This window comes from Mycolicibacterium fallax, from assembly GCF_010726955.1.
GTDB classification, from domain to species: Bacteria; Actinomycetota; Actinomycetes; order Mycobacteriales; family Mycobacteriaceae; genus Mycobacterium; species Mycobacterium fallax.
In genome coordinates, this window is the sequence record NZ_AP022603.1 from 3,812,599 (window position 1) to 4,156,821 (window position 344,223).

At 70.1% G+C, this 344,223-nt stretch carries 324 protein-coding genes, 4 tRNA genes and 13 pseudogenes (1 of these 341 only partly in view); 194 read left to right on the plus strand and 147 right to left on the minus strand.

Annotation, left to right across the window (positions count from 1 at the left end):
- The 5 genes from G6N10_RS18280 to G6N10_RS18300 form a co-directional block, all read right to left on the minus strand.
- A protein-coding gene (locus G6N10_RS18280) for a SulP family inorganic anion transporter (protein ID WP_085099076.1) crosses the window boundary here: on the minus strand, positions 1-63 show its 5' end (the start). 2,229 nt of this gene lie to the left of the window's left edge; the window shows 63 of its 2,292 coding nt (coding positions 1-63); the start codon lies at positions 61-63; the stop codon falls past the left edge of the window.
- Positions 64-173: 110 nt separating this feature from the next.
- The gene (locus tag G6N10_RS18285) at positions 174-1,310 is read right to left on the minus strand and encodes a sensor histidine kinase (protein WP_085099081.1); all 1,137 of its coding nucleotides are present in this window, start codon (positions 1,308-1,310) and stop codon (positions 174-176) included.
- Positions 1,310-2,008, minus strand: coding sequence for a response regulator (locus tag G6N10_RS18290; RefSeq protein WP_085099084.1), 699 nt, complete (start codon positions 2,006-2,008; stop codon positions 1,310-1,312). The genes G6N10_RS18285 and G6N10_RS18290 overlap by 1 nt, the downstream gene beginning before the upstream one ends.
- A gap of 111 nt (positions 2,009-2,119) precedes the next feature.
- Positions 2,120-2,572: a large-conductance mechanosensitive channel protein MscL gene (gene mscL / locus G6N10_RS18295; RefSeq protein ID WP_085099087.1), complete on the minus strand. Its 453-nt coding sequence runs from the start codon at positions 2,570-2,572 to the stop codon at positions 2,120-2,122.
- A 129-nt stretch (positions 2,573-2,701) separates the two neighbouring features.
- On the minus strand, positions 2,702-3,364 hold the full coding sequence (locus G6N10_RS18300) for an SAF domain-containing protein (protein ID WP_085099090.1): 663 nt from the start codon (positions 3,362-3,364) through the stop codon (positions 2,702-2,704).
- A gap of 179 nt (positions 3,365-3,543) precedes the next feature.
- Between G6N10_RS18300 and G6N10_RS18305 the strand changes: the two genes are divergently transcribed.
- Positions 3,544-3,906, plus strand: coding sequence for a hypothetical protein (locus tag G6N10_RS18305; protein WP_085099093.1), 363 nt, complete (start codon positions 3,544-3,546; stop codon positions 3,904-3,906).
- A 10-nt stretch (positions 3,907-3,916) separates the two neighbouring features.
- Here the strand turns inward: G6N10_RS18305 and G6N10_RS18310 are convergent, their stop codons facing one another.
- Positions 3,917-4,228: an FmdB family zinc ribbon protein gene (locus tag G6N10_RS18310; protein ID WP_085099096.1), complete on the minus strand. Its 312-nt coding sequence runs from the start codon at positions 4,226-4,228 to the stop codon at positions 3,917-3,919.
- A 198-nt stretch (positions 4,229-4,426) separates the two neighbouring features.
- Here G6N10_RS18310 and G6N10_RS18315 point away from each other — a divergent pair, with 198 nt between their 5' ends.
- Positions 4,427-4,777, plus strand: a complete 351-nt coding sequence (locus G6N10_RS18315; RefSeq protein WP_085099099.1) for a hypothetical protein — start codon at positions 4,427-4,429, stop codon at positions 4,775-4,777.
- A gap of 63 nt (positions 4,778-4,840) precedes the next feature.
- Here the strand turns inward: G6N10_RS18315 and G6N10_RS18320 are convergent, their stop codons facing one another.
- Complete coding sequence (locus tag G6N10_RS18320) at positions 4,841-5,437, minus strand: 5-formyltetrahydrofolate cyclo-ligase (RefSeq protein ID WP_085099102.1); 597 nt, start codon at positions 5,435-5,437, stop codon at positions 4,841-4,843.
- 61 nt (positions 5,438-5,498) lie between these two features.
- Here G6N10_RS18320 and G6N10_RS18325 point away from each other — a divergent pair, with 61 nt between their 5' ends.
- The 10 genes from G6N10_RS18325 (at position 5,499) to G6N10_RS18370 (ending at position 13,985) form a co-directional block, all read left to right on the plus strand.
- Positions 5,499-6,410: a UTP--glucose-1-phosphate uridylyltransferase gene (locus G6N10_RS18325; protein ID WP_085099106.1), complete on the plus strand. Its 912-nt coding sequence runs from the start codon at positions 5,499-5,501 to the stop codon at positions 6,408-6,410.
- Positions 6,411-6,471: 61 nt separating this feature from the next.
- A complete protein-coding gene (glp, locus tag G6N10_RS18330; RefSeq protein WP_085099109.1) occupies positions 6,472-7,719 on the plus strand; it encodes a molybdotransferase-like divisome protein Glp in 1,248 nt (415 codons plus the stop codon).
- Positions 7,720-7,767: 48 nt separating this feature from the next.
- Entirely contained in the window at positions 7,768-8,379 is a 612-nt protein-coding gene (locus G6N10_RS18335) for a GNAT family N-acetyltransferase (RefSeq protein ID WP_085099169.1), read from the plus strand.
- Between the two features lie 192 nt (positions 8,380-8,571).
- Positions 8,572-9,621: a divisome protein SepX/GlpR gene (gene sepX, locus G6N10_RS18340; RefSeq protein ID WP_085099112.1), complete on the plus strand. Its 1,050-nt coding sequence runs from the start codon at positions 8,572-8,574 to the stop codon at positions 9,619-9,621.
- Positions 9,622-9,673: 52 nt separating this feature from the next.
- A tRNA-Ala gene (locus G6N10_RS18345) sits at positions 9,674-9,749 on the plus strand.
- 448 nt (positions 9,750-10,197) lie between these two features.
- Complete coding sequence (locus tag G6N10_RS18350; protein ID WP_133055137.1) at positions 10,198-11,157, plus strand: Rv2253/PknI dimerization domain-containing protein; 960 nt, start codon at positions 10,198-10,200, stop codon at positions 11,155-11,157.
- A 2-nt stretch (positions 11,158-11,159) separates the two neighbouring features.
- Entirely contained in the window at positions 11,160-11,864 is a 705-nt protein-coding gene (locus tag G6N10_RS18355) for a hypothetical protein (protein WP_085095855.1), read from the plus strand.
- Between the two features lie 9 nt (positions 11,865-11,873).
- The gene (locus G6N10_RS18360; RefSeq protein WP_085095857.1) at positions 11,874-12,089 is read left to right on the plus strand and encodes a hypothetical protein; all 216 of its coding nucleotides are present in this window, start codon (positions 11,874-11,876) and stop codon (positions 12,087-12,089) included.
- A gap of 59 nt (positions 12,090-12,148) precedes the next feature.
- Positions 12,149-13,135 (plus strand): acetyltransferase Pat, encoded by a 987-nt coding sequence (locus G6N10_RS18365; RefSeq protein WP_085095859.1) that lies wholly within the window; start codon positions 12,149-12,151, stop codon positions 13,133-13,135.
- 31 nt (positions 13,136-13,166) lie between these two features.
- Entirely contained in the window at positions 13,167-13,985 is an 819-nt protein-coding gene (locus tag G6N10_RS18370; protein WP_085095861.1) for a shikimate 5-dehydrogenase, read from the plus strand.
- A 4-nt stretch (positions 13,986-13,989) separates the two neighbouring features.
- Here G6N10_RS18370 and G6N10_RS18375 read toward each other — a convergent pair whose 3' ends face one another.
- Entirely contained in the window at positions 13,990-14,676 is a 687-nt protein-coding gene (locus G6N10_RS18375) for an LpqN/LpqT family lipoprotein (RefSeq protein ID WP_085095863.1), read from the minus strand.
- 200 nt (positions 14,677-14,876) lie between these two features.
- On the opposite strand from G6N10_RS18375, the gene G6N10_RS18380 reads away from it, so the two are divergent.
- Entirely contained in the window at positions 14,877-15,557 is a 681-nt protein-coding gene (locus G6N10_RS18380) for a DUF5642 family protein (RefSeq protein WP_085095868.1), read from the plus strand.
- 6 nt (positions 15,558-15,563) lie between these two features.
- Positions 15,564-16,238 carry a DUF5642 family protein gene (locus G6N10_RS18385; protein WP_085095870.1) on the plus strand — a complete coding sequence of 225 codons (675 nt, stop codon included), beginning with the start codon at positions 15,564-15,566 and terminating at the stop codon, positions 16,236-16,238.
- On the opposite strand, the gene G6N10_RS18390 is transcribed toward G6N10_RS18385, so the two are convergent.
- Positions 16,235-16,831 carry an alpha-ketoglutarate-dependent dioxygenase AlkB gene (locus G6N10_RS18390; RefSeq protein WP_109750501.1) on the minus strand — a complete coding sequence of 199 codons (597 nt, stop codon included), beginning with the start codon at positions 16,829-16,831 and terminating at the stop codon, positions 16,235-16,237. The two genes, G6N10_RS18385 and G6N10_RS18390, sit on opposite strands and share 4 nt — an antisense overlap.
- Before the next feature lie 80 nt (positions 16,832-16,911).
- Between G6N10_RS18390 and G6N10_RS18395 the strand changes: the two genes are divergently transcribed.
- Positions 16,912-18,123: an arginine deiminase gene (locus G6N10_RS18395; protein WP_234810546.1), complete on the plus strand. Its 1,212-nt coding sequence runs from the start codon at positions 16,912-16,914 to the stop codon at positions 18,121-18,123.
- On the opposite strand, the gene G6N10_RS18400 is transcribed toward G6N10_RS18395, so the two are convergent.
- Positions 18,106-19,650, minus strand: a complete 1,545-nt coding sequence (locus tag G6N10_RS18400) for a dolichyl-phosphate-mannose--protein mannosyltransferase (protein ID WP_085095875.1) — start codon at positions 19,648-19,650, stop codon at positions 18,106-18,108. The genes G6N10_RS18395 and G6N10_RS18400 overlap by 18 nt on opposite strands.
- A gap of 25 nt (positions 19,651-19,675) precedes the next feature.
- Here G6N10_RS18400 and rsmI point away from each other — a divergent pair, with 25 nt between their 5' ends.
- On the plus strand, positions 19,676-20,512 hold the full coding sequence (gene rsmI, locus G6N10_RS18405) for a 16S rRNA (cytidine(1402)-2'-O)-methyltransferase (protein ID WP_085095877.1): 837 nt from the start codon (positions 19,676-19,678) through the stop codon (positions 20,510-20,512).
- On the opposite strand, the gene G6N10_RS20780 is transcribed toward rsmI, so the two are convergent.
- The 5 genes from G6N10_RS20780 to metG all read right to left on the minus strand — a co-directional run bounded on the left by G6N10_RS20780 (position 20,485) and on the right by metG (position 27,476).
- Entirely contained in the window at positions 20,485-21,777 is a 1,293-nt protein-coding gene (locus G6N10_RS20780; protein WP_407664034.1) for an aminodeoxychorismate synthase component I, read from the minus strand. The two genes, rsmI and G6N10_RS20780, sit on opposite strands and share 28 nt — an antisense overlap.
- A 512-nt stretch (positions 21,778-22,289) precedes the next feature.
- Positions 22,290-23,198, minus strand: coding sequence for an RNA polymerase sigma factor SigJ (gene sigJ, locus G6N10_RS18420; RefSeq protein WP_085092637.1), 909 nt, complete (start codon positions 23,196-23,198; stop codon positions 22,290-22,292).
- Positions 23,195-24,361 (minus strand): NAD(P)/FAD-dependent oxidoreductase, encoded by a 1,167-nt coding sequence (locus G6N10_RS18425; protein WP_085092638.1) that lies wholly within the window; start codon positions 24,359-24,361, stop codon positions 23,195-23,197. The genes sigJ and G6N10_RS18425 overlap by 4 nt, the downstream gene beginning before the upstream one ends.
- A 150-nt stretch (positions 24,362-24,511) precedes the next feature.
- On the minus strand, positions 24,512-25,867 hold the full coding sequence (gene gdhA / locus G6N10_RS18430) for an NADP-specific glutamate dehydrogenase (protein WP_085092639.1): 1,356 nt from the start codon (positions 25,865-25,867) through the stop codon (positions 24,512-24,514).
- A 64-nt stretch (positions 25,868-25,931) separates the two neighbouring features.
- Positions 25,932-27,476 (minus strand): methionine--tRNA ligase, encoded by a 1,545-nt coding sequence (gene metG, locus G6N10_RS18435; RefSeq protein ID WP_085092686.1) that lies wholly within the window; start codon positions 27,474-27,476, stop codon positions 25,932-25,934.
- Positions 27,477-27,491: 15 nt separating this feature from the next.
- Here metG and G6N10_RS18440 point away from each other — a divergent pair, with 15 nt between their 5' ends.
- From G6N10_RS18440 to rsmA, 3 genes are all read left to right on the plus strand, one after another.
- Entirely contained in the window at positions 27,492-28,337 is an 846-nt protein-coding gene (locus tag G6N10_RS18440) for a TatD family hydrolase (protein ID WP_085092640.1), read from the plus strand.
- Positions 28,338-28,508: 171 nt separating this feature from the next.
- Positions 28,509-29,636, plus strand: a complete 1,128-nt coding sequence (locus G6N10_RS18445) for a resuscitation-promoting factor (protein WP_179962854.1) — start codon at positions 28,509-28,511, stop codon at positions 29,634-29,636.
- Entirely contained in the window at positions 29,633-30,526 is an 894-nt protein-coding gene (gene rsmA / locus G6N10_RS18450) for a 16S rRNA (adenine(1518)-N(6)/adenine(1519)-N(6))-dimethyltransferase RsmA (protein ID WP_085092641.1), read from the plus strand. The genes G6N10_RS18445 and rsmA overlap by 4 nt, the downstream gene beginning before the upstream one ends.
- Here the strand turns inward: rsmA and G6N10_RS18455 are convergent.
- Entirely contained in the window at positions 30,523-31,482 is a 960-nt protein-coding gene (locus tag G6N10_RS18455; protein ID WP_085092642.1) for a 4-(cytidine 5'-diphospho)-2-C-methyl-D-erythritol kinase, read from the minus strand. The genes rsmA and G6N10_RS18455 overlap by 4 nt on opposite strands.
- A 344-nt stretch (positions 31,483-31,826) precedes the next feature.
- Between G6N10_RS18455 and G6N10_RS18460 the strand changes: the two genes are divergently transcribed.
- From G6N10_RS18460 to G6N10_RS18485, 6 genes are all read left to right on the plus strand, one after another.
- Positions 31,827-33,464, plus strand: coding sequence for a fatty acyl-AMP ligase (locus G6N10_RS18460; protein WP_085092643.1), 1,638 nt, complete (start codon positions 31,827-31,829; stop codon positions 33,462-33,464).
- A gap of 89 nt (positions 33,465-33,553) precedes the next feature.
- Entirely contained in the window at positions 33,554-33,985 is a 432-nt protein-coding gene (locus tag G6N10_RS18465) for a hypothetical protein (RefSeq protein ID WP_085092644.1), read from the plus strand.
- Positions 33,986-34,024: 39 nt separating this feature from the next.
- Positions 34,025-34,255 carry a hypothetical protein gene (locus G6N10_RS18470; protein ID WP_085092645.1) on the plus strand — a complete coding sequence of 77 codons (231 nt, stop codon included), beginning with the start codon at positions 34,025-34,027 and terminating at the stop codon, positions 34,253-34,255.
- A complete protein-coding gene (locus G6N10_RS18475) occupies positions 34,252-34,503 on the plus strand; it encodes a hypothetical protein (protein WP_109750373.1) in 252 nt (83 codons plus the stop codon). Before G6N10_RS18470 ends, G6N10_RS18475 begins: the two co-directional genes overlap by 4 nt.
- 95 nt (positions 34,504-34,598) lie before the next feature.
- Complete coding sequence (locus G6N10_RS18480; protein ID WP_085092646.1) at positions 34,599-35,036, plus strand: DUF4189 domain-containing protein; 438 nt, start codon at positions 34,599-34,601, stop codon at positions 35,034-35,036.
- A 61-nt stretch (positions 35,037-35,097) separates the two neighbouring features.
- Entirely contained in the window at positions 35,098-35,316 is a 219-nt protein-coding gene (locus G6N10_RS18485) for a hypothetical protein (protein ID WP_234810412.1), read from the plus strand.
- Between the two features lie 28 nt (positions 35,317-35,344).
- Here G6N10_RS18485 and pth read toward each other — a convergent pair whose 3' ends face one another.
- From pth to G6N10_RS18520, 7 genes are all read right to left on the minus strand, one after another.
- A complete protein-coding gene (pth, locus tag G6N10_RS18490; protein ID WP_085092648.1) occupies positions 35,345-35,923 on the minus strand; it encodes an aminoacyl-tRNA hydrolase in 579 nt (192 codons plus the stop codon).
- A gap of 42 nt (positions 35,924-35,965) precedes the next feature.
- The gene (locus tag G6N10_RS18495; RefSeq protein ID WP_085092649.1) at positions 35,966-36,601 is read right to left on the minus strand and encodes a 50S ribosomal protein L25/general stress protein Ctc; all 636 of its coding nucleotides are present in this window, start codon (positions 36,599-36,601) and stop codon (positions 35,966-35,968) included.
- 160 nt (positions 36,602-36,761) lie between these two features.
- A complete protein-coding gene (locus G6N10_RS18500) occupies positions 36,762-37,631 on the minus strand; it encodes an oxidoreductase (protein ID WP_085092650.1) in 870 nt (289 codons plus the stop codon).
- The gene (gene arsC / locus G6N10_RS18505) at positions 37,628-37,966 is read right to left on the minus strand and encodes an arsenate reductase (glutaredoxin) (protein ID WP_085092651.1); all 339 of its coding nucleotides are present in this window, start codon (positions 37,964-37,966) and stop codon (positions 37,628-37,630) included. The genes G6N10_RS18500 and arsC overlap by 4 nt, the downstream gene beginning before the upstream one ends.
- Positions 37,967-37,968: 2 nt before the next feature.
- Positions 37,969-38,949 carry a ribose-phosphate diphosphokinase gene (locus tag G6N10_RS18510; protein WP_085092652.1) on the minus strand — a complete coding sequence of 327 codons (981 nt, stop codon included), beginning with the start codon at positions 38,947-38,949 and terminating at the stop codon, positions 37,969-37,971.
- 261 nt (positions 38,950-39,210) lie between these two features.
- Positions 39,211-40,647: a bifunctional UDP-N-acetylglucosamine diphosphorylase/glucosamine-1-phosphate N-acetyltransferase GlmU gene (gene glmU / locus G6N10_RS18515; RefSeq protein WP_085092653.1), complete on the minus strand. Its 1,437-nt coding sequence runs from the start codon at positions 40,645-40,647 to the stop codon at positions 39,211-39,213.
- A 38-nt stretch (positions 40,648-40,685) separates the two neighbouring features.
- Positions 40,686-40,757 (minus strand) — tRNA-Gln (locus G6N10_RS18520).
- An 86-nt stretch (positions 40,758-40,843) separates the two neighbouring features.
- On the opposite strand from G6N10_RS18520, the gene G6N10_RS18525 reads away from it, so the two are divergent.
- The gene (locus G6N10_RS18525) at positions 40,844-41,437 is read left to right on the plus strand and encodes a TetR/AcrR family transcriptional regulator (RefSeq protein ID WP_109750374.1); all 594 of its coding nucleotides are present in this window, start codon (positions 40,844-40,846) and stop codon (positions 41,435-41,437) included.
- A gap of 5 nt (positions 41,438-41,442) precedes the next feature.
- Here the strand turns inward: G6N10_RS18525 and G6N10_RS18530 are convergent, their stop codons facing one another.
- On the minus strand, positions 41,443-41,979 hold the full coding sequence (locus G6N10_RS18530; protein ID WP_085092655.1) for a hypothetical protein: 537 nt from the start codon (positions 41,977-41,979) through the stop codon (positions 41,443-41,445).
- 98 nt (positions 41,980-42,077) lie between these two features.
- Between G6N10_RS18530 and mfd the strand changes: the two genes are divergently transcribed.
- Positions 42,078-45,746 (plus strand): transcription-repair coupling factor, encoded by a 3,669-nt coding sequence (gene mfd, locus G6N10_RS18535; protein ID WP_085092656.1) that lies wholly within the window; start codon positions 42,078-42,080, stop codon positions 45,744-45,746.
- Positions 45,743-46,714, plus strand: a complete 972-nt coding sequence (locus tag G6N10_RS18540) for a nucleoside triphosphate pyrophosphohydrolase (protein ID WP_085092657.1) — start codon at positions 45,743-45,745, stop codon at positions 46,712-46,714. Before mfd ends, G6N10_RS18540 begins: the two co-directional genes overlap by 4 nt.
- Here G6N10_RS18540 and efeB read toward each other — a convergent pair.
- The 3 genes from efeB to efeU are packed head-to-tail and all read right to left on the minus strand — an operon-like array spanning position 46,684 to position 50,076.
- Positions 46,684-47,994, minus strand: a complete 1,311-nt coding sequence (gene efeB, locus G6N10_RS18545; protein ID WP_085092658.1) for an iron uptake transporter deferrochelatase/peroxidase subunit — start codon at positions 47,992-47,994, stop codon at positions 46,684-46,686. The genes G6N10_RS18540 and efeB overlap by 31 nt on opposite strands.
- Positions 47,978-49,096 carry an iron uptake system protein EfeO gene (gene efeO, locus G6N10_RS18550; RefSeq protein ID WP_085092689.1) on the minus strand — a complete coding sequence of 373 codons (1,119 nt, stop codon included), beginning with the start codon at positions 49,094-49,096 and terminating at the stop codon, positions 47,978-47,980. Before efeO ends, efeB begins: the two co-directional genes overlap by 17 nt.
- Positions 49,097-49,146: 50 nt before the next feature.
- Positions 49,147-50,076, minus strand: coding sequence for an iron uptake transporter permease EfeU (gene efeU / locus G6N10_RS18555; RefSeq protein WP_085092659.1), 930 nt, complete (start codon positions 50,074-50,076; stop codon positions 49,147-49,149).
- 169 nt (positions 50,077-50,245) lie between these two features.
- Here efeU and G6N10_RS18560 point away from each other — a divergent pair, with 169 nt between their 5' ends.
- The 6 genes from G6N10_RS18560 to G6N10_RS18585 all read left to right on the plus strand — a co-directional run bounded on the left by G6N10_RS18560 (position 50,246) and on the right by G6N10_RS18585 (position 54,748).
- Positions 50,246-50,977 carry a lytic transglycosylase domain-containing protein gene (locus G6N10_RS18560; protein WP_085092660.1) on the plus strand — a complete coding sequence of 244 codons (732 nt, stop codon included), beginning with the start codon at positions 50,246-50,248 and terminating at the stop codon, positions 50,975-50,977.
- A 155-nt stretch (positions 50,978-51,132) separates the two neighbouring features.
- Positions 51,133-52,413 carry a phosphopyruvate hydratase gene (eno, locus tag G6N10_RS18565; RefSeq protein WP_085092661.1) on the plus strand — a complete coding sequence of 427 codons (1,281 nt, stop codon included), beginning with the start codon at positions 51,133-51,135 and terminating at the stop codon, positions 52,411-52,413.
- A 20-nt stretch (positions 52,414-52,433) separates the two neighbouring features.
- Positions 52,434-53,210 carry an FtsB family cell division protein gene (locus G6N10_RS18570; protein ID WP_085092662.1) on the plus strand — a complete coding sequence of 259 codons (777 nt, stop codon included), beginning with the start codon at positions 52,434-52,436 and terminating at the stop codon, positions 53,208-53,210.
- Positions 53,203-53,712, plus strand: a complete 510-nt coding sequence (locus tag G6N10_RS18575) for a DUF501 domain-containing protein (RefSeq protein WP_085092663.1) — start codon at positions 53,203-53,205, stop codon at positions 53,710-53,712. Before G6N10_RS18570 ends, G6N10_RS18575 begins: the two co-directional genes overlap by 8 nt.
- A complete protein-coding gene (locus G6N10_RS18580) occupies positions 53,709-54,662 on the plus strand; it encodes a Ppx/GppA phosphatase family protein (protein ID WP_085092664.1) in 954 nt (317 codons plus the stop codon). The genes G6N10_RS18575 and G6N10_RS18580 overlap by 4 nt, the downstream gene beginning before the upstream one ends.
- Before the next feature lie 12 nt (positions 54,663-54,674).
- Positions 54,675-54,748, plus strand: a tRNA-Leu gene (locus G6N10_RS18585).
- Between the two features lie 18 nt (positions 54,749-54,766).
- Here the strand turns inward: G6N10_RS18585 and G6N10_RS18590 are convergent.
- The 3 genes from G6N10_RS18590 to G6N10_RS18600 are packed head-to-tail and all read right to left on the minus strand — an operon-like array spanning position 54,767 to position 55,827.
- Positions 54,767-55,096 (minus strand): type II toxin-antitoxin system PemK/MazF family toxin, encoded by a 330-nt coding sequence (locus G6N10_RS18590; protein WP_085092665.1) that lies wholly within the window; start codon positions 55,094-55,096, stop codon positions 54,767-54,769.
- The gene (locus tag G6N10_RS18595; protein ID WP_085092666.1) at positions 55,093-55,317 is read right to left on the minus strand and encodes an antitoxin MazE family protein; all 225 of its coding nucleotides are present in this window, start codon (positions 55,315-55,317) and stop codon (positions 55,093-55,095) included. Before G6N10_RS18595 ends, G6N10_RS18590 begins: the two co-directional genes overlap by 4 nt.
- A gap of 54 nt (positions 55,318-55,371) precedes the next feature.
- The gene (locus tag G6N10_RS18600) at positions 55,372-55,827 is read right to left on the minus strand and encodes an Lrp/AsnC family transcriptional regulator (RefSeq protein WP_085092667.1); all 456 of its coding nucleotides are present in this window, start codon (positions 55,825-55,827) and stop codon (positions 55,372-55,374) included.
- A gap of 83 nt (positions 55,828-55,910) precedes the next feature.
- Between G6N10_RS18600 and G6N10_RS18605 the strand changes: the two genes are divergently transcribed.
- Positions 55,911-56,546, plus strand: coding sequence for a LysE family translocator (locus G6N10_RS18605; protein WP_109750375.1), 636 nt, complete (start codon positions 55,911-55,913; stop codon positions 56,544-56,546).
- A gap of 26 nt (positions 56,547-56,572) precedes the next feature.
- Positions 56,573-57,589 carry a patatin-like phospholipase family protein gene (locus tag G6N10_RS18610; RefSeq protein ID WP_085092668.1) on the plus strand — a complete coding sequence of 339 codons (1,017 nt, stop codon included), beginning with the start codon at positions 56,573-56,575 and terminating at the stop codon, positions 57,587-57,589.
- Between the two features lies 1 nt (position 57,590).
- Here the strand turns inward: G6N10_RS18610 and G6N10_RS18615 are convergent, their stop codons facing one another.
- The 5 genes from G6N10_RS18615 to G6N10_RS18635 form a co-directional block, all read right to left on the minus strand.
- On the minus strand, positions 57,591-58,442 hold the full coding sequence (locus G6N10_RS18615; protein WP_085092669.1) for a patatin-like phospholipase family protein: 852 nt from the start codon (positions 58,440-58,442) through the stop codon (positions 57,591-57,593).
- A gap of 113 nt (positions 58,443-58,555) precedes the next feature.
- Entirely contained in the window at positions 58,556-59,548 is a 993-nt protein-coding gene (locus G6N10_RS18620; RefSeq protein ID WP_085092670.1) for an alpha/beta hydrolase, read from the minus strand.
- A gap of 108 nt (positions 59,549-59,656) precedes the next feature.
- A complete protein-coding gene (locus G6N10_RS18625; RefSeq protein ID WP_085092671.1) occupies positions 59,657-60,862 on the minus strand; it encodes a sensor histidine kinase in 1,206 nt (401 codons plus the stop codon).
- Positions 60,859-61,509, minus strand: coding sequence for a response regulator (locus G6N10_RS18630; protein WP_085092672.1), 651 nt, complete (start codon positions 61,507-61,509; stop codon positions 60,859-60,861). Before G6N10_RS18630 ends, G6N10_RS18625 begins: the two co-directional genes overlap by 4 nt.
- Positions 61,510-61,573: 64 nt before the next feature.
- Positions 61,574-62,308 (minus strand): hypothetical protein, encoded by a 735-nt coding sequence (locus G6N10_RS18635; protein WP_085092673.1) that lies wholly within the window; start codon positions 62,306-62,308, stop codon positions 61,574-61,576.
- Between the two features lie 553 nt (positions 62,309-62,861).
- Between G6N10_RS18635 and G6N10_RS18640 the strand changes: the two genes are divergently transcribed.
- The 4 genes from G6N10_RS18640 to G6N10_RS18655 all read left to right on the plus strand — a co-directional run bounded on the left by G6N10_RS18640 (position 62,862) and on the right by G6N10_RS18655 (position 67,656).
- Positions 62,862-63,983, plus strand: a complete 1,122-nt coding sequence (locus G6N10_RS18640; RefSeq protein WP_133055073.1) for a YncE family protein — start codon at positions 62,862-62,864, stop codon at positions 63,981-63,983.
- A gap of 84 nt (positions 63,984-64,067) precedes the next feature.
- Positions 64,068-65,696: a long-chain fatty acid--CoA ligase gene (locus G6N10_RS18645; protein ID WP_085092675.1), complete on the plus strand. Its 1,629-nt coding sequence runs from the start codon at positions 64,068-64,070 to the stop codon at positions 65,694-65,696.
- A 29-nt stretch (positions 65,697-65,725) separates the two neighbouring features.
- The gene (locus G6N10_RS18650) at positions 65,726-66,793 is read left to right on the plus strand and encodes an NAD(P)H-dependent amine dehydrogenase family protein (protein ID WP_085092676.1); all 1,068 of its coding nucleotides are present in this window, start codon (positions 65,726-65,728) and stop codon (positions 66,791-66,793) included.
- The gene (locus G6N10_RS18655) at positions 66,793-67,656 is read left to right on the plus strand and encodes a class II glutamine amidotransferase (protein ID WP_085092677.1); all 864 of its coding nucleotides are present in this window, start codon (positions 66,793-66,795) and stop codon (positions 67,654-67,656) included. The genes G6N10_RS18650 and G6N10_RS18655 overlap by 1 nt, the downstream gene beginning before the upstream one ends.
- A gap of 3 nt (positions 67,657-67,659) precedes the next feature.
- Here G6N10_RS18655 and lpqV read toward each other — a convergent pair whose 3' ends face one another.
- From lpqV to G6N10_RS18675, 4 genes are read right to left on the minus strand one after another with little or no spacing between them, the layout of a single operon-like run.
- A complete protein-coding gene (lpqV, locus tag G6N10_RS18660; RefSeq protein ID WP_085092678.1) occupies positions 67,660-68,088 on the minus strand; it encodes a lipoprotein LpqV in 429 nt (142 codons plus the stop codon).
- Between the two features lie 28 nt (positions 68,089-68,116).
- A complete protein-coding gene (locus G6N10_RS18665; protein ID WP_085092679.1) occupies positions 68,117-69,877 on the minus strand; it encodes an alpha/beta hydrolase in 1,761 nt (586 codons plus the stop codon).
- Between the two features lie 9 nt (positions 69,878-69,886).
- On the minus strand, positions 69,887-70,663 hold the full coding sequence (locus G6N10_RS18670) for an enoyl-CoA hydratase (RefSeq protein ID WP_085092680.1): 777 nt from the start codon (positions 70,661-70,663) through the stop codon (positions 69,887-69,889).
- Between the two features lie 44 nt (positions 70,664-70,707).
- Positions 70,708-71,736, minus strand: a complete 1,029-nt coding sequence (locus tag G6N10_RS18675) for an enoyl-CoA hydratase/isomerase family protein (protein ID WP_085092681.1) — start codon at positions 71,734-71,736, stop codon at positions 70,708-70,710.
- A gap of 210 nt (positions 71,737-71,946) precedes the next feature.
- Between G6N10_RS18675 and G6N10_RS18680 the strand changes: the two genes are divergently transcribed.
- On the plus strand, positions 71,947-72,810 hold the full coding sequence (locus G6N10_RS18680) for a Bax inhibitor-1/YccA family protein (RefSeq protein ID WP_085092682.1): 864 nt from the start codon (positions 71,947-71,949) through the stop codon (positions 72,808-72,810).
- A gap of 63 nt (positions 72,811-72,873) precedes the next feature.
- Here the strand turns inward: G6N10_RS18680 and G6N10_RS18685 are convergent, their stop codons facing one another.
- Positions 72,874-74,091 carry an acetyl-CoA C-acetyltransferase gene (locus G6N10_RS18685; RefSeq protein WP_085092683.1) on the minus strand — a complete coding sequence of 406 codons (1,218 nt, stop codon included), beginning with the start codon at positions 74,089-74,091 and terminating at the stop codon, positions 72,874-72,876.
- Between the two features lie 61 nt (positions 74,092-74,152).
- Positions 74,153-75,109 carry an SGNH/GDSL hydrolase family protein gene (locus G6N10_RS18690; RefSeq protein ID WP_085092691.1) on the minus strand — a complete coding sequence of 319 codons (957 nt, stop codon included), beginning with the start codon at positions 75,107-75,109 and terminating at the stop codon, positions 74,153-74,155.
- Positions 75,110-75,313: 204 nt separating this feature from the next.
- On the opposite strand from G6N10_RS18690, the gene G6N10_RS18695 reads away from it, so the two are divergent.
- The 6 genes from G6N10_RS18695 (at position 75,314) to G6N10_RS18720 (ending at position 81,051) form a co-directional block, all read left to right on the plus strand.
- The gene (locus G6N10_RS18695; protein ID WP_085092684.1) at positions 75,314-76,366 is read left to right on the plus strand and encodes an alpha/beta hydrolase fold domain-containing protein; all 1,053 of its coding nucleotides are present in this window, start codon (positions 75,314-75,316) and stop codon (positions 76,364-76,366) included.
- Positions 76,367-76,579: 213 nt separating this feature from the next.
- A complete protein-coding gene (locus G6N10_RS18700) occupies positions 76,580-77,836 on the plus strand; it encodes a pyridoxal-phosphate dependent enzyme (protein ID WP_163742580.1) in 1,257 nt (418 codons plus the stop codon).
- A gap of 84 nt (positions 77,837-77,920) precedes the next feature.
- Entirely contained in the window at positions 77,921-78,295 is a 375-nt protein-coding gene (locus G6N10_RS18705; RefSeq protein ID WP_163742582.1) for a CD225/dispanin family protein, read from the plus strand.
- A 14-nt stretch (positions 78,296-78,309) separates the two neighbouring features.
- Positions 78,310-78,729, plus strand: a complete 420-nt coding sequence (locus tag G6N10_RS18710; RefSeq protein ID WP_163742586.1) for a DUF2752 domain-containing protein — start codon at positions 78,310-78,312, stop codon at positions 78,727-78,729.
- Between the two features lie 170 nt (positions 78,730-78,899).
- On the plus strand, positions 78,900-79,811 hold the full coding sequence (locus G6N10_RS18715; protein ID WP_207568348.1) for a DUF3824 domain-containing protein: 912 nt from the start codon (positions 78,900-78,902) through the stop codon (positions 79,809-79,811).
- A 55-nt stretch (positions 79,812-79,866) separates the two neighbouring features.
- Entirely contained in the window at positions 79,867-81,051 is a 1,185-nt protein-coding gene (locus G6N10_RS18720; RefSeq protein WP_085095479.1) for a cystathionine gamma-synthase, read from the plus strand.
- Between the two features lie 53 nt (positions 81,052-81,104).
- Here the strand turns inward: G6N10_RS18720 and G6N10_RS18725 are convergent, their stop codons facing one another.
- The 3 genes from G6N10_RS18725 to G6N10_RS18735 form a co-directional block, all read right to left on the minus strand.
- Positions 81,105-81,860 (minus strand): GOLPH3/VPS74 family protein, encoded by a 756-nt coding sequence (locus G6N10_RS18725; protein ID WP_234810529.1) that lies wholly within the window; start codon positions 81,858-81,860, stop codon positions 81,105-81,107.
- The gene (gene greA, locus G6N10_RS18730; protein WP_085095477.1) at positions 81,838-82,332 is read right to left on the minus strand and encodes a transcription elongation factor GreA; all 495 of its coding nucleotides are present in this window, start codon (positions 82,330-82,332) and stop codon (positions 81,838-81,840) included. Before greA ends, G6N10_RS18725 begins: the two co-directional genes overlap by 23 nt.
- 211 nt (positions 82,333-82,543) lie before the next feature.
- The gene (locus tag G6N10_RS18735) at positions 82,544-82,981 is read right to left on the minus strand and encodes a DUF4307 domain-containing protein (RefSeq protein WP_085095475.1); all 438 of its coding nucleotides are present in this window, start codon (positions 82,979-82,981) and stop codon (positions 82,544-82,546) included.
- Between the two features lie 140 nt (positions 82,982-83,121).
- On the opposite strand from G6N10_RS18735, the gene mca reads away from it, so the two are divergent.
- The 4 genes from mca (at position 83,122) to G6N10_RS18755 (ending at position 86,723) form a co-directional block, all read left to right on the plus strand.
- Complete coding sequence (gene mca / locus G6N10_RS18740) at positions 83,122-83,985, plus strand: mycothiol conjugate amidase Mca (RefSeq protein ID WP_085095473.1); 864 nt, start codon at positions 83,122-83,124, stop codon at positions 83,983-83,985.
- An 11-nt stretch (positions 83,986-83,996) separates the two neighbouring features.
- Positions 83,997-84,278 (plus strand): hypothetical protein, encoded by a 282-nt coding sequence (locus tag G6N10_RS18745; protein ID WP_234810528.1) that lies wholly within the window; start codon positions 83,997-83,999, stop codon positions 84,276-84,278.
- Positions 84,279-84,349: 71 nt separating this feature from the next.
- On the plus strand, positions 84,350-86,347 hold the full coding sequence (locus G6N10_RS18750; protein WP_085095469.1) for a thioredoxin domain-containing protein: 1,998 nt from the start codon (positions 84,350-84,352) through the stop codon (positions 86,345-86,347).
- 10 nt (positions 86,348-86,357) lie between these two features.
- A complete protein-coding gene (locus tag G6N10_RS18755) occupies positions 86,358-86,723 on the plus strand; it encodes a nuclear transport factor 2 family protein (RefSeq protein WP_085095483.1) in 366 nt (121 codons plus the stop codon).
- A 342-nt stretch (positions 86,724-87,065) separates the two neighbouring features.
- Here G6N10_RS18755 and trhA read toward each other — a convergent pair whose 3' ends face one another.
- Complete coding sequence (gene trhA, locus G6N10_RS18760; RefSeq protein WP_234810531.1) at positions 87,066-87,746, minus strand: PAQR family membrane homeostasis protein TrhA; 681 nt, start codon at positions 87,744-87,746, stop codon at positions 87,066-87,068.
- Between the two features lie 166 nt (positions 87,747-87,912).
- Here trhA and G6N10_RS18765 point away from each other — a divergent pair, with 166 nt between their 5' ends.
- From G6N10_RS18765 to G6N10_RS18780, 4 genes are read left to right on the plus strand one after another with little or no spacing between them, the layout of a single operon-like run.
- Positions 87,913-88,710, plus strand: a complete 798-nt coding sequence (locus tag G6N10_RS18765; RefSeq protein WP_085095467.1) for a (2Z,6E)-farnesyl diphosphate synthase — start codon at positions 87,913-87,915, stop codon at positions 88,708-88,710.
- Positions 88,711-88,715: 5 nt separating this feature from the next.
- Entirely contained in the window at positions 88,716-90,176 is a 1,461-nt protein-coding gene (locus G6N10_RS18770; protein ID WP_085095465.1) for an AMP-binding protein, read from the plus strand.
- A 38-nt stretch (positions 90,177-90,214) separates the two neighbouring features.
- The gene (locus G6N10_RS18775) at positions 90,215-91,603 is read left to right on the plus strand and encodes a hypothetical protein (RefSeq protein WP_085095463.1); all 1,389 of its coding nucleotides are present in this window, start codon (positions 90,215-90,217) and stop codon (positions 91,601-91,603) included.
- A 58-nt stretch (positions 91,604-91,661) separates the two neighbouring features.
- The gene (locus tag G6N10_RS18780) at positions 91,662-92,072 is read left to right on the plus strand and encodes a hypothetical protein (protein WP_085095461.1); all 411 of its coding nucleotides are present in this window, start codon (positions 91,662-91,664) and stop codon (positions 92,070-92,072) included.
- 265 nt (positions 92,073-92,337) lie between these two features.
- On the opposite strand, the gene coaA is transcribed toward G6N10_RS18780, so the two are convergent.
- Positions 92,338-93,276 (minus strand): type I pantothenate kinase, encoded by a 939-nt coding sequence (coaA, locus tag G6N10_RS18785; protein ID WP_085095459.1) that lies wholly within the window; start codon positions 93,274-93,276, stop codon positions 92,338-92,340.
- Between the two features lie 67 nt (positions 93,277-93,343).
- Here coaA and G6N10_RS18790 point away from each other — a divergent pair, with 67 nt between their 5' ends.
- The 5 genes from G6N10_RS18790 (at position 93,344) to G6N10_RS18810 (ending at position 100,055) form a co-directional block, all read left to right on the plus strand.
- A complete protein-coding gene (locus G6N10_RS18790) occupies positions 93,344-94,552 on the plus strand; it encodes a DUF885 domain-containing protein (RefSeq protein WP_085095457.1) in 1,209 nt (402 codons plus the stop codon).
- Positions 94,553-94,942: 390 nt separating this feature from the next.
- A complete protein-coding gene (locus G6N10_RS18795) occupies positions 94,943-96,397 on the plus strand; it encodes a glycine hydroxymethyltransferase (RefSeq protein ID WP_085095455.1) in 1,455 nt (484 codons plus the stop codon).
- A gap of 140 nt (positions 96,398-96,537) precedes the next feature.
- The gene (locus G6N10_RS18800; RefSeq protein ID WP_085095453.1) at positions 96,538-97,362 is read left to right on the plus strand and encodes an acyl-ACP desaturase; all 825 of its coding nucleotides are present in this window, start codon (positions 96,538-96,540) and stop codon (positions 97,360-97,362) included.
- Positions 97,363-97,550: 188 nt separating this feature from the next.
- Complete coding sequence (locus G6N10_RS18805) at positions 97,551-98,879, plus strand: RNA 5'-3' helicase PhoH2 (RefSeq protein ID WP_085095451.1); 1,329 nt, start codon at positions 97,551-97,553, stop codon at positions 98,877-98,879.
- Between the two features lie 279 nt (positions 98,880-99,158).
- Positions 99,159-100,055 (plus strand): polysaccharide deacetylase family protein, encoded by an 897-nt coding sequence (locus tag G6N10_RS18810; RefSeq protein WP_085095449.1) that lies wholly within the window; start codon positions 99,159-99,161, stop codon positions 100,053-100,055.
- A gap of 69 nt (positions 100,056-100,124) precedes the next feature.
- Here the strand turns inward: G6N10_RS18810 and G6N10_RS18815 are convergent, their stop codons facing one another.
- The 3 genes from G6N10_RS18815 to glpX all read right to left on the minus strand — a co-directional run bounded on the left by G6N10_RS18815 (position 100,125) and on the right by glpX (position 104,073).
- The gene (locus tag G6N10_RS18815) at positions 100,125-101,354 is read right to left on the minus strand and encodes a YncE family protein (RefSeq protein ID WP_085095447.1); all 1,230 of its coding nucleotides are present in this window, start codon (positions 101,352-101,354) and stop codon (positions 100,125-100,127) included.
- A gap of 198 nt (positions 101,355-101,552) precedes the next feature.
- A complete protein-coding gene (locus G6N10_RS18820; protein WP_085095445.1) occupies positions 101,553-102,953 on the minus strand; it encodes a class II fumarate hydratase in 1,401 nt (466 codons plus the stop codon).
- A 64-nt stretch (positions 102,954-103,017) separates the two neighbouring features.
- Entirely contained in the window at positions 103,018-104,073 is a 1,056-nt protein-coding gene (glpX, locus tag G6N10_RS18825) for a class II fructose-bisphosphatase (protein WP_085095443.1), read from the minus strand.
- 63 nt (positions 104,074-104,136) lie between these two features.
- On the opposite strand from glpX, the gene G6N10_RS18830 reads away from it, so the two are divergent.
- Together G6N10_RS18830 and G6N10_RS18835 are read left to right on the plus strand one after the other, a co-directional pair.
- On the plus strand, positions 104,137-104,856 hold the full coding sequence (locus tag G6N10_RS18830) for a DUF4245 domain-containing protein (RefSeq protein WP_407664002.1): 720 nt from the start codon (positions 104,137-104,139) through the stop codon (positions 104,854-104,856).
- Positions 104,857-104,906: 50 nt separating this feature from the next.
- Entirely contained in the window at positions 104,907-105,701 is a 795-nt protein-coding gene (locus G6N10_RS18835) for a dienelactone hydrolase family protein (RefSeq protein ID WP_085095440.1), read from the plus strand.
- An 8-nt stretch (positions 105,702-105,709) separates the two neighbouring features.
- Here the strand turns inward: G6N10_RS18835 and G6N10_RS18840 are convergent, their stop codons facing one another.
- From G6N10_RS18840 to G6N10_RS18865, 6 genes are all read right to left on the minus strand, one after another.
- Positions 105,710-106,984 carry an AI-2E family transporter gene (locus G6N10_RS18840; RefSeq protein WP_163742592.1) on the minus strand — a complete coding sequence of 425 codons (1,275 nt, stop codon included), beginning with the start codon at positions 106,982-106,984 and terminating at the stop codon, positions 105,710-105,712.
- A 36-nt stretch (positions 106,985-107,020) separates the two neighbouring features.
- Positions 107,021-108,073: an NAD-dependent epimerase/dehydratase family protein gene (locus G6N10_RS18845; protein ID WP_085100867.1), complete on the minus strand. Its 1,053-nt coding sequence runs from the start codon at positions 108,071-108,073 to the stop codon at positions 107,021-107,023.
- A 79-nt stretch (positions 108,074-108,152) separates the two neighbouring features.
- On the minus strand, positions 108,153-109,226 hold the full coding sequence (locus tag G6N10_RS18850; RefSeq protein WP_085100870.1) for a 3-beta-hydroxysteroid dehydrogenase: 1,074 nt from the start codon (positions 109,224-109,226) through the stop codon (positions 108,153-108,155).
- A gap of 50 nt (positions 109,227-109,276) precedes the next feature.
- Positions 109,277-109,516: an exodeoxyribonuclease VII small subunit gene (locus tag G6N10_RS18855; RefSeq protein WP_085100873.1), complete on the minus strand. Its 240-nt coding sequence runs from the start codon at positions 109,514-109,516 to the stop codon at positions 109,277-109,279.
- Positions 109,506-110,795, minus strand: coding sequence for an exodeoxyribonuclease VII large subunit (xseA, locus tag G6N10_RS18860; protein ID WP_085100876.1), 1,290 nt, complete (start codon positions 110,793-110,795; stop codon positions 109,506-109,508). Before xseA ends, G6N10_RS18855 begins: the two co-directional genes overlap by 11 nt.
- Positions 110,792-111,361 carry a lipid droplet-associated protein gene (locus G6N10_RS18865; protein ID WP_085100879.1) on the minus strand — a complete coding sequence of 190 codons (570 nt, stop codon included), beginning with the start codon at positions 111,359-111,361 and terminating at the stop codon, positions 110,792-110,794. Before G6N10_RS18865 ends, xseA begins: the two co-directional genes overlap by 4 nt.
- A 76-nt stretch (positions 111,362-111,437) precedes the next feature.
- Here G6N10_RS18865 and G6N10_RS18870 point away from each other — a divergent pair, with 76 nt between their 5' ends.
- Positions 111,438-112,439, plus strand: a complete 1,002-nt coding sequence (locus tag G6N10_RS18870; protein WP_085100881.1) for a 4-hydroxy-3-methylbut-2-enyl diphosphate reductase — start codon at positions 111,438-111,440, stop codon at positions 112,437-112,439.
- A 7-nt stretch (positions 112,440-112,446) separates the two neighbouring features.
- Here G6N10_RS18870 and G6N10_RS18875 read toward each other — a convergent pair whose 3' ends face one another.
- Positions 112,447-113,658: a DUF6542 domain-containing protein gene (locus tag G6N10_RS18875; protein WP_133055213.1), complete on the minus strand. Its 1,212-nt coding sequence runs from the start codon at positions 113,656-113,658 to the stop codon at positions 112,447-112,449.
- Between the two features lie 94 nt (positions 113,659-113,752).
- Between G6N10_RS18875 and ychF the strand changes: the two genes are divergently transcribed.
- The 6 genes from ychF to G6N10_RS18905 all read left to right on the plus strand — a co-directional run bounded on the left by ychF (position 113,753) and on the right by G6N10_RS18905 (position 118,703).
- Positions 113,753-114,832: a redox-regulated ATPase YchF gene (gene ychF, locus G6N10_RS18880; RefSeq protein ID WP_085100887.1), complete on the plus strand. Its 1,080-nt coding sequence runs from the start codon at positions 113,753-113,755 to the stop codon at positions 114,830-114,832.
- A 56-nt stretch (positions 114,833-114,888) separates the two neighbouring features.
- Positions 114,889-115,503 carry a transglutaminase-like domain-containing protein gene (locus G6N10_RS18885; RefSeq protein WP_085100890.1) on the plus strand — a complete coding sequence of 205 codons (615 nt, stop codon included), beginning with the start codon at positions 114,889-114,891 and terminating at the stop codon, positions 115,501-115,503.
- Between the two features lie 118 nt (positions 115,504-115,621).
- Positions 115,622-116,521, plus strand: a complete 900-nt coding sequence (locus G6N10_RS18890; protein WP_275994570.1) for a DUF1214 domain-containing protein — start codon at positions 115,622-115,624, stop codon at positions 116,519-116,521.
- Between the two features lie 8 nt (positions 116,522-116,529).
- Positions 116,530-117,009 (plus strand): GNAT family N-acetyltransferase, encoded by a 480-nt coding sequence (locus G6N10_RS18895; RefSeq protein ID WP_085100896.1) that lies wholly within the window; start codon positions 116,530-116,532, stop codon positions 117,007-117,009.
- Positions 117,006-117,719, plus strand: coding sequence for an aminoglycoside 3'-phosphotransferase (locus G6N10_RS18900; RefSeq protein ID WP_197745646.1), 714 nt, complete (start codon positions 117,006-117,008; stop codon positions 117,717-117,719). Before G6N10_RS18895 ends, G6N10_RS18900 begins: the two co-directional genes overlap by 4 nt.
- A gap of 618 nt (positions 117,720-118,337) precedes the next feature.
- On the plus strand, positions 118,338-118,703 hold the full coding sequence (locus G6N10_RS18905; RefSeq protein ID WP_085100902.1) for a hypothetical protein: 366 nt from the start codon (positions 118,338-118,340) through the stop codon (positions 118,701-118,703).
- Positions 118,704-118,710: 7 nt separating this feature from the next.
- Here the strand turns inward: G6N10_RS18905 and G6N10_RS18910 are convergent, their stop codons facing one another.
- A complete protein-coding gene (locus G6N10_RS18910) occupies positions 118,711-119,784 on the minus strand; it encodes a DUF4185 domain-containing protein (protein WP_234810705.1) in 1,074 nt (357 codons plus the stop codon).
- Between the two features lie 159 nt (positions 119,785-119,943).
- On the opposite strand from G6N10_RS18910, the gene G6N10_RS18915 reads away from it, so the two are divergent.
- Both G6N10_RS18915 and G6N10_RS18920 read left to right on the plus strand, forming a co-directional pair.
- The gene (locus tag G6N10_RS18915) at positions 119,944-120,456 is read left to right on the plus strand and encodes an OsmC family protein (protein ID WP_085100908.1); all 513 of its coding nucleotides are present in this window, start codon (positions 119,944-119,946) and stop codon (positions 120,454-120,456) included.
- Positions 120,457-120,559: 103 nt separating this feature from the next.
- The gene (locus G6N10_RS18920) at positions 120,560-121,150 is read left to right on the plus strand and encodes a TetR/AcrR family transcriptional regulator (RefSeq protein WP_234810706.1); all 591 of its coding nucleotides are present in this window, start codon (positions 120,560-120,562) and stop codon (positions 121,148-121,150) included.
- Here G6N10_RS18920 and G6N10_RS18925 read toward each other — a convergent pair.
- Positions 121,147-122,010: an alpha/beta fold hydrolase gene (locus G6N10_RS18925; protein WP_085100914.1), complete on the minus strand. Its 864-nt coding sequence runs from the start codon at positions 122,008-122,010 to the stop codon at positions 121,147-121,149. The two genes, G6N10_RS18920 and G6N10_RS18925, sit on opposite strands and share 4 nt — an antisense overlap.
- A 222-nt stretch (positions 122,011-122,232) precedes the next feature.
- Between G6N10_RS18925 and G6N10_RS18930 the strand changes: the two genes are divergently transcribed.
- Genes G6N10_RS18930 through G6N10_RS18955 form a run of 6 tightly spaced genes read left to right on the plus strand, consistent with a single transcriptional unit; the run spans position 122,233 to position 128,438 of the window.
- A complete protein-coding gene (locus tag G6N10_RS18930; RefSeq protein ID WP_085100917.1) occupies positions 122,233-123,273 on the plus strand; it encodes an Rv1363c family protein in 1,041 nt (346 codons plus the stop codon).
- 2 nt (positions 123,274-123,275) lie between these two features.
- Positions 123,276-124,019, plus strand: coding sequence for a hypothetical protein (locus tag G6N10_RS18935; protein WP_133055214.1), 744 nt, complete (start codon positions 123,276-123,278; stop codon positions 124,017-124,019).
- Between the two features lie 4 nt (positions 124,020-124,023).
- Positions 124,024-125,262 (plus strand): hypothetical protein, encoded by a 1,239-nt coding sequence (locus G6N10_RS18940; RefSeq protein WP_085100924.1) that lies wholly within the window; start codon positions 124,024-124,026, stop codon positions 125,260-125,262.
- Positions 125,263-125,284: 22 nt separating this feature from the next.
- Positions 125,285-125,809: a DoxX family protein gene (locus tag G6N10_RS18945; RefSeq protein WP_085100927.1), complete on the plus strand. Its 525-nt coding sequence runs from the start codon at positions 125,285-125,287 to the stop codon at positions 125,807-125,809.
- 36 nt (positions 125,810-125,845) lie between these two features.
- The gene (locus G6N10_RS18950; RefSeq protein ID WP_085100930.1) at positions 125,846-127,585 is read left to right on the plus strand and encodes a DUF3556 domain-containing protein; all 1,740 of its coding nucleotides are present in this window, start codon (positions 125,846-125,848) and stop codon (positions 127,583-127,585) included.
- 52 nt (positions 127,586-127,637) lie between these two features.
- Positions 127,638-128,438 carry a crotonase/enoyl-CoA hydratase family protein gene (locus G6N10_RS18955; RefSeq protein WP_085100933.1) on the plus strand — a complete coding sequence of 267 codons (801 nt, stop codon included), beginning with the start codon at positions 127,638-127,640 and terminating at the stop codon, positions 128,436-128,438.
- Between the two features lie 84 nt (positions 128,439-128,522).
- Here G6N10_RS18955 and G6N10_RS18960 read toward each other — a convergent pair whose 3' ends face one another.
- A complete protein-coding gene (locus tag G6N10_RS18960; RefSeq protein WP_165757689.1) occupies positions 128,523-129,347 on the minus strand; it encodes a fasciclin domain-containing protein in 825 nt (274 codons plus the stop codon).
- Between the two features lie 255 nt (positions 129,348-129,602).
- On the opposite strand from G6N10_RS18960, the gene G6N10_RS18965 reads away from it, so the two are divergent.
- Positions 129,603-130,133 carry a gamma carbonic anhydrase family protein gene (locus tag G6N10_RS18965; protein ID WP_085100936.1) on the plus strand — a complete coding sequence of 177 codons (531 nt, stop codon included), beginning with the start codon at positions 129,603-129,605 and terminating at the stop codon, positions 130,131-130,133.
- A gap of 1 nt (position 130,134) precedes the next feature.
- Here G6N10_RS18965 and G6N10_RS18970 read toward each other — a convergent pair whose 3' ends face one another.
- On the minus strand, positions 130,135-130,947 hold the full coding sequence (locus G6N10_RS18970; RefSeq protein ID WP_085100939.1) for an enoyl-CoA hydratase: 813 nt from the start codon (positions 130,945-130,947) through the stop codon (positions 130,135-130,137).
- Positions 130,948-131,080: 133 nt separating this feature from the next.
- On the opposite strand from G6N10_RS18970, the gene G6N10_RS18975 reads away from it, so the two are divergent.
- Together G6N10_RS18975 and G6N10_RS18980 are read left to right on the plus strand one after the other, a co-directional pair.
- On the plus strand, positions 131,081-132,166 hold the full coding sequence (locus G6N10_RS18975) for a CaiB/BaiF CoA transferase family protein (protein WP_085100942.1): 1,086 nt from the start codon (positions 131,081-131,083) through the stop codon (positions 132,164-132,166).
- A 33-nt stretch (positions 132,167-132,199) separates the two neighbouring features.
- Positions 132,200-133,174: an NAD(P)H-dependent flavin oxidoreductase gene (locus tag G6N10_RS18980; protein WP_085100945.1), complete on the plus strand. Its 975-nt coding sequence runs from the start codon at positions 132,200-132,202 to the stop codon at positions 133,172-133,174.
- A gap of 105 nt (positions 133,175-133,279) precedes the next feature.
- Here G6N10_RS18980 and G6N10_RS18985 read toward each other — a convergent pair whose 3' ends face one another.
- Positions 133,280-133,417 carry a hypothetical protein gene (locus tag G6N10_RS18985; RefSeq protein WP_163742144.1) on the minus strand — a complete coding sequence of 46 codons (138 nt, stop codon included), beginning with the start codon at positions 133,415-133,417 and terminating at the stop codon, positions 133,280-133,282.
- Between the two features lie 135 nt (positions 133,418-133,552).
- On the opposite strand from G6N10_RS18985, the gene G6N10_RS18990 reads away from it, so the two are divergent.
- Genes G6N10_RS18990 through G6N10_RS19000 form a run of 3 tightly spaced genes read left to right on the plus strand, consistent with a single transcriptional unit; the run spans position 133,553 to position 137,177 of the window.
- Positions 133,553-135,808, plus strand: coding sequence for an MMPL family transporter (locus G6N10_RS18990; protein ID WP_085100948.1), 2,256 nt, complete (start codon positions 133,553-133,555; stop codon positions 135,806-135,808).
- On the plus strand, positions 135,805-136,536 hold the full coding sequence (locus G6N10_RS18995; RefSeq protein ID WP_085100952.1) for a TetR/AcrR family transcriptional regulator: 732 nt from the start codon (positions 135,805-135,807) through the stop codon (positions 136,534-136,536). Before G6N10_RS18990 ends, G6N10_RS18995 begins: the two co-directional genes overlap by 4 nt.
- A complete protein-coding gene (locus G6N10_RS19000) occupies positions 136,533-137,177 on the plus strand; it encodes a class I SAM-dependent methyltransferase (RefSeq protein WP_085100956.1) in 645 nt (214 codons plus the stop codon). The genes G6N10_RS18995 and G6N10_RS19000 overlap by 4 nt, the downstream gene beginning before the upstream one ends.
- A gap of 241 nt (positions 137,178-137,418) precedes the next feature.
- Here the strand turns inward: G6N10_RS19000 and G6N10_RS19005 are convergent, their stop codons facing one another.
- On the minus strand, positions 137,419-138,132 hold the full coding sequence (locus G6N10_RS19005) for an NAD-dependent deacylase (protein ID WP_085100959.1): 714 nt from the start codon (positions 138,130-138,132) through the stop codon (positions 137,419-137,421).
- A 37-nt stretch (positions 138,133-138,169) separates the two neighbouring features.
- On the opposite strand from G6N10_RS19005, the gene G6N10_RS19010 reads away from it, so the two are divergent.
- A complete protein-coding gene (locus G6N10_RS19010; RefSeq protein WP_085100962.1) occupies positions 138,170-138,532 on the plus strand; it encodes an Rv1152 family transcriptional regulator in 363 nt (120 codons plus the stop codon).
- A gap of 15 nt (positions 138,533-138,547) precedes the next feature.
- On the opposite strand, the gene G6N10_RS19015 is transcribed toward G6N10_RS19010, so the two are convergent.
- The gene (locus G6N10_RS19015; protein WP_085100965.1) at positions 138,548-139,369 is read right to left on the minus strand and encodes a class I SAM-dependent methyltransferase; all 822 of its coding nucleotides are present in this window, start codon (positions 139,367-139,369) and stop codon (positions 138,548-138,550) included.
- A 108-nt stretch (positions 139,370-139,477) separates the two neighbouring features.
- Between G6N10_RS19015 and G6N10_RS19020 the strand changes: the two genes are divergently transcribed.
- The gene (locus G6N10_RS19020; RefSeq protein ID WP_085100968.1) at positions 139,478-139,921 is read left to right on the plus strand and encodes a PPOX class F420-dependent oxidoreductase; all 444 of its coding nucleotides are present in this window, start codon (positions 139,478-139,480) and stop codon (positions 139,919-139,921) included.
- 3 nt (positions 139,922-139,924) lie between these two features.
- On the opposite strand, the gene G6N10_RS19025 is transcribed toward G6N10_RS19020, so the two are convergent.
- The 3 genes from G6N10_RS19025 to G6N10_RS19035 form a co-directional block, all read right to left on the minus strand.
- Positions 139,925-140,098, minus strand: a complete 174-nt coding sequence (locus tag G6N10_RS19025) for a DUF5302 domain-containing protein (RefSeq protein WP_234810707.1) — start codon at positions 140,096-140,098, stop codon at positions 139,925-139,927.
- A complete protein-coding gene (locus G6N10_RS19030; protein ID WP_085100971.1) occupies positions 140,085-141,416 on the minus strand; it encodes an acyltransferase family protein in 1,332 nt (443 codons plus the stop codon). Before G6N10_RS19030 ends, G6N10_RS19025 begins: the two co-directional genes overlap by 14 nt.
- A 75-nt stretch (positions 141,417-141,491) precedes the next feature.
- Positions 141,492-142,070, minus strand: coding sequence for an HhH-GPD-type base excision DNA repair protein (locus tag G6N10_RS19035; RefSeq protein ID WP_085100974.1), 579 nt, complete (start codon positions 142,068-142,070; stop codon positions 141,492-141,494).
- Between the two features lie 114 nt (positions 142,071-142,184).
- On the opposite strand from G6N10_RS19035, the gene G6N10_RS19040 reads away from it, so the two are divergent.
- Positions 142,185-142,481, plus strand: coding sequence for a DUF732 domain-containing protein (locus G6N10_RS19040; protein ID WP_085100977.1), 297 nt, complete (start codon positions 142,185-142,187; stop codon positions 142,479-142,481).
- Positions 142,482-142,515: 34 nt separating this feature from the next.
- On the opposite strand, the gene G6N10_RS19045 is transcribed toward G6N10_RS19040, so the two are convergent.
- Positions 142,516-143,325: a class I SAM-dependent methyltransferase gene (locus G6N10_RS19045; RefSeq protein WP_085100980.1), complete on the minus strand. Its 810-nt coding sequence runs from the start codon at positions 143,323-143,325 to the stop codon at positions 142,516-142,518.
- A 295-nt stretch (positions 143,326-143,620) separates the two neighbouring features.
- Positions 143,621-144,505 (minus strand): endonuclease domain-containing protein, encoded by an 885-nt coding sequence (locus G6N10_RS19050; RefSeq protein ID WP_085100983.1) that lies wholly within the window; start codon positions 144,503-144,505, stop codon positions 143,621-143,623.
- 552 nt (positions 144,506-145,057) lie between these two features.
- Between G6N10_RS19050 and G6N10_RS19055 the strand changes: the two genes are divergently transcribed.
- The 3 genes from G6N10_RS19055 to G6N10_RS19065 all read left to right on the plus strand — a co-directional run bounded on the left by G6N10_RS19055 (position 145,058) and on the right by G6N10_RS19065 (position 148,140).
- Positions 145,058-145,744, plus strand: a complete 687-nt coding sequence (locus tag G6N10_RS19055) for a hypothetical protein (RefSeq protein WP_085100986.1) — start codon at positions 145,058-145,060, stop codon at positions 145,742-145,744.
- A 49-nt stretch (positions 145,745-145,793) separates the two neighbouring features.
- The gene (locus G6N10_RS19060; protein ID WP_163742595.1) at positions 145,794-146,795 is read left to right on the plus strand and encodes an Rv1157c family protein; all 1,002 of its coding nucleotides are present in this window, start codon (positions 145,794-145,796) and stop codon (positions 146,793-146,795) included.
- Between the two features lie 100 nt (positions 146,796-146,895).
- On the plus strand, positions 146,896-148,140 hold the full coding sequence (locus G6N10_RS19065) for a mannosyltransferase (RefSeq protein ID WP_085100016.1): 1,245 nt from the start codon (positions 146,896-146,898) through the stop codon (positions 148,138-148,140).
- Here G6N10_RS19065 and G6N10_RS19070 read toward each other — a convergent pair.
- Positions 148,094-148,387, minus strand: coding sequence for a 4a-hydroxytetrahydrobiopterin dehydratase (locus tag G6N10_RS19070; protein WP_085100013.1), 294 nt, complete (start codon positions 148,385-148,387; stop codon positions 148,094-148,096). The genes G6N10_RS19065 and G6N10_RS19070 overlap by 47 nt on opposite strands.
- Before the next feature lie 26 nt (positions 148,388-148,413).
- Here G6N10_RS19070 and G6N10_RS19075 point away from each other — a divergent pair, with 26 nt between their 5' ends.
- Positions 148,414-148,791, plus strand: a complete 378-nt coding sequence (locus G6N10_RS19075) for an NUDIX domain-containing protein (RefSeq protein WP_085100010.1) — start codon at positions 148,414-148,416, stop codon at positions 148,789-148,791.
- A 56-nt stretch (positions 148,792-148,847) separates the two neighbouring features.
- Here the strand turns inward: G6N10_RS19075 and G6N10_RS19080 are convergent, their stop codons facing one another.
- On the minus strand, positions 148,848-149,732 hold the full coding sequence (locus G6N10_RS19080) for a hypothetical protein (RefSeq protein WP_133055187.1): 885 nt from the start codon (positions 149,730-149,732) through the stop codon (positions 148,848-148,850).
- A 365-nt stretch (positions 149,733-150,097) separates the two neighbouring features.
- On the opposite strand from G6N10_RS19080, the gene G6N10_RS19085 reads away from it, so the two are divergent.
- Positions 150,098-150,832 (plus strand): hypothetical protein, encoded by a 735-nt coding sequence (locus G6N10_RS19085; RefSeq protein WP_085100004.1) that lies wholly within the window; start codon positions 150,098-150,100, stop codon positions 150,830-150,832.
- Between the two features lie 27 nt (positions 150,833-150,859).
- Here the strand turns inward: G6N10_RS19085 and G6N10_RS19090 are convergent, their stop codons facing one another.
- The 3 genes from G6N10_RS19090 to G6N10_RS20085 all read right to left on the minus strand — a co-directional run bounded on the left by G6N10_RS19090 (position 150,860) and on the right by G6N10_RS20085 (position 153,190).
- Complete coding sequence (locus G6N10_RS19090) at positions 150,860-151,126, minus strand: hypothetical protein (protein WP_085100001.1); 267 nt, start codon at positions 151,124-151,126, stop codon at positions 150,860-150,862.
- Positions 151,127-151,181: 55 nt separating this feature from the next.
- Positions 151,182-152,927: a BCCT family transporter gene (locus G6N10_RS19095; RefSeq protein ID WP_085099998.1), complete on the minus strand. Its 1,746-nt coding sequence runs from the start codon at positions 152,925-152,927 to the stop codon at positions 151,182-151,184.
- 95 nt (positions 152,928-153,022) lie between these two features.
- Positions 153,023-153,190 carry a hypothetical protein gene (locus tag G6N10_RS20085; RefSeq protein WP_165757684.1) on the minus strand — a complete coding sequence of 56 codons (168 nt, stop codon included), beginning with the start codon at positions 153,188-153,190 and terminating at the stop codon, positions 153,023-153,025.
- A gap of 52 nt (positions 153,191-153,242) precedes the next feature.
- On the opposite strand from G6N10_RS20085, the gene typA reads away from it, so the two are divergent.
- The 3 genes from typA (at position 153,243) to G6N10_RS19110 (ending at position 156,014) form a co-directional block, all read left to right on the plus strand.
- Positions 153,243-155,144, plus strand: coding sequence for a translational GTPase TypA (gene typA, locus G6N10_RS19100; RefSeq protein ID WP_085099995.1), 1,902 nt, complete (start codon positions 153,243-153,245; stop codon positions 155,142-155,144).
- Positions 155,145-155,430: 286 nt separating this feature from the next.
- A complete protein-coding gene (locus G6N10_RS19105) occupies positions 155,431-155,628 on the plus strand; it encodes an antitoxin Phd (protein WP_085099992.1) in 198 nt (65 codons plus the stop codon).
- Complete coding sequence (locus G6N10_RS19110) at positions 155,625-156,014, plus strand: type II toxin-antitoxin system death-on-curing family toxin (protein ID WP_085099989.1); 390 nt, start codon at positions 155,625-155,627, stop codon at positions 156,012-156,014. Before G6N10_RS19105 ends, G6N10_RS19110 begins: the two co-directional genes overlap by 4 nt.
- A gap of 37 nt (positions 156,015-156,051) precedes the next feature.
- On the opposite strand, the gene G6N10_RS19115 is transcribed toward G6N10_RS19110, so the two are convergent.
- A complete protein-coding gene (locus tag G6N10_RS19115; protein ID WP_163742598.1) occupies positions 156,052-156,282 on the minus strand; it encodes a hypothetical protein in 231 nt (76 codons plus the stop codon).
- 499 nt (positions 156,283-156,781) lie between these two features.
- Positions 156,782-157,201 carry a hypothetical protein gene (locus G6N10_RS20145; RefSeq protein ID WP_179962856.1) on the minus strand — a complete coding sequence of 140 codons (420 nt, stop codon included), beginning with the start codon at positions 157,199-157,201 and terminating at the stop codon, positions 156,782-156,784.
- A 794-nt stretch (positions 157,202-157,995) separates the two neighbouring features.
- Between G6N10_RS20145 and G6N10_RS19125 the strand changes: the two genes are divergently transcribed.
- Positions 157,996-159,870, plus strand: coding sequence for an ABC transporter family substrate-binding protein (locus G6N10_RS19125; RefSeq protein WP_085100019.1), 1,875 nt, complete (start codon positions 157,996-157,998; stop codon positions 159,868-159,870).
- 164 nt (positions 159,871-160,034) lie between these two features.
- Positions 160,035-161,437, plus strand: a pseudogene (locus G6N10_RS19130) (IS1380 family transposase).
- Positions 161,438-161,686: 249 nt separating this feature from the next.
- Here the strand turns inward: G6N10_RS19130 and G6N10_RS19135 are convergent.
- The gene (locus G6N10_RS19135) at positions 161,687-162,505 is read right to left on the minus strand and encodes a hypothetical protein (protein ID WP_085092506.1); all 819 of its coding nucleotides are present in this window, start codon (positions 162,503-162,505) and stop codon (positions 161,687-161,689) included.
- Between the two features lie 517 nt (positions 162,506-163,022).
- Positions 163,023-163,442 (minus strand): cupin domain-containing protein, encoded by a 420-nt coding sequence (locus G6N10_RS19140; RefSeq protein ID WP_085092505.1) that lies wholly within the window; start codon positions 163,440-163,442, stop codon positions 163,023-163,025.
- A gap of 458 nt (positions 163,443-163,900) precedes the next feature.
- Between G6N10_RS19140 and G6N10_RS19145 the strand changes: the two genes are divergently transcribed.
- Positions 163,901-165,211: a hypothetical protein gene (locus G6N10_RS19145; protein WP_085092504.1), complete on the plus strand. Its 1,311-nt coding sequence runs from the start codon at positions 163,901-163,903 to the stop codon at positions 165,209-165,211.
- A 120-nt stretch (positions 165,212-165,331) separates the two neighbouring features.
- Here G6N10_RS19145 and G6N10_RS19150 read toward each other — a convergent pair whose 3' ends face one another.
- The 4 genes from G6N10_RS19150 to G6N10_RS19165 all read right to left on the minus strand — a co-directional run bounded on the left by G6N10_RS19150 (position 165,332) and on the right by G6N10_RS19165 (position 169,775).
- Entirely contained in the window at positions 165,332-165,691 is a 360-nt protein-coding gene (locus G6N10_RS19150) for a hypothetical protein (RefSeq protein WP_085092503.1), read from the minus strand.
- Positions 165,692-165,801: 110 nt separating this feature from the next.
- Positions 165,802-166,701, minus strand: coding sequence for a hypothetical protein (locus tag G6N10_RS19155; RefSeq protein WP_133055062.1), 900 nt, complete (start codon positions 166,699-166,701; stop codon positions 165,802-165,804).
- Positions 166,702-166,862: 161 nt separating this feature from the next.
- A complete protein-coding gene (locus G6N10_RS19160) occupies positions 166,863-168,674 on the minus strand; it encodes a hypothetical protein (RefSeq protein WP_133055061.1) in 1,812 nt (603 codons plus the stop codon).
- Between the two features lie 429 nt (positions 168,675-169,103).
- Entirely contained in the window at positions 169,104-169,775 is a 672-nt protein-coding gene (locus G6N10_RS19165; protein ID WP_085092500.1) for a hypothetical protein, read from the minus strand.
- A gap of 16 nt (positions 169,776-169,791) precedes the next feature.
- Between G6N10_RS19165 and G6N10_RS19170 the strand changes: the two genes are divergently transcribed.
- A complete protein-coding gene (locus tag G6N10_RS19170; protein WP_163742601.1) occupies positions 169,792-169,944 on the plus strand; it encodes a hypothetical protein in 153 nt (50 codons plus the stop codon).
- 151 nt (positions 169,945-170,095) lie between these two features.
- On the opposite strand, the gene G6N10_RS19175 is transcribed toward G6N10_RS19170, so the two are convergent.
- Positions 170,096-171,022 (minus strand): hypothetical protein, encoded by a 927-nt coding sequence (locus G6N10_RS19175; RefSeq protein WP_085092498.1) that lies wholly within the window; start codon positions 171,020-171,022, stop codon positions 170,096-170,098.
- A gap of 534 nt (positions 171,023-171,556) precedes the next feature.
- Positions 171,557-172,102, minus strand: coding sequence for a hypothetical protein (locus tag G6N10_RS19180; protein ID WP_179962857.1), 546 nt, complete (start codon positions 172,100-172,102; stop codon positions 171,557-171,559).
- Between the two features lie 95 nt (positions 172,103-172,197).
- Here G6N10_RS19180 and mshB point away from each other — a divergent pair, with 95 nt between their 5' ends.
- A complete protein-coding gene (mshB, locus tag G6N10_RS19185) occupies positions 172,198-173,088 on the plus strand; it encodes an N-acetyl-1-D-myo-inositol-2-amino-2-deoxy-alpha-D-glucopyranoside deacetylase (RefSeq protein WP_085092497.1) in 891 nt (296 codons plus the stop codon).
- A gap of 5 nt (positions 173,089-173,093) precedes the next feature.
- Here mshB and G6N10_RS19190 read toward each other — a convergent pair whose 3' ends face one another.
- On the minus strand, positions 173,094-173,423 hold the full coding sequence (locus G6N10_RS19190) for a type II toxin-antitoxin system PemK/MazF family toxin (RefSeq protein WP_085092509.1): 330 nt from the start codon (positions 173,421-173,423) through the stop codon (positions 173,094-173,096).
- Positions 173,420-173,656, minus strand: a complete 237-nt coding sequence (locus G6N10_RS19195; protein WP_085092496.1) for an antitoxin MazE5 — start codon at positions 173,654-173,656, stop codon at positions 173,420-173,422. The genes G6N10_RS19190 and G6N10_RS19195 overlap by 4 nt, the downstream gene beginning before the upstream one ends.
- Positions 173,657-173,957: 301 nt before the next feature.
- On the opposite strand from G6N10_RS19195, the gene G6N10_RS19200 reads away from it, so the two are divergent.
- A complete protein-coding gene (locus tag G6N10_RS19200; protein WP_308206034.1) occupies positions 173,958-174,260 on the plus strand; it encodes a hypothetical protein in 303 nt (100 codons plus the stop codon).
- A 3-nt stretch (positions 174,261-174,263) separates the two neighbouring features.
- Here G6N10_RS19200 and G6N10_RS19205 read toward each other — a convergent pair whose 3' ends face one another.
- Both G6N10_RS19205 and G6N10_RS19210 read right to left on the minus strand, forming a co-directional pair.
- A complete protein-coding gene (locus G6N10_RS19205; protein WP_085092494.1) occupies positions 174,264-175,547 on the minus strand; it encodes a hypothetical protein in 1,284 nt (427 codons plus the stop codon).
- Positions 175,548-175,660: 113 nt separating this feature from the next.
- Positions 175,661-176,632: a pirin family protein gene (locus G6N10_RS19210; RefSeq protein WP_085092493.1), complete on the minus strand. Its 972-nt coding sequence runs from the start codon at positions 176,630-176,632 to the stop codon at positions 175,661-175,663.
- 198 nt (positions 176,633-176,830) lie between these two features.
- Between G6N10_RS19210 and G6N10_RS19215 the strand changes: the two genes are divergently transcribed.
- Positions 176,831-179,392: a bifunctional FO biosynthesis protein CofGH gene (locus tag G6N10_RS19215; RefSeq protein WP_085092508.1), complete on the plus strand. Its 2,562-nt coding sequence runs from the start codon at positions 176,831-176,833 to the stop codon at positions 179,390-179,392.
- Positions 179,393-179,417: 25 nt separating this feature from the next.
- On the opposite strand, the gene G6N10_RS19220 is transcribed toward G6N10_RS19215, so the two are convergent.
- Positions 179,418-179,894 carry a DUF309 domain-containing protein gene (locus G6N10_RS19220; protein ID WP_085092492.1) on the minus strand — a complete coding sequence of 159 codons (477 nt, stop codon included), beginning with the start codon at positions 179,892-179,894 and terminating at the stop codon, positions 179,418-179,420.
- A 53-nt stretch (positions 179,895-179,947) separates the two neighbouring features.
- Here G6N10_RS19220 and fdxA (G6N10_RS19225) point away from each other — a divergent pair, with 53 nt between their 5' ends.
- From fdxA (G6N10_RS19225) to G6N10_RS19250, 6 genes are all read left to right on the plus strand, one after another.
- On the plus strand, positions 179,948-180,292 hold the full coding sequence (gene fdxA, locus G6N10_RS19225; RefSeq protein WP_085092491.1) for a ferredoxin: 345 nt from the start codon (positions 179,948-179,950) through the stop codon (positions 180,290-180,292).
- Positions 180,289-180,909 carry a helix-turn-helix transcriptional regulator gene (locus tag G6N10_RS19230; RefSeq protein WP_085092490.1) on the plus strand — a complete coding sequence of 207 codons (621 nt, stop codon included), beginning with the start codon at positions 180,289-180,291 and terminating at the stop codon, positions 180,907-180,909. Before fdxA (G6N10_RS19225) ends, G6N10_RS19230 begins: the two co-directional genes overlap by 4 nt.
- Complete coding sequence (locus G6N10_RS19235) at positions 180,906-181,343, plus strand: hypothetical protein (RefSeq protein WP_085092489.1); 438 nt, start codon at positions 180,906-180,908, stop codon at positions 181,341-181,343. Before G6N10_RS19230 ends, G6N10_RS19235 begins: the two co-directional genes overlap by 4 nt.
- A complete protein-coding gene (locus G6N10_RS19240) occupies positions 181,340-181,753 on the plus strand; it encodes a group III truncated hemoglobin (RefSeq protein ID WP_085092488.1) in 414 nt (137 codons plus the stop codon). The genes G6N10_RS19235 and G6N10_RS19240 overlap by 4 nt, the downstream gene beginning before the upstream one ends.
- A 70-nt stretch (positions 181,754-181,823) precedes the next feature.
- Positions 181,824-182,264, plus strand: coding sequence for a hypothetical protein (locus tag G6N10_RS19245; protein ID WP_085092487.1), 441 nt, complete (start codon positions 181,824-181,826; stop codon positions 182,262-182,264).
- 161 nt (positions 182,265-182,425) lie between these two features.
- Positions 182,426-182,839 carry a group III truncated hemoglobin gene (locus G6N10_RS19250; protein ID WP_085092507.1) on the plus strand — a complete coding sequence of 138 codons (414 nt, stop codon included), beginning with the start codon at positions 182,426-182,428 and terminating at the stop codon, positions 182,837-182,839.
- 376 nt (positions 182,840-183,215) lie between these two features.
- Here the strand turns inward: G6N10_RS19250 and G6N10_RS19255 are convergent, their stop codons facing one another.
- Complete coding sequence (locus tag G6N10_RS19255) at positions 183,216-183,578, minus strand: hypothetical protein (RefSeq protein ID WP_234810401.1); 363 nt, start codon at positions 183,576-183,578, stop codon at positions 183,216-183,218.
- 694 nt (positions 183,579-184,272) lie between these two features.
- Positions 184,273-186,297: an NADPH-dependent 2,4-dienoyl-CoA reductase gene (locus G6N10_RS19260; protein WP_085092542.1), complete on the minus strand. Its 2,025-nt coding sequence runs from the start codon at positions 186,295-186,297 to the stop codon at positions 184,273-184,275.
- Between the two features lie 359 nt (positions 186,298-186,656).
- On the opposite strand from G6N10_RS19260, the gene fdxA (G6N10_RS19265) reads away from it, so the two are divergent.
- Complete coding sequence (fdxA, locus tag G6N10_RS19265; protein ID WP_085092541.1) at positions 186,657-186,980, plus strand: ferredoxin; 324 nt, start codon at positions 186,657-186,659, stop codon at positions 186,978-186,980.
- Positions 186,981-187,015: 35 nt separating this feature from the next.
- The gene (gene dapC / locus G6N10_RS19270; RefSeq protein ID WP_109750361.1) at positions 187,016-188,101 is read left to right on the plus strand and encodes a succinyldiaminopimelate transaminase; all 1,086 of its coding nucleotides are present in this window, start codon (positions 187,016-187,018) and stop codon (positions 188,099-188,101) included.
- Here the strand turns inward: dapC and G6N10_RS19275 are convergent.
- Positions 188,098-189,744, minus strand: coding sequence for a PucR family transcriptional regulator (locus G6N10_RS19275; RefSeq protein WP_085092539.1), 1,647 nt, complete (start codon positions 189,742-189,744; stop codon positions 188,098-188,100). The genes dapC and G6N10_RS19275 overlap by 4 nt on opposite strands.
- Before the next feature lie 84 nt (positions 189,745-189,828).
- On the opposite strand from G6N10_RS19275, the gene pruA reads away from it, so the two are divergent.
- The 3 genes from pruA to G6N10_RS19290 all read left to right on the plus strand — a co-directional run bounded on the left by pruA (position 189,829) and on the right by G6N10_RS19290 (position 194,098).
- A complete protein-coding gene (gene pruA / locus G6N10_RS19280; RefSeq protein WP_085092538.1) occupies positions 189,829-191,460 on the plus strand; it encodes an L-glutamate gamma-semialdehyde dehydrogenase in 1,632 nt (543 codons plus the stop codon).
- Positions 191,460-192,407, plus strand: a complete 948-nt coding sequence (locus tag G6N10_RS19285; protein WP_085092537.1) for a proline dehydrogenase family protein — start codon at positions 191,460-191,462, stop codon at positions 192,405-192,407. Before pruA ends, G6N10_RS19285 begins: the two co-directional genes overlap by 1 nt.
- A 266-nt stretch (positions 192,408-192,673) precedes the next feature.
- Positions 192,674-194,098 (plus strand): acyl-CoA synthetase, encoded by a 1,425-nt coding sequence (locus G6N10_RS19290; protein WP_085092536.1) that lies wholly within the window; start codon positions 192,674-192,676, stop codon positions 194,096-194,098.
- A gap of 613 nt (positions 194,099-194,711) precedes the next feature.
- Here the strand turns inward: G6N10_RS19290 and dapD are convergent.
- A complete protein-coding gene (gene dapD, locus G6N10_RS19295; protein WP_179962858.1) occupies positions 194,712-195,665 on the minus strand; it encodes a 2,3,4,5-tetrahydropyridine-2,6-dicarboxylate N-succinyltransferase in 954 nt (317 codons plus the stop codon).
- A gap of 108 nt (positions 195,666-195,773) precedes the next feature.
- Between dapD and dapE the strand changes: the two genes are divergently transcribed.
- From dapE to G6N10_RS19335, 8 genes are all read left to right on the plus strand, one after another.
- Positions 195,774-196,847, plus strand: a complete 1,074-nt coding sequence (dapE, locus tag G6N10_RS19300; protein WP_085092534.1) for a succinyl-diaminopimelate desuccinylase — start codon at positions 195,774-195,776, stop codon at positions 196,845-196,847.
- Positions 196,844-197,401, plus strand: coding sequence for a cytokinin riboside 5'-monophosphate phosphoribohydrolase (locus G6N10_RS19305; RefSeq protein ID WP_085092533.1), 558 nt, complete (start codon positions 196,844-196,846; stop codon positions 197,399-197,401). The genes dapE and G6N10_RS19305 overlap by 4 nt, the downstream gene beginning before the upstream one ends.
- A gap of 42 nt (positions 197,402-197,443) precedes the next feature.
- Entirely contained in the window at positions 197,444-199,225 is a 1,782-nt protein-coding gene (gene fadD6 / locus G6N10_RS19310; protein ID WP_085092532.1) for a long-chain-acyl-CoA synthetase FadD6, read from the plus strand.
- 36 nt (positions 199,226-199,261) lie between these two features.
- Positions 199,262-200,137 carry a dihydropteroate synthase gene (gene folP, locus G6N10_RS19315; RefSeq protein WP_085092531.1) on the plus strand — a complete coding sequence of 292 codons (876 nt, stop codon included), beginning with the start codon at positions 199,262-199,264 and terminating at the stop codon, positions 200,135-200,137.
- Entirely contained in the window at positions 200,134-201,087 is a 954-nt protein-coding gene (locus G6N10_RS19320) for a glucosyl-3-phosphoglycerate synthase (RefSeq protein ID WP_085092530.1), read from the plus strand. The genes folP and G6N10_RS19320 overlap by 4 nt, the downstream gene beginning before the upstream one ends.
- 58 nt (positions 201,088-201,145) lie before the next feature.
- Positions 201,146-201,457 carry a DivIVA domain-containing protein gene (locus G6N10_RS19325; RefSeq protein ID WP_085092544.1) on the plus strand — a complete coding sequence of 104 codons (312 nt, stop codon included), beginning with the start codon at positions 201,146-201,148 and terminating at the stop codon, positions 201,455-201,457.
- Positions 201,454-202,032, plus strand: coding sequence for a DNA-3-methyladenine glycosylase I (locus tag G6N10_RS19330; protein ID WP_085092529.1), 579 nt, complete (start codon positions 201,454-201,456; stop codon positions 202,030-202,032). Before G6N10_RS19325 ends, G6N10_RS19330 begins: the two co-directional genes overlap by 4 nt.
- Positions 202,033-202,185: 153 nt before the next feature.
- Positions 202,186-202,353 (plus strand): DUF3117 domain-containing protein, encoded by a 168-nt coding sequence (locus G6N10_RS19335; RefSeq protein WP_068532479.1) that lies wholly within the window; start codon positions 202,186-202,188, stop codon positions 202,351-202,353.
- A gap of 7 nt (positions 202,354-202,360) precedes the next feature.
- Here G6N10_RS19335 and glgA read toward each other — a convergent pair whose 3' ends face one another.
- Positions 202,361-203,521, minus strand: coding sequence for a glycogen synthase (gene glgA, locus G6N10_RS19340; protein ID WP_179962859.1), 1,161 nt, complete (start codon positions 203,519-203,521; stop codon positions 202,361-202,363).
- Positions 203,522-203,685: 164 nt separating this feature from the next.
- On the opposite strand from glgA, the gene glgC reads away from it, so the two are divergent.
- The gene (glgC, locus tag G6N10_RS19345; protein ID WP_163742604.1) at positions 203,686-204,900 is read left to right on the plus strand and encodes a glucose-1-phosphate adenylyltransferase; all 1,215 of its coding nucleotides are present in this window, start codon (positions 203,686-203,688) and stop codon (positions 204,898-204,900) included.
- 247 nt (positions 204,901-205,147) lie between these two features.
- On the opposite strand, the gene G6N10_RS19350 is transcribed toward glgC, so the two are convergent.
- From G6N10_RS19350 to G6N10_RS19370, 5 genes are all read right to left on the minus strand, one after another.
- Entirely contained in the window at positions 205,148-205,822 is a 675-nt protein-coding gene (locus G6N10_RS19350; protein ID WP_085100042.1) for a methyltransferase family protein, read from the minus strand.
- A 20-nt stretch (positions 205,823-205,842) separates the two neighbouring features.
- On the minus strand, positions 205,843-207,486 hold the full coding sequence (locus G6N10_RS19355) for an ABC transporter permease (protein ID WP_163742607.1): 1,644 nt from the start codon (positions 207,484-207,486) through the stop codon (positions 205,843-205,845).
- Positions 207,483-208,382, minus strand: coding sequence for an ABC transporter ATP-binding protein (locus tag G6N10_RS19360; RefSeq protein ID WP_085100039.1), 900 nt, complete (start codon positions 208,380-208,382; stop codon positions 207,483-207,485). Before G6N10_RS19360 ends, G6N10_RS19355 begins: the two co-directional genes overlap by 4 nt.
- A gap of 19 nt (positions 208,383-208,401) precedes the next feature.
- Positions 208,402-209,040, minus strand: a complete 639-nt coding sequence (locus G6N10_RS19365) for a TetR/AcrR family transcriptional regulator (protein ID WP_085100049.1) — start codon at positions 209,038-209,040, stop codon at positions 208,402-208,404.
- A 73-nt stretch (positions 209,041-209,113) separates the two neighbouring features.
- A complete protein-coding gene (locus G6N10_RS19370) occupies positions 209,114-209,740 on the minus strand; it encodes an O-methyltransferase (RefSeq protein ID WP_234810675.1) in 627 nt (208 codons plus the stop codon).
- Positions 209,741-210,203: 463 nt separating this feature from the next.
- On the opposite strand from G6N10_RS19370, the pseudogene sigE reads away from it, so the two are divergent.
- The 4 genes and pseudogenes from sigE to tatB all read left to right on the plus strand — a co-directional run.
- Positions 210,204-210,824, plus strand: a pseudogene (gene sigE / locus G6N10_RS19375) (RNA polymerase sigma factor SigE); the annotation flags it as partial.
- Between the two features lie 107 nt (positions 210,825-210,931).
- Positions 210,932-211,351 (plus strand): anti-sigma E factor RseA, encoded by a 420-nt coding sequence (gene rseA, locus G6N10_RS19380; protein ID WP_085100029.1) that lies wholly within the window; start codon positions 210,932-210,934, stop codon positions 211,349-211,351.
- 101 nt (positions 211,352-211,452) lie between these two features.
- Complete coding sequence (gene htrA, locus G6N10_RS19385) at positions 211,453-212,964, plus strand: serine protease HtrA (protein ID WP_085100046.1); 1,512 nt, start codon at positions 211,453-211,455, stop codon at positions 212,962-212,964.
- Positions 212,965-212,973: 9 nt separating this feature from the next.
- A complete protein-coding gene (tatB, locus tag G6N10_RS19390; RefSeq protein ID WP_085100025.1) occupies positions 212,974-213,375 on the plus strand; it encodes a Sec-independent protein translocase protein TatB in 402 nt (133 codons plus the stop codon).
- Between the two features lie 35 nt (positions 213,376-213,410).
- On the opposite strand, the gene G6N10_RS19395 is transcribed toward tatB, so the two are convergent.
- The 4 genes from G6N10_RS19395 to G6N10_RS19410 form a co-directional block, all read right to left on the minus strand.
- The gene (locus tag G6N10_RS19395) at positions 213,411-214,550 is read right to left on the minus strand and encodes an Mrp/NBP35 family ATP-binding protein (RefSeq protein WP_085100022.1); all 1,140 of its coding nucleotides are present in this window, start codon (positions 214,548-214,550) and stop codon (positions 213,411-213,413) included.
- 31 nt (positions 214,551-214,581) lie between these two features.
- Positions 214,582-215,871 carry a lytic transglycosylase domain-containing protein gene (locus G6N10_RS19400; RefSeq protein ID WP_407664004.1) on the minus strand — a complete coding sequence of 430 codons (1,290 nt, stop codon included), beginning with the start codon at positions 215,869-215,871 and terminating at the stop codon, positions 214,582-214,584.
- Positions 215,872-216,004: 133 nt separating this feature from the next.
- Positions 216,005-216,589 (minus strand): DUF1003 domain-containing protein, encoded by a 585-nt coding sequence (locus tag G6N10_RS19405; RefSeq protein WP_085097904.1) that lies wholly within the window; start codon positions 216,587-216,589, stop codon positions 216,005-216,007.
- Positions 216,586-217,863 carry a magnesium transporter MgtE N-terminal domain-containing protein gene (locus tag G6N10_RS19410; RefSeq protein ID WP_085097908.1) on the minus strand — a complete coding sequence of 426 codons (1,278 nt, stop codon included), beginning with the start codon at positions 217,861-217,863 and terminating at the stop codon, positions 216,586-216,588. The genes G6N10_RS19405 and G6N10_RS19410 overlap by 4 nt, the downstream gene beginning before the upstream one ends.
- A 33-nt stretch (positions 217,864-217,896) precedes the next feature.
- Here G6N10_RS19410 and G6N10_RS19415 point away from each other — a divergent pair, with 33 nt between their 5' ends.
- Complete coding sequence (locus G6N10_RS19415) at positions 217,897-218,892, plus strand: HpcH/HpaI aldolase/citrate lyase family protein (RefSeq protein ID WP_272937771.1); 996 nt, start codon at positions 217,897-217,899, stop codon at positions 218,890-218,892.
- Between the two features lie 6 nt (positions 218,893-218,898).
- Here the strand turns inward: G6N10_RS19415 and G6N10_RS20635 are convergent, their stop codons facing one another.
- Positions 218,899-219,489 carry a DUF4190 domain-containing protein gene (locus G6N10_RS20635; protein ID WP_085097911.1) on the minus strand — a complete coding sequence of 197 codons (591 nt, stop codon included), beginning with the start codon at positions 219,487-219,489 and terminating at the stop codon, positions 218,899-218,901.
- Between the two features lie 194 nt (positions 219,490-219,683).
- Between G6N10_RS20635 and G6N10_RS19425 the strand changes: the two genes are divergently transcribed.
- The 6 genes from G6N10_RS19425 (at position 219,684) to G6N10_RS19450 (ending at position 225,297) form a co-directional block, all read left to right on the plus strand.
- The gene (locus tag G6N10_RS19425; RefSeq protein ID WP_085097913.1) at positions 219,684-220,214 is read left to right on the plus strand and encodes a YflT domain-containing protein; all 531 of its coding nucleotides are present in this window, start codon (positions 219,684-219,686) and stop codon (positions 220,212-220,214) included.
- Positions 220,215-220,351: 137 nt separating this feature from the next.
- The gene (locus G6N10_RS19430) at positions 220,352-221,776 is read left to right on the plus strand and encodes an extracellular solute-binding protein (RefSeq protein ID WP_085097916.1); all 1,425 of its coding nucleotides are present in this window, start codon (positions 220,352-220,354) and stop codon (positions 221,774-221,776) included.
- Positions 221,773-222,678: a carbohydrate ABC transporter permease gene (locus G6N10_RS19435; protein ID WP_085097918.1), complete on the plus strand. Its 906-nt coding sequence runs from the start codon at positions 221,773-221,775 to the stop codon at positions 222,676-222,678. The genes G6N10_RS19430 and G6N10_RS19435 overlap by 4 nt, the downstream gene beginning before the upstream one ends.
- The gene (locus G6N10_RS19440) at positions 222,675-223,514 is read left to right on the plus strand and encodes a carbohydrate ABC transporter permease (RefSeq protein WP_085097921.1); all 840 of its coding nucleotides are present in this window, start codon (positions 222,675-222,677) and stop codon (positions 223,512-223,514) included. The genes G6N10_RS19435 and G6N10_RS19440 overlap by 4 nt, the downstream gene beginning before the upstream one ends.
- 2 nt (positions 223,515-223,516) lie before the next feature.
- On the plus strand, positions 223,517-224,695 hold the full coding sequence (locus G6N10_RS19445; protein WP_085097923.1) for an ABC transporter ATP-binding protein: 1,179 nt from the start codon (positions 223,517-223,519) through the stop codon (positions 224,693-224,695).
- Positions 224,692-225,297 (plus strand): suppressor of fused domain protein, encoded by a 606-nt coding sequence (locus tag G6N10_RS19450; protein WP_085097926.1) that lies wholly within the window; start codon positions 224,692-224,694, stop codon positions 225,295-225,297. The genes G6N10_RS19445 and G6N10_RS19450 overlap by 4 nt, the downstream gene beginning before the upstream one ends.
- Before the next feature lie 11 nt (positions 225,298-225,308).
- On the opposite strand, the gene G6N10_RS19455 is transcribed toward G6N10_RS19450, so the two are convergent.
- Positions 225,309-226,394, minus strand: coding sequence for a magnesium and cobalt transport protein CorA (locus tag G6N10_RS19455; RefSeq protein ID WP_085097929.1), 1,086 nt, complete (start codon positions 226,392-226,394; stop codon positions 225,309-225,311).
- A gap of 114 nt (positions 226,395-226,508) precedes the next feature.
- On the opposite strand from G6N10_RS19455, the gene G6N10_RS19460 reads away from it, so the two are divergent.
- Positions 226,509-227,375 carry a glycine betaine ABC transporter substrate-binding protein gene (locus G6N10_RS19460; protein WP_234810604.1) on the plus strand — a complete coding sequence of 289 codons (867 nt, stop codon included), beginning with the start codon at positions 226,509-226,511 and terminating at the stop codon, positions 227,373-227,375.
- A 25-nt stretch (positions 227,376-227,400) separates the two neighbouring features.
- On the opposite strand, the gene G6N10_RS19465 is transcribed toward G6N10_RS19460, so the two are convergent.
- The 3 genes from G6N10_RS19465 to G6N10_RS19475 form a co-directional block, all read right to left on the minus strand.
- Positions 227,401-228,231, minus strand: a complete 831-nt coding sequence (locus G6N10_RS19465; RefSeq protein WP_085098236.1) for an SDR family NAD(P)-dependent oxidoreductase — start codon at positions 228,229-228,231, stop codon at positions 227,401-227,403.
- A gap of 105 nt (positions 228,232-228,336) precedes the next feature.
- On the minus strand, positions 228,337-232,086 hold the full coding sequence (locus G6N10_RS19470) for a multifunctional oxoglutarate decarboxylase/oxoglutarate dehydrogenase thiamine pyrophosphate-binding subunit/dihydrolipoyllysine-residue succinyltransferase subunit (RefSeq protein WP_085097932.1): 3,750 nt from the start codon (positions 232,084-232,086) through the stop codon (positions 228,337-228,339).
- A 231-nt stretch (positions 232,087-232,317) separates the two neighbouring features.
- Positions 232,318-233,133, minus strand: coding sequence for a hypothetical protein (locus G6N10_RS19475; RefSeq protein WP_234810605.1), 816 nt, complete (start codon positions 233,131-233,133; stop codon positions 232,318-232,320).
- Positions 233,134-233,303: 170 nt separating this feature from the next.
- On the opposite strand from G6N10_RS19475, the gene G6N10_RS19480 reads away from it, so the two are divergent.
- A complete protein-coding gene (locus G6N10_RS19480) occupies positions 233,304-235,559 on the plus strand; it encodes a DHA2 family efflux MFS transporter permease subunit (protein WP_179962860.1) in 2,256 nt (751 codons plus the stop codon).
- Between the two features lie 102 nt (positions 235,560-235,661).
- Here G6N10_RS19480 and G6N10_RS19485 read toward each other — a convergent pair whose 3' ends face one another.
- On the minus strand, positions 235,662-237,017 hold the full coding sequence (locus G6N10_RS19485) for an FAD-binding oxidoreductase (RefSeq protein WP_085097939.1): 1,356 nt from the start codon (positions 237,015-237,017) through the stop codon (positions 235,662-235,664).
- Between the two features lie 48 nt (positions 237,018-237,065).
- On the minus strand, positions 237,066-237,653 hold the full coding sequence (locus tag G6N10_RS19490) for an LppP/LprE family lipoprotein (RefSeq protein ID WP_085097942.1): 588 nt from the start codon (positions 237,651-237,653) through the stop codon (positions 237,066-237,068).
- Between the two features lie 392 nt (positions 237,654-238,045).
- On the opposite strand from G6N10_RS19490, the gene G6N10_RS19495 reads away from it, so the two are divergent.
- Complete coding sequence (locus G6N10_RS19495; protein WP_109750567.1) at positions 238,046-239,962, plus strand: DEAD/DEAH box helicase; 1,917 nt, start codon at positions 238,046-238,048, stop codon at positions 239,960-239,962.
- Positions 239,963-241,144, plus strand: a complete 1,182-nt coding sequence (locus G6N10_RS19500; RefSeq protein ID WP_085097946.1) for an acyltransferase family protein — start codon at positions 239,963-239,965, stop codon at positions 241,142-241,144.
- Here the strand turns inward: G6N10_RS19500 and G6N10_RS19505 are convergent.
- The 4 genes from G6N10_RS19505 to G6N10_RS19520 all read right to left on the minus strand — a co-directional run bounded on the left by G6N10_RS19505 (position 241,088) and on the right by G6N10_RS19520 (position 245,720).
- On the minus strand, positions 241,088-241,714 hold the full coding sequence (locus G6N10_RS19505) for a TetR/AcrR family transcriptional regulator (protein ID WP_085097949.1): 627 nt from the start codon (positions 241,712-241,714) through the stop codon (positions 241,088-241,090). The genes G6N10_RS19500 and G6N10_RS19505 overlap by 57 nt on opposite strands.
- The gene (locus G6N10_RS19510) at positions 241,715-242,950 is read right to left on the minus strand and encodes a cytochrome P450 (RefSeq protein ID WP_085097951.1); all 1,236 of its coding nucleotides are present in this window, start codon (positions 242,948-242,950) and stop codon (positions 241,715-241,717) included.
- Positions 242,951-243,109: 159 nt separating this feature from the next.
- Positions 243,110-244,477 carry an FAD-binding oxidoreductase gene (locus G6N10_RS19515; protein WP_407664005.1) on the minus strand — a complete coding sequence of 456 codons (1,368 nt, stop codon included), beginning with the start codon at positions 244,475-244,477 and terminating at the stop codon, positions 243,110-243,112.
- Positions 244,478-244,502: 25 nt separating this feature from the next.
- Positions 244,503-245,720, minus strand: a complete 1,218-nt coding sequence (locus G6N10_RS19520; protein ID WP_085097954.1) for a multidrug efflux MFS transporter Tap — start codon at positions 245,718-245,720, stop codon at positions 244,503-244,505.
- A 94-nt stretch (positions 245,721-245,814) separates the two neighbouring features.
- On the opposite strand from G6N10_RS19520, the gene G6N10_RS19525 reads away from it, so the two are divergent.
- Positions 245,815-246,657 (plus strand): uracil-DNA glycosylase, encoded by an 843-nt coding sequence (locus G6N10_RS19525; RefSeq protein ID WP_085097957.1) that lies wholly within the window; start codon positions 245,815-245,817, stop codon positions 246,655-246,657.
- Positions 246,658-246,709: 52 nt separating this feature from the next.
- The gene (locus G6N10_RS19530) at positions 246,710-247,759 is read left to right on the plus strand and encodes an LLM class flavin-dependent oxidoreductase (protein ID WP_085097960.1); all 1,050 of its coding nucleotides are present in this window, start codon (positions 246,710-246,712) and stop codon (positions 247,757-247,759) included.
- A gap of 12 nt (positions 247,760-247,771) precedes the next feature.
- Here the strand turns inward: G6N10_RS19530 and G6N10_RS19535 are convergent, their stop codons facing one another.
- Positions 247,772-248,185 carry an HIT family protein gene (locus G6N10_RS19535; RefSeq protein ID WP_085097963.1) on the minus strand — a complete coding sequence of 138 codons (414 nt, stop codon included), beginning with the start codon at positions 248,183-248,185 and terminating at the stop codon, positions 247,772-247,774.
- Between the two features lie 37 nt (positions 248,186-248,222).
- Here G6N10_RS19535 and G6N10_RS19540 point away from each other — a divergent pair, with 37 nt between their 5' ends.
- The 3 genes from G6N10_RS19540 to G6N10_RS19550 are packed head-to-tail and all read left to right on the plus strand — an operon-like array spanning position 248,223 to position 251,020.
- Positions 248,223-249,623 carry an amidase gene (locus tag G6N10_RS19540; protein ID WP_085097966.1) on the plus strand — a complete coding sequence of 467 codons (1,401 nt, stop codon included), beginning with the start codon at positions 248,223-248,225 and terminating at the stop codon, positions 249,621-249,623.
- Positions 249,624-249,655: 32 nt separating this feature from the next.
- Entirely contained in the window at positions 249,656-250,777 is a 1,122-nt protein-coding gene (locus G6N10_RS19545; protein ID WP_109750560.1) for an adenylate/guanylate cyclase domain-containing protein, read from the plus strand.
- Between the two features lie 36 nt (positions 250,778-250,813).
- Entirely contained in the window at positions 250,814-251,020 is a 207-nt protein-coding gene (locus G6N10_RS19550; RefSeq protein WP_085097972.1) for a hypothetical protein, read from the plus strand.
- A 10-nt stretch (positions 251,021-251,030) separates the two neighbouring features.
- On the opposite strand, the gene G6N10_RS19555 is transcribed toward G6N10_RS19550, so the two are convergent.
- Together G6N10_RS19555 and G6N10_RS19560 are read right to left on the minus strand one after the other, a co-directional pair.
- On the minus strand, positions 251,031-252,971 hold the full coding sequence (locus G6N10_RS19555; RefSeq protein ID WP_085097976.1) for an ABC transporter ATP-binding protein: 1,941 nt from the start codon (positions 252,969-252,971) through the stop codon (positions 251,031-251,033).
- A complete protein-coding gene (locus G6N10_RS19560; protein WP_085097980.1) occupies positions 252,968-254,701 on the minus strand; it encodes an ABC transporter ATP-binding protein in 1,734 nt (577 codons plus the stop codon). The genes G6N10_RS19555 and G6N10_RS19560 overlap by 4 nt, the downstream gene beginning before the upstream one ends.
- Before the next feature lie 129 nt (positions 254,702-254,830).
- On the opposite strand from G6N10_RS19560, the gene G6N10_RS19565 reads away from it, so the two are divergent.
- The gene (locus G6N10_RS19565; protein ID WP_234810607.1) at positions 254,831-255,376 is read left to right on the plus strand and encodes a DUF3558 domain-containing protein; all 546 of its coding nucleotides are present in this window, start codon (positions 254,831-254,833) and stop codon (positions 255,374-255,376) included.
- Between the two features lie 68 nt (positions 255,377-255,444).
- On the plus strand, positions 255,445-255,954 hold the full coding sequence (locus tag G6N10_RS19570) for a DUF3558 domain-containing protein (RefSeq protein WP_407664035.1): 510 nt from the start codon (positions 255,445-255,447) through the stop codon (positions 255,952-255,954).
- A 14-nt stretch (positions 255,955-255,968) separates the two neighbouring features.
- On the opposite strand, the gene G6N10_RS19575 is transcribed toward G6N10_RS19570, so the two are convergent.
- Positions 255,969-256,499 carry a SixA phosphatase family protein gene (locus G6N10_RS19575; RefSeq protein WP_085097986.1) on the minus strand — a complete coding sequence of 177 codons (531 nt, stop codon included), beginning with the start codon at positions 256,497-256,499 and terminating at the stop codon, positions 255,969-255,971.
- A 166-nt stretch (positions 256,500-256,665) separates the two neighbouring features.
- On the opposite strand from G6N10_RS19575, the gene G6N10_RS19580 reads away from it, so the two are divergent.
- The 3 genes from G6N10_RS19580 (at position 256,666) to G6N10_RS19590 (ending at position 261,783) form a co-directional block, all read left to right on the plus strand.
- Positions 256,666-257,805, plus strand: a complete 1,140-nt coding sequence (locus tag G6N10_RS19580) for a metallophosphoesterase family protein (RefSeq protein ID WP_085098252.1) — start codon at positions 256,666-256,668, stop codon at positions 257,803-257,805.
- Positions 257,802-260,471 carry an AAA family ATPase gene (locus G6N10_RS19585; protein WP_085097989.1) on the plus strand — a complete coding sequence of 890 codons (2,670 nt, stop codon included), beginning with the start codon at positions 257,802-257,804 and terminating at the stop codon, positions 260,469-260,471. The genes G6N10_RS19580 and G6N10_RS19585 overlap by 4 nt, the downstream gene beginning before the upstream one ends.
- A 64-nt stretch (positions 260,472-260,535) precedes the next feature.
- Complete coding sequence (locus G6N10_RS19590; protein ID WP_085097992.1) at positions 260,536-261,783, plus strand: alpha/beta fold hydrolase; 1,248 nt, start codon at positions 260,536-260,538, stop codon at positions 261,781-261,783.
- Positions 261,784-261,793: 10 nt separating this feature from the next.
- On the opposite strand, the gene G6N10_RS19595 is transcribed toward G6N10_RS19590, so the two are convergent.
- Positions 261,794-263,461 (minus strand): oligopeptide ABC transporter substrate-binding protein OppA, encoded by a 1,668-nt coding sequence (locus tag G6N10_RS19595; protein ID WP_085097995.1) that lies wholly within the window; start codon positions 263,459-263,461, stop codon positions 261,794-261,796.
- A 44-nt stretch (positions 263,462-263,505) separates the two neighbouring features.
- A pseudogene (gene ku, locus G6N10_RS19600) lies at positions 263,506-264,309 on the minus strand (non-homologous end joining protein Ku); the annotation flags it as partial.
- 87 nt (positions 264,310-264,396) lie between these two features.
- Here ku and G6N10_RS19605 point away from each other — a divergent pair.
- Positions 264,397-266,646, plus strand: a complete 2,250-nt coding sequence (locus G6N10_RS19605; protein WP_085098001.1) for an ATP-dependent DNA ligase — start codon at positions 264,397-264,399, stop codon at positions 266,644-266,646.
- A 3-nt stretch (positions 266,647-266,649) separates the two neighbouring features.
- On the opposite strand, the gene G6N10_RS19610 is transcribed toward G6N10_RS19605, so the two are convergent.
- Genes G6N10_RS19610 through G6N10_RS19620 form a run of 3 tightly spaced genes read right to left on the minus strand, consistent with a single transcriptional unit; the run spans position 266,650 to position 270,367 of the window.
- Complete coding sequence (locus G6N10_RS19610) at positions 266,650-268,494, minus strand: oligopeptide ABC transporter ATP-binding protein OppD (protein WP_085098004.1); 1,845 nt, start codon at positions 268,492-268,494, stop codon at positions 266,650-266,652.
- Complete coding sequence (locus tag G6N10_RS19615) at positions 268,491-269,393, minus strand: oligopeptide ABC transporter permease OppC (protein ID WP_085098007.1); 903 nt, start codon at positions 269,391-269,393, stop codon at positions 268,491-268,493. Before G6N10_RS19615 ends, G6N10_RS19610 begins: the two co-directional genes overlap by 4 nt.
- Positions 269,390-270,367 carry an oligopeptide ABC transporter permease OppB gene (locus G6N10_RS19620; RefSeq protein WP_085098010.1) on the minus strand — a complete coding sequence of 326 codons (978 nt, stop codon included), beginning with the start codon at positions 270,365-270,367 and terminating at the stop codon, positions 269,390-269,392. Before G6N10_RS19620 ends, G6N10_RS19615 begins: the two co-directional genes overlap by 4 nt.
- A 144-nt stretch (positions 270,368-270,511) precedes the next feature.
- Here G6N10_RS19620 and cysD point away from each other — a divergent pair, with 144 nt between their 5' ends.
- From cysD to G6N10_RS19640, 4 genes are read left to right on the plus strand one after another with little or no spacing between them, the layout of a single operon-like run.
- Positions 270,512-271,441 carry a sulfate adenylyltransferase subunit CysD gene (gene cysD / locus G6N10_RS19625; protein ID WP_085098012.1) on the plus strand — a complete coding sequence of 310 codons (930 nt, stop codon included), beginning with the start codon at positions 270,512-270,514 and terminating at the stop codon, positions 271,439-271,441.
- The gene (gene cysC, locus G6N10_RS19630) at positions 271,441-273,303 is read left to right on the plus strand and encodes a sulfate adenylyltransferase subunit CysN (protein ID WP_085098016.1); all 1,863 of its coding nucleotides are present in this window, start codon (positions 271,441-271,443) and stop codon (positions 273,301-273,303) included. Before cysD ends, cysC begins: the two co-directional genes overlap by 1 nt.
- Positions 273,296-274,039, plus strand: coding sequence for a 3'(2'),5'-bisphosphate nucleotidase CysQ (locus G6N10_RS19635; protein ID WP_085098019.1), 744 nt, complete (start codon positions 273,296-273,298; stop codon positions 274,037-274,039). The genes cysC and G6N10_RS19635 overlap by 8 nt, the downstream gene beginning before the upstream one ends.
- Positions 274,040-274,519: an Rrf2 family transcriptional regulator gene (locus G6N10_RS19640; RefSeq protein WP_085098022.1), complete on the plus strand. Its 480-nt coding sequence runs from the start codon at positions 274,040-274,042 to the stop codon at positions 274,517-274,519.
- On the opposite strand, the gene G6N10_RS19645 is transcribed toward G6N10_RS19640, so the two are convergent.
- Positions 274,516-274,899, minus strand: a complete 384-nt coding sequence (locus tag G6N10_RS19645; protein WP_085098025.1) for a VOC family protein — start codon at positions 274,897-274,899, stop codon at positions 274,516-274,518. The genes G6N10_RS19640 and G6N10_RS19645 overlap by 4 nt on opposite strands.
- Positions 274,900-274,962: 63 nt before the next feature.
- Between G6N10_RS19645 and G6N10_RS19650 the strand changes: the two genes are divergently transcribed.
- Genes G6N10_RS19650 through G6N10_RS19665 form a run of 4 tightly spaced genes read left to right on the plus strand, consistent with a single transcriptional unit; the run spans position 274,963 to position 279,876 of the window.
- A complete protein-coding gene (locus G6N10_RS19650; protein WP_085098028.1) occupies positions 274,963-276,102 on the plus strand; it encodes a TDT family transporter in 1,140 nt (379 codons plus the stop codon).
- Between the two features lie 19 nt (positions 276,103-276,121).
- A complete protein-coding gene (locus G6N10_RS19655; protein ID WP_234810608.1) occupies positions 276,122-277,015 on the plus strand; it encodes an LLM class flavin-dependent oxidoreductase in 894 nt (297 codons plus the stop codon).
- Between the two features lie 56 nt (positions 277,016-277,071).
- Positions 277,072-278,241: an alpha-hydroxy-acid oxidizing protein gene (locus G6N10_RS19660; protein ID WP_085098031.1), complete on the plus strand. Its 1,170-nt coding sequence runs from the start codon at positions 277,072-277,074 to the stop codon at positions 278,239-278,241.
- Positions 278,242-278,253: 12 nt separating this feature from the next.
- The gene (locus G6N10_RS19665) at positions 278,254-279,876 is read left to right on the plus strand and encodes a glycoside hydrolase family 13 protein (protein ID WP_085098034.1); all 1,623 of its coding nucleotides are present in this window, start codon (positions 278,254-278,256) and stop codon (positions 279,874-279,876) included.
- Between the two features lie 284 nt (positions 279,877-280,160).
- Here G6N10_RS19665 and G6N10_RS19670 read toward each other — a convergent pair whose 3' ends face one another.
- Positions 280,161-281,192, minus strand: coding sequence for a bile salt hydrolase (locus G6N10_RS19670; protein WP_085098037.1), 1,032 nt, complete (start codon positions 281,190-281,192; stop codon positions 280,161-280,163).
- Positions 281,193-281,311: 119 nt separating this feature from the next.
- On the opposite strand from G6N10_RS19670, the gene G6N10_RS19675 reads away from it, so the two are divergent.
- From G6N10_RS19675 to nirD, 3 genes are all read left to right on the plus strand, one after another.
- The gene (locus tag G6N10_RS19675; RefSeq protein ID WP_085098040.1) at positions 281,312-285,283 is read left to right on the plus strand and encodes a bifunctional nitrate reductase/sulfite reductase flavoprotein subunit alpha; all 3,972 of its coding nucleotides are present in this window, start codon (positions 281,312-281,314) and stop codon (positions 285,281-285,283) included.
- A gap of 173 nt (positions 285,284-285,456) precedes the next feature.
- Entirely contained in the window at positions 285,457-287,985 is a 2,529-nt protein-coding gene (gene nirB, locus G6N10_RS19680; protein ID WP_085098043.1) for a nitrite reductase large subunit NirB, read from the plus strand.
- Positions 287,986-287,989: 4 nt separating this feature from the next.
- The gene (gene nirD, locus G6N10_RS19685) at positions 287,990-288,394 is read left to right on the plus strand and encodes a nitrite reductase small subunit NirD (protein WP_085098046.1); all 405 of its coding nucleotides are present in this window, start codon (positions 287,990-287,992) and stop codon (positions 288,392-288,394) included.
- Here nirD and G6N10_RS19690 read toward each other — a convergent pair.
- Genes G6N10_RS19690 through G6N10_RS20545 form a run of 3 tightly spaced genes read right to left on the minus strand, consistent with a single transcriptional unit; the run spans position 288,347 to position 291,941 of the window.
- Positions 288,347-289,099, minus strand: coding sequence for a sirohydrochlorin chelatase (locus tag G6N10_RS19690; RefSeq protein WP_085098049.1), 753 nt, complete (start codon positions 289,097-289,099; stop codon positions 288,347-288,349). The genes nirD and G6N10_RS19690 overlap by 48 nt on opposite strands.
- A complete protein-coding gene (locus G6N10_RS19695; RefSeq protein ID WP_085098053.1) occupies positions 289,099-290,220 on the minus strand; it encodes a uroporphyrinogen-III synthase in 1,122 nt (373 codons plus the stop codon). Before G6N10_RS19695 ends, G6N10_RS19690 begins: the two co-directional genes overlap by 1 nt.
- Positions 290,217-291,941 carry an MFS transporter gene (locus G6N10_RS20545; RefSeq protein WP_244960459.1) on the minus strand — a complete coding sequence of 575 codons (1,725 nt, stop codon included), beginning with the start codon at positions 291,939-291,941 and terminating at the stop codon, positions 290,217-290,219. Before G6N10_RS20545 ends, G6N10_RS19695 begins: the two co-directional genes overlap by 4 nt.
- A gap of 159 nt (positions 291,942-292,100) precedes the next feature.
- Between G6N10_RS20545 and G6N10_RS19710 the strand changes: the two genes are divergently transcribed.
- The gene (locus tag G6N10_RS19710) at positions 292,101-292,577 is read left to right on the plus strand and encodes a MarR family winged helix-turn-helix transcriptional regulator (protein ID WP_109750561.1); all 477 of its coding nucleotides are present in this window, start codon (positions 292,101-292,103) and stop codon (positions 292,575-292,577) included.
- 136 nt (positions 292,578-292,713) lie between these two features.
- Positions 292,714-293,346, plus strand: a complete 633-nt coding sequence (locus G6N10_RS19715) for a heme-binding beta-barrel domain-containing protein (RefSeq protein ID WP_085098056.1) — start codon at positions 292,714-292,716, stop codon at positions 293,344-293,346.
- 15 nt (positions 293,347-293,361) lie between these two features.
- On the opposite strand, the gene G6N10_RS19720 is transcribed toward G6N10_RS19715, so the two are convergent.
- Positions 293,362-293,796 carry a hemerythrin domain-containing protein gene (locus tag G6N10_RS19720; RefSeq protein WP_085098059.1) on the minus strand — a complete coding sequence of 145 codons (435 nt, stop codon included), beginning with the start codon at positions 293,794-293,796 and terminating at the stop codon, positions 293,362-293,364.
- 199 nt (positions 293,797-293,995) lie between these two features.
- Here G6N10_RS19720 and G6N10_RS19725 point away from each other — a divergent pair, with 199 nt between their 5' ends.
- From G6N10_RS19725 to G6N10_RS19750, 5 genes are all read left to right on the plus strand, one after another.
- The gene (locus tag G6N10_RS19725; RefSeq protein ID WP_085098062.1) at positions 293,996-294,169 is read left to right on the plus strand and encodes a CsbD family protein; all 174 of its coding nucleotides are present in this window, start codon (positions 293,996-293,998) and stop codon (positions 294,167-294,169) included.
- A gap of 431 nt (positions 294,170-294,600) precedes the next feature.
- Positions 294,601-294,846, plus strand: a complete 246-nt coding sequence (locus G6N10_RS19735) for a hypothetical protein (protein WP_085098065.1) — start codon at positions 294,601-294,603, stop codon at positions 294,844-294,846.
- Positions 294,843-295,154 (plus strand): hypothetical protein, encoded by a 312-nt coding sequence (locus G6N10_RS19740; RefSeq protein WP_133055161.1) that lies wholly within the window; start codon positions 294,843-294,845, stop codon positions 295,152-295,154. The genes G6N10_RS19735 and G6N10_RS19740 overlap by 4 nt, the downstream gene beginning before the upstream one ends.
- Before the next feature lie 12 nt (positions 295,155-295,166).
- Positions 295,167-295,757, plus strand: a complete 591-nt coding sequence (locus tag G6N10_RS19745; protein ID WP_085098071.1) for a hypothetical protein — start codon at positions 295,167-295,169, stop codon at positions 295,755-295,757.
- A gap of 119 nt (positions 295,758-295,876) precedes the next feature.
- A complete protein-coding gene (locus tag G6N10_RS19750) occupies positions 295,877-297,448 on the plus strand; it encodes a hypothetical protein (protein WP_133055162.1) in 1,572 nt (523 codons plus the stop codon).
- A gap of 104 nt (positions 297,449-297,552) precedes the next feature.
- On the opposite strand, the gene G6N10_RS19755 is transcribed toward G6N10_RS19750, so the two are convergent.
- From G6N10_RS19755 to G6N10_RS19765, 3 genes are read right to left on the minus strand one after another with little or no spacing between them, the layout of a single operon-like run.
- Positions 297,553-297,762 carry a hypothetical protein gene (locus G6N10_RS19755; RefSeq protein WP_133055163.1) on the minus strand — a complete coding sequence of 70 codons (210 nt, stop codon included), beginning with the start codon at positions 297,760-297,762 and terminating at the stop codon, positions 297,553-297,555.
- A 17-nt stretch (positions 297,763-297,779) separates the two neighbouring features.
- Positions 297,780-298,145: a hypothetical protein gene (locus G6N10_RS19760; protein ID WP_133055164.1), complete on the minus strand. Its 366-nt coding sequence runs from the start codon at positions 298,143-298,145 to the stop codon at positions 297,780-297,782.
- A complete protein-coding gene (locus G6N10_RS19765; protein ID WP_085098081.1) occupies positions 298,142-298,783 on the minus strand; it encodes a hypothetical protein in 642 nt (213 codons plus the stop codon). The genes G6N10_RS19760 and G6N10_RS19765 overlap by 4 nt, the downstream gene beginning before the upstream one ends.
- 241 nt (positions 298,784-299,024) lie before the next feature.
- Between G6N10_RS19765 and G6N10_RS19770 the strand changes: the two genes are divergently transcribed.
- Positions 299,025-299,585 (plus strand): recombinase family protein, encoded by a 561-nt coding sequence (locus G6N10_RS19770; RefSeq protein WP_234810610.1) that lies wholly within the window; start codon positions 299,025-299,027, stop codon positions 299,583-299,585.
- 338 nt (positions 299,586-299,923) lie between these two features.
- On the opposite strand, the gene G6N10_RS19775 is transcribed toward G6N10_RS19770, so the two are convergent.
- The 5 genes from G6N10_RS19775 to G6N10_RS19795 all read right to left on the minus strand — a co-directional run bounded on the left by G6N10_RS19775 (position 299,924) and on the right by G6N10_RS19795 (position 304,790).
- Positions 299,924-301,099, minus strand: coding sequence for a neutral zinc metallopeptidase (locus G6N10_RS19775; protein ID WP_163742610.1), 1,176 nt, complete (start codon positions 301,097-301,099; stop codon positions 299,924-299,926).
- A gap of 177 nt (positions 301,100-301,276) precedes the next feature.
- Positions 301,277-301,948 (minus strand): hypothetical protein, encoded by a 672-nt coding sequence (locus G6N10_RS19780; protein WP_085098090.1) that lies wholly within the window; start codon positions 301,946-301,948, stop codon positions 301,277-301,279.
- A 64-nt stretch (positions 301,949-302,012) separates the two neighbouring features.
- Positions 302,013-303,266 (minus strand): hypothetical protein, encoded by a 1,254-nt coding sequence (locus tag G6N10_RS19785; RefSeq protein WP_133055165.1) that lies wholly within the window; start codon positions 303,264-303,266, stop codon positions 302,013-302,015.
- Positions 303,267-303,288: 22 nt separating this feature from the next.
- Positions 303,289-303,654 carry a hypothetical protein gene (locus G6N10_RS19790; protein ID WP_085098096.1) on the minus strand — a complete coding sequence of 122 codons (366 nt, stop codon included), beginning with the start codon at positions 303,652-303,654 and terminating at the stop codon, positions 303,289-303,291.
- A complete protein-coding gene (locus tag G6N10_RS19795; RefSeq protein ID WP_085098099.1) occupies positions 303,651-304,790 on the minus strand; it encodes a hypothetical protein in 1,140 nt (379 codons plus the stop codon). Before G6N10_RS19795 ends, G6N10_RS19790 begins: the two co-directional genes overlap by 4 nt.
- 1,630 nt (positions 304,791-306,420) lie before the next feature.
- Here G6N10_RS19795 and G6N10_RS19800 point away from each other — a divergent pair.
- The 14 genes from G6N10_RS19800 to G6N10_RS19865 all read left to right on the plus strand — a co-directional run bounded on the left by G6N10_RS19800 (position 306,421) and on the right by G6N10_RS19865 (position 320,553).
- Positions 306,421-308,370: a DNA primase family protein gene (locus G6N10_RS19800; RefSeq protein ID WP_085098104.1), complete on the plus strand. Its 1,950-nt coding sequence runs from the start codon at positions 306,421-306,423 to the stop codon at positions 308,368-308,370.
- Positions 308,367-310,214: a bifunctional DNA primase/polymerase gene (locus G6N10_RS19805; protein ID WP_085098107.1), complete on the plus strand. Its 1,848-nt coding sequence runs from the start codon at positions 308,367-308,369 to the stop codon at positions 310,212-310,214. Before G6N10_RS19800 ends, G6N10_RS19805 begins: the two co-directional genes overlap by 4 nt.
- Positions 310,215-312,059: a DNA polymerase gene (locus G6N10_RS19810; protein WP_085098110.1), complete on the plus strand. Its 1,845-nt coding sequence runs from the start codon at positions 310,215-310,217 to the stop codon at positions 312,057-312,059.
- A 50-nt stretch (positions 312,060-312,109) separates the two neighbouring features.
- Positions 312,110-312,646: a hypothetical protein gene (locus G6N10_RS19815; RefSeq protein ID WP_085098113.1), complete on the plus strand. Its 537-nt coding sequence runs from the start codon at positions 312,110-312,112 to the stop codon at positions 312,644-312,646.
- Positions 312,643-312,927, plus strand: a complete 285-nt coding sequence (locus tag G6N10_RS19820) for a hypothetical protein (RefSeq protein ID WP_085098115.1) — start codon at positions 312,643-312,645, stop codon at positions 312,925-312,927. Before G6N10_RS19815 ends, G6N10_RS19820 begins: the two co-directional genes overlap by 4 nt.
- A gap of 130 nt (positions 312,928-313,057) precedes the next feature.
- Positions 313,058-314,113, plus strand: coding sequence for a hypothetical protein (locus G6N10_RS19825; RefSeq protein ID WP_133055167.1), 1,056 nt, complete (start codon positions 313,058-313,060; stop codon positions 314,111-314,113).
- 689 nt (positions 314,114-314,802) lie between these two features.
- Positions 314,803-315,141, plus strand: coding sequence for a hypothetical protein (locus G6N10_RS19830; RefSeq protein ID WP_085098121.1), 339 nt, complete (start codon positions 314,803-314,805; stop codon positions 315,139-315,141).
- Positions 315,138-315,518, plus strand: a complete 381-nt coding sequence (locus G6N10_RS19835; protein WP_133055168.1) for a hypothetical protein — start codon at positions 315,138-315,140, stop codon at positions 315,516-315,518. Before G6N10_RS19830 ends, G6N10_RS19835 begins: the two co-directional genes overlap by 4 nt.
- Positions 315,515-316,015, plus strand: a complete 501-nt coding sequence (locus G6N10_RS19840) for a hypothetical protein (protein ID WP_133055169.1) — start codon at positions 315,515-315,517, stop codon at positions 316,013-316,015. Before G6N10_RS19835 ends, G6N10_RS19840 begins: the two co-directional genes overlap by 4 nt.
- Positions 316,012-316,461 carry a hypothetical protein gene (locus G6N10_RS19845; protein WP_133055170.1) on the plus strand — a complete coding sequence of 150 codons (450 nt, stop codon included), beginning with the start codon at positions 316,012-316,014 and terminating at the stop codon, positions 316,459-316,461. Before G6N10_RS19840 ends, G6N10_RS19845 begins: the two co-directional genes overlap by 4 nt.
- A 2-nt stretch (positions 316,462-316,463) precedes the next feature.
- Positions 316,464-317,009 (plus strand): hypothetical protein, encoded by a 546-nt coding sequence (locus tag G6N10_RS20150; RefSeq protein ID WP_085098133.1) that lies wholly within the window; start codon positions 316,464-316,466, stop codon positions 317,007-317,009.
- A 3-nt stretch (positions 317,010-317,012) separates the two neighbouring features.
- Positions 317,013-317,384: a hypothetical protein gene (locus tag G6N10_RS19855; protein ID WP_085098136.1), complete on the plus strand. Its 372-nt coding sequence runs from the start codon at positions 317,013-317,015 to the stop codon at positions 317,382-317,384.
- The gene (locus G6N10_RS19860; protein WP_163742614.1) at positions 317,384-319,765 is read left to right on the plus strand and encodes an FtsK/SpoIIIE domain-containing protein; all 2,382 of its coding nucleotides are present in this window, start codon (positions 317,384-317,386) and stop codon (positions 319,763-319,765) included. The genes G6N10_RS19855 and G6N10_RS19860 overlap by 1 nt, the downstream gene beginning before the upstream one ends.
- Positions 319,765-320,553, plus strand: a complete 789-nt coding sequence (locus tag G6N10_RS19865) for a hypothetical protein (RefSeq protein ID WP_085098139.1) — start codon at positions 319,765-319,767, stop codon at positions 320,551-320,553. Before G6N10_RS19860 ends, G6N10_RS19865 begins: the two co-directional genes overlap by 1 nt.
- 23 nt (positions 320,554-320,576) lie before the next feature.
- Here the strand turns inward: G6N10_RS19865 and G6N10_RS19870 are convergent, their stop codons facing one another.
- The 8 genes and pseudogenes from G6N10_RS19870 to G6N10_RS19905 all read right to left on the minus strand — a co-directional run bounded on the left by G6N10_RS19870 (position 320,577) and on the right by G6N10_RS19905 (position 326,115).
- Positions 320,577-321,560, minus strand: coding sequence for a DNA adenine methylase (locus tag G6N10_RS19870; protein WP_220096821.1), 984 nt, complete (start codon positions 321,558-321,560; stop codon positions 320,577-320,579).
- A 584-nt stretch (positions 321,561-322,144) separates the two neighbouring features.
- Positions 322,145-323,224 (minus strand): hypothetical protein, encoded by a 1,080-nt coding sequence (locus G6N10_RS19875; RefSeq protein ID WP_133055171.1) that lies wholly within the window; start codon positions 323,222-323,224, stop codon positions 322,145-322,147.
- An 86-nt stretch (positions 323,225-323,310) separates the two neighbouring features.
- Positions 323,311-323,622 (minus strand): hypothetical protein, encoded by a 312-nt coding sequence (locus G6N10_RS19880; protein WP_133055172.1) that lies wholly within the window; start codon positions 323,620-323,622, stop codon positions 323,311-323,313.
- 161 nt (positions 323,623-323,783) lie between these two features.
- Positions 323,784-324,542, minus strand: a complete 759-nt coding sequence (locus G6N10_RS19885; RefSeq protein WP_085098142.1) for a TRM11 family methyltransferase — start codon at positions 324,540-324,542, stop codon at positions 323,784-323,786.
- Positions 324,539-324,783 (minus strand): annotated as a pseudogene (nrdH, locus tag G6N10_RS19890) (glutaredoxin-like protein NrdH). The gene G6N10_RS19885 and the pseudogene nrdH overlap by 4 nt, the downstream one beginning before the upstream one ends.
- A complete protein-coding gene (locus tag G6N10_RS19895; protein ID WP_163742617.1) occupies positions 324,780-325,283 on the minus strand; it encodes a hypothetical protein in 504 nt (167 codons plus the stop codon). The pseudogene nrdH and the gene G6N10_RS19895 overlap by 4 nt, the downstream one beginning before the upstream one ends.
- Positions 325,284-325,492: 209 nt before the next feature.
- On the minus strand, positions 325,493-325,906 hold the full coding sequence (locus tag G6N10_RS19900; protein ID WP_085098149.1) for a DUF3846 domain-containing protein: 414 nt from the start codon (positions 325,904-325,906) through the stop codon (positions 325,493-325,495).
- Positions 325,903-326,115: a helix-turn-helix domain-containing protein gene (locus tag G6N10_RS19905; protein ID WP_085098151.1), complete on the minus strand. Its 213-nt coding sequence runs from the start codon at positions 326,113-326,115 to the stop codon at positions 325,903-325,905. The genes G6N10_RS19900 and G6N10_RS19905 overlap by 4 nt, the downstream gene beginning before the upstream one ends.
- Positions 326,116-326,217: 102 nt before the next feature.
- On the opposite strand from G6N10_RS19905, the gene G6N10_RS19910 reads away from it, so the two are divergent.
- Both G6N10_RS19910 and G6N10_RS19915 read left to right on the plus strand, forming a co-directional pair.
- Positions 326,218-326,745: a helix-turn-helix domain-containing protein gene (locus G6N10_RS19910; protein ID WP_109750563.1), complete on the plus strand. Its 528-nt coding sequence runs from the start codon at positions 326,218-326,220 to the stop codon at positions 326,743-326,745.
- Positions 326,746-326,767: 22 nt separating this feature from the next.
- Positions 326,768-327,940 carry a tyrosine-type recombinase/integrase gene (locus G6N10_RS19915; RefSeq protein WP_163742619.1) on the plus strand — a complete coding sequence of 391 codons (1,173 nt, stop codon included), beginning with the start codon at positions 326,768-326,770 and terminating at the stop codon, positions 327,938-327,940.
- 97 nt (positions 327,941-328,037) lie between these two features.
- Here the strand turns inward: G6N10_RS19915 and G6N10_RS19920 are convergent.
- Positions 328,038-328,113: transfer RNA gene (locus G6N10_RS19920), tRNA-Arg, on the minus strand.
- Between the two features lie 135 nt (positions 328,114-328,248).
- Between G6N10_RS19920 and argS the strand changes: the two genes are divergently transcribed.
- The 6 genes and pseudogenes from argS to rho all read left to right on the plus strand — a co-directional run bounded on the left by argS (position 328,249) and on the right by rho (position 336,813).
- Positions 328,249-329,901 (plus strand): arginine--tRNA ligase, encoded by a 1,653-nt coding sequence (gene argS, locus G6N10_RS19925; RefSeq protein ID WP_085098160.1) that lies wholly within the window; start codon positions 328,249-328,251, stop codon positions 329,899-329,901.
- Positions 329,898-331,316: pseudogene (lysA, locus tag G6N10_RS19930) on the plus strand (diaminopimelate decarboxylase). The gene argS and the pseudogene lysA overlap by 4 nt, the downstream one beginning before the upstream one ends.
- A gap of 2 nt (positions 331,317-331,318) precedes the next feature.
- Positions 331,319-332,641, plus strand: coding sequence for a homoserine dehydrogenase (locus G6N10_RS19935; protein ID WP_085098267.1), 1,323 nt, complete (start codon positions 331,319-331,321; stop codon positions 332,639-332,641).
- Positions 332,641-333,716: pseudogene (gene thrC / locus G6N10_RS19940) on the plus strand (threonine synthase). The gene G6N10_RS19935 and the pseudogene thrC overlap by 1 nt, the downstream one beginning before the upstream one ends.
- A gap of 11 nt (positions 333,717-333,727) precedes the next feature.
- A pseudogene (thrB, locus tag G6N10_RS19945) lies at positions 333,728-334,679 on the plus strand (homoserine kinase).
- A gap of 296 nt (positions 334,680-334,975) precedes the next feature.
- Positions 334,976-336,813: pseudogene (gene rho / locus G6N10_RS19950) on the plus strand (transcription termination factor Rho).
- Positions 336,814-336,819: 6 nt separating this feature from the next.
- Here the strand turns inward: rho and G6N10_RS19955 are convergent.
- Together G6N10_RS19955 and G6N10_RS19960 are read right to left on the minus strand one after the other, a co-directional pair.
- A pseudogene (locus G6N10_RS19955) lies at positions 336,820-337,710 on the minus strand (quinone oxidoreductase family protein).
- A gap of 2 nt (positions 337,711-337,712) precedes the next feature.
- Positions 337,713-338,327: a TetR/AcrR family transcriptional regulator gene (locus G6N10_RS19960; RefSeq protein WP_407663956.1), complete on the minus strand. Its 615-nt coding sequence runs from the start codon at positions 338,325-338,327 to the stop codon at positions 337,713-337,715.
- Positions 338,328-338,450: 123 nt separating this feature from the next.
- Between G6N10_RS19960 and fadD1 the strand changes: the two are divergent.
- The 6 genes and pseudogenes from fadD1 to G6N10_RS19990 all read left to right on the plus strand — a co-directional run.
- Positions 338,451-340,041: pseudogene (gene fadD1 / locus G6N10_RS19965) on the plus strand (fatty-acid--CoA ligase FadD1).
- A 106-nt stretch (positions 340,042-340,147) separates the two neighbouring features.
- A complete protein-coding gene (gene rpmE, locus G6N10_RS19970) occupies positions 340,148-340,387 on the plus strand; it encodes a 50S ribosomal protein L31 (RefSeq protein WP_085098181.1) in 240 nt (79 codons plus the stop codon).
- A gap of 162 nt (positions 340,388-340,549) precedes the next feature.
- Positions 340,550-341,558: pseudogene (gene prfA / locus G6N10_RS19975) on the plus strand (peptide chain release factor 1).
- Positions 341,558-342,361, plus strand: coding sequence for a N5-glutamine methyltransferase family protein (locus G6N10_RS19980; RefSeq protein ID WP_407664006.1), 804 nt, complete (start codon positions 341,558-341,560; stop codon positions 342,359-342,361). The pseudogene prfA and the gene G6N10_RS19980 overlap by 1 nt, the downstream one beginning before the upstream one ends.
- An 88-nt stretch (positions 342,362-342,449) precedes the next feature.
- Positions 342,450-343,102: pseudogene (locus G6N10_RS19985) on the plus strand (L-threonylcarbamoyladenylate synthase).
- A 41-nt stretch (positions 343,103-343,143) separates the two neighbouring features.
- Positions 343,144-344,223, plus strand: a pseudogene (locus G6N10_RS19990) (glycosyltransferase family 4 protein); the annotation flags it as partial.

Below are 344,223 nucleotides of genomic sequence, written 5' to 3' on the forward strand. Positions count from 1 at the left end.
GCGCGCGAGCAGGTTGAGGCGGCGGCGAAGGGACGGCGCTGGGTGCCCGGTGGTGGTGTTCACTGCTCCACTATCGGAGGCCCATGTGGCGAGACCTGCCGGGAAATCATGACATTTCTGTGACACCGCTCCGGCGGTTCTGTGACAGCGGCCCGCGGGCCGCCTGCGCTGCGCTAGTCCGGCGCGGGGACCGCGACGGGCAGTGTGACGGTGAACACCGCGCCCCGGCCCGCCCCGGCGGAGGCGGCGTGGATCTCGCCGCCGTGCGACTCGACGATCGCCTTGGCGATGGCCAGCCCGATGCCGGTGCCGCCGGCGTCGCGGTCCCGGGCGGTGTCCACCCGGTAGAACCGCTCGAAGATGTGCGGCAGGTGCACCGCCAGGATCCCGTCGCCGTCGTCGGAGACGGCGATCTGCACGGTCGCCGACCGGCGGGCGCGGCCCGCCCTCAGCCGCACCGAACTGCCCGGCCGGTTGTGCCGCAGCGCGTTCTGCAGCAGGTTGACCAGCACCTGCACCAGCCGCTCTGGGTCCACCAGGATCGGCAGGCCGGCCGGCACCGGCGGCACGATCAGCTGCACGCCCTTGGCGTCGAAGGCCATCCGCACCGCCCGGTCGGCCAGCGCGACGAGGTCGCGGGTCTCCATCCGCTCCGGCGCCAGCCGCAACTGGCCCTCCTCGGCGGCGGAGATGGCGTTGATGTCCTCGGTCAGCCGGGACAGCCGCCGGGTCTGCTCGCGCAGCAGCGCCACCACCTCCTCGTCGGGCGTGATGATGCCGTCCTCGATCGCCTCGAGGTGGCCGTCCAGGACGGTGATCGGGGTGCGGGCCTCGTGCCCGAGGTCCGCCAGTAGCCGCCGCCGATTGCTCTCGACGGTGTCCAGTCGCTGTGCCATCCGGGCCAGCGCGTCGGCGACGGAGTCCAGCTCCGGGCCGATCCGCGGCCGCGACGGCGGGCTGCCGTAGTCGCCGTCGGCGATCCGGGTGGCCGTGCTGGACAGCCGGGTCGCGGCGCGGCCGATCCGCCGGGAGATCGCCGCGCTGATGGTCAGCGAGGCCGCGAACGCCAGCGCCAGCCCCATCGCGATCGCCACCAGGTTGGCGCCCTGGAACGCCCGCCGGGACTGCTCGGCGATGGACTCGGTGACCGGGTCGCCGGCCTGCATCCGCGACCAGAACAGCCGCGGTCCGACCACGAAGGTGAAGATGGAGGTGGTCAGCGCGGTGACCACCTCGATGGTCATCATCGCGGCGACCAGTCGCCAGGTCAGGCCGACCCTCCCGACCCACCGCCGGATCGCCTGTGTCATCAGCCCGGGCCCGCGCGGTAGCCGATCCCGCGCACCGTGCAGATGTAGCGGGGATCGTTGGCGTCGTCGCCCAGCTTGCGGCGCAGCCGGCCGACGTGCACGTCGACCAGTCGCTCGTCGCCGACCCAGTCCGATCCCCACACCAGTTCGACCAGTTGGCGCCGGCTGAGTACCAGGTTGGGGCGGGTGGCCAGGGCGGTCAGGATCTGGAACTCGGTCGGGGTCAGGTCCACCGCGGCGCCCTCGACGGTCACCGTCCAGGCGCCGGGGTCGATCTCGATCGGGCCGATTCGGACCGGGGCGGAGCCGGCGGTCTGATCCTCGGCCGGCAGGTGCCGCGGCCGGCGCAGCAGCACCTTGATCCGCGCGGTCAGCTCGCGCATGCTGAACGGCTTGGTCAGGTAGTCGTCGGCACCGACCGACAGCCCGATCAGCTTGTCGACCTCGTCGCTGCGGGCGGTCAGCATGATCACGTAGCAGTCGGAGAACCGGCGCAGCTGCCGGCACACCTCGATCCCGTCCAGCCCGGGCAGGCCCAGATCGAGCACGACCACCTCCGGGTCGAACTCGCGCACCGCGGCCAGCCCGGACGGCCCGTCCCAGGCCTCCCGGACGGTGAAGCCGTCCCGCTCGAGGTACTCGCGCACCACCTTTGTCAGTGATCGCTCGTCGTCGATCACCAGTGCTCGGCTTTCCACTCCGGTTCGGATGGCGGGGTTCCTTCCCTGTGGTGCGGGGTGGTCCGGGACGACGATGGCCCCCGGGCGCGCTGCCGAGGGCCATCATCGATGGGGGAGTTCCGGTGTCGGCTACCCGAGGTGGCGCGGACCGCCGGGGTCGGCGTTCGGTGCGGCGCCGTGCCGGCCGGCCGGCGGGTTGCCGGCGGATCCCTGGGACTGCAGCAGATCGCGGATCTCGGTCAGCAGGGTCAGCTCGGTGGCTTCCTCTTCGACCGCCGGGTCGTCCTTCTTCAGCTTCTTGAACGGAACGACGATCAGGAAGTAGACCACCGCGGCGACCAGCAGGAAGTTGATCAGCGAGGTCAGCACGGTGTTGAAGTCGATGAACTGCTCGCCGCCCAGCGGGATCCGCAGCACGCCGTAGTCGGCGCCGGGGCCGGCCCCGATCCGGCTGATCAGCGGTTGGATCACGCTGTCGGTGAAGGCGGTCACGACGGCGGTGAACGCCGTGCCGATCACGACCGCGACCGCGAGGTCGATCACATTGCCGCGGGAGATGAACTCCTTGAACCCCTTCAGCATGGGGAGCTGCCTTTCGTCAACGGATGGTGCTTTGTTGGGGTGAAGGTTAGCCGGGAGAGCGTCGGGGTGCCCGATCGGTGCAGGTATTGCCGCCGAATCGTTGCGGATGCGGGCTCGAAAAGATTGCCGTCAGTGCATGGTGACGGTCAGCGCGTCGGTCAGCGAGGCCGTCGCGACCAGCTGGGCGGCGGCCGCGGGCAACGCGACGAGCACGATCCGGCCGTCGGCCCCGGCCTGGGCCGGTGCCGGCGGGATGAGCACCACGACGGCGTCGGCGGCCAGCACCCGCGGGGCCGGGCCGTCGGTGTCATCGCGGGCGGCCAGCACATCGACCACATCGCCGGCCCGGATCAGATCGGCGACGGCGCCGTCGGACAGCCGGATCGGGACCATCCGGGCGTCCGGACCTGCTCCGGCGGCGGCCAGCCGGGAGCCGAGCAGCCGGACGTCGGTGAGCACCTCCCCGCGGCGGATCGCACCGCCCGGGGTGGCGCCCAGCACCGCCGCCGGGTCATCGAGTGCGCCGTCGGGCCGGGAGCCGGTGATTTGGTAGACCACCCGCACGTCGTCGGGGCCGAGCGCCGCGCCGGGCGCCAGGTCGCGGGTGGCGATCAGCGTCGGGCTGCGCTGGCCGGCCGGATCGGGGCGCAGCGCGGCCGCGGCGGCCAGCAGTACCAGCAGCGCCGCGGCGATGCGCCGGGTGCGGGTGGTGTGCAGCCAATCCGGCTGCACCAGCCCCCGGATCCGGTCGGTGACCGTCGGGTCGAGCGGGGAGGGCGGCTGCCGGGTCATATCGGCAGGGTACGAGTGCAGAATCGCCGGCGTGGTGCAGGTCACGGTGGGGCTGTGGATAACCTGGAAGAGGTCGCACAGCTTGCTTGGCTGCACCGTCGACGCAACGCCGCGGGCCCTACCGTGGGATCCGGGAGTACGCATCCGGGGCGGTTGTGTTGCGAGTGGAAGGAGCCGAAATGTCGGACCACGCGATGGGTGGGCGGCGCGCCGCCGCCATGGTCGGTGCGCTGGCCGTCGGTTTCGCCGCGCTGGTGCTGACGGGTCAGGGCGCCGCGCACGCGGCAACGACCTCGCCGGCGGAAACCGGGCGAACGCACGGCCATCACGACAGCGAGGGCGGCGGGACGGCCGGCCCGGAGACCACCGGAACGCCCACCGCCCGGCAATCCGGCGGGACGGACGCGCACGAACGGGTCGACATCCGAACTACTCAGGGCATTGTGCGGCACGGCACGATCGCCAAGCCGGGCAACATGGCCTTGCCGCACACCGAAGGACGGGTGGGCGCCGGCAAGATCTGCACCGACGGTGGCTGCTGACCGCGCGCGGTCAGCTGCTGGCGGCGGCTGCGGCGGGCGCGGGGGCCGCCGGCTTCGACGAAGCGCTGTCCGAGGAACTCGAGGATCCGGAGTCGCCGGACTTCTCGGCCTTCGGCGCGCCGCTGGACCCGGTGTTGCTCGACGAGGTGCGGCTGTCGTTGCGGTAGAAACCGCTGCCCTTGAACACCACGCCGACCGAGCCGAACAGTTTGCGCAGCCTGCCGTTGCACTTGCTGCAGGTGGTCAGTGCATCGTCGCTGAATGCCTGCACGGCGTCGAAGCGATCGTCGCAGTCGGTGCAGGCATAGCTGTAGGTGGGCACGGGGAACCTCCGGGATCTGAAACTGTTGGCACTCTAGCGCCTCAAGTGCTAGAACCGCCAGGCGGGATTTCTGATTCCCGGCCGCCGGCACCGGTGCTCCGCGAGCCCTGCGGAAGGCGGCGGTCGCTGATAAACTGGGCCCATCGGACGTCCCGCCCGATCGGGACTGGGTGTCCGACGCCGAACAAGGAGGCAGTCATGACCGCACGCATCCGCAGCCGCAGGGCCCGCACCGTGGGCATCGCCGGCATCGGCGTGCTCGGCATCGCCGCCGCCGCACTGGCCTCCGCGGCCGTCGCCGTCGCCGACGTCAACGAGATGGCGCCCGGCCCCGAGGTACACAGCCGGCAGGCCAGCGTGTCGTCCTACCAGGGTGTTCGGGTCAACTCGCCGAACGTGGCGCGCGGTCAGTCCGAGACCCGGCTGGCCGGTGCCGGCGTGATCGAGGCACAGGGCGAGGTCCGCGACTCCGCCAAGGCCGTCCCGGGTTCCACCGCGGGCGCGTTCCAGGGGCCGTGGCCGATCGGCGCCCCGATGGGCGACTTCTGATCCGGTCCCCACACCACTGAGCTCAGCATCACCCCCGGTCCCGGTGACCGGGGGTGAGGTATTTCACGGTGCTGAGACCGCCCGCACCCCCAACCCCGGGGTGGCCAGGTGGGTCATCGCGACGTCGTGCGGGCCGGTGGGCACCTCGTCGAGCACTTCCTCGTCGCGGACCACGGCGATCAGCGGTGTGCCCGGGGCGCGCAGCGGCAGCGACCGGTCGTAGAACCCGGCGCCGCGGCCCAGCCGCCCGCCGCGCCGGTCCACCGCCAGCGCGGGCACCACGATCAGCTGCGCGGCACCGATCTCCTCGGCCGGCAGCACCGGGCCGTCCGGCTCCCGCAGGCCGTAGCGCGCCGCCACCAGCCCGGCCGGGCGGTACCGGCCCCAGCGCAGCGGGCCGGGCCCGCCGTCGTCGTCGAGGACGGTGACCGGCAGCAGCACCCGGACCCCGGCCGCATCGAGGGCATCCAGCAGTGAAATCGACCCGGGCTCCGATCCCACCGGGACGTAGCCGCAGACGGTGTCGGGGGCCCGCTCGGCGATCGCCGCGGTCAGCGCCGCGGTCAGTGCGGCGGCTTCGGCGCTGCGCTGCGGTGCGCCGACCGCGCGCCGGGCCGCCAGCAGTCGTCGGCGCAGGGCTGACTTTGCCTCGGTGTGCATGGCTTCACCCTGGCAGATGGCCGACGGTGACCGACGTGCGTCCACGCTCTAGGCTGGTCGCGTGAGTACGCCGCAGGTTCCGATTCCGCGCACGGCCATCGTGCCGGCCGCCGGCCTGGGTACCCGTTTTCTGCCGGTCACCAAGACCGTGCCCAAGGAGTTGCTGCCGGTCGTCGACACCCCGGGCATCGAGCTGGTGGCCGCCGAGGCCGCCGAGGCCGGTGCCGAGCGGCTGGTGATCGTCACCTCCGAGGGCAAGGACGGCGTGGTCGCGCACTTCGTCGAGGACCTGGTGCTGGAGGGCACCCTGGAGGCCCGCGGCAAGCACGTGATCCTGGAGAAGGTGCGACGCGCCCCGGCCCTGATCAAGGTCGAATCGGTGGTGCAGGCCGAGCCGCTGGGCCTGGGACACGCGGTGCTGTGCGTCGAGCCGAAGCTGGCCCCCGACGAGGATGCCGTCGCGGTGCTGCTGCCCGACGATCTGGTGCTGCCCACCGGGGTGCTGGAGACCATGTCGAAGGTGCGGGCTCGGCGCGGTGGCTCGGTGCTGTGCGCGATCGAGGTGGCGCCCGACGAGATCAGCGCCTACGGCGTCTTCGACGTCGAGCCGGTCCCGGACGCCGCCAACCCGAACGTGCTCAAGGTCAAGGCGATGGTGGAGAAGCCGCCCGCCGACCAGGCGCCGTCGTTGTACGCCGCGGCCGGGCGCTACGTGCTGGACCGGGCGATCTTCGACGCGCTGCACCGGGTCGAGGCCGGCGCCGGCGGCGAGATTCAGCTGACCGACGCGATCGCGCTGCTGATCGCCGAGGGGCATCCGGTGCACGTGGTGGTGCACCGCGGTGCCCGACACGACCTGGGAAATCCGGGCGGCTACCTCAAGGCTGCGGTTGACTTTGCGCTGGAGCGTGACGACTACGGCCCGGAATTGCGCCGCTGGCTCATCGAGCGGCTGGGCCTGAGCGACCGATAAGCGAGACACCGTGACCCGGTGCGGCGTGCCGCCGGGGTCACGCTGAGAAAGGCTCGATTCAGTGCGTTCGGTGGAGGAACAGCAGGCCCGGGTGCAGGCCGCCGCGGTGGCCCCCCGGCCGGTCCGGGTGGCGATCGCCGAGGCGCAGGGGTTGATGTGCGCGGAGGAGGTCGTCACCGAGCGGCCGCTGCCCGGTTTCGATCAGGCCGCCATCGACGGCTACGCGGTGCGCAGCGTGGACGTGCTCGGCGCCGGGGACGAGGCGGAGGCGGGCGGCACGGTGAGCCTGCCGGTGGTCAGCGCGATCGCGGCGGGTGACCGCACCCCGAGCCGGTTGCAGCCGCGTCAGGCCGCCCGCATCCAGACCGGTGCCCCGATGCCGACGCTGGCCGACGCGGTGCTGCCGCTGCGCTGGACCGACGGCGGCCAGTCCCGGGTGCGGGTGCTGCGCGGGGTCCGATCGGGTGCCTATGTCCGCCGCACCGGCGACGACGTGCAGCCCGGCGACGTGGCAGTGCGGGCCGGCACCATCATCGGCGCGGCTCAGGTCGGGCTGTTGGCGGCGGTCGGGCGCGACCGGGTGCTGGTGCATCCGCGGCCGCGGCTGTCGATCATGTCGGTCGGCGGCGAACTCGTCGACGTCAGCCGCACACCGGGCAACGGGCAGGTCTACGACGTCAACTCCTATGCGCTTGCCGCCGCCGCCCGGGACGCCGGCGCCGAGGTCAACCGGGTCGGCATCGTCGACTCGGACCCGGTGAAACTGCGTGAGGTGGTCGAGGGGCAGCTGTCCCGCGCCGAGATCGTGGTGATCGCCGGAGCGGTGGGCGGTGCGGCGGCCGAGGCGGTGCGCGCGGTGCTCGCCGAGCTCGGCGAAATGGAGGTCGCCCGGATCGCCATGCACCCGGGTTCGGTGCAGGGCTTCGGGCAGCTGGGCCGCGACGGGGTGCCGACCTTCCTGCTGCCGGCCAACCCGGTCAGCGCGCTGGTGGTCTTCGAGGTGATGGTCCGCCCGCTGATCCGGATGTCGCTGGGCAAACGTCAGCCGCTGCGCCGCATCGTGCAGGCCCGGGCCGTCGCGCCGATCACCTCGGTGCCCGGCCGCACCGGCTACCTGCGCGGGCAGCTGATGCGCGATCAGGACACCGGCGAGTACCTGGTGCAGGCGCTCGGCGGGGCCCCGGGCTCGTCGTCGCACCTGCTGGCCACCCTTGCCGAGGCCAACTGTCTGGTGATCGTGCCTGCCGCGACCGAGGAGGTCCGCACCGGCGAGATCGTCGATGTGGCCTTCCTGGCGCAGCGCGGCTAGCCGGTGACGCACTGGCTGCGCCCGGCGTCGGTGCATCCGGGCTGGCCGATGCCGGTCGGTCCGCTGCGGGTGCCGGCCGGGGTGCTGACCCTGCGTCCGCCGCGGCTGCGCGACGGGGTGGCCTGGAGCCGCATTCGCAACGCCGACCGGGACGCCTTGGAACGCTGGGAGCCCAGCGCCGAGCCCAGCTGGGAGGCCCGGCACGCGACGACCTCCTGGCCGTCGCTGCGCCGCAGCATGCGTTCGGAGGCCCAGGCCGGCCGGATGCTGCCCTACGTCATCGAGCTCGACGGCCGGTTCTGCGGGCAGCTGACCATCGGCAACGTCGCACACGGGGCGCTGCGGTCGGCCTGGATCGGGTACTGGGTGCACAGCGAGGTCACCGGTTTGGGGGTGGCGACCGGCGCGGTGGCGCTCGGCCTGGACCACTGCTTCGGTCCGGTGGGTCTGCACCGGGTGGACGCCACGGTCCGGCCGGAGAACGCGGCGAGCCGCCGGGTGCTGGCCAAGGCGGGCTTCCGGGAGGAGGGCCTGCTGCGGCGCTACCTGCACGTCGACGGCGCCTGGCGGGATCACCTGCTGGTGGCGATGACGGTGGAGGAGTGCCCCGGTTCGGCGGCGGCCCGGCTGGTGCGTGACGGTCGCGCCTGGTGGACCTGAGCTCGCCGGGATCCTCGGCGCAGACTCCCCGGCGGGCCGATCCGCCGAGAATGTTACGGATGTTATTAATGTGACACGTGAGCCTAGTGGTGCTTGTAATTGTCGAATTACAAGTATGTAATTGACTCGGCGCGTCCCCGCGGTTGCGCTGCTCTCAGGACCTAGCCTGGGACCCGAAAGGAGCAGGCCACCATGCCAAGCATCCCCCAGTCATTGCTCTGGATCTCCCTCGTGGTGCTCTGGCTTTTTGTCCTGGTGCCCATGCTGATCAATAAACGGGACAATGTGCGCCGCACCAGCGACGTCGCGCTGGCCACCCGGGTGCTCAACGTCAAGGCGTCCCGGCTGCTGCGCCGCCGCGGACCGGCCCATGGCCATCGCAGCGATCCGGACTGGCAGCCCGAAGCCGATCTGGACGACGAGTACGACGACTACGACGAGGACGCCACCGGCCCCGTGGTGGTCACCGCCCGGGTGACCCAGGTGCACTCGGTGGTCGTGATGAACGAGACCGTGGTCGCCGAGGAAGAGGACTACCTGGACGTCGACATCGTCGACGAGGACTCCGGGGCGCTGCCGGTCGGGCGGATCACCGAGGCCGTCACGGGACCGATCGAGGTGGTCACCGAGGCCCCACAGGCTCCTGTCGGGCAGGCGGCCGTCGAGCAGGATGCCGTCGAAGAGTCGCCCGCCGAGCCGGTCCGCGCCGACGAGTCCGACGAGATGGGCGACGACGAGTACCAGTACGTCGAGGACACCTCGGGGCTGGAGCCGCCCGCCGAGGAGAGCCGGTTCAGCCGTCAGGCGCCGATCAGCCACGGTCGCGGTTACGCCACCAAGACCGCCGCGGCGGTCAGCGCCCGCAAGTACCGGTTCCGCAGCCGGGTCCTGATGACGATGTGCGTGCTGCTGGGCATCTCCGCGGCGGCCGGGCTGGCGCTGGCCCCGGTGTTCTGGTGGATGTGCGCCGGGCTGGCCGTCGTCACCCTGCTGTACCTGGCCTACCTGCGCCGGCAGACCCGGATCGAGGAGCGGCTGCGCCGTCGCCGGATGGCCCGGATGGCTCGCTCCCGGCTCGGGGTGGAGAACACCTACGACCGCGAGATGGACGTCGTGCCCACCCGGTTGCGGCAGCCCGGGGCGGTGGTGCTGGAGATCGACGACGAGGACCCGGTCTTCGAGCACTTGGAAGAGGTCGCCTACGCCCGGCACTACGACCTGCCGCGCGCAGCGGGGCAGTGACCAGCGAATTTCAGATCCGGTCGCGGCGGCTGGTAGCCTGCATAGCGGTCACGGGGCTATGGCGCAGTTGGTAGCGCGACTCGTTCGCATCGAGTAGGTCAGGGGTTCGATTCCCCTTAGCTCCACCATGAAAACCCGCTGTTAGCAGCGGGTTTTTCTCTTTCCCGCGCCCCCGGCGCCCCCGCCGCCGTCCCGGCCAGCGCTCAGCTGGGTACACGCGCCTCGGCGTGTCGTGTACGAGGGTGAGCGGTCGCGGCGGGACTCTCCGGCCAGCGCTCAGCTGTGTACACGGACCTAGGCGTGTCGCGTACCAGGGTGAGCGGTCGCGGGGAAGGGGCTCGCGGGGAAGGGGCTCGCGGGGAAGGGGATTGCGGGGAAGGTGCTCGCGAGGGCGGGGTTCACGGGGAAGGGGCTCGCCGGAAAAGGGCTGGCGGGGCAGGGCCAGCCGCCGCATTCGCGCCCGGGTCACCGCAAGGGATGCCGGAACTCGCGCCGTGCCCTACATTTGTCCGTGGGCGCGACGCCAATCGCCGCGCGGGCGCAGGAAGAGGGCCAATGCGTATTCACCGAAGGACCGTGACACGATCCGGTGGGTTGCTGCTGGCGCTCGGACTGGCGGCGGCGTTGACCGGGTGCGGCACGGACCAAGAGCCGAAAGAGCAGCCGACCGATCTGCTCAACGGCGTGTACACGGTGACCGTGCAGGGCGACAAGCTGACCAATATGGGCCGGCCCAGCCCGGGGAAGTCCTGGTCGCGCCAGTACGCGGTGCGCACCAGCTGCGCCGACGACGGCTGCACCCAGCTCGCGCTGCGACTGCGCGACGACGACCCCACGGCGGTCTTCACCGAGCCCGACGGCACTCCGGCAGAACCCATGGTGGCCGATTTCGTCGACGGCAGCTGGCAGCTCGTCGAGCAGACCGACTGGACCTGCTCCGACGGCAGCGTCGGCCTGCAGACGGTGCAGTGGAGCCTCATTCCGGGCGAGGACGCGCTGACCGGGACCCGCATCGACGTCCGCACGGCCAGCCCGGAATGCGTGGTGGTGCTGGAGGAGCCCGTCACCATGACCCGCACCGGGGATATCGATGCGGGCATCGACCTGCCCGAGACGGTGGACGCCGCGCCCTGGCAGCCGTCCGCGCCGGCCGGGTTGACCGGCAGCTATGAGCGGGTCGCCACCGATTCCGAGGGCGCCGAGGTGGACCGCGCCACCGTCGATTTCCGCAGCTTCTGCGTCCGCAACAGCGACGACTGCGTCGCGCTCAAGCGTTTCCAGGACGTCGACGGCCCGGTGGTGGTGCCCTTCCTGTTCGAGAGCGGGCAGTGGTCGGCACAGTTCAACGCCGGTGAGGCCGAGTGCCCGGGCTCCGGCAGCCCGGGTCACCAGTTGATGTACGAGCAGTACGCGCTGCCGGAGGATGCGACCACCCCGATCCAGTCGCTCACCGGCTCGGAACTGGTGACGGTGCACGGCGGCTGCGCGGGCGTGATGCGCGACTTCGACCTCGCGCTGCAGCGGCAGGAGGGGTAGAGATGGTCACCGCAGCGGGAATCATCCGGGCCTCGGCGGGGCTGATGCTGGTCGCGGGGCTGGCCGGTTGCTCGCCGCAGCCCGCCGACAATGCGCCCGGCGACGACGCGCAGACCGCGACCTTCGACGGCGCCTACACCCTGGAGCTGGGGGCGTTGCAGGCCGCCGGCTCGGGCAGCGACGAGTTGGGCCCCGACCCGCTCACGATGACCGTGATGGTTCGGTCGGACTGCCGGGACGGCTGCGTGGCGTCGGCGACGGTCGTGGACCCGCCGCCGGAGCTGTCCCTGCCCGAGGTGCGGCTGGACTACACCGGCAAGCACTGGCTTGGGGTGAGCATCAACCAGGCGACCTGCGGCGACCAGCCCACCGAGGAGTTCAAGACGCTGACGCTGCATCCGGCCGAAAACGGCGGGTTCACCGGCACCTACCGGTCGCTGACCGCCTCCAACAACGGCTGCAACGCGGACCGTTCGGTGACGCTCACCCGCACCGGTGACGTTGACCCGGCCATCGCGGTGCTCGAGCCGGACCGGATGCCGGCGCGGGTGCCGAACCGAGCCGAGGGAATGAGCGGCCGGTACCGGGTGCTGGTGACCGACACCGCCACCGGCGAGACCGAACCGCCGATGGAACGCAAGGTGCGAACCTACTGCGTGCCCACCGGCGAACGCTGCGTGACGCTGCTGACCGCCGAGAACCGCTAACTGACCTTTGTGTTCGCCGACGGCGCCTGGTCCTACCAGATCAGCGAGCCGGGCCGCTGCCCCGACGGCCGGCCGACCGTCGTGCACGACCGCGCCGAGTTCGCGCTGCCGGTGCCGGCCTCGGACCCGATCGAGAAGCTCACCGGCAAACGTCAGCTGACCACCGACGCGCCGTGCGCGGGGACCACCGACGGCACCGTCCTCGTCGAACGCATCGGTGACTGATCGGCCGGACGGCTGAGCTCGGCCGGAGTAGTGTTCCAGCGGGCGGAAGGACACCACGGGTGGTCGAAACGGTAGCCGAACGGGCCGCGGCGCTGGCCGGTCTTGCGGTCTTCGCGGACTGCACCGTCGCGGACCTCGACCCGCTGGCGCGGCTGCTGGTGCCGCGCAACGCGCGCGCCGGCGAGGTGTTGGTGCGCCAGGGCGATCCCGCCGACACGTTTCTGATCATCGCCGCAGGCACCGTCGAGGTGCACCGCGACCTGCCCGACGGCACCGAGATCGCCGTCGACGTCGACCCCGGCCGGATCGTGGGCGAGCTTGCGCTGCTGCGCAATTCGCCGCGATCGGCCACCGTGCACGCCATCACCGACCTGACCGGCTGGCGCGGCGGGGAGGACGCCTTCGCGGTGCTCATCGAGCTGCCCGGGGTGCTTGAGCGGCTGATCCGGGTCGCCCGGCAGCGGCTGGCCGCGTTCATCACCCCGGTGCCGCTGCGGCTGGACACCGGCCAGCGTCTGCTGCTGCGTCCGGTGCTGCCCGGCGACAACGCCCGCAGCATGCACAGCCACATCACCTTCTCCAACGACACCTTCTACCGCCGGTTCCAGACCGCCCGTCATCCCAGCGAACAGCTGATGCGGTACCTGTTCGAGGTGGACTACGTCGAGCACTTCGTCTGGGTGGTCGTCACCGACGACGGCGACCTGGTCGCCGACGCCCGCTTCGTCCGCGACGAGCCGGATTCCCCGCGCGCCGAGGTGGCGTTCATCGTCGCCGACGCCTATCAGGGCCACGGCATCGGCACCTTCCTGATGGGTGCGCTGTGGATCGCCGCCCGGGTGGCCGGGGTGCGCACTTTTCACGCCCGGGTGCTGTCGAGCAACCAGCCGATGCGGGCCATCTTTGACCACGCCGGCGCGCACTGGGAGCGCGAGGATCTGGCCGTCGTCGCCACCGAGATCGACGTCCCGCAGACCGATCCGTTTGAGCCGGAGGTGACCCGCGGGATCGAGGAGATGGCCCGCCGGGCACTGCGGGCGCTGTGAGCGCCGACCGACGATTCGGGAGGGAACCGGGATGCGCCCGCCGCTGACCAAGGACACCACGCTGTGCATCTCGCTGGCCGCGCGTCCCAGCAACATCGGCACCCGCTTCCACAATTTCCTCTACGACCGGCTCGGGCTGGACTTCCTCTACAAGGCGTTCACCACCACCGACATCGCCGCGGCCATCGGCGGTGTGCGGGCGCTGGGCATCCGGGGCGCCTCGGTGTCCATGCCGTTCAAGGCCGACGTGCTGGCGCTGGTCGACCGGGTGGAGCCGTCGGCGCAGGTGATCGGTGCGGTCAACACCATCGTCAACGACGACGGCCGGCTCACCGCGTCGAACACCGACTACCTGGCCGTCGCGCAGCTCATCGCCGCCCACGGCCTGAGCCCGGACCGCTCGGTGCTGATCGCCGGCAGCGGCGGAATGGCCGCGGCGGTCGGTGCGGCGTTCCGGGACAGCGGTTTTCGCGACGGGACGGTGGTGGCGCGCAACACCGACGCCGGGCCGGCGCTGGCCGACCGGCTGGGCTACCGCTGGCGTCACCACCTCGGCGGGGCGAGCGCCTCGATCATCGTCAACGTCACCCCGATCGGGATGGCCGGCGGGCCCGAGGAGCGCGATCTGGCGTTCCCGCCGGAGCTGATCGCGGCCGCCGACACGGTGTTCGACGTGGTGGCGTTCCCGTCGGAAACCCCGCTGATCGCCGCCGCACGTGCGGCCGGCACCCCGGTGATCACCGGCGCCGAGGTGATCGCCGGGCAGGCCGCCGAACAGTTCGAGCGCTACACCGGGGTGCGCCCGGACCCCGCGCTGATCGCCGAGGCAGCGGCGTATTCCCGGGCCTGACCGGCTATTCGGTGATGACGGTCTTCTTGTCGATGTCGGCGGTCGCCGACATCAGCGCGGCCGCGTCCTGGTTGCTGCCCGAGGCGCGGACCTGCAGCACGTAGCTGACGTCGCCGGCCGGGATGACCACCGTCTTCTGGGCGACCAGCCGGCCGTCGTCACCGTACAGGCCGCCGACCTGGTCGGCGACGTAGCCGTCGAGCTTGCTGCTCTGACCGGTGGCCGGGCCCTGGAAGTTCGGCAGTGCGCGCAGTTCGTTGCCGGCGGCGGCGAACACCGCGTCGCGCTCGACCGGTCCGCTGAGCTTGGTCATGGTCACCAGCACCCGGCCCGGGATGTCCGGGTCGCTGGGATGGTCGAAGACCAGCGCGCCGAACGGGGCCTCGGGCAGGTCGTAGCTCAGCGTCCAGCCGTCCATCGCGGGCAGTTCGACGGTCGGGCCGGCCTGGCCGTGCCGCAGCGGGGTCGCGGTCAGCCCGTTGGCCTTGGCGAATTCGGTCAGCGACACCGGCCCCACGATCGGCGGAGCCTCGGCGCCGGAGGGCACCGGGGGCAACGACGGCAGCGCCGGGGCCGCGGTGCCAGAGGTGCTGGCCGGGGCCGCTGGTGCGGTGTCGGGCTTCGAGCATCCGGTGGCCCCGATCAGCAGGGCCGCGGCGGCGAGCCCGGCGGCGGTTCTGGTCAACGGCATCTGAGGTTCCCTTCGGTGGTTACCGGTCCGCGCCGGCGCGATCGGGACGGGCGACGGCGGGGCGGCGAAATGGCCGAACAGGCCGATCGGCCCGACGATACCGAACGTCGGGGTCGGCCCCTGCCTCTTGCGGCGCCGCCGCACCGCGTGCACCGGCTCAGTCTGCGCCCCGTGCCGCCGGATTGTGATAGCAACGACAGATGCGCACGGTGCTGGGCGTCGCTGTCGCCGCCGGACTGTTGACCGGCTGCGGCGGACCCGCGCCGGCCACCGACACCGCGCCGGCCGAATCGGGCACCGCGGTGACTGACCGCGCGGTCCCGGCCACCGGCCGGCTGGACCCCACCCGGATCAAACGGCTGCGCGCCGCGCTGCCCGCCGGCTACGAGATCGCCGACGTTCCCGGCGACACCGGCCCGGCCGCGTTCGCCGGATTCGGGCCGGGCTGGACCGCCGATCCGGCGGTGTGCGCGACGCTGCTGGGCCCGTCGGCTCCCGTCGGCACCCGCGGCCTGTCCGCCTCCGGCGCCGACGGCACCGTGTACCTGACCGTGACCCTGGGCGACGTCGCGCCGCCGCCGGTCGGCGACTGCGGCTCCTGGACCATGACCTACCGGCACACCACCGCGCTGGCCCACCCGGTCCCCGCCCCGCCGATCGAGGGGGCGCGCACCGCCGGGCTGGCGGCCGAGTCCGTCACCGCGGTGGAATCGGGCACCCGCACGCTCTCGCGGCTGCGCATCCTGACCGCCGCGCTGGACGGCCAGCTGGTGGCCGTCACGACGATCACCGACCCGCAGCAGCCGCCCGGCCCGCTGACCGACGAGTACACCGCGCGGCTGCTGGTCGACGCGGTGTCCGAGCTGCGCCGGGTACATTGACCGGCGATGCTTGCAACGCCTGCCCCGCGGATCCGCGCTGTCCTGGTCGCGCCGCTGTGCGCGGCCCTGCTGGCCGGCTGCACGATTGACACCGACCCGAGCGCCGACATCACCCGGATCGACCAGGTGCGCGGCGCCTTCGGCCCGGAGTTCACCGTCAAATCGGTGCCCGAGACCGGCATCGACCCGAACCGGCTGCGCCAGGAGCAGAAGCTGCCCGACGGGGTGGTCTTCGACCCGGCCGACTGCGCGAAGCTGGCCGGCGGCCAGCCGGTGCCCGATGACCTGCAGGGCAACATGGCGGCGGTGTCGGCCGAGGGGCAGGGCAACCGGTTCATCGTCATCGCGATGGAGACCAACGAGCCGATGCCGATGGTTGAGCCCGGCCCGGAGTGCCAGAAGGTCAGTTTCGCCGGGCCGCAGGCCCGCGGCACCGTGTCGGTGATCGAGGCCCCGCAGCTCGACGGGGTCCAGACCCGCGCGGTGCACCGGGTGCTGCAGACCACCGCGGGCGGCAAGCCGCAGACCGGCCAGATCTACAGCTACCTCGCGCATTTCGGCAACTATCAGGTGGTGGTGACCGCCAATCCGCTGGTGCTGCCGGGCAAGCCGCCGATGCCGGTGGACACCAAGCGGGCCGCGGAGCTGTTGACCGCCGGGGTCGCGGCGATCCGCGACTAGTGCACTCCGCGGGGGCGGAACTGGATGCTGATCCGGGGCCCGACCCGCCGGGTGGTCTTCGGGATGGCGTGCTCCCAGGTGCGCTGGCAGCTGCCGCCCATCACCAGCAGGTCGCCGTGGCGATGCTGGATCCGCAGCGACGGGCCGCCGCCGCGCGGCCGCAGCGCGAAGGTGCGGGTGGCGCCCAGGCCGACGATCGCCACCATGGTGTCGTCGGTGGCCCCGCGCCCGATGGTGTCGCCGTGCCAGGCCACGCTGTCCTCGCCGTCGCGGTACAGGCACAGCCCCGCGCTGGCGAACGGTTCGCCCAGCTCGCCGGCGTAGATGTCGTTGAGCCTGCGACGCAACTGCTTGAGCACCGGGTGCGGCAGGTGGTCGGCGGCGAGGTCGTGAAAGCTGTGCAGCCGCGGCACGTCGAGCACCCGGTCGTACATCTGCCGACGTTCGGCCCGCCACGGCACCGCCGCGAGCAGCTCGTCGAACAGTGCGGCGGGGGCGTCGAACCAGCCCATCCGTACGTCGATCCAGGCGCCGTCGCCCAGCGTCCGCCGGTCGGCGGAGCCGAACAATGCTTCCTGGACCGCGATGCCCACCCCCGAATCGTATCGCACACCCGTTCGATATCGAAGCGTCGGCGGCGGATCGCCGGGCGGGCGGCGATACGGTGGGCGGTGTGAGCGTCGAACTGGGAGCCGACTCCGAGGTCGCTGCGCTGCGCGCGGTGATCCTGCACCGGCCCGGGCCGGAGTTGCTGCGGCTGACCCCGCGCAACAACGACCGGCTGCTGTTCGACGGGCTGCCCTGGGTGGCCCGGGCCCAGCAGGAGCACGACGCGTTCGCCGAGTTGCTGCGCGGCCGCGGCGTCGAGGTGCTGCTGCTGGCCGATCTGCTCGCCGAGGCGATGGCCAGCGGCGCCGCCCGGATGCACGGCATCTCCGCGGCCGTCGACGCCCGACGGTTGGGAATGCCGCTGGCGCAAGAACTTTCGGCCTACCTGCGCACGCTCGGTGCCGCCGAGCTGGCCGATGTGCTGATCGCGGGCATGACCTTCACCGAGCTGCCCATCGACCACGCCGAATCGCTGGTGGTGCGGATGCATCACGGCGGCGACTTCGTCATCGACCCGCTGCCGAACCTGGTGTTCACCCGGGACTCGTCGTTCTGGATCGGGCCGCGGGTGGCGATCACCTCGCTGGCGATGCCCGCGCGGCAGCGCGAGACCTCGCTGACCGACCTGATCTACGCCCACCACCCGCGCTTTCTGGGGGTGCGCCGGGCCTACGAGTCCCGCTCGGCCCCGGTCGAGGGCGGCGACGTGCTGCTGCTGGCGCCGGGTGTGGTGGCCGTCGGCGTCGGCGAGCGCACCACCCCGGCCGGCGCGGAAGCGTTGGCCCGCAGCCTGTTCGACGACGACCTGGCGCACACCGTGCTGGCCGTGCCGATCGCCCAGGAACGCGCCCAGATGCACCTGGACACCGTCTGCACCATGGTCGACGTCGACGCGGTGGTGATGTACCCGCAGATCACCCTGCCGGCCTACACCGTGCACCGCACCGGCTCGGGGGTGCGGATCGACCCCGAGCGCCCGTTCCTGGCGGCGGCGGCCGATGCGATGGGCATCGCCGCGCTGCGGGTCATCGACACCGGACTGGACGCCGTCACCGCCGAACGCGAGCAGTGGGACGACGGCAACAACACCCTGGCGCTGGCGCCGGGGGTGGTGGTGGCCTACGAGCGCAACACCCAGACCAACGCGCGACTGGCCGACGCCGGCATCGAGGTGCTCCCGATCGCGGCCTCCGAGCTGGGCACCGGCCGGGGCGGCCCGCGCTGCATGTCCTGCCCGATCGCCCGCGATCCGCTGCCGCTACCGCCAGGACGGTAGCCAGATCTCCATGTTCCAGGTGTGCGCGGAGATCGGCAGGCCGGTCAGGATCGGGAACATCCAGGCGAAGTTGGTCACCACCGCCGCCAGATAGATCGACACCACCACCAGGCCCAGTGTTCGGCGCTCGGCGTTGACCCCGGGTTGGTAGATGATGTCGCCGCAGATCAGTGCGATGGCCATCACCAGGAACGGGGCCATCGGCGCCGAGTAGAAGAAATACATCTGCCGGTCCATGTCGGCGAACCAGGGCAGCCAGCCCGCGCAGTAGCCGACCAGCACCGCCGCGTAGCGCCAGTCCCGGCGCACCGCCGTCCGCCACACGGCGTAGGCCAGCACCGGGATCGCCAGGAACCACATCGCCGGGGTGCCCACCAGCAGCACCGCCCGCACGCACGATGCCGCCCCGCAGCCCGGCACGTCGTTCTGATCGATGGCGTAGAGCACCGGCCGCAGCGACATCGGCCAGGTCCAGGGCTTGGACTCCCAGGGATGGTGGTTGCCCGCGGAGTTGGTCAGCCCGGAATGGAAGGAGAACGCCTTGTAGCTGTAGTACCACAGCGACCGGATCGCGTCGGGGGGCTGGAACCAGGCCCGCTCGCCGATGGTCTGGCCGACCTGGTAGCGGTTCACCCCGGTCTCGGAGGCGAACCACGGCGCGTAGGAGGCCAGGTACACCGCGAACGGAATCGCCAGCAGCGCGTAGCCGGTGGGGCCGACGTCGCGCCGCAGCGTGCCCAGCCACGGCCGCGGCACCCGGTATTGGCGGCGGGCCGCGACGTCGAACGCCAGCGACATCAGCGTGAACGCGGCGATGAAGTACAGCCCGGACCACTTGGTGGCGAACGCCATGCCCAGCAGCACCCCGGCGCCGAACCGCCACCACCGCACGCCCAGCCGTGGGCCCCACCGGGTCTCGGCGATCCGGCCGTCCAGCAGCGCGTTGTGCATCCGCTCGCGGACCTGGTCGCGGTCGACGATCAGCGCCCCGAACCCGGCCACCACGAAGAACACCATGAACCCGTCGAGCAGTGCGGTGCGGGAGGTGACGAAGCTGACCCCGTCGCAGATCAGCAGGATCCCGGCGATCGCGCCGACCAGGGTGGACCGGCTCAGCCGTCGCACGATCCGCGCCACCAGCACCACCAGCGCCACCCCGAGCACCGCCCCGGTGAACCGCCAGCCCAGCGAGTTGTAGCCGAAGATGGCCTCGCCGATGGCGATCAGCTGCTTGCCCATCGGCGGGTGCACCACCAGGCCGTAGCCGGGGTTGTCCTCGACCCCGGAGTTGGACAGCATCTGGTAGCCCTGCGGCGCGTAATGCTTCTCGTCGAAGATCGGCGTGCCGACGTCGGTCGGCGAGCGCAGGTTCACGAACCGGCTGATGGCGGCCAGCGAGCCGATCACCACGGCCATCAGGGCGCCCTGCAGCCGATCCAGCGGTCCGAAATCGGCCGGCGGGACCAGCGGCGCGGGGCTGATCATGGGTACGGCCCGCTCCGGCATCACTGAGCTGGGAGCGGTCATCGCCCTCGATCGTAGGCTGTCGGGCATGACTGCTGGCCGACTGTTGCTGGGGGCGACGCCGCTGGGGCGGCCCGAGGACGCCTCGGCGCGGCTGCGCGAGGCGCTGGCGAGCGCCGACGTCGTCGCCGCCGAGGACACCCGGCGGGTCCGCACGCTGGCCGGCGCGCTGGATGTGCGGATCACCGGGCGGGTGGTCAGCCTGTTCGACCAGAACGAGGCCGCCCGGGTGCCCGCGCTGATCGACGACATCGCCGGCGGCGCGACGGTGCTTGCCGTCAGCGACGCCGGGATGCCGCTGATCAGCGACCCGGGCTATCGGTTGGTGACCGCCGCGGTGGCCGCCGGGCTGCCGGTCAGCTGCCTGCCCGGCCCGTCGGCGGTGACGACGGCGCTGGCGGTGTCCGGACTGCCGGCCGACCGGTTCTGCTTCGAGGGCTTCGCGCCCCGGCGCGACGGTGCCCGGCGCAGCTGGCTGGCGACGCTGGCCGCCGAGCCGCGCACGGTGATCTTCTTCGAGTCCCCGCGCCGGCTGGCCGACTGCCTGCGCGACGCCGCCGAGGTGCTCGGCGGCGACCGGGCGGCGGTGGTGTGCCGGGAACTGACCAAGACCCACGAGGAGGTGCGCCGCGGCGGCCTGGCCGAGCTGGCCGAGTGGGCGGCCGACGGGGTGCTCGGCGAGATCACCGTGGTGCTGGCCGGGGCGACGCCGGTGGCCGACCTCGACACCCTGGTGGGGGAGGTGCTGGTGCTCACCGACGACGGGATGGGTGTCAAGGACGCCTGCGCGCGGGTGATCGCCGCGCACCCGGGGGCGCCGTCGCGCCGCGAGCTCTATCAGGCGGTGCTGGCCGCCCGGGACTGAGTCGGGCGCAGCCGCAGCGTCGGCGCGGCCTTGTGCAGGCATTCGGCCCACTCGGCGTCGGGATCGGAGTCGGCGGTGATGCCGCCGCCGACGCCGAACACGGCGTGCCCGTCGGCGTCGAACTCGACGGTGCGGATCGCCACATTGAGTTCGGTGCCGGCCAGCGGTGAGGCGAAACCCACGGTGCCGCAGTAGATGCCACGCCGGGCCGGCTCCCAGTCGGGCAGCAGGTCGCGGGCCCGGCGCTTCGGCGTTCCGGTCACCGAGGCCGGCGGGAAGCAGGCGTCGAGCACCGCGGCCATCGGCAGCTCGGCGGCCACCCGGGCGGTCACCGTCGACACCAGATGCCACACCCCGGGCGCGGGTTTGACCGCGAGCAGCTCCGGCACCGTCACCGAACCGGTGCTCGCGACCCGGCTCAGGTCGTTGCGGACCAGGTCGACGATCATCACGTTCTCGGCGACGTCCTTGACCGAGGCCCGCAGCAGTGCCGGGTCGGCCGAGGCGGGCAGCGTGCCCTTGATCGGGCTGGAGGTCAGCTGCTCGCCGTGCCGGGCCAGAAACAGCTCGGGGGACAGCGACGCCACCGCGCCCCACGGCCCGGACAGGAACGCCGCGCGGGCCGGCGCGGTGGCGGTCACCGCGTCGGCGAAGAACGCCAGCGCCGAGCCGGACAGCGTGCCGGTGAACCGGGTGCACACGCAGGCCTGATAGACCTCGCCGGCGGCGATCGCGTCCAGGCAGGCCAGCACGCCGTCGCGATGCCGGTCGCGGTCCGGGGCCCGCCAGTCGATCCGCCACGCCCCGCCGGGCTCGGTCCCGTCGATGCCCAGTGGCCCCTCGACGCCTCGCGCCCCCTCGAGACCTCGCGCCCCCTCGAGACCTCGCGCCCCCTCGAGACCTCGCGCCCCCTCGAGACCTCGCGACCCCTCGAGTGTGAAAATATTTTCACGCTCGCGCCCGAGAGTGAAAATATTTTCACACTCGACGGGAGGGCCGGGTGCGACGGCGGGCTCGGGCGCGACGGGCGTGACGCGTGCGACGGGTGGGATAGGTGAGGCGGTCGCGGCGGGCTCGGGTGCGGTCGCGACGGGCTCGGGTGCGGGCACGACGGACGCGGGTGCGGCAACGGGCGTGCCGGCCGTGCCGGGTGCGGCAGGTGCGACGGGCACGGCGGGCGCAGTCGCGACGGGTGCGGCAGGTGGGACGGGCTCGGGTGCGACGGGCTCGGGCGCGGCCAGTGCCTCGGCGATCCAGGCCGGCATTGGGGCGTCGCGCAGGCTCTCGAACCACCACTGGCCGTCGCGGTCGCAGCGCAGCAGGTGGTCGGTCCAGCCGCCGGCGGCCTCCGGGATCCGCGGGCCGCGACCGTCGGCGCCGGGGTCCGGATACGACAGGTAGCCCAGCCAGCCGCCCCCGACGACGGGCCCGCCGGCCGGCGCGACCGCGGGTGCGACGTCGAACACCCGGCCCGGATCGCACCCGGCGGTGGGCAGGCTCGGGGCGATCAGCGCCCGCGACCCGAGCCAGTCGCCGGTCAGCGCGGCCGGTGCAGGCAGTCCGCGCCGGGCGGTCGCGGCGGCCAGTCGGCGCAGCACACCCGGGGCCGGGCCCAGGTCGCCGAGCCGGTCATTGCGCATCAGCACAGCTTTGCCGCTGGCCGACGGCGACGCAAAACCGCGCCGCGCCCCAAACCCCCAACCCCGCGCCCCAAACCCCGCGCCCACCGCGCACCCGCGCACCCGCGGCCCGGTGTGCCGCGCCCCCAATCCCGTGATCAGCGGTCGATGCTCCGGGGCACCAGCACCGTGTCGAGTTTCTCGGGGTTGCGCATCGCGTAGAAGTTGGTGATCAGGCCGTCGGTGACCTCGACGCTGATCACGCCCTCCAGTCGGTCCCCGGTCCAGAGCACGAACGCGGGCGCGCCGTTGTACATCGCCGACTCCACCCGCGCCGCGGGCCCGCCGAGCCGGACCAGTCCGATGATCAGCCGGGCCACCCGCTCGGCGCCGGACACCGGCCGGCGCGCGGCACTGGCCTTGCCGTCGCTGTCGGCGGTCCAGGTCACATCGGGGGCCAGCATCGCCATCAGCCCGTCCAGGTCGCCGGTGGCCGCGGCGGCGAAGAAGCTGACCGTCAGCTGCTCGGAGGCGTGCGCGTCAATGGGTTCGAACCGGTGCCGACGGGCCCGCACGTGCCCGCGGGCGCGATGCGCGATCTGGCGCACCGAGGCGGCGGACTTCCCGATCGCCGAAGCGATTTCGCTGTGCTCAAAGCCGAACACGTCGTGCAGCACGAACACCGCCCGCTCGTCGGGGGTCAGCGTCTGCAGCACCACCATCATCGCCATCGAGACCGACTCGGCCAGGATGATGTCCTCGGCGGCATCGGCCGCGGTCTGCTGCCGGTCGACCAGCAGCGGTTCCGGCAGCCACGGTCCGATGTACTCCTCCTTGCGCCGGCCGGCGGCCCGCAGCGCGTTGAGTGCCTGCCGGGTCACCAGTTGCGCCAGGTAGGACTTGACGTCACGGACCACCTCGACGTCGACCTCGGCCCAGCGCAGGTAGCTGTCCTGCAGCACGTCATCGGCGTCGGTGGCCGAGCCGAGGATCTCGTAGGCGATGGTGAACAGCAGCGGACGCAGCCGGGTGAACTCCGCCGCCGGATCCGGCCGGTCGGCGCTCACCGCGCACCCGCCTCGGCCAGTTCCCGCTCGGCGCGGAACCGAGCGTCGCCCCGCAGCCACGGGTAGCTGCCGGGCCGGCGGGCCTCCCGGCCCAGCATCCACAGCGTGGCCCGGCAGATCGACTCCTTGATCCCGGCCGCCGAACGCCCGCCGATCCACAGTCGGCGCGGGCTGTCGTCGCGGTACACCAGCTGCACCACCCCGGTGCGGCGGCCCAGGCTGACGCACTGGCCGGTGTACGCCTGGTTGATCGGGGCGGGCGAGCGCCCGGACAGCCGGGCCAGCACCGTGTCGGCGGCCTGGGCGGCCAGCGGCAGGGCGGCCTGGCAGCTCATCCGCAGCGGTGCGGCCGACGGTGCGACCGCGTCTCCGGTGCCGACGATCCGGTCGCTGCCGCAGCTGGTCAGCGTCTCGTCGGTCAGCAGCCGGCCCAGCTCGTCGGTGGGCAGTCCGCTGTCGGCGGCCAGCCCGGGGGTCGCGAAACCGGCGGACCACACCGTCGCAGCGGACGGTATTTCGGTGCCGTCGGCCAGCCGCACCGACGTCGCACCAACCCGGCTGACGGCGCCCTCGACGATCCGAACGCCCAGCCGGCCCAGCCGCTTTCCGGCCTGGCGGCGCGCCCCCGCGCCGAGTGAGGGGGTCAGTTCGGCGCCGACCAGGGTGACCGGTCGACCGGCCTCGGAGAGTTCCGCGGCGGTCTCCACGCCGGTCAGCCCGGCGCCGACGACGACGATCGGATCGGTGGGTCGCAGCGCCTGCAGCCGGGCGCGCAGCCGGCGGGAATCCTCGTACTCGGCCAGCGGGTACGCGTGCTGCGCGGCGCCGGGCACCGTCGGCGCCGCGGCGGTGCTGCCGACGGCGTACACCAGGTAGTCGTAGCGCAGCTCGGCGCCGGAGGCCAGCGTCACCCGGGTGGCGTCGGCGTCGATGCGCACCGCGGCATCCACCACCAGGGTGACGGCCGGGTGCAGCAGCTTGCGGTAGTCGGCGACGGCGTCGTGGTTGCCGGCGGCCAGCTGGTGCAGCCGGATCCGCTCGACGAACTGCGGGCGCGGGTTCACCAGGGTCACCGCGGCGCCCGGATGCGGCTGCAGCCGGTTGGCGGCCAGCACGCCGGCGTAGCCGCCGCCGATGACGACGATTGAGGTCTGGACGGTCATGTCTGCTCCTTGGTTGGGCTTACTCATGCCCTCAAGACACCGTCGCCGGCCCGGGTGTGACAGTCACCCTTCCGATTGTGACCCAGCTCACCAAAAAATGACGGTGGGCCCGGTGCGAGAGCACCGGGCCCACCGTCGGTGGAACAGCGGTTACACCAGCCCGAGTGCCGACATGGCGTCGGCGACCCGGATGAACCCGGCGATGTTGGCTCCGGCGACATAGTTGCCCGGCTGGCCGTACTCCTCGGCGGTGACCACGCAGCGGTCGTGAATGCGCCGCATGATCTCGGCGAGCTGCTCCTCGGTCTCGTCGAAGGTCCAGGAGTCCCGCGAGGCGTTCTGCTGCATCTCCAGCGCGCTGGTCGCCACGCCGCCGGCGTTGGCGGCCTTGCCCGGCGCGAACATCACCCCGGCCTCGGCGAACAGCTTGACCGCGTCGGGCGTGCACGGCATGTTGGCGCCCTCGGCGACCACCTTGCAGCCGCTCTTGATCAGCGCGGCGGCCTGGTCGCCGCTCAGCTCGTTCTGGGTGGCGCACGGCACCGCGATGTCGCAGCCGACATCCCAGATGCTGTGTTCGGCGACGAAGGAGGCGCCGCCGGCGCGCAGGTCGACGTAGTCGCAGATCCGGCCGCGCCGGACCTCCTTGATCTCGCGCAGCACCTCGACGTCGACGCCCTTCTCGTCGATGATGTAGCCGCCGGAGTCCGAGCAGCCGACCACCGTGCCGCCGAGCTGGTGGATCTTCTCGATGGCGTAGATGGCGACGTTGCCCGACCCGGACACCAGCACCTTCTTGCCGTCGAACGAGTCGCCCTTGGTGCGCAGCATCTGGTCGATGAAGAACACCGTGCCGTAGCCGGTGGCCTCGGTGCGGACCTGGGAACCGCCCCAGGTCAGGCCCTTGCCGGTGAACACGCCGGATTCCCAGCGGTTGGTGATCCGCTTGTACTGGCCGAACATGTAGCCGATCTCGCGGGTGCCGACGCCGATGTCGCCGGCCGGCACGTCGGTGTACTCACCGAGGTGGCGGTACAGCTCGGTCATGAACGACTGACAGAACCGCATCACCTCGCCGTCGGAGCGGCCCTTGGGGTCGAAGTCCGAGCCGCCCTTGCCGCCGCCGATCGGCATGCCGGTCAGCGAGTTCTTGAAGATCTGCTCGAAGCCGAGGAACTTGACGATGCCCAGGTACACCGACGGGTGGAAGCGCAGGCCGCCCTTGAACGGGCCGAGCGCGGAGTTGAACTCCACCCGGAAGCCGCGGTTGATCTGCACGGCGCCCTTGTCGTCGATCCACGGCACCCGGAAGATGATCTGGCGCTCCGGCTCGCAGAGCCGACGGATCACCGCGGTGTCGGCGAACTCGGGGTGCTTGGCGACGACCGGCCCGAGGCTGTCGAGCACCTCGTGCACGGCCTGGTGAAACTCGTTCTCGCCGGCGTTGCGCCGGATGACCTCGGTATAGAGCTCTTCGAGCTTCTCGTGTAACCCGTTGGGTGTCATAACTTTCAACTCCACTTGATGTCGCGGGAGGGCCCGCCTTGGGGTCGGTGCGGCGCCATTGCCGTCACTCGACCTGGTATCGGGGAAACACCCCGGTGGGGGGCGGCAGGGCCGTCCCGGGGGCCAGTCGCACCGCCAGCGCGCCGAAGTCGCGACGGTCGGCGGGCTGGCTGAGCAGATCCAGCAGCGCGTCGGCCGCGGTCGGCATGATCGGCTGGACCAGCAGCGCGGCGATGCGCACCACCTCCATGGTGGTGTACAGCACCGCGGCGAACCGCTGCTGGTCGGCCGGGTCGGCGGACTTGCGCAGCACCCAGGGTTCCTGCGCGGTGAAGTACCGGTTGGCCGAGCCGAGCACCTGCCAGATCGCCTCCAGCCCCTGGTGCATGGCCGGCTCGTCGAAGCTGCGGCGGACCCGGTCCAGCAGCGCGTCGGCCTCGGCCAGCAGCGCGGCGTCCGCGGCGGTGAGCTCACCCGGCTCGGGCACGATGCCGTCGAGGTTCTTGGCCACCATGGACAGGCAGCGCTGGGCGAGGTTGCCGAACTCGTTGGCCAGGTCGGCGTTGATCCGGCCGATGATCGCCTCTTCGGAGTAGCTGCCGTCCTGGCCGAACGGCACCTCGCGCAGCAGGAAGTAGCGCACCTGGTCGACCCCGAAGGCGTCGACCAGCGCATCGGGGCTGACCACGTTGCCGACCGACTTGCTCATCTTCTCCCCGGCGTTGAGCAGGAAGCCGTGCGCGAACACCCGCCGGGGCAGCGGCAGGCCCGCCGACATCAGGAACGCCGGCCAGTAGACGGCGTGGAACCGGATGATGTCCTTGCCGATCATGTGCAGGTCGGCCGGCCAGTACCGGGTGTAGAGCGCCGAGTCGGTGTCCGGGTAGCCGGCGCCGGTCAGATAGTTGGTCAACGCGTCGACCCAGACGTACATCACGTGGTCGGGGTCGCCGGGCACCGGAACACCCCAGTCGAACGAGCTGCGCGAGATGGAGAAATCGTTGAGGCCGCCGGAGACGAAGCTGATCACCTCGTTGCGGCGGGCGTCCGGGCCGATGAACTCGGGGTGCTCGGCGTAGTGCGCCAGCAGCCGGTCGGTGTAGGCCGACAGCCGGAAGAAGTAGGTCTGCTCCTCGGTCCAGGTGACCTCGGCCCCGGAGCTGGTCGCCACCCGCACGCCGCCGCGCAGTTCGGTCTCGGATTCGGCGAAGTAGGCCTCGTCGCGCACCGAGTACCAGCCGGCGTAGGCGTCCAGGTAGATGTCGCCGGCGTCGGCCATCCGCTGCCACAGCGCCGCCGAGGCCGCCCGGTGGTCGGCGTCGGTGGTGCGGATGAACCGGTCGAAGGAGATGTTGAGTTTTTCCTGCAGCCGCTGGAAGACATCGGAGTTGCGCCGGGCCAGCTCGGCGGTCGGGATGCCTTCGGCGGCCGCGGTCTGCGCCATCTTCAGCCCGTGCTCGTCGGTGCCGGTCAGATAGCGCACGTCAAAGCCGTCGAGGCGCTTGAAGCGCGCGATGGCATCGGTGGCGATGTACTCGTAGGCGTGCCCGATATGCGGGGCGCCGTTGGGGTACGTGATCGCCGTCGTCACGTAGAAGGGCTCGCTCATGTCAGGCATCACCATATGGTGTGCGACGTGAGCACCAAAGTCCTGCCGCCGCCCGCACCCGAGCCGCTGGCGCCGCTGATCGACGCGCACACCCATTTGGACGCCTGCGGTGCCCGCGACGCCGACGACGTCGCGGCCATCCTGGATCGGGCCGGCGCGGTCGGTGTGCAGGCCGTGGTGACCATCGCCGACGACCTGGCGGCGGCCCGCTGGGCGGCCGCGGCGGCCGGCTGGGACGACCGGGTGTACGCCGCCGTCGGGTTGCACCCGACCCGGGCCGACGCGCTGGACGACGCGGCCCGGGCGGAACTGGAGACGCTGGCCGCCGAGCCGCGGGTGGTGGCGGTGGGGGAGACCGGCATGGACCTGTACTGGCCGGGCCGGCTGGACGGCTGCGCGGACCCGGCCACCCAGGTCGAGGCGTTCGCCTGGCACATCGACCTGGCCAAGCGGCTGGGTAAGCCGCTGATGATCCACAACCGGGACGCCGACGCCGCCGTGCTCGACGTGCTGCGCGCCGAAGGGGCCCCGGAAACTGTGATCTTCCACTGTTTTTCCTCCGGGCCCGAGATGGCGCGCAGCTGCGCGGACGCCGGCTGGTACCTGAGCCTGTCGGGCACCGTCAGCTTCCGCAATGCGCGCGAGCTGCGCGCCGCCGCGCCGCTCATTCCCGCTGATCAGCTCCTTGTGGAGACCGACGCACCGTTCCTCACGCCGCACCCGTATCGGGGTGCCCGCAACGAACCGTACTGCCTGCCCTACACCGTCCGGGCCCTCGCCGAACTGCTGGATCGCCCGGCCGGGGACGTCGCCGCGGATTCGTCAGCAAACGCCCGCCGCGTATATAATTTGACTTATTGAAGTTTGGCCGCAGCGAATGCGGCCGACCGCCACCGGCGCTGGGTGGGATCCGGGTGTGTCCCGATCCACTGTCCGAAAGGTTGCCCCGCCGCAAGACGGTTCGTTACCGTCTCGTTATCAACGGCGTTCCGGCCTGACCGCCGAGCGCCACGAGAGTTGGGGATCGACGCGTTGAACGTACTGACCAAGCTGCACCAGTCGAAGTCCGGCCAGCTGCGCGCCGTCGTCGGCGCCACCCTGCTCGCGCTGACCTGCGCCGGCGGCTACGCCGTCGCCGAACAGAAGACCGTGACGCTGACCGTCGACGGTGCCTCGACCACGGTCAAGACGATGAAGTCGCGGGTCATCGACGTCGTCGCGGAGAACGGTTTCCAGGTCGACGAGCGCGACGACCTGTTCCCCGCCGCCGGTGACCGGATCACCGACCACCAGACCATCGAGCTGCGCCGCAGCCGGCCGCTGGAGATCTCGCTGGACGGCCGCGACACCGGCCAGGTCTGGACGACGGCCGCCACCGTCGACGAGGCGCTGAGCCAGCTGTCGATGACCGACACCGCGCCGGTGGCCGCCAACCGCTCGGCCCGGCTGCCGCTCGGCGGCATGGCGCTGCCGGTGGTGAGCGCCAAGAACATCACCCTCGACGACGCCGGCGTGGTGCGCACGGTCCGGCTGGCCGCCCCCAACGTGGCCGGCCTGCTGGTCGCCGCCGGTGTGCCGCTGATGCAGAACGACCGGGTCAACCCCGCCCCGTCCACCCCGGTGACCGAGGGCATGCAGATCCAGGTCACCCGGATCCGGATGGAGAAGGTCACCGAGCGGGCCCCGCTGGAGCCGACCGCCCGGCGGATCGAGGACCCCGAGATGAACATGAGCCGCCAGGTCGTCGAGGATCCGGGCACCCCCGGTGAGCAGGACGTCACCTACGCGGTCGCCACCGTCAACGGCAAGGAGACCGGGCGGCTGCCCGTCGCCAACACGGTGCTCACCCCGGCCCGCGACTCGGTGCTGCGGGTCGGCGCCAAGCCCGGCACCGAGGTGCCTCCGGTGACCAACGGCGGCGCCTGGGATGCGCTGGCCTCGTGTGAGTCCGGCGGCAACTGGGCGATCAACACCGGCAACGGGTTCTACGGCGGCGTGCAGTTCGACGCGGGCACCTGGCTGGCCCACGGCGGCGGCAAGTACGCCCCGCGCGCCGACCTGGCCACCCGTGAGGAGCAGATCGCGATCGCCTCGAAGACCCAGGCCGTGCAGGGCTGGGGCGCCTGGCCGACCTGCAGTGCGCGGATCGGCGCCCGCTGACCATCCGGCTGCTCGGCCGCACCGACATCCGGGAACTGGCCGACGAGCTGGGGCTGCGACCGCGTAAGTCCTGGGGCCAGAACTTCGTCCACGACGCCAACACGGTGCGCCGCATCGTGGCCTCGGCCGGCATCACCGCCGCCGACAGCGTCGTTGAGGTCGGCCCCGGCCTGGGGTCGCTGACGCTGGCGCTGCTGGAGACCGGCGCGACGGTGCTGGCCGTCGAGGTCGACCCGGTGCTGGCCGAGCGGCTGCCGCACACCGTCGCCGCGCACGGCGCCGAACCCGCGCGACTGACCGTCATCCACCGCGACGTGCTGACCCTGCGGGGCGCCGACCTGCCCGGCGCGCCCACCGCGCTGGTCGCCAACCTGCCATACAACATCGCCGTGCCCGCGCTGCTGCGGGTGCTCGCCGAATGCCCGACCGTGCGCACCGTGCTGGTGATGGTTCAGCTGGAGGTCGCCGAGCGGCTGGCCGCCGAGCCCGGCGGCAGGGACTACGGCGTCCCGAGCGTCAAGGCCCGCTACTACGGAACGGTGCGCCGGGCCGGGACGGTGTCGCCGTCGGTGTTCTGGCCGGTGCCGCGGGTCGACTCCGGGCTGGTCCGGATCGACCGGCACGATGACCCGGGCTGGCCGACCGACCCGGAGTTCCGGGACCGGCTGTTCGCCCTGATCGACGTCGCGTTCGCGCAGCGCCGCAAGACCGTGCGCAACGCGCTGTCGCGGTGGACCGGGTCCACCGAGCGGGCCGCCGAGCTGCTGACCGCGGCCGGCATCGATCCGTCGGCGCGCGGCGAGACCCTGGCGATCACCGACTTCGTCCGGCTGGCGGAGCTGGCCGCCGACGAGCCCGGGACGGGCGAGCCCCAGCCCGGTCGGCCCTAGTTCGGCCGGTCGGCGGCAGGCACCACCCGGGCGCCGTGCACCGGGCCGCTGGCCACCCGCACCGTCCGGCACACCCCGGCGCCGGCCAGCTCGCTGCTCACCTGCACCGCGGCGGCGGCCGATTCGCACAGGAACGCGCAGGTCGGGCCGGACCCCGAGACGATGCCGGCCAGCGCGCCTGCCTCCACCCCGGCCCGCAGCGTCCGGCGCAGCCCGGTGTCCAGGCTGACCGCGGCCGGCTGCAACTCGTTGCCCAGCAGCGGCGCCAGCTCGCGCGGATCGCCGCCGGCCAGCGCGGCCAGCACCGCCTCCGGCGGCGGCAACTGCGGCGGTTCGCCGACCTCGCGGAGCCGGTCGATCTCGCCGAACACCGCCGGGGTGGACAGCCCGGAGTGGGCGAAGGCCAGCACCCAGTGGAAGGTGTTGCGGGCCAGCACGGTGGTGAGCTCTTCACCGCGGCCGGTGCCCAGCGCGGTGCCGCCGTGCAGCGCGAACGGCACGTCGCTGCCCAGCCGCAGCGCCAGGGTGTGCAGGTCGGCGCGCGGCACACCGAGTTCCCACAGCGCGTTCATCGCCACCAGCACGCCGGCCGCATCGGCGCTGCCGCCGGCCATCCCGCCGGCCACCGGGATGGCCTTCTCGATGGTGATGGCGACGTCGACGGACCGGCCGACGTACTCACCGAGCAGTTCGGCGGCCCGCCAGGCCAGGTTGCGCTGGTCGGTGGGCACGGTCGCGGCACCCTCGCCGACGACGGTGACCGACAGCAGGTCGGCGTTTCGGACAGTGATCTGGTCGAACAGCGAGACGGCGTGGAACACCGTGGTCAGGTCGTGGTAGCCGTCCGGGCGCAGATCGCCGACGGCCAGGTACAGGTTCACCTTGCCCGGCACGCGGACGGTCACCGACCCGGTCGGCACCCATTCGGTTGCGGTACTCCCGTCGGTTGCAGGCACCGCACGAGACTAAGCCGCGCGCACCCCGCGGGTGCGGACCGACCCGGCTCGCCGCCGTGCCGGAGCAGCCGGGCGGGAGTGACACGGCCCTCATATGCCGGGAAAGTTTGGTTGTTACTTAAGAGGAGTTTAAGATGGTCGGCGGTGATGACTAGCTATCCGATGTTCACGACTGCCCGCCGGCTGACCGGCGGGCCGCGACTGCGTCGCGCTCCATCACCGAACCGAGATCAATTCGCGCCCGGATCGTGCGTGCGTGCCTCCCGTGACGGTGCCGGTGCCGGTAGCAGCATGGGTCTCGGGATGTCGTCGCTGTCGCAGCTCCGGAACCCGAGGAGGCCCTCGTGAGCAGGTTCACCGAAAAAATGTTCTACAACGCCCGGAACAGCACCCGGGGGATGGTGACCGGCGAGCCGCACGCCCCGGTCCGGGAGACCTGGCTGGAGGTGCACGAGCGGGCCCGCCGGATCGCCGGCGGCCTGGCCGCGGCCGGCATCAACCACGGCGACGTGGTCGGCATGCTGGTCGGCGCTCCGGTGGAGATCGCGCCGGCCGCCCAGGCGCTGTGGATGCGCGGCGCGAGCCTGACCATGCTGCACCAGCCGACCCCGCGCACCGACCTGGTGATGTGGGCCGAGGACACCATGAACGTCATCGGGATGATCGACGCCAAGGCCGTCATCATCTCCGAGCCGTTCACCGCGGCCGCCCCGGTGCTGGCCGAGCGCGGCGTGCAGGTGCTCTCCGTCGAGGAACTGCTCACCGCCGACCCGATCGATCCGGTCGAGACCGGCGAGGACGACCTGGCGCTGATGCAGCTGACCTCCGGGTCGACCGGCAGCCCCAAGGCCGTTCAGATCACCCACCGCAACATCTACTCCAACGCCGAGGCGATGTTCGTCGGCGCCAAGATGGATCCCGACGGCAACGACGTCATGCTCAGCTGGCTGCCGTGCTTCCACGACATGGGCATGGTCGGCTTCCTGACCATCCCGATGTTCTTCGGTGTCGAGCTGGTCAAGGTCACCCCGATGGACTTCCTGCGCGACACCCTGCTGTGGGCCAAGCTGATCGACAAGTACAAGGGCACCATGACCGCGGCCCCGAACTTCGCCTACGCGCTGTTCGCCAAGCGGCTGCGCAAGCAGGCCGAGCCCGGCCAGTTTGACCTGTCCTCGCTGCGGTTCGCGCTGTCCGGCGCCGAGCCGGTGGACCCGGCCGACGTGGAGGACCTGATCGACGCGGGCCGCCCGTTCGGGCTGCGGCCCGAGGCGGTGATGCCGGCCTACGGGATGGCCGAGACGACGCTGGCGGTGTCGTTCTCCGATCTGGGCCGCGGCCTGGTGGTCGACGAGGTCGACGCCGACCTGCTGGCCGCGCTGCGCCAGGCGGTGCCGGCCACCAAGGGCAACACCCGCCGGCTGGCCACCCTGGGCCCGGTGCTGCAGGACCTGGAGATCCGGGTCGTCGACGAGCACGGCAACGTGATGGCGCCCCGCGGCGTCGGCGTCATCGAGCTGCGCGGCGAATGCGTGACCCCGGGCTACCTGACCATGGGCGGGTTCCTGCCGGCCCAGGACGAGCACGGCTGGTACGACACCGGTGATCTCGGCTACATCACCGAGGAGAACTACGTGGTGGTCTGCGGCCGGGTCAAGGACGTCATCATCATGGCCGGCCGCAACATCTACCCGACCGACATCGAGCGGGCCGCGGGCCGGGTGGAGGGCGTGCGGCCCGGTTGCGCGGTGGCGGTCCGGCTCGACGCCGGCCATTCCCGCGAGACCTTCGCGGTGGCCGTCGAAAGCAACGCCTACCAGGATCCCGACGAGGTGCACCGGATCGAGCGCCAGGTGGCCCACGAGGTGGTCGCCGAGGTCGACGTGCGCCCGCGCAACGTCGTCGTGCTCGGGCCGGGCACCATTCCGAAGACCCCGTCGGGCAAGCTGCGCCGGGCGAACTCGGTCTCCCTGGTCACCTAGGCCCCGCGCACCGGCAGCGCGCTGAGCCCCGCCGTCGGCCGTGATCGGGTAGTTTCACTCCTATCGATCGGCTTGATGAGAGGACTCCGATGGCCTTCACCCGTACGGTTTCGGCGATGTTCGCTGCCGGCGTCGCGTTGTCCGCGTTTTCGGTGGGCACTGCCTGGGCCGGCGGTCCGGACGGCTACGTCGAGGACGCCGGTGAGTCCTTCGAGGCCGTCGGCTCCGGCTACGTCGGCAACGCGCTGGTCGGCTTCCGCGCGACCGGGGCCACCAAGGACGAGGCCAAGGCCGATGTGGTGGCGGCCTGCCAGGCCGGCGGCGGCGTGGAATGCAGCTGGGACGAAGTGACCAACGACAAACTGTGCATCGTTTCGATCGGTGACGACGGCACCGGCCAGGTCGGCGGTGGCGCCGGCGCGAACGTTGAGGCCGCCCGCGACAACGCCTACATGCATGCCGCCGAGGGCGGCTACCCCTATCCGGCCAGCGCCCGGATACTGATCTCGGCGTGCGCGTAAACCGTGTCCGACGACCGCACATCCCGGAAGGGGGACCGGATGAACCTGCGAGGTAAGAGCGCTCTGTTCGCCGCGGGATTGGTGGTGATCTCGCTGATTTCGGCGCCGACGGCGGCCGCGCGGCCGACCTGTCACGAGGCGGGCGGCGCAACCCGCTGCGAGACCAACGGCAGCGTGTCGATCAAAGCGGTGCCGCAGACCCGGGCGCCCAGTGCGGGCCAGCTGATGATGCCGGGCATGGGTCGGCGCGGCCTGATGTGGGGTTGGTGAGCGGCTCCGCCCGGCCGGGCCTGCGGCGGGTCGCGGTCGCGGTGGCGATCGCGGGCCTGCTGGCGGTGACACCGGTCGGTGCTCCGGTGGCGGCCGCGCGCCCGGACTGCACCGACGTCGGCAGCCAGATTCGCTGTGAGACCAACGGCAGCGTGTCGATCAAGGCGGTGCCGCAGACCCGGGCGCACGGCTCGACCATGCCGGGCGGCATCGGCGGCATGCGCCGCGGGATGCTCTGGGGCTGGTAACCCGACCGCGCACACCGCGCCGCGATGCCGACGGAGTGTTACTGTCAGCGAAATCGGCTTGAGGGCCTGAGGTTTTGAGGGAAGGACCGACTTTCATGGGCATCCGTCCGCTGACGTTGCTTGCCGGAACCTTCGCGACGGGCGCCGTTGCGCTGGGGCTGGCCATCTCGCCGGCCTGGGCGGGCGGCCCGCCGGGGGTGGTCGAGGACTTCAGCAACGTCGCCCAGGCGGTCGGTTCGGGCCTGATCAACGACACGCTGGTCGGCTACACCGCCTTCGGCCCCGACGACAACGCCGCCGAGGCCGCGGTGATCGCGGCCTGCCAGGCCGCCGGCGCGCGGGACTGCACCAGCGACGAGGCCAGCAATGACAACCTCTGCATCATGACGATCGGCGATGACACCACCGGCGGGGTGTCCGGCGGTGCCGGGCGCACCGAGGACGACGCCTACGCCGAGGCCGTCGCGCGCGCCGCCGCGGCCGGCACACCGCTGGGCCCGGAAACCCGGGTGCTGATCTCGGCGTGCCCGTAGTGCGTCGGGTGCGGGGACATCATGCGGTACGGAAAACTGTCGGGCGAGGGAGACTATGACGATGCGCGGTAAGGGTAGGTCGGTGGCGATGCTGGCCGTCGGGGTGATGGTCGCCTCGATCCTGTCGGCCCCGGTTGCCGCCGCGCGGCCGACCTGCCAGGACAGCGGCAACACCAGACGGTGCGAGACCCGCGGCAGCACGTCGATCAAGAGCGTTCCGAAGACCACCGCCGGATCGCTCAACGCCGGCCCGCCCGGACGCCGCGCGGCGCGCCGCTAGGCCCCGATCCGCCCGGCGCCGGGGCCGCTCAGCCCCAGGCGTGCACCAGATTCTGGGCGGGCTCCAGGCCCTGCTCGATCAGCAGTTCGGTCGCGTCGGCGGCCTGCTCACAGATGGTGGGGAGCTCGGCGCGCTCGGCGGCACCGAACGGTGACAGCACGAACGCCGCCGGGTCCTGACGGCCCGGCGGCCGGCCGATGCCGAGGCGAACCCGCTGAAAGTCCTTGGTGCCCAGCGCCGCAGCCACCGAACGCAGGCCGTTGTGGCCGCCCTCGCCGCCGCCGAGTTTGAGCCGGATCCGGCCGAAGTCGATGTCGAGTTCGTCGTGAATGAGGATCACGTTGGCCGGGGTCACCGAGTAGAACTTTGCCAGCGGGCCGACCTGGCGACCGGATTCGTTCATGTAGACCCGCGGCTTGGCGAGCACCACGGGGTGCCCGCCAAGCCGACCGGTGATCGCTTCGGCGCCGGACTTCTTGTGTACCCGGAACGTCTCGGACATCCGGGCCGCCAGGATGTCGGCGACCATGAAGCCGACGTTGTGCCGGGTCTTGGCGTAGTTCGGTCCGGGGTTGCCAAGGCCGACGACCAGCAGGGTGTCGGCCATGGCAACTCCTTCGTCGACCCGGAATTACCCGGGTGCGGTGGACTACTCGGCGGCCGGGGCCTCGTCGGCGGCCGGCGCGTCGGCGGCCGGGGCGGCGCCCTCTTCGTCCATCTGCTCGGCGGTCGGGGCGGCCATCACGTTGACGACCAGCGCCTCCGGATCGGAAATCAGGTTCACCCCGGCCGGCAGCGGGATGTCCGCGGCGGTGAACGGGGTGCCGGCCGCAACGCCCTCGACCGAGACGATCAGGTTTTCCGGGATCGACAGCGCCTCGGCCTCGATCTCGATGCTGTTGAGCTCCTGGGTGACCAGGGTGCCCGGCGCGGACTCACCCTCGACGATGACGGTGACCTCGACGACGACCTTCTCACCCTTGCGGACGACCAGCAGGTCGACGTGCTGGATGTTGCGGCGGATCGGGTGGATCTCCAGGGCCTTGGTCAGCGCCAGCTGCTCGGTGCCCTCGATATCCAGGCTCAGCACCGCGTTGGTGCCCGAGTAGCGCAGCACGGCGGAGAACTCGCGGGCCGGCAGCAGCAGGTGTTGCGGGTCGGTGCCGTGGCCGTAGAGCACCGCGGGAACCCGGCCCTCGCGGCGGGCCCGGCGGGAGGCGCCCTTGCCGGTCTCGGTGCGGACCGTCACGGCGAGGTTGTTGTTGGGGTTGGCGTTCTTGGCCATCGATTGCTCCTGTTGCTTCGTACCTGGTTTCCGGGCACGGCCAGAGCAGAAAATCCGCGAATCGCGGGTCCCCGTCGATAACGGTGGTCGAACCACCCTCGCCGTGACGCCCGGTCAGGTTATCCCATCAGCCGCCGCGGGCGGAAATCGTGCGGGCGACTCAGCAGCCGAAGTCCACCCCGGTGAGCCGCTCGGAGCGCTCCCACAGCGCCGCCGCGGTGGCGTCGTTGCGGGCCAGCGGGCTGCGGCCGACGCCGCCGGTGCGCCCGGCGTAGCCGAACCGCGGGCCGACGAAGGTGTCACCGGCCAGGTCCTGGGACACCGCGTAGAGCGTCTGGCGGGCGCCGAAGTCCGCGCTGGTGGCCCACAGGTTGCCGATCGCCATGGCCCGGCCGGCCAGGCTCGAGCCGGTGTGGCCCTGCAGGTTGGTGGCCGAGTACCCGGGATGGGCGGCCAGCGATCGCACCGCGGACCCGGCCCGATCCAGCCGTCGCTGCAATTCCCGGGTGAACAGCAGGTTTGCCAGCTTGGATTGCCCGTAGGCGGCCCACGGCGAGTACGGCCGAGCCTTGTAGCTGAGGTCATCGAGGTGGATCCGACCCAGGAAGTGCGCCAGCGAGGACACCGTCACCACCCGGTCGGTGATCTTCGGCAGCAGCAGGCCGGTCAGCGCGAAATGCCCAAGGTGGTTGGTGCCGATCTGGCGCTCGAAGCCGTCGGCGGTCAGCCCGTACGGCACCGCCATGACGCCGGCGTTGTTGACCAGCACGTCGACCTTGCCGGTGATCCCGGCGGCGAACTCCCGCACGGATGCCAGATCGGCCAGGTCGAGCCGGCGGACCTCGACATTGCCGAACATCTTCTCGGCGGCGTCGGTGCCCTTGGCGACGTCGCGGACCGCGAGGATGGTGCGGGCGCCCACCCGGGCCAGTTCCCGGGCGGTGACCTCACCGAGACCGCTGTTGGCCCCGGTGACGATGACTGTGCGCCCGGCGAAGGACGGCAACTCGCCCGCGGTCCAGTTCGTCACAGGATCTCGTTGACCGATTCGATGGGCCGGGCCAGCCGGGTGCCCTTGTCGGTGACCACGAACGGCCGCTCGATCAGGATCGGGTTGGCGGCCATCGCGTCGAGCAGCTGATCGTCGTCGGCCTCGGCGAGATTCAGTTCGGCGTAGGCGGATTCGCGTTTGCGCACCGCCTTGGACACCTCGATACCGGCGTCGGAGATCAACGTGACGAGTTCCGCGCGGGTCGGCGGGTTCTTCAGATAGAGCACGATCTCCGGCTCGATCCCGTTCTCGCGCAACAGGTCCAGCGTCTTGCGCGACGTCGAGCACTTGGGATTGTGGTAGATCCGCGCCATGGCTACGCCGACCCGTCGAACAGGCCGGTCACCGAGCCGTTGTCGAACACCTCGCGGATGGTGCTGGCCAGCAGCGGGGCGATGGACAGCACGGTCAGGCTGGGGAACTGCTTGTCCTCGGTGATCGGCAGGGTGTTGGTGACGATCACCTCGCGGGCGCCGCAGTCGGCCAACCGCTGCGCGGCCGGATCGCTCAGCACGCCGTGGGTGGCCGCGATGATCACGTCCTTGGCGCCGTCGGCGTACAGCAGCTTCACCGCCCCGGCGATGGTCCCGCCGGTGTCGATCATGTCGTCGGTCAGGATGCAGGTCTTGCCCTGGACCTCGCCGACCACCCGGTTGGACACCACCTGGTTGGGCACCAGCGGGTCGCGGGTCTTGTGGATGAACGCCAGCGGCACACCGCCCAGCGCGTCGGCCCACTTCTCGGCCACTCGCACCCGGCCGGAGTCGGGGGAGACCACCACCAGATCCTGGTCGGAGTACCGGTTGCCGATGTAGCCGCACAGCAGCGACTGGCCGCGCATGTGGTCGACCGGGCCGTCGAAGAAGCCCTGAATCTGGTCGGTGTGCAGGTCCACGGTGATGATGCGGTCCGCGCCCGCGGTCTTGAGCAGGTCGGCGACCAGGCGGGCCGAGATCGGCTCGCGGCCGCGGTGCTTCTTGTCCTGCCGGGCGTAGGGGTAGAACGGCATGATCGCGGTGATCCGCTTGGCGCTGCCGCGCTTGAGCGCATCGATCATGATCAGCTGTTCCATCAGCCAGGTGTTCAGCGGCGCCGGGTGGCTCTGCAGCACAAACGCGTCGCAGCCGCGAACGGATTCCTGGAAGCGCACGAAGATCTCGCCGTTGGCGAAGTCCCGGGCGGTCTGCGGGGTGACCTCGACGCCGAGTTCCTTGGCCACCTGCTCGGCCAGTTCGGGGTGAGCCCGGCCCGCGAAGAGCATCAGGTTCTTGCGGTTGTCGGTCCAGTCTTGGCCCACTAGCTGCCGTCCTCGCGCTCGGAGATCGATACCAGGCAATCTTACGAACTCCGGCTACCCCGAGGTAGCCGGGTTGCCGGAATGGTCGGCGCAGGTTCGTAACCGAACGTACCGATCGCCGCCGAACCCGGGTTTTGGTCGCACCTACAGCATCAGTGGCCGCAGGAATCCCGAACGGTCCGTCGGTCTACGGACGCCCTTGGTTGCGTGCTCTTTTGGCCGCGGTGCTTGCCGCCGCGGCCAGGGTGCGGGGTGCTTTGGTCAGTCTTGGCCGCGTGCTCTTTTGGCTGCGGAGGCCGACTCACTGCCCGGACGTTTTTCCTCCACCCAGCCCTCCACGGTGTGCTGGGTGTTGTCCGAGAACGCCAACGCACCCGGGGGCACGTCGTGGCGCAGCACCGTGCCCGCGCCGGTGTAGGCGCCGTCGCCGACGGCCACCGGCGCGACGAACATGGTGTCCGAGCCGGTCCGCACGTGCGACCCGATCGTGGTCCGGCTCTTGGTCTCGCCGTTGTAGTTGACGAACACGCTGGACGCGCCGATGTTGGAGTGCTCGCCGATGTCCGCGTCGCCGACGTAGGTCAGGTGCGGCACCTTGGTGCCCGCCCCGATGGCGGAGTTCTTCACCTCGACGAAGGTGCCGATCTTGCCGTCGGCGCCGAGCACCGTCCCGGGCCGCAGGTAGGCGAACGGGCCGACCTCGGCGCCGGGGCCGATCTGCGACTGGCGACCGTGGGTCCGCACCACGCTGGCGCCGTCGCCGACGGCCACGTCCCGCAGGGTGCTGTCCGGGCCGACGGTGCAGTGCGTACCGACGACGGTGCTGCCCTGCAGTTGGGTGCCCGGGTGGATCACGGTGTCGCGGCCGACGCTGACCTCGACGTCGATCCAGGTGGTGGCCGGATCGATGACGGTCACCCCGGACCGCTGCAGGTTCGCCACCAGCCGGCGGTTCAGCTCCGCCGATAGCGCCGAGAGCTGCACCCGGTCGTTGACGCCGGCGACCAGCGCCGCGTCGTCGACGTGCAGCCCGCGCACCGACCGCCCCTCGGCCCGCGCGATCGCAATGACATCGGTCAGGTACAGCTCGTGCTGGGCGTTGTTCGACGACAGCCGGTCCAGCGCCGAGCGCAGCGCATCGATGGCGAAGGCGTACACCCCGGAGTTGATCTCGGCGATGGCCCGCTGCTGCGGGGTGGCGTCGGCCTCCTCGACGATCGCGATCACCTCGCCGTCCTGGGTGCGCAGAATCCGGCCGTAGCCGGTGGAATCGGCGACGGTGGTGGTCAGCACCGTCGCCGCGGCGCCGCCGCGGTGGTGGTCGGTCAGCGCGCTCAGCGTGGCGGCATCCAGCAGCGGCACATCACCGGAGGTGACCACCACGGTGCCGTCGAAATCGTCGGGCAGCGCGGTCAGCCCGCAGGCCACCGCATGCCCGGTGCCGAGCTGCTCGTCCTGCACGGCGATGCGGATCTCGCGGCCCAGCTGCGCGGCCAGCTCCTCGACCACCGGGGCGATCCGCTCCCGGTCGTGGCCGAGGATGACGACCAGGTGCTCGGGCTCGGTGCCCGCCGCGGTGTGCACGGCGTGCGACAGCATGCTGCGCCCGCCCAGGGTGTGCAGCACCTTCGGGGTGTCCGACCGCATCCGGGTGCCCGCGCCGGCGGCCAGCACCACTACTGCGTCACGTGTCGTCATCTGTTGAGCGCCTACCTTCGCCGGGGAGCGCGATCGTGCTCCGTCGCCAGGACTCGAACCTGAACTATCTGAACCAAAATCAGAGGTGCTGCCGATTACACCACGACGGATTACTGCGTCCCGGATTCTATCGGGTGCCCTATGGTGAGGAACCGTGGCAGCCCCGGATAACCAGGCCCGCGCACCGCGGTCCCGGATGACCGGCACCGAACGTCGGCACCAGCTCATCGACGTCGGTCGCGCACTGTTCGCCGAACGCGGTTACGACGGCACCTCCATCGAGGAGATCGCGCAGCGCGCCGGGGTGTCCAAACCGGTGGTCTACGAGCACTTCGGCGGCAAAGAGGGGCTCTACGCCGTTGTCGTCGACCGGGAGATGTCGGTGCTGCTCGACGGCATCACCTCCTCGCTGACCAACAACCGGTCCCGGGTGCGGGTGGAGCGAGTGGCGCTGGCCCTGCTGACCTACGTCGAGGAGCACACCGACGGCTTCCGCATCCTGATCCGCGACTCGCCGGCCTCGATCAGTTCCGGCACCTACTCCAGCCTGCTCAACGACGCGGTCGGCCAGGTCTCATCGATCCTGGCCGGCGACTTCGCCCGGCGCGGTCTGGACCCCGACCTGGCCCAGCTGTACGCCCAGGCGCTGGTCGGCTCGGTGTCGATGACCGCGCAGTGGTGGCTCGACGTCCGCGAGCCGCCCAAGGAGGCGGTGGCCGCCCACCTGGTCAACCTGTGCTGGAACGGACTGACCCACCTGGAGTCCGACCCGGTGCTGCACGAGGAGTAGCGCGGTCAGAGGTTCCCGAATGTCGTCGTCCCGGTGGTGGTGGCGACGAAGCCGGTGTACTCGGCGTCGGGTTTCTCGCGGGAGGCGAACTTGCACGCCAGCGCGACGGTGTCGGTCCACACGCACTGGGCCGCATCGAAGGCGTACAGCTGACCGGCGGGAAGCAGCGGCAGTGGGGTGGCTTCGAACTGCGGAACCCCCTCGACGCTGGGCCGGTCCTCGGCGGTGCTGAACGTCGGGGCGCTGACCACTGGACCCGAGGCGCGCAGGCGTATCCAGTTGGCGCCGTCGGGCAGTCCCACCAAGCCTCCGGTGCAGTCCAGCGCGTACATGTCCCGGTGCTGCGAGGACGTGCAGTTCAGCCCGCTGGGTGTTCGGAAGCCGCGCACGGAGTACGCCAGGCCGTCGCGCACGGTGTAGTCCGCGGCGGTGACCTTCGGGTAGGACGCGAAGTCGGGGATGCCCGGATCGGCAAGGGCGACGGCCGGCGCCGCCGCAACAACCGTCACGGCGGCGATGGTGCAGAAGACGGTGCGATGCATGCCGTCATTCTCCTCCCGGCCCGGCGGTCCGCGACGCGCCAATCCAGTGCGGGCCGTGGGGCAGCGCGGTCGCACACCGCTCTAAACTTCTCGCCATCATGACCAAACCGGGGCACACCCATGTCCAGACCCCGATCGCGGGCCTGGTCGAGCTGGCGCTGACCGCGCCCACCCTCACCGAACTGGCCGAACGCGCCGCCGCGGCGCCGCAGACCCTCGACATCGTCGCGCCGCCGGCCGCCCAGCCCTTCGTGGCCGCGGCGCTGGCCCGGCAGCACCCGCTGCTGGTGGTCACCGCCACCGGGCGAGAGGCCGACGACCTGACCGCCGAACTGCGCGGGGTGTACGGCGACGCGGTCGCGCTGTTCCCGTCCTGGGAGACGCTGCCGCACGAGCGACTCTCGCCCGGGGTGGACACCGTCGGCGCCCGGCTGCTGCTGCTGCGCCGACTGGCCCGGCCCGACGACGAGCGGCTCGGCCCGCCGCTGAAGGTGGTGGTCACCACCGCCCGCTCGCTGCTGCAGCCAATGGCCCGCGGCGACGGCGCCGCCACCGACGCCGAACCGGTCACCCTGGCCGTCGGCGCCGAGGCCGGGTTCGACGACGTCGTCACCCGGCTGGTCGAACTGGCCTACACCCGGGTCGACATGGTCGGCAAGCGCGGCGAATTCGCGGTCCGCGGCGGCATTCTGGACATCTTCGCCCCGACCGCCGAGCATCCGGTCCGCGTCGAGTTCTGGGGCGACGAGGTCTCCGAGATGCGGATGTTCTCCGTCGCCGATCAGCGCTCCATCCCGGAGGTCCCGATCGGGCATCTGGTCGCCGTGCCGTGCCGGGAACTGCTGCTCACCGACGCGGTCCGAGACCGGGCCGCGCAGCTGGCCGGCGCGACCCCGACGACCGACAACACCGTCGTCGGCACCGTCGGGGAGATGCTCGCAAAGCTGGCCGAGGGCATCCCGGTCGACGGCATGGAGGCACTGGCCCCGGTGTTGTGGGCCGACGGACTGACCCTGCTGTCCGACCACCTGCCCGAGGGCGCCCCGCTGCTGATCTGCGATCCGGAGAAGGTCCGCACTCGGTCGGCGGACCTGATCAAGACCGGCCGCGAGTTCCTCGACGCATCCTGGTCGGTCGCGGCGATGGGGGCCGACGCCCCGATCGACATCGAGGCCCTGGGCGGCTCCGGCTTCCGCGGCCTCGCCGAGGTCCGCGAGGCCGCCGAAGCCGGCGGGCACCCCTGGTGGACGCTGAGCCAACTGCCCAACGAGGCCGCACTCGAACTCGACATCCGGCCCGCGCCGACCACCCGCGGCAGCCAGGCCGGCATCGACGAGGTGTTCGCCATGCTGCGCGCGCACGCCGCCACCGGCGGCGTCGCGGCGATCGTCGCCCCGGGCACCGGCACCGCGAACCGCGTTGTCGAGCAACTCGGCGGAGCCGATGTTCCCGCCGCATTGCTGGAGCCCGGCGCCACCCCGCCGCCGGGCGTGGTCGGGGTGCTGCGCGGGCCGCTGCACACCGGCATCGTGCTGCCCGGGGCGAACCTGGTGGTGATCACCGAGACCGACCTGACCGGCAACCGGGTCACCGCCGGCGAGGGCAAGCGGCTGGCGGCCAAGCGCCGCAACACCGTTGACCCGCTGGCGCTGGCCGCCGGTGACCTGGTGGTGCACGACCAGCACGGCATCGGCAAGTTCGTCGAGATGACCGAGCGGATCGTCGGCGGGGCCCGCCGGGAGTACCTGGTACTGGAGTACGCCTCGGCCAAACGTGGCGGCGGCACCGACAAGCTGTATGTGCCGATGGACTCCCTGGACCAGCTGTCCCGCTATGTCGGCGGCACCGCGCCCACCCTGAGCCGGCTCGGCGGCAGCGACTGGACGAACACCAAAACCAAGGCGCGCAAGGCGGTTCGGGAGATCGCCACCGAACTCGTCGCGCTGTACGCCAAACGTCAGGCCGCACCCGGGCACGCCTTCGGCCCGGACTCCCCGTGGCAGGCCGAGATGGAGGACGCGTTCGGGTTCACCGAGACCGTCGATCAGCTGACCGCCATCACCGAGGTGAAGGCCGACATGGAGAAGCCGATCCCGATGGACCGGGTGATCTGCGGTGACGTCGGCTACGGCAAGACCGAGATCGCGGTGCGCGCGGCGTTCAAGGCGATTCAGGACGGCAAGCAGGTGGCGGTGCTGGTGCCGACCACGCTGCTGGCCGACCAGCACCTGCAGACCTTCACCACCCGGATGGCCGGCTTCCCGGTCACCGTCAAGGGGCTGTCGCGGTTCACCGATCCGGCCGACTCCAAGGCCGTGGTGGCCGGATTGGCCGACGGCAGTGTCGATGTGGTGATCGGCACGCACCGGTTGCTGCAGACCGGGGTGCGCTGGAAGGACCTCGGGCTGGTCATCGTCGACGAGGAGCAGCGCTTCGGTGTCGAGCACAAGGAACACATCAAGGGCCTGCGCAGTCACGTCGATGTGCTCACCATGAGCGCCACCCCGATCCCGCGCACCTTGGAGATGAGCCTGGCCGGGATCCGGGAGATGTCAACCATTCTCACCCCGCCGGAGGAGCGCTATCCGGTGCTGACCTACGTCGGCCCGCACGACGACAAGCAGGTCGCCGCCGCGCTGCGCCGCGAACTGCTGCGCGACGGGCAGGCGTTCTACATCCACAACCGGGTCCGCAGCATCGACGACGCCGCGGCGCGGGTTCGTGCCCTGGTGCCCGAGGCCCGCGTCGTCGTCGCGCACGGCCAGATGCCCGAGGAGCAACTGGAGCGGACCGTGCAGGGCTTCTGGCACCGCGAGTTCGACATCCTGGTCTGCACCACCATCGTCGAGACCGGGCTGGACATCTCCAATGCCAACACCCTGATCGTCGAGCGCGCCGACACCTTCGGGCTCAGCCAGCTGCACCAGCTGCGCGGCCGGGTCGGCCGGTCCCGGGAACGCGGCTACGCCTACTTCCTGTACCCGCCGGAGGTGCCGCTGACCGAGACCGCGCATGATCGGCTGGCCACCATCGCGCAGAACAACGACCTGGGCGCGGGCATGGCGGTCGCGCTCAAGGACCTCGAAATCCGCGGCGCCGGAAACGTTCTCGGCGTGGAGCAGTCCGGGCACGTCGCCGGTGTCGGCTTCGACCTGTACGTGCGGCTGGTCGGCGAGGCGGTGGAGGCCTACCGGGCGGCCGCCGACGGGCAGACCGTCACCACCAGCGAGCCCAAGGAGGTGCGCATCGATCTGCCGATCGACGCGCATCTGCCGCCGGACTACATCGGCAGCGACCGGCTGCGGCTGGAGGGCTACCGCCGGCTGGCCTCGGCCGCCGACGATGACGCGGTGCGCGCGGTGGTCGAGGAACTCACCGACCGGTACGGCCCGCTGCCCGAACCGGCCCGACGGCTGGTCGCGGTGGCCCGGCTGCGGCTGCTGTGCCGCCGGTACGGGGTCACCGAGGTCTCGGCGACCGGATCGGCCGGCCAGCCCGCCACCCTGCGGCTGGCCCCGTTGACGCTGCTGGACTCCCAGCAGCTGCGGCTGTCCCGGATGTATCCCGGCGCGGCGTACCGGGCCACCACCTCGGTGGTGCAGGTGCCGATTCCGCGCGCCGGCAGTGGCATCGGAGCGCCGCGGATCCGGGATGTCGAACTCGCGCAGGCGGTGGCCGATCTGCTGCTCGCGCTGGACGGCCGGCCCCAGGGCGAGGTCGATCTGACCGATCTGAGCACCCCGGTTGGTGAAGGAGACAGCGCATGACGGTGGTCCTGGTGGATCCGCGCCAACCCGAGCTGATTCCGGTCGACGCGGTCGAATTGCTCACCGGCGCGGTGCAATACACCGAGGAGCTGCCGCCAAAGGTGATCTGGACGCTGCCGTCGGCCCGGCCGGTCGGCACCGGCGAGCCGGCGCCGGTGCTGCTGAGCTCGAATCGGGACCACCCGCAGGTGCGCGCCCGGCTGACCGCCGGGGAACGGCTGCTGGCCGCCCCGGACCCGCGGCGCGGCGAGCGGCTGCTGGAGGCCGTCGAGGTGATGGACCGGCTGCGTACCAACGGACCCTGGGAATCCCAGCAGACCCACGACTCGCTGCGCCGCTACCTGCTGGAGGAGACCTACGAGCTGTTCGACGCGGTCCGCAGCGGCGACGCCGACGAGCTGCGCGGCGAACTCGGGGATGTCTTGCTGCAGGTGCTTTTTCACGCCCGGATCGCCGAGGACGCGCCGGTGCGCCCCTTCGACATCGACGACGTCGCCGACGCGCTGATCCGCAAACTGGCCAACCGGGTGCCCGCGGTGCTGGCCGGCGAACAGATTTCACTGGAGGACCAGCTGGCCCAGTGGGAAGAACGCAAGGCCCTGGAGAAGTCGGCCCGAAGCCCGGGTCCCGGTGAGGACATGGTGTCGGTGATGGACGACCTGCCGACCGCCACCCCGGCGCTGCTGCTGGCGCAGAAGGCGCTGGCCCGGGCGCAGCAGGCCGGGCTGCCCGAGGACCTGATCCCCGCCGACCTGCGCACGGTGTCGGTGTCGGCCGACTTCGACGCCGAAAACCATTTGCGCACAGTGGTCCTGGCGTTCATCGACGAGGTTCGCGGCGCCGAACGCCGGATCGGGGCGGCCCGCGGTGAGATCGACGGTTCGGCGATCGGGTCGGCCGGCGAGCAGGAGTGGCGGGCGGCGTGGCCGGCCGCCGGTCAGCCCTCCAGCAGCGTCGAACCCCAGTAGGCGTCCGGGTCACCGTCCGGGATGCCCGGCGGGGTGGCGAAGATCCCGGTCCCGGTGTGCACGATGTACTCGGTCAGCAGGTCGCGTTTGGCGAGTTTGGTCTGCATTGGGATGAACTGGGTCGCCGGGTTTCGCACGAACGCGATGAAGAACAGCCCGGCGTCCAGATGGCCGAAACCGTCGGTGCCGTCGGTGAAGTTGTAGCCGCGGCGCAGGATCTGCACGCCGTCGTTGTCCTCGGGGGAGGCCAGCCGGACATGGGCCAGCGGGTCGATCACCGGCTCGCCGTCATCGCCGGTGAGATCCAATGGCAGCGCGTCGAACTCGTCGGCGCGGCCCAGCGGCGCGCCGCTGCCCTTGGCCCGGCCGATCACCCGCTCCTGCTCGATCAGGGTGGTGCGATCCCACGGTTCGATCCGCATCCGGATCCGCCGGGTGATCAGGTAACTGCCGCCGGTCAGCCAATCCGGGCCGTCGCCGTCGCGAACCCACACCTGCTCGTCGAGCGTGCCGGTGTCCTCGGCCATGATGTTGGCGGTTCCGTCCTTGAACCCGAACAGGTTCCGCGGCGTCTGCTGTGCGTGCGAGGTTGACGAGGTGCGGCCGAAGCCGAGCTGGGACCAGCGCACCGCGGCGGTGCCGAACCCGACCCGGGCCAGGTTGCGCACCGCGTGCACGGCGACCTGCGGGTCGTTGGCGCAGGCCTGGATGCAGATGTCGCCGCCGCACTGGCTCGGGTCCATCGTCTCGTTGGGGAACTTGGGCAGGTCGGCCAGCAGCTCCGGGCGCCGGCCGGCGATGCCGAGCGGATCCTTGCCGTCGCGGCCGAAGAACGACGGGCCGAAGCCGATGGTCAGGGTCAGTGCGGACGCCGGCAGGCCCAGTGCCTCACCGGTGTCGGTCGGCGGTGAGTACGGGTTGAGGCCGACGGCGCCGTCCCGGGCGGCCTGCGCACCGGCGGTCATCCGCTCGGCCATGTGCGTCCACTCGCGCAGCATTTTGATCACGTCGTCGCGCCGGTCGGTGGTCAGGTCGAAGGTGGCGAAGTGCATGCGGTCCTGGGCCGGGGTGACGATGCCGGCCTGCCGGACGCCGCGGAACGGCACCGCGGCGTTCATCGCGGCCTGCGGATCGGCCGCACTGGCGCGCCCGGCCAGCGCGCCCGCGCCGGCCGCACCGACGACCGCCGCCGAGACGCCCGCGGCGCCGAGCAGTCGGCGCCGGGAGAACAGGCCCCCGCCGTCGGGCTCGGAAGCCGGGCCGCTATCCGGCGATGACACCCTGCACCTGACTGACCTCCTTGCTCAGCGCGTCGATCGCCCGGGACAGTTCCTGGCGCTGCGCCTCGGTGACCTTGTCGTAGGAGATGAAGCCGTCGCCCTCGCGGTATTTCTGCAGCAGCGCTTCCACGTCGGCGAACCGCTGGTCGACCCGCTTGCCCAGATCCGGGTTGCGTTCGTCGAGGATCGGCCGCACCGAGGCGACCGCGGTCTGGCTGCCCTCGATGTTGGCGTTGAAGTCAAACAGGTCGGTGTGGCTGAAGATGTCCTCTTCGCCGCTGAGCTTGGAATTGGAGATCTCATCGAGCAGGCTCTGCGCGCCGCCGGCGATCTTGGTGGAATCGACCCGGAAGTCCGGGGCGCTGACCCCGGCGTGCAGTTCCTTGATGTCGGCGAGCAGCTGGTCGGCAACGGCGTTGCTGCTGGGCTGCAGCCCGGTGACCCACAGGTCCTTCTCCAGCCGGTGGAACCCGCCCCAGGTTTCGCCCTCGCTCAGGTCGGCCTCGCGCTGGTCGACCCGCGGATCCAGGTCGTTGGGGAACGATTCGGCGACCGGCTCGATGCGCTCGTAGTAGGTGCGGGCCAGCGGGTACTGCGCCTTGGCCTTGGCGACGTCGCCGGCCTTGATGGCGGTGACGAATTCGGTGGTGGCGGTGACCAGCGCCTCGGTTTGGCTGACGATGTAGCGCTTGTAGCTGTCGGCGGCCTCTTTGAACTTGCCCTCGGTGTCGAGCTGCACCGCCTCACCGGTGACGGTGAAGTCGCCGCGGATGCCGTCGCCGACCATGCCCGGTTTGCACGCGGTCTGGTAGGTGCCCGACTCCGGCAGCTGCACGATCAGCTTGCGCTGCAGACCGGGGGAGACGTTCTCCACCTCGCCCATCACCCGATCGCCCCGGTCGTAGACGTAGAACTCGGTGACCTTGGTGCCATTGTTGGTGATCAGGAAGGTGTTCGCGCCGGTGCTGCCCGAGGTCGCCGACAGTGCGCACTCGGTGTCGGTGGCCGACACGGTGATCGGCTCGCCTGCCGCGCCGTCCTTGCCGGCGTCCTTGGCGGTGCAGCCGGCCAGCACGCTGGCGCCCAGCGCAGCGACGGCCAGCGCGACGGTCGCGGTCTGAGCGGTCCGGTGCGGGCGGGAGGCGAGGGGATTCACGTGGTCGACCTTTCGGCGGAACGTTGGGTTGGGGTTTCGACGGTGGTGCGGGCCGGGCGCAGGAACACCATCAGCACGACGATCAGGTAGCCGGCCCAGCACAGCAGTTGCAGCACGGTCGGGTTCGGGCTGATGTTGAAGATGCCCTCGACGGCGCCGGTGACGCCCTGCATGAACCGGCCGAACAGGTGATCGGAGGACCAGGTGAACAGCGCCGAGACGTCGAACGCCTTGCCGGTCAGCACCGGCAGCCACCCGACGGTCTGCAACGCACCGATGCCGTAGGACAGGATGCCGGCGGCCACCACGATCAGGAAGATGCCGGTGTACCGGAAGAATTTGCCCAGATCGAACCGGACGGCGCCGCGGTACATGGCGTAGGCGATGGCGGCGGCGACCAGTACGCCGAGGATCAGCCCGGTCAGCGGCCACGCCGTGGACGCGTTGGCGTAGCCGACCATGAACAGCGCGGTCTCCAGGCCCTCGCGGCCGACGGCCAGGAAGGACAGCGCCAGCACCGCCACGCCGCCGGTGTCCAGGGCGCGGGTCATGCCGTCGCGCAGCTCGCCGGACAGGCCGGCGGAGGCTTTCTTCATCCACAGCACCATCGAGGTGACGATGACCACCGCCAGCAGCGAGGCGACACCGGCGAACGCCTCGGCCGCCAGGTCCTGGATGGTGTTCTCGCCGAGCTGGATACCCAGGAACACGACCACGGTCATCAGTACCGCCGACCCGACGCCCAGCCAGACCCACTTCAGCGCGTCGCGGCGGCCGGACTTGACCAGGAAGGCAACCAGGATGGAGACCACGATGGCGGCCTCCAGGCCCTCGCGGAGTCCGATCAGGAAACTGCCGAACAGCTGGGAGGACGTCGACGGAGCGGCCAGCAGGGTGAGCGTTGATGCGGCGGCGCCCGTCGTCACATTCGTATCCTCGAATCCGGTGAAGTCAGGCGCGCCGAGGGGTGGCGCACACAGGTGTGGCTTACCTTAGCAGCGGCCGGGCCCACCGGTGCGGGCAAGACGGTCCCGGGCCAAGCACCCTCGCGACCATGCGACGATGTGCGTGAATGATGTTCTGTAGGGGAGTCCTGTGAGAAGGCGTTGGCTCCGGGCTGTCGCCGTTGTCACGGCGACAGCCCTGTTGTTGGCCTCGAGCTGTTCGTGGCGACTCGGTAGCCCGATCCCCGAGGGCGTGCCGCCGCCACCCGGTGATGCGGTGCCCGCGGTGAACATCAATGTGAAGAAGGGCCGGCCGGCGGCGCAACTGCACGATTGGGCGGCCGAGCGGGCCCCGAAGCTGAACATCCCGGTCACCGCGCTGGAGGCTTACGGCTACGCCGCCCGGGTGGCCGAGGTGGTCAACCCGAACTGCCGGCTGTCCTGGACCACACTGGCCGGCATCGGCATGGTGGAAAGCCACCACGGCACCTACCGGGGTTCGACGATCGCACCCAACGGCGACGTCGATCCGCCGATCCGCGGTGTGGTGCTTGACGGCACCAACGGCAACCTGCGCATTCCCGACACCGACAAGGGCGCGCTCGACGGCGACGCCACCATGGACCGGGCGATGGGCCCGATGCAGTTCATCCCGGAAACCTGGCGGCTATACGGCGTCGACGCCAACAACGACGGGGTGGCCGACCCGGACAACATCGACGACGCGGCGCTCTCGGCCGCCGGTTACCTGTGTTTCCGCGGCAAGGACCTGGCCACCGCGCGCGGCTGGATGGAGGCGCTGCGCGCCTATAACTTCTCCGACCAGTACGCCCGCACGGTCCGGGACTGGGCTACTGCGTATGCGGCCGGCCGTTCGCTCTAGCTCCGCTGGCGCTCCGCAAGAGCTCCGCAGTCCGCGAAGCGTACGCGGCCGGCCGTTCGCTCTGAAGCGTGATCTGGCGGCTGTGCGGTGCGAGAGCACCGGCACCCTCTAGGCTGACCCCACAGACGTGACAACGGCCAGCGAAGGAGACCTCAGTGCCCATCATCGAACAGGTCGGGGCCCGCGAAATCCTGGATTCCCGCGGTAACCCGACCGTCGAGGTCGAACTGGCGCTCATCGACGGCACCGTCGCCCGCGCCGACGTCCCCTCGGGGGCCTCGACCGGCGAGCATGAGGCCGTCGAGCTGCGCGACGGTGGCAGCCGGTACGGCGGCAAGGGCGTGGAGAAGGCCGTCGAGGCCGTGCTCGACGAGATCGCCCCGGCCGTGATCGGGCTGTCCGCCGACGATCAGCGCGTGATCGACCAGACCCTGCTCGATCTGGACGGCACGCCGGACAAGTCCCGGCTGGGTGCCAACGCCATCCTCGGGGTGTCGCTCGCGGTGGCCAAGGCCGCCGCCGACTCCGCCGGGCTGCCGCTGTTCCGCTACGTCGGCGGGCCCAACGCCCACATCCTGCCGGTGCCGATGATGAACATCCTCAACGGCGGCGCGCACGCCGACACCGGGGTCGACGTCCAGGAGTTCATGATCGCCCCGATCGGCGCGCCGAGCTTCCGCGAGGCGCTGCGCTGGGGCGCCGAGGTCTACCACTCGCTCAAGGCGGTGCTCAAGAAGCAGGGCCTGTCCACCGGCCTCGGCGACGAGGGTGGCTTCGCCCCCGACGTGGCCGGCACCCAGGCGGCGCTGGACCTGATCCTGTCGGCGATCGACGCGACCGGGCTCAAGCCGGGCAGCGACGTGGCGCTGGCCCTGGACGTGGCGGCCACCGAGTTCTACACCGACGGCACCGGCTACGCCTTCGAGCGCGAGACCCGCACCGCCGAGCAGATGACCGCGTTCTACGCGTCGCTGATCGACGCCTACCCGCTGGTCTCCATCGAGGACCCGCTGTCCGAGGACGACTGGGACGGCTGGATCTCGCTGACCACCGCCATCGGTGACAAGGTGCAGATCGTCGGCGATGACCTGTTCGTCACCAACCCCGAGCGGCTGGAGGACGGCATCGAGCGGGGCGCGGCCAACGCGCTGCTGGTCAAGGTGAACCAGATCGGCACCCTGACCGAGACGCTGGACGCCGTCGCGCTGGCCCACCACGCCGGTTACAAGACGATGATGAGCCACCGGTCCGGTGAGACCGAGGACACCATCATCGCCGACCTGGCCGTCGCCGTCGGCTCCGGCCAGATCAAGACCGGCGCCCCGGCACGCTCGGAGCGGGTGGCCAAGTACAACCAGCTGCTGCGCATCGAGGAAATGCTCGGCGACGCCGCGCGCTACGCCGGGGACCTGGCGTTCCCGCGGTTCTCGGTCTAACAGCCGGTATCTTCGACGGCGTGTCCGACGGTAAACGACCCGATCCGAGGCGGCGCGCCCCGGGATCTCGTCCCGCGGCCGCCGGTCGGACCGGGCCGGCCGCCCGGGGCCGCAAGTCGGCGAGCAGTTCGCCGTCGGCCCCGGGTGCCAAGGGCACGCCGAAGTCCGGGCCCAAACCCGTCGCGGATCCCGACGCCGAGACCACCGACGGCGAGGCCGAGGCCCCGACCCGGGCGATGCCCGAGATCATCGAGCCGATCCGGCAGGCCATCGTCGATTCCGCCAACCGGCAGGCCGAGCAGCGGCTGGGCTTCACCGCCCGGCGGGCGGCGATCCTGGCCGCGGTGGTCTGCGTGCTGACCCTGACCATCGCCGGACCGGTCCGGACCTTCTTCGCCCAGCGCACCGAGATGCGCCAGCTCGCCGCCACCGAGGAGGCGCTGCGCGCCCAGATCGCCGACCTGGAGATCCAGAAGGTCAAGCTGGCCGACCCGGCGTTCATCGCCTCGGAGGCCCGCGAACGCCTGGGCTTCGTGATGCCCGGCGACATTCCCTACCAGGTGCAGCTGCCCGAGGGGGCGGTGCCGCCCGGCGAGCCGGGCGCACCCGGCAAGGCCACCGCGCCGAGCAGCGACCCGTGGTACACCGCGCTGTGGAAGACCATCGCCGACGAGCCGCACGGCCCGCACCAGCCGCCCGCCGGGACCGTAGGTCCCGAACAACTTCCGCCCGGAGAGGTGCCGCCCGGTGAACTGCCCCCCATCGACGCCCCGCCCCCGGCAGGTCCCGGTGGTTGATCCCGGCGACCTGGCCGCGGTGGCCACCCAACTCGGCCGCGAGCCGCGCGGGGTGCTCGCCATCGCCTACCGCTGCCCGAACGGGGAGCCGGCGGTGGTCAAGACGGCGCCGAAGCTGCCCGATGGCACCCCCTTCCCGACGCTGTACTACCTGACCCATCCGGCGCTGACCGCCGCCGCCAGCCGGTTGGAGACCACCGGCATGATGCGCGAGATGACCGCGCGGCTGGGCAACGATGCCGAGCTGGCCGCCGCCTACCGGCGGGCACACGAATCGTTTCTGGCCGAGCGCGACGCGATCGAACCGCTGGGCACCACCTTCTCCGGCGGCGGGATGCCGGATCGGGTCAAGTGCCTGCACGTGGTGATCGCGCATTCGCTGGCCAAGGGCCCCGGAGTCAATCCGTTCGGTGACGAGGCGCTGGCGGTGCTGGCCAGCGAGTCGGGGATGGCCGGGATCCTGGACCGCGACGTCTGGCTGCCGGCGGGGGAGCCGCGGTGAGCCGGGTCGGCGCGATCGACTGCGGCACCAACTCGATTCGGCTGCTGATCGCGGACCTCGCGCTCGAGGGCGGGCGCTGGCGCTCGACCGACGTGGTTCGGGAGATGCGCATCGTGCGCCTCGGTGAGGGCGTCGACGCGACCGGCCGGTTCGCCGCCGCCGCGCTGGACCGCACCCGGGCGGCGCTGATCGAGTACGCCGAACTGCTTGCCGCGCATGAAGTTTCGCGGATCCGGATGGTCGCCACCTCGGCCACCCGGGATGCCGCCAACCGCGAGGAGTTCTTCGCGATGACGGCCGAGGTGCTCGGCGCGGTGGTGCCCGGGGCGGTGGCCGAGGTGATCACCGGCGAGCAGGAGGCCGCGCTGTCGTTTCGCGGCGCGGTCGCCGAATTGGACTCCGCCGACGGGCCGTTCGTCGTCGTCGACCTCGGCGGCGGCTCGACGGAGCTGGTGCGCGGGGGTGCCGACGTGGACGCGGCGACGTCGGTGAACATCGGCTGCGTGCGGCTGACCGAACGCTGCCTGCAGTCCGATCCGCCGACCGCCGGCGAGGTTTCGGCCGCCCGCGCGGTGGCCGCCGAGCGCATCGCCGCCGCGCTGGCGGCGGTCCCGGTGGACGGTGCGCGCAGCTGGGTCGGGGTGGCCGGCACCTTCACCACGCTGGCGGCGCTGGCGATGCGGCTGCCGGAGTACGACGCCGAGGTGATTCACCTGTCGCGGGTCGGATTTCCCGAGCTGCTGGCGGTCTGCGAGGAGCTGATCGGGATGACCCGGGCGCAACGCGCGGCGCTGGGCCCGATGCACGCCGGCCGCGTCGACGTCATCGGCGGCGGCGCGATCGTGGTGCAGGAGCTGGCCCGCGAGCTCGGCGCCCGGATGGGCATCGACACCCTGGTCGTCAGCGAGCACGACATCCTCGACGGCATCGCGCAGTCCATCGCGGGGTAGTTTTCCCCGCGGGCCCCCATAGCCCAATTGGCAGAGGCAGCGGACTTAAAATCCGCCAAGTGTCGGTTCGAGTCCGACTGGGGGCACCGATGGTCCCCCTCTCGTCAGCCGGTGAGCCCGAGGAATACCAGCAGCGCGCGCTCGATCTCCCGCATCTCACTGGGGGACACCGCGCCGATACGACGGTCGAGCTTGGACTTGTGGGCCGTGGTGATTTTGTCCACCATGACGCTGCTGGGCGCGCTGAGTCCGTTGGCGGCGTTCGGTGACACCGGGATGCGCAGCAGGGGGATCGCAGCGGCGACAGAGGTGAAGGGGCAGAAGGTGATTGAGTCGGTGGCGTCGAATCGGTCGTCCTGGACGATGACGACCGGTCGTGGTTTGCCCGCATAGCCCTGCCGGGCGGACGCGGTCCAGATCTCGCCGCGGATCACCGGTCGAAGTCGGGGTCGTTGAACTCGGACACGTCGTCCACCCAGTCCTGATCGCCGGATTCGCGGTCGGCGATCGCGGCGAGTGCGGACTGGCGGTGGGCCTCGGCGGCGAACTCGGCCGAGCGGGTGTCGGGCACCCAGATCTGCAGCGGGCGCAATCCCTGGCCGCGAAGCCGGGCGCGGTGGTCGGCGACGCGCTTGTTGGTGTCTGGGCTGGCCATGCAGAAATGTTACATGTAATCACTGCCGGTTGCCGCTGAGTGGCACAAGCCCGCTCAGCCCGTCGGGTACGGCCGATCCCCGACGACGTCCTTCATCACCAGCGTGGAGGTGAACCGCTGCACCCCGGGCAGCAGTGCGAGCACGTCGTCCTGCAACCGGGTGTAGGACTCCAGGTCGGCGGTGCGCACCCGCAGCAGAAAGTCGGGATCGCCGAACAACCGGTAGGCCTGCAGGATGTTGGGCACCGCGGCGGCGGCCTCCTCGAAGCCCAGCAGGGTGGCCCGATCCTCCTGCTTCATCGTCACGAACACCAGCGCCTCGAAGTTCAGCCCGAGGGCCTTCGGATCGATCACCGCCCGGTAGCCGACGATCGCCCCAGCGGCCTCCAGGTCGCGAATCCGGCGGTGGGTGGGGGCCACGGTCAGGCCGACCCGGGCGGCCAGGTCGGTGGTGCTGATCCGGCCCTGCACCTGCAGCTCCGCAAGAATCTTGCGATCAATGGCGTCCATCGTCGATATTTTTGCAGACCAGGGCCATTTATCGGCAAAATGCGCAAGCACTTTTCGGCAGCTTTTTCCTAAAGTTGCTGCTCATGGAGCTCTCAGTGCTCGCCGCCTTCGCGGTCGTCGCGTTCACCCTGGTCGTCGTCCCCGGTCCGGACTGGGCCTACGTGCTCGCCGCCGGTGCGCGCGATCACGTGGTCGTCCCGGCGGTCGGCGGCATCCTGATCGGCTACGCCGCGGTCACCGCGGTCGTCGTCGCCGGGGTCGGGACCCTGGTCGCCGCCGCGCCGGCGGCGCTGGCGGTGCTCACCCTGGCCGGCGCCGGCTACGTCGGCTACCTCGGGGTGCGGGTGCTGCGGGCCCCGGCCGGGTTCGAGGCCGCCGCCGAAGGATCGTCCCCGACCGCGTCGGTGTTCAGCTACCTCGCCCGCGGTGCCGGGGTCAGCGCCTCCAATCCCAAGGGCCTGTTGATCTTCCTGGCGATCCTGCCGCAGTTCACCCGGGCGTCGTCGTCCTGGCCGATCGCCGCGCAGATGACCGCGCTGGCCGGCGTCTTCCTACTCGCCTGCGCGCTGGTCTACCTGACGGTCGGGCACGCCGCGAACCGGGTGCTCGGCTCCCGCCCGGGGCTGGCCACCGTCACCACCCGGATTTCCGGTGTCGCGATGATCCTGATCGGGCTGGGTCTGATCGCCGAACAGGGTGTCCACCTGCTGGCCGCGTGAGCGTGCCGGAGGCGCAGAATGGGCCCATGCAGGTGGCATTGGCATTGGGCAGCGGCGGTGCCCGCGGCTACGCGCACATCGGTGTTGTCGACGAACTCCAGGCCCGCGGGCACGAGGTGGTCGGCGTGGCCGGCTCGTCGATGGGTGCGCTGGTGGGCGGGGTGCTGGCCGCGGGCAAGCTCGACGAGTTCAGCGACTGGGCCCGGTCGCTGACCCAGCGCGCGGTGCTGATGCTGATGGACCCCGCGCTGAATGCGGCCGGCGTGCTGCGGGCGGAGAAGGTGCTCGACGCGGTGCGCGGAATCCTCGGGCCGGTCCAGATCGAGGACCTGGACATCCCGTACACCGCGGTGGCCACCGACCTGATCACCGGCCGGTCGGTGTGGCTGCAGCGCGGCCCGGTCGACGACGCGATCCGGGCCTCCATCGCCATCCCCGGGGTCATCTCACCGCACATTCTCGACGGCCGGCTGCTCGGTGACGGCGGCATCCTCGACCCGATCCCGATGGCGCCGATCGCCGCGGTCCGGGCCGACGTGACGATCGCGGTGACCTTCGCCGGAAATGGACCCGAGGACCCTGCGGACCAGCAGCCCAACCGCACCACCGACTGGTGGAATCGGGTGTGGCGCAACACCTCTGCGTCGCTGCTGGACACCAAGGCGGCCCGATCGCTGCGCGAGACCACGACCGGCCGGGCGTTGTTGAGCCGGCTGACCCCCGACGAGGACCTCGGCGAGCCGGGGTCTGCCGAGACCGAGCCCGCTGAGGCCGAGCCCGCGGAGACCGAGCCGGACGACGCCGCCGCGGCCCCGCGGCTGGGCGGGTTCGAGGTGATGAACCGCAGCTTCGACATCGCCCAGGCCGCGCTGGCCCGGCACACCCTGGCCGCCTATCCGCCCGATCTGCTCATCGAGGTGCCCCGCACGGTGTGCCGCAGCCTGGAGTTCTACCGCGCCGAAGAGGTCATCGCGGTCGGCCGGGCGTACGCGGCCGACGCGCTGGACGCGTTCGAGGCGCAGAACGCCGCGGCCGACGGGTGATTCAGCCGCCGAGAAACTCGGCAATGCGGGCGGCCTCGCGGCGACCCTGAGCCCGCCCGGCCCGCGCCGACGGGATCCGGCAGGCCGGGTTCAGCGGGTTGGTGCCGAACGCGGCCAGCGCCTCCGCATCGGCGAACACCGCGGCGCAGGCACCGTCGAAGGCGGCGATCTCGGCGGCGGTGCCGACCGGCCACGGCGACGGCGCATCGGCCCCCGACGGCACCAGCACGACGGCGCGGTCGCAGTCGGCGGCCACCGCCATGTTCACCGAACTGGCCACCCCGCCGTCCATGTAGCGGCGATCCCCGATGGTCACCGGTGGCCAGGCTCCCGGCACCGCGCAACTGGCCGCCACCGCATCCACCAGGTCGACGCCGGAGGTCGCGTCGAACACCACGAGTTCGCCGCTGGCGACGTCGACGGCGGTCAACCGCGTCGTGCGGGCCGGCCAGTCATGGCTGGGCAGCCGGGCCGCGATCACCGCGCGGCGCACCGGCTCGGAAACCGTCGGGGTGGCCGCGGCGACCTCGCCGATCCGGGCCAGCCGCTGCGCCTTGGTGGCGTCCGGGATGGTCAGTGCCGACAGAAACATTCCGGCGATGGTGTCCACGTCGACCCCGGAATCAATCTCCGCCGACGTCGCGGCGAGCTGCCGGGCGAACAGTTCCGCCGGCGACAGGCCGCTGCCGAGTTGGGCGGCGACCGTCGCACCGGCCGAGGTGCCGACCAGCACGTCGGCGGTCAGCAGCGCCGTCGCCGCCGCGGGTGCGACGTCGGCGATCCCGGCCAGCACCCCGGTTTCCCAGGCGATGCCGGCGATCCCGCCGCCGGCCAGCACCAATGCGCGCGTCATCGAATCAGTGTGCAACGGCCCCGGGGCACGCCGCGCGCGGGGCACCCGGAAAACGATTCGGCGCCACCGCGGTCGGTGACGCCGAATCGCCCTGAAACCCGGGACCGGATCTGCTAGCCCCCCAACGCCGGCCCGATCGTGGTGTTCCAGGATTCCTGCATCTCGGACTCGAACAGCCCCCAGGTGTGCGAGCCGTTGGGCCGCACCACGTAGGTGACCGGGATGCCGGCGGCGGCGGCATTGTCGGCGAACACCCGGGTGCTCTCGGCGACGATCCGTTCGATGAAACCGCCGCTGAAGTTGCCGCCGAAGTTCTGCGGGAGCCGGTCCACCTCGCCGACGTCGCCGGTGGCCGAGGCCGCCGCGTAGATGGCGACGCCGCGCAGCTTCTCGACGTTCTTCGACGGGTCGTGGGCGATCCACAGCGGCCCGCCCCCCGGACCCCACATGTTGTCGGCGCTGACCCCGCCGCCCATCAGTGTCATCGACACCTGCGACGGGTTGTCGGCGGGATTGAGCAGCCCGCTGTAGGAGCCGACCGCCCGGTACACCCCCGGCGCCTGCACCGCGTAGTCGACCGCGGTGCCGCCGGTACTGGACAGGCCGCCGACGGCGTTGCGCCCGTTGGCCTTGTACTGCGCGTTGATCAGCGGGGGAAGTTCCTGGGTCATGTAGGTCTGGTACTGCTTGCCGGGGTCGTTGACCCAGTTCGTGTACCAGCTGAACTGGCCGCCCAGCGGGGAGACCACGTTGACGTTCTTGTTGGCGAAGAAGCCCGCGATGTCGGTCATGCCGAACCAGCTCTTGCTGCCCGGCGCCCAACTGCCACCGGGATCCAGATTGTCACCGCCGTCGATGCCCGGCAGCAGGTAGAAGGTGGGAGCTCCGGCCCCGGGCGCCTTGTGGACGTCGTTGACGATTTCCTTGTTCATCGCCGGGGAGTACACCGTGACCTTGTCCCAGCGGTCGTTGACCTTCTCGATGTTGGTGATGCGGGCGCCGCCGGGCGCCGGGTCGGCGGTGGCGACCGGCAGGGCCTGGACGGAGACCGGGAGCAGTAGCGCGGCGGCGGCGATGGCCGCGGCCCGTCGAGTTATCCGAAACACGCCTCCGATTGTTATGCGCTGACCGGGACCGTGTTGGCCGAAACCAGGAAAAATGAGGCGACTTATGTTCTTGTGCAACTAAATTCCGGGTTGCGTCGAGTGTCGCCGTCAGGCGGCCGTCGCCGGCACGGTCACCCGCACCGTGGTGCCAGACCCCTCGTCGCTGCCCAGCTCGAAGGACCCGCCGATCGCCTCCACTCGCGCGATCAGCGAGGCCAGCCCGATGTGTCCCTCGGCAATCCGGGCGTTGAGGATCCCCGGATTGAAACCCACCCCGTCGTCGGCGACCGTCAGCACGATGTCCTCACCGCGCCGATGCAACGTCACCTCCACCGTGGCCGCCCGGGAATGTTTGGCGGCGTTGGCCAGCAGTTCACGGGCGGCCCGGTACAGCAGATCCTGCCCCGGCGGCGCGCCGACCTCATCGAGTTCCCCGCGCACCGCGAACGGACCGCGATCGCGGTAACCCCGGAGCAGCTCGGCCAGCGCGGGGCTCAACCCCAACTCCGAGAGCACCGCGGGGTGCAGGGTCCGCAACGTCGAGCGCAACGCTGCCGCCGTCCCGGACAGGGTGTCGCGGACCGCTGCCAGCGCCGGGTCGTCGATCCGTTCGGAGAGCTCGTCGAGGGTGAGCCGGGCGGCCAGCAACTCCTGCAGCGGGCCGTCGTGCAGCGATTCGGCCAGCTGCCGGCTGTGCCGTTCATCGGCACGCAGCGATTCGGCCACCAGTTGTCGCTGCACGTCGACCAGCGTGGTCACCCGGCGATTGCGCCGGGAGATGACCAGGCTCAGCCCGGTGGTGGCGGCGGTGAACCACACCAGGAATGCGAAGTGCAGGTAGACGATGTTGGGCATCCCGACGGAGTCGTCGCGTTTGGAGTAGAAGATCCACACGGCCAGATACGCGAACGCCGTGACCAGCCCGAGCGCGCCGGTCAGCCACGCGCGGTTCTGGAAGGCCACCGAGATCGGCAGCAGAAAGAACACCGGCAGCAGCCAGGCCGTCGCACCGCCGGAGGACAGGCAGATGGTGACCACCGCCAGCACATCCACCAGCGTCGAGACCGGCCCGGCCCGCGGTGGGATCGGATCGCGGAACACCGCCAGTAGCCAAAGCAGTGACGCGGCAAGGTAACTCGCGATCGCCGTGTGATAAAGCACCGGCAGCCAATGGTCGACGTCGCCGATGTCGACGATCATCACGATCAGCAGGATCATCGGCAGCCGCAGCAGCGCCGCGACCCGGACCGGTTCGGCCGTCAGGTAATCGGCCAGCCGCTGCGAGCCGCTCCGGTTGGCGGCGGTCCGGATCATTTCAACAGCCCGCGCCGCATCGCCTCGGCCACCGCCGCGGCCCGATCGCTCACCTCGAGCTTCTCGTAGAGGCGCTGGACATGGGTCTTGACCGTGGAGGCGGCCAGGAACAGGTCACCGGCGATCGCCGGGATGGACTTGCCCGCCGCGATCAGATCGAGCACCTCGCGCTCCCGGGGGCTGAGCACCGGGCCCGCCGGTTCGGCGCGACGGCGGATCTCCCCGGCCAGTGATGACGCCAGACCGGGCGACAACACGTCGCGTCCCCTCGCGCAATTCAATACGGCCGCAATGATTTCCGCGCGGGTCGACTCCTTGGGCAGGAATCCCGACGCGCCCTGCTGCAGGGCGTGATAGACGATCGCCGAATCGTCGTGGGCCGAGACCAGCAGCACCCGGGTGGGCAGTTGTTCGCGCAGCACCGCCGCCGCGACCTCGGCGCCGTCGAGGCCGGGCATCCGGTAGTCCAGCAGCGCCACCGCGGGTCGGTGCTCGCGGATCGCGGCCAGCGCCGAGACGCCGTCGTCGGTCTCGGCGACCACCTCGATCTCGCCGCCGGAGGTCAGCGCCCGGACCACGCCGTCACGAAACAGCGGGTGATCGTCGCCGACGACGACCCGAACCCTGCTGTCTGCGGACTCGGTCATGGCGTCAACCTTCGCACACCGCAGCGCGCGCCGGTCGATTATCGCCGCCGCGCCGGAGGCTGTCCTAGAGGCGAAGGCCGGCGCTGTCGCCGCTGGTCAGCGCGCTCGAGGTGAAGAAGCCCGCCAGTCCGTAGCGGTCGACGTCCACCTCGGTGGCCTGTGGGTCCCGGGACGGGCCGGGCGGCACCGGACCCAGGCACAGTTCGGTGGCGGCCTTGGCCTGGAACATCGCCACGACCGCGTCGCTGTGCCGCTCGGTGCCGAACCGGTCCAGCGCCCGGGTCAGCTTGGCGTCGACGTAGTCCAGGGTGCGCTCCAGGCTCTGGGCGGCCAACGCGTCACGCTGGGCGACCTCGCGGGCGGCCCGGCTCCGGCGGCGGTCATCAATGCTGCGCATCCCCGCCGCACCGAGCGCGCCGGCCAGCGCCGGGACGAACAGGATCGCGGCCGTCACGCCGAGGGTGTTGTCCAGCGCCACCGAGGCGATGATGCTCGCGGTCAGCAGGAAACTCAGTGCGGCGAGCCCCAGCGTCAGCGGAGAGGCGGCGATCACCGCGTCGCCGGCCCGATTGGCCAGCGGAGCGAATTTGGACGACGCCGCGGCGGCCTGGCGGGCCATCGCTCGGCCGATGCCGGGGGTGCGGGCGCGGATCGCCGCCCACTTCGGCGCGCTCGTCGACCCGGTCGCCGACGGCGGCGTGGCTGCGGGCTGCGCGGGTGTGGGCTGTGCCGCGGCGGTGTCGTCGGCCACACCTTCGGGAGCGGGATTCGGCGACTGCGCGTCCAGGAGATCGGCCATGGTGCCATTGTGCCCCGGCGGGTGCCGGGTTTCCGGTTGCGGCACCGGCGGGTCACCGATCGGGATCGGCCGGGGCGCCGATCGGGATCGGCCGGGGGTTCTGACCTGGGCCGCCAGCGAATAACCGCAGGTCAGGTCACCGTGGCTCAGCGTCGTAGTTACTGGTGGGTCACTTGTGACGATCCGGCGCCGGATCTGGCGCGCCGGACACACCAGATGGCCCGATGTGATTTGAGCCTCAGTTTTCCCTCCCTGGAAAACTTGAAAAATGATTTAGCTATTGATCTAGGGCCCGGTCAATTAATTGCATCCCGAAGTAAAACTGCAGGTGAACGGTGGAAAACAAGGAAAGTAACTGACATTGGGGACTTTTGTCCGTAGCGGTTTTGATTCCGCTCGGAAATGCTGACATCAGTGTCTCCCACGTCCGGCGATTGGAATTAATTCGACCCGCCAGATGTAGGTACACTCAGAGGAGTTCACGGCCGAGAGGCACTCTGTGAGCGTAGCCACAACAACCGACGCGGGGACCCCCGCCGGGAAGGTGTTCAACGTGATGGCAAACAAGGTGTTCGATCTGGATGTGGCGGCAGACGCGATGAAGGCGGCTGCGCACTCCACCCCGGCACCGCTGGCCCAGCGCGCTGCCGCGGTCCGCGGCGAGCTGCGTGCGCCCGAGGTTGCCGAGCGACTCACCGGTCCGCAGATCGTGGTCGGCCGCGGGCCGATCGCCGACATGGCCCTGGACGCCTGCGCAGGACAGCTCTACGTCACCAACCCGGCCGACAACAGCCTGGCGGTCATCGATACCGACACCCTGACGGTCACTCAGGTCATCACCGACCTGGCCGAGGCACATGCGGTGGCCGCCGCCAGTGGCCACGCCTACGTGAGCACCGTCGGTGATGACGGCGACACCGTCTCGGTGGTTGACACCTCGCTGTACGCCGACACCGACGCCATGACCGACGTCTACCCGGTCGGCGAGACTGTCCGCGCGATCGCGCTCAGCCCGGAAGGCGAGCGGGTCTACGCCGCGCGCACCGGGGCGGGTATCGCGGTCGTCGACGTCGTCACCGGTTCCATCGGCGAGATCGCCGTCCCCGGTGCGGTCGATGCCACCGCCGAGGCGATCGCCGTCAGCCTGGACGGCCGCCGGGTGTACCTGGCGACCGCCGACTACCTGGGCGGCCAGCTGATCGTCGTCGACACCCTGGCGCAGCGGGTCGTCGGTGTGCGTTCGCTGCCGAGCCAGCCGCACGCGATTGCCGTCAGCCGCGATGGGTCGACCCTGCTGGTCGCGCGCTGCGACGTCGAGGCCGGTACCGATGTGGACATCATCGACACCGCGAGCATGCGCGTGATGGAGACCGTTCAGGTCGCGGGCCTGGTCACCAACATGGTGTTCAGCGTCGCCGGCGAGCGGATCTACCTGGTTGCCGGCGGCCGGGTGTGCGTGCTCAACGCCACCACGCTGGAGACCGTCAACGTCTTCTCCGGGGTGAACGCACCCTCGTGCATCGTTGAGAGCGCCGACGGCGCGACGCTGTTCGTCGCCGATTACGACGGCAACGTCAGCGCGCTGGCGGTCGGCGAGGTCACCGACGAGCTGCTGGCCCAGATGATGTCCGCCGACATCGTCAACATTCCGATGCTGGAGCTGGCTCGCGCCTGAGGGCGATCGTCGAGGTGGTCACTGGCCGGGCTTGCCCGGGCGGATAGCCTGACGGGGTAAATCCACACCCCGGGAGGTTGGCCGATGCTGAGTACCATGCAGGACTATCCGCTGACCGTCTCGGCGATCATGCGGTACGCCGAGACCGTGCACGGCGATCGGGGCGTCACCACCGCGACCGGTGCCGGTGGCTACCGGCACGCCAGCTACCGCGAGGTGATCGCGCGCTCGGCCCAGTTGGCCAACGCACTGCAGCGGGTCGGTGTCACCGGAGATGACCGGGTCGCCACCTTCATGTGGAACAACCAGGAGCACCTGGAGGCCTATCTGGCCATCCCGGCGATGGGCGCGGTGCTGCACACGCTGAACATCCGGCTCACCCCCGAGCAGATCGAGTTCATCGCCTATGAGGCCGAAGACCGGGTGCTCATCGCCGATGGTTCGGTGATCCCGATGCTGGCGCCGGTGCTGCGCCGGCTGGAGACCGTGCACACCGTCATCGTCACCGGCGACGGCGATCTCGATGCGCTGATCGCCCCGGGCAAGACCGTGCTGCGCTATGAGGATGTGCTGGCCGCCGAGAGCGATGTTTTCGAATGGCCCGACGTCGACGAAAACTCCGCTGCCGCAATGTGTTACACCAGCGGCACCACCGGCCACCCGAAGGGCGTGGTGTACAGCCACCGGTCCAGCTACCTGCACTCCACCGCGGTGTGTTCGGCCAACGGGTTGAGCCTCGGGTACGACGACAGGGCGCTGCCGATCGTGCCGATGTTCCACGCCAACGCCTGGGGCCTGCCGTACGCGGCACTGATGGCCGGCGCCGACATCGTCATGCCCGACCGGTTCCTCGACGGCGCCTCGCTGGTGAACCTGATCGTCACCCAGCAGCCCACCGTGGCCGGCGCGGTGCCCACTATCTGGAACGACGTCATGCACTACCTGGACGCGAACCCGGACAACGACATCTCCTCGCTGCGCATGGTGGCCTGCGGCGGCTCCGCCGTCCCGACCTCGCTGATGCAGACCTTCGAGGCCAACTACGGCGTGCAGATCCGCCAGCTGTGGGGCATGACCGAGACCTCGCCGATGGCGACGCTGGCCTGGCCGGCGCCCGGAACGCCGCCGGAGCGGCACTGGGAGGTGCGCACCAGCCAGGGCCGGCCGATGTGCGGCGTGGAGACCCGGATCGTCGACGACGAGGGCAACCCGCTGCCGCACGACAACACCGCGGTCGGCGAGCTGGAGGTCCGCGGGGCCTGGATCACCGGCACCTACTACCGCAACACCGACGAGTCGAAGTTCGCCAGCGGCTGGCTGCGCACCGGTGACGTCGGCCGGATCGACCCGCAGGGCTTCGTCACGCTGACCGACCGGGCCAAGGACGTCATCAAGTCCGGTGGCGAATGGATCTCCTCGGTCGAGCTGGAGAACGAGCTGATCGCCCATCCGGCGGTGCTGGAGGCCGCGGTGGTCGGCGTGCCCGACGAGCGCTGGCAGGAGCGTCCGCTGGCGGTGGTGGTGCTCAAGGGGCAGGAGACCGCGGCCCCGGAGGAACTGCGCGAGTTCCTGGCCGCGAAGGTGGCCCGCTGGTGGCTGCCGGAACGCTGGGCCTTCGCCGACGGGGTGCCGCGCACCAGCGTCGGCAAGTACGACAAGAAGGCCATCCGGGCCGCCTACGCGGCCGGGGAATACCAGGTCATCACGCTCTGAGCGGTGCCATCGGCGCGGAAGGGGATCACATGGCCAGGCCGCTGAGGGTCATTCAGTGGGCGACCGGCGGGGTGGGCACCGCAGCCATCCGCGGCGTCGTCGAGCACCCCGACCTGGAACTGGTCGGCGCCTGGGTGCACAGCCCCGACAAGCAGGGGCGCGACGTCGGCGAACTCGCCGGCATCGCCCCGATCGGGGTGGCCGCGACCGGCAGCGTCGAGGAGATCCTGGCCGCCGACGCCGACGCGGTCATCTACACCCCGCTGCTGCCGGACCCCGATCAGGTCGCCGCGCTGCTGCGCTCGGGCAAGAACGTCATCACCCCGGTCGGCTGGTTCTACCCGCGGGAAAAAGAGGCCGCGCCGCTGCGCGCCGCAGCGCTGGCCGGCGGGGTCACCCTGCACGGCACCGGCATCGCGCCCGGCGGCTTCAGCGACAAGTTCCTGCTGCAGCTCTCCGCGCTGTCCACCGCAGTGACATTCGTTCGCGGCGAGGAGTTTTCAGACCTGCGCAGCTATCAGGCGCCCGACGTGCTGCGGCACGTGATGGGCTTCGGTGGCACCCCGGAGAACGCCCTGACCGGGATGATGGCCAAGCTGCTCGACGGCGGCTTCATTCAGGCGATCAGCATGGTGGTCGACGCGATGGGGTTCGCCGCCGAACCGAGGATCCGCAGCAGCCAACAGGTTGCGGTGGCCACCGCGGCGATCGACTCGCCGATCGGGGTGATCGAACCGGGTCAGGTGGCCGCCCGCCGGTTCGTCTGGGAGGCGCTGGTCGACGGCGAGCCGGTGGTCCGGGTGGGGGTCAACTGGCTGATGGGTGAGGAGCATCTGGAACCGGCCTGGAACTTCGGCCCGCAGGGGCAGCGCTACGAGGTGGAGGTCCGCGGGAATCCCGATTTCACCGCCTGCATCAAGGGATTTCACGGCGAGATCGGCCCCGGCGGCGAACTCGGGGAGGAGACCGGCATCGTCGGCACCGCGGCGCACTGCGTGAACTCGGTGCCGGCGGTGTGCGCTGCCGACCCGGGGATTGTCAGCTACCTGGACCTGCCGCTGGTGTCCGGCAAGGCCGCACCGGAATTGCGCCGCTGATGTGCCGACTGTTCGGGCTGCACGCCGGTCGGACCGCTGCCACCGCGACCTTCTGGTTGCTCGACGCCCCGGACAACCTGTCCGAGCAGAGCCGACGTAATCCCGACGGCACCGGCGTCGGGGTGTTCGGTCCCGACGGCAACCCGGTGCTGCGCAAGCAGCCGATGGCGGCCTGGAAGGATGCCGAATTTGCCACCGGGGCAAGGGAGTTGACCGGAACAACGTTCCTGGCGCATGTCCGCTACGCGACCACCGGCGCGATCGACGTCCGCAACACCCACCCCTTCCTGCAGGACGGCCGGCTGTTCGCGCACAACGGGACCGTCGAGGGGATCGATCTGCTCGACGCCCGGATCGCCGACCTTGGCGTGTCGGAACTGGTTGCCGGGCAATCAGATTCGGAACGGGTGGGCGCGATCATCGCCGGCGAGATCCGGTCCGCCGGCGGCGATGTCGGCACCGGACTGCGCAACGGCCTGCGCTGGCTGGCCGCCGAGGTGCCGATCTTCGCGCTGAACATCCTGCTGTGCACGGCCACCGACTTCTGGGCGCTGCGCTGTCCCGACACTCACGAGCTGTACCTGCTGGACCGCAGCGATCCGGCCCGGCACTCCCGATTCGACATGCGCAGCAGCCGGATCCGGGCCCATTCGGACGACCTGAACTCCGTCGCGTCGGTGCTGCTGGCCAGCGAACCGATGGACACCGACCCGGGCTGGACCGAGCTGGCGCCCGGCGAACTGGTCCACGTCGACGCCGACCTGCGCATCACCCGGGAGCTCCTGCTGCCCGACCCACCGCGGCACCGGCTGCGGATCGCCGACCTCAGCGGCGCCGCCGCCGACGCGCAGCGCGCCAACTGACGCTCAACCGCACAGTCCGGCCGCCGCGTGCTCGACGGCCATGATCGCCCCGGCCTGCTGGCCGGGCCGCAGTTCGGCCCACGGCGACCCGAAGGTGCCCGGGCCCGCGTAACCGGGATCCTGCAGGGTGCTCAGGTACGGCTCTACCTGCTCGGTCGGCTCGCCCCCGCGCTCGTCAAGCCAGGCCTTGGCGGCCAGGCAGGCCTGCCCGTACCCGGATTCGGTGGCATCGGCGGGTGCTTGGACCTTGGTGGTCACCCCGGCCGCCGACACCTCGATGCCGTCGGGCTTCGCCTCGGGCGCCGGGGCGGTGGCCTGCGGAGCCGGGGCGGTGCGGCCTGCCGGCGCGGCGCCGTCGCCCGAGGAGCATCCCGTCGTCACCGCCGCCAGGGCGACGGTGAACAGGACGGCGGGCATCCAGGCGCTGCGCATGGGTGCCCATGCTATCGGCAACCGCGGATCAGAGGCTTTCATCGGAGCGCATCAGCGGTCGCAGCCGCTCGGTCTTCTCCTGCGTCCAGCCCGGCGGCTGCAGCACCGCGGCCCAGGCGTCGGCCACATTGCGGACATACACGTGCCCGTGCCCGTCGGGAACGTCGACGGCCACCGCCATGTCGGCGGACACCTGCAGGAAGGTGATCACCGGGATCCACTTCATCCGCGGCGACACGTCGTAGCCGCGCTTCTCCCTGAGCCAATCGGGCTCGCGGAACACCAGATCGGGGTTGAACCAGGCGATCGGGTCCGACGCGTGCTGCATGTACACCACCCGCGGGCTGCGCCAGGGCGCGTCGGGCCGGTTCAGATCCTTCGGGGTGGCGGAGAATCGGACATGGGCGCCGTTTTCGTAGATCGGCAGCCACTCGGGCGAGCCCGGATCGCGGTTGGCGGTCAGGCTGGTCCAGATGGTGTTGTTGAACGTCGGCCCGGTGAACAGCGCGCCGTCGGTGCGGGCCACCAGATTGTTCAGGCTCTCGAACGGCGCCTCGCCGCCGAAGGAACCCAGGCTCTCGCCGAACACCACGAGCTTCGGCCGGGTCTGCTCGGGCATCGCGCGCACCAGCTCGTCGACCGCCTCAAACAGCACCTGGCCGGCCTGGCGGGCGTTCTCCTTGTCCACCAGGAAGGACAGCCAGCTCGGCAGGAACGAGTACTGCATCGACACGATCGCGGTGTCGCCGTTGTACATGTACTCCAGCGCGGCGGCCTGGGCGGCGTTGATCCAGCCGGTGCCGGTGGTGGTCGCCACCGCGACGACCTTGCGGCTGAGCCCGCCGGTGCGCTGCAGCTCGCGGGCGGCCAGTTCGGCGGCGGCGCGGATGTCGGCGGCCGAGTTGAGCCCGGCGTAGGCGCGGATCGGCTCGGTGGCCGGGGCCGCGTTGAACTCCGTCAACGCCGCCACCGACGGCCCGCCGGCGACGAAGATGCGGCCCTGCCGGCCCAGGGTGTCCCAGTCCACCAGCGAACCGGGGCCGCCGGAGCGCAGCGCGGTGGTGGGAGCCGGGCGGTCCGCCAGCGTCTCGTCGTTGACGGAGTTGAAGGTGTTGTTCATCCACGGCACCACCGCGCGGGCCATCACGCCGTCGAGCAGCGCGACCGACACCGCCACCACCAGGCCGACGGCGACGACGCCGGACACCCGCGGCGGGGCGACCCGCTCCAGCTGGCGCACCAGCAGCTGCACCAGCCGCCGGATCATCTGGCCGATCTCGACGAAGAAGAACAGCACGATGACGCTGATCACTGCCGCCTGCGGGTAGTTGTACCAGCGCAGGTGCTCGACGCCCATCAGGTCGCGGACGTCCTCCTGCCAGCTGTGGAACAGGAACTGCATGGCGACCATGCCGATCAGGCCGACGGTCAGCAGCGTGAGCCACGCCCAGCGCGGCGCCCGCGGGCTGCGGTCCCGGCCGCGCATGTACCGGACCAGCCAGACGCCGAACACCCCGAACATGTAGCCGATCGCGCCCGCGCCGCCGCTGACCAGGCCCTGGAACAGTGGCCCGCGCGGCAACAGCGACGGCGTCAGCGACAGGAAGACGAAGACCAGCCCGAATGCCGTCCCGAAGAACGTGTAGTGCTTGGCCCACCAGCGGACCAGATCATCGGGGTTGATCGCTGCCGGGGCCGGATCGGTCCACGGCGCATCGGCGGGCTTGGTCTCGGTGGCGACCGCCCGGTCTTCCGTCGTGTCGGTCGGCTGAGGATCGGTGTCGGTCACCCGAACAGGTTAGCGGTGCAGGAAGTTGGCGGCTCGCTTGGCGGCGAAGGCGGCCATGCCCTCCTTCTGATCGGCGGTGGCGAACGCCGAGTGGAACAGTCGCCGCTCGAAAAGCAGACCCTCGGTCAGGTTGGTCTCGTAGCTGCGGTTGACCGCCTCCTTGGCCATCCGGGCGGCCGACAGGGACATCCCGGCGATGGTCTCGGCGACCGCGCGGGACTCGCTGAGCAGATCGGCGGTCGGCACCACCCGCGACACCAGCCCGGCCCGCTCGGCCTCCTCGGCGTCCATGTTGCGGCCGGTCAGGATCAGGTCCATCGCCTTGGCCTTGCCGATCGCCCGGGTCAGCCGCTGGCTGCCGCCCATGCCGGGCAGCACGCCGAGCTTGATCTCCGGCTGGCCGAACTTGGCGTTCTCCGCGGCGATCAGCACGTCGCACATCATCGCCAGCTCGCACCCACCGCCCAGGGCGTACCCGGCGACCGCGGCGATGGTCGGGGTGCGGGTGTCGGCGAACTCGCCCCACTTGGCGAAGAAGTCGGAGCTGTAGACGTCGTGGAACGACAGCTCGGCCATCTCCTTGATGTCGGCGCCGGCGGCGAACGCCTTTTCGCTGCCGGTCAGCAGGATCGCGCCGATGCCCGGATCGTTGTCGAACTCCTTGGCCGCGGCGGTGACCTCGTTCATCACCTGGGTGTTGAGCGCGTTGAGGGCCTGCGGGCGGTTCAGCGTGATCAGCCCGACGCGGGCCTCGCGGGCGACGATGATGGTGTCGTAGTCGGTCATGGGATCCTCCGGGTCGGGGTGGGGGTCGGGTGAGCAGGCGTGGGTCAGAAGGTCAGGTCGGGGTCGGCGGGGGCGAAATACGCCTCGACGTCCGCGGCGGTGACCTCGGCCAGGGTGGCCGGCGACCACTGCGGATTGCGGTCCTTGTCGACGAGCTGGGCGCGGATACCCTCCACCAGGTCGTGGCTGCGCAGCGAGGCGCAGGACACCCGGAACTCCTGGACCAGCACCTCGGGCAGTGCGCCCAACGCGTCGGCGCGCCGGACCGCCGCCAGGGTCACCGCCAGCGCGATCGGTGAGCGGGTGGCGATCAGCTCGGCGGCCGCGCGGGCCTGCTCGTCGTCGTGGCCGGCCAGCGCGGCGATGATCTCCGCGACGCTGCCCGCGGCGTAGCACTCGTCGATCCAGGGCCGCTGCGCGGCCAGCGCGGAGGCCGGCGGCTCGACGGCGTGGCGGGCCAGCGCGGTCGGCACATCGGTGGCGATGATGTCGGCGGTGAAGTCGGCCAGCCGGTCATGGGCGACGAAATGGTCGGCGAAACCCAGCGCGATGGCATCGGCGCCGGAGAACGGCGCGCCGGTCAGCGCGGCGTGCAGGCCGAGGTGGCCCGGCGCCCGAGCCAGCAGATGGGTGCCGCCGACGTCGGGGATGAAGCCGATGCCGACCTCGGGCATGGCCATCTTGGTGGTGTCGGTGACGACCCGGATGTTGCCGTGGGCGCCGACGCCGACGCCGCCGCCCATCACGATGCCGTCCATCAGCGACACGTACGGCTTGGGGTAGCTGCCGATCAGGGCGTTGACCCGGTACTCGTCGAACCAGAACTTGCGCGCCTCGGCGCCGCCGGCGCGGGCGCTGTGGTAGATCGCGACGACGTCGCCGCCGGCGCACAGTCCGCGCTCGCCGGCGCCCTCGAGCACCACCGCTCGGATCGCGTCGTCGGCCGCCCAGGCGGGCAGCACCTCGGCGAGCGCGTCGACCATGTCCTGGTTCAGCGAGTTGATCGCCTTGGGCCGATTCAGCGTGGCGATGCCGACGCCGTTCTCGATGCGGGTCAGGAGGTCGTCGGTCACGGGGAATCCTGTCTGCTCCGGGAAACTTGGATGTCCAACCAATTATGCGGGTGCCGCTTCGGTAACCGTTCGTCGGGTGCGCGTGGCCCGGTAGGGTTGCCTGTGAAGTTGCTTGGAGCAGTGGGAACCGAAACACCCCGGCGATCGTTGTCCGGATGTTCGAGACCCTAGACCAGGCTCGACCCAGTACGTTCACGGAAGGAACCGACGGTGCGGGAAACCAGCAACCCGGTGCTTCGCTCGATGTCCCGGCAGTCGCCCGGACAGGGCGGATACGCCACATTCGGCACCGGCGCAGCCGGTGCGGCAGCGCAGCAGATGCACACGCAGCAGTACGGCGCCGAGCCGTACACCCAGCAGCAGGGCGTGTCCCGCCCGCTGACCATCGACGACGTCGTCACCAAGACCGGCATCACCCTGGGTGTGCTGACCGCGGTCGCCGTCGTCAGCTACTTCCTGGCCTCGGTCAACCCCACCCTGGCCATGCCGTTGTCCATGATCGGCGCCCTCGGTGGCCTGGGCATCGTGCTGTTCGCGACGTTCACCCGCCGCCAGGACAACCCGGCGATGGTGCTCAGCTACGCGGTGCTCGAGGGCCTGTTCCTCGGTGGCATCTCGTGGGTGTTCGGCAAGAGCGTCGAGATCGCCGGGGGCAGCGCCGGAGCCCTGATCACCCAGGCATTGTTGGGCACCTTCGGCGTGTTCTTCGGCATGCTGGTCGTCTACAAGACCGGCGCCATCCGGGTCACGCCCAAGTTCACCCGGATGATCGTCGCCGGCATGATCGGCGTGCTGGTGCTGATGCTCGGCAACTTCGTGCTGGGCCTGTTCGGGATGGGCGGCGGTGAGGGCATGGGCCTGCGCGCCGGCGGCCCGATCGCGATCATCTTCTCGCTGGTCTGCATCGCGCTGGCCGCGTTCAGCTTCCTGATCGACTTCGACTCCGCCGACCGGGCAATCCGCGCCGGTGCGCCGGAGAAGGCGGCCTGGGGCATCGCGCTGGGCCTGACCGTCACGCTGGTCTGGCTCTACATCGAGATCCTGCGCCTGCTGTCCTACTTCAACAGCGACTAGTTATCGGCGCGAATGAGGCCCGGCACCCCAGGGTGCCGGGCCTCATTGCTGTTCGGGGTGCGGTCAGCTGAGTCGCTCGACCACCATCGCCATGCCCTGGCCGCCGCCGACGCACATGGTCTCGATGCCGTAGGTCTTGTCGTGGGTGGCCAGGTTGTTCAGCAGCGTCGCGGTGATCCGGGCGCCGGTCATGCCGAACGGGTGGCCCAGCGCGATCGCGCCGCCGGAGACGTTCAGCTTGTCCTCGTCCATGCCGAGTTCACGCGCCGAGCCGAGCACCTGCACCGCGAACGCCTCGTTGATCTCGTAGAGGTCGATGTCGGAGATTGACATCTTGGCGTTCGTCAGCGCCTTGCGGACCGCCTCGATCGGGCCCAGGCCCATGATCTCCGGGGACAGGCCGGACACCCCGGTGGACACGATCCGGGCCAGCGGGGTCAGGCCCAGCTCCTTGGCCCGGGTGTCGCTCATGATGACGACGGCCGCGGCGCCGTCGTTGAGCGGGCAGGCGTTGCCGGCGGTGATGGTGCCGTTCGGCCGGAACACCGGCTTGAGCTGCGAGATCGCTTCGTAGGTGGTGCCGGCGCGGGGGCCGTCGTCGGTGGACACGACGGTGCCGTCGGCCAGCGTGACCGGGCTGATCTCGCGGGCGAAGAAGCCGCTCTTGATGGCCTCCTCGGCGCGGTTCTGGCTGCGCACGCCCCAGCGGTCCTGGTCCTCGCGGCTGACCCCGGTGTGCAGCGCGACGTTCTCGGCGGTCTGGCCCATCGCGATGTAGACGTCGGGGATGTTGCCGTCGGCACGCGGGTCGTGCCACTCGTCGGCGCCCTCGGCCTGGCGGGCGGAGCGGGCCTGGGCCTCGTCGAACAGCGGGTTCTTGCTGTTGGGGGCACCGTCGGCGGCGCCGACGCCGAACCGCGACACGGTCTCCACACCGGCGGAGATGAACACGTCGCCCTCGCCGGCCTTGATCGCGTGGAAGGCCATCCGGGTGGTCTGCAGCGACGACGAGCAGTACCGGTTCACCGTGGTGCCGGGCATGAAGTCGTAGCCGAGCTGGACGGCGACCGCGCGGGCGATGTTGTAGGCGGCCTCACCGCCGGGCTGGCCGCAGCCCATCATCAGGTCGTCGACCTCGCGCGGGTCCAGTGCCGGCACCTTCTCCAGGGCAGCGCGGACCATCTGGGCGGCCAGATCGTCCGGGCGCATGGTGGCCAGCGACCCCTTGACCGCGCGGCCGATCGGTGAGCGGGCGGTGGCGACGATGACGGCTTCGGGCATGACGGACTCCTTTGTTGCGTACTGAACAACGCGCACGGCGGCGCGCGTACCAGGGTCGACGCTAGTCCGTGCCGAGCACCATCGGAGCGGGGACCCCGGTGGTGCGCTGCGGCCAGAACCGGGCCAACATGCTCAGCCGTCGCGCGAGCGAGCCCGAATCCGCCGACCGGGACTGCCAGGGCAGTTCGCCCGGCCATTCCTCGAGCGCGTAGCAAAGGGCGGGCAGCAGCTGGTTCGCCGCGAGTTGGTAGCCGTCGGCCGACGGGTGAAAGCGGTCCGCGGAGAACATCCGGTCCGGCGCCTGGCGGAACTCCGGGCTGACCAGATCGGCCAGCGGCACCGGCACCCCGCCGGCCTCCCGGACCTCGCGGGCCTGGGTGCGGGCCAGCCGCAGGCCGCGGTTGCGGGTCACCCAGCGCAGCGGCTGCGGAATGGCGGTGATCACCCCGAAGTCCGGGCAGGTGCCGACCACCACGACGGCGCCGGAGGCCCGCAGCCTGGCGACCGCGTCGCGCAACCGGCGGGCCGACGGCCCGATGCCGTTGAGCGCGGTGACGTCGTTGGCGCCGATCATGATGACGGCGGCGTCCGGCGGCGGTCCGGCCACAAACATGGCGTCGACCTGGCCGGACAGTCCCTTGGAGGTGGCGCCGACGATGGCCTTGGTGCTCAGCCGGATCCGCTTGCCGGAGCGTTGCGCCAGCCCCCGCGCCAGCCGCACCCCGGGTACCTCCTCGGCGTCTCGGCAGCCGTAGCCGGTCGCGGTCGAGTCACCGAACACCATCAGGTGCACGTCGACGTCGTCGCCGCGCTGCCAGCGCTGGACCGGGCCGCCCGCGGGCAGGTAGACGCCGTCGGCGCGCGGCGGGACGTCCCAGGATTTCGGGATCACCTGCCGGGCCTGCACGGCCTGGCCGGTCAGCAGGTTGTGGGCACTCACCAGGCCGACGCCGGTCGACGCCGCGATACCCACCGCGGTGGCTGCCATGGTCGACCGACGCGAGACACGTATGCCCACATCCGGCATGCTATCGGTCCCGGGCCGCTGGGGCTGTGCATAAACTCCCAGACCGGGTCACGTTCGGGTACCGGATGCGGTAACAGTTCTGGTACGGCGATTGTTAAACGTTTTGGAGCTGGTCAACCTGGGTTACCAGGGGATTGACAGCCCGGACCTCCAACCGCCGGCGGTGGTACTACAACGAAGTAGGGAGTGAGTCAGATGACCGCACCGAGCAAGGTGATCGGCGCACCCGGCCCATACGTCGGTGCGACCAGCCTGCGAAAGACCCGCAAGTACCCGGTCAGCGACGGCGCGCCGGTCGAGGTCATCGAGTCCGGGCCCAGCCTGATCGCGCGTGCCGCGTCGCTGGCCTGCCGGTTGACCGTTCGCCCGGCGCTGGCCGCCGGCAGCTACGTGCCGCATCTGCCGTGGCCGTTCGGGGTGCTCGACCAGATCGGTCGCGCGTTCGTCCCGGAGGCCGGCACGGTGCGCGCGACCATCGGGCTGGCCAACGCCACCGCGCAGCTGGTCCGCGCGCCCGGCGTGCTGCCCGCCGACGGCAACCGCCGGATCGTGCTCTACATCCACGGCGGGGCGTTCCTGACCTGCGGGGTCAACTCGCACAGCCGGATCGTGGGCGCCGTGTCCAAGTACGCCGACGCGCCGGTGCTGGTGGTCGACTATCGGCTCATTCCGAAGAACTCGGTGGGGGAGGCCGTCGACGACTGTTACGACGCCTACCGCTGGCTGCGGCAGCGCGGCTACGACCCCGAACAGATCGTGCTGGCCGGTGATTCGGCCGGCGGCTACCTGGCGTTGACGCTGGCCCAGCGGCTGCAGGACGAGGGGGAGGAGCCCGCCGCGCTGGTCGGCATCTCGCCGCTGATGCAGCTGGCCAAGGAGCCCAAGCACGCGCACCCCAACAGCCGGACCGACGCGTTGTTCCCGCCGCGGGCGTTCGACGCGCTGCTGGACCTGATCTCGCGGGCGGCGGCCAAGCGCATCGTCGACGGCGAGCCGGAGGGCATCTACGAGCCGCTCGACCACATCGAGCCGGGTCTGCCGCGCACCCTGATCCACGTGTCCGGCTCGGAGGTGCTGTTGCACGACGCCCGGCTGGCCGCCCGACGGCTGGCGGCGGCCGGGGTGCCGACCGAGCTGCGGGTGTGGCGGGGGCAGATCCACGATTTCCAGCTCGCCGCGCCGATCATCCCGGAGGCCGACCGCTCGCTGCGCCAGATCGGCCAGTACATCCGCGAGGCCACCGAGTAGCCGCTGTCCCTTGGCAGCTGGGCCCCTCTTCCCGTTGGCACCCTTGGCAGCTGCCCCTCTTCCCGTTGGCACCCTTGGCGCTGCCCACTTCTCCCCCCGAGCGCGCACCCTTGTACGCCGTCACCGGCGTGTCCGGTACCTGGGTGAGCGCTGGGCAAAGCCCACCCCCGCCACCCTGGGGCGCCGCAGCGCGCGGCCTGAGACTATGTAGGCATGCGCATCGCTGAGCACATCACCGACCTCATCGGCAACACCCCTCTGGTCAAACTGACGTCGGTGGTCCCGCCCGGTGCGGCGACGGTGGTCGCCAAGATCGAATACCTCAACCCCGGCGGCAGCTCGAAGGACCGCATCGCGGTGAAGATGATCGACGCCGCCGAGGCCAGCGGGGAACTGCGCCCGGGCGGCACCATCGTCGAGCCGACCTCCGGCAACACCGGGGTGGGGCTGGCGCTGGTGGCGCAGCGCCGCGGCTACAAGTGCATCTTCGTCTGCCCGGACAAGGTCAGCGAGGACAAGCAGAACGTGCTGCGGGCCTACGGCGCCGAGGTCGTGGTCTGCCCGACGGCGGTCCCGCCGGAGCACCCCGACTCCTACTACAACGTCTCCGACCGGCTGGTCGCCGAGACCCCGGGCGCCTGGAAGCCGGACCAGTACTCCAACCTCAACGGCCCCGACAGTCACTATGAGACGACGGGCCCGGAGATCTGGTCCGACACCGACGGCACCGTCACCCATTTCGTCGCCGGCGTCGGCACCGGCGGCACCATCACCGGCACCGGCCGCTACCTCAAGGACGTCTCCGAGGGCCGGGTGCAGGTGGTCGGCCCGCTACCCTCGGCGACGTATCTGGTCGAGGGCGTCGGCGAGGACTTCTGGCCGGGCGCCTACGACCCCAGCATCCCCGACGAGATCATCGCGGTCTCCGACGCGGACTCCTTCGACATGACCCGGCGGCTCGCCCGCGAGGAGGGGTTGCTGGTCGGCGGCTCCTGCGGGATCTTCTGGCCGGTCGCGACGGGCTGGACGGGACCGGCCGCGGCTACCCCGATCTTCCGAATCACGGGTTCCTGGCAGGTGCGGGACCACCGAGTCCGTCGGCGGTCCGCCGCACGCCACCTGCCGGATCTGGTGCGCGAGACGGTCCGGGCCATCGGCATCCGCGGAGTACCGCAGATGCCGGTCGTCGGCGCCGAGCCGCCGGTGATGGCCGGCGAGGTGGCCGGCAGCGTGTCCGAGCGGGAGCTGCTCTCGGCGGTGTTCGAGGGCCGCGCGGCACTCGCCGACGCCGTCGCCCAGCACATGGGCCCGCCGCTGCCGCTGATCGGCTCGGGCGAACCGGTGGCCGCGGTGGCCGCCGCGCTGCGCGACGACGACGCGCTGATGGTGATCGACGGTGGCAAACCCGTCGGCGTCATCACCCGCCACGATCTGCTGGGCTTCCTGTCGGAGGGCGCGCGGCGCAGGTAGCGCCGGATTAGTGCCTGCCGGCACACCGGAGTTCCGGTAATCTCCTGCCCGAACGCATCGAACCCCTCTCAGCAAAGGTTTCCCATGACGTCATACCCGCCGCCGCCCGGCAACTACCCGCCCCCGCCGCCGCCCGGCAACTACCCGCCCCCGCCGCCGCCCGGCAACTTTCCGCCCCCGCCGCCCGGTGGTGGCTTCGGCGCGCCGCCGGACAACAACCTGGTCTGGGCGATCCTGTGCACGGTGCTGTGCTGCCTGCCGCTGGGCATCGTGTCGATCGTGAAGGCCACCCAGGTCAACGGACTGTGGGCGCAGGGGCAGCACGCCGCCGCGCAGGCCGCCGCGGAGGACGCCAAGAAGTTCGCCATGTGGGGTGCCATCGTCGGCGCCGTTGTGATTGTGGTGGCCGTCATCATTCAGATCGCGGCCGGCGCCGCGATGATGAACAGCGGCTATTGAGTCTGATCGACCGCGTGAGCGTCGCGCCGGTGCGTTCACGCGCCGGCGCGCCGGTGGCGGTCGCCGCGGTAACCGTCGCAGTGGGTGCGGCGATCTGGGCGGCCGACCCGACCACCCCCGGCGGGCTGTGTCCGCAGTGCCCGACCAAGACCTATCTCGGGGTGATCTGCCCGGGCTGCGGCAGCCTGCGGATGCTGTATTCGCTGATGCACGGCGATATTACGACCGCTTTTCGTTTCAATGCTCTCGGTGTGGTCGCGGTCGCGCTGCTCGTCTGGGCCTACGTCGCCTGGAGCCACGGTCGGCTGAGCGGCCGTCGTATTCGAAGCTGGCAAAATCTGCGCTGGTCGCCGATGATCGCGCTGGTGGCGGTGTCAATGTGGTTTGTGGTGCGTAACATTCCGGCGCAGCCGTTTCTCGCGCTCCGGGTCTGACCGGACCGTTGATTGAAGGAGACCCTGACATGACGGATCAACCGCCCCCCGGCAGTCAACCGCCCCCCGGCAGTCAGCCGCCCCCCGGCGGGCCCCCGCCCGGAGGCAGCGGGCCGGTCCCGGGTTACTACCCGCCGCCGGCTCCCGGTGGTTTCCCGCCACCGCCGTCCGTGGGCGCACCTCCGCCGGCCGGCGCCTACCCGTCGCCCGGCTATCCGCAACCGAGCAACCCGCAACCGAGCAACCCGCAACCGAGCAACCCGCAACCCGGTGGCTATCCCCAGCAGCCCGGCTACCCGCAGCCCGGTGGCTACCCGCCCGCGCAGCCCGGCTACCCAACTGGTGGCGGCTACCCGCCCCCGCCGCCGGGTTGGAGCCCGCCACCCCCGGCGTTCAGCGTCGGCGAGGCGTTCAGTTGGGCCTGGAACAAGTTCTCCAAGAACGCCCTTGTGCTGATCGTGCCCGCGGTGGTGTACGCGCTGATCCTCAGCGTCGTGGGGGCGCTGTTCTTCGTGTTGCCCTTTGCCATGGTGCAGCCGGACGCCGACAGCTATTCCGGCGCCGGTGAGTACTCCACCTCCATCGAGGTCCCGCTGTGGCCCTTCGCCGTGATGTTCCTGGGTTTCTTCGTCCTGGTGCTGGCCGCCGCGGCGATGGCATCGGCCTACGTCGGCGGGGTGCTCGACATCGTCGACGGCAAGCCGGTGGAGATCGGGACCTTCTTCAAGCCCCGAAATCTGGGCGCGGTCATCGTGGCGGCGCTGCTGGTCGCCCTCGCCAGTGCGGTCGCATCGGTGGTGCCCTTGGGCGGTGCGGTGGTGGCAGTGTTCACCCTGTTCGCCCTCATCGCGGTGATTGATCGCCGGCTGTCGGGGGTCGACGGCATCAAGGCGAGCTTCGATCTGGTCAAGACCCGGTTCGGCGAGTCGATCCTGGCCTGGCTGGTCTCCAACCTGATCGTCGTGGTCGGCATGTTGGTGTGCTTCGTCGGCGTGGTGGTCGCCGCACCGGTCGCCCTGCTGTTCCAGGCGTACGCCTGGCGGCGGCTGACCAACGGGAACATCGCGGCGCTGACGCCGTAGCGGGCGCTCGAGCCTGGCCCGCGCGCGCATCGGCGCCGGGCTAGGCTCGATTGCTATGAGCGAGCAGCGCAGCAGAGCCGACAGACACCGCTGGGCCGGGCCGGCCACCCGGGCCATCCACGCCGGGTACCGGCCGGATCCGGCCACCGGTGCGGTCAACGCGCCGATCTTCGCGAGTTCCACCTTCGCCCAGGACGGTGTCGGCGGGCTGCGCGGCGGCTACGAGTACGCCCGCACCGGCAACCCGACCCGTTCGGCGTTGGAGACCGCGCTGGCCGCGGTCGAGGAAGGCGACCACGCCCGCGCCTTCGCCTCGGGCATGGCGGCCACCGACTGCGCTCTGCGCGCGATGCTGCGCCCCGGTGATCACCTGATCATTCCCGACGACGCCTACGGCGGCACCTTTCGGCTGATCGACAAGGTCTTCGCGCACTGGGGGATTCGGCACACCCCGGTCGCGCTGTCGGACCTCGGTGCGGTGGCCGCGGCGATCACCGATCAGACCCGGCTGATCTGGGTGGAGACCCCCACCAACCCGCTGCTGTCGATCGCCGACATCGCCGCGATCGGCGAACTGGCCCGCGCCCGGCCGTCGCACCAGCGGCCGAAGGTTCTGGTGGACAACACCTTCGCCTCCCCGGCCCTGCAGACCCCACTGAATCTCGGTGCCGACGTGGTGTTGCATTCGACAACGAAGTACATCGGCGGGCATTCCGACGTCGTCGGCGGCGCCCTGGTCACCAACGACGAGGGACTCGACGCCGCATTCGGCTTCCTGCAGAACGGGTCCGGCGCGGTGCCCGGGCCGTTCGACGCCTACCTGACCATGCGCGGCCTCAAGACGCTGCCGCTGCGGATGCAGCGACACTGCGAAAATGCCGGTGTGGTGGCGGAATTCCTGGCCGGACACCCTGCGGTCGAGCGGGTGCTCTACCCGGGCCTGCCGACCCACCCCAACCACGAGGTGGCGGCCCGGCAGATGAGCGGGTTCGGCGGCATGGTGAGCGTGCGGATGCGCGGTGGTGCCGAGGCGGCCCGTCAATTGTGCTCGCGCACCGAGATTTTCATCCTGGCCGAGTCGCTCGGCGGGGTGGAGTCGCTGATCGAGCACCCCGGCGCGATGACCCATGCCTCGACGGCGGGATCGCAGCTGGAGGTGCCCGACGATCTGGTCCGGCTGTCGGTCGGCATTGAGGACATTGGGGATCTGCTCGCCGACCTGGAGCAAGCCCTGAGCTAGCGAAGGGCGCGGAGGCCAGGTCGTTTTGGCGCCGACCTGGAGCAAGCCCTGAGCTAGCGGAGGGCGCTGCAGACCGCCGCGGTCGTCACCGCGAGATTCACCTCGGCGAGCGTGGGCTCGGGTTCGGTCGGGGATTGCGGGCTGCCGAGAACCCAACCGCCGCTGGCGATTTCGGCGGCCATCAGCTCGACCGTCGGCCAGGCCCGCGGCTCAAGGGACAGCAGTTCGCGCAGCCCGTCGACGGCATGCAGCAGGCTGATCAGCGCGGCCGTCGCCGGTCGCACCGGCTCCCCGTCGACCAGGACAGCGAGCAGCTCGTCGCGCACCGCGGCCGAGGGGCCCCGGTCGGTGAGCAGCCAGGCGTACCGGTCGGAGCGGCGCGGGCGCCGGCCGGCGATCCCGGCCGGCCCGGAAACTGACGGCTGCAAACGTATTTCGACGACCAGTCCGGATTCGACCAGCGCTGCCAACAGTCGGTCTTCGGTGTGCCGAGCGAGCTCGGAGATCGCCGCCCCTGGCGTCATTGGGCGCCGGGTCAGCGCGTCCAGCGCCGGGGTGGCGATCGAGTCGTGCACCTCCGGACCGGCGAGCACCACCAGGGTGCCCTCGGGTGCCGGATCGTCGGTGCCGGCCGGCCGGATTCGGCAGGCGGCGGCCAGGTCGAGCAGCGCGGCGGCGGCGACCGCCCGGCGTCGCCGGGTGCGGTCCAGCGAGGGCCGGGCCGAGGCATTGTCCAGCAGGACCAGCATCAGCGCGTCGGCGATGCCGGCCGAGTGGGCCGGGGACTCAGGCGTGGTACGGCTCAGCACTGACCAGCGTGACGTTGACCGTGCTGCCGCTGGGCACCGTGTAGCTGCGGGTGTCGCCGACCTTGGCGTCGATCAGCGCCGAGCCGAGCGGGGACTGCGGCGAGTACACCTCGAGCTTGCCGTCGTTGATGGCCTGCTCGCGGGTGCCGATCAGGAAGGTCTCCCCATCGGACTTGTCGCCGTCGTAGTAGACGGTCACCACCGAGCCGGGCAGCGCCACACCGGACTGGGTGGGCACCTCGCCGACCTTGGCGGTGTTCAGCAGTTCCTGCAGCTGGCGGATGCGCGCCTCCTGCTGGCCCTGCTCCTCGCGGGCCGCGTGGTAGCCGCCGTTCTCGCGCAGGTCGCCCTCTTCACGGCGGTCGTTGATCTCGGCGGCGATAGCCGGCCGGTTCGCGATCAGCTGGTCCAGCTCAGCCTTGAGCCGCTCGAAGGATTCCTCCGTCAGCCAGGTCACCTGGGTATCAGTCATCGTCGCGCTCCTCTTCGTTGATTCGCGATGTCCGCGGGGCAGTCGGTGTTCGGCACTGCCGGTGCGGACTGGGTGCCCGCGGGTACTGCGCTTCTCGGCGCACCCCCGAAGTGTCGCCTCATACGCAATACACGGCCCCAATCAGGAACCGTGCGTGTCTCATGTTACCACCGTCACGGCCCTCGTACGTGCAGCCGACGAACTGCCCGGGTCAGGACGGCGCGACGAGATACGACGGGATGACGGTCCCGCAGCCGTAGGCGTCCCCGGTGACCGGCGGTTTGCTGGTCTTGACCAGCATCACGACCTGGACGGTGGCGTCCGTGGAGGGCCCAACCAGGATTTCCCGACGGCCGGTTTCGGTGCCGTCCTTGGACCGGGCCCGAGCGATGCAGACCACCGGGCGGCTCGGATCCTTTCGGGTCACCGTGAGCGTGACCTCGGCGGTTTGGTCGTCGATCAGCTGGTAGGCGGCCAGGCTGCCGCTGACGTCACCGCCGCCGAGCTTGCGATACCCCTCCACCGCGATCAGCACGCCGAGCACCAGGACCAGCACCGTCAGGCCGATGGCCAGGCGCCGCCGCGAGGCCGGGGTGCGCCGGCGGCGACCGTAGCGGTCGGCCGGGGGGATCGCTGCCTGGTCGGACATGGGGCGGGTGCTCCTGTGCGTGGACGGGTACCAAGATGGACGACGGGCTTTTGTCCCGGACCGCCGAAAATGGAAACATTGGCCCTAGGACATATGGTCAGAACTATAGGCACCCGGCTGGAAAGGCGGCGAAGGCGCAGGTGAGCGAACTTCGGTTGATGGCCGTGCACGCGCATCCGGACGACGAGTCCAGCAAGGGTGCTGCCACGACGGCCCGCTACGCCGCCGAGGGGCATCGGGTCCTGGTGGTGACGCTGACCGGCGGCGAGCGCGGCGACATTCTCAATCCGGCGATGGACCGGCCCGACGTGCGCGAACGCGTCGCCGCGGTGCGCAGGCAGGAGATGGCCCGGGCCGCGGAGATTCTCGGCGTCGAGCACAGCTGGCTGGGGTTCCTCGACTCCGGGCTGCCCGAGGGCGATCCACTGCCGCCGGTTCCGGAGGGCTCGTTCGCGGCGATCCCGCTGGAGGGCCCGCTGGAGCGGCTGGTCACCCTGGTCCGCGCGTTTCGCCCGCACGTGATGACCACCTACGACGAAAACGGCGGCTACCCGCACCCCGATCACATCCGCTGCCACGAGGTGTCCGTCGCGGCCTACGAGGCCGCCGCCGATCACCTGCGGTTCCCCGGGGCGGGGGATCCGTGGAGCGTCGCCAAGCTGTACTACAACCACGGCTTCCTGCGCGAACGCATGCAGTTGCTCCAGGACGAGTTCGCCCGCAACGGCCGCACCGGGCCGTTCGCCAGCTGGCTGGAGCGGTGGGACCCCGAGCACGATCACATGGCCCGGCGGGTGACCACCCGGATCGAATGCGCGGATTACTTCCCGCAGCGTGACGACGCGCTGCGGGCGCACGCCACGCAGATCGATCCGACCGGGCATTTCTTCACCGCGCCACTGGAGTGGCAGCGGCGACTGTGGCCGACCGAGGAGTTCGAGTTGGCCCGATCCCGGGTTCCGGTGAGCCTGCCGGAGACCGACCTATTCGAAGGGGTGCAATGAACGGCTATGTGATGACAGCCATGATGCTGTTGGCCGAGGAGGGCCCCCGCAACAGCGGTCCCGATTTCGGTAAGGCCAGCCCGATCGGCCTGTTGTTCCTGGTGCTGCTGCTGATCTCGGTGCTGCTGCTGGGCAAGTCGATGACCAAGCAACTGCGCAAGGTGCCGGAGTCCTTCGACGACGTGCCCGAGGCCGATCCCGAACTGTGCAAGCGGGCCAAGAAACTGCGGCAGTCGCAGCCGGCCGAGGAATCCGACGAGGTTGCCGACGTCGAGTCCAAGCCGGCTGACTGACCCGCGAGCCCCGGTTCTGCCGCTAGTAGTTGAGGCCGGCCGGCCGGGACGGGACTAACCTGAAACCCGATATGGCCAACCTGCTCGCCGACGCCACCAGCCCGTACCTGCGCCAGCACGCCGACAACCCGGTGCACTGGCAGCAGTGGTCGCCCGATGCGCTGGCCGAGGCCGCGCGCCGCAACGTGCCGATCCTGCTGTCGATCGGCTACGCGGCCTGCCACTGGTGCCATGTGATGGCGCACGAATCCTTTGAGGACGACGACGTGGCGGCCGTCGCCAACGCGAACTTCGTCTGCATCAAGGTCGACCGGGAAGAACGGCCCGACCTCGACACCATCTACATGAACGCCACCGTTGCCCTCACCGGGCAGGGCGGCTGGCCGATGACGTGCTTTCTCACCCCGACCGGCGAGCCGTTCTTCTGCGGCACCTACTACCCGAAAGCCGCCTTTCTGCAGTTGCTTTCGGCGGTCACCGAGGCGTGGACGCAGCGCCGGGACGACGTTGACGCGGCCTCCGGCCGGATCGCCGAGGAACTGCGGCGGATGGCCGACGGGCTGCCCGGCGGGCCCCCGATCAGCGCCGAGTTGTGCCAGCACGCGGTGTCGGCGGTGCTCGGCGCCGAGGACATTCGGCACGGCGGATTCGGTGGGGCGCCGAAGTTTCCGCCGTCGTCGCTGCTCGAGGCGCTGCTGCGGGAGCACGAACGTACCGGTTCGGCTCCGGCGCTGGCGGCGGTGGAGCGCACCGCCACCGCGATGGCCCGCGGGGGCATCTACGACCAGCTGGCCGGCGGATTCGCCCGCTACGCCGTCGACATCGCCTGGGTGGTGCCGCATTTCGAGAAGATGCTGTACGACAACGCGCTGCTGTTGAATGTCTACGCGCACTGGGCCCGGCGCACCGGTTCGGCGCTGGCCGCCCGAATCGCCGGGGAGACCGCCGATTTCCTGCTGCGCGACCTTGCCGAGGCGTCCGGCTCGGGGTTGTTCATCTCTTCGCTGGACGCCGATGCCGACGGCCGCGAGGGTTCCAGCTACGTCTGGACCCCGGAACAGTTGGCGGAGGTGCTTGGCGACGAAGACGGGCGTTGGGCGGCAGAGTTTTTCACCGTCACCGCGGCTGGCACCTTCGAGCACGGCGAGTCGGTGCTGCAGCGCCTTGCCGACCCGGACACCGCCGACGAGGCGCGGCTGCAGCGGGTGCGCGCGGCACTGCTGGCGGCCCGCGGGAGTCGGGTCCAGCCCGGGCGTGACGACAAGATCGTCACCGCGTGGAACGCGTTGGCCATCAGCGGCCTGCTCGAGGCGGCCGTCGCGCTGGAGCGCCCGGACCTGCTCGCTGCGGCCAACCGGTGCGCCGACGCGTTGCTGGAACTGCACCTGCGCGATGGGCGGCTGCGCCGGGCCAGCCTTGGCGGGACCGTCGGCGGCAACGACGGGGTGCTGGAGGACTACGCCGCGCTGGCCGACGCGCTGCTCGCGCTGTATCAACACGACGGTGACCCGGCCCGGCTGGCGGCCGCGACCGGGCTGCTCGACACCGCGCTGGCGCACTTCGCCGACGAGGCCAATCCCGGCGGCTGGTTCGACGTCGCCGACGACGCCGAGCAACTGCTGATGCGCCCGGCGACCGCCACCGACGACGCGACTCCCTCGGGCGCCTCGCTGATCACCGGGGCCCTGCTGAGCGCGGCGCACCTGGTCGACGTCGCCGAGCGTTACGAGCAGGCCGCCGCGGCAAGCCTGCAGCGGTATTCGGCGCTGCTGTCGCGCGCACCGCGGGCGGCGGGCTGGTGGCTCGCCGTCGCGCAGGCCGCGCTGACCGGGCCGCTGCAGATCGCGGTGGCCTGCGATGACCCCGGCTCGGCGCTGCTGGCGGAGGCGCGACGGCTGGCCCCGGGCGGTGCCGTCGTCGTCGGCGGGCCGCGGGACTCGATGCCGCTGCTGGCCGACCGGGACCGGATCGACGGCGCCGACGCCGCCTACGTCTGCCGCGGCCGGATCTGCGATCTGCCGGTGACTACCCCGCAGGGTTTGGCCGCTGCACTGTCGCCGCCCGTGTAGCGTGCCGCACATGCCTTACGTCGTGGACACCGAAGCCCTCGTCAAGCGCTACCTGGACACGGTGGCCACCGGCACCTCCGCCGACGTCGCCGCGCTGTACTCCGAGGACGCCACCCTGGAGGATCCGGTCGGCGGCGGCGAGGTGCACATCGGCCGGCAGGCCATCCAGCGGTTCTACACCGCGCTGGATGCCGCCGAGCTCAGCACCGAGCTGCTCAGCTTCCGCTCCGGTGGGCACGAGGCGGCGTTCGCCTTCGGCATCACCGTCGGCGGCGCCATGCGCATCGAGCCCATCGAGGTGATGACGTTCGACCGCGACGGCCTGATCACGTCGATGAAGGCGTACTGGTCGCAGGCCGACGTCACCATGCTCTGACCCGGCGCGCTGACCCGTCGCCGCCGCGCCCGTCGCACTCGCATCGGCCGCCCCCGCGAACCGTCACGCCCGCATCAGCAGCCTCAGCGTCCTCATTCGTCGCGGGCGTCTGCGTCTGCCTGCCCCCGCGCGTCGTCGCATGCGTCACATCCGCATCTGCCGCCCCAGCGCTGCTTCAGTGTGTGAAAATATTTTCACTCTCGGCGGCGAAAGTGAAAATATTTTCACACTCGCGGTTTCGGGCGGGCGTTTGAAGCAGTGGCCACGAACCCCGCGCCTTCGAGTAGTGCCCCGGAAGCCCCGCGCGTTTGAAGCAGCACACCCGCCCCCCGCCCCTCGAAGTCAGCCGGAGAACACCGCGAACCACATTGCGATGTAGTGGCAGATCGCCGCCACCGCCGTGCAGGCGTGGAAGAACTCGTGGTGCCCGAACGTCGTCGGCCACGGATTCGGCCACTTGAGCGCATAGAGCACGCCGCCGATCGAATACAGCGCGCCACCAACGATCAGCAGCACCACCGCAGCCACCCCCGCGCCGTCCATGATCGGCCCGATGAACCACGCCGCCACCCAGCCCAACAGGATGTACAGCGGCACCCCCAGCCAGCGCGGTGCCGACGGCCACAGCATCTTCAGCGCCACCCCGGCCAGTGCGCCGCCCCAGACGATCCAGAACAGCACCCAGCCCTGGTTCGACGGCAGCGCCAGCAGCGCGAACGGCGTGTAACTTCCGGCGATGAACAGGAAGATCATTGAGTGATCGGCCCGCTTCATCCAGGTGCGGGCGGTCCGCGAGGTCCAGTTCACCCGGTGGTACACGGCGCTGACGGTGAACATCGCGACGATCGTGAACGTGTAGAGCAGCGTGGACAGCCCGGCGGTGACGCCCTTGAGCGACCAGGACACCGCGACCAGCGCAGCGCCGGCGATCGTCGCGATCACCGCCGAATAGAGGTGAATCCACCCGCGGGCGCGCGGCTTGCCCAGGAACTGCGCGACGCCCTCGGCGATCGCCTCGGGCAGGTCAGCGCTGAAACCGTCGATATCGAGCTGCGTCAGTGGTCGATCCGAGGCCGCGGATGTGCTCGGACGGTCGGTGGGAGCGGTCAATGTGCACCTCCGGTGACGTGAACCTGCGCGGGCCGACGCCCGGAAGGCTCCGCAGGGCTTCACAGTAGTCTGGCTAACCGTGGAGATCATCCCGCCCCGACTCAAGGAGCCGATGTACCGGCTCTATGAGCTGCGGTTGCGCCATGAGCTCGCGCAGTCCCGCGCGCAGCTGCCGCGCCACATCGCGGTGCTGTGCGACGGGAATCGGCGCTGGGCCCGCGACGCCGGCTACGACGACGTCAGCGTCGGCTACCGGATGGGGGCGGCCAAGATCGCCGAGATGCTGCGCTGGTGCGCGGCCGAGGGCATCGAGCTGGCCACCGTCTACCTGCTCTCCACGGAGAACCTGCAGCGCGACCCGGAGGAACTGTCGGCGCTCATCGAAATCATCACCGACGTCGTCGAGGAGATCTGCGCGCCGGCCAACCGGTGGAGCGTGCGGACCGTCGGCGACCTGGAACTGCTCGGCGAGGAGCCGGCCCGCCGGCTGCGCCAGGCCGTGGACGGCACCGCGGCCACCGCCACCCCCGGCGGCCTGCACGTCAACGTCGCGGTCGGCTACGGCGGACGACAGGAGATCGTCGACGCGGTCCGGTCGCTGCTGAACAAGGCGATCGCCGGCGGCGCCACCGGTGAGCAGCTGATCGAGGCCGTCACCGCCGACGGCATCTCGGAGAACCTGTACACCTCCGGCCAGCCCGACCCCGACCTGGTGATCCGCACCTCCGGCGAACAGCGGCTGTCCGGGTTCCTGCTGTGGCAGAGCGCGTATTCGGAGATGTGGTTCACCGAGGCGCACTGGCCGGCGTTCCGCCGGGTGGACTTCCTGCGCGCGCTGCGCGACTACAGCCAGCGCAACCGCCGGTTCGGCACCTAGTCCCGGTGCTCGCCGACCTGCTCGCACCGGCGGTGGCGACCGCGCCGGACCGCCCGGCCGTCATCGACGACGCGGGCATGATCACCTTCGCCGAACTCGATGCGCGCAGCGCTGCGCTGGCCGGCTGGCTGAGCACCGTCACCGACCCCGGCGACCGGGTTGCCGTCGTCGCGGACAACTCGGTGCACTACGCGCTGGCCTACTACGCGGTGCCGCGGGCCGGGCGGGTCCTCGCGCTGATCAACCAGCGCCTCGACCCCGTCGAGCAGGCCGAGCAGATCGCCGTCGCGGGTGCCCGGCTGGTGCTCGGCGACGAGCAGTACCTGGCCGAGTTGCCCGGTGCGCGAACGACATTCGGCGGCCCGGTCTGGCGGGCGGCGCTGGCGCATCCCCCCGCCGTCGGCACACCGGACCCCGATCGGCCCGCCTGGCTGGTGTTCACCAGCGGCTCCACCGGTCGTCCCAAGGGCGCGGTGCACACCCACCGGTCGCTGGCCGCCGGGGCGTGGGGGACCGTGGAGGGCCGCTCGGTGCCCGACGCCGACGTCTACCTCACCCCGTTCCCGATGTGCCACATCGCCGGCTACAACGTGCTGGTCCGGCACGCCACGGGCTCGACGGTGGTGCTGCCGTCGCGGTTCCGGCCCGCGGAGTTCGTCGCGGCCGTCAACGCGCATCGGGTGCGGTCCTGCTCGCTGGCCCCGACGATGTTGCACGCCCTGGTCGCGTACGTGCAGTCCCACGACGACGCCGCGATGCCGACGCTGCGGGAGGTCGCCTACGGCGCGGCGCCGATCACCGCGGACCTGATCGAGCGGGCCGCAGACGTGCTCGGCGTGGACTTCCACCAGGGCTACGGCATGACCGAGACGGCCGGCAACGTCACCTTCCTGACCCCGGCCGAGCACCGGATGGGCGCGCAGGTGCTGCGCACTGCGGGCCGGCCGCATTCGGGTGTGCGGGTTGCGATCGACGGTCCCGAGGAGGTCGGCGAGGTACTGGTCGACGGGCCGCAGCTGATGGCCGGCTACTGGGATCCGACGGCAGGCGCGGTGACACCGCGGACCGGCTGGTTTCGCACCGGCGACGTCGGGCGCCTCGACGCCGACGGCCGGCTGACCATCGTCGACCGGTCCAAGGACGTCATCATCACCGGCGGGGAGAACGTCAGCTCCCGCGAGGTCGAGGACGCGCTGTCGACGCATCCCGGCGTCGACATGGTGGCCGTGGTCGGCGTGCCCGACGACTACTGGGGCGAGGCGATCTGCGCCGTCGTCGTCGCGCACCCGGACCGCCGGCCCACCGCCGAGGAACTGATCGACCATGTCCGGGAGCGGATTTCGGCGTTCAAACGGCCGCGGCACGTGCTGTTCGTCGAGCAACTCCCGATGACCAGCAACGGCAAGATCGCCAAGGATCGGGTGCGCCACCTGGCCCGCGCGGCGACCCTCGGCCCGGCCGACTGAACCCGCGCCGACCGCGATCGCTGTGCCAGACTGGCGTCATGGCCGCGCTTTCGGTGCTGACGTTCGCGCTGAGCTGGTGGCTGGGGCTGTACCTGCTGGGCCGTGACCGCCGCAAACCGGTGCTGGCGCTGGCCGCCGCCGGACTGTGCGGGTTCGCGCTGGTGGTCGCCCTGGATGCGGTCCGGCTGTCGGCCGGGAACCCCGAGCCGCTGGGCCGGGTGGAGATCTTCCTGGTCATCGTGCCGGGGGTGGCGTGGCTGGCGGTGCTGCTGGAACTGGCCCGGCCGGCCCAGCGTTGGCGTCGCCGCGGGGCCGAGCGGGCCGCCGTCGTCGCGGTCGCGGTGCTCGCGGTGGTGGGCGCGGCGCTGGCCGGCGGCGTGGATCCGCCGCTGCGGTTCGGGCACTGGCTGATGTTCGCGGTGATCTCGGTGTCCACCCTGGCCGCGCTGGTGCTGGCGGTGCGCCGGGCCCCGCGGCCCGGGTCGGTGATCGGGGTGATCGTCGTCGCCACGCTGTTTTTCGCGCTGGCCAACGCGATCCTGGTGATCCCGCTGGGCATCCTGCCGAGCTGGCTGGCGCTGGCCTCGACCGGCTTCGACGTGCTCCTGCTCGGCCTGGCCGTCGCGCTGTGGGACGCCTTCGACGAGGGCCAGGCGCTGCGCGCCGACATGCGCCGATCCTTCGCCGGGGCGATGGCGGTGGCGGTGCTGTTCGGCGCGCAGGGCATGGTCGGGATCGCTGCGACCGACGGCGCCGCGCGCACCGTGGTCACCGCGCTGACGTTCACCAGCGTCGGGGTTGCCGTCGCGCTCACCGTGCTGGCGGACCCGCTGGCCGGGCTGCTGGACCGGCTGGTGTTCGCCCGCGCTCCGGAACTGCGCGCCGACCGCGCGGTGCTGCGCGACACCGAGGCCGCGCTGCCGCTGCGCCGGCCCAACCCGCTCGACGAGGTCGACGGCGAGACCTTCACCCGGTTGACCCGCCGAGCCCTCGGCCACTACGGCAACCTGTCCAAACTGGTGGCCAGCCCGCTGACCGCGCTGCCGATGATCGACGAGCGGCTGGCCGCGCGCGGGCTGCCGGACCAACCGCTGGAACGCGCCAACGAACTCAAGGCGCTGCTGGCCGAACGGATCGCCGCCCTCAAGCCCCGCGGCGACGACGACTTCGGCACCTCCGACGAGTGGCGCTACTACAACGCGCTGTACTTCCCGTACATCGCCGGGGTGCGGGCCTACGCCCAGAACGCCACCGCCGCCGGGCTGGACCCGGCCGGCCGGGCCGCCTGGCAGTGGCTGGTCACCGAGGTCCCGCAACGGTCCCTGCACAACTGGCAGAACTCCGCGGCCAAGCTCATCGCCACCGACCTGCGCGGCCGGATGGCAGTGTCTGGCAGCACCGAGCGTCGACCTGGCAGTAGGCGCTGACCAGCATTGATGATGTCCCACCGAATCACGGGGGACTCCATCGATGAGAGGAACGGCGATGACCACTCAACTGGCAGGAAACCCCACCGTCCGCTCCGAGGACGCCCTGGTGCGCACCGCGATGCGCGTCGACGCCGTGCTGGTGGGGGTCGTCGGGATCCCGTTTGTGGCCGCCGCGCGCCCGCTCGCCGAGTGGACCGGGATCCCGCAGGCGTTCGTGCTCGGCCTCGGGATCTTCTTCCTGGTCTACGCGGTCGACGTGTACTGGCTGGCCGGCCGGGATCGGGTGGCGCCGGGCGCGTGGGCGACGATCGTCGCCAACGAGGTCTGCACGCTGGCCGCGCTGGCCGTCGTTGTGCTCGGGGTCTGGCCGCTGACCGGGGTTGGCGTCGCGGCGCTGCTGTTCAGTGCCGTCTATACGGCCGTATTCGCCGCGGCGCAGTGGATCGGGCTGCGCCGGCTGGGCTGACGACGCCCGAGGCTTGCACAGATGTACCGCCACAGCGCCGCCAAATGGATAATCCATTTGGCGGCGCTGTCAGCGGACATCTGTGCACGGCATCCGGGGGCCGCAGCCGGTTGATGGAGTGGGCTGGGCTGTTGGCGGGCCAGGGTGCCCTACAGTTTGCGCAGCCGCAGCCGGTTGATCTGCCGGCGGGACAGGTGCCCCTAGAGTTTGCGCAGCCGCAGCCGGTTGATCGAGTGGGCCGTACTGCCGGCTGGCCAGGGAGCCCCTAGAGTTTGCGGAGCCGCAGCCGGTTGATGGAGTGGTCGGCATCCTTGCGGAGGACCAGGGTGGCGCGCGGTCGGGTCGGCAGGATGTTCTCCACCAGGTTCGGCAGGTTGATCGCCCGCCAGATGTCACTGGCGGCGAACACCGCCTGATCATCGGTCAGTGTCGCGTAGTGGTGAAAGTGCGAGGCCGGGTTCGAGAACGCGCCCGCTCGCATCGCCAAAAACCTTGACACGTACCAAGATTCGATGTCTTGGATGCGCGCGTCGACGTACACCGAGAAGTCGAACAGGTCGCTGACCATCAGCGTCGGACCGGTCTGCAGGACGTTGAGGCCCTCCAGGATCAGGATGTCGGGGTGGCGGATGACGATCTTCTCCCGCGGCACCACATCGTAGAGCAGATGCGAATACACCGGGGCGTAGGCCGCCGGGGCGCCGGATTTCACTGCCGTCACGAACCGCATCAGGGCCCGCCGGTCATAGCTCTCCGGGAAACCCTTGCGGTGCATCAGGTTCTGCCGATCCAGCTCGGCGTTCGGGTAGAGGAACCCATCGGTGGTGACCAGGTCGACCCGCGGGTGGTGCTCCCAGCGGGCCAGCAGCGCCTGCAGCACGCGGGCGGTGGTGGACTTGCCCACCGCGACGCTGCCGGCCACCCCAATCACGAACGGCACCGGGCGATCCGGATTCTGCTCGGTCTCGCCGAGGAACTCTGAGGTGGCCGAGAACAGTCGCTGCCGCGCCGCAACCTGCAGGTGGATCAGTCGGGCCAGCGGGAGGTAGACCTCCTCGACCTCCAGCAAGTCGATCTGCTCGCCGAGGCCGCGCAGGCCGCGCAGTTCATTCTCGGTCAGCTTCAGCGGCGTCGACATTCGGAGCGCGCGCCATTGAGCCCGGTCGAATTCGACGTACGGGCTGGGCTCGCTCAGCCGCGCCATGGCCTCAGTCTTGCAGTCCTGCGCGCCGCCGGGGAATCCGGGTACGGGCGCGGCTACCGTGTCTGAGGTGTCTCCTGAGGTGTTGATTCGCGAGTTCCTGCTGCTCGGTTTGCGCTTCGACCGCATCGAGGATGGCTACGTCGACTCGTTCACCGGGGACCCCGCGCTGCGCCGTCAGGTCGCCGACGAGCCCGACCCGGTGCCCACCGATCTGGTCAAACAGGCCCGCTACCTGCTCGACGCGCTGCCCGGCGTGCCGCTGGACGAGCAATTCACCGCGATGCGCGCCGAATACCTGCGGGCGCACCTGCGCGCGTTGGCGTGCGCCGGACGCAAGTTCGCCGGGGAGCAGGTCGGCTTCGTCGAGGAGGTCCGCGACTACTTCGACGTCACCATCACCAAGGGCGACCCGGAGACCTACCGTCAGGCGCACCGATCGCTGGAGGAGGCGCTCGGTGGCAGCGGACCGCTGACCGAGCGGATCGCGGCCTACCGGGCCGGCGAGGAGATCGCGCCGCAGCGACTCGGTGAGGCCATCGACGCGTTCTCCAGCGCGCTGCGCGACCGGGTCCGGGCCAGCTACCCGCTGCCCGACACCGAGACCGTCGAGTACGAGATCGTCACCGACAAGCCGTGGTCGGGGTTCAACTACTACCGCGGCAACTACACCTCGACGGTCGCGGTCAACGCCGACCTCAAGCAGCAGATGTCGAACCTGCCGCGGCTGGTGGCGCACGAGTCCTATCCGGGCCACCACACCGAGCACTGCCGCAAGGAAGCCGGCTTGGTCGCCGGGCTGGGGCAGGCCGAGCAGACCATCTTCTTGGTCAACACCCCGCAGTGCCTGATGGCCGAGGGGCTGGCCGACCTCGCGCTGTACGCCGCGGTCGGCCCGGAATGGGGCGGCTGGGCCGCCGAGATCTACGCCGACCTCGGGCTGCGGTTCGACGGGCAGCGGGCGCAGGCGGTGTCCGCGGCGATGGCCGGGCTGGCCGACGTCCGTCAGGACGCCGCGCTGATGCTGCACGACGAGCACCGCGACCCCGACGACGTCGTCGCCTACCTGCGGCGCTGGCTGCTGGTCGACGAGACCCGCGCCCGGCACATGCTGAGGTTCCTGTCCTCGCCGCTGTGGCGGGCCTACACCTCCACCTACGTGGAGGGCTACCGGCTGCTGCGCGGCTGGCTGGACGACCGCCCCGCCGGGATGGACCTCGCCGAACGCTTCCGGGTGCTGCTCGACGAGCCGCTGATCCCCTCCACCCTGCCGCGGTAATTCCCGCCGCCCGCCGCGCGCCCGCCGCGCCCCCGCCGCGCGCCCCGCCCGGCGCCCGTCGCGCACCCGCAGCGCCGCCAGCCCCATCACCGCCCAGCGCTCACCGGTGTACGCCGCCCTCGGCGTGTCCGGTACCGCGATGAGCGCTGGGCGCCGACGTCCCCGCCCAGCGCTCACCCGTGTACGCCGTCGTCGGCGTGTCCGGTACCAGGTTGAGCGCTGGGCGCAGGGGGAGCGCGGGGAAGGGCGCAAGGGGAGCGCGGGGAAGTGCGCGGCGGGACGCCGGGCGCGGGGGGAGCGCCGGGGACGCCGGGCGGGGGAGCGCGGGGAACTACCGCGAGGTGGCACCGGGGGCCCACCGGATGAGGTTCGGCTACTACCCTTGAGCCCATGACTGCTGACTCGACCGTCTCGACCCAGGGCGCCGATTACGCCGCGACCGCCAGCACGGCCTACCAGAACATCCTGCAGGTCATCGAGACCGTCGAGCCCCGCATCGCCGCGGCCACCCGCAAGGAGCTCGCCGATCAGCGTGAGTCGCTCAAGCTGATCGCCAGCGAGAACTACGCCTCGCCGGCCGTGCTGCTGACCATGGGCACCTGGTTCTCCGACAAGTACGCCGAGGGCACCGTCGGGCACCGGTTCTACGCCGCCTGCCAGAACGTCGACACCGTCGAGGCGCTGGCCGCCGAGCACGCCCGCGAGCTCTTCGGCGCGCCGTACGCCTACGCCCAGCCGCACTCGGGCATCGACGCCAACCTGGTGGCCTACTGGGCGATCCTGGCCACCCGGGTGGAGACCCCGGGCCTGGCCGAGCTCGGCGCCAAGCACGTCAACGACCTGTCCGAGGCGGACTGGGAGAAGCTGCGCGCCAAGCTCGGCAACCAGCGCCTGATGGGGATGTCGCTGGACACCGGCGGTCACCTGACCCACGGTTTCCGGCCCAACATCTCCGGCAAGATGTTCCACCAGCGCAGCTACGGCACCGATCCGGTGACCGGCCTGATCGACTACGACGCGCTGGCCGCCGCGGCCCGCGAGTTCAAGCCGCTGGTGCTGGTCGCCGGCTACTCGGCCTACCCGCGCCGGGTCAACTTCGCCAAGATGCGCGAGATCGCCGACGAGGTCGGCGCCACCCTGATGGTCGACATGGCGCACTTCGCCGGCCTGGTGGCCGGCAAGGTGTTCACCGGTGACGAGGATCCGGTGCCGCACGCGCACGTCACCACCACGACGACGCACAAGTCGCTGCGCGGCCCGCGCGGCGGCCTGGTGCTGGCCACCGAGGAGTACGCGCCGGCCGTCGACAAGGGCTGCCCGATGGTGCTCGGCGGCCCGCTGAGCCACGTGATGGCGGCCAAGGCCGTCGCGTTGGCCGAGGCCCGCCGACCGGAGTTCCGCAGCTACGCCCAGGCCGTCGCCGACAACGCCAAGTCGCTGGCCGACGGGTTCCTCTCCCGCGGCGGGAACCTGGTCACCGGCGGCACCGACAACCACCTGGTGCTGCTGGATGTCACGTCGTTCGGGCTGACCGGCCGACAGGCGGAATCCGCGTTGCTCGACGCCGGCATCGTCACCAACCGCAACGCCGTTCCGGCCGACGCCAACGGCGCCTGGTACACCTCCGGCATCCGGTTCGGCACCCCGGCGCTGACCACCCGCGGCTTCGGCGCCGACGACTTCGACCGGGTGGCCGAACTCGTCGTCGAGGTGCTCAGCAACACCACCGCCGACGGTTCGTCGAAGGCCAAATACACCGTGGCCGACGGCGTCGCCGACCGGGTTCGGGCCGCCAGCGGCGAGCTGCTGGACGCCAACCCGCTGTATCCCGGCCTGGTGCTCTGACCCGTCCGCGCCACGATCGTCGCAGTTCACAGGTGGTGCGGAGGGCCTTTGGTCGGCTCGCCTGGGGCGAAAGTCACAAATTGGCGCGAGCGGCCGAGTCGATTTCCGGAAACGTGTGAACTCGGGTTACATTTACTTCCATGGCCGTTTTCCCGGAACCGAACACGCTGACCCTTGAGCTCGAGCCGGTGGTCGCTGAAAACATGCAGCGGCACCTCGGCACCGAGGAGATCTGGTTCGCCCACGACTACGTGCCCTTCGACGAGGGCCGCAACTTCGCCATGCTCGACGGCGTGGACTGGGAGCCGTCTCAGCAGACGCTGCCGCAGCACGTCGTCGACGCCCTTGAGATCCTGCTGATCGACAAGGACAACATGCATGGCGTGCACCGCGAGCTCGTCGAGCACTTCATCCTGCGGGACCAGTGGGGCCGCTTCATCGGCCGCTGGACCGCCGAGGAGCACCTGCACGCCATCGTGCTGCGCAACTACCTGATGGTCACCCGCAACTGCGACGCGAACGCCAATGAGGACGTCCGCATCGACCACGTGATGAACACCGGCTACCGCGCCGATCAGTACAGTCAGGTCGAGACCCTGGTGTTCATGACCTTCTACGAGCGCTCGCGTGCCCGGTTCTGCCGCAACCTCGCCGCCCAGATCGACGAGCCGACGCTCAAGTCGCTGATCGAGCGGATCGCCGCCGACGAGGATCGCCACGAGCTGTTCTTCGCCAACCTGGTGACGCACCTGCTGGGCACCGCGCGCGAGGAGACCGTCGCCGCGATCGCCGCCCGGGCCCGCGAGCTCGAGGTCGTCGGCGCCGACATCAAGGCCTACGGCGACAAGCGCGACAATGTCGCGGCCGCCGGCATTTTCAACGCCGAGATCCTGCGCCAGATCATCGCGGAGCGCATCGAGGCCTGGGGCCTGGCCGAAGAGCCCGCGCTCAAGGAATTCATCTAGCTTCTGGCGGCGGCGCGCCTGCCGAGCAACGGGGACGCTACGGGAGTAGCGTCCCTGTTGATGGCTAGCGACCTGCTCTGCTGTCCGGGCGGCACTCCCCGTTACGACGGAAGGACCGGCCCCGGTCCGGTTTGCCGCTGCGCCCGCCGAATTGCCTTCGCGGGGCCGCGGGGGTCGAGGAGCGCCACGTGACTGATTCACCGGTTTCTCGGGACAACATCCGGACCTACGTGCTTGACACGTCGGTACTGCTGTCCGATCCGTGGGCATTGATGCGGTTCGCCGAACACGAAGTTGTCGTTCCTCTCGTCGTCATCAGTGAGCTGGAGGCAAAGCGGCACCATCACGAACTGGGCTGGTTCGCCCGGGAGGCGCTGCGGCTGTTCGACGACCTGCGCCTGGAGCACGGCCGGCTGGATCAGCCGATTCCCGTTGGGGCAGAAGGCGGGACGCTGCACGTCGAGCTCAACCACAGCGATCCCAGTGTGCTGCCGGCCGGGTTCCGCAGCGACAGCAACGACTCGCGCATCCTGACCTGCGCGGCCAACCTGGCCGCCGAGGGCAAGCGAGTCACCCTGGTGAGCAAGGACATTCCGCTTCGGGTGAAGGCGGGTGCGGTCGGCCTGCCGGCCGACGAGTACCGCGCGCAGGACGTGGTGCCCTCGGGATGGACCGGGATGACCGAGCTCGACGTCGAGCCCGAGGACATCGACCAGATCTTCGCCGACGGCGACATCGAACTCGCCGAGGCCCGGGATCTCCCGTGCCACACCGGGATTCGGCTGCTCGGTGGTAGTTCGCATGCGCTTGGCCGGGTCAACGCCGACAAGCGGGTGCAGCTGGTGCGCGGGGACCGGGAGGTGTTCGGGCTGCGTGGCCGTTCGGCCGAGCAGCGCATCGCGCTGGACCTGCTGCTCGACGAGTCCGTCGGCATCGTCTCGCTGGGCGGCAAGGCCGGCACCGGCAAGTCGGCACTGGCATTGTGCGCGGGCCTGGAGGCGGTGCTGGAGCGCCGGACGCAGCGCAAGGTGGTGGTGTTCCGCCCGCTGTACGCCGTCGGCGGCCAGGAGCTGGGCTACCTGCCGGGCAGCGAAAGCGAAAAGATGGGGCCGTGGGCGCAGGCCGTCTTCGACACGCTGGAGGGGCTGGCCAGTCCGGCCGTGCTGGACGAGGTGGCCTCCCGCGGCATGCTCGAGGTGCTGCCGCTGACCCACATCCGGGGCCGATCGCTGCACGACTCGTTCGTCATCGTCGACGAGGCGCAGTCCCTGGAGCGCAACGTGCTGCTGACCGTGCTGTCCCGGCTGGGCACGGGCTCGCGGGTGGTGCTCACCCACGACGTCGCCCAGCGCGACAACCTGCGGGTGGGCCGGCACGACGGGGTGGCCGCGGTGATCGAGAAGCTGAAAGGGCACCCGCTGTTCGCGCACATCACCCTGCTGCGCAGTGAGCGCTCGCCGATCGCCGCGCTGGTCACCGAGATGCTGGAGGAGATCAGCCCCAACGCGCTGCCGTAGCCCCCTGGCTGCCCCCAGCTGCGGGTGCCCTTTCCCGGGCTGCCCCTGGTGCGGGCTGCCCCTCTCCCGCGAGCGCTCACCCTGGTACGCGCCGCTGCCCCTTTCCCCGCGAGCGCTCACCCTGGTACGCGCCACGCCGCGAGCGGTGTACGCAGCTGAGCGCTGGCCGGGCAGCCCCGCCGCCAGCGCTCACCCTGGTACGTGACACGCCGCGAGCGGTGTCCACCATTGAGCGCTCGCGGAACGGCCTCGCCCAGCAACGCCCGGTAGGCTGGCGCGGTGCCCACGTCCGAGCCCAAGAATCCGGCCTGGCCGTACTGGCGGATCGCCATTGGGGCGGTCTCGATCGTCCTGGTCGTGGTGGTCGGTGTGCTGGCCGGCCGGGTCACCCGCGACAGCCCGGCCGAGGCACAGGCCGGCGTCGACTGCGGCGCGGTCAAATGCATCGCGCTGACCTTTGACGACGGCCCCGGCCCCTACACCGACCGACTGCTGCAGATCCTCAAGGACAACGACGCCAGGTCCACCTTCTTCCTGATCGGCAACAAGGTGGCCGCCAACCCCGAGGGCGCCAAGCGGATCGCCGAGGCCGGCATGGAGGTCGGCAGCCACACCTGGGAACACCCCAACATGACGACCATCCCGGCCGAGGAGATCCCCGCGCAGTTCCGCCGGGCCAGCGACGCGATTGAGCAGGCCACCGGGGCCCGGCCGAAACTGGTGCGCACCGCCGGCGGACTGATCAACGACGAGGTGCTCGCCGAGGCCGGCCGGCAGGGGCTCGCCGACATCAACTGGGACGTCATCCCGTTCGACTGGGCCAACGACGCCAACACCGACGCCACCCGCTACATGCTGATGACGCAGATCAAGCCGAACTCGGTGGTGCTTTTTCACGACACCTACTCCTCGACGGTGGACCTGGTGCAGCAGTTCATCCCGGTCCTCAAGGCCAACGGATACCACCTGGTGACGGTCTCGCAGCTGGCCGGCGAACGCGAACCCGGAACCAGCTACGGCAGTCGGGAAAACGGGCCGCCGGTCAATGAGCTCAAAGACATTCCGCCGCAGGACATCCCGTCGCTGCCGGCCACCCCGTCGCCGCCGCCGATGCCAAACTTCCCAATCACCGATATCCCCGGGGCGAATTCGGGTGGACCCAACAACGGGGCCTAGTCGAGCCCGGTTTCCCGAAGCGCGACACGAACCCGGCGCTCCGGACGAATGTCCAAAGCCCGCCCGCGCTCAGGGCGCGGGCTTGATCGATGCGGGCTTGATCGACCCGGGCTTGATCACCGAGACGGTGTCGTCTGCGTTGGCGACGTACGCGGTGTGGGTGGTGGCATCGACCGCCACGCTGCGCGGGTCCGCGCCGACCTCGACGATGTCGGTGACGGTCTTGGCGTCCAGGTCGACCACCGCCAGCCCGCCGTCGCGCGCCTCCTCGGCGGCCTGGCCGCCCGTGCTGTCGGGCAACGGTGTGACCGCCGGGATGAGCACATAGGCCCTGCGGGCATCGGAGTCGATCGCGATCTGCCCGAGTGGGCCGGGCATCGTGATCGGCGCGGCGGGAATGCCGCCGGTGATGTCGGTCAACGACCCCTGCCCGCCGGCGGTGTCGACGCCTGCCGCGTAGAGTCGGTTGCGGTCGACCGCCAGGCCCATGATGCCGACGAGTTTGGCCGGGTCGATCCGGAATCGTTTGGTGACGTTGCGCATTCGCGCGTCGACCGCGGTGATCTCGTTGGTCAGGTCTACGGCGTAGAGCGCCGAACGCTGCGGATCGGCGGCCAGCGCCAGCGCATCCGGCCCGCCGGTCGACAGCGTCGTGATCACCTTATTGGTCACGGTGTCGATGATCGACAGGTTCGGAAACGCCGTGTCGAGTTTGTCGCCGGGGCCCAGCTCGGTGATATCGACGGAGGACGGGTGCGCGACGTACAGATCGCGGCCCAGGACGGCCAACCCGCTCGGCCGTTGCTCGAACTTGATGGTGCCGGTGACCGCGCCCGCGTCGAGGTCGACCACCGAGACCCCGTCGCGGATGGCGACGTACACCGTCCGGCCGCCCTGGCCGACCGCGATGTCACCGGGATACTTGCCGACTTCGATTGTGCGGGTGATTTTTTCGGTGTCGGCGTCGATCACCGAGAGCGTGCCGAGGCCGGTGCTCGGCGAGGTCCCGGCAACGTAGAGCCACCGTGATCCGGGGTCGACGGTGACGCCGTTCGCGCCGCCCGCAACGGTGACAGCGGCAGTGGCAGCGGCGGTGTAGGCCAGCCGTGCCGGGCCGGCATCCTGGTGATCGCCGCCGAGGCGACCGGCGATCACGACGGCGACGGCGACGACGAGCACCAACAGCAACGCCGCGGCGATGGTCGCCGGGTGCCGAAGCGGCGACCGGCTGGGTTGTACGGTCGCCGGCTCGCCGGAGGACGACGTCAGCAACTCGGTGGGCTGGTCGGGGTCGGCCACGGTAACCCCCTCTCGAAACGACTGAGGCGAATTCTAGGGGCTGCGCCGGGTCGCTCACCCCGCCAATGTCGAGGGCTGCGGTAATCCCTCGCGCCGCTGCCACCGCTGCCACAACGACTTCGGCGGGTCGCCGGGCCCCAAGGGGAACCGGTCAACCCGCCGAATCGTGGTCAGCAAGCGGCTATCGACGCGCCGGACTCACTCGCCGTCGCGCACCTTGGCCATGGCCAGCACGTCGAGGCGGCGATCGAGTTCCTCCTCGGAGAGCTTCTCGCCGATCAGGCCGCGGTCGATGACGGTTTGGCGGATGGTCTTCTTCTCGGCCAGCGCCTGCTTGGCGACCTTGGCGGCCTCCTCGTAGCCGATCGCCGAGTTCAGCGGCGTCACGATCGACGGCGAGGACTCGGCCAGCGTGCGCAGGTGTTCCTCGTTGGCGACCAACCCGTCAATGCACTTGGCGGCGAACAGCTTCGACACGTTGGCCAGCAGCCGGAACGACTCCAGCACATTGCGGGCCATCATCGGGATGTAGACGTTGAGCTCGAAGGCGCCGGACAGGCCGCCGACGGTCACGGCGGCGTCGTTGCCGATCACCTGCGCGGCGACCTGGGTGACCGCTTCGGGCAGAACGGGATTGACCTTGCCCGGCATGATCGAGCTGCCCGGCTGCAGGTCCGGCAGCTGGATCTCGCCGAGGCCGGTCAGCGGACCGGAGCCCATCCAGCGCACGTCGTTGGCGATCTTGGTCAGCGAAACCGCGATGGTCTTCAGCGCGCCGGAGACCTCGACCAGCCCGTCGCGGGCGGCCTGGGCCTCGAAGGCGTCGACGGCTGGGCGCAGCTCGGCGACCCCGGTCTCGGTCGTGAGCACCTCGACGACCTTGGGGCCGAACCCGTCCGGGGCGTTGAGGCCGGTGCCGACGGCGGTGCCGCCGATGGCCAGCTCGCCGAGCCGCGGCAGCGACGCGCGGACCCGCTCGATGCCGGCCTCGATCTGGCGGGCGTAGCCGCCGAACTCCTGGCCGAGGGTCACCGGCACCGCGTCCATCAGGTGGGTGCGGCCGGACTTCACCGTGGTGCGCCACTGCTTGGCCTTGGCGGCCAGCGACTCGTGCAGCACCTCCAGCGCCGGGATCAGGTCGCGCACCGCGGCCTCGGTGGCGGCGATGTGGGTGGCGGTCGGGAAGGTGTCGTTGGAGGACTGCGACATGTTGACGTCGTCGTTGGGGTGCACGGTCACGCCGTTGGCCGCGCAGATCGAGGCGATCACCTCGTTGGCGTTCATGTTGGAGCTGGTGCCCGAGCCGGTCTGGAACACGTCGATGGGGAACTGGTCGTCGTGCAGGCCGTCGGCGATCTCACCTGCCGCGGCGACGATGGCGTCGGCCTTGGCCGGGTCCAGCAGCCCGAGGTCCTTGTTCACCTGGGCGCAGGCGCCCTTGAGCAGCCCGAGCGCACGGATCTGGGTGCGCTCCAGTCCGCGGCCGGAGATCGGGAAGTTCTCCACGGCACGCTGGGTCTGCGCCCGCCACAGCGCCTTGGCCGGGACCCGGACCTCGCCCATGGTGTCGTGCTCGATGCGGTACTCGCCGTCGGTCATCGTCGTCCTTCGGAGTTGTCGGTGGTCGGTGGGAAGGTAGTCAGAGCAGGGGGAAAGGGGGTGATCAGGGCAGCGGATACGCGGCGGTCTTGTCGCCGGTGAAATCAACGGCCGAGTACTCGTTGAGCTTGGACAGCCGGTGATAGGCCTCGATCATCCGGACGGTGCCGGACTTCGACCGCATCACGATGGACTGGGTGGTGCAGCCGCCGCCGAAGAACCGCACGCCGTCGAGCAGGTCGCCGTCGGTGACCCCGGTCGCGCAGAAGAAGACGTTCTCCCCGGCGACCAGGTCCTTGGTGGTCAGCACCCGGTCCAGGTCGTGGCCGCGGTCGATGGCGCGCTGGCGCTCCTCGTCATCGGTGGGGGCCAGGGTGGCCTGGATTTCGCCGCCCATGCAGCGGATCGCGGCGGCGGCGATGATGCCCTCGGGAGTGCCGCCGATGCCGACCAGCAGGTCGGTGCCGGACTCCGGGCGGCAGGCCGAGATGGCGCCGGCGACGTCGCCGTCGGAGATCAGCCGGATGCGCGCACCGGCCTCACGGACGGCGGCCATCAGCTTGGCGTGCCGGGGGCGGTCCAGGATGCAGACGGTGACGTCGGACACCGAGGCCTTGCGGACCTTGGCGATCCGCTGGATGTTCGCTGCGATGGGGGAGGTGATGTCGATGAACTCGGCGACGTCGGGGCCGCCGGCGATCTTGTTCATATAGAAAACGGCCGACGGGTCGAACATCGCGCCGCGCTCGGCGACGGCCAGCACCGAGATGGCGTTGGGCATGCCCTTGCTCATCAGGGTGGTGCCGTCGACCGGGTCGACGGCGAAGTCGCAGTCCGGCCCGTCGCCGTTGCCGACCTCTTCGCCGTTGTAGAGCATCGGGGCGTTGTCCTTCTCACCCTCGCCGATGACCACGACGCCGCGCATCGAGACGGAGTTGACCAGCTCGCGCATCGCGTCGACGGCGGCGCCGTCGCCGCCCTCCTTGTCGCCGCGGCCGACCCAGCGGCCGGCGGCCATGGCACCGGCCTCAGTGACCCGGACCAGTTCCAGGGCCAGGTTGCGGTCGGGCGCCTCGCGGCGTCGAGTGGGAGTGGGGGTGGAGGAAGCCGCGTCGCTCATGTGCCGATTGTCCCAGAAGCCCCTGGCGGCCGGGGAGCTGGGATGGGCCTGGATACTGGAGGGGTGAGCACACCGCCGCCGCAGCCCGCCGAACCCGACCCCGGCGCACCCGGTGCTGTCGAAACGACACCGGCCGCGGTGCCCGCCCCGGAGGCGCGACCGGCCCCCAAGGCGGCGAAGAACCGGCTGTTCCAGGACGGCCGGGACATGTTCTGGTCGATGGCCCCGCTGGTCATCGCCTGCGTCGTGCTGGCCGGGATGCTCGGGCAGTGCTCCTTCCAGCCGACCGGACCCGAACCGGGCCCGGTCCCGCGCTACGACGTCTCGGCCGCGCTGGGCTCCGACGCCCAGGTGCTGGGCTTCCCGGTGCGACTGCCGACGGTGCCCGAGGACTGGCAGCCGAACTCCGGTGCCCGCGACGGCATCGACTCCGGCCGGGTGGATCCGGCCGACGGCCAGCGCAAGCGGGCGCTGCTGTCGCGGGTCGGCTACATCACCCCGCGCGGGGTGTACCTGTCGGTCACCCAGAGCAACGCCGACGAGGACCGACTGGTGGCCGCCGTGCATCCCGAGCTCTACCCGACCGGCTCGCAGGACATCGACGGTGTCCGCTGGGTGGTCTACCAGGGCTCCGAACGCGGCGAGCCGGTGTGGTCCGCGCGGCTGGACTCGGCCGCCGGCCCGACGCAGGTTGCGATCACCGGTGCCGGCAACCCCGACGAATTCCGCACGCTGGCCCGCGCCGTCCAGGACGCCCCGCCGCTGCCGGCCAAGGCCAAATAGCCGACGAAACCACCACCCGGCTGAGAAACACCCCGGCAGAGGAGATCGCAATGACCAATTCCACGGCGGTTTTCCCGGGCTGGACCTGTGGGCCGTTCACCGGCGGCGGCTTCACCTACGACGTCTATCGCAAGGGCTCCGGGCCCGGCGTGGTGCTCATCCCGGAGATGCCCGGGCTGCACCCGGGGGTGTGGGAGCTGGGCAATCACCTGGCCGGCGCGGGCTTCGCCGTCGCCGCACCGTCACTGTTCGGGACGCCGGGGGCCGGGATCGGGCCCGGCGCCGCGCTGGTGCTCGCCCGGGCCTGCGTGGCCAAGGAGTTCGCCGCGTTCGCCACCAACAAGAAGCGGCCCATCACCGACTTCATCCGGGCGCTGGCCCGCGACCTCAACGAGCAGACCCCGGGCCGCGGCGTCGGGGTGATCGGAATGTGCTTCACCGGCGGGTTCGCGCTGGCCGCCGCCGTCGATGACGCGGTGCTCGCCCCGGTGCTGAGCCAGCCGTCGCTGCCGATCGGGGTGAGTCCGGCGATCCGGCGCGACCCCGGGGTTTCCGAGGACGAACTCGCCACCGTGCAGCGGCGCACCGAGACCGACGGTCTGTGCGCACTGGGCCTGCGGTTCTCCGAGGACCAGATGGCGCCGCGGGAACGCTTCCGGACGCTCAAGGATCGGCTGGGCGATGCGTTCGAGGTCATCGAGATCAACTCCGCGCCCGGCAACCCCGACGGACTGAACCGGTTCGCGCACTCGGTGCTGACCGATCAGGTGGTCTACAAGCCCGACCATCCGACCTTCCAGGCCCGCGAGCGGGTGGTCGAGTTCCTCACCGAGCGGCTGAAGTAGCCCTCGGCTCAGTCGCCCGTCGCCGGCGGCCGCCCCGACGCGCCCGCCCCGCCGGCGCCCGCCCCGCCAGCGTCCTCCGACGAGCCCCCCGCCGAGCCGTCCTGCGACCCTTCCGCCGTGCCCTCGGCCAGCACCGGCAGAATCGCCCCGGCCGGGTCCGCGCCCGGCGGCCCGCCGTCCCCGCCCGGCGGCCCGCCGTCGTCCTCGTCGTCCGCCTCGCGGATCGCGACGCCGGCGTACACCTCGCGGTACACGCTGATGGTGGTGACGATGATGATCATCGTCACCGGGCCCAGCACGATGCCCCAGAACCCGAACATGCTCAGGCCGGCGAACACCGCCATCAGCATCAGCGCCGGATCCAGGTGCGCGTTCTTGGGAACCAGGAACGGGCGCAGCAGGTTGTCGATGTTGGTGACCACCAGCAGGTGGAACACCACCACGAAGATGCCGCCGATCACGTTGCCGAACAACGCCATGCCGATGCCGATCGGGATGGTGACGATCCCGGCGCCCAGCGGGATGAACGACAGCGCGGTCAAGAAGATGACGAACATGAAGAAGCCGTCGTGCACGCCGGCGATGTACAGCGACACCGACGCCGCGACGCCCTGGCACAGCGCGATGATGAACTGGCCGCGGACGGTCGCGGTGACCATCGCGCCGACCCGCTCCAGGTACAGGTCGGAGGCCTGCTCGCCCAGCGGGTTCAGGTCGCGGAACAGCGCGAGCACCCGGTCGCCCTTGGTCAGCAGCGACAGGAACACGTAGAGGAAGATGATCGCCGAGGCGATCGCCCACGCGACCCCGCCGACCGACTCGCGCGCCACGCTCAGGGTTGCGCTGCCGACGGTCTGGGCGGCCTTGGAGACCCAGTCCCGGATGCCGTCGGCCGACAGCGACACGTCGAGGTACGGAATGCGCCCGAGTGCGTCGTTGACCGAGCCGAGCACCCGGTTGCCGAGTTCGGTCAGGTCGGTCTTGGCCATCCACTGGCCAACCCCGTTGATCATCTGCGAGATCTGCACGATGGCCAGAAAAAGGATCCCGCCGACCGGGACCAGCACCATCAGGGTCGCCGCCAGCAGCGTCGTCGTCGCCGACAGGCCGGCGTTCATCCGCCGGCGCAGCCGCCGGTAGATCGGGTGGAACAGGTAGGCCAGGATCGCGCCGACGGCCATCAGCACCAGGTAACTGCGCAGGAAGTACGCGCCGAACAGCAGCGCCAGGACCGTCAGGACCGCCAGCGCGCGGCGCTGTGCGGCGGTGAACTGATGCAGCATGGGCCGACCCTATCGCCGCCGGTGGTTGCGGGTTGGTCAGTCCGGCTTCGGATCTCCCAGCCGCGCGCGGATCGCCGTCCACGGGTCGGCGTACTGGCCGGGCCAGCGGTGGTAGGCGGAGCGACGGCTCAGCACCGCCCGCGCGATCGGGCCGGCCAGCTTGAACAGCACTCGCTTGGCGCCGGTGTCGGCGCGGATCTGGGCCATCATCTCCGGCCAGGAGTGCTGCTGGAACTCCAGGATCTGCTGCGCCTCGGCGGTGTCCATCCAGTCGGTGGCAAACCAGTCGACGTCACTGTCGGGGTTGCCGGGCCGGCCCGCGGAGAACCCGCCGCTCATGCCCATCGCGCCGGCCACCCGCTCGGCCACCTCGCCCTGCAGCTGGCGGTGGGTGGCGTCGTCGCCGCCGATCAGCAGGGTCTTGCCGACCGCGCCGTCGCGGACGGTGGCCGCGGAGAACGCCGAGGCGACATCGCGCACGTCGACGGTCTGCAGCCGGCCGTCGGTGGGCAGCACGCTCTCGAAATACAGCATCTCCTCGGGCTGGTTGAGGCTCAGGTTGACGCTGATCACCCCGCCCAGCCGCAGGATCGCCCAGTCCAGCTCGCTGGCCCGGACCAGTTCCTCGGCCGCCAGCTTCTGGCTGCCGTAGAGGTCGCCGGGGACGGTCGGGGTGTCCGCGCGCAGCACCCCGGTGACGGTGTGTGGGTTGCGCGGGCCGTACACCGCGATGCTGGAGGCGTGTACGAACCGCGGCCGGTCGGCCAGCTTGGCGGCGGCGGCCAGCAGGTTGGCGGTGCCGTCGACGTTGACCTTGCGGGCCAGCGCGCGGCGGGAGTAGCAGAACGGGGCGATGATCGCCGCCAGGTGCACGATGGCGGTCGGCTTGACCTCGGCGACCAGCCGCTCGATGGCGGCGGGGTCGGTCAGGTCGGCGTAGCGGACCTCGACGCCGGACATGGTCTCGGCCGCCGCACGGTTGGCCGGCACGTCCAGGTCGGTGGCGACCACCCGGCGGCCCTCACCGGCGATCTGCCGAACGGTCGCGGATCCGACCAGTCCGAAGGCCCCCGTCACCAGAACGGTCATCTGATTCTCCTCCCGAGAGAATGTGCAATTCGCGAAGTCTTGCACACCGTTTCGGGCGGTGCCGAGCCGGCGAGCGGGCTCACTTCTTGGCGGCGTGCTCCATCTCGTGGAACATCGACACGTAGTAGTCCAGGCAGTGCTCGGTGGCGTCGACGGTGGTGTACACCGGCTCGTAGCCCAGGTCACGACGGGCCTTCTCGGTGGAGAAGTAGTTGTCCAGGTAGAGCCGCTCGATGGCGGTCGGCTCCAGCGGCGGGGCCATGATGCCGAACTTGAAGTGCAGCTTCTGCCAGAATGTGACGATCTTGTGGAGCGGCGCGCCGGGCACCCGCAGCTTGGGCCAGCTGCGGCCGCAGGACTCGATGACCGGCCGGGCGAAGTCGAACATGTTGATCGGCTCGCCGTCGTTGATGAAGTACGCCTGGCCGGGGGCGGTGCCGCCGGGCACCAGATGCCGGCCGGCCAGGATGAAGCCGTGCGCCAGGTTGTGCACGTAGGAGTTGTCCAGCTTGGCGTCGGCGCCGCCGATCAGCACCTTGACGTGCCCGGCGATGACGCTCTCGAAGAGCTTGCGGAACATCGTCTGATCGCCGCGGCCCCAGATCCCGCTGGGCCGGATCGAGCAGGTCAGCATGCCCTCGACGCCGTTCTGGGCGAGCACGTAACGCTCCGCGGCCACCTTGGTCTCGGTGTAGAGGTCGTTGAAGCGGTCGGTGTAGGGCAGCGTCTCGTCGCCGCCGGAGATCGGCTGCCCGCCCATCACCACGCTGTTGGAGGCGGTGTAGACGAAGCGCTGCACCCCGGCGTCCTGGGCGGCGCGCACCAGGTTCTGGGTGCCGCCGACGTTGACGGCGAAGTTGCGCTCGCGGTACTCGGGGGTGACCGACGCGCCGCCCATCAGCTCGATGATCGCCGCGGTGTGGAAGATGGTGTCGATGCCCTCGACGGCCTTGGCGACGGCTTCCGGGTCGGTGATGTCGCCGAGGACCGTCTCCAGATTGTCCTGGTCGGGCAGCGGCGAGGGCACGCGATCGGTCGACCGGACCCGATGGCCGGTGGCGAGCAGCTCGCGGACGAGGTTGGCGCCGAGGAAGCCGGAGCCGCCAGTCACCAGGACGTGGCCGAGGTCGGTGGTCAGTGCGGGGTCACCCATGTGACGAGCATAACTGAAACGTGTTCCAGTTATGAATCCCCGGGCGCCGGTCAGTTTCGGTCGGCGTCCTCGGCTCGGGCCGCGGCCGCCAGCGTGTCCTCCACCCGCTGCCGCGCCCCGGCCAGCTGCTCCTCGCAGCGTTTGGCCAGCTGTTCGCCTCTTTCCCAGAGTCGCAGCGACTCATCGAGGGTCAGCCCGCCGCGCTCCAGCACGGCCACCACGTCGATCAGCTCGTCGCGGCACTGCTCGTAGCCGAGTTCACTAATGGGCGTCGCATCGTCAGTGCTCATCGATTCCTCCGTGTTCCTCTGCGGGCAGCCCGCCCGGCAGCTCGCCCGCCGGCAGCGGCCCGGCGCTGTGCGCGGCCAGCGACCCGTCGCTCAGCCGGATCCGCAGCGCCGCGCCGGCCGGGGCATCGGCCACCGAGCGCAGCACCCGGTCCCCGGCGGTGACCACCGCGTAGCCGCGGGCCAGCGTGGCCGCCGGCCCCAGCGTCGAGAGCCGGGCCGAAAGGTGGCCGACCCGTTCGGATTCCGCGTCGAGCTGCCGAATGATGTCCCGGCGCAAGGTCCTTCGAGCCCGGGTGATCTCCTCGCCGCGAGAAGCCAGCGCCGCCAACGGATCGGCCAGCACCGGCCGGGCGCGCAGCCCGGCGACGGCCTTCTCCTCGCGATCAACCCAGTGCCGCAGCGCGCGGGCCGCGCGCTTGTGCAACTCGGCGACCAGCGCCCGCTCGGCGACCGCGTCGGGCACGATCCGCTTGGCCGCATCGGTGGGGGTGGCCGCGCGCAGGTCGGCGACCAGGTCGCAGATCGGGTTGTCCGGCTGGTGGCCGACCGCGCTGATCACCGGGGTGGTGCAGGCCGAAATCGCCCGGCACAGCGTCTCGTCGGAGAACGGCAGCAGATCCTCCACGCTGCCGCCGCCGCGGGCCAGCACGATCACCTCGACGTGCTCGGCGGCGTCGAGTTCGGTCAGCGCCGCGACGATCTGGGCGACGGCCGTCGGCCCCTGCACGGCGGTGTTGCGGATCTCGAAACGCACCGCGGGCCAGCGGGTGGCCGCCACCGTCCGGACGTCGTGCTCGGCGGCGCTGGCCCGGCCGGTGATCAGCCCGACGGTGCCGGGCAGGAACGGGATCGGGCGTTTGAGCCGCGGATCGAACAGGCCCTCGGCCTCCAGCAGCCGGCGCAGCCGGTCGATCCGGGCCAGCAGCTCACCGATGCCGACCGCGTGAATCTCGGTGACCCGCAACGACAGTGTGCCGCGGCCGGTGTAGAAGTTCGGCTTGCCGTGCACGATGACCCGGGCGCCCTCGGTCACCTCCACCGGGCCGGCGGTCACCAGCTCCCGCGGGCAGGTCAGGCTCAGCGACATGTCGGCGGCCGGATCGCGCAGCGTGATGAACGCGGTCCGGGTGCCCGGCCGCAATGACATCTGCGCGATCTGGCCCTCCACCCAGACGCTGCCGAGCCGGTCGATCCAGCCGGCGATCCGGGTGGCCACCGACCGGACCGGGAACGGGTTCTCCGGGGACTGGCCCGGGGCGGCCTGCGCCGGTGAACTCACTTGGCGGTGGCGCGGGTGATCCGGTTGGCCAGCAGGGTCTGGAACGGGGCGCGGGCCTTGCCGGCCTCCTCGTAGGTCAGCAGCTGTTCGAGTTCGTCGACCGACAGCGACTGCAGCCGCGAGCGCAGCTGCGCCAGCGTCAGCTCGGCGTAGCCGATCTCGGTGGCCACCGGCGGCGCGGCGATCGTCGCGGCCGGTGCCTCGGCGGCCTGCTCGGCGCGCACGGCGGCCTGGGCGTCCTCCTCGGAGACCGAGTACAGCGCGAACCGGCCCTCGGTCAGCCGCTCGGTGGGCGCCGCGGCGGGGGCGGTGGTCGCGTCCTCGTCCTCGTCGAAGACCGCCCAGGCCGGCTGCTCGTCGTTGGGCGGGAACAGGGCCTCCAGCGTGGCGTCCCCGCGGATGACGAGTTCGGCGACGTCCTGCTGCATCTTCATCACCAGCTGGGCGAACTGACTGGCCAGGGTCATCGGGTACATGAGGATCGTCTGGGGCAGCTTCTTGGTCTCTTCGACGGCGGTGACGGCCACGCCGACCAGAAGCCGGACCCCATACGGTGCGCTAGACATGGTTGTCAGCGTACGTTGACGGGCCCGGATGCTCGCTCGGTAGTGGCGGCGTGGTGCGTCGACGTACCCTGGAGCCATGCCGCCATCTGTGAACATGGGTATCCCTGGGGTGTCTCGCGCGGTGGCAGCACCGGTCGAGGGCAAGCGTGTGCTGCTGGCCGAGCCGCGCGGCTACTGCGCCGGGGTGGACCGAGCCGTCGAGACCGTCGAGCGTGCGCTGGAGAAGTTCGGCGCCCCCGTCTACGTGCGCCACGAGATCGTGCACAACCGCCACGTGGTGGAGACCCTGGCCCGGGCCGGGGCGATCTTCGTCGACGAGTGCGACGAGGTGCCCGAGGGCGCCACCGTGGTGTTCTCCGCGCACGGGGTGGCCCCCACCGTGCACGAGTCGGCCGCCGAGCGCGAGCTGAAGGTGATCGATGCCACCTGCCCGCTGGTCACCAAGGTGCACAACGAGGCCAAGCGGTTCGCCCGCGACGACTACGACATCCTGCTGATCGGCCACGAGGGCCACGAGGAGGTGGTCGGGACCGCCGGTGAGGCGCCCGATCACGTCCAGCTGGTCGACGGGCCCGACGCGGTCGACAACGTGGTGGTCCGCGACGAGGACAAGGTGATCTGGCTGTCCCAGACCACGCTGAGCGTCGACGAGACCATGGAAACCGTCAGCCGGCTGCGGGAAAAGTTCCCCAAGCTGCAGGACCCGCCGAGCGACGACATCTGCTACGCCACCCAGAACCGCCAGGTCGCGGTCAAGGCGATGGCACCCGAATGCGACCTGGTGATCGTGGTCGGGTCGCGCAACTCGTCGAACTCGGTGCGGCTGGTGGAGGTGGCGCTGGGCGCCGGCGCCGCCGCGTCGCACCTGGTCGACTACGCCGACGACATCGATCCGGCCTGGCTCGACGACGTCGTCTCCATCGGCGTGACGTCCGGGGCCTCGGTGCCCGAGGTGCTGGTCCGCGGGGTGCTCGACCGGCTGGCCGACTTCGGGTTCAACACCGTGCAGCCGGTGACGACGGCCAACGAGACGCTGGTCTTCGCGTTGCCACGGGAGATCCGGGCCGCGCGCCGCTGAACGTCGCTCAGTCCCGGGGTCCGCGGCTGTGCCGCGACGGCCGCGGGTCCGGGGCGCCCGAATCGGGGGTGTCCTCACCGCGGTAACGCACCCGGGAAACCGGGTGGTGGCCGCCGTTGGCGCCGCCGGTCGGGCGGCGCCGAGGCGGCTCGGCGGGGGCGTCTTCGAGGTACCGGTGCGGGCGCGGCCGCGGGCGGCTCTGCTCGCCGCGGCGGTACTCCTCGGGGTCCCGCCGGTAGCCCGGAGCCGGCGGGCGATACCCCTCGGCCGGCGGCCGGTACCCCTCGTAGCCACGGCGCGGGTCCTCGCGGCGGTAGCCCTCCGGCGGCGGGCGGCGCCGCGGCGGCGGCGCGTACGGATCCTGCTCGTCCCGGCGGCGCGACGGGTACCCCTCGGGATCGCCGGGCGCGCGGCGGCGCCGGGCGGGGACGTCCTGCTCGCCGGCGGGCCGGCGGCGCCGCGGCGGCTCGCCGTACTCGTCGAGATCTGCGGCGGCGGCATGCCTGCGGCGGCGGGGTTCGGGGGCACCGCGATCGTCCATCGGCGGACGGGCGTGCCGGGAGCGCGCGGAGGCCGGGCGGTTGGCGCGACGCCGGCCGGTGTCGGTGCGGGCGGCCCGCCGCGGTGCGACGGCCTCCTCGTCTTCCTCGTCGGTGGCGCCGCCGCGGATCGAGTCCACCGCGTGTTTGATCGCGGCCGTGGCCCCGGCCAGCAACGCCGCCGCGCGGACCCCCAGCGCACCGGTCGACGTCGGCTCGGCGGCCGAGTCGACGTCGGCGTCGGGGCGCCGGGAACCGAAATACCAGCGCGCCATCCCGATCAGCAGCACCACCACGGAGGTGGTGAACATCAGCAGAAACCGGTCGATCAGCGGATAACCGCAGTTGATCAGGATGTCCTTGAGGCCCTGGATGCTCGCGTGGTGGAACAGGTAGTAGGCCGAGGGCACCGCGACGAACAGGATGATCGGCGGCTGCACCACCGCGGTGAACAGCCCGGACTGGCGCACCATCAGGGCCGCGGCCACGCAGCCGAGGAAGTACAGCACGGCAAACACCACGGAGAGCTCGCCGCTGCCGGTGACGGAGTCAAAAGCGATGCCGAGCAGGGTCGCGGTGCAGGCAATGAGGACCGCCGCCCACCACTGCACACCGTTGATTGCGGGGTGCGCGGAGGCGTCTTCGGCCGCGATTGACGGCCTCGCTCGCTGCGCTGGCACACGTAGACCGTACCGGCAATGCCTGGGAGCGAACGTCGGCATGGCGCATCCGCGCATGTCGGGCGTCGCCGTGAAGGCATAGACTCTTGCCCTCGTGAGCCTGAACTTGGGAATCGTGGGTCTGCCGAACGTCGGGAAGTCGACGTTGTTCAACGCCCTGACCAACAACGACGTGTTGGCGGCCAACTATCCGTTCGCGACCATCGAGCCGAACGAGGGCATGGTGCCGCTGCCGGACCCGCGGCTCGCCGAGCTCGCCGAGATCTTCGGCTCGGAGAAGCTTGTCCCGGCCCCGGTGCGCTTCGTCGACATCGCCGGCATCGTCAAGGGCGCCTCCGAGGGCGCCGGGCTGGGCAACAAATTCCTGGCCAACATCCGCGAATGCGACGCGATCTGCCAGGTGGTGCGGGTGTTCGCCGACGACGACGTGGTGCACGTCGACGGCCGGGTCGACCCCCGCTCGGACATCGCGGTGATCGAGACCGAGCTGATCCTGGCCGACATGCAGACCCTGGAGAAGGCGGTGCCCCGGCTGGAGAAGGAGGCCCGCAACAACAAGGAACGCAAGCCGGTGCTCGATGCCGCGGTGGCCGCCTCGGCGGTGCTGGATTCGGGGACGACGCTGTTCGCCGCCGGGAAGTCCGTCGACACCGAGCTGCTGCGCGAGCTGAACCTGCTCACCATCAAGCCGTTCCTCTACGTCTTCAACGCCGACGAATCGGTGCTCACCGATGCGGCGAAGATCACCGAGCTGCGCGAGCTGGTGGCCCCGGCCGACGCGGTGTTCCTGGACGCCAAGATCGAGGCCGAGCTGGCCGAGCTCGACGACGAGTCCGCGCTGGAGCTGCTGGAGTCGATCGGGCAGAGCGAGCGTGGCCTGGACGCGCTGGCCCGCGCCGGCTTCCACACCCTGAAGCTGCAGACCTACCTGACCGCCGGCCCCAAGGAGGCCCGGGCCTGGACCATTCACCAGGGCGACACCGCGCCGAAGGCCGCCGGGGTGATCCACTCCGATTTCGAGAAGGGCTTCATCAAGGCCGAGATCGTCTCCTTCGAGGACCTGAAGGCGGCCGGGTCGATGGCCGCCGCCAAGGCCGCCGGCAAGGTCCGGATGGAGGGCAAGGACTACGTGATGGCCGACGGGGACGTGGTCGAGTTCCGCTTCAACGTGTAGGGGCACGGCCCGCTCCGGTGCGCATCGACAGCCACCGGCCGGGCTAACCTGCACCGGTGATTGCAGTGGCGGATTTCGAGGACTATCTCGGTGAAGACGAGTTCATCGAGGTCTCCCACCAAGACGTCCGAGCCCTGGCCGGGGAGTTGCGGAGCCGGTCGGGCGACGACGTGGCCTTCGCCCGCGCCACCTTCGAATGGGTCCGCGATCGCGTCGGACATTCCTATGACGTCGCAGATCCCCGAGTGACGTTGACCGCCACCGAGGTTCTCGAACACCGCGTCGGGCTCTGCTACGCCAAGTCGCACCTGTTGACGGCACTGCTACGCGCAGAGGGCCTCCCGACGGGTCTGTGTTACCAGCGACTGGTGCACGGGCCCGGGCATGTATTGCACGGACTCGTCGCGATCCACCTCGACGGCGCCTGGCACCGTCAGGACCCACGTGGCAACAACCCCGAGGTTGATGCGCAGTTCTCGCTGGGACGCGAAAGGCTTGCCTGGCAGGCAGATACCGCCAGTGGAGAGGTCGACTACCCGCAGATCTTTGCCTCCCCGGCGCCCTGCGTAGTCGCGGCACTGCGCGGCGCGACCGACGTGCTCGTGCTCTACGGCGGGGGCTTGCCGACCGGTCTCGATGCGCCCGACGGCCACCCGATGCCACGGACCTGAACGTTTAACCGCGATACAACCCGGTGGGTTCCGGGCTAACGTCCAAGAAGAAGATCGGAGACCGCACGTGGCTATCAGGGTGAACGTCGACAACTTTGTCCGAGCGGAGACGCACCGGATGTTCTCGGTCAATCAGGACGTGGCCGGGGGCGTGGGGCGGTTCCTGCACAACCGGACGCCGGCGCGCATCGACGAACAAGCGGTGATCCGGCTCAACCGGGACACCCTCTACAGCTTTGCCGTCGTCGACCTTTTGCAGCCGGCCACCCTGACCCTGCCGGAGGCCGGCGGCCGGTATCTGTCGGCGATGATCGTGAACGAAGACCACTACGTCAACCGTGTGCTGCATGAGCCGGGGGAGTATCAGCTCACCAGCGACGAGGCCGGCTCCCGATACGTTTTCGTCGGCGTGCGGACCCTGGTGGATCCCAACGACCCCAACGATCTCGCGGCCGTATCGAAGGTGCAGGACGGTCTCGCCCTCACCCCGTCGTCGTCCGAGCCGTTCGTCCTGCCCGACTATGACACCGGCAGCCTGGATGCAACTCGAAGCGCGTTGCTCGAACTGGCCAGCGGCCTCCAGGGTTTCGACCGGACGTTCGGCACCCGGGATGAGGTCGACCCGGTCCGGCACCTGATCGGCTGCGCCGCGGGCTGGGGCGGGCTGCCCTCGTCGGAGGCCATGTACATCGGTATCGACCCGAAATTGCCGCCGGGTGACTACGAATTGGTGTTCACCGGTGTTCCGGTTGACGCGTTCTGGTCGGTGTCGGTGTACAACGCCCGAGGATTCTTCGAGCCGAACCCGAAGGATCTGTACACCGTCAACAGTGTGACCGGCGTCCGTGGCGACGACGGGTCGGTCACCGTGCGGTTCGTCGGCTCGGCCGAGGGTGCGACGCAGCCGAATTCAATCGTCACGCCCGAGGGCTGGAACTACGTCATTCGGCTGTATCAGCCGCGAGCGGAGATCCGCGAGGGCCGTTGGGCCGCACCGACACTGACCCCGAGCAGCTAGCGCCGAGAATGGCGGACTTGGTCGACGGCGTCACCATCCGCAGTCTGCTTGGGCCGCAGGAGTACCCGCGACTGGTGCGGGTGTGGCGCAGCGCCGTCGATGCCACCCACGACTTCCTCGCCGAGGAGCACCGCGACGAGATCGAGTCGAGGCTCGCCTCGGACTACTTTCCGCACGTCGATCTGCGGATAGCCGACGCTGACGGCATCCCGGTCGGGTTTGCCGGGGTCGCCGACGGGAAACTGGAGATGCTGTTCGTCGAGGACGGCCAGCGCGGTCGGGGGATCGGGAGCGCGCTGCTGTCGCTGGTCGTCGCCGAGTGCGGCGTGACGGCCGTCGACGTCAATGAACAGAATCCGCTGGCCGCAGAGTTCTACCGGCGCCGTGGTTTCACCGTCGCCGGCAGGAGCGCGGTCGACGATCAGGGCCGGCCCTATCCGATGCTGCACCTGGAGCTTGGCGATCCCGGCGCGGACCGATCCCGGTGACCTCGGACGGGCCGCTGCCGGACCAGGTCGTCGAGCTCGCCGGCTCGGACCATATCGCCGAATTCTGGCGAAATGAGCTGGACGGAAGGACCTTTCGTGTGCAGGGCCGCGAGGGAACCCGCTATATCAAGTGGCAGCCCTATGCCGGCCTGGAGCCACAGCGGCGTGCCGATGTGGACCTCGCGGCGGAAGCCGACAAGCTGCGCTGGGCCGGTCTATACGTTCCCGTCCCGCGTGTGCTCGACGGTGGCACGGCCGGCGATTGCGGCTGGCTGATCACCGAGGGGATCGACGCCGTCTCTGCGGTCGACGCGCGCTGGCGCACCTGCCCGGAGGTCGCCGTCATCGCAATCGCCAAGGGCCTGCGGCGCTTGCACGACGCGCTGCCGGTCGAGGAGTGCCCGTACCGCGGTTCGTGGGTCGACGCCGACGCCTCGAGGCTGCCCGAACCGGAGCACCTGGTGGTCTGCCACGGCGATGCCTGCGTGCCGAACACGCTGCTGAGCCAGGACGGTGAGTTCGTCGCGCATGTGGACCTGTCGCGGCTCGGCGTCGCCGACCGCTGGGCCGATCTGGCGATCGCGACCTACAGCATCGGCTGGGACTTCAACTTCGGGCAGAACTACGACGAGCTGTTCTTCGACACCTACGGCGTGCACCCCGATTTCGAGCGGATCCGGATCTACCGGGAACTCTGGGATGCGCCGTGATGGGCGGGGTGCGGGGCGAACGCCGGGACCGTGGGGCGCTGGGCATCGAGTGAGAACACCGGGACGTTGGTGAGAATTGGCGGCGGACCTCGTCATCGAGTGAGACCTCAGGGAGGTTGGTGAGAACTGGCGTCGGTCGGCTGCATCGAGTGAGAACACCGGGACGTTGGTGAGTATTGACGCGGGGCTCCGTCATCGAGTGAGACCTCAGGGAGCTTGGTGAGAACACAGGGACGCTGGTGAGACTCCAGGGTGGACCTCGTCATCGAGTGAGAACTCAGGGCGGGGTCTACTCGAACAACGCATCCCTAGATTCTCTTTCGATGAAACAGCCCGCTGTCAGTTCTCACCAACGTCCCTGGGTTCTCACCAAGCTCCCTGGGTTCTCAGTCGACGGGAGCCCCGCCACCGGTTCTCGCCAACGTCCCCCAGTTCTCACTCGATGCAGCCGACCCGCGCCGGTTCTCACCAGCGTCCCTGGGTTCTCAGTCGATGGGAGCCCCCCACCTCAGCCGCCCTGCCCAGCCCCAGCCCCCGGCCAAGGTCGGACTACGGTGACAGGGCCACATCCAGGTTCGACAGGTAGGGAGACGCCGCGGTATGCAGCCTCAACAGCCCATGGGTTTTGTCGACCTCACGCTGCAGGGCAGCGTCCTGACGGCGAACATGATCCCGCCCGAGGTCTCGATCAACGGCTACCGGATTCCCGCCAGCTACGGCTTGCAGCGGGTCCCGATGCCCGCCGGCCCGGTGCACATCGAGGCGAGTGCGCAGTGGATGCGGCGCTACGGGCAGGCCTCGCTGAGCTTCATGCTGGCACCGGGGCAGTGCGTGCCGGTGTTCTACGCCCCGCCGATGCACCAGTTCACCACCGGTTCGATGGGCCACGAGCCGCAGCAGCGCAAGGGCCTGGGCGCCATGCTGGCCGTGACCATTCCGGTGGTGCTGATCCTGCTGCTCGCGGTGCTGCTCACCGCGATCTGAGCCCGGCTCACCGCCGCGGATGCGCCTGAAACAGCAGCACGCAGTAGGTCGCGTTCGTCGCGGTGATCCATTGGCTGACAAACAGATTCAGATTGTTCAGCGTTGAGGTCGGCAGCAGGTAGCCGCCGTAGGGCTGCAGCACCGACACCGCGGTGGTGCCGGGATCGTTGTGCGCGACGACGGTCGGCGTGCCGTCGCTGAAGATGCGCACCGGATCATCGGCGACTCGCACCTCGACCTGCCAGATGCCGGTCGTGCTGTTGAATCCGGACATCACCGCGCGGCCGCCGATCTGGCGGAAACTGAGCTCCCCGAACCGATCCGCGCTGATCGCCGCGGTGGCCGGGATTCCGGGCACACCCCAGCCGTCGCCGGTCCAGGGCTGCCAGCTCGCGCGGTCGGCGACCCGGTCGGGCGCGACCCGGTACAGCGTGACGGGCTGGCTGCGGTCGAAGGCATCGGCGACGATGTAGACCGTGCCGTCGCCGGCCTGATACCCGCTGATCTGGGTGGGGTGCCCGCCGACGGCGGTCCCGGGGTGACGGTTGGCCGGGCCCGGTGCGGCCTTCGGCGTCCACGGCCGCCACGACCCGGGCACCGGATCCCAGCCCAGGCTCGGGGTGTCGGTGACCCGGGTCAGCCACGAGCCGCCGACCGGGTTCAAATCGACGGTCCCGACCACCAGCATGTAGGTGGTGCCGTCGCGCAGCACAATGCTGCCCGCCGGCAGGGTGTTGCGGCCCGCGGCCTGCGCCGGCGGACGAAACAGCACGTTGGCGCCGTCCGGCCCGGTCAGTGGCGGGCCGAAGGTCGGCGCGCCGCGCACCCCGAAGGTCACCGGCACCGCGACCGACGGGTAGTGCGCCCCGGCGAAGGCGGCCGCGCCGCTGAAGGAGTCCCCGAAGATCGCCAGGTGTCGCCCGCTCGGGGTGGTCACCACCTCGCCGAGATCGACGGCGCCGATGCCCGGTACCCCGGGGTTGCTGCCGGTGCCGGCGACTGAACCCAGATTGCGTACCTGCCCCGGACCCAGCACGCCGCCGATCAGGGCCCCGGGCGCCGGTGCCGAATGTCTGCCCACCGTCTCGCCTTTCGTGCAGCGCGCCGGCGCCCCCGTCACCGCCCCGCCCGATCATCGTAGGTTCGCCGCAAGCCGCCGCGCCAGAGCCGACGGGCGGGTTTGATTCGGCCCGAGCGCAACCGGTCACCGGGCCCACGCCGATTGATAGCGTCGGTCACCATGACCACCTCGACAACACATCTGGGCGCGATCATCGCCGCGACCGACGACGCCATCGCCGCCGACACCGCCAACGCCCAAGTGGTGTTCCGCGCGTCGGCCTCGGCGCACGACACGGTGGCCAGCACCGTCACCCTCGGCAAGTACCGGGTCGAGGTCGACGAGCCGCCCGCCCTCGGCGGGGAGAACGCGGCGCCCAACCCGGTCGAGTACTACCTGGCCTCGCTGCTGTCCTGCCAGATCGTCACCTGGCGGTTCTGGGCGGAGAAGCTGGGCATCGCCGTCGAGGACATCAGCGCCCGGGCCGAGGGCGATCTCGACGTCCGGGGATTTTTCGGGTTCGACGACGCCGTCCGCGCGGGCTTCGGTGAGGTCCGGGTGGTGGTGACGGTGACCGGCCCGGAGAGCCCGCAGCGCTACCGCGAGTTGCACGAGGCGGTCGAGGCGCATTGCCCGGTGCTGGATCTGACCCGCAACGCCACGCCGGTGTCGACGGTCCTGCGCACCGCCTGAGCCGGTCGGCGCGGTCGCCGTCGTCAGCGCGGCGCGCCGTCGTTCGGTCCGGTGTATCGGCTAAGGTCGGCGCGAGGGTGCGATCGATTCGCAAAGGGGTGCGGTGGACCTGTCGGCGCGAGAGACCAAACGGCTGCAGACCAGGGACCGGCTGTTGGACGCGGCGATCGCCGAGTTCAAGCGCACCGGGATGGCGGCCGCCGACGTCGGCGTCATCGTGGCGGCGGCCGGGGTCGCGCACGGCACGTTCTATTTTCATTTTCCCACCAAGGAACACGTCCTGCTGGAGCTGGAGTGTCGGGAAGAATTCCGAATCGCCGAGCAGTACCGCAGTTTTTGCGACGCCGAGCAACCCGACCTGGACAGTGCGCTGCGTGAGGCGCTGCGTCAGGTGATGGCCCTGGATGGCCGGCTGGGCCGACTGCTGTTCAAGGACTTCCTGGCCACCCATTTCTCGCCGACCCGCCCGCCGCGGGAGGAGGGCGAGGGCCACCCGATGTTGATGCTGGTCGTCGATCGGATCGAGCAGGCCCGCCGCGACGGGGACATTGATTCCGACGTCGACCCGGTGAACTCCGCGGTGTTCTTCCTGCTCGGTGTCTACGCCCTGCTGGTGACGGTCGGTGACCTACCCGCCCGGGAAGCCATCCTCGACGACTATGTGCGGCGCACCCTGCGGTCGATGCAGCCCTAACGACTGACGAAATCCACCACCGCGTCGGAGAACGCGTCGTTGTCGTCGCCGGCCGCGGTGTGTCCGGCGCCGCCGAGTTCGACGAACTCCGCGCCGGGCACCTTGGCCAGGAAGTCGGCCACCCCTTCGGGGCTGACCACGTCGGACAGCTTGCCGCGGATCAGCAGCAGCGGGATCGTCAGCTCGATGGCGGCGCGCTCGAGGTGCTCGGTGTGGGCGACCAGATCGCCGCGCGGCGCACGCAGGAACGCCGGGTCCCAATGCCAGTGCCAGCGGCCGTCGCGGAGCCGCAGGTTCTTCTTCAGGCCCTCGGTGCTGCGCGGTTTGGTGCGGTGCGGCAGGTAGGCGGCGATCGCGTCGGCGGCCTCCTCCAAGGTGGCGAAGCCGTCGGCGTTGCCGAACATGAAGTCCCGGATGCGGGCGCCGCCGGATTCCTCGAAGCGCGGCACGACGTCGACGAGCACCAGCTTGCGGACGCGTTCGGGGCCCAGTTGGCGGGCGACCGCGATCCCGGTCAGTCCGCCCATGCTGGCCCCGATCAGCACCACCGGGGCGTCGAGCGCCTCGATGATGTGCGTGACGTCGGCGACCATCGAGTCGAGTTCGTAGTCGGCGTCAGGGGCGCGGTCGCTGTCGCCGTGGCCGCGGGTGTCGACGGCGACGACGCGGAACCCGCGGTCGCCGAGGATCTGGCCGGTGTTCTTCCACGAGTGCCGGTTCTGCCCGCCGCCGTGCAGCATCAGGATGACCGGACCGGCCGGGTCGGTGCCGGGATTCCACTGGTCGCCGACCAGCGTGATGCCGTCGAGGCCACGGAATTGCACGGCTTGCGGTGCGGTCACTTGGAGTTCCCCTTGCATTCGACGGTCTGGGCTGACGTTACCGCGAGCCGATCGGCGGGTTCCGGGCCCGGTGCCGAGGCTCGGCGGGGGATGGGGTGCCGGGGGTGAAATCGCGCTGAGCAGCGATCCCGCCTGCCGCGGCCTTGCCAACTTTGGCTGGCTTTGTAATGCCCGCGGTCGGCCCCGTAGGTTGGGCGGGTAGCTTGTGGCAGTCGCGCTCGCAGGTCGGTAGGAGAACAGATGGCTGACGACGCCCTCCCCTCCGGGGAGTCGGGCGCCTCGGCGAACGGTGGTGCCTCGGCGGTCCCGCCCAAGCGTGCCCGGCACGCGCTGCCCAAGGAGATGCAGTCCCGCCGGTCCTGGTGGCGTCGGTCCAAGGGCGTCGTGGTCCCGCCGCCGACCGCGGAACCGGTGGCCGCCGAGGAGGCGACCGAACCCGACGCCGAGGTCGCTGATCCCGCTGTTGCCGAGGTTCCCGAGCCGGCGCATCTGCAGGTCGACGAGCCCGAGGCGGTGGACGCCGAGGCGGCGGTCGCGGCGGATGACATCGATGAGGCCGACGTCGCGGACACCGACGCCGACGAGGCCGCCGGGGCGGCGGACAGCGAGCCGGAAGAATCTCAGCCCGAGGCCGCCGAGCCCGAGAGCGATGAGGTTGCTGAGCCCGAGGGTGACGCGGCCGAGAGCGACCAGCTTGCCGAGCCCGAGGGTGACCCGGCTGAGAGTGACGCGGCCGAGAGCGACGAGCCCGGCCCGCCCGCGCTGGAGGTGCCCGCGCTGCGGCGACCGCGCCGGATGTCGCCGATCGGCACGGCCATCGCCGCCGGGATCGTCATCGTGCTGGTGCTGGGCGCGCTGGCCGGCTATCTCGGCTGGCAGGCCTACCAGGTCCGGCTGCAGGATCAGCAGCGCGAACTGTTCCTCGACGCCGGCCGGCAGGCCGCGGTCGCGCTGACCTCGCTGCGCTACGACTCCGGCGATGCGGGCGTGGCCCAGCTGCTCGAGCTCTCGACCGACAAGTTTCACGAGGACCTCACCCGTCGCCGCGACACCTTCCTGGAGGTGCTCAAGCAGGCGCAGGGCGTGTCGACCGGTGAGGTGACCTCGGCCGGGCTGGAGTCGTTCGACGGCGATCGGGCGCAGGTGCTTGTCGCGGTGAATGTGCTCGCGACGGTTCAGGCGACGCCCGAGGAGCAACGACGGAATTGGCGGATGCGGTTGCTGCTCCGCGAGACCGCCCCCGGCGAGGTGAAGGTGTCCCGAGTGGAGTACATCTCGTGATCATGCGACGCAAGAAGCGCGCGGTCGTGCCCGACGGCGTCGTGCCCGACGCGGAAGGCGCCGCAGCGGAAGCCGCCGAGGAAGCCGCCGCCGATGAGGTGGCGGCCGAGGAAGCGCCCGCCGACGGTGCGCCGACGGGCGAGCCGGAGGAGACCGACGGCGCAGCGGCGGATGAGCCCGACGCAACCGAGCCCGCCGACGCCGAGCCCGACGCCACCGAACCCGACGCCGACGACACCGCCGATGCCCCCGCACCCCGCAACCCGCGCCGCGGCCGCGTCCTGGCGCTGGTGGTGCTGCCCGTGCTCGCGCTGCTGCTCGGCGCGGCGGCGGGCTACGCCAAGTACGAGATCGTCCGCGCCGATGCCACCGACGCCGCCGGCGTCGAGGCGATGGCGGCCGCCCAGAACATCGTCGCGAATCTGCTCACCTACCAACCGATCACGGCCGAGGATCAGCTCCGCTCCGCGTTGTCATCGACCACCGGCGCGTTCCACGACAGCTACGCCCAGCAGATCAACGACAACATCATCCCGACCGCGAAGAAGCTGAACGTCTACGCCACCACCATCGTGCACGCGGCGTCGGTGGTCTCGGTGTCCCCCGATCGGGTCGTCACGCTGCTGTTCGCCAACCAGACCGTTGCGGTCGGCCAGGATGCGCCGACGGTCACGCTGTCCCGATTCCAGGCCACCCTCGAACGCCACGACGACCGGTGGTTGATCTCGGAGTTCTCCCAGGTCTGAGGCGATGAACATCCCGCTCGCGGCCGTCGACGCGCAGACCTACTGGCTCTCGGCGAAGCTGCCCAGTGACCAGTTCCTGCTGTATGTGTTCGACGGCGTCGTCGGCCTCGACGAAGTGCGGGCCGGCCTGATCGAGCGGGCGCGGGCCTGCCCGGACCTCACGGTGCGCATCGGCGACGATTCCCGCCGGCGGTATCCGCGCTGGGTGCCCGCGCCGGTGCGCGGCGCCCAGTTCCACGGCCACGAGGCCGGCCTGACCTGGACCGGCTGCCTGGACGCCGTCGCCGCGCTGGCCGCCGACCAACTCGACGCCCGGGACACCGCGTGGCGGCTGCACCTGTTTCCCGCGGTGACCGGCGCGCCGACGGCACGCGGCCCGGCGACGGTGGCCGTCGTGCAGATCGTCCACGCGCTGGCCGACGGCACCCGCACCGCCGAGCTGGCCGGTTGGCTGCTGGGCCGGCCCACCCCGGTGCTGCCGATCGCCGCGGCCAAACCCGGCAGCCTGCTGCGGGCCGGCATCGCCGCCGGGCGTGCCCACCGCGAACTGGACCGCGACATCGCCGCGGGCAGCATCGAGCCGGCCCCGCCGCCGCGGCCGCCGCTGCCCACCAACAGCTGCGGCGCCGGGCCGCCGCGGATCCGCACCCTGATCTGCGACCGCGCCGCGCTGGCCGGCCGGCACACCGTCACCGTCGGGGCGCTCGCCGCGATCGGCACCGCGCTGGCCGAGCAGCTGGGCGAGCAGCTCGGCGAGACCGACCTGGTCGCCGAGGTCCCGCTGCGCAAGTCCGGCGCGCGGCTGGCCCGCAATCACTTCCGCAACGTCGGGATCGCCCTGCACCCCGGCGAGCCGCAGCGCGCCGACCGGATCGCCGCCGAGCTGGCCGCCGCCCGGCGGCGCGCCGACCACCCGGCCGCCGGCGCCGAGGACCGGGCGCTGGCCGCGGTGCCCGCGGCGCTGCTGCGGTGGGGGACCGGCCGGTTCGACCCGGCGGTGCGCCCGCCGGCGGTCACCGGTCACACCGTGGTCTCCAGCATCAACCGCGGGCCGGCGGACCTGCGGCTGGGCGGGCTGCCGGTGCTGGCCTCGGCGGGCTATCCGGCGCTGTCACCGATGATGGGGCTGACCCACGGGGTGCACGGGCTGGGCGAGGTCGTGGCGGTCAGCGTGCACGCCGGCACCGGCTTCGAGTTGGACGCCTACCTGTCCCGATTGGCCCTCGCCCTCCCACTGGCGTAACAGATGGCCTAGATTCTGTTACATGCCTGTCTATGACTCCGCGCTCGATTTCGGGCTGCTGCTGCTGCGAGTGGTGCTCGGCCTGACCATGGCCGCCCACGGCTACAACAAGTTCTTCGGCGGCGGCCGGATCCCCGGCACCGCCGGCTGGTTCGACAGCATCGGCATGAAGCCCGGCGTCTTCCACGCCCGGATGGCCGCGACGACGGAGATCGCCGCCGGGTTGGGGCTGGCGTTCGGCCTGCTCACCCCGATCCCGGCCGCCGGCTTCGTGGCGCTGATGCTGGTCGCCGCCTGGACCGTGCACCGCGCCAACGGCTTCTTCATCGTCAAGGAGGGCTGGGAGTACAACCTGGTGCTGGCCACCGGGGCGCTCACCCTGGCGGCCACCGGCGCCGGCCGCTACAGCCTGGACTACCTGCTGTTCGGTGACTGCGAGATGGCCTCGCTGCTGCACGGCTGGTGCGGACTGGCCATTGCGGCCGGACTCGGGCTGCTCGGCGGCATCGGCCAGCTGGTCATCTTCTTCCGGCCGCCGGCCAAATAGCCCGGCTGGGCTAGAACACGTTCTAGTCTGGCTGTCATGGGATTCCGCAAGCCCGAACTGCCGGTCGTCGACTTCGAGACGTGGAGCGCGGGCAGTTGGGCGGACAAGGTTCGCCCGATGGCCCGGCACTGGGCCGAGGTCGGCTTCGGCACACCGGTGCTGATGCACCTGTTCTACGTCGTCAAGATCGCGCTGTACATCCTCGGGGCCGTGCTGGTGATGCTGTCCACCACCGGCATCGACGGGTTCACCGAGGTTCGGCAGTGGTGGACCGAACCGATCGTGTTCCAGAAGGTCGTGCTGTACACGATGGCCTTCGAGGTGATCGGGCTGGGCTGCGGCTTCGGCCCGCTCAACCACCGCTACCTGCCGCCGATGGGTTCGGTGCTGTACTGGCTGCGGCCCAACACCATTCGGCTGCCACCGTGGCCCAACCGGATTCCGGGCACCCGGGGCGACAACCGCGGACCGCTGGACATCGCGCTCTACGCCGCGCTGCTGATCCTGCTGGCCGTCGCGCTGTTCTCCGACGGCACCGGGCCGGTGCCCGCGCTCGGCACCTCCGTCGGGGTGCTGCCGATGCCGCTGCTGTGGGCGATCCTGGTGGTGCTCGCGCTGGCCGGGCTGCGCGACAAGGTGATCTTCCTGGCCGCCCGCGGCGAGGTGTACGGCTCGTTCACCGTCGCCTTCCTGTTCGCCGGCCACGGCGTCGACATGATCATCGCCGCCAAGCTGGTCTGCGTGGTGATCTGGATGGGTGCGGCGGTCTCGAAGTTCAACCGGCACTTCCCGTTCGTCATCTCCACGATGATGTCCAACAGCCCGGTGGTGCGGCCCCGGGCGCTGAAAAGACTGTTCTTCGAACGGTTCCCGGGCGACCTGCGGCCCGGCCGGTTGTCCCGCTTCGTCGCGCACTTCTCCACCGCGGTGGAACTGCTGATCCCGCTCGTGCTGCTGTTCAGCAACGGCGGCTGGCCCACCGCGATCGCCGCGGTGGTGATGATCTGCTTCCACCTGGGCATCCTCACCGCGATCCCGATGGGGGTGCCGCTGGAGTGGAACGTCTTCATGATCTTCTGCGTGCTGACCCTGTTCGTCGGGCACGCCGACGTCGGGTTGGCCGACCTGAGCAGCCCGCTGCCGCTGCTGCTGCTCGGCGTGCTGGTGACGGTGGTGACGCTGGGCAACCTGTTCCCGCGCAAGGTCTCCTTCCTACCCGGGATGCGCTACTACGCCGGGAACTGGGACACCTCGCTGTGGTGCCTCAAGCCGTCGGCGTCGGCCAAGATCGCCGAGCACATCGTCGCGATCGCCGCGATGCCGCAGGCCCAGCTGGAGCGGGTGTACGGCAGCCCGCAGGCCGCGCAGATCCTGCAGTACCTTGGTTATGCGTTCCGCTGCTTCAACACTCACGGCCGGATGATGTACACCCTGGCGCACCGGGCCAAGGCCGGGCCGGACGGAACCGACCCGGTCGAGGAGTACGTGATGACCGACGGGGAACGGCTCTGCTCGACGGCGATCGGCTGGAACTTCGGCGACGGGCACATGCACAATGAGCAGCTGATCGCCGCGCTGCACCGGCGCTGCCACTTCGAGCCCGGCGAGGTCCGGGTGGTGCTGCTGGACGCCCAGCCCATTCACGTTCAGGCCCAACGCTATCGGCTGGTCGACGCCGCCACCGGCGAGTTCGAGACCGGGCACATCCGGGTGGCCGACGCGCTGGCCCGCCAGCCGTGGGACGACGCCGTGCCGGTCCACCCCGATCCGCGCTGAGACCGCATCGGCATACTCGGATACATCCGCAGTCACACACAGGAGGACAGCAGTGAGCGAAACCCCCACCGAGCCGGGCGCATTGGTCGAACGGCGCGGCAACGTCATGGTGATCACCATCAACCGCCCGGAGGCCCGCAACGCGGTCAACGGCGCGGTCAGCACCGCCGTCGGCGATGCCCTGCAGGCCGCCCAGGACGACCCGGACGTGTGGGTCGTCGTACTCACCGGGGCCGGCGACAAATCCTTCTGCGCCGGCGCCGACCTGAAGGCAATCTCCAAGGGCGAGAACCTCTTTCACCCCACCCACCCGGAATGGGGCTTCGGCGGCTACGTCAGCCACTTCATCGACAAGCCGACCATCGCGGCGGTCAACGGCACCGCGCTGGGCGGCGGTTCGGAGCTCGCGCTGGCCAGCGACCTGGTCGTTGCCGAGGAACGCGCCCAGTTCGGGCTGCCCGAGGTCAAGCGTGGCCTGCTGGCCGCCGCCGGCGGGGTGTTCCGGGTGATGGACCAGCTGCCGCGCAAGGTCGCGATGGCGGCGATCCTCACCGGCGAGCCGCTGTCGAGCGCCGAGGCGCTGCGCTGGGGGCTGATCAACCAGGTGGTGCCCGACGGCACCGTGCTCGACGCCGCGCTGGCGCTGGCCGAGCGGATCACCGTCAACGCGCCGCTGGCGGTGCAGGCCAGCAAGCGGGTCGCGATGAGCGCCGACGACGGCGAGATCGCCGGCGAGGCCGCGCGCTGGGAGCGTTCCAACAAGGAGATGTTTGCGCTGCTGCGCACCGAGGACGCGATGGAGGGCCCGATCGCGTTCGCGCAGAAGCGCCCGCCGGTCTGGAAGGCCCGCTGACCACGGCCCGGACATGACAAAGGGCCCGGCGCCGCTGTAGCAGCGGGGCCGGGCCCTTTGCGTGAGGTTTTAACCCTCTGAGGTTTAGCCCTCGCCCTCGGTGGGGGTCTCCTCAGCCGAGCCCTCGGCCGGGGCCGGGCTCTCGGTGACCGTCGCGGAGGTGGTGTTCTCCGGGGCCGAGGTCTCGGTGCTCTCGGGAGCCGAGGTCTCGGTGGTCTCGGGGGCCGAGGTCTCGGTGGTCTCCGGCGCCGAGGTGCCGGTGGTGCTGGTGGTCGCGGCGGGCAGCGGCGGCTGCGAGCCGGCCGGATCCAGCACGGTGTCGATCATGTAGATCTGGGCGTTGCGGGTGGTGATGCCACCGCAGGTGACCTTGGCGACGTCGTCGACGGTGATATTTCCGCCGTCACCCTTGATGGTGAGCTGACGCCCCTCCTGCGAGGTCATCTTGCCCTCGATGGTCTTGGGGGTCAGGAAGCCCAGCGCCATGTGGTAGTAGACGGTCGAGTACAGCTGCGCCGGGTCGGCCTTCAGGGCGTCCAGCTGGGCGGGGGTGAGCTTGGCGAACGCCTCGTTGGTCGGCGCGAACACCACGTAGGGGCCGTTGTCCAGCACGCCGGCCACGTTGACCTCGGGGTTCATCCCACCGGAGATGGCCTGGCTGAAGGTCGACAGATCGGGGTTGTTGGCGATCGCGACGGAGGCAACCTCGGGGGCCATCGACGGGAACGCGGCCGGACCGGCCGGGTTGGCGGCCTTGTAGGCGTCGCAGCCCGGGCCCTCGGGATCGCGCGGCGGTTTGACCGAGGTGGTCGGGTCGTCGGCGAACGCGATGCCGGTCGGGATGGTCAGGCTCATCGCGGCGACGGCGGCGAGCGCGCCGAACGTCTTACGGGTGGTCAGGTTCCTCATCGTCGAGCTGTCTCCTTTTAGTGCTTACTGCGTCTTGGTGCGGGCTACGGCCTCACAGGTACGTCGGGATGAAACCCCTGGCCGTTACGGCCGTAGCATGATCAAGTTCGCGCCGAGCGGTGTCGGCGCCGATGGCGCGATTAGCTGTTCCGGGCGCGCCGGGCCGGTTCAAATCGTACGCACCGCGCCGGTATCACCCCAAAACCGCCAGGTCAGCGCGCCCGCGCGGGGGCCGGGCGGCTACCATCTACGGTTATGCCCGAGCCGCTGATCATTGCCGTCGGGGGACGTTCCCCGCAGTTGCATCCCGAATCCTGGGTCGCCCCGACCGCCAGCGTCGTCGGCGACGTGCGCCTGGGCGCGCGCGCCAGCGTCTGGTACTCGGCGACGTTGCGCTCGGAGTTCGAGCCGATCCACATCGGCACCGGTTCCAACATCCAGGACGGCGTGACCGTGCACACCGACCCGGAGTACCCGGTGCACGTCGGCGCCGGGGTGAGCGTCGGGCACAACGCCGTGCTGCACGGCTGCACCATCGGTGACGGCGCCCTGATCGGGATGGGCGCGGTGGTGCTCAACGGCGCGGTGATCGGGGAGGGCTCGCTGGTCGCGGCCTCCGCGCTGGTCCCGCAGGGCATGGTGGTGCCGCCGCGGTCGCTGGTCAGCGGGGTGCCGGCGCGGGTGCGACGGGAACTCAGCGAGACCGAGGTGACCGGCAACCGCAACAACGCGCTGGTCTATCAGCATCTGCTGGAGATGCACCGGGACGCCGCCGCCGGCGAGTGAACTACACGTCGGTGAACTTCGGCGCGCGCCGTTCCCGGAACGCGTCGATCCCCTCGCGCAGATCGTGCGCCCGCAGCAGCAGGGCCTGACCGGCGACCTCGTTGGCCAGCGTGGCGTCGAGCCGGGCCAGGGTGGCGCCGTTGATCGCGTGCTTGGTCTTGGCGTAGGCGACGGCGGGGCCGGCGAGTAGCCGGTCGATCACCGCGGTGGTCTCCTCGGCCAGCGCGTCGGCGGGGTAGACCGCGCTGATCAGGCCGTGTTCGGCGGCCTCGGTGGCGGGCAGCCGCTCGGCCAGCAGTGCCATCTTCATCGCTCGGGCCCGCCCGATCGAGGCCGCGACCAGCGCCGACGCGCCGCCGTCGGGCATCAGGCCGATCTTGGTGAAGGCGAGCAGGAAGTAGGCGTCCTCGGCGGCCAGCACCAGATCGCAGGCCAGCGCCAGCGACACCCCGATCCCGGCGGCCGGACCGTGCACCACCGCCACCACCGGCCGGGGCAGGTCGATCAGCGCCTTCACCGCCCGGTTGCCCTGGATCAGGGTGTCCATCGGCTCGTGGCCGTCGAACTTGGACTCGTTGCCGATCCCGGCGCCCGAGCTGAACCCGCGGCCGACACCGCCGAGGCGCACCACCTTGACCCGCGGATCGGTGGCCGCGGCCTCGGCCGCGTCGGCCAGCCCGCCGAGCACCTTCGGGGTCAGCGAGTTGAGGCTCTCGGGCCGATTCAGCGTCAGCGACAGCACGCCGCCGGACAGTTCGACCGTGAGGCCCTCGACGGGGGACAGGGCATCGAGCCCGGAGTGTGAGCGCGCCATACCCCACACCATAGGAACCGCCGAACCGCGGACGCACCCCGGGTCCCCGAAAACCCTACCGACCGGTGGGTTGAGAAAGCGTCATGGCAAGATCCCCACAGTAAGCATTTCGGGATGACAGAAGGTGGCTTCGGTGGCGGGACCATTGCAGGGACTTCGGGTGCTGGAACTGGCCGGAATCGGGCCCGGCCCGCACGCGGCGATGATCCTCGGGGATCTGGGCGCGGATGTGGTTCGGGTGGATCGGCCGAGCCGTCATTCCAATCCGGTGCGCGACGCGATGCTGCGCAACCGGCGATCGGTGACCGCGGATCTGAAGTCCGAGGCGGGCCGCGAGCTGGTGCTGAAGCTGATCGCCAAGGCCGACGTGCTGATCGAGGGATTCCGTCCCGGGGTCACCGAGCGACTCGGGCTGGGGCCGGAGGACTGCGCGAAGGTCAACCCCGGGCTGATCTACGGCCGGATGACCGGCTGGGGCCAGCAGGGTCCGCGCGCCGCGCAGGCCGGCCACGACATCAACTACATCTCGCTCAACGGGCTGCTGCACGCCGTCGGGCGCCGCGGCGAGCGGCCGGTGCCGCCGCTGAACATCGCCGGAGACTTCGGCGGCGGGTCGATGTTCCTGCTGGTCGGCATCCTGTCGGCGCTCTACGAGCGGCAGTCCTCGGGCAAGGGACAGGTCATCGACGCCGCGATGATCGACGGCTCCTCGGTGCTGATCCAGATGATGTGGGCGTTCCGGGCCAGCGGTGCGTGGTCCGACGAGCGCGGGGTCAACATGCTCGACACCGGTGCGCCGTACTACGACACCTATGAGTGCGCCGACGGTCGCTACGTCGCGGTCGGGGCGATCGAGCCGCAGTTCTACGCCGAGCTGCTGGCCAAGCTGGAGCTCGATCCGGCGTCGCTGCCGGGGCAGAACGATGTGGCGGGCTGGCCGCGGCTGCGGGAGGCGTTCACCGAGGCGTTCGGGGCGGCCGACCGTGAGCACTGGGCGGCGGTGTTCGCCACCTCCGATGCCTGCGTGACGCCGGTGCTGGCCTTCAACGAGGTGCTCGACGAGCCGCACATCGCCGAGCGGGACACCTTCTACTCCGCCGGTGACGACGGCCTGCAGCCGGCGCCGGCGCCGCGCTTCTCCCGCACCTCACCCGGTGCCCCGACCCCGCCGCGGGTGCCCGGCGCGGACACCGAGGCCGTCCTGGCCGACTGGACCTGATAGTCGAAAGTTGTTTCCCCAGAAAGGTATTCAATGGCATTGAAGACAAAGTTCACCGAGGCGTTCGGGATCGAGCATCCGATCGTGCAGGGTGGCATGCAGTGGGTCGGGCGCGCCGAGCTGGTGGCCGGGGTGGCCAACGGCGGTGGCCTCGGGTTCATCACCGCGCTGACCCAGCCCACCCCGGCGGACCTGGCCAATGAGATCGCCAAGACCCGGGATCTGACCGACAAGCCGTTCGGGGTGAACCTGACCATCCTGCCGTCGATCAACCCGCCGCCCTATGAGGAGTACCGGCAGGTCATCGTCGACTCCGGGGTCAAGATCGTCGAGACCGCCGGCGCCAACCCGGCACCGCACCTGCCGATCTTCCATGACAACGGGATCAAGGTGCTGCACAAGTGCACCTCGGTGCGGCACGGCGTCAAGGCGCAGTCGCTCGGCGTCGACGGCCTGAGCATCGACGGCTTCGAGTGCGCCGGGCACCCCGGCGAGGACGACATCCCGGGCCTGGTGCTGATTCCGGCCGCCGCCAAGCAAATCGACATCCCGATGATCGCCTCGGGCGGCTTCGCCGACGCCCGCGGCCTGGTCGCCGCGCTGGCGCTGGGCGCCGACGGGGTGAACATGGGCACCCGGTTCATGTGCACGGTGGAGTCCTGCATCCACCAGAACGTCAAGGAGGCGATCGTCGCCGGCGACGAGCGCGGCACCGAGCTGATCTTCCGCCCGCTGCGCAACACCGCCCGGGTGGCCTCGAACGCGGTGTCGCGCGAGGTGGTCAAGATCCTCGACGACGGCGGCCAGTTCGAGGACGTCAAGGATCTGGTGGCCGGCATCCGCGGGCGCCGGGTGTACGACGAGGGCGACCTCGACGCCGGCATCTGGTCGGTGGGCACCGCGATGGGCCTGATCGACGACATCCCGACCTGCGGTGAGCTGCTGGCGCGGATGGTGGCCGAGGCCGAGGAACTGATCAGCGGCCGGCTGGCCGGGATGATCTCCTAGCCTGCGCCGGGCCCTCAGAACAACAAACGCCTGCCTCGCCGGTTGACGGCGGGGCAGGCGTTGTTGTTTCCGGCACGCCGGGTGGCGCGCCGTTATTGCTGCAGGTCAGCTGGCGATCGGCTGGGCCTCTTCGAACTGCTCGGAGGTGTCTCCCTCGACCAGGAAATCGCCGTGGTAGAGGGCCTCGAAATCAACCTTGATGACGTCGGCATTGGTGTCGTCGATCCACATGACAGTGACCATATGGCCGACGATTAAGGAATCTTTGAGTCACGATTCGGAAAACTGTGGCAATTATTACTTCCGAGTAGGAACGGGCCGGGTTTTCGCCGCCATTCTGGGTTGACGTCGTTAACTTAACGCTGTTAACTGTCCGACGTGTTGCATCGAATCGCGCTGCTGGCGCTGGCCGCACCCAAACGTGTCATCGCCGCGGCGGTCCTGGTGTTCGTCGCCGCCGCCGTGTTCGGCTTCCCGGTCGCCAAGAGCCTGTCCGCCGGCGGTTTCCAGGACCCCACCTCGGAGTCCGCCGCGGCCTCCAAGGTCCTCACCGACACCTTCGGCCAGAGCGAGATGCAGCTGGTCTACACGGTCAGCGGGCCGGGCGGCCCGGACGGTCCGGCCGTGCAGGCCGCCGGCGCCGACATCGTCGCGCTGATCAAGGAATCCGGCCGCGCCCTCGGGGTGCAGGCCCCGTGGACCTCGCCCGGGCCGGCCGCGGCCACCATGCACAGCGCCGACGGCCAATCCGCGCTGATCATCGCGAGCCTGGACGGCGGGGAGAACAACGCGCAGAAGTACGCCCGGCAGATCGCCGACCGGATCGACGCCGAGGTGCTGCCCAATCACCCCGGGGTGACCGCGCTGCCCGGCGGCTCGGCGATGATCTACGCCCAGATCAACGCCCAGACCGAACACGACCTGCTGCTGATGGAGTCCCTCGCCGTCCCGCTGAGCTTCCTGGTGCTGGTGTGGGTGTTCGGCGGGCTGCTGGCCGCGGCGCTGCCGATGGCCGTCGGCGGCCTGGCGATCGTCGGCTCGATGTCGGTGCTGCGACTGATCACCTTCGGCACCGACGTGTCGATCTTCGCGCTGAACCTCACCACCGCGATGGGCCTGGCCCTGGCCATCGACTACACCCTGCTGATCATCAGCCGGTACCGCGACGAGATCAACGCCGGCGAGACGCCCGAGCGGGCGCTGATGCGCACCATGGCGACCGCCGGGCGCACCGTGGCGTTCTCGGCGACGACGGTCGCGCTGTCGATGTCGGCGATGGTGCTGTTCCCGATGTACTTCCTGCGGTCGTTCGCCTACGCCGGGGTGGCCGTGGTGGTGTTCGCCGCGCTGGCCGCCATCATCGTCACCCCCGCCGCCATCGTGCTGCTGGGGCCGCGGCTGGACTCGCTGGACATCCGCCGGGCGGCGCGGCGGCTGCGCGGGCGCCCTGCGCCGGCGGCCAAACCCGTCGAGCAGATGTTCTTCTACCGCTCGACGAAGTTCGTGATGGCCCGGGCGGTGCCGATCGGCGTCGCCGGGGTTGCCCTGCTGTTGCTGCTCGGCGCGCCGTTCCTTGGGGTCAAGTGGGGCTTCCCCGACGACAGGGTGCTGCCGCCGTCGGCCACCGCGCACCAGGTCGGCGACGGCCTGCGCGACCAGTTCCCGTCGTACTCGCCGACGGCGGTGACGATCGTGCTGCCCGATGTCGGGGGGATGAACCCGTCGGACCTGGAGAGCTACGCCTCCAAGATCTCCGCCACGGTGCCCGAGGTCACCGCGGTCACCGCGCCGACGGGCACCTTCGTCGGCGGGCTGCGGACCACCGCGCCCACCACCTCCAGCGGCTTCGCCGGCGGCAAGGCGTACCTGACGGTGGCCAGCACCACGCCGCTGTACTCCGAGGCCTCCTACCGCCAGCTCGACGCGTTGCGCGCCGTCCCGACCCCCGGCGATCGGCCGGTGCAGCTGACCGGGATGTCCCAGATCAACTCCGACAGCGTGCACGCGATCACCTCCCGGCTGCCGCTGGTGCTCGGGGTCATCGCCGTCATCACCTTCGGCCTGCTGTTCCTGCTGACCGGTTCGGTGGTGCTGCCACTGAAGGCGCTGGTGCTCAACGTGCTGTCGCTGTCGGCGGCGTTCGGCGCGCTGGTGTGGATCTTCCAGGACGGCCACCTCGGCGCGCTGGGCACCACCGCCACCGGCACCCTGGTGGCGAACATGCCGGTGCTGCTGTTCTGCATCGCGTTCGGGCTGTCGATGGACTACGAGGTGTTCCTGATCGCGCGGATCCGGGAGTTCTGGCTGGCCGGCGGGCAGACCAGCGCCGACAACGACGAGTCGGTCGCGCTCGGGCTGGCCCGCACCGGCCGGGTGATCACCGCCGCCGCGCTGGTGATGTCGATTTCCTTCGCCGCGCTGATCGCCGCGCAGGTGTCCTTCATGCGGATGTTCGGCGTCGGCCTGACGCTGGCCGTGCTGGTCGACGCGACCCTGGTGCGGGTGGTGCTGGTGCCGGCGTTCATGAAGGTGATGGGCCGGTGGAACTGGTGGGCGCCGGCGCCGCTGGCCGCGCTGCACCGCAAGATCGGGATCAGCGAATCCGGGGACATCCCGGACCGGATGCCGTCGTGACCGGGCCGGCCGGGGCGGATGGGCCGGCCGGTGCGGACGCCGTCGGGCCGGCCCGGCGGCGGCGCAACCCGCGCGGCTCCGGCGATCAGTTGCGCGAGGAGATCCTGGACGCGGCCACCGGCCTGCTGCTGGCCAGCGGGCACGAGAAGGCGGTGTCGATCCGGGCCGTCGCGCAGCGGGTCGGGGTCACCGCGCCGTCGATCTACCTGCACTTCGCCGACAAGGACGCGCTGCTGGACGCGGTGTGCGCCCGGTACTTCGAGCGGCTCGACGAGCAGATGCAGCGCGCCGGGGACGGTCAGTCCCATCCGCTGGAGGTGCTGCGGGCCCAGGGGCTGGCGTACGTCCGGTTCGCCGCGGCCAACCCCGAGCTGTACCGGATCGCCACCATGGGGGAGGCCCGGCCCGGCAGCGACAGCGACGCGGCGCTGGCCAGCTCGGCCTTCACCCACCTGCGCGATTCGGTGCAGGCGCTGATGGACGCCGGCATCTACCCGCCCGGGGACACCACCGAGGCGACCCTGGAGCTGTGGGCGGCCGCGCACGGCGTCGTCGCGCTGGCGGTGTCCAAGCCCTACCTGCCCTTCGGTGAGCTGATGGCCTTCGCCGACCGGGTGCTGGTGGCGGTGTGCGCGGGCCGGATCGTGCTGGGCGAGGTTGGCGAGGACGCCCGGCCCGAGGACTTCCTGACCTGGCTGGCCGAGGCTCGGGGCAAGATGGTGCGATGACCACAACCGTCCATCACCCGCTGTTCGCCCGGCTTTGGGTGGCGATGTCCTCCCACGAGACCGACCACCTGCGCCGGCTGCGCGCCGAGAACCTGGCCGGGCTCAGCGGACGGGTGCTGGAGATCGGCGCCGGCGCCGGCACCAACTTCGAGTTCTACCCCGACACCGTGACCGAGGTGGTCGCCATCGAGCCGGAGGCGCACCTGGTCGAGCACGCCCGCCGCGCGGCCGCGCAGGCCAGCGTCCCGGTCAGCGTCACCGAGAAGACCGGCGAGGCGCTGGCCGACGACCCGGCCGGCAGCCAGCCGTTCGACGCGGTGGTCTGCTCACTGGTGCTGTGCACCGTTCTCGACCCCGAAGGTGTTGTTCGGCAAGCCTTTTCGCACCTCCGCCCGGGCGGTGAACTGCGCTACTTGGAACACGTGGCCAGCGACGGCGGGCTGGGCCGGATCCAGCGCGCGGCGGATGCGACGGTGTGGCCGCGGCTGTTCGGCAACTGCCACACCCACCGCGATACCGAGTCGGTGATCCGGGCGGCGGGCTTCGAGGTCAGCACCGCCCGGCGCACCTGGACCCTGCCGAAGTGGGTTCCGCTGCCGGTCTCGGAGTTCGCCATCGGCCGCGCCACCCGCCCGGCATAGGGGCCTTGCCCCTGTTCCGCGAGCGCACAACTGTGTACCGGACACGCCGCTGGGGGTGTACAGGGTTGCGCGCTGGCGGGGGAGCTGTGCGCCCATCTCCCGTGAGCGTGGCTCCCTTTTTGCGCGAGCGCGCAACTGTGTACCGGACACGCCGCGGGGCGTGTACAGGGGTGCGCGCTGGCGGGGAGGCAGAGGCCCGCGCTGGCGGGGAAGGAGGCAGCACAAGGCAGCCGCAGGGAGCTCAGTCCAGGGTGCCGGCGATGCGCTGCAGCAGGGTGGGCAGCGCCGCGCTGGCGGTCTCCCGCACCACAGCGGTCACCTGCGCCGACAGTGCCGTCTTCTCCGGGTTCACCTCGATCACCGGGGTCCCGGTCGACATCGCCAGCTCGGGCAGCCCGGCGGCCGGGTAGACGATCCCGGAGGTGCCGACGACGACCATGATGTCCGCCTGGCTGGCCGCCTCGACCGCGGCGTTCCACGGCCCGTCGGGCAGGTTTTCGCCGAACCACACGATGCCGGGCCGGATCAGCCCGCCGCACCCGCAGCTCGGCGGGTCCGCCTCCAGCTCGGGTTCGGGCATATCGGGGATCTGCCCGTCGTAGTGCTGACCGCAAGTGTCGCAACGGAATTCGAACAGGCTGCCGTGCAGGTGGTGGACGTTGGTGCTGCCGGCGCGCTCGTGCAGGTCGTCGACGTTCTGGGTGATGACGGTGACCTCGCCGAGGTCCTGCCAGGCCGCCAGCGCGCGATGCCCGGCGTTCGGTTCGACCTGCATCACCAGGTGGTGCCGCCACAGGTACCAGGCCCAGACCCGCGCCGGGTGCTGCCGCCAGCCCTCGGTGCTGGACAGCTCGTAGGGATCGTATTTCGCCCAGAAGCCGTTGCGGTCGTCGCGAAAGGTGGGGACCCCGCTCTCGGCCGAGATCCCCGCACCGGACAACACCGCGATACGCATCTGCTCAAAATAGTCCGGGCTACGAGATAATCGCCAAATGGAATTCGCCGCGCTGCAGGTCGACCCGTCGTCGTCGACGCCGATCTTCGACCAGTTGCGCGGCCAGATCGTCGAGGCGGTGCGCGACGGGCGGCTGGCGCCCGGTACCCGGTTGCCGACGGTGCGCGAGCTCGCGGCGGTGCTGGGGCTGGCGGTCAACACCGTCGCGCGCACCTATCGCGAGCTGGAGTCGGCCGGGATCGTCGAGACCCGTGGGCGCCGGGGCAGTTTTGTCGCCCGCCGCGACGCCGCCGACGCCACCATGGCCGCGGCCGCGCAGGCGTTCGTCGCCGCCGCCCGCTCGGTGGGCCTGGGCCGCGACGCCGCCCTGGGCTACCTCGACGCGGCGTTCACCGACTGAGCCGGCGCGCGAAAATCAGCCGAAGTCCAGCTGGAGGGTGAACCCGCGTAGCGGATCGAGCGCGCGGTGCGTCCGGGTGAGCGCCACCATCAGCTTCATCAGCGAGGTCCGGCCGGTGGTCAGCGGGATCTCCCGCACGGTTCGGACGCCGTCGATCTCGGCCAGCGCGGCGGCCTCGGTGGGCGTCATCGCGAACGGCATCTTGGGCACCGTGTAGCGCCGCGAGGTCTTCAGCCAGCCGCGGTTGGCCAGCCCGGTGAACCAGCCCGGCGCCAGGTCGAACATCATCGCGCCGCCGGGAAAACGCTTGGCGCACTCGGTGATCAGGCCCAGTGACTCCTCCGGCTGCAGGTACATCAGCAGGCCCTCGGCGGTGATGAACACCCCGTCGTCCGGGTCGACCCGGTCCATCCAGCTGTAGTCCAGCGCCGACTGCGCCAGCAGTTCCATCCGCGCGGACTCGGGCAGCAGCCGTCGGCGCAGGTCGACGACCGGCGGCAGGTCCACCGTCAACCAGCGGAAGTCGGCCTCCGGGATGGCCGCATTCAGCCGCCAGAAGCTGGTCTGCAGCCCCTCGGCCAGCGCCACCACGGTGGCCCGCGGGTGCCGCGACAGGTACTCGCGGGTTTGCCGGTCGAAGGTGTTGGCCCGGATCGCCATGTCCTGGCGGGTGCCGCCGAATTTGCTGAAGTCGTAGTCGATGCTCTCGACGAGGCGCAGTGCGACCGGGTCGTCGATCAACCCGTCGGGCCGGCGCGCCTCGTTGGCGCGGGAGTACAGGGTCAGCAGTGCGGTCTCGGAAACGCCGGTCAGTTCGGCCTTGGCCTTGGCAGTCATCGCCCTCGACCCTACCGGCCGCGGCCCCCGCCGCGCCGTGCGCAGGTTAGGTGCGCGGGGGTCGTCGTATCGGCCTGCCGGTGGCCGCCGGTCAGTACGCTGGCCACCATGACCCGCGACGTGTTCGACGACAAGCTCCTGGCCGTGATCAGTGGGAATTCGCTGGGCGTGCTGGCCACGGTCAAACGCGACGGCCGGCCGCAGCTGTCGAACGTGTCCTATCACTTCGACCCGCCGTCGCTGACCATCTCGGTGTCGGTGACCGAACCCCGGGCCAAGACCCGCAACCTGCGCCGCGACCCGCGGGCCTCGATCCTGGTGGCCGCCGACGACGGCTGGGCGTATGCGGTGGCCGAGGGCGACGCGGTGCTCTCGGCGCCCGCCGCGGACCCGCACGACGAGACCGTCGAGGGCCTGATCGGGCTGTACCGCAGCATCTCCGGTGAGCACCCGGATTGGGACGAGTACCGCGAGGCGATGGTCACTGACCGGCGGGTGCTGCTGACCCTGCCGATCACCCACCTGTACGGAATGCCGCCGGGTCGGCGGTAGCCGCTACCCGCTCTTGCGGCGGAAGTTGCGCTTGCTCTCCATCGGACCGTGCGACTTGGACTGACCGGCGCCGCCGTCGCGGTGCGCGGTGCCCGAGTTGGCCTTGTCGTTCTTGCGGTCCAGCGCCTCGCGGAATTTGCGGTGCGAGTCCGGCTCGGGCATCTCATGCTTGGACATAGCGCACCCTATCGCGGTCGGCGCCCACCGCGGGGGAGGCGGGCCGGGCCAGCAGCCGCGCACCGATCAGCGCGGCCAGCATGACGGCCATGCAGTACAGCCCGTCGTCCTTGAGACCCCACTTCACCGACGCCAGCGTTGCCGCCCCGGCGATGCACAGCAGGATCCCGACGGCGGCGCTGCGCGGGCCCGGGCCGGCGACCACGCCGCCGTCCCAGCCGGGCAGCGGATTGTTCTCCAGCGGCCGCAGCGCCACGAACAGCACCGCCACCACGGCCAGCATCAGCGAGATCTGCAGCAGGCTGACCGCCAGCAGGTTCGGCTCCTCGGGATGCCGCGGCATGCCCAGGTAGGCGAAGCCCAGGTGCATCAGCAGCAGCACCGGCATGTGCCACAGGTACATCGTCATCGCGCCGGAGTTGCCGATCGCCGCCGCCTGCCAGACCCGGGGCCGCTGCGCCCACCGGTTGATCGCCGGCGCGGCGGCAATCGCGAAGGCGCACATGGCGATCGCGTGCCCGGCCATCAGCAGCGACGGCGGGGTCATGTTCGGCAGCCGCATGCCCTCGATACCGACCAGGCTCAGCTCGTAGGGGCCGAACCGCAGCAGCGCCAGATCCACCGCCAGCAGCACCGTGCCCAGGGCCAGCGCCCGCCGGCCGTCGAGCAGGCCGCGCCGGTAGGCCACCCCGAACATGCCGGGGATCAGCCAGACCGTCATGTTGAGGTAGCCGAGCAGTGCGGTGCCGGTGGTGTGCAGCCGGATGACGTCGACGGCCATGATGCCCAGGTAGATCACCGCGACGCCGATCCCCAGCCGGGTCAGGCTGGTGATCTTGTGCAGCAGCGGGATGGCGGCCAGCACCATCACGTAGGCGCCGAGGAACCACAGCAGCTGGGTGGAGACCCCGGCGATCGGCTGGTAGACCCGGGGCGGCAGCAGCGGATGCAGCACCGCCAGGCAGACCGCCCAGAACGCCAGGTAGTAGAACACCGGGCGGAACAGTCGGGTGCAGCGCTTGAGCAGGAAGCCGCCCCAGCTGTCCCCGGGCGACCAGGACGACACGCTGGCGGCGGCGCCGGCGAAGAAGAACAGCGGCATGATCTGCAGCACCCAGGTCAGGGCCTGGAACACCACCGAGGTGGTCAGCAGGTTGTCCCAGACGAAGACGTCGTCGACGATCCGGCTGGTGGCCATCACGGTGTGGCCGAGTACCACCCCGACCAGCGACACGATGCGGATGACGTCGATCGCGCGGTCCCGGTCGGGCGGGGTGGCCGCGGCGATCTCGGCGGGGCTGGGAAACAGTTTGGGCATGTCAGGAAACCTATGGCGGGTCCGGCTAGGTAGAAGCCCCTAGTTTCCCGGGACTCAGCATTTGGCGTTTCCCGGTCAGCCCTTGGCGGCCTTGGCGGCGGCCTTCATCTGCTTCTTGTGCGCCCGCACCTTGTCCAGCGAGCCCGGGTCGCGGACGTCGGCGATCGACCGGAAGGCGTCCGGGTCGCCGTAGTCGCCGGCGGCCTCCCGCCAGCCCGGGGCGGTCAGGCCGCGCTGTTTGCCCAGCAGTGCCAGGAAGATCCTGGCCTTCTGGTCGCCGAAGCCGGGCAGCGCTTTGAGCCGCTTGAGCACGGTGGCGCCGTCGGGGTCCCCGGCGGTCCAGATCGCGGCGGCGTCGCCGTCGTAGTCGTCGACGATCACCCGGCACAGCGTCTGCACCCGGGTGGCCATCGACCCGGGGAACCGGTGCACCGCCGGGGTCTGGGCGAACATCTCGGCGAACGCGGTCGGTTCGGCGTCGGCGATCCGGGCCGCGTCGAGCCCACCCATCCGGTCCTGCAGTTTCTTCGGGCCGGCGAACGCGACCTCCATCGGTATTTGTTGATCCAGCATCATCCCGATCAGCAGCGCCAGCGGATCGGCGTCCAGCAGGGCGTCGGCGGCCGGGTCCTGGACCAGTTGCAGTTTCGCCATACCGCCAGTCTAGGGCGGGTCGGGGCGAGCGGGCCGGGGCCACTGCGGGATTTCGGCCCCGGTGTCGGTGGCGTGTGCGACGGTAACTATGAGCAACGACAGGGGGATGCGGATATGAGGCGAGTGATGGTGGCGCTGGGGGCGGCGCTGGCGGCCGCGGTGCTGTTGGCCGGCGCGGCCAATGCGATACCGGACCAGGGCACGCCGGAGTTCGACGCCTACCAGCAGGGGCTGATCAAGAATGGCTTCCACCTGAATCCGGACACCGCGTGGCGGGTGGCGCACCAGGCGTGCGTCGGGGGCATCCCCGGCTACATCGGGCTGGAGCTGGCGGCGCAGGGCGTGGTCGGCCCCGGCTCGCAGAACCGGCTCTATGACGTGGCCCGGAAATACGCCTGCCCGGTCCAATAAAGCGGACCGGGCAGGGCGTTGCGGGCTTGCGGGGTTAGCGCGGCTTGCGGGCGATGATGGCGATGGCGGCCATGTGGTCGCCGTGCTTGCGGAACGTGGAGCGCATGCCGAGCACCCGGGCCCGGGCGTCGCGGTCGCGCAGCACGTTGCTGACGAACTTCAGGGTGCGCAGCGGGCCCTCGTCGGTGATGATGCGACGCGGCTCCAGCAGCGCCATCGAGGCGAAGGACACGTCGTCGATGTCGAAACCGGCCTGCTCCAGCAGCTCGCGCCACTCCGCGGTGGCCAGCGGCCGGGCGTTGACCTTGATCGAGCGGGCCAGCGCCTGACGGACCTCGGTCTTGACCTCGTCGGGCACCGTGTCGGGGGTCAGTGCCAGCTCGTGGATGGCGTACCGGCCGCCGGGGCGCAGCACCCGGAACGCCTCGGCGACGATCTGCGCCTTGTGCGCATCGGTCTGCATGGTGAGCATCGCCTCGCCGACGACCACGTCCGCGGAGGAGTCGGGCAGGGTGGTCTCGTCGGCGTCGCCGACGATCACGGTGCCCTTGGAGCCGACGGCGGAGCGGGCGAGGGTGGCGGCGTCCTGGTCGGCCTCGACGCCGACGTAGCTGGCCGGGCGGTCCTCCAGGATCTGCTTGGCGGTGCGGCCCAGGCCGGGGGCGAGCTCGACGACGTCGGATCCGGCCAGCCCGGCGGCGGCGAGCATCCGGGTGGTCATCTCGCGGCCGCCGGGCCGCAGTACCCGCTTGCCGAGGCGCGCGAGCAGCCAGTGCCCGGGCAGGTGCGCCGCGTCGCGGCCGGCCATCGGCATGCCGGCATCGGTGCTGTTGTTCGACGTCATGGTGACACCCCTTCGGTTGTTAAGCTGAGGCTACCCTTTGCATAAAAGGGGGTGTCGGTTGGGGCGGGTTCTGTGCTGGGGCTCGCGGTCCCGTTTTGCCGCGAGCGCGCAACTGTGCACAGGACACGCCGATGGGGCTGTACCAGGGTGAGCGCTGGGCCTGCCACTCTGCCGCGAGCGCTCAGCTGTGTACGGGAAACGCCGATGGGGCTGTACAAGAGTGAGAGCTGACGCCCGGGGAGGCTGGGGCGGCGCGCGGGGGCAGGGCCGGGGCAAGTGAAGGGGTGGGGCCGGTTCAGGCCGCGGCACCGAGCAGTTGCTGGCGGAGCCGCCGCAGCATCGTTTCGGGGTGACGGCGGACGTCGTCGGCGACGATCTGCATCACTCGCCAGCCCAATTCCGTTAGGGCAGCGAGCTTTTGCCGGTCGTGGGTGAGCTGCTCATGGGTGCGGTGCCAGTCGAAGCCGTCGTACTCCAGCACCAGCCGAAACGCCGGCCAGGCGAAGTCGACCCGCCATCGCCGACCGTCGCGGTCGATGATCACGTACTGCAGTTCGGGCATCGGGATGGCGCCGTCGATCATCGCCAGCCGTGACTCGCTTTCCATCGGCGACTCGGCCTCGGCGCGGGCCAGCGCGATGAGGTCGCGCACCACCACGATGCCGCGTCGCCGAGCCTGCTTCTTCGCGGCAAGCAGAAGCTGGTCGCGGTTGCAGGTCCCGGTGTGCAGGGCGGCGTCGAGGGTGGCCAGTGCTCGCGGCCGACGCAGACCGCGGGCCACCTCAATGGCGGTCCACGCGGGGTCGGTGAGGGTGCGGCCGCCGACGGTCACCAGCGGGGCGCCGTCCCGGCGGTGCACGACGAGCCCCTTCTCGGGGCGCAGCAGGTGCTTCGCCGGGTTGAGCACGTGCAGGTCGGTGACCGATTCGGTGTCGAAGCCGAACATCGCCGCCGCGGTGCCCAGGCAGGCCGCGACGGGCACGCCGCAGCGCAGGTCCAGGCCGGACAGCAGGACCTGATCGTTGGGTTTGCCGCGGCTGTAAATCGACGGCCAGACCCGGACGAGGTCGCCGCCGCGGATCAGCCGCTGCATGGTCCGGCGGGGGAGTAGGTCGAGGAGTTGCGGGCTGCTCGCCACACCGTCCTGCTTGGCGAAGAGCGCTTCGATTTCGGGTGTCATGCGGCCGATCGTCGTCGTGACGACGCCCCGGCGGTATTCACCTTGGGGCTTGCCTGTGCATAACTCCGTGCGCGGGCCGTGCTGCGGGTTGCTTGTTAGCCGCTGCCGTGGTGAGCGCGCACCCTTGTGCACGACACGCCGGTGCGGGTGTGCAGGAGTGAGCGCTGGCGCGGGGGTGGTGCCGGGCCGGGACGGGGGCGCGCCTGGGTACGCCGCGCCGCCGCGGCGAGCGCGCACCCTGTGTACGCGACACGCCGGTGCGGGTGTGCAGGAGTGAGCGCTGGCGCCGGCCCGCTGTGGTCACCGCGCAACCAGGGACACGACACGCCGATGGCGCTGTACACCAGTGAGCGCTCGCGGGAAATGGCGGCACACCAGCGGGTTCTCGCGGGAAAAGGGGGGCGCCGAAAAGGTGCCCGGCGGCCCGCTTCGTAACCGTCGTCACTCGCTTCGGTCACGGTCACGTAAATGCCACTCGTGTCACTTGAGTCCCTTCAGTAACGCCGTAGTTTTTGCCGGGAACCGCCATAAACCACGGATTTGGAGCAACCGATGTCACGAACCACCTCCCTGTTCGCCGGGTCCGCCTTGTTGGCGGGCGTGTCGGCCGCCCTGCTGACCGGCGGGATTGCCAGCGCCGATCCGGCCCCGGCCCCCGCGCCGGCCATTCCGGACATGTCCGCCGTCCCGGGCGCCGCGATGTTCCAGCAGTTCCTGGATCCGGCGAAGGCCCCGCAGTTGCTGCAGGCCGCCGCGCAGACCATGACCGGTGGCGCCCCGGCCGCCACCGCCCCGGTGCAGCAGCCCGTGCAGGCCCCGCTGCTGAACGTGCCCGGCGTGACCGCCCCGGCGGCGACGGCCCCGGTGCAGCCCGTGCAGGCGCCGCTGCTGAACGTGCCGGGCGTGACCGCTCCGGCCGCCACCACCCCGGGTGTGCCCGCCCAGGCGCCGACCACCCCGGCCGGCAGCCTGCTGCCCTCGGCCGACATCACCATGCCGCAGGTTCCGGGCATGCCGGTGCCGCTGCCGCAGTCGATCAAGGTGCCCGGTGACCTCGGCTCGCTGGTGCCGGTCGCCAACCAGGTCACCGCGCCGGCCACCGCCCCGATCGCCGGCGTCACCGCCCCGATCACCGGTGCCGCCGCGCCGATCGCGGGCGTCGTCGCCCCGGCGGCGGTTCCGACCGTGCCGGGCACTCCCGGGGTCGGCTCGCTGAGCCTGATCTCCGGTCTTCCGTGATCGGCGGATAGCTAAAAACCTTCCACCCCAACAGGATTGGATCAGACCGATGTCACGGACCAGGAACCTGCTCGCAACGACGACCCTCGCGCTCGGCTCGTCGGCGATGCTCGTCACCGCCGGTGTCGCACACGCCGACCCGGCGCCGCTGCCGATCAGCAGCGAGCAGGCTCCTGGCCTGCCGGCCATCCAGAACCTCAGCCCGATCATCCAGCAGGCCGCCGCCGATCCCGGTGGCGCGGTCTCGCTGCTGATGGCCGCGGCGCAGGCGTTCGCCGCCAACAAGGACGCCCCGGATGACGCCAAGAACATGGCGAACGCGGTGAATCAGTTCGCCGCCGACCCGGTGCAGCCGGTGGCGCACCTGACCGGACCCGCCGCGGCGCCGGGTCTGCCGGAGCAGGCACCGCACATCGTGCCCGCCGGCGTGGTGCCCGGCACCGAGAGTCACCTGCCCCCGGGCATCGACCCGGCGAACGCCGCAGGCCCGGCCCCGGAGGCCGAACCGCTGGCAGCCCCGGCCCCCGCACCCGAAGCCGCGCCCGCCCCCGAAGCCGCCCCCGCCCCCGCCCCCGCGCCCGACGCCCCGGCTCCCGCGGCCGCCCCGGCCCCGGCCCCCGTCCCCGCCGGCTTCGCCCCGGACACCCCGCCGACCCAGGACTTCATGTACCCGTCGATCGGCAACGGCTGCCTGGCCGACGGCGGCAACTCGCTGGCGACCGCGCTCGCGGTGGCCGGTCCGGCCAAGATCCCGACGCCGGGCCCCGGCCCGGGCCAGACCGCCTACGTGTTCACCGCCGTGGGCACCTCGGCGCCGGCCGAGGTGCAGAAGCTCCCGCTGAACGTCACCTGGGTGAACCTGACCACCGGCAAGTCCGGCACCGCGACGCTCAAGCCGAACCCGGGCATCAACCCCGCGGGCCCGACCACCATGACCGCCATCGTCGACACCGGCTCCGGCAGCATCATGTCGACGATCTTCGGCCAGGTCACCACCGTCGACAAGCAGTGCCAGTTCATGCCGACCATCGGCTCGGCGGTGGTGCCGTAACCTCGGCCGCCGACTGTGCTCGTCCCGGTACGCACCTCCCCCGTCACGCGTACCGGGACGAGCCTTCGCGGTTATCGGGGGCGACCGATACGCTCGGGCGATCGACACACCAAGCCCCGCCAAGACCGCGTCCACCACGATCATCGCGACCGTGCTGCAGTTGGCGCCGCTGCTGCTGGCCCTGAGCGTCATCGCCCGGCTGGCCTGGACCTACCTGCTGCCCAACGGCGCGAACTTCGTCGACCTGCACGTTTACCTCGGCGGCGCGGGGGCGCTGAACACCCCCGGCACCCTCTACGACTACGTCTACGCCGACCAGACGCCGGACTTCCCGCTGCCGTTCACCTATCCGCCGTTCGCGGCGGTGATCTTCTATCCGCTGACCCTGCTGCCGTTCGGCGTCGTCGCGCTGGGCTGGACCCTGGGCATCATGGCCGGCCTGTACGGCTTGGTGTGGCTGAGCCAGCGCATCCTGGGGGTGGACGGCGGGCACCGCAGCGCGATGGCGTTCACCGCCGTCGGGATCTGGACCGAGCCGCTGCGCTCCACCTTCGACTACGGCCAGATCAACGTGCTGATGGTGCTGCTGGTGCTGGCGGCGGTGTACTGCACCCGGGACTGGCTGGCGGGCTTGGCGGTCGGGGTGGCGGCCGGGATCAAGCTCACCCCGGCGATCGCCGTCCTCTATCTGCTGGGCGTCAAACGCTGGCGCGCCGCACTGTGGGCCATCCTGGCGCTGGCCGGCACCGTCGCGCTGTCGATCGCGGTGATCGGCCAGCAGGCCCGCCACTACTTCACCGACCTGCTTGGCGACGCCGGACGGGTCGGCCCGATCGGTACGTCGTTCAACCAGTCCTGGCGCGGCGCGCTGTCCCGGATCCTCGGCCACGACGCCGGCTACACCGCGCCGGTGCTGATCGCCGTCGCGGCGACCGCGGTGCTGGCCTGGCTGGCCTGGCGGGCGCTGGCCAGCGACGCGGGGGAGCCGGATCGGCTCGGCCTGGTCCTGGTGGTGGCGCTGCTGGGGCTGCTGGTCTCGCCGATCTCCTGGACCCACCACTGGGTGTGGCTGATCCCGCTGCTGGTGTGGCTGCTGCAGGGCCCGTACCGCTATCTCGGCGAGGCCCGCGCGCTCGGCGCCGGCTGGCTGGTGCTGATCCTGATCGGCGTGCCGTGGCTGCTGAGTTTCGCCCAGCCGAGCATCTGGGAGACCGGCCGGCCCTGGTATCTGGCCTGGGCCGGGCTGATCTACCCGGCGGCGACGGTCGTGACGCTGGGCTGGATCGCCGCGCTGCGGCTCAGGTTTCCGGGCGGGAAACGATCCTGTCAATATCGCGCGCCATAGCGACGTCCTTGTCGGTGATCCCGCCGGCGGAATGGGTCACCAGCGCGAAAGTGACGGTGCGCCAGCGGATGTCGATGTCGGGGTGATGGTCGGCGGCCTCGGCGTGGACGGCGACGCGGCGCACCGCGTCGATGCCGTCCAGGAACGAGCCGAAGGTGATGGCCCGGCGGATCGCGCCGTCCTGGCGCGCCCAGCCGTCCAGGGAACTCACCGCGGTGTCCACCTGCTCATTGGTCAATACGGTCATCCTTCGACGGTATACCGTTTGCGACCATGATCGTGGTGGCCGGAGCGCTGATTGTCGACGGCGCGCTGCTGGTTGCCCAGCGCCGCCACCCGCCGGAGCTGGCAGGGCGCTGGGAGCTGCCCGGCGGCAAGGTCGACGACGGCGAGACCGACGCCGCGGCGCTGGCCCGCGAACTCGCCGAGGAGCTCGGCATCACGGTGCGGGTGGGGGAGCGGATCGGCGCGGATGTCGCGCTGGGCCCGGATGCGACGCTGCGGGCCTACCGGGTCGACTGGGTTGCTGGCACCGTGCATCCGCATGATCACCGGGCGCTGCGCTGGGTGAGCGCCGCCGAGTTGGCGGGGTTGGATTGGGTGCCGGCGGACACCGCGTGGTTACCGGAGTTGGCGGCGGCGTTGGGGTAGCGAAAAGGTGGTCCCCCCGCGGGTGCGGGGGGACCACCTTTTTCAGCTACGTCCGGTCAGTTGTCCAGCGCCTTGCGGACTTCCTTGCGGACCTTGTCGCCCGTCTCGCGCACAGTGTCGCGAACCTTGTCGACGGCCTTACGGACCGGCTTGACGACGTTCTTCTGCACGGACTTGCCAGCATCACTCTTGTTGAGCTGGGTATCGACCGCGGTCCGCAGGTTGGTGCGGTTGGTATCGACGGTGTTCCGAATCGCACCCAGGCTGCCACCCAGGGCGCCGCTGGCATCGGCCCCGACCAGCTGCTTGCGCAGGTCCTTCGGGTTGTCCTTGAATGCCTTGGTCAGGGCGCCCTTCAGGTCATTGTCTTCGAGAGCCCTGGTGACGCTGCGGACGCGCTCGGCGGCGCCGAGGCTTCCGCGCAGAGCCTCGGTCTTGAGGGCGCTCGTCAGGTTCTGGTTGCCGCGGATCTGTTGTGCAATGACCTTCGCGCCGGCATCGTCGATGTTGTCGGCCACGGTCTTGACAGCTGGAGCCCAGGCTCCGGGGGAATAATAGTCGTTGCTCAGGTTGGAGGGGTTTGGAACTAGCCCGCCGCTGCCAAAGATGTCGGAGTGCTGCAACGCCGCGGTCAGCATCAGCGGCATGGCGGCCAGAGTGGTCAGCGGCTCGTTCTTCAACCCGACCTCGAGGCCGGGGCCGATCGAAGCGGCGTAGGTGGCCAACGCTACGCCGGCCATCGTGGCCCGGCCGTTTGCCCCGTTCCACAGGGTCTCCAGGTTGTCGGCCAGGTCGAAGTCGCCCGCGGTCAGCACGATCTGGTGCGAGGCGACCGGCGCGGCGGCCAGCTCCGGCTGGGTGGCCGGGGTCAGGGCGGTCAGGGCCACCGCACCGGCACCGGCGGCCGCCACCCCTGCGGCCATCAACGAACGAGTCTTCACATCTCCCCCTCTGGGATTTGGTGATGCCCGGCACCCTCTGCGCCGGACTCCGCCGACCGTAACTGAGAAGACGCTGAGTTGAAGCTGGGAGCGACTGTCAGTTTTTGGTTTTCTTGCGCCCTCAAGTGCTTTTCATTGTGTTCGCAACTTGTTATGACACGGATCACAATGTGTGACCTGGGCATTTGATCGGCGGCGCGGAAATTCGGAGGCTGGTGGACGTGTGGAAATTCGAAAGAGATTCGCCACGGGTTACTCGCTGGTAATTGTTGTGTCGGCCCAAAACGTGCCTGTAACAGCAGTTATGGTGCGGGAAATGGTGAACCTTTGCGATCTCGCGGACGGCTTGCCGTTATGCTGCGCCGATGGCTGATAACCATGACGAAAAGGACGAAATCGTCGACGATCTCGATGTCGGCGCCGAAGAGGGGGGCGGGATTGGCGAGGGAGAGTCGTCGTCGCGCACATCCCGACACGCACGTAAGGGGGAGAATGAAACTGAGGTCAAGCTGAGTAAAGGCAGCGACTCTCAGGACGAGGTTGAGGACGACGGCGAGGCCGAGCCGGAGCCGGAGCCGGAGCCCGAACTGGAGCCCGAGGACCGGCCGGCCGCCGCGCCCAGGGGCAAGGCCGCAATCTGGCTGGCCGCGCTGGCGCTGGTGGTTGCCCTCGGCGCACTGGCCGCGGCGCTGTGGCCGATGTTCCAGACCGAGGACGAGGACGTCGAGGTCGCCGTCGTCTACACCGACGAGGAGGTCGGCGCGGCCAAGGCCAACACCTGCCGGGCGTTCGAGATGGCCCGGATGGCCATCGCGGTGCGCAGCGGCGCCAACCCGGGGGAGAACCCGGAGCCCGCGCTGGCCGAGGTGGTGGCGGCCAACGCCCGCAGCGCCTTCGCCGCCACCGGCCCGTACCTGCTGAACAACATCGGCGTGGCCACCCCGGACGCGCTGGCCGAGGCCGTCACCAACTTCGCCGATCAGGCCGACGAGGTCGGGCTGGCGGCGCTGGCCGGCCTGGGCACCGACGATCCGGCGCTGGCCGGCCCGCTGGGGCAGGTCACCGAACTGGAAGCCAAGATATCCGAAATGTGTAAGTAGTCCGGGGGGTTCAGCCGCCCGGCCCGCTCAGTAGTGCAGCGGGTCGGGCCGCACCCGGATCGGTGCCGCGCGGTGCGCCATCGCGTAGAACGGGTGCAACGCCATCGGATGCCGACAGTGCACACACTCGGCCGGGGGCTCCTCGTGCGTCGATCCGGTCAGGTGGTGACATCGGGTGCAGTGCACCATGTGAAACCCGCCGAACCAGTTCAGCAGCCCGAGGTAGATCCCGGCGACGGCGACCAAACCCACCACCACCATGACGGCGATATTGAACATCTCGTAGACGGTCATCAGACACCTCCAACGGATGCCCTCAACGGTACGCCGACCGTGCGCCGGGAACCGGCTATTCGGCAGACCGTCCGTGCAGCGGATCGACCGGTTCGGCGATGATCAGCTCCCCGGTGTCCGGGGAGATCTCGTAGTCGCCGGGGGCCACGTGGCGGACCTGCACCAGGCCGGCCAGCGTCGCCGACGCATCGCGCAGGGAGTGCTCGCCGGCCGGGATGTCTTCGGGTGTGGAGACGTGCAGCAGCCGCGGCCGGGTGGCCAGTTCGTAGTGGAACGCCCGGATCATCGCCACGCACGCCAGCACCATGATCACCGAGAACGGCACCGCGGTGGCGATCGATGCGGTCTGCAGGGCGGTCAGCGACCCGGCCCCGCCGACGATCAGCAGCACCGCCGCGGCGACGCCCTCCATGATCGACCAGTACACCCGGGTGGCCTTCGGCGGATCCAGGTCTCCGCCCGAGGACAGGATGTCGATCACCAGCGACCCGGAGTCCGACGAGGTGACGAAGAAGAACCCGATCACGACGATCGCGAGCACGCTGGAGATCGTCGCCAGCGGAAGCCCGCCGAGCAGCTGGAACAGTGAGGTGTCGGTGTCGACGGCCCCGTCGACCAGCATGTCGCCGTCGTTGCGCTGGCGCAGGATTGCCGAGTCGCCGAACACCGTGAACCACAGCGAGCCGATCACCGTCGGCACCAGCAGCACCCCGGCGACGAACTCGCGCACGGTGCGCCCGCGGGAGATCCGGGCGATGAACATGCCGACGAACGGCGCCCAGCTGATCCACCAGCCCCAGTAGAAGATCGTCCAATTGCCCAGCCACTCGCCGTTGGTGAACGGCCCGGTGCGCAGCATCAACTCGGGCAGCGAGGTGACGTAGTTGCCGAGGTTCTGCACCCAGGCCTGCAGCAGAAACAACGTCGGCCCGGCCAGGGCGACGAACCCGGCCAACAGCCCGGCCAGCACCATGTTGATGTTCGACAGCCACTTCAGGCCCCGGCTCACGCCGCTGACCACCGACAGCGTCGCGAACCCGGTGATCGCGGCGATCAGCGCCACGGTCCACCAGTTGTTGACGGTGATCCAGCCCAGATACTGCAGGCCGGCGGCGATCTGGGTGATGCCGAAGCCCAGCGAGGTGGCCACCCCGAACAGGGTGCCGACGACCGCGATGACGTCGACGGCATGCCCGATCGCCCCCTCCACGCGCCGCGTGCCAAGCAGTGGTTCCAGCAGCCACCGGATCGACAGCGGCCGGCCGCGCCGATACGTCATGTAGGCCATGCCCAGGCCGACGACGACGTAGATGGCCCAGGCGTGCAGACCCCAATGGAACACCGTCAGCGCCATCGCCTGATTGGCCGCGGCGTCGGTACCGGCCTCCACGCCGAGGGACGCCGGCGGCCGCACGTAGTGCGAAAGTGGCTCCGCCACACCGTAGAAGACCAGGCCGATGCCCATTCCGGCGCTGAACAGCATGGCCAGCCAGGCCAGGAAGCCGAACTCCGGGCGCTCATTGTCGGCGCCGAGGCGGATGGTCCCCACCCGCGATGCCCCGCAGTAGATCGCGAAGATCACGAAGCCCGTCGCGACCAGGATGTACCACCAGCCCACCCAGTCGGTGATGACGGTGTTGAGCCGGCCGAATGCGTCGGCCGCGGTGGTGGCGTACACGACGGCGAAGCCGACCAGGGCGACGATGATCAGGGAGGCGGGGACGAAGACCGCGGGCTTGACGCTGCTCCAGGCGGTCGGTTTGGCGGGCTCGGTGGGGCTGGGCTCGGTGCGCGCGCTCACGAGTCCTCCTCGTGTTCGTCATCGTTTCGTGTGCCAGGTCGATCCTGGTGAAAAATTCGGTGTGCGATCGACGATGACCATAGCCCGCGCGGGGCTCAGCGTTGCCGTGCTTGCTTGAACACCTTTTCCAGATCCTTGCCGCAGACCCCCGCGTCGCAGGCTTTCTTGACTTTGCTGACGACGATCGGGCAGCACTTGCAGCGCGTCTTTGACTTGCAGCACTTCTTCTTCGGCTTGAGCTTGGCGACTTTGCTGGGTTTCACCGGACGACTGTCTCGTTTTCGTGATCGGGGGGCTGCGCTGCGACAATGAATCGTGACTACTGCCCCCAACTTTAGAAACGTCGCGATCGTCGCCCACGTCGACCACGGCAAAACCACCCTGGTGGACGCCATGCTGCGGCAGTCCGGCGCGCTGGCCGGCCGGGGTGATGTGCAGGAACGCGTGATGGATTCCGGTGACCTGGAACGCGAAAAGGGCATCACCATCCTGGCCAAGAACACCGCCGTGCACCGGCATCACGCCGACGGCACGGTGACCGTCATCAACGTGATCGACACCCCCGGGCACGCCGACTTCGGCGGCGAGGTGGAGCGCGGCCTGTCCATGGTCGACGGGGTGGTGCTGCTGGTCGACGCGTCCGAGGGCCCGCTGCCGCAGACCCGGTTCGTGCTGCGCAAGGCGCTGGCCGCGCACCTGCCGGTGATCCTGGTGGTCAACAAGACCGACCGGCCCGACGCCCGGATCGCCGAGGTCGTCGAGGAGAGCCACGACCTGCTGCTCGACGTGGCCTCCGATCTGGACGAGGAGGCCCAGGCCGCCGCGGAGAAGGCGCTGGATCTGCCGACGCTGTACGCCTCCGGGCGCGCCGGGATCGCCTCGACCACGCAGCCGGAGAACGGGCAGAACCCCGACGGGGAGAACCTCGACCCGCTGTTCGACGTTCTGCTGCAACACATTCCGGCGCCCTCCGGTGATGTCAAGGCGCCGCTGCAGGCGCTGGTCACCAACCTCGACGCGTCGGCGTTCCTGGGCCGGCTGGCGCTGATCCGGATCTGCAACGGCAAGATCCGCAAGGGCCAGCAGGTGGCCTGGATGCGTGAGGTCGACGGCCTGCCGGTCATCACCAACGCCAAGATCACCGAGCTGCTGAGCACCGTCGGGGTGGAGCGCACCCCGGCCGAGGAGGCCGTGGCCGGCGACATTGTCGCGGTGGCGGGCCTGCCGGAGATCATGATCGGCGACACCCTGGCCGATCCGGAGAACTCCCATGCGCTGCCCCGGATCACCGTCGACGAGCCGGCCATCTCGGTGACCGTCGGCACCAACTCCTCGCCGCTGGCGGGCAAGGTGTCCGGGCACAAGCTGACCGCCCGGATGGTGAAGAGCCGGCTGGATTCGGAGCTGGTGGGCAACGTGTCGATCCGGGTGGTCGACATCGGCCGCCCGGATGCCTGGGAGGTGCAGGGCCGCGGGGAGCTGGCGCTGGCGATCCTGGTCGAGCAGATGCGCCGGGAGGGCTTCGAGCTGACCGTCGGCAAGCCCCAGGTGGTCACCCGCACCGTCGACGGCAAGCTGCACGAGCCGTACGAGGAGCTGACCATTGACTGCCCGGAGGAGTTCGTCGGTTCGATCACCCAGCTGATGGCCGCGCGCAAGGGCCGGATGGAGCAGATGACCAACCACGCCGCGGGCTGGGTGCGGATGGACTTCGTGGTGCCCAGCCGCGGGCTGATCGGCTTCCGCACCGAGTTCATGACGCTGACCCGCGGCACCGGCATCGCCAACGCGGTGTTCGAGGGCTACCGGCCGTGGGCCGGGGAGATCCGGGCCCGGCACACCGGGTCGCTGGTGTCCGACCGCACCGGCAGCATCACGCCGTTCGCGATGATCCAGCTCGCCGACCGCGGTCAGTTCTTCGTCGAGCCGGGTCAGGACACCTATGAGGGCCAGGTGGTCGGGATCAACCCGCGCGCCGAGGACCTCGACATCAACATCACCCGGGAGAAGAAGCTCACCAACATGCGGTCCTCGACCGCCGATGTGATCGAGACGCTGGCCAAGCCGCTGGAGCTCGACCTGGAGCAGGCGATGGAGTTCTGCGCCGGCGACGAGTGCGTGGAGGTCACCCCGGAGATCGTGCGGGTGCGCAAGGTGGAGCTGGTGGCCAGCCTGCGGGCGCGGGCCAAGGCGCGGGCCAAGCAGAGCGGGAAGTAGGAGCTTCCGGGCCCCGTCGGGGGCCACGGAACCTTGGCGTTTCAGTCGCGGGGCGTGGGCCCGTCGGCGCTCGAGCCGACGGCCCAGGACGTCGGGGCTTGCTTCGAGCTGGGCCGCGAGCGTATGAGTCACATCCGTCCCAGAGGCCTCGGGATTGGAAGTGATGTCGCCGTTGCCCGCCTTGGAGCGACGGTTTCTCGGGGGTAGCGACTGCGTCTCACGCTGAGCGACGGCGGGCGATGTGCCTAGCACTGCAATTGGTACCAGATTCGGTACCATGAATTGCATGCCCTCGCTGAACATCTCCTTCACCGACGACGAACTCGCGGCCGTCCGTGCTGCCGCCGGGGAGGTCGATGTGTCGTTGCGGACTTTTGCGCACGACGCGGTGGTCGCCGCAGCGAGCCGGCACAAGCAGGCGGTGGCTGACGCGGCGCGTCTGGTGGCGGAGCGTTCGGCGGAGCTGAACCGACGGCTGGCATGACCGTTTTTCTCGATCGCGAGGATGTTCTTACGGCCGGGGCTTTCGCGGTCGGTCATGGGCCGGAGGTGGGTGACTACGGCCTGTTGGACGCCGCCGTCGCACGCCCGCAGGCCAGTGTCTTCGGTGTTGATGCGTACCCGGGGCGGTATGCCAAGGCGGCGGCGCTGCTGCAGTCGCTGGCCCGCAATCATGCGCTGGTCGATGGGAACAAGCGCACCGCATGGGCGGCGGCATGGACGTTCCTGCATATCAATGGCATCGAGTTGCGTCCGGATTTCGATGTCGACGCGGCCGAGGACCTGATGAACGATGTCGCCACCAACGGCGACCTGACGGTCGAGTTCATTGCCGAGCGGCTGGTTGGGTTCGGCGCCGACTGCGACTGAACGGTTGGCGCCCGCGGTCGGGTGGGGGGGGTGTGGTTCAGCGGTGGTTGCTGTGGTAGCGGTGCCGGGCGCTCCAGCTCTGGTTGGAGCGGGTCTGGTCTTTCTTGTCGGGGTGGACGGCGGGGCTGGAGATGGTGGTGGTGGCGATGCTCTCGGCGTGGGTGGCGGCGGGGGCGGCGTTGGCGCCGGTGGCCAGGCCGATGGCGATGAGGGCGGGGGCGGCGGCCAGGGTGGCGGTGGCGGCGATCCGGCGGGCGATGGTGGTCATTTGAATCTCCTTGTGTGGGTGGCTTTTTCGTTTTCTGGCCGGTCGTTTCCGGTGATGAATTAAGAATGCGGGATTGGGCGGTTGATGTCTGTCGGGTGACCGGGTGGTCTGCCGGTTGAATCGTGATTCCCCCGATCGGGGGACACCGGCGTGCTCGTTGGGTCCGGCGCCGGCACCGGCGGCGGCTGAACGGTTGGCCGGGGTTCCGGGGAGCGTCCGTCTGGTGCAGGCGGTGTCCGGCGGCCGAGGGTCGAGGGTCGAGGACTTGGGGCCGCTCGGTTGGGGCGGGGGCTTGGGGCCGCTCGGTCGGGGCGGGGGGCCGAGGACCGCGGGCTGGGGTCTGCTGTCCGCGGGTCGCGGAAACACCCGGGGATTCGGGGTTGGAAGCGATGTCGGCGATGCCCGCCTTGGAGCGACGGTTTCTCGGGGGTAGCGACTGCGTCTCACGCTGAGCGACGGCGGGCGCTTGGCGCCCGCCGTCGTGTGGGTGGTTTGTGGTTCAGCGGTGGTTGCTGTGGTAGCGGTGCCGGGCGCTCCAGCTCTGGTTGGAGCGGGTCTGGTCTTTCTTGTCGGGGTGGACGGCGGGGCTGGAGATGGTGGTGGTGGCGATGCTCTCGGCGTGGGTGGCGGCGGGGGCGGCGTTGGCGCCGGTGGCCAGGCCGATGGCGATCAGGGCGGGGGCGGCGGCCAGGGTGGCGGTGGCGGCGATCCGGCGGGCGATGGTGGTTATTTGAATCTCCTTGTGTGGGTGGCTTTTTCGTTTTCTGGCCGGTCGTTTCCGGTGATGAATTAAGAATGCGGGATTGGGCGGTTGATGTCTGTCGGGTGACCGGGTGGTCTGCCGGTTGAATCGTGATTCCCCCGATCGGGGGACGCCGGCGTGTTGGTGGGGGACATCGCGGCCGCCACAGGCGGGCATCGGAGTGGTGGTGGGGGCGGCGGGCCGGCACGGGCGGCGGGCATCGGAAGTCGCTCGGGGTGGGACGGTGTCGCTACGTCCGAGAAACCGTCGCTGGAAGGTGGGCACTCGCGACGGGTCTTCCGTTGCCGGGGCGGCTGGGACGGGTGTGACAGCCGGGCAGCGCGGCCGGATTCTGGCCTGGAGAGGGAATGGGGCTCAGTTCGGCGGGGAGTGGCCGCGACCAGGGCGCTCGCTCCGGTGGTGAGGGGCCGTGACCAGGGCGCCGGGTTGGGCAGGGGTGCGGCGGGGGAGAGCTCAAGTTGCTGCGCCCGGAGCGGGGGCGGCTGGCACGTCCCTGAAGGGAGATGGGCCAGGGTGCCGGGCCTGCGGGCCTGGAGAAGGGAGGTGGGCCAGGGCGCCGGGGCCCAGGCGACCCGCCCGCCCTGCGGCGAGCCGGGACAGGGCGGAGCGGGGCGGGACTGGCCGGGGCAATAAGGGACAGGACAGGACAGGACTGGCCGGGACGGGATGGGTCGGGTCGGGACAGGCAGGGGAAGGGCCGGGACAGGATGGGCCGGGCCGGGACAGGAGGGCCGGGACAAGACCGCCCGGGCCCGGGGCCCGCCACACCCTCGCCGCCCGGCCACGGACCCGAGGCGACATGCGCCGCGGACCCACCCCGCTCCCTTCTCCAGGCCTGACCAACCCGCCTGGAACCCGAGGTGAGATCGCTCCGGCCCCGCCCGGCTCGGCGGCCGATCGCAACGGGAATCGAACAAGGTGAGGGCGGCGACCGTCGGCCCGATACTCTGATAGCCGTGCCGATCGTCTCCCGCCGTGTGCTGAGCGCCGCGCTGGTGACGTCGCTGCTGCTGGGCGGGTGCACCGCGGACCCGCCGCCGGCCCCGCAGAGCACCGAGACGCCGTCGTCCACGCCGCCGCCAAAGCCCAAGACGCAGCAGATCATCATGGGTATCGACAACATCGGGCCGGGCTTCAACCCGCACCTGCTGTCGGACCAGTCGCCGGTCACCGCCGCGATCAGCGCCATGGTGCTGCCGAGCGCGTTCCGCCCGATCCCCGACGCCAAGACCCCCACCGGATCGCGCTGGGAGCGGGACCCGACGCTGCTGGTGTCCGCCGAGATCACCAGCGAGGACCCGTTCACCGTCACCTACCGGATCCGGCCCGAGGCGTCCTGGACCGACAACGCACCGATCGTCGCCGATGACTTCTGGTACCTGTGGCGCCAGATGGTCGGCCAGCCCGGCGTCGTCGACCCGGCCGGCTACGACCTGATCACCGGGGTGCAGTCGATCGACGGCGGCAAGACGGCGGTGGTGAGCTTCTCCCAGCCCTACCCGGCCTGGCGTGAACTCTTCTACAACCTGCTGCCCGCGCACATCGTCAAGGACATCCCCGGCGGATTCGCCGCGGGACTGGCCCGGGTGATGCCGGTGACCGGTGGTCAGTTCCGGGTGGAGAGCATCGACCCGCAGCGCGACGAGATCCTGCTGGCCCGCAACGATCGGTACTGGGGGCCCCCGGCGGTGCCGGACCTGATCCTGTTCCGCCGCGCCGGGGCGACCGCGGCGCTGGCCGACTCGATCCGCATCGCCGACACGCAGGTCGCCCAGGTGCACGGCGGGGCCGCGGCGTTCGCGCAACTCTCGGCGATCCCGGACGTGCGAACCAACCGGATCGTCACCCCCCGGGTGCTGCAGCTCGTGCTGCGCGGTCAGCAACCTCAGCTCGCAGATCCGTTGGTGCGTAAGGCCATTATGGGCCTGCTCGATGTCGGGCTGCTGGCCGCCGTCGGCGCCGGCAGCGACAACACCGTCACCCTGGCCCGGGCACAGGTCCGGGCACCCTCGGATCCCGGGTACGTGCCGACCGCGCCCGCGGCGATCGGACGCGAGGCCGCCCTGGAACTGCTGGAACAGGCCGGGTACACGGTGGCACCGGCCACCCAGGCGCCGGGCACCGCCCCCGCGCGCGGCTCGATCACCAAGGACGGCGAGGCGCTGACGATGGTGCTCGGCGCGGCGGCCAACGACCCGACGTCGGTGGCGGTGGCCAACACCGCGGCCGATCAGCTGCGCAACGCGGGCATCGAGGCGTCGGTCTCGGCGCTGGATCCCGTTGTGCTGTACCGGGATGCACTCGTCAACGGCAAGGTCGACGCGGTGGTCGGCTGGCACGCCGCCGGGGGAGACCTGGCCACCGTGCTGGCCTCGCGCTACGGCTGCCCGGCCCTGGAGGCCACCCCGGTGTCCACCTCGGGGGCCGCGCCCGCCCCGGCGCCGCGCAGCACCACCTCGGCGCCCCCGCGCCCGTCGGTCTCGGCCACCAGGCCCGCCCCGACCCCGGCCACCACGCCGCAGACCACCGCGCCGGCGCCCGCGCCGGACTCCGGGACGCTGGTGCAGGCCCCGTCGAACCTGACCGGCGTCTGCGACCGCGCGATTCAGCCGAATATCAATGCGGCCCTTGATGGTTCGCAGTCCATCGAAGCGGTGCTGGAGCTGGTGGAGCCGAAGCTGTGGGAACTGTCGACGGTGCTGCCGATCATTCAGGACACCACCATCGTGGCCGCCGGACCATCGGTACAGGGCGTCAGCCTGACCGGGGCGGTGCCGGTGGGGATCGTCGGGGACGCCGGCAAATGGGTGAAGGTGCCGCGGTAGGCAGACCTGTGCCTCCCTGCCGTCGGTTGCTGATGCTTGCTTAGCCTCGATCCACCGAAGAATTGACCGGGTGACCGGGTGTCGCAATAGGGAAAGTGCCCTCTGAGCTGCGATGATTGGAGTTACCACACCACAATCTGAACAGCCCAAGAAAGGCACTTCCGGTGCAAGTGTCCCACAGGTTCACCACGTCGTCGGCGGTCTTCGATGATGAGCATCTCGTGTCGTGCGCCGGGCTGGTGCCGGTGATGACCTTGGCTCAACAGAGCCGCCTTTCGGTGCTGTTGGAGCAGAAGGTTCGTTTCACCTGCGAGCGGATCAAATCTGGTGCGGCCAATCCGTCCCCGAAGCTGACCACCCTGATCGCCGGCATGTGTGCCGGCGCGGACAGCATCGATGACCTCGATATCGTGCGCTCGGGCGGGATGAAGACCCTCTTCGACGGCGTGTACGCATCATCGACGATCGGAACCCTGTTGCGGGAGTTCACCTTCGGGCACACCCGCCAACTCGAATCAGTGCTGCGCGAGCACCTGGCCGCGCTGTGCTCGCGCGTCGATCTGATCCCCGGCGCCGACGTGCGGGCCTTCGTCGACATCGACTCGCTACTGCGCCCGGTCTTTGGTCACGCCAAACAAGGGGCCTCGTATGGGCACACCAAGATCGCCGGGAAGCAGATCCTGCGCAAGGGCCTGTCGCCGTTGGTTGCCACGATCAGCACCGACAGCGGTGCGCCGGTGATCGCCGGTGCGCGGTTGCGGGCAGGCAAGACCAACTCCGGTAAGGGCGCAGCCCAGATGATCGCTCAGGCCGTGGCGACCGCACGTGCCGCTGGTGTTACCGGGCAGATTCTGGTGCGCGGCGACTCGGCGTACGGCAACAGCACCGTGGCGACTGCCTGCCGCCGCGCCGGAGCCCGATTCTCGCTGGTGCTGACCAAGTCAACCGCCGTGGCCGCGGCCATCGACTCCATCGATAACAACGCCTGGATTCCGGTCAACTACCCCGGCGCAGTGCGCGACCCCGACACCGGCGGATGGATCTCCGACGCCGAAGTCGCCGAAACCACCTACACCGCTTTCAGTTCCACCGATCACCCGGTCACTGCACGGTTGATCGTGCGCCGCGTCAAAGACGCCCGCTACCCAGACGCCCTGTTCCCGGTGTGGCGGTACCACCGTTCTTCACCGACACCGACGAACCGATCGATGCCGCCGACATCACCCACCGCCGCCACGCCATCATCGAAACCGTGTTCGCCGACCTCATCGACGGACCCCTGGCGCACATGCCTTCGGGGCGGTTCGGGGCCAACTCGGCTTGGATCCTGTGCGCCGCGATCGCCCACAATCTGTTGCGCGCGGCCGGTGTCCTGGCCGGCGCGACGAACGCCGTCGCGCGAGGATCCACACTGCGCCGCCGCATCGTCAACATTCCGGCCCGACTTGCCCGACCCCAACGGCGGCCGACACTGCACCTACCCAGCCACTGGCCTTGGGCATCAACGTGGACCACCCTGTGGCGCAACACCATCGGATACAGCCCACCAGCGGCAATCCCCACCTGACCACCCGCCGAAAGGCCCGACCGGAGCACACAGGAAAAGCTGGACAGACCAGCAGCTACACGCTGCCCACCACCCACAGCACCGCAAAAATCAATCCCCAGACACCTCAACCGGGTCGATCCACGGATCGAGGCTTAGGCCTTGCAATGGGTGCAGCACGTGATCGACGACGGCGTTGACAGACCGCTGTAGACAACGATCGCCGCAGCCTCCTCTCGGAAACTGCGGCGACCGTTTGCCGAAGCCAGGTTATGGAGCGTTGCGCGCCGTAGTCTGGCCGTTCTTGATGTCCTTCTTCACTCGGTCCAACCGGTCCTTGATGTTGGTCCCGATCTGCTTAACCGCGGCCACTGGCCCGTCATCCTTCAGGGCGCTGGTGACCTTGTTAATCCGATCCTTGGCGTGCGACAGGCTCTTCTCGGTCTTGGCCACACGCTTGTCGAAGGCCGCGTTGGCCGCAGTCCCAAGGCCATCGAGAGTGGCGCCGGGGTCGCTGAGAGCGGCCTTGATCTTGCCCGGTGCATCCGCAATGGGATTGAGCGCGAGCAGCTTGGCGGCTCCAAAGGCCTCGTTCTTGTCGTGCTCGGTCGCCCCGAGTGCGTCACGAAGCATCTCGGTGGGCTTCTGGCGGTCTGCCCATGCCTTGTTATGCAGGGATTGCGCGGTCTCGTCGCCCAGCAGGTTGTTCCTGTCGGCCAACACCAGGACCGGATCACTCACGTAGAGCGGTGTGTCGATGATGTTCTTGCCGATGTCGACCAGGCCGGCCTTGTCGCCGGTGACAATGTTCGCCGCGGTGGCGAACGGGATGAACGGGGCCTGAGCCAACTGCTCGACGACGCGCTTGAAACCAACCTCAACCAGCTTCTGGTCGCTGGTTTTGTTGGGGTCATTCAGATTGTTCCAACTCACATATTCCCAGGACGCCAGCGTGACGTCGGCTTCGACGGTCCGCGGCGCGGAGGCGTAGGGGGCTGCCAGAGTAGAAGCAGCGGGCGCGCCGACCATCAGGCCCGCCCCGACCAGCGCGATACCGGTGGTGACCAACGGATGTGCGGTGAATTTCATTACGACTTCCCCCTCGTGAAGTTCATTCAATGTGTTGCGTTCTGCAATTCCCTACGCTAGCTGATAAAAAGCTGAGATCGGCATTGGAGGCGCTTAGGTAATGGCGGTTATGGTCGGAGGCAATTACCGAACCCCCGCTGATTAGGGATTCTTGCGCCGATATTGCGATATTTTTGTCGCCGGTCTTGCCGCGCAGATGTCCGCCGGCGTCGGTGCGGGGCGCTGAGACTTAGGGGTGCCACCGGACCTTCTGGAGCTTCTCTCAGGGGCGGACGCTCCGCTGAGGATGTAGAAGGGGAACGTGCATGATGCACGGCTCAGCCGGTAGGGCTCCAGGTGCGGCCCAGTATGGCCAGGGTGAGTGTTTCGTGGTCTGGCGTGGCCCATGCGCCACCGCCCGTCGCTATCCCCGTCGCACGCCGCCGGCAAAAACGGGGGAGGGCGCCCCCGCTGCGGCCGGGTGCGTCCTCAACCCATGCGATATGAGGCGAACCCATGCGATATGGGGCGCTGAGTCTCAGACCAGGTCGGTCTCCTGCGGATCCTCGGTGGCGTCGGCGAAGGTCTCGTGCCGGGTGCCGTGCCTGTGCTCGGCGGGGCCGTAGAGCGAATAGAGCTTCAGGTCCTCATCGCCCACGTTGAGGATGTTGTGGTACTTGCCGGCCGGGATCAGCGCGATCCAGTCGTCGCCGACGGTCTCGTCGAAGCTGATGTCATCCTTGGCCGGGCCCATCACCACCCGGGCCTTGCCGGCCTCCACCCGGATGAACTGGTCATGGTCGTCGTGGATCTCGCCGCCGACCATGCCGCCGGGCGGGATGCTCATCACGGTGAGCTGCAGGTACTTGCCGGTCCACAGGGTGTCGCGGAACGCACCGTTGGCCAGGGTGGCGTCCTCGATGTTGGTCGCGAAAGGCTCGGGTCCCTTGTCGGTCATCGTGTCTCCTCATCGGCTCAGCGGGTAACAACTCCAAGCTAGCACCGAGCCGAATCGGCACGGGGCGTCGATCAGCACCGATCCCGCTGCCAAAAGTCACCGGCATTCCTGAGGAGAGTCTAAGCAGTGACAAATTGGCCGCGTAGACATGAAACCGCTGGTCATAAGCATGCTTATGTGTAGGTGCAACGCGTTCTAATACGCCGTTGACCGCGGGATACGGTCGCCGTAGCGACGGGTTTTACTACGAAAGATAGCGGCAAAGCGAAAGGCCTGTTATCGTGACGCGCATCACGTCATAGGTGGTCTATGGCGTAGGTCACTGAGAACTGGTTAAGCGTCGGACCGAGTCTGACCGCGTCTTCGGGGGTGCGGCCTGGATCCGGGCCAATGGCGTCTGGAACCAAATCGACCTTGGAAGCGAAGCGGGCGGCTATGCCAAGGGCGGTGTCGGTGGCGTGGCGGACGGTGCCGGTTCCCGCGGCGGTGACGCGGGTGCCGCCACGATCCATGCGATCAGCTATGGCGGAGCCACCACCGCCCCGAGCAAAGCCAACGGAAACGCCTACGGCGGCAACGGAGGCCTCGGTCAAACCGAGGGCGGCGTCGGAGGCGAGGGTGGCAGCGGCGGCAACGCCGACATCAACGCCCTAAACGGTGGGGAAGCCACCGCACTCGGTGAGGGGGTCCGAGGCGGTGCAGGCGGCACCGGCACCGGGACGGGGCTCAACCCGCGTGATGGCGACGGCGAGATTACGGTCCTTGAACGCGGCGGCGGGGCGGGCGGCGCCATGACGGTGACAGCCACCGCCGGTGGCAGCACCGCCACCGGCACAGGGACGGGCGGCGGGGGCGGAAACGCCACCGGACTCAACAGTCTCGGTGGTGCCGGCAGTTCCGGGACCATCACCGCGTCCGGCGTTGGCAGTACGGCCCGCGGCACCATTACGGCCGTAACTGGGGGTACTGCCAACGGAGCCAACAGCCTCGGTGGTGCGGCCGGGGCGGGCAGCATCACCGCCTCGGGCGTCAGCAGCACGGCCGGCGGCACCGCGTCCGGTGGCCGCGGCGGAAACGCCGAGGATGCCGGCAGCACGGGTGGTTCTGGCGCGAACGGGTACGTCGCGGCGGGGGGCTCGGGCAGCCAGGCCTCCGGAACAGCGACGGGCGGTGCCGGCGGTGACGCCGCGAACGGCGGAGTCGCTAACGCCACCAATACCGGCCAGGGCCGGATCCGGGCATCTGGCGAGAATTCGGTTGCCGCCGGCACGGCCACCGGCGGCGACGCCGCCCGCGCCGACGGGGTGAACGTGGGGGATAAGGGTGGTCGCGGGGGACAGGGCGAACTCCTGGCCGCCGGTGCCGGCAGCCAGGTAACGAACGGGACGGTGCAGGGCGGAAAGGGATCGGTCTGGCAGGCCTCCGGCGGCGAGGCCAACATCCGGGCCTACGGGACGTCGGACACCATCACCGACAGCACGGCCACCGGTGGCGATGCCGCAGAGAAAGGCAAGGGCCGAAGCGCCGAGATCACAACCACGGGCGGTTCAGTGTCGAACAGCACCGCGGCGGCCGGTGCCAGCAACGAGTACTACAGCGGAGGCGGTGCGGTCTTCAAGGTCAACGGCGGCGGGACAGTGACGGCTAGCACAATCACGGGCGGTGCTGCCGGTACGGCTGGAAACGGCGGAGACATAACGAAGGAGGCCGCCGGCACCGAGATTTCGGGTCAAACGTTTAGCGGAACCCCCGGTGCCAACGCCCCCTGACCCCGGGTAGCCGGATCGCTGGCGAGGAAGGCTCGGCTGGGAATCATCCAGCCGAGCTTTCCGCATTCCTGGTGCTCTGCAGAAACAACCTGCCCGGCGCGTGTCGGGTTTTCCGCCCGCTCAGCCCATCACTTCCAGCGGCAGCTCGATCGACCCGTCCGCAGCCCCCACCGAGATCAGATACCGGCCGTCGACGGGAACGGCCAGTGCCAGCGGCAGCAGCATGAAGCCCACCTCACCGCCGAGGCTGGCCTCGGCGACCGGCACCTGGGCGTGCTGGGGGCCGCCGACTGGGCCGGTGACGGTCAGATCGATGGTAGCCGACGTCTCGCCCGGCTCGGAGGAGAGCAGGACGACCAGCATGGGGTTGCAGATACGTTCTTGCCCCGCTCGGCATTTCGACACCACCCCGCCGGTGACGTTGAGCTTGTTGTCGACGACGGATGCGGATTCGGCGAGCAAGGCGCCAGTGATGATCACTGGATAAACCTACCCGAAGACGCTGCCCATCCGAGGGATGATGGCCGTCGTCAATCGCGAAATATCAAGGATTGGAACGCGATTCGACACCGCACCGCGGATGCAGCGGCTCATTCCCCCGGGCTGGACGACGAGGATCGGCGCGGCCGGAGACCGTCGATGGCCCTGCGGACCGACCGTTCGATGTCGCGGACCGCCGACTGTGCGCGCTCGGTGATCCGCTTGCCGATCTCCGAGCCGGACGAGCGGTTGGGGCCGTCGGCGCCCTCGGCGTCGTCGGCGTCGGCCTTGGCCGCCGGGCCGGGCAGCGGCCACAGCGCGCGGCGGTCGGGGCGCTTTGCCTTGGTCCGCAGGCTGCCGGGGTCCGAGGCCGCCAGCTCGCCGGCGGCTTCGGGATCGATCGTCGCCGCAGCGGGACCGGGCTCGCTCGCCGGATTGGGTTCGGACTGGGCGGGCACCTCGCTGGGCTCGGCCGGGCCGTCGAGGCTCGGATCGATGTCCGGGGTGGGGCCCGACGCGGGATTCGGCGATTCGGCCGGCTCGCGGGCCGGGGGAGTCGGGGCACTGGGCCCGCCGGCGACGCCCTCGAGCAACCCGCCGACGTCGTGCTTGCGTGAATCGGGTCCCTCGGAGATCGCCAGGCCCGGCGGCACGGCCGGTCGCCGGTTCGACGGGACGGTATCGGTGTCGGGGCCGTCCAGCGCCAGGTTGGCGAGCACCGAGGCCACGTCGTCGGGAGCGGTGGCGGTCCGGTCGGGGGTACCCGGCGCGGTCACGTCCGCGGCTGCTCCGGCGCCGGGAGTCGAGAGGTCCGCGGAGCCCTTCTCGGACTGCGCGATGGCGCGGTAGAGGCTGGCCGAATCGATGTCGAGTGCGGTCGGGTCGACGTCGACGGTGCGCTGCGGAACGGCGATGTCGTCGGGCATGAGGCTGATCGGGCCAAGGGAGATCGCCGCGGCGACCAGGATCGATATCCCGGCGCCGACGCATGCGCGCGCAGAATTCTGCACGGGCCCCCCATTGGCTGCAGTCTTAGTGGCCTCTTCATTCTAGCTGAGTGGCCGCTGAGAAAGAACGGCTAATTTGATTTGCTGGCCGCTGCGGCGAATCGGGACAGCAACAGGGGCCCTTCCGCGGTGCGGAAGGGCCCCCTGAGAACCCTGGATTATCGTCAGCTGGCCTTGTCGGACTCAACCGTGGAGGTCGAGCCGCCGCCGGAATCGCCGCGCATCGTCTTCTTGAACTCCTGGCGGGCGCTGGTCACGCTCTGCTGCAGTTGCGTGCCGGCGTCGCGGAGCCCGCCCGCGATGGTCTTCGGCGCCTTAGCCACCCCGCGGATCGTGCCCTCGACATCACCCCGCATCGCCGGGTCGACGATGTCCTTGCCCGCCTGGGTGAAGGCGGCGGCGGTGGTGCGCCCGGCCTTGTTCACGCCCCGGCGCAGTTCGCCCGCCGCCCGCATGGTCGCGCGCGGAGCCCGACGGAGCGCGGTCGCGCCATCGGAGTCGGCGGCGAGCATCGCGGTGAAGGACTCCACCGTCAACGACTCGCGCTTGGCCTGCGGATCCTGGTCCGCCACATCCTGCAGCGCGGAGAGGTCGCCTTCGGGCGTGATCTCTTCCTGCACAACGGGATCGGCCGGCACGCTCGATTGTTGGTACATGCGTGCCGGAGCCGGCGGCTGGACACCGAGAGCGTCGGTGAGTGCGCCGCGGGCCTCGCCGGTGAGGTGAAGCGCCTCAGCGTCGAGGTCCTTGATCGCGTCGTCGGCCTTGTCCAGGCCTTCGCCAACGGTCGTGCCGACGTCGTTGATGGCGGCGTTCATCTTGGTGGCGAACTCCGATGGTGCGTTGGCGATCTCGTCCTCGACGCCGATCGCCTTCAGGATCCTCGTTGCGGCGGTGCCGATGGCGGTGTTGAGGCCGGGCAGAGCCGTCATCGCCCCACCGAGGACCGGTATGACCGCGGCCCCCAGGGAAATCCGCGCCATGGTCGTCATCGTCGTGATGCCGCCGTCGACCACGTTGAGTCCACCGTTGCCGAGCGACCACAGCGCTGCGGCATAGCTTTGCGGGCTGAGGGGGTCCGCACCGATCGCCCCCAATGCGCCGGTCAGCGCCGATGATGTCGCCCCGATGATGACCGGGAACCCGGTGTCGATCCAATAGTCATCGTACGGATCATCGGGTGTCCCGTTGTCGTCCATGGCGTTGCCGGTCAGCACACCGGTGGCGACCAGGGCGGCGACCAGCGGTGCGTTGAGCACCGGGTTGGCCGATGCCAATACCGCGAGTGTCGGCTGAATGGTCGCCGTGCGAATCGCGCCGACCAGCGCGCCGAGCACCTCGTTCTCATTGGTGGCCAGCAGTTCGGTGGCACCCAGGGCACTGTCGGCGCCGCCCAGCGCCGCAGAGGCGAGGCCCTGGCCCGCGCCGATCCCGATCACCGGAAGGCCGAATACCGGGAACATCAGGTCGGCGGCGCCGTCGTTGACGCCGAGCGCGAAGTTCGCCCCGATTCCAAGCGGGGCTTGAAGCGCGCCCAGATAGCTGGCCGCGCTGGTCGGGTCGTTGATGATGCCCGCCACGGCGGTGAGCGCCGCCGTCAGCGAATACGTCAGTGCCTGCGCGAGGACCTCCTGCCCGTTCACGTTGGAGTCGTTGACCACATCGAGTGCGTCCTGCAGGGGATCCCCCAAATCCCCCAGGGCGGTCAGGATGCCGTTGCCGACACTCTCGAACAGGCCCTGCAACTCCGGCGATCCCGAGGACGCGGCAGTCAGCGCGCTCCACAGCGTGTAGTTGACGTCGATGACCTGGTTGAGCAGGCCGGCGACCGTGGTGAACGGCGCCAGAGTCAGCGAGTCGGCGTACGGCCCGATGACGTCGGTGACGGTCGACGTCAACTGCTCGACGACGGCGTCGATGTCCTTCGGCTTGATCAGTGCGGCCAGTCGCACCGGCGATGACGCGGAGTACGGCACCAGGACCGTCTCGTTGTGCTGCGGCGGCAGGCTCAGCGGAGTCAGCGCGATTGCTCCCGCGGCCGTGCACGCCACCCCGGCGGTCAGATAGGACCGAATGGAAATCCCCATGATGTAAAACCCCCTATATCGGTTGTACCGATGCTGAGATCGTAACCCCGGTGTCTCAGTTTCAGCTCAGATTTTCGGCAATTTTTGGTAGTTGATTGTGGAACCAATTGGGGGAGGTAAATGTGGGTCTGCGCCGGGGTGGTGAATAGGTCGGCGCAGACGACGGCGGGGTGATGGAACACGTTTTCGGTACGTGCTCCATCACCCCTGGGGGGCGATAGCGAGCCTGTTCGAATCAATTCGCGCAGCGTTGAATTTCCGGTGTCGGCGCAAAACTAAGTGGTTTCTGCGCCGACATCGGAATTGCGTCGGCAACGGCTACTTGAACTTGATGCCGAACTTCTGCTGCACCGCGGTCTTGTTGCTGCCGCCGGCGGTGATGGCGGTGGCACCGGGTCCGGGGCCGGCCGTCGCGGTGTTGCTCTTGCCGCCGATGTTGATCGCGGTGTTCAGGCCGATGTTGCTGAGCTTGAACGGCTTGCTCATGTCGAGATTGTTGGTCGCCGTCACCCTGTTGCCGGTGCCGCCGACGTTGAGGGCGCGGTTGAGCCCGCCGGCCGCCTGCACGATGGCGCCCTTGCCGCCGAGGTTGGCGGCCAGGTTGCCGATCCCGGAGGCCTGCACCACGTTGAACCCGGCCGGCACCGGCACGTTATTGGGATCGTCGAGATCGTCGGGGTCGATGGTGCCCCCGGTGATGTCGCCGTCGCCCACGTTCAGGGCCACATTTCCGGTGCCCTGCCCGACGACGAAGGCGTTCTTGCCCAGGTTGAGGGCGAGGTTTCCGGTGCCGGCCGCCACGGCGACGCTGTTGTCGCCCTGTGTCGCGGCGACATTCAGCGCCCCGCCGGCGACCGCAACGGAGTCTTTCCCGTTGGCGTAGGCGAGGTTGAAGGTGCCGACGGCCAGAGCCGTCGCGTTCTCCCCGACGGCGACCGCACCGTTGGCGACGCCCTGCGACTTGGCCTGAGCGCCGTTGCCGACCCCCACCGCGAAACTGGAGGCGGTGCTGTCACAGCCGCTGCCGACCTTGACCCCGCTGATCGATGCGCAACTGGCGCTGGCGGTGCCCGACGCGGCGATCGCGCCGGCGGCCAATGCTCCCGATACCGCTGCCAGCATGACGGTCCCGGTGATTCCGGTCCGGGCCTGCCGGTGATTTCCCCCGTGCTTGTTCATGATGTGCTGCCCTCCCCTGAGCAGGATTCGTGCAAATCGTGTGGAGACACCCGGTGGGGCCTGGAGATCTCCACGCCCCACCGGGGTAGTTCCGTCGTGCCGCGAGCCTCAGCTCACCGGATGGGTGTCGATCAGGGCAGCTTCACCTTGTTGACGGTGATGCCGGGCTTGTCGCGGGTGATGGCGTTGGCTCCGGTGTTGTTGCTGCCGCCGAGGTTGCCGGCGACGGCGCCCGGGCCCTTGGTCGCGACCACCTCGTTGTGGTTGCCGAAGACGCTGAACGCGGTATTCAACCCGGGCTTCTTCGAGACGGGGCCGGTGGCTTCGGTGCGAGCCACGACTTGGTTCCCATCCCCTCCGACCTGAAGCGCATTGTTCAGAGCGTCGTAGGCGCCGACCGAGTTACCCTTGCCTCCCAGGTTGGTGGCGCCATTGAGGATGCCGCCGGCAACGACTCCGTTGTTCTCGCCGCCGACGTTGATCGCCCGGTTGCCGATTCCTTGAGCTAGCACAGCCGTCTGCTGGCCTGCACCAAGGCCGGTGCCCTTTCCGAAGAGGTTGAGCGCCAGGTTCCCGATTCCGGGCGTGCTGCCGCCGCCGCTGTCGGCGTAGGCCACGCTGTAGTCGCCGACGGTCATCGCCACATTGCCGGTGTCAGACTTGGTATCTCCAGCCCGCGCAAACGCATACTTGCCCTGCGCGACGGCCAGATTCAGGTTGCCCTGCGTATAGGCCTCCGCGTTCTCGCCGTTTGCGTACGACAGATTGAAGTTGCCGTCGGATACCGCCTTGGCGCCGGTGCCGACCGCGATCGCACCGCTGCCGACGCCCTTGGCGTCGGCGGTGGCGATGTTACCCACACCCACCGAATAGTTGCCGACGGTGCTCTTGCAGTCGGAGGACCCCACCTTGACCCCGCTGATCGAGGCGCAGCTGGCGCTGGCCGGCGCCGACAGGGTCAGGGCCCCGACGGTCAGGGCGCCGGAGGCGAGCGCGGCCAGCAGGGCCGCTCCGCGCAATGTGGTTTTGCCCCCCGTGGCGAGCTTGTGATTGGTCATGATTGCCCCCTTTGAAATGGACGCCGGTGCGGCGCAATTGCAAAAGTTACGCCCGACCTGAGAGGCAGAGAAGTGTTCCCGGGGCATCGAATTTGCGATGTTTGCGGCCGAAAAGATCTGGTATTGCAAACGCAAATAAATTTCGAACGAGTCGAATAGCACATATTGGCGATGTGAAGTATGCCAAGTTATGCCCGCAAATTAGTGTGGCTACCATTGGTTCGGTCGAGACCGTCCCGTGATCGGCGCTGCGGGCGATTGTCGAACCGGCGAGAATGGCGTACTCGCAGGTGCGCCGCGCATCGCGAACGCGCCGAGATGGATCTGAGATCGGCGGTCCAGCGCGAGCCGGCAACGTCATGCTTAGCCGAACTGCATTTCACCAAGTCTGATTATGTCCAGAATTCGGGCAAGTAGTGACTACTCGGCCCGCGGGCGGACGGGTGTGGATTCACTGAGAGCAATGGACGGCATCGGCGAGCCATCGGGGCGCTCTGGGGCCCCAGTGCCCGGTCACGGGCACTGGGCCTGCAGTCAGGCCCCCGCCTCGGCGGCCAAGGGTGCGGTCTCCTCGGGCGCGGCCTCGGCCTGCGGGGCTGCGGCGTCTTCGGGGGCGGCGTCCGCCTCGTCGGGCAGCGGCGCCGGACCCGGCGTCAACTGGAACGGTGCCCACAGGCTCGCGGCCGGCGCATCGCCGCAGCCGCCGGCGAAGTTGAAGCCCATCTGCCCCTCAAGGGTGACGGCATTCCAGGAATAGGTGACCAGGCTCGGCATCTTCGAGCCGTCGTCGCAGCTGATCGCGTCGGGCCGCTGCACCCGCAGGGTCCAGTAGCCGACCGCCCAGTTCGCCTGGGCCTCCCACGGCGCATTCTCGCCGCCGGTTTCGGCCACCCGTACGCACTGATTGAACGGCGCGGTGGGCCCGCCGTCGCAGGGCCGGACCGTCCAGGTCGTCGGCTCGCCGCCCATGTCGAAGGTGTACTGACCCTCGAAGTCGTTGGCCGCCGCGGGAATTGCGAAGGCCACCGATGCGGTCACGACCGCGCCGGCAAGCGCGATTGCACGCGTCGTTGTCCTCATGATTCCCTCCGATGTCGTCGCCCCGGGTGAGTATCGCATGGCGCCGGTGGGCGGGAGCCGCGATGGGGCGAGTGAAACCTGGCTACCCTGATCGCATGCCGACCGAGCGCCCGCGCCTGCTCTTCGTCCACGCCCATCCCGACGACGAGACGATCAACAACGGCGCCACCATCGCGCACTACGCCGGGGCAGGGGCCCAGGTCAACGTGCTCACCTGCACCCTCGGCGAGGAGGGCGAGGTGATCGACGAACGCTGGGCGCAGCTGGTCGCCGACGAGGCCGACCAACTCGGCGGCTACCGCATCGCCGAGCTGTCCACCGCGCTGCACCTGCTCGGCATCGACGACCCGATCTTCCTCGGCGGCGCCGGGCGCTGGCGGGACTCCGGGATGGCCGGCACCCCGCCGCGGCACGGCCGGGTCCGCTTCGTCGACGCCGACGAGACCGAGGCCGTCGGCGCGCTGGTGGCCGTGCTGCGCGAGCTGCGCCCACACGTGGTGATCACCTACGACCCCGTCGGCGGTTACGGGCACCCCGACCACATCCAGGCCCACCGGATCACCACCGCGGCGGTGGCCGCCGCCGGCACCGACGCGTTCCCCGGTGACCCGTGGACGGTGCCGAAGTTCTACTGGACCATCACCTCGCGCGCGGCCTGGCAGAACGCCGGCGCGGCGCTGGGCCCCGCCGACCTGTGCGACGGCTGGGTGCTGCCCGGTGACGCGGAGTTCGGCTACCCCGACGAGCAGATCACCACCGTCATCGACGGCACCGCCGAGCTGGCCGCCAAGGTCGGTGCGCTGGACGCCTACCGCACCCAGGTCATCGTCGGCCCCACCGCGCGGGCGTGCGCCCTGTCGAACAACCTGGCGCTGCCGATCGTCGGCTACGAGCACTACGCGCTGGTCGCCGGCGAACTCGGCCCCCGCGGCGACGACGGGCTGGAGACCTGCCTGCTGGGCGGGCTGGAGCTCGGGGGCGAATAGCCGCCCTACCCGGAGCAGCCCGTCGCGACGCCCAACGCGACGCTGATGGCGCGCATCCGGTCGTCGGCCAAACGCCCCAGCCGGTGGGTCAGCATGCCGGTGGCGATGCTCTCCACCGAATCGAGATTGACCGCCGATCGCCGCGGTACCGGATCGGTTTCCGGTTCCAGCAGCACTTCGCTGGGTAATCCACGGATGGTGGTTGTGCAGGGCGCTACCAGCGCGCGGCGCAGGCGCGGAATTGCGGCATCTCGGGACAGCACCACGACCGGACGCCGGCCGATCTCCGGCAGCTCGCTCCACCACAGCTCACCGCGTGCCGGGAACCCGCTCACGATGCGCCGGCGGCCGCGCGCCACGACGCCAGATCGCCCCAGTCGTCGGGTTGATCGAGCGGCTGATCGTCGTAGGCGCGGTAGGCGTCGTCAATCTCACCGGCACGGTGCGCGGCGAGCAGTGCGGTCAGGGCAGCGTCGATGAGTGCTGCGTCGGTCCCTCCGGGCCGCCGTTGACGTGCGGCGTCGAGCAGGCCGGCGTCGACGGTGGTGGAAAGGCGTGTGCGAGCCATGCCACAAGTATGCCATCGTCGCGGGGTCTGAGATTTCGCGGCGGCCGGGTACCGCGCGTTCCGGAAAACCCGGGGAGTAAGGTAAGTCCGCTACCCGCGGACGGAAGGAAGCTCGGATGGACCCCGATCTGGATCCCAACATTCAGCACTGGCAGGACCGCGCCGACAGCTTCCAGTGGGTCATCGGCTCGCTTGCCGCGATGCTCGACAGCATCCCGACCTGACCGCGCGCAACCCCGCGTCCGGTAGATCCCACGCCCTGTTTCTGGGGCTGCTGGGTCTCGACGGTGTTCTGGTCGCCGTGCTTGGCGCCTTCTTCCTGCCCGCCTATCTCGGGCAGATGCCCTTCCCGATCTCGGCGCTGGCCGTCGGCCTGGCCAACCTGGCGTTGGTGTGGGCGGCCGCCCAGCGGGTCACCGGCCGTCAGGTGCTGGTGCCGCTGCTGACCTTCCTGCTGACCATCGTGGTGTTCACCTTCGGCGGCCCCGGCAACGACGTGGTGTTCGGCGGCCCGGGCGTGCTGGCCGCCGGACCGCTGCTGCTGATCGCGCTGGGCTGCGCCCCGGCGATGTGGTGGCTGTGGCGCCGCGGCGCCTGGAACTGAGTCCTACCGGCTGCCCGCGCTGTCGCGCTTGCCGGAGAACGCCCGCTTCAACGACTCGGCGGCCTTCGTGACGCCGTTGAGGCCCTTGGCTCCCGTGGACGACGGCTGCTTCGGGCTGGCACCGGACCCCGCGGCGCCGGTCTCCGGCGCACCCTTGTCTTGACTGTCGGCGAGCTGCCCGGACGCCGCGTCGGGCTTCTCGCCAGACTTCTCGCCGAGGACCGCCGCGGTCGCCCGGTCCTGGCCGCGGTTGGCCAGCCGCAGCGGGCCGGCGGTTCCGGCGCGCTTGGCCGAGAAGGGGTTGATCGCCAGCAGTCGGCGCAGCGGCTTGTCGGGGCGGGCATCGGAGTCGGTGGTGGCCTCGGCGGCGTCCGCGGGAGGCTCGTCGGCGTCGATCTTGGCGTCGGCGGGCGGGTCCTCGGCCGCGGCCTGCGGCTTGGCCTTCTGGACGCCGACGGCCTGCTGCAGCGTGGTGACCGCGGCGCCGAGCTCGCCGAGCACCGGCAGCTTCGCCAGCGTGGTGTCGACGGACTCCGGTCCCGCGGCGGTGAACCCTGCGGCGGTGAACTCCGTCGGGAGCTTCGGGGAGATCCCGGCCTTCGTCGCGAGCGCGGTGATCTTCTCGGTCAGCTCCGACAGCGAGGACTGCACCGCCGCCAGCGGGCCCGCCGTCGTCGCCCTCGCCGCCGACCCGCCGATCGGGGGCAGCGGCGGCAGCGGCGGGAGCCAACCGGTCAGCCAGTTGATCTCGTCGCGGGCCAGCTTGCGGATCGCCTGCCCGGTGTCGTCGACGACATTGCTGAGACCGGTGCCGAAGGACATCGGCCCGAAGATCCAGTCGTCAAGGTTGAACACGATGCTTTCGACGATCGCCTCGCCGAAGTCGTACAGGATCGGGATCTGGCCGGCGAACCAGCCGATCCAGGGCACCCAGGAGACCGCCCAGGTAGCCACATCGAATCCCCAGGAAACCCACTTCTCGCCCCAGGTGTAGATGCTCTTGATCGCGGCGTTGATGTCGGAGGCCGCCGAGGTGGTGCCGGGGACGGCCAGGTTCGCGATGGCCGGCGGCGTGGTCGGCGGCACGATCGCCGATGCCGGCCCCAGCGGGGAGTTGAGCACCATCGGCACGGTGGCGGCGGTGTGACGCACCGGCACCGACACCGACACCGGCTGCTGCTCGGCGGCGGGCGGCGGGGTGATCGCCGGAGTGACCACCAGCGCGGCTGCCGTCACGCCGGCAATGCCCGCGGTCAGCAGTGATCGGTAGGAAATTCGGGTGACCATGTCTGTCCTTCGCCGGCGCTTTCCCCTGAGAAAAACCTTACAGGTGTGACCCGGATCATTGGAATAGCCGAAGCAGACGCACAGAAATGACCGTCAGTTCGCTGGGGGCAGGCTCAGCGACCGCCGGTCGAGCGGGGACGCAGCCGGGTGGTGGGCAGCGGCGGCGCCGGCAGCCGGGCCGGCGAGCCGAGGTAGCCCTCGACCGATCCGAACCGCTTGTCGTGCGACTCCCAGAGCCGGCGATACTCGACGATCTCGTCGTGGCTGCGGCCGACGAAGTTCCACCACATCAACAGTTTCTCGTGCAGCGGCGCACCGCCGAGCAGGATCGCCCGGGCCGGCTGCTCGCCGGTGTTGCGGATGGTCAGCTCCCGGCGGCCGGGCCCGTGGTAGGTCAAATCGCCGGATTCCAGCGGCTGGTCGGCCACCTCGATGACGCCGCGGTCGAGCAGCACGCCGTGCTCGAAGGACTCGTCGACCTCGAGCTGGATCGCGGTGCGGCCCGGCAGGTCAAGCTGGGCGCCCAGCAGCGGCGAGAAGGTGTGCACCGGGGACCGGTCGCCGGCCAGTTCGCCGAGGAAAACCCGCAGGGTGACGCCGTCGACGCGCACCGGCGGCGGCACATGGTGAGCGAAATCCGGGGCGGTGTTGCGGGCCGCGTCGGGCAGCGCAACCCAGAGCTGCAGGCCGTGCAACACCGTGGTGGCCGGGGTCGACACCTCCGAGTGGCAGATGCCCGCCCCGGCGGTCATCAGGTTCAGCTCACCGGGGCGCACCATCGCATGGATGCCGTTGCTGTCGCGGTGCTCGATCTCGCCGCGGAACAGCCAACTGACCGTCTGCAACCCGGTGTGCGGGTGCGGGGCCACATCCATCCCGCCGGTGCTGCGGACATCCTGCGGGCCGTAGTGGTCGGCGAAGCACCAGGCCCCGATCAGCGAGCGCTGCCGCTGCGGAAGGGTGCGGCGCACCATCATGGCGCGCGGCCCGCCCAACGGCACCTCGCGCGGCCGCAGCAGTTCCACCGCCGGTGCCGACGACGGGCCGCACACCGTTTCAACGGGGGATGAATCAAGGTTGCTCATTGCTGTTTCTCATTGCCGTCGCCACCCATCCCGGATCGGTTGTCCAGGCCCGTCGCGGGGAGCGGGCCGCCGACGCCACGGTATCCCCTGGCCGGCCGGGTTGCCCCGAACCGGGGCGCAACCGGTCAACTAGTGAGCAGGACTAAGCTGCCGGGTGTGGCTCAGAACCGCTCACCCGTGAGCCTGCCGACCCCGGAGATGCCGCTCGGTGCCGCCGCGCCCAGTGCCGCGGTGCCCAGTGCCGCGGCGATGCGCCGGGTGCTGCGCCGCGCCCGCGACGGGGTGGCCCTCAACGTCGACGAGGCCACCATCGCCCTGGCCGCCCGCGGCGAGGACCTGGCCGACCTGTGCGCCAGCGCCGCCCGGGTCCGCGACGCCGGGCTGGAGGCCGCCGGCCGCCGCGGCCCGACCGGCCGGCTGCCGGTCAGCTACTCGCGCAAGGTGTTCATCCCGGTCACCCACCTGTGTCGCGACACCTGCCACTACTGCACCTTCGTCACCGTGCCGGGCAAACTGCGCGCCGCCGGGGCGGGCATGTACCTGGAGCCCGACGAGATCCTCGACATCGCCCGCCGCGGCGCCGACCTCGGCTGCAAGGAGGCGCTGTTCACCCTCGGCGACCGACCCGAGGCGCGCTGGCCCGAGGCCCGGCAGTGGCTCGACGAACGCGGCTACGACTCCACCCTGGACTACCTGCGCGCCATGAGCATCCGGGTGCTGGAGGAGACCGGCCTGCTGCCGCATCTGAATCCCGGGGTGATGAGCTGGTCGGAACTGTCCCGGCTCAAACCCGTTGCGCCGTCGATGGGGATGATGCTGGAGACCACCTCGACCCGGTTGTTTGAAACCAAGGGCGAGGCGCACCACGGCAGCCCGGACAAGGATCCCGCGGTGCGGATGCGCACCCTGGTCGACGCCGGCCGGCTGTCGATTCCGTTCACCACCGGGCTGCTGATCGGGATCGGCGAGAACCTGCGCGAGCGGGCCGAGACCATCCACGCCATCCGGCGGGTGCACAAGGAGTTCGGGCACATCCAGGAAGTGATCGTGCAGAACTTCCGGGCCAAGCCCGACACCGCGATGCGCGCGGTGCCCGACGCCGGCATCGAGGACTTCCTGGCCGCCATCGCGGTGACCCGGCTGGTGCTCGGCCCGGCGATGCGGGTCCAGGCGCCGCCGAACCTGGTCTCCGCGGCCGAATGCCGGGCGCTGATCGGTGCGGGCATCGACGACTGGGGCGGGGTGTCCCCGCTGACCCCGGACCACGTGAACCCCGAAAGGCCTTGGCCCGCACTGGATTCGCTGGCCGAGATGACCGGCGAGACCGGCTACGACCTGGTGCAGCGGCTGACCGCGCACCCCAAATACGTGCACGGCGGGGCGGCCTGGATCGACCCGCGGGTGCGCGCGCACGTCGACGCGCTGGCCGACCCGGACACCGGCTGGGCCCGCGAGGTCAACCCGGTCGGCATCCCGTGGCAGGAGCCGGACGAGGCCACCCAATCCCTGGGCCGCACCGACCTGCACGCCGCAATCGACGCCGACGGCCGGCTGACCGAGACCCGCAGCGACATCGACAGTGCCTTCGGGGACTGGGAGTCGGTGCGCGACCGGGTGCACGAGCTGGCCGCCCGGGCGCCCGAGCGGGTCGACACCGACGTGCTCGCCGCGCTGCGCTCGGCCGAACGCGACCCGGGCGGCTGCAGCGACGACGAGTATCTGGCGTTGGCGACGGCCGACGGGCCCGCCCTGGAAGCCGTTGCTGCCCTTGCCGATTCGCTGCGCCGCGACGTCGTCGGCGACGAGGTCACCTACGTCGTCAACCGCAACATCAACTTCACCAACATCTGCTACACCGGCTGCCGGTTCTGCGCGTTCGCCCAGCGCAAGGGCGACGCCGACGCCTACTCGCTGTCGGCGGAGGAGGTTGGCGAGCGGGCCTGGGAGGCGCACGTCGCCGGGGCCACCGAGGTGTGCATGCAGGGCGGCATTGATCCGGAACTGCCCGTCACCGGGTACGCCGACCTGGTCCGCGCGGTGAAGGCCCGGGTGCCCTCGATGCACGTGCACGCCTTCTCGCCGATGGAGATCGCCAACGGGGTGACCCGCAGCGGAATCTCGTTGCGGGAGTGGCTGATCGGGCTGCGCGAGGCCGGGCTCGGCTCCATTCCCGGCACCGCGGCGGAGATCCTCGACGACGAGGTCCGCTGGGTGCTGACCAAGGGCAAGCTGCCGACCTCGGAGTGGATCGAGATCGTCAGCACCGCCCACGAGGTGGGCCTGCGGTCCAGTTCGACGATGATGTACGGGCACGTCGACACCCCGGCGCACTGGGTCGGCCACCTCAACGTGCTGCGCGGGATCCAGGACCGCACCGGCGGTTTCACCGAGTTCGTGCCGCTGCCGTTCGTGCACCAGTCCGCGCCGCTGTACCTGGCCGGCGCGGCCCGGCCGGGGCCGACGCATCGCGACAACCGGGCGGTGCACGCGCTGGCCCGGATCATGCTGCACGGCAGAATCCCCAACATTCAGACCAGCTGGGTCAAGCTCGGCGCCGAGCGCACCCGGGTGATGCTGCGCGGCGGGGCCAATGATCTGGGCGGCACCCTGATGGAGGAGACCATCTCGCGGATGGCGGGCTCGGAGTACGGGTCGGCCAAGACCGTCGCCGAGCTGGTCGACATCGCCGAGGGCATTGGCCGCCCGGCGCGCCAGCGCACCACCACCTACGGGAACTGCGAGGCGCACACCGGGGCGTAGGGGCGTTGGGGCTTGGGGCCCCGCGTCAGCGCTGTAGCAGCGGTCGCAGCCGGGCGGCGGGGATCTCGGTGCCGGCGGCGAGATCGTCGGCCAGCGCGCCGGCGAACCCGATCAGAGCGGTGACGTCGATGCCGTAGCGCGGCTCGGCCTCGCTCAGCCGTTTCGCGCTGCGCCGCAGCAGCGACTGGCCGCCGGTGGGATTGCCGCGCTGGATGTGGGTGATCCCGACGGCCAGCTGCGCCAGGCCCTGCCACAGGCTGCGCTCGTCGTCCGGCCCGCTCTTCCAGGCCGCCTCGAACACCTCGTGCGCGGAGAACGCGCGGCCGTCGTCGAGCAACTGCTGGGCCAGCGCCAGGGTTTCGTCGGGGGAAAGGTTCAGGTCCTCGGGCAGCTGCGGGACGCCCTGGCTGCCCGGCGGCAGCGGTCGCCCGAGCGCGTCGCGGGGGCGGGCGTTGCGGGGCCGGCCGTCGTCGTCGCGGTCGCGTCGGGGGGTGTCGGGCATGTCTCCATCGTCGCACCTAGTTTTTACAACCAATAGTTGTGTAAATTGGGGTCATGGCATACGTGATTGCTCAACCCTGCGCCGACGTCAAGGACAAGGCCTGCGTCGAGGAATGTCCGGTCGACTGCATCTACGAGGGCGCCCGCGCCCTCTACATCCACCCCGATGAGTGCGTGGACTGCGGCGCCTGCGAACCGGTCTGCCCGGTCGAGGCGATCTACTACGAGGACGACCTGCCCGAGGAGTACGTCGGCTACCAGGACGACAACGCCGCCTTCTTCGCCGAGACGCTGCCCGGCCGCGACGCCCCGCTCGGTTCGCCCGGCGGTGCGGCCAAGCTCGGCGCGGTCGACGCCGACGGGCCGCTGGTGGCCGGACTGCCGCCGCAGGAGCAATGAGGGCCGCCGGGCGGCGCGGTGATGTGCTGGCGATGCTGCGCGCCGCCGACGGCCCGCGCAGCATCACCGCGATCGCCGACCAGCTAGACGTGCACCCGAACACGGTGCGGTTTCACCTGGACGCGCTGCTGGAGAGTGGCCAGGTGCAGCGGTCGGCGCCGACGGTGACCGGCCCGGGGCGCCCGGCGCAGCTGTTCGTCGCGACCGCGGGGATGGATCCCGGCGGGCCGCGGCACTACCGGCTGCTGGCCGAGGCGCTGACCGAATCGGTGGCCCGCGGCCCCGACCCGGTGCGCCAGGCTCAGCTGGCCGGGGAGGTCGTCGGCCTGCGGCTGGGCGCCGCGCGCGGGGACGGCGGCAATCGGCCGGTCGCGCAGCTGGTCGGTCTGCTCGATGACCTCGGGTTCGCCCCCGAACCTGATGATGCGCGAATCAGGTTGCGGCACTGCCCTTTTCTTGAGGTGGCGCGCGCACACCCGGAGGTGGTCTGCCCGCTGCACCTGGGCCTGATGCAGGGCGCGATGCAGGCCTGGGCGGCGCCGATGTCGGTGGCGACGCTGACCCCGTTCGCGCAGCCGGATCTGTGTGTCGCCGAACTGACGGGAGTGGGACGATGAGTACTGGGTCGGCGATCATCGCCGCGGCGAGTTTTTTCTGGCTCGGCATGGTCGGGGCGATCTCGTTTGTGGAGGCGCCGCTGAAGTTCCGCGCGCCCGGGGTCACCCTTCAGATCGGTCTCGGCATCGGGCGCATGGTGTTTCGGGCGCTCAACAGCATCGAGGTGGTGCTGGCGGTGCTGATCGTTGTTGCCGCGGTGCTGGATCCGCCGGGGTGCCTGGTGCTGGTCGGGGTCGCGGTGGCGGTGCTGGCGCTGGCGGCGCAGCTGCTGGCGGTTCGGCCGCGGCTGATCCGTCGGTCGAACGCGGTGCTGGCCGACCAGACCGGCGCGGTCGCGGCGTCCCGGTCGAGAGCGCACTACTGGTATCTGGCGGGGGAGTTGGTGAAGATCGCCGGGTTGCTGACGGCCGGGATCGCGGTGCTGGCCGGATGAGTGGGCTGACTGATATCGCCTCGCGCGATGACCTGTACCGGCTGCTGTCCCGGTTCTACGGCCGGGCGCTGGTCGACGAGTTGTTGGAGGACCCCTTCGAGGAGGTCCGGGCGATGGGCCTGGAGGCGCACCTGCCGGTGATGTGCGACTTCTGGGAGACGCTGCTGTTCGGCGCGCCGTCGTATCGGGGCAGCCCGCTGCCGGTGCACCTGGCCGTTCATGACCGGCATCCGCTGAACGGTGCGCATTTCGTGCGCTGGCTGACGCTGTGGCAGTCCACCGTCGACGAGATGTTCGCCGGGCCGGTCGCCGAGGCCACCAAGGCCAACGGTCGCCGGATCGCCTGGAACATGCACCGACGGCTGACCGGGCGCGATGCGGCCGAGCTGGACGCGCTGGTGGGAGTCTGAATAGGGCAGCGGCGTGGGTATTTTTCGAGTGTCCGATACTGAGCGATCACTCAGCGGATTGGAGTGACCGATGTACTGGTCATCGATCGCGGTAGCGACCACGTTCACCTGGCTGGGCATGGTGCTGGCCATCTCGTTCATTGAGGCGCCGCTGAAGTTCCGCGCGCCCAAGGTGACATTGCAGATCGGGCTCGGGGTCGGCCGGTTGGTATTTCGGGCGCTCAACAGCGCGGAAGTGGCGCTGACGCTGATCCTGCTGGTTGCGCTGGTGATGAGCCGGCCGCCGATGTTCGCGGTGGCTGCGCTCGGAGTTGCGGTGGCGATGTTGGTCACGCAGATCGCCGGGGTGCGGCCGTTCCTGGCCAAGCGGTCCGACGCGGTGCTGGCCGACCCGGATGGCGGTGTCGGACTAAAACGCTCAAAGGCGCACTTTGCCTACTCCGGTTTAGAGATCATCAAGGTGTCAGCACTGGTGGTCGGCGGGTTTGCCCTGTTAGCTGGATGGTCGTGACTACCGAGCGGGACGATGAGAGCGTGGCCGAACTGGTCGCCGGGCGCAGAGGGGGTGTCCCGGAACCGGATGACCACGGTCTCATCGCCCCGCGAAACTCCCCGCCGGACCGAGCGAGCCGTCCGGACCCAGCGAGCAGTCCGGACCGGCCACGCGCGGATCTGGCCGACCGCGACGACGTTTACCTGCTGCTGTCGACGTTCTATGGCCGCGCGCTGGTCGACGCGCTGCTGCAGGATCCGTTCGAGGACATCCGAGCCAAGGGGCTGGAGTCGCATCTGCCGGTGATGTGCGACTTCTGGGAGACCATGCTGTTCCGGGCCCGCAAGTACCGGGGCAGTGCGCTCACCGTGCACAAGCCGATTCACACGGCGCACCCGCTGACCAGCCAACACTTCATCCGGTGGCTGTCGCTGTGGATGGAAACCGTCGACGAGCTGTTCGCCGGGCCGATTGCCGAGCAGGCCAAGATCATCGGCCGCCGTACCGCCTGGGCGATGCACCGCGCGCTGGTGGGGCACGACGCCGACGACCTGGACGATTTCGTGGACCGCGAGGCGCTGATTATTCGGTAGGGACTTGTTCGGAAGGGGCGCCGGGGTGCTGGCTTCTCTGGCCCCACTCGTTCTCCTTTGGTCAGAACCGTCACGTGCGTGGTCACACCCGTCACGTGCGTCAGGGTTTGGAAGGCATGTCGGGAGTGCCCGCCTATGAGCGACGGATTCCCGGCGTCAGCGACTTTGTGCCAGCCTGAGCGACTTTCCTGGGGTGGTGCCGGGAACGGGTCCGGCCGGGGACGGGGGGCGAGCCGGGAGCGGCGTCCTGCCGGGAGCGGGGTCGAGCCGGGAACGGGGTCCGGCCGGGGACGGGGTGCCGACCGAGGGCGTCATGCCTGTGGTGCCCGTGGGGGACGGAGTGGATGTCGCCCGGCGGTCGTCCTCGGGGATCGGACTACCAGTCAACGAACGGCTCACCGTGAAATCTGTCGCGAACAGCGGTGTCGAAGTCGGCGTCGTCGCATTGCATCTGGGCCTGGAATCGCAGCACCTGAACGCGCCTGATGATCCGGTACTCGGTCGAGCGCGGAATTTCTCCGGGGCCGTAGAACCCGCGGCCGCGCCGCTCGACACGGCCGCGGCGGACCTCCCAGCGCAGAGCATCGGAGATGGTCTTGGAGGCGCGGCCGGCAACGGAAAACCCGAGGTGCCGCAGCCGCATCCTCAGTTCGGCGACCGACAGCGGGCCCTGCAGCGACACGATCCGGGTCAGCACGTACCGCAGATCGAGGCCGGTGAGCTCATGTGTTGTTCCCATATCGGGACCTTGGCACCGGCGGCGCGGATTCGTGTTCGGCGGAGACGGGTTATCCACAGGCCGTGACCCGGCTCCAGCTAGGGCCGGGGATGGAGCCGGGCCGGGGCGGCGGGGCGGTGGGCTCGATGGACGGTGGGGCCGGAGGGGCCGGAAGGGCTCGATGGACGGTGGGGCCGGAGGGCCGGAAGGGCCCGGAGGGCGGAAGGGCCCGGTGGGGGCTGGTGGACGGCGGGGCGGTCGGGCCGGAGGGCGAAAGGACCCGGTGGGCGGCGGGCGCTGTGAGCGGTGGGGCTCGGTGGGGCCGGAGGGCGACAGGGCCCGGAGGCGTTGTCGCTCGGTATGGCACCGAGTCGCTGACGCCGAGAAACCGTCGCTCATAGGCGGACACTCCCGGCATGCCTTCCAAAGTGGGGGCGGCGAGGGCTGTGGGACTGACGGGATCCGCGGGGCCCAGACGGAAAGCCGGGGAAGGCCGGGCCGAGGCGGCCGGGGAAAGCCCGGACGGGAGAGGCCGGGGAAAGCCTGGACGGGAGAGGCCGGGGACAGCCTGGACGGGAGAGGCCGGGGAAAGCCTGGCGGGGACAGCCTGGCCCGGGGAAAGCCGGGCGGGGGAAGCCGGGCCCGGGGAAAGCCGGGCACTCCGGGCGGGGCTCCGTCCTGGGGTCAGGCTGGGGCCGGGAGGGGCCGGGCGGCTCTAGAGCTGGGCCGCCAGCTCGGTGCCCTGCTTGATTGCCCGCTTGGCGTCCAGCTCGGCGGCGATCGCTGCGCCGCCGATCACATGTGGCCGCACCCCCCGGGAACGCAGCGCATCCTCCAGCTCGCGCACCGACTCCTGGCCGGCGCAGATCACCACGTTGTCCACGGCCAGCACTCGGGGCCGCTGGCGCTTCTCGCCGAAGCTGATGTGCAGGCCGTCGTCGTCGATCCGCTCGTAGTTCACCTCCGAAAGCTGCTGCACGCCCTTGGCTTTCAGCGACGCCCGATGCACCCAACCGGTCGTCTTGCCGAGCCGTCGACCCTGCGGTCCCTTGGTCCGCTGCAACAAAAACACCTCGCGTGCCGGCGGGGCGGGCAGCGGCGCGGTCAGCGCGCCGCGAGCCTCGGGCGGGTCGGCCGCGCCCCACTCGGCCTTCCACTCCTTGAGATTCAACGTCGGCGACTCGTCGGTGGTCAGCAACTCACTGACATCGAAACCGATCCCCCCGGCGCCGATCACCGCCACCCGCTTGCCCACCTCGCGCACCCCGTAGATCGCCTCGGGATAGCTGAGCACCATCGGGTGCTCGATCCCGGGAATCGCCGGCATCCGCGGCGTCACCCCGGTGGCCAGCACCACCTCGTCGAAACCGGTCAGCTCCTCGGCCCCCACCCGAACGCCCAGTCGCACGTCCACGTCGTACTTGGCCAGCATGGTGGTGAAGTACCGGATCGTCTCGTTGAACTCCTCCTTGCCGGGGATCCGTCGCGCCATGTCGAACTGCCCGCCGATGTGCTCATTGGCATCAAACAGCGTCACCCGGTGCCCGCGCTCGGCTGCGCTGACCGCGGTCGCCAACCCGGCCGGCCCGGCGCCGACCACGGCCACCGTGCGGGTGACGCGGGTCGGGGCGAGCACCAACCGGGTCTCGTGCCCGGCCCGCGGATTCAACAGGCAGGACACCTTCTTGTGCACGAAAGCGTGATCCAGGCAGGCCTGATTGCAGGCGATGCAGGTGTTGATCTCGGCGGCCCGATCGGCGGCGGCCTTGTTCACCCAATCCGGGTCCGAGAGCATCGGCCGCGCCATCGAGATCAGTTGCACGTGCGTGTCGGCGAGGATCTGCTCGGCCGCCTCGGGCATGTTGATCCGGTTGGAGGCCACCACCGGGATCTGCACCTGCTCGGCCACCGCGCTGGAGATGTCGACGAACGCCCCCGAGGGCACCGACGTCACGATCGTCGGCACCCGCGCCTCATGCCAACCGAAACCGGAGTTCAGCAGCGTCGCGCCGGCCTCCTCGACTTCGGTTGCCAGCCGCAGGATTTCGTCCCAACTCTGGCCGTTCTCCACGTAGTCGGCCAGCGAGATCCGGTAGTCGACGATGAAGTCCGCTCCGACCGCCTCGCGGGTGCGGCGCACGATCTCCACCGGCAGCCGGCGGCGGTTGCGCGCCGAACCGCCCCAGCGATCGGTGCGCCGGTTGGTCGCCGGGGCCAGGAACTGATTGAGCAGGTACCCCTCGCTGCCCATGATCTCCACGCCGTCGTACCCCGCCTCCTGGGCCAGCAGCGCGCACCGCACGAAATCGTCGATGGTCTCCTCGACGCCGCGACTCGACAGCGCCCGCGGCCGGAACGGGTTGATCGGTGCCTTGAGCGCCGACGCACTCGCCGACAGCGGGTGATAGGCGTAACGCCCGGCGTGCAGCACCTGCAGCAGAATCTTGCCGCCCTCGTCGTGCACGGCCGCGGTGATGCGGCGATGCCGTCGCGCATCACCGGAGGACAGCATCTCCGCGGCGAACGGCAGCAGCCAACCGGTGCGGTTCGGGGCGTACCCGCCGGTGATGATCAACCCGACCCCGCCGCGGGCCCGCTCGGCGAAGTAGGCCGCCAGCCGGCCGGTGTCGCGGGCGCGGTCCTCCAGCCCGGTGTGCATGGAACCCATCACCACCCGGTTTTTCAGCGTGGTGAAACCAAGATCCAACGGCGACAGCAGCTTCGGATAGGGGTTTGTCACGGGTGGCCTCCGGGGCAGATATCGGGCCGCGGCCGGGCCCGCGGGAGGAGCCGGCGGCGCGCGGTGTCGGTGGCCGGTCGAGGGCGCAATCGGCCGGTGGGCCCGTCGCGCGGGCCGTTGCCCCGACGCTAGGTGATACCGCCGGTCCCATGCAACAGCGGGCGACGTAACCGGCGGGTCTGTGTCGTTTCAACGAGACGCACCGTCTAGTATCGGATCCGCGCCCGCGGCCCGGGCGTGCAATTTAGGGCACGCTGTGTTTGGACGTCCGTGGTCGGCCAGGAATACTGGTCCGCGGGCACCGTGACCGGCAGCCCGCGCCCAATGTAGCTAACGCAGATGTTTCCGAGGAGAGTTCTGTGACTTATGTGATCGCCGAACCGTGCGTCGACGTCAAGGACAAGGCGTGCATCGAGGAATGCCCGGTCGACTGCATCTACGAGGGTGCCCGGATGCTCTACATCCACCCCGATGAGTGCGTGGACTGCGGTGCCTGCGAGCCGGTCTGCCCCGTCGAGGCGATCTTCTACGAGGATGACGTGCCGGACGAGTGGAGCGGCTACATCCAGTTCAACGCCGACTTCTTCGAGGAGCTCGGCTCCCCGGGTGGCGCGTCGAAGGTCGGCCAGACCGACAACGACCCGCAGGGCGTCAAGGACCTCGAGCCCAAGGGCGAAGCCTGAGCGACGCCATGCCGGGCCGGGCGCACCCGAACCGGGTGTCGGCCCGGCTTCCGGTGTTCCCGTGGGACACCCTGGCCGAGGCCACCGCGACCGCCTGGGCGCACCCCGACGGCATCGTCGACTTGTCCGTCGGCACCCCGGTGGACCCCGTCGCCCCGCTGATCCAGCAGGCGCTGGCCGGCGCGGGCTTCGAACCCGGCTACCCGACCACCGCGGGCACCGCCGCGCTGCGCGCCGCCATCGTCGGCTCGCTGGCCCGCCGCTACGGCATCACCGGGCTGCCCGAGGACGCCGTGCTGCCGGTGATCGGGACCAAGGAGCTGATCGCCTGGCTGCCGACGCTGCTCGGGCTCGGCGCCGCGGACCTGGTGGTGGTGCCCGAACTGGCCTACCCGACCTACGACGTCGGCGCCCGGCTGGCCGGCACCCGGGTGCTGGCCGCCGACTCGCTGACCCAGATCGGGCCACAACGCCCCGCACTGCTCTACCTGAACTCCCCGGCCAACCCCACCGGCCGGGTGCTCGGCATCGACCACCTGCGCAAGGTCGTCGGCTGGGCCCGGGAGCGCGGGGTGATCGTCGCCTCCGACGAGTGCTACCTGGGCCTGGCCTGGGACGCCGAGCCGCTGTCGGTGTTGCACCCGTCGGTCTGCGACGGCGACCACACCGGGCTGCTGGCGATCCACTCGCTGTCCAAGACGTCCTCGCTGGCCGGCTACCGGGCCGGGTTCGTCGCCGGTGACCGCGCGCTGGTCGCCGAGCTGCTCGCGGTCCGCAAGCACGCCGGGATGATCGTCCCGACGCCGGTGCAGGCCGCCATGGTCGCCGCCCTCGACGACGACGAGCACGAGGTGCTGCAGCGGCAGCGCTACGCCGCGCGCCGGGCCCGGCTGCTGCCCGCGGTGACCGCGGCCGGTTTCACCGTGGACCATTCCGAGGCCGGGCTGTACCTGTGGGCCAGCCGCGACGAGCCGTGCCGCGACACCGTCGACTGGCTGGCCGCCCGCGGGATCCTCGCCGCGCCGGGGGAGTTCTACGGGCCGCGCGGTGCCAGGCACGTGCGGATGGCGCTGACCGCCACCGACCAGCGGATCGACGCGGCGGTCGCCCGGCTGGTCTAGGCTTTGGGCCGGCTGTCCGGGGCCCGTCGGCTCAGGGTGGGGTGGCCCGCTTCGGGCTGGGTGGCCCGCAGGCTCAGCGAAAGCACCAGTCGCACATCGGGATCGGCCAACGGGGTGCCCAACAATTGCTCGATGCGCCGCACCCGGTAGCGCACCGTGTTGGGATGCACGTGCAGCTGGGCGGCGGCCGCGGCGATCTCGCCGAAGCTGTCCAGGTAGACCCGCAGGGTGTCGGCCAGCATCGGATCCTTGGCCCGCAGCTCGTCGACCCGCGGGTCGATCAGCCGGTCGTCGGCGGCGATCAGGGTGACGATCTCGTCGAGCAGCACCGTGGTGCGGGCCTCGGCCAGCGAGGTGACCGGGCGCAGCGCCCCGGGATGGCGTCCGGCGCTGTCGAGCACCCGGTCGACCTCGGCGCGCGCCGCCGCGGCCTGGCCCAGGCCCGCCACCGGCGCGGTCACCACCGCGTGCAGCTGCAGGCCCAGCTCGGTGCGCAGCGACTCCACCGCGCCGCGCACCCAGGACGTCACCGCCGCCGGTTTCCCGGTCGCCGGGAACAGCAGGTAGATCCGTGACCCGTTCGAGGCGACCTGGACCTCGGGGTGAAAGGCGCTGGCGCTCAACGCCATAACGTCGGCGAGCCGGGCGTGCGCGGTGGCGCTCTGGACCCCGATCACCGCGGCGCGGCCGTCGGCGACGATGCCGAGTTCGCGGGCGATCGCCACCGGATCGTCGGGCTCGCCGGGGCCGGCCGCGCGCAACCCGAGCAGCTGCTGGACCCGCAGCGCGTGGGTGGACGGCGCGGCCGCCAGCCGCGCCATGATGCGCCCGGCCAGCACCGCCGCCCCGCGCAGCACGTCCTCGACGTCCTCGGCCAGTGCCCGCGCGCCCTGCTGCACCCAGATGGTGCCGGCGAAGGCCGGGGCGCGGCGCGGGTCGGCGGCCGGCAGCTGGATGCCGATCGCCACCCGGGGCCGCAGCCCCAGCTCGGGCCGGGCCGGCACGCGCACGATGTCGGGCCGGGTCCGCAACGCGTCGAGGATGCCCCACTGGCCGAGCCGCTGCAGGTGCTCGACCGGGCCGGCGCGGCCCAGGATGGACAGCCGGCGCAGCTCGTCGGCGTCGGCGCTGGAGGCCGAATACGCCAGCACGTGCGAGGACTCGTCCTCGATGGTGACCAGGCCGTGGGCGCGGTCGGCGATGGACTGGGCGAGGCCGAACAGGTCGGTGCTGGGGTCGTACTGCGGATCGTCGTGGTCGCGGTGATGGGACAAGACGTGGTCGACGAGTCGGTACAGCCGCTCCCAGCGGGCCCGGGGATCGACCGCGACCACCGCGATGCCCGCCGCGGCGGCCCGGGCGATCACCTGCTCGCCCGGCTCCTTGAGGAAGATGGCGGTCGGGACGCCGTCGCCGGCGCTGCGATCGATCCAGCGCAGCACTTCCTCGCCGGGAATGCCGAGCAGAAAGAAGATGTCCGCCGAGCCGGTGCCGGCCGACAGGCCCAGCCGCACGTCGTCGGCGTCGATCAGCGCCGAGGACGCCACCGGCAGATCCAGCCCGCGCGGCGCCTCGATCAGGCTGACCACCGTCGCGTCCAGCGCCAACAGCAGGCGTCCGAGGCTGACACCGGCCGACGTCATGTTGTCGAATCTTACAAGCAGCGCGCGACAGTGTTATCTGATTAACCAAGGGTTGCCGACGCGCGGTGGGCGATCCTTATCGACATGGACGCCATCACCCAGGTACCCGGCCCGTACAACGAGCCCGTGCACGATTACGCCCCCGGCTCGCCCGAGCGTGCCCGGCTGCAGACCGCGCTGCGCGACCTGCAGGCCGCCGGCCCGATCGAGTTGCCGCACGTCATCGCCGGCAGGCACACGATGGGCGATGGCGCCCGGATCGACGTCGTGCAACCGCACGCGCACGCCAAGGTGCTCGGCACGCTCACCAACGCCGGTCACGACGAGGCCCGCGCCGCCGTGGCGGCCGCGATGGCCGCCCGCGCCGACTGGGCCGCGCTGCCCTTCGACGACCGCGCCGCGGTCTTCCTGCGGGCCGCCGATCTGCTGGCCGGGCCGTGGCGCGAACGCATCGCCGCGGCCACCATGCTGGGGCAGTCCAAGACCGCCTACCAGGCCGAGATCGACGCGCCCTGTGAGCTCATCGACTTCTGGCGGTTCAACGTCGCCTTCGCCCGCGACATCCTGGCCGACCAGCCGGCCAGCTCGCCGGGGGTGTGGAACCGCACCGACTACCGACCGCTGGACGGCTTCGTCTACGCCATCACCCCGTTCAACTTCACCGCCATCGCCGGCAACCTGCCGACCGCGCCGGCGCTGATGGGCAACACCGTGGTGTGGAAGCCGTCGATCACCCAGGGCTTCGCGGCCTACCTGACCATGCAGCTGCTGGAGGAGGCCGGGCTGCCGCCGGGGGTGATCAACCTCGTCACCGGCGACGGCCTGGCCGTCTCCGAGGTGGTGCTGGCCGACCCGCGGCTGGCCGGCATCCATTTCACCGGCTCGACCGCCACCTTCCATCGGCTGTGGCGCGAGGTCGGCGCCAACATCGATCGCTACCAGGGGTACCCGCGGCTGGTCGGCGAGACCGGCGGCAAGGACTTCGTCGTCGCGCACCCCAGCGCCGCGCCGGAGGTGCTGCGCACCGCGCTGATCCGCGGTGCCTTCGACTACCAGGGTCAGAAGTGCTCGGCGGCCTCCCGGGCGTTCATCCCGCGCTCGGTGTGGAACCTGATGGGCGACGATTTGCTTTGCGCCGTCGACGATTTGAGCTACGGCGATGTCACCGACCTGTCCAACTTCGGCGGCGCGGTGATCGACGAGCGATCATTCGCCAAGCAGGTCGCCGCGATCGAGCGGGCCAAGTCGGCGCCGGGGGTCACCATCGGCGCCGGCGGCGGCTACGACGACAGCGTCGGCTACTTCGTCCGGCCCACCGTGCTGGTGTCCGAGGATCCCACCGGCCAGGAGTTCGCCACCGAATACTTCGGGCCGATCCTGGCGGTGCACGTCTTCCCCGACGAGCAGTTCGAGGACATCCTCGGCGTGGTCGACACCGGATCGGCCTACGCGCTGACCGGCTCGATCATCGCCGAGGACCGCTACGCGGTGGAAACCGCTTCCCGCGCACTGCGATTCGCCGCCGGGAACTTCTACATCAACGACAAGCCCAGCGGCGCGGTGGTCGGGCAGCAGCCGTTCGGTGGTTCGCGGGCCTCGGGCACCAACGACAAGGCCGGCTCGTCACTGAACCTGCTGCGCTGGACCTCCGCGCGCTCGATCAAGGAGACCCTGGTGCCGCCGCGCAACCATCGTTACCCGCACATGGGTGCCTGATGGGACTGTTCGGCGCGGCGGCCCGCCCGGCGATCCTGGCCGCCGCCCGCTCGGCCCGGCTGCGGCGGGTGTCCGAGCGGCTGCCCGTCACGCGCAAGGTGGTGCACCGGTTCGTTCCCGGCGAGACGGTGGCCGATGCCGTCAATGCCGTTGCGGCGCTCCGGGAGTCGGGCTGCTACGCGACGGTGGACTTCCTCGGCGAGGACACCGTCGACCCGGCCGCGGCGACGGCGACCGTGCAGGCCTACCTGCAGCTGCTGGACGCGCTGGCGGCGCGGGGTCCGGCTGGGCCGCGGCCGCTGGAGGTGTCGCTGAAACTGTCCGCGCTGGGGCAGGCGCTGCCGCGCGACGGCGAGAAGATCGCCCTGGACAACGCCCGGGTGATCTGCGCGCGGGCCGCCGAGGCCGGCGTCTGGGTGACCGTCGACGCCGAGGACCACACCACCACCGACTCCACCCTGGGCATCGTCGCGGAGCTGCGGGCCGAGTGGGACTGGGTCGGCACCGTGCTGCAGGCCTACCTCAAGCGCACGCACGCCGACTGCCGGCAGCTCGCCGGGACGCGGATCCGGCTGTGCAAGGGCGCCTATGACGAGCCGGAGTCGGTCGCCTACCGGGCCGCCGAGCAGGTGAGCGCCAACTACCTGGACTGCCTGCGGGTGCTGATGGCCGGGTCCGGCTACCCGATGGTCGCCTCGCACGATCCGGCGATCATCGCCGCGGTGCCGGGGCTGGCCGCGCAGTATGGGCGCGGAGCCGACGATTTCGAGTACCAGATGCTCTACGGCATCCGGGGGTCCGAGCAGCTGCGGCTGGTGAACAACGGCGCGCACGTGCGGGTGTACGTGCCGTTCGGGACGCAGTGGTACGGCTATTTCGTGCGCCGGCTGGCCGAGCGGCCCGCGAACCTGACGTTTTTTCTGCGCGCGCTGGCCGAGCGGGCCTGACGGGGGTATTGCGGGGCTTTCCCCTTTTTGCCGCGAGCGCTCACCTGTGGACGCAGTTCTGGGCGTGGCGCGTACGCCGTTGCACCCTGGCGCGGGGCTGCCGAGCCGAGCGCGCACTCTTGGACGCCCCCATCGGTGTGTCCCGTACACAGTTGCGCGCTGGGCGGAAGGGGCGGGCGGAAGGGGGTGGGCGGAAGGGGGTGGGCGGAAGGGTGCGTCCGCTAGGGGGCGGGTGCGCGGCAGCGCGGGGCGGGTAGCTTCGGGATGTGCTGTTGGCCTCTCTGAACCCGGCTGCCGTCGCCGCCGGTGCCGATCTGCCCGACGCCGTCACCATCGACGGGACCACCCTGAGCCGAAGCGACCTCGTCGGCGCCGCGACCTCGGTGGCCGAACGCGTCGCGGGACTATCCCGGGTCGCGGTGCTGGCGACGCCGTCGGTGAGCACGGTGCTGGCGGTGGTGGGCTGCCTGATCGCCGGGGTTCCCGTCGTCCCGGTGCCCGCCGACGTCGGCGCCACCGAACGCGCCCACATGCTGACCGATTCCGGTGCGGTGGCCTGGCTCGGCGAAGCGCCCGAGCAGCCCGGCGGCCTGCCGCACATCCCGGTCCGGCTGTACGCGCGGTCGTGGCACCGCTACCGGGAGCCGGACCCGGCTGCGGTGGCGCTGATCATCTACACCTCCGGGACCACCGGCCTGCCCAAGGGGGTGCCGATGCGGCGCGCCCAGATCGCCGCCGACATCGACGCGCTCGCGGCCGCCTGGGCCTGGACCGCCGACGACGTGCTGGTGCACGGGCTTCCGCTGTTCCACGTGCACGGATTGGTGCTCGGCCTGCTGGGCTCGCTGCGGATCGGAAACCGGTTCGTGCACACCGGAAAACCGACGCCGCAGGCCTACGCCGCGGTTGCCGGGACGATGTATTTCGGGGTCCCGACGGTCTGGTCCCGCGTCGCCGCCGACCCGGAATCGGCGGCCGCCCTGCGCAGTGCGCGACTGCTGATCTCGGGCAGCGCCGCGCTGCCGACGCCGGTGTTCGACCGGCTGGTGGAACTGACCGGGCACGCGCCGATCGAACGTTACGGCAGTACCGAATCGATGATCACGCTGTCCACCCGCGTCGACGGCGAACGCCGTCCCGGCTGGGTCGGACTGCCGCTGGAGGGCGTGTCGACCCGGCTGGTCGACGAGGCCGGTGCCGCGGTGCCGTGCGACGGGGAGACCATCGGGCTCCTGGAGGTGCGCGGACCGATGGTGTTCGACGGCTACCTCAACCGCCCGGACGCCACCGCCGAGGCCTTCGACGACGGCTGGTATCGCACCGGCGATGTTGCCGTCATCGACGCCGACGGCATGCACCGCATCGTCGGCCGCGAATCGGTGGACCTGATCAAGACCGGCGGGTTCCGGGTCGGCGCGGGGGAGATCGAAACGACGCTGCTCGGGCACCCGGCGGTCGTCGAGGCGGCCGTGGTCGGGGTGCCCGACGACGAGCTCGGGCAGCGGATCGTCGCCTACGTGGTCGCCGCGAGTGACTCCTCGGTCACCGCCGAGGAGCTGACCGAACTTGTTGCCCAACAGCTTTCGGCGCACAAACGCCCGCGGGAGGTGCGGTTCGCCGATGCCCTGCCGCGCAACGCGATGGGCAAGGTCACCAAGAAACAGTTGATCGCCGAGGCGTCTACCGAGTGAGAAACCAGGGACGCTGCTGAGAAGTGTTGGCGACCGGGCTTATCGAGTGGGAACTCAGGGACGTTGGTGAGAAGCGTTGGCGGGCGGGTTCATCGAGTGAGAAACCAGGGACGCTGGTGAGAAGTGTTGGCGACCGGGCTTATCGAGTGGGAACTCAGGGACGTTGGTGAGAAGTGTTGGCGGCCGGGTTCATCGAGTGAGAACTCAGGGAGCTTAGTGAGAACTGCGGGACGTTAGTGAGAAGTGTGGACGGCGTCGTTCATCGAGTGAGAACTGAGGGACACGTTGTGCGAGTAGACCCCGCCACAATGTCTCACTCGATGAAATACGCCTACCTGAGTTCTCACCAACGTCCCTGAGTTCTCACCAGCCGCCAAGGTTTCTCATTCGATGACCCCGGCTGCCGAGAGTTCTCACCAACGTCCGTCAGTTCTCACTGGATGCCGCCGCGACTTCCCAAGCGATGACGGCGGCCGCCAAGCTTCCCCGGCGATGACGACAGGCCGCGATGACGACAGGCCGCCACTGCCCCGCCACTGCGCAGGCCGCGATGACGCCCGGCCGCCAGTCCCCGTCGATGACGACGGCCGGGCAACAAAGCCGACAGCCCCGCTCAGTTGGCGTGCAGGTCCTCGTTCAGCGCGATGCCCTGGCCGTCGCGGGCCACCACCTCGACCGCCCCGGACACCGAATTGCGCCGGAACAGCAGGTTGTTCGCGCCGGAGAGCTCGCGCGCCTTGACGGTACGGCCGTCGGCCAGCACCACCTTGGTTCCGGCGGTGACATACAGGCCGGCCTCGATCACGCAGTCGTCGCCGAGGGAGATGCCCAGGCCCGCGTTGGCGCCCAGCAGGCAGCGCTTGCCGACCGAGATCACCTCGGAGCCGCCGCCGGAGAGCGTGCCCATGATCGACGCGCCGCCGCCGATGTCGGAGCCGTCGCCGACCACCACGCCCGCCGAGATCCGGCCCTCCACCATCGAGGTGCCCAGGGTGCCGGCGTTGAAGTTGACGAAACCCTCGTGCATGACGGTGGTTCCGGTGGCCAGGTGCGCGCCGAGGCGCACCCGGTCGGCGTCGGCGATCCGCACGCCGGCGGGCAGCACGTAGTCGACCATCCGGGGAAACTTGTCGACGCCGTAGACGGTGACCTGGCCGCGGCGACGCAACCGGGCGCGCACCGTTTCGAAGCCGTCGACCGGGCAGGGGCCGTGATTGGTCCACACCACGTTGGTCAGCAGACCGAAGACGCCGTCCATGTTGGCGCCGTGCGGGGCGACCAGGCGATGCGAGAGCAGGTGCAGGCGCAGGTACACGTCGTGGGCGTCGACGGCCTTGTCGGCCAGATCGGCGATGACCACCTGGACCAGGACGGTCTCGGTGCCGCGGTCGGTGTCGTGGCCGACCAGCGACACCAGTTCGGCCGGCGCCTCGGCGGTGGACAGCCGCACCGTGCCGGCCTCCCCGAAAGAGCCCAGCTCCGGCGCAGGGAACCAGGTGTCCAATACCGAACCGTCGGCGGCCAGCGTTGCCACCCCGATGCCAAAAGCTCCAGTCACGAGGCCCAAGGCTAGCCGATCCGGACGAGGTCACGGCCGCGCACCGGCGCGACGGGGGAGCAGCCCGAGTGGGGGATCGGCTCCGCGGCGGCGGGCCGCGACACTAGCCTGATTCCTGTGCTGGACCTACACGCCGATCCCATCGACCTGACCGCCGCGCTGGTCGACATCCGCAGCGAATCCCGCGACGAGAAGCAGCTGGCCGACGCGGTCGAGGCGGCGCTGCGCGCCCAGACCCGCGGCTTCGAGGTCATCCGCAACGGCGACGCGGTGCTGGCCCGCACCAACCACGGCCACCGCAGCCGGGTGCTGCTGGCCGGGCACCTCGACACCGTCCCGATCGCCGACAACCTGCCCAGCCGCCGCGACGACGAGTTCCTGTGGGGCTGCGGCACCTCCGACATGAAGGCCGGCGACGCGGTGTTCCTGCACCTGGCCGCCACCATCGCCGAGCCCGCCCACGACCTGACCCTGGTGTTCTACGACTGCGAGGAGATCGAGGCCAGCGCCAACGGCCTGGGCCGGATCGAACGCGAGCTGCCGGACTGGCTGCGGGCCGACGTCGCGATCCTCGGCGAGCCGACCGGCGGCTACATCGAGGCCGGCTGCCAGGGCACGCTGCGGGTCGTCGTCGCGGCCGCCGGTACCCGCGCGCACAGCGCCCGATCCTGGATGGGCGACAACGCCATCCACCGGCTGGCCCCGGTGCTGGACCGGCTGGCGCAGTATTCGGCCCGCGAGGTCGACATCGACGGCTGCGTGTACCGCGAGGGCCTGTCGGCGGTGCGGATCGACGGCGGGGTGGCCGGCAACGTCATCCCGGACGCGGCCGCGGTCACCGTCAACTTCCGGTTCGCCCCGGACCGCTCCCCGGAGCAGGCGCTGGCGCACGTCACCGAGGTGTTCGACGGCCTGGACGTCACGATCGAGCTCACCGACTCGGCCGCCGGCGCGCTGCCCGGGCTGTCCCAGCCGGCCGCCGCGGCCCTGGTCGAGGCCGCCGGCGGCGCGGTGCGCGCCAAGTACGGCTGGACCGACGTGGCCCGGTTCGCCGCCCTGGGCATCCCCGCGGTCAACTTCGGTCCCGGCGACCCGAACCTCGCGCACCGCCGCGACGAGCGGGTGGAGCTGGCGCTGATCACCGACGGCACCGCGATGCTGCGCAGCTACCTGACCGGCGGCCCGGCGTGAGCAGGCCGTGGGCGGTCTGCGTGTACTGCGCCTCCGGGCCCGGCGACCCCGAGCTGCTGGCGCTGGCCGACGCCGTCGGCCGCGCCATCGCCGAGCGCGGCTGGTCGGTGATCTCCGGCGGCGGCTCGGTCTCGGCGATGGGCGCGCTGGCCGACGGTGCCCGGGCCCGCGGCGGGCACACCGTCGGCGTCATCCCCAAGGCGCTGCTGCACCGCGAGGTCGCCGACGTTCACGCCGACGAACTGCTGGTCACCGACACCATGCGGCAGCGCAAGCAGATCATGGAGGACCGCGCCGACGCGTTCCTCGCGCTGCCCGGCGGGATCGGCACCCTGGAGGAACTTTTCGAGGCCTGGACCGCCGGATTCCTCGGCATGCACGACAAACCCGTCGTCATCCTGGATCCGGGCGGGCACTACGACGGCCTGATGAGCTGGCTGCAGGGCCTGGTCGGTACCGGCTACGTCGCCCAGTCCGCGATCGACGCGTTGCCGGTGGTCCGCGACCTGGAACTGGCGCTGCAGCTGTGCGCCCCGCCGCCGGCCGCGCACTGACCGCTCCCGCGGGTTACCGGCGGGTTGGCTATCCTGGCGCGCATGTCAGCGTCTGATTCCCGCGCCAGTGTCGGCGTCCTCGACCTCGTGCGCCAACTGCCCAGCTTGGCCGCCGATCTGCCCGCCATCGTGCGCGGCGTCAGCACCGGAATCCTGGTCACCCCGACCTCGAAGACCTCGATCGGCAAGGTGTTCGAGGACCGCACCCGCAAATACGGCGACCGGGTGTTCCTGAAGTTCGGCGACCAGCAGTTCAGCTACGCCGAGGCCAACGCCGCGGCCAACCGGTACGCCTCGGTGCTCGCCGAGCGCGGCGTCGGCCACGGCGATGTCGTCGGCCTGCTGCTGCGCAACACCCCGCAGACCATCTTCGCGATGCTCGGCGTGGTCAAGTGCGGCGCGGTCGCCGGGATGCTCAACTTTCACCAGCGCGGCGACGTGCTGGCGCACAGCATCGGGCTGCTCAACGCGACGGTGCTGATCTCCGAGGCCGACCTCGTCGAGCACATCACCGAGTGCGGCGTCGACCTGCCCGACGGCGTCGTCGTCACCGTCGAGGAGTTCGACAAGCTGGCCGAGGGTCGCCCGGTCGGCAACCCGGCGTCGACCCAGGCCGTGCTGGCCAAGGACCCGGCGTTCTACATCTTCACCTCCGGCACCACCGGCAACCCGAAGGCGTCGGTGATGACGCATTCCCGCTGGCTCAAGGCGCTGGCCGGGTTTGGTGGGCTGGGCCTGCGGATGCGCGGCGACGACGTGCTGTACTCCTGCCTGCCGCTGTACCACAACAATGCGCTGACCGTCGGCATCGCCTCGGTGCTGAACTCCGGTTCGGCGCTGGCGCTGGGGGAGAAGTTCTCCGCGACCCGATTCTGGGACGACGTCATCCGGTACCGCGCGACGGCGTTCCTCTACATCGGCGAACTGTGCCGCTACCTGGTCAACCAGCCGGCCAAGCCGACCGACCGCGCGCACAACGTCCGGCTGATCGCCGGCAACGGGCTGCGCCCGGAGCTGTGGGACGAGTTCACCGAACGGTTCGGCATCGAGCGGGTCTGCGAGTTCTACGCCGCCAGCGAGGGCAACGCCGCGTTCATCAACGTGTTCAACGTCGACAAGTCCACCGGGTTCAGCTGGTTCCCGCTGTCCTATGTGGAGTACGACGTGGAGACCGGCGACCCGGTCCGCGACGCGGCGGGCCGGCTGCGCCGGGTGCCGGCCGGCGAGCCGGGCCTGCTGATCACCCCGGTCAACCGGCTCTCGCCGTTCGACGGCTACACCGACCCGGCGGCCAGCGAGAAGAAGCTGATCCGCAACGCGTTCAAGGACGGCGACGTCTGGTTCAACACCGGCGACGTGATGCGGCCGCAGGGCATGGGCCACGCCGCGTTCGGCGACCGGCTCGGCGACACCTTCCGCTGGAAGGGCGAGAACGTGGCGACCACCGAGGTGGAGGCCGCGCTGACCGCCGACCCGCAGGTCGAGGAGTGCACGGTGTTCGGTGTGGAGGTGCCCAACACCGGCGGGCGCGCCGGGATGGCCGCGATCAAGCTGCGCGGCGGGGAGAGCTTCGACGGCATCGAGCTGTCGGAGACGCTGTACGCCAAGTTGCCCAACTACGCGATCCCGCTGTTCATCCGGGTGGTGGACTCCCTGGAGCACACCACCACCTTCAAGAGCCGCAAGGTCGACCTGCGCGAGGAGGCCTACGGCCCGCAGGTCACCGACCCGCTGTTCGTGCTGGGTGGGCGCCGCGAGGGTTTCGTGCCGTTCCACGACGCCTACCCCGGCGAGGTCGCGGCGGGCGTCAGCCCGAAGCCGTAGCGGCCGTCTCGTAGCCTGGTAGCCGTGACAGCACCGGTGCGCGCGACCTTCCTGGGTAAGCCGGTCGCCGGCGACCGGGCGCTGATCATGGCGATCGTCAACCGCACCCCGGACTCGTTTTTCGACCGCGGCGCCACCTTCACCGACGAGGCCGCCAAGCAGGCCACCCACCGCGCGATCGAGCAGGGCGCCGACGTCATCGACGTCGGCGGGGTGAAGGCCGGGCCGGGGCAGGTGGTCGGGCCCGCCGAGGAGATCGCCCGGGTGGTGCCGTTCATCGAGTGGCTGCGGGCGCGCTACCCGGAGCAGCTGATCAGCGTGGACACCTGGCGCGCCGAGGTTGCCACGCTGGCCTGCGCGGCCGGCGCCGACCTGATCAACGACACCTGGGCCGGGGCCGATCCGGGCCTGCCGGAGGTGGCCGCCGAGTTCGGCGCCGGGCTGGTCTGCTCGCACACCGGGCACGCCATCCCGCGGACCCGGCCGTTCCGGGTCAACTACGGGATCACCGAGACCGGGGTGCTCGACGACGTGATCGCCGCGGTCACCGGCGCGGCGGAAAAGGCCGTCGCCGCCGGGGTGCGCCGGGACGCCATCCTGATCGACCCGACCCACGATTTCGGCAAGAACACCCACCACGGGCTCGCTCTGTTGCGGGGCGTGAAAGATCTTGTTAACACCGGATGGCCGGTGCTGATGGCGCTGAGCAACAAGGACTTCGTCGGGGAGACTCTGGGGGTGGACGTCACCGAACGCCTGGAGGGCACGCTGGCCGCGACGGCGCTGGCCGCCGCCGACGGCGCCCGGATGTTCCGGGTGCACCAGGTCGACCCGACCCGCCGGGTGCTGGAAATGGTCGCCTCGATCCGGGGCCTGCGCGCCCCGGCCCGCGCGGTCCGGGGGCTGGCATGACCACCACCCCCGCCCCCGACCGGTTCCACCTCGACGACGCCGCGCAGCGCTGGATGACCACGCACAGCTGGAACCGGCCGACCTGGACCGTCGCGGAGCTGACCGAGGCCAAGGCCGCCGCCGGCCAGACGGTGTCGGTGGTGCTGCCGGCGCTGGACGAGGAGGACACCGTCGGCGCGGTGGTGGACAGCATCGCGCCGATGCTCGGCGGCCTGGTCGACGAGCTGATCGTGCTGGACTCCGGCTCCACCGACGACACCGGGATCCGGGCGGTCGCCGCGGGCGCGCGGGTGATCAGCCGGGAGCAGGCGCTGCCGGAGCTCGCGCCGCAGCCGGGCAAGGGCGAGGTGCTGTGGCGGTCGCTGGCCGCGACGACCGGGGACCTGATCGTGTTCGTCGACGCCGACCTGATCGACCCGGACCCGATGTTCGTGCCGCGACTGCTCGGGCCGCTGCTCACCGGCGCCGGGATTTCGCTGGTCAAGGGCTATTACCGGCGGCCGCTGAAGATCAGCGGCAGCGAGGACGCGTCCGGCGGCGGCCGGGTCACCGAGCTGGTCGCGCGGCCGCTGCTGACCGCGCTGCGCCCCGAGCTGGGGCTGCTGCTGCAGCCGCTGGGCGGGGAGTACGCCGGGACCCGGGAACTGCTGACCGCGCTGCGGTTCGCGCCCGGCTACGGGGTGGAGATCGGGCTGCTGATCGACGCCTACGACCGGCTGGGGCTCAACGCGATCGCGCAGGTCAACCTCGGGGTGCGGGCGCACCGCAACCGGCCGCTGACCGAGCTGGGCGCGATGAGTCGGCAGGTCATCGCGACGCTGCTGTCGCGCTGCGGCGTCGCCGATTCCGGGATCGGGCTGACCCAGTTCTTTGCCGACGGCGACTCGTTCACCCCGCGGACCACCGAGGTGTCGCTGGCCGACCGGCCGCCGATGAACACGCTGCGCTGAGGCCGGTTTGCCGGCCGGGCCGGTGGGCGTTGTCGGCGGCATCGGGCAGGATGACGGGGTGACGTTGGTGCTGCTCTACCTCGTTGTCCTGGTGCTGGTCGCCGCCGTGCTGTTCGGGCTGGCCACCGTGCTGTTCGGCCGCGGCGAGCCGCTGCCACCGCTGCCGCGCGGCACCACCGCGACCACGCTGCCGGCCTCCGGGGTCAGCGGCGCCGACGTCGACGCGGTCAAGTTCACCCAGGCGCTGCGCGGCTACAAGACCAGCGAGGTGGACTGGGTGCTGGAACGGCTGGCCACCGAACTGGATTCGCTGCGCGGTGAGCTGGACACCCTGCGCGCCCTGCACGACGCGCAGGAACCTGCGCAGTGAGCGCTGCCGAACCGGTGCGCTGCGGCTGGGTCGTCGGCGGCCCGCAGATCTACCTGGACTACCACGACCGGGAGTGGGGCCGACCGCTGCGCGGCACCCGGGAGCTTTTCGAGCGGATCGCGCTGGAGTCCTTCCAGAGCGGCCTGTCCTGGCTGACCATCCTGCGCAAGCGGGACAACTTCCGGGCGGCGTTCGCCGGGTTCGACGTCGAGGCCGTCGCCGGGTTCGGTGACGACGATGTGACGCGGTTGCTGGGCGATGCCGGGATCGTGCGGAACCGGGCCAAGATCGAGGCCACCGTTGCCAATGCGCGGGCGATCGCCGGGCTGGACACCGATCTGACCGAGCTGCTGTGGTCGTTCGCGCCACCGGCGCGCCCCCGGCCGGCGGCGTTGTCCCAGGTCCCGGCGGTGACCGCGGAATCCACCGCGATGGCCAAGGAACTCAAGCGCTGCGGCTTCCGGTTCGTCGGGCCGACCACGGCGTACGCCCTGATGCAGGCCACCGGGATGGTCGACGATCACCTGCGGGACTGCTGGGTGCCCGTCACACCGGCCGCGGGCCCGATCGAGTGAGGGAACCGCCCGGGCGACGGTGGCGCTCGGGCGCGGTTGTGCGGCGATCGGGTGGGCACTGCGGACGCGCTGGCGTCGATAGGGAAGAATGGTAGATCGAAGACGGCCAGGAACTGCGATGGCGGTTCGGCCAGCGATCGGAGGGAGTGCTCGATGGCGGCGATGAAGCCCCGTACTGGTGATGGTCCGCTCGAAGCGACCAAGGAAGGGCGCGGCATCGTGATGCGGGTACCACTGGAAGGTGGCGGACGCCTGGTCGTCGAGCTGACCCCGGATGAGGCCGCCGCCCTCGGCGAGGAACTCCGCGGCGTCACCAGCTAGCGCTGCGTCAGCCCGCGACCGCGCGGTAGATCTGCAGGGTCTGCTCGGCGATCCGGGCCCAGGAGAACTCGTCGATGCAGCGCTGCCGGCCGGCGGCGCCGTACCGCACCGCCCGCGCCGGATCGTTGACCAGCGCGTTGACCGCGTCGGCGATCCCCGCCTCGAACGCCGCGGCGTCCTCGGGGGTGTAGCGCACCAGCGTCCCGGTGACGCCGTCGTCGACAACCTCGGGGATGCCGCCGACCGCGGAGGCCACCACGGCCGTCCCGCAGGCCATCGCCTCCAGGTTGACGATGCCCAGCGGCTCGTACACCGACGGGCAGACGAACACCGCCGAGGCCGACAGGATCTCCCGGATCTTGGCCGTCGGCAGCATCTCCTGAACCCAGAAGACCCCGGGGCGCGACGCCGACAGTTCCGCGACCGCGCCGGCGGTTTCGGCGGCGATCTCGGGGGTGTCCGGCGCGCCGGCGCACAGCACCAGCTGCACCTCGGGGTCGAACCGGTGCGCGGCGGCGACCAGGTGCTTGACGCCCTTCTGCCGGGTGATCCGCCCGACGAACGACGCGATGGGCCGGGACGGATCGACGCCGAGTTCGGCGAGCACCGAATCCGCACCCGGTTCGACCGGGTACCACACGGCGGTGTCGATGCCGTTCTTCACCACGTGCACCCGCTCGGGGTCCAGCCCCGGGTAGACCGCCAGCACGTCGTCGCGCATGCCGGAGCTGACCGCGATGACCGCCGCGGCCGCCTCCATCGCGGTCTTCTCCACCCAGGACGAGATCCGGTAGCCGCCGCCGAGCTGCTCGGCCTTCCACGGCCGCATCGGCTCCAGGGAATGCGCGGTCACCACGTGCGGGATGCCGTAGAGCAGCGAGGCCAGGTGCCCGGCCATCTCGGCGTACCAGGTGTGTGAATGCACGACGGTCGCGGCGCCCGCCGCGTTCGCCATCACCAGGTCGGTGGACAGGGTGGAGATCGCGGCGTTGGCGTCGGCCAGCGCGGGGTCGGGCTGGTGCACGAACGCGCCGTCGCGCGGCGCGCCCATGCAGTGCACGTCGACCTCGCAGAGCTGGCGCAACTGCGCGACGAGTTCGGTGACGTGCACCCCCGCGCCCCCGTAGACCTCCGGTGGATACTCCCGAGTCATCATCGCCACGCGCATATCGGTGACGGTAGCCGAACTCCCGCCGGAGGCGAAGGGGTGCTTTGGATCCCGTCGCGCCGCGGCGGCACGAGCTTCGGCAAAGGTCCCCGACAGGTGGCTGAATGACCCGAAATCCGGGCAATGGCTGGCCGCATCATGACGGGGCCGATAGGTTGGTTCGCATGAGGGACGCGGCGCATGTGCTTGGGATCGTGCTGGCCGGCGGCGAGGGGAAACGTCTCTACCCGTTGACCGCGGATCGCGCCAAGCCCGCGGTGCCCTTCGGCGGTGGCTACCGGCTGATCGACTTCGTGTTGTCGAACTTGGTCAACGCGCGCTACTTGCGGATCTGCGTTCTCACGCAATACAAGTCGCATTCACTTGACCGACACATTTCGCAGAACTGGCGACTGTCCGGCTTGGCGGGGGAGTACATCACCCCGGTTCCCGCGCAGCAGCGGCTCGGCCCGCGCTGGTACACCGGCTCGGCCGACGCGATCTACCAGTCGATGAACCTGATCTACGACGAGGATCCGGACTACATCGTCATTTTCGGCGCCGACCACGTGTACCGGATGGATCCGGCGCAGATGGTGGACTTCCACATCGCCTGCGGCGCGGGGGCGACCGTCGCCGGGATCCGGGTGCCGCGCAAGGAGGCGTCGGCGTTCGGCTGCATCGACGCGGACTCCTCGGGCCGGATCCGCGGTTTCGTGGAGAAGCCGGCGGACCCGCCGGGCACCCCCGACGACCCGGAGCAGACCTTCGTCTCGATGGGCAACTACGTGTTCACCACGAAGGTGCTGATCGACGCGATCAAGGCCGACGCCGACGACGACCATTCCGACCACGACATGGGCGGCGACATCATCCCGCGGCTGGTCGCCGAGGACATGGCGGCGGTGTACGACTTCAACGACAACCAGGTGCCCGGGGCGACCGAGCGCGATCACGGCTACTGGCGCGACGTGGGAACCCTGGACGCGTTCTACGACGCGCACATGGACCTGGTGTCGGTGCACCCGATCTTCAACCTGTACAACCGGCGCTGGCCGATCCGCGGCGGCGCGGAGAACCTGGCGCCGGCCAAGTTCGTCAACGGTGGCGCGGCGATGGAGTCGGTGGTCGGCGCGGGCAGCATCGTGTCGGCGGCCTCGGTGCGCAACTCGGTGCTGTCGAGCAACGTCGCGATCGACGACGGCGCGATCGTCGAGGGCAGCGTGCTGATGCGGGGGGTGCGGGTCGGCCGCGGCGCCGTGGTCCGGCACGCGATTCTGGACAAGAACGTCGTCGTCGGGCCGGGCGAGATGGTCGGGGTGGACCTGGAGCGCGACCGGGAGCGGTTCTCGGTCAGCTCCGGCGGGGTCGTCGCCGTCGGCAAGGGCGTCTGGATCTAACGCGGGCTGCGGGCCTCCCCTCTGCGGGGCTGCCCCTTTGCCGGGCTCTCTCTGCCGCGACCGCTCACCTGTGTACGCGCCACGCCGTTGGGGGCGTACACAGCTGAGCGCTGGCGCGGGAACGTTTTGCTGAGCTCTCACCTGTGTACGCGCCACGCCGTTGGGGCTGTCCACAGGTGAGCGCTCGCGGCAAAGGGGGGCGGGGGCAAAGGGGGGCGGCGGCAAAGGGGCGCGGGAAAAGGGGGCCTCACCAGATGCCGGGGAGTAGCCGGCTGCGCACCCGCTGGGTGTAGTCGACGTAGCCGGGCAGGTCGGTGCGCAGCAGGGTCTCCTCGTCGACGGTGCGCACCACCAGCGAGAGCACCGCGGGGACGGCCGGCAGCAGCGCCCAGTAGGAGCCCAGCGCCAGCGGGCAGCCGATGCACATCAGCACCGCGCCGCTGTACATCGGGTGCCGCACCACCGCGTACATGCCGGTGGACACCAACTGCTGGCCGGACTCGATGGTGATGATGGCCGCCGCCCAGGAGTTCTGCACCACCACCCAGATGGCGATCCCCAGACCGACGGCAAGCAGCACGATCCCGACGATGCACAGCCAGGTGGGCACCCGGGACCAGCCGAAGCGGTGATCGAACCCGCCGACCACCAGGAACGCCAGGAAGGACAGCTGCAGCACGCCCACGGCCAGCTTCTGGACGCCGCGGGTCTCGGCGGTCGGGCCCGAGCGGATCCGGCGGGCCAGCACGTCGGGCCGACGGGTGATCAGGTAGACGGTGTACGGCAGCGAGAGCCCGATCATCACGGCGATGACGGCCCAGCCCTGCCAGTAGTCGAAGGTGCCTGCCGGCCAGAACAGTAACGCCGCGAACAGGGCGAAGCCGGCCAGGGTGTAGGCGATGGTGCGCAGCGTCATGGTCATCTCCGTGGCTCGGTAGCGGCTCAGCCCACGTCCCGGCGGCCGAACGCAGCGGCGCCCACCGCGATGAGGAGGGCATCGAGAGCCAGCAGCCAGATCAGTGGCCACGCGGTGAAGGCGCCGGTGCCCACCGACGGGGCGTGCGAATAGGGGTCCAGGTTCTGCAGCCAGCGCGGGAAGCCGGCCAGCGAGCCGAGCAGAAACAGTGCGACGAACCCGACCAGCACCGCCCAGGCCGCCGGGGCCGCCCGCGGCACCCAGCCGATCAGCAGCACCGTCACCGCGGCCAGCAGCCACACCCCCGGCAGCTGCACGAGCGCCGATCCGATCACCGTGCTCAGCACGCCGATGTCGCCGGCGCTGGCGGCGTAGGTCAGGCCGGCGAACGCCCCGGCCGCGAGCATGATGACCGCGGAGCTGGTCAGCGCCAGCGCGAGATAGCCTGCCAGCCAACGGGTTCGGGGCACCGCCCCGGCCAGCACCGTCTCGGCGCGGCCGGTGCTCTCCTCCTGGTGCAGGCGTAGCGTCGCGGAGATGGCGAAGGCCGAGGTCAGCACCGCGACCATGGTGAAGGCCAGGTGGATGAACGCCTGCTCGACGGCGGGGCTGCCGCCGAGCCGGGTGACGATGTCGCGGGTGCCCGCGGTGTCGCCGAGTTGGTCGCCGATGCCGTGCACCGCCGAGCCGATCATCAATCCGTACAGGCTCAGCCCAGCCGCCCACAGCAGCACCGAACCGCGGCTGACCCGCCACGCCAGGCCGAACACCCCCGACAGTGCGGGCCCGGCCGTCGCCGGACCCCGGCGCTCGGGCAGCAGGCCCGCGCCGAGGTCGCGGCGCGACAGCAGCGCGTAGGCCAGCAGGGTCAGCGCCGTCGCGGTCAGCAGGTGCAGCCCGAGCACCCAGAACCGGTCCCCGGCGAACGCCCGGACCTGCAGCGACCAGCCGAGTGGGGACAGCCAGGACAGCACCGAGGACCCGTCGGCCGAGGTGGCGTCGCCGACGGCGCGCAGCGCGTATGCCGCCCCGAGCACCGAGAATGCCAGGCTGCGGGCGGTGCGGGCGCTGCTGGACAGCTGCGCGGTGACCGCGGCGACCCCGCCGAACACCAGCCCGGCGCCCGCCAGGCCGGCAGCGAACGCCGCGGACCCGGCGGCCGGAATGCCGGTGGAGGCCAGCGACGCGAAGCCGATCAGCGCGGTGATCCCCACCGCGCCGTAGCCGAGGATCAGCGCGGCGGTCAGGCCGGCCAGCCGGCCGACGGCGGTGGAGCCGAGCAGTTCGGTGCGGCCGGTCTCCTCGTCGGCCCGGGTGTGCCGAATGACGGTGAGGATGACGGCAATACCGATCAGCGCGCCGTAGACGCCGGCCTTCCACACCCCGAGCGCACCCAGGCTTTCGCTGTAGATGTTGCCGTACATGGCCCGCTGCGCGGGGCTGGCCATGATCGTGTCGATCAGGCCCGCGCGGTCGGCCGCGGTGGGATAGACCTTTTCGATGCTGCCGATGTACACGCCGCCCAGCGGCAGTGACAGCAGCAGGATCCAGATCGGGCCGATGATCCGGTCCCGGCGCAGGTTGAGCCGCAGCAGCTCGGCGGTGCCGGTGAAGTCCGAGGCCGAGGCCGGTGCCGGGGCGGGGGAGCGCGGCCGCGCAACGGTGGTCATGCGTTCACCGGCTCGGATCCGTAGTGGCGCAGGAACAGATCCTCCAGCGTCGGGGGCCGGCTGACCAGGCTGCGCACCCCGGCCTGGCCGAGCGCCCGGATCAGCTCGTCCAGCGCGTCGGCGTCGACCTGGGCGTGCAGCACCTGGCCCTCGAACCGGACGTCCTGCACGCCGCGAATGCGCCCGAGATCGCCTGGGTCACGGAGCAACTCGGCGGTGATCGAGGTTCGGGACAGGTGTCGCAGCGACGCCAGGGTCCCGGTCTCCACGGTCCGGCCGGCCCGGATCAGGGTCAGCCGGTCGCACAGCTTCTCGGTCTCGGCGAGGATGTGGCTGGACAGCAGGACGGTGCTGCCGCGGTCCCGGGCCTCGGCGACGCACTGCTGAAAGACGTTCTCCATCAACGGGTCCAGTCCGCTGCTCGGCTCGTCGAGCAGCAGCAGCCGGGCGTTGGAGGCGAAGGCCGAAACCAGGGACACCTTCTGCCGGTTGCCCTTGGAGTAGCTGCGGGCGCGCTTGGTGGGGTCGAGGTCGAAGCGTTCGATCAGCTCGGTCCGGCGGCGTTCGTCGATGCCGCCGCGCATCCGGGCCAGCAGGTCGATGATCTCGCCGCCGGTCAGCCCCGGCCACAGCGTGACATCACCGGGCACGTAGGCGATCTGGCGGTGCAGCGAAACCGCGTCGTCCCACGGATCGCTGCCGAGCAGCCGGACCGTGCCGCCGTCGGCGCGGGCCAGTCCGAGCAGGATCCGGATGGTGGTCGACTTTCCGGCGCCGTTGGGGCCGAGGAAGCCGTGCACCTCCCCGGGGCCGACCCGCAGGTCCAGGCCGTCGAGCGCCTGGGTGGGGCCGAAACGTTTTGTCAATCCGTGGATTTCGATATCGGGCTGGTTCATCGGAACGTCCTCCCGGTTGTCAGGCGATGCCGCCGGTCTCCTCGGCGCGGGCCAGGAATGCCTGGTACAGGCCGGGGTCGGTGAGCAGGCCGTTGGAGTAGAGCTCCAGCGCCGGCAGCATCATGTCCTGGGTGTAGTCGTGCAGGACCCGGCGCAGATCGCCGGGATCGTCGTGCAGCTGGATGTAGAGCAGGAAGGCGCCGCCGCCGACCATGGACAGGAACCGGGCCCGGGCCCGGGGGTCCGCGGTCGGCTTGATGGTTCCGGCGCGTACCCCCTCCTCGAGGTACTGCTCGGCGTTGTCGATCATCCGGCGCCACAGGGTGCGCGCCAGTTCGCCGCCGGACTGCAGGCTGCGCACCAGATACCCGGTCAGCGGTGCGTAGTCCTCGATCTCGGCGGCGGCGGTCAGCCAGGCGGCGGGATCGTGGGTCTGCAGGGTTTCGCTCTTGGCCTCGCGGACCACCTCGGCGACATGGGTGTCGCAGGCGGCGCGCAGCCCGCCCTTGGAGCCGAAGTGGTGATTGACCAGGCCGGGGCTGACCCCGGCCGCCGCGGCGATGGCGCGCACGCCGACGCCGAAGCCGTGCCGACCGAACTGATCGATGGCCGCGTCGCGGATGCGATCGGCGGTGCTCAGATCGGAGGTTGAACGCACGTTCAATAGATTAAACGCCTGTTCAATATCGCGTCAAGGGTGCGATGCGTAGAGGTTGCTGTGAGCCGGCCGGCTACTCGGGGTCGGAGTACTCGCGCGCGGCGGCCAGCACGCCGTCGCCCAGCGGAATGACCACCGGCACCAGTCGCTCGTCCTCGGCGATCAGCCGGGCCGCCTCGCGCACCGCGGCCACGGTGGCGTCCTGGGCGGCCGGATCCCCGGCGCGGCCACCGAGCGCCGCGCTGTGCACGACGATGACGCCGCCCGGACGCAGCAGGCGGATGCCCTCGGCGACGTAGTCCGGCTGGTCGGCCGGGTCGGCGTCGATGAACACCAGGTCGTAGGAGGTGTCGGCCAGCCGGGTCAGCACCTCCTGGGCGCGTCCGGTGATCAGCCGGGTGCGCGACGGGCCGATGCCGCCCTCGGTGAACGCCTGGCGCGCGACGCGCTGGTACTCCGGCTCGATGTCGATGGTGGTCAGCACGCCGTCGGGGCGCATGCCCGAGAGCAGCCACAGCCCGGACAGCCCGGCGCCGGTCCCGACCTCGACGACGGCCTTGCCGCCGGAGAGCCGGGCCAGCAGGCTCAGCAGCGCGCCGACGGCGGGGGTGACCGCCTCGGCGCCGATGTCCTGGGCGCGTTCCCGGACCGCGGCCAGCACCGAATCCTCGGAGATCGAGGCCTCGGCGTGCGCCAGCATCGCCTCGGCCGGCGACGGGGCGGCCGGTTCCGGTGCCGGCGAGTCTGCCGGCTCTGCCGCCGGCGGGTCTGCCGGGGAGGATGCTGCCGGGGCGAAGGTGAGGTCGGTGTCCTCGGAGCTGGCCATGGTCGGAGCGTACGGCCAACGCTGACCGTGTGGCCACAGGTGCCGCCGCGACACGCCCGGCCGGAGACTCCCAATTTTTCTGGATTGCACCGGATCATTGCAGCTCAGCGCGTTGTGGCCGGGCTTCTCAGGCGGCCTTCATTGTCCTCACACGGTTGCCACACGCCGGTAGGCGACGGTGTTGTGCATGGACCAGCGCGAAAAACGGCCGCCGTCGAGGGTTGACGGGAGGAATACCGGGGTACCCGTCGACGTTGCCGAAAACATGCAACGCGTGCGTGTGTCCAACCGCGACAGCGTCCGTACCGACCAGGAGGATCCGACGACCATCGCAACGATCGCCCCGGTGAGCATGTCTCACCCCGAAACGGACTACGGCGCCGAATGGGTCGAGGTGTCCGACGAACCGACCGGCACCGCCGTCTTCGATGCGACCGGAGACCAGACGACCATGCCGTCGTGGGACGAACTGGTGCGTCAGCACGCCGACCGGGTGTACCGGCTGGCCTACCGGCTCTCGGGTAACCGGCAAGACGCCGAAGACCTCACCCAGGACACCTTCATCCGGGTGTTCCGGTCGCTGCAGAGCTACCAGCCGGGCACCTTCGAGGGCTGGCTGCACCGCATCACCACCAACCTGTTCCTGGACATGGTGCGCCGCCGCGCCCGGATCCGGATGGAGGCGCTGCCCGAGGACTACGACCGGGTGCCGGCCACCGACCCCGATCCCGAGCAGATCTATCACGACGCGCACCTGCAGGCCGATCTGCAGGCCGCGCTCGATTCGCTGGCCCCGGAGTTCCGCGCCGCCGTCGTGCTGTGCGACATCGAGGGACTGTCCTACGAGGAGATCGCCACCACCCTCGATGTGAAGCTCGGCACTGTCCGCAGCCGGATCCACCGCGGTCGCCAGGCCATCCGCGACCATCTGGCCAGCCGGTCGGTGGCCACTTCCTGAAAAATCCGGCCATCTTCTCCCCGTTCACGGCCTTGAGGTCACCCGCGCGGCCGCCGATCCGCGCTACATTCGAAGTGAGGCTGATCGAGCGGACCAGAGGAGTGACGATGACCGACCGGGGGCCTGGTTTTCGGCGCGTGTTCTCCTGGCTGCCGGCGCAGCTCGGCGCGGGTCTGGTCGACGACGGCGTTGGCACCGCGCCGCGGCGATTCGGCTCCACCGAGCACCTGTCGACCGAGGCGCTGGCCGCCTTCGTCGACGGCGAGCTGCCGGTGAGCGCCCAGCTCCGCGCCACCCATCACCTGGCCCTGTGCCCGGAGTGCTCGGCCGAGGTCGGCGCCCAGCGTCAGGCCCGGGCCGCGCTGCGCGACTCCACCCCGATCACCGCACCCAGCACCCTGCTCGGGATGCTCTCCCGGATTCCGCTGGCTCCGCCGATCCCGCCCGATGACCTGATCCCGGACCCGGACCCGGCGCCGCAGCCCGAGGACCGCGAGGGCAGGTTTCCGTGGCGCCGACGCCGATAGACGTCGGGTGGCTCCGGCGCCCGCCGGTAGTGTAGGGGCGACGCACCGAACCAACGTTCGGCCGGACCAGCCGCGTCGCCGTGCGCGCAGAAGAGGATGAGTTGAGCTCGAACCAGCACAACCCGGGCCGGGGTCCCGCGGGCCCGCGGCTGGCACCGCGCCCGGTGTCGCGCCCGCCCGTCGACGAAGCCTCCCGCCGCACGTTCGGCCGCCCGCAGGGCGTCGAGGGCTCCTTCCTGGCCAAGGAGGTGCGGTCCAAGCGATTCCGCGAGGGCGACGAGTTCCAGCCCACCGACCAGCCGCCGGACCCGGTGCTGGCGCAGGCCTTCGGCCGGCCGCACGCCGGCGGCGACTCGCTGCAGCGGCATCCGGTCGACGCCGGCGCGCTGGAGGCCGAACGCGACAGCGAGGCCGACGAATTCGCCGATCCGTGGCGCGACCCGGAGGCCGCCCCGTCGCTGGGCACCCCGGCCGTCGCGACCAGCACCGTCGCGGCGGTGCCCGCCCCAATGGGCAAGCTGGGGGTGCGCGAGGTGCTGTTCGGCGGCCGGGTGCGGTACCGGGCGCTGGCGGTGCTCGCGGTGATCGCACTGGCGATCGGCATGGTCGGCGGCGTCGTGGGCCGCAAGACCGCCGAGATCGTGCAGGCCTTCACCACCTCCAAGGTCACCCTGCAGACCAGCGACAACCCCGAGGGTGAGGCTGGGCGGTTCGCCGCGGTGGCCGCCTCGGTCGCCGATTCGGTGGTCACCATCGAGGCGGAGAGCAAGACGCTGGGCTCCCAAGGCTCCGGCGTGGTCATCGACGGCGCGGGATTCGTCGTCACCAACAACCACGTCATCGCCGACGCGGCCGCCAGCCCCGCCGAGTTCACCATCTCGGTGGTGTTCAACGACGGCAAGTCGGTGCCGGCCAACCTGGTCGGCCGCGATCCCAAGAGCGACCTGGCGGTGCTCAAGGTCGACAACGTCGACAACCTGGTCGTCGGGCGGCTCGGTGACTCCGACAAGCTGCGGGTCGGCGAGGAGGTGATCGCCGCGGGCGCGCCGCTGGGTCTGCGCAGCACCGTCACGCACGGCATCATCAGCGCGCTGCACCGCCCGGTGTCCCTGCCCGGCGACGGCGGCGACACCCGGACCATCATCGACGCGGTTCAGACCGACGCCTCGATCAACCACGGCAACTCCGGTGGCCCGCTGATCAACATGGATTCCGAAGTGATCGGCATCAACACCGCGGGCAAGTCGCTGTCCGACAGTGCCAGCGGCCTGGGCTTCGCGATCCCGGTCAACGACGTCAAGCAGATCGCCCAGGAACTGATCCGCAATGGCAAGGCCGAACACCCCGACCTCGGCATCAACACCAAGTCGGCCAGCAAGACCATGGCCCAGGGCGCGATGGTGGAGAACGTGCACGCCGGCAGCCCCGGCGAGGCCGCCGGTGTCGTCGAGCACGACGTGGTGGTCAAGCTCGGTGGGCGTTCGGTCGCCGATGCCGACGAGTTCGCGGTCGCCGAGCGCGATCTGGTGATCGGCGAGCCGACGCAGATCGAGGTCATCCGGGAAGGCCGGCCGGTCACGTTGGAGATCACCCCGCGCTCGGACCTGCGGTAGGCGGTCACGGTGTTCGCGAACCTGGGCTGGGGCGAGGTGCTGGTGCTGCTGGTCATCGGCCTCGTCGTGCTCGGCCCGGAACGGCTGCCGGGGGCGATCCGGTGGACCTCCGGTGCGCTGCGCCAGGCCCGCGACTACCTCAACAGCGCGACCGCACAGATCCGCGAGGACATCGGCCCGGAGTTCGACGACCTGCGTGAACCGCTCGGGGAGATCAACAAGCTGCGCGGGATGTCGCCGCGCGCCGCGCTCACCAAGCATCTGCTCGACGGCGACGATTCGTTTCTGACCGGCGATTTTGGCGCGCGTCCGGGTTCGGCCGATGCGGATCGGGACGCGCCCGCCGCGCCGTCGGCCCCGGCGCCCGACGCCGGGCCCGCGCAGCCGCGGTTCGACACCGACGCCACCTAGAGCGGCCGGCGCACCTTGAGCGGCCGGCGCAGCCGCTAGCCGTGCCGGGTGGTGTCCAGGCCCAGCGACATCCCGGCCAGGCCGCGCTTCTTCGACGCCAGCTGGTCGGCGACCTTGTTCAGTTCGGCGCCGGCGCCGGTGTCCGGCGCGGACAGCACCAGCGGCACCCCGTCGTCGCCGGCGGTCACCAGCGCGGGATCCAGCGGCACCTGGCCCAGCACCGGGACGTCGACGCCCATGATGCGGGTGAGGCTCTCGGCGACCTGACGGCCACCGCCCTCGCCGAACATCTTCAGCGTCGGGCTGTCCACCATGTTCTCCACCACCCCGGCGATCCGCTGGCGGGTCTGCACGGCGATCGCGCCGGCTCGCTCGGCGACCTCGGCGGCCGCCAGCTGCGGCGTCGTCACCACGATGATCTCGGCGTTCGGGATCAGCTGGGCGATCGAAATGGCCACGTCGCCGGTGCCGGGCGGCAGGTCGAGCAGCAGCACGTCCAGGTCGCCCCAGTACACGTCGGCGAGGAACTGCTGCAGCGCGCGGTGCAGCATCGGGCCGCGCCACACCACCGGGGTGTTGCCCTGGGTGAACTGGGCGATCGAGATGATCTTCACGTCGTGGGCCACCGGCGGCACGATCATCGAGTCGACCTGAGCCGGGCGATCGGTGGTGCCCATCATCCGCGGCACCGAATGCCCGTAGATGTCGGCGTCGAGCAGCCCGACGTTCAGTCCGCGGGCGGCCAGCGCGGCGGCCAGGTTCACCGTCACGCTGGACTTGCCGACCCCGCCCTTGCCGGAGGCCACCGCGTACACCCGGGTCAGCGAACCGGGCTGGGCGAACGGGATGACCGGCTCGGGGGAGTCGCCGCGCAGCTGCCTGCGCAGCTCGGTGCGCTGCTCGTCGTTCATCACGTCGAGCACCACCTTGACCGCGCCGGTGCCCGGGACGTCGGTGACGGCCTCGGTGACCTGCGTGGAGATCTCGGTCTTCTTCGGACACGCCGCGGTGGTCAGGTAGATCTCGACGACGACGGCGGCGTCGTCACCGATCTGGATGCTCTTGACCATGCCGAGTTCGGTGATCGGCCGGCGCAACTCCGGGTCGATGACCTTCGCCAGGGCCGCGCGAACGGCAGCGGTCAGCTCGTCTTCGGGGCGGGTGGAATCAGACATATTGCGTCAAAGTCTAGCCCCGCGGGTGAATTCAGCCGGCTGCGGGACCGGGCGCCGGGCCGGGCGCCGGGCCGAGCACCGGAGGCGGTGCCGGGGCGGGCGGCGGGGGCGGCGCGAACGGGTTGAACGGCGCCGGCGGTGGGGGCGGCGGTGCGAACGGGTTGAACGGGGCCGGCGGGGCGAACGGGGCCGGCGGCATCGGCGCCTGGGCCGGCATCGTGCTGCTCTCCAGGCAGAACACCGCGCAGCGCGCGCTGGCCGGGGTGGGCGCCCCGGGCTGCGGCGGGCCCGGCGGCACCGAGAGCTGGTTGGCGACGTCGGAGTGCTGGCCGGCCAGCGGGTCGACGCCGCTGGCCTCCACGGCCGGCAGGTCCGGGCCCAGGCCGCGGCGCGCGGTGTCCAGATGGGCATCGGAGATCGGCGGCGGAGCCGAGCCGCCGATGGTCGGCAGGTTCACCGGCTCCACGCCGGTGGCGTAGGCGGCGGCCCAGCCCAGCACGTTGGCGGTGTAGGCCATCGAGTTGTTGTAGCGCAGGATCGCGGTGACGGTCTGGTTCTGATCGCGCAGGTTCATCGAACCGCTGCACAGGTAGCGGGCCGCGGCCAGCGAGGCGTCGTAGACGTTCTGCGGGTCCGCGTTGCCGTCCGCGTTGCCGTCGGAGGCGTACCGCGACCAGGTGCCGGGCAGGAACTGCATCGGCCCCATCGCGCGGGCGTAGGTCACCCGCCCCGAGGAGACGCTCTGCACGATCACCTCGTTGCCGGGCAGGGTGCCGTCCAGCGAGGGGCCGTAGATCGGGGTGATCGCGGTGCCGCGGGCGTCGGTGGCGCCGCCGCTGGCGTGCGCGGACTCGATCCGCCCGATGCCGGCCAGCAGGTTCCAGCTCACCCCGCAGCCGGGGTTGGAGCGGGCCATGATCGCCTCGGCGGTGCGGTAGGCGTCCAGCGCCATGGCCGGGATGCGCAGCGAACCGATCGAGGTCAGCACGATGGTCGGCGGCGGGGCGGACACCGCGGTGGTGGCGAAGCGGTACTGCTCGGGGGTCCGGGCGATGGCGACGACGGCGGGTCCGGCGGTCAGATCGGGCGGCGGGGCCAGCACCGCGGCCAGCGGCGTCACCTCGGTGGTCGCCGCGGCGCGGGTGCCGTTGGCGGGATTGCTGGCGCCGACCGCGCCGGCCAGTACCAGCGGGGTGATCACGGCCAGGCCGAGCACCGGCGACTGGGCGAGCTTCGCGACACGGCCCTTGCGCGACGTGGTCGCCGGGGTCTGGGTGCCGGGGGTACCCGGTTCCGCCCCTGGCCTCCGCCAAATACGCACTCGACCGCCTCGTGTTCGTGCGGACCCGTCGGCCCGCGAAAATCAGTGAACCAGGTCACCATACCCAGCAGGGTGACCGCATTCGTCACAATGGTCACATTCGCGTAACAGCGGTCGCGCGCCGGGTCCCCGCTCAGGCCGGATCGGTCGGATCGGCCGTCGTCGCCTCGAACACGATCGGATCCGGTTGGGCGGGCTTCTTACGCGGCTTCTTGCGCGGCGGGGCCTCCGCGTTGAGCGCCAGCGCGTCGAGCCGGCCGTGCAGTTCCTCCAATTCGCGGCGCAGGTAGTCGCGGGTGGCGACCTCGCCGACGGCCAGTCGCAGCGCCGCCAGCTCGCGGGCCAGGAACTCGGTGTCGGCCTTGGTCTGGGCCGCGCGCTGGCGGTCCTCCTCCAGCGACACCCGGTCCCGGTTCTCCTGCCGGTTCTGCGCGAGCAGGATCAGCGGCGCCGCATAGGCGGCCTGGGTGGAGAACGCCAGGTTGAGCAGGATGAACGGGTACGGGTCCCAGCGGCCGAACACCGCGACCAGGTTCAGGAAGATCCACACGATCACGAAGATCGTCTGCCACATCAGGTACCGGCCGGTGCCCAGGTAGCGGGCGATGGATTCGCTGAACCGGCCGACGGCCTCGGCGTCGACGTTGGGGATCAGCCGCGGCCGGCGTGAGGTGCGCGGCAGGTCGAGCCGACGGCCCCGCGAGGAGTTCTCGCTCATGCGGTGTCCAGTTCCGGGTCGTCGCTGGCCCGCCAGTCCGGCGGCAGCAGGTGGTCGAGCAGGTCGTCGACGGTGACGGCCCCCAGCAGGTGCCCCTCATCGTCGAGCACCGGCCCGCACACCAGGTTGTAGGCGGCGAAGTAGCGGGTCACCGACGTCAGCGACTGCTCCGGGGTCAGCGTCGGCAGGTCGTCGTCGAGGATGCCGCTGACCAGGCTGGCCGGCGGCTCGCGCAGCAGCCGCTGCAGGTGCACGCAGCCCAGGTAGCGCCCGGTCGGGGTGGCGGTGGGGGAGCGCACCACGAACACCAGCGACGACAGCGCCGGCGTCAGCTCCGGGTCGCGAACCCGGGCCAGCGCCTCGGCGACGGTGGTGTCCGGCGCCATCGTCACCGGGTTCGGGGTCATCAGGCCGCCCGCGGTGTCCGGCGAGTGGGTCAGCAGCCGGCGCACCGGGTCGGAGTCCTCGGGGTCCATCCGGGTCAGCAGCGTCTCGGCCAGCGTCGGGTTCAGCACGCCGAGCAGGTCGGCCGCGTCGTCGGGGTCCATCGCCTCCAGCACGTCGACGCCGCGCTCGATGCCCAGGCTCAGCAGCAGCTCGATCTGCTCGTCCTCGGACAGCTCCTGCAGGATGTCGGCCAGCCGCTCGTCGTCGAGGGCCTTGACCACCTCGCCGCGACGCTTTGCGGGCAGGTCGCGCAGCGCGTCGGCGACCTCGATCGGGCGCTGGTCGTCGAACTGGTGCAGCAGCTGGGCCACCCCCTGGTCGGGCATCGCCAGCCCGGACGGGGTCAGCCCCGCGACGTGCCGCCAGTCCACCACGTGCACCGTGGTGCGGCGCAGCCGGCGATGACTGCGCACCGCCACCCGGGTGACCACCCAGTCGCGGGTCCGGGTCGTCTCGATGCCCAGGTCGACGACGGTCACGTCGACCCCGACCAGTTCCGGCAGCTCCGGGTCGTCGACCCGGACCCGGGTGTCGAGCACCTGCCCGAGCACCAGCACCTCGCCGGGCCGCTGGGCGAACCGGCGCAGCGAGACGGTTCCGGTGTTGAGCGTGACGGCGTTCGGTTCGATCGCGGTGACCCGCAGGATCGGCACGAAAATCCGGCGCCGGGTGAGCAGTTCGATCACCAGACCCAGCACTCGGGGCTGCTGGCGGACGATGCTCATGCTGATCACCACGTCGCGCACCCGGCCGTGGGACTCGCCGTCGGGACCCAGCACGACGAGGCCGGCCAACTGCGCCGCGTACACCCTGTTGACCGCCGCCATACCTCAAAGGGTAGGAGTGAAAGGGTGACGAGCGTGTATCGACCCCACCCCAATTCCGCCGCCGACGAGCTGGTGCCCCGGCCGCGGCGCACCTGCCTTTCGGTTCCGGGCAGCAGCCGCAAGATGATCGACAAGGCCAAAAATCTGGCCGCGGACGAGATCTTCCTGGACCTGGAGGACGCGGTGGCGCCCGACGCGAAGGCCGCCGCGCGGGTGACGGTGGCCGCCGCGCTGGCCGAGCCGGGCTGGCAGGCCGGACTGCTGGGCTTCCGCTGCAACGACTGGACGACGCCGTGGACCTACGCCGACGTCGTCGAGGTGGTCGGCGGAACCGCCGCCGCGGGCGGGCGGATCGACATGATCGTGCTGCCCAAGGTGTCCGACATCAGCCACGTGCACGCGCTGGATCTGCTGCTGTGTCAGCTGGAACGCGAGCACGGGCTGCCGGTCGGCGGGATCAGCATCGACGCGCAGATCGAGGACGCGGCCGGCCTGCGTCAGCTCGACGCGATCGCCGCGCACCCGCGGGTGCAGGCGCTGGTGCTCGGGCCCGGCGACCTGATGGCCAACCTGAACATGCGCACCCTGGTCGTCGGCGAGCAGCCCGAGGGCTACGACGTCGGCGACGCCTACCACCACATCCTGATGTCGATTCTGATCGCGGCCCGCGCGCACGGGGTGGCCGCCATCGACGGCCCGTACTTCCGGGTGCGAGACGTCGAGGCGTTCCGGCGGGTGGCCGGGCGCACCGCGGCGCTGGGCTACGACGGCAAGTGGGTGCTGCACCCCGACCAGATCGCCGCGGGCAACGAGATCTTCAGCCCGCGCCAGGCCGACTACGACCACGCCGAGCTGATCCTGGAGGCCTATCAGTGGCACGCCAGCGCGGCAGGCGGGTCCCGCGGCGCGGCCATGCTCGGCGACGAGATGATCGACGAGGCCAGCCGCAAGATGGCGCTGGTCATCGCCGGTAAGGGCCGCGCGGCCGGGATGACGCGGTCCGGCCAGCGGTTCACCCCGCCGGCCTAGCCTCGGTCAGTTCCAGCCCGAGGAAGCGCCCGCGGCCACCACGAACAACAGCCAGAGCACCGCCAGGCCGACGACCACGCCGCCGACGATCACGCCGGCCAGCGCCATGCCGTAGCCCTCCTGGCCGGTGCGTTTGGTCTCGCCCATGGCGATGATGCCGAGGATGATCCCGACGATCGACGGCAAGCCGCACAGCCCGATCCCGGCGACCGAGGTGATCAGCGCGGCCAGCGCCTTGCCGTTCATGCCGACCGGCCGGCTCATGGCGTACGGGTCGTAGGGGTCCGGGTAGGCCGGCGGGTAGCCGGGCGCCTGCGGGTACCCCGGGGCCTGCGGGTACCCGGGGGCGGCAAAGGACGGCGGCGGCGGGCCGAAGGACGACGGCGATGGGTAGGACGACGGCGGTGGGTAGGACTGAGCCGGGTAGGACGGCAGCGGCTCATAGCCCGGCGGCGGGTAACTCGGCGCGGGCGGGCTGTAGGCCGGTGGCGGCTGCTGGTCGCCCCCACCGAAGCCGGCCGGATAGTCCACCGGCGGCGGGGAACTCTCCAGGGGCGGGTACTCCACACCGCGGTACTGCGGTTCGGGATCGGTCATCTCGGTCCTAACGGGCTGCGGCGGGGTCGTCGGAGCCGGCGCGGCAGGCGACCAGACCATTATTGCGCACCGGGCCGACGGTGACATCGGGCGCGGACCCGCGCGGTGACATCTGGCGCGGACCCGCGCGGTGACATCGCGGGCGCGAACCCGCGCGGTGACATCCGGCGCGGCATGCAGGACAATGGGCGGCGATGAGCAGTCCATTTCAGTCCGGAGGGCCGATGGGCCCGACCGCAGCCGGGCCCGGCGGGCCGGGCCGACGCCCGCCGGTCGGGCTCCCGACCCCGCCCAAGGGCTGGCCGATCGGCTCCTATCCCACCTACGCCGAGGCGCAGAAGGCCGTCGACTACCTGTCCGACCAGCAGTTCCCGGTCCAGCAGGTGACCATCGTCGGGGTGGACCTGATGCAGGTCGAGCGGGTCACCGGGCGGCTGACCTGGCCGAAGGTGCTCGGCGGCGGGGTGCTGACCGGCGCCTGGCTCGGTGTCTTCATCGGCCTGGTGCTGGGCATGTTCAGCACCAACCTGGCCGGATCGCTGCTGGCCGGTGTGCTGGCCGGGGTGGTGTTCGGCCTGATCACCTCCGCGGTGCCGTACGCGATGGCCCGCGGCACCCGCGACTTCAGCTCGACGATGCAACTGGTCGCCGGCCGCTACGACGTGCTCTGCGATCCGCAGAACGCCGAGCGCGCCCGCGACATGCTGGCCCGACTGAGTATCTGAGTCGCTGGGCCGCTGAGCGCCCGGCCCGGCCCGCCGCACGACGACGGCGCCCGGTGTTGCATGCCACACAGCAGCGCTCTACCGTCCTTGGCGCGGGAACAACCCGGTCAGCGAGCCGAGAGGCGGTGTCACCGTTGGTGAGAGCAACGCAGCGACGACGGCGCGGCGCGCGGCGCCGAGCCGGCGCCGCCCTGCTGGCCACGATCACCGCCGCGTCGGCGCTGACCGGTTGCGGCTCCGGCGACGACGGGCTGGTGATCAGCCTCTACACCCCGGCCAGCGAGACCGCGACCTTCACCGCCGTCGCCGAACGCTGCAACGCCCAACTCGACGGCCGGTTCACCATCCAGCAGCGGGCGCTGCCCAAGGGCGCCGACGACCAGCGCCTGCAGCTGGCCCGCCGGATCACCGGCAACGACCGCACCCTGGACCTGATGGCGCTCGATGTGGTGTGGACCGCCGAGTTCGCCGAGGCCGGCTGGGCCCTGCCGCTGTCCGACGACCCGGCCGGGCTGGCCGAGACCGACGCCGTCACCGACACGCTGCCCGGCCCGCTGGAGACCGCGACCTGGCAGGGCCGGCTGTTCGCCGCGCCGGTCACCACCAACACCCAGTTGCTCTGGTACCGCGCCGACCTGATGGACGCGCCGCCGGCCACCTGGGACGGCATGCTGGCCGAGGCCGGCCGGCTCCACCGCGAGGGCGGGCCGAGCTGGATCGCGGTGCAGGCCAAGCAGTACGAGGGCCTGGTGGTGTGGTTCAACACCCTGCTGGAGAGCGCGGGCGGGTCGGTGCTGTCCGACGACGGTGCCGCCGTCACCCTGGTCGACACCCCCGAGCACCGCGCGGCCACCGTGCGGGCGCTGCAGATCATCCGCGACGTCGCCACCGCGCCGGGCGCGGACCCGTCGATCACCCAGACCGACGAGGGCACCGCCCGGCTGGCGCTGGAACAGGGCAAGGCCGCCCTGGAGGTGAACTGGCCGTTCGTGCTGCCGTCGATGATGGAGAACGCGATCAAGGGCGGCGTGCCGTTCCTGCCGCTGAGCGACGACCCCGCGCTGGCCGGCGCGATCAACGCCGTCGGCAGCTTTGCGCCCAGCGACGAGCAGTTCGCCGCCGCCTACGCCGCCAGTCAGCGGGTGTTCGGTTTTGCGCCGTACCCGTCCGTCGACCCAGGCCGGCCGGCGCGGGTCACCCTGGGCGGGCTGAACGTCGCCGTCTCGCCCACCACCGCGCACCGCGCCGAGGCGTTCGAGGCGCTGCGCTGCATCCGCAACACCGACAATCAGCGGTTCGTGTCGGTGGAGGGCGGCCTGCCCGCGGTGCGCGCCTCGCTCTACGACGATCCGGCGTTCCAGGCCAAGTACCCGCAGTACGCGATCATCCGCGACCAGCTGACCACCGCCGCGGTCCGGCCCGCCTCGCCGCTGTATCAGTCGGTGTCGATGCGGATGTCGGCCACCCTGGCCCCGATCCGCGACATCGACCCGGAGCGCACCGCCGACGAGCTCGCCGCGCAGGTGCAGAAGGCGATCGACGGGAAGGGGCTGATCCCGTGACCACCCGGGCACCGGCACGCAGCGACGACCGTCGCGCCCAGCGTCGGCTGGCGTACTGGCTGATCTCCCCGGCCGCGGTGCTGATGGTAGCCGTCACCGGCTACCCGATCCTGTACGCGGTGTGGCTGAGCCTGCAGCAGTACAACCTCGCGATGCCCGACGAGCGGTCCTTCGTCTGGTTCGCCAACTACCAGACCGTGCTCACCGACGGCTACTGGTGGTCGGCGCTGGGTGTCACCACCGCCATCACCGTGGTGTCGGTGGCGATCGAGTTCGTGATCGGGCTGGCGCTGGCGCTGGTCATGCACCGCACCATCTTCGCCAAATCGATGGTCCGCACGGCGATCCTGATCCCGTACGGCATCGTCACCGTCGCGGCGTCCTACAGCTGGTACTACGCCTGGACACCGGGCACCGGGTATCTGGCCAACCTGCTGCCCGACGGCGCCGCGCCGCTGACCGAGCAGTGGCCGTCGCTGGCGGTCATCGTGCTGGCCGAGGTGTGGAAGACCACCCCGTTCATGGCGCTGCTGCTGCTGGCCGGGCTGGCGCTGGTGCCCGACGATCTGCTGCGCGCCGCCCAGGTCGACGGCGCCGGGCACTGGCAGCGGCTGATCCGGGTGATCCTGCCGCTGATGAAGCCGGCCATCCTGGTCGCGTTGCTGTTCCGCACCCTCGACGCGTTCCGGATCTTCGACAACATCTACGTGCTGACCGGGGGCTCCAACGACACCGCGTCGGTGTCGATCCTGGGCTACGACAACCTGTTCAAGGGCTTCTCGCTGGGGCTCGGCTCGGCGATCAGCGTGCTGGTGTTCCTGTGCGTGGCGCTGATCGCCGTCATCTTCATCAGGTTGTTCGGCGCCGCGGCACCCGGCAGCGAGGGTGAGGCGAGCCGATGACCCAGCGCTGGGGTGCGGGCCGGGTGACCGGCTGGACCGTCGTCAACATCGCGGTGCTGATCTATGCGCTGCTGCCGGTGCTGTGGATCCTGTCGCTGTCGCTGAAGCCGACGTCAACGGTCAAGGACGGCAACCTGATTCCGACGTCGATCACGCTGGACAACTATCGGGCGATCTTCTCCGGCGGCGCCGGCTTCGACTCGGCGCTGATCAACTCCATCGGGATCGGACTGATCACCACCGTCATCGCGGTGATCATCGGTGGGATGGCCGCCTACGCGGTCGCCCGGCTGGAGTTCACCGGCAAGAAACTGCTGATCGGGGTGGCGCTGCTGATCGCGATGTTCCCGCAGATCTCGCTGGTGACACCGCTGTTCAACATTTGGCGCCAGACCGGGCTGTTCGACACCTGGCCCGGGCTGATCATCCCGTACATCACCTTCGCGCTGCCGCTGGCGATCTACACGCTCTCGGCGTTCTTCCGGGAGATCCCCTGGGAGTTGGAGAAGGCCGCCAAGATGGACGGCGCCACCCCGGCCCAGGCGTTCCGGAAGGTGATCGCACCGCTGGCCGCGCCCGGGATCGTCACCGCGGCGATCCTGGTGTTCATCTTCGCCTGGAACGACCTGCTGCTGGCCCTGTCGCTGACCGCGACGCCGCGGTCGATCACCGCGCCGGTGGCGATCGCAAACTTCACCGGCAGTTCGCAATTCGAGGAACCGACCGGATCGATTGCCGCCGGCGCGATGGTCATCACCGTGCCGATCATCATCTTTGTTCTCATCTTCCAGCGCCGGATTGTCGCCGGGCTGACCTCCGGCGCGGTGAAAGGGTAGCGATGGCCGAGATTGTCCTCTCGCAGGTGACCAAGAGCTATCCCGACGGCGCGGGCGTGCGCGAGGTCGTCCGCGACCTGTCGCTGACCATCGCCGACGGCGAATTCCTGATCCTGGTCGGCCCGTCGGGGTGCGGGAAGTCCACCACCTTGAACATGATCGCCGGCCTGGACGACATCAGCTCCGGCGAGCTGCTGATCGACGGGCAGCGGGTCAACGAGAAGGCGCCCAAGGACCGCGACATCGCGATGGTGTTCCAGTCCTATGCGCTCTACCCGCACATGACGGTGCGGCAGAACATCGCCTTCCCGCTGACGCTGGCCAAGCTCGGCAAGGCCGAGATCGAGGCAAAGGTGCAGGAGACCGCCCGGATTCTGGACCTCACCGAGTTGCTCGACCGCCGGCCCGCGCAACTGTCCGGCGGTCAACGCCAGCGGGTGGCGATGGGCCGGGCCATCGTGCGCAAACCCAAGGCGTTCCTGATGGACGAGCCGCTGAGCAACCTCGACGCCAAGCTGCGGGTGCAGATGCGCGGGGAGATCGCCGCGCTGCAGAAGCGGCTGGGCACCACCACGGTCTATGTCACCCACGACCAGACCGAGGCGATGACGCTCGGCGACCGGGTGGTGGTGCTGCTCGGCGGCGTCGCCCAGCAGATCGGCACGCCCGCCGAGCTTTACCAGCGGCCGGCGAACCTGTTCGTGGCCGGCTTCATCGGCAGCCCGGCGATGAACTTCCTGCCCGCCGCCCTCACCGATTTCGGCGTGGAGTTGCCGTTCGGCGAGGTGACGCTGCCGCCGGAAACCCTGGAGATCATCGCCGAGCATCCCCGGGCGGACCGCCTGATCGCCGGCGTGCGACCGGAGCACTTCGAGGACGCCGCGGTGATCGACGGCTACCAGCGGATCCAGGCGCTGACCTTCAGCACCGTCGCCGATCGGGTGGAGTCCCTTGGCGCGGACAAGTACGTGCATTTCCGCATCCCCGGCGCGCCCGCGGTGGCGGCCGAACAGCTCGCCGAGCTGGCCGCCGAATCCGGCGGCCGCGACGGTTGTGTGGCACGGGTGTCGGCGGATTCGGCGGCGGCCGAGGGCGCCGAGATCGAATTGGCGCTGGACACCGCCAAACTGGTGCTCTTCGACGCCGATTCCGGTGTCAACCTGACCATTCCGCGCCGATGAGCGCGGTCGTCGACCGGGTCCGGGAGCAGCTGCGCGCGCACTTCGCGGCGGCGGGCAACCTGGCCGAACCCGCCTCGGCGAGCGTGACGTTCCTGGGCCTGGAGCCGATTCAGGTGCTGCGGTTCGGGCCGGATTCCGCCGGTGTGCTGAGCTACGTGTCGGTGGGCTGCGCCCGGCATCCGATGGCCGATCCGACCGACATCGCCGCCGACCCGCACCGCGGCCCGCGCGCCGAGGTGGTGGTGACGCTGCGGGCCGGGCTGCCCACCGCGGGGCTGGCGCGATCGGTGGCGCTGCTGGCGGCGACCCCGGCGGTCGAGGGGGTGGTGCTCACCCCCGATGCCCTGATCGATCTCGGCGCGCCGCTGTGGGAACCCACGACGGCGGGCGTGTTCAGCGCTTTCCTGTTGGGGGACAGCTCGATTGGTGCCGTTGAGCTCGATCCGCCGGCCGAGCCGGTGGTGTTCCTCTCGGCGGTGCCGATCACCGCGACGGAGGCGGCCTGGGTGCGACTCAAGGGTGCGCCCGCGCTGCGGGAGGCCTGGGAGCAGGACGGCGTCGACGTGACCGATCCGGCCCGGCGGGCCTGGTCGCCGAGCTGAACCGGATTGCCTCAGAGCCAGTCGTTGCGGCGGAAGCGGGCGTAGATCAGCACGCAGACCAGGACGACGGTGCACAGCACCGCCGGGTAGGACCATGGCCAGTCCAGCTCCGGCATGTACTCGAAGTTCATCCCGTAGATGCCGGCCACCATGGTCGGCACCGCGGCGATCGCCACCCACGCCGAGATCTTGCGCATGTCGGTGTTCTGCTGCATGCCGACCTTGGCCAGCGCCGCCTGCACCAGTGAGGTGAGCAGGTCGTCGTAGCCGGCGATCCGCTCGGCGGCCTGGATCTGATGGTCCAGGACGTCGCGCATGTAGCGCAGCACCTCCTTGGACAGCAGATCGCGATAGTCGTTCTGCAGCTTGGTCAGCGCGTCGGTCAGCGGCGCCACCGCCCGGCGAAGTTCCAGGACCTCGTGCTTGAGCATGTAAATCGCGGTGACGTCGGTGCGGCCGCCGGCGGAGAAGATGTCCTCCTCCATGTCGTCGATGTCGCCCTCGACCAGGGCGGTGACCGCCAGGTAGCGGTCGACCACATGGTCGGCGATCGCGTGCATGACGGCGAACGGGCCCAGCCGCAACTGGTTCTGCTCGTCTTCGAGCTGCCGGCGCACCGCCGCGAGGCCGCTGTGCTCGCCGTGCCGGACCGTCACGACGAAGTCGTGTCCGACGAACACCATGATCTCGCCGGTTTCGACGATCTCGCGGGCATTTTCGATCGACTCGTGCGGAACGTAGTTGACCGTCTTGAGCACCAGAAACAGGGTGTTGTCGTAGAGCTCCAGCTTGGGTCGCTGATGGGCGTGCACGGCGTCCTCGACGGCCAGCGCGTGCAGGCCGAAATCGGCTGCCACCGTTTGCATCTGCTGCTCGTCGGGCTCGTGCAGGCCAATCCAGGCGAATGCGGTGCGGCCATCCTCGCGCAGCTCGCGCAGCTTCTGCACCGCCGCCCGATGGGTCCGCGGACCGGGCAACCGCTTGCCGTCGAGGTAGACCGCGCAGTCCACCATCGCCTCGGCGACCGGCACCGGCGCGCGCTGGGTGTCGGGTTCACCGGGGCGTCCGTGCGGCGGGAGCGCGCGGAACGACGGCATCGCGAACCTCCTGTCCCGACGGCGGGGATCAGCGGTCATGGTACGTGCTCGGGTGGCCGGCCGAGGCGATCCACACTGCCGGGTCCGGGGCCCGGAGTCGAGTACCCTGGCGCCGTGGCGGAATGGGCGAGCACCCTGCGGGTGACACTGGCCGCGGGGCTGGCCGCGCTGCTGGTGGCCTGCGGCGGTCCGCCGCCACCGCCGCCGGACCTGGTGATCGGCGCATCCGAGCGGCCGGAGTCGGTGCTGCTGGCCAATGTCTACGCCGCCGCGCTGCGGTTCTACGGCACCCCGGTGCGGGTCGAACAGTTCGACGATCCACTGACCGCGCTGGACTCGGGCGCGGCGACCATCGTGGCGGGGCTGACCGGCGGATGGCTGCAGCGGTTCGCCCCGGGCAGCGGCGGGCGCGCCGATGAGACGGTGTACCGGCAGATGGTCGGCGTGCTGCCGGAGGGCATCGGGGCCGGGGACTACACCACCGCAGCGGAGGACAAGGCGGCCGCCGCGGTCACCGAGCGCACCGCGACGGCCTGGGGCGGCCGTGAGCTGACCACCGCGCTGCGGCGGTGCGCCGAGCTGCGGCCCGGCGCGGTGCGCGGGGCCGCCGTGCCGGCCAAGGTCGGCCGCTGCGCGCCGCCGAAACCGGTCGAATTCGCCGACGACGCGACGCTGTTCGACGCGCTGCGCACCGGTGCGATCAACCTGGCGTGGACCAGCACCGCCGATCCGGGCGTGCCGGCCGACATCGTGCTGCTCGCCGACGAGAAGCCGGCGCTGATCCGCGCGCAGAACGTGGTGCCGCTGTACCGGCGCAACGAGCTGGGCCCGCAGCAGGTGGTCGCGCTCAACGAGGTCGCCGGGGTGCTGGACACCGCGTCGCTCAAACAGCTGCGGGCCGAGGTCGCTGCGGGCGCGGACCCGCGGCTGGTCGCCGATCGCTGGCTGGCCGACAACCCGATCGGCGCCACCGGGCACTGATCTCGACCGAGCGTTTCGCGCTGCGTCAGTGCCCGTTCTTGACGAGCATGCCCATCACCCGCGAGAAGATGCTCTGGTAATTCGAGCCGAGGATCCGCACCAGCACGTCGAGCGACTTGGCGTCGGCGCCCACCAGCACCCGGGCCTTCTTCTTGCGGACGGCCTCCAGGATGATCTCGGCGGCCCGCTCGGGGGAGGTGCGCGCCAGCTTCTTGTCGAACTGGGCGGCCAGATCGGCGGCGTCGAGGTCTTCCACCGAGCCGGCGTTGCGCGCGATGGCGGTCTTGATGCCGCCGGGATGCACCGTGGTCACCGCGACGGGCCGCTTCTTGGTGATCATCTCCTGGCGCAGCGCCTCGGTGAAGCCGCGGACCGCGAACTTGGCCGCGTTGTAGGCGGACTGGCCCGGCACCGCGAAGATGCCGAACAGGCTGGAGACGTTGATGACGTGGCCGTCGCCGGACTCGAGCAGGTGGGGCAGGAACGCCTTGGTGCCGTTCACCACGCCCCAGAAGTCGACATCCATCACCCGCTCGATGTCCTTGAAGCCCATCACCTCGACGTCGCCGGTGAACGCGATGCCGGCGTTGTTGTAGATCTGGTGCACGACGCCGAAGTGCTCCTTGACCTCGTCGGCGTAGATCAGGAACGCCTCGCGTTCGGTCACGTCGAGGCGATCGGCCTTGACCGGGGCGCCGATGGACTTGAGCAGGGCCTCGGTCTCGGCCAGGCCCGCCACGTCGACGTCGCTGATGGCGAGCTTGGCACCGGATCGGCCCAGTTCGAGGGCCAGCGCGCGCCCGATGCCCGATCCGGCGCCGGTGACGACGGCGACCTTGCCGGCGAAGCCTTGCATGAACACTCCTGACGTTGAGGAAACTTGCCGGACCAGGCTAGCCGATACCGGCGGTACTGCCACCGGGGAGGCTCACTCGAAAAGCGGCGTCACTCAAAAGCGGCGTCACTCAAAAGCGGCGTCGAGAATCTCCTGCTGCTCGGCGGCGTGCACCTTCGACGAGCCCGACGACGGTGCGCTCATCGCCCGCCGGGAGATCCGCTTGATCCCGGTCAGCAGCTCCGGCAGCAGTTCCGGCAGCCACAGCCCGAACGTCGGCCACGGGCCCTGGTTGGCCGGCTCGTCCTGCACCCAGAAGTACTCCCGCACGTTCGGGTACAGCCCGAGCACGTGCCCGAGCCGCCGCGGCGGCAGCGGGTAGAGCTGCTCGATCCGGACGATGGCGACGTCCTCGCGCTTTTTCTTGGCCTTGCGTGCCACCAGGTCGTAGTAGATCTTCCCCGAGCACAGCAGCATCCGGGTGATCTTGCTGCGGTCGCCGATGCCGTCCTCGTAGCCGGGCTCTTCCAGCACCGAGCGGAACTTCACGTCGGTGAAGTCCTTCACGTCGCTGACGGCGGCCTTATTGCGCAGCATCGACTTCGGGGTGAAGACGATCAGCGGCCGGTGAATGCCGCCGAGCGCGTGCCGGCGCAGCAGGTGGAAATAGTTGGCCGGGGTGGACGGCTGCGCGACCGTCATCGAGCCCTCGGCGCACAGCTGCAGGAACCGCTCGATGCGCCCGGAGGTGTGGTCGGGGCCCTGGCCCTCGTGTCCGTGCGGCAGCAGCAGCACCACATCGGAGGTCTGGCCCCACTTGGCCTCGCCCGAGCTGACGAACTCGTCGATCACCGACTGGGCGCCGTTGACGAAGTCGCCGAACTGCGCCTCCCACAGCACCAGCGCGCTGGGATTGCCGACGGCATAGCCGTATTCGAAGCCGACCGCGGCGAACTCGCTGAGCGCGGAGTTGTAGATCATCAACTTGCCGCCGGTGGGCACGCCCTGCTCGTCGACCGCGAGCAGCTGCAGCGGGGTGAACTCCTCGCCGGTCCTGCGGTCGATGATCACCGCGTGCCGCTGGGTGAAGGTGCCGCGGCGGGTGTCCTGACCCGACATCCGGATCAGCTTGCCGTCGGCGACCAGCGACCCGAGCGCCAGCAGCTCGCCGAACGCCCAGTCGACCTTGCCCTCGTAGGCCATCTCGCGGCGCTTCTCCAGCACCGGCTGCACCCGCGGATGTACCGAGAAGCCCTCGGGAACCGCCAGGTGCGCGTCGCCGATCCGGGCCAGCATGGCCTTGTCGACGGCGGTGTTGAGCCCGTGCGTGATGACCTGCTCGGTCTCCACCGACTCACTGGGCTCGGCGGTGAACTTCTCCAGGTCACGAACCTGGTTGAAGACCTGTTCCAGCTGGCCCTGGTAGTCGCGCAGCGCGACCTCGGCTTCCTTCATGGAGATGTCGCCGCGGCCGATCAGCGCCTCGGTGTAGTGCTTGCGGACACCGCGCTTGCGGTCGATGACGTCGTACATGGCCGGCTGGGTCATCGACGGATCGTCGCCCTCGTTGTGCCCGCGGCGGCGGTAGCACAGCATGTCGATGACGACGTCCTTCTTGAACGCCTGGCGGAAGTCGACGGCCAGCCGGGCGACCCAGTCGCAGGCCTCCGGGTCGTCGCCGTTGACGTGGAAGATCGGCGCACCGATCATCTTGGCCACATCGGTGCAGTACTCGCTGGAGCGCGAGTTCTCCGGGGAGGTGGTGAACCCGATCTGGTTGTTGACCACCATGTGGATGGTGCCGCCGACGCGGTACCCGCGCAGCAGCGCCAGGTTCAGCGTCTCGGCCACCACGCCCTGGCCGGCGAACGCGGCGTCGCCGTGCAGCATCAGCGGCACCACCGTGTAGCCCTCGGGGGTGTCGCCCTTGTTGAGCAGGTCCTGCTTGGCCCGGACCAGCCCCTCCAGCACCGGGTCGACGGCCTCCAGGTGGCTGGGGTTGGCCGTCAGCGACACCTCGATGTCGTTGTCGCCGAACATCTGGATGTAGGTGCCCGAGGCGCCCAGGTGGTACTTGACGTCGCCGGAGCCGTGCGCCTGCGACGGGTTCAGGTTGCCCTCGAACTCGCCGAAGATCTGCGCGTAGGGCTTGCCGACGATGTTGGCCAGCACGTTGAGCCGGCCGCGGTGCGGCATGGCGATGACGACCTCGGTGAGGGCGTGCTCGGCGCACTGGTCGATCGCGGCGTCCATCATCGGGATGATGGTTTCCGCGCCCTCCAACGAGAACCGTTTCTGCCCAACGTATTTAGTCTGCAGGAAGGTCTCGAAGGCCTCCGCGGCGTTGAGCCGGCTGAGGATGTACTTCTGCTGGGCCAGGGTCGGCTTGTCGTGCCTGCGCTCGATGCGATCCTGCAGCCACTTCTGCTGCTCGGGCTCCAGGATGTGGGTGTACTCCACGCCGATGTGCCGGCAGTAGGCGTCGCGCAGCACCGAAAGCACGTCGCGCAGCTTCTTGTACTGCTTGCCGGCGAACCCGTCGACCTTGAACTCACGGTCCAGGTCCCACAGCGTGAGCCCGTGGGTGAGCACGTCGAGGTCGGGGTGGCTGCGGAACCGGGTGTTGTCCAGCCGCAGCGGGTCGATGTCGGCCATCAGGTGGCCGCGGTTGCGGTAGGCGGCGATCAGCTCGATGACGCGGGCGTTCTTGTCGGCGATCGAGTCGGGGTTGTCGGTGCGCCAGCGCACCGGCTCGTAGGGAATGCCGAGCTCGTAGAAGATCTCGTCGAAGAAGTCGTCGGACAGCAGCAGCTGGTGCACGGTGCGCAGGAAGTCGCCGGACTCCGCGCCCTGAATGATCCGGTGGTCGTAGGTCGAGGTCAGGGTGATCAGCTTGCCGATGCCCAGGTCGGCGATGCGCTCCTCGCTGGCGCCCTGGAACTCCGCCGGGTACTCCATCGCGCCGGCGCCGATGATCGCGCCCTGCCCGGCCATCAGCCGCGGCACCGAGTGCACGGTGCCGATGGTGCCCGGGTTGGTCAGCGAGATCGTCACACCGGAGAAGTCATCGCCGGTGAGCTTGCCGTCGCGGGCCCGCCGGACAATGTCCTCGTAGGCGGCGATGAACTGGCCGAACTTCATCGTCTCGCAGCCCTTGATGGCGGCGACGACCAGCGTTCGTTTTCCGTCCTTGCCCGGCAGGTCGATGGCCAGGCCCAGGTTGGTGTGGGCCGGGGTGACGGCGCTGGGCTTGCCGTCGATCTCGGCGAAATGCCGGTTCATGTTCGGGAACGCCTTGACCGCCTGGACCATCGCGTAGCCGAGCAGGTGGGTGAAGCTGATCTTGCCGCCGCGGGTGCGCTTGAGATGGTTGTTGATGACGACCCGGTTGTCGATCATCAGCTTGGCCGGGATCGCCCGCACGCTGGTCGCCGTCGGCACCGTCAGCGAGTTGTTCATGTTCTTGACGACGGCGGCCGCGGCGCCGCGCAGCACCTGGCTGGTGTCCTCGGTGGCGGCGGCCGCCGGGGCCGGCGCGGGGGCGGGCTTGCCGGCGTCGGGGGCCGAGGCGCCGGTGCTGCTGGCCGGGGTCTTGGCCGGGGGCACCGGCCGCGACGGCGGGGCCGGCGGAGCGACGGCCGGGGTCTTCGCCGCGGCGGCCTTTGCCGCCGGCGCCTTTGCCGCGGGTGCCGCCGCGGGTGCCGGGGCCGCGGGTGCGGCCTGCGGCACGGCGTCGTCGATCACCGGGTCGGGGTTGTAGTCGACCAGGAACTCGTGCCAGCTGGGATCGACCGAGGCGGGATCCTCGCGGAACTTGCGGTACATCTCCTCGACCAGCCACTCATTCTGGCCGAAAGGTGAACTTGTACTGCTCACGGAAGCTGCTCGCCTCGATTCATATCGCGGGGTGTGGCAGGCGGTCCGGTGGGCCGCCCAGCACATGTTGTGTCATCACTTCGTGTCGTCGCGGTGTCAAGGCTAGCGCCTTGGCAGCGTCGGGGTGGCCGCACTGCGCACAGTTGCCCGGACCCGTCGGGGGCACCCGCCCGGGGGGCCGCGCCGGGGCCCGTCGACCTGCCCGAACGCCGCGACCCGGTCGGCGACGGGCTACCGGCTCAGCGCCGGTTTCGGGTCGGGGTTGCTTGGGGCCGCGGGCAACTCCAGCAGCGTCGACGGCCAGACCGTCGGGGCCGGACCGAACGCCTCGTTGGCGTTCTGCACGAACTTGCGGCCGATCAGCCAGTTTCCGACCGCGCCGATCACCGCGCCGATGCCCATCGGCAGCACCTTGCCGACCGTCAGGGCGCTGCGCTTGAGCGCCCACTTCTTGGCGAAGTGCCGCAGCATCCGGGAATTGAGCTGGCCGAGCACCGGCAGCGGAAGCGCCGCCGCGCCGTCGGACATCCAGCCGCCGCGGATTCGGCTGGTGCCGAGCACGTTGGCCACCGCGTGTTTGCCGTCCTCGCCGGAGAGCACGTAGAGCACCAGGGCGCGCCGGCGGTCCCGGTCGGTGGCTTCGATGCCGTACACCTCGGCCATCGCCAGCACGAACACCGTCGTCGCCTCCAGGAACAGCACCGTCTCGCCGCTGACCGCCGCCAGCGCGGTCAGCGTGCCGATGCCCGGCAGGATCGCCGCCGATCCGATCGCCGCGCCGCTGGCAATCACCGTCACCAGATAGGTGCGCTGGATCCGCTTGACGATGTCGGCCGGTGTGGCATGCGGCCGCTTGCGGCGCAAGCGCTGCACGTAGCGGCGGATCGCCGGGCCCTGCAGCCGGGAACTGGTCTCCAGCAGATAGGACAGCAGCTTGGCCGACGTGCCGGGCTCCTCGGCGGGGCCGGCGGCGTCGCCGTTGCGGGCCGGCAGGTGGTCGGGCTTTCCGGCGGGCGTCTTTCCAGCGGGCGTCTTTCCAGCGGGCATGGGGCCTCCGTCGCAGTGTGGCCTGGGCGTTCCCAGGCTAACCGGTGACAACGCCCGGCGGTCGCCGATGGTTTCCGCCGTCGTCGACGACGTGATCGAGGCGGCACCGCAACCCGGTTGTCGCGTGCTGCGGGCCGCCTCCGGCCGCACCCGACTACCCTGAGTTGGCGATGACCTCACGAGCTGACATCCCCTCTCGAGCTTCGGGCAACCCGTGGCACGCGCTGTGGGCGATGATGATCGGCTTCTTCATGATCCTGGTCGACTCGACCATTGTCGCGGTCGCCAACGACACCCTGATGGAAGCCCTGCACGTCGAGGGGCAGTACGACCGGATCATCTGGGTCACCAGCGCCTACCTGCTGGCCTACGCGGTGCCGCTGCTGGTCGCCGGTCGGCTCGGTGACCGGTTCGGGCCGAAGAACCTGTATCTGATCGGGCTGTTCATCTTCACCGCCGCGTCGCTGTGGTGCGGGCTGTCCGGGTCGATCGAGATGCTGATCGCGGCCCGCGTGGTGCAGGGCATCGGCGCGGCGCTGCTGACCCCGCAGACCCTGTCGACCATCACCAAGATCTTCCCGGCCGCCAACCGCGGCGTGGCGATGAGCGTGTGGGGGGCCACCGCCGGGGTGGCGACGCTGGTCGGTCCGCTGGCCGGCGGCGTCATCATCGACCACTGGGGCTGGAGCTGGATCTTCTTCGTCAACGTCCCGATCGGTGTGCTCGGCCTGATCGTCGGCGCCTGGCTGATCCCGACGCTGCCGACCGAGCAGCACCGCTTCGACATCCTCGGCGTGGTGCTGTCCGGCATCGGCATGTTCCTGGTGGTGTTCGGCCTGCAGGAGGGCCAGATTCAGAACTGGTCGGCGCTGATCTGGCTGATGATCATCGGTGGCGTCGCGGTGATGGGGCTGTTCTTCTACTGGCAGTCGATCAACCGGCACGAGCCGCTGATCCCGCTGCGGGTGTTCCGCGACCTGGACTTCACCGTGTCGGCGTTCGGGGCGGCCATCATCGCGTTTGCGGTGACCGGGATGGTGCTGCCGGTGTACTTCTATGCCCAGCAGGTGATGGGCCTGAGCCCGACCCGCTCGGCGCTGCTGACCGCGCCGATGGCGGTGGCCAGCGGCCTGCTGGCGCCGTGGGTCGGCCGGATCATCGACCGGGCGCACCCGGTGCCGGTGATCGGCTTCGGCTTTTCCACCCTGGCGATCGGCCTGACCTGGCTGTCGGTGGAGATGACGGCCACCACCCCGGTGTGGCGGCTGGTGATCCCGTTCATCGTGCTCGGTGTCGGGATGGCGTTCATTTGGGCGCCGTTGGCGGCGACGGCCACCCGCCGGCTGCCCACCGACATCGCCGGCGCCGGTTCCGGGGTGTACAACGCCACCCGGCAGGTCGGCTCGGTGCTCGGCAGCGCCGGGATGGCGGCGTACCTGAGCGGGCGGATCAGCGCCGAGCTGCCGCCGGGGACCCCGCCGGCGAGCCCCGGCGACGGCACCGTCCGCCAGCTGCCCGAATTCCTGCTGGAGCCGTTCGCGACGGCCTATTCCCAGTCCCTGTTGCTGCCTGCCGCGGTGGGCCTGCTCGGGGTGGTGGCCGCGCTGTTTCTGGCCGGCGGCGCCAGCGTGCTGCGCCGCGGTCCGGTCGAGCGGGTCGGCGGCGCGGCCGGCGACGACACCGACGAGTTGGTGCCGCTGGGGGTCTTCGAGGACGCCGTCGCGTTCTGGCGCGATCCCGGCGGTGCCGGCCCCGACGCCGGCCCGGAGCCGGCGCATCCGCCGGGCGAGTACAGCCGGATCGATGACGATGACGGCTACGTCGAGTACCTGCTGGGTACCCGCCCGGTCTACTACGAGGAATCCGAGCCGGTGTCGCGGTTGCAGACGGTCTCCGAGGCGGAGGCTGAACTGGCCGAGGACGCTCCGCCGCTGGTGGCCGAGGAACCGGTGCACATCGAGGTGCCGGGCGAGCCCCGGTTCGAAGAACCCTGGGCCGATCAGGTGCCGGTGCGCGCGGCCGCCGAGCCGCCGAGCTGGGCTGACCAGGTTCCGGTGCGGGAGTCCGCCGAGCCGGAGACCGCGGGCGATCCGGACACCGGCCCGGTGCCCGTTGTTGCCGGCACCGGCCCGCGCCCGGACCGCCCGGATCCGCTGTTCGGGCCGATCGACCTCGACGGGGACGAGGGGTTCACCTTCGGTCCGCACAGCGGTTTCACCGGGTTCGGCAACCCGTGGGATGCCGCCGTCCGGCCCGCCACCGCGGTCGCGTCCGACCGCGCGGTTGCCGAGCCGGTCGAGCGGGCGCGCCCGCAGGCGCGGCACTCCGCGCCGGGACGGCACGTCCGGCCCGAGGACGACCGCGGCCACGACCCGGAGGCGCCGATCAATCCGCAGGCCTCCGGCCGGCACTACCGCCCGGATTGATTCCGGCGCTGCCGTAGCCGAACGTACCGTTTGGGATTGCTGTGGCCGATGGTGCTGCTGTGGCAGCACATGGCCGGGCCGTTCGCCGATTGGTACGTCGGTCTACGGCGCGAACAACACCGCGGCGTTGAGGTAGCCGGTGGGGTCCAGCGCGGCCTTGACGGTGCGCATCGCGGCGATGTCGACGTCGGTGCGCGCCATCGACAGGTACTCGCGCTTGCGGCTGCCCACCCCGTGCTCGGAGCTGACGTTGCCGTGATGCGCGGCGATCAGGTCCATCATCGCGGTGTACAGCGCCCGCTCATCGCGGGGCTGGCAGCGCAGCACGTTCAGGTGCAGGTTGCCCTCGCCGACGTGGCCGAACAGCACCGGGATGGCCCCGGGAACGTGCTCGGCCAGCAGTGCGGCGGCGGCCTGCTCGAACGGTTCTACCTGCCTCAGCGGCAGTGAAACGTCGAACTTCAGCGGCGGCCCGTAGGCGCCGAGGATCTCGTTGACCGATTCGCGGACCCGCCACAGCCGCTGCTGGTCGCCGGTGTCGATGCCGACCGCGGGTTCCGCCGACAGCGGCAGCCGCTCCAGCAGGTCGGCAAGCCGTTCAGTCTGGTCGTCGTCGCCGGCCAACTCGATGAGCAGCAGCCAATGCGCGCTCACCGGGGCGGCGACGCCGAGCCGCTCGGCGGCCACCGCGACGCCGCGCGGATCGATCAGTTCCAGGGCGGCGATGGTCTCGACGTCGCGCAGCAGCCGACCGGCGTCGACCAGGGCGGTCAGCGAATCGAAGCCGGCGATCGCGGTGACCCGGTGCGCCGGGGCCGGGTGCAACCGGATGTCCAGGCCGGTGATCACCCCGAGGGTGCCCTCGGCGCCGACGAACAGTGCGGTGAGGTCGTAGCCGGTGTTGTCGCGGCGGACCTCGGAGTGCCGGTGCAGGATCGAGCCGTCGGGCAGCGCGATGTCCAGGCCGAGGATCTGCTCGCCCATATTGCCGTAGCGCACGGTCCGCAGGCCCCCGGCGTTGGTGGAGGCCATCCCGCCGATGGTGGCGGTGTCACGGGCGGCCAGGTCCACCCCGAAGACCAGGTCGGCGGCCCGCGCGGCGGCCTGCAGGTCGGCGGCGGTCACCCCGGCGCCGGCGCGCACCCGGCGGTCGGTGCGGTCCACCTCGCCGATCTCGGTGAGCCGCTCGGTGGACAGCAGCACGTCGTCGTGCTCGGGCACCGTCCCGGCGACCAGTGAGGTGCGGCCGCCCTGCACGGTGACGTGCGCGCCGCCGTCGCGGCAGATCCGCAGCGCGACGGCGACCTCGGTGGCCGAGCCGGGCCGGACCAGTGCGCTGGCCCGGCCGGAGTAGCGGCCGGTGTGGTCGATGCTGCGTCCGGCCAGCACGTCGGGGTCGGTGGACACAAACGCCGCGCCGACCAGCGCGGTCAACTGCTCCAGGACGGAAACGGTCACCGGGTCACAGTAGACAACTGTCGATTTTCCGGGGTGTGCCGGCGAAGGTCAGGGAGTGTTGGCGACCAATTCGACGCCCGAGCCGTTCCAGCGGAACTTCACCACGCTGGACAATCCGGGGATCCCGCTGGAATAGGTCAGCGCGACGGTGTCGCCGGTGCTCTGAGCCTCGTCGATACCGTTGAAGCCGAAGGTGTCCGGCGCCCCGCTGGAAACGAATTTGCCCTGGTGGAACAGCACCGCGCGGGTGTTCGGGTTGGCGGCGTTGGTGTTGGCCCGAACGACCACCGCGGACAGCTGGGCGCACTCGTTGTAGTTCCCGGCGATCGGCTCGGGGTTCCAGGCCTGGCCGCTGCGCGGATCCCGGGGCAGTTCGGAGACCGCCCGGGCGATGGCCGGCGCGGCAAGGTTGGTCGGGCACGGATCGGGCTCGGGGGTGGCGGGCTCGGGGGTTGCGGGCTGGGCCTCCACGGGCGCGGCCGACGACGAGACCGGGCCGGTGTGCGACGCGTCCGGGGTGATGGCCACGGTGGAGTCGCTGGACCCGCACGCCGTCAGGATCGACAGCAGCGTCGCCGCGATCGCGGAGCCGGCGGGGGAGATGCGCACGCACGGCAGGTTACCGGTCCCCGGCAAACACGGCGGTCCCCGGCCGATCGCGGTGCCACGCCAGTAGACTGACACCCCTGATGACCCACGCTGAGCCGGAGCAGACCGGTGACCTCGAGACCGCCGCCGAGCCGGACACCGCCGCGTCGGTCGCGGGGGTGAGCGAACCCGCGCCCGCCGCCGCCGAGCCCGAGCCCGAGCCGGTGAGTGAACCGGAGCCCGCCGCCGCCGAGCCCGAGCCGGTGGCTGAGCCCACCCCGGTTGCCGAGTCGACCCCGCCCGTGGCCGAGCCGACCCCGCCGGCACCGACCGAGGCCGAACCGGTGGCCGAGCCCACCCCGGTTGCCGAGGCGGAGCCTGACGCCGAGGCGGAACCGGTTGCCGCTCCGCCGGCACCGACCGAGCCCGGCTTCGCCGACCTGAACATCCATCCGGCGGTGCTGAAGTCCCTGCTGGAGGTCGGCTACGAGACGCCGTCGCCGATCCAGGCGGCCACCATCCCGGCGCTGATGGCCGGCCGCGACGTCGTCGGGCTGGCGCAGACCGGAACGGGCAAGACCGCGGCGTTCGCGGTGCCGATCCTGTCCAAGATCGACCCGTCGGCCAAGGCCACCCAGGCGCTGGTGCTGGCGCCGACCCGGGAGCTGGCGCTGCAGGTCGCCGAGGCATTCGGCCGCTACAGCGCGCACCTGCCCGGGCTGACCGTGCTGCCGATCTACGGTGGGTCGTCCTACACCGTGCAGCTGTCCGGGCTGCGCCGCGGCGCCCAGATCGTCGTCGGCACCCCGGGCCGGGTGATCGATCACCTCGAGCGCGGCACGCTGGACCTCTCGCACCTGGACTACCTGGTGCTCGACGAGGCCGACGAGATGCTGCAGATGGGTTTCGCCGAGGACGTCGAGCGCATCCTTGCCGACACCCCCGAGTACAAGCAGGTGGCGCTGTTCTCGGCGACCATGCCGTCGGGCATCCGCAAGATCACCACGAAGTACCTCAACGAGGCTGTCGAGGTTTCGGTCAAGGCGAAAACCGCGACCGCGGAGAACATTTCGCAGCGCTACATTCAGGTGGCCGGGCCGCGCAAGATGGACGCGCTCACCCGGATCCTGGAGACCGAGCCGTTCGAGGCGATGATCGTGTTCGTCCGGACCAAGCAGGCCACCGAGGAGGTGGCGGATCGGTTGCGGGCCCGTGGTTTCTCCGCCGCCGCGATCAACGGTGACATCCCGCAGAGCATGCGGGAGCGGACCATCGCCGCGCTCAAGGACGGCAGCCTGGACATCCTGGTGGCCACCGACGTCGCCGCGCGCGGGCTGGACGTCGAGCGGATCAGCCACGTGCTCAACTACGACATTCCGCACGACACCGAGTCCTATGTGCACCGGATCGGGCGCACCGGCCGGGCGGGGCGCTCGGGCAGCGCGGTGCTGTTCGTCTCGCCGCGTGAGCGCCACCTGCTCAAAGCGATCGAGAAGGCGACCCGTTCCACCCTGGTCGAGGCCGAGCTGCCGACCGTCGACGACGTCAACGCCCAGCGGGTCACGAAGTTCCGCGATTCCATCACCTCGGCGCTGTCGGCCCCGGGGCTGGAGATGTTCCGCCGGCTCATCGAGGACTACGAGCGTGACAACGACGTCCCGATGGCCGACATTGCCGCGGCGCTGGCGCTGCAGACCCGCGACGGTGGCGAATTCCTAATGGCGCCGGAGCCGGTGCGCGAGGAGCGTCGCGGACGCGATCGCCGGGACCGCGAGGAACGCGGCCCGCTGCGCCGGGCCGGCGAGGGCTTCGCGACCTACCGCATCGATGTCGGTAAGCGGCACAAGGTGGTGCCCGGCGCGATCGTCGGCGCCATCGCCAACGAGGGCGGCCTGCATCGCAGCGACTTTGGGCACATCAGCATCCGGTTGGACTTCTCCCTGGTGGAACTGCCCCCGCAGCTGCCGCCGGACGCCTGGAAGGCGCTGCAGCACACCAAGATCCAGGGCCTGCCGATCAACCTGCGGCTCGACTCCGGTGGCGGCCGCGGTGATCGCGGTGACCGGGAGGGCCGCAAGGGCGACCGGGACCAGCGCGGTGGCTGGAAGAAGGATCGCGGGGCGGGCCGGGACTACGACCGCGGCGCGGGCCGCGGGGAGCGGGGCTCGGACTGGAGCCCGAGCCGCGACCGCGACCGCGATGGCAAGCCGGGCAAGCGTGGTTACCCCAAGAGCGCAAAGCCCGACTTCGACAAGGGTGGCCGGTCGGATTTCGGTAAGGGCGGCAAGGAATTCGGCAAGTCGGACTGGAACAAGGGCGCTAAGCCGGACAAGAAGCCCAAGCACAAGAAGCCCTAGATGACGGCAGCAACCTCACGGCGGGTCGCCTCGCTGACCGGTGTGCGCGCGCTGGCGGCGGTGCTGGTGGTCGCCACCCACGCCGCGTACACCACCGGTCACTACACCAACAACTATCAGGGACTGATGCTGTCCCGGTTCGAGATCGGTGTGCCGATCTTCTTTGCGCTGTCGGGCTACCTGTTGTTCCGGCCGTGGGTGAAGGCCGCCGCGACCGGCGGACCCGACCCGTCGCTGCGGCGTTACGCCTGGCACCGGGTGCGCCGCATCATGCCGCCGTACGTGGTGACCGTGCTGGGCGCCTACATCGTCTATCACTTCCGGGATGTGCAGCCCAATCCCGGGCACACCTGGATCGGGCTGCTGCGCAACCTGACCCTCACCCAGATCTACACCGAGAACTACTTCGACTACCTGCATCAGGGCATGACCCAGATGTGGAGCCTGGCCGTCGAGGTCGGCTTCTACATTCTGCTGCCGGCAATCGCCTACGTGTTGATGGTGCTGCTGTGCCGCCGGCAGTGGCGGCCCTACCGGCTGCTCGGCGGGTTGGCCGCGCTGTCGCTGGTCTCGCCGATCTGGATCGTGCTGTTTCACACCGTGGACTGGCTGCCCGAGGCCGCGCGGCTGTGGCCGCCGACCTACGCGGTGTGGTTTCTGGGCGGCATGGCGTTGACGGTGCTGGCCCAAATGCGGGTCCAGATCTACGGATTCACCGCCCTTGCGCCGGCGTTGCTGTGCCTGCTGATCGTCGCCACGCCGATCGCCGGTGAGCCGACGACCTCGCCCAAACTGCTCTACGAGGCGCTGATCAAGACCGGCTTCTACGCGGTCATCGCGGTGCTGCTGATCGCCCCGCTGGCGTTGGGGAACCGGGGCTGGTACGCGGCGGCGATGGGGTCGCGGCCGATGGTGTGGCTCGGTGAGATCTCCTACGAGCTGTTCCTGGTGCACCTGGTGCTGATGGAAGTCGCGATGGTCGAGATCCTGCAGAAGCCGGTCTACACCGGGTCGGGCTGGCTGCTGTTCTTCTGGACCATGGTGCTCAGTGTCCCGGTGTCCTGGCTGCTGCACCGGCTGACCCGGGTGCGCGACGAGCCGCCGACCCTGCCGGCCCGCGAGCGCTCATCCAGGTACAGATTTTCCGGGGTGTCGCGGTCCTGGTTGCGCGCTGGCCGGTAACAGGACGGGCACCAGGAACTCCTGCACCATGGCCCGCTCGTCCTCGGGACCGGTGCCCGGGAAGCTCAGCAGCGATGTCAGCGCGCGCACCAGCCAACGGGCCCGGCGCTCGGCGGTGGACTCTGCGCCGTCGAGTGAGGTGCCGTCGAGCGAGGACAGGAACGCGGCCACCAGGGTGGTGATCACTTCCGAGCGCCCGGCCAGCTCGGCGCCCAGCGGGGGAGCGTCGGCCCCGAACCAGGACCGCAGCGCCGGATCGGCGCGGACCAGCTGTAGGGTGTGGCAGAACCCGTCGACCAGCCGTCGGCGGGGATCGTCGATGCCGGCCAGCTGCGCGCCGAGTTGGGCGTGCACCAGCCGGGCCTGACGGTGGACGTAGCCGGCGTGCAGCGCCTCCCGGCTGTCGAAGTAGCGGTACAGGGTCGCCCGGGAGCAGCCCGCCGCCCGGGCGATGTCGTTCATGCCGACCGACGCCGGGCTCTGCCGGGCGAACAGTTGCCCGGCGGCATCGAGAATGCGGTCGGCGGCCAGCTCGCCGCGGCTGCCCGAGAGCCAGTCGCCGCGGGCCATCTAGCGCACCGTGAACGGCACCGACAGCGGGCGGCGGACGTAGCCGCCGCCGGCCCAGGTGATGCCCGACTCGTCGACGGCGAAGTCCGGGCAGCGGGCCAGCAGTTCGGTCAGCGCGACGCGCGACTGCATCCGTGCGGCCGCCGCGCCCAGGCAGTGGTGCGCGCCGTGGCTGAAGGTCAGGATGTTGCGGGGATTGCGGGTGATGTCCAGTTCCCCGGCGTTCGGGCCGTATTGGCGTTCGTCCCGGTTGCCCGAGCCGTAGAGCAGCAGCGCCTTGCGCCCGGCCGGGATGACGGTGTCCCCGATGGTGACGTCCCGGGTGGCGGTGCGGGCCAGGCCCTGCACCGGGGAGGTCAGCCGCAGGAACTCCTCGATGGATTCGGTGATCAGAGCGGGGTTCTCGGCCAGCAGGCGACGCTGGTCGGGGTAGCGGTGCAGCAACTGCACGGTGCCGCCGAGCATCCCGGTGGTGGTGTCGTTGCCGCCGGTGACCATGGTGAAGGCGAACGCCAGGATGGCCAGGTTGCCGGCCAGGTCCGCGTCGTCGGCGCCGATGCCGCCGGCCACCAGGTGCGAGACGGTGTCGTCGCCGGGTTCGGTGCGGCGGCGCGCGATCAGATCGGTGAAATAGCCCATCATCTCGCCGAGCGCGACGCCGAGGGTGTCCAACGCGGAGCCCAGGCCCCCGGTCGAGGTGTTCGCCGCGACGATCGCCTCGGTCCAGCCGTCGAACCGGCCCTGATCTTCCTCCGGCACGCCGAGGTAGTGCGCGACGACCATCGAGGGCAGCGGTTTGAACAGCTCGGCGACGATGTCGCCGCCGCCGGCCTCGCGCAACCGCTCCAGGCGCGCCACCACGAACGCCCTTACCTTGGGTTCGACGGCCTGCACCTGGCGCGGGGTGAACCCGCGTGAGACGAGTCGCCGGAACGCGGTGTGCGCCGGCGGATCCTGCATCACCATCGGCGGATTGTCCTGCAGCCCAATGAGTTCCAGCTCGCGATAGTTGATCGTCAGGCCCTGGGCGGAGGAGAACGTCTCGTGGTCGCGGGCGGCGGCGAAGATGTCGTCGTGCCGGGACAGCACGTAGTAGTCATCGCCCGGGCGGTCTTCGGGGACGACGTGATGGACCGGGTCGTGGTCGCGCAGCGCGCGGTACATCGGCCAGGGGTCGGCCCAGCTGTCGGCGTTGGCCAACTCAAAGCGCGGCGCGTGAGACAAATCCGTCGTCATGTCTCAGTATTGGGACGTTTTCCGCCAAATGTCAATGCCTGCGGTCCCGCTGGCCCGCCCCCTTTCCCGCGAGCGCTCAACCAGGTACACGGGCATCGGCGTGTCGCGGACCAGGTTGAGCGCTGGGCGGGATGGGGAGGGTCCCGGCGGGCCCGGGCGTCAGATCAGGGCGCCGGGGTTGAGGATGTCGTCGGGATCCAGCGCGGCCTTGATCCGCCGGTTGAGCTCCATCGCCTCGGGCCCGAGCTGGCCGGCCAGCCACGGCTTCTTCAGCCGCCCGACCCCGTGCTCGCCGGTGATGGTGCCGCCGAGGCGCACCGCAAGGTCCATGATCTCGCCGAACAGCACCTGCGCGCGGGCGGCCATGTCGGCGTCGGCGGGGTCGAAGACGATCAGCGGGTGGGTGTTGCCGTCGCCGGCGTGCGCGATCACCGCGACGGTGACCCGGTGCCGCGCGGACAGCTCCTCGATGCCGGACACCAGTTCCGCCAGCCGCGGCAGCGGAACCCCCACGTCCTCCAGCAGCAGCGCGCCGGTGGCCTCCACCGCCGGAATGGCTTCGCGCCGGGCGGTGACGAAGGCCTCGCCCTCGACCGGGTCGGCGGTGCTGTACACCTCCAGCGCGCGGTGCGCGGTGAACGCCTCGGCGATGAGCTCCGCGTCGGCGCCGGCGGCCCCGCCGCGCTCGTCGGAGGCGGCCACCAGCATCGCGCCGGCCGACCGGTCCAGCCCCATCCGCAGCTTGTCCTCGACCGCGTTGATGGTGGTGCGGTCCATGAACTCCAGCATCGCCGGCCGGATCTGGGTGGTGACGGCGACGACGGCCTGGCAGGCGTCGGCGACGGCGGGGAAGGTGGCCACCACCACCGCCCGCGGCGGCTGGGCCGGCAGCAGCCGCAGGGTCACCTCGGTGATCACCCCGAGGGTGCCCTCGCTGCCGACAAACAACTTGGTCAGCGACAGCCCGGCGACGTCCTTGAGCCGCGGGCCACCGAGTCGTACCGCGGTGCCGTCGGCCAACACCACCTGCATGCCGAGCACGTAATCGGTTGTGACACCGTATTTCACGCAGCACAGACCGCCGGCATTGGTGGCGATGTTGCCGCCGATCGAGCAGATTTCGAATGACGACGGGTCCGGCGGGTACCACAGCCCGTGCTCGGCGGCGGCCGCCTTCACCTCGGCGTTGAGCCGGCCGGGCTGCACCACCGCGACCCGGGTGACCGGGTCGATGTGGATGTCGCGCATCTTCTCCGTGGACAGCACGATCCCGCCGTTGACCGCTGTCGCGCCGCCGGACAGCCCGGTGCCCGCGCCGCGCGGCACCACGGCGATCCGGTTGGCGGTGGCCCAGCGCAGCACCGACTGGACCTGCTCGGTGGTGTGCGGGCGAACCACCGCCAGCGGAGTGCCGGCGTCGGGGTCGACCGCACGGTCCTGGCGGTAGGAGGCCAGGATGTCCGGATCGGTGACGACGACGCCGTCGGGCAGTTCGGCAATCAGGTCGGTGAGCTGCGGATTGATCACGGACGGCCATCCTACGAGGGTTTGCTCAGCGGCGGTCCAACTCGCGCAGCGACGGCAGGGCCAGTGCCGCCAGCCCGACGGCCAGCATCGGCACCGACAGCGCCAGGAACGTCACCGTCAGGCCCGCGGCGTCGGCGAGCGGCCCGGCGATGATCAGCCCGACCGGGCCCGCGGCGTAGGCCAGCGACCCCATCACGCCCACCACCCGACCGCGCAATTGGGCCGGCGCCCGGGTCTGCATCACGTAGTTGTAGATCGGGCCGATCGGGCCGTACACCAGGCCCACCAGCAGTGAGAGCACCAGGATCAGCGGCAGCGGCGGCAGGAACGCGATCACCGTCGTGGTCACCCCGAGGGTCAGCATCGCGGCGATCAGCGTGCTGCGCCGCGGCAGGTGGCGTGCGGTCACCGCGTAGCCGAGAGCCCCGATCAGGCCGCCGGCGGCCAGCGCCATCAACACCCAACCCAACTGCTGTGGCTGCCCGCGGTCGGTGAAGTACTTCGGAAACAGCACCGATTCGATCGGCACGTAGAGCCCGTTGATGATCAGGTCGACCGCCGCCAGCGTCCGCAGCACCCGGTTGTGACAGACGAACCGCAGTCCCTCGACGATTCCCGGCCACAGCCGTTCGGGCAGCTTGGCCCGGTCCGGGCGGCCCGCCCCGGCCAGCCGGATCATCCCGACGGCCAGCAGCGCCGCCACGAACAGCCCGGCGGTCACCCACATGGTCTGCGCGCCGCCGAGCGTGGCGATCAACACCCCGCCGATGCCCGGGCCGACGATGTAGGCGAGGTTGAACGCCGCCTGATAACCGCCGTTGGCCCGGTCCAGCGACCAGCCCGCCCGCTCGGCCGCCTCCGGCAGCATCGAGATCCGCGCGGTCATCCCGGCCGGGTCGAACACCGCGCCGAGCGCGGCCAGCGCGGACAGCGACAGCACGTTGATCGCACCCGCCCCGCACAGCAGCACCAGCACCGGCACCATCGCCACCGACAGCCCGGACAGCGCATCGGAGAGCATCGACACCCGGCGCCGGCCCAGATAATCCACCGCCGCGCCGGCCAGCAGCGTGGAGGCCAGCAGCGGCACCGTCCCGGCCGTCGCCACCACGGCGGCGGCCGAGGCGGATCCGTTGTGCTGCAGGGCAAGCCAGGGAAACGCGACGATCGAGATGCCGTTGCCTGCCCCGGCGGTCACGGTGGCGAACAGCAACAGCAGCAGCGGAGCGCGGTCGCCGTTCATCGCAGCGCAAGAGTATGTCGCCGGACTCGGGTGCGGCCAGCCAATTTCGTACCGGCCGGCCGGCGCCGGGTCCCGGCGAGCACAATCGGGTGTGATGACATCTCCGCAGCCCCCGGAGCTGCCGCACCCGCGCACCGGGCAGCTCTTCGCCTCTCCGGTGCCCGCCGGCGCCGGCTGGCCCGGTGACCCGGCCACCCCGGCCACCCCGATCGCGACGACGGCGAACCGGGTCGCGCGGCTGGCCGGCCGCGCCGAGACCATCGCCGAACTGGACGCCGAGATCAGCGTCTGCCGCGGCTGCCCGCGGCTGGTCAGCTGGCGCGAGCAGGTCGCGGTGGATAAGCGCCGGGCGTTCCTCGGGCAGCCCTACTGGGGCCGGCCGGTGCCGGGTTGGGGCGACGAGCACCCGGGCATCTTCATCCTCGGGCTGGCCCCGGCCGCCCACGGCGCCAACCGGACCGGGCGGATCTTCACCGGGGACCGCTCCGGCGACCAGTTGTTCGCCGCGCTGCATCGGGCCGGGCTGGTCAGCGCACCGGACAGTGTCGATGCCGCCGACGGGCTGCGGGCCGTCGGCGTGCGGATCGGGTCCCCGGTGCGCTGCGCCCCGCCGGCCAACGCGCCGACCCCGCAGGAGCGCCGCACCTGCGACCCGTGGCTGGCCGCCGAATGGCGGCTGATCGCCGACGACGTGCGGGTGGTGGTCGCCCTCGGCGGGTTCGCCTGGCAGGTGGCGTTGCACCTGCTCGAGGGCCGGTTCGACGGCCCAAAACCGAAATTCGGTCACGGCGTGGTCGCCGAGGGGGACGGGGTGACGTTGCTCGGCTGCTACCACCCGAGCCAGCAGAACATGTTCACCGGCCGGCTCACCCCGGCGATGCTCGACGACGTGTTCGGCGCCGCGGTGCGGCTCAGCCGGGAGCACCCGGCCGGCTGAGCGGGGAGCACCGCGCCGGGAACAACCCAGCGCGGCGGGCGTTACAGCCGTCATGCGGCTTTCTGTCCTCGACCTGGTCCCCGTCCGCACCGATCAGCGCAGCGCCGACGCGCTCGCCGCCACGGTGACGCTCGCCCGGACCGCCGACACCCGCGGCTACACCCGGTATTGGCTGGCCGAGCATCACAACATGGCGCCGGTGGCCGCGACCAGCCCGCCGGTGCTGATCGGCTACCTGGCCGCCCAGACCGAGCGGATCCGGCTGGGCTCGGGCGGAGTGATGCTGCCCAACCACGCCCCGCTGGCCGTCGCCGAGCAGTTCGCGCTGCTGGAGGCCGCCGCGCCGGGTCGCATCGACCTGGGGCTCGGACGGGCGCCGGGTTCTGACCCGGTGACCTCGGCGGCGATGCGGGGCTGGACCGCTGACGTGGCGGCCGAACGCCGCCGGATCGACGAGTTCCCGAGCTACCTCGACGAGGTGGCCGCCCTGATGAGCCCGCACGGCGCCCGGGTGGCGCTGCGGTCGGGGGAGGACTACGTGCTCAGGGCCACCCCGGCCGCCGACGGGCAACCGCCGATCTGGCTGCTCGGGTCGTCGATGTACTCCGCGCACCTGGCCGCCGCCAAGGGCCTGCCGTACGTGTTCGCGCACCACTTCGCCGGCCGCGGCACCGCCGAGGCGCTGGCGGTTTACCGCGACGAGTTCGTGCCGTCGGCGACCACCCCGGCGCCGCGCACCTTCCTGACCGTCAACGTGTCGGTGGCCCCGACCCGCGCCGAGGCCGAACGGCTGGCGCTGCCCAACCGGGTGATGATGGCGCGGCTGCGGACCGGCCAACCGATCGGGCCGATCGACCTGGTCGAGCACGCCGAGCTGCTGGACCTGTCGGTCGCCGAGCGCGCCGTGATCGCCGCCTCCGATGCCACCACCGTCGTCGGCACCCCGGCCGAGGCCGCCGCGGCGCTGCACGGCCTGGCCGAGCGATTCGGTGTCGACGAGGTGATGATCAGCCCGGTCGGCGGCGCGCTGCGCGGCACCGACCCGGCCACCGCCCCGGCCCGGGTGCAGACCCTGGAACTGCTGGCCGACGAGCTGCTTTAAAACAAACCTCCGTCAGTGCAGCGCCGCCCGCAGCAGTCGGCCGGTTTCCTCGCGGGCGGGGTCGCGGCGCAGCAGCACGCCGGCGGCGAACCGCAGCTTGTCGCCGCGGCGGCGCGGCGCCACGTGCAGGTGGATGTGGAACACCGACTGGAACGCGGCCTTGCCGTCGTTGATGACGACGTTGCTGCCGTCGGCGTGCAGGCCGGAGGCCCGGGCGGCCAGTGCCACCCGCTGCCCGAGCGCCATCATCCCGGCCAGCACCGGCGCCGGAGTGTCGGTCAGGTCGACGTGGTGGGCCTTGGGAATGATCAGGGTGTGCCCGCGAACCATCGGGCGGATGTCCAGGAACGCCAGGTAGTCGTCGTCCTCATGGATTCGGATCGCCGGGGCTTGCCCGGCCACGATCGAGCAGAACACACAAGACATACCGGCCACGGTAGAGCGCGCGACTACTGTTCCCGCCATGGACTCGATCGACCTGGTGTTTGCCGGTGCCGCCGAACAGGCCCGGATGCTGGCCGGCGGCGCCATCACCGCCCCGGCACTCACCGAGCTGTATCTGGAGCGGATCGCCCGGCTGGACCCGGAACTGCGGGCCTACCGGATCGTGCTGGTCGACGCGGCCCGCCGGGCCGCCGCCGAGGCCCAGGAGCGCCTGGACGCCGGTGAGCGGGCCCCGCTGCTCGGCGTGCCGATCGCGATCAAGGACGACACCGACGTCGCCGGCCAGCTCACCACCTTCGGCAGCAACGCCGCCGGTCCGGCCCCGACCCGGGACGCCGAGGTGATCACCCGGCTGCGGGAGGCCGGCGCGGTGATCCTCGGCAAGACCGCGGTCCCGGAGATGATGCTGTGGCCGTTCACCGAGTCGGTGGCCTTCGGTGCCACGCACAACCCGTGGGATGTCGCGCGCACCCCGGGCGGCAGCAGCGGCGGCAGCGCGGCCGCCGTCGCCGCCGGGCTGGCCCCGTTCGCGCTGGGCTCCGACGGGGCAGGCTCCATCCGGATCCCGGCGACCTGGTGCGGGTTGTACGGGCTCAAGCCGCAGCGCGGCCGGGTGCCGACCGCGCCGCACGAGGGCGGCTGGAACGGCCTGACCGTGAACGGTCCGATCACCCGCACGGTGGAGGACGCCGCGCTGTTCCTCGACGTCACCACCACCAAGTCGGAGCTGCCCGCGCCCGAGGGCGGGTTCGTCCGGGCGGCCTCGCATCCGCCGGGCCGATTGCGAATCGCGTTGAGCACCAACATCCCTCCGATCGGCGCCGCGTACCGAGACGCCGAGCAGCGTGCGGCGGTGCATCAGGCCGGTGCGCTGCTGCGCGACCTCGGCCACCAGGTGGTGCTGCGCGAGATCGACTACCCGCGAACCTCGATTTACGCCCAGGTGCTGCCCCGGATGCTTCGCGGGCTGTCCGACGATGTGCGGGCGCTGCCGCATCCAGAACGCCTGGACTCCCGCACCCGCGGGCTGGCCCGGGTCGGCCGGCTGATCTCCGATGACCGGATGGCGCGGATCCGGGCCGGCGAGGCCGAGCTGGCCGCCCGGGTCAACGGCATTTTCGACGACGTCGATGTGGTCATCACCCCGGGCTGTGCGACCGGACCGTCGCGGGTGGGGGCCTACCGCCGGCTCGGCGGATTGGCGACGCTGGCGCTGGTCGGTGCCCGGGTGCCGTATCAGTCCGTCCTCAACGCCACCGGTCAGCCGGCCGCCGTGCTGCCGTGGGGCCTGGACCGGCAGGGCCTGCCGCTGTCGATCCAATTGGTGGGCCGCCCCTTCGACGAGGCGACGCTGCTGTCGCTGAGTGCGGAGATCGAGGCGGATCGGCCGTGGGCGCAGCGCCGTCCGTCGATCAGCTGAGAAACGCCGGTACCCGACGGTAGGTTGAACTGGTGTCCGTTGATCCGAGGATCGAGAATTCGTCGCTCTTCGACGGCCTGAGCGGAACCCGCCGCGACGAGCGGATCGAACTCGTGGACTGGCTGCTGAGCCGGGGCTACCCGTTCGAGGAGATCGAGTCGACCGTCTCGCCGGTGCTGATGGCCTCCCGCCGGGTGATCGGCGACGACGGTGACCGGGTCAGCACCCGCGAGATCGCCGCGAACACCGGGCTGGATCTTGCCCTGCAGGAGCGGGTCCTGCGGGCCCTCGGGCTGCACCACGTGCAGGATCCCGACGAGAAGGCGTACCTGCGTGCCGACGGTGAGGCGACCTTCCACACCGCGCAGTTCGTCCGGATGGGCTTCGACACCGACGAACTGCTGCGGATCGCCCGGGTACTGGCCGAGGGGCTGACCCCGGTCGCCGAGATGATGCGCAACGCCGCGCTGAGCATGGTGATGAAGCCGGGGCTGACCGAACTGGAAATCGCCCAGCGCTCCGAGCGGATGATGGAGGCCGCCGCCCCGGTACTGGGACCGATGATCACCGACCTGCTGATGCTCAAGCTGCGCAACGTGATGCAGACCGAGGCGGTCACCGAGGCCGAGCGTGCCGAGGGCGCGGCCCGCCCCGGCGCCCGGGAGGTGGCCGTCGCGTTCGCCGACCTGGTCGACTTCACCGGGCTGGGCGAGGTGCTGCCGCCGGAGGACATTGAGGACATGGCGCTGCGGCTCAGCGACACCGCACGCGAGGTTATCGATCCGCCGGTGCGGCTGGTCAAGACGATCGGTGACGCGGTGATGATGGTGTGCCCGGAACCGCTGGCGCTGCTCAACGCGATGCTGGACCTGGCCGATGCCGCCGAGGCCGATCCGGGCCTGCCGAGGCTGCGCACCGGGATGGCGTGGGGCTCGGCGATGGGTCGCTCGGGGGACTGGTTCGGCGCCCCGGTGAACCTGGCCAGCCGGGTCACCGCCGCGGCCCGGCCGGGCCGGGTGCTGGCCGCCGAATCGCTCAAGGATGTGATCGACGACGAGGTGAACTTCGAGTGGAAGTTCGTCGGCGCCCGCAAACTCAAGGGCATCACCGGGGAGACCAAGCTGTACCGGGTCAAACGCGCCGGAACTCGATGACAGGTCTGGGGCGCCGGCGGCTGGCATCATGAGGTGATGGCAGGTAAGGAGATCGACCGGGTTCGGGCGAGCAGCGCCTGGTCGGTGGTGCGACAGCATCCGGGGATGACCCTGTTCGCCGCCTCCCCGGCGCTGCTGGCCTGCGCCGCGGTGTGGCTGCTGGCCGGCTCCGGCTGGGCGCTGCTGCTGGCGCTGGTGCTGGTGGTCGGCGGCGGAGTCGCGCTGCTGGCCCGCCGCGGCTGACGGCGGCGGCTCAGCCGGCGGCCTGGATCATCGCCCAGTACGCGCCGCGGCGGGCCAAAAGCTCGCGGTGGCCGCCCTGCTCGAGGACCCGGCCGCCGTCGAGCACCACGATCAGGTCGGCGTCCCGGATGGTGGAGAGCCGGTGGGCGATGATGAAACACGTTCGATCCCGGCGCAGTTCGGCCATCGCGCGCTGGATCCGCAGTTCGGTGCGGGTGTCCACCGAACTGGTCGCCTCGTCGAGGATCAGTAGGTCGGGCCGGGCCAGGAACGCCCGCGCGATGGTGATCAGCTGCCGCTCACCGGCACTGAGCGCCGCGCCGGTGTCGCCGACCCGGGTGTCATAGCCGCCCGGGAGCGCCGAGACGAAGCCGTCGACGAACGCCGAGCGCGCCGCGTCGTGGATCTCGGCCTCGGTCGCGCCGGGCCGGCCGTAGCCGATGTTCTCGGCGATGGTGCCGTCGAACAGCCAGGTGTCCTGCAGCACCATCCCGGCCCGGGACCGCAGTTCGGCGCGGCCGACGGTGGCCAGATCGGTGCCGTCGAACAGGATTCGGCCGGCATCGGGGTCGTAGAACCGCATCAGCAGGTTCACCAGGGTGGTCTTGCCGGCGCCGGTGGGGCCGACCACCGCCACCGTCGTCCCGGGTTCGGCGGTCAGCGTCACCGACTCCAGCACCGGCCGGCCCGGGCGGTAGCCGAAGCCGACGCCGTCGAACACGATGCGGGGCGGCCGGCCCCGGCCGGTGGGCAGTCGGCCCGGCGGGTCCGGGGTCATCTCGGTCTCGTCGAGGAACTCGAAAACCCGTTCTGCGCTGGCCAGTCCGGACTGCAGCGTGTTGTACATGCCGGCCACCTGGGCCAGTGGTTGGTTGAACTGGCGCACGTACTGGATGAACGCCTGGATGCCGCCGAGTGAGATCTGGCCGGTGGCCACCTCAATGCCGCCGACGACGGCGACCGCGACGTAGCTGATATTGCCGACGAAGGTCGTTGCGGGACCGACCAGTCCGGACAGGAACTGCGCCGATCGGCTGGCGCGGTACACCTGCTCATTGCGTTCGGTGAACCGTTGCCGGGCGGCATCGCGGTGCCCGTAGGTGCGCACCAGGGTGAAACCGCTGTAGGTCTCCTCGATGTGCGCATTGAGCTCGCCGGTGTTGCGCCATTGCGCGGCAAACAGTTTCCGGGAGCGACGGGTGATCGCCCGGGTCGCCCACAGCGACAGCGGCACGGTGGCCACCGCCAGAGCGGTCAGCGTCGGGGAGATGGTCAGCATCATCGCCAGCACGGCCAGCAGGGTCAGCATCGAGGACAGCAGCTGGTTGACCGTCATCGACACCGAGGTCGCGATGTTGTCCACATCGTTGGTGACCCGGGACAGCAGTTCCCCCCGTGGCCGGGAATCGAAGTGCGACAACGGCAATCGGTGGATCTTGGCGGCGACCTCACCGCGCAGCCCGGCCAGGGTGCGCTGCACGATGACGTTGAGCAGCCGGGCCTGCACCCAGATGAACAGTGCGGCCACCAGATACAGGCCAAGGGCCAGCCCGAGAGTGCGGCCAACCGCGCCGAAGTCCACCCCGTGGCCCGGGACCACGTCCATCGCGGCGAGCATGTCGGCGAAGGTGCCCTCGCCGCGGGCGCGGGCGTCGGCGACCGCCTGGGCCTTGTCGATCCCGGCCGGCAGCCGGGCCCCGATCACCCCGTCGAACAGCAGATCGGTGGCGTGGCCGAGGATCCGCGGGCCGATCGCGCTGATCAGGATGCCGCACATCGACAGCACCAGCACCGCGGCCACCGCGGCGCGCTGCGGCCGCAGCCGCCCCAGCATCCGGGCCGCCACCCCGCGCAGGTCGCGGGCCCGTTCCACCGGTGCGGTGGTGCCCAGGGCGCCCCGGGACGGCAGCGGCAGGCCCGGATCGGGGCGGGTGCGCCCGGCCGCGGTCATCCGGGCGCCCCGACCGACTGCGATTCGGCCAGTTCGGCGTAGGCGGGACAGTCGCGCAGCAATTCGTCGTGCCGGCCGGTGCCGACCACCGCGCCGTCCTCGAGCACCAGCACCGTGTCGGCCTCGATGACGGTCGAGATGCGCTGGGCCACCATGATCACCGTCGCCCCGGCCGCGGCCGCGCGCAACCGGGCCCGTACCCGGGCGTCGGTGTGCACGTCCAGCGCCGACAGCGCGTCGTCGAGCAGATACACCGCGGGATTCCGGATCACCGCCCGGGCGATCGCCAGCCGCTGGCGCTGGCCGCCGGAGAAGTTCATCCCGCCCTGGGCCACCGGCATGTCCAGGCCGTCGGGGTGGGCGGCGACGAACTCGTCGGCGCAGGCCACCCGCAGCGCCGCCCACATCTGTTCGGCGGTGGCGTCGGTGCGCCCGTAGCGCAGATTGTCGGCGACGGTGCCGGAGAACAGGTAGCCGCGTTGCGGCACCACGCCGAGGGCACCCCACAGCGTCGCGGTCCGGTAGTCGCGCAGGTCGATGCCGTCGAGCCGGATCGCGCCGGAACCGACCTCATAGCTGCGCGCCAGCAGCGAGATCAGGGTGGACTTGCCGGACCCGGTCCGGCCGACGATCGCCACGGTGTCACCGGGCTGCGCGTGCAGCGACACCCCGTCGAGCACCGGGCGGTCGGCCCCCGGATACCGGAAGGTCACCGCCGCACAGTCGATCCGGCCGGTGATCGGCCCCGGCGGTTGCACCGGATGGGGCGGGTCGGTGATCGTGGGCGCGGTGTCGAGAACCTCGGTGATCCGCTCCGCGCAGGCGCTGGCCCGCGGCAGCAGCGACAGGAACATGGTGGTCATCAGCACGGCCATCAGGATCTGCATGAAGTAGGCCAGGAAGGCGATCAGCGAGCCGACCTGCATCTGCCCGGCGTCGATCCGGTGCCCGCCGAACCAGATCAGTGCGACGCTGGAGATGTTGATGGTCAGCGTCGCCACCGGCAGCATCAGCGCCTGCCCGCGGCCTGCCGTCATGGCGGTCTCGGCGAGGTCGGTGTTGGCCGCGTCGAATCGGCGCTGCTCCAACGGTTCCCGGTCGAACGCGCGGATCACCCGGATGCCGGACAGCTGGTCGCGCAGCACCCGGTTGATCCCGTCGATCAGGGCCTGCATCCGCCGGAACACCGGCAGCAACCGCAGCACGATCGCGCCGTTGGCCAGCGCCAGCACCGGGACGCTGACCAGCAGCACCCAGGCCAGCCCGGCGTCCTGGTGCACGGCCATCAGCACCCCGCCCACGCACATGATCGGGGCGGTCACCAGCACGGTGAAGGTCATCTGGGCCAGTACCTGGACCTGGGCGACGTCGTTGGTGGTGCGGGTCAGCAGCGACGGCGCGCCGAACCGGGCTCGTTCGTGCTCGGAGAAGTCGGTGACGTGGGTGAACACCGCCGCGCGCAGGTCGCGGCCGAAGCCCATCGCGGCCCGGGAACCGAAGTAGACCGCGCTGACCGCGCACAGCACCTGCACACCGGTGACGGCCAGCATGACCGCGCCGAGCCGGGTGATGGTGGCGGTGTCGCCGACGGTGACCCCGTCGTCGATGATCGACGCGTTGACCGTCGGCAGGTACAGCAGGGCGGCGGTGCTGATCGTCTGCGCCGCGATCACCACGGCCACCGGCCGCCGGTAGGGCCGCAGATGGCGGCGCAGCAGGGCCAACAGCATTCGGCTACTCTCGCACCCGAGGCCGGCCCGCGCCGCGCCGACACGGCAAAATGCCAGGTCAACCGCCGTGTCGGTGAGTGGCCGCTGCCGCTGCCGCTACCATGACGGAGTGATGAACGGGAGCATGCGTTGACGATCAAGACGGCGGTGGCCGTGGCGGCACTGGCGGTGCTCCCGCTGGTCGCGGGATGTTCGCCCGATTCGTCGGGCCCGGTCCCCGATGCGCCGACCGACAGCGGACCGCAGGCCGAGGCCCAGCACGGCCCGTTCTTCCCGGAATGCGGCGGCGTCTCCGACGAGACGGTCATGCAGGTGACCGAGACCCCGGGACTCGTCGGCACGGCGAAGACCTCGGTGGGCTGCCAGTGGCTGATCAACGGTCTGATCGTCGGCCCGCACTTCTCCTTCACGAACTTCCGCGGCAGCCCGATCGGACGGGAACGCAAGACCGAGGAACTGTCCCGCGACAGCGTCGATGACATCACCATCAACGGCAACGACGGCTTCATCGCCGTCGGCTCCGATCTGTCCGGCGCGAACAACCTCTGCGAGATCGGCATCCAGTTCGGCGACGACTTCATCGAGTGGTCGGTCAGTTACGCCCAGCAGCCGTACCCGGATCCGTGCGATGTGGCCAAGGAACTGACCAAGCAATCGATTGAGAACGCCAAGTGAGCGGGCCGAAGGGACGTGCGCCGATGGGTGCTGGCTTGGGTCGTCGCGTGGCAGTCGGCGCCGCGGTGATGCTGTCGACGGTGGCGTTGCTCAGCGGGTGCAGTCGCGCCATCGACGGCGACGCGGTGAAGGCCGGTGCGGGCCCGCGCAACAACAGCGCCCAGGAGAGCTACCCGAACCTGCTCAAGGAATGCGATGTGCTCACCTCCGATGTGCTGGCCAAGACCGTTGACGCCGATCCGCTGAACATCCAGAGCACCTTCGTCGGCGCGGTGTGCCGATGGCAGGCACTGAACTCCGGCGGCGCACTGGTGGACATCACCCGGTTCTGGTTCGAGCAGGGTTCCCTGGACAACGAGCGCAGCGTCGCCAAGCAGCTGAACTATGAGGTGGAGAACCGGTCGGTGGCCGGGGTGGCCTCCATCGTGATGCGCGCCAACGACCCGAACGGGGCGTGCGGGGTGGCCAGCGACGCGGTCGGCGTGGTCGGCTGGTGGGTGAACCCGCAGGCCCCCGGCATCGACGCGTGCGCGCAGGCCCTCAAGCTGATGGAACAAACCCTCCAGACCTCGGCCTAAAGCGAGGGCGAGCCTCAGCGCGGCACGTGGAAGCTGACCAGCGCGGCGGTCCCCGCGCTCAGCGCCGACCAGGGGCCGGTGAACCGCAGCACCGCCATCGCCGAGGTCGGATACTTCGCGGTGATCCGGTCGACGGCGGCCGGGCTGGTGCCCGGGGCGCCGGCCAACCGCAGCGCCACCGTGGATATCGCCGGCTCATGCCCGATCACCAGCAGCGTGCCCGCGTCGAACCCGAACCGTTCCTCGTCGACCCGGTTGATTTCGGCGATCACCGAGCCGGGCGACGCGCCGTAGAGCCCGTCGACAAATTCCACCGGTGCCGACAGTCCGGTGCGTTCCAGGGTCTGCCGGGTTCGGGTCGCCGTCGAGCACAGCACCGCCTGAATCGGTGGGCTGGCCGAGGCCGGTGAGCGCAGCCAGTCCCCGGCCAGTCCGGCCTCGCGCAGACCGCGCGGCGCCAGCGGCCGCAGCGGGTCGGCGACCCCGGCCGGGTAGGCCGATTTCGCATGCCGGAGCAGCACGAGGGTGCGTTTCTGGTCGCTCACCCGGCCAGGTTAGGGCACCCGTGCGGGCTTTGTCGGGGTTCCCGGCGCGCGCCGCCGGGGACTTGTCGGACGGTCAACTTAGACTTCGCCTTGCCAGGGTCGATACCAGCACCAGAGAGGACCGGACGTGACGCGTTTCCTGCACACCGCCGACTGGCAGCTTGGCATGACCAGGCATTTCCTGGCCGGTGAGGCCCAGCCGCGGTATTCGGCGGCCCGCCGGGAGACGGTGGCCGGGCTCGGGGCGCTGGCCGCCGAGATCGGCGCCGAGTTCGTCGTGGTGGCCGGTGATGTGTTCGAGGCCAACCAGCTCGATCCGGACGTGATCAGCCGGTCGCTGGAGGCGATGCGCGCGATCGGGGTGCCGGTGTACCTGCTGCCGGGCAATCACGATCCGCTCGACGCGGCCTCGATCTACACCAGCAAGCTGTTCGCCCAGCAATGCCCGGACAACGTCACCGTGCTGGACCGCTCCGGCGCCGTCGAGGTCCGGCCCGGGCTGCAGATCGTCGCCGCGCCGTGGCGGTCCAAGCGCCCCACCGCGGACCTGGCCGCCGCCGCCCTTCACGGGCTGCCCGCCGACGGCACCGTCCGCATTCTGGTCGGGCACGGCGGGGTGGACCGGCTGGACCCGGATCCGGGCAACCCGGCGCTGATCCGGCTGGGTCGGCTGGAGGACGCCATCGAACGCGGCGTCGTGCACTACGTCGCGCTGGGGGACAAGCATTCCCGGACCCGGGTCGGGGACACCGGACGGATTTGGTATTCCGGCGCCCAGGAGGTGACCAACTGGGACGACATCGAGCCGGACCCCGGTCACGTGCTGATCGTCGACGTCGACGAGGACGACCCGGCGCACCCGGTGACCGTTGCGGCCCGCCGGGTCGGCAGCTGGCGGTTCGTCACGCTGCGCCGCCGGGTCGACGGCGACCGGGACATCACCGACCTGGACATCGAGCTCGACGCCCTGGCGAACAAGGAACGCACCGTGGTCCGGCTGGAGCTGACCGGCACCCTGACGGTCACCGACCGTGCCCGCCTGGACGACTGCATCTACCGCTACGACCGGGTGTTCGCGTGGCTGGACCTGTGGGAATCGCACTGCGACCTCGCGGTGGTGCCCGCCGACCGGGAGTTCTCCGAGCTGGGCTTCGGCGGGTTCGCCGCCGACGCCGTCGACGAACTGGTGGGCACCGCGCGGTCCGCCGACGCCGAGGCCGCCGCCGACGCCCAGGGGGCGCTGGCACTGCTGCTGCGGCTGTCCGGCAAGGGCGCGGTGACCGGCGACGACAGGCGCAGCGCGTGAAGCTGCACCGGCTGGCCCTGAGGAACTACCGCGGCGTCGAGGACCGCGAGATCTGCTTCGCCGACCGCGGGGTCACCGTCGTCTCGGGCGCCAACGAGATCGGCAAGTCCTCGCTGTTCGAGGCGCTGGATCTGCTGCTGGAGTACAAGGATCGCTCCGCGCACAAGCAGGTCAAACAGGTCAAGCCCACCCACGCCGACGTCGGCGCCGAGGTCGAGGCGGAGATCAGCACCGGCGTCTACCGGTTCGTCTACCGCAAGCGGTTCCACAAGAACCGGGAGACCGCGTTGAGCATCCTGGCGCCGGTCCGCGAGCAGCTCGCCGGCGACGAGGCGCACGACCGGGTGCAGGCGATGCTCGCCGAGACCGTGGACACCGCGCTGTGGCAGGCGCAGCGGGTGCTGCAGGCGGACTCGACCACACCGGTGGAGCTGTCCGACTGCGACGCGCTGTCCCGGGCGCTGGACATCGCCGCCGGCCGGGGTGACCAGGACGCCGCCGACGACGCCAACCCGGTGCTGATCGAGCAGATCGAGGCCGAGTACCGCAAGTACTTCACCGCGACCGGCCGGGAAACCGGGGAATGGGCCGAGGCCAGGGCGGCGCTGCGCGAGGCCAAGGCACACGAGGCCGCTTGCCTGACGGCGGTCGAGGAGGTCGACGAGCGGCTGCGCCGGCACACCGAGCTCGGCGAACAGATCGCCGCACTGGACTCCGGCCGAGCCGCCGTTGAGCAGCGGCTGACCGCGGCGACGACGGCCGCCGAACGCGTCGCGGCGATCAGCGCCGACCTCGAGGTGGCCGAGGCCGCCGCGAAGGACACCGCGACCACCGCGGTCGGCGCCGCCCGGGCACTGGCCGACCGGCTGGAACTGCAGGCCGAGCTGACCCGCCGCGGCACCGCGGTGGCCGAGGCGCAGGCCGCCGCGCACACCGCCGACGCGTTGATCGAGGCCGCCCGGATCGCCGCCGAGACCGCCGACGCCGACGCGGCGGCCGCCGAGGCGGCCCGGATCGCCGCCACCGCGGCCGCCGAGGCCGCCCGGTCGGTGGTGGAGCGGCTGCGTCAGCGGGCCGAGGCGGACCGGCTGGCCGAGCGGCTGGCCCGGATCGCCGCCGCCGAGACCGAGTTCGCCGCGGTGGAGGCCGAATTGGCGACCATCACGGTCACCGACGCGGGCTGGCGGGCGATCCAGCGGGCCGACGCCGAGGTGCACATCGCCCAGGCGAAGGCCGAGCTGGCCGCCACGGTGCTGGAACTGACCGCCGAGAGCGACACCGAGCTGCTCGCCGACCAGGCGGTGCTGCCGCTGTCGACCGGAGCGACCCGGACCCTGACCCTGACCGAGGCCACCGAACTGCGGCTGCCGGGCGTGCTGCGGGCCCGGATCGTCCCGGCGGCGTCGGCGGCCGAGGGCCAGAGCACCCTGATGGCCGCGCGGGCCCGGCTGACCGCGCTGCTGGAGCCCGCGGGCTGCGCGGACGTCGCGGCCGCCGAGGCGCTCGATGGTCACCGCCGGGAACTGAGCACCCGGCGCGACGGGCTGAGCGCCGCCCTGGCCGGCCTGCTGGCCGGCGAGGAGATCGCCGAACTGCGCCGCCGGTCGGCCGAGCTGGCCGCGGACCTCGATGCCGATCCGGAGCTGGGCGACGCCGACCTGGACACGGCCCGCGCCGCGGTCGCCGCGGCGACCGCGGCGCAGGCCGCCGCCGATCGCGACGGGGACAGCGCCCGCGCGGCGGCGGCCCAGTGCGCCGCCGCGCGGGCACAGTGTGAGCTGCGGGCGGCGACCGGCCGGGAGCGGCTGGACGCGGCGCGCACCGAACTCGACGCCGTCACCCGCCGGCTGGCCGAGGCGCGCGCGGCGACCGCCGATGACCGGCTGACCGCGGCCGCGGCGACCGCCCAGTCGGCCGCCGAGCGCGCCGATCAGCGGGTCGCCGAGCTGGGCCTGCGCTACGCCGAGGCCGACGCCGAGGCGGTGGCCACCGAGCTGCGCGGCGCCACCGAGAGCTCCGTCGCGCTGGCCGCCCGCCATGAGGAGCTCACCCGGGAGCAGCGCGACGCCGCGGTGGCCCTCGAGGTGTTCGGCGGTGAGGGCCGGACCAGCAAGTTGCAGGCCGCCCAGACCGCGGTGAGCCGCGCCGGCACCGTGCACGACCGAGTCCGGGACCGCGCCCGCGCCGCGGCCACGCTGCGTTCGGTGATCGGCCGGCACCGGGAGAACACCCGACGTCGCTATGTCGAGCCGTTTCGCGCCGAGATCCAGCGGCTGGGCCGCGGCGTCTTCGGGGCGACGTTCGAGGTCGAGGTGGACAGCGATCTGCGCATCCGCAGCCGCACCCTGGACGGGCGCACCGTGCCGTATGACTCGCTGTCCGGAGGGGCGAAGGAGCAACTCGGCATCATCGCCCGGCTGGCGGTGGCCGCGCTGGTCGCCCACGACGACACCGTTCCGGTCGTCATCGACGACGCGCTCGGCTTCACCGACCCGGACCGGCTGGCCCGGATGGCCGAGGTGTTCGACCTGGCCGGCGCCGACGGCCAGGTGATCGTGTTGACCTGCGCGCCGGAGCGCTTCGACGCGATCGCTGATGCGCACCGGATCGACCTCGGCGACGGTGCGCCCGGGCCGGTCGTGCACGAGGTCGGCCCGGCCGCCTAGTGGCCCACCGGGGCCCCAGGAACCGGGCATATGCTCACCGCAGCGGCGGTGAGTGGGGAGCGCGATGAGCCGAAGTTCGTGGCGGCAGCGCATCCGTGACCGCCTGGCCGCCACCCCGGGGGTGGCCGCGGTCCGGCGGCCGGTGACACCGCGCGGCGCCGCGGAGTTCGACCTCTACTACGTGCGCACCGGCCCGCCCTCGGTGCATCCGGTGCTGGTCATCCCCGGCGGCCCCGGCCTGGCCTCGGTGCAGCCCTACCGGGCCTTCCGCGAGCACGCCGCGGCCCGCGGACTGGACGTCATCATGGTCGAGCACCGCGGGGTGGGACTGTCCCGGCACACCGACGACGGCGCGGACCTGCCCGAGGCGGCGATCACCGTCGACCAGGTCGTCGCCGACCTGGCCGCCGTGCTCGACGCGGCGGGGGTGGACCGGGCGACCGTCTACGGCACGTCCTACGGCGGTTATCTGGCCGCCGGACTGGGGGTCCGGCAGCCGCGGCGGGTGCGGTCGATGGTGCTGGACTCGCCGGTGCTCTCCGCGCGCGACATCCACGATGTCCGGGAGGCGATCCGGGAGTTGCTGCTGGCCGGCACCGGCCCGACCGGGGCGGCGCTGGCCGCCAAGGCCCGGGCCCTGGTGGACCGCGGGCTGCTGGACTCCACCGCCACCCAGCTGGCCGCGACGGTGTACGAGTTCGGCGGGGTCCGCGCACTGGACCGGCAGCTGGACCTGCTGTTGTCCGGCCGGACGGTGCTGTGGCGGATCATGGAGTTGATCGGCGAGCAGGCGATGCGGGTGGTGCCGTTCCACAATGAGGTGGACTTGGTGAACCGGATCGCCTTCCGCGAGTTGGATTATCGCGGCACCCCGGACGGACTGCCGCTGGACCCGTCGGTGGGGATGGGGGAGCTCGCCGAGCAGATGCCGGGCGCCGCACCGGATTTCGAGGAGGAGCCCTACGATCTGGTCGCCGAAATGCCCCGGTTCGACTGGCCCACCGTGGTGCTCTCCGGTGGCCGGGATCTGACCACCCCGCCGGCCATCGCCGCCCGGGTCGCCGACCTGATCCCCGGCGCGGTGCCGGTGCGGCTGCCAACCGCGGGCCACAGCATCCTGGACACCCGGGAGCGCGCGGCGATTCGGGTCGCTGCGGCGGTGACGGCCGGCGGCGACGACATCGCCGAATTGGCGCGCCGGGGAACCGAACTGGACGCGCTGCCGGGCAATGCGACGGTCCGGTTGGCCGCGCTTGCGCTGGACGCCGGGGCCTTCCTCGGCCGGGTGTCTCCGGTCCGGCTGCCGCGCTGAACGAGGTCGGCTACTTCAGGAAGCCGATGGTGGTGAAGTCCAGGTCGCCGAGGCCGGCCGGGCCGTAGTTGGCCAGGTTCGAGCGCACCGCCATGTTGCCCGGGGTCTGGGTCAGCGGCAGGCTGAACCCCTCGGCCCAGATCAGCGTGTCCAGTTCGTTGGCCAGCTCGCGGGCCTTGTCCGGATCCAGCTCGTCGAGGGTCTGCTCGATCTTCGCGTCGATCTCCGGGCTGCCGATCTTGCCGAAGTTGGATTCCCCGTCGGCGGCGAAGATCTGGTTCAGCCCGGCGAACGGGAACGCGTCACCGACCCAGGAGAACTGCGCCACATCGAAGTTCCCGGGGATGACGTACTTGGAGAAGAACCCGGTCCCGGGCTTGGGCAGCAGCTCCAGCTTCACCCCGATCTGGGCCAGGCTGTTCTGCACGATCTGGCCGATGTTCTTCGGGATCTGACCGTCGTAGAGCACGTCGCGCAGTACCAGTTGCCTGCCGTCCTTCTCCCGGTACTGGCCGTTGAGCAGCCAGCCGAGTTCGTCGAGTTCGGCCTTGGCGGCCTCCGGGTCGAACGCGGCGATCTGGCTGTTGTCCCGGTAGCCCTGCTGACCCCGGACGAACACGTGATTGTTCAGCGGCACCGGGTCGTCGGTGAGTCCGCGCTGGGTGACGGTGGCGATCAGGTTGCGGTCGATGCCCTTGGCGATGGCCCGCCGCAGGTCCCGGTCGGCCAGGATCGACCCCGGTGCGCCGTTGAAGGTCAGGTGGTACCACTGCGGGGCCGGGGCGCGCCGCATCGCCAGGCCCGGGGTGCTGCGGGCGATGGTCATCTCGTCGAGGTCGCTCAGGCCCACGGCGTCGATGGTGTTGTTCTGCAGGGCCGGGATGCGGGCGGCGTCGTCGAGCACCAGGAAGGTCATCGACTCCAGCACCGGCGGGGTGCCCCACCAGAGCGGGTTGCGGGTCAGGGTGACGCGCTGGGCGGTGCGGTCGATGTCGGAGACGATGAACGGCCCGGCGGACAGGCCGGGACCGTTGAGCAGGGCGGTGTTGAAGGTCGTCGGGTCGGCGGTCACGGTCCGGGGCAGCAGCTCACCGTTGCCGGCGAACATGCCGCGCCATTCGGTGTAGTGCTTGGCGAAGGTGATGATCGCCTGCCGGTCGTCCACGCCGCGGGTGACCGACGCGACGCGCTCGCTGCCGTTGGTGTTGGCGATCGCGAATTCCTTGTTCTTGCCGCTGGTGGCCTCGATCTGGGATCGGATGTCCTCCCAGGTGATCGGGCTGCCGTCGGACCAGACCGCCTTCGGGTTGATCGTGTAGGTGACGACCTGGGGATCGGTGCCGGTCAGCTCCACGCTGGTGAAGTAGTCGGTGTCGACGCTGGGCGACCCGTCGGCGGCCAGCCGGAACGCCCGCGGCATGGTCGGCTTCAGCATCCGGTGGGTGTCGGCGTCGTTGCCGTCGATGTGCAGGGAGTTGAAGTTCGACGGGAACCCGGTGATCGCCAGCCGCAGGTTGCCGCCGGGTCGCAGGTCCGAGACCGGGTGCGGGTTGGTGTCGCTGGTGGCGCCGACCTCGGCCGGGCCGCCCGCGGACTCCGGGGTCGAAGGACCGCCCGAGCAGCCGCTGAGCACCAGGGAACCGATCACCACCGCGTAGAGGCCACGCCGAAACCACATGACAACCGATGCTAGCGGGGGCCCGGGAGTTCTCGGGTGGCCTACCCGTTCCCCGCACCGCGGCGCTGCTTGACGCTGGCCTCCAGCTTGGCCAGCAGATCGGACACGTCCTCGCTCTCGTCGAGCGCGGTGGGGTGCTCCTCGCTGCTGAACGCCTCCCCGCCGTCCAGCTTGGCCTCCACCAGCTCGCGCAGCTGGTCCTGGTAGTCGTCGCGGAACTGCTCGGGGTGGAAGTCGGCGGCCATCGAGTCGACGACCTGCCCGGCCATCTTCACCTCCGCCGACTTGATCTCCACGTCGGCGTCCAGCGCGGGGAAGTCCGGGTCGCGGATCTCGTCGGGCCACAGCAGCGTGTGCACCACCATGACCTCCCGCTTGCCGAACTCCATCACCCGCAGCGCCGCCAGCCGGGTCTTGTTCCGCAGCGAAAAATGCACCACCGCAACGCGATCGGTCTGCGCGAGCGTTCGGGCCAGCAGCACATAGGATTTCGTGGACTTGCTGTCGGGTTCCAGAAAATAGCTGCGGTCGTACATGATCGGGTCGATCTGGTCGGCCGGCACGAACTCGACCACCTCGATCTCCCGGCTGCGTTCCTCGGGCAGCGTGGCGATGTCCGCGTCGGTGATCACCACGCTGCGCCCGTCATCGGAGTCGTAGGCCTTGGCGATGTCCTGGTAGTCGACGACCTCGCCGCACTCCTCGCAGACCCGCTTGTACCGAATCCGGCCGTTGTCCTTGACGTGCACCTGTCTGAACTTCAGATCGTGATCCTCGGTCGCGCTGTACACCCGGACCGGCACGTTGACAAGGCCGAACGCGATCGAACCCTTCCAGATGGATCGCATCACCCCAGTATGCCCACAATCGCGCGTGGTCAATCGGATTTCGTTGCGGCCCGGTGGCCCGGCGCCGGCCGGTATAGGTTGGGTCCGATGGGTGCACGGGTAGCCCGGGTCACGCTGACCAACGCCGAGAAGGTGCTGTATCCGGATACAGGCACCACGAAGGCCGCGGTGTTCGACTACTACACCAGCATCGCCGAGGCGATGCTGCCGCACATCGCCGGGCGGCCGGCCACCCGCAAACGCTGGCCCAACGGTGTTGACGGGACGTCGTTCTTCGAAAAGCAGCTGGCCGCATCGGCGCCGGACTGGCTGCACCGGGGCAGCATCCAGCACCGCAGCGCGACCACCGTCTACCCGATCCTGGACACCGTCGAATCGCTGGCCTGGATCGCCCAGCAGGCCGCGCTGGAGGTGCACGTGCCGCAGTGGCGGTTCGTCACCACCGTGCCCGGGCCGGCCACCCGGCTGGTGTTCGACCTGGATCCGGGCGACGGCGTGGCGATGGCCCAGCTGTGCACGGTGGCCCGCGCGGTGCGGGACATGATGAGCGATATCGGGCTGCCCAGCTTCCCGCTGACCAGCGGCAGCACCGGGCTGCACGTGTACGCGCCGTTCACCGAGCCGGTCAGTTCCCGGGGCGCCGCGGTGCTGGCCAAGCGGGTCGCGCAGCAACTGGAGGCGGCGATGCCCGATTTGGTCACCGCGACGATGACCCGAAGCAGCCGGGCCGGCAAGGTGTTCATCGACTGGAGCCAGAACAGCGGGTCGAAGACCACCGTGGCGCCGTATTCGCTGCGCGGTACGGCCACCCCGACGGTGGCCGCGCCGCGCAGCTGGGACGAGCTCGACGACCCGGACCTGCGGCAACTGCGCTTTGACGAGGTGCTGGCCCGATTCGCCCGCGACGGCGACCTGCTGGAGGGCCTCGACGCCGCCGCCGCGGCCCCGGACCGGCTCGGGGTCTACCGGTCGATGCGCGACGGGACCAAGACCCCCGAGCCGGTGCCCGCAGCGGCCGCGCCGGCCGGCAACAACGACACCTTCGTCATCCATGAGCACCACGCCCGTCGGCTGCACTACGACTTCCGGCTGGAGCGCGACGGGGTGCTGGTGTCCTGGGCGATCCCGAAGAACCTGCCGACCTCCCCGGCGGTGAACCACCTGGCCGTGCACACCGAGGACCACCCGCTGGAATACGGCACCTTCGCCGGGATCATCCCGGCCGGCGAGTACGGCGCGGGCCGGGTGAACATCTGGGATTCCGGCAGCTACGAGACGGAGAAGTTCCGCGACGAGGGCACCGGCGGCGAGGTCATCGTCACCCTGCACGGGCAGCGGATCTCCGGCCGGTACGCGCTGATCCAGACCGGCGGCAAGAACTGGCTGGCGCACCGGATGAAGGACCAGCCGACCCCGCTGCCCGCCGACCTCGCCCCGATGCTGGCGACGCCGCGGTCGGTGGCCAAACTGACCGCCGCGCAGTGGGCGTTCGAGGGCAAGTGGGATGGCCACCGGCTGCTGGTCGAGGTCGACCGGGGAGTGCTGCGGCTGCGGTCGCGCACCGGCCGGGACGTCACCGCCGAGTTCCCCCAGCTGCAGCATCTGGGCGCCGACCTGGCCGATCACCGGGTGCTGCTGGACGGGGAGGTGGTGGTCACCGACGATGCCGGGGTGCCGCGGTTCGCCGCGCTGCAGGCCCGGCTGCGGGCCACCGCGGTGCAGTTCTGGGCCTTCGATGTGCTGGCGCTGGACGGCCGATCGCTGCTCAACGCCAAGTACTCGGACCGTCGCAGGGTGCTGGAAACCCTGGGCGAAGCGGTGAATCTGACCGTCCCGGAACGGATTCCTGGCGATGGCGCCGAGGCGCTGGCGATCTCCCGGGAACGCGGCTGGGAGGGCGTGGTGGCCAAACGCTGGGACTCCAGCTATCAGCCCGGGCGCCGTTCGGCGGCCTGGCTCAAGGACAAGAATTGGCGGACCCAGGACGTGCTGATCGGTGGCTGGAGCGCCGGGCAGGGCGGCCGGGGCGGCGGGATCGGCGCGCTGCTGATGGGCGTGCCGGGCGCCGACGGCCTGGACTACGTCGGCCGGGTCGGCACCGGCTTCACCGAGAAGGACCTGGCCACGCTCAGGGACCTGCTGGATCCGTTGCGCAGCGACGAGAGCCCGTTTCGCGCCAGGCTGGTCGGGCCGGAGGCCGCCGGGGTGACGTTCGTGACGCCGACGCTGGTCGGCGAGGTCCGCTACGCCGAACGCTCGGCCGACGGCCGGCTGCGGCACGCCAGCTGGCGGGGGCTGCGCAGCGACCGGGAACCGTCGCAGGTCGGTTGGGAGTAGCGCTCAGCCTGCGCCGGGCACCGCGGCCAGCAGGGCCCGGGTGTACTCGTGTTGCGGATCGGCGTACACCCGCTCGGCGGGGCCCTGCTCGACGATCCTGCCGCGGTACATCACCACCACGTCGTGGGCCATCTGCTTGACCACCGAAAGATCATGGGAGACAAAGAGATACGACAGCCCGAGGCGGTTCTGCAGGTCCAGCAGCAGGTTGAGGATGCCGGCCTGGATGGACACGTCCAGCGCCGACACCGGCTCGTCGAGCGCGAGGATCTGCGGCTGCAGCGCCAACGCGCGGGCGATGCCGATGCGCTGCTTCTGGCCGCCGGAGAACTCCGCCGGGTAGCGGCCCGCGTCGCCGGCGGCCAGCCCCACCAACTCCAGCAGCTCGGTGACCCGGGCGGCGGTGTCCGACCGGTCGACGCCGTGCGCCCGCAGCGGCTCGGCGAGCACCTCGGCGACCGGCAGCCGGGGATCCAGCGCGGCCACCGGATCCTGGAACACCACCTGCAGGTCGCGGCGCAGCGCCCGTCGCTCGGAGTTGCCGAGCCGGGCCACATCGGTGCCGAGCACGGTGATCGACCCGGACTGCGGCGCCCGCAGGTCCAGGATCTGGTGCAGCGTGGTGGATTTGCCGGACCCGGACTCACCGACGATGCCCAGGGTGCGGCCCCGGCGCAGCTGGAAGCTCACCCCGTCGACCGCGCGCACCTCGCCGACCGTGCGGCGCAGCACCGCGCCCTTGGTCAACGGATAGGTCTTCACCAGATCCGCGACGGTGACGACCGGTTCGCCGCCCGGCGGGCTCGCCTCGACCGGGGCGGTGGCCACCCGGTAGATGTCGGCGGCGCTGCGGCCGAGCACCCGGTCGGTGCGGATGCAGGCCGCGGTGTGCCCGGGGGCGACCTCGATCAGCGCCGGCTCGGCGGTGCGGCACTCGTCGATCACCAGCGGGCAGCGCGGGGCGAACGGGCAGCCCTGGACCGGTGCGGAAAGGTCCGGCGGGGCACCGGGAATCGGCACCAGCCGGGTGCCCTGCGGGGCGTCGAGTCGCGGCGCCGAGCCGAGCAGCCCGGCGGTGTAGGGCATCTGGCGGTCGGCGTGCAGCGTCGCCACCGGCGCGGTCTCCACCGCGCGCCCGGCGTACATCACCACCGCGCGGTCGGCGAACTCGGCGACCACCCCGAGGTCATGGGTGATGATCAGCACCCCGGCGCCGGTGACATCGCGGGCGGTGCGCAGCACGTCGAGGATCTGCGCCTGCACGGTGACGTCCAGGGCGGTGGTGGGCTCATCGCAGATCAGCAGGTCCGGGTCGTTGGCGATGGCCATCGCGATCACCACCCGCTGGCGCTCCCCGCCGGACAGTTCGTGCGGGAATGCCCGGGCGCGCCGGGCGGGCTCGACGATGCCGACCAGCTCCAGCAGTTCCACCGCGCGGCGCTGGGCAGCCCGGCGGGCGGACCGGCGCGCCCCGGGCGCCGGCCGGCGTTGGTGCACCAGGATGGCCTCGGCGATCTGGTCGCCGATCGGGTACACCGGGGTCAGCGCCGACATCGGGTCCTGGAACACCATGCCGATGCGGCTGCCGCGGATCGCCGACATCGCCGCGTCACCGCGGCCGAGCAGTTCCTCGCCGCGCAGCCGGACCGACCCGGCGACCTCGGCGTGCTCGGGCAGCAGCCCGATGATGCCCATCGCGGTCGCGGACTTGCCGGACCCGGATTCGCCGACGACGGCGACCACCTCGCCCGGATCGACCCGCAGGTCCAGTCGGCGCACCGCGTGCACCGGCGCGCCGTCGGTGGGGAAGCTGACCCGCAGCCCGCTGACCCGCAGCAGCTCGCTCATCGCCGGGACCTCCGGCGCCGCAGGCTGTGCGAGGACGGGTCCACCGCGTCGCGCAGCCCGTCGCCGATCAGGTTGGCCGACAGTACGATCGCCACCAGCACCCCGGCCGGGAACAGGAACACCCAGCTGAAGGTGGTGGCCGAGCGGGTGCCGTCGGCGATCAGGGTGCCCAGCGAGATGTCCGGCGGCCGGATGCCGAAGCCCAGGAAGCTCAGGCCGGTTTCGGCCAGGATGGCCAGCCCGACGTTCAGTGCGGTGTCGATGATCAGGATCGAGGCGACGTTCGGCAGGATGTGCCGGAGGATGATCTGCCGGTTCGGCACCCCGAGATAGCGCGCGGCGGTGACGAATTCGCGTTCCCGCAGGCTCATCGTCAGGCCGCGGACCATCCGGGAGCTGATCATCCAGCTGAACGCCGAGAGCAGCAGGATCAGCGCCAGCACGGTGGAACCGCCGTGGATCCGCGGGGTGACGATGGCGATCAGGATGAAGCTCGGCACCACCAGCAACAGGTCGACGATCCACATCAGGGTGCGGTCCCGCCAGCCACCGAAGTAGCCGGAGATGGCGCCCACCGTGGCGGCGATGACCGCGGAGATCACCGCCACGCACAGCCCGATCAGCATCGACTTCTGCATGCCGCGCAGGGTCAGCGCGAACAGGTCCTGGCCCAGTGCGTTGGTACCGAACCAGTGCTGCGCGCTGGGCGGCTGCTGCAGGCTGTAGTAGTCCAGGTCGGTGTAGCTCCATGGCAACAGCGGCGGCAGCGCGTAGCAGGCGATGAACATGACGACCAGCAGCACCAGGGACGCCACCGCCGGGCGGTTGCGCAGGAATCGCCGCGCCACCAGGGCGCGCCGCGAGGTGATGGTGCCGGTGCTCGGCGTCGCGGCGGTCATCGGACCCGAACCCGGGGATCAAGCGCCGCGTACAGCACGTCCGAGAGCAGCCCGGCGCACAGGATGGCCGCGCCGGAGAACACCGTGATGGCGGCGATGATGTTGGTGTCCTGGGTGGCCACCCCCTGCACCACCCATTCGCCCATGCCGTGCCAGCCGAAGATCTTCTCGACGAACACCGCCCCGGTGACCAGCCCGCTGACGCCGTAGGCGAACAGCGTGGCCATCGGGATCAGCGCGGTGCGCAGGCCGTGCCGGAACAGGGCCTGGCGCCGGGTCAGGCCCTTGGCCCGGGCGGTGCGGATGAAGTCCTGGCCGAGTACGTCGAGCATGGCGTTGCGCTGATAGCGGCTGTAGCCGGCCGCCGCGGCCAGCGCCAGGGTCAGCGACGGCAGCACCAGGTGCTGCAGCCGGTCGACGAACCCGTGCCACCAGCCGCCGGTCAGCCCGGGGGAGGTCTCGCCGATGTACTCGAACAGTTGCACCCCGAGCACCGAGTTGACCCGCAGTGCCCCCAGGATCAGCAGGTTGGCCAGCACGAACGTCGGCACCGACAGGATCAGCAGGGACACCAGGGTGATCACCCGGTCCGACAGCCGGTACTGGCGCACCGCGCTCCAGGCGCCGAGCACCACGCCGGTGACCGCGCCGAGCACGGTGCCGATCACCAGCAGCCGCAGGCTCACCCCGATCCGGCGGCCCAGTTCCTCCGAGACCGGCTGGCCGGCGACCGTGCTGCCGAAATCACCCTTGGCCACCCCGGCCGCCCAGTGCGCGTAGCGCAGCGGGATCGGCTTGTCCAGGTCCAGCTCGGCGGCCTTGGCGTCGATCACCGACTGCGGCGGGCGCGGGTTGCGCTGCAGCAGCGAGTCCAGCGGGGAGAAGGTCAGCGAGGTCAGGCAGAAGGTCAGGAACGAGGCCAGCACCAGCAGCAGCAGGTAGTTGACGAGTCGGCGCAGCAGAAACCGCGTCATCGACGAGGGATCCCACTGCGCGGCACCCGGACAGGGTATGAGATCGCCGCCGGCGGGTTGACGACGCCATCGGCGAGTCCGTAGATTACTGCTATCAGGTTATTCGGGTAAATCTACCCAACTTTACCGAGGATTGACGATCGAATGAACGCTCCAGCCGTCGCGCAACCGGCGACCGGCCACTACGAGCTCAGCCATCTGCGCTCGCTGGAGGCCGAGGCCATCCACATCATCCGGGAGGTGGCCGCCGAGTTCGAGCGGCCGGTGCTGCTGTTCTCCGGCGGCAAGGACTCCATCGTCATGCTGCATCTGGCGATCAAGGCGTTCGCGCCGGGCCGGGTGCCGTTCCCGGTGATGCACGTGGACACCGGGCACAACTTCGACGAGGTGATCAACACCCGCGACGCGCTGGTGGCCCGGCACGGCATCCGGCTGGTGGTGGCCAGCGTGCAGGACGACATCGACGCGGGCCGGGTGGTCGACAAGGGCCCGTCGCGCAACCCGCTGCAGACCGTCACGCTGCTGCGCGGCATCGCCGAGAACGCCTTCGACGCCGCGTTCGGCGGGGCGCGGCGCGACGAGGAGAAGGCCCGCGCCAAGGAGCGGGTGTTCAGCTTCCGCGACGAGTTCGGCCAGTGGGACCCCAAGGCGCAGCGCCCCGAACTGTGGAATCTCTACAACGGCCGGCACCGCAAGGGCGAGCACATCCGGGCGTTCCCGCTGTCGAACTGGACCGAATACGACATCTGGGCCTACATCGGCGCCGAGAACATCGAGCTGCCGTCGATCTACTACGCCCACACCCGGCCGGTGTTCGAGCGCGACGGGATGCTGCTGGCCGTGCACCGCTTCCTGCAGCCGCGCGAGGGCGAGCGGGTCTTCGAGACCTCGGTGCGGTTCCGCACCGTCGGCGACGTCACCTGCACCGGCTGCGTGGAATCCACCGCGGCCACCGTGGACGAGGTGATCGCCGAGACCGCGGTGTCCCGGCTGACCGAGCGCGGTGCCACCCGCGCCGACGACCGGATCTCCGAGGCCGGCATGGAAGACCGCAAGCGGGAGGGCTACTTCTGATGACCGAACCCACCACGCTGCTGCGGATCGCCACCGCCGGCTCGGTCGACGACGGCAAGTCCACCCTGATCGGCCGGCTGCTGTACGACTCGAAGGCGGTGATGGAGGACCAGCTCGCCGCCGTCGAGCGCACCTCCAAGGAACGCGGCAACGACTACACCGATCTGGCGCTGGTCACCGACGGCCTGCGGGCCGAGCGGGAGCAGGGCATCACCATCGACGTGGCCTACCGCTACTTCGCCACCGCCAAGCGCAAATTCATCATCGCCGACACCCCCGGGCACATTCAGTACACCCGCAACATGGTGACCGGCACCTCCACCGCGCAGCTGGCGATCGTGCTCGTCGACGCCCGGCACGGCCTGATGGAACAGTCCCGCAGGCACGCCTTCCTGGCCTCGCTGCTCGGGGTCCGCCACATCGTGCTCGCGGTCAACAAGATGGACCTGATCGGCTGGGATGAGGAGCGGTTCAACTTCATCCGCGACGAGTTCCACACCTTCGCCGCCCGGCTGGACATCCAGGACGTCACCACCATCCCGCTGTCGGCGCTGATGGGGGACAACGTGGTCAGCAAGTCCGACAAGACGCCCTGGTACGACGGCCCGGCCCTGCTGAGCCACCTGGAGGACGTCTACATCACCGGCGACCGCAACCTGATCGACGTGCGCTTCCCGGTGCAGTACGTGATCCGGCCGCAGACCCACGAGCACGCCGATCACCGCAGCTACGCGGGCACGGTGGCCTCCGGCGTGCTGCGCCCCGGCGACGACATCGTGGTGCTGCCCAGCGGCAAGACCAGCACCATCACCGCGATTGACGGCCCGACCGGCCCGGTGGCCGAGGCCTTCCCGCCGATGGCGGTGTCGGTCAGCCTGGCCGACGACGTCGACATCTCTCGCGGCGACATGCTGGCCCGGCCGAAGAACCAGCCGGTTGCCAGCACCGAGTTCGACGCCACGGTGTGCTGGATGTCCGACGACGCCACCCTGGAACCGGGCCGGGACTACCTGATCAAGCACACCACCCGCACCGCGCGGGTGCGGGTCGCCGCGCTCGACTACCGGCTGGACGTCAACACGCTGCACCGGGACAAGGCCGCGACCGCGCTCAAGCTCAACGAGCTGGGCCGGGTGACGCTGCGCGCGCAGAGCCCGCTGCTGCTCGACGAGTACTCCCGCAACCCGGTGACCGGCTCGTTCATCCTGATCGACCCGGTCACCAACGGCACCGTGGCCGCCGGCATGGTCCGCGACACCACCCCGGTCGCCGACCGCGAGGCCAGCCCGAACACCGTCCGGCACGAGTCGCTGATCACCGCCCGGGAACGGCTCAGCAAGGGCCGCACCGTCTGGCTCACCGGGCTGTCCGGCTCGGGCAAGTCCTCGATCTCGGTGCTGGTGGAGCAGAAGCTGATCGAAAAGGGTTGCCCCGCCTACATTCTCGACGGCGACAACCTGCGGCACGGGCTGAACGCCGACCTCGGGTTCACCATGGACGACCGGGCGGAGAACCTGCGCCGACTGGCCCACATCGCGACCCTGATGGCCGACGCCGGACTGACCGTGATGGTCCCGGCGATCAGCCCGCTGGCCGAACACCGCGAGCTGGCCCGCAAGGTGCACGACGCGGCCGGCATCGAGTTCTTCGAGGTGTTCGTCGACACCCCGCTGGCCGACTGCGAGCGCCGCGACCCCAAGGGCCTGTACGCCAAGGCCCGGGCCGGGGAGATCACTCACTTCACCGGCATCGACAGCCCCTATCAGCGGCCCAAGGACCCGAGCCTGCGGCTGACCCCGGAGGTCGGTCTCGACGAGCAGGCCCGGCTGGTGGTCGAGATGCTCGAGCGCGCCGATGGCTGACCACCTGCTGGCCGCCGACCTGGCGACCCGGGCCGGGCAGTTGCTGCTCGGGGTGCGCGAGGAGTTCGCCGACGCCGAGGCCGCCGAGCGCAAGGCCGCCGGGGATCGCCGCTCGCACGAGTTCCTGATGGCCGAGCTGGCCGCCGCTCGCCCGGACGACGCGGTGCTCTCCGAGGAGGCCACCGAGGCCGAGCTGGCCAACTCGAAACGGATTGGCGCGCAGCGGGTCTGGATCGTCGACCCGCTGGACGGCACCCGGGAGTTCGCCGAACTCGGCCGCGACGACTGGGCCGTGCACGTCGCGCTGTGGCAGGCCGGTGAGCTGATCGCCGGGGCCGTCGCGCTGCCCGCCCAGGGCATCACGCTGGCCACCCCCGACGTCCCGGCGCCGGCCGCCGGCGACGGCCCGGCCCGGGTGGTGGTGTCGCGGACCCGCCCGCCCGCGGTCGCGCTGGCCGTCCGCGACGCCCTCGACGGCGTGCTGGTGGAAATGGGTTCGGCCGGTGCCAAGGTCGCCGCCGTCGTGCAGGGCCACGCCGATGTGTACGTGCACGCCGGTGGCCAGTACGAGTGGGATTCGGCCGCCCCGGTCGCGGTGGCCCGCGCCGCCGGCCTGCACACCTCCCGGATCGACGGCTCGCCGCTGCGCTACAACCGGACCGATCCGCGGCTGCCGGACCTGATCGTCTGCCGGCCCGAGTACGCCGCCGCGGTGCTCGCGGCCGTGAGCAGCTAGATGAGGATGTCGGCCAAGGCGGAGTACGCGGTGCGCGCCATGGTCGAGCTGGCCGCCGCCGAACCGGGCGCGCTGCGCAAGACCGAGGAGCTGGCCAACGCCCAGGGCATCCCGGCGCAGTTCCTGGTCGACATCCTCGCGGCGCTGCGGGCCGACCTGCTGGTGCGCAGTCACCGGGGCCGCGACGGCGGCTACACGCTGGCCCGGCCGGCCGCCGAGATCAGCGTCGCCGACGTACTGCGCTGCGTCGACGGCCCGCTGGCCAGCGTGCGGGACATGGGCCTGGGCGACCTGCCCTACGCCGGGCCGACCGCGGCGCTGACCGACGTCTGGCGGGCGCTGCGGGCCAGCATGCGCGCGGTGCTGGAGCAGACCAGCCTGGCCGACGTCGCGGCGGGAAAGCTGCCCGGCCACGTCGCGGGGCTGGCCGACGACTACCGCGATCAGGAGGCCAGCCGCGGACACCGCCGGGCGCCCTAGCCGCCGTAGGGCCGGGTGAGGATCTCCAGGTAGTGCCCGACCGGATCGCGGAAGTAGACGCCGCGACCGCCATGGTTGTGGTTGATCTCGCCCAGCCGGGTGCCGGCCGGGTCGGCCCAGTGCGCCAGCCCGGCGGCGACGATCCGCCGGTAGATGGCGTCGAAGTCGTCCTCGTCGACCAGAAACGCGTAATGCTGCGGATGGATGTCCTCGCCGTCGGGCACGTCGGCGTAGTCCAGGGTGGCGCCGTGCGCGACCGGCACCGCCATGAAGCGGCCGACCGGCACCGGCTCGGGCAACCCGAACAATTCGGTGAGAAAGGTCGCCGACGCGGCCTTGTCCCGCGCCGCGACGATGGTGTGATTGAAGGTGATCCCCATACCCGTCCAGTCAAGCACCGCCGGCGCCCGGCCGCCAGCAGCCCGGAGTAGCGTCCAGATCCCATGGTTCGCAAAACAGCAGCGGCCGAGCCGCGGGCCGGCGCGGAGGTGCTCGGCCGGATCGGGCCCAACTGGTTCGCCGCGGTGATGGGCACCGGCATCGTGGCGACCGCCGGCGCCATCCTGCCGGTCCGGCTGCCCGGCCTGCAGGGTTTCACCGACGTGGTCTGGGTGATCGCGGCGCTGCTGCTGGCGGTGCTGATCGTGGTGGTCGGCGGGCACTGGCTGCGGCACCCGACGGTGGCGCGCAGCCACGCCCGCAACCCGCAGATGGCGCACTACTACGGCGCCGCGCCGATGGCGCTGAACACCATCGGCGCCGGCGCGGTGCTGCTGGGCCCCGACCTGCTCGGCCAGCGGGTGGCGATCGACCTGGCCTGGGCGCTGTGGAGCGCGGGCACCATCGGCGGGCTGTTCACCGCGGTCAGCATCCCGTATCTGATGTTCACCCAGTACAACGTCACCCCGGATTCGGCGTTCGGCGGCTGGCTGATGCCCGTCGTCCCGCCGATGGTCTCGGCGGCCGGCGGCGCCCTGCTGATCCCGCACATGGCGCCCGGCGCCGGGCAGCAGACCATGCTCTACGGCTGCTACGCGATGTTCGGCCTGTCGCTGGTGGCGTCGCTGATCATCATCACGATGATCTGGAGCCGGCTGGTGCTGTACGGCACCTCCGGCAGCGCGCGGATCCCGACGCTGTGGATCGTGCTGGGCCCGCTGGGACAGTCCATCACCGTGGCCGGGCTGCTCGGCAGCCACGCCGCCGGGGTGGTGGCGCCCGAGCTGGCCGCCGGGATGGTGGTGTTCGGGGTGCTGTTCGGCGTCCCGGTGTGGGGCTTCGGGATGCTCTGGATTGCGCTGGCGCTGTCGCTGACCATCCGCACCCTGCGCCGCGGCATGCCGTTCGCGCTGACCTGGTGGAGCCTGACGTTTCCGGTCGGCACCTTCGTCACCGGCACCACCCAGCTGGCCATCCACACCGGGCTGCCGGCCTTCCGGGTCGCCGCGGTGGTGCTCTACACCGCGCTGCTGACCACCTGGCTGCTGGTGGCGATCCGCACCGCGGGCGGCAGCCTGCGCGGGCAGCTGTTCGGCCCGGTGCCGACCGCCGCGGTGCCGGTGGGCAAGGACCCCGCCCGGTAGGGGTGCCAGAATCGGGTGCATGCGGATCGGGATGACGATGCCGGTGATGGAACCCGACCTGGACGCCGCGACGCTGCGGAGCTGGGCCCGGGCCATCGACGACGGCCCGTTCTCCTCGCTGTGTTGGGGCGAGCGGATCGCCTTCGACAACCCCGACAGCCTCACCCTGCTCGGCGCGCTGGCCGCCTGGACCGACCGGGTGCAGCTGGTGACCACGGTGATCGTCCCGCAGCTGCACGATCCGGTGCTGTGCGCGAAGGCCCTGGCCACCGGGGACATGCTCAGCGGCGGGCGGCTGACCGTCGGGTTCGGCATCGGTGGCCGCCACGAGGACTACCGCGCGGTGGGCGCGGACACCATGACCCAGTCCATCGCGGGGATGGCCGAACGGGTGGCGATCATGCGCCGGGTCTGGGCGGGGGAGAAGGTCACCGAATCGGTGCTGCCGGTCGGCCCGCCGCCGGCCCGCGCCGGCGGGCCACCGCTGCTGGTCGGCACCATCGGCGCCAAGACGGTGCGCCGGGCGGCGGCCTGGGCCGACGGGCTGGCCGGCACCACGATGGATCTCGACGTCGCCAAGCAGGGTGAGCTGTTCGACGTGGCCCGGCAGGCCTGGGCGCAGGCCGGCAAACCCGCGCCGCACCTGGCGACCTCGTTCTGGTTCGCGCTCGGGCCGGCCGAGGCCGCCCGCGACCAGGTCCGCCGACACCTGCTGCGCTACATGAACTGGATCCCCGCCGAATTCGTCGAGGCCGTCGCGCCGAAGACCGGCTGGGCCGGCGACGAGGACGCGCTGGCCGCGGTGCTGCGGGAGTTCGCCGCCATCGGAACCGACGAGATCCACCTGATCCCGACCAGCGCCGATCTCGATCAGCTGCGCCGGGTCGCCGACGTCGTCGCCGACCTCGGCTAGCCCGGCCGACGTAGGGTTGGCCTGGCAGGACCCCAGCGGCGGAAAGGCGCGTGAGGATGACGGTGTCTAATTTCGGTGCCTACCAGTACGAGATCTATTTCCAAGGCCTGACCGGGGTGCTGCCCACCCTGCCGATGACCTACCCGGAATTGGCCGAGCGGGCCCGGCACGCGCTGTCGCCGTCGCTGTGGTCCTACGTCGCCGGCGGCGCCGGCGACGAACGGACCCAGGACACCAACGTCACCGCGTTCGACGGCTGGGGACTGATCCCCCGGATGCTGGTCGGCGCCACCGAACGCGACCTGTCCGTCGAACTGTTCGGAAAGCGCTGGGCCGCACCGATTTTCCTGGCGCCGATCGGGGTGACCGGGCTGTGCGCGCCGGACGGACACGGTGATCTGGAGACCGCGCGGGCCGCCGACAAGACCGGTGTGCCGATGTGCGTGTCCACCCTCGCCGAGGACACCCTGGAGCACGTCGTCACCGAATTCGGCGACACCCCCGGCTTTTTCCAGCTGTACTGCCCGACCGACCGGGACATCGCCGAAAGCCTGGTGCGCCGCGCCGAGGCGGCCGGCTACGCCGGGATCGTGATCACCCTGGACACCTGGATCCCCGGTTGGCGGCCCCGCGACCTGGCCACCGCGAACTTCCCGCAGCTGCGCGGGCACTGCCTGGCCAACTACACCAGCGACCCGGTGTTCCGGGAGAAGGCCGGCTTCGCCGAGGGCGCCGCCGCCCGCGACGCGGTGCCGTACTGGGCGAGCATCTTCGGTCGCTCGCTGACCTGGGACGACCTGGTCTGGCTGCGTGAGCTCACCGCGCTGCCATTGATCGTCAAGGGCATCTGCCATCCCGACGACGCCCGCCGCGCAATCGATTACGGCGTCGACGGCATCTACTGCAGCAACCACGGCGGCCGGCAGGCCAACGGCGGCCTGCCCGCCCTGGACTGCCTGCCCGCGGTGGCCGAGGCTGCCGGCGAGATTCCGGTGCTCTTCGACTCGGGCGTGCGGACCGGCGCCGATGTGATCAAGGCGCTGGCGCTGGGCGCCACCGCGGTCGGCATCGGCCGGCCGTACGCCTACGGGCTGGCGCTGGCCGGCACCGCCGGGGTGGTGCACGTGCTGCGGTCCCTGCTGGCCGAGGCCGACCTGATCATGGCCGTCGACGGCTATCCGAGCCTGGCGGCGCTGACCCCGGATGCGTTGCGCCGGGTGCGGTGACGGGCGGCGGCGATGCGCTGGTGGCAGTCTGCGGTGGTCTACCAGGTCTACATCCGTAGTTTCGCCGACGGCAGCGGCGACGGCATCGGCGACATCGCCGGGCTGCGGGACCGGCTGGGCTACCTGACCGAACTCGGTGTCGACGCGCTGTGGATCAACCCGTGGTATCCCTCACCGCAGGCCGACGCCGGCTACGACGTCGCCGACTACTGCGGCATCGAACCCGACTACGGAACCCTGCAGCAGGCCCAGGATTTCCTCGCCGAGGCGCACGCCGCCGGCCTGCGGGTGATCCTGGACATCGTGCCCAACCACACCTCGGCGGCGCACCGCTGGTTCGCCGCCGCGCTGGCCGGGGAGCCCGGCGCCCGGGACCGCTACCACTTCCGGGCCGGCCGCGGAGACCGCGGCCAGCTGCCGCCGAACGACTGGCAGAGCGTGTTCGGCGGGCCCGCCTGGAGCCGGATCGCCGACGGCAGCTGGTACCTGCACCTGTTCGCCCCCGCCCAACCCGACCTGAACTGGGATCACCCGCAGGTGCGCCGAGAGTTCGAGGACGTGCTGCGGTTCTGGTTCGACCGGGGCGTCGACGGCTTCCGCATCGACGTGGCGCACGGCCTGGTCAAGGCGCCCGGGCTGCCCGACCGCGACACCGGGCTCGGCATGCTCGACGGGGCGGCGCACCCGGCCTGGGACCAGGACGGGGTGCACGAGATCTACCGGGGCTGGCGCGCGGTGGCCCGGGAGTACGACCCGGAACGGGTGTTCATCGCCGAGGCCTGGGTGGCCGACAGCGGACGGCTGGCCCGCTACCTGCGCCCCGACGAACTGCACACCGCGTTCCAGTTCGACTTCCTGCGGGCGCCCTGGCGGGCGGCGAGCCTGCGGGAGGTGGCCGACGACGCGATGGCCGCCGCGGCGACCGTCGGTGCCCCACCGACCTGGGTGCTGTCCAACCACGACGTCACCCGCACCGTCACCCGGTACGCCCGCTCGCAGCCCGACCACCTCGTCGGCACCGACTGGGAGCGCAAACGCTGGACGCGGGAGCCCGCCGACCACGACCTGGGCCGGCGCCGGGCCCGGGCCGGCGCCCTGCTGCAACTGGCGCTGCCCGGCACCGCCTACATCTATCAGGGCGAGGAACTCGGGCTGGAGGAGATCGAGCAGCTGCCCGACGAGCTGCGCCGGGACCCGACGTTCGCGCAGTCCGGGTTCACCGACGTCGGCCGGGACGGCTGCCGCATTCCGCTGCCGTGGTCCGGGGCCGCGGCGCCCTACGGGTTCTCGCCGGCGCCGGTGACCACCTGGCTGCCGCAGCCGCCGCACTGGGGCAGCCGCGCGGTCGCCGCCCAGCACGACGACCCGGCGTCGGTCCTTCAGCTGTACCGCGCCGCGCTGCGGCTGCGGCGCACGCACTGGCGGGGCGCGGGGCCGGTGCGGTGGCTGGACTGCCCGCCCGGGGTGCTGGCGTTTCGCCGCGGTGAGCTCTGCTGCTGGGTCAACACCACCGGCCGGGAGGTGGCGCTGCCGAAGAATGCGACGGTGCTGTTGGCCTCGCATTCGACGGCCACCGAAACACGGCTGCCGCCGGATACGACGGTGTGGCTGGCCGCACCGGAGATATCGCTGTGACGTGGCACAACAATGGCGGCCGCGGGGCGGCGCAGAGTCTTAGTGATTAATTACATTTCAATACCCGACGCCTTAAAAATCGGGTCTAACTTAGTAATCACCAGAGCCAAACAGGCTCGATGAGTTAGCCAGATTGAGAGGTGATGACCATGCTGCTCGACCTCCGCTGGGTGCCGTTCCGGTTGTTCCACCGGCACCACCCCGCCCGCTAACCACCCATCCCTACTTCCGCGACCGCACACCGCAACGGTGTGCGGTCGCTTTTTGCTGCGGGTGCCCGGCCGCTACGGTTTCTTGGTCTGCTCGGCCGCCGCGAGCAGTTCTCGCATGATCGGGATGGTCAGGAAATTCAGCGGACCGCAGTCGGTGAACTGCGTGCTGACATTGCCGGCGATCCCGCCTTCCAGCGCCAGCTTGCCGATCAGGTCGAGCTTGAGCTGCGGTGCTCCCGCCGCCAGGTTCACCTTGTCCAGGTCCACCCACACCACGTTGGGCCGGGTCGTTGACTCGTAGACGAATCGCCCGCGGGTCAGGTCCGCCACGGTCTGCCAGATGGTCTGCGAGGCGTCCGGTTTGCCGGGGTCGGGGATGCGGAACGGCTGCGCGGCGTTGCGGATGACGCTGAACATCGCGGCGATCGCCTCGACCTGGCTGCCGGGCCGGGGTAACCGGTCGACGTAGTAGGACGCCCGGGCGAACCGGTCCGCGGCTTCGGTCGTCCCGGGCAGCAGGCCCGGCCCGCCCCAGGGCTGGTACCGGGTGAGCAACTGCAGCTGCTGGTCGAACGGCGGGGAGTTGGTCATCACCCGGTAGCTGCGATCGTGGTGAATGCACAGCCGGCCGTCGATGTACTCGATGATCGCCGAGTCCCCGGTCGCGTCGTCGAGGGCCAGGTGCAGTTCGGGGGTCTCACCGGATCCCGGGTCGACCATGGTGGCGACCTGCACCCGAGTCCGGGTCATCCAGTCGACGGCCTCGGCCACGGTGGCGCAGGTGTCCAGGAAGTACTGCAGCCAGATGGCCTGGCTCAACGCCGGCCGGGACGGGTCGAGGGTCCCGTAGTCGGATTCGGCCAGCCACAGCAGATGCCCGGACAGCCCGGCCTCGTTGATGCCGTCGACCGTGACGATGTCGAATGCGGTGACCACCACGCTGCCGTAGCTGGAGGTCCAGGTCAGGGTGCCCTCGACGCCGTCGTCGCGGGTGATGCCGCGGGGCTGGGTCCACAGGTTGGTGCCCAGGTCGCGGTGATAATCCATATTCCGGCCGACCAGGACCGCGCCGTCGGCGTCCGGCCAAATCACACGGGTGCACATGGTTACCGACCCTAGCGGGTCCGACCTCACCGCGGGCGGGACCGGTCGGCGCGGACCTGGTCATCGGCCCGTAACACGGCGGGCCGAATCGCGAAACAGCCGCTGCGCACCGTGGAGGCATGGACGTCGACACGGTGTGCGGGTACTGCGGGGTGGGCTGCGGCCTGACCCTGCAGGTGCGCGACGGCGCGGTGACCGCGTCCACCGGCCGCGCCGACCACCCGGCCAACCGGGGCCGGCTGTGCACCAAGGGCGCCACCACCGCCGAGCTGCTCAACGCCGGCGGCCGGCAGGCCCGGGCCGAGCTGCGCGACTCCCGGGCGGCCGACCGGGTGCCCGTCGCACTGGCCGACGCGATCGCCGCGGCCGGGGCCCGGCTGCGGGCCATCCGCGACGAGCACGGCCCCGACGCGATCGCGGTGTACCTGTCCGGGCAGCTGAGCCTGGAGGCGCAGTACCTGGCCACCAAGCTCGCCAAGGGCTACCTGGGCACCAAGTGGGTGGAATCCAACTCGCGGCTGTGCATGGCCAGCGCCGGCACCGGCTACAAGCAGTCCCTCGGCGCCGACGGCCCGCCCGGCAGCTACGACGACCTCGACCACGCCGACGTGTTCCTGGTGATCGGCGCGAACATGGCCGACTGCCACCCGATCCTGTTCCTGCGGATGATGGATCGGGTCAAGGCCGGCGCGAAGCTGATCGTGGTGGACCCGCGGCGCACCGCCACCGCGGCCAAGGCCGACCTGCACCTGCCGATCCGGCCCGGCACCGACCTGGCGCTGCTCAATGGCCTGCTCGCGCTGCTGTACGACCGCGACGCCCTGGACCGCGACTTCATCGCCGCGCACACCGAGGGCTGGGACGCCATGCCCGCGCTGCTGGCCGACTATCCGCTGGACCGGGTCGCCGAGCTGACCGGGCTTGCCGCGCAGGATATTTCGGCTGTCGCCGAGCTGATCGCCGGCGCCCGGAACTGGACCAGCCTGTGGACGATGGGGCTCAACCAGTCCACCCACGGCACCTGGAACACCATCGCGCTGTGCAACCTGCACCTGGCCACCGGGGCGATCTGCCGCACCGGGTCGGGGCCGTTCTCGTTGACCGGGCAGCCCAACGCGATGGGCGGCCGGGAGATGGGCTATCTGGGCCCGGGTCTGCCCGGTCAGCGCAGCGCGCTGGAGGACGACGACCGCGCGCACGTCGAGACGCTCTGGGGGCTGCCCGAGGGCACGCTGCGCGCCGAGGCCGGCGCCGGCACCGTGGCAATGTACGAGGAGATGGCTGCGGGCAGCATCAAGGCGGCCTGGATCATCTGCACCAACCCGGTCGCGTCGATGGCCAACCGCGGCACCGTGATCGACGCGCTGGAGGCCGCCGAGCTGGTGATCGTGCAGGAGGCGTTCGCCGGTGCGGAGACCGCCCGCTACGCCGATGTGCTGCTGCCCGCCGCGTTGTGGGCCGAGGCCGACGGGGTGATGGTCAACTCCGAGCGCACCCTGACCCGCTGCACTCCGGCGCTGGCCCCGCCGGGGGACGCGCTGCCGGACTGGCAGCTGATCTGCCTGATCGCCGCCGAGCTCGGCCACCGCGAGGACTTCGACTTCCCGGACGCCGCAGCGGTGTTCGCCGAGCTGACCCGGTTCGACAATCCGCGCACCGGGTGGGATCTGCGCGGCGTCGACCACGACCGGCTGGCCCGCGGCCCGGTGCAGTGGCCGGCGCCGCCCGGGGCGGCGGACCGCAACCCGATCCGCTACCTGTGCCCGCCGGAGCCCGGAGCCGCGCGCGGCCTGCGGTTCGCCACCGCGTCCGGCAAGGCCCGGTTCCTGCCCCGGCCCTATCTGCCGCCGGCCGAGCTGCCCGACGACGACTACCCGATGCTGCTGACCACCGGCCGGCTGGCCCACCAGTGGCACACCATGACCAAGACCGGCCGGGTCGACAAGCTCAACCGGCTCAACCCCGCGCCGCTGCTGCAGGTCCACCCCGAGGATGCGAAGCGCTGGGGACTGGTTGCCGGACAACAGGTCCGGCTGACCAGCCGCCGCGGCTCGGCCACCGTGCCGGTCGACATCGACGACGCGGTGCGCCCCGGGGTGTGCTTCGCGCCGATGCACTTCGCCGACGCGTTCGGCGACGGCATCGCGATCAACGCGGTGACCAGCGACGCCGTCGACCCCGAATCGCTGCAACCGGAGTTCAAGGCCTGCGCGGTGGCGCTGACCCCGGTACCGGTCGCCGCACCCGCGGCACCCGTGCTCGCGGCGGCCGGGCCGCTGGCCGTGGCGCTCGGGCCCTATGCGGCCGGACCCGGGGAACTGTCCGCCGAAGCCGCCGGCTACCTCGGCGGGCTGCTTGCGGGCTGGAGCGCCGCGGCACCCGCGGGCATCCCCAGCGTGCCGGAATCCGCGCCGCTGACCCCGATCGCCCGGGCCTGGCTGGCCGGCGTGCTGGCCGGCGTGTTCGGCGACGGTGCGGCGGCCGCGACCGGCGACGACGCCCGGTGCGTCACCGTGGTGTGGGCCTCGCAGACCGGCACCGCGCAGGGCTACGCCGCCGACTGCGCGGCGGCCCTGGGCGCCGCGGGCCTGACCGCCGCCGTGGTCGGCGCCGAACAACTCTCACCCGCCGACCTCACCGGCACCGTGGTGTTCCTGGTCGCCACCACCGGCGACGGCGACCCGCCGGACAACGGGGTGGCGCTGTGGGACGCGCTGGCCGCCGTCGCGCCCGGCGACCTGGACGCCCTGGACTTCGCGGTGCTGGGCTTCGGCGACCCGGCCTACGCGGACTTCTGCGGGTTCGCCCGCAAGCTCGACGCCCGGCTGGAACACCTTGGCGCCCACCGGATCGCGGCCCGGGCGTCCTGCGAGCCCGACTACGCCGAGGTCGCCGCGGGGTGGCTGGCCGCGGTGATCGAGGCGCTGGGCTCCGGGGACGCGCCGGCCCCGGCCACCCGGACGACCCTGGCGACTCCGCCGCTGGGCGCCGGCCCGCAGGTGTACACCCGCACCAACCCGCTGCGCACCCGGCTGCTGGAGGCCGAGCGACTGTCGGGGCAGGGATCGGCAAAGGACGTGCGGCGCTTCACCCTTGCGCTGCCGGCCGACCAGCTGCGCTACCGGGCCGGGGATGCGCTGGGGATCTGGCCGCGCAACGCCGCAGCCGTCGTGCAGGAGTGGTGTGCGCGCACCGGGCTGCCGGTCGAACCGGGCCTGGACCGGATGGACCTGACCCGGATCACCCCGGCGCTGCTGCGCTTCGTCGCCGAGCGCACCGCCAATCCCGGGGAGCTGCGGGCGGTGATCGAGGACCCGACCCGGTTCGCCGACTGGAGCTGGGGCCGGCAACTCGGTGACCTGCTGGCCGCCCATCCGGTCGAGGCAGCCCCCGAGCAGTGGCGCGAGCTGCTGCGCCCGCTGACCCCCCGGCTGTACTCGATCAGCTCCAGCCCCCACGAGCACCCCGACCGGGTGTCGGTGACGGTCTCGGTGGTGGGATTCAGCTCTCCCGGCGCCGCAGCCTCCGGTGCCGGCACCCGGCGGGCCGGGGTGTGCTCGTCGTACCTGGCCGGCCTGCCCGCCGGCGCCGAGGTCGAGGTGTTCGTCCAGCCCACCCGCACGTTCCTGCCGCCCGAGGACGCCGACGTCCCGGCGGTGATGATCGGCCCGGGTACCGGCATCGCGCCGTTCCGCGGATTCCTCTACGACCGGGCCGGGCGCGGCCACCGCGGCGACAACTGGCTGCTGTTCGGTGAGCAGCACCGGGCCTGCGACTTCTACTACCGCGAGGAACTGGAGAAACTGCAGGCCAACGGGGTGCTGACCCGGCTGGACACCGCGTTCTCCCGGGACGGCGCGGCCAAGGTCTACGTGCAGGACCGGATGCGCGAACACGCCGGCGAGCTCTGGGCCTGGATCCGCCGCGGCGCGCACCTGTACGTCTGCGGCGACGCCGCCCGGATGGCCCGCGACGTCGACGAGGCGCTGCGCGGCATCGTCGCCGAGCACGGCCAGATGGCGCCGCGCAGCGCCGACGCGTACGTCTCCGCGCTGGCCGCCGAGGGCCGCTACGCCCGTGACGTCTACTGAACGACGTCTACTGAACGACGTCCACTGAACCCGGGCGCACCGAGCCTCACCGCGGCGCGGCGCCCGCGGTGAGAAAGACGTGACGGCGGCGCAATACCGCGGCCCAGTCCGGGCAACACCGCGCTGGCAACGTCGGTCACGACGCCGGGTGACCGGGTGAGGAGGAACCGACGATGAGAAACCAGCGGACCGCGGTGGTGATTGGGCACGGCATGGTCGGACATCGCTTCGTCGAGGCGCTGCGGGCCCGCGACACCGCCGGCGACTGGCAGATCGTGATCTTCGGCGAGGAACCCGACCCGGCCTACGACCGGGTCGGCTTGTCGGCCTACGTCGGCGACTGGGACCGGAGCACGCTGGCGTTGCCGGGCAACGACTACGCCGGCGACCAGCAGGTGCGGTTGCACACCGGCACCCGGGTCACCGGCATCGACGCCGCCGGACGGCAGGTGCTCACCGAACGCGGCGAACAGCGTTACGACGCGCTGGTGCTGGCCACCGGATCCGACGCCGTCGTCCCGCCGATCCCCGGCCACGACACCCGCGGCTGCCACGTCTACCGCACCCTCGACGACCTTGATGCCATTCGGGCCGACGCCGAGGCGGCGCTGGCCGCCGACCCCGGCGCGGTCGGTGTGGTGCTCGGCGGCGGGCTGCTCGGCCTGGAGGCCGCCAACGCGCTGCGCACCCTGGGCCTGCGCCCGCACGTGGTCGAGCGCAACCCACGGCTGATGCCGCGCCAGGTCGACACCGGCGGCGGGGAACACCTGGTCCGGATGATCACCGCGCTGGGCATCGACGTCACGCTGTCCTCCGGGGTCACCGCGGTGGCCCGCAACGCCGCCGACACCGGCGTGGCGGTCACCCTCGCCGACGACGCGGTGCTCGACGCCGCGGTGCTGGTGTTCGCCGCCGGGGTCCGGCCCCGCGACGAACTGGCCGGCGCGGCCGGACTGCAACTCGCCGAACGCGGCGGGGTCCTCACCGACCTGCGCTGCGGCACCAGCGATCCGGCGATCTTCGCGATCGGGGAGGTGGCCGCGATCGAGGGCCGCTGCTACGGGCTGGTCGGCCCCGGCTACTCCACCGCCGAGGTGCTCGCCGACCGGCTGCTCGGCGGCGACGCGGAGTTCCCCGGCGCAGACCTGTCCACCAAACTCAAGCTGCTCGGCGTCGACGTGGCCAGCTTCGGCGACGCGATGGGACAGACCCCCGGCGCGCTGGACGTCGTGGTCTCCGACCCGATCGGCGGCAGCTACGCCAAACTGGTGCTCTCCGACGACGCCGCGACGCTGCTCGGCGGCATCCTGGTCGGCGACGCCTCCCAATACGGGGTGCTGCGGCCGCTGGTCGGATCCTCGCTGCCCGGCGACCCGGTCTCGCTGATCGCGCCGGCCGGCGCCGGCGGCGCAACGATCGGGGTCGGCGCGCTGCCGCCCGAGGCGCAGATCTGCTCGTGCAACGACGTCACCAAGGCCACCTTGTGCGCGGCGATCGCCGACGGGTCCTGCACGGTGGCCGAACTCAAGAGCTGCACCGGGGCGGGCACCGCGTGCGGCTCCTGCGTCCCGCTGTTGTCCCAGCTGCTGCAGGCCGAGGGCGTCAGCGTGTCAAAGGCGTTGTGCGAGCACTTCGGTCAGTCCCGCGCCGAGCTGTTCGAGCTCATCCAGGCCAGCGGGCTGCGCACCTTCTCGGCGCTGATCGCTCGGTTCGGCACCGGCACCGGCTGCGACATCTGCAAACCGACCGTCGCCTCCATCCTGGCCTCGACCAGCTCCGATCACATCCTCGACGGCGAGCAGGCCTCGCTGCAGGACTCCAACGACCATTTCCTGGCCAACATCCAGCGCAACGGCACCTACTCGGTGGTGCCGCGGATGCCCGGCGGCGACGTCACCGCCGAGCAGCTCATCGTGATCGGCGAAATCGCCCGGGACTTCGGCCTGTACACCAAGATCACCGGTGGCCAGCGCATCGACATGTTCGGCGCCACCGTCGATCAGCTGCCGCTGATCTGGCGCCGGCTGGTCGATGCCGGGATGGAATCCGGTCAGGCCTACGGCAAGTCGCTGCGCACGGTGAAGAGCTGCGTGGGTTCGGACTGGTGCCGGTACGGCCAGCAGGACTCGGTGCAGCTGGCCATCGACCTGGAGCTGCGTTACCGCGGGCTGCGCTCGCCGCACAAGATCAAGATGGGTGTCTCGGGCTGTGCCCGCGAATGCGCCGAGGCCCGCGGCAAGGACGTCGGTGTCATCGCCACCGAAACCGGCTGGAACCTCTATGTCGGCGGCAACGGCGGGATGACCCCGCGGCACGCGCAGCTGCTGGCCGCCGACCTGGACCGGGCGACGCTGATCCGCTACATCGACCGCTTCCTGATGTATTACATCCGCACCGCCGACCGGCTGCAGCGCACCGCCGGCTGGGTTGAGGACCTCGGCATGGACCGGCTGCGGGAGGTGGTCATCGACGACGCGCTGGGCCTGGCCGCCGACTTCGAGGAGGCCGTCGCCCGGCACGTCGACGGCTACGCGTGCGAATGGAAGGGCGTGCTGGAGGACCCGGACAAGCTGGCCCGGTTCGTGTCCTTCGTCAACGCCCCGGGGGCGCCGGATCCGACGGTGTCCTTCGGGGAGAAGAACGGCCGCAAGGTGCCGGTGCTGATCGGCACCCCGGCCGTGCGCACCGGGAGAAGGGACTGAACCGATGACCGTGGCATTCGACCTGCACCGCTGGACCAGGGACTGGACCCCGGCCTGCCCGATGGACCGGCTGGAGCCGCTGCGCGGGGTGGCGGTGCTGCTGCCCGACGGCGCCCAGGCCGCGCTGTTCCGGCTGGCCGACGGCCGGATCAAGGCGGTCGGCAACATCGACCCGATCGGGCGGGCCGCGGTGCTTTCCCGCGGCATCGTCGGTGACCGGGGCGGGTTCCCGGTCGTCGTCTCGCCGCTGAAGAAGCAGGCCTATTCGCTGCTCGACGGCCGCTGCCTGGACGCCGACGGGGTGTGCGTGCCGGTGTACGCCACCCGGATCACCCTGGACGGCACGGTGTTCGTGGCGAACTCACCGGAGGTGCGGTTCGGCTACCGGCCGCGCCCGCAGGGCTGCTGAGCGGCGCCCGGATCGCACCGATTCCAGGGCGTGCGACCGGCGCAGGCAGGCCAGCCGGATGACCGACGGGTGCAGTCCGAGCGGTTCGGCGACCGCGTCCGCCCCGGATTCGCGCAGCCGCTGCTGGAACAACCCCTCGGCCAGCAGAAATGAGGCGATGACGACCCGGTCGGCGCCGTCGGCGCGCACCCGGTCCACCACCTCGCCGACCAAAGGGTAGCCGTGCCCGTCCTGCGACGGTGCGGCGAACCCGATCGGCACCCGCCGCCCGGCCAGCGCCGACAGCGTCGCCGCGGTGCTGCGCAGCGCGGACTGGGCCTGGCGGTCGCGGGTGCCGGCGACCGCCAGCACCACCGCGTCGCCGTGCCGCCAGCCGGCCTCGGCGATCCGCCCGAGCAGCGCCCGCGCCAGCTCCGGGGAGGGACCCAGCGCCGGGGTGACGGTGACCCGGCGATGCCCCGATTCGGCGATGCGCGCCGGCAGGTCGGCGCGGACGTGATAGCCGGCGGTCAGGAACGCCGGCACCACCACCGTCGGCTCGTCGGGAATCGACGCCAGCACCTCGGCCGGGCCGGGGCCGAGCACGTCGAGGAACGCGGTGCGGACCGGTTCGCGCAGCCGCGCCGACATCCGGGCCGCCAGCTCGCCGATCATCGCCACCCCGTGCGGGTTGGCGGTGCCGTGTGCCACCAGCAGGGTGCCCATCAGGCCCGCTCGTCCAGCGCCAGCCGATATCCGCGTTTCACCACGGTGGCCACGATCTCCTTGTGGCCCAAGCTGTTTCGCAACCGGGCGACCGCCGCCTCCACCGCGTGCGGGTCGGCCCCGCCGAGCGCGGCCAGCAGCTCGTCGCGGCCGACGACCGTCCCGGGCTCGCGGGCCAACAGTCGCAGCAGCACCAGCGAGGTGGGCGTCAGTTCACGCCACTCGCCGTCGACCACCGCGCCGGTGGCGCGCAGCCCCAGCCGGTGCCCGGCGACCGGCAGGTCCGGGCGCAGTTCCGGCAGCCGCTGTTCCACGCAGCGGGCCAGCGCACCGAGGCGCATCCGGTCCGGGACGACGGGGTCGATGCCGATCTGCTCCAGCGGGCCCGCGGTGACCGGACCGACGCAGAACGGCACGACCGGGCCGGCCAGTGCGGCGCGCAGCCCGTCGTACAGCCGCAGTTCCCGGGCCCGGGCCAGTACCGACGCGACTGCCGGGGCCGCGGTGAAGGTCACCGCGTCGACGCGGGCGAGCGCGATGTCCTCGATCATCCGGTCCAGCTCGGTGGTGTCGGCGGGCCGCTCCCACCGATACACCGGCACCCCGAGGACCTGCGCGCCGAGCGCGGTGAGCCCCGCCACGAATCCGGGGTGGGGATCCCAGGCCTCCGGAGCCCCGTGCAACTGCACGACGATCCGCGCGCCGGTCAGGTCCTCGCGCTGCAAGTGGGCGAGCAACTCGGGGGAGGATTCCGAGGCCGGCGACCATTCCTCGCGCAGGCCGGCGGCCCGCAGCGCGCCGGTCGGCTTGGGGCCGCGGGACAGCACCCGGGCGCCGCGCAGCGCATCCAGCAGCGGCTCGGCCAGACCCCAGCCCTCGGCCGCCTCCACCCAGCCGCGAAAGCCGATCCCGGTGGTGGCGATCAGCAGGTCGGGCGGGTCGGCGATGACGGCGTCGGTCGCCTCGCGCAGCCGGGCGTCGTCGGCCAGCGGGATCATGCTGATCGCGGGCGTGGCGACGACGGATGCGCCCCGCCGGATCAGCAGCGTGGCGAATTCGTCGGCCCGGCGCGCCGCGGTGATCGCGACGGTGAAGCCGAGCAGTGGGTCGGCCGGGGTCAACTGGTACCTCGGGCGGGCAGGCGGTCGACGGTCAGCACGCCCACCAGCGTGTCATGCCGGGCCGGAATCGGCATGGCGGAGGTGGCCGGGGCGGGCACCCGGACGTAGACCCGCCAGGTCAGCGCCGCGGCCAGCGCGTAGCAGAGGCCGAACACACAGAACGCGATCGTCGCGCCGCCGGTGGCCTGATAGGAGGCCCGCAGCATCAGGTTGATGCCGACGCCGCCGAGCCCGCCGACCGCCCCGGCGATGCCGATCACCGCACCCGACATCGCGCGCGAATAGTGCGTGCGGGTGGCCTCGTCGGCGTTCAGACCGCGCGCGGCGGCCTCGAAGATGGACGGGATCATCTTGTAGACCGACCCGTTGCCGATCCCGCTGAGCAGGAACAGCAGCACGAACCCGGCGACGTAGCCGGCCAGCGCGGGGCCCGAGGGCACGCCGGTGGGGGAGAGCAGATCGGTGGCGATCAGCACCCCGGCGCCGCCGATCATGCCCACGAACGCGTACATCGTCACCGCCCCGCCGCCGTCGAACCGGTCGGTGCCCTCTGCGACCGGCCTCTTCCTCGCGGAACTACACCGCTCGTCGAACCGGTCGGTGCCTGCTGCGACCGGCCTCTTCCTCGCGGAAGTACACCGCTCGTCGAACCGGTCGGTGCCTGCTGCGACCGGCCTCTTCCTCGCGGAACTACACCGCTCGTCGAACCGGTCGGTGCCTGCTGCGACCGGCCTCTTCGTCGCGGAAGTACACCGCTCGTCGAACCGGTCGGTGCCTGCTGCGACCGGCCTCTTCCTCGCGGAACTACACCGCTCGTCGAACCGGTCGGCCAACCGCCCCCCGTAGACCCGAGCGATCGACCCCAGCAGCGGCCCCAGAAACGCGATCTGCGCGGCGTGCAGCGCGGCGTCGGCGGCGCTCTGGCCGGCTGCCCGGTAGCTGGCCGCCATCACCTGCCCGAAGGCGAAGGAGAAGCCGATGAACGAGCCGAACGTGCCGATGTAGAGCAGTGAGACGATCCAGGTGTGCCGGTGCCGCAGCGCGGCCCGCATCGCGGTCATGTCGACGGTCGGGACCCGCAGGTTGTCCATGAACAGCGCCGCGCCGATCCCGGCCACGGCCAGCAGCACCAGATAGACCGCGCAGACCCAGTGAGGCTGCCGGTTACCCGCGGTGGCGATAACCAGCAGCCCCACCAGCTGAACGACGGGAACGCCGATGTTCCCGCCGCCGGCATTGAGGCCCAGCGCCCAGCCCTTGAGCCGCTGGGGGAAAAACGCATTGATGTTGGTCATCGACGACGCGAAGTTCCCGCCGCCGAAGCCGGTCAGTGCCGCGCAGGCCAGGTACACCCAGAGCGGCTGGCCCGGGTTGGCCAGGATCACGATGGTCGCCAGCACCGGCACCGCCAGCACGAAGGCCGAGAAGATCGTCCAATTCCGGCCACCGAACCGGGCGGTGGCCAGGGTGTAGGGCAGCCGCAGGCAGGCACCGACCAGCGTGGCGGTCGCCGCGATGAGGAACTTGTCGGCGGCGGAGATGCCGTAGACCGACTCGGGCATGAACAGCACCATCACCGACCACAGTGACCACACCGAAAACCCGACGTGTTCGGCGACGACGGACCACAGCAGGTTTCGTTTGGCGATCCGTTCGCCGCCGCCGGCCCACTGCACCCGGTCTTCCGGATCCCAGTCGGTGATCGTGTGCGATCGCGTCATCGCGGTGTGCTCCCGTCCCGACGGGGTGTCCGTCGCTGCGGCCAAGTTAGGAAGGCCGTGTTGCGGTGCCGGGCGCCGCGCGTATCGCCGCGGTGAACTCGGGCTCACCGGGGTGTGGCCGCCGGGGTGAGGCCGGGCTTCTCGAGGGATACTCACCCGGTGGGAAGTGACGGCGTCACCGGGCCCTCGGCCGACGAGTTGCGGGCGTTCGAGGCCGCTACCCGCGATCTGGTCGGCCTGGCGCTGCGCAGCGTCGAGCGCTCGGAGCTGTCGCTGCCCCAGTTCCGGCTGCTGCTGGTGCTGTACGAGTTGGGCACCGTGAGCTCGACGCAATGCGCCCGGGCGCTGGGCGTGGCCGGCTCCTCGGTCACCCGGCTGGCCGACCGGTTGCACAAGTCGGGTCTGCTGCAGCGCGGTGCCGATCCGCACAATCGCAGCGTGGTGACCCTTGCGCTGACGCCCGCCGGGCGACGGGCGGTGCGGCAGGTGACCGATCGGCGCCGGCGTGAGCTGACCAAGGCGCTGGGACAACTGGACCCGCAGCGGCGCCGGGAGTGCGCGGCCACCCTGGACCGGTTGCACGAATTGCTCGATCCGGGCGCCCCGGCCGACGGCGCGCATCGCCTGCTGCTCTGAACGTGGTGCCCCGCGCGCTGCGGACCTGGGCAAACCGCCTTACCAAATGTCTTGCTCTATGCAACACTTGAGGTGCCGAACCAGCCTTGGGGGCCGGGTCTGGTCATCGGGTTCGGCCCGACGAGTGGAGCAGTCAATGAGCACATCGATCAGTGAGCCGACCATCGACATCGCCGATATCCGGGGACCGCAGAAGCTCGGTCCGTTGACCCCGCTGGTCGGCGACTGGGAGGGCGACGTCGGAATCGACCTGTCCTACCACAACGACGACGACGTCACCGGCCCCACGTCCTACTTCGAAAAGGCCACCTTCACGCCGATTCCGGTGCAGGAGAACGGCCAGCAGGTGCTGTGGGGCCTGAACTACAAGATGACCGCCTGGCGCCACGGCGAGGAGGCGATGGACCCGTTCCACGACGAGATCGGATTCCTGTTGTGGGACAAGGCCAACGGCCAGATCATCCGGAACGTGGTCTTCGGCCGCGGCATCGCGATCCTGGCGGGCAGCAGCGCCCAGCCCGGAGACCGGGTGCTGCATTTCGACGCCACCCCCGGCGACCCGTCGTACGGCGTCCTGCAGAACCGCTACCTGATGCAGCGCGCCGAGATCCGGGCGTTCACCAGCACCTTCACCATCATCGACGACGAAACCTTCAGCTACACCTCGGATCTGCTGTTGCGGCTGGCCGCCATCGGGCAGGACATGCACCACACCGACCAGAACACGCTGCGCCGAGTGCGGCGGTTCCACCCGGGCTCGGGGAACTGACCGGGGCGCCGCGGGTCACGCCGCGGCGCACACCCAGCCGTCGGGCATGGCGGCCTCGGTCAGCAGCTCGGTGAGATCGGCGGCGCAGTCGAGTTCGGTGGCCTGCGGATAGACGATCGGCTCTTCCTTGTCGTTGTGCACGGCGAGCATCCGGAGCAGTTCGCGGCAGGCCGCCGGGTCGGGATCGCCGGCCTCGATGGCGTCCATCGCGCGCCACAGTTCGCCGTGTTCGCGGATCATCACCATGATCGGCATCATCAGGCCCGCGGCGCGCAGCGGCGGGAACATGAACTTCTCCTCCAGGTAGATGTGCCTGCGCAGGGTGTCCAGGGCGGTCCGCAGCGCGGCCCCGTCGTCGGGGGCGTCCAGGAAGCGTTCGATCTCGGCGTCGATGGCGCGGTGCTCGGCGGTGTAGGCGACGGCGGGATCGGTGGCGTCGGGCGCGGACATGGCGGGCTCCGTTCATCGGCAGCTGCGGGCCCGGCGAGGTGCCGGGCACGCCGTCCACGCTAATTTCGGCGGCCGCACCCGGGTAGGGCCGAACGTCCCCGTTCCGCAGGCGCGGGGGCGCGCCGGTGTTGCCGGCATCACAGCCCAGATCGGGTCAGCGGATGTTTGGCTTCCCCGGGAATTGGCCATCCTGGCTGGCATGAGTGCAACAGACAAGATCAAGAACGCCATTGACGATGCCGCCGGCAAGGCCAAGGAGGCCGCGGGCAACCTGACCGACGACGACCAAAAGAAGAACGAGGGCAAGGCCGATCAGGCCAAGGCGGACCTCAAGGACGCCGGCGAGAAGGTGAAGGACGCCTTCAAGCACTGAGCCCGGCTGCGGGCCCGCCTCAGCCCAGCGCGGACTCGAAGGCCCGGTGGGCGGCGTCGTCGAACAACACGAAGCGCACCTCGGCGACCGGGGTTCGGCTCGAGCGCACCGTCGCCACGGCGATCCGGGCGAAAGAAACACCCTCCGACGCTGGTCGGAGGGTGTTTCTGGTGGTGCCCCCGGCAGGATTCGAACCTGCGGCCTTCTGCTCCGGAGGCAGGTGAGCAAAGTCCACCTGCGGCTTTGTGAAGTGTGGTCTCGGTAAACATGCAGGTCACACGTTCGGTCGTGTATCAGTGCGATTCACCAGTTACCAACCTGGTGTGACTTCTGTGTGACTTTTCAGGCGACACTCGAACACCTGATCCAGCAAACATCACGTCCCCGCCGATGGCTGGCATCCTGTCTGCGGCTGGAGAGAGGATCAGCCCATGATCACCACCGACCCCGCCCGCTACCCGTGCGTTTTCACCGGACAGACCGCTGATGGGCGCACGGTCTGTTGGGACCGTGGCAACTGGTCTGGCGACTGGGACTTGATACGCGCCGCCGACTCCCTGCGCGGCGTAGACCTGAGCATGCAAGCCATCGCCGTCGCGATTGCCGCTGTGGTTGGGGAGGACGGCATGGTGAGCGAGACCATCACCGCGCTGCTGAACAAGGAGGACAAACCATGACCTCCGACGAACGCATGGAGCGCGCTGTGGCACGGCTAGCGAAAATCGAAGCGTGGCGTGTGAAGACGAACGCCGACACCACGCCTGAGGAGCTGATCCTCCGCGCCTACGTCAGCAGGTCTGACCGCGCCGAGCTGGTCTCCGCGCTGAGCGCGATGGAGTACACCTTCCCTCAATACGAGCCGTATCCGGTTGAAGAGCGGCTGATGGGGACTTGGGACCAACTTCCGCTTGCGTACTACCAGAAGTACATCAGCCACGATGAGTTGGAAGCTGTCCGCGCCGCTGTGAAACCGCCTCAGGAATAGGGCGATCCGGCCGTGGACAACGACATCATCGCGCTCATCGACCAGGCGCTTGACGAAGGGGAGCCGTACAGCCCCGCCGACGATCCATACTCGTGGAATGACGCTGCGGTCTGGACTTCCACCGGTGACCACCAAGACCGCGACGACGACGAGCGGGACGACGAGGTCGACCCGCTCCGTTACGTCGATAATCCCTTCGCGGGCACCTACTACCAAGATCCGAGCGACCCTCCGTGGCTCGTCACGCCTGTTGGGCATCAGCACATCTACGACCACGACGAACCCGCTCCCGCCGTGTGGGAAGTGTCCCGCCAACCGCCAGGGTGTTATTCCGACGAACCACAAGCGGGACAGACGGTTGTCCTGAGCGCGACCCTGAGCGATGGGCTGCGGACGTGTTACTTCACCTACGTCCACGGCGAAGACCCACAGCATGGTGAATGGGACGGGGACGCGGACATGCTTGAAGCCGTGCGCATCCTTGGAGCGCTCGACCCACCGGACGACCCGCTTCGGATGATTGCCGGCGCGTTGGCGCGCGTCGGGTGGTGGGGGACGGTGAGCGATTCCGTTTGGCAGGTGCTGGCGGGGGATGACTACTAGGTCATTGCCCGTGCCCATGCGACGGACACCAGCCGTGAGTTTCCAGCAATAGGCGTGCGGCAGGGCGCGACACGTTGCGCTGGGACATGATAAGCGCTGGTAAAGCGTAGAATTGTGGTATGTGCAAGAGCAAAGCGGACGGCGGGCGCAGGTGTCCGTGCAGCGGTGGGACGCGTCCCTATCCACGCAACCGTGAGGAGCGCCGCCAACTGGCGGTAGCGGTGGCGCACAAGCGAGCCGACAACCGTGCGGCAGCGACGCGGTATCGGGCGATTCAGCGGCGGCAGGAGGCGGAAGCCTTGGAGTTCGTCGCCAACATCGGCAGGCTGGGACTGGACGACCGCCGCGACTTGCTTGTGGCGCGACTGGACGGGTTGCCCGACCGAGGATCCGCCGCCGAGCGCAAAGTGTTGGAGGCAGAGCTTGCGGATGTCCGTGTTGCCCGCCGAGCCCATGTCCTGGTGTCAATGGGACTAGACCCATCGTTGGACGACCGCACGCTGATGGAGCAGGTGGTGCAGACAGCCAAGGATCGCCGCCGCGCCGAGGTGCTGCTGAGCTGGGGTCTTGACCCGTCGCTGGACGACCGCACGCTGATGAAGCAGGTTGCCGCGACGGCGACGGCGAAGCGGATGGCTGATGCCCGTGGGGTTGTCGCGGGACATGCCCGAAGGGATGGAGCGAGTGAGAGCGAAGGACATGATTTGTCCAGTTCAGAGGTAGTTTCGCCGCCGAAGAAGGAGTCCAAGGCGCTGACCGAAGCCCGCGCGAAGCTCCAGATGGCTCAGCGTGCGAATGCATCTGCGGAGACCATCGACCTTCTACAGGCGCGGGTGGACAAGCTGACCGCCAAGCCGAAGCGGAAGTCCACGCGGAAGCCCGAGCCGGCCAACTCGCAGGTGCAGGATCTCATCGCCAATGCCCGCGCGAACGGGGAGTCGGACGAGCACATCGCGGCGCGTATCCAAGCCGCCCTGGACGGCGCATCCGCCGACGCCGACCCCGAGAACATCGCGGCGTTGCGGGATGGGCTGAAGGAGGTGACCAAAGCATCGGTGCCCATCACGGAACGCGACGACATCCCGACGTTGGAGGAGTTCGAACGCGCAGCGCAGACCGACCCGCAAGGGCGTAGCGCCGCGCAGTTGTTGCTCGCGCATCGGGCACAGTTGATGGGTCAGCAGCCCGCAGAGTCCGATGCGACAGCGGAAGCAAAGGACATGATAAGTCCAGCTCAGACACCTAAACCACGCAAGGCACGGAAACCACGGCTCAGCCCCGTGTACGACGAATCCAAGCCCATACCGCCCAGCGGACACCGCATCCCCGCCGATGCTGATGTGCCGTTCGGTGGGCGCATCGCTGGCAAGCTCACCACACCGGAAGCCAAGCGGGCGCGTGCGACAAACCGTGTTCGCGCCGCTGCGGTCGAAACCCTCACCGCCGCAGGCGCTCCCAACCTGGCGCAATGGGAAGCCGAACACGTCCTTGCCGTGGCGCAAGGGCAGCCCGCCCGCTGGGTGGCGGACCTGAGCGGTGGGTGGGTTATCGCCGCGCCGATGGACGAGCTACGCGCAGACAACACCGTGGAGATCCACCACAAGGATGGTTCGTCGTCCATCCGTTCCGTGCGGGAGTTGTTGGCGGAGGGCACCGTCAACGGTAGGCGGGTCGGGGTTTTCAAGGGCTGAGGTTACCGCTGTCGGGAAGCCTGCTGAACTGCGGTAATCATGTCCGCCGCTCACGCGGCAGACATCCCTACGGGCAAGTCCACGCAGCCAACGCGGCAACCATGTCACCAGTCGTCCGCGTGCTGAATCTCGTACCCCTCCAAGTCGCCTATCTCGTCGTCGTACAGGGAAGGGTTGCCGCGCCAATCATCGCGCAGGCGTTGCCCCGAACCGTTGTATTCGGTCCCGCACCGCCCGCATTGGTTCGCCCAACCGGAGGGCAATTCCACAGTTTCGCCGCAGCGGCACTCAACAGTGCGGGTCTCGTTCGTCATGTCGGACTCCTCGGTGTTCACGCGGCGTTATCACGGTGCGGCGGCATGATGTTGCACATCAACTCGACGGTCAGCTTTCCGTGAGGACACGACACCTCGGCGTAGGGAGCGACCGCAATGGCTCGGGTGAGCAGTTCGGCGATGTGCTCGCTGAACTCGTCGGTGAACCACTCATGCGGGAGATCCAGGCACGCGGCGGCGACGTGCAACCCCAGATGTCCAAGGGTGATGGGACCGTGGGGACTCTTCGCGCGAAAGAACTCCCCGGTGACGTTGGCACCTGTGCCGTCACGCCACGTCCACGTGACATAGGAAATGACAGAGTGAGTGCCGTGCTCGTCCGCGTTGGGATTGATGAACGCGGATGCTCGGTAGTCGCTCACCGCTCGACCTCGGTGTGGTTGAGCACCACGGCACACGGCGGGCAGAGAGTCCGCTGATACCAGGTGGGGCTCTCGTGCAGAGTTCCCGCGTCCCCGCATCGCTCGCAGGTACGCCAGGAGATGCGCTCGGCTTCACGGATCAGCGCTTCCGTCTTGTCGTCGCCGCCGTAGGTGTAGATCCGCAGACCTCCGCCCTTCTCCTTGATCTGGGAGTACTGCAGGGTCGGGTCAGCCTCCGCCAGCTTGGCGTCCAGGTCAGCCAACAGGGGATACCAACCACGCTGAATGTCGATTGCCCTGGACTCGCCGGCCGCGAAGCGCTGCTCCACGGCGGACAGGTCGGGGAGGCGCATGATGCGCCGCGCAAACGATGAGATGCGCCATTGCGCTGTGCCGAACGGGTCAACAGGGTCATCGAACCAGACCAAGCTCCCGCGCCCGATCTTCGGGAGCGCGCCGATCTTGTAGATGGGCTGACGCTCGTCGTCGCCCAACATGGGTGTGGACACGGGGGAGGACAGCCGCGTGAACCACATATCGTCCAAGTCCCAAACCTGTTGTGCCGTCTTCGTGGTGACCAACCAGACCCCCGTGTCGGTCGGCGTGAGTTCGTCGGTGGTCTCGGGTGTGAAAATCATGAACTGGAGTGTGCGACACCGGAACTCGGAAACGCCAGTGTCTCGTAGGGACATGACGAGGCGCGGAGCTGTGACAGGTCTTCACACTTGGCACATGCCCGCAGCGGGTGCCTGCGCGGTGTGAAAGCCCATGTCGCGCTTCAGATATGGCACCGAGACCTGTCACTGTGCCACATTCTGTGTCGCATTCTGTCGCCCCCTGGAGTTACGTTCAAAGCAACACCACCGAGGGGAGACCATCGTGAGCATTGCGGCGTACCTACGAGTCAGCACCAGTGGGCAGACCACCATGCAGCAGTCGGACGCCATCGCAGCGGCGGGGATCTCACCAGACCGTGTGTTCGAGGACACCGCATCGGGGCGGGCGGGTTCAGACCGTCCGGGATGGCGGGAGTGCCTGAGTTGGCTCCGCAGCGGCGATCTTCTTGTCGTAATTGCCGTCGATAGGCTCGGGAGGTCTGTTCGGGAAGTCGCCCAGGTGATGCACGACCTGGAGCAGCGGGGAATTGCCCTACGGAGCCTTCGGGAATCGGTGGACACCAGCACGCCAACGGGTCGGGCGGTTGTGTCGATCATGGCGACCGTCGCCGAACTCGAACTAGAACTCGGCAAGGAGCGCCGCGCCGCGTCCCGCCAGGCACGGACGGAACGCGGTCTTCCCGCCACATGCCCGCCAAAGCTCCAAGCAGACCAGCGGGATCGGCTTATCCGTCTCTACAGGTCTGGTGAGCCCGTGCAGGAGTTGGCGGCGCTGTTCGGGATCAGCCGCCGAACCGTGTTCCGATACGTGAAGGCGGCATAGGAAAACCCCGCCACGATGGACGGGGTTTCCTGTTGATGGGCACCACCCCACCGACTCACACGCACCGCTCTGACCAAGGAGAAATGCGCTTCTTATTCTAGCCGGTAGCAGGCGTTTTCGTGCGACTGAGCGTGTGTCGGCACATGCTCTTGGGACATGGAACTTCGCTGGTCAGGGGATGAGCACCAGCCCGTCGCCCAGCGGGGCTCCAGTGGCTACCTTGGCGGCTGAAACCCGTCACGCGATGGGCTGGAAACCCGTCACACCGTGGTCTCCCTCGGCGGGCTGAAACCCGTCACACGGTGGCGGGGCAGGCTCGTGCTGTGACAGGTTTCGGCTCACCCGGCGCAGTCCTGCGGGCTGTCCACGTCGTAGACCCCTCGTAGGTAGTGCCGAACCCGCTCGAACTGCGAAGGGATGGTGTCGCCGGCCGCGGGTACTGCGCCGAACCCGCTGGACATCACCTCGACGCCGATCTCGTCCAGGTCTCCCGCGCTGAGTTCGATGTCTCGGGTCTTGCTGGGCTTCGCTAGTGTCCGTGCGACAGCTCCCACGGCACACGCTGTGACCCGCGCGGTGGCTTCGATTCCACCTTGGCGCGCCCACACATGAATCAGTGCGCCGATGAGAGGGGAGATGGCGCTCCCGTCGCCGCTCCGACCAGGTTGGGGATCCTCAGCCAACCGCTGCACCTCGGGGAGGTCAACGCTGACAGTCCCGTCGTCGCACAATCTGATGGGGGACTTGGACACCATCGAACCGCACCCGTTGAGCCTTACCTCGGGGGTCGGGATGTCGAGCACTTGGGACACCGATTCGGCGGCTCGGCGCAGGTTCGGCAGCGTGATTGGGAGGTTCCCCTCGGTGATGTGTTCCAGCTCGTGACGGTAGGCGTCGGGGATGCCCGCGCGCATCGCCTCGACGGCGGGCTGGTCGATGGCGGCGCAGGTGCCAGTCCCACCGGTGAAACCCGTTTGCAGGGCGCGCACGCGTTCCAAGTTGCCCCCATGGTCTCCGCCGTGCGTTGGGGCATCGCCCATCTCCAGGACCGCGCCGAGCATCTCGTCAAGTCCGTTACCGCTCAACGTGAACCGCTTGCTGCGCCCCTCCGCGACCCACGCCAAGTAGGAACCCGCGTAGCAGTCCGCCTGCTGCTCGCGAACCAGCGTGGGCATCCCATTGGCTCCGATTAGCGCCTGCACGCGGTGCCCCACTTCGTGCGCCATAACCAGGGTTATCGCGTTGGTTCCGCCGATCCGCTGAAACATCGGCAGGAGGTGCCCTCGGTCCCATCCCACGGACTCGTCGCCTGTGCAGTAGCCCGCGTTTGCGCCCACCTGCTGGTCGCAGTACGCGGCGGTGCCCGTGGTCGAGTCCCAAGATGCGGCGAACGTCGGCGGGGTGAATCGCTTCCCGCCAGGGAGGGGAGTGACCGCCCAGAAGTCCAAGACATCCGAGAGTGCTTGTGCGGCAAGGCTGTCTGTACTGCTGTTATCCGTGTCCTTGACCGTCATTGACGGTGGTGGAGCATCCGTCCGTAGCCCTGACGTTGTGGCTTCGATGTGGATTCCGCCCACCGTGCCCGGTACGTCGAATGCTGAAACTGGTGTCCCCACGATGGATGCTGAACAGCCGGCCACTACGGCGACGGTCAGCGCCAGAGCTGCGGGGAGACACCACTTCATCACGGACTACCCGTTGTAGTCCAGACACGCGGCGGGATCCACGAGGTTGCCCCAGCCGTAGTCGAAGTGCGGCTGGCGGTCGGTTGACCACTCGGGGAGGCTCGCCAAGGTGGCGTCAACAGCGGACTTATCAGCTCCTGTGTACGCGGTAAAAGCCCCCGCACCGCAGTCGGCGGAGGCTTCTTTGGCTGCACGGCTTGGGTAATCTCGTCCGTCCGCATCCTGCGCGGCGTGCGCGACTTCGTGGGACACAACGATGCGTACGCCTTCCTCGCCTGCTTGGTTGTAGAAGGTCTGTGTCAGAGCGCGATTCCATCGCAGCGCATTGTCGCCAGGAACGCCATCGCAGTAGAGCATTACCGCGTTGCGGTGGATTTTGTTGTTGCAGGGGAGAGCGCCCGACACCTCCTCCACGCGGAACTCTGTGTCCACGTCGCCCAGCACCTCCCAGTAGGTCTGGGTATCCCGCACGGCGTTCGCCACGATCTCATCAATGGACAGCGCGGTGGTGGTCGTCGGTGCGACAGTCGTCCTGGTGGTTGTTGTCGTGGAGCTGCTGCTGGTGGTTGCAGTGGACGCGATGCTCCGCCCATCGACCGCGCGGGAGCATGCGGGCACGACAAGAACCGCCAGGACTGCCGCCATGGCGGTGAGGTGCCGTTTTCTCGTCGTGCCCATATCGAACTCCTGTTCTAATTGTCGGCGGCGGTCGCTGGGATGTCACTGTGCCAGTGGGGACGTGTCATGCGTCCGCCAACTTCTTGCTCGGGTTGTCTGCTGAGTGCCGCCCAACGAGCCCAACGTCCACTGACCTGTCCAGGCTGTCCATCAGCCCATCCGGTGGATCGCTCGCCAGGATGCTGTCGCGGAGGTCGTTGTTCTTCTGCGCGGTGTGTCTGCCGCTGCCCATCGGAGGAGCGCCCATCATTCCCCCGCCCATCATCCGCTGATTGTTCTGGTTGTTCGGGTTCTGACCTGGGTTGTTCGCGGGGTTGGTGTTCGAGCTGGACACGTTGGTCGGAGCGTTGACGCCCGCGCCCGTGGTGGCTGCGGCTGTCTTCACTCCGTCCACGCTGGTACCTCGGTCAACCGCCATCACGGCGGCACCTGTGACTTCGCCGTCCTCGTCCCTCTTCTTGAAGTCGGCGTCCTCGTTCTTCCGCTCGGCATCACGGAGCTTCTTGCGGATGTCATCGACCCTGACGCCCTGCATGGGATTCCGTGACGCGTTGGTCGGCGCGGAGCTGGTTGGCGTGGGGGACGCGGACGCTGCCATCATTGGCTGCTGTACCTGCGGCATCTGCGGTGTGCCGTACGACGACGGGCTGAATTGTGCCGTTGGCGTCGGTGTGGCTGCTGGCGTTGGTGCGATGTCGGAGGACAAGCCTGTCCCCACTGCGTCGCTGGAAACTGGCGGCGCTGTTTCCTTGGGAACTACCAGCGGGAGCTTGCGGTCGGTCGAGGGGTCAACAGGATCGCCTTCGCCGCCGCCCCACTCGTCTCCGCCCTCGCCCGCCTCGTCCTTTTCCTTGCGCTCCTTCTCGTCGTCTGATCTGGGGTTTTCCACGTCCCCGCCCTCGCCGGCCCCTGGAACCTCGGGGACACCCACGCACTCCTGCTGGGACTGGGACTGTCCCGCTGCTTCGTCCAGTTCCTCGACCGCTCGCTTGCGTTCGGCGATGTCGGCGTTCAGGTCTTTGACCTTGTCCTTGTAGTCCCGCCCCGCGTCCGAGTCCCTCTTGATTTCCGCCTTCTGAATCTCGATCTGGCTCTCGGTCGGCGCGGACGCCAGCTTGCTCTCCTCGTCGGTGGACTCAGACGCGGCGGCGCTCATCTCCGTTGCCGCTGTGGAGAAACCGCTGAGGTAGGTTCGCGCCTGCGCCAACAGGTCGTTGATGGCGTCTGCGAACTCTCCTTGTACGACAGGGATTTGGTTGACGTTCAGGAGGCTGGTTCCCGTCGCCAGCTTGTCCCAGCCTGCCTTCGCGGCTGCCATCGGCATTGTCGTCATTTCCATGTCACGCCGTCCTCAGGGTTGGGTCTACGTCGGTGTCGATGTCCTTCGCCTTCGCGGCGTCGTCGGTCTCGCGTTCCTGGTCAACGGTGCTCACCTTGGTGATCTGCTTGGACAGGCTGCGAGCGTGCCGCGCCAGTGCCGCCATCCCGTCGCCCCACTCCTTCGCCGTGGACGCTTGCCCCTTCACGGCTGTCTGGTACACCTCACCGGGGCTGTACTGGGTGACGTAGGTGGACAGCGCATCGGTGGTGCTGGTGGACAACCCCGTCGCCGTGGTCGCCAGGGCGGCGCACTGGTCGGCGAACGCGGTCAACGCGGCGCTTGATGCCGCGTATTCGGCGTGTTCGTGGGTGATCTGCTCGGTCATGCCGCACTCCTTGAGTCTTCGGCGTTGTCGATTTCGCGCAGCGCTGCGGGGAACAGCACCGCGACAATCAGGAGGAAGCCCAAGGTGAGGAGGGCGTAGTAGGTCACCCAGCCCATGCGGTGCTCGGTGACCGTCACATCAGTGCCGAGGACGAACTTGGCGTCGTCGTCAGTCCGGTTGAGCATGGCTACCTGGTACTCGGCTTCAGCTTCGGCACGCTCCCGTGAGCCTGCGGGGAGGGCGTCCACGTCCGCCCATTTCGCATCCACGTAGGTGCGCGGCATGGTGACGGAGTCGATGCCCTCGCGGTCGATGGTGAGCTGGGAGTGGATCTTGTCCAGTCCATACGTCGCGGCGATCTGATTGCGCGCGTTGACGAATCCGTCCGCGTAGAGCGATGCCATGAGCTTCTTGACCTCGGTCGGCAGCGCGTCGGTGCGGACGGGTACGTGCTCGCCGCCGATGATGATGCGCCCATCGCCGTCCTCGTTGCGACCGGTCGGAACCTCGTACTCGTTTGCGAGGAACACCCACGGCTTGCGGGTCGCCGCAAGCTCCTTTGACAGGGACACCAGAGCGGCGCGACGACCGTCCCACTCGTTGAGGGGCGGGACGCCGGCCGGCATCTCGGAGAACTTGCTGCCCGCCAACAGGTCGCGGCGGAACGCCACATCTCCGAAGCGTCCATCCTTGGGCTCGGAAACCCACTCGCCGCCCTCCCCACGGGCATTGCGGACGGTCGATGGGTAGGAAGCCAGCCACTCGTCAAAACGGTCCTGCTGGTGGTTCTGCGCCGCCTGCGCCTCCTCGCTGAGGGACACGGAATAGGTGGGGTTCAAGCGGGTGTAGACGGTTCCCGCGAGCACTCCGACACCGAGGACCACCGCGACGACTGCGGCGATGACGCGAAGGCTCGGACGGTGCTTCGGGGGCTCCGGTGGCGACCAGAGTGCGGTCAACCCGGTGTCCTCGGTAGTCCAGACGGGCACCACAGGCTTGTCGGGAGTCATGTCCAGGACGCCGTCGTCATCGGCGACATCGTCCGTCGTGGGCTCTGGCTCGAAGTCCTCGTCGGTGAGGTCAACGATGGTGATCTTGTTGCCGCCGCCGTGGGTCGGCTCCCTGCTCTCGGTCACTGGTCAGCTCCTTTTCGTCCGAGCATTTGGTGGACAGCGGACGTGGACACACCCATCGCTCCAGCGAGCTGGGGGAGTGTCCAACCCTGATCGCGCAGCGCGCGGGCGGTGTCCGTGCGACGACGGCGCAAGTCTCGAACATGGGTGTTCGCCCTGTTCAGGGACTTCTTCAGGGTCATCAAGTCCTGCCCTGTGGGTGTCCGCGTATCGCTCATGTGGATAACTATACAGGAAGATGAATAGCTATGCACGGAAACGAGCACCTATTTGTGCAGGTAGACGTGTTAATACGGAGTCAACACGGTTAGCTGATTCGGGACACTATGCGTGCAGGTGAATAACTATGCGCAACAGTAGGGGAAGCCGAAACGCCTGGTCGTCGGCGGTACCGCAGCCGAGCTTCTGCTGCATGGCGGACGGCGGGCTGCTTGTTGTATTGAGGAGACGAGAATTGTTCGACGGGGTTTTCGTCCGCACAGAGTTGGAGGGCTGTTCCGATGCCGTCCACAACGCCCATAGCGCGGCGGAACTGCTCTAGGTCTCAGACATGCCCGATCCCGCAGCGCGATTGTCTATCTGGGTGCGTCAGAGAGGTTATTTTCGTGGTTTGTGAGGGTCCGGGAACAAAGTGGGGACAAACTCTGCTCAGGAAACACCCTCTGACCTGCACCGGGACAAAGTAGGAGGTACTTCACCTTGTTGTTTTCCTAGGGAGAAATGATATTAACACCCTGTCTATACCACACTTATAGCTACAGCAAACATCTACTGTAATCGGGGGTGTTAATATCATTTTCGCCTATAGCTCCAACAAGATGAGAAACAAGGACTTTGTCCCGGTGCAGGTCAGAGGGGGTGAGCGATGAGGAGTTTGTCCCCACTTTGTTCCCGGATTGCTGAAATCGCCGAAATCCCCGCTCCGATTCTCGTCCCCTGTTCTCCGCCAGCAAACTTTTGGGGACGAGAATCTGTATCGCGCGCCCTCATCTTCCGTTTGCCTTCCCGCCCTCCAGCCCTCCGCTTTTCCTGGGTCGTCTAGCGCCCTATTGGTGACATAGGCGAGTGTCAGCCGTAGCGCTTTTCCGCTTGAAACGGTAGCCGAACGGCGCGTCATTTAGTGACCTTGCTCACACTTCCTGTATTCACACCGCTACGTGCTGCGAACGCAATTGTTTGCTGGCGCTTGGCGGAAAGTCGGATAGCGCCTGATAAATGGCGGCGTATAGGGATGATATACGGTGGTAACTAGGGCTCTGACCAGTGTTTATATGACATTAACAACTGTCACGGCGACACGAAATCGACCCGTGCAAACAACTGCCTTGGCGTTTATTGTGGTAGCTATGAAAGCAAACAAGCCCCGCACTCCACGGGTTCAGCACTTGGGTCTGGAGACGGTCAGCTCCATTCACCGCCGTCATAACATCGCGCGGCAGACCGTTCTCCGTGCCATTGAATCGGGACGGCTCCCCGCGTATGTCGCGAAAACGGATGACGTAGGGCGTCCCATTTATCTGGTCAAGCCCTCCGACGCCGACTCCCTGTGGGGAATTTTGCCCATCGACCACGAACTCGTATCAGCCTGAGACAGCAATCAGGGCGGGTCGCCTGAGAAACGAAACCCGCCCTGATGGAAAGCGCTAATAAAATGGTAACATCTGAATCCAACGCCGTCGAGTCTAATCACGTCTCCGACGATGAGTATGTTCTGCCCGACGAGCCTGATTACCCCGAGGATGCAGAGCAGCCCGACGTGGGAGAAGCCTCCGACTCCAAGCCTGTTAAGGCGCGGCGTCCTGGTATCCCGCAGTCGGACACCGACCCCCGCGAATTGCTAGCGGAGTATGTCGAAATTGATGGGGAATTGCGCGAGCCCTCCATCAAGGACTACCTGAACCAGCCGCTGCAAGCGCCACCGGTGGTCGTCCAGGCGATACACCGCGAGGTGGCCGGCGCAGTTGCTGCCCTGATGGACAGACGGCTGCGGTACCACCGCGCCGAGAACACCTTCTATGAGTGGGACGGCACCTCCACCTCGGAGATCACCGACTCCCGCGCCCGCGAACTGGTGAAGCAGTGCTGCACACCCCCCGACCACGAAGCGAAGTCGAGTCAGCTCGTCATCCCGGTGAAGACCGTCGCCATTGGACCGTCCGAGGGCAAGCGCCTGGAAGCCCAGGGCTATGGCACTTACGACTCGTCGTTCGGGAGGTTCACGCTCAGTGATGGAACGGTCATCACTGAATACTCGGTTCCCGCCGACGCCTGGATCGGGGACACCATGAACACGAACAAGATTTTCGAGGATTTTCGCGGGCGTGACAGCGTCCTGATGAAGGGCGACTTCGACTCGGAGCCCTACCTGCTCCGCTCCGGTGACCAGGTGCTGGATCTGTCGGAGGGATCGCTGGCTGAAGGAATCCGCACGCGGCGCGCCAACCGCCATGACCTGATGCTCCGCAGCGTCGGACCAGACTTTGACATCGACGCACGGTGCCCAAAGTGGGTGCAGTTCGTTGCCGAGGTCACCTCGCACACAGACCGTGACACCGGTGAGGTCATCGAGCGTCCCCACATCGCGGAGTACCTGCAGAAAGCGGCGGGGCTGTCGTTGGTCGGCAGGTTGATTGAGCAGACGCATTTCATCCTGTGGGCAAGGACGGGAAGCAACGGAAAGTCCGTTTTCATCGCGACGTTGCTCCATGTGATGGGCACCTACGCCGGGATTCTCCCGAAGACCGTCCTTGAGGAAAAGCCCGCATCGTCCGGACCAACCACCGACCTCACCGTGCTCAACGGTGCGCGCATGGCGTACGCCAAGGAGACCAAGAAGGTTCGGTGGGACGCGGAACTGCTCAAGGAGCTGCGCAGCCCTGAGCGACTGACAGCTCGAAAGCTGTACCAAGACAACACATCCTGGACACCGACACACACGCTGTGGCTGACCACGAACAATGCTCCGCGCGTCCCCGCGAACGACTTGGCGTTCTGGCGCGGTGTCCAGATCGTGCCGTTCGACCAGCGTTGGTGGAGCGAAAACGACTCCGACGAACTCCGCCGCTTGTCCATCGCACCCGCCAATCCGAAGCTCGGTGACGAGCTGGCTGAGGAAGCACCGGGGATCCTGAACTGGATGTTGGAGGGGCTGCGCCTCTACTACGCAGAGGGCTTGACAGTCCCGGAAGAGGTTCGTGCGGCGACCGCAGAAGCGCAGGGCGCGGGATCGGTGTGGACGGACTTCCTCATGGAGTACATCGAGGTCACCGAGGACGAGTCCGACACCGTGGAAGTGCGGATGCTGTTCAACCTGTGGAAGGAGTACAAGAGCCAGAACAGCCAACGATCCTCGCTGACGCCTTCCAGTCCTCCGTCCTTGGAGATGGAGATGCTGGAGTCGGTGCCCTCCGCGAGGCTCATCCGCCCCGAACCGGGCAAGCGCCGCACCGTCAAGAAGATCGCGGGTATCAAGCTCACCGAGGCTGGGGAGGACGCCAAACAGGCGTTGATGGGCAGCGTGGACGGCAAGTCCAACGTCCGCACCGTGGACTTCGGAACCGTGCAAGTGGGGATGTCGGTATGACCGCGCAGGGATCTCTGAACCGCGCGCTGTCCCTGGCGCAGACACGTGGATGGCGCACCATCCCGCTTTTGCCGTACATGAAACTCCCCGCCGTCTCGGAGTTCTATCAGCGACAGACCATCAACCCTGGTGAGCTTGAGGTGATGTGGAAGGAGGCTCAGGATCGGATCGCGAGCCTGACTTCCCGCGTCGCAGCAGGACGCGTTGAAGACGAAGACCTTGCCGATGTTGTGAGGTCCCACCCGGACTACGCGGAGCTGGAGCCGAACATCGCTGTCTTGCTTGGACATTCGCGCCTGGTGATCGTGGATGTGGACACCACCGACCAGATGCACGCATGGCTGGCATTCTGCGAGCGTCACGGCTATGACCCTGGACCGCGCACTCAGGCGTCGCCCGGGGTGATCACCCGCGAGGGCACTGTCAAACACGACGGGATGGGGCATTTCTTCTACGCCCTCCCTGACGACATCGACGGCGACGAGTTGAACCGCTCGGGAGTCTCGCTGCCTTTGGGGGAGCCGACCGTTGCGTGCGAGACCGAGGAAGCGCGCAAGGCTGCGGTACCGGTGCTGATGACGGGCAAGCGGTATGCCCTGATCGCGCCATCAACCCGCGCCGAAGGTGCCTACGTCCCCACCGCAGGCACCGCGATTCGTCCCCTGCCCGCGTTCCTTGCAGCCCCACTCCGAGAGCACCTGAACTCACGTCGTGCTCAGCGGGAGAAGGCTCAGTCCCGCTCCGCGCATCTTGCGCGCGAAGACCGTCTGTGGGCATGGGATGACCACACCCCGTGGACCGACATCCTCGAAGGCTGGGAAGAGACCGACGTTGACGGCGAGGGATGTGTAACCCTGCGCCATCCCGACGCGTCCAGCAATCGCTCCGCCGTTGCGCATGCGGTCGGCTGCAGCCATTTGCGGAACAGTGACTGTGACGCGCCGCCACCGGTGACGTTCTTCACGTCCACCCTCCCCGATTGGGTGCTTTCCGCATTGGAGACCACTGAGAACAAGCAGACCGTGGGAAAGCTGAAGCTGTACGCGCACAAGCTCTACGGCGGAGATGTTCGGACAGCACGTCGGATGTTGGGGCTGGCAGACCACGCCCCCACACGGGCGAGGAAGGCGTCCACATCGAACGCGCCTTCCGCTGGTGGATGGAAGACCGTCCAGTTCGTCAAGCAGGCACCAGTGAAATTGAACCTGCCGCCGCGACCCGTCCGTGCCCGCCGCACTTCCGATGTCGAGGTGGTCGAGCCTGTTGTGGCTGCGCCGACCGCCGCGACGGAGACCATCGACCCGCCGAAGGCAGAGCCGGAGAAGACACCCGCCAAGAAGACACCCGCCAAGAAGCCCGCAGTCAAGAAGGCATCCGCAGCGCCTGAGTCCTACGATCCCGCGTGGGATTCAGAGTTCACCGACTCCGTGCCCGAGATCCAGCCCTGGGAACCCGCGTCGTTGCACGACCACGCAGCGCGATTCATCGCCTCCCATGCCGCCCCGACAACACACGAGATCTGGGAGAGCATCGCAGCGCGCGAAGTTCGCTTGTCTGAATGGGCCGGCAAGGACTCGGAGTCCGAGAAGTGGACTGACCGCGACCGCGAACGTCGGCAGACACGCGCTGACCTGTTCGCCATCCGCCACTTGCCCATCACGGATCTCGCAGAGTACTTGGGTGTCAACCCCGAGCGTGCCCGCGCATTGGCTCGTGTGCTCATACCGACCGCCGCACAGGCGGGTTTCGTCATCCGCGACCGCCCCCGTGGCGACCCGCTGCGGTACATGGTTCCCCCCTCGAAGCCAGAAGATTCCGACCTCGCAATTTGGAAGGTGCAGTAGATGTACGCCCTCAAAACCCGCCCAACAGATGACTATGTGGTGTTCGCGCCGCCCGCCGACGTTGACCCAACCTCCGACATCGAAGCGGTCATCCGCTCGCTGAACGGCGCTCCGCTCGCCGCCGACACGGAGACCACGGGACTCGGATGGTTCGACACCATGACGCTGGCTTCGTTCGCCTCCGACACCCACGCCGTGGTTCTGGATATGACATCCGAGGATCACCGCATCGCGGTCGGGATCCTGTTTCAGCGCGTGCTGGCCGGTGAGTTTGAGATTGTCATGCACAACGCCCAGTTCGACGCGTTGCATTTCGACCGTGCGGGACTGGTGGACGGTGTCGAACTTCTCGGACACACCACCGACACGTACACCCTCGCCTCACTGATCGAGACACCGGACAACGACACGAAGTCACGAGGGCTGAAGGCGCTCTCCGACGATTGGCTGCCTCACAGCGCCGCCACGGCAGCCCAGGCGGAGATGCACTTGATGTGGGCGGAGCGCGGCTGGTCATCGAGGTCCGCCTGGTCGAAGATGCATCCGCGCAATCCCGCGTTCCTTCGTTACAGCGCCGCCGACGCCATCGACACCCGCCGTCTGTACCGCACCATCCACCCACTTGCCGCCGCAGCGGCTACCGCCGCGACCCTTGAGCGCGAACGCCGCGCATCCCAGCTCGCCGCACGTATGCAACGGCGCGGATTCCTCGTTGACCGCGAAGGACTCCAGCAGTGGCTCACCGACGCCGAAGCGCGCGCCGTGGAGTTGTTGGCGCGACTGAACGCACACGGAATTCAGAACCCGAATTCCACTCGGCAGGTACGCGACGCCATCGAGGCGGAACTTCGCAGCGCGTGGGGGACGAAGGAACCTCCGCTGTCCGAGGTGGAGACCGATGCGCTGCTTGAGCGGATGCTGCCGAACACCGCCGCCGCGACGTTGGAACTGCTGAAGGGAAGCAGCGCTATCGTCACCGACCTGCTAGCGCATCGGGCACTCACCAAAACCATCGGCACCTATGCCAAGCCGTGGCTGCGTGAGTCGGAGCGTGACGGACGGATCCACGCCTCACTGAATCCGCTGCGCGCTTCCACCGGGCGCTGGTCTTCGTCCAACCCGAACCTGCAGAACGTGCCGAAGGCTCTACGTAAGTTCATCGTCCCGCGCCCTGGCTATGTTCTAGTCTCCGCCGACTTTCGTTCGGTTGAAGTTCGCCTCGGAGGCGCGCTGTCGGGCGATGCCCGCATGCTTGCGGATCTCCGCGCGGGTCTTGACCCGTATATGGAAGTGGCTAAAGCCGCGTTCGGCGATGACGCCACCGAGGAACAACGCAACGCGATGAAGCCGGTCCTGCTCGGACGGATGTATGGACGCGGCGAACGCTCCATCGCAGACGCCTGGCAGGTGAAGGAAAAGGACACCCCCTATGAGGAACTGTTCGAACGCGCAAAACGGCTGAGCCGCGAGGGCATCGACGCCCGATACCCCGAACTGAAGCCTGCCGCAGCCGCAGCGATGGCGCGTGTCGCAGCGGGCAATGTCCGCATCCAACTTCCGTCCGGACGCGCCTTGTCCAAGTCGCCCGCGATGGCGAAGGACGCCTTTAACGCCTTGGTTCAGGGCGCGGGACGGGACGAACTCGTGGACGCGGGTATCCGCTTGGCGGACGCGGGATTCGCCGACAACCTCTGGTTGTGCATCCACGACGAATGGGTGTTGGAGATCCCCGACACCGATGTTGAGGCGACGGTTGAGCGCATCACATCAATCATGGCAACCACGTTCAACGGGGTGCCCATCGACGCCGACGCGAAAGTGCTCGGAACGCACTGGGACAAATGATCCCCGCGCATCGCTGTTAACCAACCATCAACAACACAAGGAGAAACACCATGAACGACGTAATCGAAACCTACGACTCCAACGAAGCGCGCTCCGACGCTGAGCGGCTGCGCGATGCCGTCGCCGCGCTTGCAGACGTGGTCGATGAGGTGTGCGGTCGGGTCACGTACACCGACGACTCTCACGACCGCGAACGCGACTTCTCCACACCGGACATGGACGAGGCGCGGAGCAGTGCCACCGCCCTCACCTCCGCGCTGATCGTAGTGAAGGAGTACGCGGAGCAACCGGCTTCAGAAATGGAGGAGGCTGCGGATGCTGTCGATGAGAACGACGCAAGCCTGGCGGAGGAGTACTGCGTTGGACGATTCCCGCTGCCCGATGGGTATGCGCGGTGGGACGACGTTCCGCTCAACGCGCTGCCACCGGAGGACCACTGCAACCGTATGAGTAGTGGGATGCAGTTCGCCGCGCGCGTGGCTAGAGACCCGATCTCGCGCTATGTCTGCAAAGCGTGTGGGCAGCACTACAGGGCTCGTAACTGGGTCGGACCATGCGATGCGTGCCGCAAAGAAGGGCGCAAATGATGACCACCACCACCACCACGGCTGAGCGCATCAACGCCCTCACCAACCCGTACACCCTCCACCGGGAAACCGCGCACGAGGTTCTGCTCTTCGCTGACAGCCCGCACGGCATGCCCTTGTCCATGCTGCTGTCGGCGTGGGGAGCCGCCCGAATCGGTGTCCCGCTGACAGTCCTGCTGGCTCATCGCGCGGTCAATGTCACGGACGGAATCGTGACCGTCACCAATCCCGTCGCAGACTTGAACGAGCTTGTGTTCGCCAGTGGGAACGGTTCGGGATGACGACCGTGGAGCAGTTGCGGGCAAACCTGCACACGCTGCTGAACAGCACTAGCACGTCCCTTTCGGAGACTTTCGCCGGGGTAGTGGAGGAGCAACAATCACATTTGCTGCGAGGAGAGGAACAGCAAAGATGAACACACTGATGACCGCTGAACGGCGGTACGACCTGCTGATGTCGGAGGAGGCTGAACGTGCCCGTGCGCGGTCGGTGTTCGCGTGGGGGATGGTTGGTGGGCTTGGGCTGACCCTGGCTGGCAACCTTGCCGCACCGCTTGTGGCTGCGTCCGTCCCGCTGGCGTTGACCGTGTTCTCACTCCCGCCGTTGTTGGCGGGTTGGGGAGCCCACATGGCGCTAACGGTGCACCGCGCCGCACCCCGAACGGTGCAGGGGAAGCGCGCCGCGTTCGGTGCTACCGCCCTCGCCGCGATGTTGTTCATCATTGCCCTGGTCGCGTCCTACACGCACCTTCGCGAGCTGTTCATCGTCGGCGGTTACGCCGCCTGGCTGGCGTCGGTTTTCGCCGCCGCGATTGACCTGGCGCTCCTTGCCGCGACCTCCGCCTGGTTCGCGATGCGCCCCGCGTCCGCCGCCGAACTGCGGACGGCACGGGCAGAGATGGAAGACGAGGAAGCGGCTGAGCGTGAACGTCTTGAACGTGAACGAGTCGAGCGTGAACGGGCGGAAGCCGCCGCGCAGGAAGCCGCCGAACTTGAACGTGAACGACTTGAAGCAGAGCGCGAAGAACGGGCGTGGGAACGCGAACAGCGGGCATTGGCTGCCGCCGAGCGTGCACGTGCACTAGAAAATTCCCAGGTCATCGTTGACGGTCACGTGAACGACCGCCTTGTGAACGGGCACGAAGTCAGTCACACGAACGGGCATACGGTCGTTCACACGAACGGGCACGCGGTCGAAGCTGTGAACGGTCACGCCCGACCGGTGCCCGAGTCCGTGAACGTGGCTGTGCACGAGTCCGTGAACGGTCACGACCGCCATCTGATCGAGGCACGGGCACTGCTCGCCCGAACGGGCAAGCGTACGCCCGCCGAGAACGTGGCTCAGGTGCTCCAGATGCTGGACGACGAACAGCCCATCCTGACCATCGCGGCGAGCCTGGGCATGGGTGAGCGCACCGTCCGCCAGATTCGCGACTCCCGCCAGCCCGAGTTCGCCAACGCGAGCTGACCTCCAGACCCGGCAGCCCACCAGTCCTCTCCGCTGGTGGGCTGTCGCATTTCCCCGTCACGAACCCCTCCCACCGTGGGCTGAGGATGGGTCGAGAACCCATGGAAAACCCGCGTTACGGGCGCGCCTGGGTCTCTCCCCGCGAAACGCCTTGTGTTTGTTCCCAAAAACCTAGTTTGACCACGGCGTTTATGAACACCTCCGAGAACCGCCCTGTTGTTACGACCACCGTTACGGGCGGTGTTACGACCACCGTTACGTGGGCGGTTACGTGTGCTGTTACGCCCCTTCTTACGGATTCCGTTACGGATTCATCGTGTCTCGGGTCGATTTCAAGAGTCTTTCTTCAGAAGTTTTCCTCTGATAAGTGTTAACACCGCACTAACACCATTCTTTGCATTTACCGCCGATGACCTGCATAAATGGCGAAGCATGCCCCGAACTTGTGCCACCTACTTTCTATCAGCGCAGGTAAGACCGGGAAAAGAAATGGTGAATGACTATGCAAAACCTTGAATAGATATGCTATCGTAGCCATGTGAGTTGATTTTTCTACTACTGCCTGCTTATCGGCGCGAGCGCCGCTTTCAGCGCAGATTAGGAAATGAGACCCCCCCCGACATTTGGCACGGAGCGCCGCTCCCGAGGTTTTCGGAAAACACGCTCCATAGATAGGAGCGTGAGAAGTAATGACAACCGAAACCACGGTCCCACCCCACAACCCCTGCCCGCAGTGGTGCGAGGTGTGGGACGGCGACATCGGCGCAGGCGTCCTCGCGGATCCTCCGGGCGGAACCCCCATCCGCGATGAAGTGATCGCGACCATCAACGCGAACAAGGGCGCAGTACCGAACACAACCCTCGACGCGATGTTGGGCGCGACCGACCCCACGCCCGTGATCGTCGGTGCGCTCGTTGCACTGCTCGTAGTCCTCGCCGCCGCGACCGTCCTGGTGCGCCGTCACCGCGCCGCCGCGACCGAGGGGGACGTACCGCATGTTTCCGTCACGGGCGGAGACGTGTCATGACTCGGACACAAGCCGCGCGTGTGCTCGGAGTCAGTCTCCTCCTCGCCCTCGCCTACTGGATCTACGAACAGGTGACCTTGATGCAGGCGGCGGAGACGCTGTTGCAAACCTTCCGCGCGATTGCCGCCGCTGACCCCGACACCTTCGGCGGATTGGACATGTCCGACGAAGCGGTGTCGATGTCCGCGCTCGACTGGTTCCCCATCATCGCCCGTTTCGCGGTGGAGCTGGGCGCTGCAGCGTGGCTGTTGACCTACAAGGACAACACCGCGCTGACGTTCGCTCAGCCCATGTACGGCGTCCCGCAGATGCCGCACATGCAGCCCGCTCCGCAGTGGAGCGCGCCACCCAACTCACAGTTTGGAGAACCACGATGACCACACCATTCCCGCAGCAGCCACCGATGCCGCCGCAGTTCGGACAGACGGTGCAGCCACCGGGTTATCAGTACCCGATGCCTCAGCCTGTTCAGCCGCCGCGCGCGCCATCGAAGGAACGGAAGACCTACGCGATGGTGCTCGGCGTGGTCGGCATCGCGGTCGCAGTCGTCGGCGTCGTCGCGATGACGGGCAACGAGGGCGACACCGTGAAGGTCATCGGCTTCGTCATCGGCGCGGTCGCATCGTGGTTGTGGAACAGCGCGAAGAAGCTGGAGAAGGAAGAGCAAGCAGCAGCGCAGCCGCCGATGACCTACGGCTATCCGCAGGGCTACGCACCGCCCGCGCAGTTTGCTGGACAACCTCCGCAGTACCCGTACCCATACCCGCAACCGATGCCGCAGCAGGTCTTCGCGTACCCGCCGCAGGGTGTGTCAGCAAACCCGCGGCAGACGGTTCAGCCGCCTGCCACTGATCAGAACGGAGAGGTGAAATGACATTCCCGGGAAACCCGTTGCCCTACGCGCCGCCGCAGGGACAGCAGCAGTTCGCAGTGCCGCCGAACATGCCTTACCCGCCGGCCGGCGCGTACGCACAGCCAGCACCGGACAAGAAGAAGCCGAACGCTGGACTACTGATTGCCGCTGTCGCAGGACTTGCCGCGTTGGCGTTCGTGATGTTCAACGGCTCTTCGAGCGAGGTCGATGAACAAGTCGCTCGCTATGAGAAGTCCGCTGTCCAGGAGACGGCGGACGGCGACGACATCGGGGCGAGGTACTACACCGAACTCGCCGCGTGCGCCCGCGCTCACGGCGCGAGCGGTCCAGATATGGACGCCTGCGGATCCAACGCAGCTGAGCGGATGAGGACGGCGCGGTCTGAAAAGGGCGACGCCGAACGCGCAGCAGAACGCGCGCGAATCAAGTCGAAGTACGGAGGTTGATCATGAAAAGCGGAGCGAATGAGGCGCTGTTCGCGCTGGTGATGCTCGCGGTGTGGGGTGTCGTCCTGACGACCCTCTACAAGCGGAACCGTGAGCGCATCGACGGAATCCCCGTCGTGGGTGTGGTGCTCGCGGCAATCGCGGGGTTCTTTGCTGGGCTGTTCGAGAAGAGTGAGCCGCAGCCGCAACAGCAGGGTCATGTGTACCCACCGCAGCCCATGTACGGGTATCCGCCGCAGCCGTACACCGTCCCTGTGCAGCCGATGGCGCAGCAGCCCGTCTATGGCTACCCACCGGTGCCGCCGCAGCTCGATGCTGATGGGAACATCTACCAGACGGTGAACCTCACCGAGGAGCAACTGGCTGAAACCATCGCCCGCGCGCGAGCCGCGGGCTATCAGGTCGAAACGCAGGCTGACGGGACTCTCCTAGTCCGTGAGCAGTCGCACAGTGTCCCTGTGCAACCGCAGCCGACGACGACACCGCAGCCGACGCCAGTGGCGGATGACCTGGATGACTTGTTCGACAAGAAGCTGGACGAGGGATAAGCCATGCCGAAGCTCAACATCACGGGAATCTTGATGGCGCTCGCCGGTGCCGCCGTCGTGTTCGTGATCTTCGCTGCTGGATCCGGCGACGGCGACAAAATGCTCGGCGGGATTGAGTTCCTGTTCATCATTGCCATCCCGCTCGCAATCGCGCTGTGGATCAAGTCCCGCCTGAGCGGCGGTGGTGGTGGCGGCAAGCCCCGCTTGAGCGCGCTGGCGCAGGCGCAACTCCAACAGCGGGACGCCATCGAAGAAGCGCACCGCGCGGTTTCGGAAGCCGTTGAGGGCACCCGCGCCGCGCATGTCGAAGAGGCGCAACAGGCGATTGCCGCAGCGGAACAGCTTGTCGCAGAACTTGATGGGAGATGGGTCTGATGGGGATGTTCTTTCAGGGCGGAGGCGGTTATCAGCCGACCGGACGCGAGGTCTGGCACATGCAGCAGCGCCGCCAAGAGCAGCAGTGGAATCGCGAAGACGCCGATCAAAAAGCCGCCGACAAGGTTCTGTGGGCGATCCATGACCAGGTTCGCGCCATCGACGCGCAAGGACACAAAGCCGTGGAGTCCGTCGCCGCCGAGGTGACCAAGGCAGGCAGCACGGAAGTCAAGCGCATCCTATCCGCTGGCGTCACGCAGTACGCGGGAGCGACCCACGCCAACCGCAAGGGGATTGTGGTTTGGCATTGGCGTGCCGCCCCTCCTGAGTCGGTGTCTATCCGTCTCCGCCGCAAGGACGCCGGGGCGTTGGTAGTGCTCCCGCCTGGCGGAGGTGTTCCCCGCGAAAACCATGTTTGGCGCGCAGCCGCACGGCGCGACCAGACCTTCCTGGACGACACCGAGGGGAAGACCTGGGCGAAGCGTTCGCGGGATCTCATCACCGAGTGCGAGGAGCGCTACCCGATCCTGTCCCGTCTACGCGATGACAATTGGATGGCGAGCTTCATGTCCGCGGCCGGGATGAACCGCGAATCCGTTGAGCAGCGGGTTGTGAACACGTCCTACGGCGAGATGGCGTTGCCCGTGCGAACTGTCCATGTCCCTGAGCTGGTCGCCGTGGAGATTCAGCAGGACGGGCTGGAGCTGGTCTTCGCGCACCGCGAGGGCAGCTCCGTCAAGGACTGGGTCGCGCGCCACGACAAGCTCACGGCGATGTTCAAGGCGCAGGGTGTCCGCGCCGAGCACCTGGCGGTGAGTGAGGACGCGGACGGCTCTGTTCGGCTTCGCTTCAATGACGCGCCTTCGCATTTCCCAGCGGCGGTCAGCACGGAACCGCCGACCAGGACCGCCACGAGCATTGCCGAGGCACTGTCCAGATACGAACGCACCCGCTGGATGCTCGGCGTCGATGCACGCGGAAACACCATCAGCTACCCGCTGTTGAGTCAACCGCACGTCCTGGTGACGGGCGGAACGGGTGGCGGCAAGTCGGTGTGGGGACGAACCCTGATTGAGTCCCTGCGCACGGGGTACAAGGACGAACACGGGAACGACTGCGGTGGTGGTTGGCTAGCCTTCGTGGGCGACGGAAAGGGCTCCGACTTCAGCGCTCTGGAGGGTCAGCCAGGGATCGCGATGGTCGCGCCGTCCATCGACGTAAGCCAAATTGCGGTGATGGTTCGACGTATCCGTGTCGAGGTGGAGCGGCGCTACGCCCAAGCGAGTGCAGCCAAGAAGGCGGGGGACGCGGATGCATTCGCGGGCATGCAGCCGTGGCTGCTGCTTCTGGACGAGTGGGGCTCGACCGCGATCAAGATGACTGCGACGTTCGGCTCGAAGGGCTCGGCGCTGTTTCTGCAGGACATCGACATCATCCTGCGACTCGGACGCGAGTGCCGCGTGCATTGCGTCCTGCTGAGCCAGACGATTCGCAAGACTGGCGATGGCGCGGTGCCTGGTAGCTGGCAGGAAAACCTCGGACTCACCGTGTCGCTGGGAGCGCCTTCGGACATCACGTTGCAATCCGAAGCATTCACGCCTGAGACCCGTGAGCGCGCGGCGTTCATCGGCGCGAGGTTGAAGGGCAAGCAGGGACGCGGACTCACCGCTGACCGCGAAACAGGTGCTGTCATCGAATTCCAGTCCTTCTACGGATGGAGCCCCGGCACAACGTCACTCGCGGAGGATGCGCCGAGCAAGGTTCGACCACCAACCGACGAGGTGCGCGCAACCTGGGAGCGGTGGGTGCCCGTCTGCGAGACCGTGCCGTGGCTGGCTCCACGTATGGGTATCAAGGCGAATAGTCCCGAATGGCGCGGAGGTGAAAAGCCCGACATGGAAACCGTCGCTTCGACGGAGACCGTGGCGCTGACCGACCGTGACGGCAACGTCAAGCCTGGGATGGAGCGCTACGACCCCGCTAGTCCCGAGTGGCTGGGAGCGGTTCCCATCGGCGGTATTGGTGGAGGGCACAGCGCGCTGTCCTTCGATGACGAAGACGCCGCCGAAGGTGTTAGCGAAGCTGAGCCCGAAGCGGTGAGCGAGCCCGAGCCGGCCGGCGACCCCACCAAGGCAGTGGAGGAACCCGCCGCGCCGACGCTGGGTCTCACTCCCGAGCAGATCAGGGCGGAAGTGATTCGCCTGGGACTGATCCCCGCCGATGCCACCGAAGGTGTTAGCGAAGCTGAGCCCGAAGGGGACGCGGGCACCGAGGTGCCCGCCGAACCCGCCCCGCTAACACCTGACAAGCCCAAGCCCAAGACCAAGCCGACGACAACCAAGCCCAAGACCAAGCCCAACAACAGCATTGGAGACTTCTGATGAGCAACCTGAAAACACCTGCCGCCCCGCTGGTCGTCGCCGTGGACGTGACCACACGCGGGGTGAGCATCGCCCGAATCACCGCGCCCTTACTGGAAGCCGCCGACAAGCCGTTGTCGGCGTTTGTGCCACAGCCCGCTGACGAAGGATTGGCGCACACCGCCTATTCGACCTGGCACCGCGCGACTGACCTGGTGAAGAGGTCTTACGCCAAGATCACGCTGAATGATGAACGCCCGACGCTGGTGTTGTTCGCCAAGCCCATTTGGGGCGACTTGAAGACTGACCCGTCCGCGTTCCGCAGGCATCAAATCGTGGCGCTGCTGCAAGACCGTCTGCACAAAGACCGCGTGCCCGTGGGGGAGTTCCCCTTGCCGACGTTGCTGAAGTGGATGACCGGTTCGGGTGTCGCGGGGAAGGGGCGCGGTGTGATGGCTGCGCTGAACAAAGCCGTCGTAGACCAGTGGGGGACACCGTCCGCGTCCCACAGTGCGACGGCGGAGGGCACGCCGTACAACACCCAATTTCGTCAGAGCACCGTCGCGCTTGCCGCAGCGGCGGCGATGGCGGTCGGCTTGGAAACGCAGATCCCCGTCGTGCAGTCCAGGCTCAATTACCTCTCGGGTTACGAGACCGAATCAGCGATAACCCGCGCGAACAAGTCGGTGATGTTCCCGACCCGCCGCAAGCCACCGCGCACCGTGGAAGCCTGGCGGGAACTGAACGCCCACCCCGAGACCTTGCTCCGTGTGGTGGACAAAGACAACGCGGAGGAGGACGCGGCGTAGCGCGTAGCGACTATTTTGCGTCCCTATCCCGCAGCGGATTCCTGTTCCATGCCCGCATCGTCTTTCCGCGCACGCCATGCCGCCGTTCGGCATGCCCCGCCGCACCACCGCCCGACCGGACCCCGTTTCGGCTTGGGAACGACCCGTCCGCAGTACCCACAGAGCCTCGGAAACTCGTCACACCTGGACGTGTCCACGTCCCCATGTGACGGGTTTAGCGTACGGTTCGACCACAGAACTTCGGTGCGCTCCCGCCCCTTGACGGCTCCTTGTGATGTCCGTGCCGCCAGCTCGACGCTGAACCAGTCGCTGAACAGTTCGTCGTAGAGAGGGGAGTGGTAGCCCGATAACACCACTGTCGCGCGGCATCGGTGCAGCGCTTCGGCAAGCTCCTGATGGGATTTTCTGCCGCCCATTTCGGTCTTATAGTTCGACCGCCGAGTGCTGCCCAGGTACGGCGGGTCGGCGTAGATCAGCGTGTCCGTGTCCCCGCCGAAGCGCTCGATGACATCGACAGCGGGGCGACATTCCAGACTCACATCGCGGATGCGTTCCACCACCCGCTCGATGCGTTCGACGTACATCCGCATCGTGCGGGCGTGGTTGCCTTTGTCCGCGTCCCTGGCGTGCCGCCAGCCTGTGTTAATCAGCGTCCCCGTGCGCCCTTGCGTCAGCGCAGACCACACCAACCGCGCGCGTTCTAAATCTGTTGCGTCACTTGGGATGTGGATTGCCGCGCGCCGCTCCTCGCGGCTGTGCGGGGTGAGCATGCAAACCCGTGCGAGGTCTTCGGGCTGGTCACGGAGGACACGCCAAAACGTCATGATATTTCGGTCTAGGTCGTTGACAATCTCGTGCTTGCTCGGCGGCTTCGCCAACAACACCGCCAGGCTCCCGGCGAACGGCTCCACATAGCGGGTGTGGTCGGGGAACAACGCCGTGATGGCCGGCGCGATGGACGCCTTGCTGCCGTAATAGGGCGTCGGCGGTTTCACGATGACGGGCACCAGGTGGAGGTTACCGGTTCCCGCAGCCTGAGCCTGTTAACGAAGCCTGAACACCTCCGCCACCCGTGCATGCGTCGCGTCGGTGGTGGCTCACGGAGTTTGTTGACCGTCTGGGTACAGCATCCATTGCACCAGCGACAGTCCAGGTTGGCAGTTGGTGGTGACCGTTACCTGCCGACGCGAGGGTTCCTGTGATTGCGGAGTGGAAATTTCGTCACTCGCTACCCACGCCTCAAGCTGAGCGCCATCACGAAACGCCGCAGTGCAAAGCGGGGGAGTGGTTCCCGAGCTGTAGGGGAGTTTCGATTTACGAAGTCCGTCGTGGTAGTACCCACCGACATAACTCTTCCAATCCTCATCGGGGATTAGAAATTCCACCGCGTGGCTGTAACCGCTTCCGCCCGACCCAACAGTCCTCGTTATACGGGTTGCGGACTCAGGAACGGAGACCTGCAGCATGGTTTCAGCATCTGCCCAATCGTCGTTCTGAACATGCAGGTCTTTCTCGCTACAGCCACTCAGTAGGAGACCAAGTAAGCACGCAGCTCCGACCCGCCGCAGGGCGGTACGGTTTCTACGCAGTCTCATGATGTGCCCCACTGCACCGACGATGTTCCCGTGGTGTCGAAGGTTTTTGCCCACCCTGCGCGGTTCAGGTCGTTGAGCATGCCCAACTTGCCTCGTTGGTCGAAGTTGTAGTAATCGTAAATCGTCGTTTGAGTTGCCAAGTTGTAGTTCCCTTGACTTGTGGGTATCGCAACTCCGCTTTCTTGGAAAGCGAAAGTTCCTAGCGTGAAGAACCAATCGGGATTTGTCGTCCATTCCGGCGTGAAAGATCCACTATAGTTTCCCTGGAACGCGACGGGTCCGGTGTAGCCTTTGGGCATGACATTCTGGGCGCTCGCGAGAGTTTCCTTCGCAACCGTACTAGCCTTTTCCTGGAAGCCATCGAGATCATTAAACAGGGCATCAACCGATACGTTCATCTGTTCGCCCGTGTTCTGGTTGAAGTGCCGTAGTAGTCGATAGAAGTTCTCCATCCCCTTGGTGCTGCCCCACATCCCACCCTTCAGCCAGAATGCGCGCACCGCCTGCAATTGAACCTGCTCAGCCAAATTCGGATCCCAGGTGTCCCACTGAGCGTCACCTGAGCCGTCTTCATTAGCAAGGGCTCGTGCGGACTCCTTACCTACCGTGGGTAGTTCTCGTGGAGGAGGTAGTTCGGGAATGAAGGGTCGCTCCTCGTCTGTCACTCCCATGAGGCGGTTGGCAACCTGCCAGTCGTACATCTGAGCGGCAGCATCAGCCGAAAACAGTAGGGTTCGAAGCGTGCTTTCTAGGGTTGCGCGCCGCTCCAATATGGACTCATCGTAGGCATCAACATCGGTACGGATATTGACAGCAAGCCCGCCGACTTCGCTAATAGCGAAGAGACGCTGATTCTCCGGGTCATCGACAATCTTGAGGATTTCGTCGCGTAACAGACCGAGCTGCTCGGCGGCGGTGTCCAGCACTGTCGAGGCGTTGTTCCAGCGCCGAGCTTGTTCCGACAATGTGGACGAATGGTCTTTCGCGCGCACCGCTGCTCCGTCCCGCGTGTCACCCTCCCAGTCGCTTTCTATACCAGAGAGACCGTTGATGACGCTCAGCGCGGTTTGGTCCATTGAGGTGGCTCCGAGGCGCAATCGCAATGCCGTTGTGGTGAGGTCACTCAAAGTCCAAGCGCGGACATCACTGATGCTTGGAAACATCAGGCGCGGTCGGTCCTACTCGGCGGAGCGGTGGCGCAGTCACCGCCATCGAGGCGAACAAATGCATTAACCGCGTTGAGGATTTCGTCGCCAAAACCTTCGAGATCGTCGCGTATCGCTTTCACGGCGTCTCGCTGCTCAATAGCACGATCCCCTAAGCCGGATTTCAATGTTGTTCCGGTGCACGCCACGGCTCCACCCTGCAAGATGGTGTCGGCGTTGATGTCATCTACGGCGTCAGAGGCGGCGTAGATCAATTTCGCATACGCCCGCACCCTGTCCACGTCCATCTTGAATGACTTCGTCGCCATTTCACCCTCCCCTACGACTGATGGTTGGGGCTAGCTTAGAGCAGGCTCACGGACGCACCGGTGGAGATGATGCCTACGGCTGACGTTCCACAGGCACATGCTGAGCGCGAGAAAACCCCAGCGGCCGGGTGAACCTTCCGCTGGGGCTTCCCTATGTCAGCTCAGACCCAGACCCAGCCGCCGAGTGCCTTGTGCTTCGGTCGGCGCGCCTGACGGGCGACGACATAGCCGTCCTCGTCCACCACCTGAAACACGCGGCGGTCGGTCTTCGTCGGCTTCTCGAACACCCACAGGAAAGAGTGCACCTTGCGGGCGTGAAGCTGCTTCGTCCACCTGCCCATCGCCGTGCGTGAGGTGGGGACGAGGACAAACGAGTCCTTGCCGTACAGCCCCAGGCTCACCGCGTCGAGCAGCAGTTCGGTCTGAGACCACTGCTGTTTCCCCGACTCGATTTCGTCTTTCCCCTTGACGAAGATCCGTCCACCGGGGCGCAACACACGCATCGCCTCGCGCATCCCATCGCGGTATAGATTGCGGATGTCGTTGTGCGACATGCCCTTTGTGGTTTCCGCATTGTTGTACCGTGCATCGGTCATGTGTTTTCCCGGGTTGTGCACGTATGGCGGGTCTAGCACCACGACATCGAAACTCTCATCGGCGTACGGGAGTTCGCGGAAGTCCGCCAGAACGATGTCCCCGTGCCCGCCGATGTGCGGCGCGACATCGGAGCCTTGGACGGTGAACTTCGCGGTGTCCACCTTCCTCCAGAACGCGCCCTTCCCCCACGTGACATCAGCCACCCGAGCGCCATCGGGGATGTAGAGCCGTGCGACTTCGGAGATGAGGTCGGCGTTGTTCCCCGTGACGATGGAGACCACCTGTGTGGGCGCGGGATCGGTGTCGATGAGTTCAGTCTTCACGCGACCCTCCCCAGCCCATCCAGACGGTCAGGGCGGAAACCCGACCAGTGCTCGGAGCCAGCGACGATCACTGGGGCGGACAGGTAGCCCAGGGACATCACGTAATCGCGGGCATCGGGGTCAGTGGTGAGATCCACCTCGGCGAAGTCAGCGCCGTTCTTGTTGAGCCACTTCTTCGTTGCCACGCATTGCGGGCATTGGGCGGGCATTGGGGTTTGGTGTACAGGGTCACTGTGCTCATGCCGCCACCGCCGCAGACAGGAAGTGGCGGCGGACAGCCCACATGCGGTCGGTCGAAGGTCGCCGCGCCAGTACAGCGGCGCGGACATCACACTCGTTGTCCTGCAGCGGTTTCCACCCAGTGAGAGCCAGGAGGTCAGGTGCGGAACACCCTTCGATTGCCGCATCGTTGAGGGCGCGCGCCATGCGCAGAGCCTCGTCATCAGCCACCGGGATCGGCGTGGAGCGTTCCCCGCCCGCAGCGGCTGACAGGTACACATATGGCTGTTCGGCGCGGGCTCCGTTCCATCCCCGTCCGGGGCGGATCTGTCCGTGAGTCCCACGGAGACCCAGTAGGAGGATGTGCGACGCGGATCCCCACCGTGCGTGTGGGGATTCCGCAATGACGCCCGCCCACAGCGGGATGTTTGGATTGCCGACGACGTGCTTGGAGACCAGCTCCATTGCAGCCGCGACATCAGGGGATGTGGCGTAGTGCGCCACGGCGAGCAATTTTGACATGTACGATGAACCTCATCTTCCTGTTGAGATAGCCCCGTTTCGCCTGGCAGTGAGCGGGGTTTTCTCGTTTCGTGACGACGGTTGCCGTCATCGTGGGTGAGTGGGTCTTGAGCCCATGCGCCGCGCCGTTGCCGGCCGGCGGTACACCCTCCTGGGACTGTCACGTCCCTGTTTGGAACGCGGGGCGCTGCAGCGCCCCGGTGGTCAGGTCATTGGTCGTCCTCCAGCCCACGGCGGATGGACTCGGACCAGTGCTCGACCTCGATGTCGTGATGGATGACGCGGGCGAGATCCGCAGCCAAGGGCGGCACATCGGCGTCCTCGGGACCGTCCGCACCCAGGACGATGACGTCGCCTCGCAGAACCTGATGCGTCATCGCGGGATTCAGGCGGTGCCACATGCGGGTGGCTACTTCGTTGAGCGGCAGACCGAGCGCGACCCCGTCTTCATTGATGTAGAAGACGACCCGCTCGCCCGTGTGGGTCTCGCCATACGCGGCTTCGATGTAGCCGCCGACGATCCGCTGGTACAGCGCCACGTCGGGCTCGATGCTCGACGGGTAGGTAGGGGCGACGGCTCCCGCGCGGATGACTAGAACTTGGATGCGCGAGTCAGTGCTCACGCGCTCCTCCGCCGCGACGCCTGCTCCTGGCGGTGGACGAAGTCGATGATGGCACCTCGGCGGATGAGGCGCTTCTTCCCGACCTTGATGGACGCGAGTTCACCGGTCTTCAGGAGTCGGAAAACGGTGACGCGGCTCGCGTGCAGGACTTCACCTGCCTCAATGACGGTGAGGAGATCGTCCTCATTATGCAGTGCTTGTGTACTCATGATGATTACGTTAGAGTGCGTATCATGGGATGTCAATAGGTTGAGTACAATTTGATTGCAATCTGTTGACGTACCAGCTCGGAGCTGTGAGACTCACACCTCATGGCGAAGAAACCGGTGCGAGCGGGACTACCTACGCAAGCCGTCGCAGAGAACCTGAGGAGGCTGCGGCACCAGCGCAGGTTGTCTGTACGGGCTTTGTCTAGTCGGACGTACGGGTTCCTGCGCCCTCGGCAGTTAGATGGACCGCCGCCCATGGACGAGCCGTTCGGCATCCCACCGAACGGCATCAGTGAGATTGAGAACGGATTGAGGAGAGTGGACGTGGACGACCTGATAGCGCTCGCGGTGGCGCTCGACGTGAGTCCCGCCGTGCTGCTCATGCCCAACCCCGAGCTGCCCGATGAGAACGGTGAGGGGGTTGTCTACCTGGATCCCGCCGACCCGCTGGACACGAAGCATGTGTGGAACTGGCTCACTGCGCGGGACTCGCTGACTACCGGTGCGATGGCGGAGGGCGCGAATGAACTGGAGTCCTGCGACGACCCCGACTTTGACTATGAAGAGCGCGAACTCTGGCGGCGACGCACACTCCCGCGATTCGCGAGAGAAAGACGAGGCGATGGCTAAACGAAATGATTTGCCCCCGGGCGTGAACAAGCTCGAAGACGAAAGCGACGGCGTCCAGTGGCGCGTCAAGCTGCGCGTGGGCAAGGACCCCCGCTCGGGCAAGTGGAAGTGGACCAACAAGAAGTTCGGCACGAAGCGCGAGGCACTCGACTACTACGACCAGGTGAAGCAGGCGCTCAAGGACGGCACGTATGCCCTGCCGACCGGGGACACGGTGGACGCCGTGGTGACTGCATGGCTGGCGTCACTGCATCGCTCCCGTCCCACATCGCTGCGTGGTGCTACCTACGACATCACTCCGCTGCGCCAGGTCTACGGCGCGCTCCCGATCCAGGAGCTGACCCGCGTCCACATCGACGCGCTGGTGACCGACCTGAAGAAGGGTGGTGTCATCCCGACACCGAAGTCCACACCAGAGGAGCCGCGCTACCGCCGACCGAACGCGGTGCGTTCCCTGAACAAGACCATCGAGGCGACGGAAAACCTCCTCGACTACGCGATCACCAGGAAGCTCGTGTCCCGCAACGTCGCGATGGACGTAGAGCGTTTTGAGAAGGGCGATTCGATTGTCCAGACCCTGAACCTCGACCAGATCGAGAAGGTTCTGGCGCAAGGGGACAAGGAACGCGACGCGCACCTGTACCACATGGCGCTGTCCGGATTCCGCCGTCAGGATATGGCCGGGTTGCGGTGGTCCGACGTTGACCTGGACAAGAGGACTGTGACTCTGCAACGGGGGCGCGTGCAGAACGGTGCTGATGTTGTCGAAGACCGTCAGAAGACCAAGTCGTCGCGGCGGGAACTCCCGCTGGACGACACGATGACCGAGGTGTTCCGCAAGGCGAAGCTGCGGCAGAAGCAAGACCGCCTCGCGGCGGGTGGTGCTTACCGTGGCGGCAAGTACGTCCTGAGCAACGCGCTGGGGGAGCCCGAACGCCCCGACCACCTCTCACGGCGATGGACGCGATGCCTGCGGATAGCGAAGGTTCCACACGTCCGTCTGCACGACGCGCGGCACTCCTGCGGCACGTTGATGCAGGCTAGAGGGGTTCCCATCGCTGTCATCGCGGCGTGGTTGGGGCACAGCTCCCCGGACGTGACAGCGCGGCTCTACCTGCACTCCGATACGGATTCGTTGCGGGACGCAGCAAACGTCCTGGGGGAGATTCGCGGCAAGAAGTCAGTAGGGGAGTGAGACCCCGTTTCAGGGCTGGTGTGACTTTTGTGTGACTTTTGGGTCTGAGCACCGCCCCTGCCAGAACGTCCACCGAGGTAAACGCCCTGGTCAGGCATGGTGCCCCCGGCAGGATTCGAACCTGCGACCTTCTGCTCCGGAGGCAGACGCTCTATCCCCTGAGCTACGGGGGCGCGGTCGATGCCCGCGCCAGTTGGGCCGGGATAGCGTAACCCATCGGCGCCGGTGATGGTGGCGGGGGCTGCCGGCACCCCCGCGGCGGGAGCGGATTCCGGGGGTGCGCACCCCAGACCATAGGATGAACCCTCGTGACCCCCGCCGATCTCGCCGAGTTGTTGAAGTCCACCGCCGCGGCGGTGCTCGCCGAGCATGATCTCGACGTCAGCGCGCTGCCCGAGACGGTGACCGTGGAGCGTCCGCGCAACCCCGAGCACGGCGATTACGCCACCAACCTCGCCCTTCAGCTGGGCAAGAAGGTCGGCGTCAACCCGCGCGAGCTGGCCGGCTGGCTGGTCGAGGCGCTGCGCGCCGCCCCGGGCATCGCCGACGCGGAGCTGGCCGGCCCGGGCTTTGTGAACCTGCGCATCGACGCCGCCGCCCAGGGCGTCATCGTCACCGACATCCTGGCCGCGGGCGCGGCCTATGGCGTCGGCGACGAACTGGCCGGGCAGGCCATCAACCTGGAGTTCGTCTCGGCCAACCCCACCGGACCGATCCACATCGGCGGCACCCGCTGGGCGGCCGTCGGGGATGCGCTGGGCCGGCTGCTGACCGCCCAGGGCGCCCAGGTGTGCCGGGAGTACTACTTCAACGACCACGGCGCCCAGATCGACCGGTTCGCCCGCTCGCTGGTGGCCGCCGCCAAGGGCGAACCCGCCCCGGAGGACGGCTACGCCGGCGCCTACATCTCCGACATCGCCGCGAAGGTGATCGAGCTGGCCCCCGACGTGCTGAGCCAGCCCGCGGCCGAGCAGCAGGAGACGTTCCGCTCCATCGGCGTGGACCTGATGTTCACCCACATCAAGGACTCGCTGCACGAGTTCGGCACCGACTTCGACGTCTTCACCCACGAGGACTCGATGCACACCTCCGGCATGGTCGATCAGGCCATCGCCCGGCTGCGCGCAAACGGAGCCATCTACGAGAAGGACGGCGCCACCTGGCTGCGCACCACCGACTACGGCGACGACAAGGACCGCGTCGTCATCAAGAGCGACGGTGAACCCGCCTACATCGCTGGCGACCTGGCCTACTACCTGGACAAGCGCGAACGCGGCTTCGGGCTGTGCATCTACATGCTCGGCGCCGACCACCACGGCTACATCGCCCGGCTCAAGGCCGCCGCCCAGGCCTTCGGCTACAGCCCGGACACCGTCGAGGTGATGATCGGGCAGCTGGTGAACCTGGTGCGCGACGGGGCGCCGGTCCGGATGAGCAAACGCGCCGGCACCGTCATCACCCTCGACGACCTGGTCGACGCGCTTGGCGTGGACGCCGCCCGCTACGCCCTGCTGCGGTCCTCGGTGGACACCCCGATCGACATCGACCTGCAGCTGTGGTCCTCGGCGTCCAGTGAGAACCCGGTGTACTACGTGCAATATGCGCACGCCCGGCTCAGCGCGCTGGCCCGCAACGCCGCCGAGCTGGGGCTGAGCCCGGACACCGCGCAACTGGGCCTGCTCACCCACGAGAAGGAGGGTGCGCTGATCCGCAACCTCGGTGAGTTCCCCCGGGTGGTCAAGACCGCCGCGCTGCTGCGCGAGCCGCACCGGGTGTGCCGCTACCTGGAGGACCTGGCCGGTGACTACCACCGGTTCTACGACTCGTGCCGGGTGCTGCCGCAGGGTGACGAGCCGGCCGGCGACCTCAACAACGCCCGGCTGGCGCTGTGCGCGGCCACCCGCCGGGTGATCGCCAACGGACTGGAAATGCTCGGCGTCGGCGCCCCGGAGCGGATGTGAACGCACACCCCGCCGGCCCCCGGCACGCCGAGGAGATCCACCAGCCCGGCGCGCCGGCGCGCCCGGCCGGCGCCGACGAGGTGGCCCGGCTGGCCCCGAACGTGTGGCCGCTGAACGCGGTTCGCGGCGACGACGGCGAGGTGACGCTGGCCGGGGTGCCCTGCTCGGCGCTGGCCGCCGAGTACGGCACCCCACTGTTCGTCATCGACGAAAGCGACTTCCGCACCCGGTGCCGGCGGATCGCCGCGGCCTTCGGCGGCGGTGAGCGGGTGCATTACGCGGCCAAGGCGTTCCTGTGCACGGAGATCGCCCGCTGGGTCGAGCAGGAGGGCCTGTCGCTGGACGTCGCGACCGGCGGCGAACTCGCCGTCGCGCTGGCGGCCGGCTTCCCGCCGGAGCGGATCACCCTGCACGGCAACAACAAATCGGTCGACGAGCTGGCGGCTGCGGTGCGCGCCGGGTCGGGCACGTGGTGATCGACTCGATGATCGAGATCGACCGGCTGGAGCGGATCGCCGCGGAGGCCGGTGCGGTCGTCGACGTGCTGATCCGGGTCACCGTCGGGGTCGAGGCGCACACCCACGAATTCATCTCCACCGCGCACGAGGACCAGAAGTTCGGGCTGTCGCTGGCCACCGGCGCGGCGATGGCCGCGGTGCGCCGGGTCTTCGAAACCCAGCACCTGCGGCTGGTCGGCCTGCACAGCCACATCGGCTCGCAGATCTTCGAGGTCGACGGCTTCGAGGTGGCCGCCCATCGGGTGATCGGGCTGCTGCGTGAGGTGGTCTCGGAGTTCGGTGTGGACAAGACCGCCCAGATGAACATCGTCGATCTCGGTGGCGGACTGGGCATCTCCTACCTGGCCGGCGACGACCCGCCGCCGATCGAGGACCTCGCCGCCAAGCTGGCCGCGATCGTGCGCAGCGAATCGGCGGCCGTCGGACTGCCCGAGCCGACCCTGGTGGTCGAGCCCGGCCGCGCCATCGCCGGGCCCGGCACCGTCACGCTGTACCGGGTCGGCACCGTCAAGGACGTCGCCGTCAGCGCCACCGCTGCGCGCCGCTATGTCAGCGTCGACGGCGGGATGAGCGACAACATCCGGCCCTCGCTCTACGGCGCCGAGTATGACGTCCGGTTGGTCTCGCGCAGCAGTACCGCCGACCCGGTGCTCTGCCGGATCGTCGGAAAGCACTGCGAAAGCGGCGATATCGTCGTTCGAGACGCCTGGCTGCCCGGCGACGTCGAACCCGATGACCTGATCGCGGTGGCCGCCACCGGCGCCTACTGCTTATTCGATGTCGAGCCGGTACAACCTGCTCGGGCGGCCCGCCGTGGTGGCGGTGCAAGACGGCAAGTCCCGGCTGGTGCTGCGCCGGGAGACGTTGGACGACCTGTTGAGTCTGGAGGTGAGGTGACCGTGGCTGAGACGGAAAAGCCGGTGGGTGTGGCGGTGCTGGGATTGGGCAACGTCGGCACCGAGGTGGTGCGCATCATGGAGGACAGTGCCGAGGACCTCGCCGCGCGCATCGGTGCGCCGCTGCAGCTGCGCGGCATCGGTGTGCGGCGGGTCGCGGCCGACCGCGGCGTGCCCGTCGAGTTGCTCACCGAGGACGTCGAGGCGCTGGTCGCCCGCGACGACGTCGACATCGTCGTCGAGCTGATGGGGCCGGTGGAACCGGCCCGCCGGGCAATTCTCGCCGCGCTCGAACACGGCAAGTCCGTGGTCACCGCGAACAAGGCGCTGCTGGCCCAATCCACCGGCAAGCTCGCCACCGCCGCGGAAAAGGCCCGGGTGGACCTGTATTTCGAGGCCGCGGTGGCCGGCGCGATCCCGGTGATCCGGCCGCTGACCCAGTCGCTGGCCGGTGACCGGGTGCTGCGGGTGGCCGGCATCGTCAACGGCACCACCAACTACATCCTGTCGGCGATGTCGGAGACCGGCGCCTCCTACGACGACGCGCTGGCCGAGGCCGGTGCGCTGGGCTACGCCGAGGCCGACCCGACCGCCGACGTCGAGGGCTATGACGCCGCGGCCAAGGCCGCGATCCTGGCGTCCATCGCGTTTCACACCCGGGTGCAGGCCGACGACGTCTACCGCGAGGGTATCACCGCCGTCAGCGCCGAGGACTTCGCCTCCGCCAAGGCCCTCGGCTGCACCATCAAGCTGCTGTCGATCTGTGAGCGGATCACCAATGCCGATGGCAGCGAACAGGTTTCGGCGCGGGTGTACCCGGCGCTGGTGCCGCTGACGCACCCGCTGGCGTCGGTCAACGGGGCCTTCAACGCGGTGTTCGTCGAGGCCGCCGCGGCCGGTCAGCTGATGTTCTACGGGCAGGGCGCCGGCGGCGCGCCGACCGCCTCGGCGGTGCTGGGCGACGTGGTGATGGCCGCCCGCAACCGGGTGCAGGGCGGCCGGGGGCCGCGCGAATCCAAGTACGCCCGACTGCCGATCGCGCCGATCGGCGTGGTCCCGACCCGGTACTACCTGAGTCTGTACGTGCACGACAAGCCCGGCGTGCTGTCCAAGGTGGCCTCCGAATTCGCCAACCGCGGGGTCAGCATCGCCGAGGTCCGCCAGGAGGGTCTGGTCGACGAGGACGGTCAGCCGATCGGCGCCCGGATCGTGGTGCTCACCCACCGCGCGACCGATGCCGCGCTGTCGGAAACGGTGACGGCGCTGAAGGAACTTGATGTGGTGTCGAGCGTGGCCAGCGTGCTGCGCATGGAAGGAACCGAGTGATGAACGCACCCGTGCACCGGCCGTGGCCGGGCCTGATCGAGGCATACCGGCACCGGTTGCCCGACGCCGCCAACTGGACCGCGGTCACCCTGTTGGAGGGTGGCACGCCGCTGATCCACGCCAAGCGGATCAGTGAGATGACCGGTTGTACCGTGCATTTGAAGGTCGAGGGGGCTCAACCCGACCGGCTCCTTCAAAGGACCGCGGCATGACGATGGCGGTGACCGACGCCGTCGAGCGGGGCCAGCAGGCCGTGCTGTGCGCGTCCACCGGCAACACCTCGGCGTCGGCGGCCGCCTACGCCGCCCGGGCCGGCATCACCTGCGCGGTGCTGATCCCGCAGGGCAAGATCGCGATGGGCAAGCTGGCCCAGGCCGTCATGCACGGCGCCAAGATCATCCAGATCGACGGCAACTTCGACGACTGCCTGGAACTGGCCCGGAAGCTGACCGCCGACTATCCGACCATCTCGCTGGTCAACAGCGTGAACCCGGTCCGTATCGAGGGGCAGAAGACCGCCGCCTTCGAGATCGTCGACGCCCTCGGCCGCGCGCCGGATGTGCATTCGCTGCCGGTCGGCAACGCCGGCAACATCACCGCCTACTGGAAGGGCTACAACGAGTACCACCGCGACGGGCTGGCCGAGACGCTGCCGCGGATGCTCGGCACCCAGGCCGCCGGCGCGGCGCCGCTGGTGCTCGGCCACCCGGTGAGTGACCCGGAGACCATCGCCACCGCGATCCGGATCGGCTCGCCGGCCTCGTGGAACTCCGCGGTCGCCGCGCGCGAGGAGTCCGACGGCCGGTTCCTGGCCGCCACCGACGAGGAGATCCTGGAGGCCTACCGCCTGGTCGCCCGCACCGAGGGAGTGTTCGTCGAGCCGGCGTCGGCGGCCAGCATTGCCGGGCTGCTCAAGTCCGTTGCCGACGGCTGGGTGCCGCGCGGCTCGTCGGTGGTCTGCACCGTCACCGGCAACGGGCTCAAGGATCCCGACACCGCGCTGCGGGACATCCCCGAGGTCAAGGCCGTTCCGGTCGACCCGTCGGCCGTCGTCGCCGAGCTGGGCCTGGGCTAGCGCCCATCGTGATGGCCGATCAGACTCTTCCCGCCGGGCTCAGCGGTCACGCCGTCGTCTCCGGTTCCAGTGCCAACCTCGGCCCCGGCTTCGACAGCATGGGCCTGGCGCTGGGGATCTCTGACGAAATCTCGGTCCAGACAACCGAATCCGGACTGAGCATCGACGTGGAGGGGGAGGGTGCCGGGGAGGTTCCGGCAACCTGGGATCATCTGGTCGTCCGCGCCATCAAACGCGGCCTGGCCGCCCACGGGCTGCGGGTCGACGGCCTTAATGTGAACTGTCGCAATACCATTCCGCACTCGCGTGGGCTGGGTTCCTCGGCCGCCGCGGTGGTCGGTGGTCTCGGCATCGCCAATGCGCTTGCCGAGCAGGTCGATTGTGCGCCGCTGGGCATTGCGGAATTGGTGCAATTGTCCGCCGAATTCGAGGGGCATCCCGACAATGCCGCCGCGGCGGTCATGGGCGGGCGGTGGTGTCCTGGACCGAGACGTCCGAGCCGGGCGCAGCGGCCCAGTATCGGGCCGCCGGTTTGCGGTTGCACCCCGACATCCGACTGTTCGTCGCCATCCCGCAGTTCCGGTCCTCGACCGCGGAGACCCGGGTCTGCTGCCCGAGCAGGTCAGCCACCTGGACGCTCGGTTCAACATCGCCCGGGCATCGTTGCTGGTGCTGGCGCTGACCGAGCGCCCGGACCTGCTGATGGTGGCCACCGAGGACCTGCTGCATCAGGGCCAACGCGCCCCGGCCATGCCGGCGTCGGCGGAATACCTGCGGCTGCTGCGGCGTTGTGGCATTGCGGCGGTGATCTCCGGAGCCGGGCCCACCGTTTTGGGTTTCGGCCAGGATGCGTCGCTGCCCGAGGAGGCCATCGGGTTTGCCGCCGAGCACGGCTTCACCGTCGGCGAAATCAACGTCGGCCGGGGATTGGTGTGGCGCGCGGGCGCAATGGCCGCGGATTGATCCGTCATCCGACCCGCCGGGGGTGTTTGTTGCTTCCGATTACATTGCGGGTTATTCTCGTGCCGTCCCCGGTTTTACGCGGTGCTTCCAGCGCCGACACCAGGACGTCCACCAATTCTTCTGTGATTCACCCGTGAGTTGACGATTCACACGTGAGTGGACCGTACGCCTTACGCCGCGAATCCCGGCTGTCGCCGTCGCAGAGCCGACGGTGGCACTTCGCGCGCAGCGTCTTCGCTGAGCGCACCGAACCCCCCGACTGAGAAAGCTTCCGGCGGGGGAAAGAAAGGAAATCCGTGACCGATACGGACCTCATCCCGGCCAATGACGCCCCGGCCCCGGCCTCGTCGGGCAAGCTGAGCAGTGCGCTGTCCTCGATGCTGCTGCCCGAGTTGCGCACGCTGGCCGGCCAGGTCGGCGTCAAGGGCGCCTCGGGATGCGCAAGGGCGATCTGATCGCCGCGATCCGGGAGCACCAGGCCGGTGGTTCCGGCAATGGCGGCGGGGCGGCCAAGGCGGGTTCGGTCAAGTCCGAGGCGCCGGCCCCAAGCGCCGCGCCCAAGGAGGAGGGCCCGAAGGTGGAACCGGCTCAGGCTGAAGCGCCCAAGAGCGAGGCGCCCAAGAGTGAGGCGCCCAGGCAGGACGCCAAGTCCGGTGACCAGGGCGACGGCGGCGGCCAGTCCGGCGAGCCGCGCCGGCGCGAGCGCCGCGGGGCGTCCCGCGATGCCGGCTCGCCGACCGGCCAGGGCGGTGGTCAGGAATCCCGCGGTGACCAGGACCAGAAGTCCGACCGCGGTGACGGTGGCCAGCAGCGCGCCAACTCCGGCGGCGGCAACACCGGCGGCGGCAATTCCGGCGGCGGCAACGCCGACGACGACGACGCCCGCGGCGGCCGGCGCGGCCGTCGCTTCCGGGACCGTCGGCGTCGCGAGCGCGGCGGCGGCGAGGGCGGCGACACCGAACTGCGCGAGGACGACGTCGTGCAGCCGGTTGCCGGCATCCTCGACGTGCTGGACAACTACGCGTTCGTCCGCACCTCGGGCTACCTGGCCGGGCCCAACGACGTCTACGTCTCGATGAACATGGTCCGCAAGAACGGCCTGCGCCGCGGTGATGCCGTCACCGGCGCGGTCCGGGTACCCCGCGAGGGCGAGGGCGGCGGAGGCGACAAGAATCAGCGGCAGAAGTTCAACCCGCTGGTCCGGCTCGACTCGGTCAACGGCGGTCCGGTCGAGGCGGCCCGCAATCGTCCGGAGTTCGGCAAGCTGACGCCGCTGTATCCGAACCAGCGGCTGCGCCTGGAGACCACCCCGGACAAGATCAGCACCCGGGTCATCGACCTGATCATGCCGATCGGCAAGGGCCAGCGCGCCCTGATCGTGTCGCCGCCCAAGGCCGGTAAGACCACGATCATCCAGGACATCGCCAACGCGATCACCCGCAACAACCCCGAGTGCCACCTGATGGTCGTGCTGGTCGACGAGCGACCCGAAGAGGTCACCGACATGCAGCGTTCGGTCAAGGGTGAGGTCATCGCCTCGACCTTCGACCGGCCGCCGTCAGACCACACCCAGGCCGCCGAGCTGGCCATCGAGCGGGCCAAGCGCCTGGTCGAGCAGGGCAAGGACGTGGTGGTGCTGCTGGACTCCATCACCCGGCTGGGCCGCGCCTACAACAACGCCTCCCCGGCGTCGGGCCGCATCCTGTCCGGTGGTGTGGATTCCACCGCGCTGTACCCGCCCAAGCGGTTCCTCGGCGCGGCCCGCAACATCGAGGACGGCGGCTCGCTGACCATCATCGCCACCGCGATGGTCGAGACCGGCTCCACCGGTGACACCGTGATCTTCGAGGAGTTCAAGGGCACCGGCAACGCCGAGCTCAAGCTGGACCGCAAGATCGCCGAGCGTCGGGTGTTCCCGGCCGTGGACGTCAACCCGTCGGGCACCCGCAAGGACGAGCTGCTGCTCGGCCCCGACGAGTTCGCCATTGTGCACAAGCTGCGCCGGGTGCTGTCCGGGCTGGATTCGCATCAGGCCATCGACCTGCTGATGAGCCAGCTGCGCAAGACCAAGACCAACTACGAGTTCCTGGTCCAGGTGTCCAAGACCGCCCCCGGCGGCGCCGACGCCGACTGACCCCGGTCAGGGCACCAGGACCACCCGGGAACCGGCCGGCTCACCGCGGTCCCAGGCGTCGGCGACCTCGCTCAGCGGGCGGGCCCGGGCGCTGCCCTCCGGTGGCACGCTGCCCAGCCCGGTGCCGATGAGCTCGATGCCCGCGCTCCGCAGGATCTCCGCGGGCAGGGTGATGTTCGGCCCGGCCATCGAACCGATCTGTACGAAACGCGTGCGGTGATAGCTGGCGGTCAGACCGCTGTTGCCCAGCACGCCCAGGACCTGCTCGGCCGGCGGGCCCCACAGGTAGTCCAGGACGGCGTCGATGCGGCGTTCGGCATGCAGCGCGGCGAGTCGGTCGGCGGCCTGCCCGTCCAGGACGATCGTCTCGTCGGCGCCCGCGGTGCGCAGCCAGTCCGGCCGCTCCGCGTTGCGTCCAAGCGCCACCACGTGCCCCGCACCGAACTGCGACTTGGCCAGTTGCACCGCCGTCGCTCCCGTGACGCCGGTCGCGCCGAGGATCACCACGGTCTGACCGGGCTGGATCGCCGCGGCGTACTCCAGCGCGAACCAGGACGACAGACCGGCGTTCGGGATGGCTGCCGCCAGCACCGGATCCAGACCCGCGGGCAGCACGGTTGCGGCCGCCGGGTCGACGAGCGTGCGTTCGGCCATCAGCCCGTAGGGCTGCGTGGCGGTGGTGTAGGCCAGCCGCCCGTCGGCGAGCTGGACGACGCCGTCGATGCCGGCGGTGTCAGCGCGGCGCTGCCGTAGTGCGAGCCCGACACCAGCAGCCGGTCGAGGTTCTTGCCGCCGCGGCCAGCACGGTCGCGACCTCGGTGTGCTCGGTGGTGCCGGCTCGGCGACGTCGCCGTAGCGCGGCGAGGTGCCGAAGGTGTCGACGACGGCGGCCCTCATGATCACTCCTTCGTTGATGCCGTGGTCCCGGAGCGCAGGGCCGGGACGAGATAGCGCTGCAACTGGCTCACCAGCGCGGGCCGGTCGTCGGGGTCGAGCCGCTCCGAGGCGACCGTCGTCACGCTCAGCACCACCCGGGCCACCCACTCGCTGGCCTCATCGAGGTCGTCCACCTCGACCTCGCCGCGCTCGGCCGCCGCGGCCAGGTAGGGCCGCCAGAACGCGGCCAAGTCGGGCACCAGGCCCGCGACCCCGGCTCCGGCGCACGCGGCGAACTCCTCGGGTTCCTCCTGACGCAGCCGCATCAACAGCGAGCCGGGGGAGCCGTAGGCCGAGCGACCCAGCTGGATGCCCGAGGCGATCTGCTCGACGATCCCGTCGACGGCCCCCAGCATGGAGTGCGACTCGCCCCAGTAGACGTCGTTGAGCCGGACCAGCGCGGCGCCCAGCAGTGCGACCTTGTCCGGGTAGTGCCGATAGAGCCAACCGCGCGAGACACCGGCCAGCTCGGCCACCTCGGACACCGTGGTGGCCCGAATGCCCTTGTCCCGCAGGCAGGCCTCGGCGGCATCCATCAGCCGCTCACGCACGGTCTTGGTCGGTGTGGCGGTTTCCACCGGACGCCTCCTTGCAGCCGGGCAGGCAGATGATCGACGATTCTGTCAGGGACCCGAGGCTACCCGGTGGCCCGACACATGGTAGACACTTTTGCAAATCTGTTCACGATCTGGGGAGTTCCGATGGCCGAAACGCTGCAGCAGCTGCTTCGCGAACGTGCCGGACAGGACTCCGTCGCCATCAAACACGGTGATCGCAGTCAAACCTGGGCCGAGCACGTCGCCGAGGCGTCCGCGCAGGCCGCGGCGCTGATCGAGCTCGCCGAACCGGGCCGGTCGCTGCACGTCGGCACCCTGCTGGGCAACACCCCCGAGATGCTGACCGCGATGGCCGCCGCCGCCCTCGGCGGCTACGTGCTGTGCGGCATCAATGACACCCGACGCGGTGCGGCGCTGGCCAGCGACATCGCCAAGGTGGAATGCCAGATCCTGCTGGTCGACGACGCGCACCGGGACCTGCTCGCCGATTTGGAGCTGCCCGGCGTCACCGTCATCGACGTCGGGGACGCCTCCTGGCCGCACCGCGAGCTGACGCCGCAGCGTGAGGTCGGGCCCGACGACACCTTCATGATGATCTTCACCTCGGGCACCAGCGGCGCCCCCAAGGCCGTCCGGGTTCCGCACGCCATCGTGCTGTTCTCCGCCGGCGCGCTGGTCACTCGCTACGACCTCACCGCCGAGGACACCTGCTACCTGGCGATGCCGCTGTTTCACTCCAACGCCGTCTACGCCGGGTGGGAGTGGCGCCCGCCGGCGCCGCCATGGCACCGGCGGCTTCTCGGCGTCGGGATTCCTGCCCGACATCCGCCGCTACGGCGCCACCTACATGAACTACGTCGGCAAACCGCTGGCCTACATCCTGGCCCCCCGAATCGACCGACGACCGCGACAACCCGCTGCGGGTGGCGTTCGGCAACGAGGCCGCCGACCGCGACATCGAGGAGTTCAGCCGCCGCTTCGACTGCCGCGTCTGGGACGGCTTCGGCTCCACCGAGCTGGCGATCATCATCACCCGCTCCGAGGACACCCCACCGGGCAGCGTCGGACGCGGGTTCCCGGCGTCGCGATCTACGACCCGGTCACCCGCACCGAATGCGAGGTTGCCCGGTTCGACGCCGACGGCGCGCTGCTCAACGCCGAGGCCGCCACCGGCGAACTGGTCAACACCGGCGGCAGCGGGATGTTCCGCGGCTACCACAACGACCCCGACGCCACCGACGAGCGGCTGCGCGACGGCATTTACTGGTCCGGGGACTTGGCCTACCGCGACGCCGACGGCTGGATCTACCTGGCCGGACGCACCGCGGACTGGATGCGGGTCGACGGCGAGAACATCACCGCGGCGCCCATCGAACGGATCCTGCTGCGGCTGCCGGCGATCAGCCGGGTCGCGGTCTACCCGGTGCCCGACGAGTTCGTCGGCGACGCGGTGATGGCCGCGATCGTGCTGCGTGACGGCACCGAACTGACCCCGGAGGACTTCGCCGCCTTCCTGGCCGCCCAGCCCGACCTGTCCCCGAAGGCCTGGCCGCGGCACGTCTGGCTGGCCGCGGACCTGCCCAGCACCGCCACCAACAAGATCCTCAAACGGGAGCTGGTCGCCCGCGGCACCGACGTCGACGAGGGCGTGCTGTGGCGCCGCGACGGCAAGGCGTACCGGCGCGCCGAACAGGGCCGGAATAGCGGCGAGCCGGCCGGCGTTTTGGGTGCATGACGGATGGCCTGGCATAATCGACCGTCGACCATCTCCGGTTCCGGTTCACGCCCATAAACCCAGGTCTGTTCGGGCGACCCGGCGGCCAACGATTGCAGAGGACACCATGAAAAGCGGTATTCACCCCGAGTACAAAGAGACCACCGTGGTCTGTGGTTGCGGGAACAGCTTCACCACCCGCAGCACCAAGGACAGCGGTCACATCGTGGTGGAGGTCTGCTCGCAGTGCCACCCGTTCTACACCGGCAAGCAGAAGATCCTGGACAGCGGCGGCCGCGTCGCCCGCTTCGAGAAGCGCTACGGAAGGCGCAACGTCGGCAAGGCGAACGCCGAAGCCGACAGCTAGCCGTGTCCCCGGCGCCCGTTGCCGTCGCCTCGCGCGACCGGCCGGGCGCCGGTGTCATTTCCGGCAGCCCCACCGCATCACATCCCCCAGGAGGCGGCGATGACCCAGAGCGCACCGGCGATCGACGCGCTGCTGGCCGAGCACGCCGAACTGGAGAGCCGGTTGGCCGACCCCGCGCTGCACGCCGACCCGGCCGCGGCCCGCAAGGCCGGCCGCCGATTCGCGCAGTTGGCGCCCATCGCGGCCACCCACCGCAGTTGGTGGCCGCCCGCGGCGACCTGGAGGCCGCCCGCGAGCTGGCCGACGAGGATGAGTCCTTCGCCGACGAGATTCCCGCGCTGGAGCAGACCGTCGCGGAGCTGGACACCGCGCTGACCGACATGCTGGCCCCGCGTGACCCGCACGACGCCGACGACATCGTGCTGGAGGTCAAGTCCGGTGAGGGCGGCGAGGAGTCCGCGCTGTTCGCCGCCGACCTGGCCCGGATGTACATCCGATTCGCCGAGCGGCAGGGCTGGACTGTCACCATTCTCGACGAGACCACCTCCGACCTCGGCGGCTACAAGGACGCGACGCTGGCGATCGCCAGCAAGGCGACTCCGCCGACGGCGTCTGGTCGCGGCTGAAGTTCGAGGGCGGCGTGCACCGGGTGCAGCGGGTGCCGGTCACCGAATCCCAGGGCCGGGTGCACACCTCGGCCGCCGGGGTGCTGGTCTACCCGGAGCCCGAGGAGGTCGAGGCGGTCCAGATCGACGAGTCCGATCTGCGCATCGACGTCTACCGGTCCTCCGGCAAGGGCGGCCAGGGCGTGAACACCACCGACTCCGCCGTGCGGATCACCCACCTGCCCACCGGCATCGTCGTGACCTGCCAGAATGAACGCTCGCAGCTGCAGAACAAGGCCCGCGCGCTGCAGGTGCTGGCGGCCCGGCTGCAGGCGGTGGCCGAGGAACAGGCCTCCGCCGATGCCTCCGCCGACCGGGCCAGCCAGATCCGCACGGTGGATCGCAGCGAGCGCATCCGGACCTACAACTTCCCGGAGAACCGGATCGCCGACCACCGGATCAACTTCAAGGCGCACAACCTCGATCAGGTCCTCGACGGCGAGCTCGGCGCCCTGCTGGAGGCGCTGGCCGCGGCCGACAAGCAGGCCCGGCTGCAGCAGGCCTGATGCCGTCCGGACAGGCCGGCACGCTGCGGGAAGTGATCCGGGCGGCCACCGCGACGCTGACGCAGGCCGGCGTCGCCTCCCCGCGCGCCGACGCCGAACTGCTGGCCGCGCACGCCGCCGGCGTCGACCGCAGCCGGCTGGCGGTGCTGGAACTGTCCGGTCATCGACTGCCCGACGCCGACGCCGCCCGCTACCACGAGCTGATCGCCGCCCGGGCCCGCCGCGTCCCGCTGCAGCACCTGACCGGGACCGCGGCGTTCGGGCCGGTCACGCTGCAGGTCGGCCCCGGGGTGTTCGTGCCGCGGCCGGAGACCGAGGCGCTGCTGGAGTGGGCCTACGGCGTGCTCGAGCACGCCGGCCCCAGCCCGGTCGTCGTCGACCTGTGCACCGGCAGCGGAGCGCTGGCGCTGGCGCTGGCGGAGCGGCACCCGGGGGCGGCCGTCGTCGCCGTGGACGACTCGGCCGAGGCCCTGGAGTACACCCGGTGCAATGCCGCCGGCACCGGAATCCGGATCCACCGGGCGGACGTCACCGCGGCGGGCCTGTTGCCCGAGCTTGACGGCCGGGTGGATCTGCTGGTGCAACCCGCCGTACATCCCGGAGGGCGCTGCCTGGAGCCCGAGGTGGCCGACCACGACCCGCACCACGCGCTGTTCGGCGGTCCCGACGGGATGTCGGTGATCCCCGCGGTGGCGGCGCTGGCCGGGCGCTGGCTGGTCCCGGCGGGGCCGTCGGCATCGAGCACGACGACACCACCGCCGACGCGACGGTGGCGGTGTTGCGCCGCGCCGGGGTTTCGGTGACATCGTGGAAGAACCGACCTGACCGGTCGGCCGCGGTTCGTGACGGCGGTGCGGTCAGGTCCGGACAATTCCGACGGGAGGACGACGCGTGACGCAGATGTTCGACTGCGGTGATCCCGAGCAGCGCCGCCAGGGCATCGCCGCGGCGGTCAGCGCCGCCAAGGGCGGTGGACTGGTCGTGCTGCCCACCGACACCGTGTACGGAATCGGGGCCGACGCCTTCGACGCCGAGGCGGTGGCCGCGCTGCTGGCCGCCAAGGGTCGCGGCCGGGACATGCCGGTGCCGGTGCTGGTGGGGTCCTGGCAGACCATCGACGGCCTGGTGTTCCCGGTGCCCTCGGCCGCCCGCGACCTGATCGAGGCGTTCTGGCCGGGCGCGCTGAGCCTGGTGGTGCGCCAGGTGCCCTCGCTGCAGTGGGACCTCGGTGACTCCGACGGCACCGTCATGCTGCGGATGCCGCTGCACCCGGTGGCCATCGAGCTGCTGCGTGAGGTCGGCCCGATGGCGGTCCGAGCGCCAACATCTCCGGGCAACCGCCCGCGGTGGAGGTCGCCGAGGCGCAGCGCCAGCTCGGCGAGCAGGTCGCGGTCTACCTCGACGGCGGCCCGGCCGCCCGCCGGGCGGCCTCGACCATCGTCGACCTCAGCGGCCCGGCGCCGCGGATCCTGCGGGTCGGTCCGATCAGCGCCGCCGCGATCGCCGCCGTGCTCGGCACCGACCCCGAGGCGCTGCTGGGCTGAGTCCGCTCGGACCGAAACCCGGTGCGGTGCAGTACGGTGCAATCGATGTTCAGCGGAGGCGGTGCGGACGGCACGACGGCGATGCAGCTGTTGGCGCTGGCCGACCGCGGCGCCGGTGTGCGCTGCGCGAGCTCGCCCTGGTCGGCCTGGCCGCCGCCGTGATCACCTACTTCGCCACCGGTCCGGTGCGGGTGCTGGCGATCCGGATCGGTGCGGTCGCGATCCCGCGGGACCGCGACGTGCACGTCACCCCGGTGCCCCGGATGGGCGGCCTGGCGATGTACCTGGGGTGGTCGCCGGGTGTTCCTGGCCTCCGAGCTGCCGGCGCTGACCCGCGGCTTCGTCTACTCGACCGGGATGCCCGCGGTGCTGGTGGCCGGCGGGGTGATCATGCTGATCGGCCTGATCGACGACCGCTGGGGCCTGGACGCGCTGACCAAGTTCGCCGGCCAGATCACCGCCGCCAGCGTGCTGGTCACCATGGGGGTGGCCTGGAGCGTGCTCTACATCCCGATCGGCGGGGTCGGCACCCTGGTGCTGGATCAGACCGCATCGATTCTGCTGACCCTGGCGCTGACCGTGTCGATCGTCAACGCGATGAACTTCGTCGACGGCCTGGACGGGTTGGCCGCCGGATTGGGCCTGATCACCGCGTTGGCGATCTGCGCGTTCTCCGTCGGCCTGCTGCGCGATCACGGGGGAGACGTGCTGTTCTACCCGCCGGCGGTGATCTCGGTGGTGCTGGCCGGAGCCTGCCTGGGCTTCCTGCCGCACAACTTCCACCGCGCCAAGATCTTCATGGGCGACTCCGGGTCGATGCTGATCGGGCTGATGCTGGCCGCGGCCTCGACGACGGCGGCCGGCCCGATCTCGCAGAACGCCTACGGCGCCCGCGACGTGTTCGCGTTGCTGTCGCCGTTCCTGCTGGTGGTCGCGGTGATGGCGGTCCCGGCGCTGGACATGCTGCTGGCGATCGTGCGGCGTACCCGGGCCGGCCGCAGCCCGTTCAGTCCGGACAAGATGCACCTGCACCACCGACTGCTGCAGATCGGCCATTCGCACCGCAAGGTGGTGCTGCTGATCTACCTGTGGGTCGGCATCATCGCGTTCGGCGCCGCGAG

Bases quoted from the DNA above. Each gene is read 5' to 3' on its own strand.
- G6N10_RS19040 (WP_085100977.1), top strand. From the start codon at position 142,185: ATGAGGCGAGTGATGGTGGCGCTGGGGGCGGCGCTGGCGGCCGCGGTG.
- G6N10_RS19425 (WP_085097913.1), top strand. From the start codon at position 219,684: ATGAGCAGTCCATTTCAGTCCGGAGGGCCGATGGGCCCGACCGCAGCC.
- G6N10_RS18685 (WP_085092683.1), bottom strand. From the start codon at position 74,091: ATGCCCGAAGCCGTCATCGTCGCCACCGCCCGCTCACCGATCGGCCGC.
- G6N10_RS18890 (WP_275994570.1), top strand. From the start codon at position 115,622: ATGTTCTCGGTCAATCAGGACGTGGCCGGGGGCGTGGGGCGGTTCCTG.
- G6N10_RS18495 (WP_085092649.1), bottom strand. From the start codon at position 36,601: ATGGCCAAGAACGCCAACCCCAACAACAACCTCGCCGTGACGGTCCGC.
- G6N10_RS19580 (WP_085098252.1), top strand. From the start codon at position 256,666: ATGACCAGGCATTTCCTGGCCGGTGAGGCCCAGCCGCGGTATTCGGCG.
- G6N10_RS18540 (WP_085092657.1), top strand. From the start codon at position 45,743: ATGACGGTGGTCCTGGTGGATCCGCGCCAACCCGAGCTGATTCCGGTC.
- G6N10_RS19805 (WP_085098107.1), top strand. From the start codon at position 308,367: ATGACCGCGCAGGGATCTCTGAACCGCGCGCTGTCCCTGGCGCAGACA.
- G6N10_RS18385 (WP_085095870.1), top strand. From the start codon at position 15,564: ATGCTTGCAACGCCTGCCCCGCGGATCCGCGCTGTCCTGGTCGCGCCG.
- G6N10_RS19535 (WP_085097963.1), bottom strand. From the start codon at position 248,185: ATGTCTTGTGTGTTCTGCTCGATCGTGGCCGGGCAAGCCCCGGCGATC.
- G6N10_RS19000 (WP_085100956.1), top strand. From the start codon at position 136,533: ATGACCACAACCGTCCATCACCCGCTGTTCGCCCGGCTTTGGGTGGCG.
- G6N10_RS19725 (WP_085098062.1), top strand. From the start codon at position 293,996: ATGAGTGCAACAGACAAGATCAAGAACGCCATTGACGATGCCGCCGGC.
- G6N10_RS19500 (WP_085097946.1), top strand. From the start codon at position 239,963: ATGACGGCAGCAACCTCACGGCGGGTCGCCTCGCTGACCGGTGTGCGC.
- G6N10_RS19595 (WP_085097995.1), bottom strand. From the start codon at position 263,461: ATGTGGTTTCGGCGTGGCCTCTACGCGGTGGTGATCGGTTCCCTGGTG.
- mfd (WP_085092656.1), top strand. From the start codon at position 42,078: ATGACCAAACCGGGGCACACCCATGTCCAGACCCCGATCGCGGGCCTG.
- G6N10_RS18630 (WP_085092672.1), bottom strand. From the start codon at position 61,509: ATGACCGAGTCCGCAGACAGCAGGGTTCGGGTCGTCGTCGGCGACGAT.
- G6N10_RS18905 (WP_085100902.1), top strand. From the start codon at position 118,338: ATGGGTTTTGTCGACCTCACGCTGCAGGGCAGCGTCCTGACGGCGAAC.
- G6N10_RS18735 (WP_085095475.1), bottom strand. From the start codon at position 82,981: ATGTCCGACCAGGCAGCGATCCCCCCGGCCGACCGCTACGGTCGCCGC.
- G6N10_RS19775 (WP_163742610.1), bottom strand. From the start codon at position 301,099: ATGACGGTCAAGGACACGGATAACAGCAGTACAGACAGCCTTGCCGCA.
- G6N10_RS20150 (WP_085098133.1), top strand. From the start codon at position 316,464: ATGAAAAGCGGAGCGAATGAGGCGCTGTTCGCGCTGGTGATGCTCGCG.
- G6N10_RS18750 (WP_085095469.1), top strand. From the start codon at position 84,350: ATGGCCAACCTGCTCGCCGACGCCACCAGCCCGTACCTGCGCCAGCAC.
- G6N10_RS18945 (WP_085100927.1), top strand. From the start codon at position 125,285: ATGCCTGTCTATGACTCCGCGCTCGATTTCGGGCTGCTGCTGCTGCGA.
- G6N10_RS19815 (WP_085098113.1), top strand. From the start codon at position 312,110: ATGAACGACGTAATCGAAACCTACGACTCCAACGAAGCGCGCTCCGAC.
- G6N10_RS19525 (WP_085097957.1), top strand. From the start codon at position 245,815: ATGACATCTCCGCAGCCCCCGGAGCTGCCGCACCCGCGCACCGGGCAG.
- G6N10_RS19035 (WP_085100974.1), bottom strand. From the start codon at position 142,070: ATGGCGAAACTGCAACTGGTCCAGGACCCGGCCGCCGACGCCCTGCTG.
- G6N10_RS19370 (WP_234810675.1), bottom strand. From the start codon at position 209,740: ATGCTGGCGCACGCCGAGGCCTCGATCTCCGAGGATTCGGTGCTGGCC.
- G6N10_RS19245 (WP_085092487.1), top strand. From the start codon at position 181,824: ATGTACTGGTCATCGATCGCGGTAGCGACCACGTTCACCTGGCTGGGC.
- G6N10_RS19230 (WP_085092490.1), top strand. From the start codon at position 180,289: ATGAGGGCCGCCGGGCGGCGCGGTGATGTGCTGGCGATGCTGCGCGCC.
- G6N10_RS19800 (WP_085098104.1), top strand. From the start codon at position 306,421: ATGGAAAGCGCTAATAAAATGGTAACATCTGAATCCAACGCCGTCGAG.
- G6N10_RS19320 (WP_085092530.1), top strand. From the start codon at position 200,134: ATGACCACCACCCCCGCCCCCGACCGGTTCCACCTCGACGACGCCGCG.
- G6N10_RS18935 (WP_133055214.1), top strand. From the start codon at position 123,276: ATGCGACGCAAGAAGCGCGCGGTCGTGCCCGACGGCGTCGTGCCCGAC.
- G6N10_RS19550 (WP_085097972.1), top strand. From the start codon at position 250,814: ATGGCAGGTAAGGAGATCGACCGGGTTCGGGCGAGCAGCGCCTGGTCG.
- G6N10_RS18605 (WP_109750375.1), top strand. From the start codon at position 55,911: ATGGAGCTCTCAGTGCTCGCCGCCTTCGCGGTCGTCGCGTTCACCCTG.
- G6N10_RS18980 (WP_085100945.1), top strand. From the start codon at position 132,200: ATGGCATTGAAGACAAAGTTCACCGAGGCGTTCGGGATCGAGCATCCG.
- G6N10_RS18320 (WP_085099102.1), bottom strand. From the start codon at position 5,437: ATGCACACCGAGGCAAAGTCAGCCCTGCGCCGACGACTGCTGGCGGCC.
- G6N10_RS18525 (WP_109750374.1), top strand. From the start codon at position 40,844: ATGACCGGCACCGAACGTCGGCACCAGCTCATCGACGTCGGTCGCGCA.
- G6N10_RS18530 (WP_085092655.1), bottom strand. From the start codon at position 41,979: ATGCATCGCACCGTCTTCTGCACCATCGCCGCCGTGACGGTTGTTGCG.
- G6N10_RS19750 (WP_133055162.1), top strand. From the start codon at position 295,877: ATGTGCAAGAGCAAAGCGGACGGCGGGCGCAGGTGTCCGTGCAGCGGT.
- G6N10_RS19475 (WP_234810605.1), bottom strand. From the start codon at position 233,133: ATGCCCGCTGGAAAGACGCCCGCTGGAAAGACGCCCGCCGGAAAGCCC.
- G6N10_RS19540 (WP_085097966.1), top strand. From the start codon at position 248,223: ATGGACTCGATCGACCTGGTGTTTGCCGGTGCCGCCGAACAGGCCCGG.
- G6N10_RS19090 (WP_085100001.1), bottom strand. From the start codon at position 151,126: ATGACCGTCTACGAGATGTTCAATATCGCCGTCATGGTGGTGGTGGGT.
- G6N10_RS18285 (WP_085099081.1), bottom strand. From the start codon at position 1,310: ATGACACAGGCGATCCGGCGGTGGGTCGGGAGGGTCGGCCTGACCTGG.
- G6N10_RS18615 (WP_085092669.1), bottom strand. From the start codon at position 58,442: ATGACGCGCGCATTGGTGCTGGCCGGCGGCGGGATCGCCGGCATCGCC.
- G6N10_RS18370 (WP_085095861.1), top strand. From the start codon at position 13,167: ATGCGCCCGCCGCTGACCAAGGACACCACGCTGTGCATCTCGCTGGCC.
- G6N10_RS19790 (WP_085098096.1), bottom strand. From the start codon at position 303,654: ATGACCGAGCAGATCACCCACGAACACGCCGAATACGCGGCATCAAGC.
- G6N10_RS19360 (WP_085100039.1), bottom strand. From the start codon at position 208,382: ATGAACCAGCCCGATATCGAAATCCACGGATTGACAAAACGTTTCGGC.
- G6N10_RS18480 (WP_085092646.1), top strand. From the start codon at position 34,599: ATGGGCATCCGTCCGCTGACGTTGCTTGCCGGAACCTTCGCGACGGGC.
- G6N10_RS18625 (WP_085092671.1), bottom strand. From the start codon at position 60,862: ATGATCCGGACCGCCGCCAACCGGAGCGGCTCGCAGCGGCTGGCCGAT.
- G6N10_RS19070 (WP_085100013.1), bottom strand. From the start codon at position 148,387: ATGACCGTATTGACCAATGAGCAGGTGGACACCGCGGTGAGTTCCCTG.
- G6N10_RS19590 (WP_085097992.1), top strand. From the start codon at position 260,536: ATGAGCCGAAGTTCGTGGCGGCAGCGCATCCGTGACCGCCTGGCCGCC.
- G6N10_RS19235 (WP_085092489.1), top strand. From the start codon at position 180,906: ATGAGTACTGGGTCGGCGATCATCGCCGCGGCGAGTTTTTTCTGGCTC.
- G6N10_RS18380 (WP_085095868.1), top strand. From the start codon at position 14,877: ATGCGCACGGTGCTGGGCGTCGCTGTCGCCGCCGGACTGTTGACCGGC.
- G6N10_RS18300 (WP_085099090.1), bottom strand. From the start codon at position 3,364: ATGACCCGGCAGCCGCCCTCCCCGCTCGACCCGACGGTCACCGACCGG.
- G6N10_RS19810 (WP_085098110.1), top strand. From the start codon at position 310,215: ATGTACGCCCTCAAAACCCGCCCAACAGATGACTATGTGGTGTTCGCG.
- G6N10_RS19140 (WP_085092505.1), bottom strand. From the start codon at position 163,442: ATGACCGACAAGGGACCCGAGCCTTTCGCGACCAACATCGAGGACGCC.
- G6N10_RS20145 (WP_179962856.1), bottom strand. From the start codon at position 157,201: ATGCCCGCCTGTGGCGGCCGCGATGTCCCCCACCAACACGCCGGCGTC.
- G6N10_RS18465 (WP_085092644.1), top strand. From the start codon at position 33,554: ATGGCCTTCACCCGTACGGTTTCGGCGATGTTCGCTGCCGGCGTCGCG.
- G6N10_RS19860 (WP_163742614.1), top strand. From the start codon at position 317,384: ATGGGGATGTTCTTTCAGGGCGGAGGCGGTTATCAGCCGACCGGACGC.
- G6N10_RS19010 (WP_085100962.1), top strand. From the start codon at position 138,170: ATGGAATTCGCCGCGCTGCAGGTCGACCCGTCGTCGTCGACGCCGATC.
- G6N10_RS18700 (WP_163742580.1), top strand. From the start codon at position 76,580: ATGCGCATCGCTGAGCACATCACCGACCTCATCGGCAACACCCCTCTG.
- G6N10_RS18780 (WP_085095461.1), top strand. From the start codon at position 91,662: ATGACCACTCAACTGGCAGGAAACCCCACCGTCCGCTCCGAGGACGCC.
- G6N10_RS19650 (WP_085098028.1), top strand. From the start codon at position 274,963: ATGGTTCGCAAAACAGCAGCGGCCGAGCCGCGGGCCGGCGCGGAGGTG.
- G6N10_RS18595 (WP_085092666.1), bottom strand. From the start codon at position 55,317: ATGGCCAGCCCAGACACCAACAAGCGCGTCGCCGACCACCGCGCCCGG.
- G6N10_RS18655 (WP_085092677.1), top strand. From the start codon at position 66,793: ATGTGCCGACTGTTCGGGCTGCACGCCGGTCGGACCGCTGCCACCGCG.
- G6N10_RS19285 (WP_085092537.1), top strand. From the start codon at position 191,460: ATGGGACTGTTCGGCGCGGCGGCCCGCCCGGCGATCCTGGCCGCCGCC.
- sepX (WP_085099112.1), top strand. From the start codon at position 8,572: ATGCCAAGCATCCCCCAGTCATTGCTCTGGATCTCCCTCGTGGTGCTC.
- G6N10_RS19135 (WP_085092506.1), bottom strand. From the start codon at position 162,505: ATGAAATTCACCGCACATCCGTTGGTCACCACCGGTATCGCGCTGGTC.
- greA (WP_085095477.1), bottom strand. From the start codon at position 82,332: ATGACTGATACCCAGGTGACCTGGCTGACGGAGGAATCCTTCGAGCGG.
- G6N10_RS18695 (WP_085092684.1), top strand. From the start codon at position 75,314: ATGACCGCACCGAGCAAGGTGATCGGCGCACCCGGCCCATACGTCGGT.
- G6N10_RS19220 (WP_085092492.1), bottom strand. From the start codon at position 179,894: ATGCCCGACACCCCCCGACGCGACCGCGACGACGACGGCCGGCCCCGC.
- G6N10_RS18375 (WP_085095863.1), bottom strand. From the start codon at position 14,676: ATGCCGTTGACCAGAACCGCCGCCGGGCTCGCCGCCGCGGCCCTGCTG.
- G6N10_RS19555 (WP_085097976.1), bottom strand. From the start codon at position 252,971: ATGACCGCGGCCGGGCGCACCCGCCCCGATCCGGGCCTGCCGCTGCCG.
- G6N10_RS19055 (WP_085100986.1), top strand. From the start codon at position 145,058: ATGTCACGAACCACCTCCCTGTTCGCCGGGTCCGCCTTGTTGGCGGGC.
- G6N10_RS19005 (WP_085100959.1), bottom strand. From the start codon at position 138,132: ATGCGTATCGCGGTGTTGTCCGGTGCGGGGATCTCGGCCGAGAGCGGG.
- metG (WP_085092686.1), bottom strand. From the start codon at position 27,476: ATGAGCGAGCCCTTCTACGTGACGACGGCGATCACGTACCCCAACGGC.
- nirB (WP_085098043.1), top strand. From the start codon at position 285,457: ATGAGAAACCAGCGGACCGCGGTGGTGATTGGGCACGGCATGGTCGGA.
- G6N10_RS18845 (WP_085100867.1), bottom strand. From the start codon at position 108,073: ATGACCGTTCTGGTGACGGGGGCCTTCGGACTGGTCGGATCCGCGACC.
- G6N10_RS18970 (WP_085100939.1), bottom strand. From the start codon at position 130,947: ATGGCGCGCTCACACTCCGGGCTCGATGCCCTGTCCCCCGTCGAGGGC.
- G6N10_RS19910 (WP_109750563.1), top strand. From the start codon at position 326,218: ATGGCGAAGAAACCGGTGCGAGCGGGACTACCTACGCAAGCCGTCGCA.
- G6N10_RS18840 (WP_163742592.1), bottom strand. From the start codon at position 106,984: ATGCTGCATCAGTTCACCGCCGCACAGCGCCGCGCGCTGGCGGTCCTG.
- G6N10_RS19275 (WP_085092539.1), bottom strand. From the start codon at position 189,744: ATGACGTCGGCCGGTGTCAGCCTCGGACGCCTGCTGTTGGCGCTGGAC.
- G6N10_RS19640 (WP_085098022.1), top strand. From the start codon at position 274,040: ATGAGGATGTCGGCCAAGGCGGAGTACGCGGTGCGCGCCATGGTCGAG.
- G6N10_RS18775 (WP_085095463.1), top strand. From the start codon at position 90,215: ATGGCCGCGCTTTCGGTGCTGACGTTCGCGCTGAGCTGGTGGCTGGGG.
- G6N10_RS18755 (WP_085095483.1), top strand. From the start codon at position 86,358: ATGCCTTACGTCGTGGACACCGAAGCCCTCGTCAAGCGCTACCTGGAC.
- G6N10_RS18950 (WP_085100930.1), top strand. From the start codon at position 125,846: ATGGGATTCCGCAAGCCCGAACTGCCGGTCGTCGACTTCGAGACGTGG.
- G6N10_RS19755 (WP_133055163.1), bottom strand. From the start codon at position 297,762: ATGACGAACGAGACCCGCACTGTTGAGTGCCGCTGCGGCGAAACTGTG.
- G6N10_RS18335 (WP_085099169.1), top strand. From the start codon at position 7,768: ATGCCGGTCGGTCCGCTGCGGGTGCCGGCCGGGGTGCTGACCCTGCGT.
- G6N10_RS19835 (WP_133055168.1), top strand. From the start codon at position 315,138: ATGACTCGGACACAAGCCGCGCGTGTGCTCGGAGTCAGTCTCCTCCTC.
- G6N10_RS18800 (WP_085095453.1), top strand. From the start codon at position 96,538: ATGGCCGTTTTCCCGGAACCGAACACGCTGACCCTTGAGCTCGAGCCG.
- G6N10_RS19715 (WP_085098056.1), top strand. From the start codon at position 292,714: ATGAGCACATCGATCAGTGAGCCGACCATCGACATCGCCGATATCCGG.
- G6N10_RS18965 (WP_085100936.1), top strand. From the start codon at position 129,603: ATGCCCGAGCCGCTGATCATTGCCGTCGGGGGACGTTCCCCGCAGTTG.
- G6N10_RS19875 (WP_133055171.1), bottom strand. From the start codon at position 323,224: ATGGACCAAACCGCGCTGAGCGTCATCAACGGTCTCTCTGGTATAGAA.
- G6N10_RS18820 (WP_085095445.1), bottom strand. From the start codon at position 102,953: ATGACCGACGGCGAGTACCGCATCGAGCACGACACCATGGGCGAGGTC.
- G6N10_RS19830 (WP_085098121.1), top strand. From the start codon at position 314,803: ATGACAACCGAAACCACGGTCCCACCCCACAACCCCTGCCCGCAGTGG.
- G6N10_RS18870 (WP_085100881.1), top strand. From the start codon at position 111,438: ATGCCGCCATCTGTGAACATGGGTATCCCTGGGGTGTCTCGCGCGGTG.
- G6N10_RS19840 (WP_133055169.1), top strand. From the start codon at position 315,515: ATGACCACACCATTCCCGCAGCAGCCACCGATGCCGCCGCAGTTCGGA.
- G6N10_RS19605 (WP_085098001.1), top strand. From the start codon at position 264,397: ATGGGTGCACGGGTAGCCCGGGTCACGCTGACCAACGCCGAGAAGGTG.
- G6N10_RS19210 (WP_085092493.1), bottom strand. From the start codon at position 176,632: ATGAGCAACCTTGATTCATCCCCCGTTGAAACGGTGTGCGGCCCGTCG.
- G6N10_RS19980 (WP_407664006.1), top strand. From the start codon at position 341,558: ATGCCGTCCGGACAGGCCGGCACGCTGCGGGAAGTGATCCGGGCGGCC.
- G6N10_RS18610 (WP_085092668.1), top strand. From the start codon at position 56,573: ATGCAGGTGGCATTGGCATTGGGCAGCGGCGGTGCCCGCGGCTACGCG.
- G6N10_RS19020 (WP_085100968.1), top strand. From the start codon at position 139,478: ATGACCCGCGACGTGTTCGACGACAAGCTCCTGGCCGTGATCAGTGGG.
- G6N10_RS18795 (WP_085095455.1), top strand. From the start codon at position 94,943: ATGACTGCTGACTCGACCGTCTCGACCCAGGGCGCCGATTACGCCGCG.
- G6N10_RS19115 (WP_163742598.1), bottom strand. From the start codon at position 156,282: ATGACCACCATCGCCCGCCGGATCGCCGCCACCGCCACCCTGGCCGCC.
- pruA (WP_085092538.1), top strand. From the start codon at position 189,829: ATGGACGCCATCACCCAGGTACCCGGCCCGTACAACGAGCCCGTGCAC.
- G6N10_RS18425 (WP_085092638.1), bottom strand. From the start codon at position 24,361: ATGACCGTCCAGACCTCAATCGTCGTCATCGGCGGCGGCTACGCCGGC.
- G6N10_RS18985 (WP_163742144.1), bottom strand. From the start codon at position 133,417: ATGGTCACTGTCATGTGGATCGACGACACCAATGCCGACGTCATCAAG.
- G6N10_RS19480 (WP_179962860.1), top strand. From the start codon at position 233,304: ATGACCTCACGAGCTGACATCCCCTCTCGAGCTTCGGGCAACCCGTGG.
- G6N10_RS19895 (WP_163742617.1), bottom strand. From the start codon at position 325,283: ATGTCAAAATTGCTCGCCGTGGCGCACTACGCCACATCCCCTGATGTC.
- glmU (WP_085092653.1), bottom strand. From the start codon at position 40,647: ATGACGACACGTGACGCAGTAGTGGTGCTGGCCGCCGGCGCGGGCACC.
- G6N10_RS18400 (WP_085095875.1), bottom strand. From the start codon at position 19,650: ATGACCGCTCCCAGCTCAGTGATGCCGGAGCGGGCCGTACCCATGATC.
- G6N10_RS19045 (WP_085100980.1), bottom strand. From the start codon at position 143,325: ATGACGTCGAACAACAGCACCGATGCCGGCATGCCGATGGCCGGCCGC.
- G6N10_RS18305 (WP_085099093.1), top strand. From the start codon at position 3,544: ATGTCGGACCACGCGATGGGTGGGCGGCGCGCCGCCGCCATGGTCGGT.
- G6N10_RS19195 (WP_085092496.1), bottom strand. From the start codon at position 173,656: ATGGCTCGCACACGCCTTTCCACCACCGTCGACGCCGGCCTGCTCGAC.
- pth (WP_085092648.1), bottom strand. From the start codon at position 35,923: ATGGCCGACACCCTGCTGGTCGTCGGCCTTGGCAACCCCGGACCGAAC.
- G6N10_RS18440 (WP_085092640.1), top strand. From the start codon at position 27,492: ATGGTGTGCGACGTGAGCACCAAAGTCCTGCCGCCGCCCGCACCCGAG.
- G6N10_RS18925 (WP_085100914.1), bottom strand. From the start codon at position 122,010: ATGCAAGGGGAACTCCAAGTGACCGCACCGCAAGCCGTGCAATTCCGT.
- G6N10_RS19905 (WP_085098151.1), bottom strand. From the start codon at position 326,115: ATGAGTACACAAGCACTGCATAATGAGGACGATCTCCTCACCGTCATT.
- G6N10_RS19510 (WP_085097951.1), bottom strand. From the start codon at position 242,950: ATGACGACGGATTTGTCTCACGCGCCGCGCTTTGAGTTGGCCAACGCC.
- G6N10_RS19395 (WP_085100022.1), bottom strand. From the start codon at position 214,550: ATGTCTGATTCCACCCGCCCCGAAGACGAGCTGACCGCTGCCGTTCGC.
- G6N10_RS18355 (WP_085095855.1), top strand. From the start codon at position 11,160: ATGGTCACCGCAGCGGGAATCATCCGGGCCTCGGCGGGGCTGATGCTG.
- gdhA (WP_085092639.1), bottom strand. From the start codon at position 25,867: ATGACACCCAACGGGTTACACGAGAAGCTCGAAGAGCTCTATACCGAG.
- lpqV (WP_085092678.1), bottom strand. From the start codon at position 68,088: ATGCGCAGCGCCTGGATGCCCGCCGTCCTGTTCACCGTCGCCCTGGCG.
- G6N10_RS18850 (WP_085100870.1), bottom strand. From the start codon at position 109,226: ATGGGTGACCCCGCACTGACCACCGACCTCGGCCACGTCCTGGTGACT.
- G6N10_RS18600 (WP_085092667.1), bottom strand. From the start codon at position 55,827: ATGGACGCCATTGATCGCAAGATTCTTGCGGAGCTGCAGGTGCAGGGC.
- G6N10_RS19105 (WP_085099992.1), top strand. From the start codon at position 155,431: ATGCCCTCGCTGAACATCTCCTTCACCGACGACGAACTCGCGGCCGTC.
- G6N10_RS18720 (WP_085095479.1), top strand. From the start codon at position 79,867: ATGAGCGAGCAGCGCAGCAGAGCCGACAGACACCGCTGGGCCGGGCCG.
- G6N10_RS19735 (WP_085098065.1), top strand. From the start codon at position 294,601: ATGATCACCACCGACCCCGCCCGCTACCCGTGCGTTTTCACCGGACAG.
- G6N10_RS19655 (WP_234810608.1), top strand. From the start codon at position 276,122: ATGCGGATCGGGATGACGATGCCGGTGATGGAACCCGACCTGGACGCC.
- G6N10_RS19785 (WP_133055165.1), bottom strand. From the start codon at position 303,266: ATGGCAGCCGCGAAGGCAGGCTGGGACAAGCTGGCGACGGGAACCAGC.
- G6N10_RS20635 (WP_085097911.1), bottom strand. From the start codon at position 219,489: ATGACCGATCCCGAACCGCAGTACCGCGGTGTGGAGTACCCGCCCCTG.
- G6N10_RS19505 (WP_085097949.1), bottom strand. From the start codon at position 241,714: ATGGCCCGCGGCGACTGGCTCTCGGGCAGCCGCGGCGAGCTGGCCGCC.
- nirD (WP_085098046.1), top strand. From the start codon at position 287,990: ATGACCGTGGCATTCGACCTGCACCGCTGGACCAGGGACTGGACCCCG.
- G6N10_RS19635 (WP_085098019.1), top strand. From the start codon at position 273,296: ATGGCTGACCACCTGCTGGCCGCCGACCTGGCGACCCGGGCCGGGCAG.
- G6N10_RS19560 (WP_085097980.1), bottom strand. From the start codon at position 254,701: ATGCTGTTGGCCCTGCTGCGCCGCCATCTGCGGCCCTACCGGCGGCCG.
- G6N10_RS19060 (WP_163742595.1), top strand. From the start codon at position 145,794: ATGTCACGGACCAGGAACCTGCTCGCAACGACGACCCTCGCGCTCGGC.
- G6N10_RS18705 (WP_163742582.1), top strand. From the start codon at position 77,921: ATGACGTCATACCCGCCGCCGCCCGGCAACTACCCGCCCCCGCCGCCG.
- G6N10_RS18940 (WP_085100924.1), top strand. From the start codon at position 124,024: ATGAACATCCCGCTCGCGGCCGTCGACGCGCAGACCTACTGGCTCTCG.
- G6N10_RS19085 (WP_085100004.1), top strand. From the start codon at position 150,098: ATGGCTGATAACCATGACGAAAAGGACGAAATCGTCGACGATCTCGAT.
- G6N10_RS19215 (WP_085092508.1), top strand. From the start codon at position 176,831: ATGCCGCTCGGTGCCGCCGCGCCCAGTGCCGCGGTGCCCAGTGCCGCG.
- arsC (WP_085092651.1), bottom strand. From the start codon at position 37,966: ATGGCGCGGATCTACCACAATCCCAAGTGCTCGACGTCGCGCAAGACG.
- glgA (WP_179962859.1), bottom strand. From the start codon at position 203,521: ATGCGCGTGGCGATGATGACTCGGGAGTATCCACCGGAGGTCTACGGG.
- G6N10_RS19030 (WP_085100971.1), bottom strand. From the start codon at position 141,416: ATGCCCAAACTGTTTCCCAGCCCCGCCGAGATCGCCGCGGCCACCCCG.
- G6N10_RS19110 (WP_085099989.1), top strand. From the start codon at position 155,625: ATGACCGTTTTTCTCGATCGCGAGGATGTTCTTACGGCCGGGGCTTTC.
- G6N10_RS18315 (WP_085099099.1), top strand. From the start codon at position 4,427: ATGACCGCACGCATCCGCAGCCGCAGGGCCCGCACCGTGGGCATCGCC.
- coaA (WP_085095459.1), bottom strand. From the start codon at position 93,276: ATGGCGCGGCTGAGCGAGCCCAGCCCGTACGTCGAATTCGACCGGGCT.
- G6N10_RS18930 (WP_085100917.1), top strand. From the start codon at position 122,233: ATGGCTGACGACGCCCTCCCCTCCGGGGAGTCGGGCGCCTCGGCGAAC.
- rpmE (WP_085098181.1), top strand. From the start codon at position 340,148: ATGAAAAGCGGTATTCACCCCGAGTACAAAGAGACCACCGTGGTCTGT.
- G6N10_RS18865 (WP_085100879.1), bottom strand. From the start codon at position 111,361: ATGTCTAGCGCACCGTATGGGGTCCGGCTTCTGGTCGGCGTGGCCGTC.
- G6N10_RS19350 (WP_085100042.1), bottom strand. From the start codon at position 205,822: ATGACCATGACGCTGCGCACCATCGCCTACACCCTGGCCGGCTTCGCC.
- G6N10_RS19335 (WP_068532479.1), top strand. From the start codon at position 202,186: ATGGCGGCGATGAAGCCCCGTACTGGTGATGGTCCGCTCGAAGCGACC.
- G6N10_RS18485 (WP_234810412.1), top strand. From the start codon at position 35,098: ATGCGCGGTAAGGGTAGGTCGGTGGCGATGCTGGCCGTCGGGGTGATG.
- G6N10_RS19445 (WP_085097923.1), top strand. From the start codon at position 223,517: ATGGCCGAGATTGTCCTCTCGCAGGTGACCAAGAGCTATCCCGACGGC.
- G6N10_RS19025 (WP_234810707.1), bottom strand. From the start codon at position 140,098: ATGTCCAAGCATGAGATGCCCGAGCCGGACTCGCACCGCAAATTCCGC.
- G6N10_RS19690 (WP_085098049.1), bottom strand. From the start codon at position 289,099: ATGGGCACCCTGCTGGTGGCACACGGCACCGCCAACCCGCACGGGGTG.
- G6N10_RS20780 (WP_407664034.1), bottom strand. From the start codon at position 21,777: ATGCCGGCCTGGATCGCCGAGGCACTGGCCGCGCCCGAGCCCGTCGCA.
- G6N10_RS19175 (WP_085092498.1), bottom strand. From the start codon at position 171,022: ATGACCAATCACAAGCTCGCCACGGGGGGCAAAACCACATTGCGCGGA.
- G6N10_RS18470 (WP_085092645.1), top strand. From the start codon at position 34,025: ATGAACCTGCGAGGTAAGAGCGCTCTGTTCGCCGCGGGATTGGTGGTG.
- G6N10_RS19240 (WP_085092488.1), top strand. From the start codon at position 181,340: ATGAGTGGGCTGACTGATATCGCCTCGCGCGATGACCTGTACCGGCTG.
- G6N10_RS19455 (WP_085097929.1), bottom strand. From the start codon at position 226,394: ATGCCGTCGTTCCGCGCGCTCCCGCCGCACGGACGCCCCGGTGAACCC.
- G6N10_RS19740 (WP_133055161.1), top strand. From the start codon at position 294,843: ATGACCTCCGACGAACGCATGGAGCGCGCTGTGGCACGGCTAGCGAAA.
- G6N10_RS19825 (WP_133055167.1), top strand. From the start codon at position 313,058: ATGAACACACTGATGACCGCTGAACGGCGGTACGACCTGCTGATGTCG.
- G6N10_RS18645 (WP_085092675.1), top strand. From the start codon at position 64,068: ATGCTGAGTACCATGCAGGACTATCCGCTGACCGTCTCGGCGATCATG.
- rseA (WP_085100029.1), top strand. From the start codon at position 210,932: ATGACCGACCGGGGGCCTGGTTTTCGGCGCGTGTTCTCCTGGCTGCCG.
- G6N10_RS18745 (WP_234810528.1), top strand. From the start codon at position 83,997: ATGACAGCCATGATGCTGTTGGCCGAGGAGGGCCCCCGCAACAGCGGT.
- glgC (WP_163742604.1), top strand. From the start codon at position 203,686: ATGAGGGACGCGGCGCATGTGCTTGGGATCGTGCTGGCCGGCGGCGAG.
- G6N10_RS18855 (WP_085100873.1), bottom strand. From the start codon at position 109,516: ATGAGCACTGACGATGCGACGCCCATTAGTGAACTCGGCTACGAGCAG.
- fdxA (WP_085092491.1), top strand. From the start codon at position 179,948: ATGGCATACGTGATTGCTCAACCCTGCGCCGACGTCAAGGACAAGGCC.
- G6N10_RS19665 (WP_085098034.1), top strand. From the start codon at position 278,254: ATGCGCTGGTGGCAGTCTGCGGTGGTCTACCAGGTCTACATCCGTAGT.
- G6N10_RS19355 (WP_163742607.1), bottom strand. From the start codon at position 207,486: ATGACCACCGTTGCGCGGCCGCGCTCCCCCGCCCCGGCACCGGCCTCG.
- G6N10_RS19180 (WP_179962857.1), bottom strand. From the start codon at position 172,102: ATGAGGACAACGACGCGTGCAATCGCGCTTGCCGGCGCGGTCGTGACC.
- G6N10_RS19015 (WP_085100965.1), bottom strand. From the start codon at position 139,369: ATGACTGCCAAGGCCAAGGCCGAACTGACCGGCGTTTCCGAGACCGCA.
- G6N10_RS19520 (WP_085097954.1), bottom strand. From the start codon at position 245,720: ATGAACGGCGACCGCGCTCCGCTGCTGCTGTTGCTGTTCGCCACCGTG.
- G6N10_RS19610 (WP_085098004.1), bottom strand. From the start codon at position 268,494: ATGAGCGAGCTGCTGCGGGTCAGCGGGCTGCGGGTCAGCTTCCCCACC.
- G6N10_RS19405 (WP_085097904.1), bottom strand. From the start codon at position 216,589: ATGAGCGAGAACTCCTCGCGGGGCCGTCGGCTCGACCTGCCGCGCACC.
- G6N10_RS19675 (WP_085098040.1), top strand. From the start codon at position 281,312: ATGGACGTCGACACGGTGTGCGGGTACTGCGGGGTGGGCTGCGGCCTG.
- G6N10_RS19855 (WP_085098136.1), top strand. From the start codon at position 317,013: ATGCCGAAGCTCAACATCACGGGAATCTTGATGGCGCTCGCCGGTGCC.
- G6N10_RS20545 (WP_244960459.1), bottom strand. From the start codon at position 291,941: ATGACGCGATCGCACACGATCACCGACTGGGATCCGGAAGACCGGGTG.
- G6N10_RS19410 (WP_085097908.1), bottom strand. From the start codon at position 217,863: ATGGCGGCGGTCAACAGGGTGTACGCGGCGCAGTTGGCCGGCCTCGTC.
- G6N10_RS18650 (WP_085092676.1), top strand. From the start codon at position 65,726: ATGGCCAGGCCGCTGAGGGTCATTCAGTGGGCGACCGGCGGGGTGGGC.
- G6N10_RS18670 (WP_085092680.1), bottom strand. From the start codon at position 70,663: ATGACCGACTACGACACCATCATCGTCGCCCGCGAGGCCCGCGTCGGG.
- G6N10_RS19880 (WP_133055172.1), bottom strand. From the start codon at position 323,622: ATGGCGACGAAGTCATTCAAGATGGACGTGGACAGGGTGCGGGCGTAT.
- G6N10_RS18835 (WP_085095440.1), top strand. From the start codon at position 104,907: ATGACCAATTCCACGGCGGTTTTCCCGGGCTGGACCTGTGGGCCGTTC.
- glpX (WP_085095443.1), bottom strand. From the start codon at position 104,073: ATGAGCGACGCGGCTTCCTCCACCCCCACTCCCACTCGACGCCGCGAG.
- G6N10_RS19780 (WP_085098090.1), bottom strand. From the start codon at position 301,948: ATGGGCACGACGAGAAAACGGCACCTCACCGCCATGGCGGCAGTCCTG.
- G6N10_RS19765 (WP_085098081.1), bottom strand. From the start codon at position 298,783: ATGATTTTCACACCCGAGACCACCGACGAACTCACGCCGACCGACACG.
- G6N10_RS19530 (WP_085097960.1), top strand. From the start codon at position 246,710: ATGCGGCTTTCTGTCCTCGACCTGGTCCCCGTCCGCACCGATCAGCGC.
- G6N10_RS18960 (WP_165757689.1), bottom strand. From the start codon at position 129,347: ATGAGGAACCTGACCACCCGTAAGACGTTCGGCGCGCTCGCCGCCGTC.
- G6N10_RS19440 (WP_085097921.1), top strand. From the start codon at position 222,675: ATGACCCAGCGCTGGGGTGCGGGCCGGGTGACCGGCTGGACCGTCGTC.
- G6N10_RS18895 (WP_085100896.1), top strand. From the start codon at position 116,530: ATGGCGGACTTGGTCGACGGCGTCACCATCCGCAGTCTGCTTGGGCCG.
- G6N10_RS19620 (WP_085098010.1), bottom strand. From the start codon at position 270,367: ATGACGCGGTTTCTGCTGCGCCGACTCGTCAACTACCTGCTGCTGCTG.
- G6N10_RS19845 (WP_133055170.1), top strand. From the start codon at position 316,012: ATGACATTCCCGGGAAACCCGTTGCCCTACGCGCCGCCGCAGGGACAG.
- G6N10_RS18915 (WP_085100908.1), top strand. From the start codon at position 119,944: ATGACCACCTCGACAACACATCTGGGCGCGATCATCGCCGCGACCGAC.
- G6N10_RS18635 (WP_085092673.1), bottom strand. From the start codon at position 62,308: ATGGCCGATCTCCTGGACGCGCAGTCGCCGAATCCCGCTCCCGAAGGT.
- G6N10_RS19865 (WP_085098139.1), top strand. From the start codon at position 319,765: ATGAGCAACCTGAAAACACCTGCCGCCCCGCTGGTCGTCGCCGTGGAC.
- fadD6 (WP_085092532.1), top strand. From the start codon at position 197,444: ATGTCAGCGTCTGATTCCCGCGCCAGTGTCGGCGTCCTCGACCTCGTG.
- G6N10_RS19450 (WP_085097926.1), top strand. From the start codon at position 224,692: ATGAGCGCGGTCGTCGACCGGGTCCGGGAGCAGCTGCGCGCGCACTTC.
- G6N10_RS19075 (WP_085100010.1), top strand. From the start codon at position 148,414: ATGATCGTGGTGGCCGGAGCGCTGATTGTCGACGGCGCGCTGCTGGTT.
- rsmI (WP_085095877.1), top strand. From the start codon at position 19,676: ATGACTGCTGGCCGACTGTTGCTGGGGGCGACGCCGCTGGGGCGGCCC.
- mshB (WP_085092497.1), top strand. From the start codon at position 172,198: ATGCCGACCGAGCGCCCGCGCCTGCTCTTCGTCCACGCCCATCCCGAC.
- G6N10_RS19050 (WP_085100983.1), bottom strand. From the start codon at position 144,505: ATGACACCCGAAATCGAAGCGCTCTTCGCCAAGCAGGACGGTGTGGCG.
- cysC (WP_085098016.1), top strand. From the start codon at position 271,441: ATGACCGAACCCACCACGCTGCTGCGGATCGCCACCGCCGGCTCGGTC.
- mscL (WP_085099087.1), bottom strand. From the start codon at position 2,572: ATGCTGAAGGGGTTCAAGGAGTTCATCTCCCGCGGCAATGTGATCGAC.
- G6N10_RS19670 (WP_085098037.1), bottom strand. From the start codon at position 281,192: ATGTGCACCCGTGTGATTTGGCCGGACGCCGACGGCGCGGTCCTGGTC.
- G6N10_RS19660 (WP_085098031.1), top strand. From the start codon at position 277,072: ATGACGGTGTCTAATTTCGGTGCCTACCAGTACGAGATCTATTTCCAA.
- G6N10_RS19820 (WP_085098115.1), top strand. From the start codon at position 312,643: ATGATGACCACCACCACCACCACGGCTGAGCGCATCAACGCCCTCACC.
- G6N10_RS19615 (WP_085098007.1), bottom strand. From the start codon at position 269,393: ATGACCGCCGCGACGCCGAGCACCGGCACCATCACCTCGCGGCGCGCC.
- G6N10_RS19720 (WP_085098059.1), bottom strand. From the start codon at position 293,796: ATGTCCGCGCCCGACGCCACCGATCCCGCCGTCGCCTACACCGCCGAG.
- G6N10_RS19465 (WP_085098236.1), bottom strand. From the start codon at position 228,231: ATGCAAGGCTTCGCCGGCAAGGTCGCCGTCGTCACCGGCGCCGGATCG.
- G6N10_RS19255 (WP_234810401.1), bottom strand. From the start codon at position 183,578: ATGGGAACAACACATGAGCTCACCGGCCTCGATCTGCGGTACGTGCTG.
- cysD (WP_085098012.1), top strand. From the start codon at position 270,512: ATGAACGCTCCAGCCGTCGCGCAACCGGCGACCGGCCACTACGAGCTC.
- G6N10_RS19570 (WP_407664035.1), top strand. From the start codon at position 255,445: ATGCTGTCGACGGTGGCGTTGCTCAGCGGGTGCAGTCGCGCCATCGAC.
- G6N10_RS19645 (WP_085098025.1), bottom strand. From the start codon at position 274,899: ATGGGGATCACCTTCAATCACACCATCGTCGCGGCGCGGGACAAGGCC.
- G6N10_RS19205 (WP_085092494.1), bottom strand. From the start codon at position 175,547: ATGGTCACCCGAATTTCCTACCGATCACTGCTGACCGCGGGCATTGCC.